Origin of the sequence: Wolbachia endosymbiont (group A) of Trypoxylon clavicerum, assembly GCF_947251665.1 — a bacterium.
Classification (GTDB): domain Bacteria; phylum Pseudomonadota; class Alphaproteobacteria; order Rickettsiales; family Anaplasmataceae; genus Wolbachia; species Wolbachia pipientis.
The window spans coordinates 749,729-1,211,101 of sequence record NZ_OX366374.1 but is presented as its reverse complement, the minus strand read 5'-3'; the positions used below and the strand labels follow the sequence as shown (position 1 = coordinate 1,211,101).

At 35.5% G+C, this 461,373-nt stretch carries 425 protein-coding genes, 10 tRNA genes, 2 rRNA genes, 1 other RNA gene, 47 pseudogenes and 1 riboswitch (2 of these 486 only partly in view); of the genes and pseudogenes, 258 read left to right on the top strand and 227 right to left on the bottom strand.

Features of this window, described 5'->3' with window-relative positions:
- Positions 1–82, top strand: partial view of an IS5 family transposase gene (locus OPR60_RS06245; RefSeq protein ID WP_265039650.1) — the 3' portion only. The gene continues 671 nt to the left of window position 1, outside the view; 82 of the gene's 753 nt are visible here — the last part of the coding sequence; the start codon falls outside the window, past its left edge; it ends in the stop codon at positions 80–82.
- 21 nt (positions 83–103) lie between these two features.
- Here the strand turns inward: OPR60_RS06245 and OPR60_RS06240 are convergent.
- The 3 genes and pseudogenes from OPR60_RS06240 to OPR60_RS06230 all read right to left on the bottom strand — a co-directional run.
- Positions 104–355: pseudogene (locus tag OPR60_RS06240) on the bottom strand (GIY-YIG nuclease family protein); the annotation flags it as partial.
- Between the two features lie 164 nt (positions 356–519).
- Positions 520–666, bottom strand: a complete 147-nt coding sequence (locus OPR60_RS06935) for a type II toxin-antitoxin system RelE family toxin (RefSeq protein ID WP_245611038.1) — start codon at positions 664–666, stop codon at positions 520–522.
- Between the two features lie 84 nt (positions 667–750).
- Positions 751–984: a DUF6290 family protein gene (locus tag OPR60_RS06230; protein ID WP_265040273.1), complete on the bottom strand. Its 234-nt coding sequence runs from the start codon at positions 982–984 to the stop codon at positions 751–753.
- A gap of 227 nt (positions 985–1,211) precedes the next feature.
- Here OPR60_RS06230 and lipB point away from each other — a divergent pair, with 227 nt between their 5' ends.
- Together lipB and OPR60_RS06220 are read left to right on the top strand one after the other, a co-directional pair.
- On the top strand, positions 1,212–1,853 hold the full coding sequence (gene lipB, locus OPR60_RS06225) for a lipoyl(octanoyl) transferase LipB (protein ID WP_265040353.1): 642 nt from the start codon (positions 1,212–1,214) through the stop codon (positions 1,851–1,853).
- Entirely contained in the window at positions 1,853–2,836 is a 984-nt protein-coding gene (locus OPR60_RS06220) for an LD-carboxypeptidase (RefSeq protein WP_265040272.1), read from the top strand. Before lipB ends, OPR60_RS06220 begins: the two co-directional genes overlap by 1 nt.
- Before the next feature lie 32 nt (positions 2,837–2,868).
- On the opposite strand, the gene OPR60_RS06215 is transcribed toward OPR60_RS06220, so the two are convergent.
- From OPR60_RS06215 to OPR60_RS06185, 7 genes are all read right to left on the bottom strand, one after another.
- Positions 2,869–3,621: an IS5 family transposase gene (locus tag OPR60_RS06215; protein ID WP_265039965.1), complete on the bottom strand. Its 753-nt coding sequence runs from the start codon at positions 3,619–3,621 to the stop codon at positions 2,869–2,871.
- A 126-nt stretch (positions 3,622–3,747) separates the two neighbouring features.
- Positions 3,748–3,909: a hypothetical protein gene (locus OPR60_RS06210; protein WP_265040271.1), complete on the bottom strand. Its 162-nt coding sequence runs from the start codon at positions 3,907–3,909 to the stop codon at positions 3,748–3,750.
- On the bottom strand, positions 3,897–4,583 hold the full coding sequence (locus OPR60_RS06205) for an IS5 family transposase (protein ID WP_406829797.1): 687 nt from the start codon (positions 4,581–4,583) through the stop codon (positions 3,897–3,899). Before OPR60_RS06205 ends, OPR60_RS06210 begins: the two co-directional genes overlap by 13 nt.
- 385 nt (positions 4,584–4,968) lie before the next feature.
- Positions 4,969–5,340, bottom strand: coding sequence for a helix-turn-helix domain-containing protein (locus tag OPR60_RS06200; protein ID WP_041582616.1), 372 nt, complete (start codon positions 5,338–5,340; stop codon positions 4,969–4,971).
- A gap of 34 nt (positions 5,341–5,374) precedes the next feature.
- Positions 5,375–5,707 carry a helix-turn-helix domain-containing protein gene (locus tag OPR60_RS06195; RefSeq protein WP_041582615.1) on the bottom strand — a complete coding sequence of 111 codons (333 nt, stop codon included), beginning with the start codon at positions 5,705–5,707 and terminating at the stop codon, positions 5,375–5,377.
- Between the two features lie 103 nt (positions 5,708–5,810).
- Positions 5,811–6,470 (bottom strand): JAB domain-containing protein, encoded by a 660-nt coding sequence (locus OPR60_RS06190; RefSeq protein WP_012673223.1) that lies wholly within the window; start codon positions 6,468–6,470, stop codon positions 5,811–5,813.
- Between the two features lie 84 nt (positions 6,471–6,554).
- Entirely contained in the window at positions 6,555–6,677 is a 123-nt protein-coding gene (locus tag OPR60_RS06185; protein WP_255317433.1) for a hypothetical protein, read from the bottom strand.
- 122 nt (positions 6,678–6,799) lie between these two features.
- On the opposite strand from OPR60_RS06185, the gene OPR60_RS06180 reads away from it, so the two are divergent.
- The 3 genes from OPR60_RS06180 (at position 6,800) to terL (ending at position 11,343) form a co-directional block, all read left to right on the top strand.
- Entirely contained in the window at positions 6,800–7,639 is an 840-nt protein-coding gene (locus OPR60_RS06180) for a polysaccharide deacetylase family protein (RefSeq protein WP_320109790.1), read from the top strand.
- A complete protein-coding gene (locus tag OPR60_RS06175) occupies positions 7,594–9,168 on the top strand; it encodes a penicillin-binding transpeptidase domain-containing protein (protein ID WP_065094700.1) in 1,575 nt (524 codons plus the stop codon). Before OPR60_RS06180 ends, OPR60_RS06175 begins: the two co-directional genes overlap by 46 nt.
- Positions 9,169–9,864: 696 nt before the next feature.
- Positions 9,865–11,343, top strand: coding sequence for a phage terminase large subunit (terL, locus tag OPR60_RS06170; protein ID WP_265040267.1), 1,479 nt, complete (start codon positions 9,865–9,867; stop codon positions 11,341–11,343).
- Positions 11,344–11,476: 133 nt separating this feature from the next.
- On the opposite strand, the gene OPR60_RS06165 is transcribed toward terL, so the two are convergent.
- From OPR60_RS06165 to OPR60_RS06155, 3 genes are all read right to left on the bottom strand, one after another.
- A complete protein-coding gene (locus OPR60_RS06165; protein ID WP_265039650.1) occupies positions 11,477–12,229 on the bottom strand; it encodes an IS5 family transposase in 753 nt (250 codons plus the stop codon).
- A gap of 100 nt (positions 12,230–12,329) precedes the next feature.
- A complete protein-coding gene (locus tag OPR60_RS06160; RefSeq protein WP_265039632.1) occupies positions 12,330–13,082 on the bottom strand; it encodes an IS5 family transposase in 753 nt (250 codons plus the stop codon).
- A gap of 26 nt (positions 13,083–13,108) precedes the next feature.
- A complete protein-coding gene (locus tag OPR60_RS06155) occupies positions 13,109–13,702 on the bottom strand; it encodes a hypothetical protein (RefSeq protein WP_265040266.1) in 594 nt (197 codons plus the stop codon).
- Between the two features lie 224 nt (positions 13,703–13,926).
- Here OPR60_RS06155 and nuoE point away from each other — a divergent pair, with 224 nt between their 5' ends.
- The 4 genes from nuoE (at position 13,927) to OPR60_RS06135 (ending at position 18,620) form a co-directional block, all read left to right on the top strand.
- Positions 13,927–14,427 (top strand): NADH-quinone oxidoreductase subunit NuoE, encoded by a 501-nt coding sequence (gene nuoE / locus OPR60_RS06150; protein WP_265040264.1) that lies wholly within the window; start codon positions 13,927–13,929, stop codon positions 14,425–14,427.
- Positions 14,428–15,645 (top strand): tRNA guanosine(34) transglycosylase Tgt, encoded by a 1,218-nt coding sequence (tgt, locus tag OPR60_RS06145; protein ID WP_065094689.1) that lies wholly within the window; start codon positions 14,428–14,430, stop codon positions 15,643–15,645. It begins immediately after the preceding gene.
- Between the two features lie 1,153 nt (positions 15,646–16,798).
- Positions 16,799–17,611: a transposase gene (locus tag OPR60_RS06140; protein WP_265040287.1), complete on the top strand. Its 813-nt coding sequence runs from the start codon at positions 16,799–16,801 to the stop codon at positions 17,609–17,611.
- Between the two features lie 256 nt (positions 17,612–17,867).
- Positions 17,868–18,620: an IS5 family transposase gene (locus tag OPR60_RS06135; RefSeq protein WP_265039632.1), complete on the top strand. Its 753-nt coding sequence runs from the start codon at positions 17,868–17,870 to the stop codon at positions 18,618–18,620.
- A gap of 106 nt (positions 18,621–18,726) precedes the next feature.
- On the opposite strand, the gene OPR60_RS06130 is transcribed toward OPR60_RS06135, so the two are convergent.
- Both OPR60_RS06130 and OPR60_RS06125 read right to left on the bottom strand, forming a co-directional pair.
- Entirely contained in the window at positions 18,727–20,898 is a 2,172-nt protein-coding gene (locus OPR60_RS06130; RefSeq protein WP_265040262.1) for a hypothetical protein, read from the bottom strand.
- Positions 20,899–20,908: 10 nt separating this feature from the next.
- Positions 20,909–22,297: a hypothetical protein gene (locus OPR60_RS06125; protein ID WP_265040261.1), complete on the bottom strand. Its 1,389-nt coding sequence runs from the start codon at positions 22,295–22,297 to the stop codon at positions 20,909–20,911.
- 275 nt (positions 22,298–22,572) lie between these two features.
- On the opposite strand from OPR60_RS06125, the gene OPR60_RS06930 reads away from it, so the two are divergent.
- On the top strand, positions 22,573–23,013 hold the full coding sequence (locus OPR60_RS06930; protein WP_406829617.1) for an IS5 family transposase: 441 nt from the start codon (positions 22,573–22,575) through the stop codon (positions 23,011–23,013).
- Between the two features lie 6 nt (positions 23,014–23,019).
- A complete protein-coding gene (locus tag OPR60_RS06925; protein WP_406829820.1) occupies positions 23,020–23,325 on the top strand; it encodes a transposase in 306 nt (101 codons plus the stop codon).
- A 13-nt stretch (positions 23,326–23,338) separates the two neighbouring features.
- Here OPR60_RS06925 and OPR60_RS06115 read toward each other — a convergent pair.
- Positions 23,339–24,019: pseudogene (locus OPR60_RS06115) on the bottom strand (transposase); the annotation flags it as partial.
- 183 nt (positions 24,020–24,202) lie between these two features.
- Here OPR60_RS06115 and OPR60_RS06110 point away from each other — a divergent pair.
- From OPR60_RS06110 to OPR60_RS06090, 5 genes are all read left to right on the top strand, one after another.
- Positions 24,203–24,955: an IS5 family transposase gene (locus OPR60_RS06110; protein ID WP_265039632.1), complete on the top strand. Its 753-nt coding sequence runs from the start codon at positions 24,203–24,205 to the stop codon at positions 24,953–24,955.
- Between the two features lie 486 nt (positions 24,956–25,441).
- A complete protein-coding gene (locus OPR60_RS06105; RefSeq protein WP_065094795.1) occupies positions 25,442–26,167 on the top strand; it encodes a F0F1 ATP synthase subunit A in 726 nt (241 codons plus the stop codon).
- Between the two features lie 60 nt (positions 26,168–26,227).
- Positions 26,228–26,455 carry a F0F1 ATP synthase subunit C gene (locus OPR60_RS06100; protein WP_006014985.1) on the top strand — a complete coding sequence of 76 codons (228 nt, stop codon included), beginning with the start codon at positions 26,228–26,230 and terminating at the stop codon, positions 26,453–26,455.
- Between the two features lie 3 nt (positions 26,456–26,458).
- Positions 26,459–26,938: a F0F1 ATP synthase subunit B family protein gene (locus OPR60_RS06095; protein ID WP_065094794.1), complete on the top strand. Its 480-nt coding sequence runs from the start codon at positions 26,459–26,461 to the stop codon at positions 26,936–26,938.
- 8 nt (positions 26,939–26,946) lie between these two features.
- Positions 26,947–27,423, top strand: coding sequence for a F0F1 ATP synthase subunit B family protein (locus tag OPR60_RS06090; RefSeq protein WP_065094793.1), 477 nt, complete (start codon positions 26,947–26,949; stop codon positions 27,421–27,423).
- Positions 27,424–27,504: 81 nt separating this feature from the next.
- Here the strand turns inward: OPR60_RS06090 and OPR60_RS06085 are convergent, their stop codons facing one another.
- Positions 27,505–28,257 carry an IS5 family transposase gene (locus tag OPR60_RS06085; RefSeq protein WP_265039632.1) on the bottom strand — a complete coding sequence of 251 codons (753 nt, stop codon included), beginning with the start codon at positions 28,255–28,257 and terminating at the stop codon, positions 27,505–27,507.
- A 149-nt stretch (positions 28,258–28,406) separates the two neighbouring features.
- On the opposite strand from OPR60_RS06085, the pseudogene OPR60_RS06080 reads away from it, so the two are divergent.
- Positions 28,407–28,727, top strand: a pseudogene (locus OPR60_RS06080) (transposase); the annotation flags it as partial.
- A gap of 394 nt (positions 28,728–29,121) precedes the next feature.
- Complete coding sequence (gene uvrB / locus OPR60_RS06075; RefSeq protein WP_265040256.1) at positions 29,122–31,035, top strand: excinuclease ABC subunit UvrB; 1,914 nt, start codon at positions 29,122–29,124, stop codon at positions 31,033–31,035.
- 197 nt (positions 31,036–31,232) lie between these two features.
- Here uvrB (OPR60_RS06075) and OPR60_RS06070 read toward each other — a convergent pair whose 3' ends face one another.
- From OPR60_RS06070 to OPR60_RS06055, 4 genes are all read right to left on the bottom strand, one after another.
- Positions 31,233–33,416: a hypothetical protein gene (locus OPR60_RS06070; RefSeq protein ID WP_265040257.1), complete on the bottom strand. Its 2,184-nt coding sequence runs from the start codon at positions 33,414–33,416 to the stop codon at positions 31,233–31,235.
- A gap of 43 nt (positions 33,417–33,459) precedes the next feature.
- Entirely contained in the window at positions 33,460–33,687 is a 228-nt protein-coding gene (locus OPR60_RS06065; RefSeq protein WP_265040258.1) for a hypothetical protein, read from the bottom strand.
- A 210-nt stretch (positions 33,688–33,897) separates the two neighbouring features.
- Positions 33,898–35,214, bottom strand: coding sequence for a gas vesicle protein GvpG (locus tag OPR60_RS06060; RefSeq protein ID WP_406829850.1), 1,317 nt, complete (start codon positions 35,212–35,214; stop codon positions 33,898–33,900).
- Positions 35,215–35,557: 343 nt separating this feature from the next.
- A complete protein-coding gene (locus tag OPR60_RS06055) occupies positions 35,558–36,310 on the bottom strand; it encodes an IS5 family transposase (protein WP_265039650.1) in 753 nt (250 codons plus the stop codon).
- 303 nt (positions 36,311–36,613) lie between these two features.
- Between OPR60_RS06055 and OPR60_RS06050 the strand changes: the two genes are divergently transcribed.
- The 3 genes from OPR60_RS06050 (at position 36,614) to OPR60_RS06040 (ending at position 40,403) form a co-directional block, all read left to right on the top strand.
- Complete coding sequence (locus tag OPR60_RS06050; protein WP_265040259.1) at positions 36,614–37,738, top strand: gas vesicle protein GvpG; 1,125 nt, start codon at positions 36,614–36,616, stop codon at positions 37,736–37,738.
- Positions 37,739–37,948: 210 nt separating this feature from the next.
- Entirely contained in the window at positions 37,949–38,176 is a 228-nt protein-coding gene (locus OPR60_RS06045; RefSeq protein ID WP_265040258.1) for a hypothetical protein, read from the top strand.
- Positions 38,177–38,219: 43 nt separating this feature from the next.
- Positions 38,220–40,403 (top strand): hypothetical protein, encoded by a 2,184-nt coding sequence (locus OPR60_RS06040; RefSeq protein ID WP_265040257.1) that lies wholly within the window; start codon positions 38,220–38,222, stop codon positions 40,401–40,403.
- Between the two features lie 197 nt (positions 40,404–40,600).
- On the opposite strand, the gene uvrB (OPR60_RS06035) is transcribed toward OPR60_RS06040, so the two are convergent.
- Together uvrB (OPR60_RS06035) and OPR60_RS06030 are read right to left on the bottom strand one after the other, a co-directional pair.
- Positions 40,601–42,514 (bottom strand): excinuclease ABC subunit UvrB, encoded by a 1,914-nt coding sequence (uvrB, locus tag OPR60_RS06035; protein ID WP_265040256.1) that lies wholly within the window; start codon positions 42,512–42,514, stop codon positions 40,601–40,603.
- 394 nt (positions 42,515–42,908) lie between these two features.
- A pseudogene (locus OPR60_RS06030) lies at positions 42,909–43,229 on the bottom strand (transposase); the annotation flags it as partial.
- Between the two features lie 149 nt (positions 43,230–43,378).
- Between OPR60_RS06030 and OPR60_RS06025 the strand changes: the two are divergent.
- On the top strand, positions 43,379–44,131 hold the full coding sequence (locus tag OPR60_RS06025) for an IS5 family transposase (protein ID WP_265039632.1): 753 nt from the start codon (positions 43,379–43,381) through the stop codon (positions 44,129–44,131).
- Positions 44,132–44,258: 127 nt separating this feature from the next.
- Here OPR60_RS06025 and OPR60_RS06020 read toward each other — a convergent pair whose 3' ends face one another.
- From OPR60_RS06020 to OPR60_RS06005, 4 genes are all read right to left on the bottom strand, one after another.
- Positions 44,259–45,071, bottom strand: coding sequence for a transposase family protein (locus OPR60_RS06020; protein WP_406829791.1), 813 nt, complete (start codon positions 45,069–45,071; stop codon positions 44,259–44,261).
- A gap of 196 nt (positions 45,072–45,267) precedes the next feature.
- Entirely contained in the window at positions 45,268–45,624 is a 357-nt protein-coding gene (locus tag OPR60_RS06015) for a TrbC/VirB2 family protein (protein ID WP_265040254.1), read from the bottom strand.
- Between the two features lie 20 nt (positions 45,625–45,644).
- Positions 45,645–45,959 carry a TrbC/VirB2 family protein gene (locus OPR60_RS06010; RefSeq protein ID WP_265040253.1) on the bottom strand — a complete coding sequence of 105 codons (315 nt, stop codon included), beginning with the start codon at positions 45,957–45,959 and terminating at the stop codon, positions 45,645–45,647.
- A 20-nt stretch (positions 45,960–45,979) separates the two neighbouring features.
- Positions 45,980–46,300: a TrbC/VirB2 family protein gene (locus tag OPR60_RS06005; protein ID WP_015589492.1), complete on the bottom strand. Its 321-nt coding sequence runs from the start codon at positions 46,298–46,300 to the stop codon at positions 45,980–45,982.
- A 134-nt stretch (positions 46,301–46,434) separates the two neighbouring features.
- On the opposite strand from OPR60_RS06005, the gene OPR60_RS06000 reads away from it, so the two are divergent.
- The 4 genes from OPR60_RS06000 (at position 46,435) to OPR60_RS05985 (ending at position 49,113) form a co-directional block, all read left to right on the top strand.
- Complete coding sequence (locus tag OPR60_RS06000) at positions 46,435–47,250, top strand: YihY/virulence factor BrkB family protein (protein WP_065094475.1); 816 nt, start codon at positions 46,435–46,437, stop codon at positions 47,248–47,250.
- Positions 47,237–47,992: an SDR family oxidoreductase gene (locus OPR60_RS05995; RefSeq protein ID WP_006279711.1), complete on the top strand. Its 756-nt coding sequence runs from the start codon at positions 47,237–47,239 to the stop codon at positions 47,990–47,992. Before OPR60_RS06000 ends, OPR60_RS05995 begins: the two co-directional genes overlap by 14 nt.
- 222 nt (positions 47,993–48,214) lie before the next feature.
- On the top strand, positions 48,215–48,967 hold the full coding sequence (locus tag OPR60_RS05990) for an IS5 family transposase (RefSeq protein ID WP_265039828.1): 753 nt from the start codon (positions 48,215–48,217) through the stop codon (positions 48,965–48,967).
- A complete protein-coding gene (locus OPR60_RS05985) occupies positions 48,955–49,113 on the top strand; it encodes a hypothetical protein (protein WP_265040252.1) in 159 nt (52 codons plus the stop codon). The genes OPR60_RS05990 and OPR60_RS05985 overlap by 13 nt, the downstream gene beginning before the upstream one ends.
- Positions 49,114–49,160: 47 nt before the next feature.
- Here OPR60_RS05985 and OPR60_RS05980 read toward each other — a convergent pair.
- Positions 49,161–52,385 (bottom strand): annotated as a pseudogene (locus tag OPR60_RS05980) (phosphoribosylformylglycinamidine synthase subunit PurL).
- Positions 52,386–52,485: 100 nt separating this feature from the next.
- On the opposite strand from OPR60_RS05980, the gene OPR60_RS05975 reads away from it, so the two are divergent.
- From OPR60_RS05975 to OPR60_RS05965, 3 genes are all read left to right on the top strand, one after another.
- Positions 52,486–55,302, top strand: a complete 2,817-nt coding sequence (locus OPR60_RS05975) for a WPE palindromic element domain-containing protein (RefSeq protein ID WP_265040250.1) — start codon at positions 52,486–52,488, stop codon at positions 55,300–55,302.
- 338 nt (positions 55,303–55,640) lie between these two features.
- Positions 55,641–56,393: an IS5 family transposase gene (locus OPR60_RS05970; protein ID WP_265039650.1), complete on the top strand. Its 753-nt coding sequence runs from the start codon at positions 55,641–55,643 to the stop codon at positions 56,391–56,393.
- 171 nt (positions 56,394–56,564) lie between these two features.
- A complete protein-coding gene (locus OPR60_RS05965; protein ID WP_265040287.1) occupies positions 56,565–57,377 on the top strand; it encodes a transposase in 813 nt (270 codons plus the stop codon).
- 36 nt (positions 57,378–57,413) lie between these two features.
- Here OPR60_RS05965 and OPR60_RS05960 read toward each other — a convergent pair whose 3' ends face one another.
- Entirely contained in the window at positions 57,414–58,121 is a 708-nt protein-coding gene (locus tag OPR60_RS05960; RefSeq protein WP_265040248.1) for an efflux RND transporter permease subunit, read from the bottom strand.
- A gap of 175 nt (positions 58,122–58,296) precedes the next feature.
- Between OPR60_RS05960 and OPR60_RS05955 the strand changes: the two genes are divergently transcribed.
- On the top strand, positions 58,297–59,019 hold the full coding sequence (locus OPR60_RS05955; protein ID WP_265040247.1) for a hypothetical protein: 723 nt from the start codon (positions 58,297–58,299) through the stop codon (positions 59,017–59,019).
- A 3-nt stretch (positions 59,020–59,022) separates the two neighbouring features.
- On the opposite strand, the gene OPR60_RS05950 is transcribed toward OPR60_RS05955, so the two are convergent.
- Positions 59,023–59,760 carry a type I glutamate--ammonia ligase gene (locus tag OPR60_RS05950; RefSeq protein ID WP_065094638.1) on the bottom strand — a complete coding sequence of 246 codons (738 nt, stop codon included), beginning with the start codon at positions 59,758–59,760 and terminating at the stop codon, positions 59,023–59,025.
- Positions 59,761–60,085: 325 nt separating this feature from the next.
- On the opposite strand from OPR60_RS05950, the gene dnaA reads away from it, so the two are divergent.
- Positions 60,086–61,468: a chromosomal replication initiator protein DnaA gene (gene dnaA / locus OPR60_RS05945; RefSeq protein ID WP_265040246.1), complete on the top strand. Its 1,383-nt coding sequence runs from the start codon at positions 60,086–60,088 to the stop codon at positions 61,466–61,468.
- A 27-nt stretch (positions 61,469–61,495) separates the two neighbouring features.
- Here the strand turns inward: dnaA and OPR60_RS05940 are convergent, their stop codons facing one another.
- Positions 61,496–62,770, bottom strand: coding sequence for a metallophosphoesterase (locus OPR60_RS05940; protein WP_065095325.1), 1,275 nt, complete (start codon positions 62,768–62,770; stop codon positions 61,496–61,498).
- Between the two features lie 190 nt (positions 62,771–62,960).
- Between OPR60_RS05940 and OPR60_RS05935 the strand changes: the two genes are divergently transcribed.
- The 7 genes from OPR60_RS05935 (at position 62,961) to OPR60_RS05905 (ending at position 70,184) form a co-directional block, all read left to right on the top strand.
- Positions 62,961–63,048 (top strand) — tRNA-Leu (locus OPR60_RS05935).
- Between the two features lie 29 nt (positions 63,049–63,077).
- Positions 63,078–64,160 (top strand): GTP cyclohydrolase II, encoded by a 1,083-nt coding sequence (locus OPR60_RS05930; protein WP_065094641.1) that lies wholly within the window; start codon positions 63,078–63,080, stop codon positions 64,158–64,160.
- A gap of 72 nt (positions 64,161–64,232) precedes the next feature.
- Complete coding sequence (locus tag OPR60_RS05925; RefSeq protein WP_065094642.1) at positions 64,233–64,913, top strand: VirB8 family type IV secretion system protein; 681 nt, start codon at positions 64,233–64,235, stop codon at positions 64,911–64,913.
- Entirely contained in the window at positions 64,900–65,700 is an 801-nt protein-coding gene (virB9, locus tag OPR60_RS05920; protein WP_265040243.1) for a P-type conjugative transfer protein VirB9, read from the top strand. Before OPR60_RS05925 ends, virB9 begins: the two co-directional genes overlap by 14 nt.
- A gap of 16 nt (positions 65,701–65,716) precedes the next feature.
- The gene (locus OPR60_RS05915) at positions 65,717–67,159 is read left to right on the top strand and encodes a TraB/TrbI/VirB10 family type IV secretion system protein (RefSeq protein ID WP_065094643.1); all 1,443 of its coding nucleotides are present in this window, start codon (positions 65,717–65,719) and stop codon (positions 67,157–67,159) included.
- A gap of 1 nt (position 67,160) precedes the next feature.
- The gene (gene virB11, locus OPR60_RS05910; protein ID WP_265040242.1) at positions 67,161–68,153 is read left to right on the top strand and encodes a P-type DNA transfer ATPase VirB11; all 993 of its coding nucleotides are present in this window, start codon (positions 67,161–67,163) and stop codon (positions 68,151–68,153) included.
- A 30-nt stretch (positions 68,154–68,183) separates the two neighbouring features.
- Positions 68,184–70,184: a type IV secretory system conjugative DNA transfer family protein gene (locus OPR60_RS05905; RefSeq protein WP_265040241.1), complete on the top strand. Its 2,001-nt coding sequence runs from the start codon at positions 68,184–68,186 to the stop codon at positions 70,182–70,184.
- A gap of 128 nt (positions 70,185–70,312) precedes the next feature.
- Here OPR60_RS05905 and OPR60_RS05900 read toward each other — a convergent pair.
- The 5 genes and pseudogenes from OPR60_RS05900 to OPR60_RS05885 form a co-directional block, all read right to left on the bottom strand.
- A pseudogene (locus OPR60_RS05900) lies at positions 70,313–70,912 on the bottom strand (IS5 family transposase); the annotation flags it as partial.
- 12 nt (positions 70,913–70,924) lie between these two features.
- Positions 70,925–71,065 carry a hypothetical protein gene (locus tag OPR60_RS06920; RefSeq protein ID WP_406829573.1) on the bottom strand — a complete coding sequence of 47 codons (141 nt, stop codon included), beginning with the start codon at positions 71,063–71,065 and terminating at the stop codon, positions 70,925–70,927.
- 186 nt (positions 71,066–71,251) lie between these two features.
- Positions 71,252–72,091: a peptide chain release factor N(5)-glutamine methyltransferase gene (gene prmC / locus OPR60_RS05895; protein ID WP_065094647.1), complete on the bottom strand. Its 840-nt coding sequence runs from the start codon at positions 72,089–72,091 to the stop codon at positions 71,252–71,254.
- 467 nt (positions 72,092–72,558) lie between these two features.
- Positions 72,559–72,681 carry a hypothetical protein gene (locus OPR60_RS05890; protein WP_265040239.1) on the bottom strand — a complete coding sequence of 41 codons (123 nt, stop codon included), beginning with the start codon at positions 72,679–72,681 and terminating at the stop codon, positions 72,559–72,561.
- The gene (locus OPR60_RS05885; RefSeq protein WP_265039650.1) at positions 72,669–73,421 is read right to left on the bottom strand and encodes an IS5 family transposase; all 753 of its coding nucleotides are present in this window, start codon (positions 73,419–73,421) and stop codon (positions 72,669–72,671) included. The genes OPR60_RS05890 and OPR60_RS05885 overlap by 13 nt, the downstream gene beginning before the upstream one ends.
- Before the next feature lie 507 nt (positions 73,422–73,928).
- Here OPR60_RS05885 and rpsL point away from each other — a divergent pair.
- From rpsL to OPR60_RS05825, 12 genes are all read left to right on the top strand, one after another.
- On the top strand, positions 73,929–74,303 hold the full coding sequence (gene rpsL / locus OPR60_RS05880) for a 30S ribosomal protein S12 (RefSeq protein ID WP_006279787.1): 375 nt from the start codon (positions 73,929–73,931) through the stop codon (positions 74,301–74,303).
- A 5-nt stretch (positions 74,304–74,308) separates the two neighbouring features.
- The gene (rpsG, locus tag OPR60_RS05875) at positions 74,309–74,788 is read left to right on the top strand and encodes a 30S ribosomal protein S7 (protein ID WP_007549313.1); all 480 of its coding nucleotides are present in this window, start codon (positions 74,309–74,311) and stop codon (positions 74,786–74,788) included.
- 21 nt (positions 74,789–74,809) lie between these two features.
- Positions 74,810–76,885, top strand: a complete 2,076-nt coding sequence (gene fusA, locus OPR60_RS05870) for an elongation factor G (protein ID WP_265040237.1) — start codon at positions 74,810–74,812, stop codon at positions 76,883–76,885.
- Between the two features lie 11 nt (positions 76,886–76,896).
- Positions 76,897–78,069: an elongation factor Tu gene (gene tuf / locus OPR60_RS05865; RefSeq protein ID WP_265040235.1), complete on the top strand. Its 1,173-nt coding sequence runs from the start codon at positions 76,897–76,899 to the stop codon at positions 78,067–78,069.
- Between the two features lie 13 nt (positions 78,070–78,082).
- Positions 78,083–78,155, top strand: a tRNA-Trp gene (locus OPR60_RS05860).
- Between the two features lie 19 nt (positions 78,156–78,174).
- On the top strand, positions 78,175–78,375 hold the full coding sequence (gene secE / locus OPR60_RS05855) for a preprotein translocase subunit SecE (RefSeq protein ID WP_022626186.1): 201 nt from the start codon (positions 78,175–78,177) through the stop codon (positions 78,373–78,375).
- Complete coding sequence (gene nusG / locus OPR60_RS05850; protein ID WP_065094731.1) at positions 78,365–79,201, top strand: transcription termination/antitermination protein NusG; 837 nt, start codon at positions 78,365–78,367, stop codon at positions 79,199–79,201. The genes secE and nusG overlap by 11 nt, the downstream gene beginning before the upstream one ends.
- A 2-nt stretch (positions 79,202–79,203) precedes the next feature.
- Complete coding sequence (locus tag OPR60_RS05845) at positions 79,204–79,644, top strand: 50S ribosomal protein L11 (RefSeq protein WP_006279541.1); 441 nt, start codon at positions 79,204–79,206, stop codon at positions 79,642–79,644.
- A gap of 4 nt (positions 79,645–79,648) precedes the next feature.
- Positions 79,649–80,302, top strand: coding sequence for a 50S ribosomal protein L1 (rplA, locus tag OPR60_RS05840; RefSeq protein WP_265040233.1), 654 nt, complete (start codon positions 79,649–79,651; stop codon positions 80,300–80,302).
- 12 nt (positions 80,303–80,314) lie between these two features.
- Entirely contained in the window at positions 80,315–80,833 is a 519-nt protein-coding gene (gene rplJ, locus OPR60_RS05835; protein WP_265040231.1) for a 50S ribosomal protein L10, read from the top strand.
- A 26-nt stretch (positions 80,834–80,859) separates the two neighbouring features.
- The gene (gene rplL / locus OPR60_RS05830) at positions 80,860–81,261 is read left to right on the top strand and encodes a 50S ribosomal protein L7/L12 (protein ID WP_065094733.1); all 402 of its coding nucleotides are present in this window, start codon (positions 80,860–80,862) and stop codon (positions 81,259–81,261) included.
- Between the two features lie 58 nt (positions 81,262–81,319).
- The gene (locus OPR60_RS05825) at positions 81,320–89,833 is read left to right on the top strand and encodes a DNA-directed RNA polymerase subunit beta/beta' (RefSeq protein ID WP_265040228.1); all 8,514 of its coding nucleotides are present in this window, start codon (positions 81,320–81,322) and stop codon (positions 89,831–89,833) included.
- Between the two features lie 6 nt (positions 89,834–89,839).
- On the opposite strand, the gene dusB is transcribed toward OPR60_RS05825, so the two are convergent.
- Positions 89,840–90,802 carry a tRNA dihydrouridine synthase DusB gene (gene dusB, locus OPR60_RS05820; protein WP_065106682.1) on the bottom strand — a complete coding sequence of 321 codons (963 nt, stop codon included), beginning with the start codon at positions 90,800–90,802 and terminating at the stop codon, positions 89,840–89,842.
- A gap of 25 nt (positions 90,803–90,827) precedes the next feature.
- Positions 90,828–91,907 (bottom strand): C48 family peptidase, encoded by a 1,080-nt coding sequence (locus OPR60_RS05815; RefSeq protein ID WP_265040225.1) that lies wholly within the window; start codon positions 91,905–91,907, stop codon positions 90,828–90,830.
- A 143-nt stretch (positions 91,908–92,050) separates the two neighbouring features.
- On the opposite strand from OPR60_RS05815, the gene serS reads away from it, so the two are divergent.
- The 5 genes from serS (at position 92,051) to gatC (ending at position 97,361) form a co-directional block, all read left to right on the top strand.
- Positions 92,051–93,328 (top strand): serine--tRNA ligase, encoded by a 1,278-nt coding sequence (serS, locus tag OPR60_RS05810; RefSeq protein WP_265040351.1) that lies wholly within the window; start codon positions 92,051–92,053, stop codon positions 93,326–93,328.
- A gap of 34 nt (positions 93,329–93,362) precedes the next feature.
- Positions 93,363–94,634 carry a phosphoribosylamine--glycine ligase gene (gene purD, locus OPR60_RS05805; protein ID WP_265040224.1) on the top strand — a complete coding sequence of 424 codons (1,272 nt, stop codon included), beginning with the start codon at positions 93,363–93,365 and terminating at the stop codon, positions 94,632–94,634.
- 616 nt (positions 94,635–95,250) lie between these two features.
- Positions 95,251–96,003 carry an IS5 family transposase gene (locus tag OPR60_RS05800; RefSeq protein ID WP_265039632.1) on the top strand — a complete coding sequence of 251 codons (753 nt, stop codon included), beginning with the start codon at positions 95,251–95,253 and terminating at the stop codon, positions 96,001–96,003.
- Between the two features lie 88 nt (positions 96,004–96,091).
- Positions 96,092–97,018: a ribose-phosphate diphosphokinase gene (locus tag OPR60_RS05795; protein WP_265040223.1), complete on the top strand. Its 927-nt coding sequence runs from the start codon at positions 96,092–96,094 to the stop codon at positions 97,016–97,018.
- Positions 97,008–97,361 carry an Asp-tRNA(Asn)/Glu-tRNA(Gln) amidotransferase subunit GatC gene (gene gatC / locus OPR60_RS05790; RefSeq protein WP_265040220.1) on the top strand — a complete coding sequence of 118 codons (354 nt, stop codon included), beginning with the start codon at positions 97,008–97,010 and terminating at the stop codon, positions 97,359–97,361. Before OPR60_RS05795 ends, gatC begins: the two co-directional genes overlap by 11 nt.
- A 312-nt stretch (positions 97,362–97,673) precedes the next feature.
- On the opposite strand, the gene OPR60_RS05785 is transcribed toward gatC, so the two are convergent.
- From OPR60_RS05785 to OPR60_RS05750, 10 genes and pseudogenes are all read right to left on the bottom strand, one after another.
- Positions 97,674–98,936 (bottom strand): Tol-Pal system protein TolB, encoded by a 1,263-nt coding sequence (locus OPR60_RS05785; protein ID WP_265040218.1) that lies wholly within the window; start codon positions 98,934–98,936, stop codon positions 97,674–97,676.
- A 5-nt stretch (positions 98,937–98,941) separates the two neighbouring features.
- On the bottom strand, positions 98,942–100,576 hold the full coding sequence (locus OPR60_RS05780) for a ribonuclease J (RefSeq protein WP_265040217.1): 1,635 nt from the start codon (positions 100,574–100,576) through the stop codon (positions 98,942–98,944).
- A gap of 192 nt (positions 100,577–100,768) precedes the next feature.
- On the bottom strand, positions 100,769–101,902 hold the full coding sequence (dnaJ, locus tag OPR60_RS05775) for a molecular chaperone DnaJ (protein ID WP_265040216.1): 1,134 nt from the start codon (positions 101,900–101,902) through the stop codon (positions 100,769–100,771).
- An 82-nt stretch (positions 101,903–101,984) separates the two neighbouring features.
- Positions 101,985–102,062: transfer RNA gene (locus OPR60_RS05770), tRNA-Arg, on the bottom strand.
- Positions 102,063–102,125: 63 nt separating this feature from the next.
- Positions 102,126–103,052 (bottom strand): hypothetical protein, encoded by a 927-nt coding sequence (locus OPR60_RS05765; protein ID WP_065094982.1) that lies wholly within the window; start codon positions 103,050–103,052, stop codon positions 102,126–102,128.
- A gap of 218 nt (positions 103,053–103,270) precedes the next feature.
- Positions 103,271–103,582, bottom strand: a pseudogene (locus OPR60_RS05760) (Rpn family recombination-promoting nuclease/putative transposase); the annotation flags it as partial.
- Positions 103,583–103,677: 95 nt separating this feature from the next.
- On the bottom strand, positions 103,678–104,133 hold the full coding sequence (locus tag OPR60_RS06915; RefSeq protein WP_406829847.1) for a group II intron maturase-specific domain-containing protein: 456 nt from the start codon (positions 104,131–104,133) through the stop codon (positions 103,678–103,680).
- A gap of 44 nt (positions 104,134–104,177) precedes the next feature.
- Positions 104,178–104,822 (bottom strand): reverse transcriptase/maturase family protein, encoded by a 645-nt coding sequence (locus OPR60_RS05755; RefSeq protein ID WP_265040214.1) that lies wholly within the window; start codon positions 104,820–104,822, stop codon positions 104,178–104,180.
- A pseudogene (locus tag OPR60_RS06910) lies at positions 104,785–104,925 on the bottom strand (reverse transcriptase domain-containing protein); the annotation flags it as partial. The gene OPR60_RS05755 and the pseudogene OPR60_RS06910, both read right to left, overlap by 38 nt.
- Positions 104,926–104,968: 43 nt before the next feature.
- Positions 104,969–105,781 carry a transposase gene (locus tag OPR60_RS05750; RefSeq protein WP_265040287.1) on the bottom strand — a complete coding sequence of 271 codons (813 nt, stop codon included), beginning with the start codon at positions 105,779–105,781 and terminating at the stop codon, positions 104,969–104,971.
- Between the two features lie 363 nt (positions 105,782–106,144).
- On the opposite strand from OPR60_RS05750, the gene OPR60_RS05745 reads away from it, so the two are divergent.
- Together OPR60_RS05745 and OPR60_RS05740 are read left to right on the top strand one after the other, a co-directional pair.
- Positions 106,145–106,696 carry a reverse transcriptase N-terminal domain-containing protein gene (locus OPR60_RS05745; RefSeq protein ID WP_265040212.1) on the top strand — a complete coding sequence of 184 codons (552 nt, stop codon included), beginning with the start codon at positions 106,145–106,147 and terminating at the stop codon, positions 106,694–106,696.
- Between the two features lie 76 nt (positions 106,697–106,772).
- Positions 106,773–107,585: a transposase gene (locus tag OPR60_RS05740; protein ID WP_265040287.1), complete on the top strand. Its 813-nt coding sequence runs from the start codon at positions 106,773–106,775 to the stop codon at positions 107,583–107,585.
- Between the two features lie 61 nt (positions 107,586–107,646).
- Here the strand turns inward: OPR60_RS05740 and OPR60_RS05735 are convergent.
- From OPR60_RS05735 to OPR60_RS05725, 3 genes and pseudogenes are all read right to left on the bottom strand, one after another.
- Positions 107,647–108,196 (bottom strand): annotated as a pseudogene (locus OPR60_RS05735) (IS3 family transposase); the annotation flags it as partial.
- Between the two features lie 19 nt (positions 108,197–108,215).
- A complete protein-coding gene (locus OPR60_RS05730; protein WP_265040046.1) occupies positions 108,216–108,968 on the bottom strand; it encodes an IS5 family transposase in 753 nt (250 codons plus the stop codon).
- A gap of 44 nt (positions 108,969–109,012) precedes the next feature.
- A pseudogene (locus OPR60_RS05725) lies at positions 109,013–109,258 on the bottom strand (IS4/Tn5 family transposase DNA-binding protein); the annotation flags it as partial.
- Between the two features lie 181 nt (positions 109,259–109,439).
- On the opposite strand from OPR60_RS05725, the pseudogene OPR60_RS05720 reads away from it, so the two are divergent.
- A pseudogene (locus OPR60_RS05720) lies at positions 109,440–109,862 on the top strand (helix-turn-helix domain-containing protein); the annotation flags it as partial.
- 101 nt (positions 109,863–109,963) lie between these two features.
- Positions 109,964–110,776, top strand: a complete 813-nt coding sequence (locus OPR60_RS05715) for a transposase (RefSeq protein ID WP_265040287.1) — start codon at positions 109,964–109,966, stop codon at positions 110,774–110,776.
- Between the two features lie 61 nt (positions 110,777–110,837).
- Here OPR60_RS05715 and OPR60_RS05710 read toward each other — a convergent pair.
- Positions 110,838–111,405, bottom strand: a pseudogene (locus OPR60_RS05710) (DUF6444 domain-containing protein); the annotation flags it as partial.
- A gap of 424 nt (positions 111,406–111,829) precedes the next feature.
- Between OPR60_RS05710 and OPR60_RS05705 the strand changes: the two are divergent.
- The 4 genes and pseudogenes from OPR60_RS05705 to OPR60_RS06900 all read left to right on the top strand — a co-directional run.
- The gene (locus OPR60_RS05705; RefSeq protein WP_264703405.1) at positions 111,830–112,471 is read left to right on the top strand and encodes a protocatechuate 3,4-dioxygenase; all 642 of its coding nucleotides are present in this window, start codon (positions 111,830–111,832) and stop codon (positions 112,469–112,471) included.
- Between the two features lie 96 nt (positions 112,472–112,567).
- Positions 112,568–114,070 carry a leucyl aminopeptidase gene (locus OPR60_RS05700; RefSeq protein ID WP_265040348.1) on the top strand — a complete coding sequence of 501 codons (1,503 nt, stop codon included), beginning with the start codon at positions 112,568–112,570 and terminating at the stop codon, positions 114,068–114,070.
- An 812-nt stretch (positions 114,071–114,882) separates the two neighbouring features.
- The gene (locus OPR60_RS05695) at positions 114,883–115,695 is read left to right on the top strand and encodes a transposase (protein WP_265040287.1); all 813 of its coding nucleotides are present in this window, start codon (positions 114,883–114,885) and stop codon (positions 115,693–115,695) included.
- 60 nt (positions 115,696–115,755) lie between these two features.
- Positions 115,756–115,884: pseudogene (locus OPR60_RS06900) on the top strand (MFS transporter); the annotation flags it as partial.
- Positions 115,885–115,953: 69 nt separating this feature from the next.
- Here the strand turns inward: OPR60_RS06900 and OPR60_RS05690 are convergent.
- Positions 115,954–116,766: a transposase gene (locus OPR60_RS05690; RefSeq protein WP_265040287.1), complete on the bottom strand. Its 813-nt coding sequence runs from the start codon at positions 116,764–116,766 to the stop codon at positions 115,954–115,956.
- A gap of 101 nt (positions 116,767–116,867) precedes the next feature.
- On the opposite strand from OPR60_RS05690, the gene OPR60_RS05685 reads away from it, so the two are divergent.
- The 5 genes from OPR60_RS05685 (at position 116,868) to leuS (ending at position 121,642) form a co-directional block, all read left to right on the top strand.
- On the top strand, positions 116,868–117,809 hold the full coding sequence (locus OPR60_RS05685) for an MFS transporter (protein WP_265040209.1): 942 nt from the start codon (positions 116,868–116,870) through the stop codon (positions 117,807–117,809).
- A 61-nt stretch (positions 117,810–117,870) separates the two neighbouring features.
- Positions 117,871–118,176 carry an integration host factor subunit alpha gene (locus tag OPR60_RS05680; RefSeq protein ID WP_065095004.1) on the top strand — a complete coding sequence of 102 codons (306 nt, stop codon included), beginning with the start codon at positions 117,871–117,873 and terminating at the stop codon, positions 118,174–118,176.
- Positions 118,176–118,502, top strand: a complete 327-nt coding sequence (locus OPR60_RS05675; RefSeq protein WP_065095003.1) for a MerR family transcriptional regulator — start codon at positions 118,176–118,178, stop codon at positions 118,500–118,502. The genes OPR60_RS05680 and OPR60_RS05675 overlap by 1 nt, the downstream gene beginning before the upstream one ends.
- Positions 118,503–118,555: 53 nt before the next feature.
- Positions 118,556–119,152 (top strand): murein hydrolase activator EnvC family protein, encoded by a 597-nt coding sequence (locus tag OPR60_RS05670; protein WP_065095002.1) that lies wholly within the window; start codon positions 118,556–118,558, stop codon positions 119,150–119,152.
- A gap of 12 nt (positions 119,153–119,164) precedes the next feature.
- Complete coding sequence (gene leuS, locus OPR60_RS05665; protein WP_265040208.1) at positions 119,165–121,642, top strand: leucine--tRNA ligase; 2,478 nt, start codon at positions 119,165–119,167, stop codon at positions 121,640–121,642.
- A gap of 210 nt (positions 121,643–121,852) precedes the next feature.
- On the opposite strand, the gene OPR60_RS05660 is transcribed toward leuS, so the two are convergent.
- Positions 121,853–122,605, bottom strand: a complete 753-nt coding sequence (locus OPR60_RS05660) for an IS5 family transposase (RefSeq protein WP_265039687.1) — start codon at positions 122,603–122,605, stop codon at positions 121,853–121,855.
- A gap of 84 nt (positions 122,606–122,689) precedes the next feature.
- Positions 122,690–123,256 (bottom strand): annotated as a pseudogene (locus tag OPR60_RS05655) (MFS transporter); the annotation flags it as partial.
- A 218-nt stretch (positions 123,257–123,474) separates the two neighbouring features.
- Between OPR60_RS05655 and rsmH the strand changes: the two are divergent.
- Both rsmH and ftsL read left to right on the top strand, forming a co-directional pair.
- On the top strand, positions 123,475–124,356 hold the full coding sequence (gene rsmH / locus OPR60_RS05650; protein ID WP_065094967.1) for a 16S rRNA (cytosine(1402)-N(4))-methyltransferase RsmH: 882 nt from the start codon (positions 123,475–123,477) through the stop codon (positions 124,354–124,356).
- Positions 124,353–124,568: pseudogene (ftsL, locus tag OPR60_RS07060) on the top strand (cell division protein FtsL); the annotation flags it as partial. The gene rsmH and the pseudogene ftsL, both read left to right, overlap by 4 nt.
- Positions 124,569–124,652: 84 nt before the next feature.
- Here ftsL and OPR60_RS05645 read toward each other — a convergent pair.
- A complete protein-coding gene (locus OPR60_RS05645; RefSeq protein ID WP_265039632.1) occupies positions 124,653–125,405 on the bottom strand; it encodes an IS5 family transposase in 753 nt (250 codons plus the stop codon).
- 26 nt (positions 125,406–125,431) lie between these two features.
- A complete protein-coding gene (locus OPR60_RS05640; protein WP_265040206.1) occupies positions 125,432–125,602 on the bottom strand; it encodes a hypothetical protein in 171 nt (56 codons plus the stop codon).
- A 121-nt stretch (positions 125,603–125,723) separates the two neighbouring features.
- Here OPR60_RS05640 and OPR60_RS05635 point away from each other — a divergent pair, with 121 nt between their 5' ends.
- The gene (locus tag OPR60_RS05635; protein ID WP_265039632.1) at positions 125,724–126,476 is read left to right on the top strand and encodes an IS5 family transposase; all 753 of its coding nucleotides are present in this window, start codon (positions 125,724–125,726) and stop codon (positions 126,474–126,476) included.
- 507 nt (positions 126,477–126,983) lie between these two features.
- Here OPR60_RS05635 and OPR60_RS05630 read toward each other — a convergent pair.
- The 6 genes and pseudogenes from OPR60_RS05630 to OPR60_RS05605 all read right to left on the bottom strand — a co-directional run.
- Positions 126,984–127,421 (bottom strand): annotated as a pseudogene (locus tag OPR60_RS05630) (ankyrin repeat domain-containing protein); the annotation flags it as partial.
- Positions 127,422–127,512: 91 nt separating this feature from the next.
- Positions 127,513–128,325, bottom strand: coding sequence for a transposase (locus OPR60_RS05625; protein WP_265040287.1), 813 nt, complete (start codon positions 128,323–128,325; stop codon positions 127,513–127,515).
- Between the two features lie 76 nt (positions 128,326–128,401).
- Positions 128,402–129,247, bottom strand: a complete 846-nt coding sequence (locus OPR60_RS05620) for an ankyrin repeat domain-containing protein (RefSeq protein WP_265040205.1) — start codon at positions 129,245–129,247, stop codon at positions 128,402–128,404.
- A gap of 1,066 nt (positions 129,248–130,313) precedes the next feature.
- Entirely contained in the window at positions 130,314–130,892 is a 579-nt protein-coding gene (locus tag OPR60_RS05615) for an RlmE family RNA methyltransferase (protein WP_265040204.1), read from the bottom strand.
- 76 nt (positions 130,893–130,968) lie between these two features.
- The gene (locus OPR60_RS05610; protein ID WP_065095125.1) at positions 130,969–131,544 is read right to left on the bottom strand and encodes a PopZ family protein; all 576 of its coding nucleotides are present in this window, start codon (positions 131,542–131,544) and stop codon (positions 130,969–130,971) included.
- Between the two features lie 19 nt (positions 131,545–131,563).
- On the bottom strand, positions 131,564–132,787 hold the full coding sequence (locus OPR60_RS05605; protein WP_065106808.1) for a TolC family protein: 1,224 nt from the start codon (positions 132,785–132,787) through the stop codon (positions 131,564–131,566).
- A 129-nt stretch (positions 132,788–132,916) separates the two neighbouring features.
- Between OPR60_RS05605 and rplM the strand changes: the two genes are divergently transcribed.
- From rplM to OPR60_RS05590, 3 genes are all read left to right on the top strand, one after another.
- Entirely contained in the window at positions 132,917–133,375 is a 459-nt protein-coding gene (gene rplM / locus OPR60_RS05600) for a 50S ribosomal protein L13 (RefSeq protein ID WP_010082596.1), read from the top strand.
- A gap of 10 nt (positions 133,376–133,385) precedes the next feature.
- On the top strand, positions 133,386–133,841 hold the full coding sequence (gene rpsI / locus OPR60_RS05595) for a 30S ribosomal protein S9 (RefSeq protein ID WP_006279875.1): 456 nt from the start codon (positions 133,386–133,388) through the stop codon (positions 133,839–133,841).
- Between the two features lie 146 nt (positions 133,842–133,987).
- The gene (locus tag OPR60_RS05590; RefSeq protein WP_006279876.1) at positions 133,988–134,299 is read left to right on the top strand and encodes an HU family DNA-binding protein; all 312 of its coding nucleotides are present in this window, start codon (positions 133,988–133,990) and stop codon (positions 134,297–134,299) included.
- Here the strand turns inward: OPR60_RS05590 and OPR60_RS05585 are convergent.
- Positions 134,292–134,999: a pyridoxine 5'-phosphate synthase gene (locus OPR60_RS05585; protein ID WP_065095127.1), complete on the bottom strand. Its 708-nt coding sequence runs from the start codon at positions 134,997–134,999 to the stop codon at positions 134,292–134,294. The two genes, OPR60_RS05590 and OPR60_RS05585, sit on opposite strands and share 8 nt — an antisense overlap.
- 136 nt (positions 135,000–135,135) lie before the next feature.
- Between OPR60_RS05585 and OPR60_RS05580 the strand changes: the two genes are divergently transcribed.
- Together OPR60_RS05580 and OPR60_RS05575 are read left to right on the top strand one after the other, a co-directional pair.
- Positions 135,136–135,312: a transposase gene (locus OPR60_RS05580; RefSeq protein WP_265040201.1), complete on the top strand. Its 177-nt coding sequence runs from the start codon at positions 135,136–135,138 to the stop codon at positions 135,310–135,312.
- A 26-nt stretch (positions 135,313–135,338) separates the two neighbouring features.
- Positions 135,339–136,091 (top strand): IS5 family transposase, encoded by a 753-nt coding sequence (locus tag OPR60_RS05575; RefSeq protein ID WP_265039672.1) that lies wholly within the window; start codon positions 135,339–135,341, stop codon positions 136,089–136,091.
- A gap of 352 nt (positions 136,092–136,443) precedes the next feature.
- Here the strand turns inward: OPR60_RS05575 and ubiH are convergent, their stop codons facing one another.
- Entirely contained in the window at positions 136,444–137,592 is a 1,149-nt protein-coding gene (gene ubiH / locus OPR60_RS05570) for a 2-octaprenyl-6-methoxyphenyl hydroxylase (protein ID WP_213863120.1), read from the bottom strand.
- A gap of 688 nt (positions 137,593–138,280) precedes the next feature.
- Between ubiH and OPR60_RS05565 the strand changes: the two genes are divergently transcribed.
- Complete coding sequence (locus OPR60_RS05565; protein WP_265039672.1) at positions 138,281–139,033, top strand: IS5 family transposase; 753 nt, start codon at positions 138,281–138,283, stop codon at positions 139,031–139,033.
- A 165-nt stretch (positions 139,034–139,198) separates the two neighbouring features.
- On the opposite strand, the gene OPR60_RS05560 is transcribed toward OPR60_RS05565, so the two are convergent.
- From OPR60_RS05560 to OPR60_RS05550, 3 genes are read right to left on the bottom strand one after another with little or no spacing between them, the layout of a single operon-like run.
- Positions 139,199–140,212 (bottom strand): Mrp/NBP35 family ATP-binding protein, encoded by a 1,014-nt coding sequence (locus OPR60_RS05560; protein WP_065094974.1) that lies wholly within the window; start codon positions 140,210–140,212, stop codon positions 139,199–139,201.
- Positions 140,213–140,219: 7 nt separating this feature from the next.
- Positions 140,220–140,936: a hypothetical protein gene (locus OPR60_RS05555; RefSeq protein WP_265040198.1), complete on the bottom strand. Its 717-nt coding sequence runs from the start codon at positions 140,934–140,936 to the stop codon at positions 140,220–140,222.
- A gap of 42 nt (positions 140,937–140,978) precedes the next feature.
- Positions 140,979–141,476: an IS5 family transposase gene (locus tag OPR60_RS05550; RefSeq protein WP_265040196.1), complete on the bottom strand. Its 498-nt coding sequence runs from the start codon at positions 141,474–141,476 to the stop codon at positions 140,979–140,981.
- 81 nt (positions 141,477–141,557) lie between these two features.
- Here OPR60_RS05550 and OPR60_RS05545 point away from each other — a divergent pair.
- Positions 141,558–142,229: pseudogene (locus tag OPR60_RS05545) on the top strand (MFS transporter); the annotation flags it as partial.
- A gap of 19 nt (positions 142,230–142,248) precedes the next feature.
- Here the strand turns inward: OPR60_RS05545 and map are convergent.
- Both map and OPR60_RS05535 read right to left on the bottom strand, forming a co-directional pair.
- Positions 142,249–143,031, bottom strand: coding sequence for a type I methionyl aminopeptidase (gene map / locus OPR60_RS05540; protein ID WP_082941408.1), 783 nt, complete (start codon positions 143,029–143,031; stop codon positions 142,249–142,251).
- A gap of 150 nt (positions 143,032–143,181) precedes the next feature.
- Complete coding sequence (locus OPR60_RS05535; RefSeq protein WP_265040193.1) at positions 143,182–143,436, bottom strand: nucleoside triphosphate pyrophosphohydrolase family protein; 255 nt, start codon at positions 143,434–143,436, stop codon at positions 143,182–143,184.
- Between the two features lie 16 nt (positions 143,437–143,452).
- Between OPR60_RS05535 and OPR60_RS05530 the strand changes: the two genes are divergently transcribed.
- The 3 genes from OPR60_RS05530 (at position 143,453) to OPR60_RS05520 (ending at position 145,276) form a co-directional block, all read left to right on the top strand.
- Positions 143,453–143,644, top strand: a complete 192-nt coding sequence (locus OPR60_RS05530; protein ID WP_265040192.1) for a hypothetical protein — start codon at positions 143,453–143,455, stop codon at positions 143,642–143,644.
- A gap of 26 nt (positions 143,645–143,670) precedes the next feature.
- Positions 143,671–144,423 carry an IS5 family transposase gene (locus OPR60_RS05525; RefSeq protein WP_265039632.1) on the top strand — a complete coding sequence of 251 codons (753 nt, stop codon included), beginning with the start codon at positions 143,671–143,673 and terminating at the stop codon, positions 144,421–144,423.
- 100 nt (positions 144,424–144,523) lie between these two features.
- Positions 144,524–145,276 (top strand): IS5 family transposase, encoded by a 753-nt coding sequence (locus OPR60_RS05520; RefSeq protein WP_265040107.1) that lies wholly within the window; start codon positions 144,524–144,526, stop codon positions 145,274–145,276.
- Here the strand turns inward: OPR60_RS05520 and OPR60_RS05515 are convergent.
- From OPR60_RS05515 to ftsA, 3 genes are all read right to left on the bottom strand, one after another.
- Positions 145,242–146,288 (bottom strand): IS110 family RNA-guided transposase, encoded by a 1,047-nt coding sequence (locus tag OPR60_RS05515; protein ID WP_265040191.1) that lies wholly within the window; start codon positions 146,286–146,288, stop codon positions 145,242–145,244. The genes OPR60_RS05520 and OPR60_RS05515 overlap by 35 nt on opposite strands.
- A gap of 144 nt (positions 146,289–146,432) precedes the next feature.
- Positions 146,433–146,678, bottom strand: coding sequence for a nucleoside triphosphate pyrophosphohydrolase family protein (locus OPR60_RS05510; protein WP_065094807.1), 246 nt, complete (start codon positions 146,676–146,678; stop codon positions 146,433–146,435).
- Between the two features lie 41 nt (positions 146,679–146,719).
- The gene (ftsA, locus tag OPR60_RS05505; RefSeq protein ID WP_265040188.1) at positions 146,720–147,958 is read right to left on the bottom strand and encodes a cell division protein FtsA; all 1,239 of its coding nucleotides are present in this window, start codon (positions 147,956–147,958) and stop codon (positions 146,720–146,722) included.
- 138 nt (positions 147,959–148,096) lie between these two features.
- Between ftsA and def the strand changes: the two genes are divergently transcribed.
- From def to OPR60_RS05465, 8 genes are all read left to right on the top strand, one after another.
- Entirely contained in the window at positions 148,097–148,636 is a 540-nt protein-coding gene (gene def / locus OPR60_RS05500; RefSeq protein WP_265040187.1) for a peptide deformylase, read from the top strand.
- Positions 148,626–149,426, top strand: a complete 801-nt coding sequence (locus tag OPR60_RS05495; RefSeq protein ID WP_065094804.1) for a uracil-DNA glycosylase — start codon at positions 148,626–148,628, stop codon at positions 149,424–149,426. Before def ends, OPR60_RS05495 begins: the two co-directional genes overlap by 11 nt.
- A gap of 746 nt (positions 149,427–150,172) precedes the next feature.
- Positions 150,173–150,925, top strand: coding sequence for an IS5 family transposase (locus OPR60_RS05490; protein WP_265039632.1), 753 nt, complete (start codon positions 150,173–150,175; stop codon positions 150,923–150,925).
- Positions 150,926–151,567: 642 nt separating this feature from the next.
- Positions 151,568–151,780 carry a hypothetical protein gene (locus OPR60_RS05485; protein WP_017532424.1) on the top strand — a complete coding sequence of 71 codons (213 nt, stop codon included), beginning with the start codon at positions 151,568–151,570 and terminating at the stop codon, positions 151,778–151,780.
- A 5-nt stretch (positions 151,781–151,785) separates the two neighbouring features.
- Positions 151,786–153,834: an NADH-quinone oxidoreductase subunit NuoG gene (gene nuoG / locus OPR60_RS05480; protein WP_265040186.1), complete on the top strand. Its 2,049-nt coding sequence runs from the start codon at positions 151,786–151,788 to the stop codon at positions 153,832–153,834.
- Positions 153,818–154,843 (top strand): NADH-quinone oxidoreductase subunit NuoH, encoded by a 1,026-nt coding sequence (nuoH, locus tag OPR60_RS05475; protein WP_065094595.1) that lies wholly within the window; start codon positions 153,818–153,820, stop codon positions 154,841–154,843. Before nuoG ends, nuoH begins: the two co-directional genes overlap by 17 nt.
- Positions 154,836–155,840 carry a porphobilinogen synthase gene (gene hemB / locus OPR60_RS05470; RefSeq protein ID WP_265040185.1) on the top strand — a complete coding sequence of 335 codons (1,005 nt, stop codon included), beginning with the start codon at positions 154,836–154,838 and terminating at the stop codon, positions 155,838–155,840. Before nuoH ends, hemB begins: the two co-directional genes overlap by 8 nt.
- Positions 155,841–156,047: 207 nt before the next feature.
- Positions 156,048–156,800 (top strand): IS5 family transposase, encoded by a 753-nt coding sequence (locus tag OPR60_RS05465; RefSeq protein WP_265039632.1) that lies wholly within the window; start codon positions 156,048–156,050, stop codon positions 156,798–156,800.
- Between the two features lie 63 nt (positions 156,801–156,863).
- Here OPR60_RS05465 and OPR60_RS05460 read toward each other — a convergent pair whose 3' ends face one another.
- On the bottom strand, positions 156,864–157,235 hold the full coding sequence (locus OPR60_RS05460) for a phage tail protein (RefSeq protein ID WP_065095214.1): 372 nt from the start codon (positions 157,233–157,235) through the stop codon (positions 156,864–156,866).
- A 123-nt stretch (positions 157,236–157,358) separates the two neighbouring features.
- Between OPR60_RS05460 and OPR60_RS05455 the strand changes: the two genes are divergently transcribed.
- The 4 genes and pseudogenes from OPR60_RS05455 to uvrC all read left to right on the top strand — a co-directional run.
- Positions 157,359–158,117 (top strand): phosphatidylglycerophosphatase, encoded by a 759-nt coding sequence (locus OPR60_RS05455; protein ID WP_265040184.1) that lies wholly within the window; start codon positions 157,359–157,361, stop codon positions 158,115–158,117.
- 44 nt (positions 158,118–158,161) lie between these two features.
- Positions 158,162–159,001 (top strand): glycine--tRNA ligase subunit alpha, encoded by an 840-nt coding sequence (locus OPR60_RS05450; RefSeq protein ID WP_265040183.1) that lies wholly within the window; start codon positions 158,162–158,164, stop codon positions 158,999–159,001.
- A 3-nt stretch (positions 159,002–159,004) separates the two neighbouring features.
- Positions 159,005–161,122 carry a glycine--tRNA ligase subunit beta gene (gene glyS / locus OPR60_RS05445; RefSeq protein WP_065094591.1) on the top strand — a complete coding sequence of 706 codons (2,118 nt, stop codon included), beginning with the start codon at positions 159,005–159,007 and terminating at the stop codon, positions 161,120–161,122.
- Positions 161,106–162,239 (top strand): annotated as a pseudogene (gene uvrC / locus OPR60_RS05440) (excinuclease ABC subunit UvrC); the annotation flags it as partial. The gene glyS and the pseudogene uvrC, both read left to right, overlap by 17 nt.
- Here the strand turns inward: uvrC and OPR60_RS05435 are convergent.
- Entirely contained in the window at positions 162,240–162,992 is a 753-nt protein-coding gene (locus OPR60_RS05435) for an IS5 family transposase (protein WP_265039632.1), read from the bottom strand.
- 76 nt (positions 162,993–163,068) lie between these two features.
- Between OPR60_RS05435 and OPR60_RS05430 the strand changes: the two are divergent.
- Positions 163,069–163,746, top strand: a pseudogene (locus tag OPR60_RS05430) (helix-hairpin-helix domain-containing protein); the annotation flags it as partial.
- Between the two features lie 131 nt (positions 163,747–163,877).
- Here the strand turns inward: OPR60_RS05430 and OPR60_RS05425 are convergent.
- Positions 163,878–163,954, bottom strand: a tRNA-Arg gene (locus tag OPR60_RS05425).
- Between the two features lie 132 nt (positions 163,955–164,086).
- Here OPR60_RS05425 and OPR60_RS05420 point away from each other — a divergent pair.
- From OPR60_RS05420 to OPR60_RS06895, 7 genes are all read left to right on the top strand, one after another.
- Entirely contained in the window at positions 164,087–164,839 is a 753-nt protein-coding gene (locus tag OPR60_RS05420) for an IS5 family transposase (protein WP_265039632.1), read from the top strand.
- A gap of 116 nt (positions 164,840–164,955) precedes the next feature.
- A complete protein-coding gene (locus OPR60_RS05415) occupies positions 164,956–165,729 on the top strand; it encodes an ABC transporter ATP-binding protein (RefSeq protein WP_265040181.1) in 774 nt (257 codons plus the stop codon).
- A gap of 128 nt (positions 165,730–165,857) precedes the next feature.
- Complete coding sequence (tatA, locus tag OPR60_RS05410) at positions 165,858–166,025, top strand: twin-arginine translocase TatA (protein WP_006013840.1); 168 nt, start codon at positions 165,858–165,860, stop codon at positions 166,023–166,025.
- 166 nt (positions 166,026–166,191) lie between these two features.
- Positions 166,192–166,848 (top strand): exopolysaccharide biosynthesis protein, encoded by a 657-nt coding sequence (locus tag OPR60_RS05405; RefSeq protein ID WP_265040179.1) that lies wholly within the window; start codon positions 166,192–166,194, stop codon positions 166,846–166,848.
- A 90-nt stretch (positions 166,849–166,938) separates the two neighbouring features.
- The gene (locus OPR60_RS05400; protein ID WP_007549323.1) at positions 166,939–167,595 is read left to right on the top strand and encodes an exopolysaccharide biosynthesis protein; all 657 of its coding nucleotides are present in this window, start codon (positions 166,939–166,941) and stop codon (positions 167,593–167,595) included.
- Positions 167,588–168,961, top strand: coding sequence for a cysteine--tRNA ligase (gene cysS / locus OPR60_RS05395; RefSeq protein ID WP_265040178.1), 1,374 nt, complete (start codon positions 167,588–167,590; stop codon positions 168,959–168,961). The genes OPR60_RS05400 and cysS overlap by 8 nt, the downstream gene beginning before the upstream one ends.
- Positions 168,962–168,967: 6 nt before the next feature.
- On the top strand, positions 168,968–169,387 hold the full coding sequence (locus OPR60_RS06895; protein WP_065094587.1) for a YqaA family protein: 420 nt from the start codon (positions 168,968–168,970) through the stop codon (positions 169,385–169,387).
- Between the two features lie 32 nt (positions 169,388–169,419).
- Here OPR60_RS06895 and OPR60_RS05390 read toward each other — a convergent pair whose 3' ends face one another.
- The 5 genes from OPR60_RS05390 to acnA all read right to left on the bottom strand — a co-directional run bounded on the left by OPR60_RS05390 (position 169,420) and on the right by acnA (position 177,443).
- Positions 169,420–169,875 carry an ankyrin repeat domain-containing protein gene (locus OPR60_RS05390; protein ID WP_265040176.1) on the bottom strand — a complete coding sequence of 152 codons (456 nt, stop codon included), beginning with the start codon at positions 169,873–169,875 and terminating at the stop codon, positions 169,420–169,422.
- Positions 169,863–170,615 (bottom strand): IS5 family transposase, encoded by a 753-nt coding sequence (locus OPR60_RS05385; protein ID WP_265040175.1) that lies wholly within the window; start codon positions 170,613–170,615, stop codon positions 169,863–169,865. The genes OPR60_RS05390 and OPR60_RS05385 overlap by 13 nt, the downstream gene beginning before the upstream one ends.
- A 100-nt stretch (positions 170,616–170,715) precedes the next feature.
- Entirely contained in the window at positions 170,716–171,468 is a 753-nt protein-coding gene (locus OPR60_RS05380; RefSeq protein ID WP_265039632.1) for an IS5 family transposase, read from the bottom strand.
- A gap of 114 nt (positions 171,469–171,582) precedes the next feature.
- On the bottom strand, positions 171,583–174,723 hold the full coding sequence (gene putA / locus OPR60_RS05375) for a bifunctional proline dehydrogenase/L-glutamate gamma-semialdehyde dehydrogenase PutA (RefSeq protein ID WP_265040174.1): 3,141 nt from the start codon (positions 174,721–174,723) through the stop codon (positions 171,583–171,585).
- Positions 174,724–174,857: 134 nt separating this feature from the next.
- Positions 174,858–177,443 (bottom strand): aconitate hydratase AcnA, encoded by a 2,586-nt coding sequence (gene acnA, locus OPR60_RS05370; protein ID WP_265040173.1) that lies wholly within the window; start codon positions 177,441–177,443, stop codon positions 174,858–174,860.
- Positions 177,444–177,723: 280 nt separating this feature from the next.
- Here acnA and OPR60_RS07055 point away from each other — a divergent pair.
- Positions 177,724–177,852: pseudogene (locus OPR60_RS07055) on the top strand (WPE palindromic element domain-containing protein); the annotation flags it as partial.
- A 198-nt stretch (positions 177,853–178,050) separates the two neighbouring features.
- Here the strand turns inward: OPR60_RS07055 and secB are convergent.
- Positions 178,051–178,554, bottom strand: coding sequence for a protein-export chaperone SecB (gene secB / locus OPR60_RS05365; protein ID WP_065094935.1), 504 nt, complete (start codon positions 178,552–178,554; stop codon positions 178,051–178,053).
- 164 nt (positions 178,555–178,718) lie between these two features.
- Between secB and OPR60_RS05360 the strand changes: the two genes are divergently transcribed.
- The 5 genes from OPR60_RS05360 to OPR60_RS05340 all read left to right on the top strand — a co-directional run bounded on the left by OPR60_RS05360 (position 178,719) and on the right by OPR60_RS05340 (position 184,677).
- On the top strand, positions 178,719–179,369 hold the full coding sequence (locus OPR60_RS05360; protein WP_065094936.1) for a Tim44/TimA family putative adaptor protein: 651 nt from the start codon (positions 178,719–178,721) through the stop codon (positions 179,367–179,369).
- A gap of 17 nt (positions 179,370–179,386) precedes the next feature.
- Complete coding sequence (gene dnaQ / locus OPR60_RS05355; protein ID WP_265040171.1) at positions 179,387–180,082, top strand: DNA polymerase III subunit epsilon; 696 nt, start codon at positions 179,387–179,389, stop codon at positions 180,080–180,082.
- Positions 180,083–180,126: 44 nt separating this feature from the next.
- Entirely contained in the window at positions 180,127–180,735 is a 609-nt protein-coding gene (locus tag OPR60_RS05350) for an SCO family protein (protein WP_065094938.1), read from the top strand.
- A gap of 472 nt (positions 180,736–181,207) precedes the next feature.
- Entirely contained in the window at positions 181,208–183,595 is a 2,388-nt protein-coding gene (gene gyrB / locus OPR60_RS05345) for a DNA topoisomerase (ATP-hydrolyzing) subunit B (RefSeq protein ID WP_065095387.1), read from the top strand.
- Positions 183,596–183,924: 329 nt separating this feature from the next.
- Positions 183,925–184,677, top strand: a complete 753-nt coding sequence (locus OPR60_RS05340) for an IS5 family transposase (RefSeq protein ID WP_265039632.1) — start codon at positions 183,925–183,927, stop codon at positions 184,675–184,677.
- Here the strand turns inward: OPR60_RS05340 and OPR60_RS05335 are convergent.
- The 5 genes and pseudogenes from OPR60_RS05335 to OPR60_RS05315 form a co-directional block, all read right to left on the bottom strand.
- A pseudogene (locus OPR60_RS05335) lies at positions 184,649–184,963 on the bottom strand (transposase); the annotation flags it as partial. The gene OPR60_RS05340 and the pseudogene OPR60_RS05335 sit on opposite strands and share 29 nt — an antisense overlap.
- A gap of 144 nt (positions 184,964–185,107) precedes the next feature.
- Positions 185,108–186,415 (bottom strand): flavodoxin-dependent (E)-4-hydroxy-3-methylbut-2-enyl-diphosphate synthase, encoded by a 1,308-nt coding sequence (gene ispG, locus OPR60_RS05330; RefSeq protein ID WP_265040170.1) that lies wholly within the window; start codon positions 186,413–186,415, stop codon positions 185,108–185,110.
- Positions 186,403–187,155, bottom strand: a complete 753-nt coding sequence (locus OPR60_RS05325; protein WP_265039632.1) for an IS5 family transposase — start codon at positions 187,153–187,155, stop codon at positions 186,403–186,405. Before OPR60_RS05325 ends, ispG begins: the two co-directional genes overlap by 13 nt.
- Positions 187,156–187,257: 102 nt before the next feature.
- Entirely contained in the window at positions 187,258–187,878 is a 621-nt protein-coding gene (locus OPR60_RS05320; protein ID WP_265040168.1) for a TRP75-related protein, read from the bottom strand.
- 188 nt (positions 187,879–188,066) lie between these two features.
- Positions 188,067–188,612, bottom strand: a complete 546-nt coding sequence (locus OPR60_RS05315; protein WP_065094680.1) for a hypothetical protein — start codon at positions 188,610–188,612, stop codon at positions 188,067–188,069.
- A 92-nt stretch (positions 188,613–188,704) separates the two neighbouring features.
- Here OPR60_RS05315 and OPR60_RS05310 point away from each other — a divergent pair, with 92 nt between their 5' ends.
- The gene (locus OPR60_RS05310) at positions 188,705–189,457 is read left to right on the top strand and encodes an IS5 family transposase (RefSeq protein ID WP_265039632.1); all 753 of its coding nucleotides are present in this window, start codon (positions 188,705–188,707) and stop codon (positions 189,455–189,457) included.
- Between the two features lie 100 nt (positions 189,458–189,557).
- Positions 189,558–190,310 (top strand): IS5 family transposase, encoded by a 753-nt coding sequence (locus OPR60_RS05305; protein WP_265039650.1) that lies wholly within the window; start codon positions 189,558–189,560, stop codon positions 190,308–190,310.
- Between the two features lie 162 nt (positions 190,311–190,472).
- On the opposite strand, the gene OPR60_RS05300 is transcribed toward OPR60_RS05305, so the two are convergent.
- From OPR60_RS05300 to OPR60_RS05240, 13 genes and pseudogenes are all read right to left on the bottom strand, one after another.
- Positions 190,473–192,596, bottom strand: a complete 2,124-nt coding sequence (locus tag OPR60_RS05300) for an FtsK/SpoIIIE family DNA translocase (protein ID WP_065094681.1) — start codon at positions 192,594–192,596, stop codon at positions 190,473–190,475.
- Positions 192,597–192,875 (bottom strand): YggT family protein, encoded by a 279-nt coding sequence (locus tag OPR60_RS05295; protein WP_006279515.1) that lies wholly within the window; start codon positions 192,873–192,875, stop codon positions 192,597–192,599.
- Between the two features lie 170 nt (positions 192,876–193,045).
- A complete protein-coding gene (locus OPR60_RS05290) occupies positions 193,046–193,123 on the bottom strand; it encodes a type II toxin-antitoxin system RelE family toxin (protein WP_245611027.1) in 78 nt (25 codons plus the stop codon).
- Between the two features lie 187 nt (positions 193,124–193,310).
- Positions 193,311–193,532 (bottom strand): hypothetical protein, encoded by a 222-nt coding sequence (locus OPR60_RS05285; RefSeq protein WP_006279415.1) that lies wholly within the window; start codon positions 193,530–193,532, stop codon positions 193,311–193,313.
- A gap of 97 nt (positions 193,533–193,629) precedes the next feature.
- Positions 193,630–193,890 carry a type II toxin-antitoxin system RelE family toxin gene (locus OPR60_RS05280; protein WP_255324035.1) on the bottom strand — a complete coding sequence of 87 codons (261 nt, stop codon included), beginning with the start codon at positions 193,888–193,890 and terminating at the stop codon, positions 193,630–193,632.
- Between the two features lie 13 nt (positions 193,891–193,903).
- Positions 193,904–194,122, bottom strand: a complete 219-nt coding sequence (locus OPR60_RS05275; protein ID WP_006279413.1) for a hypothetical protein — start codon at positions 194,120–194,122, stop codon at positions 193,904–193,906.
- 200 nt (positions 194,123–194,322) lie between these two features.
- Positions 194,323–194,760 carry a ClpXP protease specificity-enhancing factor SspB gene (locus OPR60_RS05270; protein WP_265040165.1) on the bottom strand — a complete coding sequence of 146 codons (438 nt, stop codon included), beginning with the start codon at positions 194,758–194,760 and terminating at the stop codon, positions 194,323–194,325.
- 23 nt (positions 194,761–194,783) lie between these two features.
- Positions 194,784–195,113, bottom strand: a transfer-messenger RNA (tmRNA) gene (ssrA, locus tag OPR60_RS05265).
- Between the two features lie 124 nt (positions 195,114–195,237).
- Positions 195,238–195,828 carry a CvpA family protein gene (locus tag OPR60_RS05260; protein ID WP_265040164.1) on the bottom strand — a complete coding sequence of 197 codons (591 nt, stop codon included), beginning with the start codon at positions 195,826–195,828 and terminating at the stop codon, positions 195,238–195,240.
- A 57-nt stretch (positions 195,829–195,885) separates the two neighbouring features.
- Positions 195,886–196,482, bottom strand: coding sequence for a riboflavin synthase (locus tag OPR60_RS05255; RefSeq protein WP_065094683.1), 597 nt, complete (start codon positions 196,480–196,482; stop codon positions 195,886–195,888).
- A gap of 189 nt (positions 196,483–196,671) precedes the next feature.
- Positions 196,672–197,376: pseudogene (locus OPR60_RS05250) on the bottom strand (hypothetical protein); the annotation flags it as partial.
- Positions 197,377–197,438: 62 nt separating this feature from the next.
- On the bottom strand, positions 197,439–198,251 hold the full coding sequence (locus OPR60_RS05245; RefSeq protein WP_265040287.1) for a transposase: 813 nt from the start codon (positions 198,249–198,251) through the stop codon (positions 197,439–197,441).
- Between the two features lie 63 nt (positions 198,252–198,314).
- Complete coding sequence (locus tag OPR60_RS05240; protein ID WP_265040162.1) at positions 198,315–199,259, bottom strand: hypothetical protein; 945 nt, start codon at positions 199,257–199,259, stop codon at positions 198,315–198,317.
- 66 nt (positions 199,260–199,325) lie between these two features.
- Between OPR60_RS05240 and OPR60_RS05235 the strand changes: the two genes are divergently transcribed.
- The 9 genes from OPR60_RS05235 to ruvC all read left to right on the top strand — a co-directional run bounded on the left by OPR60_RS05235 (position 199,326) and on the right by ruvC (position 205,288).
- The gene (locus tag OPR60_RS05235) at positions 199,326–200,078 is read left to right on the top strand and encodes an IS5 family transposase (protein WP_265039804.1); all 753 of its coding nucleotides are present in this window, start codon (positions 199,326–199,328) and stop codon (positions 200,076–200,078) included.
- Positions 200,079–200,511: 433 nt separating this feature from the next.
- On the top strand, positions 200,512–200,814 hold the full coding sequence (gene rplU, locus OPR60_RS05230) for a 50S ribosomal protein L21 (protein ID WP_065094687.1): 303 nt from the start codon (positions 200,512–200,514) through the stop codon (positions 200,812–200,814).
- Between the two features lie 10 nt (positions 200,815–200,824).
- Entirely contained in the window at positions 200,825–201,094 is a 270-nt protein-coding gene (gene rpmA, locus OPR60_RS05225; protein WP_265040161.1) for a 50S ribosomal protein L27, read from the top strand.
- A 9-nt stretch (positions 201,095–201,103) separates the two neighbouring features.
- Positions 201,104–201,180, top strand: a tRNA-Ile gene (locus tag OPR60_RS05220).
- 57 nt (positions 201,181–201,237) lie between these two features.
- Positions 201,238–202,410, top strand: coding sequence for a methionine adenosyltransferase (gene metK, locus OPR60_RS05215; RefSeq protein WP_065094688.1), 1,173 nt, complete (start codon positions 201,238–201,240; stop codon positions 202,408–202,410).
- Between the two features lie 126 nt (positions 202,411–202,536).
- Positions 202,537–203,220 (top strand): TenA family protein, encoded by a 684-nt coding sequence (locus tag OPR60_RS05210; RefSeq protein WP_265040158.1) that lies wholly within the window; start codon positions 202,537–202,539, stop codon positions 203,218–203,220.
- Between the two features lie 44 nt (positions 203,221–203,264).
- Complete coding sequence (locus tag OPR60_RS05205) at positions 203,265–203,924, top strand: TenA family protein (protein WP_065095152.1); 660 nt, start codon at positions 203,265–203,267, stop codon at positions 203,922–203,924.
- Between the two features lie 47 nt (positions 203,925–203,971).
- Positions 203,972–204,799 carry a cytochrome c oxidase subunit 3 gene (locus OPR60_RS05200; protein ID WP_265040157.1) on the top strand — a complete coding sequence of 276 codons (828 nt, stop codon included), beginning with the start codon at positions 203,972–203,974 and terminating at the stop codon, positions 204,797–204,799.
- Positions 204,800–205,288 (top strand): crossover junction endodeoxyribonuclease RuvC, encoded by a 489-nt coding sequence (gene ruvC / locus OPR60_RS05195; RefSeq protein ID WP_038199503.1) that lies wholly within the window; start codon positions 204,800–204,802, stop codon positions 205,286–205,288.
- A 44-nt stretch (positions 205,289–205,332) separates the two neighbouring features.
- On the opposite strand, the gene ruvX is transcribed toward ruvC, so the two are convergent.
- Positions 205,333–205,800 carry a Holliday junction resolvase RuvX gene (gene ruvX, locus OPR60_RS05190; RefSeq protein ID WP_010082183.1) on the bottom strand — a complete coding sequence of 156 codons (468 nt, stop codon included), beginning with the start codon at positions 205,798–205,800 and terminating at the stop codon, positions 205,333–205,335.
- Between the two features lie 887 nt (positions 205,801–206,687).
- On the opposite strand from ruvX, the gene OPR60_RS05185 reads away from it, so the two are divergent.
- Positions 206,688–207,440: an IS5 family transposase gene (locus OPR60_RS05185; protein ID WP_265039632.1), complete on the top strand. Its 753-nt coding sequence runs from the start codon at positions 206,688–206,690 to the stop codon at positions 207,438–207,440.
- A 134-nt stretch (positions 207,441–207,574) separates the two neighbouring features.
- Positions 207,575–207,949 carry a ferredoxin family protein gene (locus OPR60_RS05180; protein ID WP_063630600.1) on the top strand — a complete coding sequence of 125 codons (375 nt, stop codon included), beginning with the start codon at positions 207,575–207,577 and terminating at the stop codon, positions 207,947–207,949.
- Positions 207,950–208,212: 263 nt separating this feature from the next.
- On the opposite strand, the gene OPR60_RS05175 is transcribed toward OPR60_RS05180, so the two are convergent.
- The gene (locus tag OPR60_RS05175) at positions 208,213–209,025 is read right to left on the bottom strand and encodes a transposase (protein ID WP_265040287.1); all 813 of its coding nucleotides are present in this window, start codon (positions 209,023–209,025) and stop codon (positions 208,213–208,215) included.
- Positions 209,026–209,439: 414 nt separating this feature from the next.
- On the opposite strand from OPR60_RS05175, the gene OPR60_RS05170 reads away from it, so the two are divergent.
- The gene (locus tag OPR60_RS05170; protein WP_065095040.1) at positions 209,440–210,393 is read left to right on the top strand and encodes a D-alanine--D-alanine ligase; all 954 of its coding nucleotides are present in this window, start codon (positions 209,440–209,442) and stop codon (positions 210,391–210,393) included.
- Entirely contained in the window at positions 210,374–211,132 is a 759-nt protein-coding gene (locus OPR60_RS05165; protein ID WP_265040154.1) for a cell division protein FtsQ/DivIB, read from the top strand. The genes OPR60_RS05170 and OPR60_RS05165 overlap by 20 nt, the downstream gene beginning before the upstream one ends.
- A gap of 114 nt (positions 211,133–211,246) precedes the next feature.
- Here OPR60_RS05165 and OPR60_RS05160 read toward each other — a convergent pair whose 3' ends face one another.
- Positions 211,247–211,999, bottom strand: coding sequence for an IS5 family transposase (locus OPR60_RS05160; protein WP_265039632.1), 753 nt, complete (start codon positions 211,997–211,999; stop codon positions 211,247–211,249).
- Positions 212,000–212,928: 929 nt separating this feature from the next.
- On the opposite strand from OPR60_RS05160, the gene OPR60_RS05155 reads away from it, so the two are divergent.
- The 4 genes and pseudogenes from OPR60_RS05155 to OPR60_RS05140 form a co-directional block, all read left to right on the top strand.
- Positions 212,929–214,035, top strand: coding sequence for a D-alanyl-D-alanine carboxypeptidase family protein (locus OPR60_RS05155; protein ID WP_065095190.1), 1,107 nt, complete (start codon positions 212,929–212,931; stop codon positions 214,033–214,035).
- 99 nt (positions 214,036–214,134) lie between these two features.
- Positions 214,135–214,449 carry a DMT family transporter gene (locus OPR60_RS05150; RefSeq protein ID WP_007548371.1) on the top strand — a complete coding sequence of 105 codons (315 nt, stop codon included), beginning with the start codon at positions 214,135–214,137 and terminating at the stop codon, positions 214,447–214,449.
- Between the two features lie 15 nt (positions 214,450–214,464).
- Positions 214,465–214,809, top strand: a complete 345-nt coding sequence (locus OPR60_RS05145) for a DMT family transporter (protein ID WP_006279756.1) — start codon at positions 214,465–214,467, stop codon at positions 214,807–214,809.
- 266 nt (positions 214,810–215,075) lie between these two features.
- Positions 215,076–215,223 (top strand): annotated as a pseudogene (locus tag OPR60_RS05140) (IS4-like element ISWosp8 family transposase); the annotation flags it as partial.
- A gap of 39 nt (positions 215,224–215,262) precedes the next feature.
- Here OPR60_RS05140 and OPR60_RS05135 read toward each other — a convergent pair.
- The 5 genes from OPR60_RS05135 to gatB all read right to left on the bottom strand — a co-directional run bounded on the left by OPR60_RS05135 (position 215,263) and on the right by gatB (position 219,514).
- Positions 215,263–216,096: a transposase gene (locus OPR60_RS05135; RefSeq protein ID WP_265040152.1), complete on the bottom strand. Its 834-nt coding sequence runs from the start codon at positions 216,094–216,096 to the stop codon at positions 215,263–215,265.
- A 42-nt stretch (positions 216,097–216,138) separates the two neighbouring features.
- Positions 216,139–216,747, bottom strand: a complete 609-nt coding sequence (locus OPR60_RS05130; RefSeq protein ID WP_265040150.1) for a hypothetical protein — start codon at positions 216,745–216,747, stop codon at positions 216,139–216,141.
- Positions 216,735–217,487, bottom strand: coding sequence for an IS5 family transposase (locus OPR60_RS05125; protein ID WP_265039637.1), 753 nt, complete (start codon positions 217,485–217,487; stop codon positions 216,735–216,737). Before OPR60_RS05125 ends, OPR60_RS05130 begins: the two co-directional genes overlap by 13 nt.
- A gap of 26 nt (positions 217,488–217,513) precedes the next feature.
- Positions 217,514–217,957: a hypothetical protein gene (locus OPR60_RS05120; protein WP_265040149.1), complete on the bottom strand. Its 444-nt coding sequence runs from the start codon at positions 217,955–217,957 to the stop codon at positions 217,514–217,516.
- 132 nt (positions 217,958–218,089) lie between these two features.
- On the bottom strand, positions 218,090–219,514 hold the full coding sequence (gene gatB / locus OPR60_RS05115) for an Asp-tRNA(Asn)/Glu-tRNA(Gln) amidotransferase subunit GatB (protein WP_065094585.1): 1,425 nt from the start codon (positions 219,512–219,514) through the stop codon (positions 218,090–218,092).
- A 155-nt stretch (positions 219,515–219,669) separates the two neighbouring features.
- Between gatB and OPR60_RS05110 the strand changes: the two genes are divergently transcribed.
- A complete protein-coding gene (locus OPR60_RS05110; protein ID WP_265039632.1) occupies positions 219,670–220,422 on the top strand; it encodes an IS5 family transposase in 753 nt (250 codons plus the stop codon).
- On the opposite strand, the gene OPR60_RS05105 is transcribed toward OPR60_RS05110, so the two are convergent.
- On the bottom strand, positions 220,388–221,155 hold the full coding sequence (locus tag OPR60_RS05105) for a triosephosphate isomerase (protein ID WP_265040345.1): 768 nt from the start codon (positions 221,153–221,155) through the stop codon (positions 220,388–220,390). The genes OPR60_RS05110 and OPR60_RS05105 overlap by 35 nt on opposite strands.
- A gap of 24 nt (positions 221,156–221,179) precedes the next feature.
- Positions 221,180–221,252 (bottom strand) — tRNA-Thr (locus OPR60_RS05100).
- 78 nt (positions 221,253–221,330) lie between these two features.
- On the opposite strand from OPR60_RS05100, the gene rsmA reads away from it, so the two are divergent.
- The gene (gene rsmA, locus OPR60_RS05095) at positions 221,331–222,143 is read left to right on the top strand and encodes a 16S rRNA (adenine(1518)-N(6)/adenine(1519)-N(6))-dimethyltransferase RsmA (RefSeq protein ID WP_065095044.1); all 813 of its coding nucleotides are present in this window, start codon (positions 221,331–221,333) and stop codon (positions 222,141–222,143) included.
- A 371-nt stretch (positions 222,144–222,514) separates the two neighbouring features.
- On the opposite strand, the gene OPR60_RS05090 is transcribed toward rsmA, so the two are convergent.
- Entirely contained in the window at positions 222,515–223,267 is a 753-nt protein-coding gene (locus tag OPR60_RS05090) for an IS5 family transposase (protein ID WP_265039745.1), read from the bottom strand.
- A gap of 286 nt (positions 223,268–223,553) precedes the next feature.
- Between OPR60_RS05090 and guaB the strand changes: the two genes are divergently transcribed.
- Positions 223,554–225,047, top strand: coding sequence for an IMP dehydrogenase (gene guaB, locus OPR60_RS05085; protein WP_065095043.1), 1,494 nt, complete (start codon positions 223,554–223,556; stop codon positions 225,045–225,047).
- Positions 225,048–225,110: 63 nt separating this feature from the next.
- Positions 225,111–225,254, top strand: a pseudogene (locus OPR60_RS07050) (transposase); the annotation flags it as partial.
- Here the strand turns inward: OPR60_RS07050 and OPR60_RS05080 are convergent.
- Positions 225,228–225,980: an IS5 family transposase gene (locus OPR60_RS05080; RefSeq protein WP_265040148.1), complete on the bottom strand. Its 753-nt coding sequence runs from the start codon at positions 225,978–225,980 to the stop codon at positions 225,228–225,230. The pseudogene OPR60_RS07050 and the gene OPR60_RS05080 sit on opposite strands and share 27 nt — an antisense overlap.
- Before the next feature lie 103 nt (positions 225,981–226,083).
- Here OPR60_RS05080 and OPR60_RS07045 point away from each other — a divergent pair.
- Positions 226,084–226,414: pseudogene (locus tag OPR60_RS07045) on the top strand (DDE-type integrase/transposase/recombinase); the annotation flags it as partial.
- Positions 226,415–226,578: 164 nt separating this feature from the next.
- Complete coding sequence (secD, locus tag OPR60_RS05075) at positions 226,579–228,087, top strand: protein translocase subunit SecD (RefSeq protein ID WP_065095131.1); 1,509 nt, start codon at positions 226,579–226,581, stop codon at positions 228,085–228,087.
- Here the strand turns inward: secD and OPR60_RS05070 are convergent.
- The 3 genes from OPR60_RS05070 to OPR60_RS05060 all read right to left on the bottom strand — a co-directional run bounded on the left by OPR60_RS05070 (position 228,084) and on the right by OPR60_RS05060 (position 232,095).
- Positions 228,084–228,869 (bottom strand): enoyl-ACP reductase FabI, encoded by a 786-nt coding sequence (locus tag OPR60_RS05070; RefSeq protein WP_065095130.1) that lies wholly within the window; start codon positions 228,867–228,869, stop codon positions 228,084–228,086. The two genes, secD and OPR60_RS05070, sit on opposite strands and share 4 nt — an antisense overlap.
- 635 nt (positions 228,870–229,504) lie before the next feature.
- On the bottom strand, positions 229,505–230,257 hold the full coding sequence (locus OPR60_RS05065; RefSeq protein WP_265040125.1) for an IS5 family transposase: 753 nt from the start codon (positions 230,255–230,257) through the stop codon (positions 229,505–229,507).
- A 434-nt stretch (positions 230,258–230,691) separates the two neighbouring features.
- Positions 230,692–232,095, bottom strand: a complete 1,404-nt coding sequence (locus tag OPR60_RS05060) for an NAD(P)H-dependent flavin oxidoreductase (protein ID WP_265040342.1) — start codon at positions 232,093–232,095, stop codon at positions 230,692–230,694.
- Between the two features lie 166 nt (positions 232,096–232,261).
- Here OPR60_RS05060 and coaE point away from each other — a divergent pair, with 166 nt between their 5' ends.
- A complete protein-coding gene (gene coaE, locus OPR60_RS05055) occupies positions 232,262–232,849 on the top strand; it encodes a dephospho-CoA kinase (RefSeq protein ID WP_065095029.1) in 588 nt (195 codons plus the stop codon).
- Between the two features lie 477 nt (positions 232,850–233,326).
- Here the strand turns inward: coaE and OPR60_RS05050 are convergent, their stop codons facing one another.
- Positions 233,327–234,505: a ribonuclease D gene (locus OPR60_RS05050; protein WP_006279667.1), complete on the bottom strand. Its 1,179-nt coding sequence runs from the start codon at positions 234,503–234,505 to the stop codon at positions 233,327–233,329.
- A 353-nt stretch (positions 234,506–234,858) separates the two neighbouring features.
- On the opposite strand from OPR60_RS05050, the gene OPR60_RS05045 reads away from it, so the two are divergent.
- On the top strand, positions 234,859–235,611 hold the full coding sequence (locus OPR60_RS05045; protein WP_265040147.1) for an IS5 family transposase: 753 nt from the start codon (positions 234,859–234,861) through the stop codon (positions 235,609–235,611).
- A 70-nt stretch (positions 235,612–235,681) separates the two neighbouring features.
- Here the strand turns inward: OPR60_RS05045 and OPR60_RS05040 are convergent, their stop codons facing one another.
- The 5 genes from OPR60_RS05040 to OPR60_RS05025 form a co-directional block, all read right to left on the bottom strand.
- The gene (locus OPR60_RS05040; RefSeq protein WP_265040146.1) at positions 235,682–235,813 is read right to left on the bottom strand and encodes a hypothetical protein; all 132 of its coding nucleotides are present in this window, start codon (positions 235,811–235,813) and stop codon (positions 235,682–235,684) included.
- Between the two features lie 374 nt (positions 235,814–236,187).
- Positions 236,188–238,683: a DNA mismatch repair protein MutS gene (gene mutS / locus OPR60_RS05035; protein WP_065095027.1), complete on the bottom strand. Its 2,496-nt coding sequence runs from the start codon at positions 238,681–238,683 to the stop codon at positions 236,188–236,190.
- Between the two features lie 351 nt (positions 238,684–239,034).
- Positions 239,035–239,340, bottom strand: coding sequence for a transposase (locus OPR60_RS06875; protein ID WP_406829820.1), 306 nt, complete (start codon positions 239,338–239,340; stop codon positions 239,035–239,037).
- A 6-nt stretch (positions 239,341–239,346) separates the two neighbouring features.
- Positions 239,347–239,787, bottom strand: a complete 441-nt coding sequence (locus OPR60_RS06870; protein ID WP_406829751.1) for an IS5 family transposase — start codon at positions 239,785–239,787, stop codon at positions 239,347–239,349.
- 26 nt (positions 239,788–239,813) lie between these two features.
- Positions 239,814–240,005: a hypothetical protein gene (locus OPR60_RS05025; protein WP_265040145.1), complete on the bottom strand. Its 192-nt coding sequence runs from the start codon at positions 240,003–240,005 to the stop codon at positions 239,814–239,816.
- Between the two features lie 397 nt (positions 240,006–240,402).
- On the opposite strand from OPR60_RS05025, the gene OPR60_RS05020 reads away from it, so the two are divergent.
- Complete coding sequence (locus OPR60_RS05020; protein ID WP_065095136.1) at positions 240,403–241,116, top strand: TerC family protein; 714 nt, start codon at positions 240,403–240,405, stop codon at positions 241,114–241,116.
- Between the two features lie 175 nt (positions 241,117–241,291).
- Here the strand turns inward: OPR60_RS05020 and guaA are convergent, their stop codons facing one another.
- A complete protein-coding gene (guaA, locus tag OPR60_RS05015; protein WP_065095135.1) occupies positions 241,292–242,854 on the bottom strand; it encodes a glutamine-hydrolyzing GMP synthase in 1,563 nt (520 codons plus the stop codon).
- Positions 242,855–243,151: 297 nt separating this feature from the next.
- Between guaA and OPR60_RS05010 the strand changes: the two genes are divergently transcribed.
- Both OPR60_RS05010 and OPR60_RS05005 read left to right on the top strand, forming a co-directional pair.
- Positions 243,152–243,418, top strand: a complete 267-nt coding sequence (locus tag OPR60_RS05010; RefSeq protein WP_264702399.1) for a transposase — start codon at positions 243,152–243,154, stop codon at positions 243,416–243,418.
- 57 nt (positions 243,419–243,475) lie between these two features.
- Positions 243,476–244,228: an IS5 family transposase gene (locus tag OPR60_RS05005; protein WP_265039632.1), complete on the top strand. Its 753-nt coding sequence runs from the start codon at positions 243,476–243,478 to the stop codon at positions 244,226–244,228.
- Between the two features lie 365 nt (positions 244,229–244,593).
- Here the strand turns inward: OPR60_RS05005 and OPR60_RS05000 are convergent, their stop codons facing one another.
- Both OPR60_RS05000 and OPR60_RS04995 read right to left on the bottom strand, forming a co-directional pair.
- On the bottom strand, positions 244,594–246,378 hold the full coding sequence (locus tag OPR60_RS05000; protein ID WP_265040144.1) for a ribonucleoside-diphosphate reductase subunit alpha: 1,785 nt from the start codon (positions 246,376–246,378) through the stop codon (positions 244,594–244,596).
- Between the two features lie 58 nt (positions 246,379–246,436).
- Positions 246,437–247,513, bottom strand: coding sequence for a methyltransferase domain-containing protein (locus OPR60_RS04995; RefSeq protein WP_265040143.1), 1,077 nt, complete (start codon positions 247,511–247,513; stop codon positions 246,437–246,439).
- A gap of 335 nt (positions 247,514–247,848) precedes the next feature.
- Here OPR60_RS04995 and OPR60_RS04990 point away from each other — a divergent pair.
- Together OPR60_RS04990 and rrf are read left to right on the top strand one after the other, a co-directional pair.
- A 23S ribosomal RNA gene (locus tag OPR60_RS04990) occupies positions 247,849–250,614 on the top strand.
- Positions 250,615–250,680: 66 nt separating this feature from the next.
- Positions 250,681–250,787: ribosomal RNA gene (gene rrf, locus OPR60_RS04985) — 5S ribosomal RNA — on the top strand.
- Between the two features lie 85 nt (positions 250,788–250,872).
- On the opposite strand, the gene OPR60_RS04980 is transcribed toward rrf, so the two are convergent.
- From OPR60_RS04980 to rpmH, 3 genes and pseudogenes are all read right to left on the bottom strand, one after another.
- Entirely contained in the window at positions 250,873–251,136 is a 264-nt protein-coding gene (locus tag OPR60_RS04980; RefSeq protein ID WP_265040142.1) for a hypothetical protein, read from the bottom strand.
- 86 nt (positions 251,137–251,222) lie between these two features.
- Positions 251,223–251,498: pseudogene (rnpA, locus tag OPR60_RS04975) on the bottom strand (ribonuclease P protein component); the annotation flags it as partial.
- A gap of 67 nt (positions 251,499–251,565) precedes the next feature.
- Complete coding sequence (rpmH, locus tag OPR60_RS04970; protein ID WP_006279898.1) at positions 251,566–251,700, bottom strand: 50S ribosomal protein L34; 135 nt, start codon at positions 251,698–251,700, stop codon at positions 251,566–251,568.
- 107 nt (positions 251,701–251,807) lie between these two features.
- Here rpmH and pstC point away from each other — a divergent pair, with 107 nt between their 5' ends.
- The 5 genes from pstC (at position 251,808) to OPR60_RS04945 (ending at position 256,865) form a co-directional block, all read left to right on the top strand.
- A complete protein-coding gene (pstC, locus tag OPR60_RS04965; protein WP_265040341.1) occupies positions 251,808–252,896 on the top strand; it encodes a phosphate ABC transporter permease subunit PstC in 1,089 nt (362 codons plus the stop codon).
- A gap of 101 nt (positions 252,897–252,997) precedes the next feature.
- Positions 252,998–254,425, top strand: a complete 1,428-nt coding sequence (gene atpD / locus OPR60_RS04960) for a F0F1 ATP synthase subunit beta (protein WP_265040340.1) — start codon at positions 252,998–253,000, stop codon at positions 254,423–254,425.
- 12 nt (positions 254,426–254,437) lie between these two features.
- Positions 254,438–254,782 (top strand): F0F1 ATP synthase subunit epsilon, encoded by a 345-nt coding sequence (locus OPR60_RS04955; RefSeq protein ID WP_065095371.1) that lies wholly within the window; start codon positions 254,438–254,440, stop codon positions 254,780–254,782.
- Positions 254,783–255,259: 477 nt separating this feature from the next.
- Positions 255,260–256,012 (top strand): IS5 family transposase, encoded by a 753-nt coding sequence (locus OPR60_RS04950; RefSeq protein WP_265040046.1) that lies wholly within the window; start codon positions 255,260–255,262, stop codon positions 256,010–256,012.
- Between the two features lie 100 nt (positions 256,013–256,112).
- A complete protein-coding gene (locus OPR60_RS04945) occupies positions 256,113–256,865 on the top strand; it encodes an IS5 family transposase (protein ID WP_265039632.1) in 753 nt (250 codons plus the stop codon).
- A gap of 19 nt (positions 256,866–256,884) precedes the next feature.
- Here OPR60_RS04945 and OPR60_RS04940 read toward each other — a convergent pair.
- From OPR60_RS04940 to OPR60_RS04930, 3 genes and pseudogenes are all read right to left on the bottom strand, one after another.
- Positions 256,885–257,082, bottom strand: a pseudogene (locus OPR60_RS04940) (IS4-like element ISWpi18 family transposase); the annotation flags it as partial.
- An 892-nt stretch (positions 257,083–257,974) separates the two neighbouring features.
- Positions 257,975–258,127 (bottom strand): hypothetical protein, encoded by a 153-nt coding sequence (locus OPR60_RS04935; protein ID WP_265040141.1) that lies wholly within the window; start codon positions 258,125–258,127, stop codon positions 257,975–257,977.
- Positions 258,115–258,867 carry an IS5 family transposase gene (locus OPR60_RS04930; protein ID WP_265039632.1) on the bottom strand — a complete coding sequence of 251 codons (753 nt, stop codon included), beginning with the start codon at positions 258,865–258,867 and terminating at the stop codon, positions 258,115–258,117. The genes OPR60_RS04935 and OPR60_RS04930 overlap by 13 nt, the downstream gene beginning before the upstream one ends.
- Before the next feature lie 660 nt (positions 258,868–259,527).
- Between OPR60_RS04930 and recJ the strand changes: the two genes are divergently transcribed.
- Positions 259,528–261,267, top strand: coding sequence for a single-stranded-DNA-specific exonuclease RecJ (gene recJ / locus OPR60_RS04925; RefSeq protein ID WP_265040140.1), 1,740 nt, complete (start codon positions 259,528–259,530; stop codon positions 261,265–261,267).
- Between the two features lie 237 nt (positions 261,268–261,504).
- Here the strand turns inward: recJ and OPR60_RS04920 are convergent, their stop codons facing one another.
- Positions 261,505–262,257 (bottom strand): IS5 family transposase, encoded by a 753-nt coding sequence (locus OPR60_RS04920; RefSeq protein WP_265039632.1) that lies wholly within the window; start codon positions 262,255–262,257, stop codon positions 261,505–261,507.
- 75 nt (positions 262,258–262,332) lie between these two features.
- Between OPR60_RS04920 and OPR60_RS04915 the strand changes: the two are divergent.
- Positions 262,333–262,800 (top strand): annotated as a pseudogene (locus OPR60_RS04915) (ATP-binding cassette domain-containing protein); the annotation flags it as partial.
- Here the strand turns inward: OPR60_RS04915 and lon are convergent.
- From lon to OPR60_RS04890, 5 genes are all read right to left on the bottom strand, one after another.
- Positions 262,797–265,250 (bottom strand): endopeptidase La, encoded by a 2,454-nt coding sequence (gene lon / locus OPR60_RS04910; RefSeq protein ID WP_265040139.1) that lies wholly within the window; start codon positions 265,248–265,250, stop codon positions 262,797–262,799. The pseudogene OPR60_RS04915 and the gene lon overlap by 4 nt on opposite strands.
- A gap of 15 nt (positions 265,251–265,265) precedes the next feature.
- Positions 265,266–266,543, bottom strand: coding sequence for an ATP-dependent Clp protease ATP-binding subunit ClpX (gene clpX, locus OPR60_RS04905; protein WP_065094774.1), 1,278 nt, complete (start codon positions 266,541–266,543; stop codon positions 265,266–265,268).
- Entirely contained in the window at positions 266,543–267,169 is a 627-nt protein-coding gene (clpP, locus tag OPR60_RS04900; protein ID WP_006280254.1) for an ATP-dependent Clp endopeptidase proteolytic subunit ClpP, read from the bottom strand. Before clpP ends, clpX begins: the two co-directional genes overlap by 1 nt.
- An 11-nt stretch (positions 267,170–267,180) precedes the next feature.
- On the bottom strand, positions 267,181–268,515 hold the full coding sequence (gene tig, locus OPR60_RS04895) for a trigger factor (RefSeq protein ID WP_065094775.1): 1,335 nt from the start codon (positions 268,513–268,515) through the stop codon (positions 267,181–267,183).
- Positions 268,516–268,673: 158 nt separating this feature from the next.
- Positions 268,674–268,755: transfer RNA gene (locus tag OPR60_RS04890), tRNA-Leu, on the bottom strand.
- A gap of 140 nt (positions 268,756–268,895) precedes the next feature.
- Here OPR60_RS04890 and OPR60_RS04885 point away from each other — a divergent pair.
- The 4 genes and pseudogenes from OPR60_RS04885 to OPR60_RS04870 form a co-directional block, all read left to right on the top strand.
- Positions 268,896–269,492: a BON domain-containing protein gene (locus tag OPR60_RS04885; RefSeq protein ID WP_065094776.1), complete on the top strand. Its 597-nt coding sequence runs from the start codon at positions 268,896–268,898 to the stop codon at positions 269,490–269,492.
- Between the two features lie 60 nt (positions 269,493–269,552).
- Positions 269,553–269,963: pseudogene (locus OPR60_RS04880) on the top strand (glutathione synthase); the annotation flags it as partial.
- Positions 269,964–270,062: 99 nt separating this feature from the next.
- Positions 270,063–270,875: a transposase gene (locus tag OPR60_RS04875; RefSeq protein WP_265040287.1), complete on the top strand. Its 813-nt coding sequence runs from the start codon at positions 270,063–270,065 to the stop codon at positions 270,873–270,875.
- Between the two features lie 62 nt (positions 270,876–270,937).
- Positions 270,938–271,399, top strand: a pseudogene (locus tag OPR60_RS04870) (ATP-grasp domain-containing protein); the annotation flags it as partial.
- Positions 271,400–271,417: 18 nt separating this feature from the next.
- On the opposite strand, the gene OPR60_RS04865 reads toward OPR60_RS04870, so the two are convergent.
- The 3 genes from OPR60_RS04865 to OPR60_RS04855 form a co-directional block, all read right to left on the bottom strand.
- Positions 271,418–272,170, bottom strand: a complete 753-nt coding sequence (locus OPR60_RS04865) for an IS5 family transposase (RefSeq protein ID WP_265040137.1) — start codon at positions 272,168–272,170, stop codon at positions 271,418–271,420.
- 126 nt (positions 272,171–272,296) lie between these two features.
- On the bottom strand, positions 272,297–273,328 hold the full coding sequence (gene murG / locus OPR60_RS04860) for an undecaprenyldiphospho-muramoylpentapeptide beta-N-acetylglucosaminyltransferase (RefSeq protein ID WP_065094778.1): 1,032 nt from the start codon (positions 273,326–273,328) through the stop codon (positions 272,297–272,299).
- 37 nt (positions 273,329–273,365) lie between these two features.
- Positions 273,366–274,118: an IS5 family transposase gene (locus OPR60_RS04855; protein ID WP_265039632.1), complete on the bottom strand. Its 753-nt coding sequence runs from the start codon at positions 274,116–274,118 to the stop codon at positions 273,366–273,368.
- A 132-nt stretch (positions 274,119–274,250) separates the two neighbouring features.
- On the opposite strand from OPR60_RS04855, the gene OPR60_RS04850 reads away from it, so the two are divergent.
- Positions 274,251–274,643, top strand: coding sequence for a hypothetical protein (locus OPR60_RS04850; RefSeq protein ID WP_006279962.1), 393 nt, complete (start codon positions 274,251–274,253; stop codon positions 274,641–274,643).
- Between the two features lie 5 nt (positions 274,644–274,648).
- Here OPR60_RS04850 and lpdA read toward each other — a convergent pair whose 3' ends face one another.
- Complete coding sequence (gene lpdA / locus OPR60_RS04845) at positions 274,649–276,022, bottom strand: dihydrolipoyl dehydrogenase (RefSeq protein ID WP_265040136.1); 1,374 nt, start codon at positions 276,020–276,022, stop codon at positions 274,649–274,651.
- Positions 276,023–276,097: 75 nt separating this feature from the next.
- Positions 276,098–276,337: pseudogene (locus OPR60_RS04840) on the bottom strand (transposase); the annotation flags it as partial.
- 81 nt (positions 276,338–276,418) lie between these two features.
- Here OPR60_RS04840 and OPR60_RS06860 point away from each other — a divergent pair.
- Genes OPR60_RS06860 through OPR60_RS04830 form a run of 3 tightly spaced genes read left to right on the top strand, consistent with a single transcriptional unit; the run spans position 276,419 to position 277,293 of the window.
- Entirely contained in the window at positions 276,419–276,559 is a 141-nt protein-coding gene (locus tag OPR60_RS06860) for a hypothetical protein (protein ID WP_406829573.1), read from the top strand.
- Between the two features lie 39 nt (positions 276,560–276,598).
- Positions 276,599–277,171, top strand: coding sequence for an IS5 family transposase (locus tag OPR60_RS04835; protein ID WP_406829839.1), 573 nt, complete (start codon positions 276,599–276,601; stop codon positions 277,169–277,171).
- Complete coding sequence (locus tag OPR60_RS04830) at positions 277,159–277,293, top strand: hypothetical protein (RefSeq protein WP_265040134.1); 135 nt, start codon at positions 277,159–277,161, stop codon at positions 277,291–277,293. Before OPR60_RS04835 ends, OPR60_RS04830 begins: the two co-directional genes overlap by 13 nt.
- Positions 277,294–277,309: 16 nt before the next feature.
- Here the strand turns inward: OPR60_RS04830 and OPR60_RS04825 are convergent, their stop codons facing one another.
- Positions 277,310–278,122, bottom strand: a complete 813-nt coding sequence (locus tag OPR60_RS04825) for a transposase family protein (RefSeq protein WP_406829743.1) — start codon at positions 278,120–278,122, stop codon at positions 277,310–277,312.
- A 345-nt stretch (positions 278,123–278,467) separates the two neighbouring features.
- Between OPR60_RS04825 and OPR60_RS04820 the strand changes: the two genes are divergently transcribed.
- Positions 278,468–280,384 (top strand): ATP-dependent helicase, encoded by a 1,917-nt coding sequence (locus tag OPR60_RS04820; RefSeq protein WP_065094388.1) that lies wholly within the window; start codon positions 278,468–278,470, stop codon positions 280,382–280,384.
- A 180-nt stretch (positions 280,385–280,564) separates the two neighbouring features.
- On the opposite strand, the gene OPR60_RS04815 is transcribed toward OPR60_RS04820, so the two are convergent.
- From OPR60_RS04815 to OPR60_RS04805, 3 genes are all read right to left on the bottom strand, one after another.
- Positions 280,565–281,317 (bottom strand): IS5 family transposase, encoded by a 753-nt coding sequence (locus OPR60_RS04815; RefSeq protein ID WP_265039632.1) that lies wholly within the window; start codon positions 281,315–281,317, stop codon positions 280,565–280,567.
- A 100-nt stretch (positions 281,318–281,417) separates the two neighbouring features.
- Complete coding sequence (locus OPR60_RS04810; RefSeq protein ID WP_265040107.1) at positions 281,418–282,170, bottom strand: IS5 family transposase; 753 nt, start codon at positions 282,168–282,170, stop codon at positions 281,418–281,420.
- Between the two features lie 26 nt (positions 282,171–282,196).
- Positions 282,197–282,334 carry a hypothetical protein gene (locus tag OPR60_RS04805; protein ID WP_265040132.1) on the bottom strand — a complete coding sequence of 46 codons (138 nt, stop codon included), beginning with the start codon at positions 282,332–282,334 and terminating at the stop codon, positions 282,197–282,199.
- 801 nt (positions 282,335–283,135) lie between these two features.
- Here OPR60_RS04805 and OPR60_RS04800 point away from each other — a divergent pair.
- Entirely contained in the window at positions 283,136–284,158 is a 1,023-nt protein-coding gene (locus OPR60_RS04800) for a hypothetical protein (protein ID WP_265040131.1), read from the top strand.
- A 5-nt stretch (positions 284,159–284,163) separates the two neighbouring features.
- On the opposite strand, the gene dcd is transcribed toward OPR60_RS04800, so the two are convergent.
- Entirely contained in the window at positions 284,164–284,721 is a 558-nt protein-coding gene (dcd, locus tag OPR60_RS04795) for a dCTP deaminase (protein WP_265040130.1), read from the bottom strand.
- Between the two features lie 413 nt (positions 284,722–285,134).
- Here dcd and OPR60_RS04790 point away from each other — a divergent pair, with 413 nt between their 5' ends.
- From OPR60_RS04790 to OPR60_RS04770, 5 genes are all read left to right on the top strand, one after another.
- Complete coding sequence (locus OPR60_RS04790) at positions 285,135–285,821, top strand: IS5 family transposase (protein WP_406829739.1); 687 nt, start codon at positions 285,135–285,137, stop codon at positions 285,819–285,821.
- A gap of 278 nt (positions 285,822–286,099) precedes the next feature.
- Complete coding sequence (locus OPR60_RS04785) at positions 286,100–286,912, top strand: transposase (RefSeq protein WP_265040287.1); 813 nt, start codon at positions 286,100–286,102, stop codon at positions 286,910–286,912.
- A 43-nt stretch (positions 286,913–286,955) separates the two neighbouring features.
- On the top strand, positions 286,956–287,651 hold the full coding sequence (locus OPR60_RS04780; protein WP_265039936.1) for an IS5 family transposase: 696 nt from the start codon (positions 286,956–286,958) through the stop codon (positions 287,649–287,651).
- Positions 287,652–287,856: 205 nt separating this feature from the next.
- Positions 287,857–288,873 (top strand): substrate-binding domain-containing protein, encoded by a 1,017-nt coding sequence (locus OPR60_RS04775; protein WP_065095420.1) that lies wholly within the window; start codon positions 287,857–287,859, stop codon positions 288,871–288,873.
- A 598-nt stretch (positions 288,874–289,471) separates the two neighbouring features.
- Positions 289,472–290,224, top strand: coding sequence for an IS5 family transposase (locus OPR60_RS04770; RefSeq protein WP_265039632.1), 753 nt, complete (start codon positions 289,472–289,474; stop codon positions 290,222–290,224).
- Positions 290,225–290,424: 200 nt separating this feature from the next.
- On the opposite strand, the gene mgtE is transcribed toward OPR60_RS04770, so the two are convergent.
- Complete coding sequence (gene mgtE / locus OPR60_RS04765; RefSeq protein ID WP_265040129.1) at positions 290,425–291,795, bottom strand: magnesium transporter; 1,371 nt, start codon at positions 291,793–291,795, stop codon at positions 290,425–290,427.
- Between the two features lie 153 nt (positions 291,796–291,948).
- Here mgtE and prfB point away from each other — a divergent pair.
- The 3 genes and pseudogenes from prfB (at position 291,949) to OPR60_RS04750 (ending at position 294,199) form a co-directional block, all read left to right on the top strand.
- Positions 291,949–293,074 (top strand): peptide chain release factor 2 gene (gene prfB / locus OPR60_RS04760; RefSeq protein ID WP_406829737.1). Its coding sequence is split into 2 segments (ribosomal slippage): positions 291,949–292,014 and positions 292,016–293,074, totalling 1,125 coding nucleotides; the frame shifts between segments, so codons are not numbered across the junction.
- Between the two features lie 51 nt (positions 293,075–293,125).
- Positions 293,126–293,368, top strand: a pseudogene (locus OPR60_RS04755) (IS630-like element ISWpi10 family transposase); the annotation flags it as partial.
- A 78-nt stretch (positions 293,369–293,446) separates the two neighbouring features.
- Positions 293,447–294,199, top strand: a complete 753-nt coding sequence (locus tag OPR60_RS04750; RefSeq protein ID WP_265039632.1) for an IS5 family transposase — start codon at positions 293,447–293,449, stop codon at positions 294,197–294,199.
- A gap of 86 nt (positions 294,200–294,285) precedes the next feature.
- Here the strand turns inward: OPR60_RS04750 and OPR60_RS04745 are convergent, their stop codons facing one another.
- Positions 294,286–294,432, bottom strand: coding sequence for a hypothetical protein (locus tag OPR60_RS04745; protein WP_265040127.1), 147 nt, complete (start codon positions 294,430–294,432; stop codon positions 294,286–294,288).
- Positions 294,420–295,172 (bottom strand): IS5 family transposase, encoded by a 753-nt coding sequence (locus OPR60_RS04740; protein ID WP_265039632.1) that lies wholly within the window; start codon positions 295,170–295,172, stop codon positions 294,420–294,422. Before OPR60_RS04740 ends, OPR60_RS04745 begins: the two co-directional genes overlap by 13 nt.
- 61 nt (positions 295,173–295,233) lie before the next feature.
- Here OPR60_RS04740 and OPR60_RS04735 point away from each other — a divergent pair.
- Positions 295,234–296,063, top strand: a pseudogene (locus tag OPR60_RS04735) (IS630 family transposase).
- A gap of 29 nt (positions 296,064–296,092) precedes the next feature.
- Positions 296,093–296,206 (top strand): annotated as a pseudogene (locus OPR60_RS06850) (winged helix-turn-helix domain-containing protein); the annotation flags it as partial.
- A 219-nt stretch (positions 296,207–296,425) separates the two neighbouring features.
- Here OPR60_RS06850 and pstB read toward each other — a convergent pair.
- The 8 genes from pstB to OPR60_RS04695 form a co-directional block, all read right to left on the bottom strand.
- Positions 296,426–297,184, bottom strand: coding sequence for a phosphate ABC transporter ATP-binding protein PstB (gene pstB / locus OPR60_RS04730; protein WP_265040126.1), 759 nt, complete (start codon positions 297,182–297,184; stop codon positions 296,426–296,428).
- Positions 297,181–297,966: a 4-hydroxy-tetrahydrodipicolinate reductase gene (dapB, locus tag OPR60_RS04725; protein WP_265040337.1), complete on the bottom strand. Its 786-nt coding sequence runs from the start codon at positions 297,964–297,966 to the stop codon at positions 297,181–297,183. Before dapB ends, pstB begins: the two co-directional genes overlap by 4 nt.
- A 29-nt stretch (positions 297,967–297,995) precedes the next feature.
- On the bottom strand, positions 297,996–298,748 hold the full coding sequence (locus OPR60_RS04720; RefSeq protein ID WP_265040125.1) for an IS5 family transposase: 753 nt from the start codon (positions 298,746–298,748) through the stop codon (positions 297,996–297,998).
- A gap of 234 nt (positions 298,749–298,982) precedes the next feature.
- Positions 298,983–299,975: a DNA polymerase III subunit delta gene (gene holA, locus OPR60_RS04715; protein WP_265040124.1), complete on the bottom strand. Its 993-nt coding sequence runs from the start codon at positions 299,973–299,975 to the stop codon at positions 298,983–298,985.
- Positions 299,976–299,980: 5 nt separating this feature from the next.
- Positions 299,981–300,160 carry a hypothetical protein gene (locus OPR60_RS04710; RefSeq protein ID WP_010082539.1) on the bottom strand — a complete coding sequence of 60 codons (180 nt, stop codon included), beginning with the start codon at positions 300,158–300,160 and terminating at the stop codon, positions 299,981–299,983.
- Positions 300,161–300,284: 124 nt separating this feature from the next.
- Complete coding sequence (locus tag OPR60_RS04705; RefSeq protein ID WP_065094813.1) at positions 300,285–301,094, bottom strand: metal ABC transporter permease; 810 nt, start codon at positions 301,092–301,094, stop codon at positions 300,285–300,287.
- Position 301,095: 1 nt separating this feature from the next.
- Positions 301,096–301,452 (bottom strand): Mth938-like domain-containing protein, encoded by a 357-nt coding sequence (locus OPR60_RS04700; RefSeq protein ID WP_265040122.1) that lies wholly within the window; start codon positions 301,450–301,452, stop codon positions 301,096–301,098.
- Between the two features lie 4 nt (positions 301,453–301,456).
- Positions 301,457–302,323 (bottom strand): 4-(cytidine 5'-diphospho)-2-C-methyl-D-erythritol kinase, encoded by an 867-nt coding sequence (locus OPR60_RS04695; RefSeq protein WP_065094815.1) that lies wholly within the window; start codon positions 302,321–302,323, stop codon positions 301,457–301,459.
- A gap of 81 nt (positions 302,324–302,404) precedes the next feature.
- Between OPR60_RS04695 and OPR60_RS04690 the strand changes: the two genes are divergently transcribed.
- Entirely contained in the window at positions 302,405–305,791 is a 3,387-nt protein-coding gene (locus tag OPR60_RS04690; protein ID WP_265040336.1) for a UvrD-helicase domain-containing protein, read from the top strand.
- A 428-nt stretch (positions 305,792–306,219) separates the two neighbouring features.
- Here the strand turns inward: OPR60_RS04690 and OPR60_RS04685 are convergent, their stop codons facing one another.
- Complete coding sequence (locus OPR60_RS04685; RefSeq protein ID WP_265040287.1) at positions 306,220–307,032, bottom strand: transposase; 813 nt, start codon at positions 307,030–307,032, stop codon at positions 306,220–306,222.
- A gap of 278 nt (positions 307,033–307,310) precedes the next feature.
- The gene (locus OPR60_RS04680) at positions 307,311–308,063 is read right to left on the bottom strand and encodes an IS5 family transposase (protein ID WP_265039632.1); all 753 of its coding nucleotides are present in this window, start codon (positions 308,061–308,063) and stop codon (positions 307,311–307,313) included.
- 326 nt (positions 308,064–308,389) lie between these two features.
- On the opposite strand from OPR60_RS04680, the gene pheS reads away from it, so the two are divergent.
- The 3 genes from pheS to OPR60_RS04665 all read left to right on the top strand — a co-directional run bounded on the left by pheS (position 308,390) and on the right by OPR60_RS04665 (position 311,983).
- A complete protein-coding gene (pheS, locus tag OPR60_RS04675) occupies positions 308,390–309,433 on the top strand; it encodes a phenylalanine--tRNA ligase subunit alpha (protein ID WP_265040118.1) in 1,044 nt (347 codons plus the stop codon).
- Entirely contained in the window at positions 309,434–310,726 is a 1,293-nt protein-coding gene (glmU, locus tag OPR60_RS04670) for a bifunctional UDP-N-acetylglucosamine diphosphorylase/glucosamine-1-phosphate N-acetyltransferase GlmU (protein ID WP_065094686.1), read from the top strand.
- Positions 310,727–311,266: 540 nt separating this feature from the next.
- Entirely contained in the window at positions 311,267–311,983 is a 717-nt protein-coding gene (locus OPR60_RS04665) for an IS5 family transposase (protein ID WP_265040334.1), read from the top strand.
- 9 nt (positions 311,984–311,992) lie between these two features.
- Here the strand turns inward: OPR60_RS04665 and OPR60_RS04660 are convergent.
- The 3 genes and pseudogenes from OPR60_RS04660 to OPR60_RS04650 all read right to left on the bottom strand — a co-directional run.
- Positions 311,993–312,580: pseudogene (locus OPR60_RS04660) on the bottom strand (JAB domain-containing protein); the annotation flags it as partial.
- A gap of 347 nt (positions 312,581–312,927) precedes the next feature.
- A complete protein-coding gene (locus OPR60_RS04655) occupies positions 312,928–313,524 on the bottom strand; it encodes an RDD family protein (protein WP_265040116.1) in 597 nt (198 codons plus the stop codon).
- A 24-nt stretch (positions 313,525–313,548) separates the two neighbouring features.
- Positions 313,549–313,631, bottom strand: a tRNA-Leu gene (locus OPR60_RS04650).
- Between the two features lie 107 nt (positions 313,632–313,738).
- Here OPR60_RS04650 and OPR60_RS04645 point away from each other — a divergent pair.
- A complete protein-coding gene (locus tag OPR60_RS04645; protein WP_065094820.1) occupies positions 313,739–315,190 on the top strand; it encodes a replicative DNA helicase in 1,452 nt (483 codons plus the stop codon).
- Between the two features lie 117 nt (positions 315,191–315,307).
- Positions 315,308–316,462 (top strand): hypothetical protein, encoded by a 1,155-nt coding sequence (locus OPR60_RS04640; RefSeq protein ID WP_265040114.1) that lies wholly within the window; start codon positions 315,308–315,310, stop codon positions 316,460–316,462.
- A gap of 73 nt (positions 316,463–316,535) precedes the next feature.
- On the opposite strand, the gene metG is transcribed toward OPR60_RS04640, so the two are convergent.
- Entirely contained in the window at positions 316,536–318,173 is a 1,638-nt protein-coding gene (metG, locus tag OPR60_RS04635; protein WP_265040113.1) for a methionine--tRNA ligase, read from the bottom strand.
- Positions 318,174–318,330: 157 nt separating this feature from the next.
- Here metG and OPR60_RS04630 point away from each other — a divergent pair, with 157 nt between their 5' ends.
- The 3 genes from OPR60_RS04630 to OPR60_RS04620 all read left to right on the top strand — a co-directional run bounded on the left by OPR60_RS04630 (position 318,331) and on the right by OPR60_RS04620 (position 319,730).
- A complete protein-coding gene (locus OPR60_RS04630) occupies positions 318,331–318,579 on the top strand; it encodes a TrbC/VirB2 family protein (RefSeq protein ID WP_406829836.1) in 249 nt (82 codons plus the stop codon).
- A gap of 63 nt (positions 318,580–318,642) precedes the next feature.
- A complete protein-coding gene (locus OPR60_RS04625) occupies positions 318,643–319,455 on the top strand; it encodes a transposase (RefSeq protein WP_265040287.1) in 813 nt (270 codons plus the stop codon).
- Positions 319,456–319,517: 62 nt separating this feature from the next.
- Complete coding sequence (locus OPR60_RS04620; protein WP_265040112.1) at positions 319,518–319,730, top strand: hypothetical protein; 213 nt, start codon at positions 319,518–319,520, stop codon at positions 319,728–319,730.
- Between the two features lie 11 nt (positions 319,731–319,741).
- Here OPR60_RS04620 and ubiG read toward each other — a convergent pair whose 3' ends face one another.
- Positions 319,742–320,917 (bottom strand): bifunctional 2-polyprenyl-6-hydroxyphenol methylase/3-demethylubiquinol 3-O-methyltransferase UbiG, encoded by a 1,176-nt coding sequence (gene ubiG, locus OPR60_RS04615; RefSeq protein ID WP_265040111.1) that lies wholly within the window; start codon positions 320,915–320,917, stop codon positions 319,742–319,744.
- A gap of 164 nt (positions 320,918–321,081) precedes the next feature.
- Between ubiG and OPR60_RS07040 the strand changes: the two are divergent.
- A pseudogene (locus tag OPR60_RS07040) lies at positions 321,082–321,252 on the top strand (WPE palindromic element domain-containing protein); the annotation flags it as partial.
- 537 nt (positions 321,253–321,789) lie between these two features.
- Entirely contained in the window at positions 321,790–323,529 is a 1,740-nt protein-coding gene (gene dnaG / locus OPR60_RS04595; RefSeq protein WP_065095058.1) for a DNA primase, read from the top strand.
- A 287-nt stretch (positions 323,530–323,816) separates the two neighbouring features.
- Here dnaG and OPR60_RS04590 read toward each other — a convergent pair whose 3' ends face one another.
- The 5 genes from OPR60_RS04590 to OPR60_RS04570 form a co-directional block, all read right to left on the bottom strand.
- Positions 323,817–324,569: an IS5 family transposase gene (locus OPR60_RS04590; RefSeq protein ID WP_265040107.1), complete on the bottom strand. Its 753-nt coding sequence runs from the start codon at positions 324,567–324,569 to the stop codon at positions 323,817–323,819.
- 261 nt (positions 324,570–324,830) lie between these two features.
- Complete coding sequence (locus OPR60_RS04585; RefSeq protein WP_010962526.1) at positions 324,831–325,145, bottom strand: FtsB family cell division protein; 315 nt, start codon at positions 325,143–325,145, stop codon at positions 324,831–324,833.
- A gap of 49 nt (positions 325,146–325,194) precedes the next feature.
- The gene (ykgO, locus tag OPR60_RS04580; protein WP_006279631.1) at positions 325,195–325,323 is read right to left on the bottom strand and encodes a type B 50S ribosomal protein L36; all 129 of its coding nucleotides are present in this window, start codon (positions 325,321–325,323) and stop codon (positions 325,195–325,197) included.
- Between the two features lie 49 nt (positions 325,324–325,372).
- Entirely contained in the window at positions 325,373–326,203 is an 831-nt protein-coding gene (locus OPR60_RS04575; RefSeq protein ID WP_065095172.1) for a pyruvate, water dikinase regulatory protein, read from the bottom strand.
- A gap of 52 nt (positions 326,204–326,255) precedes the next feature.
- Positions 326,256–327,008 carry an IS5 family transposase gene (locus tag OPR60_RS04570; RefSeq protein ID WP_265039632.1) on the bottom strand — a complete coding sequence of 251 codons (753 nt, stop codon included), beginning with the start codon at positions 327,006–327,008 and terminating at the stop codon, positions 326,256–326,258.
- 198 nt (positions 327,009–327,206) lie between these two features.
- Here OPR60_RS04570 and ccmC point away from each other — a divergent pair, with 198 nt between their 5' ends.
- Entirely contained in the window at positions 327,207–327,917 is a 711-nt protein-coding gene (gene ccmC / locus OPR60_RS04565; protein WP_065095173.1) for a heme ABC transporter permease CcmC, read from the top strand.
- Between the two features lie 118 nt (positions 327,918–328,035).
- The gene (locus tag OPR60_RS06675; protein ID WP_245611617.1) at positions 328,036–328,326 is read left to right on the top strand and encodes a GNAT family N-acetyltransferase; all 291 of its coding nucleotides are present in this window, start codon (positions 328,036–328,038) and stop codon (positions 328,324–328,326) included.
- 1 nt (position 328,327) lies between these two features.
- On the opposite strand, the pseudogene OPR60_RS04555 reads toward OPR60_RS06675, so the two are convergent.
- A pseudogene (locus OPR60_RS04555) lies at positions 328,328–328,699 on the bottom strand (hypothetical protein); the annotation flags it as partial.
- Between the two features lie 81 nt (positions 328,700–328,780).
- Between OPR60_RS04555 and OPR60_RS04550 the strand changes: the two are divergent.
- From OPR60_RS04550 to OPR60_RS04515, 8 genes are all read left to right on the top strand, one after another.
- Positions 328,781–329,533, top strand: a complete 753-nt coding sequence (locus tag OPR60_RS04550) for an IS5 family transposase (protein WP_265039632.1) — start codon at positions 328,781–328,783, stop codon at positions 329,531–329,533.
- Positions 329,521–329,646, top strand: a complete 126-nt coding sequence (locus tag OPR60_RS04545; RefSeq protein WP_265040106.1) for a hypothetical protein — start codon at positions 329,521–329,523, stop codon at positions 329,644–329,646. Before OPR60_RS04550 ends, OPR60_RS04545 begins: the two co-directional genes overlap by 13 nt.
- A gap of 62 nt (positions 329,647–329,708) precedes the next feature.
- The gene (locus OPR60_RS04540) at positions 329,709–330,911 is read left to right on the top strand and encodes a multidrug effflux MFS transporter (RefSeq protein ID WP_458694343.1); all 1,203 of its coding nucleotides are present in this window, start codon (positions 329,709–329,711) and stop codon (positions 330,909–330,911) included.
- Positions 330,912–331,043: 132 nt separating this feature from the next.
- Positions 331,044–331,325 (top strand): ankyrin repeat domain-containing protein, encoded by a 282-nt coding sequence (locus OPR60_RS04535; RefSeq protein WP_265040105.1) that lies wholly within the window; start codon positions 331,044–331,046, stop codon positions 331,323–331,325.
- A gap of 76 nt (positions 331,326–331,401) precedes the next feature.
- The gene (locus tag OPR60_RS04530) at positions 331,402–332,214 is read left to right on the top strand and encodes a transposase (protein WP_265040287.1); all 813 of its coding nucleotides are present in this window, start codon (positions 331,402–331,404) and stop codon (positions 332,212–332,214) included.
- A gap of 272 nt (positions 332,215–332,486) precedes the next feature.
- On the top strand, positions 332,487–333,299 hold the full coding sequence (locus OPR60_RS04525; protein ID WP_265040287.1) for a transposase: 813 nt from the start codon (positions 332,487–332,489) through the stop codon (positions 333,297–333,299).
- Positions 333,300–333,375: 76 nt separating this feature from the next.
- The gene (locus OPR60_RS04520; protein WP_265040104.1) at positions 333,376–333,879 is read left to right on the top strand and encodes an ankyrin repeat domain-containing protein; all 504 of its coding nucleotides are present in this window, start codon (positions 333,376–333,378) and stop codon (positions 333,877–333,879) included.
- Positions 333,880–333,905: 26 nt separating this feature from the next.
- Entirely contained in the window at positions 333,906–334,658 is a 753-nt protein-coding gene (locus tag OPR60_RS04515; RefSeq protein ID WP_265039650.1) for an IS5 family transposase, read from the top strand.
- 86 nt (positions 334,659–334,744) lie between these two features.
- Here the strand turns inward: OPR60_RS04515 and OPR60_RS04510 are convergent, their stop codons facing one another.
- Positions 334,745–334,900 (bottom strand): hypothetical protein, encoded by a 156-nt coding sequence (locus OPR60_RS04510; protein ID WP_265039636.1) that lies wholly within the window; start codon positions 334,898–334,900, stop codon positions 334,745–334,747.
- A 241-nt stretch (positions 334,901–335,141) separates the two neighbouring features.
- On the opposite strand from OPR60_RS04510, the gene OPR60_RS04505 reads away from it, so the two are divergent.
- The 3 genes from OPR60_RS04505 (at position 335,142) to OPR60_RS04495 (ending at position 337,403) form a co-directional block, all read left to right on the top strand.
- Positions 335,142–335,540 carry a hypothetical protein gene (locus OPR60_RS04505; RefSeq protein WP_265040103.1) on the top strand — a complete coding sequence of 133 codons (399 nt, stop codon included), beginning with the start codon at positions 335,142–335,144 and terminating at the stop codon, positions 335,538–335,540.
- Between the two features lie 39 nt (positions 335,541–335,579).
- The gene (fsa, locus tag OPR60_RS04500) at positions 335,580–336,221 is read left to right on the top strand and encodes a fructose-6-phosphate aldolase (RefSeq protein WP_065095095.1); all 642 of its coding nucleotides are present in this window, start codon (positions 335,580–335,582) and stop codon (positions 336,219–336,221) included.
- Positions 336,222–336,557: 336 nt separating this feature from the next.
- On the top strand, positions 336,558–337,403 hold the full coding sequence (locus OPR60_RS04495; protein WP_265040102.1) for an ankyrin repeat domain-containing protein: 846 nt from the start codon (positions 336,558–336,560) through the stop codon (positions 337,401–337,403).
- Here OPR60_RS04495 and secA read toward each other — a convergent pair.
- The 3 genes from secA to OPR60_RS04480 form a co-directional block, all read right to left on the bottom strand.
- Entirely contained in the window at positions 337,387–340,047 is a 2,661-nt protein-coding gene (gene secA / locus OPR60_RS04490) for a preprotein translocase subunit SecA (protein ID WP_265040101.1), read from the bottom strand. The two genes, OPR60_RS04495 and secA, sit on opposite strands and share 17 nt — an antisense overlap.
- A 1,107-nt stretch (positions 340,048–341,154) precedes the next feature.
- Entirely contained in the window at positions 341,155–341,907 is a 753-nt protein-coding gene (locus OPR60_RS04485; RefSeq protein ID WP_265039632.1) for an IS5 family transposase, read from the bottom strand.
- Positions 341,908–342,015: 108 nt separating this feature from the next.
- Entirely contained in the window at positions 342,016–342,768 is a 753-nt protein-coding gene (locus OPR60_RS04480) for an IS5 family transposase (protein ID WP_265039632.1), read from the bottom strand.
- 25 nt (positions 342,769–342,793) lie between these two features.
- On the opposite strand from OPR60_RS04480, the gene OPR60_RS04475 reads away from it, so the two are divergent.
- Positions 342,794–343,213: a tetratricopeptide repeat protein gene (locus tag OPR60_RS04475; protein ID WP_320109792.1), complete on the top strand. Its 420-nt coding sequence runs from the start codon at positions 342,794–342,796 to the stop codon at positions 343,211–343,213.
- A gap of 75 nt (positions 343,214–343,288) precedes the next feature.
- Here the strand turns inward: OPR60_RS04475 and odhB are convergent, their stop codons facing one another.
- Positions 343,289–344,461 (bottom strand): 2-oxoglutarate dehydrogenase complex dihydrolipoyllysine-residue succinyltransferase, encoded by a 1,173-nt coding sequence (odhB, locus tag OPR60_RS04470; RefSeq protein WP_065094674.1) that lies wholly within the window; start codon positions 344,459–344,461, stop codon positions 343,289–343,291.
- Positions 344,462–345,031: 570 nt separating this feature from the next.
- Between odhB and OPR60_RS04465 the strand changes: the two genes are divergently transcribed.
- The 5 genes from OPR60_RS04465 to murB all read left to right on the top strand — a co-directional run bounded on the left by OPR60_RS04465 (position 345,032) and on the right by murB (position 350,043).
- A complete protein-coding gene (locus OPR60_RS04465; protein ID WP_265039632.1) occupies positions 345,032–345,784 on the top strand; it encodes an IS5 family transposase in 753 nt (250 codons plus the stop codon).
- 100 nt (positions 345,785–345,884) lie between these two features.
- On the top strand, positions 345,885–346,637 hold the full coding sequence (locus OPR60_RS04460; RefSeq protein ID WP_265039632.1) for an IS5 family transposase: 753 nt from the start codon (positions 345,885–345,887) through the stop codon (positions 346,635–346,637).
- A 314-nt stretch (positions 346,638–346,951) separates the two neighbouring features.
- On the top strand, positions 346,952–347,764 hold the full coding sequence (locus tag OPR60_RS04455) for a transposase family protein (protein WP_406829725.1): 813 nt from the start codon (positions 346,952–346,954) through the stop codon (positions 347,762–347,764).
- A 522-nt stretch (positions 347,765–348,286) separates the two neighbouring features.
- The gene (gene hemC / locus OPR60_RS04450) at positions 348,287–349,165 is read left to right on the top strand and encodes a hydroxymethylbilane synthase (RefSeq protein ID WP_065094673.1); all 879 of its coding nucleotides are present in this window, start codon (positions 348,287–348,289) and stop codon (positions 349,163–349,165) included.
- Positions 349,156–350,043, top strand: a complete 888-nt coding sequence (gene murB / locus OPR60_RS04445) for a UDP-N-acetylmuramate dehydrogenase (RefSeq protein WP_065094672.1) — start codon at positions 349,156–349,158, stop codon at positions 350,041–350,043. Before hemC ends, murB begins: the two co-directional genes overlap by 10 nt.
- A 271-nt stretch (positions 350,044–350,314) precedes the next feature.
- On the opposite strand, the gene OPR60_RS04440 is transcribed toward murB, so the two are convergent.
- The 4 genes from OPR60_RS04440 to OPR60_RS04425 all read right to left on the bottom strand — a co-directional run bounded on the left by OPR60_RS04440 (position 350,315) and on the right by OPR60_RS04425 (position 353,051).
- Positions 350,315–350,449, bottom strand: coding sequence for a GIY-YIG nuclease family protein (locus OPR60_RS04440; protein ID WP_245611025.1), 135 nt, complete (start codon positions 350,447–350,449; stop codon positions 350,315–350,317).
- Between the two features lie 124 nt (positions 350,450–350,573).
- On the bottom strand, positions 350,574–352,385 hold the full coding sequence (glmS, locus tag OPR60_RS04435) for a glutamine--fructose-6-phosphate transaminase (isomerizing) (RefSeq protein WP_265040328.1): 1,812 nt from the start codon (positions 352,383–352,385) through the stop codon (positions 350,574–350,576).
- 80 nt (positions 352,386–352,465) lie between these two features.
- Positions 352,466–352,837 carry a preprotein translocase subunit YajC gene (yajC, locus tag OPR60_RS04430; RefSeq protein ID WP_015589055.1) on the bottom strand — a complete coding sequence of 124 codons (372 nt, stop codon included), beginning with the start codon at positions 352,835–352,837 and terminating at the stop codon, positions 352,466–352,468.
- 140 nt (positions 352,838–352,977) lie between these two features.
- A tRNA-Asp gene (locus OPR60_RS04425) sits at positions 352,978–353,051 on the bottom strand.
- A 191-nt stretch (positions 353,052–353,242) separates the two neighbouring features.
- Here OPR60_RS04425 and rpsB point away from each other — a divergent pair.
- The 6 genes from rpsB (at position 353,243) to OPR60_RS04395 (ending at position 357,944) form a co-directional block, all read left to right on the top strand.
- Positions 353,243–354,091 (top strand): 30S ribosomal protein S2, encoded by an 849-nt coding sequence (gene rpsB / locus OPR60_RS04420; RefSeq protein ID WP_010962661.1) that lies wholly within the window; start codon positions 353,243–353,245, stop codon positions 354,089–354,091.
- On the top strand, positions 354,072–354,932 hold the full coding sequence (gene tsf / locus OPR60_RS04415) for a translation elongation factor Ts (protein WP_065094670.1): 861 nt from the start codon (positions 354,072–354,074) through the stop codon (positions 354,930–354,932). Before rpsB ends, tsf begins: the two co-directional genes overlap by 20 nt.
- 10 nt (positions 354,933–354,942) lie before the next feature.
- Positions 354,943–355,686, top strand: coding sequence for a UMP kinase (gene pyrH / locus OPR60_RS04410; protein WP_065094669.1), 744 nt, complete (start codon positions 354,943–354,945; stop codon positions 355,684–355,686).
- A gap of 7 nt (positions 355,687–355,693) precedes the next feature.
- On the top strand, positions 355,694–356,251 hold the full coding sequence (gene frr, locus OPR60_RS04405) for a ribosome recycling factor (protein ID WP_265040099.1): 558 nt from the start codon (positions 355,694–355,696) through the stop codon (positions 356,249–356,251).
- A 381-nt stretch (positions 356,252–356,632) separates the two neighbouring features.
- Entirely contained in the window at positions 356,633–357,328 is a 696-nt protein-coding gene (gene uppS / locus OPR60_RS04400; protein WP_065095335.1) for a polyprenyl diphosphate synthase, read from the top strand.
- On the top strand, positions 357,318–357,944 hold the full coding sequence (locus tag OPR60_RS04395) for a phosphatidate cytidylyltransferase (RefSeq protein ID WP_065094666.1): 627 nt from the start codon (positions 357,318–357,320) through the stop codon (positions 357,942–357,944). The genes uppS and OPR60_RS04395 overlap by 11 nt, the downstream gene beginning before the upstream one ends.
- 24 nt (positions 357,945–357,968) lie before the next feature.
- On the opposite strand, the gene OPR60_RS04390 is transcribed toward OPR60_RS04395, so the two are convergent.
- Both OPR60_RS04390 and coaD read right to left on the bottom strand, forming a co-directional pair.
- Positions 357,969–358,160 (bottom strand): zinc-finger domain-containing protein, encoded by a 192-nt coding sequence (locus tag OPR60_RS04390; protein WP_065094665.1) that lies wholly within the window; start codon positions 358,158–358,160, stop codon positions 357,969–357,971.
- A gap of 68 nt (positions 358,161–358,228) precedes the next feature.
- Complete coding sequence (gene coaD, locus OPR60_RS04385; protein ID WP_065094664.1) at positions 358,229–358,735, bottom strand: pantetheine-phosphate adenylyltransferase; 507 nt, start codon at positions 358,733–358,735, stop codon at positions 358,229–358,231.
- 81 nt (positions 358,736–358,816) lie between these two features.
- Here coaD and OPR60_RS04380 point away from each other — a divergent pair.
- The 3 genes and pseudogenes from OPR60_RS04380 to OPR60_RS04370 form a co-directional block, all read left to right on the top strand.
- Positions 358,817–358,889: transfer RNA gene (locus tag OPR60_RS04380), tRNA-Phe, on the top strand.
- Positions 358,890–358,978: 89 nt separating this feature from the next.
- Positions 358,979–359,992: a type 1 glutamine amidotransferase family protein gene (locus OPR60_RS04375; RefSeq protein WP_065094663.1), complete on the top strand. Its 1,014-nt coding sequence runs from the start codon at positions 358,979–358,981 to the stop codon at positions 359,990–359,992.
- A gap of 423 nt (positions 359,993–360,415) precedes the next feature.
- A pseudogene (locus OPR60_RS04370) lies at positions 360,416–360,786 on the top strand (IS4-like element ISWosp8 family transposase); the annotation flags it as partial.
- Between the two features lie 46 nt (positions 360,787–360,832).
- Here OPR60_RS04370 and OPR60_RS07035 read toward each other — a convergent pair.
- Both OPR60_RS07035 and OPR60_RS04355 read right to left on the bottom strand, forming a co-directional pair.
- Positions 360,833–361,858: pseudogene (locus tag OPR60_RS07035) on the bottom strand (IS3 family transposase); the annotation flags it as partial.
- A gap of 11 nt (positions 361,859–361,869) precedes the next feature.
- Positions 361,870–362,622, bottom strand: coding sequence for an IS5 family transposase (locus tag OPR60_RS04355; protein ID WP_265039632.1), 753 nt, complete (start codon positions 362,620–362,622; stop codon positions 361,870–361,872).
- A gap of 66 nt (positions 362,623–362,688) precedes the next feature.
- On the opposite strand from OPR60_RS04355, the gene OPR60_RS04350 reads away from it, so the two are divergent.
- Positions 362,689–362,967: a hypothetical protein gene (locus OPR60_RS04350; protein WP_265040097.1), complete on the top strand. Its 279-nt coding sequence runs from the start codon at positions 362,689–362,691 to the stop codon at positions 362,965–362,967.
- A gap of 180 nt (positions 362,968–363,147) precedes the next feature.
- Here OPR60_RS04350 and gatA read toward each other — a convergent pair whose 3' ends face one another.
- Together gatA and OPR60_RS04340 are read right to left on the bottom strand one after the other, a co-directional pair.
- Positions 363,148–364,617: an Asp-tRNA(Asn)/Glu-tRNA(Gln) amidotransferase subunit GatA gene (gene gatA, locus OPR60_RS04345; RefSeq protein WP_065095094.1), complete on the bottom strand. Its 1,470-nt coding sequence runs from the start codon at positions 364,615–364,617 to the stop codon at positions 363,148–363,150.
- 158 nt (positions 364,618–364,775) lie between these two features.
- On the bottom strand, positions 364,776–365,588 hold the full coding sequence (locus OPR60_RS04340) for a transposase (RefSeq protein WP_265040287.1): 813 nt from the start codon (positions 365,586–365,588) through the stop codon (positions 364,776–364,778).
- A 395-nt stretch (positions 365,589–365,983) separates the two neighbouring features.
- Here OPR60_RS04340 and mtaB point away from each other — a divergent pair, with 395 nt between their 5' ends.
- Both mtaB and OPR60_RS04330 read left to right on the top strand, forming a co-directional pair.
- Positions 365,984–367,210: a tRNA (N(6)-L-threonylcarbamoyladenosine(37)-C(2))-methylthiotransferase MtaB gene (mtaB, locus tag OPR60_RS04335; protein WP_065095093.1), complete on the top strand. Its 1,227-nt coding sequence runs from the start codon at positions 365,984–365,986 to the stop codon at positions 367,208–367,210.
- 45 nt (positions 367,211–367,255) lie between these two features.
- Positions 367,256–368,215, top strand: a complete 960-nt coding sequence (locus OPR60_RS04330; RefSeq protein WP_245611080.1) for an outer membrane protein — start codon at positions 367,256–367,258, stop codon at positions 368,213–368,215.
- A gap of 7 nt (positions 368,216–368,222) precedes the next feature.
- On the opposite strand, the gene OPR60_RS04325 is transcribed toward OPR60_RS04330, so the two are convergent.
- The 3 genes from OPR60_RS04325 to OPR60_RS04315 form a co-directional block, all read right to left on the bottom strand.
- Positions 368,223–369,725 (bottom strand): secretion system protein, encoded by a 1,503-nt coding sequence (locus OPR60_RS04325; protein ID WP_174525411.1) that lies wholly within the window; start codon positions 369,723–369,725, stop codon positions 368,223–368,225.
- Positions 369,726–369,844: 119 nt separating this feature from the next.
- Positions 369,845–371,209, bottom strand: a complete 1,365-nt coding sequence (locus tag OPR60_RS04320; RefSeq protein WP_065095203.1) for an ankyrin repeat domain-containing protein — start codon at positions 371,207–371,209, stop codon at positions 369,845–369,847.
- A 659-nt stretch (positions 371,210–371,868) separates the two neighbouring features.
- Positions 371,869–372,621: an IS5 family transposase gene (locus OPR60_RS04315; protein WP_265039650.1), complete on the bottom strand. Its 753-nt coding sequence runs from the start codon at positions 372,619–372,621 to the stop codon at positions 371,869–371,871.
- A gap of 66 nt (positions 372,622–372,687) precedes the next feature.
- Here OPR60_RS04315 and OPR60_RS04310 point away from each other — a divergent pair, with 66 nt between their 5' ends.
- Entirely contained in the window at positions 372,688–373,212 is a 525-nt protein-coding gene (locus OPR60_RS04310) for an IS5 family transposase (RefSeq protein ID WP_265039791.1), read from the top strand.
- Between the two features lie 435 nt (positions 373,213–373,647).
- On the opposite strand, the pseudogene OPR60_RS04305 reads toward OPR60_RS04310, so the two are convergent.
- Together OPR60_RS04305 and OPR60_RS04300 are read right to left on the bottom strand one after the other, a co-directional pair.
- Positions 373,648–374,220, bottom strand: a pseudogene (locus OPR60_RS04305) (AAA family ATPase); the annotation flags it as partial.
- A gap of 268 nt (positions 374,221–374,488) precedes the next feature.
- Positions 374,489–375,163 carry a septal ring lytic transglycosylase RlpA family protein gene (locus OPR60_RS04300; protein ID WP_320109789.1) on the bottom strand — a complete coding sequence of 225 codons (675 nt, stop codon included), beginning with the start codon at positions 375,161–375,163 and terminating at the stop codon, positions 374,489–374,491.
- Between the two features lie 26 nt (positions 375,164–375,189).
- Between OPR60_RS04300 and OPR60_RS04295 the strand changes: the two genes are divergently transcribed.
- From OPR60_RS04295 to fumC, 5 genes and pseudogenes are all read left to right on the top strand, one after another.
- Positions 375,190–376,788, top strand: a complete 1,599-nt coding sequence (locus OPR60_RS04295) for a UDP-N-acetylmuramate--L-alanine ligase (protein ID WP_265040095.1) — start codon at positions 375,190–375,192, stop codon at positions 376,786–376,788.
- A gap of 193 nt (positions 376,789–376,981) precedes the next feature.
- Positions 376,982–377,101, top strand: a pseudogene (locus OPR60_RS06825) (WPE palindromic element domain-containing protein); the annotation flags it as partial.
- A 57-nt stretch (positions 377,102–377,158) separates the two neighbouring features.
- Positions 377,159–378,433 carry a phosphopyruvate hydratase gene (gene eno, locus OPR60_RS04285; RefSeq protein ID WP_265040093.1) on the top strand — a complete coding sequence of 425 codons (1,275 nt, stop codon included), beginning with the start codon at positions 377,159–377,161 and terminating at the stop codon, positions 378,431–378,433.
- Positions 378,421–379,443, top strand: coding sequence for an Obg family GTPase CgtA (gene cgtA, locus OPR60_RS04280; protein ID WP_265040092.1), 1,023 nt, complete (start codon positions 378,421–378,423; stop codon positions 379,441–379,443). Before eno ends, cgtA begins: the two co-directional genes overlap by 13 nt.
- 392 nt (positions 379,444–379,835) lie before the next feature.
- Positions 379,836–381,230, top strand: coding sequence for a class II fumarate hydratase (gene fumC / locus OPR60_RS04275; RefSeq protein ID WP_065094368.1), 1,395 nt, complete (start codon positions 379,836–379,838; stop codon positions 381,228–381,230).
- On the opposite strand, the gene OPR60_RS04270 is transcribed toward fumC, so the two are convergent.
- The 4 genes from OPR60_RS04270 to OPR60_RS04255 form a co-directional block, all read right to left on the bottom strand.
- Positions 381,221–381,343 carry a hypothetical protein gene (locus tag OPR60_RS04270; protein ID WP_265040358.1) on the bottom strand — a complete coding sequence of 41 codons (123 nt, stop codon included), beginning with the start codon at positions 381,341–381,343 and terminating at the stop codon, positions 381,221–381,223. The genes fumC and OPR60_RS04270 overlap by 10 nt on opposite strands.
- Positions 381,331–382,083 (bottom strand): IS5 family transposase, encoded by a 753-nt coding sequence (locus tag OPR60_RS04265; protein WP_265040091.1) that lies wholly within the window; start codon positions 382,081–382,083, stop codon positions 381,331–381,333. The genes OPR60_RS04270 and OPR60_RS04265 overlap by 13 nt, the downstream gene beginning before the upstream one ends.
- A gap of 100 nt (positions 382,084–382,183) precedes the next feature.
- Complete coding sequence (locus OPR60_RS04260; RefSeq protein WP_265039632.1) at positions 382,184–382,936, bottom strand: IS5 family transposase; 753 nt, start codon at positions 382,934–382,936, stop codon at positions 382,184–382,186.
- A 232-nt stretch (positions 382,937–383,168) separates the two neighbouring features.
- Positions 383,169–383,579 (bottom strand): nucleoside deaminase, encoded by a 411-nt coding sequence (locus tag OPR60_RS04255; protein ID WP_065094863.1) that lies wholly within the window; start codon positions 383,577–383,579, stop codon positions 383,169–383,171.
- A 463-nt stretch (positions 383,580–384,042) separates the two neighbouring features.
- Here OPR60_RS04255 and OPR60_RS04250 point away from each other — a divergent pair, with 463 nt between their 5' ends.
- The gene (locus OPR60_RS04250; RefSeq protein WP_265039632.1) at positions 384,043–384,795 is read left to right on the top strand and encodes an IS5 family transposase; all 753 of its coding nucleotides are present in this window, start codon (positions 384,043–384,045) and stop codon (positions 384,793–384,795) included.
- 113 nt (positions 384,796–384,908) lie between these two features.
- Here the strand turns inward: OPR60_RS04250 and OPR60_RS04245 are convergent, their stop codons facing one another.
- Positions 384,909–386,174 carry an MFS transporter gene (locus OPR60_RS04245; protein WP_082941400.1) on the bottom strand — a complete coding sequence of 422 codons (1,266 nt, stop codon included), beginning with the start codon at positions 386,172–386,174 and terminating at the stop codon, positions 384,909–384,911.
- Between the two features lie 132 nt (positions 386,175–386,306).
- Here OPR60_RS04245 and OPR60_RS04240 point away from each other — a divergent pair, with 132 nt between their 5' ends.
- From OPR60_RS04240 to OPR60_RS04220, 5 genes and pseudogenes are all read left to right on the top strand, one after another.
- Positions 386,307–386,870 carry a hypothetical protein gene (locus tag OPR60_RS04240; protein ID WP_265040090.1) on the top strand — a complete coding sequence of 188 codons (564 nt, stop codon included), beginning with the start codon at positions 386,307–386,309 and terminating at the stop codon, positions 386,868–386,870.
- A 71-nt stretch (positions 386,871–386,941) separates the two neighbouring features.
- Complete coding sequence (locus OPR60_RS04235) at positions 386,942–387,154, top strand: hypothetical protein (protein ID WP_065094866.1); 213 nt, start codon at positions 386,942–386,944, stop codon at positions 387,152–387,154.
- 143 nt (positions 387,155–387,297) lie between these two features.
- Positions 387,298–387,902: pseudogene (locus tag OPR60_RS04230) on the top strand (transposase); the annotation flags it as partial.
- A 60-nt stretch (positions 387,903–387,962) separates the two neighbouring features.
- Complete coding sequence (locus OPR60_RS04225; RefSeq protein WP_265039687.1) at positions 387,963–388,715, top strand: IS5 family transposase; 753 nt, start codon at positions 387,963–387,965, stop codon at positions 388,713–388,715.
- Positions 388,716–388,732: 17 nt separating this feature from the next.
- A pseudogene (locus OPR60_RS04220) lies at positions 388,733–389,324 on the top strand (transposase); the annotation flags it as partial.
- A gap of 237 nt (positions 389,325–389,561) precedes the next feature.
- On the opposite strand, the gene OPR60_RS04215 reads toward OPR60_RS04220, so the two are convergent.
- Positions 389,562–390,167 (bottom strand): hypothetical protein, encoded by a 606-nt coding sequence (locus OPR60_RS04215; RefSeq protein WP_182319338.1) that lies wholly within the window; start codon positions 390,165–390,167, stop codon positions 389,562–389,564.
- Positions 390,168–390,747: 580 nt separating this feature from the next.
- On the opposite strand from OPR60_RS04215, the gene OPR60_RS04210 reads away from it, so the two are divergent.
- Entirely contained in the window at positions 390,748–391,848 is a 1,101-nt protein-coding gene (locus OPR60_RS04210) for an ATP-binding protein (RefSeq protein WP_265040089.1), read from the top strand.
- Between the two features lie 547 nt (positions 391,849–392,395).
- Positions 392,396–393,394, top strand: coding sequence for a pyruvate dehydrogenase complex E1 component subunit beta (locus tag OPR60_RS04205; protein WP_012673123.1), 999 nt, complete (start codon positions 392,396–392,398; stop codon positions 393,392–393,394).
- Here the strand turns inward: OPR60_RS04205 and OPR60_RS04200 are convergent.
- From OPR60_RS04200 to OPR60_RS04190, 3 genes are all read right to left on the bottom strand, one after another.
- Positions 393,370–393,750 carry a TrbC/VirB2 family protein gene (locus OPR60_RS04200; protein WP_264704015.1) on the bottom strand — a complete coding sequence of 127 codons (381 nt, stop codon included), beginning with the start codon at positions 393,748–393,750 and terminating at the stop codon, positions 393,370–393,372. The genes OPR60_RS04205 and OPR60_RS04200 overlap by 25 nt on opposite strands.
- A 4-nt stretch (positions 393,751–393,754) precedes the next feature.
- On the bottom strand, positions 393,755–394,507 hold the full coding sequence (locus OPR60_RS04195; protein WP_265039650.1) for an IS5 family transposase: 753 nt from the start codon (positions 394,505–394,507) through the stop codon (positions 393,755–393,757).
- Positions 394,508–394,607: 100 nt separating this feature from the next.
- Positions 394,608–395,360, bottom strand: coding sequence for an IS5 family transposase (locus OPR60_RS04190; RefSeq protein ID WP_265040088.1), 753 nt, complete (start codon positions 395,358–395,360; stop codon positions 394,608–394,610).
- Between the two features lie 315 nt (positions 395,361–395,675).
- On the opposite strand from OPR60_RS04190, the gene OPR60_RS04185 reads away from it, so the two are divergent.
- Positions 395,676–396,488 (top strand): transposase, encoded by an 813-nt coding sequence (locus tag OPR60_RS04185; RefSeq protein ID WP_265040287.1) that lies wholly within the window; start codon positions 395,676–395,678, stop codon positions 396,486–396,488.
- Between the two features lie 36 nt (positions 396,489–396,524).
- Here OPR60_RS04185 and OPR60_RS04180 read toward each other — a convergent pair whose 3' ends face one another.
- From OPR60_RS04180 to pgsA, 8 genes and pseudogenes are all read right to left on the bottom strand, one after another.
- Positions 396,525–396,698: a PQ-loop domain-containing transporter gene (locus tag OPR60_RS04180; protein WP_265040087.1), complete on the bottom strand. Its 174-nt coding sequence runs from the start codon at positions 396,696–396,698 to the stop codon at positions 396,525–396,527.
- Positions 396,687–396,789, bottom strand: a riboswitch (TPP riboswitch). (Overlaps the previous gene by 12 nt.)
- 76 nt (positions 396,790–396,865) lie before the next feature.
- Positions 396,866–397,711 (bottom strand): annotated as a pseudogene (locus OPR60_RS04175) (SPFH domain-containing protein).
- A 7-nt stretch (positions 397,712–397,718) separates the two neighbouring features.
- A complete protein-coding gene (locus tag OPR60_RS04170; RefSeq protein ID WP_245611078.1) occupies positions 397,719–398,648 on the bottom strand; it encodes a M23 family metallopeptidase in 930 nt (309 codons plus the stop codon).
- A gap of 351 nt (positions 398,649–398,999) precedes the next feature.
- Complete coding sequence (locus tag OPR60_RS04160) at positions 399,000–399,740, bottom strand: YebC/PmpR family DNA-binding transcriptional regulator (RefSeq protein WP_065095065.1); 741 nt, start codon at positions 399,738–399,740, stop codon at positions 399,000–399,002.
- Between the two features lie 60 nt (positions 399,741–399,800).
- On the bottom strand, positions 399,801–400,508 hold the full coding sequence (locus tag OPR60_RS04155) for an outer membrane protein assembly factor BamD (RefSeq protein ID WP_265040086.1): 708 nt from the start codon (positions 400,506–400,508) through the stop codon (positions 399,801–399,803).
- Between the two features lie 60 nt (positions 400,509–400,568).
- The gene (locus tag OPR60_RS04150; RefSeq protein ID WP_265040085.1) at positions 400,569–400,856 is read right to left on the bottom strand and encodes a hypothetical protein; all 288 of its coding nucleotides are present in this window, start codon (positions 400,854–400,856) and stop codon (positions 400,569–400,571) included.
- Between the two features lie 4 nt (positions 400,857–400,860).
- Positions 400,861–401,613 (bottom strand): IS5 family transposase, encoded by a 753-nt coding sequence (locus tag OPR60_RS04145; RefSeq protein WP_265039632.1) that lies wholly within the window; start codon positions 401,611–401,613, stop codon positions 400,861–400,863.
- A 204-nt stretch (positions 401,614–401,817) separates the two neighbouring features.
- Positions 401,818–402,360, bottom strand: coding sequence for a CDP-diacylglycerol--glycerol-3-phosphate 3-phosphatidyltransferase (gene pgsA / locus OPR60_RS04140; RefSeq protein WP_065095062.1), 543 nt, complete (start codon positions 402,358–402,360; stop codon positions 401,818–401,820).
- A 134-nt stretch (positions 402,361–402,494) separates the two neighbouring features.
- Here pgsA and OPR60_RS04135 point away from each other — a divergent pair, with 134 nt between their 5' ends.
- The 5 genes and pseudogenes from OPR60_RS04135 to OPR60_RS04115 all read left to right on the top strand — a co-directional run.
- Positions 402,495–403,817: a malic enzyme-like NAD(P)-binding protein gene (locus OPR60_RS04135; protein ID WP_265040324.1), complete on the top strand. Its 1,323-nt coding sequence runs from the start codon at positions 402,495–402,497 to the stop codon at positions 403,815–403,817.
- Between the two features lie 78 nt (positions 403,818–403,895).
- Positions 403,896–404,114 (top strand): BolA/IbaG family iron-sulfur metabolism protein, encoded by a 219-nt coding sequence (locus OPR60_RS04130; protein WP_065095061.1) that lies wholly within the window; start codon positions 403,896–403,898, stop codon positions 404,112–404,114.
- Between the two features lie 15 nt (positions 404,115–404,129).
- Positions 404,130–404,486 (top strand): Grx4 family monothiol glutaredoxin, encoded by a 357-nt coding sequence (gene grxD / locus OPR60_RS04125; protein WP_065095060.1) that lies wholly within the window; start codon positions 404,130–404,132, stop codon positions 404,484–404,486.
- A gap of 118 nt (positions 404,487–404,604) precedes the next feature.
- Positions 404,605–405,190: pseudogene (locus OPR60_RS04120) on the top strand (IS66 family transposase); the annotation flags it as partial.
- 81 nt (positions 405,191–405,271) lie between these two features.
- Positions 405,272–405,745, top strand: a pseudogene (locus OPR60_RS04115) (IS4/Tn5 family transposase DNA-binding protein); the annotation flags it as partial.
- Here OPR60_RS04115 and OPR60_RS04110 read toward each other — a convergent pair.
- From OPR60_RS04110 to secG, 4 genes are read right to left on the bottom strand one after another with little or no spacing between them, the layout of a single operon-like run.
- A complete protein-coding gene (locus OPR60_RS04110) occupies positions 405,692–406,444 on the bottom strand; it encodes an IS5 family transposase (protein ID WP_265040084.1) in 753 nt (250 codons plus the stop codon). The pseudogene OPR60_RS04115 and the gene OPR60_RS04110 sit on opposite strands and share 54 nt — an antisense overlap.
- 26 nt (positions 406,445–406,470) lie before the next feature.
- On the bottom strand, positions 406,471–406,611 hold the full coding sequence (locus OPR60_RS04105) for a hypothetical protein (protein WP_265040083.1): 141 nt from the start codon (positions 406,609–406,611) through the stop codon (positions 406,471–406,473).
- A 26-nt stretch (positions 406,612–406,637) separates the two neighbouring features.
- Positions 406,638–408,251, bottom strand: a complete 1,614-nt coding sequence (locus OPR60_RS04100) for a CTP synthase (RefSeq protein WP_265040082.1) — start codon at positions 408,249–408,251, stop codon at positions 406,638–406,640.
- A complete protein-coding gene (gene secG / locus OPR60_RS04095) occupies positions 408,251–408,571 on the bottom strand; it encodes a preprotein translocase subunit SecG (RefSeq protein WP_007548880.1) in 321 nt (106 codons plus the stop codon). The genes OPR60_RS04100 and secG overlap by 1 nt, the downstream gene beginning before the upstream one ends.
- A gap of 144 nt (positions 408,572–408,715) precedes the next feature.
- On the opposite strand from secG, the gene OPR60_RS04090 reads away from it, so the two are divergent.
- Positions 408,716–409,231: a gamma carbonic anhydrase family protein gene (locus tag OPR60_RS04090; RefSeq protein WP_065094860.1), complete on the top strand. Its 516-nt coding sequence runs from the start codon at positions 408,716–408,718 to the stop codon at positions 409,229–409,231.
- Positions 409,232–409,284: 53 nt separating this feature from the next.
- On the opposite strand, the gene OPR60_RS04085 is transcribed toward OPR60_RS04090, so the two are convergent.
- Positions 409,285–410,520: a hypothetical protein gene (locus OPR60_RS04085; RefSeq protein WP_265040081.1), complete on the bottom strand. Its 1,236-nt coding sequence runs from the start codon at positions 410,518–410,520 to the stop codon at positions 409,285–409,287.
- A gap of 185 nt (positions 410,521–410,705) precedes the next feature.
- Between OPR60_RS04085 and OPR60_RS04080 the strand changes: the two genes are divergently transcribed.
- The 5 genes from OPR60_RS04080 to OPR60_RS04060 all read left to right on the top strand — a co-directional run bounded on the left by OPR60_RS04080 (position 410,706) and on the right by OPR60_RS04060 (position 416,928).
- Positions 410,706–411,518: a transposase gene (locus OPR60_RS04080; RefSeq protein WP_265040287.1), complete on the top strand. Its 813-nt coding sequence runs from the start codon at positions 410,706–410,708 to the stop codon at positions 411,516–411,518.
- A gap of 149 nt (positions 411,519–411,667) precedes the next feature.
- Positions 411,668–414,328 (top strand): valine--tRNA ligase, encoded by a 2,661-nt coding sequence (locus OPR60_RS04075; protein WP_265040080.1) that lies wholly within the window; start codon positions 411,668–411,670, stop codon positions 414,326–414,328.
- Between the two features lie 66 nt (positions 414,329–414,394).
- Positions 414,395–415,849: an AAA family ATPase gene (locus OPR60_RS04070; protein WP_265040079.1), complete on the top strand. Its 1,455-nt coding sequence runs from the start codon at positions 414,395–414,397 to the stop codon at positions 415,847–415,849.
- 216 nt (positions 415,850–416,065) lie between these two features.
- Positions 416,066–416,818 (top strand): IS5 family transposase, encoded by a 753-nt coding sequence (locus OPR60_RS04065; protein ID WP_265039632.1) that lies wholly within the window; start codon positions 416,066–416,068, stop codon positions 416,816–416,818.
- Complete coding sequence (locus OPR60_RS04060) at positions 416,806–416,928, top strand: hypothetical protein (RefSeq protein WP_265040078.1); 123 nt, start codon at positions 416,806–416,808, stop codon at positions 416,926–416,928. Before OPR60_RS04065 ends, OPR60_RS04060 begins: the two co-directional genes overlap by 13 nt.
- Before the next feature lie 166 nt (positions 416,929–417,094).
- Here OPR60_RS04060 and rho read toward each other — a convergent pair whose 3' ends face one another.
- Together rho and OPR60_RS04050 are read right to left on the bottom strand one after the other, a co-directional pair.
- Positions 417,095–418,498 (bottom strand): transcription termination factor Rho, encoded by a 1,404-nt coding sequence (gene rho, locus OPR60_RS04055; RefSeq protein WP_007549497.1) that lies wholly within the window; start codon positions 418,496–418,498, stop codon positions 417,095–417,097.
- A gap of 199 nt (positions 418,499–418,697) precedes the next feature.
- The gene (locus OPR60_RS04050) at positions 418,698–419,300 is read right to left on the bottom strand and encodes a cell cycle transcriptional regulator TrcR (RefSeq protein WP_010082495.1); all 603 of its coding nucleotides are present in this window, start codon (positions 419,298–419,300) and stop codon (positions 418,698–418,700) included.
- 331 nt (positions 419,301–419,631) lie between these two features.
- Here OPR60_RS04050 and OPR60_RS04045 point away from each other — a divergent pair, with 331 nt between their 5' ends.
- From OPR60_RS04045 to trpS, 5 genes are all read left to right on the top strand, one after another.
- Positions 419,632–421,440, top strand: a complete 1,809-nt coding sequence (locus OPR60_RS04045) for a peptidylprolyl isomerase (RefSeq protein WP_265040077.1) — start codon at positions 419,632–419,634, stop codon at positions 421,438–421,440.
- A 401-nt stretch (positions 421,441–421,841) separates the two neighbouring features.
- Complete coding sequence (gene rpsP / locus OPR60_RS04040; protein WP_065094487.1) at positions 421,842–422,162, top strand: 30S ribosomal protein S16; 321 nt, start codon at positions 421,842–421,844, stop codon at positions 422,160–422,162.
- Between the two features lie 10 nt (positions 422,163–422,172).
- Complete coding sequence (locus OPR60_RS04035; protein ID WP_065094486.1) at positions 422,173–423,150, top strand: polyprenyl synthetase family protein; 978 nt, start codon at positions 422,173–422,175, stop codon at positions 423,148–423,150.
- Positions 423,151–423,211: 61 nt separating this feature from the next.
- Complete coding sequence (locus OPR60_RS04030; protein ID WP_265040076.1) at positions 423,212–423,775, top strand: nucleotide exchange factor GrpE; 564 nt, start codon at positions 423,212–423,214, stop codon at positions 423,773–423,775.
- 17 nt (positions 423,776–423,792) lie between these two features.
- Entirely contained in the window at positions 423,793–424,791 is a 999-nt protein-coding gene (trpS, locus tag OPR60_RS04025; RefSeq protein WP_265040075.1) for a tryptophan--tRNA ligase, read from the top strand.
- 175 nt (positions 424,792–424,966) lie between these two features.
- Here trpS and OPR60_RS04020 read toward each other — a convergent pair whose 3' ends face one another.
- Together OPR60_RS04020 and OPR60_RS04015 are read right to left on the bottom strand one after the other, a co-directional pair.
- Positions 424,967–425,728, bottom strand: a complete 762-nt coding sequence (locus OPR60_RS04020) for an alpha/beta hydrolase (RefSeq protein WP_012673268.1) — start codon at positions 425,726–425,728, stop codon at positions 424,967–424,969.
- Between the two features lies 1 nt (position 425,729).
- Entirely contained in the window at positions 425,730–426,257 is a 528-nt protein-coding gene (locus OPR60_RS04015; RefSeq protein WP_010082469.1) for a c-type cytochrome, read from the bottom strand.
- Between the two features lie 519 nt (positions 426,258–426,776).
- On the opposite strand from OPR60_RS04015, the gene OPR60_RS04010 reads away from it, so the two are divergent.
- The 3 genes from OPR60_RS04010 (at position 426,777) to OPR60_RS04000 (ending at position 429,235) form a co-directional block, all read left to right on the top strand.
- Entirely contained in the window at positions 426,777–427,529 is a 753-nt protein-coding gene (locus tag OPR60_RS04010) for an IS5 family transposase (RefSeq protein WP_265039632.1), read from the top strand.
- A gap of 100 nt (positions 427,530–427,629) precedes the next feature.
- The gene (locus OPR60_RS04005) at positions 427,630–428,382 is read left to right on the top strand and encodes an IS5 family transposase (protein ID WP_265039632.1); all 753 of its coding nucleotides are present in this window, start codon (positions 427,630–427,632) and stop codon (positions 428,380–428,382) included.
- Between the two features lie 100 nt (positions 428,383–428,482).
- A complete protein-coding gene (locus OPR60_RS04000; RefSeq protein ID WP_265039650.1) occupies positions 428,483–429,235 on the top strand; it encodes an IS5 family transposase in 753 nt (250 codons plus the stop codon).
- On the opposite strand, the pseudogene OPR60_RS07030 reads toward OPR60_RS04000, so the two are convergent.
- Positions 429,209–429,352 (bottom strand): annotated as a pseudogene (locus tag OPR60_RS07030) (transposase); the annotation flags it as partial. The gene OPR60_RS04000 and the pseudogene OPR60_RS07030 overlap by 27 nt on opposite strands.
- A 209-nt stretch (positions 429,353–429,561) precedes the next feature.
- Positions 429,562–430,491: an AEC family transporter gene (locus OPR60_RS03995; RefSeq protein WP_265040074.1), complete on the bottom strand. Its 930-nt coding sequence runs from the start codon at positions 430,489–430,491 to the stop codon at positions 429,562–429,564.
- Positions 430,492–430,737: 246 nt separating this feature from the next.
- Here OPR60_RS03995 and OPR60_RS03990 point away from each other — a divergent pair, with 246 nt between their 5' ends.
- Positions 430,738–431,550, top strand: coding sequence for a transposase (locus OPR60_RS03990; protein ID WP_265040287.1), 813 nt, complete (start codon positions 430,738–430,740; stop codon positions 431,548–431,550).
- Between the two features lie 186 nt (positions 431,551–431,736).
- Here OPR60_RS03990 and OPR60_RS03985 read toward each other — a convergent pair whose 3' ends face one another.
- Positions 431,737–432,294 carry a GNAT family N-acetyltransferase gene (locus tag OPR60_RS03985; protein ID WP_065094702.1) on the bottom strand — a complete coding sequence of 186 codons (558 nt, stop codon included), beginning with the start codon at positions 432,292–432,294 and terminating at the stop codon, positions 431,737–431,739.
- Between the two features lie 16 nt (positions 432,295–432,310).
- On the opposite strand from OPR60_RS03985, the gene OPR60_RS03980 reads away from it, so the two are divergent.
- Positions 432,311–433,474, top strand: a complete 1,164-nt coding sequence (locus OPR60_RS03980) for a multidrug effflux MFS transporter (RefSeq protein ID WP_265040073.1) — start codon at positions 432,311–432,313, stop codon at positions 433,472–433,474.
- Between the two features lie 27 nt (positions 433,475–433,501).
- Here the strand turns inward: OPR60_RS03980 and prfA are convergent, their stop codons facing one another.
- Positions 433,502–434,581: a peptide chain release factor 1 gene (gene prfA, locus OPR60_RS03975; RefSeq protein ID WP_065095337.1), complete on the bottom strand. Its 1,080-nt coding sequence runs from the start codon at positions 434,579–434,581 to the stop codon at positions 433,502–433,504.
- Between the two features lie 98 nt (positions 434,582–434,679).
- On the opposite strand from prfA, the gene yihA reads away from it, so the two are divergent.
- The 4 genes from yihA (at position 434,680) to OPR60_RS03950 (ending at position 438,230) form a co-directional block, all read left to right on the top strand.
- A complete protein-coding gene (yihA, locus tag OPR60_RS03970; RefSeq protein WP_010962460.1) occupies positions 434,680–435,273 on the top strand; it encodes a ribosome biogenesis GTP-binding protein YihA/YsxC in 594 nt (197 codons plus the stop codon).
- Positions 435,274–435,277: 4 nt separating this feature from the next.
- Entirely contained in the window at positions 435,278–436,189 is a 912-nt protein-coding gene (gene argB / locus OPR60_RS03965; protein WP_065094715.1) for an acetylglutamate kinase, read from the top strand.
- A 398-nt stretch (positions 436,190–436,587) separates the two neighbouring features.
- On the top strand, positions 436,588–437,049 hold the full coding sequence (dut, locus tag OPR60_RS03955) for a dUTP diphosphatase (protein ID WP_065094705.1): 462 nt from the start codon (positions 436,588–436,590) through the stop codon (positions 437,047–437,049).
- A gap of 428 nt (positions 437,050–437,477) precedes the next feature.
- The gene (locus OPR60_RS03950; RefSeq protein ID WP_265039650.1) at positions 437,478–438,230 is read left to right on the top strand and encodes an IS5 family transposase; all 753 of its coding nucleotides are present in this window, start codon (positions 437,478–437,480) and stop codon (positions 438,228–438,230) included.
- A gap of 172 nt (positions 438,231–438,402) precedes the next feature.
- Here the strand turns inward: OPR60_RS03950 and OPR60_RS03945 are convergent, their stop codons facing one another.
- The 3 genes from OPR60_RS03945 to OPR60_RS03935 all read right to left on the bottom strand — a co-directional run bounded on the left by OPR60_RS03945 (position 438,403) and on the right by OPR60_RS03935 (position 443,583).
- Positions 438,403–440,430 (bottom strand): hypothetical protein, encoded by a 2,028-nt coding sequence (locus tag OPR60_RS03945; protein WP_265040017.1) that lies wholly within the window; start codon positions 440,428–440,430, stop codon positions 438,403–438,405.
- A gap of 164 nt (positions 440,431–440,594) precedes the next feature.
- The gene (locus tag OPR60_RS03940) at positions 440,595–441,347 is read right to left on the bottom strand and encodes an IS5 family transposase (protein WP_265039632.1); all 753 of its coding nucleotides are present in this window, start codon (positions 441,345–441,347) and stop codon (positions 440,595–440,597) included.
- Between the two features lie 109 nt (positions 441,348–441,456).
- Positions 441,457–443,583, bottom strand: a complete 2,127-nt coding sequence (locus OPR60_RS03935) for a heme lyase CcmF/NrfE family subunit (protein WP_265040072.1) — start codon at positions 443,581–443,583, stop codon at positions 441,457–441,459.
- A 172-nt stretch (positions 443,584–443,755) separates the two neighbouring features.
- On the opposite strand from OPR60_RS03935, the gene OPR60_RS03930 reads away from it, so the two are divergent.
- The 3 genes from OPR60_RS03930 to OPR60_RS03920 are packed head-to-tail and all read left to right on the top strand — an operon-like array spanning position 443,756 to position 445,544.
- Complete coding sequence (locus tag OPR60_RS03930) at positions 443,756–444,373, top strand: hypothetical protein (protein ID WP_265040071.1); 618 nt, start codon at positions 443,756–443,758, stop codon at positions 444,371–444,373.
- A 57-nt stretch (positions 444,374–444,430) separates the two neighbouring features.
- Positions 444,431–445,183 (top strand): IS5 family transposase, encoded by a 753-nt coding sequence (locus OPR60_RS03925; protein WP_265039632.1) that lies wholly within the window; start codon positions 444,431–444,433, stop codon positions 445,181–445,183.
- A 4-nt stretch (positions 445,184–445,187) separates the two neighbouring features.
- Positions 445,188–445,544 carry a hypothetical protein gene (locus OPR60_RS03920; RefSeq protein ID WP_265040070.1) on the top strand — a complete coding sequence of 119 codons (357 nt, stop codon included), beginning with the start codon at positions 445,188–445,190 and terminating at the stop codon, positions 445,542–445,544.
- On the opposite strand, the gene OPR60_RS03915 is transcribed toward OPR60_RS03920, so the two are convergent.
- From OPR60_RS03915 to OPR60_RS03900, 4 genes are all read right to left on the bottom strand, one after another.
- Complete coding sequence (locus OPR60_RS03915) at positions 445,541–446,353, bottom strand: transposase (protein ID WP_265040287.1); 813 nt, start codon at positions 446,351–446,353, stop codon at positions 445,541–445,543. The genes OPR60_RS03920 and OPR60_RS03915 overlap by 4 nt on opposite strands.
- Before the next feature lie 169 nt (positions 446,354–446,522).
- Positions 446,523–446,789 (bottom strand): hypothetical protein, encoded by a 267-nt coding sequence (locus OPR60_RS03910; protein WP_265040069.1) that lies wholly within the window; start codon positions 446,787–446,789, stop codon positions 446,523–446,525.
- Positions 446,777–447,529, bottom strand: coding sequence for an IS5 family transposase (locus OPR60_RS03905; RefSeq protein WP_265039632.1), 753 nt, complete (start codon positions 447,527–447,529; stop codon positions 446,777–446,779). Before OPR60_RS03905 ends, OPR60_RS03910 begins: the two co-directional genes overlap by 13 nt.
- A gap of 170 nt (positions 447,530–447,699) precedes the next feature.
- Positions 447,700–448,452, bottom strand: a complete 753-nt coding sequence (locus OPR60_RS03900) for an IS5 family transposase (RefSeq protein ID WP_265040068.1) — start codon at positions 448,450–448,452, stop codon at positions 447,700–447,702.
- Between the two features lie 212 nt (positions 448,453–448,664).
- Here OPR60_RS03900 and OPR60_RS03895 point away from each other — a divergent pair, with 212 nt between their 5' ends.
- The 6 genes from OPR60_RS03895 to OPR60_RS03870 form a co-directional block, all read left to right on the top strand.
- Positions 448,665–449,990: a dihydroorotase gene (locus tag OPR60_RS03895; RefSeq protein WP_265040067.1), complete on the top strand. Its 1,326-nt coding sequence runs from the start codon at positions 448,665–448,667 to the stop codon at positions 449,988–449,990.
- A 198-nt stretch (positions 449,991–450,188) separates the two neighbouring features.
- Positions 450,189–451,373 (top strand): dicarboxylate/amino acid:cation symporter, encoded by a 1,185-nt coding sequence (locus OPR60_RS03890; protein WP_265040066.1) that lies wholly within the window; start codon positions 450,189–450,191, stop codon positions 451,371–451,373.
- A gap of 3 nt (positions 451,374–451,376) precedes the next feature.
- Positions 451,377–451,973 carry an orotate phosphoribosyltransferase gene (gene pyrE, locus OPR60_RS03885; RefSeq protein WP_265040065.1) on the top strand — a complete coding sequence of 199 codons (597 nt, stop codon included), beginning with the start codon at positions 451,377–451,379 and terminating at the stop codon, positions 451,971–451,973.
- A 97-nt stretch (positions 451,974–452,070) separates the two neighbouring features.
- Positions 452,071–453,900, top strand: a complete 1,830-nt coding sequence (gene typA, locus OPR60_RS03880; protein WP_065094924.1) for a translational GTPase TypA — start codon at positions 452,071–452,073, stop codon at positions 453,898–453,900.
- A gap of 149 nt (positions 453,901–454,049) precedes the next feature.
- A complete protein-coding gene (gene clpB / locus OPR60_RS03875; RefSeq protein WP_265040064.1) occupies positions 454,050–456,611 on the top strand; it encodes an ATP-dependent chaperone ClpB in 2,562 nt (853 codons plus the stop codon).
- Positions 456,612–456,638: 27 nt separating this feature from the next.
- On the top strand, positions 456,639–461,373 hold the 5' portion of the coding sequence (locus OPR60_RS03870; RefSeq protein ID WP_265040323.1) for an NAD-glutamate dehydrogenase. 17 nt of this gene lie beyond the right edge of the window; only the first 4,735 of its 4,752 coding nucleotides appear in the window; the start codon lies at positions 456,639–456,641; the stop codon falls past the right edge of the window.

The following is a 461,373-nucleotide window of genomic DNA, read 5'->3' as shown; positions in this document are numbered from 1 at the left end:
CATTTTTTCCAGATTTGATAAAACTGCTGAGGTTTTTATTGGTTTTCTCAATTTTGTTGGAGCTCTTGTATGGCTTCTCTAAAATTTTGTCCACAGAGCCTAGATTTGTTTTTTCAATTAAGTTTATTTTCCATTTTCTCTGCCAGCTTTTTAGAAGCTTTTCTTTACTAATTGCTAAATTTATGTCTTGAAACTCCTCAAAGTAGACTAATTTACTAACATTGTACTTTGACGTGAAACCGGAAATGGCTTTGCTTTTATGCTCCCAAATTCGTTTGATTAAATTTGATGTTATACCTATATACAGGGTTCCATTTCGTTCACTTGCAAGTATATAAACATAATAACTTTTCATATATAGTAACCTGGATCCCAGTGTCTGGGCACTGGGATGGCACCATTTATTGTAAGGACTTACCTCACATTTACTCTATGATTATCTTTTTAGATCACCTTGTCTACCTATTTTGCCACTCTGCTGAACGGATACAAAATATATTTAATGTTTATATGATGTACTTACTTATAAATGTCTTTTCTGTGTCCTATCTCTGTGATAACCACTTCATATTTTATAATATTTACGGAATAGATAACGCGATAATCACCTACCCTTAATCTTTTTTGTCCTTTAAATCTGTAATATAATGACTCACCAAGGTTCAACTGTAAGGCGCTTATTTATCGCATTTATGATCCTTAATCTTATTGTTTTTGGAAGAGCTGGAAGGTCTTTCTCAAGAACGCTTTCTATGAAGATAATATTGTATTCCAGTCTACATCCTCACTTCTAATTTTCTTCACACCTGAAACATTACGTCTAGCAGCACGCTCAATTAGTATTTTATCTTCCTCATTTTCAATTGCTTCTTGTATTAGCTTCTCTGCTAGTTCTTTAATGGACTTATTTCTTATTTTAGCCAGTCCAGCAAGACACTCTGAAATTTCGTTGTTGAAAGTTATGCTAGATTTTGAGTTTGCCATATATTTTACCTAAAATCTACTAATAATTATACAACATTTTTCTGAATTTTTCAATAAAAAAAGTTGCCTATACGTAAAGAGGACCTGTGTTGACAAATAATTAAACATTTGTCATGTACTATGTTTGTTAAGGAGAAATAGCATAGAAGTTAGTATTAAGTATATTAGGAATAAGGAAGGCTGCGCTCAGTGTCACACACTGGAATAACAGGAAAAAACGAACTGCTATACTAAAAAAAAAGAAATTGAACATGACAGAATGGCTAATATCTAATCAGCTTATTGATTATAATTGTGCTGTAAAATCTATGGAAGAGAAAATTCAACAAATTCACAATAATTTAGCAGACGAATTGGTATGGCTACTCCAGCACCCTCCACTTTACACTGCAGGAATCAGTGCAACAGCTGATGATATTGTTGAAAAACTATTTCCCATATATAAAACAGGAAGGGGTGGTAAACACACATATCATGGTCCAGGACAGCGCATTATATATTTAATGTTAAACCTTAAAAAAAGAAACAAATGCGATATAAAGCTATATATTAGAGATCTAAGTAAGTGGATCATAAATGTTTTAAAGCAATTTAATATACTTGGAGAGTTTAGAGAAGATAGAATAGGCATTTGGGTAAACCATAACGAAGTAGAAAAAAAAATTGCAGCTTTTGGTATCCGTTTAAGAAAATGGGTAACTTATCATGGCATAGCGCTTAACGTCTTTCCAGACCTCTCTCACTATAAGGGTATTATTCCTTGTGGGTTGCAAGGTTATGGCGTCACGTCAATGGAAGAACTAGGAGTGAAAGTTCCACTCTCTGAATTGGATGATATACTAAAAAAAGAGTTTTATAAGATATTTTAATGATTGTTTATCTTTTATATTTCATTCTCACTTTATGTGCTAACACAAGTATTCATGCAATCGACCAAGTTGATATTATTGCTCCTTCTTCGAAGGGAAAAGAATCAGATCTGACTACTATAAAAGAATATGTAGAAGCTTTGGATTTTAATCCCCATATTTCGGAGAAAATATATAGTAATGATAATCCATTTTATTCCAACTCTGATGAATTCAGAGCAAATGATTTGATTAGTGCACTAACTAATGATAGTAAAATAATCTGGTGTATCAGAGGAGGAGAAGGGGCTTCTCGGTTAATTCCCTATCTAGAAAAGTTACCCAATGATAAAAAAGAAAGGATTGCTCAAAACAAAAAAATCCTCATAGGCTATAGCGATATAACTGCCTTGCACATCCATCTACAAGCTAAATATGATTGGCAAACTCTTCACGGCACCATGTTGGAAATGATAGTAAATAACTCCATTTCTGAAAGCTCTGTTGAAAAATTGAAAGAGTTAATTCTTAACAAGCGGGATTCTATCAGATTTGATAACCTAAAGACGATAAATAATGGCATTAGACTAAAAGATGGCAGATTAGAGTCTAAAATCATCGGTGGTAATATGACTCTAGTTGAAAATAGTATAGGAACCGCTTGGCAAATAAATGCGAAAGGTAAAATTCTATTTTTAGAGGACATAAGAGTTTACCCATATGCAATAGAGCGCAGTTTAGATCACCTAAAACAAGCCCACATCTTTGATGGAGTACATGCAGTAATCTTTGGGGATTTCGTTAACTGCTATAACGATAACCTTGTTGAAGTTGTAAAAGAAAGGTTTGCAAAAAGTGTTAACTTTCCTGTATTTACAATAAAAGGGGTAGGCCATGGACATACAAATGATCCTTTACCTTTTAACACTCACGCTATTATTAGCGTTCAAGACGAAAAAGAAGGTTTGTTTTTTATGGACGTGCAAAATGTTAACTACACATAGCTGATAGCTCACTAGGCTCTGTGGACAAAATTTTAGAGAAGCCATACAAGAGCTCCAACAAAATTGAGAAAACCAATAAAAACCTCAGCAGTTTTATCAAATCTGGAAAAAATGCGCCTAAAATTTTTAATTTTACCAAAAAAACACTCAATCAAATGACGTTCTTTGTAGATATGCTCATCGTAATACCTTTGCACTTTTCGATTCCGTTTTGGCGGAATAACTACTGTACATCCCTTGTCTTCAAGACTTGTAACAAAGGCATTGCTATCGTAGCCCTTGTCAGCTACTACAGTAGAGTTATAGATACTTTCGGTCAACACTTGTGCCTGCGTAATTTCATTTCTTTGACCAGGAGTCAGAGTAAATTTAAGTGGATTTCCAAGTGCATCGACAAGCGCATGTATTTTAGTTGTAAAGCCACCTTTGCTCCTCCCTAAAGCTTCTTGATCCTTGGAGTTTTTTGTATATCCAGATGAACATGGATGGGCTCGGATGATCGTACCGTCGATTATAGCAACTTCTAAATCAGGCTCTTGTTTAGTATATTCAAGCAATTTTTTCCAGACATCTTTTTCACACCATCTTTTAAATCGCTTATGTATACTCCTGTAATTACCATAAGTTTTTGGTAAAAGTCTCCATTGGCAACCACTTCGCACTATGTACCACACTGCCTCTATGAATATTCTTAAACGTTTTTCATCTTTGCTGTGCATTCCTTTTACGCTTTTTATGAACTCTAAAATTTGTTTCCAATTTTCCTCTTTGATGTAATATTGCATATGGTAGTTTCTCCATTTTTTACCTATTAGGCTAAACTACCATCTTTTTCTCTCTTTTCATATTTTTTGTCCACAGAGCCTAGGAGAGCTAAATTTAATGGTATATCATGACACAGAAGACTATCATCAAGTACAAGTTGAGGTAGAAGATGAAGAAATGTGGAACGAGTTGCAAGAAATAGGAGAAATCGTAGGAAAGGGTTGTTTATTTGGTGGAATGTCTGTTAAAGAAGTAGTGGAAAAAGGCAGCTTTACTAGGCTCTGTGGACAAAATTTTAGAGAAGCCATACAAGAGCTCCAACAAAATTGAGAAAACCAATAAAAACCTCAGCAGTTTTATCAAATCTGGAAAAAATGCGCCTAAAATTTTTAATTTTACCAAAAAAACACTCAATCAAATGACGTTCTTTGTAGATATGCTCATCGTAATACCTTTGCACTTTTCGATTCCGTTTTGGCGGAATAACTACTGTACATCCCTTGTCTTCAAGACTTGTAACAAAGGCATTGCTATCGTAGCCCTTGTCAGCTACTACAGTAGAGTTATAGATACTTTCGGTCAACACTTGTGCCTGCGTAATTTCATTTCTTTGACCAGGAGTCAGAGTAAATTTAAGTGGATTTCCAAGTGCATCGACAAGCGCATGTATTTTAGTTGTAAAGCCACCTTTGCTCCTCCCTAAAGCTTCTTGATCCTTGGAGTTTTTTGTATATCCAGATGAACATGGATGGGCTCGGATGATCGTACCGTCGATTATAGCAACTTCTAAATCAGGCTCTTGTTTAGTATATTCAAGCAATTTTTTCCAGACATCTCTTTCACACCATCTTTTAAATCGCTTATGTATACTCCTGTAATTACCATAAGTTTTTGGTAAAAGTCTCCATTGGCAACCACTTCGCACTATGTACCACACTGCCTCTATGAATATTCTTAAACGTTTTTCATCTTTGCTGTGCATTCCTTTTACGCTTTTTATGAACTCTAAAATTTATTTCCAATTTTCCTCTTTGATGTAATATTGCATATGGTAGTTTCTCCATTTTTTACCTATTAGACTAAACTACCATCTTTTTCTCTCTTTTCATATTTTTTGTCCACAGAGCCTAGATGTGGAAGGTGGGGCGACCAAAATTCTAAAAGTAGTGAGACCTTTTCTTGGGTGAGCAAATTAAAAGATACCAAAACGACATCTGTAGGACGTTCTTGATTGGTGGCTATGTTTTTACATAGCCATAATTATTGCAAAGTAAAGTAGTTCTTGAAATTTAATCAAAATTACCATAAAAAATTTACCTTAACTAGCATTGCTTGTAGAAGTGGATTGAAGATATATTCAGGCAATATTATTTATTGGCAAGCGCTTTTATCACTGAATGCACAATATCACGCAACGTTTCATCCTTAATTTTCCTGTATTCCCTCACTAGCCTTGATATTTCTTCACTACCCACATCGCTACAAAAGGCCTTATCGTGTAAGTCTTCAGAAGCTTTGGTAAAAAAATATGACATATCAACGGACAAAGCTTCTGCCAAATTATACAATCTATCAATTACAAGCCTTACCTCTCCAGTTTCATATCCTTGTATATGCTGAAATGAAATTCCGAGCTTTTTTCCTAAGTCTCTTTGGCTAAAACCGCATATTAACCTTCTCTTCCTTATTCTTTCACCTATTTGTTTATCAATAGGATGTTGTTCATCTTGTACAATCATTTATTAATATATTAACTGAGGTATTGAAGCAATACTAACTCTCATTGTAACTTTGAGAAAAAGATTTTACCAATATATAAACTACGCTACGTAACCTTTTGCTTTTAATTTCATTATATCCTTTGACTAATTTTAGTATTTCTTCATCATAAGTTTCATGTGAGTCGACATGCACATCAGTAAAAAAATCAGCCACATTAATCGATAGTGCTTTTGCTAAGTCGTATAGCCTACTGGCCAAAATTTGGTTTGAACTATTTTCGTACCTTTGTATTTGTCTATACGAAACGCCTATTTTCTTTCCCAACTCAGTTTGTGTTAAACCACAGTATAATCTAAGTTCTTTTATTTTTTTGCCTAATTCCACCTTTCATTACTAATTTTAGCTGCTCAAGCTTATATTGAATTTTTTAATTTATGAAGTAGAAAAAAAGAAGGAAAGTTGGAGAACTTTCCTTCCGGTCTACAGATTACAATAAACCACTATCATAAAAACTAAAGTGGCTCTTCTGTGTTACGATTATGTGATCTATTAATTTCATTCCTACATTTTCGCAGGTTGCAGCTAATGTAAGTGTGTTATCCTCATCCTCCTTTGATGGTTCTGTATCTCCACTTGGATGATTATGTGAAATTGCAATAGATGATGCATCGATCAGTAATCCCTGTTTGATTATTTCTCTCACATATAGAGGTACTCTGTCTATAGTTCCACAGTCTTGAATATACTCGTATATCAAATGACCACTTCGATCTAAGTATATTACTCGCAAGCTTTCCTTTCGTGACTGCCCTATTGCTGTTTTAAAGTATTTTAGTAGCTCTTCTCTGTTATCAAGAATCGACAGCTTTTTTAACTTACCTTTCAGTATCCTATCGAAAATCTCTTTCAGACAAAAGATACTTGCTATTGCTCCATCATTCATTCCTGTAACATTTTTTAGCTCATGAAAGTCAGCGTTAATTACCCTTCCTAAACTACTAAAGAGCTCTATTAGCTTTTTGGCCACTTCTCTTCCTTCTTCACATTCAGATAGAGTACGTTCCAGTAGCTCATGGTCAAGTAAAGACCTGCCTCTACTTGATAAAATGCGAGTTTCCAATTTTTCTTTTCTCTCACTATTATTCATAAAAACCTCCAAGGTCAACATTATATACAAATTCAACGCCAGCTTTCTGACGCAGTAGTTCTCGAGGAATAACCCTTTTGAACTCTAAATTTGCAATGTTGTCCTTGTTGCTTTAAAAGCTGGAATACCATTTGCCATATGAATTTGTGCATTGACATTTACTGTGCTAATTCCCTGAAGCGCAACGGTATTTATATTTGCAATCATAATATATTATATAAAATTGTTAATACAATATATTAAAGAAGCGATGAAGTAAAGGCTACAGCAATTAAAGATGGCTTAACTTAGCAAAAAAGTGTAGTATTCTATCACTTTGCTGATTACAAATGTTTATAAGGATAATCACTTTTTTCTTACTATATTCAAGTACGGCTTTTTGTAGTGATTGTAATTTTAATTTACCATACTGTGGGCTCAGTTGTAATCTGGATCTATCATATAGAAATTTAAGTAATATAAAAAAGTTATTGAATAACGACGATAAGTTTGTTGCGCTTACGTTTGATGATGGGCCTTCCAACAATAGAATAAACGATATTATTAATGTTCTGGAAAGCTATGAAGCAAAAGCAACATTTTTTGTGCTTGGTGAACGTATAAATGAAAAAACGTCTGAAATAGTAAAGAAAATTCATGAATCAGGTCATGAGTTAGGCAATCACTCTTGGTCGCATAGGAAGTTGACATCACTTTCAAGTGAGGAACAATTGCAAGAATTGGAAAAGACAAATACAGCAATTAAAAATGCAATAAAACAAGATGTAAAATGGTTTCGTCCGCCATATGGATGTTATGACGATAATCTGATTGAAAATACTGATCAATTAAATATGTATTCAATATTATGGACAGTTGATTCGCTAGATTGGCAAGGTGATAAGCCAGAAACTTTAGTTGAAAGAGTTTTAAGTAATGTACATAATGGAGCAGTTATACTGTTTCATGATCACAATAACAGGTCAAACACAATTGAAGCTTTACCTCATATTATTAAAATACTAAAAAAATCAGGTTATAAGTTTGTGACCTTAAGTGAGTGGGAAAAAAGGGTTTGTAATACGGTAAAAGCCAGAAGTATAACAATAAAAGAGGGGAAAAAAGTGCATTTTGAAGGAATGTTATGTGGACAAAAAACAAAGTCTTTAACCGCAGAGCATTCATATTAGGTGGTATTCAGCTTACCATTTCTGCGGTTTTTAGTTGCAGGTTATATAATTTACAAATACGAAACAGACAAAAGTACGAAGCACTATCTAATAGTAATAGAATAAGAGTTGCTACTATTATGCCTAAGCGGGGCAAAATTTTAGATAGGAATAGCATTGAACTTGCGGTAAACAAAATTTCGTATGTTGTTTTGTTTGATGGTTCTGGTAAGGAAGTTGATTTGCAGACATTATCAGAAGTCGAGTCTAAAATAGCAAAATCGTCAGAAAAAATAACTGCTCTTTATAAACGTTATTACCCGTTTGGTTCAATGTGTTCTCATGTAATCGGATATACAAAAAGACAGCAAGGCATAAGCGAAGTAGGAATCAGCGGTATTGAATATACATATGATCATATATTGAAAGGCAAGTCAGGAAAATCTGAGCAGGAAATAAATTCTAAAAAACGCGTCATAAAAGAATTATCAAGCATACCACAACAAGACGGACAAGATGTACAACTGACAATTGATATTAATCTGCAAGAGAAAACCGCAGAGGTATTTAAAGATCACCAAGGCTCCGCAGTGGTAATTGATGTAAATAATGGAGAAATTTTAGCATTATATAATTCACCTTCTTACGATAATAATCTTTTTGCTAGCAGGCTATCAAATGAGACTTGGGAAAACTTGAATGCTCCTTCATTACCGCTTGTGAATCGTGCGTTATCATATCAAATTCCACCTGGTTCAATATTTAAAGTAATAGTTGCGCTTGCGGGTTTAAAAGACGGGATAATAACACCAGAAGAGAAATTCTCGTGCAAGGGCTATATGAAAATAGGTGAGCGGAAATTTCGTTGTCTGAAAAGCAAAGTCCATGGGTATATATCTTTAAATGAGGCAATGGCATTATCATGCAACACTTACTTTTATAATATAGGAAAAAAAATAAGTGTAGACTCTCTAGTAGAAATGGCCAGAAAATTTGGTATTGGAAGTGGGCCACTGATTGGAACGTTTAAAGAAGAAGCTCCAGGGTTGTTGCCAGATAGAGATTGGCGTACACGAAAGCTATATTCGCAGTGGTATTTAGGTGACACTATCAACTTAGTTATAGGACAAGGGTATATGCTTACAACACCACTACAGCTTGCAGTTCTTGCAGCGAGGATTGCAACAGGAAAAGAGGTAATTCCCCACATTAAGATGAATGAAACGATACAAGATTTTCCCGATATTGATGTGGATTGTGAGCATCTTAGCATAGTTCGAAAAGCTATGTTTGATGTGGTGAATTCTAAAACTGGAACCTATAAGAAAGGGCTAAGCGGTATACAAATTGCCGGTAAAACCGGTACACCAGAGATAAACTCTAAGGGCGAAAGTCATAAGTTATTTATCGCTTATGGCCCTTACCATAACCCGCGCTATGCAATCTCTGTGTTTATAGAACACGGCAAAGCCCCACGCCAAGATGTTGCTATAGCTAATGAAATATTTCAGTATATGCTTGAAACTATGAGTATTAAACTTCTTGCATAACCATATAACAAACTTTTATTGGGAATAGAAACGAAAAAACTTACTTGACACCCTTCGCCAGCCCCCTTATCATGGAACTGAAGCTATTGTATTTGCTTTCGCCAATCTACAGATTAAAAGGTAAGGATTACTTAATGTATCGGCGTCTTATGTTCAATTTTTTACAGTATATAGATACTGTATGTCTTTACAAAACTTCATCTACATCTAGATTTTTATCTAAATAAGCTGAACGCGCTTATAAAGCGTTACAAGACATCAAAAAATGCCAATACTCGACAGAGATAGTAAAAGACTAGCTAACTCGGGGGTTCTTTGTCTTTTTTTCTGCTTAGTAAATTTCTTAAACATTTGCAGCGTAAGTTAGTTGCAATTAAAAGCGGCTGAATCTCGCTTATCAAGCGTTTAAAACATAAAAAACGCCAATATTTTAAAGCGGATAATAACCCCAGGGCTTCTTTTGCCTTTTTTTTCATTTGGTAAATTTCTTAATATTTATAGCTAAACAACAACCGTCATCCCGCTACTTATTAGCGGCTGAGATACCGCAGCGGTATGACGGTTCGCGGCGGCATAGTAATTCGTCATCCCGCTGCTTGTTAGCGGGATCTAGAGATACCGCGACGTCTCACCTATAGCCTTCAGTGCTCCTTTTTTTGTCATCCCAGCGTCACGCGTTGGTTTCAACATTATATCATGAACTTTCTAAAATTCATTGAGTTATGCTTTCAAACGGTAGTGCCGGGGTGTGAGTATAACGATTATCAGTATATAAAAGTCATAGCAGACAGGCTGGAAGCAGCGAGCGCTGGTGAAGTGAAACGAATAATATTCAATATGCCTCCGCGTTCAATGAAATCCCTGTGCGCTAGTGTTGCGTGGCCCGCATGGATACTGGGAAACCAACCAACTGCGAGAATAATAGTTGCAAGTTATTCTCAGCGGCTCAGCGAAAAGCACTCGCTTGACACCAGGTGCGTGATGCAGTCTAGTTGGTATAGAGCGCTATTTCCAGAGATAGAACTATCCAAAGACCAGAATACCAAATATAAATTTCAAACAGTGCAGAGAGGATACAGAATCGCAACATCAGTTGGTGGAACACTAACTGGTGAAGGTGGTGATTTTATCATTGTGGACGATCCGCTCAGTTCTGCTCAAGCTTTGAGTGAAACGCTTAGAAAGCGTGCCACAAACTGGTTTGATCAGACTTTAGTAACCAGGCTGAACGATAGAAAAAAAGGAGTCATCGTTCTTGTAATGCACAGGCTACACCAGGAGGACTTAACTGGACACCTTCTCTCCAAGCCAAAAAACATATGGCATCATATTTGTTTGCCAATGATTTCTGAAAATAAGCAGGTTATTTATTCAATCAAAAAGCCAATGCCTCCCGTTCCTGTCATCCGAGTAGCTCAGCACTGTGCGACCAGGCGATTATATAATAAACCAGCGTCACCTGTAAGGATATTATATTCAAGAGAAGAAGGTCAGTTGCTATATCCCCTCGATGGAGGAAAAGAAGAAGTTGAGACGATAAAAGTTGAACTTGGGAGTTATGCTTTTGCTGCGCAATATCAACAAAACCCTCTGCCGCTTTCAAGTGGTATAGTCAAACGAGAGTGGCTAAAGCGCTATAAAAATGTTCCTGATAATCTCTCGCATGTAACACAAAGTTGGGATACTGCGGTTTCAACAAGCGACATGAGCAACTTTAGTGTCTGCACCACCTGGGCAAAAATAGATAATAAATTCTATTTACTTGATGTATATCGCGCAAAGCTTGAGTATCCAAAGCTTAAAGAACAAGTTTTATCACTAGCTGCAAGATGGTCACCACACGCGATTTTGATCGAAGCCAAAACAAGTGGTCAGCAATTAGCACAAGAGCTGAAGGCAAACAGTCATTTGCCCATTATCGAAATAGTGCTACATGATGGTAAGCTCACTCGATTCCACCGGATTGCTCCGATGATAGAGTCTGGCAAGGTTTTTCTGCCGCACCAAGCAGTATGGCTGAACGATTTTGAGTATGAAATTTTAATGTTTCCAGAAACGCGCCACGACGACCAAGTGGACAGTACCGTGCAATATTTGCAGTGGGTGAGAGATAGTAGATACCGTCTTGTAAGTCAACGAGAAAAATATAAAAATGTTATCTTTTGGTCCATATAAGTTTGTTCCAACAAGTTTAAAGTATAACAAAAAGAATCGCTGGAGCGTAATTGAATGTATTGATGTAATGCCGTCACTTCAAAACATAGGACAAGGAGTAGAAAATATAGAGCTAGGCTCTGTGGACAAAATTTTAGAGAAGCCATACAAGAGCTCCAACAAAATTGAGAAAACCAATAAAAACCTCAGCAGTTTTATCAAATCTGGAAAAAATGCGCCTAAAATTTTTAATTTTACCAAAAAAACACTCAATCAAATGACGTTCTTTGTAGATATGCTCATCGTAATACCTTTGCACTTTTCGATTCCGTTTTGGCGGAATAACTACTGTACATCCCTTGTCTTCAAGACTTGTAACAAAGGCATTGCTATCGTAGCCCTTGTCAGCTACTACAGTAGAGTTATAGATACTTTCGGTCAACACTTGTGCCTGCGTAATTTCATTTCTTTGACCAGGAGTCAGAGTAAATTTAAGTGGATTTCCAAGTGCATCGACAAGCGCATGTATTTTAGTTGTAAAGCCACCTTTGCTCCTCCCTAAAGCTTCTTGATCCTTGGAGTTTTTTGTATATCCAGATGAACATGGATGGGCTCGGATGATCGTACCGTCGATTATAGCAACTTCTAAATCAGGCTCTTGTTTAGTATATTCAAGCAATTTTTTCCAGACATCTCTTTCACACCATCTTTTAAATCGCTTATGTATACTCCTGTAATTACCATAAGTTTTTGATAAAAGTCTCCATTGGCAACCACTTCGCACTATGTACCACACTGCCTCTATGAATATTCTTAAACGTTTTTCATCTTTGCTGTGCATTCCTTTTACGCTTTTTATGAACTCTAAAATTTGTTTCCAATTTTCCTCTTTGATGTAATATTGCATATGGTAGTTTCTCCATTTTTTACCTATTAGGCTAAACTACCATCTTTTTCTCTCTTTTCATATTTTTTGTCCACAGAGCCTAGGCTCTGTGGACAAAATTTTAGAGAAGCCATACAAGAGCTCCAACAAAATTGAGAAAACCAATAAAAACCTCAGCAGTTTTATCAAATCTGGAAAAAATGCGCCTAAAATTTTTAATTTTACCAAAAAAACACTCAATCAAATGACGTTCTTTGTAGATATGCTCATCGTAATACCTTTGCACTTTTCGATTCCGTTTTGGCGGAATAACTACTGTACATCCCTTGTCTTCAAGACTTGTAACAAAGGCATTGCTATCATAGCCCTTGTCAGCTACTACAGTAGAGTTATAGATACTTTCGGTCAACACTTGTGCCTGCGTAATTTCATTTCTTTGACCAGGAGTCAGAGTAAATTTAAGTGGATTTCCAAGTGCATCGACAAGCGCATGTATTTTAGTTGTAAAGCCACCTTTGCTCCTCCCTAAAGCTTCTTGATCCTTGGAGTTTTTTGTATATCCAGATGAACATGGATGGGCTCGGATGATCGTACCGTCGATTATAGCAACTTCTAAATCAGGCTCTTGTTTAGTATATTCAAGCAATTTTTTCCAGACATCTCTTTCACACCATCTTTTAAATCGCTTATGTATACTCCTGTAATTACCATAAGTTTTTGGTAAAAGTCTCCATTGGCAACCACTTCGCACTATGTACCACACTGCCTCTATGAATATTCTTAAACGTTTTTCATCTTTGCTGTGCATTCCTTTTACGCTTTTTATGAACTCTAAAATTTGTTTCCAATTTTCCTCTTTGATGTAATATTGCATATGGTAGTTTCTCCATTTTTTACCTATTAGGCTAAACTACCATCTTTTTCTCTCTTTTCATATTTTTTGTCCACAGAGCCTAAAGTTTGATCCTTTAAGTTATGGGCGATTACAATTACGTCACCATTACCAACTTTCACTGCTCTTGGTTGAAAGTAACTATTGCCCACATTTGCAAGACTATTATTATCAATATTCTTTTGTAATTTTCTTTTATCTAAATGTTCAACTGAAGGAGTATTAACTGATTGTTTAATTCCGTAAGTGTTAAAAGATAAGCCTTTAACGCATTTTTCTCCTTCTTCGCTAATTCCTTCTTCAGGAAAGATAACTCCAACTTTATCTATTTCAGCTGAATCTTCTATTAATGTGAGAGATAATTGATCTTTGAATTCATTTGCTACGCTGATATTTGTACCACATTCGTATGTTTTTGATTGATATAATGGACTAATAAGTAATTTTACTTTACTGCTCCCATTACCATTATCTTGATAGCTGAGTCCGTAAGCAACTCCATTCCCCTCAATTAATTCTACGTTTGTTGGATTAAAACCTATCGCTTCTTTAATTTCCGGTGTATTTGAGTTGATCCCGAGCAATCTTCTTAATATAGACATAATTTTATTTAAAATATTAATAAAATGCTATTATGATTACTCCTGTGTGTTAATGTCAATGAAAATTTTAACTAAAATTAAAAAATTAATATAATATTTTATACTAAAAGGTAAATATAAGCTTGAAGAGGGCTAAGAAGCTTTATGCTATTTCTCAAAAAACCAACAATTGCAATCATTGGTTCTACAGGTATAATCTGTTAAAGTTTACACGAGTCTCATGAATGATAGAAAAAGAAGAGCAGTTTAGTTTGACATCAGAAAACCTCAAGAAAGCAGGAAAGTTTATAGAGATGTATCCCAAAGATAGAGAAGGTAGTGCTGTTATGCCTTTACTATACCTGGTTCAAGAGCAATGCGGATGGGTTTCTGAATCTGCTATGCGTTATGTTGCTGATATGCTGCATATTCCACATATTCGTGTATATGAAGTGGCAAACTTTTATACCATGTATAATTTAAAACCAGTAGGCAAATATCTAATACAAATTTGTAGAACAACTCCTTGCTGGTTATGCAATAGTGAAGAAGTTTTAAACACCTTTAAAAAGAAACTTGGAATCAATATCGGTGAGACTACTAAAGACAATTTGTTCACTTTAAAAGAAGTTGAATGCCTAGGTGCATGCGTTAATGCTCCCGTTGTGCAGATCAATAATGACTTCTATGAAAATCTTACTCCTGAGAAAGTAGAAAACATCATAGCAGAACTTTTAGGCAAATAGATGAAAGAAGAATTTGCATTTAAGATAATCAAGCAATCAGGTTCTGCAAGAGTTGGAACAATTAAAACTCCAAATGGAAGCGTAGAAACCCCCGCTTTTATATTCTGCGCAACAAAAGCTGCAATTAAAGCTGCAGATATTGAAAGAATAAGTGAAGCTGGTACCCAAATCATACTTTCCAACACCTATCACCTAATGCTTCAACCAGGAGAGAATACTGTTGCAAAACTTGGTGGTTTGCACAAAATGATGGGATGGAATGGGCCAATGCTAACTGATTCAGGTGGATATCAGATATTTAGCTTAGGCCACGGATCAGTTTCGGAAGAGATAAAAGGAATAAGAAAAAAACAAAAAACTTTGATCAAAATTAATGAGGATGGGGCAATTTTCCGTTCTTACATTAATGGTAAAACTTATTGTTTAACTCCTGAAAAATCTATACAAATTCAACAGAAATTAGGTGCAGATTTAATCCTAGTTTTAGATGAATGCACTCCATTTCACGTAAGCAAAGAGTACACAGCAAAATCAATGCTCATGAGCCACAGATGGGCTGAACGCTCTTTAAATGAATTTGAAAAAAACAATAATGGCAAGCAGGCACTGTATGGAATTAGTCAAGGCGGGGTACATCAAGATTTACGTAGAGAAAGTTGTGATTTTATCAACAATTTACCATTTTTCGGTCAAGCAATAGGTGGATCACTTGGTCAAAGTAAAGAGCAGATGTACGATGTAGTTTCTTTCACTATGGACCACCTAAAAAAAGACAGGCCTACTCATTTGCTTGGTATTGGTGGAATTGTGGACATCTTTCATGGAGTAAGTCTTGGAATTGACACGTTTGATTGTGTGCATCCAACCCGCTTAGCAAGGCATGGTGGCGCACTTGTTAAAGTAAAAAACAGAAATTCTATTTCTTCAAAGTGCAAAGAGCATATTAATTTGCGGAATCAACAATTCGAGCTAGACGATAACCCAATTGAAAGTGACTGTTTATGTTTTACCTGCAGAAAACATTCAAGAGCTTATATACACCATTTACTGAAAGCTAAAGAGCTCCTGGCTTACACGCTCGTTACCATTCATAATATTTTCTTTATGAATAAGTTAATGGCATCAATAAGGCAGGCAATATTGGATGATAGGCTAGATCAGGAAAAAAATAATTGGATTAGTGAAATACCATTGCACTTTGATTTGGCCTCTCTTTAAGTCTTTTCTTCATTAGACTTCTTGCATAACCATATAACGAACTTTTATTGGAAATAGAAACAAAAAACTTACTTGACAAACTCCGCCAGCCCCCTTATCATGATACTGAAGCTATTTATTTATCTTCGCAATCTGTGCAGGTTAATGACAAAAAACTTAGGGTATTTGGCGTCTCATGTTTAATTTTTCGCACTACGTGCATCGCATGTCTTTAAAAATTTTTAGGTTTTTACCTATATAAGCCGAAACGCGCTTACAAAGCGTTTAAGACAGCAAAAAACGTCAAATTGACAAGGGAGAATTTGAATGCTAGCTACTACGGGGTTTCTTTGCCTTTTTTCCTGCTTAGTAAATTTCTTAAACACTTGCGGTGTAGGTTAGTTGCAAGTTAAAAGCAGCTAAATCGCTCTTAATCAAGCGTTTTAGAATAAAAAAAACGCCGATATTTTAGTACATGGTAAATAGCCAACCACCACGGGGCTTCTTTTGCCTTTTTTTTCATTTGGTAAATTTCTTAATATTTATGGCTAAACGACAATCGTCATCCCGCTACGTGTTAGCGGGATCTATGTTAAGGTATGACGGTTAAGTAAGGGATCTATGTTAAGCTTACTATTACCCACAAATAAAAACATAATATTGTATCTACTCAAATAGTTTAATTTTATTAACCTGAAAGCTTATGAGATTAAAATTATTAAACTAAGAGTTATAATTTTAGCAACTAAAAGCTGTAAATTGCACCATATAAACAGTTATTTCAAGCAAAAATTATGCCATTAAGAGCTATGCAGCAAACATTTATATTTGTGGGTAATAGTAAGATGTTAAGAGGTACCGCGAATGAATCGCGGTATGACGGTTAAGTAGGGTGTCATCCCAGTGCTCCTATAATGTCATCCCAGTGTCAGCTACTTGGATGACATTATAGGAGCACTGGGATGACAGGAGAAGGAGGCTACTTAGATGACACCGTCTTGGATGGAAACCAGTGTCAGCTACTTTCATGACACCTTGACAACCGTCATCCCGCTACTTGTTAGCGGGATCTATAGACCTGCTGCAAAAGGTGATTGAAAAAATGATGTGAGAGGGGTAGAAGAAGAATAAGCAGATCAAGTAAGGAAAAAAAATGAGCTTTAGTTACTATAATATGAAAAAACACCCAAGAAACTTTCGTAATATAACAGGTTTAAGTATAGAGGAGTTCGAAAAAGTAGTAGAAAAAGTGAGGTCTGGATGGAAAAAACTTGAAAAACAGAAAAAGTGTCATGGTAGAAGATCAAAACTACCAACTCTGGAAGATAAGTTGTTTTGCGTAATTTTGTACTATCGCACTTACATAACACATAGATTTTTAGGATGCCTATTCAATGTGCACAACGCAAATGTATGTAGGTTACTTAAGAGAATAGAGCCATTACTCGCCAAAAAAGTGACTATAACAAAAGATAGAAGTATGACGCCAGAAAAAATACTGAAGATTTTGGCTGATGTTACAGAACAGCAAATACAGAGGCCAGAAGATAGTAAAAAACGGAAGAAATCATATTCAGGAAAAAAAAGAACCAACACTATGAAAACTGAGATTATTATCGAAGAAGGAGGAAGAATTTTATCAGTGTCAAAGTCATACCGTGGTAGAATTAGTGATTTTCGCATAAGGAAACAAGAAAAATATTTACCACTTGATAGCATAAAACATGCTGATTCTGGATATCAAGGTTGGCAAAAATTGCAAAGCAATGTTATAATTCCATATAAAAAGTATCGTAAAAAGCCATTAACTCCAGAGCAGAAAGAGCATAATAGAAGGTTAGCATCATTTAGAATGAGAGTAGAAAATAAGATCCGAGAGATAAAGATATTTAAGATTATGTCGAATGTTTATCGCAATTTTCAGAAAAAATATAACTTGAGGTTCAATATTATTGCTGGTATTGTAAATCTTAAGCACGCCTTTTAGTTAACCTTGATTTTATTCACCCTCCTTTCCTTTTTTTTATCGCTTGATTCGCAGCAGGTCTTATGTTAAGGTATGATGGTTAAGTAAGGGATCTATGCTAAGAGATACCGTGACGGTATGACGGTGTAGATGATGGTTAAGTAATTCGTCATCCCGCTACGCGTTAGCGGGATCTAGGCTCTGTGGACAAAAAATATGAAAAGAGAGAAAAAGATGGTAGTTTAGCCTAATAGGTAAAAAATGGAGAAACTACCATATGCAATATTACATCAAAGAGGAAAATTGGAAACAAATTTTAGAGTTCATAAAAAGCGTAAAAGGAATGCACAGCAAAGATGAAAAACGTTTAAGAATATTCATAGAGGCAGTGTGGTACATAGTGCGAAGTGGTTGCCAATGGAGACTTTTACCAAAAACTTATGGTAATTACAGGAGTATACATAAGCGATTTAAAAGATGGTGTGAAAGAGATGTCTGGAAAAAATTGCTTGAATATACTAAACAAGAGCCTGATTTAGAAGTTGCTATAATCGACGGTACGATCATCCGAGCCCATCCATGTTCATCTGGATATACAAAAAACTCCAAGGATCAAGAAGCTTTAGGGAGGAGCAAAGGTGGCTTTACAACTAAAATACATGCGCTTGTCGATGCACTTGGAAATCCACTTAAATTTACTCTGACTCCTGGTCAAAGAAATGAAATTACGCAGGCACAAGTGTTGACCGAAAGTATCTATAACTCTACTGTAGTAGCTGACAAGGGCTACGATAGCAATGCCTTTGTTACAAGTCTTGAAGACAAGGGATGTACAGTAGTTATTCCGCCAAAACGGAATCGAAAAGTGCAAAGGTATTACGATGAGCATATCTACAAAGAACGTCATTTGATTGAGTGTTTTTTTGGTAAAATTAAAAATTTTAGGCGCATTTTTTCCAGATTTGATAAAACTGCTGAGGTTTTTATTGGTTTTCTCAATTTTGTTGGAGCTCTTGTATGGCTTCTCTAAAATTTTGTCCACAGAGCCTAGTAAAAACTCAAGAAAAGAAAATTTTGCCCTGCAACTAACTCACTATCAACAAAAGACTTAACCATATCACGCACATCCTGATATATTAAGGAAATTCACGTATAGAGCTATGCTCTAGAGGATTTTTCACACGAAGAACATGTGGGTTCGATATAAGAGTGTTTGGCACTCGCGCGTAATCATTAAATATGGCATATGATAGAACTACCGTATCACCATCAGTAACACGCTTAAATCCCCTACAATGCATGTAACGATCTAACTGTTCATCTGCATTAGCAATTTTCTGCCGTAACTCATGTGCTGCTGTAGCAAATTTTAGCTCTATTCCAGTTGGGTGAGTACCTCCAACGCTTCCTGCAGATCGCAACAATACCAGATCCAGCTTTCTTCCTCCCAACTGAAACTCAATAACTACCCTAGCAGGATTATCACAAGCATAAAATAATCCGTGCAATATAGAGTGAAACCCAACTTCCTGAGCATCATTTCTATTCACTATCCACCTTAGTGGAAATAGCACACGGGAAATGGCTTGAAATAGTTCCTGATGCCTATTTATATCTTGCCAACCAGTATTCATCATTATACTTGCAATCCTTCGTACATCGCCGACACCGCTTACCTGAAAAAAATTACCTTGAAAAGATACATTATTCCTATTCTGCAAATAAACATTAGGGGATTGAAAACTTGATACAGTAACAGCAAGACCAAGATCATCTTCGTCTCTCCTAGTTGGATCCAATGTACATACTATCTCATTCACTCTAGCACTTGGCCAATTTAATAGACTGATAGCACCAGATGGAAACTGATGAGTTAACATATTGCATATATTAAACACAACAACCATATTTCTACTTGGTGCATAAAGAATCATAGTTAATATACGCTCTCCAATATTTACATTAGCAATACCTCCATGTGGACCTAGCATTCTGTTATTATCATGATTACTATACTGAAATAAGTGCTTAGTTACTCTTACGCGATTTCCTCTTATTGTCACAGTTCCTCTGGCAAATGCAGTACTTCCAAAAACAAATCCCGTTGTATAGGAAAATAACCTACTATTTCTACCTCTAACATCAGGTACAGCAGGCAAACCAAATAATGGGTATAATAGAAAGTCTCTCACACTCTCATCAACTCCAATAGGTTGAAATAACCTCTCTAGTAAAGAAGGCTCTCTCTCTAAAAAGTTTTCTACGCTAAGTTGAAAACGCATGCGGTTAAGATCAAAATTTAACCCTACGCAAACAGCATTCTCCGACGAAGTATGAATAGATACAGATGAAACAGGACATGTGTTAACGTAATTTTCTGCTTGCTCTAATGCATCTGCAGCACTTCTTCTTCCTGCCTTAAGCTCAATTATGATAGGCACAGAATCACCCAATCTTTGCACACCACGCACAAGAAAAGTAATATCTGTATATCCTCCTCCTACAAACAATTCAAGATAAATACCAACTGCATGGCGGTACCTAAAATTCATCAAAAAGCCCGACAGAAAGCCATGATAATCAGATTCTCTACCATCAAAACCTAGAACAGCACCATATCTATCATAAATACCAACAACGTACTGCAAAATTCTCCTAGTAACACCCATTACATTATCTGCATCATTACTTGCTAGCTCTGCTATAAGATCTGATAAGAAGCCCTGTTGTTCAGTTCTGGCAACTTCCATGAAACCATTACATGGAGATACTGATTCTCCGGTAAATGCTTCGATATCAACAAATTGCCCGCACCTTACTGCTTCCTCTTCTTCATCTTCCCCTAGATTTTCTGCCCATACAAATGTCTTATACTCTTCCCATTCTAATTCTAGTTTTTTTCTCTTAGAAGGACCATTTTGCAGTTCATGTCGCTCTATCCACTCTCTCTCCTCTAGACTAAATCTTGAACCAACGCTGTTTTCCCTATCAGCAATAGTATAACACCGCACTATCCGTCTGTTATTACTATCTCTAGTTAGAACAGCAATTTTTAAATTTCCTCTTCTAGGGTTATCTGGATTATTATCAAAGCGAAAGAAAATTCTTTCATTATTGTTTGTGATACCAGCATCATGCGCAGTAGCAAACATGCCAAAAAAGAACGCCGGAAAGAAGCGATCTTTGCCAACTGAATGTAAAAAAGACGGACTCTGATCTAAAAAAGATTCAAATCTATCCATAAAACCCTGACAATCTCCATTCAATAAGCTTCTAATTAATCCAATATTTTCACCATTACCATGCATATAAATACCTCTATTTTCTGTGATAAGAAAATCCACTAACTCCAGCACCACCTAATACAGACTTTGGGCTGCCAGAGCTACAAAAATCACCACCTTGAGAATAAGGAGAAACTTTTTTTTCTAACTCAGAAAAAAGTTTTTCTGCAAATTTATCATAATTCATGTCATCTTTCATGCCGTGTCTGCTAACCATATTTAGATTGTTAACTATAGATTTCTTAAAATTTCCAAAGTCTGTATCTGAACAAAACTTTTTAGCAAATTGTAGTATTTCTAATATTTCATCCTTTTTTACATCTCTAGTACTATCTGTTTCGTTATCATTTACCCAATCAATAATCAATCCTGAAAGTGCATGGTCAATTGGAACCATCCCACCGCAAAAAAAGACAGCAGCCTTTTCTTCTTTTCCTTCCTGGATACTAAAATTACCACATTTTATAAGATTCATCATAATCTTTCTAGCTTGAGAACCTAAGGTAGGGCTTTCAATAACTTTATCCGAAAGTAAGGAAAGAAGGAGAGCATAATCTTGTGGTGATAGCATTTTACCCTCTAGCATTTTATCTTTAAATATTGGAATTATATCTTGAATTGTATCAAAAAAACTCCAACGCACCAATATTCTAAAAAGAGAATATACCCCCCTATCTTTCCTTGATAGTTCATCTAATAAAGGATTTTTATTACCTATATTACGCAGACAAAAATCTAATATGGCAGCAATACTTTCCTTGGTTTGCGCACCTGATAGCTTAGTAATTGTCTTAATCAGAAGATTTGTACTATCTTTTCCTTGTTGTCTTAAGCGGTGACTGAAATAATCTAATCCCTCGCTCCATTCGAGTTCTAAAGCTCTTTGAAAACATTCCTCATTGTTCTGTGGATTTTGAAATTTCCCTGAGTCTTTATTAATCCAAAAGCTTAATACAGGATCTTGACTTCCCATGTAATCTAGAAGCTCCTTTCTTATATATTCATCTGTCACAGGCTTACTATCATCATCTAATCCAGACGAAAATCCTTGCTTGTAAGAGTCAAATTGCTCATCAAAGAATTTCTGAATTTCATCTACTATGCAGTACCTGCATGCCATATCATATCTGGAAAACGGATTCTCTATTTCACTTACTTTTTCTTCAGTGAGTTTTTGCCCTAGCATTGTATTATTTAATCTTGCACCTAACCAACAATTCTCGTCACGAAACACATTGTATAAGAATTGCAACTCACCATCCTCTAGATATTCTACATGTCTGATATAGGTTCTTACCCATCTTTCAACAGCTAAGCGCCTTCCAGCAGTAATGCTTGGATTCCTATCTTCATAGATATTACTTTGTAAATTTTTGACTATAGCAGCATGACGCTCTGCCTTTCGCGAAACTTTTTTTGGCACTTAACCCTCCATATATTACTAAACCTATTTAGCATTATGCTAAACTGGAATGGGATTGCAACACTTAATTTGTAAAAATAGGAGAATGATTTCGTTAGACTTCTTTTGAGACTTGATTTTTGATGTTAATTTTATCGTTAAAATTTGTATATGTTCCTCAAATATATTCGAATATTCTGCTGTGCACTTTTCCTAGGCTCTGTGGACAAAAAATATGAAAAGAGAGAAAAAGATGGTAGTTTAGCCTAATAGGTAAAAAATGGAGAAACTACCATATGCAATATTACATCAAAGAGGAAAATTGGAAACAAATTTTAGAGTTCATAAAAAGCGTAAAAGGAATGCACAGCAAAGATGAAAAACGTTTAAGAATATTCATAGAGGCAGTGTGGTACATAGTGCGAAGTGGTTGCCAATGGAGACTTTTACCAAAAACTTATGGTAATTACAGGAGTATACATAAGCGATTTAAAAGATGGTGTGAAAGAGATGTCTGGAAAAAATTGCTTGAATATACTAAACAAGAGCCTGATTTAGAAGTTGCTATAATCGACGGTACGATCATCCGAGCCCATCCATGTTCATCTGGATATACAAAAAACTCCAAGGATCAAGAAGCTTTAGGGAGGAGCAAAGGTGGCTTTACAACTAAAATACATGCGCTTGTCGATGCACTTGGAAATCCACTTAAATTTACTCTGACTCCTGGTCAATGAAATGAAATTACGCAGGCACAAGTGTTGACCGAAAGTATCTATAACTCTACTGTAGTAGCTGACAAGGGCTACGATAGCAATGCCTTTGTTACAAGTCTTGAAGACAAGGGATGTACAGTAGTTATTCCGCCAAAACGGAATCGAAAAGTGCAAAGGTATTACGATGAGCATATCTACAAAGAACGTCATTTGATTGAGTGTTTTTTTGGTAAAATTAAAAATTTTAGGCGCATTTTTTCCAGATTTGATAAAACTGCTGAGGTTTTTATTGGTTTTCTCAATTTTGTTGGAGCTCTTGTATGGCTTCTCTAAAATTTTGTCCACAGAGCCTAAATGATGCTAACCTTCTATTATGCTCTTTCTGCTCTGGAGTTAATGGCTTTTTACGATACTTTTTATATGGAATTATAACATTGCTTTGCAATTTTTGCCAACCTTGATATCCAGAATCAGCATGTTTTATGCTATCAAGTGGTAAATATTTTTCTTGTTTCCTTATGCGAAAATCACTAATTCTACCACGGTATGACTTTGACACTGATAAAATTCTTCCTCCTTCTTCGATAATAATCTCAGTTTTCATAGTGTTGGTTCTTTTTTTTCCTGAATATGATTTCTTCCGTTTTTTACTATCTTCTGGCCTCTGTATTTGCTGTTCTGTAACATCAGCCAAAATCTTCAGTATTTTTTCTGGCGTCATACTTCTATCTTTTGTTATAGTCACTTTTTTGGCGAGTAATGGCTCTATTCTCTTAAGTAACCTACATACATTTGCGTTGTGCACATTGAATAGGCATCCTAAAAATCTATGTGTTATGTAAGTGCGATAGTACAAAATTACGCAAAACAACTTATCTTCCAGAGTTGGTAGTTTTGATCTTCTACCATGACACTTTTTCTGTTTTTCAAGTTTTTTCCATCCAGACCTCACTTTTTCTACTACTTTTTCGAACTCCTCTATACTTAAACCTGTTATATTACGAAAGTTTCTTGGGTGTTTTTTCATATTATAGTAACTAAAGCTCATTTTTTTTCCTTACTTGATCTGCTTATTCTTCTTCTACCCCTCTCACATCATTTTTTCAATCACCTTTTGCAGCAGGTCTCTAGGCTCTGTGGACAAAAAATATGAAAAGAGAGAAAAAGATGGTAGTTTAGCCTAATAGGTAAAAAATGGAGAAACTACCATATGCAATATTACATCAAAGAGGAAAATTGGAAACAAATTTTAGAGTTCATAAAAAGCGTAAAAGGAATGCACAGCAAAGATGAAAAACGTTTAAGAATATTCATAGAGGCAGTGTGGTACATAGTGCGAAGTGGTTGCCAATGGAGACTTTTACCAAAAACTTATGGTAATTACAGGAGTATACATAAGCGATTTAAAAGATGGTGTGAAAGAGATGTCTGGAAAAAATTGCTTGAATATACTAAACAAGAGCCTGATTTAGAAGTTGCTATAATCGACGGTACGATCATCCGAGCCCATCCATGTTCATCTGGATATACAAAAAACTCCAAGGATCAAGAAGCTTTAGGGAGGAGCAAAGGTGGCTTTACAACTAAAATACATGCGCTTGTCGATGCACTTGGAAATCCACTTAAATTTACTCTGACTCCTGGTCAAAGAAATGAAATTACGCAGGCACAAGTGTTGACCGAAAGTATCTATAACTCTACTGTAGTAGCTGACAAGGGCTACGATAGCAATGCCTTTGTTACAAGTCTTGAAGACAAGGGATGTACAGTAGTTATTCCGCCAAAACGGAATCGAAAAGTGCAAAGGTATTACGATGAGCATATCTACAAAGAACGTCATTTGATTGAGTGTTTTTTTGGTAAAATTAAAAATTTTAGGCGCATTTTTTCCAGATTTGATAAAACTGCTGAGGTTTTTATTGGTTTTCTCAATTTTGTTGGAGCTCTTGTATGGCTTCTCTAAAATTTTGTCCACAGAGCCTAGGGTTATCTGCCTGGACTGATGAAAATTAAACTTATGGTCATTTTCACAGACTGTACCGATGTAATCATTAATAGTGAAGTTTCCTATCACATTGTGACTTTCATCTAGTACTTCACCTTTTTGTGAGTGGTGATCAGTATATCCATTAAAGTCACTATCCGTTAGCTTGATGTACCCATCTCCAAGCTCCTGTTCTAAATCTAAAGGTAGATTAATAAAATCCATTTCATTCATAATAAGCCTCATATTAAAAATTAAATTATAATTAAAATAAAATGTTAAGTCAAGATATTGAATAATTTAATAAGATTAGTAAATTTTAAAATACAGAGCTGACTGTAATTAACACTCTAATTACATATTTTGTTAATGTATCAATGTTATAATAATACAGAGCTCTATCTTAATTCTTGACTTTGTCCTGTAAAATTCATACTTTATTTACTGTTGATAATTCAGATTAAAATGGCATTAAATCCGCTGGAGCAGTTTAAAGTATATACAATAATAGAGTTACCTAGGTTATTTGGGTATGACGTAAGCTTTACCAATTCATCTCTTTTCACGATGATTTCGGTGATATTGGTGATACTCTTTTTGCTTTTTGGAATAAAGAAGGGGGCAGTAATACCAGGATATTTGCAAGCTGCAGTTGAGTATGTATATGATTTTGTTATTTCAATAATAGAAAATAACACTGGAAGCAAAGGCTTGCAGCACATTCCATTGATATTTACAGTGTTTATTTTCATTTTATCATGTAATTTGGTTGGTGTTCTTCCTTATAGTTTCACGGTCACAAGTCATGTGATAGTCACCTTTGCTTTATCGATGGTGGTTTTTATTTATATAACGATTGTTGGATTTAAAGAAAGGGGAGTAGAATTTTTACGCATATTGCTACCAAAAGGAACTCCTTCGTGGCTTGCACCTATAATAATTATTATTAAGTTGTTTGCTTATTTAGTAAGACCGATTAGCCTATCAATAAGGCTTGCAGCAAATATGATTGCTGGTCATACAATCATCAAAGTGATAGCAGGGTTTATTGTAAATATGAACATATTTCTCACTCCTGCGCCGTTTTTGTTCATAATTGCATTGATAGGGTTTGAAGTATTTGTTGCAATTTTACAAGCTTATATATTTACTATATTAACATGTGTATATTTGTCAGATGCAGTAAAGTAATTGACTTCCTTGTAGAATATTTTACAATTATATTATAAAGAAATAGTTAAGGGTAAATATATGGATTTAGTAGCTTTAAAATTTATAGCAATTGGTTTAGCTGTGTTTGGAATGCTCGGTGCTGGTTTAGGTATAGCTAATATCTTCTCTGCTATGTTAAATGGGATTGCGAGAAACCCTGAATCAGAAGGTAAAATGAAAAGTTATGTTTATATTGGTGCTGCCATGGTTGAAATCATGGGATTGCTTGCGTTTGTACTTGCAATGTTATTAATATTTGCTGCTTAACAGATGCCACAGCTTGATGTTTCAACCTTCTTTTCTCAAGTTTTTTGGTTTTTAATTTTTTTCTCTTCACTTTTTTTCGTAGTAAGTTGTTTATTTTTGCCAAAGTTAGATGAAATAATAAGCACTAGAAGTAAAGAAGTATTGGATTCTTTTAATAGTTCTGTTCATCTTTTAAGACTCACGGAAGATCAGGTTGCCAAGTATAATGCCGCTTTAAACCAAGCTAGAATACAGGCAAAAAAAATCATAGATGATGCACTTGCTCAGGTAGAAGAAATGAGAGCTAATGTTAAGAATATATTAGAAGAGGAAGACAAAAAAAAGAGCAAGCTTATTGAAAAAAAAGTGGCAGAATTTAAATCTGAATATACTGATCAGTTAAAACAAATGGCTACTAGTATTGCTTTAATTTATTATACTAAATTGACTAATTCTGAAATTGAAGAGGAATTTATTGCTGACTTGGTGTCCAAAGAATTTTAGGGGTTTTTATGTCTACATCACTGATTATCGGTCTTGCCTTCTTGGTAAGTTTTGTCCTTTCGTATAAATTGCTAAAGAAAGTGATAAAAAATGCGCTTAACAATAAGCGTAACAAAAGCAAATTTTCAAGTGAAGAAACTGAAAAATTCAGGAAAGATATGTTGGAGTATTACAAAAAATCTTCTAAAAAATACAAAGAATTAGATGCAGAAGTTAATAAAATGATGAATGAAGCACTTGATAAAGCTAATAGTATCATTAAGCACAATAGACAGCAGCTAGATCAGACATTAGATGACAATGCCCATTCTAACTTGAAGAAAGTCACTGACCAAGTTGAAAAAGCTCTTGGAGATTTACAGGCTAACACAGCGAATATAGCTGCTGATGCTGTAAAAAAAATAATGCATGAACGTAAAGATGATAAGCGTAGTAGCGAGGTCATATCTTCATTTTCACGTGACTTAAATAAAAAATTGCATTAGGTTCAATGCAACAATTGCCTATACTTCAAGCTGATAATGTAGAAAAAATTAAGTTTGATTCTAGGCTCTGTGGACAAAATTTTAGAGAAGCCATACAAGAGCTCCAACAAAATTGAGAAAACCAATAAAAACCTCAGCAGTTTTATCAAATCTGGAAAAAATGCGCCTAAAATTTTTAATTTTACCAAAAAAACACTCAATCAAATGACGTTCTTTGTAGATATGCTCATCGTAATACCTTTGCACTTTTCGATTCCGTTTTGGCGGAATAACTACTGTACATCCCTTGTCTTCAAGACTTGTAACAAAGGCATTGCTATCGTAGCCCTTGTCAGCTACTACAGTAGAGTTATAGATACTTTCGGTCAACACTTGTGCCTGCGTAATTTCATTTCTTTGACCAGGAGTCAGAGTAAATTTAAGTGGATTTCCAAGTGCATCGACAAGCGCATGTATTTTAGTTGTAAAGCCACCTTTGCTCCTCCCTAAAGCTTCTTGATCCTTGGAGTTTTTTGTATATCCAGATGAACATGGATGGGCTCGGATGATCGTACCGTCGATTATAGCAACTTCTAAATCAGGCTCTTGTTTAGTATATTCAAGCAATTTTTTCCAGACATCTCTTTCACACCATCTTTTAAATCGCTTATGTATACTCCTGTAATTACCATAAGTTTTTGGTAAAAGTCTCCATTGGCAACCACTTCGCACTATGTACCACACTGCCTCTATGAATATTCTTAAACGTTTTTCATCTTTGCTGTGCATTCCTTTTACGCTTTTTATGAACTCTAAAATTTGTTTCCAATTTTCCTCTTTGATGTAATATTGCATATGGTAGTTTCTCCATTTTTTACCTATTAGGCTAAACTACCATCTTTTTCTCTCTTTTCATATTTTTTGTCCACAGAGCCTAGGAATGAATATCAAATACCTCGGAGTTTACCCTATTTCCTTACCTTTTCTATTTTTTCTAATTTACAACTGGGGTTAGCAGTGCTGTGAGAATGGTTGAAAGCGCAAAAGAAAACCTCTCGGAAGTTAAAAATATACTGGTCGATGCAGGTTATACAGGAGAAAATTTTGCAACTCAAATAAAAACGATTATTGGAGCAACTGTAGAAGTAATAAAACGAAGTGAATTACATTCCTTTGCTGTATTGCCACAAAGATGGGTTGTAGAGCGATCTTTCGCTTGGTTAGAAAAATGCAGACGATTGTGGAAAAATTGCGAGCGAAAACTTAACACTAGCCTACAAATGGTCGTTCTTTCCTTCATTTCTCTTCTATTGAGAAGATTTTAAACAGGTTCTAAATCTTTATTTTAAAAATGTCATATTGACCACCGGTACCTGAAAATACTATTCCAATTGATCAGAGCTATCCATTTCCTTAATTTTTGTAACGTTGTCATAGGAGTACTATAATTTAGTATCAACTATGTTTTATTGTTTTTGCATCTAAAAAAATTTAGCTTATTCAAGCAACATTTTGCCTTTTTTTGGATGTAGGGATTTTTTAGGAATTGTCTTCTTGAATTCTATGGTATTTTGTTTAGCATTGAAACAAGATTCCAGTGTCAGCTACTTGCATGACATTATTGGTTAATGTTTTATGGCTTTACGATAGCTATACAACTTATCTTAAAAGCAATATAGTGTTTACTATACAATGAATCAAAGATAGTAAGTAAAGTCTATGGAATTTCAAATCGCTACACATTTTCAACCGGCTGGGGATCAACCACAGGCAATCGATAGCTTAATTGCAGGGCTAAATAGCAATAAAAGAGATCAGGTTTTGCTTGGAGTTACTGGTTCTGGGAAAACTTTTACTATGGCAAATGTTATTGCAAGGACAAACAGGCCTGCATTAATTATGGCACACAATAAAACTTTAGCAGCACAGCTTTATGAGGAAATGAAAGGATTGTTTCCCCATAATGCTGTTGAATACTTCATTTCTTATTATGATTATTATCAACCTGAAGCCTATTTACCACAAACTGATACTTATATCGAAAAAGATTCTGCAATTAACGAAAGAATTGAGATGCTGCGTTATTCCACCGTCTGCTCCCTTTTGGAGCGCAGGGATACGATCGTAGTTGCCAGTGTTTCCTGCATATACGGTCTTGGTTCGCCTGAGAGCTACCGCAGCATGATCATACCGCTTAGTGTTGGAAATAAAATTCATATTAATGATTTCCTGAGCAACTTAACTGATCTTCAATACAAGCGCTCTGATGCCAGGTTTGAGAGAGGATATTTCAGAGTGCGCGGCGATATTATTGATATATTTCCTTCCCATTATGAAAATAAAGCTTGGCGTTTATCGTTATTTGGCGATGAAATAGAAGAAATTTCTAAAGTTGATGCTATAACGGGCAATGTTACCAAAGGCGTAAATAAAATCACCATTTTTCCAAATAGCTATTACATAACCCCGCGTGAGGCTTTGTTGCAGGCAATTGAACTAGTCAAAAAAGAGCTGCATGAACGCTTGGATTATTACTACTCGCAAAATAAGATTGTTGAAGCAAAGCGCCTCGAGCAACGCACTAATTTTGATATCGAAATGATGAGAACAACAGGAATAAGTAAAGGTATTGAAAATTATTCGCGTTATCTCTATGGAATGGAAGCTGGGGATCCACCACCTACTTTGTTTGAATATTTACCTAAAGACGTAATTTTATTTGTTGATGAGAGTCATGTCACCGTTCCTCAGGTTGGTGCGATGTACAGTGGTAATGAGGCGCGTAAAAAGAAATTGATCGACTATGGCTTCAGGCTCCCTTCCGCTTTTGATAATCGTCCATTAAAATTTGAAGAGTGGGAGGGAGTTAGGCCGCAGACTATTTACATTTCAGCCACTCCCGGAAAGTATGAGTTGGCAAAGACCAATAATGTATTTATAGAGCAAGTTATCCGTCCAACAGGGCTTACGGACCCAATCTGCATTGTAAAACCAATAGAGAGTCAAATTGATGATGTAATTCATGAGGCACAAGTGACAATAGGGAAGGGATTTTGTGTTTTAATCACTACATTGACGAAAAAAATGGCTGAAAATTTAGCTGAATATATGAGTGAATTGAATATGAGAGTGAGTTATTTGCATTCTGATATTGCTGCGCTGGAGAGAATAGAAATTATATACAAATTGAGATCTAAAGAAATCGATGTTTTAGTAGGTGTTAACTTGCTGAGGGAAGGTCTTGATATTCCAGAGTGTGGGTTGGTTGCAATTTTGGATGCTGATAAAGAAGGATTTTTGCGATCGGAAACTTCATTAATTCAAACGATCGGTCGTACTGCGCGTAATGCTGAAGGTAGAGTAATTTTGTATGCAGATAAAATCACTGGTTCTCTGGATCGTGCGTTAAAAGAGACTGAAAGAAGAAGAAAAAAACAAGAAGAACATAATATATTGCACAATATTATCCCAAAGACTATAATAAAACCTATATCAAACACCTTACAGGAGAGGGCAATAGCAGAACCGAAAGTAAATACTAATAAGGATGATTTGAGAAAGCAAATGATAGAGCATGCTGAAAATTTAGAGTTTGAAGAAGCAGCAAGAATAAAAAAATTATTGCAAGGTTAAGTAATATATGATGCTATGGGCATAGCATGAAAGTGTAAATAATTTTATTGATATCTTTATATTAATACTTTTTAAATATTTAGTACGGTGCAATATCTGCAATGGATGAGAAAAACTAACACCAGTGCTTTCAGGGTCAGGGACTTTGGCTCCAACCCTAATAAAACACTTGGGTGGTTAAGATATATCTAAAAACCTCAATTTTTCTCCAAAGCTTCTGACATATGCTTTACCTGTTGCACACTACACTTTTTGAACTCTGAAGAGACACTTTTCTTATGTGGCACAGCAGGAGAAGCAGGTAATCCTGAAGAATAACCACTATCTGCAGAACTTGTAGAAACGTTACGACTAATTTCTTGTTCATCATCAAAGAATTTAAAAAGTAAGCCTTTTTTTGCCTTAAAAGGTAAATCTGAGTGTAGTTGCTTCCCCTTCTCAGGAGGAAGAACTGAGCACACTTGCTCTGCTCCCTCAGAAGTAGAAAGAAGTGAACGCAGTGTCTCACTATCAACATAAAGTAAGTGTAGTAACTTCTCGTACTCAGGAAGAAAAAAGCCGGAGTTTAGCTTCTCCTTCATCTCAGGAGAAAGAACTTTGCATAGTTCCTCCCTCTGATCAGGATCAAGACGTTGTTGCCACTCTGGTCCACCTTCATGCGTAGGAGAAGTCACTCCTGAGGGTGGATTATTTTTTGCTTTTATTCTAGTTGGGAATGAAAAAAATGGCTTAGACACAGGTGGTTTTTCAGTTACAGGAGTTCCAGGAGTACTTCGCGTTGTATCACGCCCTACATCATGTCGCTTAAGGTTTACGCCATATTGCTTCTTAAAAGGTGAAGAGAGCAATTTTTTTATTTTTTGAACACCACCCCCATGTTTCTTCTCCGGAGATTCACTTTCTTGTGACTTTGCTTCAAAACACTCATCACTACTTTTTCGATCACTTTTATCAGTAACTTGCTGTTTTTCAGGTTCCTCATTACAAATGTTCTTCATATCTTTTGGAGAATCTTCAGAAACCCCAGAATTTAAGGACATTGAATTATCCCATGCTATAGGAAAAGGAATCGATGATGGTCTACAGGTCATTTTCTGATCCCGAATATTAGCCTCTGTTAGCATACCTTCACCAGCACCTAAAGATAGCTGTGATTGACCACAAGTGGGTTGACTTGGATCTATTTCCCCCAGCACCCCCCGAAAAGGCTCTGTTTCTTCCTCTTTTTTTGATCTTCGCCTGGGATGCTTCTCTAACCCTTCACCACGACTCCGCTTGGGACACCCCCGTGTCGGTGATGCTTCAGCTAATAGCGTTCGAGGAAGCTCAGGGTCAATGGCCAGTTCATGGTCTTTGTTGATTACAGAGTTTTCTATGATTTTAGTTATCACACAGTGAGAAACTTGTAAATCATAAAAGTTTATACCATATATTCCACTGCTTCCATTTACTGGTAACTCTGCCTGAGTTTTACCATCAACATTAACAAACACAACACTATCAAATGTATCATTTATGCTTAAAGCCTCTTTGTTTGTCAATGCCCTAAACCCTTTACTATCTAATATAACGGGTATAAGAATTGATGCCCCTTTTCCATTCAAAGAAGGAGCACACATAAAGCCAGTAGCTATTAATCCTTCCGGCTGATTAATAAATTCCATTATCAAATCTTTAAATGCCCTTACATCACTACGACTTTTGCTATCAGCCTGAAGATCACGGCCTATACGCCATGCGGCACGCCGCGTTATACTATCAATAAAACAAGCGTTATCAAAAACATCTTTGATATATACACTATTGTCTTTAACCTTAACCTTTAAAGGCTTCTTAGGAACATTTTCATATCTTTCCCTCATCCTTAATAAAAACTCACGCTCAAATTGCTCACGTAATTCTTTATTATCAAATCCACCGTGCCATAAACAACCTTTCCTGTCAGATGCCCTAATGCTACAAGTTGGCATATCTTCTAGAACATCTTTTGCCAGTGAAGAAGCCAAATGAGACTTCAAATTAAAAATTACACCTTGATCTATAAGTGCTGCAAACTTAATCCTACCTTGCTTATCTACGAACCACTTTCCTTCATAGTTAAATGGAAAAGATTTAACATCAAAGACTAACTTAGCTGTATTGAACATTACTTCATCCGTATCTTCTTTCTTAATCTTTTGAAATTCACTTACTATCTTCCTTTTTATACCGTAAAGATATTTTTTACACTGATCATTCTCCATACCTTTATCAAATGAAACTACGATATAGTCGTTCTTACCATCGCTTTGTAGCGTAAAATTAGTTTTAACTGCATTGAAATCATAATTATTAACATTAAAAGCGCTAACCAATGCTCTTACTGTTTCTCTATTAGGCATACCAACCTCCCCATTTTTAAATTACAACAACTATTCTTTATTACTACCTTTTGTTACCGCTACCAACTCCACTAGAGCTTGACCCGCTCATAGAACTGCTAGGCTGCTCAGACTGACGCCTCCTTTCTAGTAGCTCCTTGGCTTTATCACTATGATCATCAAACCTTGCTCCTTTGACTTGCTGAAATACTCCACCACCTGGCGCTGTATTCTCACGTTTCCACTGTTCTCTTTGTTCCTTATAACTTTTTTTATCATTATTACCATGCATATTGCCCCCTAAGTAAAAATATTATGTAATTAATATACTAAAAATAAAATTAAGTGCAAGCACTTTTTTATATTTTTTTTCAAAAAATTTTATTCACTCTTTTTCATAAAACCCAACTTTCAAGATTCCAGCGTCACGCGCTACCCTTTCTTGTCATCCCAGTGCCCAGACACTGGGATCCAGTGTTCTTTATTACATAAGTAGCTAACACTAACTTCTCGATGGTACATTACCATTTCCTCTTGCTGCATGTTCATTCAATACATCAGTAATTTTTGATCTAGGATCTTTTTGAGCACCACCTACAGAACTTTGCTTAGGTTCATATTCAGCACCTTTCCAAGTACCTATGTTAGTAAAATCAAATCCACAATTATTAACAGAAACAGATTCTTTGTCAGCATCGATGTCTCTTCTTTTTTTTCGATTACTATCGCATCTTTGCACTTTTTCATCTTGTACCTGCCCCGTCCCCGTTGCAGGCTTCTCCTCCAAAACTTTCGGTGGACACACCTCTTTCTTCGGTCCCTCCTGCTTCGCTTTTTTCTCTTCTTCCACTTTTGGTTTTTGTGAATTTTCATGAGATTTTCTTTCAAGCTCAGCAAGACGCAATAGATGTTTCAAAGGATCTGACGCAATTTCAAGTTCTGGTTTGCTCAGAACAACCGGCCTTACAAATCCTGGTGAAACGTCAAAAAGGAAAACTGGCACTTTAGGTTTTTCTCTTTCATCTACCTTTATTTCTACTTCTTTGCAAACTTCTTTATTTTCTTCTTTTAATGATGTTTTTTCTGCTTTTTTATCTTCTTTTTCTGTAGATGCCTCTACCGCAGCCGCCAACTCAACTCCAAACATCTCTGCGAACATTGTAACAATCCATCCGACAACGGCCATTTGTAACCTGAGTTTCAGATCTTGCAATGCAGTTAATCTTTCTAACTCCCTTGCAAATTCTTCTTCTGATAACTCACCACTGCCTAATTTTTCCTGCAATTCTTTTATCTCTTTGTCCAACCTCTGATTGAAACTTAAATCGCGTGCAAAAATCTTCTTGATTAACTCCTTAAGCTTGTCACGCATAAATTTAATTATCGCAGCAATCAGGTTTTTTTCTTTCTTCTCCTTGAGCATTTGGTAGATTTTCGGATCATCTACATTTACTTCAAAAAGGTTAAAGAGAGATTCAAAGAAATTCCAGAAATCTCCGAGTACTCTGTCTTTTTCACCAGTGAAGTGATCCTCCTCATCACCTTCTCCGGTATGTAGCTCCGCTTGAGATGATATTTCATCGATACAACTAGAAGCCTGACGCTCACACTCGAGCCTCCTGAGCAAATCTTGTCTGGTGAGCTCCTCTATGGCTACTTTTAGTTCATTTAACTTCTGCTCCGCAGAGAAATCTTGCTCCCTGATTTTTCCTTGGAAGATCGAGCTACCGTTTCCGTTATTATCTGAAAAATTTTCCATTATTTTTGCTTCCTCAATAAAATTACTGCCTTTGTTGTTACCTGAAAAGCTTTCCACCATTTTTACTCCCTTCATAAAACTTAATAATTTAATTCTACAGTACTAAATATTTGAGAAGTATTAATGTAAAGATGTCAATAAAATTATTTATATCTTTACACTATATTATATCATACGCCATTTAACCTTTCAATAATATTTTTTATTCTTGCTGTTTTTTCAAACTCTAGCATGCGCTTTTCTTAAATTATCCTTATTAATATTTGCTTTTGCCTCTATCACCACTTTTTCTTGTAAAGTATTTGATATAGATTTTATTATACTCTTTGGTATAACATTTGCAACATACTTTATCTATAAATGGAAATTATTATACTTGCAGCTAGGCTCTGTGGACAAAATTTTAGAGAAGCCATACAAGAGCTCCAACAAAATTGAGAAAACCAATAAAAACCTCAGCAGTTTTATCAAATCTGGAAAAAATGCGCCTAAAATTTTTAATTTTACCAAAAAAACACTCAATCAAATGACGTTCTTTGTAGATATGCTCATCGTAATACCTTTGCACTTTTCGATTCCGTTTTGGCGGAATAACTACTGTACATCCCTTGTCTTCAAGACTTGTAACAAAGGCATTGCTATCGTAGCCCTTGTCAGCTACTACAGTAGAGTTATAGATACTTTCGGTCAACACTTGTGCCTGCGTAATTTCATTTCTTTGACCAGGAGTCAGAGTAAATTTAAGTGGATTTCCAAGTGCATCGACAAGCGCATGTATTTTAGTTGTAAAGCCACCTTTGCTCCTCCCTAAAGCTTCTTGATCCTTGGAGTTTTTTGTATATCCAGATGAACATGGATGGGCTCGGATGATCGTACCGTCGATTATAGCAACTTCTAAATCAGGCTCTTGTTTAGTATATTCAAGCAATTTTTTCCAGACATCTCTTTCACACCATCTTTTAAATCGCTTATGTATACTCCTGTAATTACCATAAGTTTTTGATAAAAGTCTCCATTGGCAACCACTTCGCACTATGTACCACACTGCCTCTATGAATATTCTTAAACGTTTTTCATCTTTGCTGTGCATTCCTTTTACGCTTTTTATGAACTCTAAAATTTGTTTCCAATTTTCCTCTTTGATGTAATATTGCATATGGTAGTTTCTCCATTTTTTACCTATTAGGCTAAACTACCATCTTTTTCTCTCTTTTCATATTTTTTGTCCACAGAGCCTAGACACAATTTGAAATAATTTACACTATAAAGTTAAGGAACGAGATCCCAGTGTCACGCACTGGGATGACAGCAGTCCTACGTCATACCGCGATTCATTCGCGGTATGGATTCCGCTAACAAGTAGCGGAATGACGAATTTTTGTTTTTCAAATTATCGTAAGTCACTTTAGCTATATCAGAGCAATAGAGGCAGTGCGTAGAGGAGCTCACCAGACAAGATTTGCTCAGGAGGCTCGAGTGTGAGCGTCAGGCTTCTAGTTGTATCGATGAAATATCATCTCAAGCGGAGCTACATACCGGAGAAGGTGATGAGGAGGATCACTTCACTGGTGAAAAAGACAGAGTACTCGGAGATTTCTGGAATTTCTTTGAATCTCTCTTTAACCTTTTTGAAGTAAATGTAGATGATCCGAAAATCTACCAAATGCTCAAGGAGAAGAAAGAAAAAAACCTGATTGCTGCGATAATTAAATTTATGCGTGACAAGCTTAAGGAGTTAATCAAGAAGATTTTTGCACGCGATTTAAGTTTCAATCAGAGGTTGGACAAAGAGATAAAAGAATTGCAGGAAAAATTAGGCAGTGGTGAGTTATCAGAAGAAGAATTTGCAAGGGAGTTAGAAAGATTAACTGCATTGCAAGATCTGAAACTCAGGTTACAAATGGCCGTTGTCGGATGGATTGTTACAATGTTCGCAGAGATGTTTGGAGTTGAGTTGGCGGCTGCGGTAGAGGCATCTACAGAAAAAGAAGATAAAAAAGCAGAAAAAACATCATTAAAAGAAGAAAATAAAGAAGTTTGCAAAGAAGTAGAAATAAAGGTAGATGAAAGAGAAAAACCTAAAGTGCCAGTTTTCCTTTTTGACGTTTCACCAGGATTTGTAAGGCCGGTTGTTCTGAGCAAACCAGAACTTGAAATTGCGTCAGATCCTTTGAAACATCTATTGCGTCTTGCTGAGCTTGAAAGAAAATCTCATGAAAATTCACAAAAACCAAAAGTGGAAGAAGAGAAAAAAGCGAAGCAGGAGGGACCGAAGAAAGAGGTGTGTCCACCGAAAGTTTTGGAGGAGAAGCCTGCAACGGGGACGGGGCAGGTACAAGATGAAAAAGTGCAAAGATGCGATAGTAATCGAAAAAAAAGAAGAGACATCGATGCTGACAAAGAATCTGTTTCTGTTAATAATTGTGGATTTGATTTTACTAACATAGGTACTTGGAAAGGTGCTGAATATGAACCTAAGCAAAGTTCTGTAGGTGGTGCTCAAAAAGATCCTAGATCAAAAATTACTGATGTATTGAATGAACATGCAGCAAGAGGAAATGGTAATGTACCATCGAGAAGTTAGTGTTAGCTACTTATGTAATAAAGAACACTGGATCCCAGTGTCTGGGCACTGGGATGACAAGAAAGGGTAGCGCGTGACGCTGGAATCTTGAAAGTTGGGTTTTATGAAAAAGAGTGAATAAAATTTTTTGAAAAAAAATATAAAAAAGTGCTTGCACTTAATTTTATTTTTAGTATATTAATTACATAATATTTTTACTTAGGGGGCAATATGCATGGTAATAATGATAAAAAAAGTTATAAGGAACAAAGAGAACAGTGGAAACGTGAGAATACAGCGCCAGGTGGTGGAGTATTTCAGCAAGTCAAAGGAGCAAGGTTTGATGATCATAGTGATAAAGCCAAGGAGCTACTAGAAAGGAGGCGTCAGTCTGAGCAGCCTAGCAGTTCTATGAGCGGGTCAAGCTCTAGTGGAGTTGGTAGCGGTAACAAAAGGTAGTAATAAAGAATAGTTGTTGTAATTTAAAAATGGGGAGGTTGGTATGCCTAATAGAGAAACAGTAAGAGCATTGGTTAGCGCTTTTAATGTTAATAATTATGATTTCAATGCAGTTAAAACTAATTTTACGCTACAAAGCGATGGTAAGAACGACTATATCGTAGTTTCATTTGATAAAGGTATGGAGAATGATCAGTGTAAAAAATATCTTTACGGTATAAAAAGGAAGATAGTAAGTGAATTTCAAAAGATTAAGAAAGAAGATACGGATGAAGTAATGTTCAATACAGCTAAGTTAGTCTTTGATGTTAAATCTTTTCCATTTAACTATGAAGGAAAGTGGTTCGTAGATAAGCAAGGTAGGATTAAGTTTGCAGCACTTATAGATCAAGGTGTAATTTTTAATTTGAAGTCTCATTTGGCTTCTTCACTGGCAAAAGATGTTCTAGAAGATATGCCAACTTGTAGCATTAGGGCATCTGACAGGAAAGGTTGTTTATGGCACGGTGGATTTGATAATAAAGAATTACGTGAGCAATTTGAGCGTGAGTTTTTATTAAGGATGAGGGAAAGATATGAAAATGTTCCTAAGAAGCCTTTAAAGGTTAAGGTTAAAGACAATAGTGTATATATCAAAGATGTTTTTGATAACGCTTGTTTTATTGATAGTATAACGCGGCGTGCCGCATGGCGTATAGGCCGTGATCTTCAGGCTGATAGCAAAAGTCGTAGTGATGTAAGGGCATTTAAAGATTTGATAATGGAATTTATTAATCAGCCGGAAGGATTAATAGCTACTGGCTTTATGTGTGCTCCTTCTTTGAATGGAAAAGGGGCATCAATTCTTATACCCGTTATATTAGATAGTAAAGGGTTTAGGGCATTGACAAACAAAGAGGCTTTAAGCATAAATGATACATTTGATAGTGTTGTGTTTGTTAATGTTGATGGTAAAACTCAGGCAGAGTTACCAGTAAATGGAAGCAGTGGAATATATGGTATAAACTTTTATGATTTACAAGTTTCTCACTGTGTGATAACTAAAATCATAGAAAACTCTGTAATCAACAAAGACCATGAACTGGCCATTGACCCTGAGCTTCCTCGAACGCTATTAGCTGAAGCATCACCGACACGGGGGTGTCCCAAGCGGAGTCGTGGTGAAGGGTTAGAGAAGCATCCCAGGCGAAGATCAAAAAAAGAGGAAGAAACAGAGCCTTTTCGGGGGGTGCTGGGGGAAATAGATCCAAGTCAACCCACTTGTGGTCAATCACAGCTATCTTTAGGTGCTGGTGAAGGTATGCTAACAGAGGCTAATATTCGGGATCAGAAAATGACCTGTAGACCATCATCGATTCCTTTTCCTATAGCATGGGATAATTCAATGTCCTTAAATTCTGGGGTTTCTGAAGATTCTCCAAAAGATATGAAGAACATTTGTAATGAGGAACCTGAAAAACAGCAAGTTACTGATAAAAGTGATCGAAAAAGTAGTGATGAGTGTTTTGAAGCAAAGTCACAAGAAAGTGAATCTCCGGAGAAGAAACATGGGGGTGGTGTTCAAAAAATAAAAAAATTGCTCTCTTCACCTTTTAAGAAGCAATATGGCGTAAACCTTAAGCGACATGATGTAGGGCGTGATACAACGCGAAGTACTCCTGGAACTCCTGTAACTGAAAAACCACCTGTGTCTAAGCCATTTTTTTCATTCCCAACTAGAATAAAAGCAAAAAATAATCCACCCTCAGGAGTGACTTCTCCTACGCATGAAGGTGGACCAGAGTGGCAACAACGTCTTGATCCTGATCAGAGGGAGGAACTATGCAAAGTTCTTTCTCCTGAGATGAAGGAGAAGCTAAACTCCGGCTTTTTTCTTCCTGAGTACGAGAAGTTACTACACTTACTTTATGTTGATAGTGAGACACTGCGTTCACTTCTTTCTACTTCTGAGGGAGCAGAGCAAGTGTGCTCAGTTCTTCCTCCTGAGAAGGGGAAGCAACTACACTCAGATTTACCTTTTAAGGCAAAAAAAGGCTTACTTTTTAAATTCTTTGATGATGAACAAGAAATTAGTCGTAACGTTTCTACAAGTTCTGCAGATAGTGGTTATTCTTCAGGATTACCTGCTTCTCCTGCTGTGCCACATAAGAAAAGTGTCTCTTCAGAGTTCAAAAAGTGTAGTGTGCAACAGGTAAAGCATATGTCAGAAGCTTTGGAGAAAAATTGAGGTTTTTAGATATATCTTAACCACCCAAGTGTTTTATTAGGGTTGGAGCCAAAGTCCCTGACCCTGAAAGCACTGGTGTTAGTTTTTCTCATCCATTGCAGATATTGCACCGTACTAAATATTTAAAAAGTATTAATATAAAGATATCAATAAAATTATTTACACTTTCATGCTATGCCCATAGCATCATATATTACTTAACCTTGCAATAATTTTTTTATTCTTGCTGCTTCTTCAAACTCTAAATTTTCAGCATGCTCTATCATTTGCTTTCTCAAATCATCCTTATTAGTATTTACTTTCGGTTCTGCTATTGCCCTCTCCTGTAAGGTGTTTGATATAGGTTTTATTATAGTCTTTGGGATAATATTGTGCAATATATTATGTTCTTCTTGTTTTTTTCTTCTTCTTTCAGTCTCTTTTAACGCACGATCCAGAGAACCAGTGATTTTATCTGCATACAAAATTACTCTACCTTCAGCATTACGCGCAGTACGACCGATCGTTTGAATTAATGAAGTTTCCGATCGCAAAAATCCTTCTTTATCAGCATCCAAAATTGCAACCAACCCACACTCTGGAATATCAAGACCTTCCCTCAGCAAGTTAACACCTACTAAAACATCGATTTCTTTAGATCTCAATTTGTATATAATTTCTATTCTCTCCAGCGCAGCAATATCAGAATGCAAATAACTCACTCTCATATTCAATTCACTCATATATTCAGCTAAATTTTCAGCCATTTTTTTCGTCAATGTAGTGATTAAAACACAAAATCCCTTCCCTATTGTCACTTGTGCCTCATGAATTACATCATCAATTTGACTCTCTATTGGTTTTACAATGCAGATTGGGTCCGTAAGCCCTGTTGGACGGATAACTTGCTCTATAAATACATTATTGGTCTTTGCCAACTCATACTTTCCGGGAGTGGCTGAAATGTAAATAGTCTGCGGCCTAACTCCCTCCCACTCTTCAAATTTTAATGGACGATTATCAAAAGCGGAAGGGAGCCTGAAGCCATAGTCGATCAATTTCTTTTTACGCGCCTCATTACCACTGTACATCGCACCAACCTGAGGAACGGTGACATGACTCTCATCAACAAATAAAATTACGTCTTTAGGTAAATATTCAAACAAAGTAGGTGGTGGATCCCCAGCTTCCATTCCATAGAGATAACGCGAATAATTTTCAATACCTTTACTTATTCCTGTTGTTCTCATCATTTCGATATCAAAATTAGTGCGTTGCTCGAGGCGCTTTGCTTCAACAATCTTATTTTGCGAGTAGTAATAATCCAAGCGTTCATGCAGCTCTTTTTTGACTAGTTCAATTGCCTGCAACAAAGCCTCACGCGGGGTTATGTAATAGCTATTTGGAAAAATGGTGATTTTATTTACGCCTTTGGTAACATTGCCCGTTATAGCATCAACTTTAGAAATTTCTTCTATTTCATCGCCAAATAACGATAAACGCCAAGCTTTATTTTCATAATGGGAAGGAAATATATCAATAATATCGCCGCGCACTCTGAAATATCCTCTCTCAAACCTGGCATCAGAGCGCTTGTATTGAAGATCAGTTAAGTTGCTCAGGAAATCATTAATATGAATTTTATTTCCAACACTAAGCGGTATGATCATGCTGCGGTAGCTCTCAGGCGAACCAAGACCGTATATGCAGGAAACACTGGCAACTACGATCGTATCCCTGCGCTCCAAAAGGGAGCAGACGGTGGAATAACGCAGCATCTCAATTCTTTCGTTAATTGCAGAATCTTTTTCGATATAAGTATCAGTTTGTGGTAAATAGGCTTCAGGTTGATAATAATCATAATAAGAAATGAAGTATTCAACAGCATTATGGGGAAACAATCCTTTCATTTCCTCATAAAGCTGTGCTGCTAAAGTTTTATTGTGTGCCATAATTAATGCAGGCCTGTTTGTCCTTGCAATAACATTTGCCATAGTAAAAGTTTTCCCAGAACCAGTAACTCCAAGCAAAACCTGATCTCTTTTATTGCTATTTAGCCCTGCAATTAAGCTATCGATTGCCTGTGGTTGATCCCCAGCCGGTTGAAAATGTGTAGCGATTTGAAATTCCATAGACTTTACTTACTATCTTTGATTCATTGTATAGTAAACACTATATTGCTTTTAAGATAAGTTGTATAGCTATCGTAAAGCCATAAAACATTAACCAATAATGTCATGCAAGTAGCTGACACTGGAATCTTGTTTCAATGCTAAACAAAATACCATAGAATTCAAGAAGACAATTCCTAAAAAATCCCTACATCCAAAAAAAGGCAAAATGTTGCTTGAATAAGCTAAATTTTTTTAGATGCAAAAACAATAAAACATAGTTGATACTAAATTATAGTACTCCTATGACAACGTTACAAAAATTAAGGAAATGGATAGCTCTGATCAATTGGAATAGTATTTTCAGGTACCGGTGGTCAATATGACATTTTTAAAATAAAGATTTAGAACCTGTTTAAAATCTTCTCAATAGAAGAGAAATGAAGGAAAGAACGACCATTTGTAGGCTAGTGTTAAGTTTTCGCTCGCAATTTTTCCACAATCGTCTGCATTTTTCTAACCAAGCGAAAGATCGCTCTACAACCCATCTTTGTGGCAATACAGCAAAGGAATGTAATTCACTTCGTTTTATTACTTCTACAGTTGCTCCAATAATCGTTTTTATTTGAGTTGCAAAATTTTCTCCTGTATAACCTGCATCGACCAGTATATTTTTAACTTCCGAGAGGTTTTCTTTTGCGCTTTCAACCATTCTCACAGCACTGCTAACCCCAGTTGTAAATTAGAAAAAATAGAAAAGGTAAGGAAATAGGGTAAACTCCGAGGTATTTGATATTCATTCCTAGGCTCTGTGGACAAAAAATATGAAAAGAGAGAAAAAGATGGTAGTTTAGCCTAATAGGTAAAAAATGGAGAAACTACCATATGCAATATTACATCAAAGAGGAAAATTGGAAACAAATTTTAGAGTTCATAAAAAGCGTAAAAGGAATGCACAGCAAAGATGAAAAACGTTTAAGAATATTCATAGAGGCAGTGTGGTACATAGTGCGAAGTGGTTGCCAATGGAGACTTTTACCAAAAACTTATGGTAATTACAGGAGTATACATAAGCGATTTAAAAGATGGTGTGAAAGAGATGTCTGGAAAAAATTGCTTGAATATACTAAACAAGAGCCTGATTTAGAAGTTGCTATAATCGACGGTACGATCATCCGAGCCCATCCATGTTCATCTGGATATACAAAAAACTCCAAGGATCAAGAAGCTTTAGGGAGGAGCAAAGGTGGCTTTACAACTAAAATACATGCGCTTGTCGATGCACTTGGAAATCCACTTAAATTTACTCTGACTCCTGGTCAAAGAAATGAAATTACGCAGGCACAAGTGTTGACCGAAAGTATCTATAACTCTACTGTAGTAGCTGACAAGGGCTACGATAGCAATGCCTTTGTTACAAGTCTTGAAGACAAGGGATGTACAGTAGTTATTCCGCCAAAACGGAATCGAAAAGTGCAAAGGTATTACGATGAGCATATCTACAAAGAACGTCATTTGATTGAGTGTTTTTTTGGTAAAATTAAAAATTTTAGGCGCATTTTTTCCAGATTTGATAAAACTGCTGAGGTTTTTATTGGTTTTCTCAATTTTGTTGGAGCTCTTGTATGGCTTCTCTAAAATTTTGTCCACAGAGCCTAGTAAATTTGTCATCCTATCAGTTTATAAAAATTCCCGGATCTCAGTAGACCTGCTGCGAATCAAGCGATAAAAAAAAGGAAAGGAGGGTGAATAAAATCAAGGTTAACTAAAAGGCGTGCTTAAGATTTACAATACCAGCAATAATATTGAACCTCAAGTTATATTTTTTCTGAAAATTGCGATAAACATTCGACATAATCTTAAATATCTTTATCTCTCGGATCTTATTTTCTACTCTCATTCTAAATGATGCTAACCTTCTATTATGCTCTTTCTGCTCTGGAGTTAATGGCTTTTTACGATACTTTTTATATGGAATTATAACATTGCTTTGCAATTTTTGCCAACCTTGATATCCAGAATCAGCATGTTTTATGCTATCAAGTGGTAAATATTTTTCTTGTTTCCTTATGCGAAAATCACTAATTCTACCACGGTATGACTTTGACACTGATAAAATTCTTCCTCCTTCTTCGATAATAATCTCAGTTTTCATAGTGTTGGTTCTTTTTTTTCCTGAATATGATTTCTTCCGTTTTTTACTATCTTCTGGCCTCTGTATTTGCTGTTCTGTAACATCAGCCAAAATCTTCAGTATTTTTTCTGGCATCATACTTCTATCTTTTGTTATAGTCACTTTTTTGGCGAGTAATGGCTCTATTCTCTTAAGTAACCTACATACATTTGCGTTGTGCACATTGAATAGGCATCCTAAAAATCTATGTGTTATGTAAGTGCGATAGTACAAAATTACGCAAAACAACTTATCTTCCAGAGTTGGTAGTTTTGATCTTCTACCATGACACTTTTTCTGTTTTTCAAGTTTTTTCCATCCAGACCTCACTTTTTCTACTACTTTTTCGAACTCCTCTATACTTAAACCTGTTATATTACGAAAGTTTCTTGGGTGTTTTTTCATATTATAGTAACTAAAGCTCATTTTTTTTCCTTACTTGATCTGCTTATTCTTCTTCTACCCCTCTCACATCATTTTTTCAATCACCTTTTGCAGCAGGTCTAGTGTTATTCACTTGGACAACATTTATACAATTGTGGAATAATGGTGCTCCTTTAAGAAGCACCGTTTAGCTAATGCTTTTCTAAATCTGCAGCGCCTATTTTTTACACGCTCCTGTACTTATATCCCAGTTGGTACCATCAGGGCAAGCAGTTGCACCATTTTTACAAATCACACCGCCTGGTACTATTTTTGAAACAACTACAGGTGCACCAAAAAACACAGCAGTAAATGCACCGAGTGCAAAAAGCGCTGGCCACGGCATTCTGCCAAATATTGCAAGCAATGCTGCACCAATTATTACTATTGTGATCATCGGTCCACCTATGCCGTGAGTATAGCCTACTATTTTGCATATTGTGTTTGACGTTGCGTCATCAGTAACACTGCTAGCAAAAACATTATCAAATGCAAAGGAGATAACTAAAGCCACAAGTAAAAGAAAATTTTTCATTATGCCTCCAATAATTTCTATTACTTATCCGCTACTGCACCGTCTTTACAAATCACACCTCCTGGTGTTATTTTTGAAACGACTACAGGAGCGCCAAAAAACACAGCAGTGAATGCACCGAGTGCAAAAAGCGCTGGCCACGGCATTCTACCGAATATTGCAAGCAACGCTGCACCAATTATCACTATTGTGATCATTGGTCCACCTATGCCGTGAGTATAGCCTACTATTTTGCATATTGTGTTTGACGTTGCGTCATCAGTAACACTGCTAGCAAAAACATTATCAAATGCAAAGGAGATAACTAAAGCCACAAGTAAAAGAAAATTTTTCATTATGCCTCCAATAATTTCTATTACTTATCCGCTACTGCACCGTCTTTACAAATCACACCTCCTGGTGTTATTTTTGAAACGACTACAGGAGCGCCAAAAAACACAGCAGTGAATGCACCGAGTGCAAAAAGCGCTGGCCACGGCATTCTACCGAATATTGCAAGCAACGCTGCACCAATTATCACTATTGTGATCATTGGTCCACCTATGCCATGAGTATAGCCTATTATCTTGCATATCACTGATGATGTTGTATCATTTTTATCAACAAAAGTATTTGCAGCATTTGCATCAAATGCAAAGGAGAGAATTAAAGCCACAAGTAGAAGAAAATTTTTCATTACGCCTCCGATAATTTCTATTTAATGCTGGATTATCCTTCACTTTGGTTAAATTTAAGTAAATGGTGAGGATTTTTTGCTTAAAAGTATCCTTTATTTCATTTAGAATACTTTTCTTGGTTCGTTTATATTACATGCTGCAGAAATTTTACGGTATTGTTTATTGCCTTTACCGCGCTTTGATTGACACAATTCATAACGATGGGGTGGAGCACGCAGGGTATTTATCATTTTTAATTCTGTTATCAATATTTCCTTTTCTCATCGTTTTAATGGCTGTGGCGTCAACATTCGCAAGTTTCTTAGACCAGTATAACATTGGCTGGGTATTTATCATTGATAACATGCCACAGGATATTTTATCATCTTTGATGCCACGCATTAGGGAGATAATATCAGGCCCGCCGCAAAGCTTACTAACTTTAGCAATTGTAGGTGCTGTTTGGACCGCCTCGTCAACAATTGAAGGGCTAAGAACAGTATTGAACAAAGCTTATAAAATTCCGGTTTCGCCGCCTTATATATGGAGAAGGGTACTCAGTATATTACAATTTTTAGTGATCACGCTTATTATAACTCTAACTATAGTGTTCTCTACATTAGTGCCAATGCTAATTGATTTTTCCTATCAGGGACTAAGTTATACTAGGTATTTACTTATTGAATTTGTACTTTTTATGATAGTCTCTTGGCTATATTTTATGTTGCCAAACATAAAACAAAACTTATCAGACGTATTTCCCGGATCTTGTGTAGCTGTTATTCTTTGGACGATTTCTGCTTCAGCTTTTAAGCAATACTTAAAAGCTTCCTTTGACCAACTGGATTTGATATATGGAAGTTTAGGTGGTGTGGTAGTGTCATTACTATTTTTTTATATGCTAAGTTTGATTTTTATATATGGAGCAAAATTCAATTTTCAGCTAAAATATTTCAATGGATCTCGCTAAGGAGAAAGAAATGGGTAAGTTAGAAGGTAAAGTAGCTTTAATCACCGGAGCTTCAGGTGGAATAGGCTCTGCTGTTGCAAAAAGGTTTATAAGAGAAGGTGCATGTGTGATTCTGATTTCAAGATCTCTTGATAATCTCAAGCCACTATATAATGAAATTGAAGAGCTTGAAGAATTTAAAGAAGGCTCTGTGAAACTAATTCAGCTTGATCTTTTAGACTTTGAGAATGTAAAGATACTGACAAACATGATAGAAAGCCTGAAATTATCAGAATCTGGAGCACTTGATATATTAGTTGCGTGTGCTGGAATTTTAGGCAAACTGAACCCCATTCATGACTGTGAGATTGAAGAGCTACAGAACGTAATGAATACAAATTTTACTGCCAATTGGTACTTACTAAAAAACTTAGATCCAATGCTAAAAAAGTCTAATGCTGGAAGAGCGATATTCATGACCTCAGAAGTGACACTTTCTCCTTCCTCTTATCCATATTGGATGCCGTATGCTGCAAGTAAAGTTGCACTAGAAATAATGGTGCAGATATATGCATCTGAGACAAAACATACAAAATTATGTGTAAATGCTGTATACACGGAAGGACCTGTGGGTAGTGAGCAGGCATTTCCTGGATCTGAATTGGTGTCACCTGATAAACTAACAGATAAATTTGTGGAATTAGCTTCTGAAGACTGCAGCATATCAGGAAAAATCTTACCGCTTAGCAAATCTCCCGAATAAATTACACTAGGAAGGGTGTCATGCAAGTAGCTGACACTGGTTTCCATCCAAAAGGGTGTCATCCAAGTAGCCCCTTCGGTGTCATTCCAGTCTGGAATCTAGTCTTTATTATGCAGCCACTTATTTAAAGTTAAGTTTTCTAGGCTCTGTGGACAAAAAATATGAAAAGAGAGAAAAAGATGGTAGTTTAGCCTAATAGGTAAAAAATGGAGAAACTACCATATGCAATATTACATCAAAGAGGAAAATTGGAAACAAATTTTAGAGTTCATAAAAAGCGTAAAAGGAATGCACAGCAAAGATGAAAAACGTTTAAGAATATTCATAGAGGCAGTGTGGTACATAGTGCGAAGTGGTTGCCAATGGAGACTTTTACCAAAAACTTATGGTAATTACAGGAGTATACATAAGCGATTTAAAAGATGGTGTGAAAGAGATGTCTGGAAAAAATTGCTTGAATATACTAAACAAGAGCCTGATTTAGAAGTTGCTATAATCGACGGTACGATCATCCGAGCCTATCCATGTTCATCTGGATATACAAAAAACTCCAAGGATCAAGAAGCTTTAGGGAGGAGCAAAGGTGGCTTTACAACTAAAATACATGCGCTTGTCGATGCACTTGGAAATCCACTTAAATTTACTCTGACTCCTGGTCAAAGAAATGAAATTACGCAGGCACAAGTGTTGACCGAAAGTATCTATAACTCTACTGTAGTAGCTGACAAGGGCTACGATAGCAATGCCTTTGTTACAAGTCTTGAAGACAAGGGATGTACAGTAGTTATTCCGCCAAAACGGAATCGAAAAGTGCAAAGGTATTACGATGAGCATATCTACAAAGAACGTCATTTGATTGAGTGTTTTTTTGGTAAAATTAAAAATTTTAGGCGCATTTTTTCCAGATTTGATAAAACTGCTGAGGTTTTTATTGGTTTTCTCAATTTTGTTGGAGCTCTTGTATGGCTTCTCTAAAATTTTGTCCACAGAGCCTAAAACAAACGTTTTTAATTAAGTTGCATAGAACCAGTGTCTGGGCACTGGCCCACTGGTGGGAATTGCTCCCAAACTACAACGTTCGTACAGTTGTGGATTCATTCGCGGTATCTCTTAGCCGCTAACAAGCAGCGGGATGACGAGTTTGTCGTTTATCAAATCGTCTGTAAACCTAAGTCACTTTAGCTATATAATAACTATTTCCCAAATCTTTTAGATTTACTTTTAAAACATCCTTTATGTTTAGCACCTTTTTCTCTGTTACTTTGCCAATACATGAATAAACTGCACCTTCAAACAATTCTTCAAACCTCTTCTGATTTTGTGGTGCAATAGTAACCAAAATTCTACTTTGCGATTCAGAAAACATTATTATCTTGTTTATTATGTCTGTATTTTGTATTTTTCCTATTGGCACTAGTGAAAGATCGATTTCAGCACCAAGGTCTCCTGCAATTAGCGATTTTGCCAGAGCAACAACTAATCCGCCTAAGTTTGGTGCAATTGCAGAGGCAATTATGCCATCTTTTATTGCCTGGTTGTAACGCTCATACAACTTCCTAGCGCTCTTTGCATCAACTTTTGGTACATTGTTATTATCTATTCCACTGTATAATTGATATTCAGATCTACCAAGTTCATCAAGTGTTTCTCCAAGCACATATATTAAGTCCCCCGGCATTTTCACATCAAGCGATACTGCATTTTCAATATTCTCTATAACTCCAATTGCTGAAATGAGTAGTGAAGGTGGTGCAGATATCATCACTTTCTCGCCATTTTCGTCATATCCCTTAAAGTCGTTAAACATACTATCTTTTCCGGATATGAATGGTGTTTTAAATGCAGTTGCAAAGTCGTAACAAGCCTCTGCGGCTCTCTTTAGTTGCCACAACCTTTCTGGATTATAAGCATCACACCAACAAAAATTGTCGAGCAACGCTAGATGATTTATATTTCCTCCTGCAGCTACGTAATTGCGTATGGCAGTGTCAATCGCACATGCTGCCATATGGTAAGTGTCAATTTCCCCATAACTCGAGCCAAACCCTTGCGATTTTACAACACCTTTATTTGAAGAAAGGATTGGCCTTGAAACAATAGCTTCACTGCACACTCTTCCCTTGCCCTGCAATGGTTTCAGCACTGACGACCCTTGAACCTCATGGTCATATTGCACCACTATGAACTCTTTGCTGCGTATGTTTGGTCTGCTTAGCATTTCTTTTAGTTCAAAGGTGTCATGCAAGTAGCTGACACTGGAATCCATTTCACGCTCAGCTCCACCATCGTATGGGTTTTGGCATAAGACGTTTGCAGGCAAAGCCTGCTGGATCCCAGTGTCAAGCACTGGGATGACAGGGAAGAGTGTTGGGATGACAGGAGAGGGTTCCGGAATGACAGCAGATCGATTAGATTCTCCAGTCCACGGCTTTGTCTGTAAATGCACTTTGGGATTACCATCATGCAGAAATTCAGTTTCGATGTCCATTATTACTTTCCCTTCAGGACATTTAACAACAGCTTTACCACTTTCGTTAAACTCTCCAATTACACAAACCTCCACATCATGTTTTTTCATGATTTGTTTAAACATAGGGAGATTTTCTTCTGGCACTGCTAAGGTCATTCTCTCTTGTGATTCTGATATCCATATTTCCCATGGAGCCATACCATCGTTTTTAAGGAGAACTTTGCTCAAATCAACTTCAAATCCATCTTTTCCCATTTCACCGATGGACGATGATAGACCGCCTGCTCCATTATCTGTTATTGCATTATAAAGATCGAGGTCTCTTGCTTCCAAGGCGGCATTGGATAATTTTTTTTGTGTTATAGGGTCACCAATTTGCACAATCGTTGAAGGGCTGTTTCCCGACAAAGCCTCTGAAGAAAACGTTGCACCGTGAATTCCATCTCTTCCAACTCTTCCGCCAATAATTACGATTTTATCGCCGTTTTTAGGCCCTTTGATGTGTGAAGGTACATTATTTATACTGCGCGGAATAATTCCGACACTGCCAACAAAGACTAACGGCTTTCCACAAAATCTATCGTCAAAATATACCGATCCAAGTTGTGTTGGAATACCAGAGCAATTACCAGCAACATTAACGCCATGAATCACTTCTTTCATTATATATTTTGGCGGTAAAATCTCATCGGTACGCTCCTTGTCCCTATAAAATTTGCCTTTTGCTTCTTTGGCAAAGCAGAAATAATAGGTATTCATTATAGGCTCCGCGCCTTTCCCGAAACCCACTATATCACGATTAACTCCAAGCACTCCGGTCATTGCTCCACCAAACGGATCAAGTGCCGAAGGGCTATTGTGGGTTTCAACTTTATCTACAATCAAGTAATCATCATCAAAAATTATTCCTCCGGCATTGTCGGAGAAAACTGACACACATATGTCAGAATTTATCTCACGCGTTGCACGCTTTATATAATGTGCGTATAGGCCATCTTTTATTTCATCAATAGGGGAGCAAAAAATATTGTGTTTACAATGTTCAGACCAAGTCTGTGCCAGAGACTCAAGTTCAATATCATATGGATTTCTACTGAGTTTTTTAAAGTAATCCTTTATAGCTTTCATTGCTGCCAGCGAGAGCCCTAAAGTGCCATTACCATCGATTCCATCTCTGCTGATTTTCTCAAGTTCTTGGTCACTCACATTTAAGTTAACAGATTTGGCTTTGCCATTAATGGTGTCATTTGAGTAGCTGATACTGGAATCTACATCTTTTTTCTGGATCCCAGTGTCTGGGCACTGGGATGACAAGTAAGAGAGCGCTGAAGAGTTTGCTTTGTATTTACCATAATATTTCCAGCTATAGTTCTTACAGATAAGTGTGCAATACTGAGTGATAGGATTAAATTCTTGTTTTATGTCATCTTCAGTTGGCATGCTTCCTTTACCCAAAATCAATTTTGAACTTCTTGCCTTAATCTCAATTGGTGTCATTCCAGCCCTTTCGTCCGTCATCCCAGTGCCCAGACACTGGGATCTATAGATTCCAGCGTCGCGCGCTGGAATGACAGAGGGGGAAATTTGCATGACAGATGGATCGATATAGCCTTTGCTTATTAAATATTCTGTAATAATTTGTTTTGCTGTGTTGCCCACATTGTCAGTCATGCCAGGTAAAAAGCTTATCTCCAAGCCCCACTTTGCTTGTGGTTCTATGAAATCATACTGAACTTCTTCAAGGTTTTCATTGTAGGAATAATAACGGCAGTCTTGTATGACTTTATTATAAAATAGCCCACAAATTTCTTCATATAATTTTGGTGGTAATTCTTTGTGTATATAAATCGAGTAAACGTTGACTAACCATCTGCAGCCAACTTGCTCACATTTATTTAAAACTTCTATTCTGATGTTTGTCATGTAATGTTATAAAAGATTTTAATATATAATAGCATACAAGCACGTTTATATTTTGAATAATTTCTATACAATAAAAGTATTGTATTAATTGTTACTGTTAGTGGGAAGAGTTTTTACCGTTAATGTGGATGAATCCCTTTTCGATGTGCTGGTTCAGCACATATTTTCTGAATATGAAAGAGAAAAAATTCCTGAAGTAAAGATCATACTTCCTTGCAAGAGGGATGTGATAGCGCTGCTGAGTGCATTCAAGAATTATAACGCTAAAAAATGCATAATTTTGCCAGAGATAGTTTCGCTAGAGAACATCGATGAGGAGGATTTAATATTAAATCTTGATAGAGTTAAAGTTATCAATCCAACAAAGAGGACGCTGCTACTCATTCAATTCATATTGGAGTGGAATAGAAAAAATAATGATAATTTTCCAATTGATTTAGCTTATAGTCTGCCATCACTGCTTGATAAAATTCAATCTACCCAAACAACGGATTGTTATCAATTTGATGAACATTCAAAAAAAATAGAGAATTTCATAAGCTTACTCACTGAGACTTGGAGTAAAACTTTAAAAGATTTAGAAGTAGTAGATATATTAAAACATAAGAGTGATTACATAAACAATATGATAACCTCTTTACAAAAAGACCAACATATAATCTTTGTTGGAATTGGAAAGGATAAGTCGTTGATCAAGGTTATATATGATCTGCCATTTGGAAAAATAATTTTGCCTAACCTGAATTTGAAAATTAAAGAGAAAGACTGGAAATCGCTTGATAAAAAACACTATCAATATTGCCTGAGAGATCTGCTCGATTATTTAAAAGTGGATAGAAGGGATGTTAGTTTTCTGCCAGAAGCGTGTTCTGGTGTCATCCCAGTGCCCCGACACTGGGATCCAGAAAACTTAACTTTAAATGAGCGCACCAGGTGGCTGTATAATGAAAACTGGATCCCAGTGTCAGCTACTTGGATGACAGAAGAAAGGGCTGGGATGACAGGAGGTTCTGCGGAATATCTTGATTGCATCTTTGATACAACTGCCGATCTAAGCAAAGTTAGTAGTGGACATGTTGGCAATATTGAAGTCATCACTTGTGATTCCAGAGAGGAAGAAGCACAAGTGACATCATTAATTATAGAAAATGAAGGTTATGAAAACATTTCTTTGGTCGTCTTTGATAAATTACTTGCAGCTCGTATAGCATGTTTATCAAGGCAACACAGTGCCATACCGGAAAATTACCCTTATATAACGCTTCTGCTTTATAGTATCGAAGTTTTGACCTCAAATTGGAGCAGTGTGTCATTACTTTCGCTCCTTAAACATAGGCTAGTGACTTTTGGTTACACTCAAGAAGAGTACACTCGGATTTTATCTGAATTTGAAATAGAGATATTACGCAACTTTAGTACAAATGGCCTGAGCGATATTATAAATGCTATCAATGCCCATAAAAAGCTAAAATACAAAGAAGATATATTACTTATTATCAGTAAGTTAGAGGTTATATTTAATCCTTTACTTCGTTCTATAAATTGCTCTATTTTCGATGTGGTAGCAACTCATTTGCAGTGTATTAATATATTATCTGGTATAAATTTTTCAGAGCTAAATAGTGAAATAGGTAATTTTACCTGTAATTTCTCAAATGCATGTGAGGGTGTAGGAATTAAATGCTCCTTAGAGTTATATAGCCAAATTCTGACCTTATTTTTAGAGAAAGAGTTTTTCTTTGTAGCAAGTGACTTGAATAAATTCAGCTTATATCACAACAAAGTTGTAATACTTGCTGGATTTAATGAAGCGCCAAGCTTTCAAAGTCCGCTTTTGAATGCACTTACGAGAGAAAAATTTAATCTTCCTTCTGCGCAAGAAGAGCAGGGGTATTTTTTTTATACTTTACACAATTTGTTTTGTGCAAGTAAGGTTTATATTACAAGATCGCTAAGCCATAGAAAGCCAATTCTATTGCAGCGTTTGGAAATTCTGCTCAAGGAGGGGAAGCAGCCGTATCGTGATTGGCTAAGGATATTAAATACGCCTGAATGTATTGTTCTATGTACTCAGCCTATGCCAAAACCTCAAACCGAAGTTAGAAAAGAAAAAATGCAGGTGATGTCTTGCAGTGCAATAGAAAAGCTAATTCGTAATCCTTATTCATTTTACGTTGAATATATACTGGGTCTTAAACAATTAAGAGACTTGAATTTTAAGCCATCGATATTGGAATTTGGCACTATGGTACACAACATTCTTGCAAGATATTTACGCAACAAAAAATCGCCAATGAGCATTGCACGAGAAGCATTCTCGACTAGTCAGTTTAATTTTTCAAATATGTGGTGGGTAAGACTACAGAGGGTAATTCAATCTTTTGTCGAACTTGATGAAACTCGAAGCAACTATGTTGAGTTGGAAAAGAGCTTTTCCTGTCCGATATTTCATATTCCAGCGCGTGACGCTGGTTCTTGTGATCAGTATGAAACTGCTTGGATGACAAATAGAGATCTTATCCCTCAAGAAATCTTACTGACAGCAAGATGTGATAGAGTTGAGTATCTACCAAGTGGGCAAGTAGCAATTATAGACTATAAGCTTGGTTCACCACCTTCCAATGAAGAAGTGATGTCGGGGTTTTTTCCGCAATTAATTTTGCAAGCTTTAGCGGTAGAGTATGTGACCGGAAGGGAAGTCTCAGAACTTGCTTATTGGAAACTTGATTATGATAAAATAAAAGTTATTTCTATACAAAATTATAGACAAAAAATGCAAGAATTTCAGAATGATCTGCCAGATTTTTTATCTAATTATTTAAGAGATGCTATTCCCTTTATTGCCTCTCCATATTTCGATAAATTCCTGAGATTTAACAGCTATAAACAGCTAGAAAGGGTAGGAGAGTGGTTGTAAATGGTGTCATCCGAGTACCTGACACTGGTTTCTATCCAAAAGGGTGTCATCCCAGTGCTTGGCACTGGGATGACATCATCCTTTTTTGGATTCCAGACTGGAATGACAGCAGTCCTACGTCATACCGCCGCGGTATTTCCAGATCCCGCTAACACGTAGCGGGATGATGGTTGTCAGGGTGTTGTCCAAGTAGCCTCCTTCTTCTGTTATCCAAGTAGCCTCTTTCTTGTCATCCCAGTGCCCAGACACTGGGATCTAGGCTCTGTGGACAAAAAATATGAAAAGAGAGAAAAAGATGGTAGTTTAGCCTAATAGGTAAAAAATGGAGAAACTACCATATGCAATATTACATCAAAGAGGAAAATTGGAAACAAATTTTAGAGTTCATAAAAAGCGTAAAAGGAATGCACAGCAAAGATGAAAAACGTTTAAGAATATTCATAGAGGCAGTGTGGTACATAGTGCGAAGTGGTTGCCAATGGAGACTTTTATCAAAAACTTATGGTAATTACAGGAGTATACATAAGCGATTTAAAAGATGGTGTGAAAGAGATGTCTGGAAAAAATTGCTTGAATATACTAAACAAGAGCCTGATTTAGAAGTTGCTATAATCGACGGTACGATCATCCGAGCCCATCCATGTTCATCTGGATATACAAAAAACTCCAAGGATCAAGAAGCTTTAGGGAGGAGCAAAGGTGGCTTTACAACTAAAATACATGCGCTTGTCGATGCACTTGGAAATCCACTTAAATTTACTCTGACTCCTGGTCAAAGAAATGAAATTACGCAGGCACAAGTGTTGACCGAAAGTATCTATAACTCTACTGTAGTAGCTGACAAGGGCTACGATAGCAATGCCTTTGTTACAAGTCTTGAAGACAAGGGATGTACAGTAGTTATTCCGCCAAAACGGAATCGAAAAGTGCAAAGGTATTACGATGAGCATATCTACAAAGAACGTCATTTGATTGAGTGTTTTTTTGGTAAAATTAAAAATTTTAGGCGCATTTTTTCCAGATTTGATAAAACTGCTGAGGTTTTTATTGGTTTTCTCAATTTTGTTGGAGCTCTTGTATGGCTTCTCTAAAATTTTGTCCACAGAGCCTAGATATTGAAGGTACTTTTTCTAGGTTTGAGAATGCTATTAAAATTGCTAAAAGACCTGCTGCAAAAGGTGATTGAAAAAATGATGTGAGAGGGGTAGAAGAAGAATAAGCAGATCAAGTAAGGAAAAAAAATGAGCTTTAGTTACTATAATATGAAAAAACACCCAAGAAACTTTCGTAATATAACAGGTTTAAGTATAGAGGAGTTCGAAAAAGTAGTAGAAAAAGTGAGGTCTGGATGGAAAAAACTTGAAAAACAGAAAAAGTGTCATGGTAGAAGATCAAAACTACCAACTCTGGAAGATAAGTTGTTTTGCGTAATTTTGTACTATCGCACTTACATAACACATAGATTTTTAGGATGCCTATTCAATGTGCACAACGCAAATGTATGTAGGTTACTTAAGAGAATAGAGCCATTACTCGCCAAAAAAGTGACTATAACAAAAGATAGAAGTATGACGCCAGAAAAAATACTGAAGATTTTGGCTGATGTTACAGAACAGCAAATACAGAGGCCAGAAGATAGTAAAAAACGGAAGAAATCATATTCAGGAAAAAAAAGAACCAACACTATGAAAACTGAGATTATTATCGAAGAAGGAGGAAGAATTTTATCAGTGTCAAAGTCATACCGTGGTAGAATTAGTGATTTTCGCATAAGGAAACAAGAAAAATATTTACCACTTGATAGCATAAAACATGCTGATTCTGGATATCAAGGTTGGCAAAAATTGCAAAGCAATGTTATAATTCCATATAAAAAGTATCGTAAAAAGCCATTAACTCCAGAGCAGAAAGAGCATAATAGAAGGTTAGCATCATTTAGAATGAGAGTAGAAAATAAGATCCGAGAGATAAAGATATTTAAGATTATGTCGAATGTTTATCGCAATTTTCAGAAAAAATATAACTTGAGGTTCAATATTATTGCTGGTATTGTAAATCTTAAGCACGCCTTTTAGTTAACCTTGATTTTATTCACCCTCCTTTCCTTTTTTTTATCGCTTGATTCGCAGCAGGTCTCCTGATATTTTAATCGAATATTTACCGGTATCATTTTCCAGTGACCCAGCTCCCACTAGTCTGTTATTGCTTGATATAGCTTGGAATATTTCGTTTGATTGAATGTTATATTTTGTTAGAACTGTGGGCTCAATTATAACTTCCACTGTTTCTTTACGCATACCTGCCACTTCAACTTTGAGAACATTTGGCAGAGATTCTATTTCTTTCTTTAACTTGCGTGCTATTTCAGTTAAGGCTCTTTCTGGCAAATTACCAATTAAGCCGACATTGAGTATCGGAAATAAGCTCAAGTTTATTTCATTGATTATCGGAGATTCCGCTTCAACAGGTAACTTCGATTTTATGTTTGAAAGCTTTGAACGGACATTATCAAGCACTTCTTTATTATCATACTCTGTTCCAAATTCGAGTACCATGTGAGCACCATCATTAGTTGCAAAAGCTCTCAATTCTCTTACATCTTCGATGGATCTTAGTTCATTTTCTATAGGAAGCACTAATAGCTTTTCACTATCTTGAGCAGAAATCCCAGGAAGTCCAACAAACACGCTGATTATAGGAATCTGTATATCAGGATTGCTTTCCCTTGGCATTTTTACATAAACGTATGAACCGAAGATAAAAATTACTATAAGTAATAATACCACCGCCCTGTTTCGCTCTATGAGTAAGCTCTGCATGTTGAATGTTAGCTGAATATGTGCGTTTGTGCAATATTATAGTCGAGATACATTGCATATTAATTAATCCTTGTGTAGCTTTAAAACTTTACGCAAATAATTAAAATTTTTACAAAATTGCAAGTATAAGAAAATTTCTGTATAATAATTCTAGAACAGTATTTGAGAGGTTATTATGGTGGCAATTCTAAATATAACAAAAGGCAAAAATAAAGTTATTGTGTCTGGATTAGCTGGAGCTTTATCAGCTTTAATATTTTTAACAGCAATCCACATTTCCGCAAAGATAGCCATTATCGTTTCTGCTGCTGCAGTTACTTACTTATTACTTTCGCTGATTCATAAAATAAGAACTAAAAAAGAACAGCCTGCTGAAATTACTGGTGTTTCAGGAGATGAAGGTGAAGAAAAAGGTACCGTAAAAGAACCAAAAAGAACTGAAACTGAGCTAGCAGAAGAAATAATAAGGAAAAGAGCAGAAGAGCGCATGGAGAAAGGATCACTTGGTGGCCCTATAAATGCGTTTGGCGAACCAATTCTTGATGAATTTAAGAACACTGGAGGCAGTCATTCTGCTGATTATACAAAAACTATGGTAGTACCTGAGAAAATTATTCTTGACATGTCAGATGATAGAAATCCTGCACAAAATAACTCTAGCTCTATAAAGAATCAGATGAAATCTCTCCCTGAACACATGGATGTATCTGGTAATCCACTTCCTGAGCAGCCACCGAGCAACCTTACCAATATAGGGCTTGGATCATCTAAAAGTACGCAGAAACTATCTGCTGCAGACTTGCTATTACAGTATGGGAATGTAAATAATGATGTGAGGAAAGTGCTAGAATGGCCAATTATCTCAAAGGAGTTTAATGGGTTAGGGTTTAACAGGTAGTTGCTATATCAAACTCTCCATCTTATATTGAGGATCAGATGCAATGCCATACACTCTATTTGGCGGAGCAATTTTGTTCTCTATACCAAAAACTATGCCTTCAATTATTGCTGTGAGTACTTTTTCAAGGTTACAATCTGCTCCAGGAACACGGTGCTCTAGGCGGCATCTTTTGGAATCGTTGCCAAAATAGGGAATTCTTATCGCAGCAGTTCTGTTATTTACCCCCCAACTAATCGTAGTTGGAGTATAAATATCCGGGTACTGAAATCTTAAATATGAATCATCATTTGGAGCGAAAAACAACATATGTTTTTTCATCATTGCACATAATCCACCAATACTGTGAATCAGATAGTCACTGTACTTTTGCTCATTGATATAAAATAAGTTATCGTTATTTGAATTCACGAGATTAACATGCACATTTAATGCACTGCCTGCTCTATCCAAATAGGGCTTTGCTTTAAAAGAAATATTCCCACCTAGTTTTTGTGCTGTTTCAGTAAGTGATTGTTTTGCTAACTCAAAATGCTTAATTAAATTGTCGGAGTTCGTATAACAACCACTTTTTATCTCATACTGATGTGTAGAATTCTCCTTCTCGCAAGAAAATTCAAGAGATGCTATTTTATTTTTGATGCTATTCAGAAATAAGTATTCTTTTTCTATTCCTTCAATGTAAAACTCTAGTTCAATACCGAATACAGCATAACAACTCAAATTACTTAATATAATCATAAATTTGCTTCAGTAAATCTATATTAGGTTAGCTATATTTATATGAATACTTTACTTATTTGCCAGTAAATTTAACATCTTATTTATACATAATGTATTACTGTTTTTAATAGCATGCTTCTAATCCTCGATACAAGCGACATTTACAAATTTTTCATTTTTTTGAAATAAAAATGATCAATTTTAGTGTTTTTATACCCTTTACAACTCATCAAAAAATCACCATAATTTTTAGTATGTATTAAGTAATATTAGCTTTTCATTTTGCAGTAAGCTGTTGATTATCTTGCATCTTTCTGATTATTGTTTTTTCTTGGTGTGGTATATGAACTTAACTAGCCCTAAGGTTTCTACTATGTTTTTTGATCAGATTATTACAGTAACGGATCACAATGTTACTTGGGAAAAAATTCAAAATTGTCTTTATAATCTCTATGGAGAAGCAACATATAACAGCTGGCTGAGTTCACTAAAATTTGTCAGTAGCAGAAATGGGGAAGTTCTTTTATCCGTGTCAACAAGGTTTATAAAAGAGTGGATTACAGTTCATTACATGAAAAAAATATTATCATTATGGCAAAGCGAGGATCAAAGTATATGTTCTATTGATATTCAAGTAATTGAAGAAAGGAATTCAAATTCTAATGTTATACTAAAAAACAGAGAGGAAAGTAATCATAATCTTGGTTCACCACTGGATCCCAGATTCACTTTTGATAATTTTGTGGTAGGAAAGTCAAATGAATTAGCATTTACAGCGGCAAAGCGTGTAGCGGAATCTATAGATCCAATATCAGGCAGCAATCCTTTGTTTCTATATGGTGGAGTGGGACTTGGTAAAACACATTTAATGCATGCTATAGCTTGGCACATAGTCAATTCCCCATCAGCAAAAAGAAAAGTGGTATATCTATCAGCAGAGAAATTCATGTACCAATATATTACAGCGCTGCGAAGCAAAGATATTATGTTATTTAAAGAGCAATTTAGATCAGTAGATGTATTGATGGTAGATGATGTGCAATTTATCAGTGGTAAAGATAGTACACAAGAAGAATTTTTTCACACTTTCAATGCATTGATAGACCAAAATAAACAATTGGTTATATCAGCTGATAGGTCTCCTAGTGATCTTGATGGAGTGGAAGAAAGAATAAAATCACGACTCGGTTGGGGGTTGGTGGCAGATATTAATGAAACAACTTTTGAATTAAGACTTGGTATATTGCAGGCAAAAGTGGAGCAGATGAATATGTATGTTCCGAAAGATGTCCTAGAGTTTTTAGCAAGGAACATAAAATCTAATATAAGAGAATTAGAAGGAGCATTAAATAAGGTTACCCATACCTCATTAATTGGAAGAAGTATGACGGTGGAGTCAGCTAGTGAAACCCTAATCGATCTTCTTAGGTCAAATCATAGGTCAATTACAATAGAAGAAATACAAAAGAAAGTAGCTGAATTTTTCAATATAAAGGTTGCAGATATGCAATCTAATAGAAGGCTTCGCAGTCTTGCAAGGCCAAGACAAATAGCTATGTATCTTGCCAAAAAATTTACGCAAAAAAGCCTACCAGATATTGGGAGAAACTTTGGTGGCAGAGACCATGCTACTGTTATACATGCAGTAAAACAAGTAGAAAATTTTATAAAGACCGACTCAAAATTTGCTGATGAAATCAATCGATTAAAAAAAATGTTTAAGTAGCGTTTTTAAAATAGCTAATAACAAATCCTAAAATGAATCGACTATAGTTTTAATCCGTTTAAGTTTAAAATCTTCTGTTAGCTTTGCAGAATACATTTCCTTATTATCTTGGTTATAGAAGGTAAATTTGTGATCATCTAAGTTTAGTATTGCAAAGCCAAAGCCGAAAAAGTTTCTAACTTCGTGTGCTAAGTAGTTTCTACCATTTGAATAGTCAAATTCTACATTTTGGTAGACGGGTTCTTGATCTTGAGCATGTAATAATGCACCACCGTTCCCAACTATAATCTGGTCTGGAACATTATCCATTAATAAAATCTGGGCTATATGAATGTGGCCAGAAACTATGGTAGTAACATTGCTTGGAAATCTATCCCCAAAAGCTTCAATTTGTGTAAGATTGCCATGGCTTTTTAATGTCAAAAATTCTTTTTTTGGAGATCTCCAAAGCGGTTTATGAGTTAAAAACCACATGGGCTTGTCAGAACTATTTTGTATCAATTTATCAAATTGCCTCTCAAAAGCATCAATTGTGCTTTGGGTTGTAAAAATATCCTCACCGGATGAAGAGTCGAAGATAAAAAATTTCATTGGTCCAGCATCTAAGGACCAACTAGAAACGAAGTTTCCACATTTTTCAGACGAAAAGGGGTATGAATCTAGATACCTGAACCATCCTTCATAAGCTCTATCACAACTCTCATGGTTTCCACGAACAAAAAGGAAAGGGGATTGTGATAAAATATCCTTTGCAGGCTCAAACCAATCAGCGTACCAAACTTCTTTATTATATCCATAAATATCGCCACACTTTTTTGTATTTCTACATTTTGTTTGTCTATAATGATAATCACCAACATGGATAATTAAATCTGGTTTATGAAGGGCGATTGAATCTAAATTTTTTTTTAAAGGCCAGCTATCTACCGAATTACATTCCTGCTGAAATAACATATTTATTCTACAGCCCGTGTCACCAATGAAAGCAATTTTATTAACCTTTTTTGGTAATATAGGAACCCGTAGATCCTCAATACTAATGTTTTTGGCACTTGTTTGTACTGTCAGTTCACAAACTGTTTCGTTATGATCACCATTGTTAATTGAGCTGCGATTCAGCATTTCTATTTCTTCGCCATCGACATAAACAATGGGACACATGTCATTGTCTGTAATTGCACGTATGCTTAGTTTATTTTCTGGGATAACTTGAGACCATGTGTATAATATTTGTGCATGGACGAAATGAAAGCTAGTTATAAGAGAGAGAGTTAAAAAAATAAAGATATTAGCTATATTCATTTGTATAAGAACCTTAGTTAAAAATTAGTAGTAAGGTTATCTTAAATGATTAAAATTTGTAATCACAAAATTCATAATCAAATTATACAAACAATTTCTAAATTATTCTAGTATCAGATTGACACTCTAGATGAAAAATTCTAAAATGATTAAGTAATTTAAAATAATTATATAAAAACTAGAATATAGTGCGGCCGTGGTGGAATTGGTAGACACGCAGCGTTGAGGTCGCTGTGGCTCATAAGGCCTTGGAAGTTCAAGTCTTCTCGGCCGCACCAGTTTTTATCGCTGTTTAATATGGGTAAAAATGTTTATAGGAAATCAGAGTAGCAATAAGGTAGAAAGAGCTATCAGCGAAATCAGGCGCGGTCGGCCAATTGTAATATATGATGAAAGTAATTACCTATTGTTCGCTGCTGCTGAGGCTTTAGAAAGAGATTTATTTAATCAATATAAGCTTATATCAAGTAATGTATATGTTACTTTAACTTCAAGTAAGGTAAAATACATATCTCAGAATAAAGAACATAACAGCAAACGTCTGTTGGTGAATAATTTTGATGAACTGCTCCATTTAATAAACTGTTCAAAGGAAGATTGCATAAAAGAGTTGCAATGCTCAAAGACAATAGATGAATGTGCTATTGCCTTGCTTAAGTTCTCAGAATTATTGCCATACGCGTTAGTGGCTGATATGACTTTTGAGAATAATCATGAAATGCGAAATTGGTGCGAGAAAAATGACGTTATTGCACTGGACACGTCATTCATAAATAATTTTCAAGAAAATCAGGATGTATATGAAGTGTGCAAAACATCATTATTTTTAAAACAGACTCAAGAAGTAAATATCATATCTTATAGAACCGAAAGTGGTGGAAGAGAACATCATGCAATTATCATTGGCAATCCAGATAAAGATGGCGAACCATTAGTAAGAATTCATTCTTCGTGTTATACGGGTGACTTGTTAGATAGCTTGTCATGCGATTGCAGAAGTCAGTTACATCAAGCAATTCAAATGATAGCTGACTCTGGAAGTGGTATTATATTGTATTTGATGCAAGATGGAAGGGGCATTGGTTTAACTAATAAGTTAAGAGCGTACAGTATGCAAAGAGGACATAATCTTGATACTGTTGATGCAAATAGAACATTGGGTTTTGAAGATGATGAAAGGAGTTTTGCTGTTGCAGCTAAAATGCTTAAGAAATTGAACATTAACAAAATCCAATTACTTACAAACAATGATAGAAAATTGTCAGAATTGGAAAGTAGTGGTATAGGAGTTACAAAGTGTCTACCACTTATTGTGGAACGTAATAAATATAACGATTCATATATGGAGACAAAATTTGGTAAATTAGGCCATAGATTAAGAGTTTTTTAGCTTTTTTGCTGTAACTACTTTGTTAATTTGCTATGTTTATTAACATAAGTTAAGATTTTTAGGAATACTAAAATGCTAAGATTTTTTAAACGAGAAAAAAATACTGAATCCTTAGATAAGGATATAAATTGGAATTCAAACCGCTACAGCACAGTTATTGCTCAAAGAAATATTCTACTTTTATTTGCATTAATATTATTAGCAACGATCTCTATCAGCATATTAGTCATATTTAAAATTAGCACAAGTAGCACTATTGAGCCATTTGTTATAGAAATTGACAAGAAATCAGGAATAGTGCAATTGGTTGATCCTGTCACAGTAAAAGAGTATTCTGCAGATGAAGCGCTAAACGATTATTTTATTTCAGAGTATATAAAAGCAAGGGAGGTTTTTGATCCATATCATTATAATTATAACTATTATACAAAGGTGAGGTTGTTTTCCTCACCTAATGTGTATAATGAATTTAGAAATTATATAGGATCGCAGAATATGGATGATCTTTTTAATTTATATTCAGATACCAAAAGTGAATTTAAAATTCGCTCAATTCAAAAATTGGGTAACGATGCTCTTCAGGTGAGATTTTTTGTGGAATTTACACGGAAAGATGGAAGTTCCACAAGAAAAAACAAGATAGTTATTATGTCATATAGGTATGCATCGCTTGAAATGGATGATCAGCAAAGATATATTAACCCATTAGGATTTCAAGTTATTTCATATAGAGTGGATGATGAATATGTATAGGATATTATTAGTTTTAGCTTTACTTGTCAGTGGCAATTTAAACGCATCCATTAATTATAATGAGCCTATTTCTGTAGATAGTAGAATAAAGACTTTTGTGTATAGCCCTAATGAAGTATTTACGGTGGTTTTTAGTCAGGGTTACTATTCTTATATTGAATTTGCGGAAGGAGAAAAAGTTAAAAATATCGCTGTTGGTGATGCATCAAGTTGGAAAATTAATCCTTATGACAATAAATTGCTTATTATGCCATTTGAAGTTAGTAGTCGCACTAACATGATTATTACGACAACTAAAAAAAGAAATTACATTTTTGATTTAATCTCAAGGCCAAACTACGATAAATACCCGGATACTGATGCTAAGAAAGTGGATCACGATTATTCTGCTGAAAAGGATATATCTTACGTAGTACGTTTTTATTATTCTCAAGAAGAAGGTGAATTTGATGTTGATTTAGATGAGGTTTCTTTACCTACTCAAATGCAATATACTACAGACAAGCTAGAAAAAATAATACAAGAAAATGATACGAAGTACAATTATACATATATTGATGAAGGTGGTAATGCGGATATAGTTCCGATCAAGTTATTTGATGATGGTTATTTAACCTATTTAAAATTTAGAAATAATAATAAAATACCTCAGGTTTTTGTAGAAGGGGAGGATAAACCTTGTAAAAGGCTGTTATTTGATGATTATGTTATAATAAAAGGAGTACATAAAAAGCTATTTATGCGTTATGAAGATGGTGAAGTTGAAATTATAAATAGGTCACTTTAGCTGTGGTACATGCAATATGAATAAAGAAAGGCGTAACAATTTAGAAGATGAATCAGAAATAGAGAATAAGGTAGTAACAGTTGGCTCTAATCAAGGTCATAGGGCATTGATGGTCATTATTTTAGTGCTTCTGGTTGGTGGAGTGTATTATCTCTATTTTAGTCCTTCTCATAAAGAGGGTTCAGAAGTTATTAAAAAAGAGGAAACAAAGCAAAACGTTCAAGAATTGAAAGGAAAGTTGGAACAAGTTCCAGATAATGTAATGGTTCCTGAAAGAATAATAACTGATCCCTTACCACCCTTACCTCCTCTTCCTACACCACCAATCATACCAGAAATAAAACAAATTAGAAAAGAAGAAGAGAAACCAAAAGAAACTCCTGTGTCAAATATACCTATTTTGCCAAAGCAAAATTTTCCTTCTAGTAATGTTATGGGCAATTTACCTACCTCGTTTCCTACAATAGGGGGTGGCGGTTATCCTAGAGACAGACGTAGTGCACAAATGTTAACAATTTCAGGTGGTAGTGGAGAGAACAAGGCTGCTGATGCTATTTTATCCGACACTTCAGCACAATCGAGCAAAGCTACCAGAGTAGGAAAGCTTAGTTTAATGGTTACTCAAGGTAAAATTATTGATGCTGTGCTTGAAACTGCAATAAACTCTGATCTGCAAGGAATGCTGCGTGCTATGGTGAGTAGAGATGTTTATGCAGAAACTGGTGATACAGTTTTAATACCTAAAGGCTCAAGATTGATAGGCAGTTATTCATTTGACTCGAATGTTGCTAAATCTCGTGTAAATATAAACTGGAATAGAGTGATTCTGCCACATGGAATAGATATTGCAATCTCATCACTTGGTACTGACGAGCTTGGTAGAGCAGGGATAGCAGGAATAGTTGATAACAAAATAGTAAGTGCGTTATTCTCTTCAGTGACACTTGCTGGTGTTTCGATTGGTTCGGCTGTTATAGGGCAAAAGGCTTCTAATCTTATTGATGCGCTAACTGCCATGGATGCAGTAAAGTCTATCACTGCAACCGAAATAGATTTTTCTTCTCTCCAACTCATTATTGACCCAGAAAAGAAGATATCTAGTGACAAATGGAAATTAGGCCTTGGGGCTATCGGAAGAATTCGGAGTGCCAAAAGCAGACAAGATTTACTAAAAATAATGAAAGAGGAAATAGCAAAAGCACTAGGAATTGGAGAAGACAAGGTAAATATAAGCCTGGAAATTGTAAATCAACTGTTAGAACAAATTCAAAGAAAAAGCAAGTCTGTTTATGATGAAGCAATCGGGAAGTCAATCGAGGATTTTTCTAAAGATATGCGGGATATAGTAGGCAGATACACAGATAAAAAACCAACTATTTATGTTGATCAAGGCACTGCATTGAAAGTATTTATTAACCAAGATATAGTATTTCCTCCACAGGCAATATTAAATCAATGAAATGAACTATGCTGCACTTGATACATATTTGGAGCCATTACAAGGCATATTTCAAGAAGAAGGCGTAAATGAAATATCAATAAATAAGCCAAAGGAAGTATGGATTGAAAATCGCGGTGAAATAAGGTGTGAAAAATTAGAAGTATTCGATCTTAACCATTTGAAATCTCTTGGCAGACTGATTGCTCAAGCTACAGAACAAAAACTTAGCGAAGAAGCGCCGTTACTTTCGGCAACATTACCAAATGGTTATCGTATACAGATAGTATTTCCGCCAGCATGTGAACCTGATAAAGTAGTCATGTCGATTCGTAAGCCTTCTAGCATGCAGTTAGCACTCGATGATTACGAAAAAATGGGGGCTTTTTCTGAAACTGTTACAGAAGCAACTGATAATCCAGTTGACCGTCATTTGGATTTATTGTTAAGGCAAAAAAAAATAAAAGAGTTTTTAGAATACGCTGTAATAAGTAAGAAAAATATTATAATTAGTGGTGGAACTTCCACTGGTAAGACTACTTTTACTAATGCTACTTTGCGTGCTATTCCAGCTGAGGAAAGAATTATTACTGTTGAGGATGCAAGGGAAATCGTTTTGAACGATCATCCCAATAAAGTCCATCTAATTGCCTCTAAAGGAGGGCAGGGCAGAGCAAAAGTAACCACTCAAGATTTGATAGAAGCGTGCTTACGTTTAAGGCCAGACAGAATAATAGTTGGTGAGCTCCGTGGAGCGGAAGCTTTTAGTTTTCTTAGGGCGATAAATACTGGTCACCCTGGATCAATATCAACCCTTCATGCAGATAGTCCAACAATGGCCCTTGAGCAAATAAAATTGATGGTTATGCAGGCAAATCTTGGCATTCCTCCAGACCAAATTATACCATACATTAGAAATGTGATTGATATTGTTATTCAGCTAAAAAGAACCGATGGGGGCAAAAGAAGCATTTCTGAGATATTATTTACTAGATCTGCGAGCGAAAATGCTTAAATTTATACATAAGTTAAGGAAGAGTAGTTTATGAGTAATGGAAATCACCTACGTAATATTCTCATAGGAGGTGTAGTAGCTTTTAGCGTACTTGATTTTTGCTTCTATCTATCTGGTATATTGTTTGTTCTGTTTGCTGATGGTCCGGATGCTGTGGATTTTAAGGCAATTAATCCTAGTTTGACGCCTTTCCCTCAAGCTCTTTGGCCAACGATTTTTGATCATATACAATATTGTTGGCATCATCCAGAGTTATATAGCCTTGAGCTCAAAATCACATTAATTATATCTTCTGCACTGCCTATCATTGTTTTAATGATTATTTTATGGAATTTAAGAGAAAGGATAATTGAGTGGCGACCATTTAAAAAGAAAGAATCACTTCATGGAGATTCGCAGTGGGCATCAGAGAAAGACATACGAAAAGCAGGATTAAGAAGCAAAAAGGGATTATTGCTTGGTAAAGATAAAAGAGGATACTTCATTTCTGATGGGTTTCAGCATGCATTGTTATTTGCACCTACAGGTTCTGGTAAGGGTGTTGGCTTTGTAATTCCTAATTTATTATTTTGGACTGACTCGGTAATTGTACACGACATAAAATTAGAAAACTATGAAATAACAAGTGGTTGGCGAGAACGACAAGGACAAAAAGTATACGTATGGAATCCAGCGCAGCCAGATGGAATAAGTCACTGTTACAATCCATTACAATGGATTAGTGAAAAACCTGGGCAGATGGTTGACGATGTGCAGAAAATAGCTAACCTAATCATGCCTGAACAAGACTTTTGGCAGAATGAAGCAAGAAGCTTATTTGTTGGAGTGGTATTATACTTACTTGCTGCACCAGAGAAAGTTAAATCTTTTGGTGAAGTTGTGCGTACGATGCGTAGTGATGATGTAGTTTATAATCTTGCTGTTGCTCTTGATACAATGGGTAAAATACTACACCCTGTAGCATATATGAATATTGCAGCTTTTTTACAAAAAGCTGATAAAGAAAGGTCAGGTGTTGTATCAACCATGAACTCATCACTTGAATTGTGGGCAAACCCATTGATTGATACTGCAACTGCGTCAAGTGATTTTAATATTCTAGATTTTAAAAAGAAGAAAATTACAGTTTATGTTGGCTTAACTCCTGACAACTTGACTAGGCTCAGGCCTTTAATGCAGGTTTTTTACCAACAGGCAACTGAGTTTTTATGTAGAAAATTGCCATCGGATGATGAGCCTTATGGTGTATTGTTTTTAATGGATGAGTTTCCTACACTTGGAAAAATGGAGCAATTTCAAACAGGTATTGCATATTTTCGTGGTTATCGAGTTAGGTTATTCTTAATTGTTCAAGATACTGAGCAGCTCAAAGGAATATACGAAGAAGCAGGGATGAACTCCTTTTTGTCAAACTCGACTTACAGAATAACTTTTGCAGCCAATAATATTGAAACAGCTAATTTAATATCGCAACTTATAGGAAACAAAACTGTACAACAAGAATCGTTGAATAAGCCTAAATTTTTAGATTTAAATCCTGCTTCAAGGTCATTACATATCTCTGAAATACAAAGAGCATTGCTATTGCCTCAAGAAGTTATTATGTTGCCACGTGACGATCAGATAATTTTAATAGAGTCGACTTACCCAATTAAATCAAAGAAAATTTTGTACTACAGTGATACCACCTTCACAAGAAGGCTGCTCAAACAAACTCGTGTGCCTACACAAGAACCATATGACCCAAACAAAGTTCTTTCTGCCGCTGTGAGCAAAGATAAGGTTAATAACGAGGGGAATAATGTTCTTGAGGGACCTAATTCAGTTGATTATCCTGTTGAAACTAAAACCGAAGATGCAGTATATGATGAATCAGATGAATTTGCAGACGAAGATATCGACGATAAGTTTGAAGATGATGATGACGAGGAAGATGAGGATAGGAGCGATGATGGGTTTGATGACGAAGAAGAGGAGGATGAATTTGAAGATGAGGATATTGACGATAAATTAAAAAATGACGAGAAGTAAGGTTAACTTTGCCTATTTTTAGCTCAGAAAAGTGCAAGTTATGCAAATAATTAGGTTTTTCATATTAAGCCATTTTTAATTAATTAGTATTAGATTAGCTATTTTAACTAGGCTCTGTGGACAAAATTTTAGAGAAGCCATACAAGAGCTCCAACAAAATTGAGAAAACCAATAAAAACCTCAGCAGTTTTATCAAATCTGGAAAAAATGCGCCTAAAATTTTTAATTTTACCAAAAAAACACTCAATCAAATGACGTTCTTTGTAGATATGCTCATCGTAATACCTTTGCACTTTTCGATTCCGTTTTGGCGGAATAACTACTGTACATCCCTTGTCTTCAAGACTTGTAACAAAGGCATTGCTATCGTAGCCCTTGTCAGCTACTACAGTAGAGTTATAGATACTTTCGGTCAACACTTGAGCCTGCGTAATTTCATTTCTTTGACCAGGAGTCAGAGTAAATTTAAGTGGATTTCCAAGTGCATCGACAAGCGCATGTATTTTAGTTGTAAAGCCACCTTTGCTCCTCCCTAAAGCTTCTTGATCCTTGGAGTTTTTTGTATATCCAGATGAACATGGATGGGCTCGGATGATCGTACCGTCGATTATAGCAACTTCTAAATCAGGCTCTTGTTTAGTATATTCAAGCAATTTTTTCCAGACATCTCTTTCACACCATCTTTTAAATCGCTTATGTATACTCCTGTAATTACCATAAGTTTTTGGTAAAAGTCTCCATTAGCAACCACTTCGCACTATGTACCACACTGCCTCTATGAATATTCTTAAACGTTTTTCATCTTTGCTGTGCATTCCTTTTACGCTTTTTATGAACTCTAAAATTTGTTTCCAATTTTCCTCTTTGATGTAATATTGCATATGGTAGTTTCTCCATTTTTTACCTATTAGGCTAAACTACCATCTTTTTCTCTCTTTTCATATTTTTTGTCCACAGAGCCTAGTTAAATATAGATCCCAGTGTCACGCACTGGGATGACGAGGTAGAGGGTACTGGGATGACATAGGATAATATGGGATGAAGGAGATAATACAAGAAAACATTAGCTATGTTTTTTGCATAACTATGCATCTCTTCATTCCTGCCAAATCATATACATATTCCTGAAAAGCTAATTCGTATGAGGGGATTATTTTGTCAATATTGCTTTGATCTTCACCTATCTCCAATATCGCAAACCCATTTTTTTTAAGGCACCTCCTTAATATTGGAAAAATGCTCAAGTAACAGTTCAAACCATCAATTCCACCATCAAGAGCAATTCTTGGCTCTTTTTGCACTTCAGCTTGCAAGTCTTTCAATTTGCTTCTTTTAATATATGGAGGATTGCTAATTATCAGATCAAATGAGCCTCTGCACTCTGTCCATGAATTTGGAAATATTTTGGCTCTGCTGAGAAGATCATGTTTTTTTGTGTTCTGATAGGCAATTTTGTATGCTTCCAAGCTTTTTTCAAAACCGACGCCAACAGCATATTCATACTCACTAAGTACGGATATCAATAAACAGCCTGTACCTGTACCAAAATCCGCGATTTTTAGTTTCTGCTTTTTATTTGGGTAATATTTTAACACTGCTAGGATTATTGTTTCACTATCTGGTCTTGGATCCAAAACATGCTGGTTAACTATAAAATTTTTACCCCAGAATTCACGATTACCTATTATTTGCGATATTGGATATCTTTCCGCTCTTTTTTTTGTTAATTTCCAAAATAAAAGTTCTTTTTCCATCGGCACTTGATCAGCATGGTTCACAATTATAAATGATCTTTCCACTCCAAGTACGTGCTGCATGATGATTTCACAATCTAAATGTGGTGATTCAACTTTATGTGACGATAATAACTCCGATCCTTCTTGAATTAAAGTGCTGATTGTTTTCATTATTCTAAAAATGTGTTCCTTTCAGCCAAAAATAGCAAGATGAGCTTCCATTTTAGGGTAGCTGCACTAAATCCCAGTGTCAAGCACGCAACTGTACGAACATTGCAATTTGCAGATCCAAGTAGCTTGACTACTTGGATCCAGCTAAGTTGGTGAGCATAAAAGTATAGCTTCTACGTCATGCCGCCGCGAACCGTCATACTGCCGCGGCGCTAACAAGAGATCCCGCTAACAAGCAGCGGGACGACGAGGTCAGGGTGTTATCCTAGTACCTTCTCCTGTCATCCCAGTGCCCTGACTACTTGGATCCAGGAAAAAGAATGGTGTCATCCAAGTAGCCTCCCTCCCCTGTCATCCCAGTGCTCAGACACTGGGATCCAGAAAAGTTTGCTTGCTTACAAGCAAACTAGTACAGAAAGTGGTTACAACATTTTCGATGAGATTATATGGAAAACTGGATTCCAGTGTCAAGCACTGGAATGACACCTTCCTGCCCAGTTCATGTTGCCATAAATATTAAGAAATTTACCAAGCAGAAAAAAAGGCAAAAGAAGCCCTAGGCTCTGTGGACAAAATTTTAGAGAAGCCATACAAGAGCTCCAACAAAATTGAGAAAACCAATAAAAACCTCAGCAGTTTTATCAAATCTGGAAAAAATGCGCCTAAAATTTTTAATTTTACCAAAAAAACACTCAATCAAATGACGTTCTTTGTAGATATGCTCATCGTAATACCTTTGCACTTTTCGATTCCGTTTTGGCGGAATAACTACTGTACATCCCTTGTCTTCAAGACTTGTAACAAAGGCATTGCTATCGTAGCCCTTGTCAGCTACTACAGTAGAGTTATAGATACTTTCGGTCAACACTTGTGCCTGCGTAATTTCATTTCTTTGACCAGGAGTCAGAGTAAATTTAAGTGGATTTCCAAGTGCATCGACAAGCGCATGTATTTTAGTTGTAAAGCCACCTTTGCTCCTCCCTAAAGCTTCTTGATCCTTGGAGTTTTTTGTATATCCAGATGAACATGGATGGGCTCGGATGATCGTACCGTCGATTATAGCAACTTCTAAATCAGGCTCTTGTTTAGTATATTCAAGCAATTTTTTCCAGACATCTCTTTCACACCATCTTTTAAATCGCTTATGTATACTCCTGTAATTACCATAAGTTTTTGATAAAAGTCTCCATTGGCAACCACTTCGCACTATGTACCACACTGCCTCTATGAATATTCTTAAACGTTTTTCATCTTTGCTGTGCATTCCTTTTACGCTTTTTATGAACTCTAAAATTTGTTTCCAATTTTCCTCTTTGATGTAATATTGCATATGGTAGTTTCTCCATTTTTTACCTATTAGGCTAAACTACCATCTTTTTCTCTCTTTTCATATTTTTTGTCCACAGAGCCTAGTTGTCACTCTCTAATCCTGCAAATTGGCGTACTATACTGTCTTAAACGCTTTATAAGCGCGTTTCAGCTTATATAGGTAAAAACCCAGAAATGTTGTGAAGACGTAAAGTGTGCATAGTGCAAAAAATTAAAAATAAGACGCCAATTACGTAATACTGTTGTCATTTAATCTGCACAGATTGAAGATAAATGAATACCTTCAGTACCATGATAATGGGGCTGGCGAAGGGTGTCAAGTAAGTTTTTTCGTTTCTACTGAATGACAGTTGTGGCTTGGGAGGTAGTGCAAGAAGTCTACTGATGGCTTTCAAGGCAGTTGAGCTTAATTATTAGAGTAGTAATGTTTATTTTTATATTGACTATTGAGGTTTATTATTTTATAACTAAAAACTTAGTTATTTTAATGAGCTTGAGTTTATAACATATGCCTACGATAAATCAATTAATACGTAAGGGTAGATTAGGATTGACCCATAAGAAAAAGGTACCAGCTTTGGGAGAAAGCAACCCTCAAAGGAGAGGTGTTTGCACTAAGGTGTATACTACAACTCCTAGAAAGCCTAACTCAGCACTCCGTAAAGTAGCCAGAGTAAAAATTAGTGGGTATGGTGAAGTGACGGCTTATATACCTGGTGAAGGTCATAATTTACAAGAACACTCTGTTGTTTTGATACGTGGTGGGCGGGTTAAAGATTTGCCAGGTGTGCGTTATCACATAATAAGAGGTGCCCTTGATCTGCGTGGTGTGCAAAATCGAAAGAAAGCTCGTTCAAAATATGGTGTAAAGAAATCTGGTTAAAGTTTATGGCTCGTCGGAATAAAGCAAAAAAAAGAGAAATAAGTCCTGATTCGCGTTACGGCAGTGTTTTGCTGATGCGTTTCATTAATACAATCATGAAATGTGGTAAAAAATCTACTGCAGAAAAGATTATCTATGACGCTTTGTCTTTAGCTGAAAAGAAAATAGGCGAAGGTGGGTTATCAATTTTTGAGACAGCAGTAGGAAATGTTACTCCTTCTATAGAAGTGCGTTCTCGACGCATTGGTGGTGCAACTTATCAAGTACCTGTTGAAGTTCGACAAGATAGAGCGGTTTCTTTAGCGTTAAGGTGGATTGCTAAAGCAACTTCTGCTGCTCGAAAAAAGAGTGGAAAAACCACTGTTGATTGTTTGCAATCTGAAATATTGGATGCTTATAATAAACGCGGTGGTGCGTTTAAGATGTGCGAAGAAAAATATAAAATGGCTGAAGCTAATAAGGCATTTTCTCATCTTCGTTTTTAATGTTAGCTAATTAATTGTGATATGGAAATTGGAATATCTAAATACAGAAATATAGGGATAATGGCTCACATAGATGCTGGTAAGACTACCACAACAGAGCGTATTTTATTTTATACTGGTAAGCAAAATAGAATTGGTGAAGTGCACGATGGTGCAGCTTCTATGGATTGGATGGAGCAGGAAAAAGAGCGTGGTATTACAATCACATCTGCTGCAACAACATGTTTTTGGAATGATCATAGGGTCAATATAATAGACACTCCTGGTCACGTTGATTTCACTATTGAAGTTGAGAGATCTTTAAGGGTTTTGGATGGTGCAGTTGCTGTATTTGATGGAGTTGCTGGAGTTGAACCTCAATCTGAGACAGTGTGGCGTCAAGCTGATAAATATAGCGTTCCTCGTATCTGCTTTGTTAATAAGATGGATAGAATAGGGGCAAATTTTTATCGATGTGTTGATATGATAAAGACGAAGCTTGGTGCAGCACCTTTAGTTATTCATTTACCAATAGGGAGTGAGAAAGATTTCAAAGGTATAATTGACCTTATTTCTATGAAAGCCATTATATGGCAAGAAGAAACGTTGGGCGCTAAATTTTCTTATGAAGATATTCCTTCTGATTTGCTTGATAAGGCTCAAGAATATCGAAATCTTTTATTAGATGCTGCAGCTGAGATGGATGATGAAGCGATGAATACTTACTTTGAGTCTAATGATCTGCCAGTGGATTTACTGAAAAAATGCGTGAGAAATGGGACCATTAAAGGAAAATTTGTTCCTGTGTTATGTGGATCAGCTTTTAAAAATAAAGGCGTACAACCACTTTTAGATGGTGTGGTTGACTTTTTACCTTCTCCTATTGATGTTGATGTAATTGTTGGAATTGATCCTAAAGATTCAGAAAAGAAAATTGAGGTCAAACCTTCAGAAAAAGAGAAATTTGTTGCTCTTGCATTTAAAATGATGACGGATAAATTTGTAGGCAGCTTGACGTTTATCCGTATTTATTCTGGTAAATTAAAGTCTAAATCTACCGTTTCAAATGCGTTAAAAAACGAAACTGAAGGGATTGGCAGAATGTTACTTATGCATGCAAATAACCGAGAAGATATAACTGAGGCTAGGGCTGGAGATATAGTTGCTTTAGTTGGGCTAAAGAAAACAACCACCGGAGATACTTTATGTTCTGTTGATTTTCCTATATTATTGGAGCGTATGGAATTTCCTGAGCCTGTTATTGAAATTGCTGTGGAACCTAAAACCACTTCAGATCAGGAAAAATTAGGTATTGCTCTAAATAGGTTGGTTGCAGAAGATCCTTCTTTGAGAATGTCAGTAAATGCGGAAAGTAGCCAGACTATATTGAAAGGCATGGGTGAGCTCCATCTTGAGATTATTGTTGATAGAATGAAGCGCGAATTTAACGTTGAGGCTAACGTCGGTGCTCCTCAGGTTGCATATCGTGAAACTATCACTAAATCTGTTGAAATTGATTACACTCATAAAAAACAATCTGGTGGAGCTGGTCAGTTTGCTAAGGTTAAAATAAAATTTGAACCTCTTGAGCCTGGTTCTGGGTTTCAATTTGAAAGTAAAATTGTAGGTGGTGCTATTCCAAAAGAGTATATTCCTGGGGTAGAAAATGGCTTGGAGTTGATAAAAGAAGGTGGTATAATTTCGGGATTTCCGTTGATTGATTTTAAGGCTACCCTTCTTGATGGTGCTTTTCATGAGGTTGATTCTAGTCCTTTAGCTTTTGAACTTGCTGCTAAAGGTGCTTTTAAAGAGATGGCAAATAAAGCTGGTCCAAAAATGCTGGAGCCTATAATGAAAGTTGAAATCATTACTCCTGAAGAATATATGGGTGATGTTATGGGTGATATAAATAGTAGAAGAGGAAATGTTGCTGATATGCTCGATTTAGGTAATAATAGTAAAATAATTACTGCTTCGGTACCTCTTGCAAATATGTTTGGTTATATCAACGTTTTGCGTTCTATGTCTCAGGGAAGGGCGCAGTATAGTATGCATTTTTCTTGTTATGAGCAAGTGCCACAATATGTGGTTGATGAGTTAAAGTTAGAGTATAATTAAGGGTAATAATTATGACAGCAGTAGTGGAAGCATTTGGAAAGCCGCATGTAAATGTGGGAACAATAGGACATGTGGATCATGGGAAGACAACGTTGACAGCGGCGATAACGAAGCATTATGGAAATTTTGTAGCGTACGATCAGATAGATAAAGCGCCAGAAGAAAGGAAGAGGGGGATAACGATAGCAACAGCGCATGTTGAGTATCAGACGGAAAAAAGGCATTATGCACACGTTGATTGTCCTGGACATGCTGACTATGTAAAGAACATGATAGTAGGTGCAGCACAGATGGATGCGGCGATATTGGTAGTGTCAGGGGTTGATGGGCCAATGCCACAAACGAGAGAGCATATATTGCTGGCGAAGCAGGTGGGTGTTGGATATATCGTGGTGTATATAAATAAAGCTGATGTTGCTGATGCTGATATGATAGATTTAGTGGAAATGGAAGTGAGGGAATTGCTGAATAAATACGGATTTCCAGGGGATGAAGTGCCTGTTGTGGTTGGTTCAGCACTCAAGGCGCTGGAGGATGACAGCAGCGAATATGGAAAAAAATCAATAGACAAATTGATGGAAAAGTTAGATGAATATGTGGCGGTTCCACCAAGGCCTGTGGATTTACCATTTTTATTGCCAATCGAAGATGTATTTTCGATATCGGGGCGAGGAACAGTGGTAACAGGAAGAATAGAGAAGGGAGAGATAAAGACGGGAGAAGAGATAGAGATAATAGGTCTGCAAGCGACGCAAAAGGCGATATGCACAGGGGTTGAGATGTTTAAGAAGTTGCTGGATAAGGGAAGTGCAGGACTCAATGTAGGAATATTGTTAAGAGGAACAAAAAGAGAAGAAGTGGAGAGAGGGCAAGTATTAGCAAAACCGGGGACGATAACGCCGCATAGAAAGTTTAAGGCGGAGGTTTATATATTAAAGAAAGAGGAAGGAGGAAGGCATACACCATTTTTTGCGAATTACCAGCCACAGTTTTATTTAAGGACAACGGATGTAACTGGGAGCATAAAATTACTAGATGGGAAGGAGATGGTAATGCCAGGAGATAATGTGAGTGTAGAAGTAGAATTGCAAGTACCGATAGCAATGGATAAGGGATTGCGTTTTGCGATAAGAGAAGGCGGTAGAACTGTTGGTTCTGGTGTTGTTTCTGAAATTTTGGAGTGAGAGTTTGAGTTATAGGAGTGTAGCTCAATTGGTAGAGCGCTGGTCTCCAAAACCAGAGGTTGTAGGTTCAATTCCTATCGCTCCTGCATTAATGTTGTGGTGGAAATGTTAAAAAGTTTGTGTGGTTTTTTCTGTGATATAAAGCAAGAAATACGAAGAATTGCTTGGGTAAAGAAACAGGAGGTGTTGTCATCTCTATTTGTTGTAATGATTGTTATATTATGCTTTTCGATTTTCTTCTGTTTTGTGGATTTTATGTCTCTTTACGTAATTAAGGCTTTATTTGGAATTATTTATGGAATGTGAATATAAATGGTATATCATTAAAGTTGATTATGGATATGAGCAAGGTATACGCGAATTGGTAAGTAATGCTGTTTATTTTAAGGAAGTGTTTATTCCTTATCAAACGGTATGTAATTCAAAGTCTGATATAAAAGAATTATGTGAAGTGTATGTATATATGCATCTGTGTGATGAAAGCAAAAATATTTTGAATCAAACGCCTGGATTCTGCAGTGGCGAATCTGGTAATTTTGAGATGATTTTAGATGATGAGATAAGTTTAAAGTGTAAGGAATTTAATAGGTATAAATGGTATATCTTGAGAGTTGCTTCTAATTGTGAAGAGAAAGTGCGCCAACATATATTGGAAAATTCTATGAGATTGGGTGTTAATGATTACTTTAAGGAAGTTTTTATTCCATATGAAGAGCTAAGTGAAGTAGAGTTGAAATCTAAGAAAATTGCTACACGAAGGAAATGCTTTCCTGGTTATGTCTTTTTATACGTGAATTTATGCGATGAAGTATTGAATTTTATCAATAATATACCAAAATCTCTTAAGGTTTATGGATTTTTGAAAAACGGTAATATTCCAAAGGTGATTTTGGATGATGAGATTCACTCAATGTGTAATGCACTTTATAATGCTCAAGAGACAAAGAAGTTAGGTTATGGTTATGAAAAAGGTGAAAAAGTGAAAATTAATGATGGTCTTTTTCAAAATTTTACTGGTAAGGTAAATATGGTAAACGATGAGAAAAAAATTATTAATGTGGAAGTATCGATTTTAGGTAAGCCGACAATAATAGAGCTTGATCTGGCTCAAGTAGAGAAAATAGAGGATTAATTATGAGTGTTATAGTTGCTAAGATTAACTTACTTATGGAAGCTGGGAAAGCAGTTCCAGGACCGAAAATTGCTTCAGTACTTGGTCCACGTGGTATACCTGTTCCTAAGTTTTGTGAAGCTTTTAATAAAGTTACTAGTGCTGCTAACGCTAATTATAAAGTAGGCGATTTAGTAACAGTGCGAATTTCCATAAAGGATGATCGCTCTCATGATTTTACTGTCAGCGGTCCGCCTGTGGCTTATTTACTTAAGCAGGAGGCTAAATTAAGTAAAAGTTCTGGTAATCCTGGTAAAGAATTAGTGGCTAAATTACCTATGTCTGCTATAATTAAAGTAGCAAAGTGCAAGATGGTTGATATGAAAGTGGATAATGAAGATTCAGCAGTGAAAATGGTTGTAGGCACTGCAAAATCTATGGGTATAGAAGTTGTGGAAGGTTAGGTAAATGAATACATATAATGATAATCCTAAGCAGTGTTTGAAGAAGATTGTTGAGTTTGCTTCAGCAAAATTTAATGAATCAGTTGATATTGCGGTCAATTTAGGCGTAGATTCACGTAAATCTGAAGAGCAGGTGCGTGGTGCAGTAGTTTTGCCTAAAGGTATCGGGAAGAATATTAAAGTAGCTGTTTTTGCTCAAGATAAACATTTATTAGAAGCTGAAAAAGCTGGTGCTGATATTGCAGGAGGAGAGGATTTAGTTGAAGAAATAAAAAAAGGTAGAAAGTTAGATGTTGATTGGTGCATTACTACTCCTGATTTTATGGCAAAAATCACTCCTATTGCAAAAGTATTGGGTGCTAAAGGGCTGATGCCTAACCCTAAATTTGGTACTGTGACTTCTAACATTGCAGAAGCTATTAAAACCATTAAGTCTGGTCAGGTAAAATTTAGAACAGATAAAAATGGTGTTATTCATGGTAAATTAGGAAATATTAAATTTGATATTGATGACTTGCTAGAAAATTTAAAAGCCTTTCTTAAAGTAATTAAAGATAATAAACCTATTTCTGCGAAAGGAATTTACTTTAAGGGTGTTTTTTTAAATTCAACTATGGGTAAAGCTTATAAGATAGGCAAAGTGGAAGATATAATTTAAGGGAGTGATACCGTGAAGCGTAAAGATAAGGATGAATTTATACAGAGCACAATAAACGTATTTGTAAATAATGATTTCTTGATATTAGTAAATTTTAAATCTATAAATGCTAATGATTCATTAACTCTGAGGAATAGTCTGAAGTCTATAGCAGGTGGGGTATTAGTAGTTAAAAACACTCTAGCGCGTTTGGCTTTGGAAAGGACTGGTAAATTCTCTTATTTATCAGGCAAATTTTCCGGTCCTGTTGCTATTATATACTCTAGTGGCATAGTAGAAGCTGCAAAATTAATAGTTGATTTTACTAATGCTAACAAAGAAAAAATGTCTGTGATTTGCGCAGCTCATTTAAATGAATTGTTAACAGTGGAAGATGTTAATAAACTGGCTAAGTTGCCTTCTCTGGATGAATTGCGTGTTAAAATTATGCGTTTAATATCTTATGATATTCCTGCTCGGTTAGCGTTGTCTATTGATTCATCTTCTATGAGGCTTATGAGAGTTTTGGATTATTATAGTTCTAAAAAATAAATTTGTTGTTAAGTAAGGTGGTAATTATGAGTAATGTAACAAGTGATTTGGTTGATAAAATATTATCTTTAAACCTATTAGAGGCTTCTGAACTTGTAAAAGTTTTAGAAGAGAAAATAGGGTTGCCTGCTGGTTCTTTTCTTGGTGGAGCTGTTGGTGCTGGGGCGCCTATTGGTGATAATGCTGCTGCTCCTGCTGCTCAAGAAAAAGCTGAGTATAAAGTTGTGATTAAAGAAATTGATGCGAGTAAAAAAATAGGAGTTATTAAAGCTGTGAGAGAGGTTAATTCTATATTGGGTTTAAAAGAAGCAAAAGAGTTGGTTGAATCTTTACCTAAAGATTTGACTGCTAATGTTCCTAAAGACGAAGCAGAAAAAATCAAGCAAAAACTTATTGAAGCAGGAGCAACTAAAGTGGAGCTTGAATAATATTTAATGTATTAATTTTATATTGATATAGCTCTTTTAATTAGTTTGGGGTATTTTAATGGTTGATTCTTCTTATATGTACGCTTCTGGTGCTTTTGTTCCTAGAGTTTCTTATTCTAGGTCGATTGATTTAAAAGATTCTTTATTGGATTTGGTTAAGGTTCAAAAAGAATCATATGATTCTTTTACTCCTAAGAATAAGGGTAATGAAAGACTTGAAGTTATCTTTCATACAATCTTTCCAATAAATGATCCTTTGCGTAGGGCTACTATTGAGTTTATAAGTTGTAGGGTAGATGATCCTAAGTATGATGAATCTGAGTGTATAAAGCGTGGTGTAACTTTTTCTGCTCAGGTTATTGCTTCTATACGTCTTGTTGTTATGCAGGATGGTATTTCTCTTGATGAATATAAATCGATTAAAGAGAGTGGAGATCATTCTAAACTTGCAACCGTTGTAAAATCTATAGAAGAGCAGAAAGTCCACTTTTGTGGGTTGCCTATGATGACTGATAAGGGCACTTTCATCATTAATGGTGTGGAAAAAGTTATCGTCTCACAAATGCATAGGTCTCCTGGTGTATTTTTTGATAGCGATAAGGGAAAAACTTACAATTCTGGTAAATTGATCTATTCTGCTAGAATTATTCCTTATAGGGGTTCTTGGCTTGATATTGAATTTGATGTTAAAGACCATTTGTATTTTCGTGTTGATAGAAAAAGAAAATTGCCAATTTCAGTTTTATTAAAGGCGTTGGGTCTATCAAATAATGATATACTCGATAGATTTTATGAGAAAATAAAGTATGTAAAACATAAAGATGGTTGGAAAGTGCCTTTTGTTCCTGATAAATTTAAAGGAGTGAGGCTACCTTTCGACTTAATGGATATTGAAGGTAATGTGCTGCTTAAAGCTAACGTTCGTATTACCTCAAGACTAGCTAAAAAGCTATATGATAATGAATTGAAAGAGTATCTGGTTCCTTTTAATTCTATATGTGGTTTATTCCTCGCAGAAGATTTAATGGATAGTGCTAGCTCTACGAAAATTTTATCTGCTGGTGAATCTATAAAGCTGGAAGACATAAAGAAGCTTGAGTTATTATCTGTAGATGAAATATCAGTGTTGAACATAGATAATTTGTTTGTTGGACCTTATATATTAAATACGCTTTTCTTAGATGAAAACATGTCTTATCAGGATGCACTATATGAAATATATAGAGTTTTGCGTCCTGGTGAAGTTCCTGTTTTAGAGATAGTAGAAGAGTTTTTCCGTAATCTTTTCTTCAGTCCGGAATATTATGATTTGTCTAACATTGGTAGGTTGAAGCTTAACTCTTACCTTGGATTAAATTATGATGAGGATTTAACTGTTTTAACGCATGAAGATATTATTGAAATTGTGAAAAAAATAGTATTGTTACGTGACGGTCAAGGCTCTGTAGATGATATTGATCATTTAGGAAACAGAAGAGTAAGATCAGTTGGAGAGTTTATAGAAAATCAATTTAGAACTGGGTTGTTGAAATTGGAACGCGCAATAGTTGATTCTATGTCCACTTCTAGTTTAGATAAAGTTTCTCCATCTGATTTTATTAATCCAAAAGTGTTAACTAATGTCTTAAGAGATTTCTTCAATTCTTCTCAATTATCGCAATTTATGGATCAGACTAATCCGTTATCTGAAATAACACATAAAAGAAGGTTATCCGCGTTAGGTCCTGGCGGTTTAACAAGAGAACGGGCAGGATTTGAGGTGCGTGATGTTCATCCAACTCATTATGGAAGAATTTGCCCTATTGAGACTCCTGAAGGGCAAAATATAGGGTTAATCAACAGCTTAGCTATATACGCGCGTATTAATAAATATGGTTTCATTGAAAGCCCTTATAGAAAAGTAGTCAATAGGGTTGTTACTGATCAAATTGAGTATCTTTCTGCTATAGACGAAGGCTCACATCATATAGCTGACACTAGCGTAAAGCTTGATGAAAATAATTGCTTTGTTGATGACATGCTATACTGTAGATATGCTGGTAGCTTCGTCATGGTAAGTAGCGACCAAGTTAGTTACATTGACGTATCTCCTAAGCAGGTAATATCAGTTGCAGCTTCCTTGATTCCATTTTTAGAAAATGATGATGCTAATAGAGCATTAATGGGTTCAAATATGCAACGTCAGGCCGTACCTTTATTGAAGCCTACCGCTCCTCTGGTTGCTACTGGTATGGAGTCTTTTGTAGCTTCTGGCTCTGGTGCTGTAGTTTTAGCAAAACGCGATGGCATAGTTGATAGTTCTGATAGTAACTCTATAGTTATACGTGCTTTTGATAAAGAAAGGGTTAACTACTTGGACGTAGATATTTATCATCTAAGGAAATTTCAGCGTTCTAACCATAATACTTGTATTAATCAAAGACCGCTAGTGTGCGTAGGTGATTGTGTTAAAAAGGGTGATATAATAGCTGATGGTCCTGCAATTAACAGTGGTGAGTTGGCGCTTGGTAAAAATTTGCTAGTCGCTTTTATGTCTTGGCAAGGTTATAATTTTGAAGACTCTATTATTATTTCTAGTGAAGTTGTTAAAAAAGATCTCTTTACTTCTATTCATATAGAAGAATTTGACTGTGTTGTACATGATACCCCTTTAGGATCAGAAAAAATAACTCGTGCTATACCTGGTGTTAATGAAGAAAATCTATATCACTTGGATGATAGTGGTATAGTGAAAATTGGTACAAGAGTTGGTCCAGGCTATATTCTGGTAGGTAAAGTTACACCTAAACCTTCTCTTTCATTGCCTCCTGAAACGAAGTTATTAATGACAATTTTTGGTGAAAAGTCATTCGATTGTGCGGATTCCTCTTTATATACATCTCCAGATGTTGAAGGGACAGTAATTGATGTACAAGTCTTTACACGCAGGGGGGTTGAAGAAAATGAAAGGGCATTACTCATCAAACAAAAAGAGATAAATGACTTTGAGGAAGAGCGAGATTATATAATCAATGTTACTAGTGAATATTTCTATGATGAACTGAAGAAACTTCTTATTAATTCTGGTTCTCAAGATCGAGAAAAATTTGACTCTATTGAACGTGAGCAATGGTGGGGTATAGGATTAAAAAACCAATCCATTTCTGAGCAAGTTAAGAGCTTAAAAAAAGATTTTGATGAAAAAGTATCACATGCAATAGCACAGTTTAAGCGAAAAGTAGAAAAATTACATGAAGGTTATGACCTGCCTCAAGGTGTGTCGATGTCAGTAAAAGTTTTCATTGCTGTGAAACATAGTCTGCAGCCAGGGGATAAAATGGCTGGTAGACATGGGAATAAAGGTGTGATTTCTCGAGTTGTGCCAGTGGAAGATATGCCTTATTTGGAAGATGGTACTCCTGTTGATATTATTCTTAACCCTCTTGGTGTTCCTTCACGAATGAATGTAGGGCAAATACTGGAAACGCATGTAGGTTGGGCTTGTAGAAAATTAGGGGAAAAGGTAAGTAATATTCTCGATGGGATCAATAAGATCAAAAGTGCTTTTTGCAAGGGAATTAGGTCCCTTAACGATGATAATTTTACACAATTTGCAGTAGCATACCTTGATAATAAAAAAATTGAAAATATTGATGATGATGAAATAACGGCTTCTGTTTTAAATACACCTAATAAGAATGCACTAAATGACGAGTTGAATGAGTTAGTAGAGAACTATTTGAACTCTTGTAAAAGTTCATACAGCAATTTACGTAACTTCCTGATTGAGGTTTATAGCTATGGCAGTAACGTATCTATCTGTAATGATATTCGTAATATTAGTGATAATAATCTCATTGAATTTGCACGCAAATTACGTGATGGCGTTCCTGTTGCTGCACCTGTATTTGAGGGTCCAAAAGATGAACAAATAGCAAAATTATTTGAACTTGCTGGTTTAGATAACTCTGGACAAGCTGTATTATATGACGGTTGCAGTGGTGAAAAATTCGACCGCAAGGTTACAGTTGGTTATATGTACATGCTTAAGTTGCACCACTTGGTTGATGGTAAAATTCATGCGCGTTCAGTAGGGCCTTATAGTTTGGTTACTCAACAACCTCTTGGAGGAAAATCTCATTTTGGTGGTCAGCGTTTTGGTGAAATGGAATGTTGGGCATTACAAGCCTATGGTGCTGCTTATACTTTGCAGGAAATGTTAACTGTGAAGTCTGATGATATTAATGGTAGAGTTAAGATTTATGAATCGATAATAAAAGGTGACAGTAATTTTGAATGTGGAATTCCTGAATCCTTTAATGTGATGATAAAAGAACTACGTTCTTTATGTTTAAATGTAGATTTAAAGCAAAATGATGTAGTGATTGAAGATATATCTCACACTAACATTGCACAACCTTTTAATGAGGTTAGCATATCGATTGCTAGCCCTGAAAGTATTAAGCGTATATCTTGTGGTGAGATAGAAGATGTTTCAACTGCAAATTATCGTACGTTCAAAGTTGAGAAAGGTGGATTATTTTGCCCTAAGGTTTTTGGCCCTGTCAATGATGATGAATGTTTATGTGGAAAATACAAAAAAAGAAGACACAGAGGTCGTATATGCGAAAAATGCGGAGTAGAAGTTACATCTTCTAAAGTAAGAAGAGAAAGGATGGGTCATATAGAGCTTGCATCTCCTGTTGCTCATATATGGTTTTTGAAATCGCTTCCTTCAAGAATTGGAGCATTATTGGATATGTCTCTCAGAGATATTGAGAATATTTTATATAGCGATAATTATATCGTAATAGATCCTCTTGTTTCGCCTTTTGAAAAAGGTGAGATTATTAGTGAAAAAGCTTATAATGAAGCTAAAGATAGCTATGGGATCGATAGTTTTGTAGCTATGCAAGGTGTTGAAGCTATAAGAGAGTTGCTAACGCGCCTTGATTTACATGAAATTAGGAAGGATTTAAGACTAGAATTAGAATCTGTTGCTTCTGAGATAAGAAGAAAGAAAATTATAAAGAGATTGCGTATTGTTGAAAACTTCATTAAATCTGGAAATAGGCCTGAGTGGATGATACTTACAACTATACCTATTTTACCACCTGATTTGCGTCCTTTGGTATCGCTTGAGAGTGGTCGTCCTGCAGTTTCTGATCTGAATCATCATTATAGGACTATTATTAATAGAAATAACAGGTTGAGGAAATTGTTGAGCTTAAATCCTCCTGAGATTATGATTCGTAATGAAAAAAGGATGTTACAAGAAGCAGTTGATTCTCTTTTTGATAATGGTCGTCGTAATACTTTGGTAAATAAAGCTGGTGCTGTTGGATATAAAAAGTCCATTAGTGATATGTTAAAAGGAAAACAGGGTCGTTTTCGCCAGAACCTCTTAGGAAAAAGGGTAGACTACTCTGGACGTTCTGTAATAGTTGTTGGTCCAACTTTGAAACTAAATCAGTGTGGATTACCAAAAAGAATGGCTCTTGAACTATTCAAACCTTTTGTTTACTCAAAGCTTAAGATGTATGGTATGGCTCCAACTATTAAGTTTGCTAGTAAGTTGATAAGAGCAGAAAAACCAGAAGTTTGGGATATGCTTGAAGAGGTAATAAAAGAGCATCCTGTTTTGTTGAATAGAGCGCCTACGCTACATAGACTTGGTATTCAGGCTTTTGAGCCAATCCTTATTGAAGGCAAAGCAATACAGCTTCATCCGCTTGTCTGTACGGCGTTTAATGCTGATTTTGATGGTGATCAAATGGCAGTGCATGTGCCAATTTCATTGGAAGCTCAGCTTGAAGCTAGGGTGTTGATGATGTCCACTAATAACGTTTTAAGTCCTTCTAATGGCAGACCGATTATAGTTCCTAGTAAAGATATAGTACTTGGTATATATTATCTGACTTTACAAGAACCTAAGGAAGATAATTTACCATCTTTTGGTGCTTTTTGTGAAGTTGAGCATTCCTTGAGTGATGGTACTTTACATATTCATTCTAGTATAAAGTATAGGATGGAGTATATTAATAGCAGCGGTGAAACTCACTATAAAACTGTTTGTACAACTCCTGGCCGTTTAATATTATGGCAAATTTTTCCTAAGCATGAGAATCTAGGCTTCAATCTAATAAATCAGATATTAACAGTCAAGGAAATAACTGGTATAGTTGATTTGGTATATCGTAACTGTGGTCAAAGTGCTACAGTGGCATTTTCTGATAAATTAATGGTACTTGGCTTTGAGTATGCCACATTTTCTGGTGTCTCTTTTGGTCGTTGTGATATGGTTATACCTGAAACTAAAGCTACACATGTTGATCACGCGAGGGGTGAAATTAAGAAATTCTCTATGCAATATCAAGATGGGCTAATAACTAGAAGTGAGAGGTATAACAAGGTTATAGATGAATGGTCTAAGTGTACGGATATGATAGCTAATGATATGTTAAAAGCAATATCTATATATGATGGAAATAGTAAGTACAACTCAGTGTATATGATGGTTAACTCTGGTGCAAGGGGTTCTACTTCACAGATGAAACAGCTAGCAGGAATGCGAGGGCTCATGACCAAACCTTCTGGTGAGATTATAGAAACACCTATAATTTCTAATTTCCGTGAAGGATTGAACGTATTTGAATACTTTAATTCTACTCACGGTGCGCGTAAAGGTTTAGCTGACACTGCACTTAAAACTGCAAACTCTGGATACTTAACTCGTCGTTTAGTTGATGTATCTCAAAATTGCATAGTTACAAAGCATGACTGTAAAACAAAAAATGGTCTTGTTGTGAGAGCTACAGTTGAAGGAAGTACTATAGTTGCATCTCTAGAGAGTGTTGTGCTGGGTAGAACAGCTGCAAATGATATATATAACCCAGTGACAAAAGAATTATTAGTAAAAGCAGGGGAATTAATTGATGAGGATAAAGTAAAGCAAATCAGCATTGCAGGTCTTGATGTTGTAAAAATTAGATCGCCTTTAACTTGTGAAATAAGTCCTGGTGTATGTTCTTTATGTTATGGAAGAGACCTTGCAACTGGTAAAATTGTTTCAATAGGTGAAGCAGTTGGTGTTATAGCTGCTCAATCTGTTGGAGAGCCAGGTACTCAGTTAACGATGCGTACTTTTCATATAGGTGGAGTAATGACTAGAGGCGTTGAATCCTCGAATATTATAGCTTCTATTAATGCTAAAATAAAGTTAAACAATAGTAATATAATTATAGATAGAAACGGAAATAAAATTGTGATAAGCCGTTCCTGTGAAGTCGTGTTGATTGATAGCCTTGGTAGTGAGAAGTTGAAGCACAGTGTACCTTACGGCGCTAAGTTTTATGTAGATGAGAGTGGGTCAGTAAAAATTGGCGATAAAGTTGCGGAATGGGATCCTTATACATTGCCTATTATCACGGAGAAGACTGGTACAGTGTCTTATCAGGACTTAAAAGATGGAATTTCGATTACTGAAGTGATGGATGAATCTACAGGAATATCAAGCAAAGTAGTAAAAGACTGGAAATTGCATTCTGGTGGAGCTAGTTTACGTCCTCGTATTGTGCTGCTTGACGATAATGGTGAAGTAATGACACTCGCAAGTGGCGTTGAAGCATGTTATTTTATACCAATTGGTGCAGTGCTCAATGTACAAAATGGCCAGAAGGTTCATGCAGGTGATGTTATTACAAGAACACCAAGAGAGTCAGTTAAAACTCGTGATATTACTGGTGGTTTACCGAGGGTTATAGAGTTATTTGAAGCACGTCGTCCTAAAGAGCATGCTATTGTTAGTGAGATAGATGGCTATGTAGCGTTTTCTGAAAAAGACCGTAGAGGAAAACGCAGTATATTAATTAAACCTGTAGATGAACAAATTTCTCCAGTTGAATATTTGGTATCAAGAAGTAAGCATGTAATAGTCAATGAAGGTGATTTTGTACGTAAAGGTGATCTATTGATGGATGGTGACCCTGATCTCCATGATATTTTACGTGTGCTTGGGTTAGAAGCTTTAGCGCACTATATGATTTCTGAAATACAGCAAGTTTATAGATTGCAGGGTGTTCGTATAGACAATAAGCATTTAGAGGTGATCTTAAAACAAATGCTACAAAAAGTGGAAATTACTGATCCTGGTGATACTATGTACTTGGTTGGCGAAAGCATTGACAAGCTGGAAGTTGATAGGGAAAATGATGCTATGAGTAACTCTGGCAAACGGCCTACTCATTATCTTCCTATTCTGCAGGGGATTACTAGGGCAAGTCTTGAAACTAGCTCCTTTATTTCTGCTGCCTCTTTCCAAGAGACAACAAAAGTACTTACAGAAGCAGCATTCTGCGGGAAGAGTGATCCTTTAAGTGGATTAAAAGAAAATGTTATAGTAGGAAGATTAATTCCTGCTGGTACAGGTTTGATTATGAATAAGATCAGAGCACTTTCACTTTGTGATAATGTGGATAAATATGAAAAATATTTTGATATTGAAACTTATGACGAGGAATGGTTGATGGATAATGGTTGTCATTTACACTCTGGTGAGGAAGAGAGCGTAGTGGCATACGATCAGTCGAATTGAGTACAGCTAGTGTGTCTCTTGACCAAAAAAGCCAATAATATTTTCTTTCACTTCTGTGCTATCTGTCATGTTATTTACTCTCACACGAAATTCAGATGAGCCTTGAAGCCCGCTACTGTACCAACCTATGTGTTTGCGGGCCATCTTTATTCCTGTGTCATTTCCATAGTACTCAAGAATATTGTCGTAATGCTCGAGTATGATGCTTAATCTCTCTGAAGCTGTTGGCTCAGAAGTTTCACTTCCACTGAGAAAGTTCATTGCTTGATTAATCAGCCAAGGTTTACCGTAGGCACCACGACCTATCATCACTCCGTCTGCTCCGGATTCTTTAAGAGCACTTTGAATATCACTCAAGTTTTTAATATCGCCATTTACTATAACTGGAATTTTCACTTGTTCTTTAACATTTCTAACGAATTTCCAATCTGCTTGACCGTTATAGAGCTGTGCTCTTGTCCTTCCATGCACAGTAATCATTTTTGCTCCTAAGTCTTCGGCAATTTTCGCAAGTCTCGGGGCATTGCGATTTTCATCGTTCCATCCAGTGCGCATTTTCACCGTAACTGGCATATTCACTGCTTTGACCACAGCTTCAATTATCTCAGCGGCTTTTTTCTCATCACGCATTAGCGCTGATCCTGCATAACCGTTTACAACTTTTTTAACAGGGCAACCAAAGTTTATGTCTATAATTTTTGCTCCCATGTCCTCGTTTAATTTTGCAGCCTCCGCCATAACATCTGGCTCACACCCAGCAAGCTGCACAGCAGTTAATGCATCGACTTTTGCTTTTTGCAAACTCTGGCGAGTTTGCATAATCATAGCTCTGCTTGCAATCATCTCTGAAACTAACAAACTTGCACCAAGTTTCTTCACAATACTTCTAAACGGATAATCAGTCACCCCAGACATTGGCGCTAAAATTACCGGAGAATCAATCGTCAAATTTCCTATTTGAAGGGGCATAAGGTCAATGGTAATTTTTCATTAATTACATAATGTAACACAAACTTGCATTCTCCCTTGAAATAGAAGACTGAGATGTTTTCGTCCTTGGCGGACGCTTACGATTTCTTAGATCTTCCTTACATTTCTCATCTTCCATAAGCGCTCTTGTAAATTCTTCTCTTTTCTCATTCAAATCAAATTTATATTCTGATAACTTTTTGTCAATTTCGTCAAATGATTTGTCTTCGTTAAGCATTTGTGTAATTTTATGAGCATTTTCTAACGCAAATATTCCACAGTTATACCCGTCACTTTGCTGCTTAGTTGGGGAAATTCTTATGTCTAATACCCATTCCTCTTTTTGCAGTTCTCTTTTAACAATATTTAGCACATTATCTGGCAATTGATTACCAAATGAGTCACAGTAATAAGCTCTAAATTTTTTATCACCTGCATCAGGTTTAATAACCAAAGTTACCCAATGATTATTGTTAATATGAAGAACCGAAGTAAATATCAATTTAGAATTTTGTTTGAATTCACCTCTATAATTCTGAAGAAATTCTTTTGTGAGTTCGTCCCAACCATTAGAATAGCTAGGGGCAAGAAAATAGACATTATTATTACTATATTCACTTTGTGAGTACCCATATACAACTCTTGCAATATGTGTAATGTCATTATCATCTAACCAGTAACTATAGTTTTTTCTGTTTGTCTGATGCACAAGAGTGTCCAAATCTTCATGAAACTCTTTACCACCCAAACCACTATCCAAAGAGCTTCTACGACTACTGTTCCTTGAATTGGGTTCACTTCCTGGTACAATACCACTATCTCCATCTTGAGTTTTTTGCTCACCTTGACTTGCTCTTTTTCCATTAATATAGTTCTTTGCTAATTTGTATGCTACTGTAAGAATTATTCCCATTAAAACCCAAACTACAGGGTTAGAGATGAGTATAGCAAGTGGAAAGGTCAATAGAGGAGATCCTATTACCGCCCCTAAACAGCCAACAGCAAATGTGGCTGCTAGGCATACACAAGTAGCGTAGATAACGAATTTCCCACCAGTAAAGTAAGTGCTCTCTTTAAGTTGATTATATTTTTCTGTGACGCCCATACTACATCCTATAAACGCTAAGTTAATTAAATTTTAACAAATTCTAACAAAAAAATCAACCATAATAATTTTAGTAGTATGAGAAAATATTGAATATTAAGAGCTTTTAAAGTACAGTAACAATGTTAGTAATAGCACAATATATGCACGATATAGAATATATACGTAAGAACTTTGAAGAATTTGAGAAGGCAATGAAAAGCAGGGGAATTAGAGAATCTACTGCGGAAGAGATATTAGAAATTGATCACGAGAAAAGGTCATTAACCACTAAACTGCAAGATTTAAATAGGCAGCGCAATGAAATCACAGAGGAAATAAAGAAGCTGAAAATGAGCAAGAGCCCCTGTGAAGAGCAAATAAAATCATCAAAAAACATTACGAATGAAATAGAGGCAATTAGCTTAAAAGAACAAGCAGAAAAGGATAAGTTGGTGAATGTTTTATCTAACTTGCCGAATATTTCTGCGCAAGATGTGCCAATAGGCGCAAATGAGAGCTCCAACATAGAAATTAGAAAATACGGAGAAAAAAGGCAATTTGATTTTACGCCAAAGTCTCATTATGAATTGGGAGAAAAATTAAATTTGATGGACTTTGAACAAGCAGCAAGAATTTCCGGATCAAGATTTGCGATATTAAAAGGACAGTTAGCTAAGCTTGGACGAGCGCTGATAAATTTTATGCTTGAAATGCATGTTAATGAATTTGGCTATACTGAGGTATATCACCCAGCTTTAGTAAAAAACGAAGCTATGTATAACGTTGGTCAGCTACCGAAATTTTCAGATGATTCGTATTTAACTACCGACGAATTGAGGTTGATTCCCACAAGTGAAGTGTTTTTAACAAATTTGGTTGCTGATAAAATAGTAGAGGAAAAAGAACTGCCTATTCGTTTTACTGCGTATTCAGAGTGTTTTCGTAAAGAAGCAGGCAGCGCAGGGCGAGACACGAGAGGCATGATAAGGCAACACCAATTTGGTAAAGTGGAATTGGTGAGTATCACAACTGAAGACCAATCAAATGATGAACTTGAGCGCACGACGAGTATTGTTGAAGAGATATTAAAAAAACTAGAATTACCGTATAGAGTAATGCTACTCTGTAGTGGTGATATGGGTTTTGCTGCACAAAGGACTTATGACATAGAGGTATGGTTACCTGAGCAAGATAAATATAGAGAAATATCAAGCTGCTCAAATTGTGGTGCATTTCAAGCAAGAAGGATGAACGCTAAATACTCTTCAGAAACTGATAAAAAGATGAAAAAATATATTCACACTTTAAACGGCTCAGCTTTAGCTATAGGAAGAACGATTATTGCCATAATGGAGAATTATCAAAATTCTGACGGGTCGATTGCAATACCAAACGTGTTGCAAAAATACATGAGTAATGATACTGTTATAAGCAAATAATAATTTTGACATATAGAAAAGCGAGGAAATAAAGATGAAGGTTCTGGTTATAGGTTCTGGTGGGCGTGAGCACGCTCTACTTTGGGCTCTAAAAAAATCTCCTATCTTGACTGAGTTATATGTAACTCCTGGTCGCTCGGCCATGGAAAATTTGGGAGTTCTTGTGGATGTAAATATTCAAAATTCAGTGGATGTTACACAATTTTGCAAGAGAGAAAATATAGAGTTGGTTGTTATTGGTCCAGAACAACCAATAATTGATGGGCTTGCTGATGATTTAGTTGCAGAGGGAATAAATGTTTTTGCTCCAAGTCAAGCAACTGCAAAACTTGAGGGATCGAAGTCTTTCACCAAGGGACTATGTAAACGATATGGTATACCAACTGCCAAGTACGAGTGTTTTGTTGATGAAGGGTTAGCTAAAGATTTTGTACGTAGCAATAAAATAAAGTTTCCACTTGTAGTGAAAGCAAATGGAATTGCAGCAGGAAGAGGGGTGGTTATATGTAATACAGAAAGCGAAGCTTTTGCAGCAATAAATTTAATGCTAGTGGAGAAAAAATTTGGTGAATCAGGTGAAGAAATAATCATAGAAGAGTTTTTAATTGGAGAAGAAGTAAGTTTTTTTGCTCTTATTGATGGGTTGAAAGTAGTAACTCTTGGGTGTGCAAAAGATTATAAGAGAGTTGATGAAAGTAATGAAAGCCAAAATACTGGAGGTATGGGGTCGTACTCATCACCTTCAATTATAAGTAAGGACATGGAGCAAAAAATTATCCAAAAAATAATATACCCTACAGCTCAAGCATTGGTTAACATGGGTACGCCTTATAAAGGAGTACTCTTTGCTGGTTTAATGATTTGCAAAGATAGCCCAAAACTTCTCGAGTATAACGTTAGATTCGGTGATCCAGAAACGCAATCTATATTACCTAGATTTGATTCAAATTGCGATTTGTTAAAATTGATGTTGTTAGTTGCAGAAGGAAAGTTAAATGTCAAAATGGTGGAACTTAACAACAAATCTACAGTTTGTGTAGTTGTTGCAAGTAAAGGCTATCCGGGTGATTATCAAAAGGGAGAAGTAATTAAAGGATTAGATAAGATTGAAAGCATTCCTGGTGTGTTGGTGTTTCATGCTGGTACTAAATTGGATGAAAGTGGTAACTTAGTTTCCGATGGCGGAAGAGTGCTAAATATAGTAGCAGAAGGGAGCACTATAGAGGAAGCCAAAAGTAAGGTGTACTCAGCATTAAATTTTTTAGAATGGCCAGGGGGCTTCTTCAGATACGATATCGGTAGTTAATGTTAAGCAGGTAGCCCACAGAAACGAAAAACTTCCTTGACAAACTCCGCCAGCCCCCTTATCATGAAACTGAAGCTATTGTATTTGCTTTCGCCAATCTGCAGATTAAAAGGTAAGGATTACTTAATGTATCGGCGTCTTATGTTCAATTTTTTGCAGTATATAGATACTGTATGTCTTTACAAAACTTCATCTACATCTAGATTTTTATCTAAATAAGCTGAACGCGCTTATAAAGCGTTACAAGACATCAAAAGATGCCAATACTCGACAGAGATAGTAAAAGACTAGCTAACTCGGGGATTCTTTGTCTTTTTTTCTGCTTAGTAAACTTCTTAAACATTTGCAGCGTAAGTTAGTTGCAATTAAAAGCAGCTAAATCTTGCTTGTCAAGCGTTTAAAACATAAAAAACGCCAATATTTTAAAGCAGATAATAACCCCAGGGCTTCTTTTGCCTTTTTTTTTATTTGGTAAATTTCTTAAATATTTATGGCTAAACGACAATCGTCATCCCGCTACTTGTTAGCGGGATCTAGGCTCTGTGGACAAAAAATATGAAAAGAGAGAAAAAGATGGTAGTTTAGCCTAATAGGTAAAAAATGGAGAAACTACCATATGCAATATTACATCAAAGAGGAAAATTGGAAACAAATTTTAGAGTTCATAAAAAGCGTAAAAGGAATGCACAGCAAAGATGAAAAACGTTTAAGAATATTCATAGAGGCAGTGTGGTACATAGTGCGAAGTGGTTGCCAATGGAGACTTTTACCAAAAACTTATGGTAATTACAGGAGTATACATAAGCGATTTAAAAGATGGTGTGAAAGAGATGTCTGGAAAAAATTGCTTGAATATACTAAACAAGAGCCTGATTTAGAAGTTGCTATAATCGACGGTACGATCATCCGAGCCCATCCATGTTCATCTGGATATACAAAAAACTCCAAGGATCAAGAAGCTTTAGGGAGGAGCAAAGGTGGCTTTACAACTAAAATACATGCGCTTGTCGATGCACTTGGAAATCCACTTAAATTTACTCTGACTCCTGGTCAAAGAAATGAAATTACGCAGGCACAAGTGTTGACCGAAAGTATCTATAACTCTACTGTAGTAGCTGACAAGGGCTATGATAGCAATGCCTTTGTTACAAGTCTTGAAGACAAGGGATGTACAGTAGTTATTCCGCCAAAACGGAATCGAAAAGTGCAAAGGTATTACGATGAGCATATCTACAAAGAACGTCATTTGATTGAGTGTTTTTTTGGTAAAATTAAAAATTTTAGGCGCATTTTTTCCAGATTTGATAAAACTGCTGAGGTTTTTATTGGTTTTCTCAATTTTGTTGGAGCTCTTGTATGGCTTCTCTAAAATTTTGTCCACAGAGCCTAGATAAAGACACTTACATTTCAATTATTTCACAATTTCTGTATAATCTTAAAAACTCAATTAGTACGTTATGAAAATAATAATAGGTAATGCTAGTAAGGAATTAGGGGAATCAGTAGTTAACCGGCTAGATGTTCAACCATCCTCTGCTTGGATATCAAAGTTTACCGATGGTGAGGTAAATGTAGAAGTAGCAAATGATCTGTATAATCAAGAAGTATATATAATACAATCTCTTTCTCCCCCTGTGAATGATAATCTTATGGAGCTTCTGCTTATAATTGATGCAGTAAATAGATTAGGAGCCAAAAGGATAGTAGTAATTATCCCTTATTATGGATATAGCAGGCAAGATAGAATTATCAAGAACAATAATGTGCAGTCTGCTTTAAGTGCCAAATTAGTTGCAAATCTTATTCAAACTGCAGGTGCAAGTAGTGTTGCAGTTATTGATTTGCACTCAAGTCAAATTGAAGGATTCTTTGATGTACCGATAACTAATTTGAACTGCTTTGAAGCATTTGTTGACTCTATACACACAGAAAATTTGGCAATTGTTGCACCTGATGTTGGAGCAATTGGCAGAGCACGTGCTTTTGCAAAGACTTTAGAGGAAAAGTACAAGATAGGGTTAAGTGATAAGATTATTGTAGTAGATAAATATAGGGAGAGAGCAGGCACATCTCAAGTAATGAACATAATAGGAGAAGTTGCGAATAAAAATTGTGTCATTGTTGATGATATAGTTGACTCTGGTGGAACATTGTGTAATGCAGCTCTTGCTTTAAAAGGCCACGGAGCAAAGTCCGTAATTTCATGCATCACACATGGCGTGCTTTCAGGAAGTGCAGTTGAGAAAATCTCTTCCTCTTCTTTAGATAAATTAGTGATTACGGATACCATACTTCACAAACTTGAAAAAACTGGTAAAATAGAAGTTGTTTCGGTCGTAGATATTTTAACTCACTTTATCCAAGGAGGTAAAGATGCCAGCTAAGTCAACAGAAGACGTTATTACTTCACTAATAGAATTTGCAAATAAGAGAAAAATAATAATTACCAAAGAAGAAATGCTTAAAATTGCACAGCTTGTAAGGATTAAGTTATCAAATGACGAGATTGATCACTACTCCAAAGAACTGACAATGCTGGATTGGATACATGATACTTTATTGCAAGTTAATACTGAAGGTGTTTCTCCTATGCGTTATGGCAGCATAGACAAGGACATTCATGTACGCGATGATGTTATAAATTCTCAAAACATTAAAGAAGAGATATTGTCCAATACAAAACCTGAGCATGGGTATTTCGTAGTGCCAAAGGTTATAAATGATTAAGGTAAAATAAGGCTCATATCAAACCTATAATAGATCGTATCTGTTCAGCAGAGTGGCAAAATAAGGTAGACGAGAAAAGACAACTATAGGAACAAATGGGTGTCATTCCAGTGCTTGACACTGGAATCCAGTCCTTTTGCACAGTTCCATCAAAAACGTTGTAGAGGATTAACCGCTTTCGTGTTTACCAACTTAGTGCCCAATCTGGATCCCAGTGTCAAGCACTGGGATGACAAGAAAGGGAGCACTGGAATTTTTGTTTCAGTATTTGTACATTAGCCATGCATCTGAACAGATACAATAAATCTACTTTCAAAAATAAGACCAATCCGGTAAAGAAGCATTTGTGGGAGTGGAAACCATTTTTTGATTTTTCTTTACTAAGTCTACTAAATATAGTTTAGAGTTGCTTGGTGATTCTGTTCTTGTAAAAATGATTTCTCTACCATTTGGTAACCATGCCGGGGATTCAATTTTATGCCCCTCTGAAAGCAGACGTTCTTCTTTGCCATCTGGCTTCATAACTCCTATGTAAAATTTTCCTGACTGAATCTTTGTAAAAGCTATTAGATCTCCTTTTGGCGACCAAACAGGCGTAGCATATCTTCCACTTCCAAAACTAATTCTTTTAGGTTTTTTACTTTTGTTAGTAAAATCGATAACGTACAGTTGCTGACTCCCACTTATATCAGAACTAAAAGCCATATACTTTTGATCTGGAGAAAAAGAGGGAGAAGTGCTTATAGCTGAACCTTTAGTAATTTTTTTTGTTCGTTTACTACTTAAATCCAAAGATAATATATTCGTTTCACCACCCAATGAGTGGGAAATTAAAAGAGATTTACCATCGGGAGAAAATCTTGGTGCAGAAACAACTCCTTCAAATGCGCTGATTATTGATTCAGTGTTATCTTTTAAATTTTTTAATATTATATAACTTTTACCATTTGCGTACGAGATATAAACAATACCCTTTCCATTTGGTGAGAATCTCGGTGTTGACACAAATCTATCGCCATTTGTTAAGTATTTTATATTACTTCCATCTTGATTCATCACAACAATTTTACGCACAGATTTGTAGTTGCTATCTTTTTCTTCAGCGATATACGTGATTTTTGTGTTGAAGTGCCCTTTCTCACCAATTAATCTATCATGTATCACATCCGAAACGAGGTGACCAATTTTTCTCCAGTCTTTTGCTGGAAAAACAACTGACTGAGTAAGTAATTCTCTTTTTGTAAAAGTGTCAAATAAACGAAATGATAGCTCTAATGCACTACCAGATATTTCGCTTAAACTTACTGTGACTACAGTATCGCTTTTCCAAGATTTAGATTCAGCTTCCGCGCCACGTTTTACATTAAATAAGCCACAATTAGATAAATTTGTTCTTATTACCTTTGCAATATTTTCGCTTAATTCGCTTTCCAACGCTGTTTTACATGTACATTTAGATACAACAAGACCAATGTTACCAACACTGCTTTTTTTTATATCAACATATAAAGCAGCTTTTGTAAAATAAGGAATAAATAACGAAATAAATAACACCAGATGAACGAATAGCTTCATTCATTTCATACCTGTTCTATCTGAACCTCAATTATAGGTCTTTTTAGTAAATATTCCTTTAAGATACTCAATATTGAACTTTCAATCTTATTTTTAATTTTTTTTGTTGGCTGCAAACTAAACAACGACTCAACTTTCTTGACAATTTTCTGTATGGTAGCTGCATCTTCTAGCACTTCAAAAACACCAGGTACAAATACTTTTGGTTTAGCAAGCAATTTATTTTTCTTGTTTACAACTGCTGTTACCACAATAACTCCGGCATCTCTCATTCTTTTACGCATTTTTATAACACTGCTCTCCGGATGACGTAGCAACATACCATCAATACCAAAGTAGTCAACATCAATTGAATCAACCTTTTCTCCGTTCTCCAAATTAACAATATCACCTGGTGCAATCATTATTGCTTTTGCCACACCGCACTCTTTAGCAAATTTTACATGTGCATGCGTGTGAATATATTCGCCGTGAACTGGAATAGACATCTTCGGTTTTATTAAAGAATACATTTCCTTTAGCTCTTCTCTTGTTGGATGCCCAGAAGCATGAACATGCTCTGTTTTTTCAGTAATAACTTCTACCCCCATCTCAATAAAGGCATTGAGCATATTGTGCGCACGAGTTTCATTTCCAGGAATGATTTTTGACGAAAGGATCATGGTATCACCTTGCTGCATTTTAAATGCTTGATGACTCTTAGCAGCAAGTCTTGCGGTAGCTGCCAGTGGCTCACCTTGACAACCTGTGCAAAGTAGCACCAGTTCTTCCCTTGGAAAATTTACTGCTTCCTTTGCTTCAAGAAACTGAGGAGAATCAGTTAAATAACCACTATCTTGCGCAACTTTCACTATTCTCCATAAAGATCTACCAAGTAAAACTACTTTTCTATTTAGTGCTTTTGCAGCTTGGCTTATCGTTTCAATTCGTGCCACATTTGAAGCAAATAGCGAAACAGCAACTAATTTTTTAGACCGCTTTATTATGTTATAAATATTATTATAAATTTCACCTTCTGACTCAGGGTGATGCTTGCTTAATATATTGGTTGAATCGCAAATTGCTGCAAGCAGGTCACCTTTATCGCCAATTTCTTTTAGACACTCCATATTAGAAGTTAATCCAACAACAGGTTTTGGATCAAATTTCCAGTCTCCGGTATGGAGTGCACTACCCATTTCAGTGCTAATTAATATTGAATTTGCCTCAGGAATTGAATGAGTTACATTTATAAACTCGACGGTAAAAGGACCCAAATTTATGCTGCCATTTATGTCTACCTCTTTCACAGGCACTATACCTTCCAATCGAAATTCTTTTAGTTTCTCTTTAAGAAAATTAACCGTAAACTTTGTTGTATATATGGAGCACTGCAACTCTTCCCACAAGTGGGGCACTGCACCGCAGTGGTCCTCATGTGCATGTGTAATTATTATTCCAAGTAAATCTTTTTTTCTTTGAGCAATAAAATCTATATCAGCAATGAGCAGCTCAACACCTGGCATAGTTTCATCTGCAAAACCAACACCAAGGTCGATCATAATCCACTTACCTTGGTAATGATATAGGCTAACATTCATCCCGATTCTTCCTACTCCCCCAAGCGGAAGAAATAAAAACTCATTTTTGTTTATATTCATTAAATTTAAATTATTAAAACCTGAGAATAGCAAAACTTCGACCTTAAATAAAGAAATTTATTGCTTTTACATAGTTTTAAGGAACTAAGAAGTTTCTGTTGGCTAATAATAACACTATTGTTAAGTTTTCCATTAATAAGGTCAAAGAATTGCAGGATTAAATGAAAACCCGTAAACAGTTACCCCTTTATGTCATTTAGCAGATTTCTTATTTTTTTTTACTTTACTAAAAAACCCTTCAGGTTGCTGTTGTACACTTGCATTTTCCTCTTCTTCAAGCGCTTTTAATAGTTCAATTTGCTTTTTAGTTAAATTTTTTGGATTTAAAGTCTCAACTATTACCTGTACGTATAAATCACCACGAGCATGTGAGTTCATATATGGCATACCCTTTTCCCTACAACGTAGTTTGGTACCAGTTTGAGTGCCTTCAGGGACCTTTACTTTTATTTTAGCTCCATCAATTGATTGAATATCGATTTCACCACCAAGCACTGCTAGTGTCATTCTTATAGGCACTTTACAGTGTAAATCTGCTTTATTTCTAGCAAAGATTTTATGAAAAATTATTTTCACGTATACGTATAAATCTCCACTTTTTCCACCTTTTGTTCCAGCTTCTCCTTTACCACTTATCCTTACCTTAGCTCCTTCTTCTATGCCTTTTGGAATTGAAACGGATATATTTACTTCATCTCTTCTACGTCCACTTCCACCACATTTCTTACATTTGTTTTGTATTATTTCTCCTTCCCCATAGCATGTAGTACATGTTCTTTCGATGGTAAAAAAGCCTTGTTGAGTTCTAATCCTACCGCTTCCCTGGCATGTGTGGCACTGAACTGGTTTAATTGCTCCTTCGCCACCTGTGCCTTGGCATGTATCACATTTTACATTTGTTACATAATGTATAGGCGCTTGTATTCCTTTAAATGCATCTTCTAAGGTAATTTCAAGATCATAACGTAGGTCTGCTCCAGATACTCCTGTTGTACTTCTTTTTGCTCTCGATCTACTTGCACCACCACCGAATCCTCCACCAAAGAAGTCATTGAATATGTTGCTAAAATTTCCTGCAGAGCTAAAGCCTTGAAATCCACCAGAAGCACCTTCGTGGCCATAACGGTCATAGCCTGCCCTTTTCTCAGAGTCAGATAGAACTTCATATGCAGCTGTTACTTCTTTAAATTTTTCCTCTGCTTCTTGATTGCCAGGATTTCTATCAGGATGATATTTTAACGCTAATTTTTTATACGCTTTTTTTATCTCATCAATACTGGCATTTCTGCCTACTTCCAGTAGCTCATAGTAGTCTTTTTTGCTCATATATAATAGTTTAGTGCTTAACCTTTAAAGATAGGTATTGCATATATTAATTTCAAGTGTGACTTCTGCTTCCTATAAAATGTGGTGCACCCTGAGCGACTTGAACGCCCGACCTTTTGATCCGTAGTCAAATGCTCTAATCCAACTGAGCTAAGGGTGCTTTCATAAAGTTAACTTTAGCAGATTTTGTGGCTTGATTCAATTAATTTGGCTAAAAATAAAACTATTTATTTCTATCATACGTGAACCCCTCACAATTCTCAAACTGCCGTTTCGCATTAGAATTATCAAATTCACTACAAGGAGGAGCAGTTGGAGTAGTATTAGGATCTTGAGAAAAGTAAGGAGGTGGTGCATCATAACGAGAAGAATCTCCATAACCATGCCCTTGTCTAAGACAGCTATCTACCGCTCCTTTAGCTTTCTCGATATTTTCTGATTCTTCCTCATGCTTCATATGAAAAGCTAAACCACCAGCAAAACACACAAGAGAATTAATACCAAGAATGACTAAACCCCACACTGGTAAGACTGGGTAAACAGCACAAGCTACCAAAGCTGCCAAAGAAACAGCGCCAACCGCAAATTCTATATTTCTGAACGTTTTAAGTTTATTATCAAGATAATCTATTTTTTCTTCTTTTCTAGCCGCTTTTTTGCTGCTGTTGTACCAAAAGCACATACCAGCATGGAAAGCAACACACACAACTGCAGCTACCATACCTAAAGCTAATAACTTTCTATTGTCTTCTGAGTCTTTTTTCTTATCTTCTCTGCTTTGATGGCTACCACTACTGAAACCAGGGTTATTTATAACTGTAGTATGACCACCAAACAGGCTGCGAAGTAGTAAATAATCCCAAAAATCTAAACCTCTATCATTGTATACATGTATATGTGTAGTCTGAGGGCCTGTAGGTTGTGCGTTATTCCCTGCGTTATATTGATCATTTCTGCTTCCTGTATCGTGCCTATTGCTTGAATTTGGATGTGTAAATTTTTCATACGCATTTTTAAAATTCTCCTCACTCCAATTTGTGGTATTTTGCGTATTACAAAATTGTAAAAACTCTTTAACATCACTGTTACTACCAGATTTCTTTATATAGGCTAACGCATACCTTTTTAAAACACTATCACTTGCTACCATAAATACCCTCTTAAGTTAAGATTAAATTAATAAATACTTACTTATTATAACAAGATAACATCTACTTGTCAACTTGAGCCTGATTCAAGTATCCGTTCAGAGTGTGGCAGAAGAACTTATTCAAATGAAGTAGGTGGTAAAATATAAACATTTTATAAAGTGAAAAATGGACTTTTCAGACCACTGCCGAGCTAAAAAAGCCCTGAAAACCGTGATACTTAGGCCACTTCTTGCTTAAGCTGTACAATTTCAGCTTGAGAAAGGCCAGTGGATTCAGCTATTAAATTAACAGATACACCAGCTTTAAGTAAATTTTTTGCAACTTCGATTTTTCCTTTCTCTATACCTTCCTCAAGTCTGTATTCAAGAATGGCTTCTTCCTTACGTAGATCCATTATTCTTTCTTCATATGCTACTAAATCTTTTTCATTCCAGCTAAACCTGTCTAATTCATCGTAGGCTAACTTTATTATTGGTGCTTTTTCTGCTATTTTCCTTAAGTCTTCTTCCGTAGTTTCATCTGCATATTGTTGTCTAAGTGAAGAAGGTCGCCCCTCCTCACTCGACTTCAAAACCGTACGTGAGACTTTGCGCCTCATACGGCTTCTCTCCAATTTGGTGCTTTTCATGCACACCTCCTGTGTAATTCATCGTGACAATGTCCATGTAACAAAGATAAGTTTTTGATCATATTGTTTCGTCTATTCCGGTCTTTGTGATGTATTTCTATTGTATCATCACTTTTAAACCATAGTCTACAATTATCACATTTACTTTGTTGTAACTTCAATAGTTTTATTACTCTTAATGGCTTATCTGGTATTTTTCTCAGACGTTTACCCCAATATACCCAATCACCATCATATGGAGATCTGGTTTTTTGCACTTTGATATGTCGTTTAATAACATGATCGCTGTGTATAATAAGATGTATCTTGTTACTTGTCATAAAACGCCAGTTATCGTTATTATACTTTTTAAAGTATTTTCTTTTTATCCAGCATTTCCCTTTGTTTGGGTGCCTAAAGACTGCCCACTTCCAGAGCTTTCTATGTATAGTATTATCCAATGAGCTAAAGATTTTACATGAAACTACCGAAGAGTAATATTGACTCCATCCTCTGTTTATTGGATTGGATTCCTTATTATTACTTCCTGTGGCGCCCCACGCATTTCTCTAAGTTTATGTTTAATAGCAAATGTATGCTGCTTTATAGAATTACGACTTGGTTTTATTAATAATGTGTAACCTTTTTTACTTTCTTTTATTGAATATTGTCTTATTGAAAATCCAAGAAAATCAAATCCTGGTTTTGTTTCGTCAATGGTTCTTAATGTATGAGAAACTCTTGTTTTAGAGGGCTTTAATTTTAGTCCAATGGTTTCTAACCATTCTTCAACTAAAATTTTTGCTTTAAGAATAATCTCTTCATTTTCATGTATGATGACAAAATCATCACAGTAGAAAATTACACTAATAGACTTTTGCGCGTTTTTATGCGATATCCTACCATATTTTCTTTTCATGCATTGAAAGAGTTCGTTTGTTAATGCTTTTTTGATATGTTGCTCTAATCCGTGTAATGCAACACAAGCTAGCAACGGTGAGATCGTCCCTCCTTGAATTGTACCACGTTTTGTGGATTGAAACTTTCCATCTTCCATAACGCCTGCCCTTAACCATCTTCTTATGATTTTCTTTAACGTTGGTGTGGTTTTCAAGCAGTTTATTATGGTTAATATTGTCAAAACATCCAGAAATATCAGCATCTAATACATATGCTGTTTTCTGTTTTAGCACATCAAATCTGGCTTCAATTGCATCATGACATGATCTACCAGGTCTAAAACCATAAGACCTGCTGCGAATCAAGCGATAAAAAAAAGGAAAGGAGGGTGAATAAAATCAAGGTTAACTAAAAGGCGTGCTTAAGATTTACAATACCAGCAATAATATTGAACCTCAAGTTATATTTTTTCTGAAAATTGCGATAAACATTCGACATAATCTTAAATATCTTTATCTCTCGGATCTTATTTTCTACTCTCATTCTAAATGATGCTAACCTTCTATTATGCTCTTTCTGCTCTGGAGTTAATGGCTTTTTACGATACTTTTTATATGGAATTATAACATTGCTTTGCAATTTTTGCCAACCTTGATATCCAGAATCAGCATGTTTTATGCTATCAAGTGGTAAATATTTTTCTTGTTTCCTTATGCGAAAATCACTAATTCTACCACGGTATGACTTTGACACTGATAAAATTCTTCCTCCTTCTTCGATAATAATCTCAGTTTTCATAGTGTTGGTTCTTTTTTTTCCTGAATATGATTTCTTCCGTTTTTTACTATCTTCTGGCCTCTGTATTTGCTGTTCTGTAACATCAGCCAAAATCTTCAGTATTTTTTCTGGCGTCATACTTCTATCTTTTGTTATAGTCACTTTTTTGGCGAGTAATGGCTCTATTCTCTTAAGTAACCTACATACATTTGCGTTGTGCACATTGAATAGGCATCCTAAAAATCTATGTGTTATGTAAGTGCGATAGTACAAAATTACGCAAAACAACTTATCTTCCAGAGTTGGTAGTTTTGATCTTCTACCATGACACTTTTTCTGTTTTTCAAGTTTTTTCCATCCAGACCTCACTTTTTCTACTACTTTTTCGAACTCCTCTATACTTAAACCTGTTATATTACGAAAGTTTCTTGGGTGTTTTTTCATATTATAGTAACTAAAGCTCATTTTTTTTCCTTACTTGATCTGCTTATTCTTCTTCTACCCCTCTCACATCATTTTTTCAATCACCTTTTGCAGCAGGTCTTATGTTTGAATTGTCGTCAAAGCATAGTATGCGAAAGGAGGTTGAATTACGCATAGACCAAAACGGTATGAAGCAAAAGTGGAACTAAAGATTGAAGACTTTAGTTATTGATGTTCCCAGCTTCCGGCAAATAGTAGGAATCTAAGTTTAACGTGAAACGAAGCCATGGAACGGAGTAACCACATAAAAGCTCTTATATTCATTAAAATATAAGTAGGTAGCCAACCACAAGCTGCTATGTGGAAGGATTGTTTAAGAAGCTAATGCCCAAAGTAATATCTGGGATATGCAAACGTAAACACTTTAATTTGGAAGGTAAAGTGGTGAATAGTAGTGAATATGTTATGGACCAGCAAAAAGCTAGGTATGAATGGAATGGAATTCCTTGGCGAAAGCTGAAGAAATCTTCATTTAAGCTACAAAAACGAATTTACCAAGCTTCTAAATGTAATGATATCAAAAAGATGCATAATCTTCAAAAATTATTGCTTAAATCAACAAGTGCAAAAACACTCGCTGTTAGGAAAGTAACACAGGACAATAGGGGGAAGAAGACTGCAGGTATTGATGGAAAGGCTAATCTTAATCAAAAAGAAAGATTACAACTATCATATTCTTTAGATATAAAAGAAAAAGCAAAGCCATCAAGACGCGTTTGGATCCCAAAACCTGGTAAGCCATCGGAGCATCGCCCGCTTGGTATACCTACTATATCGTGTCGAGCAAAACAAACACTTGTAAAAATGGCTTTAGAACCAGAATGGGAGGCAAAACTTGAGCCAAACACTTATAGACCTGCTGCAAAAGGTGATTGAAAAAATGATGTGAGAGGGGTAGAAGAAGAATAAGCAGATCAAGTAAGGAAAAAAAATGAGCTTTAGTTACTATAATATGAAAAAACACCCAAGAAACTTTCGTAATATAACAGGTTTAAGTATAGAGGAGTTCGAAAAAGTAGTAGAAAAAGTGAGGTCTGGATGGAAAAAACTTGAAAAACAGAAAAAGTGTCATGGTAGAAGATCAAAACTACCAACTCTGGAAGATAAGTTGTTTTGCGTAATTTTGTACTATCGCACTTACATAACACATAGATTTTTAGGATGCCTATTCAATGTGCACAACGCAAATGTATGTAGGTTACTTAAGAGAATAGAGCCATTACTCGCCAAAAAAGTGACTATAACAAAAGATAGAAGTATGACGCCAGAAAAAATACTGAAGATTTTGGCTGATGTTACAGAACAGCAAATACAGAGGCCAGAAGATAGTAAAAAACGGAAGAAATCATATTCAGGAAAAAAAAGAACCAACACTATGAAAACTGAGATTATTATCGAAGAAGGAGGAAGAATTTTATCAGTGTCAAAGTCATACCGTGGTAGAATTAGTGATTTTCGCATAAGGAAACAAGAAAAATATTTACCACTTGATAGCATAAAACATGCTGATTCTGGATATCAAGGTTGGCAAAAATTGCAAAGCAATGTTATAATTCCATATAAAAAGTATCGTAAAAAGCCATTAACTCCAGAGCAGAAAGAGCATAATAGAAGGTTAGCATCATTTAGAATGAGAGTAGAAAATAAGATCCGAGAGATAAAGATATTTAAGATTATGTCGAATGTTTATCGCAATTTTCAGAAAAAATATAACTTGAGGTTCAATATTATTGCTGGTATTGTAAATCTTAAGCACGCCTTTTAGTTAACCTTGATTTTATTCACCCTCCTTTCCTTTTTTTTATCGCTTGATTCGCAGCAGGTCTTATGTTTTTTATGGATAAGAGATATTGATAACCTTGCGAAGTATATTGTGAACCTTGATCACTATGTAATAGTAGATTTTTGGCAGGTTTACGCTTGTTAACGGCCATTAATAAAGAGTCCATAACCAATTGTTTATTTATTGAACTGCTCATTGACCAGCCAACTACCATGCGTGAATATAGATCGATTATTGTTGCCAAATATAGCCATCCTTCTTTGGTTTTTATATAAGTAATCCCATACTTTATTTGGTTGATCGACAATAAAGTTTTGGTCTAATATATTGGGAGCTACGACTCTACTGTCCGTTTGTTGTTTCTTAATTTTAAATTTTCTTCTCAATATAGCCTGAATACCATTTTTCTGCATAATACTTTGCACTGTTTTTAAGTTGCAACTTTTACCCAAAGCCTTTAATTCAGCATGAATTTTAGGAGCTCCATATCTACATTTAGAAGCTTGATATATTTTTTGAATATCTGCTAATAACTCTTTATTTGCTGATTCTCTACTGCTTATTTTCCTTGTAGTCCACTTATAGTAGCCACTAGGCTCTGTGGACAAAATTTTAGAGAAGCCATACAAGAGCTCCAACAAAATTGAGAAAACCAATAAAAACCTCAGCAGTTTTATCAAATCTGGAAAAAATGCGCCTAAAATTTTTAATTTTACCAAAAAAACACTCAATCAAATGACGTTCTTTGTAGATATGCTCATCGTAATACCTTTGCACTTTTCGATTCCGTTTTGGCGGAATAACTACTGTACATCCCTTGTCTTCAAGACTTGTAACAAAGGCATTGCTATCGTAGCCCTTGTCAGCTACTACAGTAGAGTTATAGATACTTTCGGTCAACACTTGTGCCTGCGTAATTTCATTTCTTTGACCAGGAGTCAGAGTAAATTTAAGTGGATTTCCAAGTGCATCGACAAGCGCATGTATTTTAGTTGTAAAGCCACCTTTGCTCCTCCCTAAAGCTTCTTGATCCTTGGAGTTTTTTGTATATCCAGATGAACGTGGATGGGCTCGGATGATCGTACCGTCGATTATAGCAACTTCTAAATCAGGCTCTTGTTTAGTATATTCAAGCAATTTTTTCCAGACATCTCTTTCACACCATCTTTTAAATCGCTTATGTATACTCCTGTAATTACCATAAGTTTTTGGTAAAAGTCTCCATTGGCAACCACTTCGCACTATGTACCACACTGCCTCTATGAATATTCTTAAACGTTTTTCATCTTTGCTGTGCATTCCTTTTACGCTTTTTATGAACTCTAAAATTTGTTTCCAATTTTCCTCTTTGATGTAATATTGCATATGGTAGTTTCTCCATTTTTTACCTATTAGGCTAAACTACCATCTTTTTCTCTCTTTTCATATTTTTTGTCCACAGAGCCTAGAATATCGACTTCTTTTACGTTCTCATTTTGAAAAAAACGATATGCTGCTTTTGCTTCTGACCAACTTCCGCATGCCTCATTAATTGAGCTTTCAGGTAAACTTATCAAACTATCAGCAATATTTACTAATCGGTCAGTTAATCTTTTATCTCCAAGTACAGCATCTCCAAATTCATTTTTAGCCCATTCATTACTCTCGTTTGCCATTTTTATACCCTCAATATTTGCAAACTCTAATATTGTAATACTTTATTTATAAGTACATTTATATTTGTGGGTAATAGTAAGATTTGATATGCTGCCAACACTAGACCTGCTGCAAAAGGTGATTGAAAAAATGATGTGAGAGGGGTAGAAGAAGAATAAGCAGATCAAGTAAGGAAAAAAAATGAGCTTTAGTTACTATAATATGAAAAAACACCCAAGAAACTTTCGTAATATAACAGGTTTAAGTATAGAGGAGTTCGAAAAAGTAGTAGAAAAAGTGAGGTCTGGATGGAAAAAACTTGAAAAACAGAAAAAGTGTCATGGTAGAAGATCAAAACTACCAACTCTGGAAGATAAGTTGTTTTGCGTAATTTTGTACTATCGCACTTACATAACACATAGATTTTTAGGATGCCTATTCAATGTGCACAACGCAAATGTATGTAGGTTACTTAAGAGAATAGAGCCATTACTCGCCAAAAAAGTGACTATAACAAAAGATAGAAGTATGACGCCAGAAAAAATACTGAAGATTTTGGCTGATGTTACAGAACAGCAAATACAGAGGCCAGAAGATAGTAAAAAACGGAAGAAATCATATTCAGAGACCTGCTGCAAAAGGTGATTGAAAAAATGATGTGAGAGGGGTAGAAGAAGAATAAGCAGATCAAGTAAGGAAAAAAAATGAGCTTTAGTTACTATAATATGAAAAAACACCCAAGAAACTTTCGTAATATAACAGGTTTAAGTATAGAGGAGTTCGAAAAAGTAGTAGAAAAAGTGAGGTCTGGATGGAAAAAACTTGAAAAACAGAAAAAGTGTCATGGTAGAAGATCAAAACTACCAACTCTGGAAGATAAGTTGTTTTGCGTAATTTTGTACTATCGCACTTACATAACACATAGATTTTTAGGATGCCTATTCAATGTGCACAACGCAAATGTATGTAGGTTACTTAAGAGAATAGAGCCATTACTCGCCAAAAAAGTGACTATAACAAAAGATAGAAGTATGACGCCAGAAAAAATACTGAAGATTTTGGCTGATGTTACAGAACAGCAAATACAGAGGCCAGAAGATAGTAAAAAACGGAAGAAATCATATTCAGGAAAAAAAAGAACCAACACTATGAAAACTGAGATTATTATCGAAGAAGGAGGAAGAATTTTATCAGTGTCAAAGTCATACCGTGGTAGAATTAGTGATTTTCGCATAAGGAAACAAGAAAAATATTTACCACTTGATAGCATAAAACATGCTGATTCTGGATATCAAGGTTGGCAAAAATTGCAAAGCAATGTTATAATTCCATATAAAAAGTATCGTAAAAAGCCATTAACTCCAGAGCAGAAAGAGCATAATAGAAGGTTAGCATCATTTAGAATGAGAGTAGAAAATAAGATCCGAGAGATAAAGATATTTAAGATTATGTCGAATGTTTATCGCAATTTTCAGAAAAAATATAACTTGAGGTTCAATATTATTGCTGGTATTGTAAATCTTAAGCACGCCTTTTAGTTAACCTTGATTTTATTCACCCTCCTTTCCTTTTTTTTATCGCTTGATTCGCAGCAGGTCTACTTATGTTCAAATTAAAAATGTCATTTATGATACTAGCCACTTCACGCTTTGAGTTTTTGTAAAATCCGCTGAGTGCTGCAATTATAGACTTAACCCTTGGACCAAATGTATCTGGCGTAACACCTTCTGGTAACTTGCTACTTTTTCTTTTTCTGCATCTCCGACAACGACCATGTTCCAATTACTACATAAGGCCTAATTTCCGGAAGATCAACTTTTTGGTGCACATAAGGTTTTTCGCATATTACAAGCTCTCCTCCGCATTCGCAAATATTAGGCAACTCTATTTTTACTACTTTATCCGCTTCCATTGTGGCATGAAAATTTCCTTTATGCCCAACCTGATCGCCAACATTCCTTTCGCTTTTTGGCTTGTCCTTTTTTGTTTTGTACAATTCTTTAGAGCTCGGTAGAGATGAATTTTTCGAGTTTAAACCAAGCCTCTCTTTCAACTCAGCGTTCTCAATCCTCAAGGCCTTATTTTCTGCCTCTAACTCTTCTATCCTCCCTTCCAACTTTTCTATTTTTTGCTGTAAATTTTTGCAGAGTTCTAAAAGGTTTACCACATTACCTCACTTTTGCTCTATGATTATCTTTATTATCTTGCTTTGTCTACCTTATTCTACCACTCCGCTGAACGGATACAATTTACTAAACAGAAAAAAAGGCAAAAGAAACCCTAGGGTAGCTAGTTATTCACTATCCATTTTTTAAGTTGGCGTTTTTTAATGTTTTAAATAGCGCGTTTCAGCTTATATTAGGTAAAAACCTAGAAATTTTATAAAGACATAAGGTGCACATAGTGCAAAAAATTAAAAATAAGACGCCAACTACGTTGTTTTCTTGCTGTTTAATCTGCACAGATGAAGATAACTGAATACCTTCAGTTTCATGATAAGGGGCTGGCGAAGGGTGTCAAGCAAGTTTTTTCGTTTCTATTTCCAATAAAAGTTTGTTATATGGTTATGCAAGAAGTCTATTATAAATAAAATGAATGTGAAAAATATCTTATTAGCGTTTTTAGTACAAATGGTATTCAGTTTGCCGCTATTTGCAGCTGATCCTGTTTTGCTCAACTGCATTGAAACTCCGGAAATATATGACCTTGATGCAAGGCCAAAAAATTTTAGCTCTTCAAACAATTTAAGAAGGAAACCTGGTTCTCCAAATAGTGCAACAGGAGAATTAATACACATAGTGGGTAGAATTACTGATATAAACTGTTTACCAATACAAAATGCTGTAGTTTCTATATGGCACGCGAATTCACGCGGCGTGAACCATTACGATAAGAATATAGAGGATGATCCGAATTTTGCTGGATCAGGAAGGTTTGTAGTGAATAATCTTGGCTATTATAATTTTATTACGATAGCACCTGGTAAAATTGGTGATAGAGCTCCACATATCAACTTTCTAGTTCAACATCCAGATTTTCCAGAATTCACAACGCAAATGTTTTTTGCTGACCATAATTGCGATAATTGTGCTGATCCTGTTCTTGGAGATTTTGTTAGTAATGGGCTTGCAAGCCTTCTCATAACACCATTTACTTACAGTGATCAGGTCATAAAAACCTATACGTTTAACATTACCTTGGGCGGATATAATAAGTTCTCTAATAAAAGATAAAAAACCTTGCATGTAAGGGAGTCCATAGTAAACTTAAGTGTTATTGTACTTAGGATGTATATGAAAAATATCTTACTGATGTTTTTGCTGTGTTTTATGTACAGTTTACAATTATTTGCAATGGAGATGCCAGCAATGAAAATAACAATTTCTAAAATTTCGCCCGATTTTAAAACAATAGTAATGGGTTTATTTGAAGACAACGAAACCGTAAATGATGGCGGAGTTTTGCAAGGAAAACAGGTCATAGATAATATAAAGCAATTTAGCGATTTCAATGGAAGTTTTGGTGAATTTTTCTCTACTGCTTTGCCAGAAGAAAAAAATGTTATAGTTGTTGGACTGGGTAAGAAGGATGAATGGAATGAAAATAAAGAATTAAATATTGGTGGTAAAATATATTGTGAGCTAAGCAGATTAAAAATTAAAAAAGCAGCGGTTTTAATCGAAGGTAGTGCAGCAAATGTTGCATATGGTGCGTTTCTGCGTAGTTTTAAGTTTGATAAGTATAAAACTAAAAAGGATGAGAAAATTACAGAGGTAGAGGAGATTACCGTATTAGTAAAAGATGAGCAATTAAGTAATGCTGAAAGATCATTTGAGCACTTAAGGCAAGAAGGTGAGAGTATATTCCTTGCGCGCTCTTTTATAACAGAGCCTCCTAACATTCTATATCCAGAATCCTATGCTGATCATATAAAAAAAGAACTTACTAAGCTTGGCCTTGAAATCGAGGTGCTTGATAAAAAGCAGATGGAAGAGAAAAAAATGGGAGCCTTGCTTGGAGTTGCACAAGGAAGTAGTAAAGAACCAAAATTAGTAGTGATAAAATGGAATGGAGTTGCTAAAGAACAAAAGCCAATAGCTTTTGTTGGTAAAGGCATAACGTTTGACACTGGTGGAGTATCGCTCAAACCTTCACGTGGTATGGAGTCGATGAAATATGACATGGCAGGCTCTGCTGCTGTGGTTGGGGTGATACATGCTTTAGCAGGACGAAAAGCAAAAGTAAATGCGATCGGTGTGGTCGCACTTGCAGAAAATGCAGTGGATGGTAATGCTCAAAGACCGAGTGATATAGTAACTTCAATGTCTGGACAGACGATAGAAGTGTTGAATACCGATGCAGAGGGAAGGCTCATACTTGCAGATGCTTTATGGTATACGCAAGACAGATTCTCACCAAAATTTATGATTGATCTTGCAACTTTAACTGGTGCTATAGTGGTTGCACTTGGAAATAACGAATATGCTGGTCTTTTTTCAAATCATGATGAATTAGCAAACCGTCTGATTGATGCAGGAAATGAAGTAAGTGAGAAGTTATGGCGTTTTCCTATGAATGAAACTTATGACAAAATTATTGATTCACCGATTGCTGATGTTCAAAACATTGCTCCTGTAGGCTCTGGTGGAGATAGCATAATGGCTGCACAGTTTTTACAGCGTTTTGTGAATGAAACTTGCTGGGCACATTTAGATATCGCAGGCACTGCTTGGCACGAAAAAGGTACTGACATTTGCCCAAGAGGAGCAGTAGGTTTTGGTGTAAGGTTACTTAATAAGTTGGTTGAAAAGTACTACGAAGCCAATGATTAAAGGTCTTTATACTGGATTTATGGCTTGACTTACAGCTACATGAACGTTTATTTTTGAGGCGCAGCAAATGAAAGTAGCTGATACATATTTCTTTTTTTCTGGATTCCAGTGTCAGCTACTTTCATGATACCCTGACAACCGTCATCCCGCTGCTTGTTAGCGGGATCTAGAGATACTGCGGCGGTATGACGTAGGACTGCTGTCATCCAAGTAGCCTCCTATGGTGTCATCCCAGTGCCCAGACACTGGGATCCAGTTGAGCTATTTCAACAAAAATACTGCATTTTGAGATGAACGTTTATTTTCACCAGATTATTTACAAGTATAACAATTAAAGTCTGGATTCCAGTGTCAAGCACTGGAATGACACCGTCTTGGATGGAAACCAGTGTTGGCTACTCGGATGACATCATAGGGGCGCTGGGATGACACCCTGACAATCGTCATCCCGCTGCTTGTTAGCGGCTAAGAGATACCGCGGCGGCATGACGTAGGGAAAACGTTTTTTGGGTTAGCTATAACAGTAGTCAGGAAACAATAGCTTAAAAAGAGACTTAGTGTTAAATTTCTAATAGATTACTTATAAAAATAAATCTTATGGAAAGCAGAGCTAAGGCTTGGTTCATTTGGCTGATTAGTAACTTGGTTGTTATATTCAGCAACATGCAGATAATTTATACCTTTATAAGTGTAAATCTTGAAAAGGAACTTGAGACCTGCTGCAAAAGGTGATTGAAAAAATGATGTGAGAGGGGTAGAAGAAGAATAAGCAGATCAAGTAAGGAAAAAAAATGAGCTTTAGTTACTATAATATGAAAAAACACCCAAGAAACTTTCGTAATATAACAGGTTTAAGTATAGAGGAGTTCGAAAAAGTAGTAGAAAAAGTGAGGTCTGGATGGAAAAAACTTGAAAAACAGAAAAAGTGTCATGGTAGAAGATCAAAACTACCAACTCTGGAAGATAAGTTGTTTTGCGTAATTTTGTACTATCGCACTTACATAACACATAGATTTTTAGGATGCCTATTCAATGTGCACAACGCAAATGTATGTAGGTTACTTAAGAGAATAGAGCCATTACTCGCCAAAAAAGTGACTATAACAAAAGATAGAAGTATGACGCCAGAAAAAATACTGAAGATTTTGGCTGATGTTACAGAACAGCAAATACAGAGGCCAGAAGATAGTAAAAAACGGAAGAAATCATATTCAGGAAAAAAAAGAACCAACACTATGAAAACTGAGATTATTATCGAAGAAGGAGGAAGAATTTTATCAGTGTCAAAGTCATACCGTGGTAGAATTAGTGATTTTCGCATAAGGAAACAAGAAAAATATTTACCACTTGATAGCATAAAACATGCTGATTCTGGATATCAAGGTTGGCAAAAATTGCAAAGCAATGTTATAATTCCATATAAAAAGTATCGTAAAAAGCCATTAACTCCAGAGCAGAAAGAGCATAATAGAAGGTTAGCATCATTTAGAATGAGAGTAGAAAATAAGATCCGAGAGATAAAGATATTTAAGATTATGTCGAATGTTTATCGCAATTTTCAGAAAAAATATAACTTGAGGTTCAATATTATTGCTGGTATTGTAAATCTTAAGCACGCCTTTTAGTTAACCTTGATTTTATTCACCCTCCTTTCCTTTTTTTTATCGCTTGATTCGCAGCAGGTCTTTGGACTTACAATCGCGCAAGTTGCACTGGCTAATTCATCATATACTTGGACTTTCGCCATCTTACAATTTTTTAGTGGAGCAACGTTTAATGTTTTTTCCAGTAAAAAAATTTATTTTTTCTCATTATTAACTATAGACCTGCTGCGAATCAAGCGATAAAAAAAAGGAAAGGAGGGTGAATAAAATCAAGGTTAACTAAAAGGCGTGCTTAAGATTTACAATACCAGCAATAATATTGAACCTCAAGTTATATTTTTTCTGAAAATTGCGATAAACATTCGACATAATCTTAAATATCTTTATCTCTCGGATCTTATTTTCTACTCTCATTCTAAATGATGCTAACCTTCTATTATGCTCTTTCTGCTCTGGAGTTAATGGCTTTTTACGATACTTTTTATATGGAATTATAACATTGCTTTGCAATTTTTGCCAACCTTGATATCCAGAATCAGCATGTTTTATGCTATCAAGTGGTAAATATTTTTCTTGTTTCCTTATGCGAAAATCACTAATTCTACCACGGTATGACTTTGACACTGATAAAATTCTTCCTCCTTCTTCGATAATAATCTCAGTTTTCATAGTGTTGGTTCTTTTTTTTCCTGAATATGATTTCTTCCGTTTTTTACTATCTTCTGGCCTCTGTATTTGCTGTTCTGTAACATCAGCCAAAATCTTCAGTATTTTTTCTGGCGTCATACTTCTATCTTTTGTTATAGTCACTTTTTTGGCGAGTAATGGCTCTATTCTCTTAAGTAACCTACATACATTTGCGTTGTGCACATTGAATAGGCATCCTAAAAATCTATGTGTTATGTAAGTGCGATAGTACAAAATTACGCAAAACAACTTATCTTCCAGAGTTGGTAGTTTTGATCTTCTACCATGACACTTTTTCTGTTTTTCAAGTTTTTTCCATCCAGACCTCACTTTTTCTACTACTTTTTCGAACTCCTCTATACTTAAACCTGTTATATTACGAAAGTTTCTTGGGTGTTTTTTCATATTATAGTAACTAAAGCTCATTTTTTTTCCTTACTTGATCTGCTTATTCTTCTTCTACCCCTCTCACATCATTTTTTCAATCACCTTTTGCAGCAGGTCTTATGATCTTTGGGTTCTTTGTCCTTATTAATAGTGACAATTTTGCTCATTTGATTTTATCTCAAGTGTTGATTGCAACTGGAGCATCATTTGGTTTTATTGGTGCTGCTCACACAAGTAGCATATGTTTTTTCGCTGCCCAATTTGGACTAATGTTTTCACTAGTGCAGACAATTTCAAGCCTTTCTGCTTTGGTGATTCAAATACTGTTCTCTAGCTTGCTTGCCGAAGATGCATATTGGAAAAATCTGATTGTATGCATAATACTATTTGGTGTGTTGATATTTGTACTTACGCTTTTTTGTCCAAACACACTTCCAGAAAGCAGCTCAGAAAAGCGCACAATAAAAAGCTCTATAAGAACAGTAATGTGCTTTGTACTCACAGTGCTAAAATTAAGAGATATCTGGATAACTTCAGTGGTGGGTGCTATTACTTTTGGAACATTTTTAGCACTTAACACCCTGTGGGCTCCAAGGTTACTAAGCAATTCAGAACTCGATGCAATGGAGTCAGGTGTAGCAACTGCAATACTATGGCTTGGTCTTGCAGTTGGTGCTCCAATTGCAGATCGAATCTCAAACTTATTTAAAAATAGGAAACATGTAATCTCTGCTTTTGCTTTATTGCAAGGCGTCTCAATTATTATTTTACTATACAGCCATTTAACAGCTCACATTGTGTACTTTTGTATGTTAATGTTCGGGTTTTTTGCGGGAGGACATATGCTTAATTTTACTGTCGGCAGCGAGATTGTGAAACGAAAATACATTAGCACATCATCATCCATTATCAATGGGTTTATGTTCATCATGAGCGGAATTATAGTGTCAATGTTAGCACTTTTTACAGATCATAAAATGGCGCTTTTTGCGATATTTGCAATATTGGCAGTTGCTAGTATTTTAAATTATGCTACAAAAGAGACATACCCTAAAAAATAAAGTAGCTGAACCTTAAGTCAGTTGCTATATTGTGTTTACATATTGCGATACTTACTCAATTATGGATCATGTTATAACAAAAGACACAGCAGTAACTAAGGCAACAATAGCTGAAAATATAAACCAAGAAATAGGATTATCAAAGGAAGACTCTGCTTCGATAATAGATGATATATTGGACGAAATAAAGACGAGCTTGGCAAAGGATGGAATAGTAAAAATATCATCATTTGGAACATTCTTGGTCAAAAAAAAGAAGGAAAGGCCAGGAAATATACCAAATACATCGGAGAAAGTGATGATTCAGGCAAGAAATTCAATTTCTTTTAGGCCTTCAAAAATTATAAAAAAATCAATCAATAATTAATGAACAAGGAAAAATTATTTTATACGATTGGGGAAGTAGCTGAAGAGCTACATTTGGAACAGCATGTTTTGAGATTCTGGGAAGGTCAATTTCATCAAATTAAGCCTACAAAGCGTAAAGGAAGAAGGCTATACGATCGTAAGTGTATAGAGGCCATAAAGCAAGTAAAGTACATGCTATATGATAAAGGATATACAATAAAAGGAGTGCAAAAGGAATTTGGTAATGTGAATCGTGATCCAAAGAATTTGTTGCAAGAACTTACCGATTTAAGAGACTATTTAACTAGTAGAATAAATAACGAGGAAAGTAACAAGCAGACGTGAAACACTACGTCTCGCTAAAGTTTTGGAGTTTTGTGAAAATCGATATATCTAAAATGTGGCGTATAGCCTCATTTCTTATGTTATTAGCAATATTAATAGGCTGTGGCCTGCAAAAACCTGCACCTGTGCTGCTTAAAGGCGAAGAATTTTACGGAAAAAGAGATCTGGAATATACAAGAGAGTACCATTTAATTAGGGAGCCTTCAGTGCAAAAAGAAAGTAGAAAAGCCATCATAAATAGGATATACAGAGATAACAATGATGCACAAAATGTGGGGGTAAATTGCAAATTTGTAATGCCAGTTAAAGGTTCAGCTACCTCTTCTGATGAAACGTGTAAGGATGGCATAAAAATTGCTGCTCAAAATGGAACGAACGTAATTGCCTCTGCACCCGGCAAAGTGATATATGTAGGCAAAGGGCTGAGATGGTATGGAAATTTAATTATAGTAGAACACAAAGATAATTACATGACTGTGTACTCCTATTTAAAAAACATACATGTTGAAATTGGTGATAAAGTAAAGCAAGGTCAAGTGATTGGATCTGCAGGTAAATCAAGCACACAAGATAAAGATCCGCAGATGTGTTTCACAATACGACATAACGGCCAAGCGGTTGATCCTTTGGCGCACACAAACTGTGATTAAATTTGGATTTATATGAAATATGATTTTAAAAATGTTGAAAAATTTTATCAAGATAAATGGGATTTTTCTGTAAGCAAGAGTGGTAAACAAGAAAAGTGTTACGTGTTGGAAATGTTTCCATATCCATCTGGTAAAATTCATATGGGACACTTACGTAACTATGCAATAGGGGATGTGATAGCGCGTTACAAGAGAGCTAATGGATTTGAGGTTTTGCATCCAATTGGCTGGGATGCGTTTGGATTACCAGCTGAGAATGCAGCAAGGGACAACAATATTAGCCCCGAAACATGGACAAAAGAGAATATAGATAATATGCGTACACAGTTGAAATCTATAGGTCTTTCTTATAATTGGGAGCGTGAACTCTCCACATGTGAGCCTGATTATTACAAACACGAACAAAAATTTTTCCTGGATTTTTTAAAGCATGGGCTTGCCTATCGAAAAGAGTCATGGGTTAACTGGGATCCAGTGGACCAAACAGTGCTTGCAAATGAACAGGTGGTTGATGGAAAAGGATGGCGATCAGGTGCAGTTGTTGAAAAACGTAAGTTGTCCCAATGGTTTTTAAAGATTACTGATTTCGCTGAAGATTTACTCAAGTGCTTGCAAAGTTTAAAAAATTGGCCAGAAAAAGTCAAAACAATGCAGGAGCGTTGGATAGGAAAATCTGAAGGAGCAACTATAGAGTTTGAAGTAGTTGGCCTGAATAAGAAATTAAAAGTTTTTACAACTTATCCTCATACTTTGTTTGGGGCTTCTTTTTGTGCAGTGGCAGCAGAGCATCCTATTGTGCAGGATTTAAAGAATGGTTCTTCTGTTGTCATCCCAGTGCTTGACACTGGGATCCAAGAAATAAAATCGAAAAGAGAGAACGATGAAAAAATAGGAGTTTACACCGGATTAAACGTCAAACATCCATTTCTTGATAAGGAATTGCCGCTTTACATAGCGAATTTTGTGTTGATGGAATATGGGGAAGGCGCGATTTTTGGTTGCCCTGCACATGATCAGCGTGATTTTGAATTTGCACAGAAATACGATTTGCCGGTTATTCCTGTTATTTATGAAAAGGGTGCACAAGCCATAGTGACTCTAGAAGAAGCCTACACTGGCGGCGAAATAATGTGCAACTCTGAATTCTTAAATGGATTGACGGTTAGTGAAGCAAAAAAAGTAATCACTAAAAAACTTGAAGAAAAAGGGATAGGTAAGAAAACAACAAACTATCGTCTACACGATTGGGGAGTTTCAAGACAGCGTTATTGGGGATGTCCTATACCTATTATATATTGTAAGGATTGTGGAACTGTGCCAGTTCCAGAAAAAGATCTTCCAGTAGTTCTGCCAATAGATGTAGAATTTACAAGTGGTGGCAATCCGCTGGATAAGCACCCAACTTGGAAATTTGTTGATTGTCCAAAGTGTGGAAAGCAAGCAGAGCGTGAAACTGATACGTTTGACACCTTTTTTGAATCTTCCTGGTATTTTGCTGCATTCTGTAGTGAAGATAAATCAATAGACGAAGATGCATGTAATCGTTTTATGCCTGTTGATTATTATATAGGTGGAATAGAACATGCAATTCTGCATTTACTCTATTCACGCTTTTTCTGCAGAGCTTTAACCAAATGTGGCTATTTTGATATTAAAGAGCCTTTCTCTACTTTAATCACTCAAGGAATGGTCTGCCATGCAACTTATAAAGACGAAAATGGTAAGTGGCTATTTCCCGCAGAAGCAAAAGAGTTGATTGCACAAGGAGCTAAGGTTCAAATTGGAAAAGTCGAGAAAATGAGCAAGTCGAAAAAGAACACAGTTGACCCAAACTTTATCATAGAAAAGTATGGTGCTGATACTGCTCGCTTGTTTGTGTTGTCCGACACTCCTCCAGAGAAAGATATGGAATGGTCCGATGATGGCGTGGAAGGTTGTTCTCGTTATGTAAATAAATTGTGGCGTATGGTAATGCAGCTTAAGCCTGTGAATATACACTATGATAATGAAAGTGTTACGGGTGAACTTCTAGAGTACAGAAAAAAAATTCATAAACTCTTACACGGACTTACAGATGACTTGGAAAACTGCAGATTAAACTGCGTAGTGGCAAAATTTCGTGAGATGACGAATTTAATAGCTGAAATAGACGTAAAAACTGGAAAATCTCTTATTGATGAAGGTATATGTATATTAATCAGAGTAATCGAACCGTTCATACCACACCTAGCTGAAAGCTTATGGCAAGAAATAGGAGGCGAAGGTATACAACCTTGGCCAAAAGCTGATGAATCATTATTAGTTGACGATACAGTCACTATAGCCGTGCAAATCAATGGAAAATTACGTACAACAATCAAGGTGGCAATTAACTTACCTCAAGAAAAATTGAAGAAAATAGCGATAGATTCTATGTCCAGTAAGATCGATCAAAGCAAAGTTCGCACTGTATATGCTGTACCAAATAAGATAGTAAATATAGTTATATAAAAGACCTGAGTAGTACGTTTTATATAATCTGATTTTATGGCTATACTTTTTTTGACATGTAATTATATCTTTTTTAATATAAAGGATATATACTTATGCATTATATATTTTTTTGTATGAGGAGTTATATGAAAATAAAGAGATTGTGCGTTTTGGCTGTGTTGCTTACTTCATCTCTAGCAGGTGCAGCTAGGCTCTGTGGACAAAATTTTAGAGAAGCCATACAAGAGCTCCAACAAAATTGAGAAAACCAATAAAAACCTCAGCAATTTTATCAAATCTGGAAAAAATGCGCCTAAAATTTTTAATTTTACCAAAAAAACACTCAATCAAATGACGTTCTTTGTAGATATGCTCATCGTAATACCTTTGCACTTTTCGATTCCGTTTTGGCGGAATAACTACTGTACATCCCTTGTCTTCAAGACTTGTAACAAAGGCATTGCTATCATAGCCCTTGTCAGCTACTACAGTAGAGTTATAGATACTTTCGGTCAACACTTGTGCCTGCGTAATTTCATTTCTTTGACCAGGAGTCAGAGTAAATTTAAGTGGATTTCCAAGTGCATCGACAAGCGCATGTATTTTAGTTGTAAAGCCACCTTTGCTCCTCCCTAAAGCTTCTTGATCCTTGGAGTTTTTTGTATATCCAGATGAACATGGATGGGCTCGGATGATCGTACCGTCGATTATAGCAACTTCTAAATCAGGCTCTTGTTTAGTATATTCAAGCAATTTTTTCCAGACATCTCTTTCACACCATCTTTTAAATCGCTTATGTATACTCCTGTAATTACCATAAGTTTTTGGTAAAAGTCTCCATTGGCAACCACTTCGCACTATGTACCACACTGCCTCTATGAATATTCTTAAACGTTTTTCATCTTTGCTGTGCATTCCTTTTACGCTTTTTATGAACTCTAAAATTTGTTTCCAATTTTCCTCTTTGATGTAATATTGCATATGGTAGTTTCTCCATTTTTTACCTATTAGGCTAAACTACCATCTTTTTCTCTCTTTTCATATTTTTTGTCCACAGAGCCTAGTTAATCCCATTGCTAAACTGAAAATGAAAGGTAATCTCCACCCCCAAGATTCAAAATCAGATACTTTTTTGCATATGAGTACCGCTATCAGGCTTAATACTGAACCAAAAATTGCGCTTAATACTTCAATGCTGCCAAAAAATCCTTTTTTGTTTTTAGGAGCATGTTCTATTAAAAATGGTGCATTTCCTGCTTCTCCTCCAAGAGATATACCCTGCAATAATCTTAAACACACTACCAGCATTGACGCTAGTATTCCAATGCTTTGATAACCTGGAACAAAAGCAATTAATACGGTTGATAAAGTCATTAATATAATCGAGAGCAATAAGGCAACTCTTCTGCCATGTTTATCACCAATGTGACCAAATATAGCAGCACCGACTGGTCTCATTAAGAAACCCACTGCAAACACTCCAAAAGCCTTCAATACGCTGGTTAGTTGATCATCCGATGGAAAAAACACACCACCTATTATGTTTATTAAGTGGCCAAAAAGCATGTGGTCATACCACAATAAAGTGTTACAAATCAAACTTGAAAATATTACTTTTGTTATTTGCTGCATAATTTCCCTATAGCCTGTTTGATCTTATATATGAAAAAAAATGTGAACGTTATGTGAATATTATATTAACAATATTAAACCTTAATTTTAATATTATTGCTCATATATTCCGATAAGATACCATATTTTGGCAAGAAAATCTATGTACATAAATAAAATTGATGTGAAGAGTAGAGTAGAGTAGGATATCTACGCCAACTGTACTTAAATTTTTTGATATGACACACACTCCAGTTTTGTTAAAAGAGATGCTATCACTACTATCACCGCAGGATGGTGGCATATACGTGGACGCCACATTTGGAGCTGGAGGGTATAGCAAAGCAATATTGGAGTCAGCTGATTGCAAAGTATATGCAATTGATAGAGATGAAACGGTAACTAAGTTTTATGATGATTTAAGCGTTAAATATCCCGATAGAATAAAACTATTTATTGAGAAGTTTAGTAATATTAAAAATTTATTAGATAGCAACAATATTGAAGGTATCGATGGAATAGTTTTTGACATCGGAGTTTCATCTATGCAGCTTGATAACGGAGATAGAGGGTTCTCATTTTTACATGATGGTCCACTCGATATGAGTATGGATAACTCTTCTTATATAAACGCTTCAACGTTTGTTAACGCTTTACGCGAAGAAGAAATTGCAAATACTATATATAACTATGGAGGAGAGCATCATTCTCGCAAAATTGCAAGAGCAATAGTAAATGCACGGAAGAAGAAAAATATCAAAACTACATTTGAGCTTGCGAATATTGTACGTTCCGTGGTATTTCGTGGAAAAAGCAAAATTGATCCTGCAACCAGAACATTTCAGGCAATCAGAATATGGGTAAACGATGAGCTGGGAGAACTTGAAAAGGGCATTAAAGCTGCATCTGAGATTTTAAGTGAGAATGGCAAATTAATTGTCGTCACCTTTCATTCCTTAGAAGATCGTATAGTCAAAACTTTTTTTAAAGATTTATGTGCTACTGATTGCAAGACATTCTCTCTTCTAAATAAAAAAGTGATCGAAGCAAGTATAGAAGAAGTAAGTGCAAATCCGCGTTCACGCTCAGCAAAACTAAGAGCTATACAGAGGTTGTCGTGAGAACTTTCTGCATCATCTCAATAGTTGTGTTTTTTCTTAGCATTGTAGGACTATTTAAGGTAAAATTACATGTTCAGTCGTTAAATAGAGAGCTAATAAAAATAAAAAGTGAAATTAGTTTAGTACAAAGTGATATAAAAGTTTTACAAGCAGAATGGAGCTATTTGAATAATCCAAAAAGACTTGCAAGTCTTGTAAAGAAATACCTGAAAAATAACTCTTTAATACTGGCTAGCCAGGTTAAAAATCTTGACTCTTTAAATGGCCGCAGTGTGCTAGGCTCTGTGGACAAAATTTTAGAGAAGCCATACAAGAGCTCCAACAAAATTGAGAAAACCAATAAAAACCTCAGCAGTTTTATCAAATCTGGAAAAAATGCGCCTAAAATTTTTAATTTTACCAAAAAAACACTCAATCAAATGACGTTCTTTGTAGATATGCTCATCGTAATACCTTTGCACTTTTCGATTCCGTTTTGGCGGAATAACTACTGTACATCCCTTGTCTTCAAGACTTGTAACAAAGGCATTGCTATCGTAGCCCTTGTCAGCTACTACAGTAGAGTTATAGATACTTTCGGTCAACACTTGTGCCTGCGTAATTTCATTTCTTTGACCAGGAGTCAGAGTAAATTTAAGTGGATTTCCAAGTGCATCGACAAGCGCATGTATTTTAGTTGTAAAGCCACCTTTGCTCCTCCCTAAAGCTTCTTGATCCTTGGAGTTTTTTGTATATCCAGATGAACATGGATGGGCTCGGATGATCGTACCGTCGATTATAGCAACTTCTAAATCAGGCTCTTGTTTAGTATATTCAAGCAATTTTTTCCAGACATCTCTTTCACACCATCTTTTAAATCGCTTATGTATACTCCTGTAATTACCATAAGTTTTTGGTAAAAGTCTCCATTGGCAACCACTTCGCACTATGTACCACACTGCCTCTATGAATATTCTTAAACGTTTTTCATCTTTGCTGTGCATTCCTTTTACGCTTTTTATGAACTCTAAAATTTGTTTCCAATTTTCCTCTTTGATGTAATATTGCATATGGTAGTTTCTCCATTTTTTACCTATTAGGCTAAACTACCATCTTTTTCTCTCTTTTCATATTTTTTGTCCACAGAGCCTAGTGACACTTCATTTGTTTTAGTTTTGCCCAGTTCACCCTCAAGTGGTGTGTTTTCATTCTCCAGACTTCTTATTTTTTGTGTTAGTGATTCATTCTCTTTATTGAATTGTTTCAACTTAGTCTCATGTCTAGCTATACAACTTTTTGATTCTGCTAGGCTCTGTGGACAAAAAATATGAAAAGAGAGAAAAAGATGGTAGTTTAGCCTAATAGGTAAAAAATGGAGAAACTACCATATGCAATATTACATCAAAGAGGAAAATTGGAAACAAATTTTAGAGTTCATAAAAAGCGTAAAAGGAATGCACAGCAAAGATGAAAAACGTTTAAGAATATTCATAGAGGCAGTGTGGTACATAGTGCGAAGTGGTTGCCAATGGAGACTTTTACCAAAAACTTATGGTAATTACAGGAGTATACATAAGCGATTTAAAAGATGGTGTGAAAGAGATGTCTGGAAAAAATTGCTTGAATATACTAAACAAGAGCCTGATTTAGAAGTTGCTATAATCGACGGTACGATCATCCGAGCCCATCCATGTTCATCTGGATATACAAAAAACTCCAAGGATCAAGAAGCTTTAGGGAGGAGCAAAGGTGGCTTTACAACTAAAATACATGCGCTTGTCGATGCACTTGGAAATCCACTTAAATTTACTCTGACTCCTGGTCAAAGAAATGAAATTACGCAGGCACAAGTGTTGACCGAAAGTATCTATAACTCTACTGTAGTAGCTGACAAGGGCTACGATAGCAATGCCTTTGTTACAAGTCTTGAAGACAAGGGATGTACAGTAGTTATTCCGCCAAAACGGAATCGAAAAGTGCAAAGGTATTACGATGAGCATATCTACAAAGAACGTCATTTGATTGAGTGTTTTTTTGGTAAAATTAAAAATTTTAGGCGCATTTTTTCCAGATTTGATAAAACTGCTGAGGTTTTTATTGGTTTTCTCAATTTTGTTGGAGCTCTTGTATGGCTTCTCTAAAATTTTGTCCACAGAGCCTAGTTCCTTTTGCGCTTTTTCTAACAACACTTTTGTTTTAGAATGCTTATTTTCGTTTTCTTCTAATTCGCTATTAAGCGTTGTATTTTTACTTTCTAGATCTTGTATTTTTTGTTCTAGTGATTCATTCTCTTCATTGAGTTTCTCCAGTACTTCCAATTTAGTCTCATGTTCAGTGACACAATTTCTCAATTCTGTTAGTTCCTTTTGCGCTTTTCCTAGTCCACCCTCAAGTGTTGTGTTTTTACTTTCTAGATCTTGTATTTTTTGTTTTAGCAATTCATTCTTTTTCTGCTCATCCTTTAGCTGAGCACGTAATTCTTTTAACTTAGCTTTACGTTTTTCAACCTTTTCTGCTTTTTCTGGAGTTTCCGTTGCGTTGTGTGTTTTGGAATGAGAAAAGGTACTAGGTACAACCTCAGATGGCTGATCACACATACTGTTTAGTCTATCTATTAGGTCTTCATCCTTTATCAATGAGCGATCTGCTCCATGTTTTATCAAAAGGTTGGCTAATTCTTTATTGTCATATTTAACAGCAAAGTGTAAAGGGATATGTCCATCTTCATCTTGTGCATTAACATTTGCTCCATTATCTATTAGATACTTTACAATCTCTACATAACCATGCACAGCAGCATAATGTAAAGGGGTATGTTTATCTCTATTTCGTACATCAACATCTGCTCCATGTTTTATCAAAAGTTTTGCTAATTCTTTATTGTTATCTGCAACAGCCCAATGTAAAGGGGTCACGCCATCTTTATCTTGTGCATTAATGTCTTCTCCATTTTCTAATATAGATTGGCCTAAAGTTTCAGATCCATCTCCATCAAAACATATTCCACTGTCGTCACTACTACTTTTATTTAAAAAGGTCTGTTCCCCATTATGTATAGTATACTGCTCTGGATGTTGATTGTGCAAGTAATCTTGTTCTACGCGCTTTTTATTATTAGACCTGCTGCGAATCAAGCGATAAAAAAAAGGAAAGGAGGGTGAATAAAATCAAGGTTAACTAAAAGGCGTGCTTAAGATTTACAATACCAGCAATAATATTGAACCTCAAGTTATATTTTTTCTGAAAATTGCGATAAACATTCGACATAATCTTAAATATCTTTATCTCTCGGATCTTATTTTCTACTCTCATTCTAAATGATGCTAACCTTCTATTATGCTCTTTCTGCTCTGGAGTTAATGGCTTTTTACGATACTTTTTATATGGAATTATAACATTGCTTTGCAATTTTTGCCAACCTTGATATCCAGAATCAGCATGTTTTATGCTATCAAGTGGTAAATATTTTTCTTGTTTCCTTATGCGAAAATCACTAATTCTACCACGGTATGACTTTGACACTGATAAAATTCTTCCTCCTTCTTCGATAATAATCTCAGTTTTCATAGTGTTGGTTCTTTTTTTTCCTGAATATGATTTCTTCCGTTTTTTACTATCTTCTGGCCTCTGTATTTGCTGTTCTGTAACATCAGCCAAAATCTTCAGTATTTTTTCTGGCGTCATACTTCTATCTTTTGTTATAGTCACTTTTTTGGCGAGTAATGGCTCTATTCTCTTAAGTAACCTACATACATTTGCGTTGTGCACATTGAATAGGCATCCTAAAAATCTATGTGTTATGTAAGTGCGATAGTACAAAATTACGCAAAACAACTTATCTTCCAGAGTTGGTAGTTTTGATCTTCTACCATGACACTTTTTCTGTTTTTCAAGTTTTTTCCATCCAGACCTCACTTTTTCTACTACTTTTTCGAACTCCTCTATACTTAAACCTGTTATATTACGAAAGTTTCTTGGGTGTTTTTTCATATTATAGTAACTAAAGCTCATTTTTTTTCCTTACTTGATCTGCTTATTCTTCTTCTACCCCTCTCACATCATTTTTTCAATCACCTTTTGCAGCAGGTCTATTGGCAAATCTTTGTTCTGTCTCTTGCAATTTTTGCAACATAGCATCTCTTTCTCTTATAGCTTGTTTTCTTTCTAATGTATCATCTACTTTGTTTATATTGTTTTCATTAGTGATTGAGTTTGAAGAAGTCTGTTCATCCTCATCTTGTACATAGATTTCTCTGCTGTTTGGTGTAGTTCCGTTGTTCTCTTTCTGATCTCTTGCATTCCATGCTTGCACTGCAGCAGTTATTCTATTTCCGCCCACAGCTGAATTTCCTGGAGTTTTATTATTAGACTGCAGTAAAGTGTCTTGTCTATAAGGTTGTCTTCTCGTAGCTCTTGCCTCAGCATAGCGTTGTTCTCCTTCCTCTAACGTTTTTATTATAGCCTTTTTACCTTCTACATTGCCAACAACATCCCTTGGAGTTTGGCCTTGACTATCTTTTAGTGAAGGATTTGCGTTATTGTTCAATAAAAGCTGAGCTATCTCTTGATGACCATGCAAAGCAGCAATGTGCAAAGCAGTTAATTGAGACTTAGCTCCATCAAGTTCATATATTGGTTCATTAACTTTTGCTTCCTTTGCTAGTAGGAGTTTTACTATTGGTACACTGTTACATTCCACAGCAAGATGTACCAACATATAACTTACAATTTTGTCTGAATCTAATATACTGAACATCTTATCTATCTTCAAATTGTTACAAGTGCTATATACTTTTGAGTCTGCATCTTTTAGCTTACTCCCTATTCTTTCAAGTAAATTATTCTCATTTAAACCTTCACTCTTGCTTACCTCATTTATTATTTCAAAAAACTTTTCCTTTTTTATTGCCATAACCTTCCCTCTCAATTTATTTATTATTGCTGAACAGTCTCACAAAAAAGTTAAGTTTGTCGAAATTCCATGTTTGATCTAAAAATTAGTCATAAACATTTTCTATCCAAGTAGCTGACACTGGTTCACTCTATAATGGTGTCACAGCAGTCCTACATCATGCCACCGCGAACCGTCATACCGCGATTCATTCGCGGTATCTCGGCCGCTAACACGTAGCGGGATGACAATTGTCAGGGTGTCATTCCAGTGCTCCTTTCTCGTCATCCGAGTAGCTGACACTGGGATCCAGAAAAAAGAATGGTGTCATCCCAGTACTCCTTTCTCGTCATCCCAGTGCCTATTTCTTTGTCATCCCAGTGCCCAGACACTGGTTCCCTTTATGACGGTGTCATTCCAGTGCTTGACACTGGAATCTAGTCTTTATTATGCAGCTACTTATTTAAAGTTAAGTTCTCTGGATCCCAGTGTCAAGCACTGGGATGACATCATCCTTTTTTGGGATTCCAGCGTCACGCACTGGAATGACATCACAGGGGCACTAGAATGACACCTCTCTTGGGCTTTTTTAGCTATAAACATTAAGAAATTTACCAAATAAAAAAAAGGCAAAAGAAGCCCTGGGGTTATTATCTGCTTTAAAATATTGGCGTTTTTTATGTTTTAAACGCTTGACAAGCAAGATTTAGCTGCTTTTAATTGCAACTAACCTACGCTGCAAATGTTTAAGAAATTTACTAAGCAGAAAAAAAGACAAAGAACCCCCGAGTTAGCTAGTCTTTTACTATCTCTGTCGAGTATTGGCATTTTTTGATGTCTTGTAACGCTTTATAAGCGCGTTCAGCTTATTTAGATAAAAATCTAGATGTAGATGAAGTTTTGTAAAGACATACAGTATCTATATACTGCAAAAAATTGAACATAAGACGCCGATACATTAAGTAATCCTTACCTTTTAATCTGCAGATTGGCGAAAGCAAATACAATAGCTTCAGTTTCATGATAAGGGGGCTGGCGGAGTTTGTCAAGGAAGTTTTTTCGTTTCTGTGGGCTACCTGGATTAATATTATATAGAAAGTCTGCTGCCAATAAAGCCTAAACTTACCAAATACATTTCTGTAGATTCAGATCTACTTGACTTTGGTTTAAAGTATTTTACTGTTTTAAACATTTTTTTTAGCTCGTTACAAAAATCTTTATCAGATTCTCCTTGGAAAATTTTTACTACAAACGTGCCACCATGACTCAAGAAATGCTTTGCAAAATTGAGCGCTGCCTCACATAAAAGCATAATTCTGATATGATCCAACGATTTTAAACCACAAGATTCGGGCGCCATGTCAGATAAAATTACATCAAATTTTTGATCCTTGAATTTTTCTCTTAAAATTTCAAACTCATTGATAATATCACATTGTATAAACTCTACTCCATTAATTGCGTTCATTGGTTTTATGTCAAGAGCAATCACATTTGCACCTTTCTGAGATGCAACTTGTGACCATCCACCAGGAGAAGCACCAAGATCAATAATTTTTTGCCCTTCTTGGAATAATTTAAATTTGTTATCCATTTCTACCAGCTTATATGCTGAGCGTGACCTATAACCATCCTTGCTAGTTTTTTGCACATACTGATCATTCAAATGACGATGTAGCCACCTTGTTGAAGATAGTTTTCTGCCTCTAGCCGTCTTTACTCTAGTTTTTATTGCTAATACCCTACTTATTATTGATTATATCTTTAAGCTCTTTTTCAACTACTTCTTTTACCAGTGCATGTAGATATTTATTCAGCCATTCTGAGAGCTGAGGTTTTAAAAGAGATGTAACTAATTCTTCAACAGTAAGGTTCGCTTTTTTTTGTTGTTTATGCTGTAATTCGTTTTGCATTTTTCCAAGCAACGCTTTGATCTCTTCCATATTCTCTTTTAAAATTAGATGATCGTTATTTTGTGCTTGTAAGCCGCTATTACTCGCTTTGTTATTACTCATTTGGATATTATCGTACAAATAAATATCTTTTTTTTCTTCTGAATTGTAGCTATGGCCATTAAATTGGTTACTGTTGCAAGCCATTTCTTCACTTTGGTCATCATTATCAATGTCCTCTTCTTTACCATTTTCTTTTTTGCCATCTTCTTCCATGTCTTCTGGATACTCTTCCTCAAGGTATAGTACATCATCATTTTCATCCTTTATTTCTGCTTTATCGTTACTCGTGTTTTTACCCGATATAGCTTTTTTTATATCTTCTAGGATATCTTTTACAGATTGATTGCCTTGTTCATCATGCATAGTGCTAATACCATTAAATTTAGAGGTTTATACTATTTATCATAAAAAGCAAGTTGTAAACACTAATCACATAATTGCTTTTTGCTTCAACTAAGTCTGAACGTGCTTTAAATAATGCATCTTCAGTGTCCAAAAGGTCAGATGTACTCTTTAAATTTAAGTTTACTTCTTGCTCAACTCCTTCCAATGCTAGAGCTGCTGCTTTTTCCGCTTCTTGACTTGCTTTGATAATGGCCTTTGCTGTCAACACATTATTCCAAGCATTTACAACTGCTTGTTCTATATTTTTTACCGTTTCATAATAATCGTAGGTAGATTTTTTTGCATCCATTTTAGCTTTACTGACACCAAAAGCATTAACTCCTCTCTTAAAGATTGGAACATCAAGAATAAAAACTACATGAACATTTTCTAATAGTTTGTCTACCTTCATACCATCCCCCCCAAAATTTTTGCTTGCGCTTAGATTTAAAGAAGGAAGCCACTTGGAGCTTTCAGCGATCACTTCCATTCCGGCTGCTCTTTTTTGATAAACTGCTGCTTTTAGAGATAAATTATTGGTTTTTGCTAACTGTAAACATTCATTTAGTTCTGGAACAGAAGGTAGTTTATCATTAGCTTCAGAAAGGTCATCAGCATCTTCGCCAATTAAATGATAATAAGCAATATTTGCCAACTTTAATTTACCTTCAGCATCAACTCTTTCGGATATAGAAGATGAAAATTTTGCTTTTGCTAACAAAACTTCAGCATTGGTTACCTCTCCAAGGGAAAAGCGTTTTTTCATAGCTGACAAATGTTCCAAAGAAACGCGTTCTTTATGTTCTCTGAGCTTTAATATTTCTGTCTTTTGTAAAACATTAACATATGCTTTCACAGCATTAAGTGCAAGCTCTTGTTTTAATTGCTGAAATCGCATCTTTTCTGCTTTGAGAAGATGGCTTGATCGACTGAATGTGGCAAAGGTACCACCTCCATCGATTAATTTCTGGCGCAATGTAAGTTTTTTTTCAGATGTATCAAGATTAAAGTTACTATCGAAATTGTATTGCAAATTAATGTCAGGTAAAAATCCAGCTAACCCAGAAGATTTATAGTGTTTTTCTGCGCTTTTATATTGGTAAAATTGAGACTTTATTTTTGAGCTATTTTTGATGGCTTTGCTTATCACTTCTCCCACATCGGTTGCATAGCAACTTATAGTACTAAAAATGATCGCAAGTGTGATAATCAATCGAAACATTCTAATTCCTATGCATATTGGTTGCGCAGCTCAATTACTAACATAAATTACTTTAATAATCAATAACTAATATTGTTGACACTATTGAGAAATTAAGTATATCATAGCTTACTATTGTTAGATCAAATAATGAAGACTTTTTTCTTAAAGGAGAAACAAATCAATAAAAAGTGGTTTGTCATAGATGCAGAAGGATTAGTGGTAGGGAGGCTTGCAGCATTTGTAGCGACACTATTACGTGGAAAGCATAAACCTGAGTATACACCTCATATGGATTGTGGCGATAATGTAATTATTATCAACGCAGAAAAGGTGCATTTCACCGGAAAGAAGCTTAAAGATAAAATTTACTATAAGCATACAGGTTATTCTGGTGGTTTGAAGAAAACTACTCCAGATAATATTTTAAATGGCAAATTTCCTGAGCGTGTAATAGAAATGGCAGTGAAAAGGATGCTTGATGATGGGCCTATGGCACGTAGACGCTTTGAAAATTTGTATGTTTATTCTGGTTCAGAGCATAAGCATCAAGGACAGCAACCTGAAAAGATAGATTTTGCCTCTTTGAATCGTAAAAATAAAAAGTAATGGAGTAAAAATGAAGAGTTCTACAATAAATAACAATGATTGGTCAGAAAAGACAATTAAATCAGCAGTTGATTCGCTTGGTCGTTTATATGCTACAGGCCGAAGAAAAGAATCTGTAGCAAGAGTATGGATAAAGCCGGGGAGTGGAAAATTTAGTGTTAACAAAAAAGGCGATCTAATTTCTTATTTTAAAAGAGAGTCAGTGTGCCAAATAGTAAAAATGCCATTTGTTGCAACTTCCACATTGGATAAATACGATGTATTTGCAACTGTAAAAGGTGGAGGGCTATCTGGTCAAGCAGGTGCTCTAGCTCATGGAATAAGCAGAGCTTTAAGTAGTGTAAGCCAAGATTTGCATTCTATACTACGTAATGGTGAGTTCTTAACTAGAGATTCACGTGTTGTTGAACGTAAGAAATATGGTCAACATAAAGCTCGGAAAAAGTGTCAATTTTCTAAGAGATAGTTATTTTATAGGGGTGTTTTTTTGTAAGTATTATACAAATATTTGCAAAAGTGTATGATATCCTCTATTTTTGTGATGAATTTAGTTGACTATCGGTGTCAACATAATATGCTATTTATGTGATTTTTTCAATATTAAGGTAATTTATGAGTAAAGAAGATATAATAAAACAATTAAAGGAAGATTGTTCTAGTCAGAATATAGATATAACAAAATCTGATTTGAGCAAGATTCATGATGCGTTTATTAAAATAATAAAGAATGAGCTGCATGGGAAAGGTGAAATACGTTTGCATGGAATAGGAACATTTTCTACTGCTATCAGTCAGGAAAAACAATGTCGTAACCCCCAAAGTGGTGAGATCATGACTGTTCCTAAAAAGACAAGGGTAAAATTTAAAGCAAGCCAAACTCTTTTAAGTATTTTAAATGAGAAGGAAAAAGCAGCAGTTAGTTAGACATTGTCATTTTCATTGTTTTTACTACGCTGTGTAAGCCGTAAAATACAGCTTCGCTAATTAAATAGTGGCCTATGTTAAGAGCTGAGATGTGAGGTATTCTTGTCATCTTCTTAGCGTGTTTATAAGTTATGCCATGTCCTGCGTGGCATTCTATTCCTAATTTATTGACGTACTCTGCAGCATTAGTAATTAACTGTAACTTTTTTTCTGATGGATTATCACAGTAACCCCCTGTGTGAATTTCTATTATGTCAGGTTTTGTCCCTAGCTTTTCAAGATATTTTAGTTGATCAATATTTGGATCGATAAACAGTGAGACTTTTATGCTAGAGCTATGCATTTCCTCTATTATACTAGAAAGTTTACTGTGCATATTCACGATATCCAGGCCACCTTCGGTTGTTAATTCTTCTCTTTTTTCTGGTACTATACTAATCGAATAGGGTTTTACCTTTTTTGCTATTTCAAGCATTTCTTCCGTGGCTGCAATTTCAAGATTTAGCTCAGTGCTAATGCTTTTTTTTAGGTTAAATACGTCTTCATCTCTAATATGCCTTCTATCTTCTCGTAAGTGTACAGTAATAAAGTCTGCTCCAGCGTCAATGGCTATTTCTGCTGCTTTCAATGGATCTGGATAAGAAGTTCCGCGTGCGTTGCGGAGGGTTGCAACGTGATCGATATTAACACCTAGTTTCACAATCTACCTCAGAAATTATTTATAGATTATACATGTTATTAGGTTTTTTGCATAGTCATTGTTTGACCTTACCCAGAAAAAGTGGAGAGAAAGAAAAGAGTTTTTTTGGGTAAAATAAAATTTTGGAGGATTAGAAATGGTAAGAGAATATACAGCAGAATTCAAATTGGAAGCTGTTAAACTGGCAAATGAACAAAGAAAGGCAGGTCAAACAATTACAAAAATAGCAAAGGATTTAGGAATAAAGGGTGGTTTATTAGGCTCTGTGGACAAAAAATATGAAAAGAGAGAAAAAGATGGTAGTTTAGCCTAATAGGTAAAAAATGGAGAAACTACCATATGCAATATTACATCAAAGAGGAAAATTGGAAACAAATTTTAGAGTTCATAAAAAGCGTAAAAGGAATGCACAGCAAAGATGAAAAACGTTTAAGAATATTCATAGAGGCAGTGTGGTACATAGTGCGAAGTGGTTACCAATGGAGACTTTTACCAAAAACTTATGGTAATTACAGGAGTATACATAAGCGATTTAAAAGATGGTGTGAAAGAGATGTCTGGAAAAAATTGCTTGAATATACTAAACAAGAGCCTGATTTAGAAGTTGCTATAATCGACGGTACGATCATCCGAGCCCATCCATGTTCATCTGGATATACAAAAAACTCCAAGGATCAAGAAGCTTTAGGGAGGAGCAAAGGTGGCTTTACAACTAAAATACATGCGCTTGTCGATGCACTTGGAAATCCACTTAAATTTACTCTGACTCCTGGTCAAAGAAATGAAATTACGCAGGCACAAGTGTTGACCGAAAGTATCTATAACTCTACTGTAGTAGCTGACAAGGGCTACGATAGCAATGCCTTTGTTACAAGTCTTGAAGACAAGGGATGTACAGTAGTTATTCCGCCAAAACGGAATCGAAAAGTGCAAAGGTATTACGATGAGCATATCTACAAAGAACGTCATTTGATTGAGTGTTTTTTTGGTAAAATTAAAAATTTTAGGCGCATTTTTTCCAGATTTGATAAAACTGCTGAGGTTTTTATTGGTTTTCTCAATTTTGTTGGAGCTCTTGTATGGCTTCTCTAAAATTTTGTCCACAGAGCCTAGATTATATAGTCAATATAAAAAGCCATATAAAATTGCTTCCACTGCTGCCATGAGGAAATTGCTTATTCTTGCTAACTCTTTAGTCAGAGATGACAGGGTTTTTACTGAGGAATATAACTCTCTGTCTGTTTCTATCTAAGAGCCAGCATAGCTGTGGATAAGCACGTTTATACAGATAAAAGTACTTATCCACAGCTACATCAATTTTTCTATTGACTTTTAACACAACTGCTGAACAGATACATTCGTCATCCCGCTACGTGTTAGCGGCCAAGATACCGCGGCGGTATGACGTGGGAAACCTGACTTGCATTAGCTATAAAATAGTGATTTATATAAATCCCATAGCATGCCGAATGAAGCGTTTTTTGAGGAAATTTGAATTTTCAACTGCAATCAAGCCAAGATTTCTTAGTGCTTTAGCGCAGAATATTCTGTTGGAAAACATCCTATTTAATCCATCAGTTGCAAGCGCCATTGTAAAATTATCAAAGTATCTGTTACGTGAAATTTTCTTTAATAAATAACTACTGCCAACATCAGTACCAGCCGCTTTTGCAGCAACTACGTGCTTTATAACACTTTCTACATCTCTAATTCCAAGATTAAGCCCTTGACCTGCAACTGGATGAATTGAATGTGCTGCATCGCCGATAAGCAAAACTCTACCCTTATATAACTTTTTTGCGAAAGCAAAACTTAAAGGATAAAGTTTTCTTTCACCCTCTAATTTTATCTCTCCTAAATAAGAACCAAATCTTTTTTTAAGCTCTATAATAAATTCTTCTTCAGACAGATCCATTAGCATTTTTGAAATTTCAGATTTTTCTGTCCAAACTATCGAAGAAGTATAGCCACCCTTCATCGGTAGAATTGCAAATGGACCGCCAGGGAAAAAACGCTCCACAGCTAAGTTTTGGTGATGCAGTTCATGTTTTACATTAAATACTATGCTACTTTGTTTATAGTCAAATTTCACTGTCGGTATAGAAAATAACTCTGGTAATTTAGAGTTTTTGCCTTCAGCACAGATAAGTAGCGATGATATTAATTCCTGGTTATTATCAAGAATCACTTCCACATATCCTGAATCACAAGCAATTGTTTTATAGGAATGTGGAGAGTATATATTCAGTTTATTTAGAAAATTATTGTTGATTGCATTCCATATAGTAGCATTGTTGATAACATAACCCATTGGCTCTTCGCTAACCATTTTATGATTGTAATGCACAGTAACCGCATCTAATATGCATATATCAAGTATTGGCTCAGCTTCACTTTCCACAAACTGCCAAATCCCTAACTTTTCCAATATTTTTTTCGAGCCTTGAGAAATAGCAAATGCTCGATTATCATCTACTACACGTGGTAGACTATTTTTTTCAATCACAGCTACAGACACAGAGTCACAACTGAGGCCAATGGCAGTAATAAGACCAAGTAACCCACCACCTGAAATGATTACATCATAATTCATTTTATTTACGCTAATTGTAAAATTATATTTTATCTGTTTTGAAAATAGTTTAAACAAACTTTATAGACAAAGACCTATAGCTAACCCAAGAAAGGTTTCCCTACGTCATACCGCGATTCATTCCATAGCTGTACGAACATTGCAATGTGGCACATAGTAAACGATGTCATGAAAGTAGCTGACACTGGAATTCAGAAAAAAGGATGATGTTATTCCAGTGCCTCTATGATGTCATCCCAGTGCTTGACACTGGGATCCAGCTTTTTCATAATCATCAAAATGTTGTATTTTAACATAAAACAGCTACTTTTATGCTTACCAACTTAATAAAATTCCTGGATCCCAGTGTCTGGGTACTGCCCACTGGTGGCCCAAACTACAACGTTCGTACAGTTGTGCGCGGTATAGATTCCGCTAACTAGTAGCGGAATGACGGTTTTTCAAATTGTCGGTAAACCTAAGCCACTTTAGCTATATCATCTTGAGAACACCTAAAAGTAAACTTCTGTAATAAAATGTTAATTACTTCATGCTAAGATAGATCTTATTTTATTAAAGGTATTAGTTTATGACTACAGATTGCAAAGCAAAAATGTTAAATTGCATTAGGCTCTGTGGACAAAAAATATGAAAAGAGAGAAAAAGATGGTAGTTTAGCCTAATAGGTAAAAAATGGAGAAACTACCATATGCAATATTACATCAAAGAGGAAAATTGGAAACAAATTTTAGAGTTCATAAAAAGCGTAAAAGGAATGCACAGCAAAGATGAAAAACGTTTAAGAATATTCATAGAGGCAGTGTGGTACATAGTGCGAAGTGGTTACCAATGGAGACTTTTACCAAAAACTTATGGTAATTACAGGAGTATACATAAGCGATTTAAAAGATGGTGTGAAAGAGATGTCTGGAAAAAATTGCTTGAATATACTAAACAAGAGCCTGATTTAGAAGTTGCTATAATCGACGGTACGATCATCCGAGCCCATCCATGTTCATCTGGATATACAAAAAACTCCAAGGATCAAGAAGCTTTAGGGAGGAGCAAAGGTGGCTTTACAACTAAAATACATGCGCTTGTCGATGCACTTGGAAATCCACTTAAATTTACTCTGACTCCTGGTCAAAGAAATGAAATTACGCAGGCACAAGTGTTGACCGAAAGTATCTATAACTCTACTGTAGTAGCTGACAAGGGCTACGATAGCAATGCCTTTGTTACAAGTCTTGAAGACAAGGGATGTACAGTAGTTATTCCGCCAAAACGGAATCGAAAAGTGCAAAGGTATTACGATGAGCATATCTACAAAGAACGTCATTTGATTGAGTGTTTTTTTGGTAAAATTAAAAATTTTAGGCGCATTTTTTCCAGATTTGATAAAACTGCTGAGGTTTTTATTGGTTTTCTCAATTTTGTTGGAGCTCTTGTATGGCTTCTCTAAAATTTTGTCCACAGAGCCTAATATAAAGAATAACTTTTTAGATGATACACAAAACATCTTTAAATATATTCAAGTTGAAGATAATATTTGATAGACGAATATCTATTTTATAGTAAAGAGGACAGACGAATTCTTAAAGTCTCTTTGCGTAAAGCTGTGTTTTTTTTAGAATTTTACAGCTATACAATGTTTTACTGTTTCCAAAGCAATATCTTTATAAATTTTTGCCAAATCCTCACTTAACATTAAAGGATTTCCGCAATCAGAAGCATGGCATATTTGTGGATCTAGAGGAACTCTGCCTAGAAGTTTGATGCCCAGCTCCTCAGACATTTTTTTTGCACCGTCTTTTCCAAATATGTATATTTTTGAGCCGCTTTGAATGAAATAACTCATATTTTCTACAATGCCAATAACCGGTACGCTGAGCTTTGTAAACATATCATAAATTTTGCGAGCATCGATTAAAGAGAGCTCCTGTGGAGTTGAAACTATTATCGCCCCAGTTAAGTTAAAATTTTCCATAAGACTTAAATGCACATCGCCAGTTCCAGGTGGTGTATCAACTATCAAATACTCTATATCGGACCATTTTGTTCCCATTAGCAGATTATAAAGTGCTTTTGTAATCATAGGTCCGCGCCATATTGCTGCACGATCTTTATCGATAAAATAGCCAATTGAAATAGTATGCAGTCCATACTTTTCTATAGGCATTGCTTTACTATCCTGTATTTTTGGCTTTAATTTTTCAGCGCCAAGCATTTTAGGAATTGAAGGACCATATATATCTGCATCAACCAGCGCAACTTTGTGTTTTAACTTTGCTAATGAGAGAGCAAGATTTAGCGCAACTGTGGACTTGCCCACACCGCCTTTACCAGAGGCCACAACGATTATATTTTTCACTCCTTCGATATGTAATTTAGCTTTTTGTTGCCCAGTTTGTTTTTGACAAGTAGCAACCACGGTCACTTTTGTCACCCCCGGTATAGCTTTAACAGCTTGCTCACAATTTCTTCTTAATTCTTCATTTGCTTGCGTGTTACCGGCAACTTCAAGCGCAAAACCAACGTCCCCACCTTTAATAATGATTGAGGATATTATACCAAGAGTTTTACCACTTTCTTGTTCTACGACTTTTTTTAAGCTCTCTCTTACAATTTCTTCGTTGATCATTAGCCTTTTAAGTGATTTCTTCCTGAAGTCGTTTAATCTCAGCTTGAGGAAGGCCGGTTGTCTGAGAGATAATATCAATAGAGATGTCAGCCTTAAGTAGGTTTTTTGCTACTTCAATCTTTCCTTCAATCTTTCCCTCATCAAGTTTTTGAGCGAGGATGCCTTCTTCTTTCCGCAGATCCATTATTCTTTCTTCGTAAGCTACTAAATCTTTTTCATTCCAGCTAAACCTGTCTAATTCATCGTGACAATGTCCATGTAACAAAGATAAGTTTTTGATCATATTGTTTCGTCTATTCCGGTCTTTGTGATGTATTTCTATTGTATCATCACTTTTAAACCATAGTCTACAATTATCACATTTACTTTGTTGTAACTTCAATAGTTTTATTACTCTTAATGGCTTATCTGGTATTTTTCTCAGACGTTTACCCCAATATACCCAATCACCATCATATGGAGATCTGGTTTTTTGCACTTTGATATGTCGTTTAATATCATGATCACTGTGTATAATAAGATGTATCTTGTTACTTGTCATAAAACGCCAGTTATCGTTATTATACTTTTTAAAGTATTTTCTTTTTATCCAGCATTTCCCTTTGTTTGGGTGCCTAAAGACTGACCTTACCCAGAAAAAGTGGAGAGAAAGAAAAGAGTTTTTTTGGGTAAAATAAAATTTTGGAGGATTAGAAATGGTAAGAGAATATACAGCAGAATTCAAATTGGAAGCTGTTAAGCTGGCAAATGAACAAAGAAAGGTAGGTCAACCAGTAGAGTTATAGATACTTTCGGTCAACACTTGTGCCTGCGTAATTTCATTTCTTTGACCAGGAGTCAGAGTAAATTTAAGTGGATTTCCAAGTGCATCGACAAGCGCATGTATTTTAGTTGTAAAGCCACCTTTGCTCCTCCCTAAAGCTTCTTGATCCTTGGAGTTTTTTGTATATCCAGATGAACATGGATGGGCTCGGATGATCGTACCGTCGATTATAGCAACTTCTAAATCAGGCTCTTGTTTAGTATATTCAAGCAATTTTTTCCAGACATCTCTTTCACACCATCTTTTAAATCGCTTATGTATACTCCTGTAATTACCATAAGTTTTTGGTAAAAGTCTCCATTGGCAACCACTTCGCACTATGTACCACACTGCCTCTATGAATATTCTTAAACGTTTTTCATCTTTGCTGTGCATTCCTTTTACGCTTTTTATGAACTCTAAAATTTGTTTCCAATTTTCCTCTTTGATGTAATATTGCATATGGTAGTTTCTCCATTTTTTACCTATTAGGCTAAACTACCATCTTTTTCTCTCTTTTCATATTTTTTGTCCACAGAGCCTAGCATATATATGAGATATATACTTGATGAAAGCCCAGAGTATAAAAGACAGAAAAATCCGTCTAAATTGCCACTAAAAGAGTTATTAAACAATTACAAAAAGCCTGTTCTAATATCAATAGGTATTGACTTGGTTGAAAATGCGTCTCTCTATATATATTTGGTATTTTTCAATGTGCTTACGAATAAAATATTAACAGTAAATACTCATTTTAATCATATAGTGGAAATACTGAGTCAAATTGCGCTCGGAGGATTGACAATATTATTTGCTATACTTTCTGATAAGATAGGAAGAGAAAAAGTTATGAAGTTTGCATTTATAACTTTTGTAATAGTAAGTTATCCAGTTTTTTCAATGTTATGTACTGGCGATTACTTGCTCACTTTTATGGCACACATTCTTTTTATAATTCCAATAGCTGCATCGCTTGGTTCTGTCAGTGCACTTATGTGCGAATTATTTCCAACAAAGGTTCGATACAGCGGATTTGGTTTATCAAGAAATATAACTGCTGGATTTTTTGGTGGCCTTGCACCATTTATATGCACAACAATTATCAAGGTTACAGGACAAGAGACTTCAGCTAGTTTTTACATGATTTTCTGTGCATTAATTGGGCTAGTTGCTATATCGCAAACTAAGGGTGAGCTTTCTTCAAGATCCAAATAGTTGCAGAGTTCAAAAAAATCTAATTATATGGCGGGAAGTGCCAATTTTTAGGTGATAATGTGAATATTTCAGCACCATCTTTAGTTACTCCGAGCGTATGTTCAAATTGAGCAGAAAGTGAAAGATCGCGTGTTGTCACTGTCCAGTCATCAAGTTTACTGAGCAGAGTCTCATGTTTTCCAGCATTAATCATTGGCTCTATTGTAAAAAACATACCTTCCTTCAAGACAAGATTTTCATCTTGATCATAGAAATGCACTACATTTGGTGGAGCATGAAAGACTTTTCCTATACCATGTCCGCAGTAGCTGCGTACGATAGAATATCCAAAATCTCTAATATATTTCTCTATAGCGAGCCCTATTTCATTTAACTTATTGCCGGGTTTAACTTGTTTAATTGCTTCCATCAATGCATGATAAGTAGCGTCACACAAACGTTTTGCTTTTATTGATGGCTTGCCAACCCAAAACATGCGACTTGTATCACCATGCCAGCTATTTAAAATCACCGTAACGTCAATATTCAAAATATCTCCATCTTTAAGCGGTTTATCATCAGGAACGCCATGGCACACAACTGCATTTTTTGAAGTGCAAATTGATTTTGGATACCCCCTATAGTTTAGTGGTGCTGGAATTGCACCTGCATTAATTATAAAGTCATGGCATAGATCATTTAACTCATTGGTTGTCACCCCTACCTTTACGCATGGTGCAATGAAATCAAGAGTTTCAGCAGCAAGCCTGCCAGCCTTGCGCATAAATTCAAAATCTTCTTGTGAGTGTATAGTTATGTTCATATTTTCCATGTCTTATTGTAATTGGTACGCTTACTCGCAAGTACATAAACATAATAATTTTACATATTATAAAAATAAGCCCTATGGATCCTAGTGTCAAGTCATTTATATGACAAGTGGTCAAGCAAGAAGTCTATTTAATAATCTGAACTATACAACTACTATCTCAGGATAATCTGAAGATTTTTTGTGATAGTAATCGATGCTCTTAGGATTCACCTCAATATAAGTATTGTAGATACGATTCTCAAAACCACCTCTCTCTTGTTTTTTAGAGATACGCTTTTCTTCAATTTGTTCTATTGATAGTCCACTTTCTTTGCCTAATGCATGTATGACCTCAAGTAAATCGGCTAACTCTTCAAGGTTTTCATCTGAGGTTTTAGATACCGTCTTGTAAGTCAACGAGAAAAATATAAAAATGTTATCTTTTGGTCCATATAAGTTTGTTCCAACAAGTTTAAAGTATAACAAAAAGAATCGCTGGAGCGTAATTGAATGTATTGATGTAATGCCGTCACTTCAAAACATAGGACAAGGAGTAGAAAATATAGAGCTAGGCTCTGTGGACAAAAAATATGAAAAGAGAGAAAAAGATGGTAGTTTAGCCTAATAGGTAAAAAATGGAGAAACTACCATATGCAATATTACATCAAAGAGGAAAATTGGAAACAAATTTTAGAGTTCATAAAAAGCGTAAAAGGAATGCACAGCAAAGATGAAAAACGTTTAAGAATATTCATAGAGGCAGTGTGGTACATAGTGCGAAGTGGTTGCCAATGGAGACTTTTACCAAAAACTTATGGTAATTACAGGAGTATACATAAGCGATTTAAAAGATGGTGTGAAAGAGATGTCTGGAAAAAATTGCTTGAATATACTAAACAAGAGCCTGATTTAGAAGTTGCTATAATCGACGGTACGATCATCCGAGCCCATCCATGTTCATCTGGATATACAAAAAACTCCAAGGATCAAGAAGCTTTAGGGAGGAGCAAAGGTGGCTTTACAACTAAAATACATGCGCTTGTCGATGCACTTGGAAATCCACTTAAATTTACTCTGACTCCTGGTCAAAGAAATGAAATTACGCAGGCACAAGTGTTGACCGAAAGTATCTATAACTCTACTGTAGTAGCTGACAAGGGCTACGATAGCAATGCCTTTGTTACAAGTCTTGAAGACAAGGGATGTACAGTAGTTATTCCGCCAAAACGGAATCGAAAAGTGCAAAGGTATTACGATGAGCATATCTACAAAGAACGTCATTTGATTGAGTGTTTTTTTGGTAAAATTAAAAATTTTAGGCGCATTTTTTCCAGATTTGATAAAACTGCTGAGGTTTTTATTGGTTTTCTCAATTTTGTTGGAGCTCTTGTATGGCTTCTCTAAAATTTTGTCCACAGAGCCTAGGCTCTGTGGACAAAAAATATGAAAAGAGAGAAAAAGATGGTAGTTTAGTCTAATAGGTAAAAAATGGAGAAACTACCATATGCAATATTACATCAAAGAGGAAAATTGGAAACAAATTTTAGAGTTCATAAAAAGCGTAAAAGGAATGCACAGCAAAGATGAAAAACGTTTAAGAATATTCATAGAGGCAGTGTGGTACATAGTGCGAAGTGGTTGCCAATGGAGACTTTTACCAAAAACTTATGGTAATTACAGGAGTATACATAAGCGATTTAAAAGATGGTGTGAAAGAGATGTCTGGAAAAAATTGCTTGAATATACTAAACAAGAGCCTGATTTAGAAGTTGCTATAATCGACGGTACGATCATCCGAGCCCATCCATGTTCATCTGGATATACAAAAAACTCCAAGGATCAAGAAGCTTTAGGGAGGAGCAAAGGTGGCTTTACAACTAAAATACATGCGCTTGTCGATGCACTTGAAAATCCACTTAAATTTACTCTGACTCCTGGTCAAAGAAATGAAATTACGCAGGCACAAGTGTTGACCGAAAGTATCTATAACTCTACTGTAGTAGCTGACAAGGGCTACGATAGCAATGCCTTTGTTACAAGTCTTGAAGACAAGGGATGTACAGTAGTTATTCCGCCAAAACGGAATCGAAAAGTGCAAAGGTATTACGATGAGCATATCTACAAAGAACGTCATTTGATTGAGTGTTTTTTTGGTAAAATTAAAAATTTTAGGCGCATTTTTTCCAGATTTGATAAAACTGCTGAGGTTTTTATTGGTTTTCTCAATTTTGTTGGAGCTCTTGTATGGCTTCTCTAAAATTTTGTCCACAGAGCCTAGTTCTATAGTTCTTGATATGATCTGGATCAAAGGCCTTTTTTGAACTTAAAACACCAAAAACTACATGAAGTAACTTACGCATTGCAGCTCCCACAATTGCCATATTATGCTTGCCTTTCTCTTTTAACCTCTTGCAATAAATCACAATAATAGGGTTGTGATTTTTAGCTACTATAGCGGGAAAATATATTGCCTTACGCAATGTTCGTGAACCTGATTTACTTAATCTGGGCTTGGCATATACAGATGATCCTGATGTTATATTTCGTGGTATAGTTCCAGCATATGCTGCCAATTGTCTGGCATTTATAAAAGCTTTTATGTCAGGAATTTCAGCTAAAATAGCTATTGCTGATTCCTCTCCTATTCCTGGAATAGTCAATAAGAGTTGAAAGTTTTCCAACAACTCTTTGTGCTGTTTTAATAGTTCACGTATGGAGTTTTTTATTGTTTCTATTGATTGTTCTATGTTCACTGCAAGGTTTTCCCAAGCATTTGCAACTTCTTCAGGCAGTCTCTCCTTCTTTTCTAAATGATTATTTACGAATGTTAATCCATCTTTTAATGCAGCTGAGCAACGATAAAGATGCTTTAATTTTTTCTTTTCAGAAGAAGGTGGTGTCCAGCGAGTTGGTTCCTGTCTTTGGCAATAACCTGCAATAATCTCTGCATCAATCTGGTCATTCTTTTGTCGTACAAGCTTACTCCTTGCATAAGACTTAATACAATAAGGATTTACAACACTAACAAAATGTCCAGCATTGTGTAGAAATTCAGCCAGAGCTTCACTATAACAACCAGTAGCTTCCATGCAGGCTTTTACTTGTTCTATATTATGTTTTTGTAGAAAGCTCAGCAGACCTTGAAACCCATGATCATCGTTCTTAAAGCTCCTTTTCCTAGTTTCACGTTTTCCTTTTTTACTTATAAATGAGAGAAAAATATCAAAGCGATCTTTTGATATGTCTATACCTAAAAAGTTGTTGATCATATATAACCTCATACGTTACCATTTAAAATGAAAAGTAAGGCTAACCTTGTGAATACAGAATTAGAACCATTTAGGTCTTTCTACGATACCGTCCAGCCTCTACTTTTGAGAAGGGAGCTCTTTTCTAAAACACAGATTTTGTATCTAGGGCAATTTACAAAGTTCTTCCCTTCTCCATCTAATGCATAAGCTTAAAACATTAGATGCTTTTGACAAGATACAAGAGGCAATAACCTCCTTTGCTTCTTCTAAAAGTTTATCTTTGAGACATTCAATGTATTCATCTTTTTCCATCACCCTCTCATAAACAATAATTCCGTGGGAACGTGTAATTTCAGTTGTATGATCACGAACAAGTTTATTAATTTTGAAACAATGTTTTTTATTCATAATGTTTCCTTTGATAGATATAAGAATTTCATTCAGTAAAATTAAACTGTAACTTTTGACTTAACCCAATGGTACAACTTACTCATTTTACCATCTTGTCCTAACATACCAGAGTTATTTTTATAAAAAGTGTCAACTATTAGCTTTATAGAACCTATAGCAGCAGAAAATACAGGATTTTTATCATATTCGCCATCAAGGCCACTGAGAGACTCAGGGGACCCAATTCGAACTTGTTTATTGAATATATAGCCTGCAATTTCCTTCATGCTTGTGAGTTGACTAGTTCCACCTGTGATCACTACTTTATTAATTGGATCTTTCTGCTCTTGAAATTGCTCTCTTACCATTTCAAGTATTTCTTCAACTCTTGGTCTTATGATGTTAATAAGCTCAGATTTGAATACTTGAGTAGGTTCATCACTTTCATTGTTTTGCATTGTAATGTACTCATTCTCATCTATTGAAGTTACGATAGTGCTACCATACAGTATTTTTATATACTCTGCACGTTCTATGCTTGTGCATAGCCCGTAAGCAATATCTCGAGTGATATGAACACCACCAATTGGAACGCTGCTTGCATACACAAGTTTCCCTCTTTTGAAAATTCCAATTGCAGTGCATCCACCGCCTATATCAACAATAGCAGTCCCGAGCTCTTTTTCATCTCCACTGAGACACGCAAGACCTGCAGAATATGCAGAAGCAATACAACCCGCCATATTTAATCCACCATTATTGGTAATACAGTTTTCAATATTGGTAAGCGCTGGACGCGAAGCAGTGACAACATTAACATCAGCAGATAGTCTTTTTCCGTACAATCCACCAACTTCTTTTATGTCAGTCATGTCATCCAAGTGATATTTTAGTGGTATATTGTGAATGATAACATTGTCTTCAATATATTTCTCAAATGTTTGAAAAACTACACGTCTTATATCACGCTCAGAAATCTCATGGTTAGCTGCAATAATTTCATTATGTACATTGAAAGATGAGATGCCACATCCAGCAATGTTTACATATATCTGATCTATGGTTTCTTCTGATACTTGCTCAGCTAAACCTATAGTTGATGAGATGGAGTAATTTGCGTGTTTTACATTAGTTATCGACCCACCGTTTACACCTTCTGCAATCTTATAACCCGTTCCTGTTACTTTATAGCTGAAGTTGCCATTTATCTTAACAATTAGACAAATAATCTTTGTTGTACCTATGTCTAAAACAGCAAAAACATTTCTCTTTGGTTTTGCTATTACTGCAGAGTACATTAGTTAACCTTATTACGCAATTTCATTTAAATTGTAGCTTTCTTTAATAATTTATATTTCTATTATAGATATAGCAACATTTTAATATACACTAAATTCTGGACAAAAGGAAAAGCAAAACATAAAATTATAATTTTTATGTCCATATTACCAATTGTAATTGCCCCTGATGAAAGACTAATCACACGTGCCAGTGAAGTAACAGATATAAACGATAAAATTAAAGAATTAGTAAACGACATGTTCGAAACTATGTATGATGCAGAAGGTCTTGGCCTTGCTGCAGTGCAAGTTGGGGTGCTGAAGAGAGTTTTTGTTATGGACATTCAGCTAGAAATAATTGAAAATGAGCCAGTAGGGTATGAATCGACTGGCAAATTTTACATGATTAATCCTGAGATTACAGAATTATCTGATGAACAAGTAATTCTCAAGGAAGGATGCCTTTCAATTCCAGAGCAAAGCTATGAAATTAAGCGTCCAAAGTATTTAACTGTGAAATATAAAGACTTAGATAATGAAGAACAAACACTAAAAGCTAGTGGTTGGCTTGCAAGGTGTATTCAGCATGAATTAGATCACTTAAACGGCATATTATATATTAGACATTTATCTAAATTAAAGTATGATATGGTCATGAAAAAAGCACAAAAGGTTAAAAAGTATCATGAGCAATGAAGACCTAGAATTATTAAAGTTTTACCATGAAGTGGGCGTTGATTGCACACTAACAGAAGGTGAAGAGGAAAAGAAAGTAGAAGAGGAGACAGATAGCAAGCTTGTGCAGCCTCCTGCCGTCCAAATCGAAGTCGAGAAAAAAGAGCAGCAATCCATGTTTCCAAGTGACTGGATAATTGAAGCAAGGAAACTTGCAAGTAAATGTAGTAGTGTGGATGAATTAAGAAGTGCAGTTGAATTATTTGAAGGTTGTGAAATAAAAAAAACTGCAACTAATACTGTCTTTTCCGATGGTAATCCAAATGCAAAAATTATGCTCGTTGGTGAAGCTCCAGGGGCAAATGAAGACCTTCAAGGCATACCATTTTGTGGTGCAAGTGGAATGTTGCTCGATAAAATGTTAAATGCAATCAATCTTGATCGCACTAAGGTATACATAAGCAATACTGTATTTTGGCGTCCACCTGGCAATAGAAAGCCAACCGACCTAGAGCTTGATATGTGCAGACCATTTGTTGAGAAGCATATTGCACTAGTTTCACCACAGATTTTGGTTTTAGTTGGTGGAATTGCGTGTTATAGCCTTCTTGACAGCACAAAAACTATATCGAATTTGCGTGGTAGATTTCATACGTACACTAACCAATATTTGTCCAATTCAATCACCACAGCCGCTATATTTCACCCAGCTTACCTACTGCGTCAGCCAATGCAAAAACGTTTAGCCTGGGAGGATTTGAAGAAGATTAGGGAGTATCTTGATAACACCAATAACTGCACAAATACCTAATAAAGTGGTAGACCTCTTGCATAGTTTTTTGCAGCATGTTAACAATCGTTAGAAACGAAAAAACTTCCTTGACAAACTCCGCCAGCCCCCTTATCATAAAATTGAAGCTATTGTATTTGCTTTCGCCAATCTGCAGATTAAAAGGTAAGGATTACTTAATGTATCGGCGTCTTATGTTTAATTTTTTGCAGTATATAGATACTGTATGTCTTTACAAAACTTCATCTACATCTAGATTTTTATCTAAATAAGCTGAACGCGCTTATAAAGCGTTACAAGACATCAAAAAATGCCAATACTCGACAGAGATAGTAAAAGACTAGCTAACTCGGGGATTCTTTGTCTTTTTTTCTGCTTAGTAAATTTCTTAAACATTTGCAGCGTAAGTTAGTTGCAATTAAAAGCGGCTGAATCTCGCTTGTCAAGCGTTTAAAACATAAAAAACGCCAATATTTTAAAGCGGATAATAACCCCAGGGCTTCTTTTGCCTTTTTTTTTATTTAGTAAATTTCTTAATATTTATAGCTAAACAACAACCGTCATCCCGCTACGTGTTAGCGCTTACTATTACCCACAAATATAAATGTTTGTTGCATAGCTCTTAATGGCATAACTTTTGCTTGAAATAACTGTTTATATGGTGCAATTTACAGCTTTTAGTTGCTAGGCTCTGTGGACAAAAAATATGAAAAGAGAGAAAAAGATGGTAGTTTAGCCTAATAGGTAAAAAATGGAGAAACTACCATATGCAATATTACATCAAAGAGGAAAATTGGAAACAAATTTTAGAGTTCATAAAAAGCGTAAAAGGAATGCACAGCAAAGATGAAAAACGTTTAAGAATATTCATAGAGGCAGTGTGGTACATAGTGCGAAGTGGTTGCCAATGGAGACTTTTACCAAAAACTTATGGTAATTACAGGAGTATACATAAGCGATTTAAAAGATGGTGTGAAAGAGATGTCTGGAAAAAATTGCTTGAATATACTAAACAAGAGCCTGATTTAGAAGTTGCTATAATCGACGGTACGATCATCCGAGCCCATCCATGTTCATCTGGATATACAAAAAACTCCAAGGATCAAGAAGCTTTAGGGAGGAGCAAAGGTGGCTTTACAACTAAAATACATGCGCTTGTCGATGCACTTGGAAATCCACTTAAATTTACTCTGACTCCTGGTCAAAGAAATGAAATTACGCAGGCACAAGTGTTGACCGAAAGTATCTATAACTCTACTGTAGTAGCTGACAAGGGCTACGATAGCAATGCCTTTGTTACAAGTCTTGAAGACAAGGGATGTACAGTAGTTATTCCGCCAAAACGGAATCGAAAAGTGCAAAGGTATTACGATGAGCATATCTACAAAGAACGTCATTTGATTGAGTGTTTTTTTGGTAAAATTAAAAATTTTAGGCGCATTTTTTCCAGATTTGATAAAACTGCTGAGGTTTTTATTGGTTTTCTCAATTTTGTTGGAGCTCTTGTATGGCTTCTCTAAAATTTTGTCCACAGAGCCTAAAATTTGTTTCCAATTTTCCTCTTTGATGTAATATTGCATATGGTAGTTTCTCCATTTTTTACCTATTAGACTAAACTACCATCTTTTTCTCTCTTTTCATATTTTTTGTCCACAGAGCCTAAAATTATAACTCTTAGTTTAATAATTTTAATCTAATAAGCTTTCAGGTTAATAAAATTAAATTATTTGAGTAAATACAATACTATGTTTTTATTTGTGGGTAATAGTAAGGTGTTAGCGGGATCTATGCTTTGAGATACCGCGAATAAATCGCGGTATGACGTAGAGCTCGCGTTAGCTATACTTTTATGCTTACCAACTCAGTATCCAATCAAAACCTGGATTTCAGTGTCAAGCACTGAAATGACACCAAAAGGGCTACTGCTGTCTTGGATGGAAACCAGTGTCAGCTACTTGAATCTGCCACGCAAATTGCCTGCAAATTGCAATGTTCGTACAGCTGTGCGTCATGCGCTGGAATGGCATCAAGGGGTAACTTTTTATTTAAACAATGATTGTAAAATGATTATAATAAGAGATCTATTGAAATTTTAAAGTTATTAAATATTGACGCTGTATACTTAAGTGTTAAAATAGAATGAAAAGTTTTTAGGAGTTTATATGGCAGCAGGTGGGAAAGCAAAGACAGCTAGTAAAAATAACCCTACTCAGCGTAAGAAAGCTGAGCAAAAAATGTATAAAGACAAACCGGTAAAACCTGTTAGATATATAGATCGTGACTCGCGCATGAATTATATGTCTGCTCAATATGACAACGGCAATCTGGTTGAAGATGAGATAAGCGGCAATCCTATAAAGTGGGAAGCTGTATAATAGTTGTGGTTAAAGTTACTATTAATTCTAAGGAATGTGAAGTAGAGCATGGGCTCACTATAATTCAAGCTTGTGAAGTCGTGGGCGTTGAAATTCCACGTTTTTGTTATCATGAGCGTTTAGCAATTGCTGGTAACTGCAGAATGTGTTTGGTTGAAGTGGAGGGTGGACCTCCAAAACCAGTAGCCTCTTGTGTAATGCCAGTTGCAGAAGGGATGATTATTCACACTGATACCCCTAAGGTTAAAAAAGCACGTGAAGGTGTGCTTGAGTTTTTGCTAATTAACCACCCGCTTGATTGCCCAATTTGCGATCAAGGTGGTGAATGCGATTTGCAAGATATCACGATGGCTTATGGGAAAGGAACCAGCAGACTTGATGAGCATAAGAGGGCTGTGCCAAAAAAACACTTCGGACCACTGATTGAGACTGCGATGAATCGATGCATTCATTGCACTCGGTGTGTTAGATTTTTGTCTGATGTTGCAGGTACAAATGAACTTGGAGGAATCGGAAGGGGAGAAAATGTAGAGATTAGCACTTACATAAAAAGGCATATTAGTTCTGAATTATCTGGAAATATTATAGATCTCTGCCCGGTAGGGGCTTTAACTTCAAAGCCTTACTCCTTTACAGCGCGTCCATGGGAGCTATCACATTGTGAGACTGTAGATGTGCTAGATGCTGTGGGTAGCGCAATTAGAGTTGATTATCGTGGCCTGGAAGTTATGCGAATATTACCAAGGCTGAGCGAAGAGGTAAATGAAGAATGGATATCAGATAAAACCCGCTTTGCCTATGATGGACTAAAAGTTCAGCGTCTTGATCGACCTTATGTAAAAAAAGATGGTAAATTAGCCCCAGTTGATTGGAATGAAGCATTAACTGTTGCTGCAAAGAAATTAAAGAATACAAAATCAAATAAAATAGCTGCAATTGCAGGTGATTTAGCAGATTGTGAGTCTATGCTTCTACTCAAAGAAGTGATGCAGAAGCTCGGCTCGGGGAATATAGACTGTAGGCAAGATGGTGCAAAGCTTATACCAAGTAATCGTGGATCGTATGTGTTCAATACCACTATTGAAGGTATAGAAAATGCAGATTTATGTCTGCTTATAAATACAAATCCAAGGATAGAAGCACCGATCATTAACGTAAGATTGAGAAAGAGATATTTACAGGGCAACTTTCCTGTTGCAAGTGTTGGTCCTAACATTGAATATTTGTATCATGTTGAGAAATTGGGCGATAATCCTGGTATTTTGAGTGAAATAGCAAATGGAAATCATAAGTTCTGTGAGCTGCTGGTAGCTGCTCAAAACCCTATGCTGATTATCGGTCAAGATGCGTTGATAAGAGATGATTCTGAATCAGTTCTAATTCTAGCTGGCAAAATTGCAGAAAAATTTAACATGGTCAGAGATGACTGGAATGGCTTTAATGTGCTGCATAAAGCTGCAGCAAGAGTTGGTGGGCTAGATATTGGGTTTGTTCCTAAAAAAGGCGAAAGGGATATTAATCAAATATTGGAACATGCAGAAAGTGGTGAAACAGAAGTGGTTTATCTTCTTGGTGCAGATGAAATTGATACATCAAAATTAGAAAATACATTTGTAATTTATCAAGGTCATCACGGTGATAAGGGTGCACATGTGGCAGATGTTATCTTGTCTGGTGCTGCATATACAGAAAAATATGCAACTTATGTAAACACTGAAGGTCGAGTGCAAAGAACAAATTTAGCTGTATTTCCTCCAGGTGAAGCAAAGGAGGATTGGTTAATTATTAAAAATCTCTCGCAATATTTGGATCTTTCCTTACCATATGATAGTTTATTTGACGTAAGAAAAAAATTAGATACTATCGGTCCACAGTTTAGAAATGCTGATCAAGTGGTAAAAAACACATGGGTACCAATCAGCAATGGTAAAATAAATTTAAGTAATACACCTTTTACTTTAAAGGAGTGTAATTTTTATATGACGGATTCAATAAGTCGCGCTTCAAAAATAATGGCAGATTGTACTAAAGCTTTTTATGAACACGCTAGTTAATATTTTATTTATTTTAGTACCGCTACTACTTTCAGTTGCATATTTGACATACTTTGAGCGTAAGGTCCTTGCTGCAATTCAACTGAGGCACGGCCCAAGTGTAGTTGGACCTTTTGGGCTATTGCAGCCATTTGCAGATGCTATTAAGCTCCTGATTAAGGAGCCGATAATACCATTTAGAGCGAGCACCATACTGTTCATTATGGCTCCAATGCTTACCTTTATCTTGGCATTAATTGCCTGGGCAGTTATACCGTTTGGTGCTGAAGTAATTGTAGAAAATGGCCAGCAAGTAGTTATTCCTAAGGTTATAGCAAATATTAATGTTGGAGTGCTTTATGTGCTAGCTATATCGTCGCTGGGAGTATACGGCGTGATTATTGCAGGCTGGTCAAGCAATTCTAATTATGCATTTCTTGGCGCTATACGGTCGGCTGCTCAGATGATTTCGTATGAAGTTTCAATAGGCTTAATAGTTGCTACAGTCGTTATTACCACTGGAACATTAAATCTTGGAGAGATGGTGGTAGCGAAACACAATATGCCATTTTGGGTTGATTTACTACTAATGCCTATAGGAATAATATTTTTTATTTCTTTGCTTGCAGAAACTAATCGTCACCCATTTGATTTACCAGAAGCTGAAGCAGAGCTTGTCTCTGGATATAACGTTGAATATTCATCCATGCCTTTTGCCCTCTTTTTTCTTGGAGAATATGCAAATATGATTTTAGCAAGTGCTATGATGACAATATTCTTTCTGGGGGGATGGTATCCTCCGTTAGAACTTGGTTTGCTTTATAAAATTCCAGGTTTAATTTGGTTCGTTTTGAAGATAGTTCTACTATTGCTCATATTTATTTGGATTAGAGCAACAATACCTCGTTATCGATATGATCAACTAATGCGCCTTGGTTGGAAAGTATTTCTACCAATATCGGTGCTTTGGGTGATACTCATTTCAGGGGTGTTGCTCTTTACTGGGAACTTGCCTGGATCCAATGTTTAATTTTCCAAATACAAGATTAAGACGCAGGCGCTCGAGCAAATGGGTTCGCAATTTAACAAGTGAAAATAGTTTATCAGTAAATGATTTAGTTTTTCCTCTGTTTGTTCATGACAGAGAAAGAACAACTGAACCAATTTCTGGCTTACCAGGCGTAAAGTGTTATTCAATAGATGGGCTGGTTTCCATAATTAAGGAAGCTAAGGGTTTAGGAATTAATGCTGTTGCAATTTTTCCTGTAGTTGATAACAAATTAAAATCTAAAAATGCTGAGGAGTCATATAACCCTAACAATTTAATCTGCAGAGCAATTTGTGCTGTAAAATCGAAGGTACCTGAAATTGGTATTATTGCAGACGTTGCACTGGATCCATACACTATTCACGGCCATGACGGCATTTTAAAAGATAATCAGATGGATGTAGAAAACGATGAAACTATATCAGTGCTGTGTAAGCAAGCACTTGCTTTAGCGAAGGCAGGATGTGATATAGTTGCTCCTTCTGATATGATGGATGGTAGAATAGGAAGAATCAGAAAATCATTAGATGATAACAACTTTCAAGACGTATTAATATTATCTTATGCAGTGAAATACTGCTCTAGCTTCTATGCTCCATTTAGGCAAGTCGTTGGTTCATGTGGGCTATCACATTCTATAGACAAAAGTGGTTACCAAATGGATTATAAAAATGCGCGCGAAGCAATGTGCGAAATTGAAATAGATATAAATGAAGGTGCAGATTTTATTATGATTAAACCTGGTATGCCATATTTGGATATTATCAAAACAGCAAGTGATAAGTTTAATTTTCCGATTTTTGCTTACCAAGTAAGCGGTGAGTACGCAATGATAAAAGCTGCTGCAAATAATGGCTGGCTAGATTATGACAAGGTAATTTATGAATCTTTGATTGGTTTCAAACGTGCGGGTGCAAGTGCAATATTCACTTACGCTGCACTTGATATTGCAAAAAATTTAAGTGCACAAGCCCTATAAAATTACTAAATTTTTGGCGCATGTTCTTCTACTGTTGCTGCATATTGCCTTGTATCTTGTCAAAAGCATCTAATGTTTTAAGCTTATGCATTAGATGGAGAAGGGAAGAACTTTGTAAATTGCCCTAGGCTCTGTGGACAAAAAATATGAAAAGAGAGAAAAAGATGGTAGTTTAGCCTAATAGGTAAAAAATGGAGAAACTACCATATGCAATATTACATCAAAGAGGAAAATTGGAAACAAATTTTAGAGTTCATAAAAAGCGTAAAAGGAATGCACAGCAAAGATGAAAAACGTTTAAGAATATTCATAGAGGCAGTGTGGTACATAGTGCGAAGTGGTTGCCAATGGAGACTTTTACCAAAAACTTATGGTAATTACAGGAGTATACATAAGCGATTTAAAAGATGGTGTGAAAGAGATGTCTGGAAAAAATTGCTTGAATATACTAAACAAGAGCCTGATTTAGAAGTTGCTATAATCGACGGTACGATCATCCGAGCCCATCCATGTTCATCTGGATATACAAAAAACTCCAAGGATCAAGAAGCTTTAGGGAGGAGCAAAGGTGGCTTTACAACTAAAATACATGCGCTTGTCGATGCACTTGGAAATCCACTTAAATTTACTCTGACTCCTGGTCAAAGAAATGAAATTACGCAGGCACAAGTGTTGACCGAAAGTATCTATAACTCTACTGTAGTAGCTGACAAGGGCTACGATAGCAATGCCTTTGTTACAAGTCTTGAAGACAAGGGATGTACAGTAGTTATTCCGCCAAAACGGAATCGAAAAGTGCAAAGGTATTACGATGAGCATATCTACAAAGAACGTCATTTGATTGAGTGTTTTTTTGGTAAAATTAAAAATTTTAGGCGCATTTTTTCCAGATTTGATAAAACTGCTGAGGTTTTTATTGGTTTTCTCAATTTTGTTGGAGCTCTTGTATGGCTTCTCTAAAATTTTGTCCACAGAGCCTAGGAGGTTGACTGAAGTTTAAAATCAAAAATTGAATGTAGTTGGTTAGTGAATATGTGTACCACTATAACTCTTTAAACTTAAACTAAATTCAACTTTTTTCGGCAGCCCACCAGGAAAAAAAGATATCTGTCTTTCCTCTAATTGTGTAATCACAAACTGTCCTAAAAAATTACCTAAACTATCTACTAAAGTGTGTGGGATCTGATCTTTTTCAGCTTCTTTCATATTCTTTAGTTGATTTAGCCCCTTAAGACTATTAAGGTAAATGGTTATTTCTAGCTCTATATTTTCTACTCCTTGTCCTATGTTTTGAAGTGACGGCATTACATCAATACATTCAATTACGCTCCAGCGATTCTTTTTGTTATACTTTAAACTTGTTGGAACAAACTTATATGGACCAAAAGATAACATTTTTATATTTTTCTCGTTGACTTACAAGACGGTATCTAAAATTTTCCAATATATGTTTAAAGTTATTGATAAGTCCGTTACAATACAGTATTATAAATAATATAACTAAGTGTTACTTAGGGCATGGGGATTTTTTTTAAATTTTTGGGAAAGATGCTAGGCAAGGTTTTTCCTGCCAAAACAGTAAGCTCTTTTTTGGGAATAGGATATTTACCAGGTTGGCAGAACTATTGGTCTTCTTTTTTAATATTATTTATTGTCGATGCTATATTAATTCTTACATATGGAGGCGAATATTTACTATATAAAATGCCAAATTCAGGAATAGTTGTAGCTGCTATTTTTACAAAATTGGCAATAGTTATGTTAGTAATGCAATTAATTGGAATATTTATTTTTCATGCTCAGGACCCTTCAGCAAACAGTGGTGAAGAAATAGTAATACAAATAGCGTCAGGGCAAGTACTGACTGTAGCACTTTCAATGCCAGCAATAATGTCAATTTATTATGCTGTAAGTAAACTCTATGGGAATATATGTAAGCAGATGTTTCAATGCCCATTTTGGTTTAATGATTTTATGCACTTTTTCTTTTTTCTTATGATACCTTACGTATTTTTTAATGTCGTAGAAGTGATAAAACCATGGCCAATAAGTTCAATACAGCTCAGCTATAATAATGCAATGTCAATTACATTTGAGGGGATTTTTCACACATTTTATGCGGTGATTTTACTGTATTTAATAGCATTTATATTCTGCGATTTAACTATGCATGATGCAATTGTCCTAAATAAGAGCATAATTCAGTATGTGAGGGAAAGTTCAGCAGTTTTAGGTGGTTATTTACATAGTGCTGCAAAAAAAATAAATATTGAATAGTACTTATTTATTTATATATTTAGTATAAAAAGTGTGCAATTTGTGTGAACTTACAAAGTATAATAAAAGAGTTACAAGATTTTTGGGCTAGTGAAGGATGTGTTATACTTCACTCATACACATCTGAAGTTGGTGCTAGCACATTACATCCCGCAACAATTATGTCTGCAATTGATACAAAACCGGCAAAAATTGCATATCTACAACCAGTAATTAGGCCAGCAGATGGTCGCTATGGCGATAACCCTAATCGTTTGTATCAACATCACCAATATCAAGTTATAATAAAGCCATCTGGTAATAATTTACAAGACGTCTATTTAGATAGCTTAAAAGTTCTTGGCATATCTACAGAAAAATATGATATTAAGTTTGTTGAAGATGATTGGGAAAATCCGAGCGTTGGAGCATCAGGACTTGGATGGGAAGTTACATGCAATGGAATGGAAGTAACACAGCTTACTTATATACAGCAAGTTGGAGGGATTGATTGCAAGATGATTCCTGGTGAGGTGGCATATGGGTTGGAACGTTTAGCAATGTGCATACAAGGTGTAGATAATGTTTACGATATAATTTGGAACGATAACGGTGTAACTTACGGAAATATTTTTAAACAAAGAGAATATGAATTTTCTTATCTAGCATTAGATTATTATGATACTAAAGTGGTACAGCAGCAATTCGAAGATACGGAAAAATTGTGCAAGTTCCTTATTGAAAAGGAGCTACCAATGGCAGCTTATGACCAATGTATTAAAACTAGTCACCTACTTAATCTGCTTGATGCAAGAGGTGTGCTTGGTGTGAATGAACGTACAGCTTATATTGGTAGAGTTAGAGAGCTGACAAAAAAATGTTGTGAATTGTACATGAGTAAATAGCGTATGTCGTTGCAGTTGTTATTTGAGTGCCTTTCAGAAGAAATACCACCGAGAATGCAGAATTCAGCTACAGTTCAAGTTAAGAGCTGTATTGCCAATGTTTTTAACAAAAATAATGTAAAATTTACGTCAATGGAGGTTTTTATAACGGCACGTCGCATTACCCTATTTGTCGACAACATAAATGCTTTGGAGCTAAAGGATTCCAATAACGAAGTTAAGGGACCAAACATTAACGCACCAAAAAGTGCTATCGAAGGTTTTTTAAGAAAATATCAGAAAAATGAAGAAGATTTGCTCGTTCGAAAAGTAAATAATGAGGATTTTTACTTCATTAAAAGAGAAAGCTGCTCATTTAACATCAGAGAATTCCTCAAAAATCAACTGGAGGAAATGCTCAAAAACTTTTCTTGGTTGAAGAGCATGAGATGGGGTGAAGGAAAAGAAAGATGGGTTAGGCCAATTAAAAACATTTTATGCATTTTAAATGATGAAATAATACCTGTATCTTTTGCAGGGATTACAGCATCTAACACAACATATGGCCATCGATTTCTCTCAAGTGGTACGGCGCTTACTGTTAAAACACCTAAAGACTATTTTGAATTGCTAGAAAAAAACAGTGTAATTCTCCAAATGGACAAAAGAAAGCAATTTATACTAGATCAGATTAATAAATTCACAAAAGAGCAGAATTTACAACTTGAGAAAAATGATTATTTACTAAATGAATTGACAGGGCTTATAGAGTGGCCAATCGTACTGTTTGGTGAAGTGAATCAAGAAAAGTCATTTGGATTACCGAAGGAAGTAATACTTAGTATAGTTAATACACAACAAAAATACCTTGCTTTAAGTAATGGAAAGAGAATTTCACACTTTGTCACTGTTGTCAACGTCAACAATGGTGAAGTTGTTAAAGGACACGAAAGAATATTAGAAGCACGTCTTGCTGATGCCCAATTTTTAATATCTCAAGATAAAAAGGAAAATCTAGATTATTATGTCAAAAAATTAGGTTCGATATTATTTCATGCTTCACTTGGCAGTGTGGGGGAAAAGGTAAAGCGTATTACGGCTCTGTCAAAGTATATAGCTATATTTATTCCACATGCTTCGCTGATAAAAGTTGAACGTGCTGCATATTTGGCAAAAGCTGATTTGGCAACATCGATAGTAAGAGAGTTTCCAGAATTGCAAGGAATAATGGATGGATATTATGCTTCTTATTTTCAAGAAGATAAAGAAATAGTGGAAGCTATAACTGAGCATTATAAGCCAATCGGGCCAGAGCAGGAGTGTCCTAAATCTCCTTCTGCAATTGCTGTGTCAATTGCAGACAAAGTGGATAGCTTAGTTGGTTTAATTGCAGCAGGTGAAAAAATCTCTGGTTCGTATGATCAATTTGGTTTGCGGAGAATGACAATTGGTATAATTAGGACAATACTTGAAAACAATTTGCATATTCCAATTGGGCTAATGATAGACAAGTCAGTATCTTTATATTCAAGGCTTCTATTTAATAAAAATACAACGTCAGTTGATAAGCCAAATAGAAAACAAATTTCAGAACTAGTATTTAGATTCTGCTTAGAAAGATTCAAGGTTATTTTAAAAAATAGAGATATAAGGCAAGATGTCGTAGATTCAATACTATATAAAATCGATATTAATGATCTGCTGACAGCAGAAAAGCAAACTGTTATATTGGATCGTTATCTTAGCACGCCAGAAGGTGAACAGATTCTAAGCACTTACAAAAGAGTCAGTAACATGATGAGCAAAGTAAGGAAAAGTGATGGCACTACTTATAGTGCATCTTACGGTAAGAGGCTTTTGATTGAAAATGAAGAAATTGCACTATCAAATTGTGCTATAACTGCTTGTAAAAACATAAAACAAGCAATAAAAAATAACCACTTTAATGCAGCGCTTGATGAACTTGCTGGTTTTGCTCCGTTTATCAATCAGTTTATGGACAGTGTAAAGATTAACTGTGATTCTGATAAGCTGAGAAGAAACAGATTATCTTTGCTTAAAAATGTAGTTTCCATCTTTCATTTAGTAGCAGATTTTAACCTCATACAGGTTAAGCAATGGATAAATGCTCAGGCAATATAAAGAACAAATCAAATCATCTCCACAGTCCTGTGGCGTGTATAAGATGGTTGGAGATAAGAATAAAGTTTTATATGTTGGAAAAGCAAAAAACTTGAAGTCGAGGTTATCCGACTACCTTCAATTCGAAAACCTTTCTGAACGAATTAGAGTTATGCTCTCACAGGTTATTAAGGTTGAAATATTCATCACTGAGAATGAAATCGAAGCACTGCTTCTTGAAGCACAGTTAATAAAATCATTGAAACCACTTTATAATATTGTGCTTAAGGATGGAAAATTTTATCCTTATATAACAATTTCCAAGCACGATTATCCAAGAATAGCAAAATATAGAGGCAAATTTAAGAAGAATGAGTTTCATTATTATGGTCCCTTTACATCTGCCGCTGCTGTTAAGCAAACTATATTGTCATTGCAAAAAGCTTTTCTCCTAAGAGTATGTTCAGATCAATACTTTTCCTCAACAAAAAGACCATGTATTGAGTATCAAATTAAGCGCTGCTCAGCACCATGCATAAACAAAATCACAAAAGACGACTATTGCCAATCAGTAAAACAGGCACGAAATACATTGCTTGGAAGAAATAAGGAAGTGAAAGAACAGTTACTTTTCACAATGAGAAAGTGCAGTAGTGAAGAAAACTATGAGCTTGCTGCTATATATAGAGATCGGGTAAAGTTTCTTGAGCAAATTCAAATACAGCACACGGATTTTTCTTTTGAAAAAGATGCAGATTTCTTCAGTATTGTACGTGAAGAGGATCTAGCATGTATTAGTGTGTTATCGTTCAGAAATAAAGACAACTACGGCAGCACTCCTTACTTTGCCGAGAACTGTGGTGATCACTCAAATGATGAAATTTTATCCACCTTTTTGGTCAATTTTTATAATTCAGCTAACATACCTCCAATACAAATTTACGTTCCAGATTCTATTGTGGATAAGGAAATTATAGAACAAGCACTATATAAGGTTGCTCAAAAGCCAGTAAAAGTTCTGCATGCAAAGAATAAAAAAGAGCGTGATTTATTAAAATTTGTTTACAATAGCTCTCAGCGTAGCTTAGAGCAGAAGCTTATCGATTATAGAAATAACCTAGGCTCTGTGGACAAAATTTTAGAGAAGCCATACAAGAGCTCCAACAAAATTGAGAAAACCAATAAAAACCTCAGCAGTTTTATCAAATCTGGAAAAAATGCGCCTAAAATTTTTAATTTTACCAAAAAAACACTCAATCAAATGACGTTCTTTGTAGATATGCTCATCGTAATACCTTTGCACTTTTCGATTCCGTTTTGGCGGAATAACTACTGTACATCCCTTGTCTTCAAGACTTGTAACAAAGGCATTGCTATCATAGCCCTTGTCAGCTACTACAGTAGAGTTATAGATACTTTCGGTCAACACTTGTGCCTGCGTAATTTCATTTCTTTGACCAGGAGTCAGAGTAAATTTAAGTGGATTTCCAAGTGCATCGACAAGCGCATGTATTTTAGTTGTAAAGCCACCTTTGCTCCTCCCTAAAGCTTCTTGATCCTTGGAGTTTTTTGTATATCCAGATGAACATGGATGGGCTCGGATGATCGTACCGTCGATTATAGCAACTTCTAAATCAGGCTCTTGTTTAGTATATTCAAGCAATTTTTTCCAGACATCTCTTTCACACCATCTTTTAAATCGCTTATGTATACTCCTGTAATTACCATAAGTTTTTGGTAAAAGTCTCCATTGGCAACCACTTCGCACTATGTACCACACTGCCTCTATGAATATTCTTAAACGTTTTTCATCTTTGCTGTGCATTCCTTTTACGCTTTTTATGAACTCTAAAATTTGTTTCCAATTTTCCTCTTTGATGTAATATTGCATATGGTAGTTTCTCCATTTTTTACCTATTAGGCTAAACTACCATCTTTTTCTCTCTTTTCATATTTTTTGTCCACAGAGCCTAGAAAAGCTTGAGGAGCTTAGCAAAGTTTTCTTGTTACCAAGCATTCCAAAGCGTATCGAGGTTTATGATAATAGCCATATTTCTGGAAGCCAGCAAATTGGTGTAATGGTTGTTGCAGGGCAGGAGGATTTTTTAAAAAGTGAGTACAGAAAATTTACTATAAAAGAAGAAATTTCAGGCGATGACTATAAAATGATGAAAGAAGTGCTGACCAGACGTTTCTCCGGCAAGATAAAGGACATAATTCCTGATTTTCTATTGATTGATGGTGGACTTGGGCATGTTTCCATAGTACAGAATGTACTGGAAGTATTGAATATAAACGTTCCTTTTGCTTGTATGGCAAAAGGTCCTGATCGTAACGCAGGAAATGAAAGATTTTATATGCTGGGCAGGGAAGAATTCAGTCTGGCAAATGACAGCAAAGTCATGCTTTGCTTACAATCGCTGCGTAATGAAGCCCACCGTTTTGCGATAACTTCACATAGAAAAAAACGCGATAAACAGTTTATAGTTTCACAATTAAGCAAAATACCCGGCATTGGCAACAAAAGAAAAAAAGCGTTGATGTCTTATTTTGGTTCAGTAAAAAATATAAGCAAAGCTTCTCTGGCTGAAATTCAAAACGTACATGGAATTAGTAAAGGTTTAGCAGAAGTCATTCTTAAATAAGTGAATTATAAGAGAGGAGTACTGGAATGACACAAAACCCGTTTTATTATTAGGGAATTTATATCTTAAAACCGCAAAAAAAGGTGTGCGTATTTGTGAAAAAAAATCTCCATAAAATTTGTGAAGCAATGTGGTGGGACTAGTGCGATTCGAACGCACGACCTTCGGATTAGGAGTCCAACGCTCTATCCTGCTGAGCTATAGTCCCGTGTTTCCTACCATCTATGTAAAGTTATAGCAAAAAATCCTTCTCTTTTCTAGGCTCTGTGGACAAAAAATATGAAAAGAGAGAAAAAGATGGTAGTTTAGCCTAATAGGTAAAAAATGGAGAAACTACCATATGCAATATTACATCAAAGAGGAAAATTGGAAACAAATTTTAGAGTTCATAAAAAGCGTAAAAGGAATGCACAGCAAAGATGAAAAACGTTTAAGAATATTCATAGAGGCAGTGTGGTACATAGTGCGAAGTGGTTGCCAATGGAGACTTTTACCAAAAACTTATGGTAATTACAGGAGTATACATAAGCGATTTAAAAGATGGTGTGAAAGAGATGTCTGGAAAAAATTGCTTGAATATACTAAACAAGAGCCTGATTTAGAAGTTGCTATAATCGACGGTACGATCATCCGAGCCCATCCATGTTCATCTGGATATACAAAAAACTCCAAGGATCAAGAAGCTTTAGGGAGGAGCAAAGGTGGCTTTACAACTAAAATACATGCGCTTGTCGATGCACTTGGAAATCCACTTAAATTTACTCTGACTCCTGGTCAAAGAAATGAAATTACGCAGGCACAAGTGTTGACCGAAAGTATCTATAACTCTACTGTAGTAGCTGACAAGGGCTACGATAGCAATGCCTTTGTTACAAGTCTTGAAGACAAGGGATGTACAGTAGTTATTCCGCCAAAACGGAATCGAAAAGTGCAAAGGTATTACGATGAGCATATCTACAAAGAACGTCATTTGATTGAGTGTTTTTTTGGTAAAATTAAAAATTTTAGGCGCATTTTTTCCAGATTTGATAAAACTGCTGAGGTTTTTATTGGTTTTCTCAATTTTGTTGGAGCTCTTGTATGGCTTCTCTAAAATTTTGTCCACAGAGCCTAGATTTCTTGCATAACCAATTTATGAAGACAAAAAACATTTCTGTACTTCTTGAGTATAATGCTATTATATTTAATAACATGGTTTAAGTAAGATTAATGCTAGTTAACAACATTGGTTATTTCTATAACAATCAAAACGACTTTGCTTTAAGCAATATAAACATTAAAGTAAAGAAAGGAAATGTTGCATGTTTATTGGGGCATTCTGGCTGTGGCAAGTCAACAATTTTGAAATTAATTGCGGGGATAGAAAATCCAAAATCTGGAACTATTTTTATGAATGATAGGTTAGTTGCAAGCAATAAGGCATCAGTCGCTATAGAGCATAGAAATATCGGATTGATTTTTCAGCATTCTGCATTATTTCCTCATAAAACAGTAGTAGAAAATATAACCTTTGCTATCCGCAGCTCTTCCAAGAGAGAAAAGCACCTAATTGCATTGGAAATCTTGAAGTTACTCAATATAGAAAAATATGAAAATATGTACCCTAACGCCTTATCTGGAGGACAGCAACAATTAGTTGCAATAGCAAGAGTGATGGCACAAAACCCTGATGTTGTGTTGTTAGATGAACCATTTTCTAATTTAGATATACTGCTCAAGTGCAGAATAAGACAACATATATTGTCCCTTTTCAGAAGTAAAAATATCCCTGTGCTAATGGTAACTCATGACCCGCAAGAAGCATTGAAAGTTGCAGATTTTATCTACGTAATGAAAAATGGTAAAATTATTCAATCAGGAGTTTCTAGCGATATATACCATAAGCCTAAAGACGATACGCTAGCAAAGTTTTTTAGTGAGCTCTCTTCTACTCTACAGTTAAGCGAAAAGTTTCCACTTATTCGCTGCAAGAAAATAATCTAGTTTGGGATTGTTATAAAATAATTAAAAAACCTTGATTTATAATTAAATAAAGGTGATATAATCTATGTGTTACTTGACTTCAGTCAAGTTTTAATATTTAAAGGTCAATATTTTAAATGGAGGTGAAAATGAGTTTAGGACCATGGCAATTGTTTCTAGTCTTAATAATAATTTTAGTTCTGTTTGGTGCAGGCAGATTACCGCAAGTTATGGGTGATTTAGGAAAAGGCATCAAAAACCTTAAACAGGAGCTTAAGGACTCAGAAAAATTATCGTCTAATGAACCGGATCGTTAGCGTCCTCATACTTCGTGACATGCACCTTAGTGCATGTCATCTGTTTAAAAACTTAGTAAGGTTAAAAAATGAAAGAGATGAAGTGTTGGTGTGAAATAAATAACAAATATTGAAATACAGCAACAACTATGTTAGCTTAGGAGGAATATTTTATTAAAGGATAATTGTGCAAAAAAGTGAGAAACTAACTAAAGATAAAAAACTAGCTTCTGATATTCTAAAAGAGGTTGCAGATACCAATAACAATGATAGCGATAAAGTAACTTTGTTTGACATTAAAACAGCTTTGCATGAGCGAGGTTTTGGTATTTTGATAATCATCTTCTCCTTGTCGCTATCGGTGCCTATACCGGTTCCACCTGGTTATACAACTATTCTTTCTATACCTTTAATCTTATTCTCACTGCAGCTTCTATTTGGATTTGATTCTCCTTGGATGCCCAGTTGGCTAGAAAGAAAATCTTTTCAGCGTTCAACACTAGCTCTTGTGGTAGAGAAAACTTCCTCTGTATTAGAAAAAATAGAAAAATTCATGAAGCCAAGACTGTCTTTCATTTTCTATGGGCCTGGTGAGAAGATTCTGGCTTTTATGATGTTGCTTTGTGCAATAATAATAGCTCTTCCATTACCTTTTACTCACTTCCTTCCTGCAATTGGCACAACTCTTATTTCACTTGGTATTATGAGTAAAGACGGGTTTCTATCCATATTGGGAGTTTTAGTGTCATTGTGTGCGTTGTTGCTTACCCTTGTTGTAATAGTCAAAGGACCACAACTTATAACCGGAGCACTTTCTCTTCTTAAAAGCTTTACAACACTTTAACAAAAGAACGAATTACTAGCGCAAAATGAATAATGCATATTGAAATAAAACAATAATTGTGTTAAGAATTATTTTTATCAAAGGTTTTTCGTGTCAAAAAATGATAAGTTGACTAAAAGTGATAAATTAGCTTCTGATATTCTAAAAGAAGTTGCAGATACCAATAACAATGATAGCGATAAAGTAACTTTGTTTGACATTAAAACAGCTTTGCATGAGCGTGGTTTTGGTATTTTAATAATCATCTTCTCCTTGCCGCTATCGGTGCCTATACCGGTTCCACCTGGTTATACAACTATTCTTTCTATACCTTTAATCTTATTCTCATTGCAGCTTTTATTTGGATTTGATTCTCCTTGGATGCCTAGTTGGCTAGAAAGAAAATCTTTTCAGCGTTCAACACTAGCTCTTGTGGTGGAAAAAACTTCTCCAGCATTAAAAAAAATAGAAAAGTTCATGAGACCAAGAATGTCTTTTATTTTCTATGGGCCCGGTGAAAAAATTTTAGCTTTTATAATGCTGCTTTGTGCGTTATCAATAGCTCTTCCACTACCTCTTACTAACTTCATTCCTGCAATTGGTACGACTCTTATTTCGCTTGGTATTATGAGTAAAGATGGGTTTCTGTCCATATTGGGAGTTTTAATATCATTGTGTGGGCTATTGCTTACTCTTGTTGTAGTAGTCAAAGGGCCACAACTTATCATTGGGGCATTTTCTTTTCTCAAAAGCTTCGTATATGGTTAGGCTTTACAATACCTTAACAAAAAAAAAGGAACTTTTTACACCAATCGATAAAGATCATGTGAAAATGTATGTTTGCGGACCAACAGTATATGACACAGCACATATAGGCAATGCACGGTCTGTTGTTGTGTATGATGTGTTATTTCAGCTACTTAAGTTTTGTTATGGCAAAGTTACCTATGTGCGTAACATAACCGACATTGATGATAAGATAATTAATGCAGCAAGTGAAAAAAATAGCAACATAGAAAGTATCAGCACATATTACACCAAGGCTTTTCATGAAGATATGAGAAGCATAAATTGTGCAGAGCCAACACACGAGCCAAAAGCAACGGAAAACGTAGATTATATTATAGAATTAATTGAACATTTACTGCAATCAGGCCACGCTTACGAATCTGACAAACACGTGTATTTTAATATAGAATCTTACTATGAGTATGGTGCTTTATCAGGAAAAAAAACTGATGAATTGGTTCCAGGTAGCAGAGTTGAAGTTAATGAAAATAAAAAGCACCCGGGAGATTTTGTGCTGTGGAAGCCTGCAAGTGATATTGACTACAAACTTTCAAGTTATTGGGATAGCCCATGGGGAGAAGGAAGACCAGGATGGCATATAGAGTGTTCAGCGATGTCATATGCTTATCTTGGCAAAGATTTTGATATTCATGGTGGCGGTATAGATTTACAATTTCCTCACCATGAAAATGAAATTGCACAGAGTAAGTCTGCATTTGCTGGATCAATGTTTGCAAAATACTGGATACATAACGGTTTTCTTACAGTAAATGAAGAGAAAATGAGCAAGTCCTTATTTAATATAGTCAAAGTAAGGGATTTGCTAGATAGTGGAATAAAGGGTGAAGTAATACGCTATGCACTGCTCAAAACTCACTACAGAAAACCACTTGATTGGACAGAAAACGTTATTTCTGACGCACAGGAAACCTTAAATAAATTTTATCGGTTATTACGTGGTTTAGATACAACAAATATTGATGAAAGTAACGCAGAGATTTCTAAAGATTTTATAGACGCTTTAAAAAACGACTTAAACATTCCTGAAGCTCTAGCTATATTACATGAAATGGCTGCAAAAATTAACAAGATGAGTAATGAAAGTGAAAAGCTTAAATTAACTGAGAGTTTTATTAAGAGCGCCAGATTTATTGGTCTTCTTGAGTCAAGTTATCAAGAGTGGTTTACTGCTGGTGTGAGTCATCAAGAAATAGAAAGATTGATAGATTTAAGAAGAGCAGCAAAACAAAATAAAGATTATAATACTGCAGACAAAATAAGGGATCAGTTGAAACAAATGGGGATTACAATTTCTGACAATGAAGATGGTACAACAACTTGGTAAACTCATATGGAAAATTACTTTCTGTTATTCACAGATAGTCTAGTATCATCATTAGTCTTACCCATACATCAAGGTTTTGTGTTCAATACTATGCTTTATTTCAGGTCGTATTACACTCCACTACTTATGTTATTTTTTGGAGTACTAGGATCAAGCCTTGGTGGAATAGTTAATTGGTACTTAGGTAGAATAACAATCTCTATACGAAAATCATACCACAAATTAGAAAACGAATATACAACGCCAAAAGTTACAAAAAATTTGCTAATTTTTGCAACTTTATTACTTTCATGGGTGCCAGCACTTGGAAGTGTGATTCAAATTTTATCAGGTTATTTTAAGTTAAACCTTTATATCCTTGTCCCTTTAATCATTCTATCTAATTTCTTCTATTTGTTATATCTAATACTTACTTTTGGCGTATAACAGCTATAGTACTGCAGCTATTAAAGCCCAAGTCATAGGATGGATGCACCATGAGCTAAAAGCAATTCCACAAGCTCTTGGTGATTATATTTAGCAGCATAATGTAATGCTGTCTTTTCTTCATTATTTTTGGTGTTAACGTCTGCGTTGTGTTTTAGTAATATTTTTGCTATATCAACTCTTCCCACAATAGCAGCAAGGTGTAGTGAAGTATTACCATTTTTACTCTTGGTATTAATATTACTACCTTTTTGAATAAAAAATATTGCCCTACCTAGCCCACGTGAAGCAGCTAGATGTAATGGCATTTTATGGTATTTAGCATTAACATCAACTCCTTTGCTTATAAGATATTCTACTATATCCGGTTTTTCATTACAAACAGCTAAATGTAATATAGTACCGTCGTATTTATCGATGTCGGCACCTTTATTAAAGAAATATTTCACTATTTCTAGGCTCTGTGGACAAAATTTTAGAGAAGCCATACAAGAGCTCCAACAAAATTGAGAAAACCAATAAAAACCTCAGCAGTTTTATCAAATCTGGAAAAAATGCGCCTAAAATTTTTAATTTTACCAAAAAAACACTCAATCAAATGACGTTCTTTGTAGATATGCTCATCGTAATACCTTTGCACTTTTCGATTCCGTTTTGGCGGAATAACTACTGTACATCCCTTGTCTTCAAGACTTGTAACAAAGGCATTGCTATAGTAGCCCTTGTCAGCTACTACAGTAGAGTTATAGATACTTTCGGTCAACACTTGTGCCTGCGTAATTTCATTTCTTTGACCAGGAGTCAGAGTAAATTTAAGTGGATTTCCAAGTGCATCGACAAGCGCATGTATTTTAGTTGTAAAGCCACCTTTGCTCCTCCCTAAAGCTTCTTGATCCTTGGAGTTTTTTGTATATCCAGATGAACATGGATGGGCTCGGATGATCGTACCGTCGATTATAGCAACTTCTAAATCAGGCTCTTGTTTAGTATATTCAAGCAATTTTTTCCAGACATCTCTTTCACACCATCTTTTAAATCGCTTATGTATACTCCTGTAATTACCATAAGTTTTTGGTAAAAGTCTCCATTGGCAACCACTTCGCACTATGTACCACACTGCCTCTATGAATATTCTTAAACGTTTTTCATCTTTGCTGTGCATTCCTTTTACGCTTTTTATGAACTCTAAAATTTGTTTCCAATTTTCCTCTTTGATGTAATATTGCATATGGTAGTTTCTCCATTTTTTACCTATTAGGCTAAACTACCATCTTTTTCTCTCTTTTCATATTTTTTGTCCACAGAGCCTAGGCTCTGTGGACAAAATTTTAGAGAAGCCATACAAGAGCTCCAACAAAATTGAGAAAACCAATAAAAACCTCAGCAGTTTTATCAAATCTGGAAAAAATGCGCCTAAAATTTTTAATTTTACCAAAAAAACACTCAATCAAATGACGTTCTTTGTAGATATGCTCATCGTAATACCTTTGCACTTTTCGATTCCGTTTTGGCGGAATAACTACTGTACATCCCTTGTCTTCAAGACTTGTAACAAAGGCATTGCTATCGTAGCCCTTGTCAGCTACTACAGTAGAGTTATAGATACTTTCGGTCAACACTTGTGCCTGCGTAATTTCATTTCTTTGACCAGGAGTCAGAGTAAATTTAAGTGGATTTCCAAGTGCATCGACAAGCGCATGTATTTTAGTTGTAAAGCCACCTTTGCTCCTCCCTAAAGCTTCTTGATCCTTGGAGTTTTTTGTATATCCAGATGAACATGGATGGGCTCGGATGATCGTACCGTCGATTATAGCAACTTCTAAATCAGGCTCTTGTTTAGTATATTCAAGCAATTTTTTCCAGACATCTCTTTCACACCATCTTTTAAATCGCTTATGTATACTCCTGTAATTACCATAAGTTTTTGGTAAAAGTCTCCATTGGCAACCACTTCGCACTATGTACCACACTGCCTCTATGAATATTCTTAAACGTTTTTCATCTTTGCTGTGCATTCCTTTTACGCTTTTTATGAACTCTAAAATTTGTTTCCAATTTTCCTCTTTGATGTAATATTGCATATGGTAGTTTCTCCATTTTTTACCTATTAGGCTAAACTACCATCTTTTTCTCTCTTTTCATATTTTTTGTCCACAGAGCCTAGTTTAGGGGTAAGAAAAATTATGGCCCGCAAATTAATCCAAACACATAAGTGTAGTGTTACCACCAAATGCTGTAGTGTTAACACTTACAACTTTTTCTGTAGAAAAACGCTGTAAATAATGAGGACCACCAGCTTTTGGCCCAGTGCCAGATAGTCCTCTACCACCAAATGGTTGTATCCCAACTGCTGCACCTATCTGGTTACGGTTGATGTAGACATTTCCAACTGATATTTTTTTACTTATAGTGTCAATTTGACTTTGTATACGACTCTGCAAAGAAAACGTGAGTCCATATCCAGTACTATTTATATCACTTATAACTTCATTTAATTGTGACTTGTTAAAACGTATGATATGTAAAATAGGACCAAATACTTCTTGCTTTAATTGCGAAATTTTTTGTATCTCATAAATATATGTAGGAAAGAAATAACCATTATGAGAATTTGTATCCATGGGTACTTTAAATAACAGATTTGAATCTCCGTCCTCTGACATTTTTTGCGTATGTTGAGTTAGCATATCGATAGATGCTTTGTCAATTATTGGACCAATATCAGTACTAAGTTGTATTGGGTCACCAATCTTGAGTTCTTGCGCTGCACCGCATATCATTTTTATCTGCTTCTCTGCTATGTCCTCTTGAATAAACAGCACTCTAAGTGCAGAACAGCGTTGGCCGGCGCTGCGAAACGCAGAAAGTACAACATCCATAGCCACTTGCTCTAAAAGAGCAGAGCTATCAACTATCATAGCATTGAGCCCTCCTGTTTCAGCAATAAGTGGTACGATAGGACCATCCCTATTTGCAAGCATTTTATTGATTATTTGAGCAGTTTGTGTTGAGCCAGTAAAAGCTACTCCGGCAATTCTATTGTCTGGAACTAATATTTTGCCTAAATATCCACCATCCCCAGGAATGAGGTGTAACACATTTTTTGGTATCCCAGCTTCGTGTAGTATCTTAACAGCTTCATAGGCAATAATCGGCGTTTGCTCTGCCGGTTTTGCAAGCACCGTGTTACCTGCTGCAAGTGCAGCTGAAACCTGCCCAAGAAAAATAGCAAGTGGAAAATTCCATGGTGATATGCATAAGAAAACTCCCCTGCCTTCAAAAAAGATGAAGTTATCTTCACCTGTTGGACCTGGCAATTTTTTCCAGTCGCTCAGTTCATTCTTTGCTATCATTGCATAATAACGCAGAAAGTCAATTGCTTCCCTTACTTCTGCTATTGCATCGGATAAAATTTTTCCTGCTTCCACAATCAGAATGTAAATTAACTCTTTCATCCTTTCCTCAAGCAAATCTGCAGCTTTTTCGAGGTATTTAGCGCGCTCTACTGCTGAAACATTCTGCCACTTAGTAAAAGCACTATGTGCTATTTCAAGAGCGTTTAAAGCTTGATCGCTTGTTGCACTTGACACTTCTCCAATTACATTTTCCAAATGTGCAGGATTCACTACTTCGATAAATTCAGCACTGTCAAATAGTGCTTTTCCATCAATTATTGGTCCAACTTGCCACTTTTTTTCACTAAAACCCTTTATATCATCTGCAAATTGTGAGACTATCACAGAATCACTAATATCCATCCCCAAGGAATTTTTTCTTTCTAGTCCCAAAATATCTTGTGGTAATGGAATGCCTGGATGAGGTTCATAATTAAAATTTATAGCTTTTTCCAGTGGATCTGAAATTAACTCATCGATTTTAACGTTAGGATCACTTATTTGATTAACAAACGAACTATTAGCTCCATTTTCAAGAAGGCGTCTTATAAGATAAGGCAACAAGTCACTATGTTCCCCAACGGGTGCGTAGACACGACAGCTAACATTTGTTGCAAGCTCTGACATTGCATAATCATATAAGTCTTTTGCCATTCCATGTAAGCGTTGAAATTCAAATCCAGGGTGGTTTTTATCAGCAAGTTCCATAATAGAAGCAAAAGTATAGACGTTATGAGTTCCAAAGCATGGGTAAAAGCTGTTTGGTTTACTCAAAAGTTTCTGTGCGCACACGAGGTAAGATACGTCAGTATAGCTTTTTCTTGTAAATACTGAGTAATCATTTAATCCCAATTCTTGCGTACGCTTGATTTCTGAATCCCAATATGCACCTTTTACAAGCCTCACCATAATTTTATGATTTGATCGAATAGCAACATCCTCTACAAAGTCAAGAGCAGACAAAGCACGTTTTTGATATGCTTGTACAGCCAAGCCGAGCCCTTCCCACTCAGAAAGTGATTCATCAAGCCGTAATTGTTCAAACAAGATTAAGGAAATTTCAAGCCTTTCTGTTTCTTCTGCGTCTATGCATAGTGAAATGTTGTATTTTTTTGCCTCGCGGCAGAGCTCTAAAACCTTAGTGAATATCTCACCAGCAATTCGGCCAAATTGACTAAATTCATAACGTGGGTGTAAAGCAGAAAGTTTGATTGAAATTCCATGGGATTTAAAACAATCATTTATTTCAGTGGATTCACCTATAGCTTTTATTGAATGCATATATGAATTAAAATACTCTTCTGCATCCTCAGCTGTGTGAGCAGCTTCACCGAGCATATCAAAAGAGTATAAAAACTTACTATTGTCATCTAGTTTTGCGTACCTTAAAGCTTCTTCTATGGTTTCTCCAACAACAAAATGATTACCAAGCATAGACATTGCTTGTTTTACTGCTTTGCGAATGATCGGTTCTCCTAAATTCTTAAGTAACTTAGAAATTGCGTAATAGAACTTCGAATCGCCTTCATTATCTCTCAATATACTGCTACCTATCATCAAGCTCCATGTGGAAGCATTAACAAACAACAAAGAAGAGTGCCCTAAATATTTATTCCATTCCTGATTGGCAATTTTATCTTTGATTATTTCGTCTATTGTATAATCATCTGGTATTCTAAGTAGCGATTCAGCAAGGCACATCAATGCTATTCCTTCATCATTGGAAAGCGAGTATTGCTGCATAAAGGAATCTACAATACTTAATTTATTGTGTTTGATTTTTTCAATAACTTGTTTTGCAATATTATAAATTCTACTTTTTGAATCAGCTGAAAGCTCTGCTTTTTCTACAAGATAACGTATATAACTCTTTTCATCAGTACGATAAAACCCTTGTAAACGTTTTCTGAGTTCATTAGGTTCTTGTATAGAGCTTATCATATATAATTATCTCCAAAAAATACTCTGACACCATATGTATGGTGAAATTATATCATAACTTTGCGCAGAGCAAATTGTTATTTATGAAGGGACCAGGGCTGGCTAAAAGAAGTCCATGTAATAACTTCACTAAATCAAAAGGATTGTGCAAGTATGTAGCTCAACACTCCACCACACATCAAGTATTTAGTCTCAGTTGCGGTTTGTACACAGCATTTGAGTTGAATTGATTGCTTTGAATTATCCTTTCTTTTGATGATGCATTCTAGATTTCCACCTGGCACTATTTCACCTTTTATGCTTATTACCTCGCTACCATCAAATATCTTTCTGGTTATTCCATTTTGGAATATAAGTGGAAGAACACCCATGCCGACCAAGTTGGACCTATGTATACGCTCAAAGCTTTCTGCAATTACAACTTTAATCCCCAACAATAAAGTACCCTTTGCTGCCCAATCCCTACTTGAACCTGTGCCATACTCCTTTCCTGCCACAATGATGAGAGCTTCCTTGTAGCGCATTGCTGCATCGAAAATTGACATAATTTCCTGAGAAGGAATATATTTTGTATATCCACCTTCGGTGCTAACCATTTCATTTTTTATTCTAATGTTAGCAAAAGTCCCACGCATCATTACATTGTGGTTACCACGACGAGATCCATACGAATTAAAGTCCTGTGGCTCAATCCCAAGATTTTTTAAATATATATCTGCAGGACTACTTGAGGCAATATTTCCAGCAGGGGAAATGTGATCAGTGGTTACGCTATCGCCAAACATTGCCAATATTTGTGCACCTTTTATATCGATTTTATTATTTTTAGGTGATAAATTATCAAAATAGGGCGGATCTTGTATGTAAGTGCTGTTTGCATCCCAATTATAGATTTCACTTTTTTCACACTTTATCTTTCGCCAATGTTCATCACCAGAAAAAACATCCTTATACTTTTGTATGAACATCTCACGTGTTACCACACTTTTAACGCAATCTTCGATTTCATTGTTTGTTGGCCATATATCTTTGAGATAGACATCATTTCCATTCTTATCTTTGCATATTGAATCTTTTGTCAAATCAGTTTGCACAGTACCAGCAAGTGCATATGCAACAACAAGTGGCGGAGATGCCAAGTAATTAGCTTTGACTAACGGATGAATTCTTCCTTCAAAGTTACGATTGCCAGATAAAACTGCAGCAACGGTTAAGTTTTTGTTTTTAATGCCATCTTCTATATCTTTATTAAGTGGACCAGAATTCCCAATGCAAGTTGTGCAACCATATCCAACTAAATTAAAGCCCAGAGCATTTAGATCTACCTGCAATCCAGACTTTTCTAAATATTCTGTTACAACTTGTGAGCCTGGAGCAAGAGAAGTTTTAACCCAAGGCTTTGATTTTAATCCAAGTTTAATTGCATTACGAGCTACAAGACCTGCAGCAATCATTACACTTGGATTTGAGGTGTTAGTGCAGCTTGTTATTGCTGCAATAACTACACTTCCATCTTGGAGTTTATCGTTTTCCTTTGACTCATTAACTGAAAATGATTTAGAAAAAGACTCTGCCACTTGTGAAAGAAAAACTTTATCTTGTGGTCTTTTGGGACCAGCCATTACTGTCTTCACGCTTGATAAATCAAGTTCTAGTGCGTCAAAAAATGCTAACTCATTATTGCCACGCCACAATCCTTGCTCTTTCGCATAAGCCTCAACTAACTTAATCAGCTTTTCTGGTCGCCCTGTTAAATGTAAATAATCGAGTGTTTTCTGATCAATTGGAAAAAACCCACAAGTTGCACCATACTCTGGGGCCATGTTTGCTATAGTGGCTCTATCTGCCAAAGATAAATAATCTAAACCATCACCATAAAATTCTACAAACTTACCAACAACGCCTTTTGTTCTTAGGATATTGGTAACCGTCAGCACTAAATCAGTCGCAGTTACTCCTTCCGACAATCTGCCAATTAATTTAAATCCAACTACTTCTGGAATCACCATACTAATTGGTTGACCAAGCATCACAGATTCAGCTTCTATGCCTCCAACACCCCAACCAAGGACTGATAATCCGTTAACCATTGTAGTATGGCTGTCAGTACCAACTAAAGTGTCAGGATATATGACTCCATCCTTATTACATACAACTTGCGCTAAATACTCAAGATTCACTTGGTGGCAAATCCCTGTGCCAGGCGGCACTACTCTAAAATTTGTGAAGGACGATTCCCCCCACTTTAAAAATTGATATCTCTCCAAATTTCTTTTTACTTCTAGCTCAACATTCTTACTGAATGCGGAAACACTTCCATAACTATCTACTTGAACAGAATGGTCAATCACAAGGTCAACCGGTACAGACGGATTTATATTGCTCGGGTTTCCTCCATTTTTCTTAACATAACTCCGCATTGAAGCTAAATCAACAACAGCAGGAACCCCTGTAAAATCTTGCATCAACACCCTTGCTGGTTTATAGCTAATTTCGTGATTAGTGTGTTTATTAACGCAGTCTGCTAGTACTCTTATGTCATCCAGCTTTACGTTTACTCCATCTTCATTGCGCAATAAATTTTCAAGCAGAACCTTAAGTGAGCAGGGCAATTTAGTCACATCTATTCCTAAAAATTCACTAGCACTACTTAGGCTAAAATAGTTGTATGACTTCCTGTCAATGTTTAAAGTCGTTTTTGCGTTTAAAGAATTATTCATCCTGCATAACCATTTTTAAGTGAAAAATCAACTAATGATGTCATTCCAGTGCATGACACACAACTGTACGAACGTCCCGTGTTGCAGTAGAGTAAGCATAACTACCAATGTCATCCCAGTGCCCAGACACTGGGATCCAGAAAATTTGATTGCAAATAAGCACGCTATACAACACTTTTGATGAAATTGAACAACGAAACTGGATCCACAACTGTACGAACATTGTGATTTGAGAATAATCTCCGCCAGGAAGGGTGTCATCCCAGTGCTTTGGCACTGAGATCCAGAAAACTTAATTTTAAATAAGTACACCAGATAGCTGTATAATAAGAACTGGATTCCAGTGTCACGCACTGGAATGACATCATTTATTATGCAACATCGTGTCACATTGCAACGTTCGTACAGTTGTGAACTAGATCCCAGTGTCACGCACTGGGATGACAAGAATAATTTGCACCTGGATGACAAGGATGAAGTACATTTGGATGACAACTGGATATATAGATCACATTCAAAATTATTATGCATATTCTGCTTCATTTCAGATATTTCCTCCTTTGGTACCTCAGTAGCACAGCTATTTTCAGCTATATATTACACTGTATTAGTTAAAATTGGAATTACTACCGTTACTTTTTTGTTGTTGACCTTGCTGCTCATACATAGTTTCAAAATCCATAGGATCTAGCATCAGTGGGGGAAATCCACCACTACTTGTAACTCTTGCAATTATTTCTCTTGCAAAAGGGAAAAGAAAAGTAGGTCCGCCAATAAACAAAGCTCGTCTTACCTCTTCTTCACTCAACTCTTTTAAATTTTCTATTGAAAAAATACCACAATATTTCGTCTCACAAATGAAAGCTACACCATCTTTTATACCTTCATCTTTTACTGTTGCTCTGACTTCTATATGTAAAGTAATTTCATGGAAAGATTTTTCTTCATTCATTTCTTCTTTGTTTTTCGTCCCTTCTAATTTTGCTGAATTGATATTAACCATTACATTAATATCTGGAGCTTTACTAGAAGAAAGGAATGGCGAATTCGGATTCTCAAATGACAGATCTTTAACATATTGACCGTGAATTCTCATTTTTTGTTGTGGCATTTCTTACGTCTCCTTTAATTAAGTTGAGATATTTAATACTTTCTTATATAATATATTCATTTACAAACGAATAGCAAACCTGATTATAAGTTGATATGAAAAACATATTTTCATTAATAATTAATAATGTTCGGATACTTTATATGCCAAGGAGTTGAGTTACTATGATAGAGCTTGTAATATATGCTTTATTAGCGGCGTTCATTTTTTCACGTTTGTATAATTCTTTAGGAAGATCAGCCAACCTCAACCTAAAAAAGCTAACTAGTGTATTGGATGTAAGCCGAAGTAGAGAAGACGTAGTAGAAAACATTGAGGGTTACATTGATAGCAATGATGAAAATTCAATAAAAGTTACTTATGAACAAATATTAAAAAAAAATAAAGATTTTTCTATTTCCCACTTTATAGAAGGTTCAAGCATAGCTTTTGAATTAATAATAAAGTATTTCAATCAAGGAAATTTGTCTCAGTTAAAACCACTTCTCGATAAAGACTTATATGATAATTTTGCAGAGAAGATTAAACATCGTAAAGAGGTGCACGAGTCTATCATTGTTTCTATCGTTTCACAAAAGATTTTAGAAATAAAGCTAGTAAAAAATGTAGTGTTTATTGCAGCATATTTCCTTTCAGAGCAAATTAACTTCGTTAAGAATAATAAAGGGGATATCATATCAGGTAGTACATCCACTATTAATAAAGTTGAGGATGTATGGCAATTCAAAAAAAATGTTAATTCATCAGACCCAAGCTGGTTGCTTGTTTCTATTCACTATAAAAAGACAAGTAACGATAAGACAAATGACAAGTAAGATGAGTTTTATTTGAAATGGAAAGCAAGCTACGCGAAATAGTACTTGACACTGAAACGACAGGTCTTGACACTGAATCTGGTCATCGAATTATTGAAATAGGGTGTGTGGAATTAATTAATCGTATTCCAACAGGTAAAGTATTCCATCGGTACCTTAACCCAGAAAGAGATATACCTTATCACTCGTTTAAGATTCACGGTATTAGTGAAGAATTTTTAGAAGATAAACCATTATTTTCAGATGTTGCACTTGAATTTCTTGACTTTATATCTAATGATATTTTGGTAATTCACAACGCTGAATTCGATGTTAAGTTCCTTAACATGGAGTTAAGCAAGCTGAATGCTGGGTTAATTTCCTCAGACAGAGTGCTAGATACATTACCTCTTGCGAGGAAAAAATTCGCAGGATCACCTGCTTCTTTGAATGCATTATGTAAGCGTTTTGATATATCGCTAGAGAATAGAGAATTGCACGGAGCACTAGTTGATGCTCAATTGCTTGCAAAGGTATATGTTGAACTTACAGGAGGGTTACAAATCTTTCTGTTTGATAATGAATGCAATCAGGACAGTAACTCCACATTCGTTCAGCATAAAGTACGTAATCTAACTCCCAGAGAACATTTACCAAATAGTGAAGAAATTGATGAACATAAGAAACTGTTAGACAAAATTAACAATACACTTTGGAATAAATATATTGAATAGGTCAACTAATAAAGATACAATTTAATTTTACTGAGAGCATTCTAATGGTAAGGTTTATAAGATTGTTATCTAATGTGCTAGCAGCATTAATAGTTGTTTTTTTAGGTTATTGTTATTTCACTAAAAAAGGCATATTTGCCCCAGCAGCGATTCACAACGCAGAAGTTAAGATAGGCGGAGATTTTTCTTTAATTAATCAGGACGGACAGATCTTGCGCAGTAGTGATTTTAAAGATAAATACATGATGATTTTCTTTGGGTTTTCCTCATGCAAAAGAATTTGCCCTATGAACCTTGGAATAATTTCAGAAACACTTGCAAAGTTAGATGAGAAAACTAACAACAAGCTACAAACATTCTTCATCACAGTTGATCCTGAGCGCGATAGCACGGAAAGACTTAAAGAATTTCAGCAGCAATTTGACCATAGAATACAAATGTTAACTGGTGAAAGAGAAAAAATAAACGAAGTAGTTGCAAAATATAAAGTATATGCAAGCAAAGTAGACGGAGAAGAAGAAATCAACCATTCTTCAATAATATATCTTATTGGCCCTGGAGGAAAATATGTTACACACTTTGCAGCTGATTTAAATTCAGACGAAAGTCAATCTGATAAGATTTTGGCTGAGATAAGAAAATACGTAAACTGAATTATAGGTTTTTCTGTTAATTAGTCGAGCACGCAACTGCATGAGCATTATAATTCAATCTCCACCGGGAAGGTACATTGGAATGACACTATTTGCTGTCTTCAAAAATAAACGTTCGTAAAGGTATCTGTTGAGCAGAGTGGCAAAATAAGGTAGACGAGAAAAGACAACTATAGGAACAAATGGGTGTCATGCCAGTGCGTGACACTGGCATCCAGTCCTTTTGCACAGTTTCATCAAAAACGTTGTAAAGCGCTTTCGTGTTTACCAACTTAGTGCCCAATCTGGATCCCAGTGTCAAGCACTGGGATGACAAGAAAGGGAGCACTGGAATTTTTGTTTCAGCATTAGCCATGCATCTGAACAGATACTCGTAAAATTGTGCTTTTAATATGGGTTATCAGTTTAAAAATGTTGCTAACTAGTATATCTGAATGTAACATCAATTAACGTGTATAAATGAAGCAATCTAATGGAAAATAGTTATAATGCCGATGCAATAAAAATCTTAAGGGGTCTTGATGCTGTAAGAAAACGTCCAGGTATGTACATTGGTGACACTGACGATGGATCTGGCTTGCACCACATGGTATATGAGGTTGTTGATAACGCAATAGATGAATCTTTAGCTGGATATTGTGATAAAATTGAAGTTAGCATAAATAAAGATGGTTCAGTATCAGTAACCGACAATGGTCGTGGCATTCCAACTGACATTCATGAAGAAGAAGGAATATCAGCAGCAGAGGTAATAATGACTCAACTCCATGCTGGTGGTAAATTTGACAGTAATACCTATAAAGTTTCTGGGGGATTACATGGTGTTGGAATCTCAGTTGTGAATGCATTATCAAGCTGGTTGGAATTAACTATTTGGCGCAATAAGAAAGAACATTTTATACGTTTTGAAGATGGTGAGTCTATTGAACCTTTAAAGGTAGTCAACGAAAATACAAATAAAAGAGGAACTAAAGTCACGTTCATGCCATCAACAGAGACTTTTAATGGCATTAATTTCAGTTACTCAACGCTTGAAAGTCGTATAAGAGAATTAGCATTTTTAAATTCAAATATCGACATTACTTTACGTGATCTGCGCAATGAACCATATATAGAATCTCATTTCAATCAGAGCAATCAATCTAAAGACAATTTTGGTACAGCGAATTTTGTGCGGTACTTAGATAAGAATAAGACACATGTAACTAAAATTGCCAGTATGAAAGGAGATGCAGAAGATCTCGGCATCAGCTTGGAAATATCGATGGAATGGAATGATTCCTACTATGAACATATGTTATGCTTCACAAATAATATAAGACAACGAGATGGTGGTACGCATTTGGCAGGATTTAGATCTGCACTAACTAGATGTATCAATAACTATGCAACTAATGAAGGGTTTTTAAAGAAAGCAAAAGTAAATTTAACTGGAGAGGACGTTAGAGAAGGTTTAACTTGTGTTTTATCTCTCAAGATGCCTGACCCTAAGTTTTCTTCACAAACAAAAGATAAACTAGTTAGTTCTGAAGCACGTGCAGTTGTAGAAAGTATAGTTTCTGATAAATTGAGCACAATCCTTGAAACTGATCCCAAATTGGCGGCAAGCATAGTAGAAAGAGCAATTAGGTCAGCAAAAGGAAGAGAAGCCGCAAGAAAAGCACGAGAGCTAGTTAAAAGCAAAAACAATATTGATATTGCAACTCTGCCAGGAAAGCTTGCTGATTGTCAGGAAAAAGCTCCTGAGTTATCGGAATTATTTATAGTAGAGGGTAATTCAGCAGGTGGTACTGCAAAGCAGGGGCGTAATCGTAAAACACAAGCAGTGCTTGCCTTAAGAGGAAAAATTCTAAACGTAGAACGTGTAAGTTTAGATCGTATTTTTTCATCTGCAGAAATAGGCTCTTTAATTACTGCAATTGGTGCTGGAATAGGGAGTGAACACTTCGATATTGAAAAAGCTAGATATCATAAAATTATCATCATGACAGATGCAGATGTTGATGGTTCACATATAAGAACTTTGATTCTGACTTTCTTTTTTAGACACATGCGTGAAGTTATTGAAAAAGGCTACTTATACATAGCACAGCCACCCCTCTATAAAGTTACAAAGAATGCTAAAGACACTTATATTAAAGATGACGAAACTTTTGAAGAGTATATAATAAACTCAGCAGTTAAAAGATTAACACTAAGTAGTACAGCTACAGAATTTAACGATTTGCGCCTTATTTTGAATAAATGCGTTAGCATTTCTAATATTAGCAAAAATTATGATAGAGAGATACCACAAAATCTCTTAGAGTCATTGCTAATTTTAAGCAAAAAGAATGCTCTATCATCGGCTGATGATATATTAAAGTATTTGAAGTTAATGTACAGCGAATATACTTGGGAAGTGGAAATAAAAGATGAAGAAAAAGAAATTCACATCTCTAAATTGTTTCAAGGATTGGCAGACAAATATATATTTGCACTTAGTATGCTTGAAGGCAAAGATATGCAAAACATATTAAGTTTGCTTGATGGTATAAGTAATTTATTTAATGGTGATTCATTTTTAAAATCACAAGAAACTGAAATAAGAATCACTTCTCCAAGTACGCTTGCAAAAATAATAATAGACTATGGTAAAAAGGGTTTAACTCTGCAGAGATTTAAAGGTCTTGGTGAAATGAATGCTGATCAGCTATGGGATACTACGTTAAATCCTGAGGCTAGAACTTTACTAAAGGTTGAAATAAAAGATTGTGAAGAAGCTGATTCCATATTTTCAATACTAATGGGTGATATAGTTGAACCACGCCGTGATTTTATTAATAGCAATGCACTCAACGTGCATGATGTTGATATTTGAACTTTTAGCAAAATGTACGAACGTTACGGGTTTAAGCAAAGACTGTGTCATTCAAGTAGCTGACACTGGTTCCTTTATAACGGTGTCATTCCAGTGCTTGACACTGGAATCCAGGTTGCTCACAAGCAAACTAGCATAGAAAGTGGTTACAACGTTTTCGATGAGATTGCAGAAAGGCTGGATTCCAGTGTCAAGCACTGGAATGAAAGCAGTCCTACGTCATGCCGCGATTCATTCGCGGTATCTCTAGGCTCTGTGGACAAAAAATATGAAAAGAGAGAAAAAGATGGTAGTTTAGCCTAATAGGTAAAAAATGGAGAAACTACCATATGCAATATTACATCAAAGAGGAAAATTGGAAACAAATTTTAGAGTTCATAAAAAGCGTAAAAGGAATGCACAGCAAAGATGAAAAACGTTTAAGAATATTCATAGAGGCAGTGTGGTACATAGTGCGAAGTGGTTGCCAATGGAGACTTTTACCAAAAACTTATGGTAATTACAGGAGTATACATAAGCGATTTAAAAGATGGTGTGAAAGAGATGTCTGGAAAAAATTGCTTGAATATACTAAACAAGAGCCTGATTTAGAAGTTGCTATAATCGACGGTACGATTATCCGAGCCCATCCATGTTCATCTGGATATACAAAAAACTCCAAGGATCAAGAAGCTTTAGGGAGGAGCAAAGGTGGCTTTACAACTAAAATACATGCGCTTGTCGATGCACTTGGAAATCCACTTAAATTTACTCTGACTCCTGGTCAAAGAAATGAAATTACGCAGGCACAAGTGTTGACCGAAAGTATCTATAACTCTACTGTAGTAGCTGACAAGGGCTACGATAGCAATGCCTTTGTTACAAGTCTTGAAGACAAGGGATGTACAGTAGTTATTCCGCCAAAACGGAATCGAAAAGTGCAAAGGTATTACGATGAGCATATCTACAAAGAACGTCATTTGATTGAGTGTTTTTTTGGTAAAATTAAAAATTTTAGGCGCATTTTTTCCAGATTTGATAAAACTGCTGAGGTTTTTATTGGTTTTCTCAATTTTGTTGGAGCTCTTGTATGGCTTCTCTAAAATTTTGTCCACAGAGCCTAGGCGTCAAAAGCTCAAATGAACCTGCACTTGTCCGTAAAGTCTTTCCATTTCTCCCATTTCTTCGATTATTCTCTTCACTTTCAGCTAATAAGTGATTTTCTATTTCACCTTCCAAACTTGCCTCCAGCAGCTTTTTTATAAGTGGTGTAAATGCTCCATCTCTTCCTGTTAATGGTCTGCCTTCCCTTATTGATGACAGTATATTTGCTTCCAGTTCTTTGTAATCTACCAAACCGGTAGTTCTGTTTACTACTTTCTGACTCATTGTCAAACCTCCATTTTTTTTATATCAATTTATTACTTTTTTTTTGGTTTAACACACTTTTTTGAACATTCCCAACGAAAAAAGAAAAACAAGGTTTAATTTTCTTTTTTATTTGCGATTTATCTATTAATTAACCGTGAAAGGTTACGTGTAATGCTCCTTCACATAATTATCAATAATTGCCTTAAATTCTTCAGAGACATTATTACCTTGTAAAGTTTTGAAATATTTGCCGTCTTTGTAGACTGCTGAAACAGGTTTTTCTCCATATCCAGGCAAGCTGATTCCCAAATTTGCGTGTTTGCTTTCTCCAGGGCCGTTTACTATGCATCCCATAACAGCAATGCTCATATGCTCTACACCTGGATTTTTTTTCTTCCACATCGGCATATGAGTTTTTATATAGCCATTCACCTCTTCAGTTAATATACGAAAACGATCACTACTCGTGCGCCCACAACCAGGGCATGAATTAACCTGAGGGTTAAAGTATCGCAAGCCTATAGACTGCAATATTTCCTGACACACCACCACTTCATTAGTACGCGATTCACCAGGACGTTGAGTCAAAGAAGCCCGTATTGTATCTCCAATGCCATTTTGCAATAAATAAGTAAGCCCTGCTGCGGTATTTACCACACCTTTATTGCCCATACCAGCCTCAGTTAAACCCAAATGCAGCGCATAATTGGAAGATTTTGCAAGTGCCGTATAAACTAAAATTAAATCTTGCACTTTGCTAACTTTACATGAAATGATTATTTTGTTTGAACTTAGACCAATTTCTTCAGCTTTTTTTGCACTATCAAGAGCAGACATTACAAGTGCTTTGCGCAGTATAACGTCAGAAGGCCTTGAATTACTAAGCGAAGAGTTTTCATCCATCAATTTTTGCAAAAGGTATTTATCAAGACTACCCCAATTTACCCCAATTCTAACCGGAAGATCGTGCATTATTGCATACTCTATCACCCTTTCAAACTTCTCATCACGTTTGTCGCCAAAGCCTACATTGCCTGGGTTTATCCTAATTTTACCCAGCATTTTGATGTTGTCTGGATAATCTTGAACTAATTTATCTAGCTCATACTGACCACAGCCTACCAATATTTTACCGTCAAAGCCTTCTTTATTTATCTCTTCTACTATATAAGGTATTGCCCTTGCTACTTCCTCTGAATTCAAAGCAATCCGTACTAACTCTGAACCTGCACGCGCTAATTCCGTTGTTTCTTTTGCATAATGTTTTGCGCTACTTTTTATATTATCAGAATCTATATGCACACCAAGCGCCATAGATTGTACAACTACAGGATTATTTCCGCCTATCTTTACTTTTCCAACTTCTACAACATGAGTTTTGTGCCTGGAAATTGGCGATAATTCACATGCATCGTCATTCAATATCAGGTCTGTATCTAGGCTCTGTGGACAAAATTTTAGAGAAGCCATACAAGAGCTCCAACAAAATTGAGAAAACCAATAAAAACCTCAGCAGTTTTATCAAATCTGGAAAAAATGCGCCTAAAATTTTTAATTTTACCAAAAAAACACTCAATCAAATGACGTTCTTTGTAGATATGCTCATCGTAATACCTTTGCACTTTTCGATTCCGTTTTGGCGGAATAACTACTGTACATCCCTTGTCTTCAAGACTTGTAACAAAGGCATTGCTATCGTAGCCCTTGTCAGCTACTACAGTAGAGTTATAGATACTTTCGGTCAACACTTGTGCCTGCGTAATTTCATTTCTTTGACCAGGAGTCAGAGTAAATTTAAGTGGATTTCCAAGTGCATCGACAAGCGCATGTATTTTAGTTGTAAAGCCACCTTTGCTCCTCCCTAAAGCTTCTTGATCCTTGGAGTTTTTTGTATATCCAGATGAACATGGATGGGCTCGGATGATCGTACCGTCGATTATAGCAACTTCTAAATCAGGCTCTTGTTTAGTATATTCAAGCAATTTTTTCCAGACATCTCTTTCACACCATCTTTTAAATCGCTTATGTATACTCCTGTAATTACCATAAGTTTTTGGTAAAAGTCTCCATTGGCAACCACTTCGCACTATGTACCACACTGCCTCTATGAATATTCTTAAACGTTTTTCATCTTTGCTGTGCATTCCTTTTACGCTTTTTATGAACTCTAAAATTTGTTTCCAATTTTCCTCTTTGATGTAATATTGCATATGGTAGTTTCTCCATTTTTTACCTATTAGGCTAAACTACCATCTTTTTCTCTCTTTTCATATTTTTTGTCCACAGAGCCTAGCATATTATTAATTGTGATACTATTTTACTGTGTCAGCTACGCTGCCAAATGAACTTGAACCATTCAAACTATAAGCATCTACGTTATCCAAATTAGCAATAGAATCATGTGAGCACGTTCTTCTTGAAGGAGTTTCTTTTATAGTGATATTTATAGGAGAAACTTTCTTTTCTCGTGTTGAAGTAACTTTCTTCCCTTCTTGTTGTTCACTTTCATGCTGCTTACTTTCATACTGAGAAACTGGCTCTTGATCTATAAATACAGCACCCTTTAAACGTGCGATATTAATACCATGCTGATTTATCATAGCGCTCTCTTCATCGTCGACTATGCACGCTTCCATGTCATTTGGCTCATTATCAAGACTAGCAATTTTTTTCTCTTTTAATTTTTTGATTAGATCTTCTTTATTTATAGCCCGATCTTGTGACTTTTTTTTCTTGAGCAATTCCCTACGCTTCTCATACAGTTTATATGACTCAGCAAAATCCTCATCTGTATGAAAGTTTGCACCACCAGGGTTACCAGGAGGTATGTATCTCTTACTGAGCTTAGATTTAGCTCCAGCACTATGCACAGTAAAAAAGCTAGAAACCAAAAACATTAATATAAACAAAGCTTTAGAAAAAATCCTAAGCATATGGTGCTATAGTAAATATCGTGTTTTAAAAGATAGCAATTAACAAACTTTAAGTAAACCAGAATCTTTACTAACTTTACAATACAAATATTTTTCTAAAAAGTGATATGTTTACTATCAAAAAATCTACATAGGCTAAGAGAAGAGGAAGGTGTTACAAGTTGCGTAACACCTTTTCAAGAAAAGTGTTATGCAGCTATATGTTTGTCAACTTTTAAGTCATTCCGTAGTTTTTTAGTACCATCGGTAGCATCTACATTATTAAGTTTTGCGTCTGGTGTATCTTTAGACAAGTTCTTTTCTTTCTCCCTTTCACACTTAACTCCCTGATAGATACAGAATGCAACAAAACTAGTTATCGCTATTACGGCAACAGCAGTGGCTATGGTACAAATTAGTAGTGTTTTTTCTTGATCTGCTACTGCCTCTGCAAGTGTTTCCACTTTTTCTTGCAGGCCGTTTAAGTGCTCTTGCATAGCTTGAAACTGCTCAGTACCAATCTTGTCTTCTAATGCACTAAAAACTTTTTCAAACTGCTCAGCATCTATCTTTTGAGCTTCTTGCCATTCTTTTAATGCACTAAATACCTCTTCAAACTGTTTAGCATCTATCTTTTGAGCTTCTTGCCATTCTTTTAATGCACCAAAAACTTTTTCAAACTGCTCAGCATCGATTTTTTGACTTTCTTGCAATTCTGTTACACCTAACCAATTGCACAAAATTCCTTTTACCATTTTAACCCCCTAGGCTCTGTGGACAAAAAATATGAAAAGAGAGAAAAAGATGGTAGTTTAGCCTAATAGGTAAAAAATGGAGAAACTACCATATGCAATATTACATCAAAGAGGAAAATTGGAAACAAATTTTAGAGTTCATAAAAAGCGTAAAAGGAATGCACAGCAAAGATGAAAAACGTTTAAGAATATTCATAGAGGCAGTGTGGTACATAGTGCGAAGTGGTTGCCAATGGAGACTTTTACCAAAAACTTATGGTAATTACAGGAGTATACATAAGCGATTTAAAAGATGGTGTGAAAGAGATGTCTGGAAAAAATTGCTTGAATATACTAAACAAGAGCCTGATTTAGAAGTTGCTATAATCGACGGTACGATCATCCGAGCCCATCCATGTTCATCTGGATATACAAAAAACTCCAAGGATCAAGAAGCTTTAGGGAGGAGCAAAGGTGGCTTTACAACTAAAATACATGCGCTTGTCGATGCACTTGGAAATCCACTTAAATTTACTCTGACTCCTGGTCAAAGAAATGAAATTACGCAGGCACAAGTGTTGACCGAAAGTATCTATAACTCTACTGTAGTAGCTGACAAGGGCTACGATAGCAATGCCTTTGTTACAAGTCTTGAAGACAAGGGATGTACAGTAGTTATTCCGCCAAAACGGAATCGAAAAGTGCAAAGGTATTACGATGAGCATATCTACAAAGAACGTCATTTGATTGAGTGTTTTTTTGGTAAAATTAAAAATTTTAGGCGCATTTTTTCCAGATTTGATAAAACTGCTGAGGTTTTTATTGGTTTTCTCAATTTTGTTGGAGCTCTTGTATGGCTTCTCTAAAATTTTGTCCACAGAGCCTAGGCTCTGTGGACAAAAAATATGAAAAGAGAGAAAAAGATGGTAGTTTAGCCTAATAGGTAAAAAATGGAGAAACTACCATATGCAATATTACATCAAAGAGGAAAATTGGAAACAAATTTTAGAGTTCATAAAAAGCGTAAAAGGAATGCACAGCAAAGATGAAAAACGTTTAAGAATATTCATAGAGGCAGTGTGGTACATAGTGCGAAGTGGTTGCCAATGGAGACTTTTATCAAAAACTTATGGTAATTACAGGAGTATACATAAGCGATTTAAAAGATGGTGTGAAAGAGATGTCTGGAAAAAATTGCTTGAATATACTAAACAAGAGCCTGATTTAGAAGTTGCTATAATCGACGGTACGATCATCCGAGCCCATCCATGTTCATCTGGATATACAAAAAACTCCAAGGATCAAGAAGCTTTAGGGAGGAGCAAAGGTGGCTTTACAACTAAAATACATGCGCTTGTCGATGCACTTGGAAATCCACTTAAATTTACTCTGACTCCTGGTCAAAGAAATGAAATTACGCAGGCACAAGTGTTGACCGAAAGTATCTATAACTCTACTGTAGTAGCTGACAAGGGCTACGATAGCAATGCCTTTGTTACAAGTCTTGAAGACAAGGGATGTACAGTAGTTATTCCGCCAAAACGGAATCGAAAAGTGCAAAGGTATTACGATGAGCATATCTACAAAGAACGTCATTTGATTGAGTGTTTTTTTGGTAAAATTAAAAATTTTAGGCGCATTTTTTCCAGATTTGATAAAACTGCTGAGGTTTTTATTGGTTTTCTCAATTTTGTTGGAGCTCTTGTATGGCTTCTCTAAAATTTTGTCCACAGAGCCTAGTTAATTAATATATTATAATTTTACATTCCCAATGTTTAAATTATTATTAAATTAACTGTCATTATGTATTGACCTTTTAATAATTTTGTTTGACTTGCTTTTTGAAAGTGCGAAAACTTAAATTAAGGTATTACAAGATTGTTATTCAACCAATATCTCTCTTTTCCCTGAGTAATTTGGAGCGCTGACAATACCTTCCTTTTCCATTCTTTCAACGATGTTTGCTGCTCTGTTATAGCCTATTCTAAGCTGCCTTTGAATGTAACTGGTTGAAACTTTTTGATCTCTTTGAATGATGGCCACTGCTTGGTTATAGAGGTCATTTTCTTCATCCTCTGTTTCATCACCCAATTCCGTAGAAGAATTTTCATCTTCTTTGGTGATTTCCTCCATGTAGTTTGGCTCACCTTGCATTTTCAGATGATCAACTATATCTTGTACCTCATCATCGCTCACAAATGGGCCGTGAATTCGAATAATCTTACCACCAGAAGCCATATAGAGCATATCACCCATACCAAGCAATTGTTCAGCCCCTTGTTCGCCAAGTATTGTGCGGCTATCTATCTTAGAAGTAACAGCAAAACTGATTCTTGTTGGAAAGTTTGCTTTTATCACACCTGTTATCACATCCACAGATGGGCGTTGTGTTGCCATTATGATGTGTATTCCTGCAGCACGAGCCATCTGAGCTAAGCGTTGAATAGAGCACTCTATTTCTTTGCCGGCAACAAGCATCAAATCTGCCATTTCATCCACGATCACTACAATATACGGAAATGTTTCCATCTTGATTGGTATTTTTTCAAACAGAGGTTTGCCTGTTGTTGAGTTAAAGCCAATCTGCACAACGCGCTCCAATTCTATTCCACTATTCATCGCTTCTGTGATTTTTTGATTATAGTTTATAACATTGCGTACATTCAAATACGACATCATGCGATAGCGGTTTTCCATTTCTTTCACTATCCACTTAAGAGCAATTACAGCCTTTTTTGGCTCTGTTACCACTGGCGTTATTAGATGTGGTATTGCATCATATATTGAAAGCTCAAGCATTTTTGGGTCGATCATTATCATCTTGCATTCATCAGGACTTAATCGATAAACGAGCGACAGAATCATAGTGTTAATCGCAACTGATTTACCAGACCCTGTGGTTCCAGCAACGAGCAAGTGAGGCATTTTAGTTAGATCTGCAATAACTGGTTTTCCACTTATTTCTTTGCCAAGCGCAATTGGAAGATTTAAGTTTGCATTTTGGTATTCTGGTGATTCAAGCAAATCACGCAGCATTACAATTTCCCGTTCCTTGTTCGGCAACTCTATTCCCATAGCATTTTGCCCACGAATTATTGAAATACGTGCAGAGAGTGCACTCATCGAACGTGCAATGTCATCTGCAAGGCCAATTACTCTTGCAGATTTCGTACCAGCTTGTGGTTCAAGTTTGTATAAAGTCACAACCGGCCCATAGCATACACTGATAATTTTTCCTTGCACGCCAAAATCACTCAGGACTTGTTCCAGCAGAGATAAATTTTTATTGCTCTCCATTTCATTCAGCTGTTTTCTCTGCAAAGACTCCTCTGCTTTGGAAAGTAAATGAATGCTTGGAAATTCGAACTCACTGGAAGGTTTAAAAATCTCCTCAGTGGCTTTTTCCTGTCTTTTTCTTGGTTGCTGTTTAGTGGTGATTTGAGTTCTATGTTTTTCTTCTACTACTAATGGTGCAACTGAATATTCAGCAGTTTTACGCGATCTGAAGAATAGAACATTTACAAATAAGCAAGCTATTTTTTTGAATAGGAAAAATATAGAGTAAGTTGTTCTCTTCCAACCAACCAATCCTACAAGACCTATTGATGTTACTATCACAAATACATAAAACGGACAGTGATTAACGAGTACATTCCCTATTATTCCACTGTGTCTGTACCTTGCAGTGACGCCTAGCGAAAGTTGTGGTAATATAGCACATACCCCTAAATTGATTAATATTAAATAGAGAATTTTCAGCAGCCTTTTTAATGGCCTGAAGATCAACAAGTAAACTATGGTTGTAGCTATTGTAACACTAGTTAATCCGAGAAATTGAACCAATATATCAGCTAAATATGAACCTACTATTCCACCTAAATTTGTCACTTCCTCATTTGTAGCCGTGTTTAAGGAAGGATCTTTATAGTTATAGCTAAAAACTGATATATATATATATATTAAAAGGGATAGATATATTGCTGATTTTAGATATTTTTTTAACATCTACCTAAAGTAGTAAGCTACTGTATATTTTACAAAGTGAATTGTTATTAGCAATATCATTATAGATAAATCTAATCCGTTGAACGGTGGTATATATCTTCTAATAATCTTTAGTGGTGGATATGTCAATTGGTTCAAGATGTGCATTATGCTACTGACAGTTTCATTATATATGTTCACCATATTAAGTTTAACCAGCCAGTTTAGGACAACCCAACATATTAGAATGAAGCTATAAAGATCAAGTAACGTATTGAGTAGATATATGATTGGATGCATACATATCTATTACACGAAAGTTATATAAAAGACAAGTATTTAGCCTTTTCAAACTCAAAATGTTGTTTTTGCTGAACCAAAAAAACTTCATTTTTTGAGCTGCGCAAAGCCACCTAAAGTAGAGAATGGACAAGGAAGGAGGGGTGTATAATATATATTAATGTTGATATTTATTTCTTATAAATATCATCTCTATGTCCTATCTCTGTGATAGTTACTATATGATCTAATTGATTTACTCTGTAAATTACACAATAGTCACCAACTCTTAGCCTTCTACGTCCTTTTAAGTTATGATGTAGTGGTTCACCAAAATTTATTGGGTAACTGTAAGACGTTCTTTTATAGCCTTTTGAACTCTTAGCCTTATTGTCTTTGGAAGGTTTGGTAAATCTTTTTCAACAACACTCTTTAGAGACTTAACCTTGTAACGCTCTAATCCCACTTAATATCTTCAAAATCAACTGTTTCTGCACCTTCAACATCACGCTCATCAGAAATTTTAGATACTAAAAAATCCTCCATTTCAAGCTCAACTGCTTCTCTAAATAGTTTTCCTGCTAATTCTTGAACGGGCTGTTTAGTAAATTCAGATAATTCAGCAAGATGCTTTAAAGTTTCTTCGCTAAGAGCTATGTTAATGCCTGAATTTGCCATATGTTTTACCAAAATCCACTAATAATTATACAACATTTTTTTTAATTTTTCAATAAAGAAAGGAAGGAGGGCTGTATAAAAATATATTTAATGTTTATCAAGTAGCCTTCTCATAAATGGTGTCTCTATGTCCTGCTGTAGCAACAAACACCTTATGTTTTGCAATATTTACAGTATAAATAATTCGATAATCACTAACCCTTATTCTTCTATACCCTTTTAGCCTGCCACGTAATGGTTTACCAAATTTAATTGGATCAGTTGTAAGCCGCTCGTTTATCGCTTTTGTAATCCTTGATCTTATTGTTTTTGGAAGATTTAGAAAATCTCTTTCAGTAAAGTTTTTTGAGTAGACAATATCGTATTTCAGTTTATGTCCTCTCCCTTTCAGATAGTACTGTGTTCCAGTCTACATCCTCACATTCCTTAATAGTTTTATATAACGCAATATCTTCTACTTCGCACTCGATTCCTTCGATGACTAACCTTTTTGCTAGTTCTTGAACGGATTCCTTGGTGATTTCAGCTAACTTAGTAAGGTTATGTGAAGTTTTTGGGTCAAAAGTTATACTAATTCCTGAATCTGTCATATGTTTTACCAAAGTCTACTAATAATTATACAACATTTTTCTGAATTTTTCAATAAAGGAAGTTGATGATATGTAAGAAAAATTTTGCCACCTGCGTTAATAAATAATTAAAGATTTAGCATATTTATCTACCCTCTATCCTATTACTTAAGTTAGACCACTTTTTTCTATTAATATTTTTTGTTTATAAAGATGAGCAGTTACTCATCACGCAGTTGATCTATGGATATAATACTACCGTTTGATATTTTTTCAGTACATTTTTCACTTTTGTATTCTTTATCAGAGTCGATACTGATTTTGTCAAATATTAAAACATCTCCTGAAATTTTATCACGAAACTCACTAATAGCAAAAAACGGTATAGTAATTCGCTCTTGTTTTCCTTGAAAACTCAAACTGACGCTAAATTTATCCTCAGAAACTTTTAAATCATAGAATTGATGCTGTAATATAATAAGCATTTGAGTAGGGTATGACTTTTTCAAACGATCTGGCATGGTCACACCATTAAAATATGTGAAAAATAATATTTCTAAGTGAGGGATAAAACCATTACCTGATATAACATCTAAAGTCTTTTTGATAACTTGAAACTTAGCAGAATTAAGCAGTTTTTTGTAATCTGTTTGCTCCATATAACTTTCACATACGTAAATTTTGGGGGAACTTCTGTTACCCGGCGTTCCCTAAACCGTGCTTTAGTAATAAACCGGTTGTGCTAAATTAAGCAGCAACACGATATTCTTCAGCAGCAAAATTATCGTTTGCATTTAAATTATGAACTCTTAGCGGTGGTGTCTAACCGAGCAAAGCTACCATCTTTACTATGCATGTCGATCCTTAATCGCCCCCGTATAATTAAAAAACATGGTGGAGGCGCCGAGTACTGCCCTCGGGTCCAATACACCTATTACAAGGTAATTTTATTGCTATAGTACACAAAATGTACATAGCTATTATATAGCAACATTAAATAAATGTCAAGATATTATGACCTTAAGTTGATTTATTGCTAAAACAAAATTAAGATTTCCAGTAAAAAATTCTGTGCTCTTAACCTGACACATATGGATTTTTGAATACTTCCAATGAACATATTTATAAATAAATATTTACTCTTCTTTTTTATTGTTTTTAGGTTTTTCTTGATCAACTATTTCTCCACCGATCTCTTTTATTTTTAGTATCAACGACTCTGGTACATACATGTCAATTACTTCTTCTGCTGTCACAAATAAAGCCTGATAAGAGTGTGAATTTATTATCCAATTAGGCAATATGTCTTCTGCTTCTATTTTATACTCTCCCTCTTTTTTGTCATATACTGTGTAGCAATATAAGTGCACAGCAAAAAATAATACATAAGAGAGCAATATTCCTTTAAGCACTCCGAGAAAGATTCCAGTAACTCTATCAATAAACCCCAATCTTATGGGCGATAATATGTACATTAGCCAGTTATTTATTATCATCAATATAAGATTAAGTATAATAAATACAGAAATTGTAGAGAGTATGTTTAACGTAACTTTAGAATCAAAATATTTACTATAATTTAGAGTGAAAAAATCATAGTGATTAGCTGTCAGAAAAACTGATAAAAATAGAAACATTAGTGCGCATAGCTCTTTTATGAAGCCTCTAGTTACCGAGATTATTACACATAGAACAACAATGAAGATAATTAGACTATCGAAAAGCATATTTTATATCTGTATGGTTTTCAAGATATAATAGTTATAAATAACGAGGTTGTAAAATTAATTGTATTTATGCTGCATCAGTTGATCTAAATACCTAGCGATCATGTCAATTTCTAAATTCAGATAATCATCTACTTTGTTGTACTGAAAAGTTGTATTTTCCCATGTATAGGGAGTGATATTTACTGTAAATTCCTGATTAATAACTGAATTCACTGTGAGGGAAACCCCATCTAGTGTAACGGAGCTTTTTTTTGCAACAAATTTAATTAATTCTTGTGGGCACGATAGTTTGATTTCATGAGAATCTAAACTTTGATTAATTGTTAAAATTTTTACTATCCCATCAACATGACCCTGAACCAGGTGGCCATCGATCTTATCGCTTAATCTCATTGCTTGTTCGAGATTTATTTTTTTTCCTATTCTCCACGTATTTAAGTTAGCAACCTTCATAGTTTCTTGAGATGCTTGGACTGTAAATGTATCGCTCATTATATCAACAACAGTTAAACACACACCAGAGCAAGCTATTGAATCTCCTTTATTTATAGAGGATAAATTTTGTGTCTTGATATGGAAAATTTGATCAGAGTTGGAGTGAGTGGTAGTATCAGTTATAGTCCCGATATCCGTGATAATTCCTTTAAACATATGGTGAAAATAAATAATTTTACCATGAAAAATTTTTTACAACAACTTATTTCTATTTTGTTATAGTTAAAGTAATTCTGGTTTACCGACAATTTAAAAAACGACAAATTCGTCATCCCGCTACGTGTTAGCGGGATCTAGAGATACCGCGAATGAATCGCGGTATGACGCAGGAAAACTGAGTCTGCACTAGCTATAGGTGCGAGAAAGGGGATCGTTTTCACTTACTTGCTTAATAGATTCTATAGAATATTCAGAATATATAAAGCGAGCTAAATTCAAAATACACAGCGCGATTAATATTGGCAACCCTATGTTCAATGCTAACCCAATACTTTCCCTTTTTTCTGGTGGCACTAATCCTTTTAACATTGACACTTTTCCTAATGGAAAATGCCATAAGCAAAGTGTTGATGCAGATGCTACTATTATAAATAGACAAAAATAAGCCTTTTTTGAGGAAAATACAGTTTTTAACGGTGATTTGAGTGTAATGTTAGTAGGTGTGGCTTCATTTGTTGCTGGTGAAGGATCTTTAATTGGTAAAGGGTTTGTAGATTTATGAGGAGTATTTTTATGTTGCGTAGGAGGTTGTTGTATGTAAACACCTGAAACTAATTTGAGCAATTGCTCTTTTTTTTTATATACTTGCTTTTGTAGATACTCTTTTGGAAAAGAAGACTTGCCAGCTAGTTGTGGTATTTCTAATACTTCTAATATCTCACCTGACTCTAATATTTCATGTAATTGTTTATCTTGAAAATAAATAATATTGAATATTGAGTTAAAAACATTGCGAAATGTTTCTGGATCTTGATCTTTGTATCCATTTATCACTTCAATAAATATTTCATCGAGTTTTTTTCCCCTGCGCTCAATCTGGTTATCTATCATAAGACCTGCTGCGAATCAAGCGATAAAAAAAAGGAAAGGAGGGTGAATAAAATCAAGGTTAACTAAAAGGCGTGCTTAAGATTTACAATACCAGCAATAATATTGAACCTCAAGTTATATTTTTTCTGAAAATTGCGATAAACATTCGACATAATCTTAAATATCTTTATCTCTCGGATCTTATTTTCTACTCTCATTCTAAATGATGCTAACCTTCTATTATGCTCTTTCTGCTCTGGAGTTAATGGCTTTTTACGATACTTTTTATATGGAATTATAACATTGCTTTGCAATTTTTGCCAACCTTGATATCCAGAATCAGCATGTTTTATGCTATCAAGTGGTAAATATTTTTCTTGTTTCCTTATGCGAAAATCACTAATTCTACCACGGTATGACTTTGACACTGATAAAATTCTTCCTCCTTCTTCGATAATAATCTCAGTTTTCATAGTGTTGGTTCTTTTTTTTCCTGAATATGATTTCTTCCGTTTTTTACTATCTTCTGGCCTCTGTATTTGCTGTTCTGTAACATCAGCCAAAATCTTCAGTATTTTTTCTGGCGTCATACTTCTATCTTTTGTTATAGTCACTTTTTTGGCGAGTAATGGCTCTATTCTCTTAAGTAACCTACATACATTTGCGTTGTGCACATTGAATAGGCATCCTAAAAATCTATGTGTTATGTAAGTGCGATAGTACAAAATTACGCAAAACAACTTATCTTCCAGAGTTGGTAGTTTTGATCTTCTACCATGACACTTTTTCTGTTTTTCAAGTTTTTTCCATCCAGACCTCACTTTTTCTACTACTTTTTCGAACTCCTCTATACTTAAACCTGTTATATTACGAAAGTTTCTTGGGTGTTTTTTCATATTATAGTAACTAAAGCTCATTTTTTTTCCTTACTTGATCTGCTTATTCTTCTTCTACCCCTCTCACATCATTTTTTCAATCACCTTTTGCAGCAGGTCTATAGCTACTCTAGCATCATTTCGTGCTTGTTTTATGGTAGGTTGTTTTTCTTCTTCTGGTAGTTCTTGAGCTTGCTTTTTCGATTTTTTTCTATTAGCTTTAAAATACTCTGTGTGCGAAGTAGTTTGACCGAAATCAGAAATAAGCGTTGTGACGTCTTCTATTCTTCTTTCATCGATTCCATCTTTTTGTGTTACCTTGTCCTGTTTTGCCTCTTGAAGTGTTGGGTGGTAAGTCAAAGCCCTCTGGTTTCGTATGGACAGTTTTGGTGGCTGTTGCAAGAAGAATTGTATTGTATTAAAAAAATTGGGTAGCCGAAAAAAAGATCCAAACCAAAAAAAATTGTCACGCATTGCAGCAACAACTATTGGAACCCGCATCACTTGCTTTTTACTACTTGTTAAATTATAGCCAAACAGGCCTGTAACTGGTACGATTTGTCTATTTTGTGCGTTTTTTTGGTTAGTCTCACTCTGTTCTTTTTTGTCTTGATTTTCAGTTTTTTCTGCATGTTGTAGCTTTTCATTTAGAAATAACTCGATTTGGTGCAAATTATCCAGGTTAATGTCTTTAGCATCTGTTTGTAGTGTTATTGTTACTCCTTGTAAGAGAATTTGAGATGGAGCATTATTTATGAATTCTTCTACAGTTTTATAACTGTTAGTTTTACAGTGGTTATTATATAATTCACTGCTTTCTTTCGGCACTTTCATGTTGACTGTAAAATTTTTTTCCTGAGGAAGGCAGATTTTGAAAAAATCAATTAAAGGGTTTATTCTAAATAATCTTATATTAAAGGTGTCTTTATCTGTTGCTGTTAGCTCAAATGAAAATTTTTGTATATTGCTTTCAATACTTCTCGAGCGAATAGTACTGATCTTAATTGTTTCGCTAGGCTCTGTGGACAAAAAATATGAAAAGAGAGAAAAAGATGGTAGTTTAGCCTAATAGGTAAAAAATGGAGAAACTACCATATGCAATATTACATCAAAGAGGAAAATTGGAAACAAATTTTAGAGTTCATAAAAAGCGTAAAAGGAATGCACAGCAAAGATGAAAAACGTTTAAGAATATTCATAGAGGCAGTGTGGTACATAGTGCGAAGTGGTTGCCAATGGAGACTTTTACCAAAAACTTATGGTAATTACAGGAGTATACATAAGCGATTTAAAAGATGGTGTGAAAGAGATGTCTGGAAAAAATTGCTTGAATATACTAAACAAGAGCCTGATTTAGAAGTTGCTATAATCGACGGTACGATCATCCGAGCCCATCCATGTTCATCTGGATATACAAAAAACTCCAAGGATCAAGAAGCTTTAGGGAGGAGCAAAGGTGGCTTTACAACTAAAATACATGCGCTTGTCGATGCACTTGGAAATCCACTTAAATTTACTCTGACTCCTGGTCAAAGAAATGAAATTACGCAGGCACAAGTGTTGACCGAAAGTATCTATAACTCTACTGTAGTAGCTGACAAGGGCTACGATAGCAATGCCTTTGTTACAAGTCTTGAAGACAAGGGATGTACAGTAGTTATTCCGCCAAAACGGAATCGAAAAGTGCAAAGGTATTACGATGAGCATATCTACAAAGAACGTCATTTGATTGAGTGTTTTTTTGGTAAAATTAGAAATTTTAGGCGCATTTTTTCCAGATTTGATAAAACTGCTGAGGTTTTTATTGGTTTTCTCAATTTTGTTGGAGCTCTTGTATGGCTTCTCTAAAATTTTGTCCACAGAGCCTAGAGATACCGCGAATGAATCGCAGTATGACGTAGAGTTAGCGTTAGCCATAACACAACACTTTTATACTTACCAACTCAGTATCCAACCTGGATCCCAGTGTCTGGGCACTGGGATGACAGGAGAAGGAGGCTACTTAGATGACAGGAAGAGAAGGCTACTTGGATGGCAGGGAGGGGCTACTTGAATGACGGTTCTTATCGTCGGTAAACTTAGAGCTATAATAACTATTTGCCTTTTTTCTGCTTAGGTTATGCAAGAAGTCTACTGTCTGAGAAAAAGTAGATAAAGGGTGAAGAAAGATAGAAGTGTTTAGATAGCTCAAAAAGAACGTTAAGTCATGCTTTTTATTTATATTGACAGCGTATATGACATCGTTTACGATTAAAGTTAATAACAATAATTTATATTTATCATGTTTGCAGTAATTGAGACTGGTGGAAAGCAATATTTAGTAAAAGAAGGTAGTATAATAAAGGTAGAGAAGTTAGAAGCTGAAGAAAAAAAAGAGGTGGAAATCAATCAGGTGATTTGTATTTCAAATAATGGCTTATCTTATTCATCTAATGCTACTGTTAAAGCTGAAGTGTTGGAGCAGTGCAGGGGGGAAAAAATTATAATCTTTAAGAAGAAAAGAAGAAAAAATTACCGTAGGAAAACTGGTCATAGGCAGTATATAACTGTTCTTCGTATAAATGAAATTAGTCTTCAAAAGTAAGAGGTAAGATATGGCAACTAAAAAATCAGGTGGTAGTTCCTGTAATGGTAGAGATTCAGCGGGTCGTAGGTTAGAAATAAAGAAGAATGGGAAGGTTATTCCTGGTAACATAATTGTGCGCCAAAGAGGCACAAAATTCCATCCTGGGAAGAATGTTGGTATAGGTAAAGATCATACGATTTTTGCTAAAGTAGAAGGCTGGGTCAGTTTTAGAAGGTCAGCAAATAAAAAGACTTTTATTGATATCGTGCCTACAGATAATATGAAAGCTTCAGCTTGAATAAATCATGGGTCTGTAGCTCAGGTGGTTAGAGCGCACGCCTGATAAGCGTGAGGTCGGAGGTTCAACTCTTCCCAGACCCACCATTTAGTAGTTACTAACTGTGTTTTCTATAGCGGTTTTGATATTGTATAAGCAAAAACATGAGTTTGTATAAAAATTTAGTAACCAGTGAATCAGTTGCGGCTGGTCATCCAGATAAAGTAGCAGATCAAATTTCAGATGCAATACTTGATAAATACCTTTTTACTGATCCTTTTGCGCGAGCTGCAATAGAGACTTTAGTCACCAAAGATAACGTTATTATAGCTGGGGAAGTGTTTGGGCCTAACATTAAGAATAGCAAGATTAAAAGTATTGTACGGAATACAATAAAAGATATTGGTTATGAGCATGATGGTTTCCACTGGAAAAAAGTGAAGGTAAATATATTGCTGCATGAGCAATCAAATGACATTGCAATAGGGTTGGATCAAGGTGCTGGGGATCAGGGCATAATGTATGGCTATGCAACAATAGAGACAGAAAACCTTATGCCGGCACCCATTTTTTATGCACACTCGATTCTGAAAAATATCATGAGTGCAGTTAAAGAAGCAAAACTTGGTCCAGATGCAAAGTCACAAATCACTTTGGCATATGAGAATAACCTTCCAGTACGTGCTGAAAGTATTATTGTCTCAATACAGCACCCTGAGGATTTGGATCAATCAAAAGTAAAAGAAATAATTTACCCTTACATAGTTTCATCTTTACCTGAAGGATGGATGTGTTCTGAGGAAAATCTCTTAGTCAATCCAACTGGTAGATTTGTTATTGGTGGACCAGTTGGTGACTGTGGATTAACCGGACGAAAAATTATGGTTGATACTTATGGAGGTTATATTCCACACGGTGGAGGGGCATTTTCCGGAAAAGATGCAACTAAAGTTGATAGATCTGCGGCTTATATGGCAAGATACCTTGCTAAAAATATTGTCTTTGCAGGTTTGGCTGAACGTTGTCTTGTGCAGCTTTCTTATGCAATTGGTGTATCAAAACCTACTTCATTCTATATTGATACATTTGGTGCGAATAAGGTAGAGGAAAGAGTAATTAAAAAGTTTATCGAGAATAATATAGATTTATCAACAAAAGGCATAATCAAGCATTTATCGCTTAATTGCCCTATATATAAACGTACAGCCTGTTATGGACATTTTGGTAAAGAGTCAAAAAGTGACGGTGGATTTTCTTGGGAAAGCATAAACTTGTCTGCTGATCTTCGTAGAGAATTCAATATAGAAGGTAATAGTAAAATTTCTTTAGATTGCTAAAATTTTTGATTTACAGCCCCATATTTATATACTAGCTTATTGTTAAAGCATAGCACGCTTTTTCATAATAATTATACCATATTAGTAATAATTTTTATATTCAATTTTTATTGTGAGGCTTATAAAGTGTATAACGAAATAGAAGGAGAACTGTACAACGTAATTGTAAAAGAGTTTTCTGATCTTATTGATAAAATAAAAGAACACCCTTTTAATGTTGAATTGATAAATAATACATTAGATTATGAAAAATTCAAATTCTACCTTCAGCAGTATTTTCTGTATTGTATAGATTGCGCTCGTGCTTTTTTAATTGTTGCAGCTAGAGTTGATGATATTGAAATGATGAGTAGTTTAATCAATTTGGCACAAGGAGCATTTTATGTTCGAGAACAGTATAAAAAATATTTTGAAGATTGTGATCTATCTGATGATCACAAAAAGTCAAGAGCTTGTTCTGCCTTTACTGACTTTTTCATGAGTGCCGCATATCACAATTCTGTTAATGAAGCTTTAGTAGCATCTTATTCTTGCTTTAACATATACCAAATCGTTGTACGCTATATGGTAAATGAGATAACAACTAAAGGGGTTAAAAATAACAAATACAAAGAGTGGATCAACATTTATAGTAGCGAAACAGTAAATGCTGTAATTGATGAGGTTACTGATATTACAAATAAGCTATATAAAAAAGCTAGTGACTGTGAAAAAAAGAGGATGTATGAGTTTTTTAAGAAAGGGCTGGAATTAGAAATAATGTTTTGGGATGAGGCATATTACTCTAATATATCTAGCAAAGAATATTAGCAGCGGATTATTTACGTTAACTTGATCTTTTATCGGTAACTACAATGTTCAGTGGCATAATTAGGAGCTGTTACGGGTCAAATCTTTTAAAGGATATAATTGAGCATCCTTTTAATGTTGAGTTAGCGAATAATACCCTAAATATAGAGAACTTCAAGTTCTATGCTCAACAAAAGACGTTGTTCTTAGATGATTATATTCGTACCACCTTAATTACTGCATCCAGAATGGAAGATTATAGTAGTATTATCTCGCTTGCTGAAGTAGCCCAAAGAGTAGTGACTGTTAATAGAATGCTATATGACTACTACTTTACTATGTACGGTATAAGTCGTGGAAAGAAATCTCTTGAGTGTTTTAATTTCACTAATTTCCTTTTATCCATCTCGTATAGTAATACCTATGAGGCTATGACGGTTTTGTATTCTTGCATGTTTATATACGAGACTGTCGTTGATAACATGAAAAATAGATTCAAGAAAAATAATAGATATAGGGATTGGTTTGATTTTTGTTACAGTGATTCAGTAAAGTCTGGATGCATTATTTTAGAAAATATTGTTGATGGATATTGCAGCAAAGCAAGAGAAAATGAAAAGAGCAGAATGCTTGAGTTGTTTAGAATAACTGCACAATTTGTGTTAGATTTTTTGAACGGTGCACATAATTTTTCAAGATTCAATCAATTTCCTAAGGAACATTGACAATTTTAAGCTAATTTGTATCCTTAATAAGTATTTTTTAAAATGCTATGAAAAGTAAAGAACATGATTTTCATTTAGTGGATCCAAGCCCTTGGCCAATTGCTGTATCAGCAGCAATTCTTATTCTTGCACTTGGATTAGTTGGCGCGCTTCATAAACAAATTGTCGGAATGTTTTGTTTAGTTTTGGGAATCTCCGCAGTATCAGGGGTGCTGTTTTATTGGTGGAGAGATGTAATAAGGGAGGCCATTTATGACAAATGTCACACTGCCATTGTAAAACATGGACTCAAATTTGCAATGTACTTATTTATTCTCTCGGAGGTCGTATTTTTTATAGTGTTCTTTTGTTCATTCTTTAAAGCATGGCTTGATCCAGTTTTTTTATTTGAGGCGTTTTCTCCTGCAAAAAAAGTTGCATGGCCCCCTGAGGGAATTTTGCCACCTGATCCGTGGTCACTACCGTTCATGAATACGTTAATATTATTGCTTTCTGGTACAACAATTACTTGGGCAAATCACTCTTTACTTAAAAATGATAAAAAGAGCATGATTAAAATGCTGTCCATAACTATATTGCTTGGAGTTTTTTTTATAATAGTGCAAGCAATAGAGTATCATGAAGCGAGTTTTTCTCTACAAGAAACAGGAGAAAAGCTTATTTATACATCCAATTTTTATATGATTACCGGTTTTCACTGCGCACACGTTATAATAGGAATAATATTTTTATCAGTGTGTTTATTTAGAGCACGGAAAGGCCAATTTACACTTCAGGACCATTTGTGCTTTGAGTTTGCCTCCTGGTATTGGCACTTTGTAGATGTAGTCTGGATATTTTTATTTTTGTTTGTCTATTGGTTAAGCGTTTATTAAGTGGTTAAAATAATAGGTCTAGATCCAGGAATAAGCAAGACTGGGTGGGCCATTATCAGCCTGAACGAAAAAAATAATATTGAATTTTTGGGCGGCGGTACCATATCAACTGATGGTAAATTGGGTACAGGTGAACGCCTACATATAATTTTTGAACAATTAAAGAAAGTAATTTCCCTATACTCTCCTAATGAAGCTGCAGTGGAGAAAATTTTTGTTAATAAAAATCCTAAATCTTCACTAACTTTAGGATATGCAAGAGGGGTTGTAATTTTAGCGTTAAAAATAACAAAGCTAACTATGAATGAATATGATGCAAACTATGTAAAAAAAAGCATTACCGGAAATGGCCATGCTGATAAGGATCAGATTATATTTATGGTGAAGCAAATAGTTAAAAATTTGAGTATAAAATGCCACCATGCTGCTGACGCTCTTGCTGTAGCAATTTGTCATGCTTATACGAAAGGTTCTTGTTTTGTTGAGTAACTTTTATATGGGATTCAGTTTGAAGATTTCCAGATCTGGAAAAACTATTTGATTGTATTTATCTTGTCTAACGTTCGTTGCAAAATAATACATGCGGAGATTTTATCATCTATTTTTTTCGATTTTGTGATTGATATTCCAGTAATTTTTAGTGTATGAGTTGCGATAGATGTTGAGAAGCTTTCGTCTTGTAAGTATATATTTACTTTATATTTTTTTATTATTTTATTTGCAAATTGGATTATAGTTTTACACCATTTAGTTTCTTGCTCGTCCATTTTTAATGGTAGTCCTATTACCATTGATCCAGATTCATTTTCTTTGAATATTCTATGCAGATAACCTAAATCTTTGCTCATATTTTTTCTGTGATATATGCTATGAGCTGTGGCTATGAGCTGTGTTTTATCGCTAAATGCTATGCCTATTTGCTTTTCTCCCATGTCAAGGCACATTATGCGCTTATCTTTTGGAATAGACTTTAGAAACTCATCTGGATTTCTATGTAGCATCTATTAGACTTCCTTTAAAGTGACCTTACCAAAAAAGTGGAGAGAAAGTTAAGAAAATTTTTTACAAAAAGAATAATGAATCAAATTGCTCAGGAATGCAATAGACTTCTTGCATAACCCAAACTAAGTAGAAAAAGGTATCATCTAAGTAGCTGACACTGGTTTCCATCCAAAAGGGCAGTGCCCCTATGATGTCATTCCAGTGCTTGACACTGGAATCCAGACTTTAATTGTTATACTTGTAAATAAGTCTGGAACGTTCATCTCAAAATGCAGTATTTTTGTTGAAATAGCTCAACTGGATTCCAGCGTCACGCGCTGGAATGACACCTTTGTGTTTGCATAGCTGTACGAACATTGTGATTTGAGAGCAATCTCCACAAGGGAGGATGTCATTCCAGTGCCCAGACACTGGAATCCAGGAAAAAGAATGGTGTCATCCAAGTAGCTGACACTGGGATCCAGAAGACTTAATTTCAACCAAGTGACTGCATAATAAAGGCTGGATCCCAGTGCTTGGCACTGGAATGACAGCAATCCTACGTCATACCGCGATTCATTCGCGGTATCTCGGCCGCTAACAAGTAGCGGGATGACGGTTATCGTTTAGCTATAAATATTTAAGAAATTTACCAAATGAAAAAAAAGGCAAAAGAAGCCCTGGTCATTGTCTATTTTCTGTATTGGCGTTTTTTTAAGTCTTAAACGCTGCAATTTAGCTGCTTTTAAATGCAACTAATCTTAGCTATAAATGTTTAAGAAATTTACTAAGCAGAAAAAAAGGCAAAAGAAATCCCGTGTTAGCTAGGCTCTGTGGACAAAAAATATGAAAAGAGAGAAAAAGATGGTAGTTTAGCCTAATAGGTAAAAAATGGAGAAACTACCATATGCAATATTACATCAAAGAGGAAAATTGGAAACAAATTTTAGAGTTCATAAAAAGCGTAAAAGGAATGCACAGCAAAGATGAAAAACGTTTAAGAATATTCATAGAGGCAGTGTGGTACATAGTGCGAAGTGGTTGCCAATGGAGACTTTTACCAAAAACTTATGGTAATTACAGGAGTATACATAAGCGATTTAAAAGATGGTGTGAAAGAGATGTCTGGAAAAAATTGCTTGAATATACTAAACAAGAGCCTGATTTAGAAGTTGCTATAATCGACGGTACGATCATCCGAGCCCATCCATGTTCATCTGGATATACAAAAAACTCCAAGGATCAAGAAGCTTTAGGGAGGAGCAAAGGTGGCTTTACAACTAAAATACATGCGCTTGTCGATGCACTTGGAAATCCACTTAAATTTACTCTGACTCCTGGTCAAAGAAATGAAATTACGCAGGCACAAGTGTTGACCGAAAGTATCTATAACTCTACTGTAGTAGCTGACAAGGGCTACGATAGCAATGCCTTTGTTACAAGTCTTGAAGACAAGGGATGTACAGTAGTTATTCCGCCAAAACGGAATCGAAAAGTGCAAAGGTATTACGATGAGCATATCTACAAAGAACGTCATTTGATTGAGTGTTTTTTTGGTAAAATTAAAAATTTTAGGCGCATTTTTTCCAGATTTGATAAAACTGCTGAGGTTTTTATTGGTTTTCTCAATTTTGTTGGAGCTCTTGTATGGCTTCTCTAAAATTTTGTCCACAGAGCCTAGCCAAGCTTAACCATACTTCTAATTCTTTGTTGTTCAATTTATTTATCTTCATAAAAGGCTTGAATTTCTTATCAATTTAGTGTACCCAAGATAATGCAAATATACAGTGTTTTATGACGCATTTTGTTACAGATAAATGCATAAAATGTAAATATACGGACTGTGTGGAAGTATGTCCCGTTGACTGCTTCTATGAAGGTAAAAACATGCTCGTGATTAATCCAGATGAATGTATTGATTGCGGAGTGTGCATACCTGAGTGTCCGGTGGATGCAATTGTAACTGATGATTCCATAAAAGATATTTTAGAACTAGATGAAGAGTTGCTGAGCAGCGAACAAAAAACTTTCAAGTCATTTTACAACATAAACGTAGAATACTCACAAAAATGGCCAAATATCACAGCTAAAAAACAACCTCTCTATACTGCAGAAGAGTATAAGGAAAAAAAGGATAAAACAACTTATTTTGATGAAAATTTAGAATAATATTAACAAAGAAAAAGATCAGACTCCTTGCATAACCATATGAAAAACTAGCAACTCACTCTTCTTTGTCATTCCAGCGCGTGACGCACAATCGTACGAACATTGCAATTTGCAGGTGGCAGATGGTGTCATGCAAGTAGTTGACACTGGTTTCCATCCAAAAGGGCAGTGCCTCTATGATGTCATCCGAGTAGCCTTCTATAGACCTGCTGCGAATCAAGCGATAAAAAAAAGGAAAGGAGGGTGAATAAAATCAAGGTTAACTAAAAGGCGTGCTTAAGATTTACAATACCAGCAATAATATTGAACCTCAAGTTATATTTTTTCTGAAAATTGCGATAAACATTCGACATAATCTTAAATATCTTTATCTCTCGGATCTTATTTTCTACTCTCATTCTAAATGATGCTAACCTTCTATTATGCTCTTTCTGCTCTGGAGTTAATGGCTTTTTACGATACTTTTTATATGGAATTATAACATTGCTTTGCAATTTTTGCCAACCTTGATATCCAGAATCAGCATGTTTTATGCTATCAAGTGGTAAATATTTTTCTTGTTTCCTTATGCGAAAATCACTAATTCTACCACGGTATGACTTTGACACTGATAAAATTCTTCCTCCTTCTTCGATAATAATCTCAGTTTTCATAGTGTTGGTTCTTTTTTTTCCTGAATATGATTTCTTCCGTTTTTTACTATCTTCTGGCCTCTGTATTTGCTGTTCTGTAACATCAGCCAAAATCTTCAGTATTTTTTCTGGCGTCATACTTCTATCTTTTGTTATAGTCACTTTTTTGGCGAGTAATGGCTCTATTCTCTTAAGTAACCTACATACATTTGCGTTGTGCACATTGAATAGGCATCCTAAAAATCTATGTGTTATGTAAGTGCGATAGTACAAAATTACGCAAAACAACTTATCTTCCAGAGTTGGTAGTTTTGATCTTCTACCATGACACTTTTTCTGTTTTTCAAGTTTTTTCCATCCAGACCTCACTTTTTCTACTACTTTTTCGAACTCCTCTATACTTAAACCTGTTATATTACGAAAGTTTCTTGGGTGTTTTTTCATATTATAGTAACTAAAGCTCATTTTTTTTCCTTACTTGATCTGCTTATTCTTCTTCTACCCCTCTCACATCATTTTTTCAATCACCTTTTGCAGCAGGTCTTATGATGTCATCCCAGTCCCTGACACTGGGATCCAGAAAAAAGAATGGTGTCATTCCAGTGCCCAGACACTGGAATCCAGACTTTCCGTAAAAACGTTATATTTTAACATAACACTTTATATGCTCACCAACTTAGTGCTAATCAAAATCCTGGATCCAAGTAGTCAGGGCACTGGGATGACACCATTTGTTGTATCTTAACAAAACAAACGTTCGTACAGTTGTGCATAGGATAGAGCTATAGAATTTTTCAAAGCGTTTTTTCTATTGAAGATAAGAGCATCTTTTATATATGCTATGTAGTAAAACATAGAATGCCCATGATTCCAACTATAGCAATTTTAAGTGGTGGATTTTCTTGTGAGAGAGAAGTGTCGCTTATGAGCGGAAAAGCAGTAAAGAAAGCGCTCGATAGCCTTTCATATAATGCAATAGAAATAGATGTTGACAGCAACGTTGCTGAAAAGCTTAGAAAAATTAATCCTGAGCTTGCTTTTATTGCTCTGCATGGACCTTATGGTGAAGATGGCTGCATTCAAGGTTTATTGGAGATTTTAGGTATAAAATATACACACTCAGGAGTTATGGCTTCTGCTGTTGCTATGAATAAAGTGATGTCAAAGCATATATTTCGGTCCCTTAGTATTGATACTCCAAAAGGTTATGTAATTAGCCGAGAAGATGTACTAAAAAATAATATTAAAATCGATTATCCGTACGTCTTAAAACCAATTAATGAAGGTTCAAGTATTGGAGTGTACATAATTTTCTCGCACGAGGATTACTTAGAACTGAAAGATAATAGTTCTACTATAATGGAAAAGATGATCGTAGAAGAATACATACCGGGCATAGAGTTACATACTGCTGTATTGCTGGATGAAGCAATTGGTACTATAGAAGTACGACCAAAAAATAAATTCTATGATTATGAAGCAAAGTATACAGATGGATTTGCAGAACATATATTTCCTGCTGAAATTCCTAACAATATATATAAAATGACCTTGGAACACGCACTGAAAGTTCATCAATTTTTAGGATGCAAAACTATTTCCCGCTCAGATTTCCGTTATAATCCCAAAAATAACACTTTAAAAATGCTTGAGATTAATACACATCCTGGCTTTACTGAGTTATCGTTAGTGCCAGAAATTGCAAAATTGGCAAAAGGAATCAATTTTAATGAATTAGTTAAAATTATTATTGAAGATAGTTTGCAGCACAAAAATATTAGGGATTTAAGTCATGTTGAGCAGTATTACTAGAAGCCAAAGGAGTTTTTTGCGTAAGTGTGCCTTGGTTATTATCACAGCACTTTTTCTTACGCTAATACTTTACAGCTCACTTGATAAAATAATAAATCGATTTAATTACTACTTTACTTGGTGTAATGACTGCCTATCTAGTTTATTACTCAGTAGTGGATTTTCAATCGACGAAGTAGTCGTGAGCGGCAATAAATTTACAAACAAAAAGGATATTCTAAGTTTGACAGATAGAACGCAACCTATCCTGTATATATCACTTTCAAAACTTGCCGGTAACATACAATCCGTAAGCAGGTGGATAAAACACGTAAGAGTTCACAGAATTTTGCCCAATACTCTACACATTAATATAGATGAGCATAAACCGTTTGCTCTCTGGAAAGATAATAACAAAACCTCGGTAATTGATTTTGAAGGTAAAGTGATCGTAGATGACTATCTAGTAGATGATCTTGTTGTAATTACAGGACAAAACTCGTTATCAAACCTAGAATTTGTTAGAGATGTGTTGGAGAGTAAAACTCAATTAAGAGACCACATTTCTTCTTTTGCTTATATAGGGAATAGAAGATGGAATATCATACTTGATAACGATTCCACAGTAAAACTGCCTGAAGATAACCCTTATAGTGCATGGGACTATTTAAACCACTTACACAATACAACTGATTTTACTTTCAGCGATTGGAGTATTATTGATATGCGTATTACTGATAAAATCTTTGTGAAGAGGTGATCTGCTGTCATCCAAGCAGCGGGATACTTAACCGTCATACCGCGATTCATTCGCGGTATTCAGCCGTTAACAAGCAGCGGAATGACAGCAATCCTAGGCTCTGTGGACAAAATTTTAGAGAAGCCATACAAGAGCTCCAACAAAATTGAGAAAACCAATAAAAACCTCAGCAGTTTTATCAAATCTGGAAAAAATGCGCCTAAAATTTTTAATTTTACCAAAAAAACACTCAATCAAATGACGTTCTTTGTAGATATGCTCATCGTAATACCTTTGCACTTTTCGATTCCGTTTTGGCGGAATAACTACTGTACATCCCTTGTCTTCAAGACTTGTAACAAAGGCATTGCTATCATAGCCCTTGTCAGCTACTACAGTAGAGTTATAGATACTTTCGGTCAACACTTGTGCCTGCGTAATTTCATTTCTTTGACCAGGAGTCAGAGTAAATTTAAGTGGATTTCCAAGTGCATCGACAAGCGCATGTATTTTAGTTGTAAAGCCACCTTTGCTCCTCCCTAAAGCTTCTTGATCCTTGGAGTTTTTTGTATATCCAGATGAACATGGATGGGCTCGGATGATCGTACCGTCGATTATAGCAACTTCTAAATCAGGCTCTTGTTTAGTATATTCAAGCAATTTTTTCCAGACATCTCTTTCACACCATCTTTTAAATCGCTTATGTATACTCCTGTAATTACCATAAGTTTTTGGTAAAAGTCTCCATTGGCAACCACTTCGCACTATGTACCACACTGCCTCTATGAATATTCTTAAACGTTTTTCATCTTTGCTGTGCATTCCTTTTACGCTTTTTATGAACTCTAAAATTTGTTTCCAATTTTCCTCTTTGATGTAATATTGCATATGGTAGTTTCTCCATTTTTTACCTATTAGGCTAAACTACCATCTTTTTCTCTCTTTTCATATTTTTTGTCCACAGAGCCTACGTCATACCGCGATTCATTCACGGTATCTCTTGGCATAGATCCCGCTAACACGTAGCGGGATGACGGTTGTCAGGCTAGCTGTCATCCCAGTAGCCTCCTTTCTCCTATCATCCCAGTAGCCTCCTTCTCCTGTCATCCCAGTGCCCTCTACCTTGTCATCCCAGTGCCCAGACACTGGGATCCAGGAAAAAGAATGGTGTCATGAAAGTAGCTGACACTGATTCCTTTATGATGGTGTCATCCCAGTGTCAAGCACTGGGATGACACCCTACTAGCGGAAGTTACTCTCAAATGTTTGTTCATGTTAGCTATAAATATTAAGAAATTTACCAAATGAAAAAAAAGGCAAAAGAAGCCCCGTGGTTGGCTAATTACTTACATTATACTTTCAAGTATGGCGTTTTTTTATTCTAAACGCTTAATAACCGCGATTTAGCTGCTTTTTAATACAACTAACCTTTAGTCATAAATGTTTAAGAAATTTACTAAACAGAAAAAAAGGCAAAAGAAACCCTAGGGTAGCTAGTTATTCACTATCCATTTTTTAAGTTGGCGTTTTTTTATGTTTTAAATGCTTTATAAGCGCATTTTAGCTTATATTAGGTAAAAACCTAGAAATTTTATAAAGACATAAGGTGCACATAGTGCAAAAAATTAAACATGAGACGCCAGATACGTGAGTTTTTTTGTCATTTAATCTGTACAGAGAAGATAAATAAATAGCTTCAGTTTCATGATAAGGGGGCTGGCGGAGTTTGTCAAGGAATTTTTATGCAAGAGATCTATTGAAATGCCCCTGTAAAATCATACTATTAATTAGTGCACTGTAAATTTAAAATTATAAATATGTTAAGCAGATTGGTAATTTTGCTATTAGTTTTTATACTTCCTTTTTCTTCATACTCATACCAGTTTAGAACCAAAGCAAAGCAAGCAGTAGTCTTAGATTTAGCTTCAGACTCGTTCATTTTTGACCATAATTCCGATGAAAAAATGGCCCCATCTTCAATGAGCAAGTTAATGACTTTATATATAGCCTTCGATTATCTAAAAGCTGGAATAATACACATGGAGGATAAATTTCGAGTAAGTAGAAAAGCGTGGGAAAGGAGAGGCTCTTCTATGTTTTTGAAAGAAGGTCAATCCGTTACGGTGAGGGAATTACTTGAAGGAATTACAATAGTCTCAGGCAATGATGCCTGCATAACACTAGCCGAGGGCATTGCAGGATCAGAAGAGAATTTTGTGGCTGAAATGAATGAAGTTGCACAAAATTTGAATCTGAATGACAGTCATTTTGTCAACTCAAGCGGGTGGCCAGATGAAGATCATTTTATGAACGCAAAAGACTTGGTAATGCTGGCAAAAAGGATTTTCACCGATTTTCCTGAATATTATGATTTATTTTCCGAACAATATTTGACATATAATGAAATTGTACAAAAGAATAAAAATCTTCTACTTTTTCACGATATTGGGGTTGATGGCTTAAAAACCGGTTATACAAATGCTGGTGGTTACGGCATTGTAGCATCTGCAAAACGAAATGATAGGAGAATTTTTGCTGTCGTAAATGGTTTAAACACTGAGAAAGAGCGAATAGAAGAAGCAAAAAGATTGATACAATACTCCTTAAATCATTTTAACACTAAGAAAATATTCGTTAAAGACAGCGTAGTTGAGGAAGTAAATGTTCTCTATGGAAAAGATAGAAAAGTGCCTATTACAGTTACAAACGATGTTACCATAACTTACAACCGCAAATTGCATGACCAAATTAAGGTGCGTATTGAATATAAAGATATGATACCTGCACCCATTAAAAAAGGTCAAGAAGTGGGCAAAGTTTTTGTAGAAATACCAGGTATTGAGCAACAAACTACACCACTTTATGCAGCAAATGACGTGCAGGAATTGAATTTCGTAGAAAAGTTTTTTAGGATGTTATTTTAAGTTTGATATTAAAGCAATTTCGAAAGAGAGATTTATTGCACTTTAGTGTAGTTTTAACTAACAATTTCTGTTACAATACAAGATTGAAATGTTACGAAAATGTGCTGGTTATATTTGTTGCTGTCTAGTATCCTAGAGATACTGTGGGCTGTAACGCTAAAGTTTAGTAACAGTTTTACTAAGGTTGTGCCTTCGATTGCAACATTGGTAATTATGATCATTAGCATTTATTTTTTATCTCTTGCAGCATGCTTTCTACCTATTAGAGTATGCTATGCAGTTTCCTCTGGAATATGCACAATTGGAATAACTATAATTGGTGCAACCACTTTCACAGAGAATATTAATTTATCTCAAGTTTTATGTATCGTTTTAATTGTAATAGGAACCATAGGGCTAAAGCTCTCTATTTAAACCTAAAGTTTATGCATGAATTGGATATATTTACTCTTATCGTCACTAATTGAAGTGTTCTGGGTCATAACACTTAAGCATAGTTATGGATTTACTCATCTCGTACCATCAATAATTAGCATACTCTCCATGGCTCTTAGTACATATTTACTTTCGCTCGCTACACGTTCTATACCTATCGGAGTATGCTATGCAATTTGGACTGGAGTGGGCGCTATAGGAGCTTCGATACTTGGAGTTTACCTATTTGATGAACCAGTTAATTTATTCGAAGTAATATGCTTTATTTTAGTTACATTCGGGATTATAGGATTAAAATTGTTTGATACTGCAAAACAAACTGTTGATAAAATGGAATAAAAGATCCCACTGGGATGAAAGAAGCAGATACTCCATATTGTCATGCAAATTGGAATCCAGACTTTTTTCTATACAGCATGGTGAAGACGGGAAACCGTAACCGTTCAGACAATGGCGTCAACTTAAGGAAAAATATCAGCGATAGTGTATAAAATTTCTCTCTAAATTTTTTATCATTAAATTATCCAAAGAGTGCAAGGGACAGCACTTTTGTTTCTATTTTATTGCAACAAAAAAGTTTAAAATGTGTCTTTTTTAGGTGAGGCATGCAAAAAGGAAAAGATCTTATCTTACAAATTAAAAATGCAATATACTCGAAAACTTTTCAGAAAATCTATTGTGTTGAGTTTTACACGAACAAGAAAACTTCCTTTTTCGACAGTATTTTCTATAGACCTGCTGCGAATCAAGCGATAAAAAAAAGGAAAGGAGGGTGAATAAAATCAAGGTTAACTAAAAGGTGTGCTTAAGATTTACAATACCAGCAATAATATTGAACCTCAAGTTATATTTTTTCTGAAAATTGCGATAAACATTCGACATAATCTTAAATATCTTTATCTCTCGGATCTTATTTTTTACTCTCATTCTAAATGATGCTAACCTTCTATTATGCTCTTTCTGCTCTGGAGTTAATGGCTTTTTACGATACTTTTTATATGGAATTATAACATTGCTTTGCAATTTTTGCCAACCTTGATATCCAGAATCAGCATGTTTTATGCTATCAAGTGGTAAATATTTTTCTTGTTTCCTTATGCGAAAATCACTAATTCTACCACGGTATGACTTTGACACTGATAAAATTCTTCCTCCTTCTTCGATAATAATCTCAGTTTTCATAGTGTTGGTTCTTTTTTTTCCTGAATATGATTTCTTCCGTTTTTTACTATCTTCTGGCCTCTGTATTTGCTGTTCTGTAACATCAGCCAAAATCTTCAGTATTTTTTCTGGCGTCATACTTCTATCTTTTGTTATAGTCACTTTTTTGGCGAGTAATGGCTCTATTCTCTTAAGTAACCTACATACATTTGCGTTGTGCACATTGAATAGGCATCCTAAAAATCTATGTGTTATGTAAGTGCGATAGTACAAAATTACGCAAAACAACTTATCTTCCAGAGTTGGTAGTTTTGATCTTCTACCATGACACTTTTTCTGTTTTTCAAGTTTTTTCCATCCAGACCTCACTTTTTCTACTACTTTTTCGAACTCCTCTATACTTAAACCTGTTATATTACGAAAGTTTCTTGGGTGTTTTTTCATATTATAGTAACTAAAGCTCATTTTTTTTCCTTACTTGATCTGCTTATTCTTCTTCTACCCCTCTCACATCATTTTTTCAATCACCTTTTGCAGCAGGTCTTCATTTATTTCTTCATGTGATAGAAACTTTCCCTCTCTTGCTTTCATCCAATCCAGAACTTCTACCAGAAAGCGACCATAAACGTTCTTTTTATCGATATTATTAAATTCTTTGCCTAACTCATTCTCAATGATTTCCGCTAGTTTTATCTCGTTAGGTTGATTTACTGCAAATACTAATTTATCAAAAAATTCCCTTATATTCTCTTCTAACTTGCCTTCATTTGTCATTCGCTCAAACTCACGTTGCCATACCTGATTTCTTTCCAATTTTCTTTTTGAGTTTTGATCTGATTTACCTTGAAGTTCTTTTATCTCCTTTTCCAATTCTTCTATTGCTTCTTTTACAGCACTCTTAAATGCCGGTTGCACTATTGAAATCATGTTATCGTGAGTACAAGAGAACTTGTATCTCGTACCGCCGTATTTAAAAAAAATATCACTAGTGCTTATTACTTCAACTGCAATTTCTATTCCCTTGTTTGGTCCCGAAGTTTTTGCTTTCAACTTTTTTATTGTATTTTGTGTTGTACTTTGAGCTAGGCTCTGTGGACAAAATTTTAGAGAAGCCATACAAGAGCTCCAACAAAATTGAGAAAACCAATAAAAACCTCAGCAGTTTTATCAAATCTGGAAAAAATGCGCCTAAAATTTTTAATTTTACCAAAAAAACACTCAATCAAATGACGTTCTTTGTAGATATGCTCATCGTAATACCTTTGCACTTTTCGATTCCGTTTTGGCGGAATAACTACTTTACATCCCTTGTCTTCAAGACTTGTAACAAAGGCATTGCTATCGTAGCCCTTGTCAGCTACTACAGTAGAGTTATAGATACTTTCGGTCAACACTTGTGCCTGCGTAATTTCATTTCTTTGACCAGGAGTCAGAGTAAATTTAAGTGGATTTCCAAGTGCATCGACAAGCGCATGTATTTTAGTTGTAAAGCCACCTTTGCTCCTCCCTAAAGCTTCTTGATCCTTGGAGTTTTTTGTATATCCAGATGAACATGGATGGGCTCGGATGATCGTACCGTCGATTATAGCAACTTCTAAATCAGGCTCTTGTTTAGTATATTCAAGCAATTTTTTCCAGACATCTCTTTCACACCATCTTTTAAATCGCTTATGTATACTCCTGTAATTACCATAAGTTTTTGGTAAAAGTCTCCATTGGCAACCACTTCGCACTATGTACCACACTGCCTCTATGAATATTCTTAAACGTTTTTCATCTTTGCTGTGCATTCCTTTTACGCTTTTTATGAACTCTAAAATTTGTTTCCAATTTTCCTCTTTGATGTAATATTGCATATGGTAGTTTCTCCATTTTTTACCTATTAGGCTAAACTACCATCTTTTTCTCTCTTTTCATATTTTTTGTCCACAGAGCCTAGATCGAAACCGATATTAGTACAGATAGTAAAGTCCTTTAGGTCACCATCTGCAAAATCTGGATTAATTTTAATCTTTAGATAGGAAACAAAATATTTTGGAACACTAAATTCACCACTTTTATTTTTTGAAAGCAATTTACCTACACCGATTTTTTCGCATTCATTTTGCTTGTGTTTGTTTTGTATAAACCTATGTACTATTTTTTCATTTTTCCTATCCTGAAAAACAATATCATCAAAACCCGTAGCTGATTCCATTTCTGTAGCTAAACGGAAAGAATATCCAACATCTACTGCACGTTTGAGAAGCAGCATTACCCACTTTAGTTGGTAGATATCACCATGAAGAGACCGCTTTCTTCCCCAAGCAGGATAAGTTTCAGGCATCCTCAACCTCACATAATTTTAAAAATAGTACCAACAAATGGTAAAAAAGTTATATGTCATGATATACAGATATCGTAACAAAGACCTTGGAATATCTACGAGATGTGCTGTTATGTAAATAAAAAAATGTGACTAATTACTTAATCTCTCACTCAAAATTGAATTCACAACATCAGGGCTGGCTTTTCCCTTGGTGAATTTCATGACTTCACCAACAAAGAAACCATATAATTTTGTTTTACCGCTTTTGTATTCTTGAACTTTATCTTGGTTGCTATTGATGATTGTGTCGATAACTTCTGATATTTGACCTTTATCTGTGATCTGTTTTAGGTCCTGCTCTTCTATAATTAAAGATGCAGGTTTGCCAGTTTCAAACATACTATCGAATACTTGTTTGCCAAGTTTAGCAGAGATTGTTCCATCAACGATAAAATCTAAGAGTTCTGACAAAGCATTTGCTTTGATTGGGGAGCTCACAATATCAATATTTGCTTTATTTAAACGACCGAAAAGCTCTACAGTTAACCAGGTAACGGCGAGTTTTGAATCATGTTTTTTTATCAATTCCTCAAAATAATCAGCAATTGCTTTATCGGAGGTAATGACGTTTGCATCGTATTCGTTGATACCCAATTCCTCAATGTATCGCAGCTTTTTTTGATCCGGTAACTCAGGCAAAGATGATTGAATTAAATCAATCTTCTCCTGGCTTACCTCAACTGGTAACAAGTCAGGCTCAGGGAAATACCTGTAGTCGCTTGCATCCTCTTTGTTTCGCATCACTTTTGTTTTTCCCGAAGCAACGTCAAACAATAAGGTATCTTGACTTATTTCTTCTCCACTTTCTAAAATTTCAATTTGTCTTTGTATTTCATAGTCTATAGCTTGCACAATATGACGTATCGAGTTCAGATTTTTTATCTCACAACGAGTGCCAAATGTATTACTGCCTTTTAGGCGGACAGAAACATTTGCATCACAACGAAGTGATCCCTTTTCCATATCACCATCACATGAACCAATGTAACGCAAAATCTGCCTCAATTTTTTCATGCATTCTGCAGCTTCCGCAGATGAACGGAGATCTGGTTCTGAAACAATTTCCATTAAAGCAACCCCTGCACGATTTAAATCTACATAAGTTTTGCTTTCCTCATGAACGCTCTTTCCTGCATCTTGCTCTAAATGAATTCTCGCAATTCTTATTTCTTTTTCATTATCGTTGATAAATACTCTACCGTTTTTAACTATTGGCTCAAAAAACTGGGTTATCTGGTAACCTTGCGGTAAATCAGGATAAAAATAATTTTTCCGATCAAAGTAAGAACACTTATTAATTTCTGCAGAAAGTGCAAGACCGGTGCGTATTGCTTGCTCTATGCAGTAATAATTTAGTATCGGCAGCGTACCTGGCATTGCTGCATCAACTAGAGAAACTTGAGTGTTATGCTCAGCACCAAACTCCGTTGATGAGCTAGAAAATAGCTTCGTATTAGAAGAAATTTGAGCGTGCACCTCAAGCCCAATTACCGCTTCCCAATCCTCTTTCGTCATGTATTTTATTTAAATGATAATCTTAATATTCTGCAAAATTAACACAAAAAGTCAAAACAAAACTCATGTTAGCTAGGCTCTGTGGACAAAAAATATGAAAAGAGAGAAAAAGATGGTAGTTTAGCCTAATAGGTAAAAAATGGAGAAACTACCATATGCAATATTACATCAAAGAGGAAAATTGGAAACAAATTTTAGAGTTCATAAAAAGCGTAAAAGGAATGCACAGCAAAGATGAAAAACGTTTAAGAATATTCATAGAGGCAGTGTGGTACATAGTGCGAAGTGGTTGCCAATGGAGACTTTTACCAAAAACTTATGGTAATTACAGGAGTATACATAAGCGATTTAAAAGATGGTGTGAAAGAGATGTCTGGAAAAAATTGCTTGAATATACTAAACAAGAGCCTGATTTAGAAGTTGCTATAATCGACGGTACGATCATCCGAGCCCATCCATGTTCATCTGGATATACAAAAAACTCCAAGGATCAAGAAGCTTTAGGGAGGAGCAAAGGTGGCTTTACAACTAAAATACATGCGCTTGTCGATGCACTTGGAAATCCACTTAAATTTACTCTGACTCCTGGTCAAAGAAATGAAATTACGCAGGCTCAAGTGTTGACCGAAAGTATCTATAACTCTACTGTAGTAGCTGACAAGGGCTACGATAGCAATGCCTTTGTTACAAGTCTTGAAGACAAGGGATGTACAGTAGTTATTCCGCCAAAACGGAATCGAAAAGTGCAAAGGTATTACGATGAGCATATCTACAAAGAACGTCATTTGATTGAGTGTTTTTTTGGTAAAATTAAAAATTTTAGGCGCATTTTTTCCAGATTTGATAAAACTGCTGAGGTTTTTATTGGTTTTCTCAATTTTGTTGGAGCTCTTGTATGGCTTCTCTAAAATTTTGTCCACAGAGCCTAGAATTGATAAGAGAAAACTTTTTTTCAACCTGTTGTATGATTTTATAAAAGTGATCGAAATCTAAGCTTGCACTGCCAATTAAAACTCCTGATAAATTTGAAATATTTAACAAATTTTCTATATTTTCTGAACTGACTGAACCACCATATATAATGTGTTTTTTACTAGTACACAATTTTATTACCTCTATCACCTCAGCAATTGCATCATTATTTGGCACATGACCTGTGCCTATTGCCCATATTGGCTCATATGCTACGGTATATTCACCGTGTGTTGGCAAGCGGTTTTTGCATTGATATTCTATTACTTCTTTTGTTTTTTCATTCTTATAATCTTCTGAATTTTCACCTACACAGATAATTGGGTGTAAGCCTGATTCTATTGCTATTTCTGACTTAAGTTTTATTTCACTATCTTTTTCATTGGCCCTTTCAGAATGCCCAAGTATTACGTAAGTACACCCTAGTTCTTTTAACATTTCTGCGCTAATTTCACCTGTGTAAGAACCGAACTTTTTATGATGGCAATTCTGTGCTCCTATATTAATATTATTGTTCAACTCTATACTGCTTGGAAATGACGTAAAAGGAGGGCAAATTACTAATTTAGAGGTAATTTCGTTGCTCTTGTCGTTAAGTTTGCCTATAAAGTCAACAAATGAAGAACGCATTCCATTCATTTTCCAATTTGCTACTATTAAAAAGGACATCAACTTTACTTATATGAGTGAGAGTGCCGGCTGTCGGACTTGAACTGACAACCTACTGATTACAAGTCAGTTGCTCTACCAATTGAGCTAAGCCGGCGTTAAACACATTAATAATATACAATTATCAATGAATTTTAGTCAACTAATTTTTAAAATACTGTATAATGAAAATAATATGAAAAAATTTTTACTGAAGCCAAAAAAGAGTCTAGGGCAAAATTTTATTTTATCGAGTGAGATAACAAAAAAAATCGTCGCTTTAGCTGGTAGTCTGGAAAATTTTAATGTCATTGAAATTGGTCCTGGATATGGTGCATTAACAAGAGAAATATTGGTGCATAATCCAAAGTCTCTACTTTCTATAGAAAAAGATAGAGATTTAGTAAAACACCATGACCAACTGCTAAATGAGCATCAAGGAAAGTATAGAATTATAGAAGCAGATGCACTGCATGTTACAGAAGAAGAGCTGATAGAGCGCCCAGTTAAAGTTATTGCTAACTTGCCTTACAATATCTCGGTAGTGTTATTTTTAAAGTGGTTAAATAATATAAAATTTTTTACGAACTTGACATTAATGTTTCAAAAAGAGGTAGCAGATCGCATTACGGCAAGACCCAATTCTAAAGATTATGGTTCCTTATCAGTGCTAAGCCAGTTACTATGTGATATAAAAAAGGAATTTGATATTGAACCTAAAGAGTTTTTTCCAAGACCAAAAATACATTCTTCAGTAATTACAGTAAATCCTTTGCCTATCCCAAAATTTGCAGTAAATTTGGAAACCTTAACAAGATTAACACGTGCTGTTTTTTCTCAAAGAAGAAAGATGCTGAGAAATAGCTTGCAAAATATAACGAACCGCCCTGAAATCATCTTTGAAAACGCTAAATTGAGTGGAAACGAACGCCCAGAAAACTTAACTATTGAGCAGTTTTGTTTGCTGGCAAATAATGTAGAATGCTTATTTTGCAATAAAATGTATTAGCAGCTATATATTCTGGTATCTCTTCTATCCCCTAAAAACAGTGAGAGCTATACGACAGAGCTACACCAGCTTCTATAGCTCCGCTTCTGTCATCCTATGACTTACTGTACGAACATTGCAATATGGCACATAGTAAACGATGTCATTCCAGTCTGGAATCCAGCTTTTTCATAATCATTAAAACGTTGTATTTTAACATAAAACGGCTACTTTTATACTTAATAAAATTCCTGGATCCCAGTGTCTGGGCACTGGGATGACATCATAGGGACACTGGAATGACATCATAGGAGGCTTGGATGACACTTAACGATTTGAAGAACCGTCATCCCGCTGCTTGTTAGCGGGATCTAGGCTCTGTGGACAAAATTTTAGAGAAGCCATACAAGAGCTCCAACAAAATTGAGAAAACCAATAAAAACCTCAGCAGTTTTATCAAATCTGGAAAAAATGCGCCTAAAATTTTTAATTTTACCAAAAAAACACTCAATCAAATGACGTTCTTTGTAGATATGCTCATCGTAATACCTTTGCACTTTTCGATTCCGTTTTGGCGGAATAACTACTGTACATCCCTTGTCTTCAAGACTTGTAACAAAGGCATTGCTATCGTAGCCCTTGTCAGCTACTACAGTAGAGTTGTAGATACTTTCGGTCAACACTTGTGCCTGCGTAATTTCATTTCTTTGACCAGGAGTCAGAGTAAATTTAAGTGGATTTCCAAGTGCATCGACAAGCGCATGTATTTTAGTTGTAAAGCCACCTTTGCTCCTCCCTAAAGCTTCTTGATCCTTGGAGTTTTTTGTATATCCAGATGAACATGGATGGGCTCGGATGATCGTACCGTCGATTATAGCAACTTCTAAATCAGGCTCTTGTTTAGTATATTCAAGCAATTTTTTCCAGACATCTCTTTCACACCATCTTTTAAATCGCTTATGTATACTCCTGTAATTACCACAAGTTTTTGGTAAAAGTCTCCATTGGCAACCACTTCGCACTATGTACCACACTGCCTCTATGAATATTCTTAAACGTTTTTCATCTTTGCTGTGCATTCCTTTTACGCTTTTTATGAACTCTAAAATTTGTTTCCAATTTTCCTCTTTGATGTAATATTGCATATGGTAGTTTCTCCATTTTTTACCTATTAGGCTAAACTACCATCTTTTTCTCTCTTTTCATATTTTTTGTCCACAGAGCCTAGAGATACCGCGAATGAATCGTGGTATGATGTAGGGAAACCTTTCTTGGGTTAGCTATAGAATGCTTATTCTGCAATAAAATGTATTAGCAACCATATAGCTTTTCTATCTCCTAAAAACAGTTAGAGCTATACAATTAAAGGCTCCTAGCTAATTTTGCCTATTGCAATTTAATTAATTGGCGTATAAGCTTTAAATAAAGCCTATGAAAAAAATGGAAGCTTGTTATTCGTTTGACGATATACTTCTTTTGCCAGCCTATTCTAATATATTGCCTTGCGATGCAGATACAAAAACTTATTTAACAAATAGTATAGAACTAAATATCCCTCTCATATCCTCTGCAATGGATACTGTTACTGAATCGGGCTTTGCAATAGCTATTGCCCAACATGGAGGGATAGGTTGCATACATAAGAATTTATCAATAGATGAACAAGTTTTAGAAGTAAGAAGGGTGAAAAAATATGAAAGTTGGATCGTGTATAACCCAATTACGATTTCACCGGATAAAACAGTTGCGGAAGCAATTTCATTAATGAGAGAGCACAATTATTCTGGCATTCCTGTAGTCGATCAACGCAAGTTAGTTGGAATTTTAACTAACCGAGATGTGAGATTTATTGAAGACCAGAACATGAATGTAAAAGTTTCCGAAGTGATGACAAAAGATAAGTTAGTGACAGTGCGGGAGCAGGGAGTGAATAGTGCCTCAGCAATGAAATTGTTGCATGAAAATAGAATAGAAAAGCTTTTGGTCGTAGATGAAAATTCTTGTTGTATAGGTTTAATTACGGTTAAAGACATTGAAAAATACAATAGATACCCAAATTCATGTAAAGACAGTAAAGGGCGTCTCAGAGTTGCCGCTGCAATTGGCACTGGTAAAAAAGATGGTATAGACAGATGTGAAGCTTTGATCGGAGAAGAAGTTGATGTAGTTGTTGTGGATACTGCTCACGGTCATTCCGAAAACGTTATCAATACCATTAGGGAAATAAAAAAGATGTATCCTAATACGCAATTAATTGGCGGAAACATTGCAACAAAGGAGGCTGCTGAAGCGTTGATTGATGCGGGTGTTGATGCAGTGAAGGTTGGAATAGGACCAGGATCAATCTGTACAACCAGAATAGTTACAGGTGTTGGTGTGCCACAATTCTCTGCAATCAAGAATGTTGCAGAGGCGTGTAGAGCAAGAAACGTCAGACTAATTGCTGATGGTGGGGTAAAATACTCAGGAGATGTTGCAAAAGCTATTGCAGCTGGTGCTGACTCTGTGATGATTGGTTCGATTTTTGCTGGCACTGACGAAAGCCCAGGTGAGATTATTATGTATAAGGGCAGAGCATATAAAGGCTATCGAGGAATGGGATCTATTAGTGCAATGAAACGAGGTTCAGCTAGCCGTTATTTTCAAGATAAAGATTCAAAACTCAAATTAGTTCCACAAGGAGTGGAAGGAAGAGTTCCATTCAAAGGTCCAGCTTCAGGAGTAATCCATCAATTGATTGGCGGATTGCAAGCTGCAATGGGGTATACTGGTAATAGGAATATAGAAGAGATGAAAAAAAATTGTAAATTTGTTACTATTACTGCATCAGGATTAAGAGAGAGTCACGCTCATGATATAGTCATTACACAAGAAGCTCCAAATTATGCTTATCAAACGTCCAATTTGTCAACCGATTCGGAGTAGTCCAGAAAAAGTAGAGAGAAAGTTAAGACGTTTTTGGAGTAAAATAAAACGTTTTTTCAAAATATGACAAATAGAAGAGAATATACAGCAGAATTCAAATTAGAAGCTGTTAAGCTGGTTAAAGAAACAGGTCAAGCAAGTACAAAAATAGCAAAAGATCTAGGCTCTGTGGACAAAATTTTAGAGAAGCCATACAAGAGCTCCAACAAAATTGAGAAAACCAATAAAAACCTCAGCAGTTTTATCAAATCTGGAAAAAATGCGCCTAAAATTTTTAATTTTACCAAAAAAACACTCAATCAAATGACGTTCTTTGTAGATATGCTCATCGTAATACCTTTGCACTTTTCGATTCCGTTTTGGCGGAATAACTACTGTACATCCCTTGTCTTCAAGACTTGTAACAAAGGCATTGCTATCGTAGCCCTTGTCAGCTACTACAGTAGAGTTATAGATACTTTCGGTCAACACTTGTGCCTGCGTAATTTCATTTCTTTGACCAGGAGTCAGAGTAAATTTAAGTGGATTTCCAAGTGCATCGACAAGCGCATGTATTTTAGTTGTAAAGCCACCTTTGCTCCTCCCTAAAGCTTCTTGATCCTTGGAGTTTTTTGTATATCCAGATGAACATGGATGGGCTCGGATGATCGTACCGTCGATTATAGCAACTTCTAAATCAGGCTCTTGTTTAGTATATTCAAGCAATTTTTTCCAGACATCTCTTTCACACCATCTTTTAAATCGCTTATGTATACTCCTGTAATTATCATAAGTTTTTGGTAAAAGTCTCCATTGGCAACCACTTCGCACTATGTACCACACTGCCTCTATGAATATTCTTAAACGTTTTTCATCTTTGCTGTGCATTCCTTTTACGCTTTTTATGAACTCTAAAATTTGTTTCCAATTTTCCTCTTTGATGTAATATTGCATATGGTAGTTTCTCCATTTTTTACCTATTAGGCTAAACTACCATCTTTTTCTCTCTTTTCATATTTTTTGTCCACAGAGCCTACATAAAAACTAAAGAAGGTTGTTGGCGGCAATAATTGACCTATATTCACGCATGGTGGTTAATGAGTAACATGATAATTAGTTATAGATTCTTTATTGATGGCCGTTGATAAACGCAAACCCGATAAAAATCTGCTGTTACATAGCGATCAAGGGTCAGAGTATACCTCTCAAAATTACCAATTTCTATTGAATACAAAAAACATCATTTCCAGCATAAGCCATAAGGGCTGTTGTTACGATAACTCTGTTGCAGAAAAGTTCACTTAAAAGGGAGCTGCTTATTGATACTTCTCGCTCAACAAACCAGAACTGCCATATTTGAATACATAGAAATCTTTTATAACAAATAACGTAGACATTCTACTATTAACTATTGCATTCCTGCACAATTTATTCTCATGATAAAAACGTCTTAACTTTCTCTCTACTTTTTCTGGGTAAGGTCAAATAGAGAATTTTACAAAAATCTATTTTTAACTTACAATCAATTATTACAATTTTAAACCTACAACTTATGTATAACAGACTTATAGTCAAATCTTTTTCAGTATTATGCATCTGTTTATTTGCTTTATACATAACACTGCCAAATTTCTTTGATAATAAGCTTTTTATTTCGAAAAAAAGAATAAACTTAGGCCTTGACCTGAAAGGAGGGGCATCTTTGCTTTTAAACATAGACTTAGACTTCTATTTTAAGGAAAAGCTAAGCATGCTAGCTAACGAAATAAAAGAGACATTGCTAACAAAAAATATTGAATCTAACGTACAAAATAGCGTTATAACTTTAAATAATATTGATGATTATAAAAAAGCATCTGTGTTGATTAATGCGATAAATCCAAATTTAGAGCTAAATAGAAAAGATTCTTCGATTCTCATTTCGTATAAACCCCATTATAAAAATTCTTTGATCAGTGAAGTAGCTGCAGAATCAATAAACAATGTCCAGCGCCGTTTGGACAAACTTGGCACAAAGGAAGTCAGCGTTCAAAAACAAGGGCAGAATAAAATATTAGTGCAGGTGCCTGGAGTAGAAGATACCAAGCAGATAAAATCTCTGCTTGGCAAAACTGCTAAGCTAGCTTTTCATTTGGCAAACACTAACATAGCCAAGGTGCAGGATATAGACCATGAAACCACTGTCATGCTCAAGGATTCTTTAGGTAATTCTTATCCAATATTCCGCAAAACTGAAATAGGTGGTGATTCGCTGGTTAACGCATCAGTTAGATTTGGTCACTTAGGTAAACCAACAGTGCATTTTAAATTTGACAGCATAGCGAGTAAAAGATTCGCAAAAATCACTAAAGAAAATGTGGGAAAACCTTTTGCAATTGTTCTGGATAACACAGTCTTAACAGTACCTACAATACGTGAGCCAATTTTAAATGGAGAGGGAGAAATTAGCGGTAATTTCACTGAAAAACAAGCAAGCGAACTTGCAATACTTTTAAAATCTGGAGCACTGCCAGCACCACTTAAAATAATTGAAGAAAAAAACATTGGCCCAAGTCTTGGAGAAGAATCAATAAAGGCAGGGGAAATGGCAGCAACAATCTCTATTATAGCCGTGGCTTTATTTATAATCATCACTTACGGCAAATTAGGTGTATTGGCCTCTGTTGCACTTTTTTCTAATGTAGTTCTTATATTATCAATTCTCACTCTGCTTGAAGCAACTCTAACTTTACCTGGAATTGCCGGTATTGCACTTACTGTTGGTATGGCGGTGGATGCAAATGTTTTAATATTTGAGCGAATTCGTGAGGAAATCAAATCTGGCAAGAGAGTGGAACGTGCTATTGAAGAAGGGTTTAAAAACGCTATAAAGACAATACTGGATTCAAATATCACTACATTAATTGCTGCAGGAATAATGTTCATTATTGGCAGTGGAGCAATAAGAGGCTTTTCTGTCACTCTATCAATAGGAATTTTATGTTCGATGTTTTCTGCAATCACAGTCACAAAACTCCTGATAGAGTTGTGTATGAACCCGAAGGAACTAGTGCTTTGTTAGTCAACTACCTTCATTCCCACAACGTTATATCCTGAATCAACGTGCAAAATTTCTCCAGTAGTGCCACTACTTAAGTCGCTTAATAAGTATAACGCTGCCTTGCCAACATCCTCTATTGTAACATTGCGTCTGAGCGGAGAATTATTTCTATTCCATTCTGATATGGAGTGAAAATCGCTTATTCCAGAAGATGCTAAAGTTCTGATTGGACCAGCGGAAATTGCATTTACTCTGATATTTTGTGGCCCGAGATCACATGCTATATATTTTACACTTGCTTCAAGTGCTGCTTTACATAAACCCATAACGTTATAATTTGGCATAACTTTTTCAGCGCCATAATAAGATAAAGTAAGTAAACTACCACCATTTGACATCATTTTTTCAGCCCTTTGCGCTAAAGCAGTAAAAGAATAACACGATATATGCATTGCATTGAGGAAGTTATCCAGTGAAGTATTGACATATTTACCATCTAACTCATTTTTATCGGAGAATGCTATTGCATGCACCAAAAAGTCAAGAGTACCACATTTTTTCTCTATTATTTCGAAAGCGTTATCTATGATTTTTTCATTTGAAACGTCGCAGTGTAATATTAGCTCCACATTTAGTTCATCTGCTATTGGTGATAGTTTTTCTTTTATTATTTCATTCTGGTAGGTGATTGCAAGTTCTGCTCCGTGCTCTGAGAGAGTTTTTGCTATACCGTATGCTATTGATCTCTTATTTATTATTCCGGTTATTAATCCCTTTTTGCCTTGTAATAGACTTGTCGTCATAGAACTATCTGTTTTTTTATAATTTGGAATATTAACTAGGCAAAGTCAAGATATCACTATGTTTTAAAACATTTTTTGCAGTAACTTGAAGTCTATAAACAGTAATCTTGATTCTTCTACAACAAAGCCATCCCATATGACATTTTACCTATACCTAATTAAGCATATTAATAAGTAAGTAAATCTTAATATAATCTTATTATACTTATAAATACGCTGTATAGAATGAAAGTATGGATGATTTCATAACTGCAAGAAGAAAAGATGATGCTGTGGTATCTGTTTGTCAGGATAATAAGAAAAAAAACGTGTTAATTTTAGGGCTCAATCAAGCTGCAAGGAATTTGTTAAAATACGAGGAAGGGAATTTACTTAATAAGCCGTTAATCAATATTTTAAGTGCAAGAGCAGCTGACGACATGAAGAATTATTTAGAGTATACCGAAAATGGGCACGATTTACTTGATATATTACCTAAAGTGATAGATTTTTCCTTAACTGATGCTAAAGGAGAAGATATCAGGACAAAAGTAAAAGTTTTCCGCACTGCACAATTTGCCAGTAATAAAATAAATTATGAGCTATTAATACGTGATATCAGTTTGTCCCATAAACTAGGCTCTGTGGACAAAATTTTAGAGAAGCCATACAAGAGCTCCAACAAAATTGAGAAAACCAATAAAAACCTCAGCAGTTTTATCAAATCTGGAAAAAATGCGCCTAAAATTTTTAATTTTACCAAAAAAACACTCAATCAAATGACGTTCTTTGTAGATATGCTCATCGTAATACCTTTGCACTTTTCGATTCCGTTTTGGCGGAATAACTACTGTACATCCCTTGTCTTCAAGACTTGTAACAAAGGCATTGCTATCGTAGCCCTTGTCAGCTACTACAGTAGAGTTATAGATACTTTCGGTCAACACTTGTGCCTGCGTAATTTCATTTCTTTGACCAGGAGTCAGAGTAAATTTAAGTGGATTTCCAAGTGCATCGACAAGCGCATGTATTTTAGTTGTAAAGCAACCTTTGCTCCTCCCTAAAGCTTCTTGATCCTTGGAGTTTTTTGTATATCCAGATGAACATGGATGGGCTCGAATGATCGTACCGTCGATTATAGCAACTTCTAAATCAGGCTCTTGTTTAGTATATTCAAGCAATTTTTTCCAGACATCTCTTTCACACCATCTTTTAAATCGCTTATGTATACTCCTGTAATTACCATAAGTTTTTGGTAAAAGTCTCCATTGGCAACCACTTCGCACTATGTACCACACTGCCTCTATGAATATTCTTAAACGTTTTTCATCTTTGCTGTGCATTCCTTTTACGCTTTTTATGAACTCTAAAATTTGTTTCCAATTTTCCTCTTTGATGTAATATTGCATATGGTAGTTTCTCCATTTTTTACCTATTAGGCTAAACTACCATCTTTTTCTCTCTTTTCATATTTTTTGTCCACAGAGCCTAGGAAAGCGTAGTGCGGATGCTGCGTTTGACGAGGCGGGAGCTGGAAACGTTAACATGGGAATTTGGATTGAGGCCTATTGTGAAAACAATGGATCAGCCACCAAACCCTAAAGTAGGCGCGCCAGTTCTCGACCCTACATATTTTTTTGAAGGTTAAATCCAGCTTAGGGTCGAGAAACTTAGATAAAGCCATAGTAAAAATACTGAGAAAAGATTAATAATTATACACACAAATATTCAATCTTTTTTGATATTCGTTCAAGTGTGGCAGAAGAACTTATTCAAATAAAGTAGGTAGTAAAATATAAACATTTTATAAAGTGAAAAATGGACTTTTCAGGCCACTGCTGACTCAATACCCAGTCAATATCCTTTCCACCAGTTCTTTTACTGCCGGTACGTAGCCATTCTCATAAAATGGATCTTGCTTAAATTTGTACACATTGTGCCCGGAAAACATGAGTTCGTTCTCAATATCACCATCGTGTATAACGTTTTGCAGTGTTTTTTGTATGCAAAAACTACGCGGATCTGGCTTTCGTCCTGTTGAATGGTCACCATGATCTTTCCAATTGCTAAATAAACAATGGCTCAAACATCCCATACAATTGATTTGATCTTCTCTTATTTGTTTAAATTTATCTGGCGTCACAAAAATAACAGTTGAATCTGGGGTTTTCATTGCTTCTGTGTACCCTGCTTTAGTCCATGTATTTGCCAGTTCTTTGTCTTTTGCAGTAAGGTAGATCTTTCTACCTCTGCTACCCATTGCAAATTCATTATTAAATTCTTCGCTAGCATTTTCTGAAAACTTTATTTGACGTGAATTCCGTTCCTGCAACTCACGTATGAAGTTATTTTTTACTGCAGATGAGTAAAACCCTGTTGGACTGAATTTATTTAAAAATACATCACCTTCTTCTAAAGTGAGTAGCTTCTTTTTCCACTCTGCAGAAATTGGGCTTTCTTTCGTCAAAAGTGGACGAGTGCCAAACTGAAAAGCTATTGGTCCAATTTGCAGATTGTCAAACCAATGTTCCCAATCTTTCAAATGCCACACTCCTCCTGCCATAACAATTGGTGTTTCTGAAAGACCGATCTCGTTCATGAAAGATCTAAGCTCTGCAACTCTTTCAAATGGAGCCTGTGGTAGCTCTGGGTCTTCACTGTTACTGAGTCCATTGTGCCCTCCAGCAAGCCATGGATCTTCATACACTACTCCACCAAGCAAATAGGAAGATATTTTTTGGTAAGTACGTTTCCATAATGCTTTAAAAGCACGCACCGATGAGATAATAGGGTAATAATAAACCTGATATTTAGCTGCAATTTCTCCAAGCCTATAAGGCATACCAGCACCGCAGGTAATACCATGAACTAAGCCTTTTGCTTTTTCTAATATGCCATGAAGCACGCGTTCTGCTGCCCCCATTTCCCAAAGCACATTCATATGTACTCTTCCACGGCCTTTTGATATTTCATTTGCTATTCTTGCCTGACTAATTCCAGCTTTAATACTATACTCAATCAATTCACTGTGTTTTTCATTTCTTGTTTTGCCTTTGTAAATCAGCGGCACTAACTCACCATTATCATTAATAAGCTTAGCATTTGCACCAGAGAACGTACCCACAGCATCTGCTGCAGCAAATGCTCCGCTTGACCTTCCATCACTAATTGCAATGCCTTTACCACCTTCGATGATTGGCCACACTTCCTTTCCTGAAATTACTATCTTTTTTATCTTATTTTTCAAAACTTCCTCGCAATCTTTCACTCTATTTTACTTAATTACTAAAAAAATGATAGCTGTTTATTTTTTCTTGTATCATCAGAGCCTCTGCATAGCCAAATTTGGGTTTTTAGTAGACACAGCAGCTACTGTAAATATAGTTTCAAAAGAAGTTAATGCATTTTGCTATATGATTATAGGTCTAACAGGCGGAATTGGGGTAGGAAAGAGCTTTGTAACTAATTGCTTTCAAGAGTTTGGTGCTGCTGTATTTGATGCTGATTCTGTTGTACACCAACTTTATAGAGTGGATAAAAGCATAATAAGTTATGCAGAGAAAAATTTTCCTGGAGTGGTGGCAAATGGTGAAATAGATAGAACAGTACTGTCTAAATATTTCTTAGCCTACGATGAAAACTGGAAACAATTTCAATCTTTGGTTCACTCTGCTGTGCTGCGTGAATTAGAATTTTTTATTGCTAAGGAAAAAAAGATCGATAGAAAGCTTTTAGTTTTAGATGTGCCGCTTCTATTAGAAACAAAATTTTATTTATATTGCAACCTTATTGTTTTCGTCCATGCAGATAGCGTTGTGCAAGCTCAAAGACTTAACGAACGCAACATAGATAAAGAAAAGCTAAATTTAATCTTCAATGTTCAGTTATCTATTGAGGAGAAAAGGAAGATGAGTGACTTTATTATCGATACCAGTGTAAGCAAAGAGTATGTTTTTTCTCAAGTAAAAAAAATAGTGGATTCATTAAACCTAAACACGTAGCTTTACGTCATACCGTCACTTGGCCGTTAACAAGCAGCGGGATGACGGTTGTCAGGGTGTCATCCTAAGTTGACACTGGTTCACTCTATAATGGTGTCATCCCAGTGCTTGACACTGGGATCCAGGAAAGTTTGCTTGTAAACTAGCACGGAAAGTGGTTACAATGCTTTCGATGAGATTATATGGAAAACTGGATTCCAGTGTCAAGCACTGGAATGACATCCTTTTTTGGTCCTCTAAGTAGCCTCCTTCTCCTGTCATCCAAGTAGCCCCCTATGGTGTCATCCCAGTGCCCAGACACTGGGATCTAGCTTTTTGGTAATTTTATCGAAAATGTTTGCTCGTTTACAATCAATTTTCCTGGATCGAAGTAGTCAAGGCACTGGGATGACACTCTACTTAACCGTCATACCGCTGCGGTATCTCTTAGCCACTAACACGTAGCGGGATGACGATTGTCGATAAATCTAAGTTACTTTAGCAACAGTTATTCTCCACTAAATTACTCTGAATTTTGGTTATATTATTTGCGGATTTCACTGCTGAAATCTCAAATTTTGAGCTTGTGTTCAAAAATGATTCAACTGACCTGCCAAAAAAATCATATCTCCATCCCTTGAATAATTTATCTGTCTGTCCAGATATTGACCCGGTTAACTCATCTTTTGAAGAAACTAATTTCCTTGATATGTTACTTTCTTTACATTTACTATCTAAAATAATTGAGAGTATATCAAGTACAGATTTGTCATAATTACTCGATAAGGTGTTGTTTTGCTGCATCCAATTTCTCTCATTTTCATTAAAAATATTCACAAACTCTAGTAAATCCGCATCTTTTATATTTTTTGTATTCCTCTTGAGATCATCTAAAATCTCATCAACATGCTCTACATTTTTTTCAATAAAATCAGCTATTACAGCATTATTGATTATTTTATTACGGTTCATATTATAGCGCTGTGCTAAGGTTTCTTGCCACTCACTAACTGCTTTAACAGTTAGTATCAATCTTGGATTTACTTCATAATTAAATTTAATCCTCTTCCATGCATCTTTTGGGCTATGTAAATACTTATTTATATCAACTATTGATTCCATCTCTTCTTGAAACCAACCCATCCTATTATTTTCTTCAAGTTTATTGCACAATATTTGGTATAGGTCATATAGGTGTACCACGTCGTTTACTGCATAATCTAACTGATCTTCGGACAACGGACGCCTTAACCAATCTGAATTTTTAGCTTTAATTTTATCCAGTGCTATTCCTTGATATTGCTCCACTACTTTTGAGTAACCAATAAAGTCATGATAATAATGACAAAACATAGCAGCAACTTGGGTATCAAAAATGGGAGTGGGAATACATTTAAACACAGTGAGTAAGGATTCTATATCCTGCCGGCAGCTATGAAACACTTTGGTTATCCCCTGATTTAGCATTATTTTCTTAATGAATGATAAATCAATTTCTGGCACTAATGCGTCTACAATAAAACTCTTCTCTCCGTAAGAAATTTGAATTAACGATAATTTTGGGTAGTAGATTAAATTATTTCTAATGAACTCCGTGTCAACTGCTATAAATTTTGGCTTTTTTGCTATCAACCCCTCACATATGTCCTCCAGCTCCGACGTTGTATTAATTAACATATGTTTTTTATTCAGTGGTTCTACTTTACCACTTATATTAAATTTTTGCAATTAATGACTTCTTGCAGAACTTTCTATCACTCATTGGCATCACACAAATAGCCTTTTCCATCCCAATCCCAGTGCTTCCTTCTCCTGTCATCCCAGTGCCCTGACTACTTGGATCTAGCAAGCTTTGCTTGCAAATAAGTCTAATACGCGTCGCGTTTTATGCCAAAACACAATTGGAGTTACATGCAAAATAGATCCCAGACTGGGATGACAGCAGTCCTAGGCTCTGTGGACAAAAAATATGAAAAGAGAGAAAAAGATGGTAGTTTAGCCTAATAGGTAAAAAATGGAGAAACTACCATATGCAATATTACATCAAAGAGGAAAATTGGAAACAAATTTTAGAGTTCATAAAAAGCGTAAAAGGAATGCACAGCAAAGATGAAAAACGTTTAAGAATATTCATAGAGGCAGTGTGGTACATAGTGCGAAGTGGTTGCCAATGGAGACTTTTACCAAAAACTTATGGTAATTACAGGAGTATACATAAGCGATTTAAAAGATGGTGTGAAAGAGATGTCTGGAAAAAATTGCTTGAATATACTAAACAAGAGCCTGATTTAGAAGTTGCTATAATCGACGGTACGATCATCCGAGCCCATCCATGTTCATCTGGATATACAAAAAACTCCAAGGATCAAGAAGCTTTAGGGAGGAGCAAAGGTGGCTTTACAACTAAAATACATGCGCTTGTCGATGCACTTGGAAATCCACTTAAATTTACTCTGACTCCTGGTCAAAGAAATGAAATTACGCAGGCACAAGTGTTGACCGAAAGTATCTATAACTCTACTGTAGTAGCTGACAAGGGCTACGATAGCAATGCCTTTGTTACAAGTCTTGAAGACAAGGAATGTACAGTAGTTATTCCGCCAAAACGGAATCGAAAAGTGCAAAGGTATTACGATGAGCATATCTACAAAGAACGTCATTTGATTGAGTGTTTTTTTGGTAAAATTAAAAATTTTAGGCGCATTTTTTCCAGATTTGATAAAACTGCTGAGGTTTTTATTGGTTTTCTCAATTTTGTTGGAGCTCTTGTATGGCTTCTCTAAAATTTTGTCCACAGAGCCTAGATCCCGCTGCGGGATGACGATTGTCGTTTAGCTATAAATATTAAGAAATTTACCAAATAAAAAAAAAGGCAAAAGAAGCCCTGGGGTTATTATCCGCTTTAAAATATTGGCGTTTTTTATGTTTTAAACGCTTGACAAGCAAGATTAAGCTGCTTTTAATTGCAACTAACTTACGCTGCAAATGTTTAAGAAATTTACTAAGCAGAAAAAAAGACAAAGAATCCCCGAGTTAGCTAGTCTTTTACTATCTCTGTCGAGTATTGGCATTTTTTGATGTCTTGTAACGCTTTATAAGCGCGTTCAGCTTATTTAGATAAAAATCTAGATGTAGATGAAGTTTTGTAAAGACATACAGTATCTATGTACTGCAAAAAATTGAACATAAGACGCCGATACATTAAGTAATCCTTACCTTTTAATCTGCAGATTGGCGAAAGCAAATACAATAGCTTCACTATCATGATAAGGGCGCTGGCGAAGGGTGTCAAGTAAGTTTTTTCGTTTCTATAGCTACTACCACGATTGTATAGGTAATTCTTCACTTATAATAATGATTCAAGCCTTCAGCTCCTCAAACACTTCACTTGCTCTATTTAAAACAGAATCAGGAAAACCAGCAAGTTTTGCTACATGTATTCCATATGACTCATCTGCAATGCCTTCAATTACTTCATGTAGAAAAATAACCTCTCCGTTCCACTCTCTTATTTTTACACAAAAACATTTCGCGTTCTTCAAGTATTTGCTTACTTTAGTTAATTCATGATAATGAGTTGCAAAAATGGCGCGGCACTTATTTACATTGTGAATATGTTCAATCACCGCCTGTGCAATAGATAATCCATCATACACCCCTGTGCCCCTACCAATTTCATCAAGTATCACCAAGGAACGGTCCGTTGCCTGATTTACTATCGTTGCTGTTTCGATCATCTCTACCATGAAGGTAGAATAACCAGCTGTTATATTATCCGTTGCGCCAACCCTGCTGAATATCTTGTCAATCACTCCAATATGTGCACTCTCTGCTGGCACAAATGACCCCATGTGAGCTAAAATTGCAATGAGAGCGTTTTGCCTCAAGAAAGTGCTTTTTCCAGCCATATTAGGACCAGTAATTAGATGTATACCAGCTAAATTGATGCTATTTGCAATGAATTTATCGTTAACTTCAACCACTGGATGTCTTCCGCTACAGATATTGAACTCTTTGCTGTCATCAATAATGGGTTTTACGTAATTATTTTGCACTGCAAGCTCTGCAAATGCGGTTCTAATATCAAGTTTTGCCAAAGCATTTGCAGCAAGAGCAATTTTTTCAGATTCTTTAGCGACTTCACTACACAGTTCACTAAAAATTTTCATTTCTAAGCCGATTGCAGCATCACGTGCCGTAAGAATTTTATTTTCTAGTTCTTTCAATTCATTAGTAGTGTAGCGCATGCTATTTGCTAAGCTTTGCCTATGAATAAATATATCCGAAGTTATTTTGTGATTTGCCGACACTTCAACGTAATAACCAAGTATGTTGTTGTGTAATATTTTGAGTGCGGCAATGCCAGTTAGGTCGCGATAAGATTCACGGAGCTTAGTTACCAACTTGTTACTGTTGTTCAATATATAAGATAACTCAGATAATTCTGAGTTGTATTTTGAGTGAATAAATCCTCCTTCTTTCACGGAACTGAGGTTATTATCAAGTATAGCACTATTTAGCAGTTCAAATAGGTCTTTATGATTGCCAAGGCTTTTATGTATTGTGCTTAGCTCACTCTCGTCTGATTTTACTGTCATTCCAGCGCGTGACGCTGGCTGGATCCCAGTTTGGATGACATATTGTTGTGGGAGAGATCCATTTTCACCTGATTCAATTTTACATAAGAACTCAGACAACTCTAAAGTTTTTCCTAGGCCTATTTTTAATAGGTTCATATCCTTTGGTGAACCACGCCCTAGTATTAAGCGCGATAAAGACCTCTCAATATCTGGAATGTTAGATAATATCTCTCGTATTTTTTTGCGTGAATCATGATTATTTACAAAAAATTGAGCGGTGCTGAGCCTTAGGTTAATTGCCTTAGAACAAGCAAGTGGTGAAGCAAGCATTTGTTTTAACAGGCGTCCACCAGAGGCTGTAACTGTGTGATCAATAACTGAAATTAGTGAACCTTTCTTTTCACCAAATTGAGTTGAAAATAACTCAAGATTTCTCCTTGCTGAAGCATCAATAAGCATGAAATTTTGTTGCTTATAGGTTTTTGGGAATTCAAGCCTTGGAATAGAGCCCCTTTGTGTTACTCTGACATATTCAAGCAGTGCACCGCACGCCATGATTTCTACTTTGCTGAAATTTCCTATACTCCCAAGTTCCCTGATTTTATAAAACTCGCATAACGTTCTGTGAGATTTACTATACTCAAAAAAGCTCTGTGCGTGTTGCGTAATTGATATTTTATAGTTTTTTAAAATCGATCTAATTTTTTCGTCCTCAGTGAATTTTTCAGAAATTAATAATTCTCTTGGTGATATACGCAATAAATCACTATCTAGAGCTTTCAAACTCGTTAAAGTGTGAAAAAATTTTCCCGTTGATAATTCAAGCCAACTAATAGCATATTCGTCATTTTGTTCAACTATGGATGCAAGATAATTATTGCTTTTATCCTCCAGTAGTGAATCTTCTATAATTGTACCTGGAGTTACAACTCGCACTACATCACGTTTTACTATGGATTTATAGCCCCTCTTTTTTGCTTCATCAGCAGTTTCTAATTGGTCACAGATTGCTACTTTGAATCCTAAATCTACTAGCTTGTGTAGGTAAGATTCACTACTGTGTGCTGGCACTCCACACATTGGTATTTCTTGCCCATTGGAATTGCCTCTCTTGGTTAGCACTATATTCAGCAATTTCGCAGCTTTAATAGCATCATCGAAAAACAACTCATAAAAATCTCCTAGCCTATAAAATAGCAGATGATCCTTGTATTGAGCTTTCAGGTTCAAATACTGCTCCATCACAGGGGTGTTTTTTTCTTTTACGAAGCTCATAATGTTTTTTAATATATTGTATTGATAAACGTTATTATAGATTATATTGCACATGTGAATAACATAAATTTTAAATAGGTGTATAGAGGGGAAAATTTAAAACAATTAAATTTCTTGGATCCAAGTAGTCAGGACACTTGGATGATATAAAGAGTAGGAGTATTCGATGACAAAAAAGCAAAAAATGCAATTGTCATTCCAGCGCGTGACGCTGGAATCCAGAATGTCCTAATTACAAAGTTTATTATTTAGTTTGAAAAATACTATAGCTTTTTCTGTAGCTAAGCTGACCTAGATTTACCAACAATTTGAAAAACCGTCATTCCGCTACTAGGCTCTGTGGACAAAATTTTAGAGAAGCCATACAAGAGCTCCAACAAAATTGAGAAAACCAATAAAAACCTCAGCAGTTTTATCAAATCTGGAAAAAATGCGCCTAAAATTTTTAATTTTACCAAAAAAACACTCAATCAAATGACGTTCTTTGTAGATATGCTCATCGTAATACCTTTGCACTTTTCGATTCCGTTTTGGCGGAATAACTACTGTACATCCCTTGTCTTCAAGACTTGTAACAAAGGCATTGCTATCGTAGCCCTTGTCAGCTACTACAGTAGAGTTATAGATACTTTCGGTCAACACTTGTGCCTGCGTAATTTCATTTCATTGACCAGGAGTCAGAGTAAATTTAAGTGGATTTCCAAGTGCATCGACAAGCGCATGTATTTTAGTTGTAAAGCCACCTTTGCTCCTCCCTAAAGCTTCTTGATCCTTGGAGTTTTTTGTATATCCAGATGAACATGGATGGGCTCGGATGATCGTACCGTCGATTATAGCAACTTCTAAATCAGGCTCTTGTTTAGTATATTCAAGCAATTTTTTCCAGACATCTCTTTCACACCATCTTTTAAATCGCTTATGTATACTCCTGTAATTACCATAAGTTTTTGATAAAAGTCTCCATTGGCAACCACTTCGCACTATGTACCACACTGCCTCTATGAATATTCTTAAACGTTTTTCATCTTTGCTGTGCATTCCTTTTACGCTTTTTATGAACTCTAAAATTTGTTTCCAATTTTCCTCTTTGATGTAATATTGCATATGGTAGTTTCTCCATTTTTTACCTATTAGGCTAAACTACCATCTTTTTCTCTCTTTTCATATTTTTTGTCCACAGAGCCTAGAATATTCAAAATATCAGTTGCACAATAAACCCGATCTCTCTTTCCTTGAGAAGTTTGTGAAACGATGCCTAAATCTTCAAGCTTTACGATTGCTCTTTGGGCTGTTGTAAATACGATACCTAAGTTTTCAACCACTTTCCTTATAGTAAAGTAAGGGTTTAAAGACTATTAACTAAATCATTGTCCCATTCAAATTTTGGTGGCAAGGGGCTTGGTATAAATGCCTGATAACCAGCGAATACTTTGCCTGATGGTGATCCTTTAATATACATTCATTCAACCTAGCACACTATTTTTATAGTATATATTATTTTCAAATAAAGTCAAAAATGAAAATAAGGCTTTATCTTATTTGCGTGCATGAAAATAAGAAGCTCTCTTATTATTGATTTTGCTCAAAAACGAAAATAGAAGAAGCTGCTGAACTTTATATATCCTGTTTTTCTGGAGAACTGCTATAAAACTTCTGAGTGAAGTCACTTAATTTTTACACATCTATTGTAGAGTAAGAAGAACCGAATTTGAAACAAAAATGCTAACTGATGCTTGGACTTTACTGACACTTACACTACTTGAAACTATACTTAGTGTAGACAATTTAATCTTTATTTCTCTAGCAATAGATAAGGTACCAAATGTGCTGAGAGAAAGAGTGCGCCTTATGGGCCTTGGATTAGCGCTATTAATGCGTTTTGTAATACTATTTTTTACATCATCTATATTGTCAATGCAAAAACCTATATTTCACACTGCATCAGCAAGGGATTTACTTATGATCGCAGGGGGATTATTCCTTATTGTTAAAAGCTCTATGGAGTTACGGGATGACATCTTTGTATGTAAGAAAAATAAAAAGAAAGCAAACGTTAAATCAAAATTTTTTTTAGTTGTGCTACAAATTATATTAATAGATTTAGTTTTTTCGGTTGATTCGATATTAACTGCTATAGCACTAACTTATAACATGGTAATAATTGCTACAGCATTTACATTTTCCATGCTAGCAATGCTGTTTTTATCAAGTTATACCGCCCAGTTAATCAAATCTAACCCAGGGTTAAAAATAATCGCCATTTTATTTATTTTACTTGTCGGTGTGTACCTCATACTTCATGGATTTCATATAGAATTACCAAAAGGATATTTGTATTCTTCATTTATGTTTGCACTGCTTGTGGAAGTTATGAGCAAAATAAAGAAAATTAACCGTCATACCGTGATTCATTCGCGGTATCTCAGCCGCTAACAAGCAGCGGGATGACAGCAGTCCTACGTCATACTGCTGCGGATAGATCCCGCTAACACGTAGCGGGATGACGAGGTTATCGTCATGTTGCCGCGAACCGTCATACCGCGATTCATTCGCGGTATCTCGGCAATAAATCCCGCTAACAAGTAGCAGGATGACTAGACTTTTTAATTTACTCCCACTCAATAGTTGCAGGTGGTTTAGAAGTGATATCATAAACAACTCTATTTACTCCGGGAACATTATTAACAATTATACTGCCAACATTCTGTAAAAAGTCCCAAAACACTAGCGAATGCTGATCCTTATCCTCAAATGGAAATGCATCAGCCGTCATACCATCGGACGATGTTACAGCCCTTAAAGCACAAACATATCCATACGTACGACCATCTCCCATAACGCCTACAGTTTTTATTGGTAATAATACAGCAAAAGCTTGCCATATCTTATCGTATAGATCGTAATTTTTCATCGTATTAATATATATTTCATCTACTTCTTGCAATATTTGCACCTTTTCTTCATCGACTTCACTTATAATCCTCACTGCAAGTCCGGGTCCTGGAAATGGATGTTGAAATATTATCTCATCTGAAAGCCCAATTTCCTTTCCAAGTAGCCTTACCTCATCTTTAAAGAGGTAACGTAAAGGCTCCACTAGCTTCAGGTTCATCTTTTCTGGTAACCCACCAACATTATGGTGAGACTTAATTGTACTAGTGTTGTCTGAGGCATGCCCTGACTCAACTACATCAGAGTAAATGGTACCTTGCATCAAAAAATCTACATCACCTATTTTTTTTGCTTCTTCTTCAAACACTTCAATGAAAGCGTTACCGATGATTTTTCGCTTTTCTTCTGGATCAGTTATTCCCTTCAACCTACTCAAAAATAAATTTGATTTATCAACGTAGTTTATCGGAATCTCTTTCAACATAGCAATGGTCTGGTTCTTGCGTAACAACCCAGTATCGATAAAAATACAGTTCAATTGTTTTCCTATAGCTTTATGTGTGAGAGCCGCTGCAACACTTGAATCAACTCCACCACTTACTGCAGCGATTACTTTTTTCTCTCCTACTACATTTCTGATTTTTTCCTTCTGCTTTTCAATAAACGACTTCATTGTCCAGTCTCTTTCGCAATTTGCAATATCCAAGAAGTTAGAGAGCAATTTACTGCCATTTGTTGTAGGCTTAACTTCAGGATGGAACTGAGTACAGTAAATCTTCCGCTGTTCGTTGACAATCATTGCAATTGTTTGATTTATCACACCTGATGCGATAACAGTAAATCCCTGTGGTATAGTATCAACACTGTCCGCATGGTTCATTAATACATCCACTTCAGAATTAACATCCCAGGTATCTTTTATAATGGGGGATTCTTTTAGTATCTTGATTTTAGTTCTGCCAAACTCCTGTTTAAAACTCTCTTTTACTTTTGCTCCAAAATAATGACAAATGAGTTGCTGTCCATAGCATATTCCAAGTATAGGAACGTTTGTTGCCTCATTAAGTTTTATAATTTCATGTACTACTCTACTTGTTTCAGAACAATCATCATTTACAGATTGTGGTCCTCCAGAGAGAATAAACCCATTGAATTTTGATATTGTTTCAAAACTGATGTTGCTTGGAAATATCTCACAATAAACGCCCATTTCTCTGACTTGTCTTGCGATAAGCTGTGTAAACTGTGAACCAAAATCAATAATGGCAATTGCTGACAATTTGCTCCTCCATATTATTTTAAGCAATATCTGATAATAAAGAAAATAATGGAGCAAGTAAATCAAGACCTGTTTAAAAGCTTTAACGCGTGGTACAAGTTAGCTATATAGCTAATTTTCCTACACCATACCGCTGCGGCGCTAACACGTAGCGGGATGACGGTTGTCAGGCTAGTGCCTTCTCCTGTCATCCCAGTGCCCTGACTACTTGGATCTAGGCTCTGTGGACAAAAAATATGAAAAGAGAGAAAAAGATGGTAGTTTAGCCTAATAGGTAAAAAATGGAGAAACTACCATATGCAATATTACATCAAAGAGGAAAATTGGAAACAAATTTTAGAGTTCATAAAAAGCGTAAAAGGAATGCACAGCAAAGATGAAAAACGTTTAAGAATATTCATAGAGGCAGTGTGGTACATAGTGCGAAGTGGTTGCCAATGGAGACTTTTACCAAAAACTTATGGTAATTACAGGAGTATACATAAGCGATTTAAAAGATGGTGTGAAAGAGATGTCTGGAAAAAATTGCTTGAATATACTAGGCTCTGTGGACAAAAAATATGAAAAGAGAGAAAAAGATGGTAGTTTAGCCTAATAGGTAAAAAATGGAGAAACTACCATATGCAATATTACATCAAAGAGGAAAATTGGAAACAAATTTTAGAGTTCATAAAAAGCGTAAAAGGAATGCACAGCAAAGATGAAAAACGTTTAAGAATATTCATAGAGGCAGTGTGGTACATAGTGCGAAGTGGTTGCCAATGGAGACTTTTACCAAAAACTTATGGTAATTACAGGAGTATACATAAGCGATTTAAAAGATGGTGTGAAAGAGATGTCTGGAAAAAATTGCTTGAATATACTAAACAAGAGCCTGATTTAGAAGTTGCTATAATCGACGGTACGATCATCCGAGCCCATCCATGTTCATCTGGATATACAAAAAACTCCAAGGATCAAGAAGCTTTAGGGAGGAGCAAAGGTGGCTTTACAACTAAAATACATGCGCTTGTCGATGCACTTGGAAATCCACTTAAATTTACTCTGACTCCTGGTCAAAGAAATGAAATTACGCAGGCACAAGTGTTGACCGAAAGTATCTATAACTCTACTGTAGTAGCTGACAAGGGCTACGATAGCAATGCCTTTGTTACAAGTCTTGAAGACAAGGGATGTACAGTAGTTATTCCGCCAAAACGGAATCGAAAAGTGCAAAGGTATTACGATGAGCATATCTACAAAGAACGTCATTTGATTGAGTGTTTTTTTGGTAAAATTAAAAATTTTAGGCGCATTTTTTCCAGATTTGATAAAACTGCTGAGGTTTTTATTGGTTTTCTCAATTTTGTTGGAGCTCTTGTATGGCTTCTCTAAAATTTTGTCCACAGAGCCTAGGGTAGCTAGTTATTCACTATCCATTTTTTAAGTTGGCGTTTTTTTATGTTTTAAACGCTTTATAAGCGCGTTTCAGCTTATGTAGGTAGAAGTTTTATAAAGACATAAGGTGCACATAGTGCAAAAAATTAAACATGAGACGCCAGATACGTGAGTTTTTTTGTCATTTAATCTGTACAGAGAAGATAAATAAATAGCTTCAATGTTTATGATAAGGGGGCTGGCGGAGTTTGTCAAGCAAGTTTTTTCGTTTCTATTTCCAAGAAAAGTTCGTTATATGGTTATGCAAGAAGTCTATTTACCCATTTGCTTAACTTTCTCTCTACTTTTTCTGAGTAAGGTCACTATTGGCATGACAAACATTCATCGTAGTCAATATCTGTTTTTTGCTGCAATATTTCACTTTTTTTGAGTATGTCATGCGAGACCTTATCGGCTCTCTGCATTGATTGTGATCTGCAGTAATATAAGCTCTTCAATCCTTTTTTCCAGGCAAGCATGTGTATTTTATGCAAGTAACGTTTATGTACGTTAGCAGGTAAGAACAGATTTACTGATTGAGACTGGCAAATACACGAAGTTCTATCACTTGCATGTTCTATAATCCATCTTTGGTCAAGCTCGTACGCTGTTTTAAATGTCAATTTTTCATGCTCACTGAGAAAATCTAAATGCTGAACGGAACCCTCGTTTGTTGAAATTGAAGACCATATTTTATCATTGTCTTGATTTTTTTCTGCTAATAGTTTTTGCAAGAATTTATTTCGCACTACAAATGAACCTGTAAGTGTCTTTTGTATGAATACGTTTGCTGCATATGGTTCTATTCCAGGAGAGGTATTACCTGCAATAATGGAGATCGAAGCAGTAGGAGCAATAGCGAGCTTGTGTGTAAACCTTTCCATTAGATCAACTTCTTTGGCATCAGGACATGCTCCCTTTTCTTCTGCTAATTTTTTAGAAACTATATCTGCTTGCTCGCGTAAATACTTAAATATTTTTTTATTCCATTGTTGTGCTGTTACTGATTCAAAAGGAACCATTTTGCTTTGTAAAAATGAATGAAAGCCCATCACACCAAGACCAATACTGCGTTCTCTTATTGCAGAATATTTTGCTCGCTGCATTTCATTCGGTGCTTTATTTATGAAATCTTCCAATACATTATCAAGAAAGCGCATTATATCTTCTATGAAGAGTTTATTGTCTTTCCATTCTTCGTAGTACTCAAGGTTTACGGATGATAGACAACACACAGCAGTGCGTGATTTATTCAGGTGATCATAACCTGTGGTTAAAGTTATTTCACTGCATAGATTTGACATCTTGATGTCTAAGTTGAGCTTTTTGTAAGATTCTGGCTTATTGTTATTTGTTGCATTAAGGAAAATAATGTAAGGTTCTCCAGTTTCAACTCTTGCTGTTAATATTTTGATCCATATATCCCGCGCTTTTACAGTTGAAATAACCTTATTGTTGTGAGGGCTTATTAAATTCCATTCTTGATCATTCTCAACAGCCTGCATAAATTTATCTGTTACTATTACAGCATGATGTATATTTAACGCTTTGCGATTTGGGTCACCGCCTGTTGGCTTACGTAAATCCAGAAACTCTTCTATCTCCGGATGAGATACAGGAAGATAGACTGCTGAACTTCCTCGCCTTAAGGATCCCTGACTAATTGCAAGCGTTAGAGCATTTTGCACTACAATAAATGGAACAATTCCTGATGTTTTGCCGCTACCCTTTACGCTTTCGCCTATTGAGCGTAAATTTCCCCAATAACTACCTATTCCACCACCACGTGCAGCAAGCCAAACATTTTCATTCCATAGATCAACTATTCCCTGCAAGCTGTCTTCGGTTTCATTAAGAAAGCAAGAGATAGGTAACCCTCTCTTAGTGCCACCATTGCTGAGTATTGGTGTTGAAGGCATGAACCACAAGTTGCTCATGTAGTCATAAAGACGCTGCGCATGTTCTTTATTATCAGAATAGTAATTAGCAATACGTGCAAAGAGGTCTTGATAACTTTCATTTTCTATTAAATACCTGTCTGATAGAACTGCTTTTCCAAAGTCGGTTAATTTGCTGTCCTTTGCGTAATCAATAGTAATGTTATTCATAAAATTCCTTTTATCCTTTTATTATATATAGATACTTAAAAGCCACTTTGAGTAATTTTTAAGTTAGGTTTTTCGGACTTTCTTGTTGATGCTGTAATGCAAACAAGATACCGTCAACCTGACTGCCATATATTTTACAGTAACTCATATAACTTATTTGCATATTTATTTCTTTTGCAACATGTTGAACATAACTTTCTGAGTGACGAAAATAGTCTCCTTTGTTTACAAAGTCAATACCTTCACCTTCCTTTCTTCTTATTAAACATACAATAACTCCTTTTTTGCTCGTAGATCTTTTTGCTAATTCCAATTCTTCTTGAAAGTCATGTAGATAATGTAGCATTTCAGCAAAGATAATTACATCATACTGCTGGTTTTTCTCTTGTTTAAGAAACTCTTTCATTTCCATATGTATTAATTCATTGTAAACAGGCTTACCTTTTATAAAGCATCCTCTTGCGATATTTAGCATTCTACTTGAAATGTCAATTCCTGTTATATGGTTTCCAATACTATTTATTTTCAAGAAATGACCACATATTCCAGTTCCACAACCAAGGTCAAGTATATTGAGCTCAGAAGTGGAGTTGTTGAAGATTTTTGTAATTATCATGTGTACAAGTTCATGCCCTCTATATTGTTTGGCAATCAACCAATGCTCAACAAAATATTCACCTGTGTAATCAAAATATTGTCTTATGAGGTTTTTTGGCAATTCTGTAATAGGCGCTGAGTTTGTCATTTTTTTTATATAGTAAGACGCCTCCTCGTGGTCATTATCTAATTTTAGTGTCCTTGTTAAATAATTATAAGCTTTGTTAGTATTCCCTACCGCAAAATGACACCTTCCGATGTTATACCAGACTATAGGTAAATGGGGGTAAAATATGCTAATTAACCAAAATCGTAACTTTGCATCTGATATGCTACCTTTATAAAAGTGATATAAACCGATTTCAATGTTGGTGTTTAACAGGTTCTTAGATTTTTTAAGAAGCACTGTCATTTCTTTATGAAGAGTATTATATTTATTCACAATGAAGTGTTTTACTTTCTTAATATTTAATACGCCAATGAGCTTAGACATACAATTTAAAGCAACGTTTTTTATAAAAGAGAGATTACTTTTCATACGTTAGAAATACTCCGAATGTTTATTATCATTTTTAGGCAATTGATTTTAACACATTTTATCTTACAAAATATCTTTTTTATTAATTTTTACTGTATATATAAGTTTACCACATATTTCTCAGATTATACTGTTTAGGATTGCTAGTATATTGTTGTTGATAATATAAGTAAATGTTTTGTGCAAAAAGGCGTTGACATATTATTTATTAGGTTATAATATATAAAAGATTAATTTAGTTTTTAGATGTTTGACAAGTTTTATGGTAGAGATTAATTTAATCTCAATTCAATTTTAATAATATTTAACTCTGCATATTCTGCATATAGTCGGATAAATAAATTATTAAGAGCACTTGATGGATGCCTTGGCGTTAAGAGGCGATGAAGGACGTGGCAGGCTGCGATAAGCTGTGGGGAATTGTCAACAAATTTTGATCCGCAGATTTCCGAATGGGGAAACCCAACTAATTTAGCTAGTTATTACGTACTAAGTATGTAAAGCAAACTTGGTGAACTGAAATATCTAAGTAGCCAAAGGAAAAGAAATCAACCGAGATTCTGTTAGTAGTGACGAGCGAAAGCGGAAAAGGCTAGTGATTTAAGAATAAGAATTAGAATACTCTGGAAATAGTAACCATAGAAGGTGATAGTCCTGTATAAGTAGAAAGTTTTTAAATCCTTGAGTAGAGCGGGGCACGTGAAATCCTGTTTGAATATGGGGGGACCATCCTCCAAGCCTAAATACTCCTTAACGACCGATAGTGAACAAGTACCGTGAGGGAAAGGTGAAAAGAACCCCGGGAGGGGAGTGAAATAGAATCTGAAATCAAGTGCTTACAAACAGTTGGAGCTCTATATCAATTTATTGATATTTAGAGTGACAGCGTACCTTTTGCATAATGGGTCAGCGAGTTAATCTATGAAGCAAGCTTAAGCCGTTAGGTGTAGGCGTAGCGAAAGCAAGTCTGAATAGGGCGTTTTAGTTTTATGGATTAGACCCGAAACCAAGTGATCTAGTCATGACCAGATTGAAGGTGTGGTAAAACACACTGGAGGATCGAACCAGTTAATGTTGCAACATTATTGGATGAGTTGTGATTAGGGGTGAAAGGCCAATCAAACTTGGAAATAGCTGGTTCTCCGCGAAATCTATTTAGGTAGAGCGTTGTATGTATGTTGTTGGGGGTAGAGCACTGGATAGACTAGGGGGATTCACCGTCTTACCAAATCTAACTAAACTCCGAATACCAACAATTAATTATACAGCAGGCACACTACGGGTGCTAAGTCCGTGGTGAAGAGGGAAACAACCCAGATCACTATCTAAGGTCCCAAAATTACAGCTAAGTGGGGAAGGAAGTAGAAAAACCATTACAGCTAGGAGGTTGGCTTGGAAGCAGCCATCCTTTAAAGAAAGCGTAACAGCTCACTTGTCTAAATAAGTTTTTCTGCGCCGAAAATGTACCGGGGCTAAAGCTGTATACCGAAGATGTGAGTGCTTATTGATTTCGATCAATAGGCGCGGTAGCGGAGCGTTCCGTAAGTCTGTGAAGGTAGTTTGTGAAAACTGCTGGAGATATCGGAAGTGAGAATGCTGACATAAGTAGCGTAAAAGAGTGTGAAAAACACTCTCACCGAAAATCTAAGGGTTCCTACGTTAAGTTAATCTGCGTAGGGTTAGTCGGTTCCTAAGGCGAGTCTGTAAAGGAGTAGTCGATGGCAATTAGGTTAATATTCCTAAACCTCTTAAGTGTGACGGGTTTCGTATTTGTATAGATCTTATTGGATTGATCTATGCTTAAAAGAAGCTCCAGGAAATAGCACTTATATTTATGAGGCCGTACCGCAAACCGACACTGGTGGATGAGTAGAGTATACTAAGGTGTTGAAAGAATGATGTTGAAGGAACTCGGCAAATTATACCTGTAACTTCGGAAGAAGGGTAACCTGCTTTTAGGCAACTATGAGTAGGTGGCACAAAATAGGGAGTAGCGACTGTTTACTAAAAACACAGGACTCTGCAAACACGTAAGTGGAAGTATAGGGTCTGACGCCTGCCCGGTGCTGGAAGGTTAATAGGAAGGGTGCAAGCTCCGAATTGAAGCCCCAGTAAACGGCGGCCGTAACACTGACGGTCCTAAGGTAGCGAAATTCCTTGTCGGGTAAGTTCCGACCCGCACGAATGGCGTAACGATTTCTCCACTGTCTCCAACATCACTTCAGCGAAATTGAATTCCCCGTGCAGATGCGGGGTACCCGCGGTTAGACGAAGAGACCCCGTGCACCTTTACTATAGCTTTACATTGCTATTAAAAGTGTGATGTGCAGGATAGGTGGGAGACTTTGAAGTTATGGCGCTAGCTATAATGGAGTCAACCTTGAGATACCACCCTTTACACTTTTGATATCTAACTATGTTTTATTATCTGGAACTAGGACATTGTATGGTGGGTAGTTTGACTGGGGCGGTCGCCTCCTAAAAAGTAACGGAGGCGTGCGAAGGTAAGCTAGAGCTGGTCGGAAATCAGCTTGATAGTATAATGGCATAAGCTTGCCTGACTGCGAGGCTGACAAGCCAAGCAGAGACGAAAGTCGGTCATAGTGATCCGGTGATTCTGTATGGAAGGGTCATCGCTCAACGGATAAAAGGTACGCCGGGGATAACAGGCTGATGGTGTTCGAGCGTTCATAGCGACGACACCGTTTGGCACCTCGATGTCGACTCATCACATCCTGGGGCTGAAGAAGGTCCCAAGGGTTCGGCTGTTCGCCGATTAAAGTGATACGTGAGTTGGGTTTAGAACGTCGTGAGACAGTTCGGTTTCTATCTGCCGTGGGTGAAGGAAATTTGAGAAGGTCTGACTCTAGTACGAGAGGACCGAGATGGATATACCTCTGGTGTACCAGCTGTTATGCCAATAGCATCGCTGGGTGGCTATGTATAGATGGGATAATTGCTGAAAGCATATAAGCAAGAAACCCTCTTCAAAAAGATTTCCCAATTAAGGCCGTGGAAGACTACCACGTTGATAGGCTAGGTGTGGAAGCATGGTAACATGTGAAGCTAACTAGTACTAATAGCCTGATTGATTTATTTGCTTTCTATATGTGTGTATGCAGTGTTAAATATTAAGTTAAAATTGTTAAGTTAGAAATTTTTATTGACTTGGTGGCTATAGCAAAAATGAACCACCCGATCTCATCTCGAACTCGGAAGTGAAACTTTTTAGCGCTGATGGTACTTGAAAAGGGAGAGTAGGTCGCCGCCAAGTTTATAAAAATTTCTTTGTTAATTAGACAGTAGGTATACTTATATTTTAACTTTCTTGTTTTGTTACTATTCTTTAAGTTTTTACTTTAACCACGATATCTTTTTTTTCTTATATGTTCTTGGTCATTTTCTACATTATTTAGCATTGTTCCTACTTCCCCTAATTGATTCCCTTTTGAAGGAGAATTACTGATTTCTGGTAATATTACATTACCTTCCACTTTTTTAAATAATTCTTCTTGTTGGCGAAATGCTGACCTCCAATCTGTTCCTGTTCCTTTAGGAAGAAATAAGAATTGATACATCTGACCAAAGCCTGTGTTATTTACCTCTTTTATATGCTCTACCATTCACCACACCCATTAACTATTTTTAAAAATTTTACCTATATTATCATAAAAAATATAGTTGTAAATACCTTAATTGAGATTTTTTTTTATTTTATCTTTTTTAAGCAAATAGTTAGATCTTTTTGTAAGTTTTTATAACTTGCTTGCATAATGTTTCTATGAGTTAGTATTATGTAGTAGTGCCCTATATTACTTATATTTAAAATGCTAATTTTAGCAAGCATTCGTAGTTGCCTTTTTATTTTATTTCTTTTTGCTGCTTTTCCGGTTTTTTTACTGATAGCCAGACCTACTCTAATAGTATGAATGTACTTTTCAGGTTCTCTTTCTTTTATAGCGTACAGTGATATATAAAGCCCACGATAAAAAAGACTGTTGAGTGCTAACTTATTTTTGAAAGCAGAAGAAAAATCTTTTTTTTTATACTTACTATGCGCATAATTTGTTACACCCTAATGAACGGCGCCTATTAAGGATTTTTCTTCCAGCTCTTGTTGCCATACGTGAACGAAATCCGTGTCTGCGCTTTCTTATCAAATTTTTTGGTTGAAATGTTCTCTTCATTGTTTTTATATTAATATAATTATTTATTTTAAATTGTTTTACTTTATTGTCAAATAATGGTGAACTTGTATGACATTTTCGTAGAATAAAATTTGATGCATGGAAGAATGAATTCGGTGATAGTCATACCTGTCTTACTAATCCTTTTATTTTGTTTTAGTAGGTTTCAAGAAGTAAATAAGGTTAAATCTTATCTATATCTTAGTTGTGTATGGATGCTAACTTGGTTGTTAGTATTCTATAATAATTGTTTTGTAACTTTTATTTCTATAGCGTTACTTTTTTTCATGCTTGCTTTTATCTTTAAAAATAAAAGAAATAAAATAATAAAACTTTCGTTATTTGTGGCTTTGGCCATATCATTTTTTATCACTTTATTTATAATGCTGTCTATTTTTATTCAATCCATTAGTTTTTTTAATAAAGTAGCTATTTCAGAATTCTTGTTTTGCTTGAAATGGTGCCACAATGTAGTCACTATCAATGAAGAGAAGATAGGATGTTTTGGTATAGCGCCGCTTTTGGTGGGTACATTACTTATAACTATTATAGCAATGTTAGTTGTCGTTCCGCTTGGTTTATTTTCTGCAATATATATTAGTGAATATGCGAGTGAGAAAGTGCATTATATTGTTAATACAACTTTGCAAATTTTGTCTGCTATTCCTACGGTTGTATATGGATATTTCGCGGTTGTGTTTTTGTCTTTCTTTATAAAGCAGGTAGCAAATTTTTTTGGTTTAAGTATACACTCAGAAAGTGCCTTAGTTGCCGGTTTATCGATTGGGATAATGATTCTTCCTTTTATTATTTCTTTACTCGAAGATGCCATAAGATCTGTTCCAAAAAGCTTGCGTTATGGCTTCATGGCACTTGGTGCAACTCCAGCGGAAACTATATGGCATATAACAATACCTTATGCAATGCCTACAATTTTAAGTGCAATTTTATTGTCAATTTCAAGAGTGATAGGTGAAACAATGATTGTGCTAATGGCTGTGGGAATCAACGCAAATTTGACTTTTAACCCTCTTAATTCAGTTACTACCATTACCGTGCAGATCGCTACATTACTTACCGGAGATCAGGATTTCAATAGTGTACAAACTCTTGCTGCTTATGCGCTTAGTTTAGTATTGTTTATTATTACTTGGCTATTAAATGCATTTGCATTGTTTGTAATGAAGCGTAACTAGTAAGCGTTTTAATGTTGCAAAATTTCTATTAATAATATAAAATTTATTTTCTTTAGAAGTTCTTTTATGGAATTATAGTGTTAGGTGATAAAAATAAAGAGATGAATATAGGTAGAGCGATTAAGGTAACTCAAGCAGTTGTTGATATAAAATTTGAAGGTGAATTGCCTAAAATATTTAATGCTTTAAAAAGCAAACTAAAATATAAGGATAAGGAGCTGGTTTTAGAAGTTTCGCAGCATATAGGTGACAATATAGTTCGTTGTATTGCTATGGATAGCACAGATGGTATGTCAAGGGGGGATGAATTTGTTGATACAGGTGCACCAATATCGGTGCCAATTGGGCGTTCAACTTTAGGAAGGATTTTTAATGTTGTTGGAGAGCTTATAGATGAGTGTGGTCCACTGAAGGGAAAATATAACTTAGAGCCTATACACAGAGCACCTCCAAGTTTTACTGAACAGAGAATACAGGAAGAAGTTTTAGTTACGGGAATAAAAGTTATAGATCTTCTTGCACCTTATCTTAAAGGAGGAAAAATTGGCTTATTTGGTGGAGCCGGTGTTGGTAAAACAGTCCTAATAATGGAATTAATTAATAATATAGCAAAAGCTCATAAAGGATTTTCTGTGTTTGCCGGGGTAGGGGAGAGAACGCGTGAAGGTAACGATCTTTATCACGAGATGATCACTTCAAATGTAATAAATATAAATGAGCATGAAAAATCTCAAGCTGTTTTGGTTTATGGTCAGATGAATGAGCCTCCTGGAGCAAGGGCTAGAGTTGCTTTAACAGCACTTACTATGGCAGAGTATTTTCGTGACCGTGAAAACCAAGATGTTCTATTTTTTGTGGATAATATCTTTAGATTTACACAAGCTGGTTCTGAAATTTCTGCTTTACTTGGAAGAATACCGTCAGCTGTTGGTTATCAGCCAACCCTTGCAACTGATATGGGTGCAATGCAAGAAAGAATAGCTTCAACAACTTCTGGCTCTATTACTTCTGTGCAAGCTATATATGTTCCTGCGGACGATTTAACTGATCCAGCCTCAGCAACTACGTTCTCTCACCTTGATGCCACCACAGTGTTGTCAAGGCAAATAGCTGAAATGGGAATATACCCTGCTGTTGATCCACTTGATTCAACTTCTCAGTCTTTATCTGCTGAAATCATTGGTGAAGAACATTATAAGGTAGCTTCTGAGGTGAAACGTATATTGCAAACTTATAAATCACTGCAAGATATTATTGCAATACTTGGTATGGATGAGCTATCTGATGAAGATAAAATTATTGTTGATAGGGCTCGTAAGATTCAGAAATTTCTTTCTCAACCTTTTCACGTTGCAGAAATATTTACTGGCATGCCTGGTAAATTTGTTTCACTTTCTGATACTGTTTCCAGTTTTAAAGGGATTGTTGAAGGCAAATATGATCACTTACCAGAGGCCGCTTTTTATATGGTGGGGAATATAGATGAAGCAATAAAAAAGGCTGAATTAATACAAGCTGAAGCTAAGTAAAAGTTAAAGATTATGAATACTTTTAAAGTGCAATTTTTCTCTCCTGATGATCAAATTTCATTCAGTGGAGTGGTTTCTCTTTCAGTAACTGGGCTCGAAGGGGAGCTTATGATTTTAGCTCACCATGCTCCTTACTTAATTTATTTATTGCCTGGTATGATTACTGTTAAAATGAGTAATCAAACAGAAAAGAAGGTTGTAATTGATAGTGGCGTATTAGAAGTTGCAAGTAATAATTGTAGCATTATAACAAGTCAAATTCAGGTTTTTGATCGTGCAATTCATGATGAGAAATCGTTTAAAAATAAGAGAATTAGTATATATTTAAGTTATCTTGATGAGAAGTTTCTTTCTTAGTTATTTTAGGCAAAAAGTCAATTATCATTCAAGTGGCTATAAGATTTTTGCTCAGGGGGCCCTTTTTTGTCATCCCAGAAACCCCGGGGTGTCATCCCAGTGTCGGAGTACTTTAGGTGTATGATCCCAGAGTGTGATGGTATGGGACCATACACCTAATCAAATAAAAATTAAAGAAGGAGAGTTGGTTGTAACAGTTGGAGATAACGACTTTGTTTTACCTGGAATTTACGTTGGATAAACTACAAAAAATAACAGGTAAAAATCAACGTAAATTTAAGATAAATCGATTTTATTAGTATTATCAAATCAAAATCTGTTTTTAATTAATCAATAATACTTTTTTACATATTTTCATCCCCTTTCATGGATTTTTTAATTTTATAGATGATATCTAGGCTCTGTGGACAAAAAATATGAAAAGAGAGAAAAAGATGGTAGTTTAGCCTAATAGGTAAAAAATGGAGAAACTACCATATGCAATATTACATCAAAGAGGAAAATTGGAAACAAATTTTAGAGTTCATAAAAAGCGTAAAAGGAATGCACAGCAAAGATGAAAAACGTTTAAGAATATTCATAGAGGCAGTGTGGTACATAGTGCGAAGTGGTTGCCAATGGAGACTTTTACCAAAAACTTATGGTAATTACAGGAGTATACATAAGCGATTTAAAAGATGGTGTGAAAGAGATGTCTGGAAAAAATTGCTTGAATATACTAAACAAGAGCCTGATTTAGAAGTTGCTATAATCGACGGTACGATCATCCGAGCCCATCCACGTTCATCTGGATATACAAAAAACTCCAAGGATCAAGAAGCTTTAGGGAGGAGCAAAGGTGGCTTTACAACTAAAATACATGCGCTTGTCGATGCACTTGGAAATCCACTTAAATTTACTCTGACTCCTGGTCAAAGAAATGAAATTACGCAGGCACAAGTGTTGACCGAAAGTATCTATAACTCTACTGTAGTAGCTGACAAGGGCTACGATAGCAATGCCTTTGTTACAAGTCTTGAAGACAAGGGATGTACAGTAGTTATTCCGCCAAAACGGAATCGAAAAGTGCAAAGGTATTACGATGAGCATATCTACAAAGAACGTCATTTGATTGAGTGTTTTTTTGGTAAAATTAAAAATTTTAGGCGCATTTTTTCCAGATTTGATAAAACTGCTGAGGTTTTTATTGGTTTTCTCAATTTTGTTGGAGCTCTTGTATGGCTTCTCTAAAATTTTGTCCACAGAGCCTAGGCTCTGTGGACAAAAAATATGAAAAGAGAGAAAAAGATGGTAGTTTAGCCTAATAGGTAAAAAATGGAGAAACTACCATATGCAATATTACATCAAAGAGGAAAATTGGAAACAAATTTTAGAGTTCATAAAAAGCGTAAAAGGAATGCACAGCAAAGATGAAAAACGTTTAAGAATATTCATAGAGGCAGTGTGGTACATAGTGCGAAGTGGTTGCCAATGGAGACTTTTACCAAAAACTTATGGTAATTACAGGAGTATACATAAGCGATTTAAAAGATGGTGTGAAAGAGATGTCTGGAAAAAATTGCTTGAATATACTAAACAAGAGCCTGATTTAGAAGTTGCTATAATCGACGGTACGATCATCCGAGCCCATCCATGTTCATCTGGATATACAAAAAACTCCAAGGATCAAGAAGCTTTAGGGAGGAGCAAAGGTGGCTTTACAACTAAAATACATGCGCTTGTCGATGCACTTGGAAATCCACTTAAATTTACTCTGACTCCTGGTCAAAGAAATGAAATTACGCAGGCACAAGTGTTGACCGAAAGTATCTATAACTCTACTGTAGTAGCTGACAAGGGCTACGATAGCAATGCCTTTGTTACAAGTCTTGAAGACAAGGGATGTACAGTAGTTATTCCGCCAAAACGGAATCGAAAAGTGCAAAGGTATTACGATGAGCATATCTACAAAGAACGTCATTTGATTGAGTGTTTTTTTGGTAAAATTAAAAATTTTAGGCGCATTTTTTCCAGATTTGATAAAACTGCTGAGGTTTTTATTGGTTTTCTCAATTTTGTTGGAGCTCTTGTATGGCTTCTCTAAAATTTTGTCCACAGAGCCTAGCAGTAACGGTATAGTCTTTTTTCCTATATAAAATAAATTCGTTTAGTATTACTTGCAGCGACTTTACACTTTTTCTTAAAATTAAGATAAATATGTCAATAAAAGATAACTTCCTCTTTCTCATAAAATCTTTTGAAGATGATTTATGGGATTCTATAAATTCTAGACTTGCCAATTCATTTTGAATAAATTTTATTACTGCCTTTTTTACTCATACTACCTTTAAACTTATTGGTATACATCATTATCCCATAAAATCTATCTTTTTTCCTTAACTTAATGGCAGTGAGACGAGGTTATCGTCATGCCGCCACGAACCGTCATACCGCGATTCATTCGCGGTATCTCTTAGCCGCTAACAAGTAGCTGAATGACGATTGTCAGGGTGTAATCCCAGTGTCCCTATGATGTCATCCCAGTGCCCAGACACTGGGATCCAGGAAAGTTTGCTTGTAAGCAAGCAAACTAGCACAGAAAGTGGTTACAACATTTTCGATGAGATTATATGGAAAACTGGATCCCAGTGTCAAGCACTGGGATGACAAAAAAAGGAGCACTGGAATGGCACCATTTGTTATGTTTAACAAAGTTCGTACTTAGCTTCATGTTAGCCATAAATATTTAAGAAATTTACCAAATGAAAAAAAAGGCAAAAGAAGCCCCATGGTTAACTAGTTCTGACACTGGTTTCCATCCAAGACGGCAGTAGCCCCTTCGGTGTCATTCCAGTGTCAAACACTGGAATGACAAAGGAGAGCAGTGTCAGCTACTTGGATGACACCTTTTTTCTACTTAGTGTGGGTTATACAAGAAGTCTATTGTATGGCTATTGCTGGTCGTATATTACTTATAGCTTATCTATTCAAATTTTGACTTTATTTTTCATAATTCATTATTGACAGAAATTATTAATTGGGTTATTATTAAATTATCGTTAACAAATGAGGCAAAGAAATGACGACATCCAATAATTCTTCATTGCTAAAAGATAGTCAGGAGCTTACTAAAACTAAGGGGACTATATGGAAACCTTTAATTACTGTCTCATTATTGTCTGTATTTAGTTTCACATCTGGTCAATATCTTCCTTATGTTATTGCAGCAGTTTCTGGTTCTGGTGCCATTGCAGCAGTTCCTTTAGCAATCTTTGCTGTTTCTGCGGTTGTTGCACTTATTTCAGTGACATATCTTGTTAAACTGGCTATTTCTAGGCTCTGTGGACAAAATTTTAGAGAAGCCATACAAGAGCTCCAACAAAATTGAGAAAACCAATAAAAACCTCAGCAGTTTTATCAAATCTGGAAAAAATGCGCCTAAAATTTTTAATTTTACCAAAAAAACACTCAATCAAATGACGTTCTTTGTAGATATGCTCATCGTAATACCTTTGCACTTTTCGATTCCGTTTTGGCGGAATAACTACTGTACATCCCTTGTCTTCAAGACTTGTAACAAAGGCATTGCTATCGTAGCCCTTGTCAGCTACTACAGTAGAGTTATAGATACTTTCGGTCAACACTTGAGCCTGCGTAATTTCATTTCTTTGACCAGGAGTCAGAGTAAATTTAAGTGGATTTCCAAGTGCATCGACAAGCGCATGTATTTTAGTTGTAAAGCCACCTTTGCTCCTCCCTAAAGCTTCTTGATCCTTGGAGTTTTTTGTATATCCAGATGAACATGGATGGGCTCGGATGATCGTACCGTCGATTATAGCAACTTCTAAATCAGGCTCTTGTTTAGTATATTCAAGCAATTTTTTCCAGACATCTCTTTCACACCATCTTTTAAATCGCTTATGTATACTCCTGTAATTACCATAAGTTTTTGGTAAAAGTCTCCATTGGCAACCACTTCGCACTATGTACCACACTGCCTCTATGAATATTCTTAAACGTTTTTCATCTTTGCTGTGCATTCCTTTTACGCTTTTTATGAACTCTAAAATTTGTTTCCAATTTTCCTCTTTGATGTAATATTGCATATGGTAGTTTCTCCATTTTTTACCTATTAGGCTAAACTACCATCTTTTTCTCTCTTTTCATATTTTTTGTCCACAGAGCCTAGAGATACCGCGGCGGTATGACGTAGGACTGCTGTCATTCCAGTGCTCCTTTTTTTGTCATCCGAGTAGCTGACACTGTCCTCCTTTGTCATCCCAGTGCCCAGACACTGGGATCCAGCATTTCACGCAATCCCATCAAGAACGTTGTATTTTACATAATACTTTTATGCTTACCAACTTAATAAAATTCCTGGATCCCAGTGTCAAGCACTGGGATGACAAAAAAAGGAGCACTGGGATGACAGGAGAGGGAGGCTACTTGGATGACATCATAGGGGCACTGGGATGACACCATTCTTTTTCCTGGATCCAAATAGTCAAGGCACTGGAATGACAAAAAAAGGAGGCACTGGAACGACAAAGTGGAGTGTCTGCTTCTGTCATCCTATGATAGCTAAAAAGACCTGGTCACGCGCTGGAATGACACCGAAGGGGCTACTGCCCTCTTGGATGGAGACCAGTGTCAGCTACTTAGATGATACCTTTTTTCTACTTAGTTTAGGTTATGCAGAAGTCTAATACAATTATAGAACAAGCTTAAAAATTCTGGTAAAGTAGTTTTATTTACAAAGAAAGAATATGCTACTTGAAATTGAAAAGCGCAGCATAACAAATGCATTGTGGAAGTTGCAAGAAGCAGATCAAAGGCAAATCTTAACTCTTACACAGAGATTTGAGTTACCAGAAATATTAGCAAGAATATTGGTTACTCGTGGTGTTAACATAGAAAATGCAAGCGACTTCTTATATCCACTAATCAGATCGCTATTACCAGATCCCTTTCACCTTCTTGATATGGATAAAGCTGTTTCTCGTATAATACGGGCAATAAAAAATGATGAAAACCTTGCAATATTTGGTGACTATGATGTTGATGGTGCAACGTCGTCAGCATTGATTAACAGGTACCTGAGAGCAATCGATATACACTCTATAATCTACATTCCAGATCGTGTTGATGAGGGCTATGGATTAAACACAGATGCTTTATTACAACTTAAAAAGAATGGAATTGATTTATGTATTTCCGTTGATTGCGGTACGCTTGCATATCAACCGATAGAAGATGCAAAGGCTTTTGGTCTTGATATTATAGTTGTCGATCATCATCTTGGTACGGAAAAATTACCAAGCGCCGTAGCAGTTGTGAATCCAAACCGCCTTGATGAGAGCTCTCCTTATAATAACCTAGCAGCAGTTGGAGTTTCATTTCTGCTAATTGTTGCTCTTAATAAAAGCCTACGTGAGCAAGGATTTTTTACCAACAAAAAAGAACCAGATTTATTTGATCTGCTGGATTTGGTTGCCCTGGGAACTGTCTGTGATGTTATGCAGATCACAGGCCTCAATAGAGCACTTGTCTCACAAGGATTAAAAGTTATGTCAACAAGAAAAAACGTTGGCTTGCGTGTTTTATTTGATGTTTTGGGAATCCTTGAAAAACCAAGTGTTTCTCGATTAGGGTTTAGTATTGGGCCATGCATAAATGCTGGAGGAAGAATTGGAGAAGCATCGCTTGGTGCAAGGTTGCTTTCCACCGATGATGATGAAGAGGCACATTCAATCGCGCTAAAATTAATAGATTTGAATAATGCAAGAAAAGTGTTAGAAAATGAGGCTCTCTTGGAAGCTACAGCACAAGCGGAAAAGTCTGCCCAATCAGGTGCGAATTTTATAATGATAAGTGGCAATTGGCACCAGGGAATAATTGGTATAATTGCATCAAGGCTAAAGGAGCAGTTTCACTTGCCAACAGTAGTGATATCTTTAAATAATGGAATAGGAAAAGCAAGCTGTAGATCAATTTTTGGAGTTGATATCGGTGCTGCAGTCCTTTCCGCAAAGTTTATAAATTTGATTATTGAAGGTGGTGGCCATAGTATGGCGGCAGGATTTTCAATTAAAGAAGACAAAATAAATGATTTGCATGATTTTTTTACTGAAAGATTTTCAAACTCTATAAATGAGAAAACTTTAAAAGCTGATAGTATAGTAACTGCTAAAGCAATAAATTTGTCTTTATGGAATCAATTGCAACGCTTGGGACCATTTGGAGTTGGAAATCCTGAACCAAGGTTTATTATCCAAGGAGCAAAGATAAGAAAGCCTGAAGTTATAGGAGTTGACCATATAAAATGTTTTATTGTTGATGATAATGTTATGGTAAGAGCTATTGCATTTCGTTCTGCAAATACTCATCTTGGCTCTGCTATCATGCAGGGTAATGTTAAAGCTATTTTGGGTAAGATCTCTATGAATTACTGGAATGGCAATGAATTTGTACAATTTTTAATAGAAGATGTATTGACCATTAGTTGAGTATATCTGTTCAGCAGAGTGGCAAAATAGGTAGACAAGATAAACTGACCTTACCCAGAAAAAGTGGAGAGAAAGAAAGGAGTTTTTTCGGGTAAAATAAAATTTTGGAGGATTAGAAATGGCAAGAGAATAACGGCAGAATTCAAATTGGAAGCTGTTAAGCTGGCAAATGAACAAAGAAAAGTAGGTCAACCAGTTGCAAAAGTAGCAAGAGATCTAGGCTCTGTGGACAAAATTTTAGAGAAGCCATACAAGAGCTCCAACAAAATTGAGAAAACCAATAAAAACCTCAGCAGTTTTATCAAATCTGGAAAAAATGCGCCTAAAATTTTTAATTTTACCAAAAAAACACTCAATCAAATGACGTTCTTTGTAGATATGCTCATCGTAATACCTTTGCACTTTTCGATTCCGTTTTGGCGGAATAACTACTGTACATCCCTTGTCTTCAAGACTTGTAACAAAGGCATTGCTATCGTAGCCCTTGTCAGCTACTACAGTAGAGTTATAGATACTTTCGGTCAACACTTGTGCCTGCGTAATTTCATTTCTTTGACCAGGAGTCAGAGTAAATTTAAGTGGATTTCCAAGTGCATCGACAAGCGCATGTATTTTAGTTGTAAAGCCACCTTTGCTCCTCCCTAAAGCTTCTTGATCCTTGGAGTTTTTTGTATATCCAGATGAACATGGATGGGCTCGGATGATCGTACCGTCGATTATAGCAACTTCTAAATCAGGCTCTTGTTTAGTATATTCAAGCAATTTTTTCCAGACATCTCTTTCACACCATCTTTTAAATCGCTTATGTATACTCCTGTAATTACCATAAGTTTTTGGTAAAAGTCTCCATTGGCAACCACTTCGCACTATGTACCACACTGCCTCTATGAATATTCTTAAACGTTTTTCATCTTTGCTGTGCATTCCTTTTACGCTTTTTATGAACTCTAAAATTTGTTTCCAATTTTCCTCTTTGATGTAATATTGCATATGGTAGTTTCTCCATTTTTTACCTATTAGGCTAAACTACCATCTTTTTCTCTCTTTTCATATTTTTTGTCCACAGAGCCTAGCGATGATGAAGTAATTGAAGCGGCAAAAAAAGCACATGCTCATGAGTTTATTTCAAAATTACCCCAAGGTTATGAGTCTCTCGTTGGAGAAAGAGGTGTAAAACTTTCAGGAGGACAGAGGCAGCGTATTGCAATTGCAAGAGCTATTTTAAAAGATGCTCCTATATTAATTCTGGATGAAGCAACATCACAACTTGATTCTGTGACTGAAAGTAATATTCAAGAATCTCTATGGGAGTTGATGCAAGATAAAACTACAATAGTAATAGCCCACCGCCTATCTACGCTTTTGCATATGGATCGCATTTTAGTGTTTGATCAAGGTAAGATTTTAGAAGATGGCACGCATCAGGAACTTCTCGATAAAAACGGAATGTATAAGGCCCTATGGAATGCGCAAGTTGGTGGATTTTTGCCGGATAAAAGAGAAATGGAGATTGATAATATTTTTTTAATCTAATGCTTCAATGTTTCCGACATAGGAAAAGTATCATCTTTACTTTCTATAGAGGAAGGCACACTATTTTGATTATCATCACCATCAATTGGAGTAGTAGGGTGCATTAAAGCAACTTTCATAACTTCATCAATATTCTTAGCAAAAACTACGTTGATCCCCTCTTTGATGCTTGCCGGAATCTCTTGCATATCTTTCTCATTTTCACTTGGTATAATCACAGTTTTGATTGATCCTCTGAGCGCTGCAAGCAATTTTTCTCTTAAGCCCCCAATAGCTAAAACTCTACCACGCAATGTCACTTCGCCTGTCATAGCAACATTTTTGTTAACTGGTATATTCGTCATAAGAGAAACAATAGACGTACATACCGCGCCGCCAGCAGAAGGGCCATCTTTTGGTACCGCACCCTCAGGTACATGTAAATGTATATCATTATTTTGGAATTTTTCGGGCTTTATACCAAAAAACAAACAATTTGATCGAATATAACTATACGCAGCTTTTATAGATTCTTGCATAACCTCTCCAAGCTTTCCTGTGTATTTTATTTCTCCCTTGCCCGGAATTAGGACTGATTCTATCATCAAAATATCACCACCTGTTTCAGTATAGGCGAGCCCAGTTATTATTCCTACTAAACTCTCATTTTCCGCAATGCCAAAGGTATATTTACGTACCCCTAAATAATCTTGTAAATTGTCAACCCCTACGGATATTTTCTTATTTTTATCAGTCAATATTTCTTTAACTGCCTTTCTCATGAGCTTTGCAAGCTCCCTTTCCATACTCCGCACACCACTTTCACGTGTATATAAACGTATCAACTCGTATAACGCCTCATTAGTTATGTCCCATTCCTTCTGATACAAACCATGCTCCTTCTTTAACTTCGGAATAAGGTGATGTGTAGCAATACTGATTTTTTCATCTTCAGTATACCCGGACAATTGTATAATTTCCATCCTATCACGCAAAGGATGTGGTAAATTTAAGCTGTTTGCCGTAGCTACAAACATTACACTTGAAAGATCAAACTCAACTTCCAAGTAATGATCCGTAAAGTGTTTATTGTGCTCAGTATCTAAAACCTCAAGTAATGCAGATGCAGGATCGCCACGCGAATCAGAACCCATCTTATCTATTTCATCAAGCAGAAAAAGCGGGTTGCATGAATTAGCTTTTTTCATGTGTTGAATGATTTTACCAGGCATTGAGCCAATATAAGTTTTCCTATGCCCTCGTATCTCAGACTCATCACGCACACCACCAAGAGCTATGCGAACAAAATCTCTTCCTACTGCTCTTGCCATAGACTTAGCTAAAGAAGTTTTACCAACACCTGGCGGTCCAACTAAGCAAAGTATAGGACCTTTTATCTCTTTTACTCTTTTTAATACCGCTAAAAATTCTATTATTCTATCTTTTACTTTCTCTATGCCATAATGATTTTCATCTAAGATTTTCTTAGCTGCATTTAAGTTAATTTTTGCATCTTTGTACTTTCCCCATGGCAACTCAAGCAACCAATGCAAGTAACTAGATATAACTGTAGCTTCAGGAGAAATGGGATTCATTTTCTTGTATCTCTTCAAATCAGTTATAGCTTTCTCTCTTGCTTCCTGAGAAAGCTTTGTTTCATTTATCTTTTTTTCAAATTCATTGAGCATATTCCCTTCATCACCATTCTCAAATTCGCCTAATTCTTTCTGTATAGCTTTCAATTGCTCGTTAAGGTAGTAAACTTTCTGAGTGCTTTCAACTTGCGATTTAATTGTCTTATATAAACGGTTTTGTGCGTTCAAAATACTCATTTCTCTCTCAATAAAAGCAAAAGCTTTTTTTAAACGCTCTTCTGGGTCATAAGCCTCAAGTATACTTTGTTTATCTGATACTTTTATATTTAAATGTGAAGCTACCGTGTCTACAAGTTGATCAACTTCTTTGATTTGATCAATGGAGTTAATGGCAACCTCGGGTTGATTTTTCTTGTTTAGCTTACACCAGCTATCGAACGCGTCTACAACAGACCGCCTTAAAGCTTCTAAATCAATATTGTCTTCATCTTCTTTATAATGATTGTCTAACTCTACCCTGGCTTGTAATAAAGTATGAGAGCTAATATATTCTACAACTCTTCCCCTTCTTATCCCCCGGATTATAACTTTTACTGCATTGTCAGGTAATTTTATTAACGGTTGTACAATGCTTGCTAACACACCTACTTCATAAAGATCTTCAGGCTCTGGATTATCAACAGAGCCATCTTTCTGTGCTACAAGAAAAATCTCATTTTGGTGATTACTACTACTTATTGCATACTCTAGTGCATTAACAGATTTTTCTCTGCCTATGAATAAAGGCACCATTATATTTGGAAAAATTACTACATCTCTTAAAGGTAATACTGGCAATGCAGTAAAACTAGAGCTTACAGCACGTTCAATGTTCATAATATATGCCTCAAATTAATCATTAACCGTTATAACATTGCCATTGTTATTATGATTAACCGTTGCTTTTCCTAATTCTACCATTTTCTTAGTGATTACTATAGTGCTACCTTCAAAGCCTCCGTTTCCAGATGTATACATAATGTCAAGCAAAAGTGACTCCAAGATAGCACGTAACATTCTTGCACCTGTTTTGTAGCTTATAGCCTTTTTAGCAATAGCTGATATTGCTTCATCTGAAAACTCAAGGTTTACTTTGCTAAACGCAAGCAATGCTTTGTACTGTTTTATTAGTGCATTCCTTGGCTCTGTCAACACATGTATTAAATCTTCATGATCCAGCTCATCTAAAACAGCAGTTATTGGAACCCGCCCTACAAATTCGGGTATTAAACCGAATTTGATTAAATCTTCAGGTTGAACATCATGTAAAGCATTCTTTTTCTTTTGCTCTTTAGACTGACTTATATCTGCTCCAAAGCCAACTGACGTTCCCTTTTTTCTCGCTTCAATAATTTTATCGAGGCCTTCAAAAGCTCCTCCACAAATAAACAGTATGTTACTAGTATCCACTTGTATAAACTCTCGTTGTGGGTGTTTTCGCCCTCCTTGTGGCGGAACATAAGCAACTGTACCCTCCATAATCTTAAGCAGAGCTTGCTGGACCCCTTCACCTGAAACGTCACGGGTTATTGAAGTGCTTTCAGATTTTCTTGTAATCTTGTCTATTTCATCTATAAACACTATACCACGCTGTGCTTTTACAACGTCATAATTTGCAGCTTGTAATAAACGCGACAACACGCTTTCTACATCATCACCCACATAACCTGCCTCAGTTAAAGTTGTCGCATCAGCCATAGCAAATGGCACATCTGAAACTTTAGCAAGTGTTTTGGCTAGCAAAGTCTTACCAGAACCAGTGGGACCAATAAGCATTATATTTGACTTCTCGATTTCAATATCACTTATAGCATGAAATTGTACCATGGATTGACAATGGTTATACATAGCTACAGATAAAACGTGTTGCGCGTGTTCTTGACCTACAACATGCTTGCTGAGAAAGTTTTTTATATCCTCAGGTTTCTTTAGTAATAGCTTCATATCAGATATACGATCTGAATTAAAAGATCTATCTTTCTTTTGACTTATTGCTTTATGGGATAATTCTATGCACTCATTACAAATAAACACCTTTAAACCATCCGAAGAGTTAGTAATCAATTTATCTACTTCATCTTGCGCCTTGTTGCAAAAAGAACAGTAGTGTAAATCATTATTGTTATCCATTAACCCACCTTTTGTTTAACTTTAATATTTTCAATTTCAATATCTGTACGCTCAGCTATCACCCTGTCAATTAAGCCAATTTTCCTTGCTTCTTCAGGATCCATGAATTTATCTCTTTCCATCATTCCTTCAATTTTCTTCAGTGAATTTCCAGTATGTTTTTCATAAATTTGATTTAGTTTTTTCTTAACCCGCAAAATTTCATTAGCATGTATTTCTATATCAGTTGCTTGACCATGATAACCACCAGATGGCTGATGTATCATAATTCTTGAATGAGGTAGAGAGTAGCGCTTACCTTTCGTACCAGCTGCAAGCAATAAAGAACCCATAGATGCAGCTTGACCTATACATAAAGTTGAAACGTCTGGGTTTATATACTGCATTGTATCGTAGATCGACAAACCAGCAGTTACAACACCACCTGGTGAGTTGATGTACATACAAATGTCTTTATCGGGATTTTCCGATTCTAAAAATAAAAGCTGTGCTACTATTACACTGGCCATATTGTCTTCAATAGGACCTGTTACAAAAATTATTCTTTCTTTCACTAGTCTTGAATATATGTCATAAGCGCGCTCACCGCGACTAGTTTGTTCAACTACAATTGGTATAAGAGTCATACCTTTTCCTATTAAATATTATCAAATAATTCCTTTAATTCTTTCACAGAAACAATCTGCTCTTCTTTACTAACTTTTTCTATTATATAATCTGTCACTTTATACTCAAGCGCTTGCCCTCTAACTAATTCTTGAAATTGTTTATTTGATTCAAAATGCTTAAGTACTCTGTCAAATTGCACATCTTTACTGACATATTGATTTACAATAACACTCAAAACATCATTTTGAGTTAATGATATTTTATGTTCTGCACTAAATTTCATAAATAACATAGCAAGCTTTACACGTTTTTCAGCTTCTTTACGAGAATCATTTTGAGCACCCAATTCTCCTTCCATTCTTTGTTGCTCCTGTTTTACTATGTCTGTGGGTAAATCAAAACTATAATTAGCATCCAAATAATCAAACAGCTCCTTTTTAATTAAGAGATTTCTCATTTCGGTGCACTGATCACCAATCATTTTTTTTGCATGATTTATTAGCAAAGAATAATCTTTAAACCCAATACTCTTAGCTATTTCATCATCATTTTCAAAATCTTTGGCAATTTGAATCTCATTAACTCGCACAGAAAAATCAGCTTCCTGTCCTGCAAGGGAAATGGCTTGGTAATTTTCAGGAAATTTCAACTTAAAGTTCTTTGTTTCTCCCTTTTTCATACCAGTTAATTGATCTTCAAAACCATTAATAAATGTGCCAGACCCTAAATTAACGGCAAAATCTTTGCTACTTCCACCTTGAAAGAGCTTATTCCTAATCCGCCCTTCAAAATCAATTATCAATTTATCCCCATCTTTCGCTTGATAAGAAGCATCATCAACAGAGGCAAAATTGGGGAACTTTGTTTTGATAGAATCAATAAATTCTTTTATATCTTCCTCTTCAATCTTTGCTTCAATTTTCTTTAAGTTTATTTTGTCAAGATCTATCATCGGTACTTCAGGCATCGACTCAAAAGACAGCTTGTATACAAAATTGCCCTCCTCATTTTCTTTGCCCAGATCTGGTAATGATATAACATCAACCTTAGAATAAATGTGAGACTTGACTTCAATTTTTTTCATCAAATCACTTGAGCAATAATCAATTGTATTATTTATCACATATTCCAAAGCCTCGTTTTTATAATTTGCAACAACAAGGTCATAGGGCATCTTTCCAGCCCTAAATCCAGGTGATTTTGCATTTTCTGCTATCTCTTGCAACCTGGAATTTACCTTTTGTTTTATATAATCACTACCAACTGTGATTTCATACTCATACTTTAGTTTATCTATACTAAGCTCTTTGTAGGTATATACGCTACTTACTTCGACTGTATTTTGAGGTATATTATTAGACATCATAATTCATTTATTAACATTTTAATTCATATCTTAATAGAGTCATTTTACCAGAATTTAAGTTAAACACAATCCTTAAGAACAGGTTTTTACACAAACAAAAGTGTATTTAGTGATTATAAATTTTCCCTTAAAACCTAAGTTACATGACTTTAAAGTGCGGATAGAGGGACTTGAACCCCCACGAGCAAGCTCACCAGGACCTAAACCTGGCACGTCTACCAATTCCGCCATATCCGCAAGAAATTTTCAGTACCCTATTATAGGTATTCCATTAAAAATATTCAAGGTTTAAAGTCTTACTTAATTTATAGTATTTACACAATCAAAAAAGCTTATTAACATTTCTTAATGAAAGCTCTAAACCCTGAAAATCAATAATGAGATTAATAACAAGCTTCTTACTCGCAATTTTTTTGATTACACAAAGTGGTTGCACAACCCTTATAATAGGTGGTGTGGTGGCTACAGCGACAGCAACAGCAATAACAATGCAGGACAAATCCTTGGGAAATATCATTGATGATACGACTATGGTCATCAGAATTAATAAGGGGCTCTTAAAACATGGGCTATTTTCATCCATAAAGGTTAAAGTAAGTGAAGGAAGAGTATTGCTCATTGGAAGTGTTGACACTCCTGAAAAACAACTTACAGCAGAAAAAATAGCTTGGCAGCAAAAAGAAATTAAAGAAGTGATAAATGAAATAAGAGTAATACCAATACAAATGGCTTCCATGCTAGACACTACTGTAGATGGCATGATAACAGCGGAAATAAGAACAAGACTTCTGGGGAAAAGAAATATTAAATCAATTAATTATAGCGTTAATACGGTTGATAGAGTTGTTTATTTGATGGGTATAGCCCAAAATAAAGCGGAATTAAAAGCTGTAATATCAATTGCAAGAAAAGTAAAGGGAGTAAAACAAGTTGTGAGTTATGTACGATATAGGTACAGTAAGTTACGCCATTAGGCAAAAATCGCTTTCAAATTATAACATTTGTACAATTGTGACAATAGGTAGAGAACATAAATGAAAGTTGCCTTTCAGATGGATGAAAATATAAATTTTGAAACTGACACTACATTCGTGCTAATAAAGGAAGCACAAAGGAGGAAGCACGAAGTTTTTGTCTATGCTTCTAACAATTTAGCACTAAAGCTAAACCATCCAATTGCTCTGGCTCAGAAAGTCAGCGTTGATGATTTTAGTTTTATCTCTCAAGAGGATGTAGCAATCAACCTGAATGAAATGGACATCATATTTATCAGACAGGATCCACCCTTTGATATGCGTTATATTACAACAACATATATCTTAGAAAAAACCAGCGCATTGGTAATTAACAATCCAACAGAAATAAGAAATTGTCCTGAAAAATTGATAACTTCATTATTTCCAGAGCTAATTCCGCCAACTTTGATTACTGAAAATATATCAATAGACCTGCTGCAAAAGGTGATTGAAAAAATGATGTGAGAGGGGTAGAAGAAGAATAAGCAGATCAAGTAAGGAAAAAAAATGAGCTTTAGTTACTATAATATGAAAAAACACCCAAGAAACTTTCGTAATATAACAGGTTTAAGTATAGAGGAGTTCGAAAAAGTAGTAGAAAAAGTGAGGTCTGGATGGAAAAAACTTGAAAAACAGAAAAAGTGTCATGGTAGAAGATCAAAACTACCAACTCTGGAAGATAAGTTGTTTTGCGTAATTTTGTACTATCGCACTTACATAACACATAGATTTTTAGGATGCCTATTCAATGTGCACAACGCAAATGTATGTAGGTTACTTAAGAGAATAGAGCCATTACTCGCCAAAAAAGTGACTATAACAAAAGATAGAAGTATGACGCCAGAAAAAATACTGAAGATTTTGGCTGATGTTACAGAACAGCAAATACAGAGGCCAGAAGATAGTAAAAAACGGAAGAAATCATATTCAGGAAAAAAAAGAACCAACACTATGAAAACTGAGATTATTATCGAAGAAGGAGGAAGAATTTTATCAGTGTCAAAGTCATACCGTGGTAGAATTAGTGATTTTCGCATAAGGAAACAAGAAAAATATTTACCACTTGATAGCATAAAACATGCTGATTCTGGATATCAAGGTTGGCAAAAATTGCAAAGCAATGTTATAATTCCATATAAAAAGTATCGTAAAAAGCCATTAACTCCAGAGCAGAAAGAGCATAATAGAAGGTTAGCATCATTTAGAATGAGAGTAGAAAATAAGATCCGAGAGATAAAGATATTTAAGATTATGTCGAATGTTTATCGCAATTTTCAGAAAAAATATAACTTGAGGTTCAATATTATTGCTGGTATTGTAAATCTTAAGCACGCCTTTTAGTTAACCTTGATTTTATTCACCCTCCTTTCCTTTTTTTTATCGCTTGATTCGCAGCAGGTCTAATGATTAGAGATTTCTACTACAACTATCAAGATATTATTCTGAAGCCATTGTATAGTTATGGAGGAAACGATGTGATAAGAATACAAGATGAGAATAGTATTCAAGTAGTAGTGGATCTCATGATAGCAAAATACGAATGCCCTGTGATTGCACAATCATTTTGTAAAAACATAGATAAAGATAAAAGAATATTGCTACTTTATGGCCAACCAATTGGTGTAATGAAACGAATTCCAAAAATCAGTGGAGAGATCAGGACAAATGTGCGGCTTGGAGCAAGTTTTGAACCCGCTCAAATGAACGATAGGGACAATGAAATATGTAACAAAATTGGTCCTGAATTAAAGAAAAGGGGGCTAATATTTGTTGGTATTGATATTATAGATGACTTCCTGCTCGAAATTAACACAACTTCACCCACGGGAGTAGTTTATATCAATAAATTGTATAATATATCGCTAGGCTCTGTGGACAAAATTTTAGAGAAGCCATACAAGAGCTCCAACAAAATTGAGAAAACCAATAAAAACCTCAGCAGTTTTATCAAATCTGGAAAAAATGCGCCTAAAATTTTTAATTTTACCAAAAAAACACTCAATCAAATGACGTTCTTTGTAGATATGCTCATCGTAATACCTTTGCACTTTTCGATTCCGTTTTGGCGGAATAACTACTGTACATCCCTTGTCTTCAAGACTTGTAACAAAGGCATTGCTATCGTAGCCCTTGTCAGCTACTACAGTAGAGTTATAGATACTTTCGGTCAACACTTGTGCCTGCGTAATTTCATTTCTTTGACCAGGAGTCAGAGTAAATTTAAGTGGATTTCCAAGTGCATCGACAAGTGCATGTATTTTAGTTGTAAAGCCACCTTTGCTCCTCCCTAAAGCTTCTTGATCCTTGGAGTTTTTTGTATATCCAGATGAACATGGATGGGCTCGGATGATCGTACCGTCGATTATAACAACTTCTAAATCAGGCTCTTGTTTAGTATATTCAAGCAATTTTTTCCAGACATCTCTTTCACACCATCTTTTAAATCGCTTATGTATACTCCTGTAATTACCACAAGTTTTTGGTAAAAGTCTCCATTGGCAACCACTTCGCACTATGTACCACACTGCCTCTATGAATATTCTTAAACGTTTTTCATCTTTGCTGTGCATTCCTTTTACGCTTTTTATGAACTCTAAAATTTGTTTCCAATTTTCCTCTTTGATGTAATATTGCATATGGTAGTTTCTCCATTTTTTACCTATTAGGCTAAACTACCATCTTTTTCTCTCTTTTCATATTTTTTGTCCACAGAGCCTAGAAAAGGATCTTTGGGACGTGTTTGAAGAAAAAGCAAGCAGCCATCAACTAAACCTGTGAACAATCACCTTAACAAACTCAGTAGTCCCATTCTTTATCCCTGTTTTTTCTGTACTATTGGTCATATCACGCAATTTTTGAGAATTATTTAATAGATCAAATAGTACCTCTGTTAGATTTTTTTTTGCTTCACTATTCTGCTCAACTATTATAGCTGCTCTCGAGTCTTCAATATATTTTGCGTTATAAAATTGGTGATTATCTTTTGAGTAAGGGTAAGGAATATATATAGCAGAACGCCTAGCAAGAGTGATCTCTGCTATTGAAGTTGCTCCTGCTCTGCTAATTACCAAGTGAGCATTGGCCAGTCTATTCTCCATATCATCAAAAAATTCACTCAATTCACAATCGATCTTTTCACTTTTGTATAGACTCTTGACCTTGTTTATATTTTTCTTCGTACATTGCTGCGTCACTCTAATTTTCTTTTTCATTTTAATAGGTAAATCACAAATCACGCTGCTTACTACATCATCAAAAAAATTTGCACCTTGGCTGCCTGCTATGACCAATATATTTAGGATTTTCTCAGTGCTAGAATGGCTCTGTGCTTTTATATCAACAAAATTTCCTGTAAAAATACATTTATTGCCCTCTGCATATTTAGTCTCCGGAAAGCTGGTTGCAATTAATTTTGCACTCTTGAAAAAGAATCTATTTACTCTCCCTAAAACTGTGTTTTGTTCATGTAAAATTATAGGTATAGAAAGAACTCTTGCTGCAAGAAGAGTTGGAAAAGAAGCATAGCTACCAAAACCAATGACCGATTTTGGTTTTAATTTTCTTACTTGATACAGTGCTAACATAGAGCTGTATATCAAGAAAAGGAAAAACTTAAATTTGTTGCTGCTTGGTCTACGTAATGGTAAGGTGTAGCTTTCTATGTCGGTATTTTTATTTGTTTTTTTATCAGTGAATAATATGCAATTGTATCCTTGTGTCTTTAGTGCTTTTGCTAAAGCTATGGCCGGAAAGATATGCCCACCTGTGCCACCTGTTGCTAAAATAATATCCATCTGTAAATAATAAATCCTAGGCTCTGTGGACAAAATTTTAGAGAAGCCATACAAGAGCTCCAACAAAATTGAGAAAACCAATAAAAACCTCAGCAGTTTTATCAAATCTGGAAAAAATGCGCCTAAAATTTTTAATTTTACCAAAAAAACACTCAATCAAATGACGTTCTTTGTAGATATGCTCATCGTAATACCTTTGCACTTTTCGATTCCGTTTTGGCGGAATAACTACTGTACATCCCTTGTCTTCAAGACTTGTAACAAAGGCATTGCTATCGTAGCCCTTGTCAGCTACTACAGTAGAGTTATAGATACTTTCGGTCAACACTTGTGCCTGCGTAATTTCATTTCTTTGACCAGGAGTCAGAGTAAATTTAAGTGGATTTCCAAGTGCATCGACAAGCGCATGTATTTTAGTTGTAAAGCCACCTTTGCTCCTCCCTAAAGCTTCTTGATCCTTGGAGTTTTTTGTATATCCAGATGAACATGGATGGGCTCGGATAATCGTACCGTCGATTATAGCAACTTCTAAATCAGGCTCTTGTTTAGTATATTCAAGCAATTTTTTCCAGACATCTCTTTCACACCATCTTTTAAATCGCTTATGTATACTCCTGTAATTACCGTAAGTTTTTGGTAAAAGTCTCCATTGGCAACCACTTCGCACTATGTACCACACTGCCTCTATGAATATTCTTAAACGTTTTTCATCTTTGCTGTGCATTCCTTTTACGCTTTTTATGAACTCTAAAATTTGTTTCCAATTTTCCTCTTTGATGTAATATTGCATATGGTAGTTTCTCCATTTTTTACCTATTAGGCTAAACTACCATCTTTTTCTCTCTTTTCATATTTTTTGTCCACAGAGCTTAGATTGTTAACTGTTATTTAACAATTTGCACGTAGAATTTTATTAAGCGTTATGATAGTTGAGTTAAAAATGCCTAAAAGTAATAGTAAAAAAGAACCTAATGAGAAAAATAAACCTCAAGAACAAAGAGAAGGCAGAAGCGGAGGTTTTTTAGAACTGCTAAAAAATATAATAAAAATTCTTTTCAATTCGGTCGTTGACCTACCTGAGCACGAGCAGCATAATAAAATGAAAAGCACTAATCTACAACAAGGTTTGGATACTAAAGGAAAAGGCCCAGAAGATCTTCATCCAAAGGCAAAGCTTGAAGTTAAAGAAGCAGCTAAGGGATTGAAAGAAGAGTTACAGAATTCTGATGCTGGTGGTAATCAATCTATTGAAACTAAAGTGCCTAATCAAACTACTACTCAAGACATTGACAACTCTAAAACGATGGAACGTTAGTTCAACTATTTAACATCTGCAGCAAGCACTGATTCATGTATCATCTCTGAAATGGTTGGATGAGGAAAAATCGTAGATTTTATGTCGAAGTCTGTTCCTTCTAGTTGCTTTGCAAGAGCAAAATTGCTAATTAACTCCGTTACTTCTGCACCTATCATGTGGCTACCCAGAATTTCTCCGGTTTTTTTATCTATAATCGTTTTCACTAACCCTTCAGTTTCACTGAGTGCAACAAACTTACCATTAAAGTTAGAGTGAAATTTTCCTATTTTTATATCATACCCACCTTTTATTGCCTGTTCCTCAGTAAGGCCGATGCTCGCTATTTGTGGATGAGAATAAGTGCAATTTGGTATGCATTCTTTTTTTAACGCATGAGCATTTTTACCAGCAATCTTTTCAATGCAGATCACGGCTTCATGGCTCGCTTTATGTGCTAAACATGGTGGGCCAGCTACATCACCTATTGCATACACATTTGATTCACTAGTTTCATACCATTCATTCGTTTCAATAAAGCCAGAAGGGCTTAATTTAATTTTTGTATTTTCTAAACCTATATTTTCAATATTTGCTTGAATTCCAACCGCAACAATCACCCTCTCAAATTCTTTGCTCTCACCACTACTTAGTAGCACTTGAGCAGAGTCTTTACTTTTAGTAAGAGCTTTTACGCTACTGCTTGTATATATTTCTATCCCCTGTTTTGTGAATATTTCTTGTGCTAAATCTGAAATGTCCTTATCCTCCAGCGGCAAAATAGTGCTCTTTATCTCTATGATTGTTACATCAACCCCCAAAGTACTATAAAAACTTGCAAATTCTATTCCAATTGCACCAGACCCTACAATTAGTAGCGATTTTGGTAATCTCTCTGGAGTCATAGCGTGCTGCGCATTCCATATTAAATCTCCATCTGCCTCTATTCCAGGCAGATTCCGTGCCCTCACGCCTGTTGCTAAAATGATATGCTTGGAAACAATTTCTTGTTCTTCCTTATCGCTAACGACTTTTATAGTACTATTGCCTGCAAGTTTACCAAAACCTTGATGAACTTTGATATTATTTTTTTTCATCAAATATGCAACACCGCTTGACAATTTATCAACAACGTTTCTTGAGTATTTCACTATTGATTGTATATCAAAATTCGCTCCCTTTACTTCTATACCAAACTCTTTTGATCTTTTTATTAGCCTATAAACCTCAGATGCTCTAAGCAGTGATTTTGTTGGTATACATCCCCAATTTAAGCATATACCGCCTAAATTTTTTTCTTTTTCCACAATTGCAGTTTTAAACCCAAGCTGTGCCGCCCTAATTGCCGCTATATAACCACCAGGACCGCTACCTATAACCGTAATATCATACTCATTCATCAGTTTTCTTCGTATTCAAAAAGATTATATATAACAGATGGAACCCATACAATCAATGGTCTGTCATCTACCGTCTTAAGAGTCAAGATAAAAGTTGTTATTTTTTATCATGGCATTTAAACAAACGATAATTTTTCTCATGACAGCAACTAATGCAACCTTAGCAGCTTTGCCAGAATCAACCAAACGCTGATAAAACGCTTTCATTTTTCTGTTGTGGCGCATAGCAACAAGAGCTGACATGTATAGTGCTTTCCTTGCATAAAACCTGCCTCCTTTGATTTGAGCTTTGCCAACTTTTCTTCCACTTTCACTAGGCTCTGTGGACAAAAAATATGAAAAGAGAGAAAAAGATGGTAGTTTAGCCTAATAGGTAAAAAATGGAGAAACTACCATATGCAATATTACATCAAAGAGGAAAATTGGAAACAAATTTTAGAGTTCATAAAAAGCGTAAAAGGAATGCACAGCAAAGATGAAAAACGTTTAAGAATATTCATAGAGGCAGTGTGGTACATAGTGCGAAGTGGTTGCTAATGGAGACTTTTACCAAAAACTTATGGTAATTACAGGAGTATACATAAGCGATTTAAAAGATGGTGTGAAAGAGATGTCTGGAAAAAATTGCTTGAATATACTAAACAAGAGCCTGATTTAGAAGTTGCTATAATCGACGGTACGATCATCCGAGCCCATCCATGTTCATCTGGATATACAAAAAACTCCAAGGATCAAGAAGCTTTAGGGAGGAGCAAAGGTGGCTTTACAACTAAAATACATGCGCTTGTCGATGCACTTGGAAATCCACTTAAATTTACTCTGACTCCTGGTCAAAGAAATGAAATTACGCAGGCACAAGTGTTGACCGAAAGTATCTATAACTCTACTGTAGTAGCTGACAAGGGCTACGATAGCAATGCCTTTGTTACAAGTCTTGAAGACAAGGGATGTACAGTAGTTATTCCGCCAAAACGGAATCGAAAAGTGCAAAGGTATTACGATGAGCATATCTACAAAGAACGTCATTTGATTGAGTGTTTTTTTGGTAAAATTAAAAATTTTAGTCGCATTTTTTCCAGATTTGATAAAACTGCTGAGGTTTTTATTGGTTTTCTCAATTTTGTTGGAGCTCTTGTATGGCTTCTCTAAAATTTTGTCCACAGAGCCTAGCAAGTTTCAGTAGATCATTGAGAGAATTTAAAGAAAAAGCGTATGGATTTATGTATAGACCTGCTGCGAATCAAGCGATAAAAAAAAGGAAAGGAGGGTGAATAAAATCAAGGTTAACTAAAAGGCGTGCTTAAGATTTACAATACCAGCAATAATATTGAACCTCAAGTTATATTTTTTCTGAAAATTGCGATAAACATTCGACATAATCTTAAATATCTTTATCTCTCGGATCTTATTTTCTACTCTCATTCTAAATGATGCTAACCTTCTATTATGCTCTTTCTGCTCTGGAGTTAATGGCTTTTTACGATACTTTTTATATGGAATTATAACATTGCTTTGCAATTTTTGCCAACCTTGATATCCAGAATCAGCATGTTTTATGCTATCAAGTGGTAAATATTTTTCTTGTTTCCTTATGCGAAAATCACTAATTCTACCACGGTATGACTTTGACACTGATAAAATTCTTCCTCCTTCTTCGATAATAATCTCAGTTTTCATAGTGTTGGTTCTTTTTTTTCCTGAATATGATTTCTTCTGTTTTTTACTATCTTCTGGCCTCTGTATTTGCTGTTCTGTAACATCAGCCAAAATCTTCAGTATTTTTTCTGGCGTCATACTTCTATCTTTTGTTATAGTCACTTTTTTGGCGAGTAATGGCTCTATTCTCTTAAGTAACCTACATACATTTGCGTTGTGCACATTGAATAGGCATCCTAAAAATCTATGTGTTATGTAAGTGCGATAGTACAAAATTACGCAAAACAACTTATCTTCCAGAGTTGGTAGTTTTGATCTTCTACCATGACACTTTTTCTGTTTTTCAAGTTTTTTCCATCCAGACCTCACTTTTTCTACTACTTTTTCGAACTCCTCTATACTTAAACCTGTTATATTACGAAAGTTTCTTGGGTGTTTTTTCATATTATAGTAACTAAAGCTCATTTTTTTCCTTACTTGATCTGCTTATTCTTCTTCTACCCCTCTCACATCATTTTTTCAATCACCTTTTGCAGCAGGTCTATACATATAAGTCATTCCAAACTCCACTTATCCACCCAACAAGCAGAAGTTCTGGTGCCAATACCTCAAATCAAGTTGTTGTTACTCGACATACACCTGAAACTACTAAAACAAAATAGATGTAAAACCTACGTTTAAATATGTAGTACTTGAGTGAAGCATTCTTTAACTGTTCTATTCAATAAAACCTTTACAATATTTCGATCATAGGTTTAACTTTACGAAGTTATAATCTATAGGGCTAAGATGAACGATTATCTCTCACTGCTAAATCCAGAACAACAATCAGCTGTAACTAACATAGATGGACCAGTTTTGATACTGGCAGGAGCAGGAACGGGAAAAACAAGAACGATTACTTCAAGAATAGCGCACATAATTAGAAACGGTCACGCTTATTCTGATGAAATATTAGCAGTTACATTCACAAATAAAGCAGCAAATGAGATGGTATCAAGGGTACTTGAGCTAACAGGCACAAACATACCATGGCTTGGCACTTTCCATGCAATTGCAGCAAAAATTCTACGTCATCATGCTGAAGTCGTGGGACTAAATTCCAATTTTACAATCATTGGTGTGGATGACCAATTACAGGTAATAAAAAATATTATTAATGAAATAAGCCCTGATTACCTATCAGAAAAATGTAAGACCATTATGAATATTATTCAGCAATGGAAAGAGAAGTGCTTATTGCCACCTGAAGTGGAAGATATTCAATCATTTAGGCCAGTGTACGTAACTGCACTCAAAGTCTATCACCAGTATCAGGAAAGGTTAAAATTCCTTAACTCTGTCGATTTTGGTGACTTATTGCTATATAACATACAACTCTTTAATCAAAAGACTGAAGTTCTGTCCTACTACCAAAATAAGTTTAAATATGTCATGGTAGATGAGTATCAAGATACAAATGCGATACAATATCTTTGGCTAAAATACCTTGCAAAAGAGCACTCAAATATTTGCTGTGTAGGAGATGACGATCAATCAATATACAGTTGGCGTGGTGCAGAAGTTGAAAATATTTTGAAGTTTTCTGATGATTTTAAAAATGCAAAAACCGTTAAACTAGAGTGTAACTACAGGTCAACATCCCACATACTTGCAACTGCGTCATATGTTATCAATCACAATAAGACTCGCTTAGAAAAAAAATTGTGGACAACAAACATTGAAGGGGAAAAGGTAAACGTAATAAAGTTATGGGATGGAAAAGCTGAAGCAAGGTTCATAAGCGAACAGATATTAAAGCTCAATAAATACAGATTTAGTGACATTGCAGTGCTGGTAAGGGCCACTTTTCAAACTAGAGTTCTCGAAGAGTATTTTATAAAATATTCAATTCCCTACAAGATTATAAGTGGTGTAAAATTCTACGAACGTCAGGAAGTCAGGGATATAATTGCATATTTAAGACTCGTTACAAACAATAACGATGACTTAGCTTTCGAAAGGATAGTAAATCGGCCAAAAAGAAGCATAGGAGCTACAACTCTAAAGAAAATATACACGACTGCTCAGGATAATAAAATTTCTTTTTTTGAGGCAGCAAAAATATTAGTTAATAGTAATCAGGTAACCGAAAGAATTAAACTCTCACTCAACGATTTTTTAAATAAAATTAAAGCTTGGGAAGAGATGGTAAGTGTAAAACCACTGCATGAATTCGTTAAAATCGTAGCAAACCAATCAGGATATATTGAAATGCTTGAAAATGAGGAGGTAACAGGCTTAGCACGAATAGAAAATGTCAAGGAGCTCATCTCATCTTTAAAAAATTTCGATAATGCCACAACTTTCTTGGAGCATATAAGTCTAGTGATGGAAGTGGATAATATGAATAACGATGACACTGTATATGTTATGACTCTTCATGCAGCCAAAGGACTTGAATTCCCGTGCGTGTTTCTACCTGGTTGGGAAGAGGGATTATTTCCTCATCAAAGATCTTTTGATGACAAAAGTGGTAAAGCTTTAGAAGAAGAAAGGAGACTCGCATATGTTGGCATAACCAGAGCCAAAGAAAGGTTAATCATTTTATGTGCAGATAGGAGGGAAATTAACAACCAGTGGCAACCGATGCGCACTTCTCGGTTCATTAAAGAATTGCCAAGAGAAAATGTTGAGGTAATTAAAAGCAACATTGCCTACTGTTGAAGCTATAATTACAGATAAACATATCTTACAAATCTGAATTACTTCAACTATATGTTTCTCCTGGCAAAAATTCTGTAACCGTTCACACTTAATTCTTCAATCTCATACCAATTTCTATTACATAACAAACAAATAGACAATAGAAGTGAGAAGGTTATACTAGGCTCTGTGGACAAAATTTTAGAGAAGCCATACAAGAGCTCCAACAAAATTGAGAAAACCAATAAAAACCTCAGCAGTTTTATCAAATCTGGAAAAAATGCGCCTAAAATTTTTAATTTTACCAAAAAAACACTCAATCAAATGACGTTCTTTGTAGATATGCTCATCGTAATACCTTTGCACTTTTCGATTCCGTTTTGGCGGAATAACTACTGTACATCCCTTGTCTTCAAGACTTGTAACAAAGGCATTGCTATCGTAGCCCTTGTCAGCTACTACAGTAGAGTTATAGATACTTTCGGTCAACACTTGTGCCTGCGTAATTTCATTTCTTTGACCAGGAGTCAGAGTAAATTTAAGTGGATTTCCAAGTGCATCGACAAGCGCATGTATTTTAGTTGTAAAGCCACCTTTGCTCCTCCCTAAAGCTTCTTGATCCTTGGAGTTTTTTGTATATCCAGATGAACATGGATGGGCTCGGATGATCGTACCGTCGATTATAGCAACTTCTAAATCAGGCTCTTGTTTAGTATATTCAAGCAATTTTTTCCAGACATCTCTTTCACACCATCTTTTAAATCGCTTATGTATACTCCTGTAATTACCATAAGTTTTTGGTAAAAGTCTCCATTGGCAACCACTTCGCACTATGTACCACACTGCCTCTATGAATATTCTTAAACGTTTTTCATCTTTGCTGTGCATTCCTTTTACGCTTTTTATGAACTCTAAAATTTGTTTCCAATTTTCCTCTTTGATGTAATATTGCATATGGTAGTTTCTCCATCTTTTACCTATTAGGCTAAACTACCATCTTTTTCTCTCTTTTCATATTTTTTGTCCACAGAGCCTAGGCTCTGTGGACAAAATTTTAGAGAAGCCATACAAGAGCTCCAACAAAATTGAGAAAACCAATAAAAACCTCAGCAGTTTTATCAAATCTGGAAAAAATGCGCCTAAAATTTTTAATTTTACCAAAAAAACACTCAATCAAATGACGTTCTTTGTAGATATGCTCATCGTAATACCTTTGCACTTTTCGATTCCGTTTTGGCGGAATAACTACTGTACATCCCTTGTCTTCAAGACTTGTAACAAAGGCATTGCTATCGTAGCCCTTGTCAGCTACTACAGTAGAGTTATAGATACTTTCGGTCAACACTTGTGCCTGCGTAATTTCATTTCTTTGACCAGGAGTCAGAGTAAATTTAAGTGGATTTTCAAGTGCATCGACAAGCGCATGTATTTTAGTTGTAAAGCCACCTTTGCTCCTCCCTAAAGCTTCTTGATCCTTGGAGTTTTTTGTATATCCAGATGAACATGGATGGGCTCGGATGATCGTACCGTCGATTATAGCAACTTCTAAATCAGGCTCTTGTTTAGTATATTCAAGCAATTTTTTCCAGACATCTCTTTCACACCATCTTTTAAATCGCTTATGTATACTCCTGTAATTACCATAAGTTTTTGGTAAAAGTCTCCATTGGCAACCACTTCGCACTATGTACCACACTGCCTCTATGAATATTCTTAAACGTTTTTCATCTTTGCTGTGCATTCCTTTTACGCTTTTTATGAACTCTAAAATTTGTTTCCAATTTTCCTCTTTGATGTAATATTGCATATGGTAGTTTCTCCATTTTTTACCTATTAGGCTAAACTACCATCTTTTTCTCTCTTTTCATATTTTTTGTCCACAGAGCCTAGTTCTGAGCCGATAATCTGGCCAATTGGCCCAAAAATGCTGCCTGCTTGACCAAAAATTGATGATAAAACTATTGTGGACATAATGATCCTCCTTTTGATAGATTTTTTTGAAATTGTTGAGAAAGATCCAAGTGTCACGCTACTTGGATGACACCTATAACCTTGTCATCCCAGTGCTTCCTCCTTTGTCATCCCAGTGCCAATTTTTGTCATCCCAGTGCGTGACACTGGGATCAAGGAATTTTGATTGGACAACGAGTTGGTAAGTGTAAAGGTAGCTAATCTTATGTTAAAACACAACGTTTTTAATGGGATTGCGTGAAGACTGGATTCCAGTATCAGCTACTTGCATGACACCATCCTTTTTTCTGGATCCAAGTAGTCAAGGCACTGGGATGACAAAAACGGTACAGTCCGCGGTAGCGCGTAACGCTGGAATCTAGTACCTCATTCTCTTGTCATCCCAGTGCTTCCTCCTTTGTCATCCCAGTGCTTGACACTGGGATCCAGGAATTTTAATTGTAAGCAAGCACACTGAGTTGATAAGTATAAAAATGGCTGAAAAATAAACATTTTTGATGAGGTCACATAGAAAGCTGGATCCCAGTGTCAAGCACTGGGATGACACCCTTCCCTGGTGGACTCAAATCACAATGTTTGTACAGTTGTGCATAGGATGACGCAGATTAAGAATAAAAATCAAGGAAATTCAATAACTTACAATAAATAGTTGAAGTTTTTAATTAAGAAAAGCACATGAGTAAATCGTGTAGCTATAATCATTGTAAGCAACAATGAAAAAGTGCGGAAGTAGAAATTTGGGTTGACAAAATAAGAAAAAATATAGTATATTAATAATATTGATATTAACTTGAACTAATTATGCCAGCAGTAGTAAATACACCAGACAACATACAAAGACCGTCAAAATTAAAAAAAGCAAAAGAAATTCTGCTAGCTCCTGTAAGGTGGCTAATCACAGGTTTATTTATAGTATTACTTATAATGCTCATTATCTCGGCCCTAGTCTTTATTCTAGCCTTCATGGCATTGGATAAACTGTATCATCTTGCAGGAGGCAAAGCACCAGAATGGTTAGAGCAAAGAGCTGAAGCATTTATGGAGGCAGCACGTATTCCACAAACAACGCATGATACTGATGTAAATGATGCAATTAATATTAACGTTCAAAAGCTAAAAGAAAACTACGGTGAGCCTGATATTGATGATAAGTTTATAGAGGAAATAGAAGGATTTATTGATCAGTTAGAGTGCATAGCAAATGGCACACAAAAAGCTGCAGATAAAGATCAACTTACAGAAGATGAGAAAAAACATGCACTTGAGTGCTTGAAGCGTATAAAAAATAACCCTGGTACACATAGTGGAAGCGGGTTAACATTGAGGCAAGTTTTAAATTTAGTTTGGAAGGCTTGCAACGATCAAACTAGAGCAAATAATATAGCTATTAATACCCGCATATCACAGAGAAAATATCAACTGGTTAAACATTTAGTAGAATCGCAAACAGAATACGGAGTGCATGGTGGTCGTGGTTCAAGTGCATGTTTTACTGGTACCTTCAACAGTATTGTCTCTTCCTTGTACACTTTTGAAGAGTTTTCCTTCTTGCAAAAAGCAGATAAGAATACTATAAAGCAGGAATTTGAAAATGAGCTGCAAAAAAAGGTAGAAGAACTATTTAATCAGCTTTCCAATGATAAAGAAAAAAAAGAAGTTGCAGAAGCCTTAAGTAATCCTTCTACAAATTTCTTTTCAAGCTATGTAGAGTCATTTAAAAACCACTCTGCACGTGCAGTTTTAGGTGATAAAGAATGCGACAAATTAGTTAAAACTCATCTTAGTAATCTTCAGTACAATAGCACAATATCTTGCTTTACCTAAAGTAATCACTTAACTAACGGCAAAGTGATACCATGCTGATTCATATATTTTCCTTTCATATCATCATATGATTTCTCGCATTCACTTTCGCCTCTTAAAAATACGAATTGGCATGCGCCTTCATTAGCGTAAATTTTCGCAGGAAGTGGAGTGGTGTTTGAGAATTCGAGTGTAACATGACCTTCCCATCCAGGTTCTAAGGGAGTAACGTTTACTATAATTCCACATCTTGCGTAAGTTGATTTACCAACACAAATGACCAGTACATTCCTTGGTATACGAAAATATTCCACTGTACTTGCAAGCACAAAGCTATTTGGTGGAATTATGCATACGTCTGTTTCTTTATCTATAAAACTATTCTCAGAAAAATTTTTAGGGTCCACGATAGCTGAATTAACGTTAGTAAAAATTTTAAATTTATTATCCACTCTTGCATCGTAACCATAAGATGATAGTCCGAAAGATATAACACCTTTGCTGCTTTTGTGATTCACAAAAGGTTCTATCATTCCAAAATTTTCAGCTTTTTCTCTTATCCATTTATCTGGCATAACTGCCATAACTGTTCCTTAAAGTTGTGTAATACTTACAATAATATAAAATAAAATTTAAATGTAAACTGTAGCTTTTGTCATGCAAGTAGCTTGTATCAAATCACAATGTTCGTACAGTTATGCGCATGGCGCTGGGATGACAATGGATTATTAACTAACAAATTGTACTTCGTCACATGGTAAACGATGTCATTCCAGTCTGGAATCCAGAAAACTTACCAGGTAATAAGAACTGGATCCCAGTGTCTGGGCACTGGGATGACATCCTCCTAGGCTCTGTGGACAAAAAATATGAAAAGAGAGAAAAAGATGGTAGTTTAGTCTAATAGGTAAAAAATGGAGAAACTACCATATGCAATATTACATCAAAGAGGAAAATTGGAAACAAATTTTAGAGTTCATAAAAAGCGTAAAAGGAATTGCACAGCAAAGATGAAAAACGTTTAAGAATATTCATAGAGGCAGTGTGGTACATAGTGCGAAGTGGTTGCCAATGGAGACTTTTACCAAAAACTTATGGTAATTACAGGAGTATACATAAGCGATTTAAAAGATGGTGTGAAAGAGATGTCTGGAAAAAATTGCTTGAATATACTAAACAAGAGCCTGATTTAGAAGTTGCTATAATCGACGGTACGATCATCCGAGCCTATCCATGTTCATCTGGATATACAAAAAACTCCAAGGATCAAGAAGCTTTAGGGAGGAGCAAAGGTGGCTTTACAACTAAAATACATGCGCTTGTCGATGCACTTGGAAATCCACTTAAATTTACTCTGACTCCTGGTCAAAGAAATGAAATTACGCAGGCACAAGTGTTGACCGAAAGTATCTATAACTCTACTGTAGTAGCTGACAAGGGCTACGATAGCAATGCCTTTGTTACAAGTCTTGAAGACAAGGGATGTACAGTAGTTATTCCGCCAAAACGGAATCGAAAAGTGCAAAGGTATTACGATGAGCATATCTACAAAGAACGTCATTTGATTGAGTGTTTTTTTGGTAAAATTAAAAATTTTAGGCGCATTTTTTCCAGATTTGATAAAACTGCTGAGGTTTTTATTGGTTTTCTCAATTTTGTTGGAGCTCTTGTATGGCTTCTCTAAAATTTTGTCCACAGAGCCTAGGCTCTGTGGACAAAAAATATGAAAAGAGAGAAAAAGATGGTAGTTTAGCCTAATAGGTAAAAAATGGAGAAACTACCATATGCAATATTACATCAAAGAGGAAAATTGGAAACAAATTTTAGAGTTCATAAAAAGCGTAAAAGGAATGCACAGCAAAAGACCTGCTGCAAAAGGTGATTGAAAAAATGATGTGAGAGGGGTAGAAGAAGAATAAGCAGATCAAGTAAGGAAAAAAAATGAGCTTTAGTTACTATAATATGAAAAAACACCCAAGAAACTTTCGTAATATAACAGGTTTAAGTATAGAGGAGTTCGAAAAAGTAGTAGAAAAAGTGAGGTCTGGATGGAAAAAACTTGAAAAACAGAAAAAGTGTCATGGTAGAAGATCAAAACTACCAACTCTGGAAGATAAGTTGTTTTGCGTAATTTTGTACTATCGCACTTACATAACACATAGATTTTTAGGATGCCTATTCAATGTGCACAACGCAAATGTATGTAGGTTACTTAAGAGAATAGAGCCATTACTCGCCAAAAAAGTGACTATAACAAAAGATAGAAGTATGACGCCAGAAAAAATACTGAAGATTTTGGCTGATGTTACAGAACAGCAAATACAGAGGCCAGAAGATAGTAAAAAACGGAAGAAATCATATTCAGGAAAAAAAAGAACCAACACTATGAAAACTGAGATTATTATCGAAGAAGGAGGAAGAATTTTATCAGTGTCAAAGTCATACCGTGGTAGAATTAGTGATTTTCGCATAAGGAAACAAGAAAAATATTTACCACTTGATAGCATAAAACATGCTGATTCTGGATATCAAGGTTGGCAAAAATTGCAAAGCAATGTTATAATTCCATATAAAAAGTATCGTAAAAAGCCATTAACTCCAGAGCAGAAAGAGCATAATAGAAGGTTAGCATCATTTAGAATGAGAGTAGAAAATAAGATCCGAGAGATAAAGATATTTAAGATTATGTCGAATGTTTATCGCAATTTTCAGAAAAAATATAACTTGAGGTTCAATATTATTGCTGGTATTGTAAATCTTAAGCACGCCTTTTAGTTAACCTTGATTTTATTCACCCTCCTTTCCTTTTTTTTATCGCTTGATTCGCAGCAGGTCTAAAGATGAAAAACGTTTAAGAATATTCATAGAGGCAGTGTGGTACATAGTGCGAAGTGGTTGCCAATGGAGACTTTTACCAAAAACTTATGGTAATTACAGGAGTATACATAAGCGATTTAAAAGATGGTGTGAAAGAGATGTCTGGAAAAAATTGCTTGAATATACTAAACAAGAGCCTGATTTAGAAGTTGCTATAATCGACGGTACGATCATCCGAGCCCATCCATGTTCATCTGGATATACAAAAAACTCCAAGGATCAAGAAGCTTTAGGGAGGAGCAAAGGTGGCTTTACAACTAAAATACATGCGCTTGTCGATGCACTTGGAAATCCACTTAAATTTACTCTGACTCCTGGTCAAAGAAATGAAATTACGCAGGCACAAGTGTTGACCGAAAGTATCTATAACTCTACTGTAGTAGCTGACAAGGGCTACGATAGCAATGCCTTTGTTACAAGTCTTGAAGACAAGGGATGTACAGTAGTTATTCCGCCAAAACGGAATCGAAAAGTGCAAAGGTATTACGATGAGCATATCTACAAAGAACGTCATTTGATTGAGTGTTTTTTTGGTAAAATTAAAAATTTTAGGCGCATTTTTTCCAGATTTGATAAAACTGCTGAGGTTTTTATTGGTTTTCTCAATTTTGTTGGAGCTCTTGTATGGCTTCTCTAAAATTTTGTCCACAGAGCCTAGCGGAAATTGCTCTCAAATCACAATGTTCGTACAGTAAGCTGCTTGCAGACACCATTGTTACAATGTTCATGCAATTAAAATAGCGGTAATTGGATTAGCTATAGGTCAATCACAAGAGAAAATTAAAGCTTTTCAGTTTGATTTTTTGTTACAATAATTAGATTTATGGTCTTAACTAAAAATAATGCTTAGAAACTTTCTCCTGATTTTTGTATTCGTATTATTCACGCCGCTGTCAAATGCTGATGCCAGGAAATACATCAGAATTGTTGGATCTTCAACCGTTTTTCCTTTTATCTCGTTTATAGCCGAGGAGTTCAATCGTGTATTCCCTTTTAAGACTCCAGTTGTGGAATCAATAGGAAGTGGATCAGGGTTCAAAATGTTTTGCTCAGGAATAGGGGAAGACACGCCAGACATCACCACTTCATCTCGCCCTATGAAGGAAGTAGAAAGAGAACTATGTAAAAGGAATAAAATTAATGAAGTAATAGAGATCATCATTGGCTATGATGGAGTTGTCATTGCAAATTCAAATCAAAGCCATAGATTTGATTTCACAAAAAAGGACTTATTTGAAACTTTATCTGCATATTCTCAAGAAAATGATAAATTAGTAAAAAATAATAAGAAGTTTTGGTCTAATGTAAATCAAGCCTTACCAAAAACAGAAATTGAAATTTATGGTCCACATCAAAATACAGGCACATACGAAACTTTGGTTAATTCTATTATGCTTGATCAATATTCATGCATGAACTCAAGAATTTTCAAAGAGAATTACAAAGATCAGGAAGAAAGAAAGAAAGCATGTGGTAATATAAGGGATGACGGAAGGTATATAGAAGTTGGAATTAATGAAAACATAATAATACAAAAATTGAAAAGTAACAAGAATGCCTTAGGGATATTTAGTTTTAGCTTTTTAATGAGGAATCAAGATAAAATACAAGGGAGCACAATTGCAGGAATTGAGCCAACTTACGAAAATATATCATCGGGAAAATATATATTAGCAAGACCTCTATACCTTTACATAAAGAAAGAACACCTGGATACTGTTGATGGATTAAGAGAATTCATTAAAGAAATTATAGATTCGATCGGCATTGAAGATGGGTACCTATCTAGGCTTGGTCTGATCCCACTTTCAAGTGAAGATATAAAGAAAGCTTCAGCAAAGGTTTATGATATAACGTGACGGCAACACTTTTTTTATATTCTTTGTTCTAGCGGTGCGCACAACTGTACGAACGTTATGATATAAAAGTAATTTTTACTAAGAGAGGTGTCATTCCAGTCTGGAATCCAGCTTTCCATCCAAGAGCCAGTGCCTCTTTCTTGTCATCCAAGTACCCTCTTCTTGTCATTCCAGTGCTTGACACTGGAATCCAGCCTTTTCATAATCATCAAAACGTTGTATTTTAACATAAAACGGCTACTTTTATGCTTACCAACTTAATAAAATTCCTGGATCCCAGCGCGCCGCGCTGGGATAACAATGGATTACTGATTAACAGCTTTTTGCATTATTGCAATACTCAGAAACAACTGGGTCCGAGCTTTTCGTATTTGGGCTTTCTGATTTCTCACAAACCTTAGCAATACCAGCACCTATTAATATAACTGCTGCTAAAACTGTTAAAGCCAGTGCAACTGCAGGATACGCTAGCACATAGGCTGCAACAGCACCAACTGCGCATAGTCCACCAACACCTAGGCTCTGTGGACAAAAAATATGAAAAGAGAGAAAAAGATGGTAGTTTAGCCTAATAGGTAAAAAATGGAGAAACTACCATATGCAATATTACATCAAAGAGGAAAATTGGAAACAAATTTTAGAGTTCATAAAAAGCGTAAAAGGAATGCACAGCAAAGATGAAAAACGTTTAAGAATATTCATAGAGGCAGTGTGGTACATAGTGCGAAGTGGTTGCCAATGGAGACTTTTACCAAAAACTTATGGTAATTACAGGAGTATACATAAGCGATTTAAAAGATGGTGTGAAAGAGATGTCTGGAAAAAATTGCTTGAATATACTAAACAAGAGCCTGATTTAGAAGTTGCTATAATCGACGGTACGATCATCCGAGCCCATCCATGTTCATCTGGATATACAAAAAACTCCAAGGATCAAGAAGCTTTAGGGAGGAGCAAAGGTGGCTTTACAACTAAAATACATGCACTTGTCGATGCACTTGGAAATCCACTTAAATTTACTCTGACTCCTGGTCAAAGAAATGAAATTACGCAGGCACAAGTGTTGACCGAAAGTATCTATAACTCTACTGTAGTAGCTGACAAGGGCTACGATAGCAATGCCTTTGTTACAAGTCTTGAAGACAAGGGATGTACAGTAGTTATTCCGCCAAAACGGAATCGAAAAGTGCAAAGGTATTACGATGAGCATATCTACAAAGAACGTCATTTGATTGAGTGTTTTTTTGGTAAAATTAAAAATTTTAGGCGCATTTTTTCCAGATTTGATAAAACTGCTGAGGTTTTTATTGGTTTTCTCAATTTTGTTGGAGCTCTTGTATGGCTTCTCTAAAATTTTGTCCACAGAGCCTAGTTTACAAGCAAACTTTTCTGGATCCCAGTGTCAAGCACTGGGATGACATCATAGGGGCTACTCGGATGACATCATAGGGGCTACTCGGATGACATCATAGGGGCTACTTGGATGACACCATCTGCCACCTGCAAATTGCAATGTTTGTACAGTTGTGGGCGGTATAGCTATAGATAGTATTAGCTATTTAATAAAAAGATCGTAGCTAAACCAAGAAATATAAAAGCTGAGAGAATATCAGTTGTTGCCGATGTTAGGATTGAAGAAGAAACGGCAGGGTCAGACTTTAAACGGTGAAGCATTATAGGAATGAAAGTTCCGATGAACGTTGCAATAATTGACATCATAATCATGGAGACCACAAAAATCATCTCCACTTTGAAGCTGTGAAACCTTATTGCTAACACTACTAATGAAATAGTAGATAAGATCACCCCGTTTATAAGACCTATTAAAAATTCTTTCATCAGTATTCTTTTTGTATTTTGCTCAGTTAGATATTTTGTTGCGATTGCCCGGATGGTTAGCGTTACTGTTTGGGATCCTGCATTTCCGCTCATTGATGCAATTATCGGCATGATTATTGGCAGTACTATAAAACTTTTTATTACATCATCGAAAAAGCCAACTACTATGGAACACATTGTTGCAGCTAAGAGGTTAAACAGTAACCAAGGTAGCCTTTTAATTATAGTTTTATGTATAGGGGCATTTATATCGGCTTTAGAAGATACACCGCTTATTTTGAGTACATCCTCTTCTGTTTCTTGTTGAACAACTTTTATCACATCTTCAATTAAGATCACACCAATAATTTTACCATTCTTATTTACTACCGGAGCCGATAATAGAGAGTAATCTTTAAATATTCTTGCTACTTCCTCTTGGTCTATTCCAGTTTTAATGATTTTTATGTCATGATCCATTATCTCTTTTATTATTGTGTCTCCTGAGTGAGATATTACCTTATTTAAATTAACACTGCCTATAGGCTCTAATTTTGAGTTGATAATGAATATCTGGTGAAATTTTTCTGGTATTTTTTTATAGTTGCACACAAATTCTGTCAGTTGATTTATTGTCCAATAATATGGAGCTATAACCATATCTTTATGTATTAACCTTCCTGCACTTTCTTCTGGATATGATAGCAACTCCTCTACCGATTTCTGAGTTTTGCTGGGCAAATAGTAAAGTATATTTTCTACAGACTTTCTATCTAAATCTTTCACTATGGTTACTATATCTTCTACATCAAGGAGCATTAGTAACTTTGCTGTATTTTCTATTCCCAATGTTTCTATGATCTCTATTTGTAAATCTGGCACTACATGCACTAGGGCATCACTTAACAAATGTTGATCGAGGATATTAACTAATTTCTCCCTGTGATCACTGATTGAAGTAGATAAAAAATAAGCTAACTGAACGCTATCTATCGTTTTTACAATACTACGAACATTCTCTAGCTCCTCGTTATCAAGTGACTCTATTAAGTCATCAATAGCCTTTTTGTCTAAACCATAATGGGAACTTATTTCAATATTCATTACTTTACCTTGTTTTTTAATAAATATACGCGCTTGATTTCTTTAAACATTAAAGTATAATGAAATTATTTAAATTAACTATCATATGGTTAAATTTCTATTTTGTTTACTGTTATTGTTATTGATAGTAAATATATTAAAATCTAAAGTATAATGAAAACTTATCCAGAAATTCTTGAACACTTTCAAAGCTTAAATAAAAGTATTTCTCTTATCAGGAGGTGTCTTTGACATAGAAAAATTAAAGTTGCGTCTTGAAGAGCTTGACTCCCAAGCGTCGAATGATGACCTATGGCAAGATAACCAAAAAGCACAAGAAGTTTTAAAAGAACGTTCTAAAATTAAGAATGACGTAGAGTCGTTTTTAAAACTGAAAAGCGATTACAACGATGCCATCAGCTTAATGAAGTCTGCTATTGATGAAAATGATGAAGAATTTTTCTCTGAAGTTGAAAATGAATTAGCTAAGCTAGAGAAATTAATCAAGTGTAAAGAAACAGAGTCCTTATTTACTGGTGAAGCAGATAATAATAACTGCTTTTTAGAAATCCACTCAGGAGCTGGCGGAACCGAGAGCAATGATTGGGCTGAAATGCTGATGCGCATGTATATAAGGTGGGCAGAAATTTATCACAACTTTAAAGTTGAAGTTGTAGAAAAATTAGAAGGAGAGTCAGTTGGTATAAAGTCTGCAATGATAAAAATCGTTGGAGAAAAAGCTTATGGGTGGGCAAAAAGTGAAAGTGGAATTCACAGGCTGGTTAGAATATCGCCATTTGATGCAAATGGTAAACGTCATACCAGTTTTGCAAGTGTAGGAGTAACTCCAGTGATCGAAGATTCAATTGATATTGCTGTGGATGAAAAGGATCTAAAGATCGACACCTACCGTGCTTCCGGAGCAGGCGGTCAGCATGTGAACAAGACTGAAAGTGCGGTACGCATTACGCATATTCCAACTGGTGTTGTAGTTCAATGCCAAAATGGTCGTTCTCAACACAGAAATAAAGATGAGGCGTTAAAATTACTTAAAGGACGTTTATACCAAATTGAACTGGAAAAAAAAGAACAGAAAATGGCTGAAGAATATGGTAAAAAATGCGATATAGGCTGGGGCAATCAGATCAGATCGTACGTTATGCATCCATATCAAATGGTGAAGGATTTAAGAACCGGACATGAAGTGGGCAATATAAATTCTGTTTTTGATGGTAATATAGATTGTTTCATAGTTAGTGTGCTTACTAATACCAATTCCCGCTACACAAGTAACGGATAGACAATAATAGAAAAAAAGCCATACTGAAGTAAGTAAAGTAGCGAGGTTTAAATGGCATTAAGATCAAAATTATTGGATGAAAAAGTGGTGGAATCAGCAAAAGAAATGCTGAAGAAAGTAAGAAATAACGCATATGTTGCAAAAAAACTAAATGCTGTAATTGCAGCAAAAAAGCACAGTATAACAGCCGTAGCAAAGATATGCTGCATTTCAAGAAAGGCACTTACTGCATGGATAAAGCACCTAAAATTTGGCAGAGAAGAAAAATTATTTGCTCCGCCTCAACGCCGTAGGCTCTGTGGACAAAAAATATGAAAAGAGAGAAAAAGATGGTAGTTTAGCCTAATAGGTAAAAAATGGAGAAACTACCATATGCAATATTACATCAAAGAGGAAAATTGGAAACAAATTTTAGAGTTCATAAAAAGCGTAAAAGGAATGCACAGCAAAGATGAAAAACGTTTAAGAATATTCATAGAGGCAGTGTGGTACATAGTGCGAAGTGGTTGCCAATGGAGACTTTTACCAAAAACTTATGGTAATTACAGGAGTATACATAAGCGATTTAAAAGATGGTGTGAAAGAGATGTCTGGAAAAAATTGCTTGAATATACTAAACAAGAGCCTGATTTAGAAGTTGCTATAATCGACGGTACGATCATCCGAGCCCATCCATGTTCATCTGGATATACAAAAAACTCCAAGGATCAAGAAGCTTTAGGGAGGAGCAAAGGTGGCTTTACAACTAAAATACATGCGCTTGTCGATGCACTTGGAAATCCACTTAAATTTACTCTGACTCCTGGTCAAAGAAATGAAATTACGCAGGCACAAGTGTTGACCGAAAGTATCTATAACTCTACTGTAGTAGCTGACAAGGGCTACGATAGCAATGCCTTTGTTACAAGTCTTGAAGACAAGGGATGTACAGTAGTTATTCCGCCAAAACGGAATCGAAAAGTGCAAAGGTATTACGATGAGCATATCTACAAAGAACGTCATTTGATTGAGTGTTTTTTTGGTAAAATTAAAAATTTTAGGCGCATTTTTTCCAGATTTGATAAAACTGCTGAGGTTTTTATTGGTTTTCTCAATTTTGTTGGAGCTCTTGTATGGCTTCTCTAAAATTTTGTCCACAGAGCCTAGAAAAACTATATTGAATCAAAGTCAACGTGAACAAGTTGAGGTGTGGATAGAGGAAAACCCCAATATTATAGCTCTTTCCATAAAAGTCCGGATGTGATAGGATAAGGATAGATGATGATAAGGAGGTTGAATGCCAGCAGCATATAGTTATGATTTAAGAAAAAAAGCAATGGAAGCGCTAGGCTCTGTGGACAAAATTTTAGAGAAGCCATACAAGAGCTCCAACAAAATTGAGAAAACCAATAAAAACCTCAGCAGTTTTATCAAATCTGGAAAAAATGCGCCTAAAATTTTTAATTTTACCAAAAAAACACTCAATCAAATGACGTTCTTTGTAGATATGCTCATCGTAATACCTTTGCACTTTTCGATTCCGTTTTGGCGGAATAACTACTGTACATCCCTTGTCTTCAAGACTTGTAACAAAGGCATTGCTATCGTAGCCCTTGTCAGCTACTACAGTAGAGTTATAGATACTTTCGGTCAACACTTGTGCCTGCGTAATTTCATTTCTTTGACCAGGAGTCAGAGTAAATTTAAGTGGATTTCCAAGTGCATCGACAAGTGCATGTATTTTAGTTGTAAAGCCACCTTTGCTCCTCCCTAAAGCTTCTTGATCCTTGGAGTTTTTTGTATATCCAGATGAACATGGATGGGCTCGGATGATCGTACCGTCGATTATAGCAACTTCTAAATCAGGCTCTTGTTTAGTATATTCAAGCAATTTTTTCCAGACATCTCTTTCACACCATCTTTTAAATCGCTTATGTATACTCCTGTAATTACCATAAGTTTTTGGTAAAAGTCTCCATTGGCAACCACTTCGCACTATGTACCACACTGCCTCTATGAATATTCTTAAACGTTTTTCATCTTTGCTGTGCATTCCTTTTACGCTTTTTATGAACTCTAAAATTTGTTTCCAATTTTCCTCTTTGATGTAATATTGCATATGGTAGTTTCTCCATTTTTTACCTATTAGGCTAAACTACCATCTTTTTCTCTCTTTTCATATTTTTTGTCCACAGAGCCTAGACGAAGGAGAAAGCAGAGAAACAGTGGCAGCAAGATTTAAGATTGGATGAACTACTTTATGGGAGTGGCAGCAAAGAAGAAAAGAAACAGGAGACTTTCAATCAAAAAAACTTGGAAATGGGGGTTACAATCACAAAATTACCGACTGGGATACCTTTGCCAAATTTGCCAGAGAACACGGAGGAAAGACTCTATCGGAAATGGCTAAACTTTGGAACAACGTTAGTATCCAAACGATCTATCGAGCCCTTAAAAAAATTGGATTTACGCGCAAAAAAAGACATATGGATACAAGGAAAGAAACGAAGAAAAACGTGCTGAATTTTTGAAAATTATAGCGACAAAAGAACCTAAAAACTTAGTGTATATAGATGAGTATGGCATTGATAACACCGAAGACTACCCCTACGGATATTGCCAGAAAGGACAGCGGTTTTATGCCTTAAAATCTGGAAAGAAAACTCAACGAATCAGTATGGTTGCAGCCTTAAGTGGAAGAAAGATAGTTGTTCCGTTAACCTTTGAAGGCCACTGTAATATGGATGTTTTTAATGGATGGTTTGAGCAATTTTTGACACCGATCTTGGAACCTGGACAGACTGTCATTCTTGACAATGCTACTTTTCATAAGTCTGATAAGATTATCGAGCTTGCTAAAGGGGTTGGTGCAGAAATTTTGTATCTGCCGCCTTATTCTCCAGATTTCAACAAAATTGAGCATCATTGGTTTGCTATAAAAAACAGAGCCAGGAAAAACATTCCTCTATTCGAATCCTTTCGTCGTGCTGTTGATTCTGCCTTCCTATGACCTGTTTGGACTATTATGAGAAATGCTATACTATAAAAGAAATGAAAATAAGAATTCAAGAAAAGTTTGGTTTGAATATCAGCAAATCTACAGTACACCGTAATATGCAAAGAATGAAATTCTCATATATCACATCAAGACCACGCAGCATAATGGTCTGTTCTAGGCTGTTGGCTAGACTTTGCCTAAGTTGGATTTTCACCAACTGTATTCTAAACGCTTACTTGGCGCACCCATAACAAAAATGCCTGAAAAACGTTAATAATTATACACTATTATTAATAATTATTCAATTATATTTTTAAGTATTACAATTTTTGAAGCTAATGGATTTAATCGCAAAGCCATAGGATGACAGAAATTTAATGATCCAGGATATACTCCTTTGTTAAGGGAGATTGAGCATTTTCGAATATTTTTTGAGTGCTTCCAGACTCAACAATTCTGCCATTATGAAAGAAAATTACACTATCAGATAACTTTTTAGCTTGCTTCATTGAATGAGTCACCATAATTATAGTAAATCTTAATTTCAGCTCTTGTATAAGATTTTCGATTGCATTGGTTGCCATTGGATCAAGAGCAGAGCACGGTTCATCCATTAATAAAATAGTTGGCTTCACTGCAATTGCGCGAGCGATGCATAGCCTCTGTTGTTGGCCACCGGATAAATTGAGTGCGCTATCTTGCAATCTGTCCTTCAATTCTTCCCATAAACCAACCTTGGTTAAACTATTTTCCACCATCTCATTCAATTTTTGCTTATCCTTCGCCATACCATGCAATTTTGGCCCATAAGCAACATTATCATATATTGATTTTGGAAAAGGATTTGGCTTTTGAAATACCATACCAACTTTTGCTCTAAGTAGTACAACATCCATATCGCGTGAATATATATCACCCAGCCCATCGATATCTAATTCACCAACAGTTTTGCAACCTGGTACATAGTCATTCATACGATTAAAACAACGCAAAAATGTTGATTTACCGCACCCGGATGGTCCGATAAAAGTAGTAACTTTTCTTTTATAAATATTCAAATTTATATCGAATAAAACTTGCTTAGAGCCGTACCAGAGATTTAAATCTTTAACAGAGGCACGTGTATTGCTCATATCACATCCTGCATTGAATAGAGCCCCGGAATTTCTCTTTTATTTTCGTATAGCCATACTGCTGCTTGAACAGCTCCTCTAGCAAATGTTGTGCGATCAATTGCTTTGTGGTTTAGTTCTATCCGTTCATCAGAATTAACAAACATCACGCTGTGATCTCCTATTACTCCACCTCCACGAGATACTGCAAAACCTATTCCCCCCTTTTTCCTTATGTTTGAACCACTATGTAAATATTGATTGGACTGAAAATCCACTTTTGAAGCGTTAGCAATTGTTTTGCCAAGTTCTATAGCTGTTCCAGATGGTGAATCCTTTTTTAAGTTATGATGCATTTCCCAAATCTCAACGTCATATTCATTACCTAAAAGCTCAGCAGCTTTTTTTACCAATTTCAGCAACACATTAACCCCAACACTCATATTTGCTGACCACAATATTGGAACTTCAGCAGCATACTCTTTTAAATCGACACCTTCTATTCCAGTTGTGCCACTAACCAGCGGTGTTTTAAATTTTACAGCTGCTTTAAGGCAGTCTAACATACATTCTTTAGTTGTAAAATCTATTACAACGTCGGATAACTCAAATACGTCACTGATAGAACTTGTAACCTTGATTCCTAGATTGGCCATAATTGGTCCAATATCTGAATCTATGTACTTACTGCCTGAACGGGCAACAGCACCTGCTATTTCCACTTTGGTATTTGTAATTAATTCATTGAGTATTTTCTTGCCCATTTTGCCTAAGCAGCCTATTACTCCAACTCTGATTTTCATAAAGCTTTCTAGGCTCTGTGGACAAAATTTTAGAGAAGCCATACAAGAGCTCCAACAAAATTGAGAAAACCAATAAAAACCTCAGCAGTTTTATCAAATCTGGAAAAAATGCGCCTAAAATTTTTAATTTTACCAAAAAAACACTCAATCAAATGACGTTCTTTGTAGATATGCTCATCGTAATACCTTTGCACTTTTCGATTCCGTTTTGGCGGAATAACTACTGTACATCCCTTGTCTTCAAGACTTGTAACAAAGGCATTGCTATCGTAGCCCTTGTCAGCTACTACAGTAGAGTTATAGATACTTTCGGTCAACACTTGTGCCTGCGTAATTTCATTTCTTTGACCAGGAGTCAGAGTAAATTTAAGTGGATTTCCAAGTGCATCGACAAGCGCATGTATTTTAGTTGTAAAGCAACCTTTGCTCCTCCCTAAAGCTTCTTGATCCTTGGAGTTTTTTGTATATCCAGATGAACATGGATGGGCTCGAATGATCGTACCGTCGATTATAGCAACTTCTAAATCAGGCTCTTGTTTAGTATATTCAAGCAATTTTTTCCAGACATCTCTTTCACACCATCTTTTAAATCGCTTATGTATACTCCTGTAATTACCATAAGTTTTTGGTAAAAGTCTCCATTGGCAACCACTTCGCACTATGTACCACACTGCCTCTATGAATATTCTTAAACGTTTTTCATCTTTGCTGTGCATTCCTTTTACGCTTTTTATGAACTCTAAAATTTGTTTCCAATTTTCCTCTTTGATGTAATATTGCATATGGTAGTTTCTCCATTTTTTACCTATTAGGCTAAACTACCATCTTTTTCTCTCTTTTCATATTTTTTGTCCACAGAGCCTAGTTATATTCAATTATATTCGAAAATATCCTATTAGCAAAGAATACTTGTGAGACACACACTAAAGAATGAATTTTGGTAGGCATAAAAGCAGCTATTTTATGTTAAAATACAACATTTTGATGAAATTATAAGAAAGGCTGGATCCGAGTAGTCAGCTACCCGTCAGTGCATGTTGAAAAATCATTTTATGATCTAAATCAGTTTTTTTACAGGTAACTTCTAAGCTTATCAATTTTTCCAAGATCTTCTTAAGTTCTGAAAGTTGCAAACTTTTCAAATGAGATTTAAAACTCTGCAATTGTTTAAAAAACAATGGAGGGCATAGCTGATCAATCGCAGCCTGCTCACTCATTCCACCTTGCACTGACAGCAAAACGGTTTCAAGGCGTAGGAAATAATTTGATATAATGCGAATTAGTGCTATCGGTGAAAAATTTTCTTGCGATATCAATGCATCAGAAATTCTAATGAAGCGCGACATATCTTTACTTGCTATGGCAGAGCATAAATCATCAAGTGTAGCATAGTCATTGCCGGAAGTTGAAAAGCATAATTCTATATCAGTAAGTTTTAGGTCTTTTCTCTCCCCTAAGTACAAAACTAACTTCTCAAGTTCTGAACATATAGGCAGCTTTCTATGGTTAAAATAAGACTGCAAATGATGAATTATCTCATTTGTGCATTTTATATCATTTTGTTTTAAGTAACTTGATATAATATCATAAAGATTGCTGTTGCTGTCTTTATAGCAAGCAATTACACCAAAAATTTTTGAACTCTCCATATAACTTTTGGTTGCAGAATTGTGTGGAAGATCAGTTGCTGTCATCATTACATAATGACCACTTGCGTTATAATCCAACACGTTTTTTAACTCTTTGGATATACCTCCACTCACATTTATCAGCTTAATTAATTTTTTGCTGGTAAACATCGAAATGTTTGCCAATTCAGAAAACAGTAAACCGGGTGACTTATTCACTATTGCAAAATCCATCACCTGAACTGAATACTCATCCAAACTGGCAATTATTTCTTGTACATAAAAATCAACCCTACTGTTATCATTTCCATGAATTAACACACCACTTAAAGCATCAGGTTTCTCTAGGAATCTTTTAACTTTGGATGGTGTAACCCTCATGCCACCTATATGATATCATTCTCATTTGACTGTACATGAGTATCCAAAGACTCTGAGTCTCCTTGTGCAATATTATGCACATCACCTGCTACATCATCTGACTCTTCTGTTTTTCCTGTAATATAATTATAAAATTTTTTCACAGGTTGAGATATATATTTGGAAAAAAATCCTTCTTCGCTCATATTGCTTACTCCATAAAACTAACAACTTATCATTAGCACATAAACAATAATATAGCAAATTGTGCTAAGATAGTGATGTTTTATAATGAGTATATTACAAAATTATTAACATTCGAGATTAAAATTAAGCCAACCTGCTTAATACTAGCCTTATAAAATAAGCGATAATTAAATATACGGCTGCAACAAGTATAATTGCAGGTCCAGTTAACAAATCAAAACTTGCAGATAACATGAGACCTGATATCCCAGAGATTACAGAAAAAACTGTTGCAACAATAATCATCTCCATTGGAGTTTTCGAAATGAGCCTTGCAGATGCTGCTGGTATTAGCAAAAATGCAGCAATGAGTAATATTCCTATTAATTGGGCAGCAATTGCTATAAATATAGCAAGAGTGATTAAAAATTCTAGTCTAACAAAGGTAACATTAATTTTTTCAACTACTGCTAAATCTTGATTAATTGAAATCATTAACCAATAACGCCATCTAAATATTAATATCAAAGTAACTACTGCAGAGGTTAAAAAAATCAATACTATATCACTTTGATCGAGCGTTAATATATCACCAAACAGTGAGCTAATAATACTATTATTGCCAGATGGAAGAAAAGACATAAGTATTAAACTCGATGATAAAACTACATTGGTAACAATGTTCAATATCGTATCAGCAGAATATAATCTGTTAAAATTAAGAGAAAGTAGTATAGCAAATGTAATTGCAATGAGCATTATGCTAAGCGATGGGCTAATCTTAAAGATCAAAGCAAGTGCAATACCAAGCAATGAAGAATGGGACAAACTATCACCAAGATAAGATAACCTTTGCCATATCATAAACGATCCTAAAGCGCCTGTTACTAGGCTAATTACGACTACTGCAACTAGACTGTTGATGAAAAAATCCTGGGTAAACATTTCAAACATGCTATATGGCTATTAGATAACTGACAACAAATCTATCTTCGGATATCAGAATATTATGGGTTCTGCATGCAGAACCTGTTGTCATAAATTCAAAATTTAAACTTTTTTGTTCCATAAGATAGGACTTCACTGAAGAACTTAGTATATTGCGTGTTTTATCAGTACCTATTATCAAAATTTCTATTTCCTCTGTTAAAAAAGATTTAAAATGTTCCTTACTATTTATATCACTTTCTTTCAATTTAATCACCTTTTCAGGAAAAATTATAATTGAGCCATAATATTCTTGATTGTTTACCAAAAATTTTCCTTCCCTGTAACCATTTATAAGATTTTTATTCTCGGAAATTAAGGGCATAAAGTCAAACTATTAATTGAGTGTCACATACCCACCATTCTGGTTGCTTTTTTCCGATATTAACTGCAGCAGCTTTTGCATTTTCCTCACTATCGAATATTCCAAAACATGCTACACCACTGCCTGACATGCGAGAAAGTATAGAGCCTTCTTGTGACTCAAGTGTTGATATCACATCCTTAATTTCAGGTACAAGGCTTATTGCTATTTCTTGAAGATCGTTTCTCGTCTCTTTAAGAAACTTCAACAAATCCTTTTCAGCGTCATCGCTCCATTTAATTGGCTCAGAAAATTTTCCTTCATGTTTGGAAAATACCTCTGGTGTACTCAAAAACTTTTTTTTCGGTTTCACAAGCACCACATTCGTGGGTAAAGAGAACTTTTTTATGTGGCACAATTCTTCACCAATACCTCTAACAAAAACAGGCTTGCTATCTACACTTGCGGGAACATCAGCGCCAACGTTTAAGGCTATTTCATTTAAAATCGTCCTATCAATCTTCCACAGCTTCCCTAGCGTACGTACCACAGCTCCAGCATCTGAGGATCCGCTACCAAGTCCTGCAGCAATTGGTATGTTTTTTACAACCTTTACAGTGACTTTAGTGCGTACAGGAGCATGCCTAAGCAGCAGATTAACCGCTTTCATTACAGTGTTATATTGGTTATTTATTTTAGACTCGGAGTTTATAAATTCAACTGTAGAGTTATCGTATCTAGAATCCTTCTCACCTACTTTTATTTCCAAAAAATTAGAGAGATTAGCAAAGACAAATAAACCTTCAATCAAGTGATACCCTGTTTCTTTTTTGTCTACAACATGCAAAAAAAGATTGATTTTTGCAGGCGCCTTTACACAAAAACTTTTCATTATATATCTTCACTAAGATTATTTTTACATTATATGTATAATGCTATTCTAGTCAACTTTTATAAGGTTTTCGCACTTCTGATGAGATCAAATGCCATAAATCCTAATTTCTCTGTGTGGGTAAATGCATCTGCTGGTACAGGCAAAACAAAAATCTTAATAGACAGGGTATTGAGACTTTTATTAGAAAACAAAAGAAATATTCTCTGCTTAACGTTCACCAATGCTGCAGCAAACGAGATGGAGAATCGCATTCACAGCATACTCAGTAAGTGGGCAATATGTTCAGATAGTGTGTTGGCAGCAGATCTAGAACAACTAGATTTCTTTCCGATGTCATTCCAGTGCGTGACGCTGGAATCCAGTAAAAAAAAAGAATGGATCCCAGTGTCAAGCACTGGGATGACAAAGGAGAGTGCTGGGATAACGGAGGGATCCAGAAAAAATGAAGCACTTGATCGTCACTTAACAAGAGCAAGAAGGCTTTTCTCTGAACTGGAAAATCTTGGTCTAACTATACAAACCATACACGCTTTCTGTTACAAATTAATCTCCAGCTTTCCTATAGAAGCTGGCATTGCTCCAAATTGCACGCTGAGTGAATGTAAAGAATTACATTCCATCATATTCAATAAAGTGCTTCATAACGAAACTGTGCAGGATGATATCAACCTTATTGCAACTGAAATTGATGAAAATAAACTACGCGATTTGCTTTATACTTTATGTATAAAAAGATCGATATCAGCAAATGATTCGAAATATATCAAAGATAAATTGAGCGCCCCAGATGAAATTCATGACTTACAGAGTGAAACAATTGAGCACGTGGAAAGACTAGCCGAGATATTAAGTGAAGGCAGTAAAAGAGATCAGAGTTATAGTGCAATACTTTATTCTACTGTCATTCCAGTGCTTGACACTGGAATCCAGAAAAAAAGAACCAGTGTCAGCTACTCGGATGACACCGGAATAAAGTGGAATGACACCAAAATAGAAAACCTAGCCAAGGTATTTCTAAAATCAGAATCGCACGAAAAAAAGAGCATATCATCCATTGCAACAAAAAGTATTTTGGAGAAATTTAGAGATGCAGAGCAAATAATAGAGAGCGTTCAGAATGTAGTATTTACCCATATAAGAGACATGAACTCTTATCAAATATTCAAGAGAACCAGTAGCTTACTTGGTATATTTAAAGTATATGTTGATTTATATAATAGTGAAAAATCAAAAAATGCACTGCTTGACTACAATGATATAATCAACTTAGCAACAAATCTTCTCAGCAATCCAAACTATAAAGATTGGATATTGTTTAACTTGGATCAAAAAATAGATCACATCCTTGTTGACGAGGCACAAGACAATAGCATCAGCCAGTGGAAAATTATAACAAATCTCTGCGATGAATTTTTTGCCGGTGATGATGAAAAGCGAACCTTATTTGTAGTTGGTGACGTAAAACAATCCATATACAGATTTCAAGGAGCAAATCCCCATCTATTCAACTATATGCAACAATACTTTCATACGAAAACTGGTGGTAGAGATTGGATATCATGCCAACTTGAAAAGTCATTTCGTTCAACTCCAGAAGTTTTGATGCTTGTAGATAGAATATTTAATAACTTCCGCGCAGAAATATCTTTTAATGATAATGAAATAAAACATGTTCCACATAGAGAAAATGACCAAGGATATATTGAAATTTGGCCAGCGTTACCAAGGCGCAAAGAGAAAGAACAGCAAGCTTTACAAATTCCTCTGACATGCAAGGAAGGTTATACAATAGCAGATCGATTACTTGCTCAAACAATAGCTAACAGAATTCACAATTGGTTAAACGAAGGGCGGATTTTAGTCGCTAAAGATCGCCATATAGAACCAAGAGACATTATGGTTCTGGTACGACAACGAAACGTATTAGTTGATTACATAATAAGCGAACTTAAAAAAGCAAACGTGCCAGTTGTAGGCCGGGATTATTTTAGAATTATGGACTATATAGCCGTGCAGGACTTAATAGCTTTGGCCGAATTTTTACTCCTCCAGGCAAATGATTTAGCTCTTGCAAATGCTTTAAGATCACCGCTATTTAATTTCACCGAGGATGATTTATTTAACATTGCATACGACCATAAAGAGCATTCACTATGGGAAAGAATTCAGGATTATTCTGTGGTTATCTATAGTGAATTAAACTATCTCATTAACTTATCTCGCACAGAATCCCCTCTCGCATTATTCACGCATATACTGCGCACAGGTAAGAAGAAATTTGCTGCAAGGCTAGGTCTTGAGTGCTTCGAGGTTCTAGACGAATTTATGAACCTTGTGTTGCAATTTGAAAATCCATCTCTTCAAGCATTTGTTCAATGGATCAAGGAGAATAATCCGGAGATTAAGAATGATATGCAATCAGAACGCAATGCTGTGCGAATAATGACAATTCATAAATCAAAAGGTCTGCAAGCTCCCATAGTATTTTTGGTTGATACAAACACAGTGCCAAGAAACAGTGAAAGCATTATCTTTGATGGAACAGAAGTGCCATTTTGGTGTGGAAAAAACAACAACGCTTATTGTGATCAAGTAAAAAGAGAGAAAAAACTAGAGGATTATAATGAATATTTGCGTTTATTATACGTAGCACTCACACGTGCTGAAGATGAGTTATACATCTTAAGTAAAGAGCCAGTGCAAAAGGGCTCTTGGTATGATCTAATCACTCAGTATGGAGAACCATATGAAAAGAAACAAAGGGGTTTACAGCCAATATTTAAAGAAAAAGTTGAAGTGCTATGTGTGAATGCAAACTACCCTTATATTTATAAAAAACGTGATTATTTTGATATTCCGGTCATTTCGCTTCCGCCAAACCTATCAATGTCATTCCAGCGCCCTCTTTCGTCATTCCAACATCCTTCCTTGTCATCCCAGCGTCCTCTCCTGTCATCCCAGTGCTTGACACTTGGATCCAGTAAAAAAGAAGGAAAATCAGCATCAGCTACTTGGATGACAGATGGTTATACAAGAGGCCTGATCATTCACAGCATATTACAATATATGCCCAAGATAGAAAAAGAAAGGAGAAAAAATTGGGTCAGAAAATATCTTGACAATATAAACACCAGTGAAGATAAGGATGAAATTTACAGTAAAATATTGGCCTTTAATGAAAAATATGGCTATTTGTTTGACTTGGAAGGCAAATCAGAGATTACACTGAGTGGAACAATTGATGGCAAGTCAGTATTAGTACGACTAGATAGGCTATGCATAACGCAAGATAAAGCAATCATAATTGACTACAAATCACACCGTAACGTTTCTGTTTCCTTATTAAATGAAATAAAAAAACAGATGTTAATCTATAAAACCTTAGTACAAGAAATATATCCAAACAAGCAAGTAGAGTGTGTGGTTATTTGGGTGGAAGATTTAACTCTGCAATCTGACTTTTGATGAAACTTGATTGCAAGAGTGCGGTAAAAGAATCTATAGCTAAAGTCATTCTGGTTTAGCAACCAATTTAAAAAACGACAAATTCGTCATTCCAGTGCCTTCTTCTCCTGTTATTCCAGTGCCCTCTTTCTTGTCATCCCAGTGCGTGACACTGGGATCCAGAAAACTTAATTGCAAGTAATACATTGAGTTTGGTGAGTATGGGTTTTGCGTTATAGAATGAAGCACTTTTGGTGAATTTGTAAAGAAAACTGGATTCCAGTGTCAAGTACTGGAATGACAAGTTCTCGGCAACCCCTACGTCATCCCGTCACGGTATCTCTTAGCCGCTAACACGTAGCGGAATGACGATTGTCGGTAAATCTAAAGACCTGCTGCGAATCAAGCGATAAAAAAAAGGAAAGGAGGGTGAATAAAATCAAGGTTAACTAAAAGGCGTGCTTAAGATTTACAATACCAGCAATAATATTGAACCTCAAGTTATATTTTTTCTGAAAATTGCGATAAACATTCGACATAATCTTAAATATCTTTATCTCTCGGATCTTATTTTCTACTCTCATTCTAAATGATGCTAACCTTCTATTATGCTCTTTCTGCTCTGGAGTTAATGGCTTTTTACGATACTTTTTATATGGAATTATAACATTGCTTTGCAATTTTTGCCAACCTTGATATCCAGAATCAGCATGTTTTATGCTATCAAGTGGTAAATATTTTTCTTGTTTCCTTATGCGAAAATCACTAATTCTACCACGGTATGACTTTGACACTGATAAAATTCTTCCTCCTTCTTCGATAATAATCTCAGTTTTCATAGTGTTGGTTCTTTTTTTTCCTGAATATGATTTCTTCCGTTTTTTACTATCTTCTGGCCTCTGTATTTGCTGTTCTGTAACATCAGCCAAAATCTTCAGTATTTTTTCTGGCGTCATACTTCTATCTTTTGTTATAGTCACTTTTTTGGCGAGTAATGGCTCTATTCTCTTAAGTAACCTACATACATTTGCGTTGTGCACATTGAATAGGCATCCTAAAAATCTATGTGTTATGTAAGTGCGATAGTACAAAATTACGCAAAACAACTTATCTTCCAGAGTTGGTAGTTTTGATCTTCTACCATGACACTTTTTCTGTTTTTCAAGTTTTTTCCATCCAGACCTCACTTTTTCTACTACTTTTTCGAACTCCTCTATACTTAAACCTGTTATATTACGAAAGTTTCTTGGGTGTTTTTTCATATTATAGTAACTAAAGCTCATTTTTTTTCCTTACTTGATCTGCTTATTCTTCTTCTACCCCTCTCACATCATTTTTTCAATCACCTTTTGCAGCAGGTCTTTTGCTGTGCATTCCTTTTACGCTTTTTATGAACTCTAAAATTTGTTTCCAATTTTCCTCTTTGATGTAATATTGCATATGGTAGTTTCTCCATTTTTTACCTATTAGGCTAAACTACCATCTTTTTCTCTCTTTTCATATTTTTTGTCCACAGAGCCTAGGCTCTGTGGACAAAATTTTAGAGAAGCCATACAAGAGCTCCAACAAAATTGAGAAAACCAATAAAAACCTCAGCAGTTTTATCAAATCTGGAAAAAATGCGCCTAAAATTTTTAATTTTACCAAAAAAACACTCAATCAAATGACGTTCTTTGTAGATATGCTCATCGTAATACCTTTGCACTTTTCGATTCCGTTTTGGCGGAATAACTACTGTACATCCCTTGTCTTCAAGACTTGTAACAAAGGCATTGCTATCGTAGCCCTTGTCAGCTACTACAGTAGAGTTATAGATACTTTCGGTCAACACTTGTGCCTGCGTAATTTCATTTCTTTGACCAGGAGTCAGAGTAAATTTAAGTGGATTTCCAAGTGCATCGACAAGCGCATGTATTTTAGTTGTAAAGCCACCTTTGCTCCTCCCTAAAGCTTCTTGATCCTTGGAGTTTTTTGTATATCCAGATGAACATGGATGGGCTCGGATGATCGTACCGTCGATTATAGCAACTTCTAAATCAGGCTCTTGTTTAGTATATTCAAGCAATTTTTTCCAGACATCTCTTTCACACCATCTTTTAAATCGCTTATGTATACTCCTGTAATTACCATAAGTTTTTGGTAAAAGTCTCCATTGGCAACCACTTCGCACTATGTACCACACTGCCTCTATGAATATTCTTAAACGTTTTTCATCTTTGCTGTGCATTCCTTTTACGCTTTTTATGAACTCTAAAATTTGTTTCCAATTTTCCTCTTTGATGTAATATTGCATATGGTAGTTTCTCCATTTTTTACCTATTAGGCTAAACTACCATCTTTTTCTCTCTTTTCATATTTTTTGTCCACAGAGCCTAGAAAATGCTTTACTTATGTTTTTTGATTTTTCCTTAAAGAGCTTAGATAAATCCTCTATTTTATACTTATTCTTAGTTTCAGTGTTACTGTTGTGCATAGTTGATACAGCAAATTCATCAACGCAAAGGTAAATAAAAAAGATTAATCAGTCAATAAATTAATAATCAGAATAGGGCAATTTTTCGGATTGTTGATGATATTTAAAATTTCACTATAATGAAAGTTTAAGCCAGCGTTTTTAAGATGAATAAAGAGTTATTAGATGACATACTTTCACTTGAAGATAAAGCAGTTTCCGAAATTGAGAATGCTTCTTCTTTGCAAGATTTAGAAAAAGTTAGGCTATTATATTTGGGAAAAAAGGGTGTAGTTAGAGCGTATTTTGATAACTTAAAAAAGATAGAAAATGCAGAAAAAAAGCGTGATTTAGGCGCAGTTATTAACGCTTTACGTGATAAGATAGATCATCTTATCATGAATAGGGAAAATGTGCTAAAAACAGAAGAAGTTAACTTTAAATTGCAGAACGAGGCAGTTGATATTACGTTGCCTATTAGACCAGAAAAAATCGGCAAGATCCATCCACTCAGTAAAGTTATAAATGAAGTAAAGCTTATTTTTGCACATATGGGTTTTAAAGCAGTTGATGGCCCTGACATTGAAGATGAATTTCATGTATTTGATGCACTGAATACTCCAAGTCACCATCCTGCGCGAGAGGAGCAAGATACCTTCTACTTAAAGAATAAAATAGATGATAAAAGAATGGTGCTGCGCACTCATACCTCATCTGTACAGATTAGAACCATGGAAAAAACAAAAAAATTCCCAATTAAAATAGTAGCCGCAGGTAGAGTATACAGAAACGACTTTGATGCAACTCATACTCCTATGTTTCACCAGATAGAAGGGTTATATGTCGATGAAAACGTCAATATGGGCCAGTTAAAATTTACTATTCATCACTTCCTTAATAAGTTTTTTGGAGATAAAGGGCTGAAGATACGTTTTCGTAATAGTTTTTTTCCTTTTACTGAACCCTCTGCGGAAGTGGACATAAGTTATAAAGATAGTAAATGGATAGAAGTGCTTGGATGTGGTATGGTGCATCCAAATGTCTTTCAAAATGTTGGAATAGACCATACTAAATACAACAGTTTTGCGTTTGGCATTGGTATAGAAAGGCTTGCGATGCTAAAATATCAAATCAGTGACCTAAGAAGCTTTTACGATAACAAAATCAGTTGGCTTGATCATTATGGTTTTCATTTTTCATCTTTAAGATAAGTGATAAATAAAGCTCATACTTTTATCATACTTGCTGCCGGGCATGGCAGGCGGATGAATTCAGATTTGCCTAAGGTTCTGCACAAAATAGGCAATTTTTCCATGCTCCAGCATGTTATTTACAATGCAAAACAGTTAAATCCTGAAAATATTGCTGTTGTAGTTGATCTGCCTTTAATTGAAAGACTAAAGTGCTTTGAGGATATACAGTTAATTACACAAGAATCAACACTCGGTACGGGAGATGCAGTCAAAACTGCGATGAGAAACCTGAAAGAATTGCCAGATTTAAGCATAGTTGTTGTGCAGTATGGAGATACTCCGCTCATAAAAAGCAGCACAATAACTAAAATGGTTGGTTGCTTAGAAGGCAAGGCTCTAGTTTGTCTTGGTTTCAAAACAAGCAATAAAGAATACGGTAGGTTAATCATCAAGGATGGTTCTTTAGTAGAAATCTTAGAGGCACAAAATGACAAAAATGTTGATGAAGAGTTCCTTGCCAATGCTGGAATAATGGTTGCATATGCAAAGAATTTACGTGAATTGGTGGAGAAAATAGAGTGCAATAGCTCAACTCATGAGTATTACTTAACCGATATAGTCTCCATTGCGGTGGAACATGGTTTGAACGTCGGTTACGTTATTACCGGTGGAGAAGAAGCAACTGGAATAAATAACAGAAATGACCTTATAAAAGCTGAATTTTACTTTCAAGAAAATAAAAGAAAAGTTTTTACCGACTCCGGAGTAACGCTTGTTGCGCCAGAAACTGTTTTCTTTTCTCTTGATACGCAAATTACCAGAGATTCAGTGATTTACCCATACGTTTTTTTTGGTCCTGGAGTGAAAATAGAGTCTGGTGCGAAAATACTGCCATTTTCGCATTTAAAAGACTGCTTAATTAAAAGTAATGCTGAGGTCGGTCCATTTACCAGAATACGCGGAAACACAACAATTGGTAATAAGGCAAAAATAGGAAATTTTGTGGAAGTGAAAACAAGTGAAGTTGGTCAAAACACTAGAATAAAACACTTAAGTTATATAGGAAATGCTAAAGTAGGGCAGGAGAGTAATATAGGAGCAGGCACTATTGTTTGTAATTATGATGGGAAAAATAAACATGAAACGAATATAGGGAGCAATTGCTTTGTTGGCGCCAATAGCTCACTAATTGCGCCGCTTAATATTCATGATGAATCTGTAATTGCAGCAGGTAGTGTTATAGTTGAGGATGTACCAGAAAAAAGCCTTGCAATAGCAAGGGAAAAGCAGGTGATTAAGAGAATAAAGTAATTCGCTGTAATTATATTAGACTTCTTGCATTACCTCCCAGGCCACAACTGTCATTCAATAGAAACAAAAAAAATTGCTTTACAAACTTCGCCAGCCCCCTTATTATAGTATTAAGGGTCTTTTTGACTCAAAACTTGTTTTTGATCTGCGCAGGTTCAATGACAAAATTCAGTAAAAAACTCAGGGTATCTTTTGGCGGATTACATAAAATTATAGCTGCTGTATGTCTTTTAAATTTTTTCTACATTCAGCCAAACCGCGCTTAAACTAAGCGTCAGCACATTATTATAGCGCCAATTTAAAGTATTAGAGGGTCAAAACCAGCACCACGGGGTTTCTTTTGCCTTTTTTTTCATTTGGTAAATTTCTTAAATATTTATGGCTAAACGACAACCGTCATCCCGCTGCTTGTGAGCGGGATCTAGGCTCTGTGGACAAAAAATATGAAAAGAGAGAAAAAGATGGTAGTTTAGTCTAATAGGTAAAAAATGGAGAAACTACCATATGCAATATTACATCAAAGAGGAAAATTGGAAATAAATTTTAGAGTTCATAAAAAGCGTAAAAGGAATGCACAGCAAAGATGAAAAACGTTTAAGAATATTCATAGAGGCAGTGTGGTACATAGTGCGAAGTGGTTGCCAATGGAGACTTTTACCAAAAACTTATGGTAATTACAGGAGTATACATAAGCGATTTAAAAGATGGTGTGAAAGAGATGTCTGGAAAAAATTGCTTGAATATACTAAACAAGAGCCTGATTTAGAAGTTGCTATAATCGACGGTACGATCATCCGAGCCCATCCATGTTCATCTGGATATACAAAAAACTCCAAGGATCAAGAAGCTTTAGGGAGGAGCAAAGGTGGCTTTACAACTAAAATACATGCGCTTGTCGATGCACTTGGAAATCCACTTAAATTTACTCTGACTCCTGGTCAAAGAAATGAAATTACGCAGGCACAAGTGTTGACCGAAAGTATCTATAACTCTACTGTAGTAGCTGACAAGGGCTACGATAGCAATGCCTTTGTTACAAGTCTTGAAGACAAGGGATGTACAGTAGTTATTCCGCCAAAACGGAATCGAAAAGTGCAAAGGTATTACGATGAGCATATCTACAAAGAACGTCATTTGATTGAGTGTTTTTTTGGTAAAATTAAAAATTTTAGGCGCATTTTTTCCAGATTTGATAAAACTGCTGAGGTTTTTATTGGTTTTCTCAATTTTGTTGGAGCTCTTGTATGGCTTCTCTAAAATTTTGTCCACAGAGCCTAGTTGTCTAGTGAGAGATATATCGCTATTTGAAGGTTGTGTATCTCCGCTTGGATGATTGTGAGATATTACAATGGATGTTGAACCAATCAAAAGTGCGCGCTTGATGATCTCTCTGACATAAAGAGGAGTTTGATCTACTGTACCAATATTTTGCAGGTCTTCCGCTATTAGACGATACTTCTTATTCATGTAGATGACGCGAAAATTTTCCTTATTGAGGCTTCCTATACTTATTCTTAAATAATCAAGCAATTTTTCCCAGTTATCGATTACAGGCAGGTTTTTTATTTCTTCTCTTGCAGAACGAACAAAGGCTTGTTTTACATAAAAGATGGCAGATATCGCTGCATTGCTGACACCATCAACGTTTTGCAGCGCTTCCAGGTCAGCATTAAAAACTTTATTTAAGCTGCCAAAACTTTCTATCAAACTCTTTGCCACCGGTTTTACATCAATTCTACTATATGCTGAATATAAAATGTGCTCTAAAACTTCATAATCAAGTAATGATTGTCCATTATCTAAAATAATTTTCTCTCTTAGGCGCTTTCTATGCCCCTTTTTGTAATTTTTCATCATCAATGAATTGCTTATCTCTTGTATAATAAGAAATTAGATTTTTAAGTAAAATATTTAATAAAGCGCATGACGCACAATTGTAAGAACATTCATTTTTAAAGACAGCAAATGGTGTCATGAAAGTAGCTGAGACACTGTCCTCCTTTGTCATCAGAGTAGCTGACACTGGTTCCTTTACGACGGCAGTGCCCAGAGGTGTCATCCCAGTGCGTGCACATAGTGCAAAAAATTAAAAATAAGACGCCAATACGTAATACTGTTGTCGTTTAATCTGCACAGATTGAAGATAAATGAATACCTTCAGTATCATGATAAAGGGGCTGGCGAAGGGTGTCAAGTAGTTTTTAGCTCTGCTTTCCAAGGCTTTTACTCGTGACAACCACTGTGCCTGCGATCTTATCATGCCAAGTTTGACAGCGTTTGTTGAAATTTGACCATAAAAAGCCCAAGAATAATGGTGCAACTGATAGTATGAGGGAAAAAAATCTCTTGGTTGCTTGCCTTAAAGTCATTTTTCCGAAGGTTTGTGCATCCACAACTCTGAGCCCAAATAATAGTTTTCCAGGTGTAGTAGCAAACTTTACCCACATATATATTACATAGCAAAAGAGCATAATAAACTGGACTATTTGATTTAGGATCAGTAACTTAATGAGTCTACTCTGCGTTACTGTTTCCTCTGTAGATAATGGCACTTGCATTTCATATTTCGCGGCAATTTGGCTTAATATTTTGCTATCCTCTGAGTTCATAAAGAGCTGATTTAAGGCTTGGCCGCAAAACTGCAAGAACAAAACGATAATAATCAAATCAAGCAATACTGATATATAGCGCCTGAGGCCCGTTACATAACATATTCCATTTTCGTCTTTCTTTACCTTTTGAATAACATTTATAGAAGAAAAAATAGAGAATAAACGATCAAAAAATTTATGTAACATATATATGCTTTCCAATATTTAACGTGCCCCTGGCCGGACTTGAACCAGCATGCTTTTGCAAGCAACAGATTTTGAGTCTGCCGTGTCTACCATTCCACCACAGGGGCCTTAAGGTTTAATGCTATAGGTAGCACAAAATTAGTCAAATTTTATATGTCTTTCAAATCAAAACTAAATATTCTACAATAATCAACAGTTACTCTCAAAACTTAAAATGAATGAATTAGCTAGTCTCCTCAGTTCAAGAAGTGTAGACAAGGAAATATGTAAATTACCGCATAATCTAGAAGCTGAACAGATGCTTATTGGTGCAATGATTCGTGATAATAGAATCTGTGATGCAGTTGAAGATACAATTACGGCAGAGAATTTCTATGATCCATTACATCAGAGTATCTTTACGCAAATATCCAAAACCAGGAAACACGGTATAGTTGCCAATGAACTAAGCCTCAAAATGTTTTTTGAGAACGACCAAGCGTTTACCGAATGTGGTGGGGTAGAGTACTTAGCAAAGCTTGCAGCGAAGGCAAGTATTGCGCTTGATATCTATAGTTTGACTAAAATAATCCGTGATACTTACTTAAGGAGATGTTTAATTAAGCTCGGGCAAGAAATAGTTGGTGATAGCTACAACTACGATATTGAAAATCCTGCACAGGCGCAAATTGAACAAGCAATGACAAAATTGTTCAATTTGGCAGTAAAAAAACAAGGTGAGAAAACATATATAAAACTTGCAAGTTCAATTAAAGATGTAGTTGAGAAGATCAGCACACTGAAAAATAATCCAGAAGCGCTAGGCGTTACAACCGGACTTCAAGATCTAAATCAGCTTCTTGGTGGTCTACAAAAATCTGATTTATTAATTTTAGCTGCAAGGCCTTCTATGGGTAAAACAGCATTGGCGCTAAACATCGCACTTAATGCTTGTAAGATGTTGCAAAAAAGAGCAGATAAGCAACACTATGTAGCGTTTTTCTCGCTCGAAATGTCAGCAGAGCAATTAACTGCAAGGCTGATCACTATAGATTCAGGGATTAGTTATTATAAGGCATTAACCGGGAGAATTAGTGATTTTGAATTGCATGAATTTATCAATACTAGTACAGAATTATCTGAACTGCCTTTCATCATAGATGACACCCCTGCGCTATCAATTAGTGCCCTTCGCACCAGAATACGCTTGCTGTATCAATTATATAATGTAGAAGTGGTATTCATTGATTATTTGCAGCTAATCAGAGGAACAACAAAAAGGAGTAATGAAAATAGAGTGCAAGAAATCTCGGAAGTGACGCAGGGTTTGAAAGCAATTGCAAAGGAGCTAAATATTCCCATTGTTGCACTATCTCAGCTCTCTCGTTCTGTTGAGCAGAGGGATGATAAAAAACCACAACTTTCTGATTTACGTGATTCAGGGAGCATAGAGCAAGACGCAGATATAGTAATGTTTCTCTATAGAGAAGAGTATTATGAACTAAGAAAACAGCCAAATGAAGGAAACAATAAACATCGGGAATGGCAAGAGAAAATGGAAAAAATTAGAAACATTGCAGAGCTCATTATTGCAAAGCAGAGAAATGGACCAATTGGCAGTGTGAAGCTATATTTTGACTCTAACAGAGGTGCATTTAAAGATTACACGGAAAGGCATAGTTCATAGCTTGGCAGCAATCTTCTTGTTCCCAAGTTTATCAATTATTTTTTTTATGTAAAGATAGCTTGACAACTTCTTAAAAATCCTTTTATAATGGTATTATATTTTATAATACGTGAGATGATGAATAAAAACAATGTACCCTATTATATAGCTGGAACTCTGGCTACTTTCACTTTATTAGCATCTGGAGTGTTTGCTGCAGCTCCTTATATTGGTTTCTTAGCTCCAGTTGCAGCATTAAGTGTTGGCTTGCCATTTATTATTGGTTATGCTGTGTTTTCTGTTGTAACTATTGCACTTTCGTATAAAGCAATTAGTGAGAACAAAACAAATTCTGAGTTAAAAAATAAAATGAAAGCTCAAGAGCAAACAATTTCTGGGCAAAAAACTCAACTAGCTAAAAAAGAAGCGGAAGTAAAAGCTAAAGAGGAAGAAAATTCTAAGTTAAAAAATAAAGTAGAAGCTAAAGAGGAAGAAAATTCTAAGTTAAAAGATCAAGTACGCACTCAAAAGCAGAAAAGTTCTGAGCAAAAAACTCAACTAGCTGAAAAAAATAAAAAGATAGAAGAAGACAAATTAAAAGTGGCAATTGCTGATGGCACTGTTCAGCTTGCAAAAGGAACAGTTAATAGCGCTGTTTGGTTTGCAAAAGAAGCAGTTAATGGTGTCTTGTATTCTGGCAAATATGCTTACGATAATTATGTGCCATCAACTGAGTCTACAAAAGGAACACTTAGTGGTATTGGAGGTGGCTTGAAAAATACTTATGATGCGTCAATTGCATCTGTAAGAGGAGCACTTAACAGCGTTGGAAGCAGCTTGTACAGTAGGATTTATGGTACTAAGGTTTCTAGTCCGGAAGAGCAGTTTAAGCGTGAAGATGGATCTAAACCTAGCATGCAAGAACTAACTCGTTTGGATTATTTAAATCTTGAGGTTCTTTCCAGTGAGCAAAAGCAACGAGCTAATAGTTTGGATTATTTAAATATTGATAACGTTCCTAAGCAACCTGATCATTTAAATGTTGATGCTGCTAAAAGTTATTTAATGAGTCTTTCTGAGGATCAGGATGTATTTTATGATGCAGAATCTGGTGATGAAAAAGGTACTGAGATTTCTAGCCCAGAAAGTCAGCCAACTAAAGAAGAAAATGGTCAAGGCTGGTTTGCATGGAGCCTAGGAAAGGTTAAGTCGGCAATGACTGAAGTAGTAGTGATAGATGCTGATGTTACTAAACCATATTTTGCTAAAGTAACTAAGGCACTTGCCACCTAACTTGAATATGTAGACAGCGGTGTGCACCGTTGTTAACTAAAGATAATCCCATCCAGGAGAAATAGTTTTTACACTATTTCTCCTCTTTAGCATCAACCCTCAAAAAAACCGGCGTAGGTTTAGGCAATGTTATGCCTGAACTTACGCACGCGTCGCACAAAGATTTTAAATCTCGTTGTTCTTTCGGAATTTGCAGTTGATTTAGTATCATCTCTGCTGACTTGGGAATGATTGGCTGCAATAAAATGCCTATTATCCTGATATATTCCAGTAACTTGTAAATTACTAAATTCATGCGCTCTCTGTCAGTTTTGCTTAGTGTCCAGGGTGCACTTTTGTCTATATAGGCATTTGCTTCAGAAGAGATGTTGATGATTAGAAGTATGATATGGTTAAATTCATACTTTGATAGGTGATTCATCACTTGATCGAGTATAGCTTTGCAACCTGGAAGACTTTCTTCACCTTTAAGTAGGCTTTGATCGATTGTTGGTACAATTCCAGAACATTGCTTGTGTAAAAATGAAATTGTTCTTTGTACTAAATTGCCTATGTTGTTTGCCAGTTCTGAATTTATCCGGCTGATCATATTTTTCTTACTAAAGTTGCCATCCTGACCGAAGCTTGCTTCCCGAAGGAGAAAATAGCGTAGCTGATCAACACCAAACTCTTGAGCGAGGCCAATTGGATCTATGACATTACCAAGGGACTTGGATATTTTCTCTCCCTCGTTCAACCACCAACCATGAACTGCAATTTGTTTTGGCAGTGGCAGGTCTGCTGCAAGGAGAATCGCTGGCCAATATACAGCATGAAAGCGCAATATGTCTTTACCGATTACATGAACGTTGAAAGAGTTGTCAGCTAGGTTTGCAGCGCTTGACACTGGAATCTGCGTTTTCCCTTGGTTTGGTGTCATTCCAGTGCTTGACACTGGAATCTGTGTTTCTGGTTCTGCCCAAAACCTCTTATATTCCTCACCTTCAGTACTAGGGAAACCTATTGATGTAAGATAATTGGTTAATGCATCTATCCAGACATAGATTACGTGTTTGTCATTACCTGGTACTTTTATTCCCCAGTTAAAACTAGTGCGAGAGATTGAGAGGTCAATGAGCCCTGATCTTACAAACGATATCACTTCATTTCTTCTGCTCTCAGGAAAGATAAAACTTGGCTGATTTTTATAGAGTTCCAGTAATTTGTCTTGCCAGTTTGACAAGCGAAAAAAGTAGCTCTCTTCTTTTATCCACTGAACTTCTGCGCCTGTTGGTGCTTTGCCATCTATCAGCTCTGATTCCTGATAAAATGCTTCATCACGAACTGAATACCAACCCGAATAGGAATCCAAATATATTTGCCCTCTCTCTTCAAGTCTATTCCATAAAGCTATAACTGCTTTTTTGTGACGTTCCTCCGTAGTGCGAATAAAATCGTCATACTCAAAATTCATGAACTTAGCCAATTCTTTAAATGAAACGCTCACTTCATCTGTAAATTCTTTTGGCTGCATTTCCTTTGCTTTAGCTGCTTTTTCTATTTTTTGTCCATGTTCATCTGTACCGGTGGTAAATTTGACATTTTTCCCAGCTAGTTTCATGAACCTTGCCACCACGTCACACAAGAGAGAAGTGTATGCATGACCAATATGCGGCTTATCGTTTACGTAATATACTGGCGTGGTGATGTAAAAGTTCTCGAATTGTTCCATGGTTTAGCATTTTGATAAAAATCAACTGAGTTAATTATAGTATTAAAAAGGCAGTAATAAATAAATATTAATTGGGTTAAGCATAATTTTTGAAAAAAGCTATTTACTGAAATTTTATTAAAATAAGAAACAATCAGGCATGATTATTGAAAGAACAATGAGAAATTTTCTTGTAATTCTATTTATAGTTTTCTATGCATTTGATACACACGCTGATGGAGCAACAGATGTAATGTGTAATGTAATAGGTTACGTTCATAGAATAGGTGGACCAATGATTACAGTGGTAATAATTGGTTCAAGCTTACTTGCAATATTTGGCAGAATGCCTTGGCCTGCACTTTTCGCACTGGGTATGTTTGTTGCTATAGACCTGCTGCAAAAGGTGATTGAAAAAATGATGTGAGAGGGGTAGAAGAAGAATAAGCAGATCAAGTAAGGAAAAAAAATGAGCTTTAGTTACTATAATATGAAAAAACACCCAAGAAACTTTCGTAATATAACAGGTTTAAGTATAGAGGAGTTCGAAAAAGTAGTAGAAAAAGTGAGGTCTGGATGGAAAAAACTTGAAAAACAGAAAAAGTGTCATGGTAGAAGATCAAAACTACCAACTCTGGAAGATAAGTTGTTTTGCGTAATTTTGTACTATCGCACTTACATAACACATAGATTTTTAGGATGCCTATTCAATGTGCACAACGCAAATGTATGTAGGTTACTTAAGAGAATAGAGCCATTACTCGCCAAAAAAGTGACTATAACAAAAGATAGAAGTATGACGCCAGAAAAAATACTGAAGATTTTGGCTGATGTTACAGAACAGCAAATACAGAGGCCAGAAGATAGTAAAAAACGGAAGAAATCATATTCAGGAAAAAAAAGAACCAACACTATGAAAACTGAGATTATTATCGAAGAAGGAGGAAGAATTTTATCAGTGTCAAAGTCTTACCGTGGTAGAATTAGTGATTTTCGCATAAGGAAACAAGAAAAATATTTACCACTTGATAGCATAAAACATGCTGATTCTGGATATCAAGGTTGGCAAAAATTGCAAAGCAATGTTATAATTCCATATAAAAAGTATCGTAAAAAGCCATTAACTCCAGAGCAGAAAGAGCATAATAGAAGGTTAGCATCATTTAGAATGAGAGTAGAAAATAAGATCCGAGAGATAAAGATATTTAAGATTATGTCGAATGTTTATCGCAATTTTCAGAAAAAATATAACTTGAGGTTCAATATTATTGCTGGTATTGTAAATCTTAAGCACGCCTTTTAGTTAACCTTGATTTTATTCACCCTCCTTTCCTTTTTTTTATCGCTTGATTCGCAGCAGGTCTTATGTTTTTTGGTGCTCCTCAAATTGTAACAAAGGTAACAGAAAAAGAAGTTTGTTGTCTTTTTAAAGGTCAAACCTTGGAGAATGGAAAGTGTGTTGCTGCTCCTGGATATGAACGTGTAGGTACAGGTTATGCTTGTCGTTCCGGTTGGGCGCTAACTAATAAAGGCTACTGTATAAAAGCTGGCCAAGATCCTTCAAAGTATTGGAAGTGAAAATGGTGCTTTTATAGAGTTAAATCTAACAAACCGCAGAGTATATAATTAACATCCACGCCTTTAGTTAGATTCCACTCACGCTTTATTACGTTGTACTCCATGCCAGCCATGTTTTGCAGCGTTACATTATTTTCTCTTAAGTGATTTGCAATTTCTGACGGCTTGAGAAATTTATTCCAGTTATGTGTACCTTTTGGCAGCCAATTTAATATGTACTCTGCACCAATTATTGCAAGACAAAAGGATTTAATAGTTCTATTTATTGTGGATATAAAGATTAACCCCTCCGGTTTTAGCAGTTCTATCGCTTTTTTCATGAAAAGCTCTAAATTATCCACATGTTCAACTACTTCCATCAGCAGAACCACGTCGTACTTCTTGTCATTGCTTAGCTCTTCAATGCTGGTGTGTATATATTCTATATTTAACCCTACTTTTTTCGCATGTGAATGCGCTACTTTTATGTTTTCTTCACATACATCTATTCCCACAACGTTAATGCCAACGCGTGCCATTGACTCTGACAAAATGCCACCACCACACCCGACATCAAGCAATGATAATTCTTTTAAATTGCATTTTTTTAACTCTTTTATTTTCTCAATAATGTAAGATACTCTAACAGGATTCATCATGTGCAATGGTTTGAATTTGCCGTTCTCATCACACCACTGGCCTGCCATTTTAGCGAATTTTGATATTTCATCTTCGTTATAAGTTTTTGTTTTTTTTTTCTTAGAGGTTATATTGCTGAGTTTATCAAGGCGTTTTTTATGTCTGCTTTCTTTTGAAAATTCTGTTTCGAGGAATTGTTTGACTATGTCTTTTGCTAATCCACTCGCAGTAAATCCTGCACCAAGACACAGTACATTTGCGTTGCCATGCTCGCGAGCTAATTTTGCGATTTCAACACTATTACACAAAGCAGCGTAGATTCCTTCAAAACGATTTGCCACAGTACTCATGCCCAAACCTGTACCACAAATTAATATCCCATAATTTGCTTTTTTGCTTGTTATATCTTCTACAACTTTAACAGCATAGTCTGGATAATCCACGCACTTTTGCTGAGCAGTGCAGCCTTGATCTACCACTCTATAACCTAGGGTTTCCAGGTAAGATTTTATTTCTGATTTTAATTCATAACCAGCATGATCTGAAGCAATTGATATTACATCTAACATATAAGAAATAAGGACATTTTATATGGGTTTGAACTTTCTGTCAAGTCATTCAATGCTTCTGATCTTTTGGGAGTTCTAAAGCTATAGCTAAGGTTTTCCTACGTCATACCGCAATTCATTCCACAACTGTACGAACGTTGCGATTTGAGTCCACCAAGGAAGGGCCAGTGCCCAGACACTGGGATCCAGAAAACTTAATTTTAAATAAGTACACCAGATAGCTGTATAATAAGAACTGGATTCCAGTGTCACGCACTGGAATGACATCATTTATTATGCAACATCGTGTCACATTGCAACGTTCGTACAGTTGTGGAATGAATCGCGGTATGACGGTTAAGTAGGGTGTCATCCCAGTGCCCAGACACTGGGATCCAGGAAAATTGATTGTAAACGAGCAAACATTTTCGATAAAATTACCGAAAAGCTGGATTCCAGTGTCACGCACTGGAATGACATCATTTATTATGCAACATCGTGTCACATTGCAATGTTCGTACAGTTGTGGAATGAATTGCGGTATGACGGTTAAGTAGGGTGTCATCCCAGTGCCCAGACACTGGGATCCAGGAAAATTGATTGTAAACGAGCAAACATTTTCGATAAAATTACCGAAAAGCTGGATTCCAGTGAGTGTCAAGCACTGGAATGACACCATTCGCTGTACAGTTTACCTTTAAAAATGAATGTTCGTACAGTTATGAATTCATTCGCGGTATCTCAGCATAGATTCCGCTAACATGCAGCGGAATGACGAGTTCATAGCTTACCAAATTATCGGTAAATCTGAATTGCTTTAGTTATAGAAATAAATTTCGAGTCAGATGTGTATAAATTCTATATAATTTTTATCCTACTACTAATTTAACAAGATGGATCACATAGATATTATAAAATCAAAATTATTATTATCCGACATAGTAGGTAAAAAAGTCAGATTAATAAAAAGAGGAGATAGTTTTGTTGGGCTCTGTCCATTCCATAACGAAAAAACCCCATCTTTTTCGGTGAGCAATACTAAGGGGTTATATTACTGTTTTGGTTGTTCAGCCAGTGGTGATGCATTTGAATTTATTTCACAAACTGAAGGATTAAGCTTTAAAGAAGCATTGGAAAAATTAGCATCGGTTACAGGTGTTGAACTGCCCAAAAGTCTTAGTATTACAAAAGAGGACAATAAACTATTTTTAGCGCTTGATTTAGCTGCAAATTGGTTTGCACAAAAAAATCAAGGTGTTGTAGATTATTTAAAGCAGCGTAAGATTTCACCTAAAATCATAGATAAATTTAAGATAGGTTATGCACCAAGCTCTGGTTTGAAAGAGTATTTAAACTCTTCAGGTATTGAAGACAAAATTTTAATTGATATTGGATTAGTAAACAAAAATTTTCGTGATTATTTTTATGACCGGCTGATATTTCCTATACAGAGCATTGCAGGAAGAGTTATTGGTTTTGGCGGACGTGCGCTGAGCTTTGAGCAACAGCCAAAATATTTAAACAGCCCAGAGAGTCAGCTCTTCAAGAAGAGGGAGAATTTATACGGGTTAAACTTTGCTTTAAGCGAAATACGTAAAAAACAGCACATATTTGTTGTTGAAGGATATATGGACACTATAGCGCTACATCAAGCGGGAATTAGTAATGCAGTTGCTCCGCTTGGTACCGCAATTTCTGCAGAACAGATAAAAAATCTATGGAGATTTGCTAAAGAAATCTCCATCTGTATGGATGGCGATAGTGCTGGACGTCATGCTGCTACCCGAGTTGCAGAACTTGCTCTGCCAATATTAGAGCCTGGATACACGTTAAAGTTTGTGACTTTGCCGAGTAATAAAGATCCATACGATATATGTAACGAACTGGAATACAAGAAAGAAGACGTGTTGACTGCTCTTGACCATTCAACAAAACTGCATTCTGAATATTTATGGCATCACATAATCGATAGCAATTTGCAAAATTATGAAAAACTGGCTCCGGAAAAATATTCAATTCTTGAGCACAAGTTCATGGAATATGTAAATACTATTAGCAACAGCAGTATTAGAAGGTATTACAGAGATTATTTTTACAATAAGGCTAGTGAACTAAGAAGTAGCTTCAAAAAACAGATTTTTAATAGTAAAACTAGAGCAACAAAAGGTGAGTATCTTCATAATAAATCTCCAGAGCTAATTGAAGCAGAGCAAAATCAGGCCGTAATTTTGCGTATAGCCGTAGAATTTCCTGAAATCTTGAACCGTCCTATATTTTTTGAGCAATTTTCTCATTTTGAATTTACTAATGAGATGAAAAAATTACAACAGCGTGTAATTGATGTAATAAGTAACAAAAGCAAACTCGATAAAGAGCAAGAATTGAAGCAGTCTAACGTTATAAAGTATGTATTTGAAAAAACTAGTGTACTAAATAGCCAACTGAACAAGAGAAAATCTGCAGAAATTGTGTGGAATAATATAGTGTTACTAAAAGAGTTAAATGCATTACGAAAAGAAAGAACCGAAGCGAGGCTGAGCGGTAATCTTGACTTAGAGGAAAGGTTGATAGAACAAATAAAGCAAATAGAAAGCAGTATACAAGAAATGCAAATGGAGTTTATTGAAAAGTAGATATCATCTCGTTAGTCAACAAGAAAATTACAAAATAAGACAATATTTTACATAAGATTGAAATTTTTAACTAATTAAGCCTTCCTCTAACAGCTTTGCCCTGTAGTTTTTGATATGGTTAGGATCACTTGAAAATGTATAATTTTTGTAGTTAGCTCTGCTGTGCATATAAAGCTTACTATTGACTTTTATCACATTATCTCACATAATATGCATGTGAGAAGAATATGAACTGGAAGAATTTTCGTCTTAGTACACGTCTCAACCTAGGCTCTGTGGACAAAATTTTAGAGAAGCCATACAAGAGCTCCAACAAAATTGAGAAAACCAATAAAAACCTCAGCAGTTTTATCAAATCTGGAAAAAATGCGCCTAAAATTTTTAATTTTACCAAAAAAACACTCAATCAAATGACGTTCTTTGTAGATATGCTCATCGTAATACCTTTGCACTTTTCGATTCCGTTTTGGCGGAATAACTACTGTACATCCCTTGTCTTCAAGACTTGTAACAAAGGCATTGCTATCGTAGCCCTTGTCAGCTACTACAGTAGAGTTATAGATACTTTCGGTCAACACTTGTGCCTGCGTAATTTCATTTCTTTGACCAGGAGTCAGAGTAAATTTAAGTGGATTTTCAAGTGCATCGACAAGCGCATGTATTTTAGTTGTAAAGCCACCTTTGCTCCTCCCTAAAGCTTCTTGATCCTTGGAGTTTTTTGTATATCCAGATGAACATGGATGGGCTCGGATGATCGTACCGTCGATTATAGCAACTTCTAAATCAGGCTCTTGTTTAGTATATTCAAGCAATTTTTTCCAGACATCTCTTTCACACCATCTTTTAAATCGCTTATGTATACTCCTGTAATTACCATAAGTTTTTGGTAAAAGTCTCCATTGGCAACCACTTCGCACTATGTACCACACTGCCTCTATGAATATTCTTAAACGTTTTTCATCTTTGCTGTGCATTCCTTTTACGCTTTTTATGAACTCTAAAATTTGTTTCCAATTTTCCTCTTTGATGTAATATTGCATATGGTAGTTTCTCCATTTTTTACCTATTAGGCTAAACTACCATCTTTTTCTCTCTTTTCATATTTTTTGTCCACAGAGCCTAGAGAGAAATTTTATACACAATCTCTGACATTTTTCCTTAAGTTGACGCCATTGTCTGTTCAGCTAAGCGGTGTGAGAGACAATATAGCTAAACTGACTTAGATTTACCGACAATTTGAAAAACCGTCATCCCGCTACGTGTTAGCGCCGCGGCGGTATGACGTAGGGAGATCTCTACTGCTATTCCACGTCAAGAACAACCATAAGTTCATTAGGGTTCACATAACCTAAAGCATTTTTTGCTTGCTCATCAAGCAGATCTAAATCTAAGCTTTTTTCATATAAGCCAAATACTTTGTTGTCCAACTTTTCCTTTTCAGAAGAGACATCCTTTAGCAAAAGTTTATTGTACTCAATTTCTTTTTTTAAATCGATTAACGTCAATAAGCCACGTTTACCTGTAATTGTGCTAATGCTGAAATATAATGTAAGGGAAGAAATGAGTAAGGCTGCGCTTAAACACAGTAACTTTTGCTTCTTTTTAGATATAAGCACCGTACTTTCACATATAAAAAATATATAACATGAAAAGGTGAACAAAAAGCTAAGAACCTTGACGCGCTTTACACCTTGGCTTTACCTTATTTATAATGTAAATCTTACCACCCCTTTTCACAACTTTACAATTTTTATCTCTGTTACGATGAGATTTTAGCGACCCTTTGACTTTCATATCTATAGTAAGAATTAAATTACTTTACATTATAATCACTTATCAAGAGTTAGTCAATTGATAACATTTTATTAAAATACTGTATAATTGTTGCTGATACTTCTTCGATTGACTTTTGCGTGACATCAATAATTGGCCAGTTATTCTGCTTAAATAGTTCCTCTGCTTCTTTAATTTCCTTTTCTACTTTCTCAGGGTTAGCATATATATTGTTATCTTCGTTGTTAATTGAAGTAAGTCTATTTTTGCGTATTTCTATTAGCCTACTTACGTCTATTGTTACCCCTATCGTTAGTTTATTTTTTAATTTTGCCAAGTCAACATAAAAGGGTACTCCACTAACAAAAGGAATATTTGCAACTTTATAGCCTCGGTAAGCTAAATACGTACTGGTGGGAGATTTTGATGTACGTGAAACTCCAACCAAAATTATATCTGCTTTATCAATATCTTGAATATTTTGTCCATCATCATGATTAATAGTGTAGTTTATTGCCTCAATGCGCTGAAAATATTCGTTATTTATCTCAGTATGCAAGTCAAGCTTTTCGTCTTTTTCAATTTCAAGATAGGACGAAATTTCTCTAATAATATGTGATAATATTGCTCTATAGGGAATTTTCAACTTTATACAGTTATCTTTTAAATATTTTCTTAGCTCATCATCAGTAATAGTGCATATAACAAAATTATGCTCATCACTTTTCCTATTAATTTCCTCCAGAATTTTGTCAATCTGCTCCTCTTTTTTCACAAAAGACCAAACATATTCGATCGTTTCTATAGAACGAAAGTGTTTCAGAGCTGATTTTGCAACTGATATAACAGTTTCACCACTTGAATCTGATACTAAGTGTAGATTAAGCTTTTTAATGGTCATGTTTTATATAGTGTTATACTAAAAATAATGGCTAGGCTCTGTGGACAAAATTTTAGAGAAGCCATACAAGAGCTCCAACAAAATTGAGAAAACCAATAAAAACCTCAGCAGTTTTATCAAATCTGGAAAAAATGCGCCTAAAATTTTTAATTTTACCAAAAAAACACTCAATCAAATGACGTTCTTTGTAGATATGCTCATCGTAATACCTTTGCACTTTTCGATTCCGTTTTGGCGGAATAACTACTGTACATCCCTTGTCTTCAAGACTTGTAACAAAGGCATTGCTATCGTAGCCCTTGTCAGCTACTACAGTAGAGTTATAGATACTTTCGGTCAACACTTGTGCCTGCGTAATTTCATTTCTTTGACCAGGAGTCAGAGTAAATTTAAGTGGATTTCCAAGTGCATCGACAAGCGCATGTATTTTAGTTGTAAAGCCACCTTTGCTCCTCCCTAAAGCTTCTTGATCCTTGGAGTTTTTTGTATATCCAGATGAACATGGATGGGCTCGGATGATCGTACCGTCGATTATAGCAACTTCTAAATCAGGCTCTTGTTTAGTATATTCAAGCAATTTTTTCCAGACATCTCTTTCACACCATCTTTTAAATCGCTTATGTATACTCCTGTAATTACCATAAGTTTTTGGTAAAAGTCTCCATTGGCAACCACTTCGCACTATGTACCACACTGCCTCTATGAATATTCTTAAACGTTTTTCATCTTTGCTGTGCATTCCTTTTACGCTTTTTATGAACTCTAAAATTTGTTTCCAATTTTCCTCTTTGATGTAATATTGCATATGGTAGTTTCTCCATTTTTTACCTATTAGGCTAAACTACCATCTTTTTCTCTCTTTTCATATTTTTTGTCCACAGAGCCTAGCAATCTGCTACTGAAATTATGCTAATTTGTTGACCTACGTAAATATAGAAAAACTATCCTGTTGATAAAACTCAAACTAATTGGTAAATTCTTAACACAATTATTCTCAAAACGAATGTTTTTATTAAAGCCTACAAATTTCTCTTATTTTTCTAAGAAAGCTCTACCTTGGCTTGGGGTTATTTGTTTCGCATGTTTTTTAATTGGAATGTCTTTGGCGTTATTCTTCTCTCCAGAAGATTATAAACAAGGAGAAATTGTACGAATCATGTACATTCATGTGCCTTCTGCATGGCTTGCTCTTGGAATATATGGATTAATTGCATCACTCAGTTTCATTTCATTGGTATGGAACAATAGCATTGCTAGTGTCTTGGCACATGCTGCTGCTCCTGCAGGGACAGTCTTTTCGGCAATATGTTTAATCACAGGCAGCATCTGGGGAAAAGGAACCTGGGGCACTTGGTGGGTATGGGATGCAAGACTTACTTCAATGCTGATTTTACTTTTCCTATATGTTGGCTACCTTTCATTGTGGAGCGCTTTTGATAATGAAGCGAGGGCAGAAAAATCAGCAGCAGTATTTGCCATCTTTAGTGCTATAAATATTCCTATAGTAAAATTTTCCGTGAATTTATGGTCCACTCTCCATCAGCCAGCAAGCATTTTGAGAAAAGGTGGAATAGCAATAGAAAGTTCCCTGCTGTTGCCACTGGTTGCAATGTTTATGTTTTGTGCCACATTTTTTTTAGTAGTGTGGATACTGTATTCACTTTACTTAATTAATTTATATAAGATAAAGAGAGAAATCAGTATGCGGTATTAGGCCGAGAGATGAAAATAGAACACACCACATCACCAAGTAGTAAAGACATTGAATTCCTACTCAAAAAGATTAATGAAGAAACCGTTGATAAAGGACCCATTTGCTTTTTTTATTCGCGATGATACTGAACAAATTATTGCAGGTTGTAGCGGTTTTGTTATCTATGGTTCAATTTACACTGACTTGCTTTGCTGATTATAGAAGAAAAGGTATGGGAAAGCAGCTAATGGAAGAAGTTCATGATTATGGTCGTGAGATGCACTGTAAAATAGCAACCGTTGCAACCATGAATTTTCAAAAAGCGAAAGTATTTTATGAAAAGCTTGGGTATAAGTGTGATCTTGTACGTCCAGGGTATGTTAACATGTATATTTTTGAAGAAAGTGTTGTGAGATGCACTGTAAAATAGCAACCGTTGTAACCATGAACTCTAAAATATTTAAAGAGCCTAGAGCAACTCCTGACCCCAATAACCTCTCTCTGAGATTTTCGCTTAAAAGATTGATAAATTCTTCATTTGCATCTGATCCTGTGGTTGATATTGTACCATCTAAATAGTTACTTTGAGCACCGAAGCCATGCTCTATTTGTATTTTTGTCTCAGGTTTAAATCCTAATTTTGCACAGAATTTCTGAAAATATTCTTTAACAATGTCAAACAAGCTCTTGCCATTATCTTTATAATTTTTTAACTCTTTAGGAATAGTAAGTGACAATTTACCATCTCTGTATGTTACAAAGTCTTCACCATTGTGAGATTCAATTGTAAATTCCAATGAACTAGGCTCTGTGGACAAAAAATATGAAAAGAGAGAAAAAGATGGTAGTTTAGCCTAATAGGTAAAAAATGGAGAAACTACCATATGCAATATTACATCAAAGAGGAAAATTGGAAACAAATTTTAGAGTTCATAAAAAGCGTAAAAGGAATGCACAGCAAAGATGAAAAACGTTTAAGAATATTCATAGAGGCAGTGTGGTACATAGTGCGAAGTGGTTGCCAATGGAGACTTTTACCAAAAACTTATGGTAATTACAGGAGTATACATAAGCGATTTAAAAGATGGTGTGAAAGAGATGTCTGGAAAAAATTGCTTGAATATACTAAACAAGAGCCTGATTTAGAAGTTGCTATAATCGACGGTACGATCATCCGAGCCCATCCATGTTCATCTGGATATACAAAAAACTCCAAGGATCAAGAAGCTTTAGGGAGGAGCAAAGGTGGCTTTACAACTAAAATACATGCGCTTGTCGATGCACTTGGAAATCCACTTAAATTTACTCTGACTCCTGGTCAAAGAAATGAAATTACGCAGGCACAAGTGTTGACCGAAAGTATCTATAACTCTACTGTAGTAGCTGACAAGGGCTACGATAGCAATGCCTTTGTTACAAGTCTTGAAGACAAGGGATGTACAGTAGTTATTCCGCCAAAACGGAATCGAAAAGTGCAAAGGTATTACGATGAGCATATCTACAAAGAACGTCATTTGATTGAGTGTTTTTTTGGTAAAATTAAAAATTTTAGGCGCATTTTTTCCAGATTTGATAAAACTGCTGAGGTTTTTATTGGTTTTCTCAATTTTGTTGGAGCTCTTGTATGGCTTCTCTAAAATTTTGTCCACAGAGCCTAGATCCAAGTAGTCATGGCACTGGGATGACACCCTACTGGATAGAGCCTTCACAGGCTTTTTCTCGAATAGCTACTCTTAATTTCAGTAGTTAAATTAATATACTAATGAAAAAAATACATTATAATTAAGTATATTTAATCCAGTAAATCATTAAGTGAAAACAGCTCTTTCGCAAAATATCATCTCTCTTATTATGATATTGTCTGTAGCAATTGTCGATATGGCAACTGACCTATACTCAGTTGCACTACCAAGCATTGCCAATTATTTTAAAGTAGAAGGCAGTGTAGTGCAGCTTACAATTAGCTTAAATCTAGTTGGATTTGCGGTATCTGGCTTAATTTATGGTCCATTATCGGACCATTATGGTAGGCGTCCAATGATGCTGATTGGTATGACAATTTTTACTTTGGCAAGTGTCATGTGTTATATAGCCGACAGCATTGCGCTCTTGATACTAATTCGCTTCATACAAGGAACAGGGGCTGGTGTTGCAGGTGTTGTTGGGTATGCAGCAATAAGGGATATATACTCGGGTAGTGAATACTCGAGAGTAATTTCAAAATTAAATATGGTTGTGGCACTCTCACCTGGAATAGCTCCAGTGGTGGGCAGTTATATAATTTCACATGGTTATCATTGGAAATTTTTGTTTTTTATTATGTCACTCGCAGCAATTGCTATACTTATTTTTATCTACTTTAAGTTACAAGAAACACTCACTGTAAATAAAAATGAAACCAGTATAACTAACATAACTACTAATATCTTCAAGCAATATATATCAATATTTAGAAATTATCGTTTCCTTGGGTTTTCAGCCATTCATGGATTAACTTTCATGTGGCTTTGGGCATACATTGCTAATTACCCGTTCATATTTGAATCGATGGGCATTGAAGTACAGTATTTTGGCTACCTCATATCGATCATAGTCATATTTTACATAATTGGAACTTTAATTAATAGAAGGTATGTACCAAAAGTAGGGGTTAGCAAAATGCTAATAATAGGTTTGGTGTTACCGATAATATCCGATAGTTTATTGGTATATTTTTATTTCGCGGACAAGTTGAATATATTCATTCTTCAAGTCGCCTGGATTCCAGCCAATATCGGACTTGCATTAATAATAAGCAATAACGTAACCTCTGCTTTAGAAACGATCAAAGGTATAGGGCTTGGTAGTGCAGTCCTCTCATTCTGCAATATGATGTTTGGGGCTATTGGAATATATATAGTAGGAAAATTTTTTCGCTATGGTATTTTACCAAATTTACTATTAACAATAGCATGCTCTACAATTGCAATTCTTATGTACAGCCAGCTCAAATGTACTGAAAAACACAGGGAATAACCATTATTTGCGTGATCCAGAGCTCATGGGTTATTAATGACTTTATCATGATAATATAATTTTACAGGGGGTGAGAGCTCATAGATTATTAATGGCTTTATCATAACAATATAGTTTTACAGGAGGTGTGGGATGAGTAATTTACAAAGTATAAATAATGATTGGTTTTCTGCTGTTATAAAAGGTAATACTAATAAAGTAAAGCGTCTAATAAGTGAAGGAGCTGAGGTTAATGCAGTAGATGAATATAACAACACTCCTTTACATTATGTTGCTACGAATGGCCATGCAGAGATAGTAAAAGATCTATTGGATAATGGGGCAGATGTTAATTTAGCAGATAAGAATAAAGATACTCCTTTACATTCTGTTCTTCAAAAGGGCAACATAAGATCTGCTGCAAAAGGTGATTGAAAAAATGATGTGAGAGGGGTAGAAGAAGAATAAGCAGATCAAGTAAGGAAAAAAAATGAGCTTTAGTTACTATAATATGAAAAAACACCCAAGAAACTTTCGTAATATAACAGGTTTAAGTATAGAGGAGTTCGAAAAAGTAGTAGAAAAAGTGAGGTCTGGATGGAAAAAACTTGAAAAACAGAAAAAGTGTCATGGTAGAAGATCAAAACTACCAACTCTGGAAGATAAGTTGTTTTGCGTAATTTTGTACTATCGCACTTACATAACACATAGATTTTTAGGATGCCTATTCAATGTGCACAACGCAAATGTATGTAGGTTACTTAAGAGAATAGAGCCATTACTCGCCAAAAAAGTGACTATAACAAAAGATAGAAGTATGACGCCAGAAAAAATACTGAAGATTTTGGCTGATGTTACAGAACAGCAAATACAGAGGCCAGAAGATAGTAAAAAACGGAAGAAATCATATTCAGGAAAAAAAAGAACCAACACTATGAAAACTGAGATTATTATCGAAGAAGGAGGAAGAATTTTATCAGTGTCAAAGTCATACCGTGGTAGAATTAGTGATTTTCGCATAAGGAAACAAGAAAAATATTTACCACTTGATAGCATAAAACATGCTGATTCTGGATATCAAGGTTGGCAAAAATTGCAAAGCAATGTTATAATTCCATATAAAAAGTATCGTAAAAAGCCATTAACTCCAGAGCAGAAAGAGCATAATAGAAGGTTAGCATCATTTAGAATGAGAGTAGAAAATAAGATCCGAGAGATAAAGATATTTAAGATTATGTCGAATGTTTATCGCAATTTTCAGAAAAAATATAACTTGAGGTTCAATATTATTGCTGGTATTGTAAATCTTAAGCACGCCTTTTAGTTAACCTTGATTTTATTCACCCTCCTTTCCTTTTTTTTATCGCTTGATTCGCAGCAGGTCTATAGATATAAATGTATTGAACGCTCTACTTAGAAAAGAGGGAATTGATGTTAATTTAGCAGATAAGAATAAAGATACTCCTTTACATTCTGTTCTTCAAAAGAACAACATAAGACCTGCTGCAAAAGGTGATTGAAAAAATGATGTGAGAGGGGTAGAAGAAGAATAAGCAGATCAAGTAAGGAAAAAAAATGAGCTTTAGTTACTATAATATGAAAAAACACCCAAGAAACTTTCGTAATATAACAGGTTTAAGTATAGAGGAGTTCGAAAAAGTAGTAGAAAAAGTGAGGTCTGGATGGAAAAAACTTGAAAAACAGAAAAAGTGTCATGGTAGAAGATCAAAACTACCAACTCTGGAAGATAAGTTGTTTTGCGTAATTTTGTACTATCGCACTTACATAACACATAGATTTTTAGGATGCCTATTCAATGTGCACAACGCAAATGTATGTAGGTTACTTAAGAGAATAGAGCCATTACTCGCCAAAAAAGTGACTATAACAAAAGATAGAAGTATGACGCCAGAAAAAATACTGAAGATTTTGGCTGATGTTACAGAACAGCAAATACAGAGGCCAGAAGATAGTAAAAAACGGAAGAAATCATATTCAGGAAAAAAAAGAACCAACACTATGAAAACTGAGATTATTATCGAAGAAGGAGGAAGAATTTTATCAGTGTCAAAGTCATACCGTGGTAGAATTAGTGATTTTCGCATAAGGAAACAAGAAAAATATTTACCACTTGATAGCATAAAACATGCTGATTCTGGATATCAAGGTTGGCAAAAATTGCAAAGCAATGTTATAATTCCATATAAAAAGTATCGTAAAAAGCCATTAACTCCAGAGCAGAAAGAGCATAATAGAAGGTTAGCATCATTTAGAATGAGAGTAGAAAATAAGATCCGAGAGATAAAGATATTTAAGATTATGTCGAATGTTTATCGCAATTTTCAGAAAAAATATAACTTGAGGTTCAATATTATTGCTGGTATTGTAAATCTTAAGCACGCCTTTTAGTTAACCTTGATTTTATTCACCCTCCTTTCCTTTTTTTTATCGCTTGATTCGCAGCAGGTCTATAGATATAAATGTATTGAACGCTCTACTTAGAAAAGAGGGAATTGATGTTAATGCAGTAGATGTACATAACAACACTCCTTTGCATTTAGCTGTTAAAAAGGACAACATAGATATAAATGTATTGAACGCTCTACTGGGAGCAGAAGGAATCAATGTTAATGTAAAAGATGAATTTGGAGAATGGACTCCTTTACATTGGGCTGTTTCAAAGAACAGGATAGACAAAGTGAAAGCGCTACTGGGAGCAGAAGGAATCGATGTTAATATAGAAGGTAAACATGGAAAAAAGACTCCTCTACATTTGGCTGCTCAAGATAACAACCAAGAAATAGTAGAGGATCTAATAAGAGCAGGAGCAGATGTTAATAAAAAAGATAAAAATGGAGACACTCCTTTTGATTTAGCCACTGATGACAAAATAAAAACTCTATTGCAACCTGCAGAAAAATCTGATGATGGTCTAGGCTCTGTGGACAAAAAATATGAAAAGAGAGAAAAAGATGGTAGTTTAGCCTAATAGGTAAAAAATGGAGAAACTACCATATGCAATATTACATCAAAGAGGAAAATTGGAAACAAATTTTAGAGTTCATAAAAAGCGTAAAAGGAATGCACAGCAAAGATGAAAAACGTTTAAGAATATTCATAGAGGCAGTGTGGTACATAGTGCGAAGTGGTTGCCAATGGAGACTTTTATCAAAAACTTATGGTAATTACAGGAGTATACATAAGCGATTTAAAAGATGGTGTGAAAGAGATGTCTGGAAAAAATTGCTTGAATATACTAAACAAGAGCCTGATTTAGAAGTTGCTATAATCGACGGTACGATCATCCGAGCCCATCCATGTTCATCTGGATATACAAAAAACTCCAAGGATCAAGAAGCTTTAGGGAGGAGCAAAGGTGGCTTTACAACTAAAATACATGCGCTTGTCGATGCACTTGGAAATCCACTTAAATTTACTCTGACTCCTGGTCAAAGAAATGAAATTACGCAGGCACAAGTGTTGACCGAAAGTATCTATAACTCTACTGTAGTAGCTGACAAGGGCTATGATAGCAATGCCTTTGTTACAAGTCTTGAAGACAAGGGATGTACAGTAGTTATTCCGCCAAAACGGAATCGAAAAGTGCAAAGGTATTACGATGAGCATATCTACAAAGAACGTCATTTGATTGAGTGTTTTTTTGGTAAAATTAAAAATTTTAGGCGCATTTTTTCCAGATTTGATAAAACTGCTGAGGTTTTTATTGGTTTTCTCAATTTTGTTGGAGCTCTTGTATGGCTTCTCTAAAATTTTGTCCACAGAGCCTAAAATTTGTTTCCAATTTTCCTCTTTGATGTAATATTGCATATGGTAGTTTCTCCATTTTTTACCTATTAGGCTAAACTACCATCTTTTTCTCTCTTTTCATATTTTTTGTCCACAGAGCCTAGATCTCTTGCTACTTTTGCAACTGGTTGACCTACCTTTCTTTGTTCATTTGCCAGCTTAACAGCTTCCAATTTGAATTCTGCCGTATATTCTCTTGCCATTTCTAATCCTCCAAAATTTTATTTTACCCGAAAAAACTCCTTTCTTTCTCTCCACTTTTTCTGGGTAAGGTCACTCTATTTATAGTACAGATGAAGAGAATTGGATTTATATACCAGTGCCGAAAATAGTTGACAAAGATTGTGTATACTTATTACAATTGTTTGGGTACCAGAAGTTTTTACGGCAACAAAGTATGCACTAACTATAAGTAAGGAAGACTTTAAGCAGGCAATAAAAAAAGTGAAGGAACGTTTAAAAGAGATTAAAGGAGAGAAGAAAAAGGGAATACGGCAGAAAATGAATCTTATTACAAATAGCATAAAGGGCTTTTATTCTAGTGTTAAATCGGACCTAGATTGGCAAGCCAAACGTAGTCTTATTAGGACATTAGTAAAAGAAGTCAACATTGATCTTGATAAAGTAGATGTAGTATTTAAGATCAAAGAACTTGAAAACCCCGCCCAGAATGGACAAAATCAAAAGATGGTACATTGTCTAAGGGGTCTGGGCACTGGGATGACATCTTTTTTCTTGGTACAAATTACTCTTATGTCTCAATATTTGTACAGTTGTGTTATCGGCCGTTTGATGTTTACAACGCAGGAAGTTCATACGGTTGTAAGTCAAGCGGTAGGATGACAAGATTTTGCAAGGGTATTTTTTTTATGGGAGATTAATATGGAAATTTTTCTTGATAGCGTTGATTTAAATGAAATTAAAGAACTAAAGGAGTTCATTGACGGCATAACAACTAATCCTTCTTTAATAGCAAAGTCCGGGCGTAAAGATAAATACGAGGATTTAGTGCGTGAAATATGCTCTATTATAAAAGGGCCTGTTAGTGTTGAAGTTGTTGCAGATAGCCATGAAGAGATGATCACAGAAGGTCTGAATTTAGCAAAAATTGCTGATAATGTTGTGATCAAATTACCTCTTACACATGAAGGATTAATTTCTTGTAAAAAGTTGTGGACAGAGCATAAAATACCTGTTAACATCACATTATGTTTTTCTCCTGGACAAGCACTGCTTGCCGCTAAGGTCGGTGCTTGTTTTATTTCCCCCTTTGTTGGTCGCCTTGATGATATAAGCTATGATGGCTTATCGCTAATAGAAGATATATGTACTATATATTCTAATTACGGTTTTGATACTAAAGTTCTTGTTGCATCAGTGAGAAGCCCAGCGCATGTAATAGAAGCTGCAAGGCTTGGTGCTGATTCAATTACTGTGTCAGCAAAAGTACTTAGACAATTAATTAATCACCCACTTACTGACCAAGGACTAGCAATATTTGAAAAAGACTGGGGTGTAAAATAATAAACGGTTACAAATGAACATAAAAATTGGCGTATCCGTTCAGGCAATGGCGTCAACTTAAGAGCCTTCATTAGCAAACTCTCCTAAAGACATGATGGCGTTTGCTACCTTATTGCGGCTGCCCTGGTCGAATTTTAACTTTATAGCTAACCCAAGAAAGGTTTCCCTACATCATACCGCCGAGGCGCTAACGAGTAGCGGAATGACGAATTTGTTGTTTTTCAAATTGTAGGTAAACCTAAAGCTATAGAAAAAAAGAAGAACCAGTTTCTTAGTTTTTCATTGACATAATCCACTCCATATGCCATAATAAAATTTTATATCTTGGAGAAGGAAATGACATTAAGGTTAATACTACAAGAAGTCAACAGTAGTCCAGATCTGAGTAAGGAAAATTTAATTGATAGAATTAAAGATAAGCTGCAGCAGGAAAATCAACTTATATATGATGAGTGGAAAAAAAGCGAATTTGATATAAATTACACGTTTATAGTGCTCAAGTGCAATTTATTACTTATAGCAGCTGAAAATGGCTATGAAAAAGTAGTAAGATACTTAACAAAAAACGGAGCTAATGTTAATGTACAAGATGAATGGGAAAAAACCTCCTTACATTATTCTGCTCAGCATGGGCATGCACAAGTAGTAGAAGTTTTGCTAGAAGAAGGAGCAGACGTTAATGCACAAAATGAAGATAAAGGGACTCCTTTGCATTATGCAGCTTATAGTGGTCATATAGAAGTAGTAAAACATCTTATAAAAAAAGAGGCAGATGTTAATGTAGTGGACAGATATGGAAGAAGTCCTTTACATTATGCTGCTGAGAATGGATACACACAAGTAGTAGAAGTTTTGCTAGAAGAGGGAGCAGACGTTAATGCACAAGATAAAGACGGAAGAACTCCTTTATATTATGCTGTTTATTACACTCATGGTGAACATCCAAGACTAAATTATCAACATCCAAAAGTAGCCATTGTTGCTCCATTAGCACTCATTTATGCTACTGCATTACCTGCACTAGCAATAGTTGGAATTACTGTGGCATCTGCACTGATCGTTGGTGGAATTTCCTATGGGGTTGCATATAAGTCATCAGAGCATTCATTAAACAGTAAGCTAAGTGAGGTTAGATGCAGTAACATAGGTGGACAGACTACAGCTCCTAATTCACCACAGTAACCGCGCCGTGGCAGTGTTTGTACTTCTTTCCAGAATTACAAGGGCACTTGTCGTTTCTTGAGACTTTGGGAAGTCTGCTATTTCTAGCAGAATGTAATCTATTGCCTATCTCTTGGTTGTCTGCCAACTTAAAGTGCGCTAGGCGATGAATGGTGAGTTCCTTCCATTTTTCAAGCATCGACTCAAACATCAAGAAAGCTTCGCGTTTAAATTCATTCAGTGGATCTTTCTGCCCCATAGCACGTAAGCTTATACTTTGTCTTAGGCTCTCTAGAACTGAAAGGTGTTCCCTCCATAAATGATCAAGTGTCATTATCATCATTTGCTTCACGATCGTATTCCACAAATCTGTAGTGTGCTGACTGTTGAAATATTTTTCTTTCTCAGTAAAAAATTCTTGTATCTTATCATTTACATAATTCAAAGCTTCTTGTTTATTCAAAAACTTTGCCAAGTCTTCTTTATCAAGCGTTGTTCCATACCTTGTATGAAATTCTTTGACTATATCTTCAATATAATCCTCATAATAGCCACTTTGGATTATACCTTCTACTACGCTCTCATTTACTTCGCTATACACTTCAAACAAATCATTAATTTCGTTGCCTAAGATATTGTTTCTCTGTTTAAAAATAACTTTACGTTGGTTATTGATTACGTCATCAAACTTAAGTAGAGATTTCCGCACGTCATAGTTTCTAGCTTCAACTTTCTTTTGCGCTTTCTCGAGTGCCTTATTGATCCATGGATGATGAATAGCTTCGTTATTCTTTAACCCTACTTTTTGTAAAAAGCTTCTCATTCTATCAGAACCAAATATTCTCATTAGGTCATCTTCGAGCGATAAAAAGAACTTAGAAAGTCCAGGATCCCCCTGACGACCAGAACGGCCGCGTAATTGATCATCTATTCTCCTGCTTTCATGTCTTTCGGTTCCAACCACACATAAACCACCAGCTTTTATAGCAATTTCCTTATCTTTTTTTACTCTTTCAACTATTTCTTGGTATTTTTTTTCTCTTTCATCAGCATTTTTTATCTTCTTTAGCTCCACCTTTGCAATCATTTCAGCATTTCCACCAAGCTGAATATCAGTTCCACGTCCTGCCATGTTAGTTGCTATAGTGATACTACCTGGCACTCCAGCTTGCGCTATTATGTACGCCTCTTGTTCATGATAACGAGCATTCAATACTGAATGCTTAAGAGAATGGCTTTGCAAAAGCGCAGAAAGCTTCTCAGAGTTTTCGATGCTCACCGTGCCAACAAGGACCGGTTGAAGGCGTTTGTAGCATTCTTCTATAAACTTCAACACAGCATTAAATTTTTCCTTTTCTGTACCGTAAATTTCATCATCAATATCAACTCTTTTTACAGGTACATTGGTTGGAATTTTTACTACATTTAATCTGTATATATCACGAAACTCTTCTGCCTCTGTTGCTGCTGTTCCCGTCATTCCGGAAAGTTTATTGTACATACGAAAGTAATTCTGAAATGTGACCGATGCTAAAGTTTGGTTTTCATGCTGAATTTCAAGATTCTCCTTCGCTTCAAGTGCCTGATGAAGACCATCGGAATATCTCCTGCCCTCCATCATACGCCCAGTAAATTCATCAATAATCACTACCTTGCCATCCTTTACTATATAATCTTTATCAGCAGTAAACAGCTTATATGCACGTAATGCTTGGTCTATATAATGAGTCATTATCATGCTGTCAGTATCATAGAGCGAGGAATTTTCAGGAATGAGATTGTATGACCTTAGTAGTTCCTCCACTCGTGAAATACCATCTTCAGTCAAGAATACCGTTCTACCTTTTTCATCTACTTCATAATCGGAGTCAACTAATTTAGTTACTATTTTATTGATATGCTTATATATCTGATTGTTTTCCTCAACCGGGCCAGAAATAATAAGCGGAGTGCGAGCTTCATCAATGAGTATTGAGTCCACTTCATCAACTATTCCGTAGTGAAAGCCTCTCTGAACCATGTCTTCTTGAGAAAATTTCATATTGTCTCGCAGGTAATCAAAGGCAAGCTCGTTATTTGTGGAATACACGATATCTGCACTGTAAGCCTCTTTCCTCTCTTCGTCTGTCAAGTTATTCGTAATAAACGCAACAGAAACCCCAAGAGAATTATATAATTTGCTCATCCACTCTGTGTCTCGTTTTGCAAGGTAGTCGTTAACAGTTACGACATGTACGCCTTTCCCTTCTAAGGAATTTAGATATGCTGCTAAAGTTGCAACGAGTGTCTTTCCCTCTCCTGTTTTCATTTCTGATATCATGCCATTGTGGAGCACCATTCCACCAATCAGTTGAACATCAAAGTGCCTCATGTTAAGAAACCTTCGAGAGGCTTCACGCACAACTGTAAATGCAGGTACGAGAAGATCATTTAACGTTTTCCCATTTTTCAATTCTCGTTTGAATTCTTCAGTTTTACCAGCAAGCTCCTCATCAGATAAGCTCTGCATTTCTGTTTCTAATGCATTTATTTGCTGAACAATTTTCCTAAAGGATTTTATTATCTTCTTGTTTGTGGAACCAAATATCTTTCTTATAAAAAAGAATGACAACGTAAAAATGAAAAATATAAGAATGGCTGTCAAAATTAGCGGAGAATCTAGCATAAACTTAAGTAACGTCTTATTTAATATGAGATTATATTACTAAATGCAGCCTACAGCAATTACATATTAGATTTGGGGAGTCTTTGGAAAGTCTTTTTTAAATCAAGAATTAAGAGTTTGCCAGGCAATTCCTACCCTCGAAGGCCTTTCTATCAACACATAAAGACTCTATTGCATTATTTTAGGTGTTTGGTAATCTTTAATTCTAGATCAAACAAATTTATAGCAGCCTGTATGAGGTAACTAGTTATGCACGGTAATATCTACCAGCTAAAGGTATTGATGCTATTTTTGCATCGAGGAGTGCTCTATCAGCACTCTTTTCGCTTAGGTACAGAAATAGAAGAGGCCAGAAAGTTCGATGATTTAGTATTTGAATGTACCCAAGGTAGTAAGAAAGTATACCGTTTTTTGCAGGCTAAACACACACAAGATGAAGATAACAAGAAAATTGGAGTAGGGAACTTACTTACAAAAGATAAAAGTGGTGAGTTTGGATTAGCAAAGTATTTTGTTTCTTACCTAAAGATCAAAAATAATCAAGATTTTGCAGATGGTAACCTGAAAGATTTTATTATCTGTACTAATATCGATTTTGATCTGGATCAAAGCACAGCACGAAACACAGTGAAGAAGTTGAAGGTAAAAACTTTAGGACCAAACGAGGAAATAGAAATTTTAGTTGAAGTAATCGACACTAGTGATGTCTTTTTTAAAGATGGTGGCACTAGATATAAGTTCTCTTATATTCACAATAACATGATTTCAGTAGTGCAACCAGCATTTGAAAGTGCTGTAGAAGAAGCGATGGAAGAATTAGAAGAGGAGATAAAAAAACTCCAAAACAAGCCAGATCAGAACTCAAAAAGGAAATTGGAAAGAAATCAGACGTGGCAACGTGAATTTGGACGAATGATGAATGAAGGTAGGTTGGAAGACAATATAAAAGAATTTTTTGATAAGTTAGTATTTGCAGTAAATCAGCCTAACGAGATAAAACTAGCAGAGATCATTAAGAATGAGCTGGGCGAGCAATTTAATGATATTGACAGAAAAAATGTTTATGCTCGCTTCCAAGAAAAAATGCTAGGCTCTGTGGACAAAATTTTAGAGAAGCCATACAAGAGCTCCAACAAAATTGAGAAAACCAATAAAAACCTCAGCAGTTTTATCAAATCTGGAAAAAATGCGCCTAAAATTTTTAATTTTACCAAAAAAACACTCAATCAAATGACGTTCTTTGTAGATATGCTCATCGTAATACCTTTGCACTTTTCGATTCCGTTTTGGCGGAATAACTACTGTACATCCCTTGTCTTCAAGACTTGTAACAAAGGCATTGCTATCGTAGCCCTTGTCAGCTACTACAGTAGAGTTATAGATACTTTCGGTCAACACTTGTGCCTGCGTAATTTCATTTCTTTGACCAGGAGTCAGAGTAAATTTAAGTGGATTTCCAAGTGCATCGACAAGCGCATGTATTTTAGTTGTAAAGCCACCTTTGCTCCTCCCTAAAGCTTCTTGATCCTTGGAGTTTTTTGTATATCCAGATGAACATGGATGGGCTCGGATGATCGTACCGTCGATTATAGCAACTTCTAAATCAGGCTCTTGTTTAGTATATTCAAGCAATTTTTTCCAGACATCTCTTTCACACCATCTTTTAAATCGCTTATGTATACTCCTGTAATTACCATAAGTTTTTGGTAAAAGTCTCCATTGGCAACCACTTCGCACTATGTACCACACTGCCTCTATGAATATTCTTAAACGTTTTTCATCTTTGCTGTGCATTCCTTTTACGCTTTTTATGAACTCTAAAATTTGTTTCCAATTTTCCTCTTTGATGTAATATTGCATATGGTAGTTTCTCCATCTTTTACCTATTAGGCTAAACTACCATCTTTTTCTCTCTTTTCATATTTTTTGTCCACAGAGCCTAGAACACTAGGCTCTGTGGACAAAATTTTAGAGAAGCCATACAAGAGCTCCAACAAAATTGAGAAAACCAATAAAAACCTCAGCAGTTTTATCAAATCTGGAAAAAATGCGCCTAAAATTTTTAATTTTACCAAAAAAACACTCAATCAAATGACGTTCTTTGTAGATATGCTCATCGTAATACCTTTGCACTTTTCGATTCCGTTTTGGCGGAATAACTACTGTACATCCCTTGTCTTCAAGACTTGTAACAAAGGCATTGCTATCGTAGCCCTTGTCAGCTACTACAGTAGAGTTATAGATACTTTCGGTCAACACTTGTGCCTGCGTAATTTCATTTCTTTGACCAGGAGTCAGAGTAAATTTAAGTGGATTTCCAAGTGCATCGACAAGCGCATGTATTTTAGTTGTAAAGCCACCTTTGCTCCTCCCTAAAGCTTCTTGATCCTTGGAGTTTTTTGTATATCCAGATGAACATGGATGGGCTCGGATGATCGTACCGTCGATTATAGCAACTTCTAAATCAGGCTCTTGTTTAGTATATTCAAGCAATTTTTTCCAGACATCTCTTTCACACCATCTTTTAAATCGCTTATGTATACTCCTGTAATTACCATAAGTTTTTGGTAAAAGTCTCCATTGGCAACCACTTCGCACTATGTACCACACTGCCTCTATGAATATTCTTAAACGTTTTTCATCTTTGCTGTGCATTCCTTTTACGCTTTTTATGAACTCTAAAATTTGTTTCCAATTTTCCTCTTTGATGTAATATTGCATATGGTAGTTTCTCCATTTTTTACCTATTAGGCTAAACTACCATCTTTTTCTCTCTTTTCATATTTTTTGTCCACAGAGCCTAGCAAATCTAGGTAATGTTTACAGGGATTTAGGTAATCCTCAGAAAGCTAAAGAGTTGTTTGAGCGGGTTTCACCTGTTTTTGAGAAACACTATGGTTCTGGTCATATTCAAGTTGCTAAGCTACTGGTAAGCCACGGTGGCACTCATGGGGATTTAGGTGACCATAAGGAAAAAAAGGAGCTACTTGAACAGGCCTTTCCTATTTTTGAAGAACATTACGGCCCTGATCATCCGGAAGTTGCCAAACTACTGGCAGACTTATGTGAAGTTTATGGTACCTTAGGTGACCACAAGAAACAACAGGAGTCATTTGCACGGGCTGTATCTATCTTTAAGGAACATCAGAGTCCTAATCATTTCTGAAGTTGCTAAACTGCTGGCAGAATTAGACAAAGTTTAGGTTTTGAGCAATACTAAACTAACAACAACTCATTTGAGCTACACTTCCAAAACTAATCTGTTTGGATCTTCTATGTAATTTTTTACCTTAACAAGGAAAGTTACTGCTCCTTTGCCGTCAACTATTCTGTGATCGTAAGAGAGAGCAATGTACATCATAGGTCTGATTTCTACTGCATTACCAACAGCAACTGGCCTGTTTTGTATTGAATGCATTCCAAGTATTCCAGATTGCGGAGGGTTTATTATCGGAGTGGAAAGAAGTGAACCGTATACTCCACCGTTTGAGATGGTAAATGTTGCACCTTCCATTTCTGATACTTGTAATTTACCCTCACGAGCTTTTTTGCCAAGAGCAACTAAAGTCAACTCAATTTCTGCAAATGACATCTGATCGGCACCCCGAATAACTGGTACAACAAGACCTTTATCGGTGCCAACAGCAACACCTACGTCATAGTAATGTTTATATATGATTTCATCGCCTGAGATTTCAGCGTTAATTTCAGCAATTTCTTTCAATGCTTGCACCGCTGCCTTTATAAAAAACGACATAAAACCAAGTTTTATTCCATATTTTTTTTCAAAGGCGTCCTTATATTTTGCTCTTAGATCCATGACATTCTTCATGTCAATTTCATTGAACGTGGTCAGTATTGCAGCAGTATTTTGCGATGCTTTCAAACGAGCGGCAATTACTTGCCTTATTTTGCTCATTTTTACTCGTTCCTCTCTTTGCTCTCCATTTACTACACTTTTTGGCAATTCATATTGTTTTATTGCAGGTTGTTCAGCTTTGTTCATATGGCCTATCACATCTGCTTTTGTTATTCTGCCTCCCATGCCAGTTCCTTTGACGCTTTCTGCACTGATTGCATTTTCTTCCATAATTTTACGAGCTGATGGAGCATCTTTTTTAGCAGCACTTTCGCTTTTATCTTCTTTTCTCGCTTCCTTTTTTACTTCTCCCATGGAAAGCTTCGCTAACAATTGATCAGGACTTATTACATCATCTTCTTTTATAAGAAATTCAGTTATTTGCCCTGAAGCTTCTGCAGTTAATTCGAGTGCTGTTTTGTCAGTTTCAATTTCAAAGATCAAGTCATCTACTTTTACTGCTTCTCCAATACCCTTCTTTATTTTTACTATACCTTCTGTAACTGATTCACCACCAAGAGTTTTTGGTGCTCTGATTTCTATAATTTTGCTCATAAAACAACTTCCGTATAAAACTTTCTATAGATTTATACATGAAAAGAGACATGTAATAAACTAATAAATTCATTGAGGCTCTTATCATTTAGAAGTGACAAACGGATAACATATTCCCAAATGTCATTCCAGCACGTGACGCTAGGCCATAAAAATTCCTTGACAAGCTTTGCTAGCCCCCCTATCATGGTACTGAATATTCAGTTATCTTCATCTGTGCAGATTAAACAGCAAAAAAAACAACGTAGTTGGCGTCTTATTTTTAATTTTTTGCACTATGTGCACCGTATGTCTTCACAACATTTCTGGGTTTTTACCTATATAAGCTGAAACGCGCTTACAAAGCGTTTAAGACAGCAAAAAACGTCAAATTGACAAGGGAGAATTTGAATGCTAGCTACCCTGGGTTTTCTTTGCCTTTTTTTTCACTCAGTAAATTTCTTAACGTTTATAATTTAGGTTAGTCGCATTTAAAAGCGGCTGAATCGTAGGCTCTGTGGACAAAAAATATGAAAAGAGAGAAAAAGATGGTAGTTTAGCCTAATAGGTAAAAAATGGAGAAACTACCATATGCAATATTACATCAAAGAGGAAAATTGGAAACAAATTTTAGAGTTCATAAAAAGCGTAAAAGGAATGCACAGCAAAGATGAAAAACGTTTAAGAATATTCATAGAGGCAGTGTGGTACATAGTGCGAAGTGGTTGCCAATGGAGACTTTTACCAAAAACTTATGGTAATTACAGGAGTATACATAAGCGATTTAAAAGATGGTGTGAAAGAGATGTCTGGAAAAAATTGCTTGAATATACTAAACAAGAGCCTGATTTAGAAGTTGCTATAATCGACGGTACGATCATCCGAGCCCATCCATGTTCATCTGGATATACAAAAAACTCCAAGGATCAAGAAGCTTTAGGGAGGAGCAAAGGTGGCTTTACAACTAAAATACATGCGCTTGTCGATGCACTTGGAAATCCACTTAAATTTACTCTGACTCCTGGTCAAAGAAATGAAATTACGCAGGCACAAGTGTTGACCGAAAGTATCTATAACTCTACTGTAGTAGCTGACAAGGGCTACGATAGCAATGCCTTTGTTACAAGTCTTGAAGACAAGGGATGTACAGTAGTTATTCCGCCAAAACGGAATCGAAAAGTGCAAAGGTATTACGATGAGCATATCTACAAAGAACGTCATTTGATTGAGTGTTTTTTTGGTAAAATTAAAAATTTTAGGCGCATTTTTTCCAGATTTGATAAAACTGCTGAGGTTTTTATTGGTTTTCTCAATTTTGTTGGAGCTCTTGTATGGCTTCTCTAAAATTTTGTCCACAGAGCCTAGGCTCTGTGGACAAAAAATATGAAAAGAGAGAAAAAGATGGTAGTTTAGCCTAATAGGTAAAAAATGGAGAAACTACCATATGCAATATTACATCAAAGAGGAAAATTGGAAACAAATTTTAGAGTTCATAAAAAGCGTAAAAGGAATGCACAGCAAAGATGAAAAACGTTTAAGAATATTCATAGAGGCAGTGTGGTACATAGTGCGAAGTGGTTGCCAATGGAGACTTTTACCAAAAACTTATGGTAATTACAGGAGTATACATAAGCGATTTAAAAGATGGTGTGAAAGAGATGTCTGGAAAAAATTGCTTGAATATACTAAACAAGAGCCTGATTTAGAAGTTGCTATAATCGACGGTACGATCATCCGAGCCCATCCATGTTCATCTGGATATACAAAAAACTCCAAGGATCAAGAAGCTTTAGGGAGGAGCAAAGGTGGCTTTACAACTAAAATACATGCACTTGTCGATGCACTTGGAAATCCACTTAAATTTACTCTGACTCCTGGTCAAAGAAATGAAATTACGCAGGCACAAGTGTTGACCGAAAGTATCTATAACTCTACTGTAGTAGCTGACAAGGGCTACGATAGCAATGCCTTTGTTACAAGTCTTGAAGACAAGGGATGTACAGTAGTTATTCCGCCAAAACGGAATCGAAAAGTGCAAAGGTATTACGATGAGCATATCTACAAAGAACGTCATTTGATTGAGTGTTTTTTTGGTAAAATTAAAAATTTTAGGCGCATTTTTTCCAGATTTGATAAAACTGCTGAGGTTTTTATTGGTTTTCTCAATTTTGTTGGAGCTCTTGTATGGCTTCTCTAAAATTTTGTCCACAGAGCCTAGCGTTTAGAATAAAAAACGCCAATATTTTGAAGTACATATAAATAACTAGTTAACCATGGGGCTTCTTTTGCCTTTTTTTTTATTTGGTAAATTTCTTAAATATTTATAGTTGCAATTTAAGAGCCCGTAAAGGGTGTCATCCCAGTGCTTGACACTGGGATCCAGTTTTCCATATAATCTCATCGAAAACATAAGACCTGCTGCAAAAGGTGATTGAAAAAATGATGTGAGAGGGGTAGAAGAAGAATAAGCAGATCAAGTAAGGAAAAAAAATGAGCTTTAGTTACTATAATATGAAAAAACACCCAAGAAACTTTCGTAATATAACAGGTTTAAGTATAGAGGAGTTCGAAAAAGTAGTAGAAAAAGTGAGGTCTGGATGGAAAAAACTTGAAAAACAGAAAAAGTGTCATGGTAGAAGATCAAAACTACCAACTCTGGAAGATAAGTTGTTTTGCGTAATTTTGTACTATCGCACTTACATAACACATAGATTTTTAGGATGCCTATTCAATGTGTACAACGCAAATGTATGTAGGTTACTTAAGAGAATAGAGCCATTACTCGCCAAAAAAGTGACTATAACAAAAGATAGAAGTATGACGCCAGAAAAAATACTGAAGATTTTGGCTGATGTTACAGAACAGCAAATACAGAGGCCAGAAGATAGTAAAAAACGGAAGAAATCATATTCAGGAAAAAAAAGAACCAACACTATGAAAACTGAGATTATTATCGAAGAAGGAGGAAGAATTTTATCAGTGTCAAAGTCATACCGTGGTAGAATTAGTGATTTTCGCATAAGGAAACAAGAAAAATATTTACCACTTGATAGCATAAAACATGCTGATTCTGGATATCAAGGTTGGCAAAAATTGCAAAGCAATGTTATAATTCCATATAAAAAGTATCGTAAAAAGCCATTAACTCCAGAGCAGAAAGAGCATAATAGAAGGTTAGCATCATTTAGAATGAGAGTAGAAAATAAGATCCGAGAGATAAAGATATTTAAGATTATGTCGAATGTTTATCGCAATTTTCAGAAAAAATATAACTTGAGGTTCAATATTATTGCTGGTATTGTAAATCTTAAGCACGCCTTTTAGTTAACCTTGATTTTATTCACCCTCCTTTCCTTTTTTTTATCGCTTGATTCGCAGCAGGTCTATTGTATTTTAACGTAAAACATCTATTTTTATGCTTACCAACTTAATAAAATTCCTGGATCCCAGTGTCTGGGCACTTGGATGACACCATTCTTTTTTCTGGATTCCAGACTGGAATGACACCGTCTTGGATGGAAACCAGTGTCAGCTACTTGAATGACGAGAAAGGAGCTACTCGGATGACACCGTCATAAAGGAACCAGTGTCAGCTACTTGGATAGGGGGCACTAGAATCCAGTAAGCTTATTTATGCATGTAAAAGGTTATTATTTTGTAAAGTCAAAGTTGCTTTTGGTTTTAAGTTAAAGTACAATAAATGCAAAGGCTCATATGATGAATTAAACTGGATCCAAGTACTTGAATGACATCAGAGAGAGGGTAACCGAGGTTCATGCGATACACGCTACCAAAGTGTTTAAGTAATTAATTAGGTTAAAGTTTGGTATTCAAACAGTCGTACATATGCTAGTCAAAATAGGTACCAGAGGAAGCAAGCTTGCAGTTGCCCAGGCTTTGGAAGCAAAACAAAAGTTGCTGGACTCTTTTCCTAACTTATCTATTGAAATTGTTAAGATAAAAACTTCTGGAGATAAGTATGCAAACGCAAATCTTGCTGAAATAGGAGGTAAAGGATTATTCATTAAAGAAATTGAGGCTGAATTGCTCGAAAATAATATAGACATGGCAGTTCATTCGCTAAAGGATATGCCTGCGTTTTTCTCAGGGAGTTTAACAATTCCTTGTGTTTTAGAAAGGCTAAGTCCATGCGATGCGTTTATTTCTCATAAACACAATAGCCTTGAATCTTTGCCACAGCAGGCTACTATTGCCACTTCTTCAATAAGAAGAAAAGTTCAGTTGTTAAATGTTAGACCAGATTTAAATATAGTACCGCTACGTGGAAATGTAACAACTAGATTGCAAAATCAAAGTTTTGATGGAATAATTCTAGCTGAAGCAGGACTCATAAGATTAGAAAAACATCACTTAATTACAGAGGTATTGCCACCAAAAGTTATGTTAAGTGCAGTGGGACAGGGAGCGATTTGTATTCAATGTAGAAGGAATGATGTAAAAATTATCGATCTTTTAGAGAAAATTAATAATAATATGTCTTTTATAGGAGTGAAATCAGAGCGCAGTTTTATGAAGACAGTGAATGGTTCATGTTTTACACCACTTGCAGCTTTGGCTGAATATGTGAGCGAAAATATGCTACACCTTCGTTGTATGTTGGCAGATGGAAAAAATATATACTTCACTGAGCGCACTTCATTTATAGAAGATGCGGAGAAAATGGGTATGGATGCAGGATTAGAGTTGAAATCAAAATGCTTATAAGCTTACCTAAAGTACGTGGAATCTATCGTTATGACATCTTAATGTCTAAAGCGACGTGGTTAAATGTCGGTGGACGAGCTGATATATTATTTAAACCACGTGATATTGAAGATTTAACATGCTTGATTAAAAACACTGAGTTGCCAATTAACGTTATCGGTGCAACATCCAACATAATAGTGCGAGATAGTGGCATTCGAGGAATAACAGTAAAATTGGGTAAGGAATTTTCATATATAAAAAGTAAAGGTAACAACTCTATTGTTGCAGGTGGTGCTGCGTTACTTAGTAACTTTGCTTACTTTGCAGGAGAGCAACAAATTAGTGGACTTGAGTTTCTAGTTGGAATTCCAGGAACAGTTGGTGGCGGAATAGAAATGAATGCAGGTGCATATGGTAGTGATATCGCAAGTGTTGTACAATCCATAAAAGCAGTGAATCTAGAGGATGGAAACCTATATGAGTTCTCCAGCGAAGAAATGGGGTATTTTTACCGTGGACATAGCCTAAAAGGAAATTGGATTTTTGTTGAAGCTGAGTTTAAAGGAGTAAACTCAGAGTATGAGCTTATACTGCAAAGGTTAAAGGAAGTTATTGAGAGAAAAAATAAAAGCCAGCCAACAAGAGGAAAAACTGCTGGGTGCATATTCAAAAATCCAAAAAACTACCGAGCATGGGAGTTAATTGATAAATCTGGCTGCCTAGGGTTAAATATTGGTGGAGCTAGAATCTCTAAGAAACATTGTAACTTCTTGCTCAATTACGATAATGCAACTGCATCTGACTTGGAAAACCTTGGCAACAGAGTAAAAGATGCAGTAAAGGATAAATTTAATGTTGAACTTGAGTGGGAAATAAGGGTTTTGGGTAGCTATTAGATAGTTTTTATAGCTTCTGTATATTCGTTCAGGAGAACGGCAAATAAGGTAGACAAGTAATCTAAAAAAATAATCATAGAGAAAACGTGAGGTAATGTGGTTAATCTGTATCCGTTCAGGGTAGCGGCAAGACCATAGAGTAAAAGTGAGTTTACAACAAATGGTGTCATCCCAGTGCGTGACACTGGGATGACACCTTTGTGTTTGAGGCAAAATTGGCTATAACACTTAACATACTGCCTTTGCAAATAAATGTTCGTACAGCTGTGTATCACGCACTTTGCTTCAATATTTGTGATGCCCCTGAACAGATACCCCAAATTCGTTTAATTAAATTTGACGTTATACCTATATACAGGGTCCCATTTCGTTCACTTGCAAGTATATAAACATAATAACTTTTCATATATAGTAACCTGGATCCCAGTGTCAGCTACTTGCATGACACCATTTGTTGTAAACTCACTTTTACTCTATGGTCTTGCCACTACCCTGAACAGATACAGAAGTTTAGCTTTCACTTAAATGGACTACTCAACCGTGACAGACTTAGCTAAATTTCTTGGACAATCTGCATCTAACCCTTTTTTTGCTGCAGTAAAGTAAGCAAGGAATTGCATAGCAACACTGTAGATGATTGGAGAGATAAAATTATCAGTGTCTGGAAGTTGCACCACATCTGCGCAAACTCCCCTTAGGAATGGCGCTCCTTGTTTATCACTGAAGGCAATTACTTTGCCTTTTCTTGCAATAATCTCTTGTATATTAGATAGCGTTTTAAAGAATAAATCATCATAAGGGATAATTGCTATAACAAGCACAGTAGAGTCTATTAAAGCAATAGAACCGTGCTTCATTTCTCCCGCTGCAATACCAATTGTATTGATGTATGAAAGCTCTTTTATCTTCAATGCACCTTCCATTGCAACTCCGTATGAACTTCCTCTGCCAATTAAAATAACGTTATTGTGTTCTAATATGCTGCCTGATATATGTTGTATTTTCATCACATTTAAAACATGCTCAACATACTTGGGAATAGAGTTAATAGCGTTGCTTAACTGTTTTATTCTCTCTCCACCCAGTATACCTTTTATTTTTCCAAGCTCCACGGCAAAGCATGCTAAAGTTGCAAGTTGCGCAGAAAAGGTTTTTGTTGAAGCAACACCAATTTCTTGCCCAGCAAGAGTATGTAACACAATATCTGAGATCTTTTCAATGCTGCTGCTAAATGTATTAGTTATACTTATGATTGTTTGCTTCTGTGATTTCGCATAACGCAGCGCTTCTATGGTATCTGCAGTTTCGCCAGATTGAGAGATAAATAACCCAATGCTGCCTTCTTCTAGCTTGACGTTGCTATACCTAAATTCTGATGAGATTTCTAGATATACTCGAACTTGAGCAATACTTTCCAGCCAATACTTCGCTATTAGCCCAGCAAAATAAGATGATCCACATCCAACTATAGTAATGTAACTCAGCTCAGAAAACAATTTTTTGTTGACCTCTTTATATTGCTTGTAAAATTGATTTATTGTTTTGTTTAATGCACGCGGTTGCTCAAAAATCTCTTTTAACATGAAGCTAGGGTAGCCATTTTTGCTAATTAGAAAATCACTTGGACTACTATTTTCTATACTGCGTTTAACTTGTGTACCATTGTTGTATATACTAACTCCACTAGATTTTATCACTGCAATATCATCATCTTCCAAATGCGATATTTTTTCCACAAATGCACTTAAAGCATTAGAGTCAGATGCAGCAAACACTGTGTTACAGTTATAGCCTATTGCTAAAGGCAAATTTCTCTTCGCAACAAATAAGGCGTCTGGATATTCTGCAAATAATAAGACCAAGGCAAATGAGCCGTGTAGGTTGCTTAAACACTTAAATAGAGAATCAACTGGCGACAATCCTTCATCGAGATATAAGGTTAGCATGTTTGGTATGATCTCTGTGTCAGTGTCAGTATGGAATGACATGCCCCTTTCTTCTAGGCCCTTTTTTAGCAGATTGTAATTCTCAATTATGCCGTTATGAGCAACAACAACATTATTTGTACGAATGGGATGAGCATTTTTAAGGCCTGGAACTCCATGTGTAGCCCAGCGAGTATGTGCTATACCAACTGTACTGTGAGACATCTTGCTGTCATCAACAACTTCACATAACCTTTCGACTTTACCTTCTGATTTTTTGACTTCTATCTTACCTTCGTTATTTATGATTGCTATACCTGAGGAATCATATCCCCTATATTCCAATTTTTGTAACCCAGTTAGTAAGGTTGGTATTACTGAATCACCACTACTTACTACACCAAATATTCCGCACACAAATGGATCACCAAACAAACTTTTTTCTAAACATGTTAAGCATTTTTGCCTTTATTACTGGTTGATTTATATTCTTTTTATCATTCTTTCGATTTTACCTTTTTAATTGGTTTAGCTGCTACTTTTTGAGTTTCTTTGCTTAAAACCTCAGATATAGCGGACTTTAGAACTTTTATCTCAACTTTTGGTGCTATTTCTATTATAAATTGTGCATTTGCCTCATCAACTTTATTAACTTCACCTATTATTCCACCAGAAGTAATGACTGTATCACCACGTTTTATTTGATCTATCATCTTTCTATGTTCTTTTAGTTTTTTTTGTTGCGGGCGAATAATGAGAAAATAAAATACCACAAATATTAAAATCAATGGAGTAAAACTAGCAAAAGATGCGCCGATACTTGATGTATTGCTAGTTGCATCTGCTGCAAAAACTTCAGAAATGAGCATATTTAATCCTAATTGTTAATGATAAAAACAAACCTATTTAAGTATTAATTACAATACCATGCCATGTCAAGTTTGGTGAAGGCGTTTCTCAATACCGGCAATAATACTGCGAATTCTAAGTTATGCTAAAACTAATATGACGGGAGTGATGAGACTTGAACTCACGACCTCATGCGTGACAGGCATGCGCTCTAACCAACTGAGCTACACCCCCCTAATTTCTTTTTAGCGTTTTCGGGCTTCAACTTTAAAGCTAATAAACATGTTGCCCTTTGTCAATATTTTTTGTTTGCGCTTTGCTGTCTTTTCTATTACTATGTAAATAATTTAATTTCACACATGGCTTGTACAAGTAGTCCCATTAGGGTTATGCCATGGAAGATAAACTATTTGGAGGAATGATATATGACAAATTTGCCTAAAGTCACTGTGCGTGATTTAGCTGAATCTGGTGTACATTTTGGTCACAAAATTAGTCGCTGGAACGCAAAAATGGCTCCATACATATATGGAGTGCATCAAGAAAATCGTATACATATAATTGATTTGCGAAAAACACTACCATTGCTACAGGTGGCCATGAAGGCTTTATATGACGTTGCATTTCAAGGTGGTCGCATTCTATTTGTTGGTACAAAGTTTCAAGCTTTTGATATTATTGCAAGTGAAGCGATTCGTTGTGGTCAATATTATGTGAATCATCGTTGGCTTGGTGGTATGCTTACTAATTGGGGCACTGTTTCTTCTTCGATAAAAACCTTGATGCAATATGAGAAAATATTAAATGACGAGGATAGCATTTTAACAAAGAAAGAATTGGGAAACATTGAAAAGAAAAAGCAAAAGCTTGATAAGGCGCTTGGCGGTATTAGAGAAATGGGAGCAATTCCTGATATCTTATTCATCATTGATACTAATAAAGAGCATATAGCGGTTAAGGAGGCTAAGAAGTTAGGAATTCCAATAGTTGCAATACTTGATACTAATTCTGATCCAGATGGTATTACATATCTAATACCTGGAAATGATGACTCAAGAAAATCAATAGAGCTCTATTGTAAATTAGCTACCGACTCTATATTAGCTGGAATAGAGTCTAGTCTAGCAAAATCTGGAGTTAAGATTGATGATATAAGGGGTGATGAGTTTATTCAAGAAAAAGAAGATGGTATTGTGCAAACTAAAAGGAGACGTAGTAAAGTTTACAAAGAAGAAGAAAGGGAGGTAGTAACAAATGAAGATGAATCCAGATGATATAAGAGAATTACGTGATAGAACAGGGCTTGGCTTAAGTGACTGTAAAAAAGCATTAGAAGAATGTGATGGTGACATTAAGAAAGCCGTTGATAAGTTACGTACAATAGGTCTTGCTAAAGCTGACAAAAAATCTGATAGAATAGCTTCAGATGGACTCGTTGCTATGTGTTTGACTGAAAATTATGGTGCATTGGTTGAACTCAATTGCGAAACAGATTTTGTTGCAAGGAATGAGAAATTTATAGAGTTAGTTTCAAATTTAGCATCAATTGCTCATCAAGAACGCTGTACTAGCGTTGATGAGTTAAAAAATGCCAAGTATGAAGGCATTGGCACAGTGCAGGAAGCTATTATGAATGGTACATCAGTTCTTGGTGAGAAGCTAGAGTTAAGCAAGCTTTGTTACTTAGAAGCTAAGGATGGAGTTGTTGCTGGCTACGTACATGGTGATGTGTGTGGCTTAGGTAAGATTGGTGCTTTAATTGCATTGCAATCATCTGGTGATAAGGCGAAGCTACAAGAGATTGGGAAACAAATAGCTATGCATGTAGTTGCTATGAAGCCTGAAGCTTTGTCTATAGATGATTTAGATCAAATGAAGTTGAAAAATGAACGTTCTATAATTGAAGAGCAAGTGAGGGGCTTAAATAAACCTGAAGAAGTAGCAAAAAAAATAGTAGATGGACGAATGGCTAAGTACTATGAAGAAGTTGTTTTACTAGAACAAAAGTTCATAAAGGATGATAAAATGAAGGTTTCTGATTTTATAAAATCAAGCGAGGTGAGTGCTATTAAATTATCTAATTACAAGTTACTTGTTTTGGGTGGTGCAAACTAAATGGTAAAAAATGTTTCCCTCAACAAATGAAAAAAGCGAAATAAAATATTCCAGAGTGTTATTTAAAATCTCTGGTGAAGCTTTAATGGGGTCACAGTCTTTTGGCTATGATATGGGAATAATAAGCCAATTATGCAAAGATATAGCTGATATTAACAGGCTTGGAGTTCAGGTATGTATTGTTGTTGGTGGTGGTAATATCTTTCGTGGCACATCTGCGTCTTTAAGTGGCTGCGAAAGAGCAAGCAGTGATTATATTGGAATGCTTGCAACTATAATCAATGCTTTAATTTTACAAAACTTTTTAGAGAAAAATTTAGTAGCTTCGAGGGTATTATCTGCAATACCCATGGCCACTGTATGTGAACCTTACATAAGAAGGAAAGCTATTCGTCATTTAGAAAAAGGTAGAGTGGTAATTTTTGCAGCAGGCACAGGCAACCCATTTTTTACTACAGATACAGCTGCAGCTTTACGTGCTGTTGAAATGAATTGTGATATTATTCTAAAGGGTACGCAAGTAAGTGGTGTATACTCCGCTGATCCGAAAAAAAATGAGGATGCTGTAATGTATGATAGGCTTTCTTATACGGATTTATTGACTCGTGATTTAAAAGTTATGGATGCATCAGCAATTTCACTTGCTCGTGAGAATTCTATTCCCATTATAGTTTTTTCTTTGAAGGGAGAAAAAATAGTCAATATTATTAAGGGTCAAGGTACTTATACTATAGTTTCAGATTGTAAACATTAGGTAATTTATGTTAAATGAAATAAAAGCTAAAACAAAAGAAAGAATGCTAAAAACTATTCAGTCCTTTCATGATGATATTAAAGGCGTACGCACTGGTAGAGCTAGCGCATCGTTGCTTGATGGTATAGTTGTAAATATCTATGGTGGACATCAAAAGTTAAATCAGGTTGCAGGTGTTTCGGGTATAGATAACAAAACTCTATTAATTAAAATTTGGGATATTAATGTTGTCGGTGAAGTGAAAAATGCTATATTAAATGCCAACTTGAATTTAAATCCTGTTGTTGAGGGTAATACCATACGTATAGCTCTTCCGGACTTAACACAAGAAACCCGTGAAAAATTAGTGAAATTATTGCATCAGTTTGCTGAAAATGCACGGATTGCCATTAGAAATATACGTAGAGATATTATGGAAGAAACAGAAAAAATGAAGGAAAATAAAGAAATCTCAGAAGATGATTTTCATGGTGCTAAGAAGGAAATACAAAATATTACTGATAATAATATAAAAAAAATTGATGGTGAATTGTCCATCAAAGAAAAGGATATACTGAATCACTAAGGTAATATGAAAGAAGCCTTCAGTAGTGAATATGAACGTTGTGATTTGAGAGCAAATTCCACCAAGAAGGGTGTCATGCAAGTAGCTAACATGCAACTGTTACGAACATTTGTCCGCGGAGGCAGTGTGTTAGCCGTTTTTGCCTCAAACACAAAGGTGTCATCCCAGTGCTTGACACTGGGATCCAGCTTTTCATACAATCTCGTCAAAAACGTTTGTTTTAGCATAAGACAGCTATTTTTATGCTTATCAGCTCAGTGTGCTCACTTGCAATCAAATTTCTGGATTCCAGTGTCGGGGCACTGGAATGACACCCTCCTGGTAGCACAATGTTCGTATAGCTGTGTGTCAGTTACTTTTATGACATCGGGTGAACTTTAAATGTTGAATCAAGAATCTTTACCGAAACATTTAGCAATTATTATGGATGGTAATGGTAGATGGGCGAGCAATCAAGGAAGGGTAAAAATTGATGGTTATAAAAAGGGCAGTGAAGTTGCATACGATATTGCCAAGTATTGTACGGACTTAACCATACCCTACTTAACTTTGTATGCATTCTCTATGGAGAATTGGCTTAGACCCAAAAACGAAACTGACTGTCTATTTGATTTATTTTACTCCGTTTTAACTAATGAAGATAAAGTCAATTTCATTTGCAACTGTAACATTAAGTTGAATTTTATTGGCAATTTAAGTCTGTTATCCAGTAAAATATTGGATCAAATTAAAAAAGCAGAAGAAATGACACATAAGAACGATGGTTTATTACTCACTGTGGCAGTCAGTTACGGAGCAAAGCAAGAAATTACACAAGCTATAAGCAATATTATAAAAGAAAATATTGCTTATGTATCAGAAGAGGAATTTGAAAAATTTCTGTATACTAAAGATTTGCCAAAATTGGATTTATTAATTCGCACTGGCGGCGAAAAAAGGTTAAGCAACTTTTTATTATGGCAAGCAGCTTATGCTGAATTGTATTTTTGTGATACTTTATGGCCTGATTTTTCTTGTCAAGATTTGAGTAAAGCATTAGAAGATTATACAAAAAGAGAGAAAAAATATGGTAGATAATAATTTTATAATTAGAATGTTGTCCTCAATAGTAATATTATTCATATTTTCCTTTGCTACATATTTTAGTGATTTATCGTTTTACCTATTGATTTTTTCAATAGCAGTTTTATCTTCTTTTGAATGGTATAATCTAACCCAAGGAAACAAAATTTTATACGTTTTTGCATTATTATTGATTGCACTACCAAGCGCCTCATTAATATATTTATATAATCTACCACAGGGAAAATACGCATTAGTATGGTTCGTCTTAACCATTTGGGGAATTGACATTACTGCCTACCTATTTGGCAAGAATTTTGGTGGAGCTAAAATTTGCCCAATTCTTAGCCCTGGAAAAACTTGGACAGGACTTCTTGGTGCGATTTTAGCTGGAGTAGTGTGCACAATTTTTGGATCAATATTTTTTGGTCTATTTTCAATTTTTTATTCTCCAATCATTGGCCTTGCAATTGCTATTCTAGCGCAACTTGGCGATTTCACTGAGTCACTTGTTAAAAGAGCTTACGGTGTTAAAGATAGTGGAAGTATGATACCTGGCCATGGAGGAGTGCTCGACCGTATGGACAGCTTCATTTTTACTGCCCCTCTTATTGCTATTTACATAAGCTAAGTCTGCAGAAGAAATAAAGTGCCATTAGAGGTCATCCCTAGTCAGCTCCCCAACCGCTTCTACAGTGCAGTCATGGACAAACGTCTTTTCACAATAAGGGCAGGCTATTTCCTCTTCTTCTCCCATATCTAAATATATTAATGGATGGCCAGAACCCTCATCATTCTCATCACCATGACAACAAACTTTTCTTTTATTAACCCTCACTTTTGACATGCTACTCCTTTAGCTTATAACATTTTATATATTAAATATACCTATCCAGAAATAAAAAACAACAAACACTATTCTCCATTTTTTATCCTATTCAGGTTAATCAATTCGTTTTGAACGCCTTTTGATACAAATTTGCTAACATCTTCTCCTAATCTTGCTATTTCCTTTACAAAACTTGATGAAATAAATTGAGTATCTTCAGAAGCGGGAAGAAATATAGTTTCGATTTCAGGAAGAAGTTTATAATTTACCCAACTCATTTGAAACTCGTAATCAAAATCCGATACTGCTCTTAATCCTCTAATAATAACAGAAGCATTCTGCTCTTTGGCAAACTTCACTAGCAACCCATTAAAGGATATAACATCTGCATCAATTCCTAGTCCTTTAATTTCATTTTCAGCCATGCTTGTGCGTAGCTTTGTGTCAAAGGCAGTATGCTTATTAACGTTTTCTGCAACTCCTATTATTAATTTATCGACTAGTTTACACGCTCTTTTGATTATGTCAAGATGCCCAAAAGTTATAGGGTCAAATGTGCCAGGGTAGATTCCTGTTCTGTTATTAATGTTCATCCTTTATTTTTATATAAACTACTTTAAAAACTTTTGATAGACATAATAACATTTTTTATCTAAAAATAAAAGTATACAGTTGGCCTGATAGCTCAGTTGGTAGAGCAAAGGACTGAAAATCCTTGTGTCGCTGGTTCGATTCCTGCTCAGGCCACTTTCCTTTCTTATTAAATTTACCTTTTTATTGTAAAACGTTCTATAATATGTTATGATATTGATATAAGTGTTGAGAGGGTAAACTATATGTATAAATATTATAGCAGAATATTTAATATCCTATTAAATATAGTTCTATTATTAAGCAATATTACTTATGCTGGCGTTAGTGAAAAACCGGCATCTCAACATGTAATCAGAAAAGAAGAACCAGCGTCAACTGTCTTGACGGCAGAAAATACAGTAAATAATGACATAGTTGTTGGTTTATTGAAAAAGGAAGGAGCATTTGGGCGTGAGGTATCTCAAATTTATGAGATATTCAATAATTTTGGAGTTAAAACCGTACTCATTGATTACAATAAAATAATTAACCTAACAGGAATCCAAGAAAAGTCGCTTATCTTTGCAAAACAAGATGAAGTGTTGGCGCTAGCACTAGACCGAATAAAAATTGAAGTTGCACGATTCATTAAAGAGCAAAAGATAAATAGAATATTTATTCTAAATGATCTTCATCAGCCAAAAACTCGCATTGCTGATTTTTACAACGATCTTGCTACTAAAGCAATTGTAAAAATAGTAGATGACAATCCTGCAATTCATTTACTTGGCATATGTGGTGGGTTACAAGACATTATGCGTGCAAAAGGAATTGAAGTAGCGGGTTATGAAAGACAGCAAAAGACCCATTTAATGTCAGCGCTTAATCCAAAGCAGGAAGATGTGCCTTTACAACAGATAAAGATTGTTCCAAATAGTCGTTTAGCAGAAGTGATAGCCAAATTCCTAATACCTGATGAAAATGGTTGGTTTTCAACATATTTTCCAGATGCTAACTATGCTCTCTCAAAAGTAGTAAGTAATACGCCAGAAAATAGAAGAAAATTGGAGTCACTTGGATATAAAGTTGCAGCATTTTCCAGTGAGGGGGTAATAGAGGCTATTGAAGATAAGCATGGTAATGTTCACTTTCAAAGTCATCCAGAAGCCCTTGTTGTGAAGTCAGATAAAAACCTCTATTTATCAAATCACAAGGAACGTCAAGTGTCTACACTAGTTGCTATAGCGATTATGAATGATTTTCTTTATCGTGCTTAATGCTAAAATAGTGGTTTATATGTATCCGTTCAGTAGAGTGGCAAAATAAGGTAGACGAGAAAAGACAACTATAGGAACAAATGGGTGTCATGCCAGTGCGTGACACTGGCATCCAGTCCTTTTGCACAGTTCCATCAAAAACGTTGTAAAGCGCTTTCGTGTTTACCAACTTAGTGCCCAATCTGGATCCCAGTGTCAAGCACTGGGATGACAAGAAAGGGAGCACTGGAATTTTTGTTTCAGCATTAGCCATGCATCTGAACGGACAATGGCGTCAACTTAAGGAAAAATATCAGTGATAGTGTATAAAATTTCTCTCTAAATTTTTTATCATTAAATTATCCAAAGAGTGCAAGAAACAGCACTTTTGTTTCTATTTTATTTCAACAAAAAAGTTTAAAATGTGTCTTTTTTAGGTGAGGCATGCAAAAAGGAAAAGATCTTATCTTACAAATTAAAAATGCAATATACTCGAAAACTTTTCAGAAAATCCATTGTGTTGAGTTTTACACGAACAAGAAAACTTCCTTTTTCGACAGTATTTTCTATGATTTTAAAGTTAGTTAAAAAAAGTTTGGGAATAGAATGTGAACTTATGGAGCCATTGACATGTACCCTCAAAGCAAGCTTTTTCTAAAGCAAGGTACAAGATTTGCCATACAGGCTTTCAAGAATTTAAGCATCCAAACAGCCTATCAGGATGAACCTGAGTTGGAGAGGCTATAGACTTATTGCAGCAGATGGTTCTGGTACCCAGCTCTGGGGAAATTGTATCCGAGTTTGAACCAAATGGAAACTGACCTTACCCAGAAAAAGTGGAGAGAAAGTTTGGAATGTTTTTCACAAAGAGAATGATGAATCAAAATGCTCAAGAATGCAATAGTTAATAGTGGAATGTCTACGTTGTTTGTTATAAAAAATTTCTATATATTCAAATATAGCAGTTTTGATATGCTGTTTAGAGTGCCGAGAGGTGTCTATTGGTAACTCCCTTTTTAGAGAACTGAAGAAGCTTTCCACAACAGAATTGTCGTAACAACAACCTTTATGACTCATCTATGTTTTTTATGGATAAGAGATATTGATAACCTTGCGAAGTATATTGTGAACCTTGATCACTATGTAATAGTAGATTTTTGGCAGTTTTACGCTTGTTAACGGCCATTAATAAAGAGTCCATAACCAATTGTTTATTTATTGAACTGCTCGTTGACCAGCCAACTACCATGCGTGAATATAGATCGATTATTGTTGCCAAATATAGCCATCCTTCTTTGGTTTTTATATAAGTAATCCCATACTTTATTTGGTTGATCGACAATAAAGTTTTGGTCTAATATATTGGGAGCTACGACTCTACTGTCCGTTTGTTGTTTCTTAATTTTAAATTTTCTTCTCAATATAGCCTGAATACCATTTTTCTGCATAATACTTTGCACTGTTTTTAAGTTGCAACTTTTACCCAAAGCCTTTAATTCAGCATGAATTTTAGGAGCTCCATATCTACATTTAGAAGCTTGATATATTTTTTGAATATCTGCTAATAACTCTTTATTTTGCTGATTCTCTACTGCTTATTTTCCTTGTAGTCCACTTATAGTAGCCACTAGCAGAAAACCCTACATAATTCCTGCACTTTATAGTGTTTACTATGCTCTTTTATGAAAAAATATTTTACTCTTTTTGACTGGCCAGGGCTTTTTTTAAAATGTCTCTTTCTCTTGTTACTTTTGCTAACTCTTTCTGTAAATCAAATCTCTCTTTGTCATAAGGTGCTACATCTGGAAATGCATTTGCTGCTGACTTTTTTTCGTTATATTTCTTCATCCATTTTCCTAATACACTATCCCTTATTCCTAGGCTCTGTGGACAAAATTTTAGAGAAGCCATACAAGAGCTCCAACAAAATTGAGAAAACCAATAAAAACCTCAGCAGTTTTATCAAATCTGGAAAAAATGCGCCTAAAATTTTTAATTTTACCAAAAAAACACTCAATCAAATGACGTTCTTTGTAGATATGCTCATCGTAATATCTTTGCACTTTTCGATTCCGTTTTGGCGGAATAACTACTGTACATCCCTTGTCTTCAAGACTTGTAACAAAGGCATTGCTATCGTAGCCCTTGTCAGCTACTACAGTAGAGTTATAGATACTTTCGGTCAACACTTGTGCCTGCGTAATTTCATTTCTTTGACCAGGAGTCAGAGTAAATTTAAGTGGATTTCCAAGTGCATCGACAAGCGCATGTATTTTAGTTGTAAAGCCACCTTTGCTCCTCCCTAAAGCTTCTTGATCCTTGGAGTTTTTTGTATATCCAGATGAACATGGATGGGCTCGGATGATCGTACCGTCGATTATAGCAACTTCTAAATCAGGCTCTTGTTTAGTATATTCAAGCAATTTTTTCCAGACATCTCTTTCACACCATCTTTTAAATCGCTTATGTATACTCCTGTAATTACCATAAGTTTTTGGTAAAAGTCTCCATTGGCAACCACTTCGCACTATGTACCACACTGCCTCTATGAATATTCTTAAACGTTTTTCATCTTTGCTGTGCATTCCTTTTACGCTTTTTATGAACTCTAAAATTTGTTTCCAATTTTCCTCTTTGATGTAATATTGCATATGGTAGTTTCTCCATTTTTTACCTATTAGGCTAAACTACCATCTTTTTCTCTCTTTTCATATTTTTTGTCCACAGAGCCTAGTGTAAAATCGAACCTGGAACAGCTAGATTGGCAAACTAAGCGCGGCATTATTAAAGCATTAATAGGACAAATTAACATTGGTTGTGATCAGGTAGAAGTAGGATTTCAGATCGAAGAACCAGCACAGGATGGGGGAATTCTTAATTTGTATCATTGTAGTACACATCATAATAAGGGGGTTGGCAAAATGTGTCAAGCAAGTTTTTTCGTTTCTATAAATCTGGATTTCAGCGTTATGCGCTGGAATGACAACGTGAGGTAAATTTTTCAACATCCCAAAATTACAGAATTCAGTCTGTTTAATTAAGTGTGAACTGTTACACGAAAATTTTGTAAACAGATTAATATACCCTGTTTTTGCTATTCATCTAAAAATGGAACCATAGAGTACGTTGAGGAGCGTAAGCAAATTTTAATGCAAAAATTACTATCAAAAAATAGATTATGCAAGAGGTCTAATTATTCTGCCGCAATTTTGCTCTATCACACTTGCCACATTTAATATTCCAGCTTCATCATAATAATTTCCAATCACTTGCAAGGCAAGTGGTAAACCCTCATTGGAGAGCCCAACAGGAACAGAAATAGCAGGCAATCCTGCCAGACTTGCCGGCACAGTAAACACATCATTGATGCACATAATTAGCGGATCTGGCTTTTCATTTAAGCCAAAAGCTTCTGTTGGAGCAGATGGCACAAGTATGTAATCTATTTTTTCAAACGCTTTTATAAAATCATTTCTGATTAATGCCCTGATACACTGTGCTTTTTCGTAATATTCATTGTAATGACCTGAGGAAAGCGCATAAGCGCCAATTAAAATTCTTCTTTTCACCTCTTTACCGAAACCTTCTGCTCTTGTTAGTGAATACATTTCTTCAAGGGTATCAACATCAACCCTTAATCCATAACGCACACCATCGTAACGAGCAAGATTGGATGAAGTTTCAGCAGAACAGATTAAATAATAGACTGGTATTGCATATTTAGTATGTGGCAGAGTAATGTCAACAACTTCAGCGCCATTTTCTTTTAAATAGGAAGCAACTCTTTCCCAATTATGAACTATTTCCTCTGAAATTCCATCCATCCTATATTCTTTTGGTATACCAATACACTTACCCTTGACATCACCATTTATAAAGCTAGAAAATTTAGGCACTGGCTTTTCGCTCGATATTGAATCTTTTGTATCATAGCCACAAATTGCTTCCAGCATTAATGCTGAATCAGAGACAGAACGAGTAATGACTCCTGCTTGATCCAGAGAACTCGCAAATGCAATCATACCAAAACGCGAGCATCTTCCATAAGTTGGCTTTATTCCAACCACTCCACAATAAGCTGCTGGTTGGCGTACAGATCCACCGGTGTCGCTTCCTAACGCTCCAGCGCATAAAAATCCAGCAACCGATGCTGCAGATCCACCAGATGATCCACCAGGAACAACTTTTTCCCCATCACTTTTTCTAATCCACACATTTTCAACAGGGCCAAAATAGCTATTTGTGTTCGCAGAACCCATAGCAAATTCATCCATATTAAGCTTACCGAGCATGGCTGCTCCACTTTTTAAAAGCAAGTCAGACACCGTAGATTCGTAAGTCGGAACGAAATTTTCCAGCATTTTTGAGCATGCTGTTGTTTTTATTCCTTTTGTACAGAATAGATCTTTGATGCCAACTGGTACACCCATGAGCGGCGAGATTAAATCATCCTTTTGCCTAGAGAAATGTTCATCTGCAGCTTTAGCAGCTTTCATTGCTATCTCTGGGGTTTTTGTTATAAATGCATTTAATTTCTCATTTTCAACCGCACTGATGTGCGCCTCTACGAGTTCAACGGCAGAAAAACTCTTTTTTTTGAGCCCGTCATGCATTTGTGTAATACTTAACTTTCTTAGTTCATTCATCAATATTTAATTTTTAGCAAGACGTTAATTATAACATGGCACGATAAAAAATCCATACATTTATAGTTACAGCTAGAAATGTAGCTAAGGTAACTTAAGACCTGCTGCGAATCAAGCGATAAAAAAAAGGAAAGGAGGGTGAATAAAATCAAGGTTAACTAAAAGGCGTGCTTAAGATTTACAATACCAGCAATAATATTGAACCTCAAGTTATATTTTTTCTGAAAATTGCGATAAACATTCGACATAATCTTAAATATCTTTATCTCTCGGATCTTATTTTCTACTCTCATTCTAAATGATGCTAACCTTCTATTATGCTCTTTCTGCTCTGGAGTTAATGGCTTTTTACGATACTTTTTATATGGAATTATAACATTGCTTTGCAATTTTTGCCAACCTTGATATCCAGAATCAGCATGTTTTATGCTATCAAGTGGTAAATATTTTTCTTGTTTCCTTATGCGAAAATCACTAATTCTACCACGGTATGACTTTGACACTGATAAAATTCTTCCTCCTTCTTCGATAATAATCTCAGTTTTCATAGTGTTGGTTCTTTTTTTTCCTGAATATGATTTCTTCCGTTTTTTACTATCTTCTGGCCTCTGTATTTGCTGTTCTGTAACATCAGCCAAAATCTTCAGTATTTTTTCTGGCGTCATACTTCTATCTTTTGTTATAGTCACTTTTTTGGCGAGTAATGGCTCTATTCTCTTAAGTAACCTACATACATTTGCGTTGTGCACATTGAATAGGCATCCTAAAAATCTATGTGTTATGTAAGTGCGATAGTACAAAATTACGCAAAACAACTTATCTTCCAGAGTTGGTAGTTTTGATCTTCTACCATGACACTTTTTCTGTTTTTCAAGTTTTTTCCATCCAGACCTCACTTTTTCTACTACTTTTTCGAACTCCTCTATACTTAAACCTGTTATATTACGAAAGTTTCTTGGGTGTTTTTTCATATTATAGTAACTAAAGCTCATTTTTTTTCCTTACTTGATCTGCTTATTCTTCTTCTACCCCTCTCACATCATTTTTTCAATCACCTTTTGCAGCAGGTCTTTAGATTCACCGACAATCGTCATCCCGCTACTTGTTAGCGGCTAAGAGATACCGCAGCGGTATGACGTAGAAGCTATACTTTTATACTCACCAACTCAGTATCCAATCCGGATTGTATCTTAAAAAGGTCAAAAGACTATAATAAGCAAAGGAGTGATACTGTGTCTGAGTGAAAATCGTTGAGATCCCAGTGTCTGCTGCTTGCATAGCATTTATTTACAAAAAAATAGTCATGCAAGAGACTTTGCTTGGATATTTGATATAATTTAGGTCTATTAAAGCAAAAAATACTAACATGAATGAAGTGATAACATTTGGTTGTCGTCTAAATTTTTACGAGAGCGAGTTAATCAAAGAAGCATTAAAAAAAGCAAAGAGAGAAAATGTTGTTGTGGTGCATAGCTGTGCAGTGACAAACGAAGCAGAACGTCAGGTAAAGCAAAAGATACGTAAGATTTACAAAAATGATCCAAATAAAGAAATTATCGTAGTTGGTTGTGCTGTTCAGTTGGATCCAGAAGTTTACAGTAGCATTCCTGGTGTAAGTAAAGTGCTTGGTAATCAAGATAAGCTAAAAGCTGAAAATTACTTACTAAATGACGATAAAATCTTGGTCAGTGATAACCAAGTAGAACCTGTTCTAATTAATGGATTTGAAGATAAGTCAAGGGCATTTATTGAAATTCAAAATGGTTGTAATCATAGCTGCACATTTTGTTCAATTACTGAGGCAAGAGGGAATAATCGATCTGTGCCAATAAACAGTATTATAGAGCAAATCAGGATCTTTGTAGAAAATGGATATCAAGAAGTAGTGTTTACAGGGGTTGATATTACTGACTTTGGTACAGATTTGTTGGGTAAGCCATCACTTGGTTCAATGATTAGGAGAGTTTTAAAGGATATACCAGAGTTGAAGAGGCTAAGACTTTCCTCTATCGATGTTGCTGAAGTTGACGACGAATTAATGGATTTAATAGCTAATGAGTCAAGACTTATGCCTCATTTACATTTGAGTCTACAATCTGGTAATAATTTAATACTAAAGAGAATGAAGCGTCGTCACAACAGAGAACAAGTGATAGAATTTTGTCATAAAATGAAGAGCTTGAGGCCTAATATAGCATTTGGCGCTGATATTATTGCTGGATTTCCAACAGAAACTGATGAAATGTTTCAGGATACAGTTGATTTACTGAAAAAAACAAATATAGTTTACCTACATGCTTTTCCATATTCAGAGCGGAAAAATACACCTGCTGCACGAATGCCACAAGTACCAGAGAATGTGCGTAAAGAACGAGTAAAAAATTTAAGAGAAGTAAATAAAGAAATTGTGAGCAGTTTTTGTCAATCCTTGATCAACACTAAGCAAAGTGTTCTGGTTGAGCAAAATAATGTCGGTAGAGCAGAAAATTTTGCATTAATAAAGCTTGAATCAAGAGCGCAAGCTAAAAGTATTGTGAAAGTTAATGTTACAGGCGTAGAGAATAATTATTTAATTGGAAATACTCTTTCTTAATTTTTGTACATTAAAGAAATATATGATATGATGGTTATACTATAAATGATAATTATGGGTTCATTTGTGATAACTAAAAGATCTATTACTTTATTTTTGATTTTAATTTCATGTGTCTATTTTTTTATTACTTATATCGGTAATTATGTACACGTTGAACAAGTTATTGGAACACAACTCTTAAAACTAGAAACGGACAATAATGAAGATGTAATGCATTCTAAAGAGGTTACTGAAAAAGAAGTACTAACAGAGGATTTAAAATATCAAGAACCTGAAAATAGTCCTATTGAACAACCTTCTATTCTCCAAGTAGCTGATCAGAAAAATATGTGGTCACGTATCGCAGATCAAGCTGAGCCTACAAAAGAAAAATCAAAAAAACTTGATTTTTATGTTAGCGCTAACGGTGGTAAGGTATACCATGATAATTCAGAAACATTTGTAAAGGGTATAAAGGCAATAGGGGAGAGAGTCCTAACTTTAGTTGAAAGTCATTATGGTTTTATAATAAAAAATATAGTGGCAGATGAAATTAAAAGTATACAGCAATTTGATGGTAAAATTGATTTCCAGTGGTTTAGCAGCGTGTCTTTAGGTTACTATGCTGGAGAAAATGGTAAAATTGATTTTGAAGCCGCGTATTCTATAGCCAATATTGAAGATAGTAATTCTCCTCCGGTATTTGATAAATCAGCAAGTATATTTGCGTTTTTGTTAAACTTCTATTATAATCCCAGCGTTCAGGATACACAATTTGCTCCGTACATCGGTCTTGGTATAGGGCCAACAGTTTTTAGATTAAAAAGGATTAATGGGTCACCCCAAAATTCAATGCCACTGAATGTTCCTTGGTTTGCTTATCAAATAAAACTTGGTGTTGATTATTCAATAATCCCAGAAATCAAAACCTTTCTCGGCTATCGTTACTTTAGCGTTCCGATACCTGTTGCAGATGACATATCTACTCACAATATTGAAGTTGGTTTGATATTTAATTTTTAGTGATAATTTAATATATATATAAATTCTTATCTTTTCTATCTAACAAACCAAATGTTGGTACGATTGTTGCTTTTAAAAAAATGACAGTTTCTACTGTTCTAATATTATTCGCTAGCCTTTTTGATTTCTGATGCAATAAGCTTTGCTTATCTTCTCTATGTTCTATAAGCCCGCCGATTACCATAATTTCACCGCTCTTAATTTTTAACATAGAGTTCATTTCTCTGATTTCAACAATTGGAATGTCGCTATTTAATTTCATTTTACTCTGCTGTGCGACGTACTCTATATCTGGATCTTTAGTGTAGCCGTTAATTCTTGATAAAGTTGGATGTATATCCATGAATATTTCACTAGTATCAATGTTAATGCTTGGGTGGATTATTAGCACAACACCTATTGGGACGCTATTCATCTTGGTAATTAAGGTCTGATTAGAGTTTCTAGTATCTTTTTGTATATCGGAGGTAAAATAAATATGGTTTTTAGTAAATGAAATCATCGCTTGCTGATTATTTATAGCATGTACTCTGGGGCTTGAAATTACAGTTGAAGTGCCAAATTTGTCTAAATTTTTTACTAAATCTCCTAGATCATTCGCACCAAAGTTCATTGCTAGGTTAATAATGGAGTTATCTTGATTTATTATAGACTTAGTTCCATCTTGTAAGTCATTTAAGTTCATACCAGAAAGGTATTTGTCATCTAGCACAACTTCAACTATTTTTGCCTCTATCATTACTTGAGAAGACGCTAACTTCTTAACCTTATTAATATATTCTTCAACAGCTTTGTGAACATCTTTTCTAGCATTCAAAATAATAACACCAGCTTCTCTGTTGGATGAAAGGAATTCGCCATCATCCACCCCGTTAACATCCATTATTGCATTCAAGCCTTTTTCTAATGAGTTCCATAAGTCACTACTGTATTGAGACTTCATAACATTGTTATAGTCCCTATCAACGTTACTTCCATCACTGTTAGTAATATTGTTACTAATGACGAAACTGCTTTGAGCAGAATGTTGAATATTGATGAAGTCTACGTAATAATTTTGCGCGTATGGCAAGTCCTGCTCAATTCTAATTACACCATTACTTATTGAGTAACGCAGTTTGGCGCTATTTGCTATACTCTGAATTACTTCGTTTATATCCTTATCTTTTAGCTTTAAAATAATATTACCTGATATTTTTGGGTCCATATCCAAGTTAACGTCAGAAAGTTTTCCTATCTCAATCAGCAAATCTTTTACTGATACTTCTTCACTAACATTAATAGAAATAAGCTGATTACTGATTGTGAGATCGGGAAACTCTATTGGTAAAGGCATAATTTCTGGTATTGCCGGTTCATTAATCTCCAAAGAGGTGTTATATTGTTGCAACGGATAATCGTGCTTATAATTGTCTATGTTAATAGGATATTGCTTGGTAGGTAGATGTGTGCAAGAAATAATGAAGAGGAGTATTAAGCATTTAAAAATAGCCATTAGAACAGCATACAAAATCTATACTAATAGATTTCTATAAAAATATTAAAAATGTATTTAATCTCATTTTCATCGAGCAGATAATTGTCGTGTATTAGCTTTGGCTATGTATTTTTTGTATACTCTTCTTGTACTTAAATGTAGACCAGCATAGCCCTAATTTTTTTATATATTTTACTTCTTTCTCTGTATTTAATAATAGGCTTGAAAATAAATGGTAAGCCTATAATTGTTAAGCTTAGAGCTAGGGTTGAAAGTATACAACAGGCTTTGTGTTTACTATGTAGCTCTTTCAGGTAAAGCATCAAAAATCTACAAAATTTTTTGTAATTTTCTTCGATGTTTTTTTTGCTATGAGCCTTGCTAATGAACATATCTATTGCGGTATGACCGTTATTGCACTTAATGTTAAGGTCTGCACCTTTTTCTGTTAACAACTGAGCTATATCAAAATAATCCTTTTGAACAGCAAGATGTAGAGGTGCAAAACCTTGTTGCTCACAAATGTTCATATTGGCTCTAACTTCCAATAACATTTTCACAATTTGTGTATGGCCTTTTTTAACTGCGAGTAGCAAGGGAGTTCTGTTACATTTAGTAACAGCATTAACGTTTACCTTAAGCTTCAATAAGAGCTTAACTGTTTTAGTGTTACCATTATGGCTAGCTTTATGCAGCCTAGCGTTACCATTAAAATCTTGATCGTTTGCTTCTATTCCCTTTGAAACAAGAAATGTTACCATTTTTCTATTATTATGCTCAATAGCGCAATCTAACGCATCAAAACCATGGTTGTTTTTTGTGCAAAAAAACTCTTTAAGTTTAATTTTATCGTTACTTGCTTGCTGTTTTTTTGCAATAAGTTTTACTATTTGCATTTTGTTGTTATACGCTGCTAGGAAAAGCGTAGTGTTATTTTCTGCATCTTTGGCTTCTATATTTGCACCTTTCTTTATCAGATATTCTATAATTTCTGCTCTGCTGTCATAATGTGCGGTGCATTGATAAATGGTTAAAAACAAAGGAGTACGAAAATTGTTATCTTCACATTCGAGATTTGCTCCGCTATCAATTAAAATTTGGACGCTTTTTTTAGAACCGTATAGTGAAGCTATATGAAGAGGAGTATAGCCCTCTTTGGCATCTTTTTCATTAATTTTTGCGCCTTTTGTTATCAAAAAATCTATTAATTCCGTGTCATCTTGTAGTGCAGCAAGGTGCAGTGGAGTGAATCCATTTTTATCCTTGGAATTAATTGTCAGTTGGTTAACAAAAAGTTTAGCAACTTTCTTGTGTCCATGCATAATGGCGTAATGCAGAGGGTTTCTATTTTCGTTGTCTACGACATTGAAATCAGCTTCGTGCTCTAGTAATGACTTTACTCCAACTAAATCGCCTTCTTTTGTGAACTTATGCAAGAGAGTGATTCCACTTGCATCTTTTGAATTAATATCAAATCCATTTTCTACTAATTGGTTTATATCTTCCTCACGCGCCATATCACTTCAATCTCTAATTAAACCCTTTTCGCGTTAATAATACTCCTACTTGATTAAGTTTAAATGAATCTGTGAGAAATGGCTAGTGCATTCTTGCATAACAAACTTTTGGCAGCGCATCGGATGAAACGAAAAAACTTACTTGACACCCTTCGCCAGCCCACTTATCATGATAGTGAAGCTATTGTATTTGCTTTCGCCAATCTGCAGATTAAAAGGTAAGGATTACTTAATGTATCGGCGTCTTATGTTCAATTTTTTGCAGTATATAGATACTGTATGTCTTTACAAAACTTCATCTACATCTAGATTTTTATCTAAATAAGCTGAACGCGCTTATAAAGCGTTACAAGACATCAAAAAATGCCAATACTCGACAGAGATAGTAAAAGACTAGCTAACTCGGGAATTCTTTGTCTTTTTTTCTGCTTAGTAAATTTCTTAAACATTTGCAGCGTAAGTTAGTTGCAATTAAAAGCAGCTGAATTTCGTTTGTCAAGCGTTTAAAACATAAAAAACGCCAATATTTTAAAGCGGATAATAACCCCAGGGCTTCTTTTGCCTTTTTTTTCATTTGGTAAATTTCTTAATGTTTGTGGCTAAACGACAACCGTCATCCCGCTACTTGTTAGCGGGATCTAGGCTCTGTGGACAAAATTTTAGAGAAGCCATACAAGAGCTCCAACAAAATTGAGAAAACCAATAAAAACCTCAGCAGTTTTATCAAATCTGGAAAAAATGCGCCTAAAATTTTTAATTTTACCAAAAAAACACTCAATCAAATGACGTTCTTTGTAGATATGCTCATCGTAATACCTTTGCACTTTTCGATTCCGTTTTGGCGGAATAACTACTGTACATCCCTTGTCTTCAAGACTTGTAACAAAGGCATTGCTATCGTAGCCCTTGTCAGCTACTACAGTAGAGTTATAGATACTTTCGGTCAACACTTGTGCCTGCGTAATTTCATTTCTTTGACCAGGAGTCAGAGTAAATTTAAGTGGATTTCCAAGTGCATCGACAAGCGCATGTATTTTAGTTGTAAAGCCACCTTTGCTCCTCCCTAAAGCTTCTTGATCCTTGGAGTTTTTTGTATATCCAGATGAACATGGATGGGCTCGGATGATCGTACCGTCGATTATAGCAACTTCTAAATCAGGCTCTTGTTTAGTATATTCAAGCAATTTTTTCCAGACATCTCTTTCACACCATCTTTTAAATCGCTTATGTATACTCCTGTAATTACCATAAGTTTTTGATAAAAGTCTCCATTGGCAACCACTTCGCACTATGTACCACACTGCCTCTATGAATATTCTTAAACGTTTTTCATCTTTGCTGTGCATTCCTTTTACGCTTTTTATGAACTCTAAAATTTGTTTCCAATTTTCCTCTTTGATGTAATATTGCATATGGTAGTTTCTCCATTTTTTACCTATTAGGCTAAACTACCATCTTTTTCTCTCTTTTCATATTTTTTGTCCACAGAGCCTAAACAAGAGCCTGATTTAGAAGTTGCTATAATCGACGGTACGATCATCCGAGCCCATCCATGTTCATCTGGATATACAAAAAACTCCAAGGATCAAGAAGCTTTAGGGAGGAGCAAAGGTGGCTTTACAACTAAAATACATGCACTTGTCGATGCACTTGGAAATCCACTTAAATTTACTCTGACTCCTGGTCAAAGAAATGAAATTACGCAGGCACAAGTGTTGACCGAAAGTATCTATAACTCTACTGTAGTAGCTGACAAGGGCTACGATAGCAATGCCTTTGTTACAAGTCTTGAAGACAAGGGATGTACAGTAGTTATTCCGCCAAAACGGAATCGAAAAGTGCAAAGGTATTACGATGAGCATATCTACAAAGAACGTCATTTGATTGAGTGTTTTTTTGGTAAAATTAAAAATTTTAGGCGCATTTTTTCCAGATTTGATAAAACTGCTGAGGTTTTTATTGGTTTTCTCAATTTTGTTGGAGCTCTTGTATGGCTTCTCTAAAATTTTGTCCACAGAGCCTAGATTTTTTTCAATATATTTTAGATAAAACCTTAAATAATTATCTTGAAGTCTGTACTTCCTGAGTCGTGAATCAGTACTCGTTTTTATATTCCAAGTGTGATCCCTTGCAATAAAACCAGCAAGCTCCAGCTCATGTAGATACTCAGAAATGCGTCCATGTCTTGCAATGTTTAAAGCAGTACAAATTTCTTCCTGTTCTTTAGCTCCAGTAGAAAGAGCTCTCACTATTTGCTTGTAAAAAGCTGTTTTTCGCATGAATAGATCTGAAAATATTTGGTCAAATTCCTCAACTAAAAATCCACCTCTTGTAAAACAAAGCTTTTTAATATTTTCTTCAGCACTGTGTTTAAAATTTACCTCTTCTAAATACTTTGGGATTCCACCGGTTACTGCAAGCACCTTAAACTTTTCGTATGCTGAAATATTTTTTGGCCAAAATTCATTGCAATCAGAAAGTGATAATTCTCCGAGTGTTAAAGTCAACGATATTCTTCCCACAAAACCAGTACTACTAAGTATATTTTTTTCAATCCAGGATGAAGCTGATCCACAAACAACAAAAATTAGCTTGTTATTATTTTTTAGCTGTGTATCCCAAAAATTCTTTATTTTGCCTAAAAAAGTTGGATCTTTTGAGCCCATCCAAGAAATTTCATCAAAGAGCAACAATATTTTGCCAGATAGTAAACGTTCACCAACTGCCCATAGTAAGTCACTCCAATCGTCATATCTAGCAAAAGATGTATTAAATTGTCTAGCAACTTGTCTAGAAAATTCATTAAGTTGGTGGGATGTTGTAGTATGCTTTTCTGGTGGCAAACCTATAAATGAGTAATACTGCTCGAAATGCTTACCAAATTCTTGAATTAAGCGACTTTTTCCTATACGACGCCTTCCTTTGACTACTACAAAAGATGCAGTATTTTTTTCTGTAAGCTCCAGCAGTTGTTTTAATTCAGCTTGCCTACCAATAAACGATAGAGACATAAAATACAAAATATAAATCTTTGTCTCCATTATACATGATGAAATTGGAGACGTAAATAAGTAAATTTTGATCTTTGTCTCTATAATGCTATAGCTAAACTGACTTACGACAATTTGAAAAACGACAAACTCGTCATCCCGCTACGTGTTAGCGCCGCGGCGGTATAGCTATAAATTGTTGATATCTTTTTTATATCACATTTTTAACTTACAATAGTTAGCCAGCGTTCCTTACATTAACCAAATCTTTCAAATTCTGCACTCACCACTACCTATAACTCACTTTCACGCAATATTGATCGTTCTTAAAAAGCAATCCAACATTTTTTATTCCTTGATTGCGAAGCTTTGATGCAGCTGATTTAGCAGCCTGAGCACTTTTAAAAAATGCAACATATCCCTTACTTTCTGCACTGTCTTGTTTCGGGTGACGTTTCTGCATTTCTTTTTCATATCGCTTTCTGTAATGAGGAGTATTTTGTATCAATTGTTCTGACATCTTTCTTAGGTATTGAACTTTTACTTTTGCAAGCCCAGATTTATGAAATCCTAAGACTTGAGCTGCTTTTTCTGATAAGTCTATTATTCTGCCTTCAATAAAAGGCCCTCTATCGTTAACCCTTGTAACAAGCTTTCTTCCATTTTCTAAATTAGTGACAAGAACAAAGCAGGGTAGGGGCAAAGTCTTATGCGCTGCAGAGATCAAGTGACGGTTAAACACTTCACCATTTGCTGTAAGCGTGCCATGATCTTCTATTCCATACCACGACGCTGTCCCTATCTCTTCATAGTGTTTACAGTTTTTTGGATAATAAGTTATACCATTTATTGTGTAGCTGCTGCCAATTTTATAATGACCTGCAGTGCAGTTAAACCTGTTGCTAAAACTGCAACTGCTTATCAAAACAAATGTTAGACATAGAAAGGTTAGGTTTTTTATCATTGTATTCGGTAAGAGGGTTCGATACTATGAGGATTTTAAATTATACTATAATAAATTTAGTAATGAGTAAACATCTACTGCTAAATATTAACAAAACTCAAAAAGGAATAATACATATTATTGGTATAGGTGGAATCGGAATGAGCGCTATTGCTGAAATTCTTCACAATTCCAATTACAAAGTTCAAGGCAGTGATGCACAATCAAACAATAATGTGGATAGATTACGAGAGCTGGGTATAGAAGTTTACATTGGTCACAATGCTGATAATATAAGCCAAGCTCAAATAGTCGTACATTCTTCTGCAATAAAATCTGATAATGTGGAGTTAATTGCGGCAAAAAATAACAATAAAACCGTTTTGCATAGATCAGACATGCTTACTGAACTTTTAAGAGATAAATATGTGATAGCGGTTTCAGGTTCGAGCGGTAAGACAACGACAACAGCAATGATTGCCTCCATTTTTGATCATTCTAATATTGATGCAACTGTAATTGTAGGAGGAATACTAAATTCGTATCAGAGTAATTCAAGACTTGGAAGGAGTAACATTTTTTTAATCGAAGCTGATGAGTCTGATGAAACCATGCTAAAAATTCCTGCAAATATTGCTGTCATAACGAGTATTAACGACGATCATATGGATCATTATGGTACATTTGACGATGTTAAGCATGCATTCTCTCAATTTATAAATAAAGCAGATTTTGCAGTTTTGCCTGATTCTGTAGACATTAGTTATGATGCAAATAACTCTATGATGTTTGGATTTGAGGATGCCAATATTAAAGCTGTTAATATTAAACAGCATGCTAACAGCATAGAATTTGATGTGTTTATTGATGATAGTTGTATGGTTCAAAATAACTGGATCCCAGTGTCAAGCACTGGGATGACACCTTTATGTTTTGGAACGATACCGATGCCTTTCCCTATTTCCCCTACTCCTTTGTCATCCCATCACCCTCTGTTATCCCATCACCTTCTGTCATCCCAGTGCGTGACACTGGGATCCAGCCCTTTAAAAAACATAGTACTATCAAACGCAATAGGTATTCACAAAGTAAGCAACGCCTTAGCTGCAATATCAGTTGCGATAAAACTCGGGATTAGCGATGCAGAGATTAAAAAAGGCCTTTTGGAATTCAAAGGAGTAGCAAGAAGATTCTCTTTGATTGCCAATATTAAAGGTGTTAAGTTAATTGAGGATTATGCCCATCATCCAAATGAAATATATGCAACTTTAACGGCTGCACGTTCGATTACTAAAGGAAAAGTAATAGGAATTATCGAACCACTTCGTTTTGCTCGCATTCGTAATTTTTTTGATGAATTCATACGAATTTTCATGATGTTTGATTATGTCATCCTCACTCCTGTTCATCCCCCAGAAGACAAGCCTATTCCTGGTTGTGGGATTGATGATATACAAAAAGCTTTAATCAGTAATGGATTTAATAACACAAAAATTATGAATGATGTTTTGCTCATTTCACATTTTATTAGTGATTCGACAAGTCCAGGTGATATAGTATTATTTATTGGTGCTGGTAGTAATATAGCTAAATTGGCAAAGGAAGCTGCAAAGCTCATAGCAGAAACTATACAAACATCTAGTTAAACGATAGAATAAATGCAAGTACTGGTGTCATGCAAACTGGAATCTAGTCAATTATATATATGGAAAATGAATTTAATTGAGAAAAAGAATCCGGACTGGGAGGATTTATATGATAAAATTGTGTAATAAGGCTGGATCCCAGTGTCGAAGCACACAACTGTACGAACGTTGTGATATGGGGGTAACTTCCACTAAGAATGATGTCATCCCAGTGCCCAGACACTGGGATCCAGAAAACTTAATCGTAAATGAGCACACCAGGTGGCTGTATAGTAAAAGCTGGATTCCAGTGTCAAGCACTGGAATGACAACTAGAATTATCTTCAGATCACACGTTTGTACAGAAAGTTTACAGTAGGGATTTAATGCAATGAATAAGATAATCAATAACGTATTTGCAAGAGAAATTTTAGATAGCAGGGGTTACCCCACTGTTGAGGTAGAGATTGAGCTCTGTGATGGAGCAATAGGTAGGGCATCTGTACCTTCTGGAGCTTCAACCGGTAAATTAGAAGCCTTGGAACTCAGGGATCAAGATGAGAAAAGGTATTGTGGTAAGGGAGTGCTGAAAGCTGTTCAAGCTGTAAATGGGATAATAGCAGATGAAATCATCGGCATGGATGCAACAGATCAAAATGCGATTGATAAAGCATTAATTGAACTAGATGGAACAAAAAACAAATCAAAACTTGGAGCAAATGCAACTTTGGGTGTGTCTCTTGCAGTTGCAAAAGCAGCAGCAAACAGCTTCAATATGCCGCTATATAGATATTTGGGAGGAAAGCAGACGAGTGTTATGCCGGTTCCACTCATTAACATAATTAATGGTGGAGTACATGCAGACAATAAGCTCGATTTCCAAGAATTCATGATTCTTCCGGTCGGTGCTGAGACTTTCAGTGAAGCGATTAGAATATCTGCGGAGGTATTCCACAACTTACGTAGCATTCTTAAGAAAAAAGGTTATAGCACAAATGTAGGGGATGAAGGTGGTTTTGCACCAAATATTGAAAGTACTGAAGAAGCACTTGATTTGATCATATACGCTATAGAATCAGCAGGTTATTCAGCGCAAAGTGATTTTGCACTAGGCCTTGATGTTGCTTCATCTACTTTTTATGAAGATGGAATTTACAAATTTGAACACAGAGATCTTACTTCAGAAGAGTTGACTGAATATTATTGTAATCTTGTGGAAGGATATCCAATAATTTCTATAGAAGATGCAATGAGTGAAGACGATTACGAAGGTTGGAAATTACTTACTGCAAAATTGGGGAGTAAAATTCAATTGGTTGGGGATGATTTATTTGTTACAAATTGTGAACTAATAGGCAAAGGAATAGAAGAAAAAATGGCAAATGCTGTGCTGATCAAGCCAAATCAAATAGGAACGTTAACAGAAACTTTTGCTGCTATTGAAATGGCAAAATCAAACAACTACAAAGCTGTTATTTCTCACCGCTCAGGTGAAACAGAAGACACAACAATATCTCATATAGCAGTTGCATCAAATTGCGGGCAAATAAAAACCGGGTCGCTATCGCGTTCTGATAGACTCGCGAAGTATAACGAGCTAATCAGAATAGAAAGCGCATTAGGAAAGGATGCTAAATATTATCGTGGGTTAGCATGGGTTTTATAGACGAAGTAAAATTGTGTTTAAAAGCTGGTGACGGTGGTGATGGCTGTGCAAGTTTTCGTCGAGAAAAGTTCGTTGAATTTGGTGGTCCAAATGGTGGTAATGGAGGAAAGGGTGGAAACATAGTTTTCATCAGCGACGCTAATCTCAACACTTTGCTTCATTTTCGTTATAGAAGACACATTAAAGCAGATAGTGGAAAAAATGGTGCAGGCAGGGATAGATCTGGCACAGCAGGGAAAGACGTTATACTTAAAGTTCCAGTTGGTGCACAAATAATTGATGAAGAAAGTGAAGAGATAATAGTCGATCTTGACAAGCCTGATATGGAATTTTTAATAGCACAGGGTGGAAAAGGTGGACTTGGAAATACTAATTTTAAATCTTCTACTAATAAGGCACCAAGACATTTTACTTACGGTCAGCCTGGCGAAGAAAAACATGTATTATTAAAACTAAAAGTTTTATCAGATATTGGAATTATTGGCATGCCAAACGCAGGTAAATCAAAATTTTTGACTCGCTGCTCAAATTCCGATACAAAAGTAGGCGATTATCCATTTACCACCGTAAGACCTCATTTAGGCATGGTAAAAGTGGATGATAGCGAAGTTGTAATAGCAGATATTCCTGGAATAATTACTGATGCTCACCTTGGAGTTGGGCTCGGGCATAAATTTTTAAAGCACATAGAAAGGTGTCAAATTTTACTTCATTTAATCGATGTAACTCACGATGACGTTGTTTCGGCTTATAGTTGTATCCATAATGAATTGGAACTTTACAATAGTGATCTTGTTGAAAGAGAAGAGATTGTAGTATTAAACAAATGCGACTTATTGAGGGAAGCAGAAATTCTGGAAAAGAAGAATCACCTAGCTAATTATCTCAATAAAGAAGTGCTGTGCTTATCAATTAATGGTGATTTACAGCCTATTTTAAGATTATTAAGTGAAAAATTGAAAAAGAGTAATTCTAAGGAAATCGATGTATATGATCCTTTTAAAGCGTAAATTTTCTATTTATGGATGTACAAGAATGGTAGCGTGCAACCAGAACTAAGCGTACAGCTGTGCAAACATCGTGATTTGAGTCCACCAGAAGGGTGTCATCCCAGTGCCCAGACACTGGGATCCAGGAATTTTATTAAGTTGGTAAGCATAAAAGTAGCCGTTTTATGTTAAAATACAACGTTTTGATGATTATGAAAAGGCTGGATTCCAGACTGGAATGACACCATCATAAAGTGAATCAGTGTCAGCTACTTGCATCTACCATGCAAGTTACCTGAAAATTGCAATGTTCGTACACTTGACTACTTGGATCTAGTATGATTTAATTAACCAAGAAGTAGGCATGAAAAAATTATGTAGTGAACCAGTTTGCATAACACCAGGAGGAAAATATGGATAGAAAGACGAGAATAGAATCAGACAGCTTAGGGGAAGTAAAAGTACCAAGTGAACATTACTGGGGAGCGCAGACTCAGCGTTCTTTAGAAAATTTTAAGATTGGCACAGAAAAAATGCCAGAGCCTCTGATTAAAGCATTAGCAATAGTAAAACTTGCAGCAGCGCGTGTTAATATGAAACATGGTGTTATAGATGATAGGGTAGGGGACGCAATTTGCACAGCCGCGAGGGAAGTAATAGATGGCAAATTTAATAATGAATTTCCGCTTGTTGTTTGGCAAACCGGATCCGGAACGCAGACTAATATGAATATGAATGAAGTGATCAGCAATCGTGCAATAGAGATTTTAGGTGGCAATTTGGGTAGTAAATCTCCGATACATCCAAATGATCATGTGAATTATGGTCAGTCGTCAAATGACACCTTTCCAACAGCAATGCATATAGCAGCAGCAGAGCAAATAAACTGCTTGCTTATTCCAAATCTTGAAAAATTGCATAAGGTGCTGGATAATAAGGTTCAGGAATTTAAAGATATAATAAAAGTAGGACGTACTCACTTACAAGATGCAACGCCCCTAACACTAGGACAGGAGTTCTCTGGCTATGCAGTCCAGATTAAAAAGGGGATAGAGAGAGTAAAATCAACTTTAAGTGATATATATGAGCTTGCACAAGGTGGCACTGCAGTTGGCACGGGACTCAATACTAAAAAGGGTTTTGCTGAAGATTTTGCTAGAGAAGTTGCAAAAATCACTAATCTTCCATTTACTTCAGCAGGCAATAAATTTGAAGCGCTAGCAGCAAATGATGCTTTAGTTGAGCTCAGTGGAACACTCAATACAGCAGCAGTCAGTTTAATGAAAATTGCAAATGATATAAGGCTACTTGGTTCTGGTCCAAGATGCGGAATTGGGGAAATAATGTTACCGGAAAATGAGCCTGGTTCTTCAATTATGCCAGGTAAAGTGAATCCAACTCAGTGTGAAGCGGTGACTATGGTATGCACTCAAGTTATGGGAAATCATGTTGCTGTGACCATTAGTGGTTCAAACGGTCATTTTGAATTGAATGTGTTTAAGCCAGTGATAATTTACAATGTTTTGCAGTCTATAAGACTTTTAGCTGATGCAAGTTTAAATTTTACAGAAAAATGTGTAATTGGTATTAAAGCAAATGAAGAGAGGATAAAAGATTTACTGAATCAGTCGTTGATGTTGGTCACTATATTAAATACGCATATAGGGTACGACAATGCAGCAAAAATAGCGAAGCTTGCTTATAAAGAAAATATCACTCTAAAAGAAGCAGCAGCAAAACTTCAACTGCTCACTGAGGAAGAGTTTGAAAGGATAGTGAAACCAGAAGAAATGGTAAATTATTTGTAACCGCTCACACTTAATTCTTCAATCTCACTAATAGAAAGGCCAGTAAACTTGACAATAGTGTTAACATCAACATTATTAGCTAGGCTCTGTGGACAAAATTTTAGAGAAGCCATACAAGAGCTCCAACAAAATTGAGAAAACCAATAAAAACCTCAGCAGTTTTATCAAATCTGGAAAAAATGCGCCTAAAATTTTTAATTTTACCAAAAAAACACTCAATCAAATGACGTTCTTTGTAGATATACTCATCGTAATACCTTTGCACTTTTCGATTCCGTTTTGGCGGAATAACTACTGTACATCCCTTGTCTTCAAGACTTGTAACAAAGGCATTGCTATCGTAGCCCTTGTCAGCTACTACAGTAGAGTTATAGATACTTTCGGTCAACACTTGTGCCTGCGTAATTTCATTTCTTTGACCAGGAGTCAGAGTAAATTTAAGTGGATTTCCAAGTGCATCGACAAGCGCATGTATTTTAGTTGTAAAGCCACCTTTGCTCCTCCCTAAAGCTTCTTGATCCTTGGAGTTTTTTGTATATCCAGATGAACATGGATGGGCTCGGATGATCGTACCGTCGATTATAGCAACTTCTAAATCAGGCTCTTGTTTAGTATATTCAAGCAATTTTTTCCAGACATCTCTTTCACACCATCTTTTAAATCGCTTATGTATACTCCTGTAATTACCATAAGTTTTTGGTAAAAGTCTCCATTGGCAACCACTTCGCACTATGTACCACACTACCTCTATGAATATTCTTAAACGTTTTTCATCTTTGCTGTGCATTCCTTTTACGCTTTTTATGAACTCTAAAATTTGTTTCCAATTTTCCTCTTTGATGTAATATTGCATATGGTAGTTTCTCCATTTTTTACCTATTAGGCTAAACTACCATCTTTTTCTCTCTTTTCATATTTTTTGTCCACAGAGCCTAGGCTCTGTGGACAAAATTTTAGAGAAGCCATACAAGAGCTCCAACAAAATTGAGAAAACCAATAAAAACCTCAGCAGTTTTATCAAATCTGGAAAAAATGCGCCTAAAATTTTTAATTTTACCAAAAAAACACTCAATCAAATGACGTTCTTTGTAGATATGCTCATCGTAATACCTTTGCACTTTTCGATTCCGTTTTGGCGGAATAACTACTGTACATCCCTTGTCTTCAAGACTTGTAACAAAGGCATTGCTATCGTAGCCCTTGTCAGCTACTACAGTAGAGTTATAGATACTTTCGGTCAACACTTGTGCCTGCGTAATTTCATTTCTTTGACCAGGAGTCAGAGTAAATTTAAGTGGATTTCCAAGTGCATCGACAAGCGCATGTATTTTAGTTGTAAAGCCACCTTTGCTCCTCCCTAAAGCTTCTTGATCCTTGGAGTTTTTTGTATATCCAGATGAACATGGATGGGCTCGGATGATCGTACCGTCGATTATAGCAACTTCTAAATCAGGCTCTTGTTTAGTATATTCAAGCAATTTTTTCCAGACATCTCTTTCACACCATCTTTTAAATCGCTTATGTATACTCCTGTAATTACCATAAGTTTTTGGTAAAAGTCTCCATTGGCAACCACTTCGCACTATGTACCACACTGCCTCTATGAATATTCTTAAACGTTTTTCATCTTTGCTGTGCATTCCTTTTACGCTTTTTATGAACTCTAAAATTTGTTTCCAATTTTCCTCTTTGATGTAATATTGCATATGGTAGTTTCTCCATTTTTTACCTATTAGGCTAAACTACCATCTTTTTCTCTCTTTTCATATTTTTTGTCCACAGAGCCTAGATCCCGCTAACACGTAGCGGGATGACGATTTTGTATCGGAAAACAAGTAGCGGAATAATGACAACCACGTCATACCGCCGCAGTATCTAGCCGCTAACACGTAGCGGGATGACGATTTTGTATCGGAAAACAAGTAGCATGACGATTTATCAAATGTTCCTTAGTTTCTCAAAAAAATCCTTTAACAAAAAAGAGCATTCTGTTTCTAATATTCCACCATAAACTTCAGGTATATGGCTGCAAAATTGAAATATCTTAGCACCATTTTCAATTCCTCCACCTTTTGGATTATAAGCTCCAAAGTACAATCGTTTAATTCTGGCAAAGGAAATAGCTTGAGCACACATCGGACATGGTTCTAATGTTACGTACATATCAGTATCACAAAGCGTGGAAGTTGAAAATGCTTGTCTGATCGCTAACATCTCTGCATGTGCAGTTGGATCGTTAGATATATTGTGTGCAGAGGAGATGATATTGTCTCCACTAACCATTACAGCACCTATTGGCACCTCACCATTTTTCTGAGCAAGTTTGGCTTGCTCTATGGCAAGCTCCATATATTGATACTTGAACACTTGTTATTTTCAACAGATACAATTTTCTTTTTTTAATTTTTCTATCCTCCGTAAGTCGTAAATTTTACTACTTGGGTTTGACTCAACAACTACAACATTTTCTTCACAAGGCTATATATAGCCTTCATCACTTAGCTAATTGTATTCATAAGGAGTAACGTTAGTCAAGGATATATTATGTGAGCCTGTATAATCATGCTCACTTTGAATTCTAGTTAATTGCTTTGAATGATAATTATCTGTTTCCCGTTTTAAATATTCTTTTATTTCTTCTATCGATTTGAATTGATTTGCTTCTCTTACACCATATTTTTCTTCTATATCCAGTATTACAGCTACTATTGCTTTATCCTCCAGTTTATCTAGGCTCTGTGGACAAAAAATATGAAAAGAGAGAAAAAGATGGTAGTTTAGCCTAATAGGTAAAAAATGGAGAAACTACCATATGCAATATTACATCAAAGAGGAAAATTGGAAACAAATTTTAGAGTTCATAAAAAGCGTAAAAGGAATGCACAGCAAAGATGAAAAACGTTTAAGAATATTCATAGAGGCAGTGTGGTACATAGTGCGAAGTGGTTGCCAATGGAGACTTTTACCAAAAACTTATGGTAATTACAGGAGTATACATAAGCGATTTAAAAGATGGTGTGAAAGAGATGTCTGGAAAAAATTGCTTGAATATACTAAACAAGAGCCTGATTTAGAAGTTGCTATAATCGACGGTACGATCATCCGAGCCCATCCATGTTCATCTGGATATACAAAAAACTCCAAGGATCAAGAAGCTTTAGGGAGGAGCAAAGGTGGCTTTACAACTAAAATACATGCGCTTGTCGATGCACTTGGAAATCCACTTAAATTTACTCTGACTCCTGGTCAAAGAAATGAAATTACGCAGGCTCAAGTGTTGACCGAAAGTATCTATAACTCTACTGTAGTAGCTGACAAGGGCTACGATAGCAATGCCTTTGTTACAAGTCTTGAAGACAAGGGATGTACAGTAGTTATTCCGCCAAAACGGAATCGAAAAGTGCAAAGGTATTACGATGAGCATATCTACAAAGAACGTCATTTGATTGAGTGTTTTTTTGGTAAAATTAAAAATTTTAGGCGCATTTTTTCCAGATTTGATAAAACTGCTGAGGTTTTTATTGGTTTTCTCAATTTTGTTGGAGCTCTTGTATGGCTTCTCTAAAATTTTGTCCACAGAGCCTAGATCCCGCTAACAAGCAGCGGGATGACGGTTGTCAGGGTGTCAGCTACTTAGATGAAACCCTTTCCCGGTCTATCAAATCACATAGGAGAAAACTAAGACCAATCAAATTTCTTATCTTGCGGTTTTATTTGCAATATTGCTACCACACTGACCAACAAGCAGAAGACTATATAAAGCCCAGCAGCAAGGTTTGTTTGAGGAAATGTTACAGTCAACCAAATACAAACCATAGGAGTAAATCCTCCATGTAACGCATAAGAGATATTGCGTGATAAGCTCACACCACTAAATCTAACATTGGTAGGAAAGAGTTCAGATGCAACTATTCCTATAGGATTTATACCCCTTTCTATTATAGAAAGAGCCATTACACTAAGCATAATTATAAGATAACTTTTATAGTAGTATGCAGTAGATAACACAGGACAACACAGTACCATTGTGATCACTGTAAATAAGATTGCAGTGCGCTCTTTTCCTACTTTATCAGCTAACATTCCGAGCGCTATTGAAGATACCGGCATTAATATACTGGTTATAATGAGCACAATTTCATTGACATATGTTGTTACATACGTTTCAACCGACACTATTTCTTTTGCAATTGTTCGAAGAAATATGGTAAATCCAACAGCAACATTAACAGGTACAGATATTAAAACGGCAAGTAACAGAGCTCTCTTGTAGCGTTTTATAAGCTCTATTATTGGCAAATCAGATAAATTCCTTTGTTTTCGACTTTCTTCATATGCTGGAGTTTCTCCTAATGTGTATACACTATATGCGCTGATTAACCCCAAAACAAATGAAAAAGTAAACGGCAACCTCCAACCCCAAGCGTTAAAATCAGTGTTTTTTTTGCAGATGATCACTACAATCACAGAGAGCAAGATGCCAATGGAGCGACCAAAACTTATTATTCCAAAAAACATTCCTAGTTTTTTCTTATTAGGTAAATGCTCTATGAGATAAACAGAACTGCCTCCTTGTTCAGCGCCAAGCGCAATCCCTTGTGTCACATGGATTGCAAGAAGCAATATAGTGGAGGTTATACCTATTTCACTATAACCTGGAATAAACGCAACGAGACTAGACGGAATCGATATTAGCAAGATAGCGATTGTTAATGCCATTCTCCTTCCATACCTGTCACCAATGTGACCAAATATGAATGCGCCAAGTGGCCTTACCATAGCACCCAGTCCTGCAATTCCAAACAATTGCAGTATGCTGTAGTAAACATCTTTTGCACAACAAAACTCTCTACTAATTATGTTAACCAGATCGATAAAGAGCATATGGTCATACCATATTGCGATTCTGCAGAGAATAGCTGATATCAACACCCTTGTTTGCACTAAATTCAATTCGTAAATGTTTGCTTATTCTATTCTGGCTGCTTTTTGGGATTTTGCAACCTAAGGTGTGGGTTGACTTTTTTATTATGGTGTGTGAAACTAAAATGTTATTAACATAGGGACAAAGTTAAGGTGGGTGTAATTTATTTAGCGATGCTAGGCGTGGCAGCAATAATAGGAGCTATAATAGGCACTTTAATAGGTCTCTTACTAAGTTTCACTAGTCTTTCACCTCTGATAATAGGCGGAACTGTTGGAGCCATCTATGTAGTGCCATTAATTGCAGCTTTCATAACAATTCTTTTGTATCCAATTCCATATGAGCGTCATAGCGGGTTAACATTAAAAGAAACTGCGTGTCTAGCTGGCTTGTTTATTGGAAGTGTTGCAGCCGGAGTTGGCCTTGTTGCATGTGGCTTGACTCCAATAATTAAAGTAGATTCTTTATCGTCTTTATCAACTACAGTTAGTTCTTTGTTAGCTATGGGAGCTACAATACCAGTACTTCTGATTGCAACTGCAATTGGAGTAGCTATTGTAATCGAGCTTGCTGAGCAAACTAAGGAGTACATATCAGGTAAAATAATGCAAGCAGAAAAAGAACCTGTGACTGATACACATGAAGAACCAGGCTCTAAAATGGAAGAAACAGAAGAAGAAAAAACTGCTGGAAATGGGTGGAAAGTACCTACGTAAACTGCTTTTTTTATTGAAAAATTTAGAAAGATGTTGTAAAATTGTTATAGTAGTAGATTTTGGTAAAACATATGGCAGATTCAGGTATTAACATTAGCGAAAAAGTTTTAAAGAATCTTACTCGCTTGGCTAAAGTGAAAAACCAATCAGTTCAAGAGCTAGCAGAGGGGTTTATACAAGAAGCGATTGAACATGAGGAAGATATAGCGATAGTCAAACTCGCTATCCAACGTGACACCCGAAATGCAAAATTCATCAGGCATGAAGACATCAACTGGGGATAAGTACCTAATCTGTTATGAGGAAAATGTAGTTCACGAAGATATTCCAAGTCACACTGCCATTAAGTTAAGGAAAAAAGATAGATTTTATGGGATAATGATGTATACCAATAAGTTTAAAGGTAGTATGAGTAAAAAAGGCAGTAATAAAATTTATTCAAAATGAATTGGCAAGTCTAGAATTTATAGAATCCCATAAATCATCTTCAAAAGATTTTATGAGAAAGAGGAAGTTATCTTTTATTGACATATTTATCTTAATTTTAAGAAAAAGTGTAAAGTCGCTGCAAGTAATACTAAACGAATTTATTTTATATAGGAAAAAAGACTATACCGTTACTGCTAGTGCTTTTAGTCAAGCAAGAAAAAAAATGAAACACAGTGCATTTTCAGAAATTAACGAAGGTGTGGTTTCCTTGTACTACCAAGACCAAAAATTTAAAACTTGTTTTGGCTTTAGAGTGTTAGCTCTTGATGCCTCCAAAATCATTTTACCAACAAGCGTTGAAATAAAAAATGAATTTGGCTCAAGAAAAATACGTAACCAAAAACCAAAAGATTTAGGTGATTATGCAAGTGCAACCTTTGCGGTTTGTTATAAATAATGTTGCCATAAGGTCAGTGTTAGATAGAGGTAACACTCATGAAATTAACTTAGCAGATGAAATGCTTAAAGTTGTAAATACTAATGACTTACTGATTTGTATATTTATCTTATAAATTTCTTTCTAGGCTCTGTGGACAAAAAATATGAAAAGAGAGAAAAAGATGGTAGTTTAGCCTAATAGGTAAAAAATGGAGAAACTACCATATGCAATATTACATCAAAGAGGAAAATTGGAAACAAATTTTAGAGTTCATAAAAAGCGTAAAAGGAATGCACAGCAAAGATGAAAAACGTTTAAGAATATTCATAGAGGCAGTGTGGTACATAGTGCGAAGTGGTTGCCAATGGAGACTTTTACCAAAAACTTATGGTAATTACAGGAGTATACATAAGCGATTTAAAAGATGGTGTGAAAGAGATGTCTGGAAAAAATTGCTTGAATATACTAAACAAGAGCCTGATTTAGAAGTTGCTATAATCGACGGTACGATCATCCGAGCCCATCCATGTTCATCTGGATATACAAAAAACTCCAAGGATCAAGAAGCTTTAGGGAGGAGCAAAGGTGGCTTTACAACTAAAATACATGCGCTTGTCGATGCACTTGGAAATCCACTTAAATTTACTCTGACTCCTGGTCAAAGAAATGAAATTACGCAGGCACAAGTGTTGACCGAAAGTATCTATAACTCTACTGTAGTAGCTGACAAGGGCTATGATAGCAATGCCTTTGTTACAAGTCTTGAAGACAAGGGATGTACAGTAGTTATTCCGCCAAAACGGAATCGAAAAGTGCAAAGGTATTACGATGAGCATATCTACAAAGAACGTCATTTGATTGAGTGTTTTTTTGGTAAAATTAAAAATTTTAGGCGCATTTTTTCCAGATTTGATAAAATTGCTGAGGTTTTTATTGGTTTTCTCAATTTTGTTGGAGCTCTTGTATGGCTTCTCTAAAATTTTGTCCACAGAGCCTAGAGATGGAGGTGCTATTAGGAAAAGAAGTAAAAATTAAAGTGAGAATTATATGTCAGAAGTTAACTGAAGAACAGTCTATAATTAGAAGAAGAAGGGCCAATAAGTTAGCAAAATCACATATTTTCTCAAAAGAATCAAAAATTGCTGGATTGGTCGATATTCATAACTAACGTTCCAGAGAGTAAAATCAGCGCTGAACAAGTATTAACAATTTACAGGGTAAGATGGCAGATTGAATTATTATTTAAATTGTATAAGAGTCACATCAGGCTTGACGAACTTAAAGGCAAACCATACAGAGTATTATGTGAACTATACGCTAAATTGTGCGCAATTCTTATATTTCATGGAATAGTTGGTTGTATAAAACTGAAAGAGAATACAGAGCTGAGTTTAACAAAGGCATTCATTGAATTAAAAAGAAGGATTAGGGAGTTGTTTTTAGCGTTAAGCAGCAAAATTAATAATTTGAGAATTTTCCTGAAAAAACTTACCACAGACTGGTCACAATTTTCTGTGAAAGACAGACATAGAAAAACTAGAGTATCCACCTTAAGTTCATTGAATTTTCTTACCCTTGCTTCTTAACTTGACGCGTATGGTCTGGATAACAAGGTCTTCTTTTTTCTATACTCCATATAGGAGCAGAAAGTGCCCCAGAAAAAGTACCAACCTGCCCCTACCCACTCTGAGAAGTTATTATCTTCTCTTGCTTTCAACCAAGCAATACTTATTCATACCATCTGGGTAAGGTCATTTAGCTTTCCTTAATATTAGCTATAATTCTGATCATATCTTTTAAGTGTGTAAGATAGTACTGAACGCTCAATCTAACTTATCATTGCACTCTTTATCAAAGCAAGTGCAAGCGTACAAACTGAATTTAGATTTTTCATCTACTAGATATGAACCATCTTGATTTTGAAATCTTATTTTAGTCTCCACGTTAATATGATTTACTCTGTTATTCCTCTCATCAAGTAAATATCTTTTTTTTTTATCAAATTTTAATTTATAGCAGTCAATTAACTGATCATATTTTACTGAAGCTTGTATCATTAAAAAGTCATAATACAATTGTTGAGCATAATGGTATTTTTCACATCTATTACCATAGCAACTAGAATAAGTATATTCTGGATCAATTGTATAATTAAACTGAATTGTTGCTATATTTTTATCATTCTGCACGGATACTGCTTGATTTTCTTGGGTTAATTTTGAAAATTGAATTTTACCTTGCCCTAAAGTGTCAATTTTTATTTCTATGAAAATATTTTTAGTATCTGGAACTTTTGCCCATGTCATAGCTCCACCATTTTGTTCGACTATATCGGATATCTTTATTACCAAGTCTTTATAAATTTGAGCTAATGTTACTGTCTTCATTTCTTCTTGGTTGTAATATTGCTGAAAGTTATCTATTTCCATAGGTATAACATATAATCTGATTTTATAAGATATTCTACCGGGATTAAAATATCGTAAATCTTAGGCGTTATAAACAAAATTTACAGGAAAAATAAGATGATACTACTCAAAAAGGCAAACAAGACGGTATCTTTCTGGCATAAGTTAGCATTCAGCTTTACCTTTCCTTGCAAGACATTTTAGAGCTATTATGTCTTACTTCTTGAAGATACAAGTTAGCGTTTTTAACCCGAATTCTGGATTGGAGATTAAAAAAACAAGAATATCAATAGCTTATTGTTTTAGCATTTACGATAAAGCAGTAAGCATTTTAAGATTAGTTACTAATTTAGTAAAATTCAAGACTTTCAATAATTTACCTAAAATCTAATCCAGAATTTGGGTTAATAATAAAATCTTGTTTTTTGAAAATGAATTTGGTAAACTTTAAAGATGTATGTGACAATATGGGGATATATTGTTTTTAGTATTTAATAAGTTAAAGTACGTACTTGATAATTTTTCTGAACGCTCTAATCAAGCTAAAATAGGTAAGCTAGATAAAATTATTCTTAGTTTGAAGTTGGTATAGGGTATTAAGATGAAAAAAATTGAAATTTCAGAATTACTAAAAAGAATTGCAATCTGTTTACTATGCGTGGCAACTATTGTCTCTATCGCTTTTTTGTTTGCCTATATGCATACAATGTTGCTCAGTAAAGGGTATGAGTTAGCTGCACATTATGTTAGTGAAGCTATGCCTTGTGTGTTACTTGTCGTTTTCTTTTTTATTGCTTGGTTTATATATGATCAAATATTCAGCAAACTAAAGGAAGTAGAGCTGCCTATATCAATAGAATTAGCTAATTCAGATGATAAAAGAACAACATTTGCTGATGCTATAATTGATGACCCCTTAAAACAAAGGTTGCAGATGATTTGCCGTGACCAAATGACAGAAGAAATGCACAAGCTGTTTGGAAATAAAAGTATTAATTCACTAAGAGGTTACATATTACATGGCCTTCCTGGAAATGGTAAAACACTTATCGCTCGTGCAATTGCAGGTGAATCAAATATGAATTTCATAAGCATCTCAGGCCCTGATCTTATTGGAGTATATGTTGGTCATGGTGCACATGCTGTACGCGAGCTTTTTAAAGTAGCAAAAAAACATGCTCCTTGTATAGTCTTTATAGATGAAATAGATGTAGTTGCTCAAAAAAGAAGTACCGCTAATACCTCAGCTGACCATTGTCGAGAGAGTTTAACACAGTTATTAACTGAAATAGATGGATTTAAGAGCAGAAAAGATATAATAGTAATTGGTGCAACTAACCGTATCGATGATATAGATCCAGCACTTATTAGACCTGGACGTTTAGGTCAGAAGGTTCTTATCCCTAATCCAAGCATGAAAGCGAGACAAAAGATATTGGAACTTTATATGCGAGGTACAAAAGCCGATAAAGAGTTAAACCTTAGAAACATTGCAGAAAAGACTGAAGACTATTCTGGGGCTAAGTTAGAGCAATTAGTAAATGAGGCAAAAATGTGTGCTGTTGAGGAAAGACGGTCTAAGATTAGTGAGAAAGATTTCGATCACGCGCTTCGCGGGTTAAGTTCAGAACAAGAAAGAGAGAGAATAAGGTTGGTTTCAAACAGGGAGACACAGACAGAAGAAACTTCTTTTATACGGTAAACATAAAAATTGAAATTATAGAAGTGTAGCTGAGCCAACCTTCGTTATTCTTATTATTACCCACAAATAAAGACATGGTATTGCATTTACTCAAATAATTTAATTTTATTAACCTGAAAGCTTATTGGATTAAAATTATTAAATTAAGAGTTATAATTTTAGCAACTAAAAGCTGTAAATTGCACCATATAAACAGTTATTTCAAGCAAAAGTTATACTGACCTTAGCCAGAAAAAGTGGTGGAAAAGTTAGGAATGTTTTTTACAAAAAAAGACAGTATCAATAAAAAGGATTTTATTCTATTTGAAATATAAAATTATCATGTATTTTTCTGTTATTCCCAAGTGAATTATTATTAACTTAGCAGTATATATTATTAAAAACACAAGCAATACAATCATTTTTAGCAACCAAAACCAGCAAGCGTGAGAAGATTTTTTTTTGGAATGAGTTGGTCATGATGTTTGTAAAACTTAATTTGTACACTTTACTTATCCCCAGTAATTCTGATATAGTTACTTTAGTTAAAGTCTATAAAAGTTTATAAATGGCAACCTTAAGTGTAAGAGAAGCTTTATGCACAGCAATTAGAGAAGAAATGCAAAACGACTCTGATGTGCTTATCATGGGTGAAGAAGTTGCAGAGTATGATGGTGCTTATAAAGTAACGAAAGGATTACTGAAAGAGTTTGGAGAAAACAGAGTAGTTGATACGCCTATTACCGAACATGGATTTGCTGGCCTTGCTGTTGGAGCGGCATTTGCTGGATTAAAGCCAATAGTCGAGTTTATGACTTTTAATTTTTCTATGCAAGCTATTGACCAAATTGTGAATTCCGCAGCAAAAACAAATTATATGTCAGGCGGACAACTTGGATGCCCTATAGTATTTCGTGGACCAAATGGCGCTGCAGCAAGAGTTGCTGCACAACATTCTCAATGCTTTGCAGCTTGGTATTCGCATATACCGGGGTTAAAAGTAATAGCACCCTATTTTGCCTCCGATTGCAGAGGTCTGCTTAAAGCTGCAATTCGTGACCCTAATCCGGTAATATTTCTAGAAAACGAAATAGCTTATGGACATGAGCATGAAGTTTCTGACTCTGAGCTATCAAACAAAGATTATCTACTTGAGATAGGCAAAGCTGCTGTTATACGGGAAGGAAAGGATGTAACTATCACTGCTTTTTCATTAAAATTAATGGATGCCTTAAATGCAGCAGATTTACTTTCGAGTGAAGGTATAGAAGCTGAAGTTATTGACCTCAGAACCTTAAGACCACTTGACACTCAAACTGTTATTAACTCTATTCAGAAGACTAATAGGTTAGTTAGTGTAGAAGAAGGATGGCCATTTGCAGGAATAGGAGCAGAGCTGTCAGCCGTTGTTATGGAACAAGGATTTGACTACCTTGATGCTCCAGTTGTACGTGTAACTGGCAAGGACATCCCCTTACCTTACGCTGCAAATCTAGAAAAAAAAGCATTACCGCAAGTGGAAGATATAGTTGAAGCCGTGCATCAGGTCTGTTTTAGAAAAAAATAGTTCTTTTTTGTGTCTCCTGTTCCGCATTGGTCCATCAAAGAAGTATTTCCAGTGCCGCCTATACCACCCATTACTTTTATGACGATAGTTTTAGCACCGAAAAATACAGCACAAAATATACCGAGTGCAAAAAGAGCTGGCCATGGCATTCTACCAAATATCGCAAGCAAAGCTGCACCTATTATCACTACGGTCATAAGCGGTCCGCCTATTCCCCAAACGTAGCCAATAATGTTACATATTACTTGAGCAGTTGTATCAGTATTAGTGTCAGCGGCAGCACTCCCAACATGAGAAAAAGAAATAAATAATACTATAAAAAGAATATTAAAAACTTTCCTAGGCTCTGTGGACAAAATTTTAGAGAAGCCATACAAGAGCTCCAACAAAATTGAGAAAACCAATAAAAACCTCAGCAGTTTTATCAAATCTGGAAAAAATGCGCCTAAAATTTTTAATTTTACCAAAAAAACACTCAATCAAATGACGTTCTTTGTAGATATGCTCATCGTAATACCTTTGCACTTTTCGATTCCGTTTTGGCGGAATAACTACTGTACATCCCTTGTCTTCAAGACTTGTAACAAAGGCATTGCTATCGTAGCCCTTGTCAGCTACTACAGTAGAGTTATAGATACTTTCGGTCAACACTTGTGCCTGCGTAATTTCATTTCTTTGACCAGGAGTCAGAGTAAATTTAAGTGGATTTCCAAGTGCATCGACAAGTGCATGTATTTTAGTTGTAAAGCCACCTTTGCTCCTCCCTAAAGCTTCTTGATCCTTGGAGTTTTTTGTATATCCAGATGAACATGGATGGGCTCGGATGATCGTACCGTCGATTATAGCAACTTCTAAATCAGGCTCTTGTTTAGTATATTCAAGCAATTTTTTCCAGACATCTCTTTCACACCATCTTTTAAATCGCTTATGTATACTCCTGTAATTACCATAAGTTTTTGATAAAAGTCTCCATTGGCAACCACTTCGCACTATGTACCACACTGCCTCTATGAATATTCTTAAACGTTTTTCATCTTTGCTGTGCATTCCTTTTACGCTTTTTATGAACTCTAAAATTTGTTTCCAATTTTCCTCTTTGATGTAATATTGCATATGGTAGTTTCTCCATTTTTTACCTATTAGACTAAACTACCATCTTTTTCTCTCTTTTCATATTTTTTGTCCACAGAGCCTAGGCTCTGTGGACAAAATTTTAGAGAAGCCATACAAGAGCTCCAACAAAATTGAGAAAACCAATAAAAACCTCAGCAGTTTTATCAAATCTGGAAAAAATGCGCCTAAAATTTTTAATTTTACCAAAAAAACACTCAATCAAATGACGTTCTTTGTAGATATACTCATCGTAATACCTTTGCACTTTTCGATTCCGTTTTGGCGGAATAACTACTGTACATCCCTTGTCTTCAAGACTTGTAACAAAGGCATTGCTATCGTAGCCCTTGTCAGCTACTACAGTAGAGTTATAGATACTTTCGGTCAACACTTGTGCCTGCGTAATTTCATTTCTTTGACCAGGAGTCAGAGTAAATTTAAGTGGATTTCCAAGTGCATCGACAAGCGCATGTATTTTAGTTGTAAAGCCACCTTTGCTCCTCCCTAAAGCTTCTTGATCCTTGGAGTTTTTTGTATATCCAGATGAACATGGATGGGCTCGGATGATCGTACCGTCGATTATAGCAACTTCTAAATCAGGCTCTTGTTTAGTATATTCAAGCAATTTTTTCCAGACATCTCTTTCACACCATCTTTTAAATCGCTTATGTATACTCCTGTAATTACCATAAGTTTTTGGTAAAAGTCTCCATTGGCAACCACTTCGCACTATGTACCACACTGCCTCTATGAATATTCTTAAACGTTTTTCATCTTTGCTGTGCATTCCTTTTACGCTTTTTATGAACTCTAAAATTTGTTTCCAATTTTCCTCTTTGATGTAATATTGCATATGGTAGTTTCTCCATTTTTTACCTATTAGGCTAAACTACCATCTTTTTCTCTCTTTTCATATTTTTTGTCCACAGAGCCTAGGGTTCATCTCTATACCTTAAATTTAGATATTGCAATTATACCTAAAATACTATAATTTTTAGTAAAACTAGCATAAAGATTGAATAACAAACAGTGCCACAAAAGTAGTTGACACACAACTGCACGAACATTAGACCTGCTGCAAAAGGTGATTGAAAAAATGATGTGAGAGGGGTAGAAGAAGAATAAGCAGATCAAGTAAGGAAAAAAAATGAGCTTTAGTTACTATAATATGAAAAAACACCCAAGAAACTTTCGTAATATAACAGGTTTAAGTATAGAGGAGTTCGAAAAAGTAGTAGAAAAAGTGAGGTCTGGATGGAAAAAACTTGAAAAACAGAAAAAGTGTCATGGTAGAAGATCAAAACTACCAACTCTGGAAGATAAGTTGTTTTGCGTAATTTTGTACTATCGCACTTACATAACACATAGATTTTTAGGATGCCTATTCAATGTGCACAACGCAAATGTATGTAGGTTACTTAAGAGAATAGAGCCATTACTCGCCAAAAAAGTGACTATAACAAAAGATAGAAGTATGACGCCAGAAAAAATACTGAAGATTTTGGCTGATGTTACAGAACAGCAAATACAGAGGCCAGAAGATAGTAAAAAACGGAAGAAATCATATTCAGGAAAAAAAAGAACCAACACTATGAAAACTGAGATTATTATCGAAGAAGGAGGAAGAATTTTATCAGTGTCAAAGTCATACCGTGGTAGAATTAGTGATTTTCGCATAAGGAAACAAGAAAAATATTTACCACTTGATAGCATAAAACATGCTGATTCTGGATATCAAGGTTGGCAAAAATTGCAAAGCAATGTTATAATTCCATATAAAAAGTATCGTAAAAAGCCATTAACTCCAGAGCAGAAAGAGCATAATAGAAGGTTAGCATCATTTAGAATGAGAGTAGAAAATAAGATCCGAGAGATAAAGATATTTAAGATTATGTCGAATGTTTATCGCAATTTTCAGAAAAAATATAACTTGAGGTTCAATATTATTGCTGGTATTGTAAATCTTAAGCACGCCTTTTAGTTAACCTTGATTTTATTCACCCTCCTTTCCTTTTTTTTATCGCTTGATTCGCAGCAGGTCTAATGAACAAATAAGATAGTTTACTAACATTAACATCGATACATCACGAGTAACTTTAGTGATATATGCTTTATATACTTGAGGTGATAATCCAATTAGAGATGCAATTAACGCAATGAAGCCGAAGCATTCTTCAATATTTATATACATACATTTTCCTACGCTTGCTTTAACAATATCAGGTTCAAAGGGTTGTACTTTATGTACTCTCAGCTTTTCTAGAGCACCCCTAATGCGTGTAATTTATAACATCATTTAGTCTATTAATCAAGAAATTAATAGTGACTTGCATTTATGAAACCCAATCGGCTTCTATGCTAATTATTATCCAAACTAATCGTCGGTTGTGCATCTTGCTCAGAGATTAGGGCAACCAGCAAATTATTTATCAATTGAACCTTTTGCTTGCCATCTAATTGTAAGCTTTTGTTTTTTTCAAAATGAGCTATTACTTCCTCGATAATTCCTATTGCGTTTTGCACTATAAGCCTTCTTGCCGAAGTGATAGCATGTGCTTGTTGGCGTCTTAGCATTACCTGTGCAATTTCAGATGAATATGCCAGATGCGATATTCTCGCTTCTGTAATCTCAATTCCTGCAATATCTAATCTTTGTTGTAACATTGACCGCAATTCATCTGAAATTTTATCAGAATTTTTACGTAAAGATTCCTCATCGCTTTCGCTATCATACGGATAATTGCTTGCTAATTCTCTTATTACTGAGTCACTTTGTACAAAAACAAATTCGTGATAGTTGTTAACATTATAATACGCCTTTGCAGGACTGCTCACTCTCCAAACAATCACTGCTGAAATCTCTATTGGACTTCCATTGGCATCATTCACTTTTATTTTTTCTGTGTTGATATTCTGAAATTTTAGGGAAACTATATATTTGCTTGAAAAGGGAAGCGTTACACATATTCCAGACTTAAAATAAGTTCCAATATAATGACCAAAAAAACTCTATCACTCTTGCTTCATTAGGGTCATTAATAAAAAATCCTTGAAGAAAAGTCAAAATTGAAACAGCAGCAACTCCAAGTGCAATTGTGCTGTCATATGCCCAAAAAAGCAGCGATAAAATTAATCCTAGCGCTATTATTACAGGAAAAGCCCGAATTTGACTCAAATTCTATCGTTTATCGTATTCTTATCCATATTGTCTTTAAACTTCTTTTTCACTTGAACCCTCTCTGTTGATCGTTTTATTTATCTTATTTACAAATAGTTTAAACTCTCTTAATTCATGATCAGGCAATTTTACTTCAGTTTTATGCGCTATCGTAAGCGGATCGATGTGTTTGCTGTTATATATAACTTCGTAATGTAAATGGGGTCCTGTTGCAACACCAGTGCTACCAACATAAGCGATGACCTGCCCCTGCTTTACTTTAGAGCCTAACTTTATATCGCCACTAAATCTACTTATATGCGCATAACAGGTTGAATATTCATTTTTGTGTTTTATTTTGATGTAATTTCCATAGCCACCATTCTTTCCTATATATTCTACCACACCCTCTGCAGCAGCGTATATGGGAGTGCCAAGTTTAGCTGCATAATCCACTCCTTTGTGAAAAGCAATTTTACCGCGAACAGGATGCTTTCTATTGCCAAATTTTGAGGATATGCGATAATCTCCATTTAAAGGATTTGCAAAAATTTCGCCATTTTTTAAGCTTATTCCTTCTTTATTAAAATACCTTTCTTTGCCGTCTTGCGATTTATAATGATATAAACTAATAGCTTTCTTGTTTATTGTCAGTGAAGCATATAAAATTTTTTCTTCAGTCTTCCGATTACTGAGCGATCTCTCAAAAAGAACCTCCAATTTACTCTTCGGCACAATGTCTTTTTTAAAATCAACACCGAAATCTTTATATATGTTGATCAATTTCACCACTGTATTTGGCGCCAACCCTTGCTCAATTCCCGTGGCAAAGAAAGAGGATTTTATGGTGCTGGATATGAATAACAACTTTCCATCATGTACTAAGTTTCCTACGTTGCTTCCCTCCACCAAAGTAATATCTTTTTTTTTCCTGATTCCTTGCTGAAGTGACACTGGAGAGTGGGTTAGGTTGCTTTCTGTCATGCAAGTAGCTGACACTGGAATCCAGCTTTCTGGTAATTTCACCGAAAATGTTGCATAATGTGCTTGAATTTTGCTGGATCCCAGTGTCTGGGCACTGGGATGACACCCTATGGGCGCAGCCTTTGTACGTTCCTTTTCTGTCATGCAAGTAGCTGACACTGGAATCCAGTTTTTTAATCGAAAATGTTGTATAGTGTGCTGTTTACAATCAATTTTGCTGGATCCCAGTGTCTGGGTACTGGGATGACAAGAAAGAGAGGCACTGGCTGCATACTGCGCAAGATCTGCTGATGTTTCAGCGGTATATAACGGTAAGATAAAGAGCAGCACAAATATAATCAGCTTCATCATTTAAACAGCATCAACAAAAGTAAAATTACCTTCCACGTACTGTACATCGTCATTATCTTCTAGTTCTTCAACCAATGTAGATAATTTATCAATCAACTCTTTATCGCTAATTTCAATCAGATCTTTTGGCTGCCATGAAAGACGAGCAAGTTCTGGTTCTCCGAATTTTGCATAAAAGGCATCGCGTACTTTACCAAAATCTTTTATTTCACAAGTTATAACGTGTAATCCTTCTTTGTCATTTTCCTCAACGTTCAATACTTCTAACTCGATCCCATAATTAAATAAATCATCAAAATTCACATCCTCTGCTTTATAGACGATTAAGCCTACATGATCGAAGAGGTAACTAACACTTCCTGTTTCTCCCAAGTTTCCACCCTTGCGAGAAAATATATAACGTACCTCAGAAGCAGTACGGTTGCGGTTATTAGTCAAGGCATGGACAATGAGTGCAGTGCCAGAAGGGCCATGACCTTCATATTGGATTTCCTCATAATTTTCTCCAGCAACGTTACCGGTTGCATTTTTTATTGCTGTTTCTATTTTATCTTTTGGTAGATTTTCCTTGCGTGCAGCAAATATAGCAGAGCGAAGGCGCGGGTTGAGTTCGGGATCGGGCAGCCCTTGCTTTGCAGCAACTGTTATTTCTCTAATCAGCTTCGTAAATTTTTGAGAGCGCTTTGCATCCTGAGCGCCTTTCCGATGTTTTATATTTGAAAATTGTGAATGACCAGCCATATTCAAATAGTTAAAAATCTAAATTATATATCAAAGCATAGAAAAAACTAAAGCAAATTTTCAAGCCTCCGGCTTGGCATCTTGCAGGTTTTCTGCTAATAACATACTTTCATACTGCTCAGCTTCTAAGTCAAGGCCAAGAGCTGAATGGGCTGCTATTAAATAGTTAATAGACTTAGAAAAATATTTAGAATCCTTATAGCTTGCCATATTCTGGAAACGCTTAATTGCTGCTAAATATTCACCACGCCTCAGGTAAAATTTACCGATAGAATACTCTTTTGTTGATATATGTTCTGTGATTAATTTTGCTCTTTCCTTTATCTCGTCTACATATTCGCTGCCTGGAAAGAGATTAATGTACTCAGTGGCTAGCTCTAAAGTTTTATATGCAGTTTGCTGTCCAAGTTGCACTTTATTAATTTGCATGTAATAAGATAATACCCTTAAGTAGTATACATATGGTAAATCTTCACCATTTGAATAAACATATATATAATCATCCATATCACTTGCAGCACTGCTATAGTTACCCATATTATAGTGAGAGACCCCAGATAATAATTTTGCTTTCATTGCCCAATAAGAAAAAGGATACAAATCCTCTATCTTATGAAATGCCCTAATAGCTTGTTTATATTTTTTCTGGTCAAAAAGTTCAACTGCTTCTTCATATAGTTCAGTTTCAGTTTTTTCAAGATCATCCGCATGTGACTGCGTAAAGGAGCAAACCAGAAAAATAAAGCACGTGATTAAAGTCTTATACATAAGATTTTTTTCGATCAAAATAAAGTATAGACCTAAATATTACTTAAATAAATAAATTTCTTAGGCAATAGCCTGCCCTTCTTCTTTATAACTACGGTCAGAACTACCTGCATTTCTTGATTCACCTCGTCCTTCCACTTTTGGATCTTTCAGCGTCTTGCTATAGGAATGTATAGTTAATACCTGTACAACCATAAAAAGTGCAATACCTATCAAGCCTAAAGTAGGTCCAACAGCAGGATTTAAGGACGATGCTAATGCCATTAACATTATCCTTCTTATTAAAAATATAGAAGAACCAGCAAGAGCCAATCCGGCTACAGACATATTGCTAGGCTCTGTGGACAAAATTTTAGAGAAGCCATACAAGAGCTCCAACAAAATTGAGAAAACCAATAAAAACCTCAGCAGTTTTATCAAATCTGGAAAAAATGCGCCTAAAATTTTTAATTTTACCAAAAAAACACTCAATCAAATGACGTTCTTTGTAGATATGCTCATCGTAATACCTTTGCACTTTTCGATTCCGTTTTGGCGGAATAACTACTGTACATCCCTTGTCTTCAAGACTTGTAACAAAGGCATTGCTATCGTAGCCCTTGTCAGCTACTACAGTAGAGTTATAGATACTTTCGGTCAACACTTGTGCCTGCGTAATTTCATTTCTTTGACCAGGAGTCAGAGTAAATTTAAGTGGATTTCCAAGTGCATCGACAAGCGCATGTATTTTAGTTGTAAAGCCACCTTTGCTCCTCCCTAAAGCTTCTTGATCCTTGGAGTTTTTTGTATATCCAGATGAACATGGATGGGCTCGGATGATCGTACCGTCGATTATAGCAACTTCTAAATCAGGCTCTTGTTTAGTATATTCAAGCAATTTTTTCCAGACATCTCTTTCACACCATCTTTTAAATCGCTTATGTATACTCCTGTAATTACCATAAGTTTTTGGTAAAAGTCTCCATTGGCAACCACTTCGCACTATGTACCACACTGCCTCTATGAATATTCTTAAACGTTTTTCATCTTTGCTGTGCATTCCTTTTACGCTTTTTATGAACTCTAAAATTTGTTTCCAATTTTCCTCTTTGATGTAATATTGCATATGGTAGTTTCTCCATTTTTTACCTATTAGGCTAAACTACCATCTTTTTCTCTCTTTTCATATTTTTTGTCCACAGAGCCTAGGTATTTTCATAATATTAACCTAATTAGTTGTAAGTTAATACAATTATACACCTTTTTGCTTTCTGAGTCAATATCACTAAGATATTAACTACTCTTGTCTATTAACTATTTCCTAGGAGATTTAATCAATCTGTTTGATGCCGGCTAGGATATAATTATAGCCTGACCACACAGTTATAATAGCTGCAACCCATAAACAAATCGCACCTGTATATTGAACTGTTTCATAATTGCTCACTATTAGTGCTACTACAGCAACCATCTGCAGAAATGTCTTAATTTTTCCAGCTTTGCTTACAGGTAGGCTAACGTTTGTAGCTATAAGAAATTCCCGCAAACCCGAAACCAATATCTCCCTACAAACGATGATAACTGATGGTACTATCGTATAATCATTTATCTTATGCTTATAAACTAGCATAATTATCGTTGAAACTACTATTAACTTATCAGCAATTGGATCAAATAACTTGCCAAATTTCGATTGGACTTTCCACGCACGCGCTAAGTAACCATCAAAAAAATCTGTAATGCATGCAAATATAAAGATTGATATTGTTATCAGGTCTGCATACTTATTTTCTATATAAAAACTTAATATTATTGCTGGTATCGCAAGCACACGAGAAATCGTAAGCAAATTAGGCAAGTTCTTCTTAAGCATGTAATATCATCTTACGTAATAGGTAAACTTATACAGAAGTACAACAGAGTTCACAAGTTAATAGTTTACAATTGAACATTTATAAAAACTCCATATACTTAAAAAATACAAGCTTAAAATATAAGGATGTAATGATGAACGATGATTTAGATAGTACCACAAAACAAGAAGCGCTTAAGTATCACAGCAGAGGTGGTAACCCTGGTAAAATTTCAATCATGCCAACAAAACCTTTATCTACCCAGTATGATTTGTCACTTGCTTATTCCCCTGGTGTTGCAGCTCCGTGCCTTGCAATAGCTAAAAATCCTGAGGTTGTTTATGATTATACAGCAAAAAGCAACTGTGTTGCTGTCATTTCAAATGGCACTGCAGTGCTTGGACTTGGTAATATCGGTCCTCTTGCTGCAAAACCTGTCATGGAAGGCAAAGCTGTTTTATTTAAGCGTTTTGCTGATATTGATGCAGTTGATATAGAAGTTGGTACAGAAAATATAGAAGATTTCATCAATGCAGTAAGGTATCTTGGACCAAGTTGGGGGGGGATAAATTTAGAAGATATAAGATCTCCCGATTGTTTTATAATAGAGAAACGCCTGAATGAACTGATGGATATTCCAGTGTTCCATGATGACCAGCATGGAACTGCGGTGGTTGTTGCAGCTGGCATAGAAAATGCTCTTGATATTGTCGGAAAGAAATTAGAGGACGTTAAGATCATTATGAATGGTGCTGGAGCAGCCGGTATTGCATGTTTAGAAATACTAAAGTCCATGGGCGCTAAAAATATAGTGCTGTGTGATAAGCAAGGAGTAATATACAAAGGTAGAAACGAGGACATGAATGAGTGGAAGGAAAAATATGCAATTGATACTTCCGAACGTTCTCTACTTGATACAATAAAAGGCGCTGATGTATTCATCGGATTATCTGCAAAAGATGTGTTAAATGAAGAGATGTTAAAGAGTATGGGCAAAGACCCGATTATTTTCGCTCTCGCCAACCCCGATCCAGAAGTAAGGCCTGAGTTTGCAAAATCTGTGAGGCCAGATGCAATAATCGCAACTGGCAGGTCAGATTACAACAATCAAGTCAACAACGTAATGGGATTTCCTTATATATTCAGAGGAGCGCTTGATGTACATGCAACAACAATAAATGATGAAATGAAAATTGCAGCTGCAGATGCAATAGCAAAGCTTGCCCGTGAGCCAGTACCAGGTGAGATATCTGCAGTCTATGGCGGTCGTAAAATGAGCTACGGACGTGAATATATAATACCTACTCCATTTGACCCAAGATTAATTTCTATAGTATCTCCTGCTGTTGCAAAAGCCGCAGTTGATTCAGGTGTTGCAAGAAAGGCAATACAAGATTGGAGTAAATATGAAAATCAATTAAAATCTCGCCTTGCTAGTGCACTTAACACACTGAATCTACTATCTTCACAATATTAGTAACTATATAATCAATAATTCAATTGCACCCAGTCGTTTTAGATTTATAATGAAAGTATTGTAATTTAAAGTAAATCAATGACTATTGCAATTCACGAATTAGAGAGGATCATCAAACAATCGTTCCCCGACGCTGATATAAAGGTTCATGACCTTGCTGGAGATGATGATCATTATCATTTAAAAATAACCTCCAAGCGCTTTCTTGGAAAGACAAGAATAGAACAGCATAAAATGGTATATAAAGCTCTGGAAGGTCAGTCTATACACGCCTTGCAACTGGAAACTAATACTTAAAAATAAGGTGAATTTATGAGCAATTTTGAACAAATAAAAAAAGATATCGCAGAAAATGATGTGGTATTATATATGAAAGGCACTTCTGATTTTCCTCAATGCGGATTCTCTGGACTCGTCGTGTCAATCCTAAAAAAATTGAACGTGAAGTTTAAGTATATTAACGTGTTGGAGAATGATGAAATACGTGAATCTATAAAAAAGTTTTCTGATTGGCCAACAATTCCACAATTATATATAAAGGAAGAGTTTATTGGTGGTTGCGACATCACTCGCGAGATGTACGAAAAAGGCGAACTGCAAAGTTTATTGAAGGAAAAAAAAATTATTGCGGAATCAGTACCAAGAAACCAGTGCCCAGACGCTGGATAACGTAGTATAGCTATGAAAAAAGATCTTATGTCTTAAACCGTATCCGTTCAGGGGAGCGGCAAAATAAGGTAGACAAAGCAAGATAATAAAGATAATCATAGAGCAAAAGTGAGGTAATGTGGTAAACCTTTTAGAACTTTGCAAAAATTTACAGCAAAAAATAGAAAAGTTGGAAGGGAGGATAGAAGAGTTAGAGGCAGAAAATAAGGCCTTGAGGATTGAGAACGCTAAGTTGAAAGAGAGGCTTGGTTTAAACTCGAAAAATTCATCTCTACCGAGCTCTAAAGAATTGTACAAAACAAAAAAGGACAAGCCAAAAAGCGAAAGGAATGTTGGCGATCAGGTTGGGCATAAAGGAAATTTTCATGCCACAATGGAAGCGGATAAAGTAGTAAAAATAGAGTTGCCTAATATTTGCGAATGCGGAGGAGAGCTTGTAATATGCGAAAAACCTTATGTGCACCAAAAAGTTGATCTTCCGGAAATTAGGCCTTATGTAGTAATTGGAACATGGTCGTTGTCGGAGATGCAGAAAAAGAAAAAGTAGCAAGTTACCAGAAGGTGTTACGCCAGATACATTTGGTCCAAGGGTTAAGTCTATAATTGCAGCACTCAGCGGATTTTACAAAAACTCAAAGCGTGAAGTGGCTAGTATCATAAATGACATTTTTAATTTGAACATAAGTGTTGGCAGCATATCAAATCTTACTATTACCCACAAATATAAATGGACTAAAAAGTAAAATATTACAATATTAAAGTTTGCAAATATTGAGGGTATAAAAATGGCAAACGAGAGTAATGAATGGGCTAAAAATGAATTTGGAGATGCTGTACTTGGAGATAAAAGATTAACTGACCGATTAGTAAAGATTGCTGATAGTTTGATAAGTTTACCTGAAAGCTCAATTAATGAGGCATGCGGAAGTTGGTCAGAAGCAAAAGCAGCATACCGTTTTTTTCAAAATGAGAATGTAAAAGAAAGTGATATTTTAGCTACACATATTAATAAGACGGTTGAGAGAACAAAAGCTCACAAGAGGGTTCTTGTCATTCAAGATACCAGTTACATTATATATAATAACCATAAAAAAACAAGCGGATTAGCAAATTTGTCCAGTTATGATACTGCAAAAGGTATTATAATGCATACAGCTCTTGCCGTTAGTATAGAAGGTTTGGTACTAGGCTCTGTGGACAAAATTTTAGAGAAGCCATACAAGAGCTCCAACAAAATTGAGAAAACCAATAAAAACCTCAGCAGTTTTATCAAATCTGGAAAAAATGCGCCTAAAATTTTTAATTTTACCAAAAAAACACTCAATCAAATGACGTTCTTTGTAGATATGCTCATCGTAATACCTTTGCACTTTTCGATTCCGTTTTGGCGGAATAACTACTGTACATCCCTTGTCTTCAAGACTTGTAACAAAGGCATTGCTATCGTAGCCCTTGTCAGCTACTACAGTAGAGTTATAGATACTTTCGGTCAACACTTGTGCCTGCGTAATTTCATTTCTTTGACCAGGAGTCAGAGTAAATTTAAGTGGATTTCCAAGTGCATCAACAAGCGCATGTATTTTAGTTGTAAAGCCACCTTTGCTCCTCCCTAAAGCTTCTTGATCCTTGGAGTTTTTTGTATATCCAGATGAACATGGATGGGCTCGAATGATCGTACCGTCGATTATAGCAACTTCTAAATCAGGCTCTTGTTTAGTATATTCAAGCAATTTTTTCCAGACATCTCTTTCACACCATCTTTTAAATCGCTTACGTATACTCCTGTAATTACCATAAGTTTTTGGTAAAAGTCTCCATTGGCAACCACTTCGCACTATGTACCACACTGCCTCTATGAATATTCTTAAACGTTTTTCATCTTTGCTGTGCATTCCTTTTACGCTTTTTATGAACTCTAAAATTTGTTTCCAATTTTCCTCTTTGATGTAATATTGCATATGGTAGTTTCTCCATTTTTTACCTATTAGGCTAAACTACCATCTTTTTCTCTCTTTTCATATTTTTTGTCCACAGAGCCTAGTTCTTCTTCGCTGACATTGTCAGCACCTGTGTATTCTAATAATTCTTTTACATACTCATATAAAGATACAAAATCCTTTAACACCTAACCTTCTCTATTAGTTTTATTTATCAAATTTTTATGTTTTTACCAACCGCTGCTTCAATAAATGATACAAAAAGAGGATGAGGAGAAAACGGCTTTGATTGAAACTCTGGATGAAACTGCACACCAATAAACCACGGATGACTCTCTAACTCCACTGCCTCTATGTACGTTCCATCTTCTGATATGCCACTGCATAGCAGTCCATTTTTTTCCAAATCATCTTTATAATCTGAATTGATTACATATCTATGTCTGTGCCTTTCTGAAATAGTAGTGTTACTGTATGCATCCATCATTTTAGAGTTTGCATTTATATTACATTTGTATGCCCCAAGTCTCATGGTTCCACCAAGATCGTCATCTTGATCGCCAGCTAACTTAACGATTGGATGTTTACAGTTATGAAATTCTTCAGAGTGTGCATCTTCAAGCTTAATAACGTTACGAGCAAACTCAATAATTGCAAGCTGCATACCAAGGCAAATTCCGAAAAATGGGATATTATTTGTACGGGCATAATTTATTGCTAATATTTTACCCTCTACTCCGTCATCACCAAACCCCCCTGGGACAAGGATTGCATGAGAATTCTGTAATTTCTCTCCTATAAGTTTTTCATTTATAGGTTTTTCTTCCTTCTCTCTTGAGTTAACCCAATTTATCCTTACTTTGACTTTATTACCAATCGAACCATGATTTAATGCTTCAACTAGTGATTTATACGCATCAGGGAATTCGGTGTATTTTCCCACTATAGATACAGTAACTTCCTGTGTTGGGTGCCTTATAGAGTGCACTATTTGATCCCATTCAGTCAAGCTTGGTTTTGGCTTACTTAAATGAAAGTGCTCCAAAATTTGCGTATCGAGCCCACATTTGCTATACAACACCGGTAACTCATATATATGACTCACATCAGGGGCAGGTATCACATTAGATAAAGAAACATTGCAAAGCTTAGCTATTTTCTCTCTTTGATTATCGAAAATTTCTTTCTCACTGCGGCATAATATAATATCTGGTTGTAACCCCGCGGAATTTAACTCTCGAACTGAATGCTGCGTTGGTTTTGTCTTTAATTCTTGCGCTGCGGTAAGATATGGTATTAAAGTTAAGTGAATCAGGATAACTCTTTGTTTTCCTAATGTGTAGTTAACTTGGCGTATAGCCTCCAAAAATGGTTGGCTTTCAATGTCACCTACAGTTCCGCCTATTTCACATATTACAAAATCTAAACCTTCCGTACCATTAAAAATGAACGATTTGATCAAATCTGTCACATGAGGAATGACTTGCACAGTTTTGCCCAGATAATCACCACGCCTCTCTTTCTTCAATAACTCATGATATATCTTACCAGTTGTTATATTGTCATCTTTTGTTGCTTTAATTCCAGTAAAACGCTCATAATGCCCAAGATCCAAATCAGTTTCAGCACCATCTTCAGTAACAAACACCTCTCCGTGCTGAGTTGGGTTCATTGTCCCAGGATCAATGTTGAGGTACGGGTCAAGTTTTCTGATACGGATCTTAAAACCGTGAGCTTGAAGAAGCGCACCAACACTCGAAGCAACTAAGCCTTTACCAAGCGATGACACAACTCCACCTGTGACAAAGATAAATTTAGCTTCCTTCATTAATTTTCAAATGGAACAGAAGTAGATTCACTTTCTTGCTTTTTTTCTAATATAATTTTTTCTGCGATCGATTTTTTATGTACGTCTTTTGAACATAATCCTGACAATAGCAATGTGTTTATAATAAACAATCCAGCAACAATAGCCGTTATTCTGCTGAGCGGGTTTTCAGAAGATTTCACCGGAATCATCGAATTGACCCCCTGTTGTGTATTACTAAAACCACTTAACGAACTACTTCCAGGCGGCTGCAAGAGCACTAAAATTACTAACACAACAACCAATATTATTTGAAATATACTTAATACCGCTACTGACATTATAGATAGGGCTGAAAATAAAAATTTTAGCAGTACAAAGCACGTAAGTCAAGAACATCTGTCACCCAAATAGCTTGAGACCTAAGTATATATTTACTGCCTACCTTATTTTGATTAACATATGCATAAGACTTTGGGCTTAATATGTATCACATTTTAAAATACAAAGATTATGAACCAAAAATAGACGAAAGTGCTTTCATCGCAGGTGGTTCGCATATCATAGGCAAGGTTGAAATAGGAAGAGATGCAAGCATCTGGTTTAATTGTGTGGTCAGAGGGGACGTTGGATCAATAAAAATAGGTAATGGAACAAATATTCAAGATGGAACGGTAATTCATGTGGATAGAAACCCAGGTGGTGACACAATTATTGGCAGTATGGTCACAGTGGGACATTTTTGTATGTTGCACGCATGCACGGTGCATGATAAAGCGTTTATTGGTATGGGCTCTACCGTGATGGACCATGCAGTTGTGGAGTCTGAAGCTATGGTAGCTGCTGGCTCGCTAGTGACACATGGAAAAGTAATAAAAAGTGGGGAAATATGGGCTGGCAGGCCAGCAAAGTTCTTCAAAAAGATGTCGAATGAAGAAATTAAACATATCGCGCAGTCGGCACAAAATTATATTATGTTAATGAAGGAATACAAAAACTGAAGTTCGCGTCAAGTGTTTTACTTGACACGTACGTCTCAGCTCAACAAACTGTGTTAAGCTACCTTGTTTTTTCCCCCACTTACTCCTTGCACTTCCGCTCCATTCACTTGAGTACTAGGTAATGCTGCATATGTAATACCACCGGCTACGAGTGCAGATGCTACTGCTATACCAATCATTACTAACATCTCTAACTTAACTGTACGTTCAAGTGCAGTAAATGCTATCAGTCCAGCAGCAAGACCCATACCAACAGTAGCGGTATACTTCGCTCCATTGCTTTGTTTTGGTTGCTGAATTGCTTTGATTTTATCTTCTAATTCTTTATTTTTCTTCTTAGCTTCAGTCAATTTAGTTTGTAAGTCTGTTTTTTTCTGCTCAACTGCACCCTTTTGAGCTTTTAATTGTGTTATTTCATCATCTTTCTCTTCTAACTGTTGCTGTAACGCCGTAGCATCTAATGCTTCCAATTCTGTTATTTTAGTATTTAATTCTTCTACTTTAGCTTTCTCTTCAGCTAATGTATCAACTTGCTGTTCATGTTCTTGAATTTTAGCATTTAGTGTAGTTATTTCATCATCTTTAGCTTTTAACTGAGCAGCAGTATCATTTGGTGCTGCTTGCAACTGCTGAACTTGATCATTTAGCTTATTTATTTCATCATCTTTAGCTTGTAACTGTTGCTGTAAGTCCGCAACTTCTTGTGTATTTTGTTGAGCTTTTAATGCTGTTATTTCATTCTCTTTCTCTGTTAACTTTTGCTGTAACGCCACAGCATCTAATGCTTCCAATTCTGTTATTTTAGCATTTTTCTCTTCTAACTGCTGCTGTAACGCTGTAGAATCTATTGCCTTTAGTTTTTCCACTTCAGCTTCTAAGTCTTGTTTTTCCTGCTGAGCTGTGTCCAATTGATCTTGTAATTCTTGTGTTTTAGTTTTCAATTCTTCTACTTGTTTTCTGGGATGTTTAAGCATCTGCACCTTAACTTCTTTTTTTTGATCATCAAGGCCTAACAGGGCTTTTATGGCTGCTACGGTAGCAGAAGTTTTTCCGCTACCTTGTTCGTTAGCTGAAGATATAGGCATGATTACAATATTATCTTCTTGATTTTTTTTTTCTTTTTCAAACAAACCGGTAATATATAATTGCTTATTACCTAGTGAAAAACCCGCATAAAACTTTTTAGAACTTGAAATGTTTTCATACTCTTGAAATTTTTTAAAATCATCTTGCGCTATAATAAGCATTATTTCATTATTGATAACCTTTATTGTACCATTAATCTCCATAAACATATTAAACCTCAATATATATAATTAACATCACATAATACCTTTAGAACCTAAGGTCAAGTAATATTTTTATCATAGCCTAAGACCTGCTGCAAAAGGTGATTGAAAAAATGATGTGAGAGGGGTAGAAGAAGAATAAGCAGATCAAGTAAGGAAAAAAAATGAGCTTTAGTTACTATAATATGAAAAAACACCCAAGAAACTTTCGTAATATAACAGGTTTAAGTATAGAGGAGTTCGAAAAAGTAGTAGAAAAAGTGAGGTCTGGATGGAAAAAACTTGAAAAACAGAAAAAGTGTCATGGTAGAAGATCAAAACTACCAACTCTGGAAGATAAGTTGTTTTGCGTAATTTTGTACTATCGCACTTACATAACACATAGATTTTTAGGATGCCTATTCAATGTGCACAACGCAAATGTATGTAGGTTACTTAAGAGAATAGAGCCATTACTCGCCAAAAAAGTGACTATAACAAAAGATAGAAGTATGACGCCAGAAAAAATACTGAAGATTTTGGCTGATGTTACAGAACAGCAAATACAGAGGCCAGAAGATAGTAAAAAACGGAAGAAATCATATTCAGGAAAAAAAAGAACCAACACTATGAAAACTGAGATTATTATCGAAGAAGGAGGAAGAATTTTATCAGTGTCAAAGTCATACCGTGGTAGAATTAGTGATTTTCGCATAAGGAAACAAGAAAAATATTTACCACTTGATAGCATAAAACATGCTGATTCTGGATATCAAGGTTGGCAAAAATTGCAAAGCAATGTTATAATTCCATATAAAAAGTATCGTAAAAAGCCATTAACTCCAGAGCAGAAAGAGCATAATAGAAGGTTAGCATCATTTAGAATGAGAGTAGAAAATAAGATCCGAGAGATAAAGATATTTAAGATTATGTCGAATGTTTATCGCAATTTTCAGAAAAAATATAACTTGAGGTTCAATATTATTGCTGGTATTGTAAATCTTAAGCACGCCTTTTAGTTAACCTTGATTTTATTCACCCTCCTTTCCTTTTTTTTATCGCTTGATTCGCAGCAGGTCTATAGAAAATTTATGTTCGTAAACAAAAAATTTTGGCGTAAAATTGCCGTAATTGTGCTAACTTAGAGCTTAAAACTTAAGAAATATTTATGTTAAAAGAAAAATACGGCTTTAAAGAAATTGAAGACAAATGCAACATATTATGGGAAGGCAGTAAAGTTTACAGGTGGAATGGTGAAAAGGATAACACTTTTACTATAGACACACCTCCACCGACAATATCGGGAAAACTCCATATTGGCCATATATTTAGCTATTGCCACACGGACTTTATTGCAAGGTTTCAGCGCATGCTGGGGAAAGATGTGTTTTACCCAATTGGGTTTGATGATAACGGGCTTCCCACTGAAAGATTGGTTGAACAAACCTATAAAACCCGTGCAAAAGAAGTTGGCAGAGAAAAATTTATAGAAATGTGCCATGAGGTTATTGAGAAATCAAAGCAGGAATTTAAGGAATTATTTAAATCGGTTGGCATTAGTTATGACTGGGATTTGGAATACCACACGATCAGCAAGGAAACTGTGACGCTTTCTCAAATGTCATTCATTGATCTATATAATAAGGGATATGCGTATAGAAAAATGCAGCCCATCCTTTGGGACCCGGTTGATAAAACCGCGATTGCGCAAGCAGAAATAGAAGATAAAGTTTTTGAGTCATCCTTAAATACGATAGTTTTCTCTACTCAAGAAAATGAGCAGATCAATATTGCAACTACGCGACCTGAACTACTTCCAGCATGCGTTGCAGTTTTTTGTCATCCAGAGGATACGCGCTACACTCATCTGATCGGAAAAACAGCGGTAGTGCCAATAACAGAGGAGAAAGTTCCAATAATAGCAGATGATAAGGTTAAAATAGATAAAGGCACCGGGCTTGTTATGTGTTGTACATTCGGTGATGAACTCGACATATATTGGCAGCAAAAGCATAATCTACCGATGAAAATTATCATCGATCAGGATGGGAGAATAAGCCTTTATGATGTCATTCCAGTGCTTGACACTGGAATCCAGGAAAAAGAGCCAATGCCAGCGATGACAGAGGAAGATATCATGTCAGCGTATGGTCAGAAAGAAGAAGAATGGATCCCAGTGTCTGGGCACTGGGATGACACCATAGGGGCTACTGGGATGACAGGAGAAAGGGCTACTCAGATGACAAAAGAGGGTGGGTGTGATCAGAAAGAAGAATGGATCCCAGTGTCAGCTACTCAGATGACAGACGATATACTAAATGAAATAAATGGACTAAAAATTGTAGCAGCAAGAAAGAGGATGATCGAAATCCTAACTAAAAAAGGACTTTTGATAGAAAGCACTAACATTTCTCATTCTGTTAAGTGTGCAGAAAGATCTGGTGCACCACTTGAGATATTGCCTACTTATCAATGGTTTATCAAGATCTTAGAGCAAAAAGCTCAAGTGTTAGATAAAGTAAAAGAATGCAATTGGCATCCAGCTACTATGCGTAAACGCATAGAAGTGTGGATAGAAGGACTAAATTGGGACTGGTGCATCTCAAGGCAGCGCTATTTTGGTGTGCCATTTCCAGCGTGGTATTCCAAACGTAAGGGTGAAGAAGGCAAAATTATTCTAGCTGAAGTAAAGAACCTGCCTATAGATCCACTCAAAGACTTGCCAAAAGGGTATAGCAAAGAAGAGATTATCCCAGATCAAGATGTAATGGATACTTGGGCCACAAGTTCAATTACTCCTCAACTGAGTGCACTGGCAGTAAACAGTGAGTTTAGCTTACCAAATCATCGCTATGATACGATATTTCCTGCAGATCTGCGCAGCCAGAGCCATGAGATAATAAGAACTTGGGCTTTTTATACTATTTTAAAGGCACATTATCATGCAAATTCTTTACCTTGGAAAAACATTATGATCAGCGGTTGGTGTTTAGCAGATGATAAGAAAAAGATGAGTAAATCAAAGGGTAACATCATCACTCCTCATGTAATACTTGAAACTTATGGAGCTGATGTAGTGCGCTATTGGGCAGCGAACTCAAGGCTTGGAGTTGATACAGTCTACTCTGAAAATATATTCAAAATTGGCAAGCGCCTAGTTACAAAACTTTGGAACGCTAGCAAGTTTGTTTCCATGTTCATGGAAAAGCATCAAGTGATGAGCATAAATTCTGCTCACGAGACAATGGATAAGTGGATATTGTCTAAGTTATACAAAGTTATAGAAAGAGCAATGAATAACCTATTACAGTTTGAATACTGCGAAGCTTTGAGTGCAGTAGAAGAATTTTTTTGGAAGGATTTTTGTGATAACTACTTGGAATTAGTAAAAAAACGTGCGTACGGAAGCAGTTTAAGTGCAAAACAAAGCTTGGCGTATGTACTGAATATTATTTTGCGGTTATTTGCACCTTTCTTGCCTTACATTACAGAAGAGATATACCACCAGTTGTATAGTTATAATTCTCTACACAATCAAAGTAATTGGCCGAGCAAAGAAGAACTTATCTACGATAAATATTCAGAGGAAATGGGAGATAATGTTATTCAGATATTAAACATTATCAGAAAGATAAAGGCAGATAATAATGTATCAGTTAAGCATCTGATAAAAAAGTTGATGATAAAAGCAGATCTACGAGAGGACAAATTGAATCAATCCGCACAGAATGATTTGCAGGCAGTTTGCAATGCGGAAACGATAGAGTGGATGCAGTCTGAGCTTGAAACTGAAGACGGAAAATACATAGTGAATATAGACTTATACTGATTTTTATAGCTTTACTTCCTTTAATATCCATGCTATTGTAATCATTATTAGTATGAGGGAATAATAATGGGGGATTTATATAATAAAGCCAATGCACCGTATCTTATAGCTGGTGCTCTTGCTACTTTAGTATTGCTTGCATCTGGGACACTTGCTGTTGCTCCTTATGTTGCATTCTTATCTCCAATTGCAGCCTTTAATGTAGCTCTTCCTGTTGCTTTGAGTTTATCTATACTTTCTATTTTGGTGCTTGCACTTTCATGTAAAATGATCAGCCAGAATAAAAAGCTTGATGCACAAAAAGCAGAACCTAATGAAAAAAATGGATTAGCTAAAGAGCAAGAAAATATAATACAAAGCTTAGAGCCTCAAATCAAAAAGCTAAAAGAGCTAAATAAGAGGCTTAGTAGTCAATACAATGAAATTGTAAAGCTAATTGGTAGTGCTGCAAAAAAAGATGAAGTGGAAGAGCTAATTAGTAGTTTCACGGCAAAATTAGATGAAATTTCAAAGCAAGCTAATAATGCTACAACAAAAGGTGAAATGGAAGAGCTAATTAGTAGTTTCACGGCAAGATTAGATGAAATTTCAAAGCAAGCTAATAATGCTACAACAAAAGGTGAAATGAAAGAGCTAAGTAAGAAGCTTAGCGATGAAATGGAAAAGCTAATTGGTAGTCTCATAACAAAAGAGGAATTAGAAGAAAGGCTTGGTAGTCTCATAAAGAAAGTTGAAGTAAAAGAAGAGCTGCGGATGAAGTTTTATGAAAAAGATGAAGAAAGAGGAAAGATAACATTTGATGATGTTATACTTCCAAACAATATAAAACAAAAGTTGATGATGATTTATGAACCAGATGCTCTAGAAAATGGAGAAGGATACATTTTGTATGGTCCACCAGGAACTGGTAAGACTATGACTGCTAAGGCGATTGCAAGTGAAACTAGATTCAAATCTGCATTTATAAGTGTTTCTGGATCTGATTTGCTTAATGTGTCAAATATAAATAAGGTTTTTGAGAAAGCAAAAAAAAACACTCCTTGTATAGTTTTTATAGATGAAATTGATAGCATTGGCAAAATACGCAGTGATAATAATGTAGAATCTTTAAATAATTTATTAGCTGAATTGGATGGATTTGAATCTAGAAAAGGTGTGACGGTGATTGCTGCAACTAATCACTTAGGTGTTTTAGATAGGGCACTTATTAGGGGAGGTCGTTTGTCCATACACATTAAGATTCCTACATTAGACACAGACACACGTAAAAAAATAATAAATGAGTATTTTCAGAAGAAAGAATTGCAAAATATATTTATTGACACAATTTTACGCAATACTAATGAGAATTTTTCACCAGCAAATCTGATTAGTTTATTAAAGGAAATAGAAGATTGTGGAAGTAAAGTACTTAACAATACTAAGATTGCGGTTATTTGTCGAAGTTTTAAGAAGACTCATAATATTAATGAGAATTTTTCACCAGCAAATCTGATTAGTTTATTAAAAGGTGTCGAATAAGCAGACTAACGGGAAAATTGAAAATTCTATAGGAGAATCACAGCAATACACATCCAGACCATCATATAACCTGAATGACGCTTTATGTGATTCTGGATATACCAGTATATGTTCTACCCCGATCAATAGCTAACTAGGCTCTGTGGACAAAAAATATGAAAAGAGAGAAAAAGATGGTAGTTTAGCCTAATAGGTAAAAAATGGAGAAACTACCATATGCAATATTACATCAAAGAGGAAAATTGGAAACAAATTTTAGAGTTCATAAAAAGCGTAAAAGGAATGCACAGCAAAGATGAAAAACGTTTAAGAATATTCATAGAGGCAGTGTGGTACATAGTGCGAAGTGGTTGCCAATGGAGACTTTTACCAAAAACTTATGGTAATTACAGGAGTATACATAAGCGATTTAAAAGATGGTGTGAAAGAGATGTCTGGAAAAAATTGCTTGAATATACTAAACAAGAGCCTGATTTAGAAGTTGCTATAATCGACGGTACGATCATCCGAGCCCATCCATGTTCATCTGGATATACAAAAAACTCCAAGGATCAAGAAGCTTTAGGGAGGAGCAAAGGTGGCTTTACAACTAAAATACATGCGCTTGTCGATGCACTTGGAAATCCACTTAAATTTACTCTGACTCCTGGTCAAAGAAATGAAATTACGCAGGCTCAAGTGTTGACCGAAAGTATCTATAACTCTACTGTAGTAGCTGACAAGGGCTACGATAGCAATGCCTTTGTTACAAGTCTTGAAGACAAGGGATGTACAGTAGTTATTCCGCCAAAACGGAATCGAAAAGTGCAAAGGTATTACGATGAGCATATCTACAAAGAACGTCATTTGATTGAGTGTTTTTTTGGTAAAATTAAAAATTTTAGGCGCATTTTTTCCAGATTTGATAAAACTGCTGAGGTTTTTATTGGTTTTCTCAATTTTGTTGGAGCTCTTGTATGGCTTCTCTAAAATTTTGTCCACAGAGCCTAGTTTTAGTATGTGCAGTAGATGATGAACATAAACAAGCTTTTCATGACAAAATTGCAAACACGGTAGTGATAGATTATAAACCTAGTTGATATTTTCCTTTAGCTGTCTGCCACCAAGGGTGTCATTCCAGTGTCACGAGCTAACTTAAGGTAAATTGCCAACTTAACTATAAATATATTTTGGTAAATCCAAATTATTTTAGCTATAAGAGCGTTTTACTTTTTGCTCAGCATATCCATCATAACTGGCTTACTTTTAGTGATTCATGGAGTTAAAAAAGTCAGCATTGCTCTTTGTTAAAAGTAGTTTGTCACGTAAAAATTCCATTGCTTCAACGGGTCCCATAGGATTGAGTATCCTACGCACCACCCATATTTTATTTAGTATAGCCTTATCAACTAATAGCTCTTCCTTCCTTGTTCCGGATTTTGTAATATCAATAGCTGGAAATATACGTTTATCAGAAAGTTTTCTATCAAGTATGATCTCAGCATTTCCTGTACCTTTAAACTCTTCAAAAATAACTTCATCCATTTTTGAACCAGTCTCTATAAGAGCTGTGGCGATTATAGTTAAAGAACCCCCATTCTCAATATTACGAGCTGCTCCAAAAAAGCGTTTTGGTCTCTGCAGTGCGTTTGAATCTACACCACCAGTTAGAACTTTCCCAGACGAAGGAATAACTGCATTATAAGCACGTGCAAGTCTAGTAATATTGTCAAGTAGAATTACCACATCTTTTTTATGCTCAACCATTCTTTTAGCTTTTTCTATTACTATTTCAGCAAGCTGTACGTGACGGTAAGCAGGCTCATCGAACGTAGAACTTACTACCTCACCTTTTACAGAACGTATCATATCTGTTACTTCTTCAGGTCTTTCATCTATAAGTAACACTATTAATTCTACTTCAGGGTGATTTATAGCTATAGAGTTAGCCATTTGCTGAAGCAATACAGTTTTTCCTGTGCGAGGTGGAGCAACTACTAACGCTCTTTGCCCTTTTCCAAGAGGAGCTACTATATCTATAGCACGCATGCTTAAGCCTTTTTTATCATCACCATTATTACACTCAAGTACTATGCTTTCCTCAGGATAAAGAGGAAGCAAATTATCAAAATGGACGTACTTTCTTAATTCACTTACTTCAGTAGAGTTTATACTTTGAACCTTAGTTAAAGTAAAATATCTCTCTTTATCACCAGGTGGCCTTATTTCTCCATATGCCATATCTCCTGTACGTAAATTAAACTTCTTTATTTGCCCGTTAGAAATATAAACATCATCGGTACTTGGGGCATAATTTGCACTTGCTGAACGTAAGAAACCAAAACCATCAGGCAATATTTCCACTATTCCACTCCCTGTGGTTATGCCTCCTTCTTCACTCATTTTTTTCATTAAGCTGAATATTATTTCCTGCTTTAGCATTCTACCATTGCTTTTACCGTTAGTTGAAATTTTTCTTTCTTCAGCTAACTCTAACAATTCTTCTGCTGTTTTCTCTTTTAATTCGCTCAGATCTAATGTTTTTCTGTTTTTCTCAGTACCTTCATTGACCATCTGTTTTACTGTATCGTTATTGTAAATTTGCTCACTTTTTTCAGGTTGAGCTGTAACCTTTCCTTTTGCCAAAACATCTTCATTGATTGTTGTCATAATCCTCCAAAAATTTTAATTGATGCTTACTAACCTAAAATGTGACTATAAGATAATAAATTAGGCTGAGTTAGTTTCAGTGCGTATTAAGCTTAATTATCATTAAACCCCGTACTTTACTTACATTATACTAATAAACACTAGCAAGTCAAGTTAATTTAATGTTAACAAAGCACAAAAATTTGAGGATTTTCAATAGCTATTCTTTATATTTTTTTAACCTTTCTTGCTTCTCCTCTTCTACTTTTGCTTTTTCCACTTCTGCTTCTAAATTTTCTTGACTACATAAGCCGAGTAGTACAGGATCTTGGGGTTTTATATTTTGCATGTTATGATGAGATCCATCTCTTACCTGCTCAACTGTGTAATTTGTTGTACTAATTAATTTAGCTATAACGTTATTGTCCAAGATAGGAAATTTTTTTACTAAATAATAAATCGCATCAGGTTTATCTCTACGTCTTGCCGTAGAGGCAAAGCCAAGAATGCTACCAATCGCTTTACTCCTTTTTTTTATATTTTTTATAATCAAATTTGGTACACGATTTGGATTTTTTTTGCAATCATCGATTTCTTTTTCAGTAATTATTCCAGAAATAATAGGGTTATATTTTTCTACTTCTATTTCCTCATCAGCTATGTCTTGTACTTCTTCAAGGGCCAATCTGCAACATTGTGCTATTTGATTAAAAGTTAAACCAGTGTTGTCTACTAACCAAGCAGCTATTTGCACTAGAAACTGTTTATTTCTATCGTTATTGCCCTTAGAAGATTCCATTGACATCAAAAAAGCATCTCCCATTTAAAGTATCCCTTACTGTTATACAGAGCTAAAATATAAACTATTAAAACTAAAAAAGCATTAATTTTGTCATTCAATAACTTTTTGTTTGTCACTTCCCACCTCTTAAGTTAATTAAATGCGCTTACCTTTAAGTATATTTCAAACAAAATATTTCCCCTTCCTAAGGTATAGTATAACTCAGTTAAACATATGTTCCTATTTAAGATTAGAGAGTTAAATTTTAAGTTAATATATTGTAATATTATATATATTAGCTAATAAAGCAACAGGTTTACAAGCATTAAATTATCACTATTCTATAATTAATCATTAATTAACTGGGTTTAAAATGAATGTTAAAAATTTTTTCACTAAAGTAACCGTTGTCCTTTTAGCTTGCTTGTTAATCTTCATGGGAATTGGCAACCTTTTATCAGGTGATGATGAAAAAGAAGAGGTAGCTAGGGTTGGAAAAGAAGTTATAACGTCAGATGAGTATAAATCACTATATCAAAATTATGAAAAGCAAATTTCTGGATCTGATGCGAGTAGAGAACAAGTAAAAAAGCTGAAATATGATTTGCTTAACGCACTTATAGAGCAAAAACTATTGTTTAACCTAACTAGTGAGCTGGGGTTGACAGTTGGAGAAGAATCTATAAAAAACCATATTAAAAACACCAAATACTTTCAAAATGATAAAGGTGAATTTGACAAAAATAAATTCTATGAAACGCTAAATGACCTGCATATGACAGAGAAAGAGTATATAGCAAAGCTAGAGAAAGTCCTGCCTGCAATGATGTTCATGACTTCATTATTTAAAGATAATTATCCAGTAACTTTTGGCGAGAAAATTGATGAGCAGATATACAAAAGTCGCTACCAAACTAGAGTAGTTGATATTGTTAAAATAACTGAAGATGCAGTTACAAACATTCCTGAACCAGATGATCAAGCCTTACTTGATTTGTACGAAAGAAATAAATTCCATTTTTATTATCCTGAGTATCGAACTGCGCAATATATTTCCCTAGGCCAAAAGTATTTTGAAGATCAAATCAAGATCTCAGATGAAGAAGTTGATGGTATAATAGAACAACAAGAACTTAAAGATCAAAGAGATATATTCAATGCAATATTTTCTACCAAAGAAGAAGCTGAGACAGCAAGAAGAGCATTTGAGGAGGGTAAAACAAGCTTTGAACAGATAGTAGAAGAGTTTGGCAAAGCAAAACTTGAGGAAACTAGAGTAAATAATATAACTAAGGATTTTTTACCAGAAGACGTGAGAGAGAAGGTATTTGCTCTCAAAGTAGGTGAAGTAAGTGAAGTTTTAGCAAGCAGTTTTGGTTGGCACATAGTAAAAGTGGAAAGTGCGCATCAAATCTCTGATGAAGACTTAGTTGATTTAAAAAAAGACATAAAGTCAGTTCTAACTAACCAAAAGTCTTTTGAAAGAGTCAATGATTTCATAAACCAAGTGAACTATAAGATATACAATGGTTCAGAAATTGAAGAAATATTGAGTGAATATAATTTACCTATACAAACTATTGGTCCAGTAGATGCGAGTGGAAAAGATCAAAGCGGTAATAACGTAGGAGATTCTGGTGATTTGATTTCTTTCATTTTTTCGCGAGAAAAGGATCAGAAAGGTTATTTTAAGGGCGTTGGGGACGCTGTTGTTAGTGTAAAAATCGTCGATATCGTTCCACCCAAATTGCAAAGTTTTGAAGAAGGCAAGGCATTAGCGGTAGAGCTTTGGCGTAGTGAGTTTATAAAAGAAAGAATGTTTAAATTCGGGCAAGAGGTTGCAGTTCAACTAAGAGAAAAAACAGATTTGGAAGAAATTCAAGGTGTGGAATTAGTTAAAGGTCAGCAGATGCACCGCAATAAAGTGGATCAACAAAACTACCCCTTTTCTTTTGTAGAAGAGATTTTCAATATGAAAACAACTGGTTCAGTGACAGATCCTATTCAATACAATAATGAAATTATAATAGGTGTTCTAAAAGAAATGCATTCATCAAATGGCAAATTAAACACGCTTGACACCGGAAAACGTGTGATGATATCGCTAAAAGAGCAATTAATTAGCTATCTGGAATCAAAGTATAAAGTCGAGGTTAATCACGCTATACTTGATGATATATAATCAAAAATCTTATAAGTTGCTTCAAACGCATCCAGTGCCCAGACACACAACTGTACGAACATTGCGATTTGAGAGCAATCTTCACTAGAAAGGATGTCATCCCAGTGCCCAGACACTGGGATCCAGGAATTTTATTAAGTTGGTAAGCATAAAAGTAGTCGTTTTATGTTAAAATACAACGTTTTAATGATTAAAAAAAGGCTGGATTCCAGTGTCAAGCACTGGAATGACACCATTTGCTGTGCAATTTACCTTCAAAAATGAATGTTCGTATAGCTGTGCGCCCAGCGCTGCCCTACATTGTTGGTAATTATATTATAAAGTGCAAAGGTTGTATAATTCATTTGACTTAAAACGGCTCATTGTATAAAATTGTAACTAACATATGAATAAAGGTTAACATGGCAGTTAAAATAAGGTTGGCAAGGTTTGGCGCAAAGAAACGCCCTTTTTATAGAATAGTTGTAGCTGATTCACGAGCACCAAGAGATGGGCGTTTTATTGAGAAAATAGGACAATATGATCCAATGTTACCAAAAGACAATAAAAATCGTGTTGTGGTGAAGGTTGATAGATTAAAACATTGGCTAAGCGTAGGCGCGCAAGCAACTGAAAGAGTACTGTGGTTCATCAAAAAAGGCATAGTAACTTTAGAAACAGAACCAAAAAAAACAGAAAAGAAGAAAGTAGAGAACAAGAAAGCACAAGGGCAAGAAGCATAAGTCTCTTTAAATGCTAATAACAAACAGCGATAGATTAGACGATGTTGTATCTTCTGATTTATCAGATATGAAGGACTTTATCTTCAAAAATGTCAATGATGAAGATGCTAAGCTTGCTACTGATATTATATCTCATCTTGTTAGTTCAGGTGGAAAAAAAATAAGGCCTAAACTAGTTTTTATTATATGTAAAATGCTAAACTATTCTGGGGAGAATAGGATCAATGTTGCTGCATCGGTAGAGTTTATACACAATGCTACTTTACTTCATGATGATGTGCTCGATGAAAGTGAGGCACGTCATGGAGTTAAAACAGCGAATAAGATTTGGGGAAATAAATCAAGCATTTTAGTTGGTGATCTATTGTTGACTCTAGCATTTAGATGGCTTATAGAGTGTGGAAATTTAAATATTCTCCCTATTTTATCTAAAGCATCGCATTTACTTGTGAAGGGTGAAATAAAGCAGATGACAACACGTTTTGACCCCCACACAATCAGGGAAAATTATTTTGATATCATTGGAGAAAAGACAGCGTCTTTATTTTCTGCATGCTGTGAAGCTGCATCTACAGTATCTGGTGCAACAGATGACGAAACAGAGAGGCTAAAGAATTTTGGTTTTAATTTTGGTATGGCATTTCAAATAGTTGATGATATGCTCGATTATACTGCTAGTCAAGGCACTTCTGGAAAGCAAGTCGGAAAAGACTTTTTCGAAGGTAAAGTCACCTTACCTGCTATTATAGCATACGAAAAGGGCAGTCCAGTAGAGCAAAAATTCTGGGAAAAATGCTTTTCTTCAGCTAGACACAATTTTGACCAAGCATTACACTATATTAATCACCATAATGCCATTCAGCTTTCTATGGAAAAAGCTAGACACTACATTAATATGGCGCAAAATGATATTAGTACTTTTTCTGATTCTTTTTATAAAACTACTTTAATTGACTTTTTAAATGCGAGCATAGAAAGACAAATGTAGCTGGCGCTTGATATTTTCAGATTAATTGTTATATATTTATTAGATTCTTAAGGGTAATGATATGTCAGATAGCAGTAAGGAGAAAAAGTTTGCTGATATGGTAAATAGGCAGAAAGGTGACGACCAACAAAGTGATAACCATAAGCAAACAGATGATTTAAATGAAGATCTCAATACATTAAAAGAACGTGCAGCCCAGCTTGGAGATCATTTACGCCGCGCTGTTGCAGATAATGAAAACGTCAAACGTATAATGCAAAAGCAAATTAGCGATGCAAGTGACTACGCAGTCACAAAATTTGCACGTGATATGATTGACTCGTGTGACAATTTAAAAAAAGTAATGGAAAATTTGAAAGACGGTGATCCTGTTCATGAAGGAATCAAAGTAGCTTATCAAAAAATTATAAATGATCTAAAAAAACATGAAATAGAGGAAGTAGACCCACTTGGTAAGCTTTTTGATAGTAATTTACACCAAGCTGTTGTGGAAAGAGAAGACAATGAAAAAGAGCCTGGCATCATTGTAGAGGTACTACAAACTGGTTATACTATCAAAAATAGGTTGCTCCGTCCTGCAATGGTTATTATTTCTAAGAAATCTGCTGATTGTGGAAACGATTAGCATGAGGTAAATGTATAATGACAAGTATTGTCTTTTCAGGTATCCAGCCAAGTGGCGTACTACATTTAGGTAATTATCTTGGTGCAATCAAACAGTGGATAGACTTACAGGATAAATACAAATCTCTTTTTTGTATTGTCGACCTACACGCAATCACAGCAAATAAGCTTTCCGCAAGTGAATTAAAAAGTAATATTTTCAAAACAGCAGCAGCTTATATTGCATGCGGAATAGATCCAGAAAAGTCCATTATTTTTAGTCAGTCCACAGTTAGTGGTCATGCAGAACTGGGCTGGCTGCTTGGATGCTATACACCAATTGGTTGGCTTAATCGCATGACTCAATTTAAAGATAAAGCTGGCAGCGATAAACAAAAAGCCTCTCTTGGATTATATAGTTATCCAGTACTTATGGCTGCAGATATATTGTTGTATCAAACTAAATACGTTCCTGTTGGTGATGATCAAAAACAGCATTTGGAGCTTGCACGTGATATTGCATCAGCTTTTAACAATCATTATAAGCTGGATCATTTTATCGTACCTGAAATCTTAACTTTGGATTGCACATCAAGGATAATGAGCTTAAGAGATGGTACAAGCAAGATGAGTAAATCTGATCCTTCAGAACATTCGTGCATTAACCTTGATGATACGGATGACTTAATTGTCAAAAAAATAGAAAAAGCAAAAACAGATTCAATTCTAGGCTTTGCTACTTTAGAGTGCCGACCAGAAATAAGCAATTTGATAAACATTTATTCAGTGCTTAGTAATGTAAATGCGGAAAAAGTATGTGAAGAAGTGAACAAACATGACATGAAGCACTTCAAAAAAGAGTTAGCTGATTTAATTATCAGTGTTATATCACCCATACGTGAGAAAATGAATGATCTTTTAAAAGACCAATTCCATTTACATGAAATATTAAAAAAAGGCACAAAGAAAGCAGCAGAAATTGCAACCCATAATATAAAAGAAATCAAGGATATTATTGGATTTGCTCAATATCTGTAAGGTTCCAAAGTGTGATGGTGCGAACCGTCATACCGCCGCGGTATCTCAGCCGCTAACACGTAGCGGGATGACGGTTTTTCAAATTGTCGGTAAATCTAAGTCAGTTTAGCTATAGGCAGCAATTTTCTGTATTTATTTTAAGTTGAAGAAAGCTCAAATGAAAAATCGTGTTTTGCTAAAAATCACAGAATGCAGTCTGGTTACAAAATTCTCTAATGGTCTTAAATAAAACTTCCAGTGAATGATTGTCAGACATATTGTGCTCTGCTGATTTTATTAAGTGTACTTCAACATCGGTTGACTTAATTTTTTCAGCTAAATTCAATGAAGTTTGATAAGGAACATCTTTATCATTAATGCTATGCAGCAAGCGCACAGGACAGTTTATATCTATTGTCTTTTTGTTTAAAAGAAGGTTCTTTCTGCCATCTTCGATCAAATTTTTAGTTATTTTGTATGTACAATGCTCTGAAGTAAAATCTATTACACCTTTAGAATCTAGTTCTTCTTTTTGCTTGCCTGACAATTGCTTGAATATCAAATCTTCAGTAAAATCGGGAGCAGACGATATACCAATTAGTGCTGCAATTTTTTCTGGAAATTGAAGGGCAGTGAGCAACATCAGCCATCCTCCCATACTTGAACCTATAATTATTTGTTTATCGCTAGTTAATTCACTCATTACTTTAGCACAATTTTTTTGCCAATCACTTATCGTGTAATCAATAAAATTACCACTTGAATGACCGTGACCAAAATAATCAAATAGCACAAGTGCTACGTCATTTTCTTGGCAAAATTTGTAAATAGCAGTTGCTTTAGTTCCATCCATATTGGATGCAAATCCACCGAAAAAAACTACAGAAGCTTTCTTTCCTTGTAGCTTTCGATATGCTATGTGACCATTATTTCCATCAAACAATTTACAATAATCCATACTACTTTGGCAAAGCAACCGGGCTATCACTCAATTGATGCAAATAACTAACTAGATCTGCAATTTCTTGTGGATTGGAAATACCTGCAAATGCCATACGTGTACCTTTTATATAGGCTTTTGGGTTCTTTAAAAAGGCAAAGAGCTCCTCATACCCCCATTTTCCACCTCTTTCAAGCACTGCTTTTGAGTAATTGAATGAGTTACCAAGATGGGCCTTTTTATTTCCAACTATGTTCCATAAGTTTGGTCCTACTTTATTCATTCCACCTTTCTCAAAACTATGGCAGGCTATACATTTTTTTGCTGCTGATTTACCTTTCTCAAAGCTAGCATTCTGCATGAGCGCTCCAATATCAAGCGCCACTTGCTCGATTTTTTGCTGGAACTCATTGCTGCCAGCAGCTACTATCGTTTGGTGTTCAATCTTATATTCTTCTGGACTGTAAAGCATATCAACTACATTACTAACTATCATAATGATTAGCCCAGAAAGTAAAATCGATGCTGCAATCTTATTAAGCTCCATAGTTAATTTTTATTAAGTAATGTTACTTAAATTATGCGAATATTTTCGCAAATAGCAACCAATTACCTTGAAGCTCGCTAAAGATGAGAGTCTCTATAGCTGACCCAAGAAAGGTTTTCCTACGTCCATACCGCCGCGAACCGTCATACCGCGATTCATTCGCGGTATCTCAGCCGCTAACAAGAGATCCCGCTAACAAGTAGCGGGATGACGAGGTCCACTGCCATTAAGTTAAGGAAAGAATGGTTAAAAACTGAACTAAAAAGTCAGAAATAATTAAGGATTTATGACAAATGCTGAAACAGAATAGAGTAAACTTTAAAGCAGATAAACTCTGAAGTGTAAATTACTTAAGAAATAGTTTGTTTAGAAGTCATTTTACAGGAGCTATGGCAATAAGCTACCCAGTTATTATCAGAAGATATGAATACTACCTCTAGGCTCTGTGGACAAAAAATATGAAAAGAGAGAAAAAGATGGTAGTTTAGCCTAATAGGTAAAAAATGGAGAAACTACCATATGCAATATTACATCAAAGAGGAAAATTGGAAACAAATTTTAGAGTTCATAAAAAGCGTAAAAGGAATGCACAGCAAAGATGAAAAACGTTTAAGAATATTCATAGAGGCAGTGTGGTACATAGTGCGAAGTGGTTGCCAATGGAGACTTTTACCAAAAACTTATGGTAATTACAGGAGTATACATAAGCGATTTAAAAGATGGTGTGAAAGAGATGTCTGGAAAAAATTGCTTGAATATACTAAACAAGAGCCTGATTTAGAAGTTGCTATAATCGACGGTACGATCATCCGAGCCCATCCATGTTCATCTGGATATACAAAAAACTCCAAGGATCAAGAAGCTTTAGGGAGGAGCAAAGGTGGCTTTACAACTAAAATACATGCGCTTGTCGATGCACTTGGAAATCCACTTAAATTTACTCTGACTCCTGGTCAAAGAAATGAAATTACGCAGGCACAAGTGTTGACCGAAAGTATCTATAACTCTACTGTAGTAGCTGACAAGGGCTACGATAGCAATGCCTTTGTTACAAGTCTTGAAGACAAGGGATGTACAGTAGTTATTCCGCCAAAACGGAATCGAAAAGTGCAAAGGTATTACGATGAGCATATCTACAAAGAACGTCATTTGATTGAGTGTTTTTTTGGTAAAATTAAAAATTTTAGGCGCATTTTTTCCAGATTTGATAAAACTGCTGAGGTTTTTATTGGTTTTCTCAATTTTGTTGGAGCTCTTGTATGGCTTCTCTAAAATTTTGTCCACAGAGCCTAGGCTCTGTGGACAAAAAATATGAAAAGAGAGAAAAAGATGGTAGTTTAGCCTAATAGGTAAAAAATGGAGAAACTACCATATGCAATATTACATCAAAGAGGAAAATTGGAAACAAATTTTAGAGTTCATAAAAAGCGTAAAAGGAATGCACAGCAAAGATGAAAAACGTTTAAGAATATTCATAGAGGCAGTGTGGTACATAGTGCGAAGTGGTTGCCAATGGAGACTTTTACCAAAAACTTATGGTAATTACAGGAGTATACATAAGCGATTTAAAAGATGGTGTGAAAGAGATGTCTGGAAAAAATTGCTTGAATATACTAAACAAGAGCCTGATTTAGAAGTTGCTATAATCGACGGTACGATCATCCGAGCCCATCCATGTTCATCTGGATATACAAAAAACTCCAAGGATCAAGAAGCTTTAGGGAGGAGCAAAGGTGGCTTTACAACTAAAATACATGCGCTTGTCGATGCACTTGGAAATCCACTTAAATTTACTCTGACTCCTGGTCAAAGAAATGAAATTACGCAGGCACAAGTGTTGACCGAAAGTATCTATAACTCTACTGTAGTAGCTGACAAGGGCTACGATAGCAATGCCTTTGTTACAAGTCTTGAAGACAAGGGATGTACAGTAGTTATTCCGCCAAAACGGAATCGAAAAGTGCAAAGGTATTACGATGAGCATATCTACAAAGAACGTCATTTGATTGAGTGTTTTTTTGGTAAAATTAAAAATTTTAGGCGCATTTTTTCCAGATTTGATAAAACTGCTGAGGTTTTTATTGGTTTTCTCAATTTTGTTGGAGCTCTTGTATGGCTTCTCTAAAATTTTGTCCACAGAGCCTAGGCTCTGTGGACAAAAAATATGAAAAGAGAGAAAAAGATGGTAGTTTAGCCTAATAGGTAAAAAATGGAGAAACTACCATATGCAATATTACATCAAAGAGGAAAATTGGAAACAAATTTTAGAGTTCATAAAAAGCGTAAAAGGAATGCACAGCAAAGATGAAAAACGTTTAAGAATATTCATAGAGGCAGTGTGGTACATAGTGCGAAGTGGTTGCCAATGGAGACTTTTATCAAAAACTTATGGTAATTACAGGAGTATACATAAGCGATTTAAAAGATGGTGTGAAAGAGATGTCTGGAAAAAATTGCTTGAATATACTAAACAAGAGCCTGATTTAGAAGTTGCTATAATCGACGGTACGATCATCCGAGCCCATCCATGTTCATCTGGATATACAAAAAACTCCAAGGATCAAGAAGCTTTAGGGAGGAGCAAAGGTGGCTTTACAACTAAAATACATGCGCTTGTCGATGCACTTGGAAATCCACTTAAATTTACTCTGACTCCTGGTCAAAGAAATGAAATTACGCAGGCACAAGTGTTGACCGAAAGTATCTATAACTCTACTGTAGTAGCTGACAAGGGCTACGATAGCAATGCCTTTGTTACAAGTCTTGAAGACAAGGGATGTACAGTAGTTATTCCGCCAAAACGGAATCGAAAAGTGCAAAGGTATTACGATGAGCATATCTACAAAGAACGTCATTTGATTGAGTGTTTTTTTGGTAAAATTAAAAATTTTAGGCGCATTTTTTCCAGATTTGATAAAACTGCTGAGGTTTTTATTGGTTTTCTCAATTTTGTTGGAGCTCTTGTATGGCTTCTCTAAAATTTTGTCCACAGAGCCTAGATCTTTTGCTATTTTTGTACTTGCTTGACCTGTTTCTTTAACCAGCTTAACAGCTTCTAATTTGAATTCTGCTGTATATTCTCTTCTATTTGTCATATTTTGAAAAAACGTTTTATTTTACTCCAAAAACGTCTTAACTTTCTCTCTACTTTTTCTGGGTAAGGTCAATTTACCGCCGCGGCGCTAACTAGTAGTGGGATGACGGGTTACCAAATTGTAGAAGTTGCTTTAGCCATAAATTCAAGTTTTATCAATGTCTTGTGTTGTTACCCAAATAATGGTTATGCAAGCGCTTGAATTTTTGATCAAAAAGGAACAAGTTTAGTAAAAAATAATGATATTATTAGTGGAACATAAAACAGTCCCACTGCAGTACTGATTAAAAGCAACAGAGTAGCTTTATCTGGTTGATAATTCAAAATATTAGTAAGTATTATACTGGACCCAGAAACTGGAATAATAGCTAGCAACATCAGTGCTTTATATATGCTCTCGTCGTATACACCTATAACATGTTTGTCTATAAGAACGATTCCTAAAACAAATAATGGCCAGAATACGTACTTTGCTGTAATAGTGATCAAAGCAAGCTTCCAATCTACTTTAAAGCTTGTAATATTTGCAATGCTCACTCCAAGTAGCATCATCCCTAATGTGACAAATGTACTTCTAATATTCATCATAACATCTGTTAAAAAAGTAGGTATTTGTATATCGTATATACTTAAAAAGAAGCCCAGAACCATCGCATAAAGCGAAGGAAGTTTGAACAACTTTAATATGCATTCTTTTGCGGTATAAATACCATTTGCAGCTATGTAAAATCCTAAGCTGTTTTCAAATAGCACCATTCCTATATAACAAACAACATATACAGATACTGAATCTTCATCAAATAAAGCCATGGCAATCGGCAGGCCAAAATAACCCATACTTGTGCTGCCCGAGCTAAACGCTAATATGTTTCTCGTGTTATCCTTAAATAAAAAAGAAGAAAGATAATACACTGATAAAGACATAGTGCTACCTATAAACCATATCAAAATCGGCAGAGAAATTACTTTTAAATTAACTTCTGTATGAGAGACTCCATATAAAATCACTATTGGATTAGCTATATAAAAGAGTATTTGAGATATAGTGTTTCTATCAATTTTAAGACATTTTCCTGCTAAATAACCAATAAATATCGTAATATAAATAGGTAATATTTTTAGGAAAAGAGTAAAGAACATACTAGCCTATTGTGATACTTTTGACTGATAAAGTAACATTAGATCTTAAGGTATTGTAAAAGTAAACAAAATTTATTTCCCAATTTATCCAGCTCATAGTTAATTAAATTAGTGCCAAAATTTGTTTTTACACAGGACTTAAGAATAGACCTGCTGCAAAAGGTGATTGAAAAAATGATGTGAGAGGGGTAGAAGAAGAATAAGCAGATCAAGTAAGGAAAAAAAATGAGCTTTAGTTACTATAATATGAAAAAACACCCAAGAAACTTTCGTAATATAACAGGTTTAAGTATAGAGGAGTTCGAAAAAGTAGTAGAAAAAGTGAGGTCTGGATGGAAAAAACTTGAAAAACAGAAAAAGTGTCATGGTAGAAGATCAAAACTACCAACTCTGGAAGATAAGTTGTTTTGCGTAATTTTGTACTATCGCACTTACATAACACATAGATTTTTAGGATGCCTATTCAATGTGCACAACGCAAATGTATGTAGGTTACTTAAGAGAATAGAGCCATTACTCGCCAAAAAAGTGACTATAACAAAAGATAGAAGTATGACGCCAGAAAAAATACTGAAGATTTTGGCTGATGTTACAGAACAGCAAATACAGAGGCCAGAAGATAGTAAAAAACGGAAGAAATCATATTCAGGAAAAAAAAGAACCAACACTATGAAAACTGAGATTATTATCGAAGAAGGAGGAAGAATTTTATCAGTGTCAAAGTCATACCGTGGTAGAATTAGTGATTTTCGCATAAGGAAACAAGAAAAATATTTACCACTTGATAGCATAAAACATGCTGATTCTGGATATCAAGGTTGGCAAAAATTGCAAAGCAATGTTATAATTCCATATAAAAAGTATCGTAAAAAGCCATTAACTCCAGAGCAGAAAGAGCATAATAGAAGGTTAGCATCATTTAGAATGAGAGTAGAAAATAAGATCCGAGAGATAAAGATATTTAAGATTATGTCGAATGTTTATCGCAATTTTCAGAAAAAATATAACTTGAGGTTCAATATTATTGCTGGTATTGTAAATCTTAAGCACGCCTTTTAGTTAACCTTGATTTTATTCACCCTCCTTTCCTTTTTTTTATCGCTTGATTCGCAGCAGGTCTAATGACATTTTTATGATAAAATTATGTTAAGTTTCTATAAAGCTTCTTGCATATTTTTGAATAATGACATATTTACTAAAAATTAAACTGCTTGTAGTAATTTAGAAGGACTGTTGAAAAAACACTCATCTTGCATGGTTCTCAGGAATTCTTGCCTTGATCATTAAGATTGTACCATTACTTTCCCTAATTTTTTTAAATCCAACTTTTTCGTAAACACGGGTTGCACGAACATTTGCTGTATCTGGGTCAACAAAAGCATTTTCAGAAACTTTAAAGACAAATTCGTTTAAAAATATATTCAAAGCTTGTGGACCAATGCCTTTGCCCACATAACCCAGCTCTCCGATATACCAGTCTATAGCAGCACAGCTTTCTGGAAGCTCAGAAGTATCGTAGCCCTGCTCAGGTGGAAAATCATGTTTGTTATAGTATTGAATATAACCAATATCAACTCCATCACAATTAATAATGAATGCATGCATTGGTTTTTCAATAATTTGTGTCTTAAGTTTCAAACGTTTGAATCCTTTGATATAATTGCTATATTTTTTCCCAATTAACTCTGGTGTCCAATTTATATCCGCATCCCACCATAGCTTTACGTGAGGTGTTTCTAACCATTTTAATAACAGTAAAAAATGTTCTTCTTTCAACGCTTCAAATGTGATATTTTTATTCATTAATTGAAAATCTCAAATGTTACTACCATTTCTGTTAATCCTGTCTCTAATTGCCAAGTTCATTGAAATTGACATTTCCGTACCTAGTTTTCCTGATATGGTGCGCTATTTTAACGTATCAGAAGGAACAATTCAATTAACTATTGCTTATAATTTCCTAGGCTTTTGCATAGGAGGGTTGTTTTTCGGTCCATTGTCTGAATGCTATGGCAGAAGAAGGATTATGATCATAGGCAACACTTTGCTACTCGTCGGCGCTGTTGGTTGTGTTTTTGCACCGTCGATTTTTTGGCTTTTAATCTCTCGCTTTGTTCAGGGCATTGGTGCCAGCACATCTGTAGTTGTGTTTGCAATCGTTGCAGACAGCTATAAAGGTGACGAAGCGGTGAAATTTATTGGAATCATGAATTCTGTTCTTACAGTTGTCATGGCAATTGCGCCAGTGTTAGGCAGTTTCATCAATGAAATTGTAGGATGGCGTGGTAATTATGCAACTGTTGCAATACTTTGTTTAATCTCTTGGGTTTTGCTGCTTTTAGCGTTACCAGAAACAAAAAAGGACTGCGATATTTTCAGCTTAAAAAAAACGATGAAAGATTACAGAAAACTACTATCTAATCCGAGGTTTGTTACGTTGTCTTTGATGTCAAGCCTCTTTTCTGCCGCTTATATGTCATTCATCACTTGTGGACCTTTTCTGTATATGAAGACTTTTGGTTTATCTAGCACTATTTATGCACTACATCAAGGTGCAATAGTTGGGTGCTTCTCATTCATCAGTCTATTTGCTGGCAAAATCTTGCAGAAACTTGGAGCAATAAAGTGTGTAATTTTTGGTACGAGCGTGGGTGCTATTGGGTCTCTATTGCTTGTAATATTCAGTATAATTGTACCCCACTCTTTCTACTTAGTAACACTGTCTATGATTATTTTTTCTATCGGTTGTGCAATTTGCCAGGCAGTAGTTTTTAATGCATCATTAAATGTTTTCCCTAAAATTAAAGGTACGGCTTCTTCTGCACTTTCGTTCATTAGAGCTTTTATCATGGCTATTTTTATCGGCTTAACAAGCTACATTTACAATGGTCAAACAATTAGTGTAGCTGTTCTTGTTCTATCCGCGATAGTACTAGAACTTGTTTTTACTGTCTATCTATTGCGTTTAAAAGATCCTATGTAATTAATAAAGATATTCCATTGTAGGCTGCTAACTTTCCCCGGCCAATCTTTCTGCTTCATTACGTGAAATTAATGCCTCAATAAACTCATCTAGTTCACCTTCTTTTATAATCTGCTCTAATCGATGTGAAGTTAGATTAATTCTGTGGTCTGTTATTCTTGATTGTGGAAAATTATATGTTCTTATGCGCTCGGAGCGATCCCCAGAGCCAATCTGACTTTTCCTCATTGTTGACCTTTCCATTTCTTTTTTTTGTCTTTCAATTTCGTATAGCCTTGCCCTCAATACTTTGAGCGCTTTAGCTTTATTTTTGTGCTGCGATTTTTCATCTTGCTGTATCACAACTATCCCTGTTGGCAAGTGGGTGACCCTTACTGCGCTGTCAGTTGTATTCACTGATTGCCCTCCAGGACCACTGGATCTATAAACATCTATGCGTAAGTCTTTTTCTTCTATTTTAAAGTCAACTTCTTCTACTTCAGGTAATATCGCAACAGTAGCGGCAGAGGTATGCAACCTTCCTGAGGATTCAGTTTCTGGCACTCTCTGTACTCTGTGCACCCCTGATTCAAATTTTAACCTTGCAAAAACTTCTGTTCCATTAATGAGTGCAGAAGCTTCCTTATAGCCACCTATACCTGTATTAGAAATGCTTATTGGCTCGAACTTCCAATTTCTTCTTTCTGCATATTTTTGGTACATACGAAATAACATTGTTGCAAATAATGCTGCTTCTTCTCCGCCTGTGCCTGCTCTAATTTCTAATATTGCATTTCTTGAGTCATCTTCATCTTTGGGCAATAATGCTAACTTTAATTTTGCTTTTATTTTTGGTAATAATACCTTGTGCTTTTCGAAGAATTCTTCTTTTGCTAACTCTTTTATATCACCTTCGCTGTTTTCATCTTTCATTATTTCTTCTAAGTCTGAAATTTCCTCTTTCAGCGTGTTATATTCATCAATTATCTTGATTATTGGCCTGAGCTCAGAGTATTCCTTTGAAAGGGTAATGAATTCTTTTTGACTTAAATTGGTAGGATTTTCCAAATTTCTCTCTATATCATTAAATTTTTTCTTTAAGTCTTGTAAATTATTTTCCATATCCATATAGCACAGATCTAGCTAAGTAATATATACTGAAATAAAAAATTTCTTATATCAAGCAATAACACTATAATATACCTACTACCTTCTAGTTGAATATAATGGCAAAACAGATAACATCAAACTGCAATTTCATATTTGGAGCTTCGGACATAAAATCATTACCAAATGAGTCGGCTCCAGAGATTGCGTTTGCTGGTAGATCAAATGTAGGAAAATCCAGTCTGATCAACTTACTGATAAACAGCAAAAAAGCTGCCAGAGTTTCCTCTAAACCTGGATGCACTAGACAAATAAATTTTTACTCTATGTACGATGATAAGTTCAGGCTTGTTGACCTGCCAGGGTATGGCTACTCTCATGCAGGCAAGGAGGAAATTATACAATATTTAAACTTAATTGAGTATTATCTAATTCAAAGAGAAAATCTAAGAAGAGTGTTTGTGTTGATAGATAGCAAGGTAGGATTAAAAGAAATAGACAAAGACTTCATTTATTGGTTAATATATAATAACATTAACTTTAACATTGTGCTAACAAAAATAGATAAAGTAAGTCAAAAAAGCTTAGGTGCTGTTATAGAAGATATTCAAAAATGGATTAATAATGAGAATGTGTCAATTCATCAAATGAGCATCCGTGTTAAGCATAAAATAACCAAGGTAAGAGATGAGTTTTTCAAGTTTACAAGATAAAAAAATGAAGAGTAGTGAATTTTTAAAGGGTGAGGTATCATTTGAACAAAAAGCAGAAATATTACTTGAAGTGCTATCTAACATACCTAGCTTTGTAGGCGAGACTTTTGTCATTAAATGCGGTGGTACAATAATCTTAAATGAAACACTATTTAATACTTTTGTGCATAATGTTGTCTTGTTGAAGCAGCTTGGTATAAATCCGGTAATAATTCATGACGGAGAATATGAAATTAACTCGGTGTTAAAAATGCTGGATATGAACAGTAAGTTTGTGAATGGTATCAGACTTACAGACAAAGACACTATGAAAATCATTGAAATGGCACTGTGTGGTTCAGTTAATAAAAAAATTGTTCAGCATATAAATTCTGCTGGTGGTTCAGCTATTGGATTATGTGGAAAAGATGGTAACTTAATTAAAGCCGAAAAAATAACCGCTACGCTTAGAGAAGATAGATCAAATAATATCGAAAAGATATTAGACATGGGGTTCATCGGTAGACCCACTGAAATTAATCCTGATATATTATTTTTTATTGAAGAATCAGATTTTATACCAGTTATTGCACCAATTGGTCATGGAAAAGATGGGGAAACATATCATATTGATGCCGATAGCACTGCAAGCGCAATTGCAATTGCAGTTTCTGCATCTAAAATGATAATCTTGAGTGACACAGATGAAGAAATAGATAAAATTGGTGGCAGGAAGATATCTGTTAAAAATTTAAATGCATCGATTGATTGTGGGAAAATTAAAGGGGAAAAATTTATTGAAAGGCTTATGGCATACGTTAAAATGACGGAGGAATGTGCTGGAGTTGTTCACATAGTTGATGGTAGAATACCTAACATTATGCTTGATTTATTTACTGAGAATAATTCAAGTATATCGATTGTGAGTGATTTATAGCTATACTGCTTACAACTATACGAATACCAAGGGTGTCATTCAAGTAGCTGACACTGGAATGACAGCAATCTACGTCATACCGCAAATGAATCGCGGTATCTCTAGATCCCGCTAACAAGTAGCGGGATGACGGTTGTCAGGGTGTCATCCCAGTGCCCAGACACTGGGATCCAGAAGACTTAATTTCAACCAAGTGGCTGCATAATAAGGACTAGATTCCAGGCTGGAATGACATCATAGGGGCACTGGGATGACAAAAAAAGGAGCACTGAACTTGTCAAGGAATTTTATGGCCTAGCGTCAAGCGCTGGAATGACATCATTTACGATGTAACATTTATCACTTTTGCAGATACAATTTACATGCTATAATTGAGTCTTCATAGATGGTAAATTGGAGTGCAAAGAAGTAAAATTAAAGTAGAAATAAAAAGATTATCACACGGAGAAGACTTGTCTCTTCCATGTTATGCAACTACGCAGAGTGCTGGCATGGATCTTTATGCTGCATTGAATGATTCTGCTGTTTTAAATCCACTTGAAAGATTACTTGTTCCAACTGGAATTGTGATTGCAATACCAAACGGTTTTGAGGGGCAAATCCGCCCACGTTCTGGTCTTGCTGCAAAACATGGAATCACTGTCTTAAATTCTCCGGGCACTATAGACTCTGATTATCGAGGTGAAGTTAAAATTTGTCTAATTAATCTAAGTAATCAGCCATACGAAATAAAAAGAGGAGATAGAATCGCACAAATCCTTATTTCTCCTGTATCTCAGGTAATTTGGGATGACAGAGAAGAGTTCTGCACAGAAGAAACCGGTCGCAATGCAGGGGGCTTTGGCTCAAGCGGCAGGTAGCTTACGAAAAAGCTTGACTATGACAGTTTTTTTATTTAAGCATATTAATATTTGAGGTCGTTTATGCTAACTTCCAAATATTTCAAGAATCATCGTGGTTAGTCCCACAAAACAAACATTGCATTTGTAGCACTTGCTGCTCTGTGTGCCATAGGTGCAATAGTAGCACTTTCAGCACCGCTTTGGAGGTCTTCAACTGCAGCTTTTGCAACTACACCTGAAGCATTTATATTAGCAGGTATTAATATTATGCTGGCTTATTTAGCAATATATACTATTAGCAGAAACAACAAAATATCTGAGTTGAAAGCTCCGAAGATTGTTGTTAATGGTGAAGCAAAATTGCTAGGCTCTGTGGACAAAAAATATGAAAAGAGAGAAAAAGATGGTAGTTTAGCCTAATAGGTAAAAAATGGAGAAACTACCATATGCAATATTACATCAAAGAGGAAAATTGGAAACAAATTTTAGAGTTCATAAAAAGCGTAAAAGGAATGCACAGCAAAGATGAAAAACGTTTAAGAATATTCATAGAGGCAGTGTGGTACATAGTGCGAAGTGGTTGCCAATGGAGACTTTTATCAAAAACTTATGGTAATTACAGGAGTATACATAAGCGATTTAAAAGATGGTGTGAAAGAGATGTCTGGAAAAAATTGCTTGAATATACTAAACAAGAGCCTGATTTAGAAGTTGCTATAATCGACGGTACGATCATCCGAGCCCATCCATGTTCATCTGGATATACAAAAAACTCCAAGGATCAAGAAGCTTTAGGGAGGAGCAAAGGTGGCTTTACAACTAAAATACATGCGCTTGTCGATGCACTTGGAAATCCACTTAAATTTACTCTGACTCCTGGTCAAAGAAATGAAATTACGCAGGCACAAGTGTTGACCGAAAGTATCTATAACTCTACTGTAGTAGCTGACAAGGGCTATGATAGCAATGCCTTTGTTACAAGTCTTGAAGACAAGGGATGTACAGTAGTTATTCCGCCAAAACGGAATCGAAAAGTGCAAAGGTATTACGATGAGCATATCTACAAAGAACGTCATTTGATTGAGTGTTTTTTTGGTAAAATTAAAAATTTTAGGCGCATTTTTTCCAGATTTGATAAAACTGCTGAGGTTTTTATTGGTTTTCTCAATTTTGTTGGAGCTCTTGTATGGCTTCTCTAAAATTTTGTCCACAGAGCCTAGTTTATTTTGTGGTTGTTTGACTATGTAAATTTTTCTGTCAGTTGATTCTTGTCTGTCAATTAAGTTCTATCTAGTGCAAACTTTGCAATTTTGAAGTACATGACAAGAGCAAAATACCGCCAATTTGGCCCATCATTTTATCTCTGCAAGTTCATCCCGCCTTTGCTATGTTAGCAACGCAACCTAAGCTAGGTTCCTTCATAGCAGTGTTAGGTACACTGCCATATCTTTCAAAACTTTTATGCTCTACAGCTTCCTCAACACTTTTTCCTCCTAAAAGACAGTTTTCCCCTAAACTTTTTCCCTTATCTTTTAACTCATTAAGCCTTGCTCTGTTTTCCCCATCAATCTCCACTTTTATTTTATTGCTGTCTTTCTCACTAGGACTTAGATAAATACTTATCTCTCCTACCTCAGTGGTAAAAGACATTTCAATACCACCTTTTGAGACATCCATGTAATTTCTTTTTCCCCCTATTTCTTCTACATTTTCAACTCTTACTATACTTTCTCCAATTTTGAGAATGCCAACTCTTAAATTTAAGTCTTTGGCTTTTTCATTGTTTAGGATTTCTGCAACTTCAACAATACTATCTTGCGAGTATTCTACACAAAAATATCCATTATCCTTGTCTACTCCTAATACATTTTGAGTCTGCTTGCTTTTGTTTACAATACTTTCATATGCTAAATTATTAAGTCCTAAAATATTTTTATTCCTTTGACTTAAAATCTCTTTTTCTCTGTAAATACAATTTACATAATTATCGTGATTCTCTTTAGTAAATTTATTTAAAGTTGCACCCTCCGATATTACTTGTAATATCTTTTTCTCCTCTAGAAGTCTAAAATTCTCAGTAGAATCGACCCAATATAGTGCTTGTATTGTATTAATTATATGGTCTACAAAGGACTCGCCGTCTTTATATGGAAAAGTGAACATAATTCCTTGTTCCAGTGCTTGGCTTATAACTTCATCAAGTCTCCCTTTCAACTCCCCAATATCATCTTCTTCACATTCACCAGCTTCATCTGAATCACTAAGGATTTTATCCATTTCTTGCCAAATACTTTCATACTTTTCCTCTTCTGCTTTATTCAGTTCTATTTGGGCTAAAGAAAAAGAATCTTCTTTTATTATGTTTGTGTTTTCATCATGAAAACTCAGATGACTGTAGCGTTTACCACAATCTGTATCATAATGACCAACATCATCATCACCACAGTCCGAACTATCTTCTGAGTTCCCATCACTATCTGACCAATTGTCAACTTTCGAAAATTCTGAGCTTTTCTGTTCACCTTCAAAAGTCTGATTACTACCGTCAGCGCCCTTTGTCAAATTTTCTTTACTTTCACAAGAACCATCTGAACCATAGCCCTCGTTCCCTTTTGGATCTGAATCATCTGGATTACAATCAGAAGTTATTTCTGTATCTTCAGAAATCTGTTGATTATCACTTTCACCTAACAAACCACCATTTGTTGGATTACATACATTTTCTGTATATTTTTGATTATTTTGTGCTTCTATTTTCTCCTTTTCGTACAACAGTTCAAACTGATCAATTTCAATCGATCGTACTTGTGTCCTTGAAAGAAAGTCCTCTGGAATCTGATCCTCATCGTCAGAATTGTGACCTGAATCACAAATTACATGATCATTGCAGGTAGAATTGTGCTCTACTGAATCAGTACTTTCAAAAATTTGTGGATTATTACTTCCGTCTGGCAAATTACCTGATAAACCAGTCTGATGATTATTTTCACCTACCCAACCATCAGTTGTTGTTGGAATATATATTCCTGTATATCTTTGGCTATCAAGAGAATCATTAGTTAATTGTACTGCTGTATAAGTTGTCCGGTCATCCTCATCATCGGAACTAATACCTGAATTATGGCCATCACCTTCTTCAATCTTTTGAGTTTCTATATCGTGTTCATCTATTTCGCTCGACGAATCATAGTTGGAAGGGTTATACTGTTGATTAGAACGGTACGTAGTGAAAAGCACTTGACTATGATTATTACTGTTATCACTTGTACAAGAATCATCGGAGTGCTGTAGAGGAGTTTGTGCATTACTTTCAAGAGTTTGACGCCACTCGCTGCAAAGGTCCTTAAAATTGAAAGCAGTGCGTATAACTTTTTCCTTGCCTGATACCCCACCATTCATATTGTATAACCATTACTCACTAATCCCTTAGTGAATATCGTAATATATAGGTCTGTCAATAAAAAAATATAACTTTCTTTGGTTCTAACCTTTGCAAATCAGTATCTATAGCTCGGTAATTTCTCATACGTTGCACTCTGGACCTAGGCTCTGTGGACAAAATTTTAGAGAAGCCATACAAGAGCTCCAACAAAATTGAGAAAACCAATAAAAACCTCAGCAGTTTTATCAAATCTGGAAAAAATGCGCCTAAAATTTTTAATTTTACCAAAAAAACACTCAATCAAATGACGTTCTTTGTAGATATGCTCATCGTAATACCTTTGCACTTTTCGATTCCGTTTTGGCGGAATAACTACTGTACATCCCTTGTCTTCAAGACTTGTAACAAAGGCATTGCTATCGTAGCCCTTGTCAGCTACTACAGTAGAGTTATAGATACTTTCGGTCAACACTTGTGCCTGCGTAATTTCATTTCTTTGACCAGGAGTCAGAGTAAATTTAAGTGGATTTCCAAGTGCATCGACAAGCGCATGTATTTTAGTTGTAAAGCCACCTTTGCTCCTCCCTAAAGCTTCTTGATCCTTGGAGTTTTTTGTATATCCAGATGAACATGGATGGGCTCGGATGATCGTACCGTCGATTATAGCAACTTCTAAATCAGGCTCTTGTTTAGTATATTCAAGCAATTTTTTCCAGACATCTCTTTCACACCATCTTTTAAATCGCTTATGTATACTCCTGTAATTACCATAAGTTTTTGGTAAAAGTCTCCATTGGCAACCACTTCGCACTATGTACCACACTGCCTCTATGAATATTCTTAAACGTTTTTCATCTTTGCTGTGCATTCCTTTTACGCTTTTTATGAACTCTAAAATTTGTTTCCAATTTTCCTCTTTGATGTAATATTGCATATGGTAGTTTCTCCATTTTTTACCTATTAGGCTAAACTACCATCTTTTTCTCTCTTTTCATATTTTTTGTCCACAGAGCCTAGGAGCGTTGTTAATAAATCCACGACAGCTAGACAACCCTTGCTCGTCCACTAGAAGGAAAAGCGGCAAGGAGCGAGCCAAAAGCGATGAGGAAGGATCCAAGCCAGATTATAGACATTCCAGGTTTATAGTGCACTTTGGCTGCGATTTTGCTCTTACTCTTATCAATCTCACCGATTACAACATAAATATCAGAAAATAAATTGTGGTAGATACTGCTTTCAACATTTTTCTGACCTTCCACAAGGTAAAATCTATATTCAGGAGTTATCTCACCCAATATCTTGTTATTCAACAAATTCCTGATATCCATTGTTCCTCTTACTGCATGGAAATTTTTTTCTTTTATTAGCTCAATATTTCGTAAAGTAACTTTAAATTTATTGACTGTTATGCTATCCCCTATTTTTAAGTAATTTTCTTTTTTCTCCTGCCAACCAACTGAATAAGTTATACCAAACACTAGAATTGCCACTCCAGCATGAGCTGCCATCATTGCATAGTAGGATTTAGAAACTCTTCTTGCTAATAAAATTGATTCACCAAATGCTACCTTAAATAAACAAATTCTTTTACTATATGCTTCTAAAACAAAGATTAATAATGCTATGGAGATGGTAATTGATAGCACAATCATTAGCTCCATGTGAAAGATAAACGGCAAAATAGCTGCAGCACTACAGAATGAGAATCTGTATTCACGGAATATTGGCAATAGACTATTTCCCCGCCAACTACAGTATTGCCCGATCATGGTGAGCACTGGAATAGTGAGTGCAATAGGATTAAATAAAGAATTGTAATATGGTGCTCCAACTGAAATTAATTCACCGGTTAAATACTCAAGCACTGTAGGGTATAAAGTGCCAACGAACACAATGAAAAAGGCAGTGATAAATAATAAATTGTTCATCAGCATCATCGTAAGGCGTGAAAAGAATCTTCTACCCTCTGTCACTTGAGTAGCAAGTTTCTTTTCAGATTCCAGTGTCACGCACTGGAATGACATTGCAGATGTGTGATTTTTTCTCGTAAACACTACAAATATTACTAAGCTACTGACTGTAATTACACCAAGTAGAGCTAATATATATAGTCCATATCTTGGGTCATCTGCAAACGTGTGCACTGAAGTGAGTATTCCTGAGCGGACTAGAAATGTTCCAGTTACACTCAAGACAAAAGTTGTAAGCGTAAGTAAAATAGCGAAATTCCTTAAAGTATTGAAATTTCGTACAACGAGCAACAAATGTGTCAGCGCTACTGCAATTAGCCACGGCATCAGAGAAACATTTTCCACTGGATCCCAAAACCAAAATCCACCCCACCCAAGTTCGCGATATGCCCACCAGCTACCTAAGCTGATGCCCAAAGTGAGCAGCGACCAAGAAATAAGTACCCAAGGCCTGACAATTTTAGCCCAAACATTTCCTTCAGTATTTAAAATTAATCCAGCTATAGAGAGCGAAAAAGGAACGCTAAATCCAAGGTACCCCAAATATAATATCGGTGGATGAATAGCAAGGCCTATATCCTGCAATATCGGATTAAAACCCAATCCATCTGTTTCAATGCCTGGCATTTTAGTGAAGGGGCTGGATTCAATTAAAGTGAACAGTAAAAAACAAAAGCAAATCAGCCCATGAGTGATAAGAGATATTTTTTTTAATTTACTACCATTAGTTCGTTCTGGTGTCATTCCAGTGCTTGACACTGGAATCCAGTTTTTATTACACTGCCATTTGATGTACTCATTTGCAATTAAATTGTCTGGATCCCAGTGTCTAGGCACTGGGATGACAGAAGAAGAGGCTGGGATGACAGAGGGGGAAACTGGGATGACAGAAGGTATATAAATATCCATTAGTAATAAATACATGACAAGCACTAATGCCCAAAGCAACATGGACCCTTCTTTATTTCCCCAAACACCACAAATCTTATAGATCAAAGGTTTTGTTGTGTGTGAGTGGTAATATACGTTTTCGAGTGAGAAATCATTTGTAATGTGGCAGTAGATCAAAATAGCCATTGACGCTGATACACAAAAAAATATGGCAGTGGTAATAAACCGACAAGAACTAAGCGGTAAAAACAAATATGTCAAAGACAATAAGCAGGCTAGCAATAGCAATATGTTCCCAAGTTCAGGCATAAAAAATTATAGTTTTTATATAAACAATATTACTGATGACAAGTAAGAAGTTAAAGTGTTAATTGACGCTTGCTATTGATGCTAGCCCGTAGTTAGCTGTGCTACTATTAATTAAAAATTAAATATTAAGTCTTTATACTTTTATAGATAGCGTTAATATTGAGGTAACATTGTGGGTACAACTAAGATTAGTAAATTTCCATTTAATATAAAAGGTAAAGTGGCAAAACAACATGCCGAACCAATAATCGAAAAAAATCTCTATACTATTTTGGGATTCAAAGATATAAAAGATATAGAAGATTTTGAAAATAAGACAAGTAAGCTTGTTAATAAAAAAGTTTGGCAATCATTTGTTGACTGCTTTGCAAAAGAAATAGATTATGCAGCAACCGAAAAAGTTGTAAAAAACATCGTTTGTAACATTGCAAAGAGTGATCAAGGTAATGCTTTTACCAAAACTGAACATCTGATATTAAATGAAAAGCAAGATAATAAAAAGAGAGAAAAAGCGATTAGAAAAGCTATTAGTATTTTGAGGAAAATCAATCCAGAAAAAGCCTTTAATGAACTTTCAGTAATAAAAAAACAAGCTGAAAATTTTTTACAAACCGATTTTTATAAAGCACAGAGTAAACCACTTCAAGGATTTGCTCCTTCTGGTGGACAGCTCTTTGCGGAAGTTCTGAAATATATAGAAACACTAGAAAAATTATCCGAAGTAAAAAAAGAAGGGCTAGTTAAAGATTTTTTGTTAAATCATGTTAGGCTCTGTGGACAAAAAATATGAAAAGAGAGAAAAAGATGGTAGTTTAGCCTAATAGGTAAAAAATGGAGAAACTACCATATGCAATATTACATCAAAGAGGAAAATTGGAAACAAATTTTAGAGTTCATAAAAAGCGTAAAAGGAATGCACAGCAAAGATGAAAAACGTTTAAGAATATTCATAGAGGCAGTGTGGTACATAGTGCGAAGTGGTTGCCAATGGAGACTTTTACCAAAAACTTATGGTAATTACAGGAGTATACATAAGCGATTTAAAAGATGGTGTGAAAGAGATGTCTGGAAAAAATTGCTTGAATATACTAAACAAGAGCCTGATTTAGAAGTTGCTATAATCGACGGTACGATCATTCGAGCCCATCCATGTTCATCTGGATATACAAAAAACTCCAAGGATCAAGAAGCTTTAGGGAGGAGCAAAGGTGGCTTTACAACTAAAATACATGCGCTTGTCGATGCACTTGGAAATCCACTTAAATTTACTCTGACTCCTGGTCAAAGAAATGAAATTACGCAGGCACAAGTGTTGACCGAAAGTATCTATAACTCTACTGTAGTAGCTGACAAGGGCTACGATAGCAATGCCTTTGTTACAAGTCTTGAAGACAAGGGATGTACAGTAGTTATTCCGCCAAAACGGAATCGAAAAGTGCAAAGGTATTACGATGAGCATATCTACAAAGAACGTCATTTGATTGAGTGTTTTTTTGGTAAAATTAAAAATTTTAGGCGCATTTTTTCCAGATTTGATAAAACTGCTGAGGTTTTTATTGGTTTTCTCAATTTTGTTGGAGCTCTTGTATGGCTTCTCTAAAATTTTGTCCACAGAGCCTAGTTTATTGAATAAAAAGTATCCTAAATCACAGAGTAAAAGGGAAGATGCTATAACAATACTATCAAATGATGAGTTGAAGAATTTTTACAATAAAGGTGTAGAAGAAGGAATATTACAACCAATGGCATCTTACAAAGGATGCAGAAACCTGTATGACAAAATGAACCAGATAAAAAATGAATCCAAAAGTATAATTAAAAGAGAAGAACGGGAAGAAAATTTAAAGAAAATAGATAAGTCGATAATCAGCGCAATTAATGACATAAAAAAACATAAGACCTGCTGCGAATCAAGCGATAAAAAAAAGGAAAGGAGGGTGAATAAAATCAAGGTTAACTAAAAGGCGTGCTTAAGATTTACAATACCAGCAATAATATTGAACCTCAAGTTATATTTTTTCTGAAAATTGCGATAAACATTCGACATAATCTTAAATATCTTTATCTCTCGGATCTTATTTTCTACTCTCATTCTAAATGATGCTAACCTTCTATTATGCTCTTTCTGCTCTGGAGTTAATGGCTTTTTACGATACTTTTTATATGGAATTATAACATTGCTTTGCAATTTTTGCCAACCTTGATATCCAGAATCAGCATGTTTTATGCTATCAAGTGGTAAATATTTTTCTTGTTTCCTTATGCGAAAATCACTAATTCTACCACGGTATGACTTTGACACTGATAAAATTCTTCCTCCTTCTTCGATAATAATCTCAGTTTTCATAGTGTTGGTTCTTTTTTTTCCTGAATATGATTTCTTCCGTTTTTTACTATCTTCTGGCCTCTGTATTTGCTGTTCTGTAACATCAGCCAAAATCTTCAGTATTTTTTCTGGCGTCATACTTCTATCTTTTGTTATAGTCACTTTTTTGGCGAGTAATGGCTCTATTCTCTTAAGTAACCTACATACATTTGCGTTGTGCACATTGAATAGGCATCCTAAAAATCTATGTGTTATGTAAGTGCGATAGTACAAAATTACGCAAAACAACTTATCTTCCAGAGTTGGTAGTTTTGATCTTCTACCATGACACTTTTTCTGTTTTTCAAGTTTTTTCCATCCAGACCTCACTTTTTCTACTACTTTTTCGAACTCCTCTATACTTAAACCTGTTATATTACGAAAGTTTCTTGGGTGTTTTTTCATATTATAGTAACTAAAGCTCATTTTTTTTCCTTACTTGATCTGCTTATTCTTCTTCTACCCCTCTCACATCATTTTTTCAATCACCTTTTGCAGCAGGTCTATAGAGAAGCAATCCTTAACTGTAAAGACTTTCAAAGTTCTTACATAAAAGAGAAAAAAGAACATCCATTTAGAGGCAACGCATGTCAAAAAATGATTGATATATATCAAGAGAGAATTGTTGGATATCAGGAGAAAATTCGTCAAAACTTAAACCAAATAAAAGCGATATTAAAAAGTGCGCCGCAAGAAATGGATGATGTGGAAGAATTCGAGGAAATAATTGATGATATACATGAAGCAAAGCAGTGTGATGAAATTTTTGATTCAGCTTTAATTTGTTTATCGAACATACAGAATGAGCTAGGCTCTGTGGACAAAATTTTAGAGAAGCCATACAAGAGCTCCAACAAAATTGAGAAAACCAATAAAAACCTCAGCAGTTTTATCAAATCTGGAAAAAATGCGCCTAAAATTTTTAATTTTACCAAAAAAACACTCAATCAAATGACGTTCTTTGTAGATATGCTCATCGTAATACCTTTGCACTTTTCGATTCCGTTTTGGCGGAATAACTACTGTACATCCCTTGTCTTCAAGACTTGTAACAAAGGCATTGCTATCGTAGCCCTTGTCAGCTACTACAGTAGAGTTATAGATACTTTCGGTCAACACTTGTGCCTGCGTAATTTCATTTCTTTGACCAGGAGTCAGAGTAAATTTAAGTGGATTTCCAAGTGCATCGACAAGCGCATGTATTTTAGTTGTAAAGCCACCTTTGCTCCTCCCTAAAGCTTCTTGATCCTTGGAGTTTTTTGTATATCCAGATGAACATGGATGGGCTCGGATGATCGTACCGTCGATTATAGCAACTTCTAAATCAGGCTCTTGTTTAGTATATTCAAGCAATTTTTTCCAGACATCTCTTTCACACCATCTTTTAAATCGCTTATGTATACTCCTGTAATTACCATAAGTTTTTGGTAAAAGTCTCCATTGGCAACCACTTCGCACTATGTACCACACTGCCTCTATGAATATTCTTAAACGTTTTTCATCTTTGCTGTGCATTCCTTTTACGCTTTTTATGAACTCTAAAATTTGTTTCCAATTTTCCTCTTTGATGTAATATTGCATATGGTAGTTTCTCCATTTTTTACCTATTAGGCTAAACTACCATCTTTTTCTCTCTTTTCATATTTTTTGTCCACAGAGCCTAGATATTCAGCTGGAAAATCCTTCAACAGAACTCAGAGTTTCACACATTAACGTTAAAACTGAGCTAACTAGGCTCTGTGGACAAAATTTTAGAGAAGCCATACAAGAGCTCCAACAAAATTGAGAAAACCAATAAAAACCTCAGCAGTTTTATCAAATCTGGAAAAAATGCGACTAAAATTTTTAATTTTACCAAAAAAACACTCAATCAAATGACGTTCTTTGTAGATATGCTCATCGTAATACCTTTGCACTTTTCGTTTCCGTTTTGGCGGAATAACTACTGTACATCCCTTGTCTTCAAGACTTGTAACAAAGGCATTGCTATCGTAGCCCTTGTCAGCTACTACAGTAGAGTTATAGATACTTTCGGTCAACACTTGTGCCTGCGTAATTTCATTTCTTTGACCAGGAGTCAGAGTAAATTTAAGTGGATTTCCAAGTGCATCGACAAGCGCATGTATTTTAGTTGTAAAGCCACCTTTGCTCCTCCCTAAAGCTTCTTGATCCTTGGAGTTTTTTGTATATCCAGATGAACATGGATGGGCTCGGATGATCGTACCGTCGATTATAGCAACTTCTAAATCAGGCTCTTGTTTAGTATATTCAAGCAATTTTTTCCAGACATCTCTTTCACACCATCTTTTAAATCGCTTATGTATACTCCTGTAATTACCATAAGTTTTTGATAAAAGTCTCCATTGGCAACCACTTCGCACTATGTACCACACTGCCTCTATGAATATTCTTAAACGTTTTTCATCTTTGCTGTGCATTCCTTTTACGCTTTTTATGAACTCTAAAATTTGTTTCCAATTTTCCTCTTTGATGTAATATTGCATATGGTAGTTTCTCCATTTTTTACCTATTAGGCTAAACTACCATCTTTTTCTCTCTTTTCATATTTTTTGTCCACAGAGCCTAGGTTATAAGAACCAAATCTTTAGGGTAATGAAAGCACTTTAATTCAAGACAGCTCTTAGTCTGTGTTTTAATTTGGTTGTGTTTTATTAAAAAAACTTTAAATTTATTTTATAATCGATACTCAAATATAATGACTCAAACTTGGGATTTGTTGCAAACAGGGCAAAAGGAAGGCTATAAAATTGCGTATACTAATGCTCGTATTATCGACCCGGAAACTAAACTTGATATAAAAGGTTCATTATTGACTGAAGGGGATAAAATTGTTGACTTTGGTGAATCATTATTTTCAACAAGTGGAGTTGATGAAACAATAGACTGTAAAGGGCTTGTTCTAATGCCAGGCCTTATTGACATTCACGTACATTTTCGTGAACCAGGCCAGGAACATAAAGAAACTATATATACAGGCAGCAAATCTGCAGCTGCGGGGGGAGTTACAACTGTAGTTTGTCAGCCAAACACTGTTCCAGCAATTGATAGCGTTATTTTGGCTAAATATTTGAAATATAGAGCACTTGAAACTTCACATGTAAACGTTGAATTTTACGCTAAAATCACCACTTCGGAAGAACACCTGACTGAAATGGCACTTTTAAAGGAAGCAGGTACGGTTGGGTTCACCGATGATGGCATGCCAGTTATGAACCCAATGATTATGAGACAGGCGCTGCTTTATTCAAGTATGCTGAATGTTCCTATTGCTCAACATGCAGAAGATTTAAATTTATCTGCTGGTGGCGCAATCAACGAAGGTAAAATTTCTGAAGAATTGGGAGTAAAGGGGATCTTGAGTGCGTCAGAATCGGTTATGGTAAATCGTGATATACTGCTAATGAAGGATATGGAAAATGTGCACTACCATATTCTACATGTCTCTTCAAAAGATTCACTTGATGCTATTAAACGTGCAAAAGATTTGGGATTAAATGTTACGTGCGAAGTAACCCCTCATCACTTCACTTTGACTGAAGATATAGTAAAACAACATGGAGCAATTGCAAAAATGAATCCGCCGCTTCGCACTGAAGAAGATCGTTTAGCTATGGTTGAAGGTTTAAAGACAGGTGTGATTGATTGCATTGCAACTGATCACGCTCCGCATGATCGTAGTTCTAAAGATCTACCACTTGAAAATGCTGCATTTGGTATTGTTGGTCTTGAAACAATGCTGCCCCTTTCACTTGAACTCTATCACAGTGGGCAAATGGGTCTACTTGATGTGCTTGCAAAATTGACATATAAGCCTGCAGATATAATACACATACCACGTGGTCGTATACAAAAAAACCTTGCTGCAGACTTAATTTTAGTTGACCTCAATCATGAATGGGAAATTAAAACTGACAACTTTGCTAGTAAATCAAAGAATTCTCCTTTCGATGGTCGCAAAGTAAAAGGACACGTAGTACGTACTGTTGTGTCCGGCAAAACTATATACTCGCAGAAGAGTTAGTTATCATATCTTATCTATTCCAATTTGTTATCACCAGAATGGGCTAAGTGCACCTAAATTTAAATTAAGAAATCTTACACTGTCTCCGAATAAACACATCCTCTTATCTTTCCCTAATCTGTAAAGTTATTTTGTCTATCAATCTGATTCCAAAACAGCAAAATTATTGTATAATGTTACTTTGAAGTTTTATTTTCAATGCACAAGTTTGCAATACTCTTTTCTATACTGCTTGCAATAGTTGCTTACTACCTAAACAATGAAATCATATTTGAAATAGCAAAGCTATTTAGTGATATCTTTATCAGCTTGCTCAAATTAATAAGCTTACCTCTGGTTTTTTTATCCATAGTTTCCACAATTTCCGGGCTCAAAGACTCAATTGAAATCAAAGTCTTAGTTAAGAAAACACTATTTTATACTCTGCTTACAACTATTATAGCTGCGTTTGTTGCATTATCGTTTTATTTGTTAATAGATCCAGCAAGAAAAAATTTCATAAGTAATACAATAGGGAGTATTAACAGCAATAACCACAGTTATTTTTCATATTTAAAATCACTCATTCCTTCTAATTTTGTGCAAGTTTTTCTTGAAAATAATATGATTGGTAGCATATTAATCGCTTTTTTGATGGGTGGAGCTATTGTTTCACTTTCAAAAGAAAAGCAGGATATATTATATCAAGTATTCTCTGCACTTTTTGATACGCTACTTAAAATTGCTCAAGGGTTATTAAAATTTATTCCGCTTGCTGTTTGGTCTTTTATTACATGTTTTTTGCATGAATTAAAAGGCGGTAGTGAGTTCTACAACCTTTTATGGTATTTTGTTTGCATAATGTCTGCAAATTTTGTGCAGGCATTTCTGATTTTACCGCTATTTATGTGGTATAAAGGCATATCACCAATTCAAACGCTGAAAGGGGTTATGCCGGCACTCATACTTGCGTTTTTTTCTAAATCATCCAGTGCAACATTGCCAACAACTATAGAATGTGTGCAGAACAAGCTAAAGGTGCCAAAGAAATTATCGTCTTTTATTTTACCAATATGCACAACAATTAATATGAATGCATGTGCTGCATTTATACTAATCACTGTAATGTTTGTTGCAGAAATGAACGGATACGTATTTTCCTTAAGCGAAATGTTGATATGGATTTTTTTAGCTACAGGAGCTGCAATTGGTAACGCTGGAGTGCCGATGGGATGCTATTTTATGGCAACCAGTTATCTCATGTCGATGAATGTTCCTTTGCACATCATGGGACTTATTTTACCTATTTACACGATCATCGATATGTTTGAAACTGCAATAAATGTGTGGTCTGATATTTGCATAACTCAGATAATTAATAAAGAATGTAATAGTGAAACTTGAAAAATGATATTAGACGAAAATAACCTAATAATAAAAGAATTTAAAGAAGCAGAAGCAATTTTGCATGGGCATTTTGTTTTATCATCCGGACTGCATAGTGGCACATACATACAGTGTGCGAAGATTTTTGAAAATCCAAGCAGAGCCATGAAAGTTTGCGCATTATTAGCAGATAAAATAAAAAAAGAATTAAATAGCTCCATAGATTTAATATTATCTCCTGCAATTGGTGGAATAATTGTGGGTTATGAGATTGGCAGGCAGCTTGGAATAAAGACAATGTTTTGCGAGCGCGTTAATGGTAAGTTTGAATTACGCCGTGGATTTAAGATCAAAAAGGGTGAGAAAATATTACTTATCGAGGATGTGATAACCACAGGCAAATCTTCACTTGAAGCAGTGGAATGTGCAGAAGGGAAAGGAGGTAAAGTTGTTGCTGAAGCTTCTTTGATAAAGAGAAATAGTGAAACGAAACTGCCTTTTCCTGTCATATCTTTGATTGAACTGAACATCAAAAATTACAGCGAGGAAAAACTTCCAAGTGAATTAAAACAACTACCCATAATAAAACCTGGGAGTAGAGAATATTTAACAAAGTAATCCTATAATATCTTGGAAGCACAGCACAGCTTTAATTATTTACTCTAAGTGTATTTTATGTATACTTATTACTAAATTAATTTTGAAATGATAGAAAATGAACGAATTTAAATCGATCCGAAATATAGCAATAATCGCACACGTTGACCATGGTAAAACTACTTTGCTTGATAACATGTTAAAACAAAGTGGTACGTTCCGCGAGAATCAAGAAGTTCAAGAGCGAGTTATGGATAGTGGCGACCAAGAACGTGAGCGCGGAATTACAATACTTGCAAAGTGCACATCAATAATGTGGGGCGATGAAAAGATCAATATTATTGATACGCCAGGGCACGCGGACTTTGGTGGAGAAGTAGAAAGGGTATTGTGCATGGCAGATGGTGTATTGCTGCTGGTTGACGCTGCAGAAGGTCCCATGCCACAAACAAAATTTGTGCTCTCAAAAGCACTAAAAGCAAATTTGAAGCCAATTGTGATAATCAATAAGGTCGACCGACCAGACAGCAGAATTGATGAAGTATTAAATGAAATATATGAGTTATTTTTTAACCTTGATGCAACCAACGAGCAGCTAGATTTTCCAGTGTTGTATGCTTCAGGTAGAAATGGCTGGTGTGCTAAGGAGCTTTCTGATGAAAGAAAAGATTTAAGCCCATTATTTTCAACGGTTATAGATTATATAAAACCTTCTGTTTATAATCAAAATGCACCTTTTGCTATGTTGGTCACTCTACTTGAGTCTGATAAGTTTCTTGGCAGAATATTGACAGGAAAGGTTTATCAGGGCATTGCAAAAGTCAATTCAGATCTTAAGGTGCTTGACCTCGATGGCAAAGTAATTGAACGAGGAAGATTAACTAAGTTGCTCTCATTTTCTGGCTTGAAACGCATTCCAGTAGAACAAGCTGTGGCGGGAGACATAATTGCAATTGCAGGACTTGAGGAAGCTTCAGTTTCAGACACTATAGCGGCGCCAGAAGTTACAACTGCAGTAAGCTCAACTCCAGTTGATCCGCCGACAATGGCGATTACTCTGAGCGTTAATGATTCGCCTTTTGCTGGGCAAGAAGGTACAAAGCTTACCTCAACTGCTATAAAGGATCGCTTATACGCGGAGGCAGAAACAAATGTTGCAATTACTGTGACTTTGGCACCAAGCGGTGAAGCGTTTGAAGTAGGTGGACGTGGTGAGCTACAGCTTGGGGTGTTAATTGAAAATATGAGGAGAGAAGGTTTTGAGCTTTCGGTATCACGCCCTCGAGTGCTATTTAAGGAAGAAGATGGCAAAAAACTTGAACCTATAGAGGAAGTAGTAATTGATGTAGATGATGAATATAGTGGAATCATCATGGAAAAACTCAGCTTCCGAAAAGGTGAAGTGACTGACATGAGACCTTCTGGTAATGGCAGGACAAGATTAACGTTTTTAGTGCCATCAAGAGGATTAATTGGTTATCAAGGAGAGTTTTTAACTGATTCTCGGGGTACGGGCATAATTAACCGTTTATTTCACAGTTATGCTCCACATAGAGGTCCAATTTCTGGAAGGCGCAATGGAGTTTTAATTTCTACAGATAAGGGTGAGGCTGTGGCATATGCAATTTTCAATTTGCAAGACAGGGGAATTATGTTTATTAAGCCACAGGACAAGGTATATTGTGGCATGGTTGTCGGCCAGCACAGCCGTGACAATGATTTGGAGATAAACGTGCTAAAAGGTAAACAATTAACCAATGTAAGAGCTTCAGGTAGTGATGAAGCCATAAAACTTACCCCTCCAAAGATAATGACACTGGAGGATATGATAGCGTATATAGATGATGATGAATTGGTGGAAGTAACTCCAAAATCTATACGTTTACGCAAGAAATTCCTTGATCCAAATGAACGTAAGCGTGCAGGAAGGGCAAAGAATAAGGAGTAATCAGAGGTTGAACATTTGCGAAAAATAGTGTATAATTATTCGTCTTTTAAGAAAGTTTTAAATTTCATACCTAACAATAAACAACTTTAGGTTTAAATTTATGAAATCAGTTGTTATATACATCAGCAAATACGAATTTAACTGGTGTTATGGACTTAAATAAATTTACCGAAAAAGCAAAAAGTCTAATTCAAAGTGCTCAAATGAAAGCGTTGGGGGCTGGGCATCAGATTTTTATGCCTGAGCATTTACTCAAAGTGATGCTTGAGGATGAATTAGGTTTAGTTCAGGATTTGATAAACGCTTGTGGTGGAAATGTGCAAAGTATTTCTGATGCTGTGGATAGCGCAATAAAAAAGTTGCTAGTAATTGAAGGTCCAGGAAGTGGTGGCCTTCAGCTTTCAAGAGAAATAGCAAAAGTTTTTGAAGATTCAATTGGTATTGCTCGGAAGAATAAAGATTCATTTGTTGCTGTCGAGCGTTTACTGCAAGGCCTCACTGCACAAAAAGATGATACTGTAGGCAAAATTCTGGCAGAGAATGATGTGACTCCACAAAAACTGAACTCAGTTATTGTAGAAATGAGAAAAGGCAGCAGTGCAGACTCGCCAAACAGTGAGGAAAAATTAAACGCAGCAAAGAAATATACAAAAGATGTTACAGAGCTTGCTATGCAAGGAAAGCTTGATCCTGTAATTGGTCGTGATGAAGAGATCAGAAGAACTATGCAGGTATCACTAAGGCGGACAAAAAATAATCCAGTGCTGATCGGTGAACCTGGTGTTGGAAAAACTGCAATAGTCGAGGGGCTTGCAAACAGAATTGTTGCAAACGATGTGCCACTTAGTTTGCGTGATGCAAAGGTTTTAGCTTTGGATCTGGGTAGCTTAATCGCTGGAACGAAGTTTAGAGGAGAATTTGAAGAAAGGTTAAAAGCAGTTATTAATGAGCTTTCGAAAGCGGAGGGAAAAGTTATCTTGTTTATAGATGAGCTTCATACTTTAGTTGGAGCAGGAGCAACAAGTGGTGCAATGGATGCTTCAAATTTGCTAAAGCCTGCTCTTGCGCGTGGAGAAATTCGCTGTATAGGAGCCACAACTTTAGATGAATATCGTGAACATATAGAAAAAGATCCTGCACTTGCAAGGCGTTTCCAGCCTGTGTTTATCTCTCAACCAACTGAAACTGATACCATTTCAATACTCAGGGGTTTGAAGGAAAGATATGAGGTGCATCATGGTATAAGAATTACAGACGGTGCAATAATTGCTGCTGCAACGTTGTCCAATAGATATATAACAGATAGGTTTTTACCTGATAAAGCAATTGATTTGATTGATGAAGCAGCAAGCAGGGTGAGAATTGAGATGGATAGCAAGCCTGAAGTTATTGATGAACTTGAGAGAAAGGTTATACAGCTAAAGATTGAAGCAGAGGCTCTAAAAAAAGAAAGTGATGAAAATTCTAAACAGCGTTTAAAAAAGATAAATGAGGAGATTGAAAACCTAAACAGTAAATTTGCTGACTTAAACAGCAAATGGCAGATGGAAAAGAATAAAATAGCTAGAATACAAGAAACAGCCGAAAAATTAGATAACGCTAGAAAAGAGTTGGAATTAACTCAGCGGAGTGGAAATTTAGGAAGGGCAGGGGAATTGATGTATGGTGTGATTCCTCAGCTTGAGAATGAATTAAAAAATCAGGAAAAGGTTACTGATAGCTTCTTAAAGAAAGAAGTGACTGGAGATGACATTGCAAACATTGTTTCAAAGTGGACGGGAATTCCAGTTGATAACATGATGCACAGTGAAAAGGAAAAACTCCTTAACATGGAGAATGAAATAGGAAGAAAAGTAATAGGGCAGAAAAATGCAATAGAAGCAATAAGTAATGCAGTTAGGCGCTCTCGCTCTGGTGTGCAAGATACTAATCGACCTTTCGGTTCATTTTTATTCTTAGGCCCAACCGGGGTTGGAAAAACGGAACTGGCAAAAGCCCTTGCTGAATTTCTGTTTGACGATCAATCAGCGCTTCTGCGTTTTGATATGTCAGAATATATGGAAAAACACTCTGTTTCAAAGCTAATTGGCGCACCTCCGGGGTATGTTGGCTATGAGCAAGGTGGCAGATTAACCGAAGCAGTAAGAAGAAGGCCATATCAGGCTATTCTGTTTGATGAAATAGAGAAGGCAAATCCAGATATATTTAATCTATTGCTGCAAATCTTGGATGAGGGTAGACTCACTGATAGTCATGGTAAATTAATTGATTTTCGCAACACCATACTGATTTTAACTTCTAACCTTGGCGCTGAGATAATGCTTAAAGGGAATGTTGATTCTATAAGAAATGAAGTGATGCAAATAGTTAAGTCGGCATTTCGTCCAGAATTTTTAAACAGACTGGATGAAATTATTATATTCCACAGTTTAACCAGAGATGACATCTATAAAATTATAAATGTTCAATTTTCTTATTTACAAAAAACACTTGCTAAGCGTAAACTGAGTATAAGTTTGTCACAGGAAGCTAAAGAACTAATAGCACAAACTGGCTATGACCCTGAATATGGAGCAAGGCCCTTAAAAAGGGTTATACAAGAGTGTATTCAAAATAATTTAGCTAAATTAGTTTTATCAGGGGAAGTAGTAGAAAATGATGAGCTAATAGTGTACGCTCTTGATAATGAAATCTTAGTTAAAAAGGTTTAAGTTCACTGTGTATTTTTGTTAAAAAAAATGTGTATAGATCATAATGTTGACACTGAGTCTTTATTTAAGTTAGCTGATCAAGAAAATCAGCAAGATAAAGAAAAAATTAAAAAATTTATTAAGTATTTTTATAGTTTTGTTTATAAAAGCGACCTAAAAGCCAATGATAAGTTTTTGCTATATATTGTAAACGATGCTTACAATTTTGTTTCTCAAAAAGAAAAAGATGAAAGTAAGTTAGTAGTAAGTAATATAGATGATATACCAGGAATAGAAGGAGATTTTACCACGATTAAAATAACAAACGATGATATGCCATTTTTGGTTGACTCTGTTATTGCAACTATTAAATCGCACAATTTAACCATATGCTATTACAGCAACAGCATAATTAACATTAAAAGAAAAGATGGCCTAATAGACGAGATTTACCCTTTGGAAGAAAGCAATGGAGTCAAAGAGTCAGTTATATATGTAATTATCAAAGGTATAAGTGACAGTTTTGTTGATACATTAAAAGAATCTCTACAAAAAACGCTGAAAGCAGTTAATTGTGTTGTGAAAGATTGGTACTTAATGCTCAAGAAACTTGATGAGGCAAGTCTTTCTGTCATCCCAGTACTTGATACTGGGATCCAGGAAAAGGACACGTGGATTCCAGTGTCACGCACTGGAATGACACCAGACCGAAATCAAGAGCAAAAAGATTTTCTAGTTTGGCTAAAGAACAATAATTTTGTATTTCTAGGTTATCAAGAATATATTGCTGGTAAAGATGAAAAACTCGTCTGTGATAGCAAAAAGGACCTTGGCCTGATGAGAGTAGGTCAAAGTACGTTGATTCCTTCTGCAAACCTTGATTCCCTATACATATTGAGATCAGATCTAATCTCAATAGTCCATCGGCGTACATACATGAATTGTATAGGAGTAAAAGAATTTGATGACCAGGGTAATGTAGTAAAGGAACGGCGTTTTTTCGGGCTATTTACTTCTGTAGCGGAGGTCCAAGATATTCGAACTATTCCAATAATAAAAGATAAAGTTAAAGTTATAGAAAAAAATGCAGGATTTGTAACCGGGGGCCACAACAATAAAGCTTTGATTTCTATTTTGCAAGTGTTCTCTTGTGATGAATTATTCCAATCAAATGAAGACGAATTATTTAAAATTTGCATTTCGATCATATCTCTTGCGATTAGGCCAAGGGTCAGATTATTTTTAAGAAGAGTCGGGGATTTTATTAGTTGCATAGTGCTGATACCGATGCGTTATGCTAGCGCTAGGCTAATGTTCAAGATACGTGACATATTGAAGGATGAGACAAGTGCAGGAAGTTCAGATATTTATAACAATCACATTATCAATGAATATGATTTGATGAAATTGCATGTAGTGCTAAAGACCAAAAATGCTAGCGTTCTTGATGATGAAGTTTTGCGTATCGAAAACAAATTAAGAAACATTACAGAAAAGTGGGAAGATCGTTTTATAGACAATTTATACAATACTTTTAGCACTGTTGAGGATATATTCATCCGTTATTGCAAGGCATTTCCAATAAGCTATCAAGAGAGTTTCGAACCTCATGACGCATATTACGATATGAAAAAATTGGAGATAGTGAGGAAGAAAGGAGTTAGCGAGGTCGATTTAAGACTTACTCGTGATAATCTTAATTATCAATTAAAGGTTTATACTCCAAACAATGGAGGCCTTGAATTATCGAAGATATTAAGGATCACTAAGAATTTGGGAGCTAAAATTCTATCTCATAATGGCTATTACATAGAAATTAACGGCGGAATATGGATACACCATTTTGTGTTGTCAAGAGTCGATGAATTAATAGACAACATTACTCTAAAAGAGCAATTTGAAATAACACTTGCGAAAGTGTTTAGCAAGGAAATTAAAAATGACTATTTCAATAGTTTGATCATTATTGCTGGGCTCAAGTGGAAGGAAGTGCTTCTGGTTAGAGCGTTAAGTGCTTACCTAAAGCAGGCGTCATTTAACTATAACCCAGAATATATGCAAAAAGTGGTCTCAGAGTATCCAAAAGTAGTAAAGTATTTGATAGAATTATTTCACTCAAGGTTTGATACTAAAATAGATATCGATAGGGCAGAAACTACTAACATTTTGACAGAAAAAATCGAGGAACTTCTAAAGGAAATCAGCAATGCTTCACATGATTACGTTTTGCGCTCGATATTTAACTTGATAATGGCTATTTTAAGGACCAGTTATTATCAAGATAATAAACCCTACTTATCTATAAAATTTGACTCAAGTAAAGTGAATGGTTTGCCTGATCCTCGCCCATATCGTGAATTGTATGTTTATTCAAACCTTTTTGAGGGAATACATCTAAGAGGAGGAAAATTAGCCCGTGGTGGCTTGAGGTGGTCGGATAGGACGGAAGATTTTCGCACTGAAGTTTTGGGGCTCATGAAAGCTCAGATGACAAAAAATGCGGTTATTGTACCTGTTGGCGCAAAGGGTGGGTTTGTAATAAAGCAAGCTTATAAAGATAAGAATATTTTAAGAGAGAAAGGTGTTGAGTGCTATAAGGATTTTATCAGAGGAATGCTTGATATTACTGATAATGTAGTTGATGGTAAAATAATTCCACCAAAGGATGTGATTAGGTATGATGAGGATGATCCATACTTGGTAGTTGCAGCAGATAAAGGCACTGCTTCTTTTTCTGATTATGCCAACCAAATAGCCTCTGAATACAATTTTTGGCTTGGTGATGCATTTGCATCTGGTGGATCAGCAGGTTATGATCACAAAAAAATGGGTATTACAGCCAGAGGTGCATGGATTGCAGCACAGAGGCATTTTTGGAAAATGAATAAGGATATTTACCAGGATGCAACTGTTATTGGAATTGGGGATATGGCTGGCGACTTATTTGGAAATGGTATGCTGCTTTCAAAAAATATACATTTAATCGGCGCATTTAACCATATGCATATTTTTGTTGACCCAAACCCTGATGCAGAAAAGAGTTTCACAGAGCGTAAACGTCTCTTTGAGTTACCATTTTCAACTTGGATGGATTATAACAAAGATTTGATTTCTAAGGGTGGAGGAGTATTTGAGCGTAGCAGTAAGCAAGTAAACATTTCTCAAGAAATAAAAAAGTGCTTTGATATAACAGAAGATATGCTACCTCCAAGTGATTTGATTAAATATCTGTTGAAAGCAAAAGTGGACTTCATATGGAATGGAGGAATCGGCACGTTTGTTAAGGCAAAGAGTGAAAATCATAGCATGGTCGGTGACAAAGCAAACGATGAGTTAAGAGTGAATGGTAAAGATATTAGAGCTTCTATGTTTATAGAGGGTGGAAATCTTGGTTGTACACAGTTTGGAAGAATAGAATATGCTGAAAAAGGTGGATATATCAATGCAGACTTTGTTGATAATTCAGCCGGAGTGATATGTTCGGACCTTGAAGTTAACATTAAGATTGCATTTGTTTCAGCTATGAAAGCAGGGGGTATTTCTTTAGAAAAAAGGAATGAAATACTGGCAAGTATGGTGGATGAAGTTGTATCCAAAGTGCTTGAGAACCACAACAAAATTGAAACAAAAGCATTACTTCTTGAGTGTTTGCAAGCTAAAGAGAGATTGGAGCAGCACCACAGGTTACTGCTCAGTTTAGAAAAATCTGGGCTGTTAAACCGAAGCGTAGAATTTCTTCCAACTGAAGAAGAGATAGCAAGGATGTTAACTGGTGCAGAAGGTTTCAGTTCTCCTCAGCTCTCTGTTCTAATGTCTTATGCTAGAACAGCAATAAAAAATGAAATTATACATTCCGATCTGTCTGAAAAAGATCTTATATCTCATGACTACTTGCTAGGTTATTTTCCTAAAAAGATGGTAACAAAGTTTAAGGATTTCATATTAAAACACCAACTTCGTAGAGAAATTATCTCTACTTGCATTGCAAATGATGTGGTGAATAGAATGGGCTGTATATTCATCAATAATTTGGCTGAGAACACTGGAATTAAGATACAAGAAGCGGTTAACATATATATTGTTGTTAACCACCTGTATGATTTAAACAGCCTGTGGCAGAAAATTGATGAATTGGATGGAAAAATTGATGTTAACTCATACTTACAAATAGTGAGGAACGTGCAGAAATTTATTGGCAGAGTATCATTTTGGCTAGTGAAAAATCTTGGCAAGCTTAGCTTTGTAGAATTGGATGATGTTACAAAATTTAAAGATGCAATTGAAACTTTAGGCCAGAACTTAACTGATGTTTTAGATGAACACCTATTAAAGATCTATAGCCATGGATCAACTTCTTTAGTAGAACTTAATATAAATAAAGATCTAGCAAAAAAAGTTGCTGATCTATGCATTCTTGCTTATGCACTGGACATTATATCTGTTGCTGAACAGACATCTTTGTCCATTCTTGATGCTGGTAAAATATACTTTGAGTTAAAGTCGCTGTTAAGATTTGATCTGATTAGAACAATTGCCATCAAGATGAAAAGCCGCTCTTCTTATTGGGATCGCAGCTTAGTTAATGATTTATTGGACGATTTAAGCAATTACCATCACAAGCTAGCTGTTAAAGTCATAAAAGCTACTGATAACCCCGAAGATAAGGTTCAAACCTGGGCTTGTGATGATAAGGACTACATAGAACGTTATAATAGTTTTTTAGATGAGATGGTTGCTTCTAAACTTGATTTAAGCAAATTAATATTTATAATCAGAAGGATTA

Coding starts and splice junctions, on each gene's coding strand:
- OPR60_RS06230 (WP_265040273.1), bottom strand. CDS start 984: ATGGCAAACTCAAAATCTAGCATAACTTTCAACAACGAAATTTCAGAG.
- OPR60_RS06220 (WP_265040272.1), top strand. CDS start 1,853: ATGATTGTTTATCTTTTATATTTCATTCTCACTTTATGTGCTAACACA.
- OPR60_RS06215 (WP_265039965.1), bottom strand. CDS start 3,621: ATGCAATATTACATCAAAGAGGAAAATTGGAAACAAATTTTAGAGTTC.
- OPR60_RS06210 (WP_265040271.1), bottom strand. CDS start 3,909: ATGGCTTCTCTAAAATTTTGTCCACAGAGCCTAGTAAAGCTGCCTTTT.
- OPR60_RS06205 (WP_406829797.1), bottom strand. CDS start 4,583: ATGCACAGCAAAGATGAAAAACGTTTAAGAATATTCATAGAGGCAGTG.
- OPR60_RS06200 (WP_041582616.1), bottom strand. CDS start 5,340: ATGATTGTACAAGATGAACAACATCCTATTGATAAACAAATAGGTGAA.
- OPR60_RS06190 (WP_012673223.1), bottom strand. CDS start 6,470: ATGAATAATAGTGAGAGAAAAGAAAAATTGGAAACTCGCATTTTATCA.
- OPR60_RS06185 (WP_255317433.1), bottom strand. CDS start 6,677: ATGATTGCAAATATAAATACCGTTGCGCTTCAGGGAATTAGCACAGTA.
- OPR60_RS06180 (WP_320109790.1), top strand. CDS start 6,800: ATGTTTATAAGGATAATCACTTTTTTCTTACTATATTCAAGTACGGCT.
- OPR60_RS06175 (WP_065094700.1), top strand. CDS start 7,594: ATGTGGACAAAAAACAAAGTCTTTAACCGCAGAGCATTCATATTAGGT.
- terL (WP_265040267.1), top strand. CDS start 9,865: ATGAACTTTCTAAAATTCATTGAGTTATGCTTTCAAACGGTAGTGCCG.
- OPR60_RS06165 (WP_265039650.1), bottom strand. CDS start 12,229: ATGCAATATTACATCAAAGAGGAAAATTGGAAACAAATTTTAGAGTTC.
- OPR60_RS06160 (WP_265039632.1), bottom strand. CDS start 13,082: ATGCAATATTACATCAAAGAGGAAAATTGGAAACAAATTTTAGAGTTC.
- OPR60_RS06155 (WP_265040266.1), bottom strand. CDS start 13,702: ATGTCTATATTAAGAAGATTGCTCGGGATCAACTCAAATACACCGGAA.
- nuoE (WP_265040264.1), top strand. CDS start 13,927: ATGATAGAAAAAGAAGAGCAGTTTAGTTTGACATCAGAAAACCTCAAG.
- tgt (WP_065094689.1), top strand. CDS start 14,428: ATGAAAGAAGAATTTGCATTTAAGATAATCAAGCAATCAGGTTCTGCA.
- OPR60_RS06140 (WP_265040287.1), top strand. CDS start 16,799: ATGAAAAAACACCCAAGAAACTTTCGTAATATAACAGGTTTAAGTATA.
- OPR60_RS06135 (WP_265039632.1), top strand. CDS start 17,868: ATGCAATATTACATCAAAGAGGAAAATTGGAAACAAATTTTAGAGTTC.
- OPR60_RS06130 (WP_265040262.1), bottom strand. CDS start 20,898: ATGCATGGTAATGGTGAAAATATTGGATTAATTAGAAGCTTATTGAAT.
- OPR60_RS06930 (WP_406829617.1), top strand. CDS start 22,573: ATGCAATATTACATCAAAGAGGAAAATTGGAAACAAATTTTAGAGTTC.
- OPR60_RS06110 (WP_265039632.1), top strand. CDS start 24,203: ATGCAATATTACATCAAAGAGGAAAATTGGAAACAAATTTTAGAGTTC.
- OPR60_RS06105 (WP_065094795.1), top strand. CDS start 25,442: ATGGCATTAAATCCGCTGGAGCAGTTTAAAGTATATACAATAATAGAG.
- OPR60_RS06100 (WP_006014985.1), top strand. CDS start 26,228: ATGGATTTAGTAGCTTTAAAATTTATAGCAATTGGTTTAGCTGTGTTT.
- OPR60_RS06095 (WP_065094794.1), top strand. CDS start 26,459: ATGCCACAGCTTGATGTTTCAACCTTCTTTTCTCAAGTTTTTTGGTTT.
- OPR60_RS06090 (WP_065094793.1), top strand. CDS start 26,947: ATGTCTACATCACTGATTATCGGTCTTGCCTTCTTGGTAAGTTTTGTC.
- OPR60_RS06085 (WP_265039632.1), bottom strand. CDS start 28,257: ATGCAATATTACATCAAAGAGGAAAATTGGAAACAAATTTTAGAGTTC.
- uvrB (WP_265040256.1), top strand. CDS start 29,122: ATGGAATTTCAAATCGCTACACATTTTCAACCGGCTGGGGATCAACCA.
- OPR60_RS06070 (WP_265040257.1), bottom strand. CDS start 33,416: ATGCCTAATAGAGAAACAGTAAGAGCATTGGTTAGCGCTTTTAATGTT.
- OPR60_RS06065 (WP_265040258.1), bottom strand. CDS start 33,687: ATGCATGGTAATAATGATAAAAAAAGTTATAAGGAACAAAGAGAACAG.
- OPR60_RS06060 (WP_406829850.1), bottom strand. CDS start 35,214: ATGGTGGAAAGCTTTTCAGGTAACAACAAAGGCAGTAATTTTATTGAG.
- OPR60_RS06055 (WP_265039650.1), bottom strand. CDS start 36,310: ATGCAATATTACATCAAAGAGGAAAATTGGAAACAAATTTTAGAGTTC.
- OPR60_RS06045 (WP_265040258.1), top strand. CDS start 37,949: ATGCATGGTAATAATGATAAAAAAAGTTATAAGGAACAAAGAGAACAG.
- OPR60_RS06040 (WP_265040257.1), top strand. CDS start 38,220: ATGCCTAATAGAGAAACAGTAAGAGCATTGGTTAGCGCTTTTAATGTT.
- uvrB (WP_265040256.1), bottom strand. CDS start 42,514: ATGGAATTTCAAATCGCTACACATTTTCAACCGGCTGGGGATCAACCA.
- OPR60_RS06025 (WP_265039632.1), top strand. CDS start 43,379: ATGCAATATTACATCAAAGAGGAAAATTGGAAACAAATTTTAGAGTTC.
- OPR60_RS06020 (WP_406829791.1), bottom strand. CDS start 45,071: ATGAAAAAACACCCAAGAAACTTTCGTAATATAACAGGTTTAAGTATA.
- OPR60_RS06015 (WP_265040254.1), bottom strand. CDS start 45,624: ATGAAAAATTTTCTTTTACTTGTGGCTTTAGTTATCTCCTTTGCATTT.
- OPR60_RS06010 (WP_265040253.1), bottom strand. CDS start 45,959: ATGAAAAATTTTCTTTTACTTGTGGCTTTAGTTATCTCCTTTGCATTT.
- OPR60_RS06005 (WP_015589492.1), bottom strand. CDS start 46,300: ATGAAAAATTTTCTTCTACTTGTGGCTTTAATTCTCTCCTTTGCATTT.
- OPR60_RS06000 (WP_065094475.1), top strand. CDS start 46,435: ATGCTGCAGAAATTTTACGGTATTGTTTATTGCCTTTACCGCGCTTTG.
- OPR60_RS05995 (WP_006279711.1), top strand. CDS start 47,237: ATGGATCTCGCTAAGGAGAAAGAAATGGGTAAGTTAGAAGGTAAAGTA.
- OPR60_RS05990 (WP_265039828.1), top strand. CDS start 48,215: ATGCAATATTACATCAAAGAGGAAAATTGGAAACAAATTTTAGAGTTC.
- OPR60_RS05985 (WP_265040252.1), top strand. CDS start 48,955: ATGGCTTCTCTAAAATTTTGTCCACAGAGCCTAAAACAAACGTTTTTA.
- OPR60_RS05970 (WP_265039650.1), top strand. CDS start 55,641: ATGCAATATTACATCAAAGAGGAAAATTGGAAACAAATTTTAGAGTTC.
- OPR60_RS05965 (WP_265040287.1), top strand. CDS start 56,565: ATGAAAAAACACCCAAGAAACTTTCGTAATATAACAGGTTTAAGTATA.
- OPR60_RS05960 (WP_265040248.1), bottom strand. CDS start 58,121: ATGCAGAGCTTACTCATAGAGCGAAACAGGGCGGTGGTATTATTACTT.
- OPR60_RS05955 (WP_265040247.1), top strand. CDS start 58,297: ATGGTGGCAATTCTAAATATAACAAAAGGCAAAAATAAAGTTATTGTG.
- OPR60_RS05950 (WP_065094638.1), bottom strand. CDS start 59,760: ATGATTATATTAAGTAATTTGAGTTGTTATGCTGTATTCGGTATTGAA.
- dnaA (WP_265040246.1), top strand. CDS start 60,086: ATGAACTTAACTAGCCCTAAGGTTTCTACTATGTTTTTTGATCAGATT.
- OPR60_RS05940 (WP_065095325.1), bottom strand. CDS start 62,770: ATGAATATAGCTAATATCTTTATTTTTTTAACTCTCTCTCTTATAACT.
- OPR60_RS05930 (WP_065094641.1), top strand. CDS start 63,078: ATGTTTATAGGAAATCAGAGTAGCAATAAGGTAGAAAGAGCTATCAGC.
- OPR60_RS05925 (WP_065094642.1), top strand. CDS start 64,233: ATGCTAAGATTTTTTAAACGAGAAAAAAATACTGAATCCTTAGATAAG.
- virB9 (WP_265040243.1), top strand. CDS start 64,900: ATGAATATGTATAGGATATTATTAGTTTTAGCTTTACTTGTCAGTGGC.
- OPR60_RS05915 (WP_065094643.1), top strand. CDS start 65,717: ATGAATAAAGAAAGGCGTAACAATTTAGAAGATGAATCAGAAATAGAG.
- virB11 (WP_265040242.1), top strand. CDS start 67,161: ATGAACTATGCTGCACTTGATACATATTTGGAGCCATTACAAGGCATA.
- OPR60_RS05905 (WP_265040241.1), top strand. CDS start 68,184: ATGAGTAATGGAAATCACCTACGTAATATTCTCATAGGAGGTGTAGTA.
- OPR60_RS06920 (WP_406829573.1), bottom strand. CDS start 71,065: ATGCAATATTACATCAAAGAGGAAAATTGGAAACAAATTTTAGAGTTC.
- prmC (WP_065094647.1), bottom strand. CDS start 72,091: ATGAAAACAATCAGCACTTTAATTCAAGAAGGATCGGAGTTATTATCG.
- OPR60_RS05890 (WP_265040239.1), bottom strand. CDS start 72,681: ATGGCTTCTCTAAAATTTTGTCCACAGAGCCTAGGGCTTCTTTTGCCT.
- OPR60_RS05885 (WP_265039650.1), bottom strand. CDS start 73,421: ATGCAATATTACATCAAAGAGGAAAATTGGAAACAAATTTTAGAGTTC.
- rpsL (WP_006279787.1), top strand. CDS start 73,929: ATGCCTACGATAAATCAATTAATACGTAAGGGTAGATTAGGATTGACC.
- rpsG (WP_007549313.1), top strand. CDS start 74,309: ATGGCTCGTCGGAATAAAGCAAAAAAAAGAGAAATAAGTCCTGATTCG.
- fusA (WP_265040237.1), top strand. CDS start 74,810: ATGGAAATTGGAATATCTAAATACAGAAATATAGGGATAATGGCTCAC.
- tuf (WP_265040235.1), top strand. CDS start 76,897: ATGACAGCAGTAGTGGAAGCATTTGGAAAGCCGCATGTAAATGTGGGA.
- secE (WP_022626186.1), top strand. CDS start 78,175: ATGTTAAAAAGTTTGTGTGGTTTTTTCTGTGATATAAAGCAAGAAATA.
- nusG (WP_065094731.1), top strand. CDS start 78,365: ATGGAATGTGAATATAAATGGTATATCATTAAAGTTGATTATGGATAT.
- OPR60_RS05845 (WP_006279541.1), top strand. CDS start 79,204: ATGAGTGTTATAGTTGCTAAGATTAACTTACTTATGGAAGCTGGGAAA.
- rplA (WP_265040233.1), top strand. CDS start 79,649: ATGAATACATATAATGATAATCCTAAGCAGTGTTTGAAGAAGATTGTT.
- rplL (WP_065094733.1), top strand. CDS start 80,860: ATGAGTAATGTAACAAGTGATTTGGTTGATAAAATATTATCTTTAAAC.
- OPR60_RS05825 (WP_265040228.1), top strand. CDS start 81,320: ATGGTTGATTCTTCTTATATGTACGCTTCTGGTGCTTTTGTTCCTAGA.
- dusB (WP_065106682.1), bottom strand. CDS start 90,802: ATGCCCCTTCAAATAGGAAATTTGACGATTGATTCTCCGGTAATTTTA.
- OPR60_RS05815 (WP_265040225.1), bottom strand. CDS start 91,907: ATGGGCGTCACAGAAAAATATAATCAACTTAAAGAGAGCACTTACTTT.
- serS (WP_265040351.1), top strand. CDS start 92,051: ATGCACGATATAGAATATATACGTAAGAACTTTGAAGAATTTGAGAAG.
- purD (WP_265040224.1), top strand. CDS start 93,363: ATGAAGGTTCTGGTTATAGGTTCTGGTGGGCGTGAGCACGCTCTACTT.
- OPR60_RS05800 (WP_265039632.1), top strand. CDS start 95,251: ATGCAATATTACATCAAAGAGGAAAATTGGAAACAAATTTTAGAGTTC.
- OPR60_RS05795 (WP_265040223.1), top strand. CDS start 96,092: ATGAAAATAATAATAGGTAATGCTAGTAAGGAATTAGGGGAATCAGTA.
- gatC (WP_265040220.1), top strand. CDS start 97,008: ATGCCAGCTAAGTCAACAGAAGACGTTATTACTTCACTAATAGAATTT.
- OPR60_RS05785 (WP_265040218.1), bottom strand. CDS start 98,936: ATGAAGCTATTCGTTCATCTGGTGTTATTTATTTCGTTATTTATTCCT.
- OPR60_RS05780 (WP_265040217.1), bottom strand. CDS start 100,576: ATGAATATAAACAAAAATGAGTTTTTATTTCTTCCGCTTGGGGGAGTA.
- dnaJ (WP_265040216.1), bottom strand. CDS start 101,902: ATGAGCAAAAAAGACTACTATGAGCTACTGGAAGTAGGCAGAAATGCC.
- OPR60_RS05765 (WP_065094982.1), bottom strand. CDS start 103,052: ATGGTAGCAAGTGATAGTGTTTTAAAAAGGTATGCGTTAGCCTATATA.
- OPR60_RS05755 (WP_265040214.1), bottom strand. CDS start 104,822: ATGCTGATATTTCTGGATGTTTTGACAATATTAACCATAATAAACTGC.
- OPR60_RS05750 (WP_265040287.1), bottom strand. CDS start 105,781: ATGAAAAAACACCCAAGAAACTTTCGTAATATAACAGGTTTAAGTATA.
- OPR60_RS05745 (WP_265040212.1), top strand. CDS start 106,145: ATGCCCAAAGTAATATCTGGGATATGCAAACGTAAACACTTTAATTTG.
- OPR60_RS05740 (WP_265040287.1), top strand. CDS start 106,773: ATGAAAAAACACCCAAGAAACTTTCGTAATATAACAGGTTTAAGTATA.
- OPR60_RS05730 (WP_265040046.1), bottom strand. CDS start 108,968: ATGCAATATTACATCAAAGAGGAAAATTGGAAACAAATTTTAGAGTTC.
- OPR60_RS05715 (WP_265040287.1), top strand. CDS start 109,964: ATGAAAAAACACCCAAGAAACTTTCGTAATATAACAGGTTTAAGTATA.
- OPR60_RS05705 (WP_264703405.1), top strand. CDS start 111,830: ATGAATGTGAAAAATATCTTATTAGCGTTTTTAGTACAAATGGTATTC.
- OPR60_RS05700 (WP_265040348.1), top strand. CDS start 112,568: ATGTACAGTTTACAATTATTTGCAATGGAGATGCCAGCAATGAAAATA.
- OPR60_RS05695 (WP_265040287.1), top strand. CDS start 114,883: ATGAAAAAACACCCAAGAAACTTTCGTAATATAACAGGTTTAAGTATA.
- OPR60_RS05690 (WP_265040287.1), bottom strand. CDS start 116,766: ATGAAAAAACACCCAAGAAACTTTCGTAATATAACAGGTTTAAGTATA.
- OPR60_RS05685 (WP_265040209.1), top strand. CDS start 116,868: ATGATCTTTGGGTTCTTTGTCCTTATTAATAGTGACAATTTTGCTCAT.
- OPR60_RS05680 (WP_065095004.1), top strand. CDS start 117,871: ATGGATCATGTTATAACAAAAGACACAGCAGTAACTAAGGCAACAATA.
- OPR60_RS05675 (WP_065095003.1), top strand. CDS start 118,176: ATGAACAAGGAAAAATTATTTTATACGATTGGGGAAGTAGCTGAAGAG.
- OPR60_RS05670 (WP_065095002.1), top strand. CDS start 118,556: ATGTGGCGTATAGCCTCATTTCTTATGTTATTAGCAATATTAATAGGC.
- leuS (WP_265040208.1), top strand. CDS start 119,165: ATGAAATATGATTTTAAAAATGTTGAAAAATTTTATCAAGATAAATGG.
- OPR60_RS05660 (WP_265039687.1), bottom strand. CDS start 122,605: ATGCAATATTACATCAAAGAGGAAAATTGGAAACAAATTTTAGAGTTC.
- rsmH (WP_065094967.1), top strand. CDS start 123,475: ATGACACACACTCCAGTTTTGTTAAAAGAGATGCTATCACTACTATCA.
- OPR60_RS05645 (WP_265039632.1), bottom strand. CDS start 125,405: ATGCAATATTACATCAAAGAGGAAAATTGGAAACAAATTTTAGAGTTC.
- OPR60_RS05635 (WP_265039632.1), top strand. CDS start 125,724: ATGCAATATTACATCAAAGAGGAAAATTGGAAACAAATTTTAGAGTTC.
- OPR60_RS05625 (WP_265040287.1), bottom strand. CDS start 128,325: ATGAAAAAACACCCAAGAAACTTTCGTAATATAACAGGTTTAAGTATA.
- OPR60_RS05620 (WP_265040205.1), bottom strand. CDS start 129,247: ATGGCAATAAAAAAGGAAAAGTTTTTTGAAATAATAAATGAGGTAAGC.
- OPR60_RS05610 (WP_065095125.1), bottom strand. CDS start 131,544: ATGCATGATGAACAAGGCAATCAATCTGTAAAAGATATCCTAGAAGAT.
- OPR60_RS05605 (WP_065106808.1), bottom strand. CDS start 132,787: ATGTTTCGATTGATTATCACACTTGCGATCATTTTTAGTACTATAAGT.
- rplM (WP_010082596.1), top strand. CDS start 132,917: ATGAAGACTTTTTTCTTAAAGGAGAAACAAATCAATAAAAAGTGGTTT.
- rpsI (WP_006279875.1), top strand. CDS start 133,386: ATGAAGAGTTCTACAATAAATAACAATGATTGGTCAGAAAAGACAATT.
- OPR60_RS05590 (WP_006279876.1), top strand. CDS start 133,988: ATGAGTAAAGAAGATATAATAAAACAATTAAAGGAAGATTGTTCTAGT.
- OPR60_RS05580 (WP_265040201.1), top strand. CDS start 135,136: ATGGTAAGAGAATATACAGCAGAATTCAAATTGGAAGCTGTTAAACTG.
- OPR60_RS05575 (WP_265039672.1), top strand. CDS start 135,339: ATGCAATATTACATCAAAGAGGAAAATTGGAAACAAATTTTAGAGTTC.
- ubiH (WP_213863120.1), bottom strand. CDS start 137,592: ATGAATTATGATGTAATCATTTCAGGTGGTGGGTTACTTGGTCTTATT.
- OPR60_RS05565 (WP_265039672.1), top strand. CDS start 138,281: ATGCAATATTACATCAAAGAGGAAAATTGGAAACAAATTTTAGAGTTC.
- OPR60_RS05560 (WP_065094974.1), bottom strand. CDS start 140,212: ATGATCAACGAAGAAATTGTAAGAGAGAGCTTAAAAAAAGTCGTAGAA.
- OPR60_RS05550 (WP_265040196.1), bottom strand. CDS start 141,476: ATGCAATATTACATCAAAGAGGAAAATTGGAAACAAATTTTAGAGTTC.
- map (WP_082941408.1), bottom strand. CDS start 143,031: ATGAACATAACTATACACTCACAAGAAGATTTTGAATTTATGCGCAAG.
- OPR60_RS05530 (WP_265040192.1), top strand. CDS start 143,453: ATGTTATCTTTTGGTCCATATAAGTTTGTTCCAACAAGTTTAAAGTAT.
- OPR60_RS05525 (WP_265039632.1), top strand. CDS start 143,671: ATGCAATATTACATCAAAGAGGAAAATTGGAAACAAATTTTAGAGTTC.
- OPR60_RS05520 (WP_265040107.1), top strand. CDS start 144,524: ATGCAATATTACATCAAAGAGGAAAATTGGAAACAAATTTTAGAGTTC.
- OPR60_RS05515 (WP_265040191.1), bottom strand. CDS start 146,288: ATGATCAACAACTTTTTAGGTATAGACATATCAAAAGATCGCTTTGAT.
- OPR60_RS05510 (WP_065094807.1), bottom strand. CDS start 146,678: ATGAATAAAAAACATTGTTTCAAAATTAATAAACTTGTTCGTGATCAT.
- ftsA (WP_265040188.1), bottom strand. CDS start 147,958: ATGTACTCTGCAGTAATAGCAAAACCAAAGAGAAATGTTTTTGCTGTT.
- def (WP_265040187.1), top strand. CDS start 148,097: ATGTCCATATTACCAATTGTAATTGCCCCTGATGAAAGACTAATCACA.
- OPR60_RS05495 (WP_065094804.1), top strand. CDS start 148,626: ATGAGCAATGAAGACCTAGAATTATTAAAGTTTTACCATGAAGTGGGC.
- OPR60_RS05490 (WP_265039632.1), top strand. CDS start 150,173: ATGCAATATTACATCAAAGAGGAAAATTGGAAACAAATTTTAGAGTTC.
- OPR60_RS05485 (WP_017532424.1), top strand. CDS start 151,568: ATGGCAGCAGGTGGGAAAGCAAAGACAGCTAGTAAAAATAACCCTACT.
- nuoH (WP_065094595.1), top strand. CDS start 153,818: ATGAACACGCTAGTTAATATTTTATTTATTTTAGTACCGCTACTACTT.
- hemB (WP_265040185.1), top strand. CDS start 154,836: ATGTTTAATTTTCCAAATACAAGATTAAGACGCAGGCGCTCGAGCAAA.
- OPR60_RS05465 (WP_265039632.1), top strand. CDS start 156,048: ATGCAATATTACATCAAAGAGGAAAATTGGAAACAAATTTTAGAGTTC.
- OPR60_RS05460 (WP_065095214.1), bottom strand. CDS start 157,235: ATGTTATCTTTTGGTCCATATAAGTTTGTTCCAACAAGTTTAAAGTAT.
- OPR60_RS05455 (WP_265040184.1), top strand. CDS start 157,359: ATGGGGATTTTTTTTAAATTTTTGGGAAAGATGCTAGGCAAGGTTTTT.
- glyS (WP_065094591.1), top strand. CDS start 159,005: ATGTCGTTGCAGTTGTTATTTGAGTGCCTTTCAGAAGAAATACCACCG.
- OPR60_RS05435 (WP_265039632.1), bottom strand. CDS start 162,992: ATGCAATATTACATCAAAGAGGAAAATTGGAAACAAATTTTAGAGTTC.
- OPR60_RS05420 (WP_265039632.1), top strand. CDS start 164,087: ATGCAATATTACATCAAAGAGGAAAATTGGAAACAAATTTTAGAGTTC.
- OPR60_RS05415 (WP_265040181.1), top strand. CDS start 164,956: ATGCTAGTTAACAACATTGGTTATTTCTATAACAATCAAAACGACTTT.
- tatA (WP_006013840.1), top strand. CDS start 165,858: ATGAGTTTAGGACCATGGCAATTGTTTCTAGTCTTAATAATAATTTTA.
- cysS (WP_265040178.1), top strand. CDS start 167,588: ATGGTTAGGCTTTACAATACCTTAACAAAAAAAAAGGAACTTTTTACA.
- OPR60_RS06895 (WP_065094587.1), top strand. CDS start 168,968: ATGGAAAATTACTTTCTGTTATTCACAGATAGTCTAGTATCATCATTA.
- OPR60_RS05390 (WP_265040176.1), bottom strand. CDS start 169,875: ATGGCTTCTCTAAAATTTTGTCCACAGAGCCTAGAAATAGTGAAATAT.
- OPR60_RS05385 (WP_265040175.1), bottom strand. CDS start 170,615: ATGCAATATTACATCAAAGAGGAAAATTGGAAACAAATTTTAGAGTTC.
- OPR60_RS05380 (WP_265039632.1), bottom strand. CDS start 171,468: ATGCAATATTACATCAAAGAGGAAAATTGGAAACAAATTTTAGAGTTC.
- putA (WP_265040174.1), bottom strand. CDS start 174,723: ATGATAAGCTCTATACAAGAACCTAATGAACTCAGAAAACGTTTACAA.
- acnA (WP_265040173.1), bottom strand. CDS start 177,443: ATGAATAATTCTTTAAACGCAAAAACGACTTTAAACATTGACAGGAAG.
- secB (WP_065094935.1), bottom strand. CDS start 178,554: ATGCCACAACAAAAAATGAGAATTCACGGTCAATATGTTAAAGATCTG.
- OPR60_RS05360 (WP_065094936.1), top strand. CDS start 178,719: ATGATAGAGCTTGTAATATATGCTTTATTAGCGGCGTTCATTTTTTCA.
- dnaQ (WP_265040171.1), top strand. CDS start 179,387: ATGGAAAGCAAGCTACGCGAAATAGTACTTGACACTGAAACGACAGGT.
- OPR60_RS05350 (WP_065094938.1), top strand. CDS start 180,127: ATGGTAAGGTTTATAAGATTGTTATCTAATGTGCTAGCAGCATTAATA.
- gyrB (WP_065095387.1), top strand. CDS start 181,208: ATGGAAAATAGTTATAATGCCGATGCAATAAAAATCTTAAGGGGTCTT.
- OPR60_RS05340 (WP_265039632.1), top strand. CDS start 183,925: ATGCAATATTACATCAAAGAGGAAAATTGGAAACAAATTTTAGAGTTC.
- ispG (WP_265040170.1), bottom strand. CDS start 186,415: ATGGCTTCTCTAAAATTTTGTCCACAGAGCCTAGATACAGACCTGATA.
- OPR60_RS05325 (WP_265039632.1), bottom strand. CDS start 187,155: ATGCAATATTACATCAAAGAGGAAAATTGGAAACAAATTTTAGAGTTC.
- OPR60_RS05320 (WP_265040168.1), bottom strand. CDS start 187,878: ATGCTTAGGATTTTTTCTAAAGCTTTGTTTATATTAATGTTTTTGGTT.
- OPR60_RS05315 (WP_065094680.1), bottom strand. CDS start 188,612: ATGGTAAAAGGAATTTTGTGCAATTGGTTAGGTGTAACAGAATTGCAA.
- OPR60_RS05310 (WP_265039632.1), top strand. CDS start 188,705: ATGCAATATTACATCAAAGAGGAAAATTGGAAACAAATTTTAGAGTTC.
- OPR60_RS05305 (WP_265039650.1), top strand. CDS start 189,558: ATGCAATATTACATCAAAGAGGAAAATTGGAAACAAATTTTAGAGTTC.
- OPR60_RS05300 (WP_065094681.1), bottom strand. CDS start 192,596: ATGTTAAAAAAATATCTAAAATCAGCAATATATCTATCCCTTTTAATA.
- OPR60_RS05295 (WP_006279515.1), bottom strand. CDS start 192,875: ATGCATCCAATCATATATCTACTCAATACGTTACTTGATCTTTATAGC.
- OPR60_RS05285 (WP_006279415.1), bottom strand. CDS start 193,532: ATGGCAAATTCAGGCATTAACATAGCTCTTAGCGAAGAAACTTTAAAG.
- OPR60_RS05275 (WP_006279413.1), bottom strand. CDS start 194,122: ATGACAGATTCAGGAATTAGTATAACTTTTGACCCAAAAACTTCACAT.
- OPR60_RS05270 (WP_265040165.1), bottom strand. CDS start 194,760: ATGGAGCAAACAGATTACAAAAAACTGCTTAATTCTGCTAAGTTTCAA.
- OPR60_RS05260 (WP_265040164.1), bottom strand. CDS start 195,828: ATGCTTTTCGATAGTCTAATTATCTTCATTGTTGTTCTATGTGTAATA.
- OPR60_RS05255 (WP_065094683.1), bottom strand. CDS start 196,482: ATGTTTAAAGGAATTATCACGGATATCGGGACTATAACTGATACTACC.
- OPR60_RS05245 (WP_265040287.1), bottom strand. CDS start 198,251: ATGAAAAAACACCCAAGAAACTTTCGTAATATAACAGGTTTAAGTATA.
- OPR60_RS05235 (WP_265039804.1), top strand. CDS start 199,326: ATGCAATATTACATCAAAGAGGAAAATTGGAAACAAATTTTAGAGTTC.
- rplU (WP_065094687.1), top strand. CDS start 200,512: ATGTTTGCAGTAATTGAGACTGGTGGAAAGCAATATTTAGTAAAAGAA.
- rpmA (WP_265040161.1), top strand. CDS start 200,825: ATGGCAACTAAAAAATCAGGTGGTAGTTCCTGTAATGGTAGAGATTCA.
- metK (WP_065094688.1), top strand. CDS start 201,238: ATGAGTTTGTATAAAAATTTAGTAACCAGTGAATCAGTTGCGGCTGGT.
- OPR60_RS05205 (WP_065095152.1), top strand. CDS start 203,265: ATGTTCAGTGGCATAATTAGGAGCTGTTACGGGTCAAATCTTTTAAAG.
- OPR60_RS05200 (WP_265040157.1), top strand. CDS start 203,972: ATGAAAAGTAAAGAACATGATTTTCATTTAGTGGATCCAAGCCCTTGG.
- ruvX (WP_010082183.1), bottom strand. CDS start 205,800: ATGCTACATAGAAATCCAGATGAGTTTCTAAAGTCTATTCCAAAAGAT.
- OPR60_RS05185 (WP_265039632.1), top strand. CDS start 206,688: ATGCAATATTACATCAAAGAGGAAAATTGGAAACAAATTTTAGAGTTC.
- OPR60_RS05180 (WP_063630600.1), top strand. CDS start 207,575: ATGACGCATTTTGTTACAGATAAATGCATAAAATGTAAATATACGGAC.
- OPR60_RS05175 (WP_265040287.1), bottom strand. CDS start 209,025: ATGAAAAAACACCCAAGAAACTTTCGTAATATAACAGGTTTAAGTATA.
- OPR60_RS05170 (WP_065095040.1), top strand. CDS start 209,440: ATGCCCATGATTCCAACTATAGCAATTTTAAGTGGTGGATTTTCTTGT.
- OPR60_RS05165 (WP_265040154.1), top strand. CDS start 210,374: ATGTTGAGCAGTATTACTAGAAGCCAAAGGAGTTTTTTGCGTAAGTGT.
- OPR60_RS05160 (WP_265039632.1), bottom strand. CDS start 211,999: ATGCAATATTACATCAAAGAGGAAAATTGGAAACAAATTTTAGAGTTC.
- OPR60_RS05155 (WP_065095190.1), top strand. CDS start 212,929: ATGTTAAGCAGATTGGTAATTTTGCTATTAGTTTTTATACTTCCTTTT.
- OPR60_RS05150 (WP_007548371.1), top strand. CDS start 214,135: ATGTGCTGGTTATATTTGTTGCTGTCTAGTATCCTAGAGATACTGTGG.
- OPR60_RS05145 (WP_006279756.1), top strand. CDS start 214,465: ATGAATTGGATATATTTACTCTTATCGTCACTAATTGAAGTGTTCTGG.
- OPR60_RS05135 (WP_265040152.1), bottom strand. CDS start 216,096: ATGAGCTTTAGTTACTATAATATGAAAAAACACCCAAGAAACTTTCGT.
- OPR60_RS05130 (WP_265040150.1), bottom strand. CDS start 216,747: ATGGCTTCTCTAAAATTTTGTCCACAGAGCCTAGCTCAAAGTACAACA.
- OPR60_RS05125 (WP_265039637.1), bottom strand. CDS start 217,487: ATGCAATATTACATCAAAGAGGAAAATTGGAAACAAATTTTAGAGTTC.
- OPR60_RS05120 (WP_265040149.1), bottom strand. CDS start 217,957: ATGCCTGAAACTTATCCTGCTTGGGGAAGAAAGCGGTCTCTTCATGGT.
- gatB (WP_065094585.1), bottom strand. CDS start 219,514: ATGACGAAAGAGGATTGGGAAGCGGTAATTGGGCTTGAGGTGCACGCT.
- OPR60_RS05110 (WP_265039632.1), top strand. CDS start 219,670: ATGCAATATTACATCAAAGAGGAAAATTGGAAACAAATTTTAGAGTTC.
- OPR60_RS05105 (WP_265040345.1), bottom strand. CDS start 221,155: ATGTCCTTTTTAATAGTAGCAAATTGGAAAATGAATGGAATGCGTTCT.
- rsmA (WP_065095044.1), top strand. CDS start 221,331: ATGAAAAAATTTTTACTGAAGCCAAAAAAGAGTCTAGGGCAAAATTTT.
- OPR60_RS05090 (WP_265039745.1), bottom strand. CDS start 223,267: ATGCAATATTACATCAAAGAGGAAAATTGGAAACAAATTTTAGAGTTC.
- guaB (WP_065095043.1), top strand. CDS start 223,554: ATGAAAAAAATGGAAGCTTGTTATTCGTTTGACGATATACTTCTTTTG.
- OPR60_RS05080 (WP_265040148.1), bottom strand. CDS start 225,980: ATGCAATATTACATCAAAGAGGAAAATTGGAAACAAATTTTAGAGTTC.
- secD (WP_065095131.1), top strand. CDS start 226,579: ATGTATAACAGACTTATAGTCAAATCTTTTTCAGTATTATGCATCTGT.
- OPR60_RS05070 (WP_065095130.1), bottom strand. CDS start 228,869: ATGACGACAAGTCTATTACAAGGCAAAAAGGGATTAATAACCGGAATA.
- OPR60_RS05065 (WP_265040125.1), bottom strand. CDS start 230,257: ATGCAATATTACATCAAAGAGGAAAATTGGAAACAAATTTTAGAGTTC.
- coaE (WP_065095029.1), top strand. CDS start 232,262: ATGATTATAGGTCTAACAGGCGGAATTGGGGTAGGAAAGAGCTTTGTA.
- OPR60_RS05050 (WP_006279667.1), bottom strand. CDS start 234,505: ATGTTAATTAATACAACGTCGGAGCTGGAGGACATATGTGAGGGGTTG.
- OPR60_RS05045 (WP_265040147.1), top strand. CDS start 234,859: ATGCAATATTACATCAAAGAGGAAAATTGGAAACAAATTTTAGAGTTC.
- mutS (WP_065095027.1), bottom strand. CDS start 238,683: ATGAGCTTCGTAAAAGAAAAAAACACCCCTGTGATGGAGCAGTATTTG.
- OPR60_RS06870 (WP_406829751.1), bottom strand. CDS start 239,787: ATGCAATATTACATCAAAGAGGAAAATTGGAAACAAATTTTAGAGTTC.
- OPR60_RS05020 (WP_065095136.1), top strand. CDS start 240,403: ATGCTAACTGATGCTTGGACTTTACTGACACTTACACTACTTGAAACT.
- OPR60_RS05010 (WP_264702399.1), top strand. CDS start 243,152: ATGCAATATTACATCAAAGAGGAAAATTGGAAACAAATTTTAGAGTTC.
- OPR60_RS05005 (WP_265039632.1), top strand. CDS start 243,476: ATGCAATATTACATCAAAGAGGAAAATTGGAAACAAATTTTAGAGTTC.
- OPR60_RS05000 (WP_265040144.1), bottom strand. CDS start 246,378: ATGAATAACATTACTATTGATTACGCAAAGGACAGCAAATTAACCGAC.
- OPR60_RS04995 (WP_265040143.1), bottom strand. CDS start 247,513: ATGAAAAGTAATCTCTCTTTTATAAAAAACGTTGCTTTAAATTGTATG.
- OPR60_RS04980 (WP_265040142.1), bottom strand. CDS start 251,136: ATGGTAGAGCATATAAAAGAGGTAAATAACACAGGCTTTGGTCAGATG.
- rpmH (WP_006279898.1), bottom strand. CDS start 251,700: ATGAAGAGAACATTTCAACCAAAAAATTTGATAAGAAAGCGCAGACAC.
- pstC (WP_265040341.1), top strand. CDS start 251,808: ATGAATTCGGTGATAGTCATACCTGTCTTACTAATCCTTTTATTTTGT.
- atpD (WP_265040340.1), top strand. CDS start 252,998: ATGAATATAGGTAGAGCGATTAAGGTAACTCAAGCAGTTGTTGATATA.
- OPR60_RS04955 (WP_065095371.1), top strand. CDS start 254,438: ATGAATACTTTTAAAGTGCAATTTTTCTCTCCTGATGATCAAATTTCA.
- OPR60_RS04950 (WP_265040046.1), top strand. CDS start 255,260: ATGCAATATTACATCAAAGAGGAAAATTGGAAACAAATTTTAGAGTTC.
- OPR60_RS04945 (WP_265039632.1), top strand. CDS start 256,113: ATGCAATATTACATCAAAGAGGAAAATTGGAAACAAATTTTAGAGTTC.
- OPR60_RS04935 (WP_265040141.1), bottom strand. CDS start 258,127: ATGGCTTCTCTAAAATTTTGTCCACAGAGCCTAGAAATAGCCAGTTTA.
- OPR60_RS04930 (WP_265039632.1), bottom strand. CDS start 258,867: ATGCAATATTACATCAAAGAGGAAAATTGGAAACAAATTTTAGAGTTC.
- recJ (WP_265040140.1), top strand. CDS start 259,528: ATGCTACTTGAAATTGAAAAGCGCAGCATAACAAATGCATTGTGGAAG.
- OPR60_RS04920 (WP_265039632.1), bottom strand. CDS start 262,257: ATGCAATATTACATCAAAGAGGAAAATTGGAAACAAATTTTAGAGTTC.
- lon (WP_265040139.1), bottom strand. CDS start 265,250: ATGAACATTGAACGTGCTGTAAGCTCTAGTTTTACTGCATTGCCAGTA.
- clpX (WP_065094774.1), bottom strand. CDS start 266,543: ATGGATAACAATAATGATTTACACTACTGTTCTTTTTGCAACAAGGCG.
- clpP (WP_006280254.1), bottom strand. CDS start 267,169: ATGACTCTTATACCAATTGTAGTTGAACAAACTAGTCGCGGTGAGCGC.
- tig (WP_065094775.1), bottom strand. CDS start 268,515: ATGTCTAATAATATACCTCAAAATACAGTCGAAGTAAGTAGCGTATAT.
- OPR60_RS04885 (WP_065094776.1), top strand. CDS start 268,896: ATGAGATTAATAACAAGCTTCTTACTCGCAATTTTTTTGATTACACAA.
- OPR60_RS04875 (WP_265040287.1), top strand. CDS start 270,063: ATGAAAAAACACCCAAGAAACTTTCGTAATATAACAGGTTTAAGTATA.
- OPR60_RS04865 (WP_265040137.1), bottom strand. CDS start 272,170: ATGCAATATTACATCAAAGAGGAAAATTGGAAACAAATTTTAGAGTTC.
- murG (WP_065094778.1), bottom strand. CDS start 273,328: ATGGATATTATTTTAGCAACAGGTGGCACAGGTGGGCATATCTTTCCG.
- OPR60_RS04855 (WP_265039632.1), bottom strand. CDS start 274,118: ATGCAATATTACATCAAAGAGGAAAATTGGAAACAAATTTTAGAGTTC.
- OPR60_RS04850 (WP_006279962.1), top strand. CDS start 274,251: ATGATAGTTGAGTTAAAAATGCCTAAAAGTAATAGTAAAAAAGAACCT.
- lpdA (WP_265040136.1), bottom strand. CDS start 276,022: ATGAATGAGTATGATATTACGGTTATAGGTAGCGGTCCTGGTGGTTAT.
- OPR60_RS06860 (WP_406829573.1), top strand. CDS start 276,419: ATGCAATATTACATCAAAGAGGAAAATTGGAAACAAATTTTAGAGTTC.
- OPR60_RS04830 (WP_265040134.1), top strand. CDS start 277,159: ATGGCTTCTCTAAAATTTTGTCCACAGAGCCTAGCAAGTTTCAGTAGA.
- OPR60_RS04825 (WP_406829743.1), bottom strand. CDS start 278,122: ATGAAAAAACACCCAAGAAACTTTCGTAATATAACAGGTTTAAGTATA.
- OPR60_RS04820 (WP_065094388.1), top strand. CDS start 278,468: ATGAACGATTATCTCTCACTGCTAAATCCAGAACAACAATCAGCTGTA.
- OPR60_RS04815 (WP_265039632.1), bottom strand. CDS start 281,317: ATGCAATATTACATCAAAGAGGAAAATTGGAAACAAATTTTAGAGTTC.
- OPR60_RS04810 (WP_265040107.1), bottom strand. CDS start 282,170: ATGCAATATTACATCAAAGAGGAAAATTGGAAACAAATTTTAGAGTTC.
- OPR60_RS04805 (WP_265040132.1), bottom strand. CDS start 282,334: ATGTCCACAATAGTTTTATCATCAATTTTTGGTCAAGCAGGCAGCATT.
- OPR60_RS04800 (WP_265040131.1), top strand. CDS start 283,136: ATGCCAGCAGTAGTAAATACACCAGACAACATACAAAGACCGTCAAAA.
- dcd (WP_265040130.1), bottom strand. CDS start 284,721: ATGGCAGTTATGCCAGATAAATGGATAAGAGAAAAAGCTGAAAATTTT.
- OPR60_RS04785 (WP_265040287.1), top strand. CDS start 286,100: ATGAAAAAACACCCAAGAAACTTTCGTAATATAACAGGTTTAAGTATA.
- OPR60_RS04775 (WP_065095420.1), top strand. CDS start 287,857: ATGCTTAGAAACTTTCTCCTGATTTTTGTATTCGTATTATTCACGCCG.
- OPR60_RS04770 (WP_265039632.1), top strand. CDS start 289,472: ATGCAATATTACATCAAAGAGGAAAATTGGAAACAAATTTTAGAGTTC.
- mgtE (WP_265040129.1), bottom strand. CDS start 291,795: ATGAATATTGAAATAAGTTCCCATTATGGTTTAGACAAAAAGGCTATT.
- OPR60_RS04750 (WP_265039632.1), top strand. CDS start 293,447: ATGCAATATTACATCAAAGAGGAAAATTGGAAACAAATTTTAGAGTTC.
- OPR60_RS04745 (WP_265040127.1), bottom strand. CDS start 294,432: ATGGCTTCTCTAAAATTTTGTCCACAGAGCCTAGCGCTTCCATTGCTT.
- OPR60_RS04740 (WP_265039632.1), bottom strand. CDS start 295,172: ATGCAATATTACATCAAAGAGGAAAATTGGAAACAAATTTTAGAGTTC.
- pstB (WP_265040126.1), bottom strand. CDS start 297,184: ATGAGCAATACACGTGCCTCTGTTAAAGATTTAAATCTCTGGTACGGC.
- dapB (WP_265040337.1), bottom strand. CDS start 297,966: ATGAAAATCAGAGTTGGAGTAATAGGCTGCTTAGGCAAAATGGGCAAG.
- OPR60_RS04720 (WP_265040125.1), bottom strand. CDS start 298,748: ATGCAATATTACATCAAAGAGGAAAATTGGAAACAAATTTTAGAGTTC.
- holA (WP_265040124.1), bottom strand. CDS start 299,975: ATGAGGGTTACACCATCCAAAGTTAAAAGATTCCTAGAGAAACCTGAT.
- OPR60_RS04710 (WP_010082539.1), bottom strand. CDS start 300,160: ATGAGCGAAGAAGGATTTTTTTCCAAATATATATCTCAACCTGTGAAA.
- OPR60_RS04705 (WP_065094813.1), bottom strand. CDS start 301,094: ATGTTTGAAATGTTTACCCAGGATTTTTTCATCAACAGTCTAGTTGCA.
- OPR60_RS04700 (WP_265040122.1), bottom strand. CDS start 301,452: ATGCCCTTAATTTCCGAGAATAAAAATCTTATAAATGGTTACAGGGAA.
- OPR60_RS04695 (WP_065094815.1), bottom strand. CDS start 302,323: ATGAAAAGTTTTTGTGTAAAGGCGCCTGCAAAAATCAATCTTTTTTTG.
- OPR60_RS04690 (WP_265040336.1), top strand. CDS start 302,405: ATGAGATCAAATGCCATAAATCCTAATTTCTCTGTGTGGGTAAATGCA.
- OPR60_RS04685 (WP_265040287.1), bottom strand. CDS start 307,032: ATGAAAAAACACCCAAGAAACTTTCGTAATATAACAGGTTTAAGTATA.
- OPR60_RS04680 (WP_265039632.1), bottom strand. CDS start 308,063: ATGCAATATTACATCAAAGAGGAAAATTGGAAACAAATTTTAGAGTTC.
- pheS (WP_265040118.1), top strand. CDS start 308,390: ATGAATAAAGAGTTATTAGATGACATACTTTCACTTGAAGATAAAGCA.
- OPR60_RS04655 (WP_265040116.1), bottom strand. CDS start 313,524: ATGTTACATAAATTTTTTGATCGTTTATTCTCTATTTTTTCTTCTATA.
- OPR60_RS04645 (WP_065094820.1), top strand. CDS start 313,739: ATGAATGAATTAGCTAGTCTCCTCAGTTCAAGAAGTGTAGACAAGGAA.
- OPR60_RS04640 (WP_265040114.1), top strand. CDS start 315,308: ATGAATAAAAACAATGTACCCTATTATATAGCTGGAACTCTGGCTACT.
- metG (WP_265040113.1), bottom strand. CDS start 318,173: ATGGAACAATTCGAGAACTTTTACATCACCACGCCAGTATATTACGTA.
- OPR60_RS04630 (WP_406829836.1), top strand. CDS start 318,331: ATGAGAAATTTTCTTGTAATTCTATTTATAGTTTTCTATGCATTTGAT.
- OPR60_RS04625 (WP_265040287.1), top strand. CDS start 318,643: ATGAAAAAACACCCAAGAAACTTTCGTAATATAACAGGTTTAAGTATA.
- OPR60_RS04620 (WP_265040112.1), top strand. CDS start 319,518: ATGTTTTTTGGTGCTCCTCAAATTGTAACAAAGGTAACAGAAAAAGAA.
- ubiG (WP_265040111.1), bottom strand. CDS start 320,917: ATGTTAGATGTAATATCAATTGCTTCAGATCATGCTGGTTATGAATTA.
- dnaG (WP_065095058.1), top strand. CDS start 321,790: ATGGATCACATAGATATTATAAAATCAAAATTATTATTATCCGACATA.
- OPR60_RS04590 (WP_265040107.1), bottom strand. CDS start 324,569: ATGCAATATTACATCAAAGAGGAAAATTGGAAACAAATTTTAGAGTTC.
- ykgO (WP_006279631.1), bottom strand. CDS start 325,323: ATGAAAGTCAAAGGGTCGCTAAAATCTCATCGTAACAGAGATAAAAAT.
- OPR60_RS04575 (WP_065095172.1), bottom strand. CDS start 326,203: ATGACCATTAAAAAGCTTAATCTACACTTAGTATCAGATTCAAGTGGT.
- OPR60_RS04570 (WP_265039632.1), bottom strand. CDS start 327,008: ATGCAATATTACATCAAAGAGGAAAATTGGAAACAAATTTTAGAGTTC.
- ccmC (WP_065095173.1), top strand. CDS start 327,207: ATGTTTTTATTAAAGCCTACAAATTTCTCTTATTTTTCTAAGAAAGCT.
- OPR60_RS06675 (WP_245611617.1), top strand. CDS start 328,036: ATGATACTGAACAAATTATTGCAGGTTGTAGCGGTTTTGTTATCTATG.
- OPR60_RS04550 (WP_265039632.1), top strand. CDS start 328,781: ATGCAATATTACATCAAAGAGGAAAATTGGAAACAAATTTTAGAGTTC.
- OPR60_RS04545 (WP_265040106.1), top strand. CDS start 329,521: ATGGCTTCTCTAAAATTTTGTCCACAGAGCCTAGATCCAAGTAGTCAT.
- OPR60_RS04535 (WP_265040105.1), top strand. CDS start 331,044: ATGAGTAATTTACAAAGTATAAATAATGATTGGTTTTCTGCTGTTATA.
- OPR60_RS04530 (WP_265040287.1), top strand. CDS start 331,402: ATGAAAAAACACCCAAGAAACTTTCGTAATATAACAGGTTTAAGTATA.
- OPR60_RS04525 (WP_265040287.1), top strand. CDS start 332,487: ATGAAAAAACACCCAAGAAACTTTCGTAATATAACAGGTTTAAGTATA.
- OPR60_RS04515 (WP_265039650.1), top strand. CDS start 333,906: ATGCAATATTACATCAAAGAGGAAAATTGGAAACAAATTTTAGAGTTC.
- OPR60_RS04510 (WP_265039636.1), bottom strand. CDS start 334,900: ATGGCAAGAGAATATACGGCAGAATTCAAATTGGAAGCTGTTAAGCTG.
- fsa (WP_065095095.1), top strand. CDS start 335,580: ATGGAAATTTTTCTTGATAGCGTTGATTTAAATGAAATTAAAGAACTA.
- OPR60_RS04495 (WP_265040102.1), top strand. CDS start 336,558: ATGACATTAAGGTTAATACTACAAGAAGTCAACAGTAGTCCAGATCTG.
- secA (WP_265040101.1), bottom strand. CDS start 340,047: ATGCTAGATTCTCCGCTAATTTTGACAGCCATTCTTATATTTTTCATT.
- OPR60_RS04485 (WP_265039632.1), bottom strand. CDS start 341,907: ATGCAATATTACATCAAAGAGGAAAATTGGAAACAAATTTTAGAGTTC.
- OPR60_RS04480 (WP_265039632.1), bottom strand. CDS start 342,768: ATGCAATATTACATCAAAGAGGAAAATTGGAAACAAATTTTAGAGTTC.
- odhB (WP_065094674.1), bottom strand. CDS start 344,461: ATGAGCAAAATTATAGAAATCAGAGCACCAAAAACTCTTGGTGGTGAA.
- OPR60_RS04465 (WP_265039632.1), top strand. CDS start 345,032: ATGCAATATTACATCAAAGAGGAAAATTGGAAACAAATTTTAGAGTTC.
- OPR60_RS04460 (WP_265039632.1), top strand. CDS start 345,885: ATGCAATATTACATCAAAGAGGAAAATTGGAAACAAATTTTAGAGTTC.
- OPR60_RS04455 (WP_406829725.1), top strand. CDS start 346,952: ATGAAAAAACACCCAAGAAACTTTCGTAATATAACAGGTTTAAGTATA.
- hemC (WP_065094673.1), top strand. CDS start 348,287: ATGCTAGTCAAAATAGGTACCAGAGGAAGCAAGCTTGCAGTTGCCCAG.
- murB (WP_065094672.1), top strand. CDS start 349,156: ATGCTTATAAGCTTACCTAAAGTACGTGGAATCTATCGTTATGACATC.
- OPR60_RS04440 (WP_245611025.1), bottom strand. CDS start 350,449: ATGAAAAGTTATTATGTTTATATACTTGCAAGTGAACGAAATGGGACC.
- yajC (WP_015589055.1), bottom strand. CDS start 352,837: ATGCTCATTTCTGAAGTTTTTGCAGCAGATGCAACTAGCAATACATCA.
- rpsB (WP_010962661.1), top strand. CDS start 353,243: ATGACAAATTTGCCTAAAGTCACTGTGCGTGATTTAGCTGAATCTGGT.
- tsf (WP_065094670.1), top strand. CDS start 354,072: ATGAAGATGAATCCAGATGATATAAGAGAATTACGTGATAGAACAGGG.
- pyrH (WP_065094669.1), top strand. CDS start 354,943: ATGTTTCCCTCAACAAATGAAAAAAGCGAAATAAAATATTCCAGAGTG.
- frr (WP_265040099.1), top strand. CDS start 355,694: ATGTTAAATGAAATAAAAGCTAAAACAAAAGAAAGAATGCTAAAAACT.
- uppS (WP_065095335.1), top strand. CDS start 356,633: ATGTTGAATCAAGAATCTTTACCGAAACATTTAGCAATTATTATGGAT.
- OPR60_RS04395 (WP_065094666.1), top strand. CDS start 357,318: ATGGTAGATAATAATTTTATAATTAGAATGTTGTCCTCAATAGTAATA.
- OPR60_RS04390 (WP_065094665.1), bottom strand. CDS start 358,160: ATGTCAAAAGTGAGGGTTAATAAAAGAAAAGTTTGTTGTCATGGTGAT.
- coaD (WP_065094664.1), bottom strand. CDS start 358,735: ATGAACATTAATAACAGAACAGGAATCTACCCTGGCACATTTGACCCT.
- OPR60_RS04375 (WP_065094663.1), top strand. CDS start 358,979: ATGTATAAATATTATAGCAGAATATTTAATATCCTATTAAATATAGTT.
- OPR60_RS04355 (WP_265039632.1), bottom strand. CDS start 362,622: ATGCAATATTACATCAAAGAGGAAAATTGGAAACAAATTTTAGAGTTC.
- gatA (WP_065095094.1), bottom strand. CDS start 364,617: ATGAATGAACTAAGAAAGTTAAGTATTACACAAATGCATGACGGGCTC.
- OPR60_RS04340 (WP_265040287.1), bottom strand. CDS start 365,588: ATGAAAAAACACCCAAGAAACTTTCGTAATATAACAGGTTTAAGTATA.
- mtaB (WP_065095093.1), top strand. CDS start 365,984: ATGAATGAAGTGATAACATTTGGTTGTCGTCTAAATTTTTACGAGAGC.
- OPR60_RS04330 (WP_245611080.1), top strand. CDS start 367,256: ATGATAATTATGGGTTCATTTGTGATAACTAAAAGATCTATTACTTTA.
- OPR60_RS04320 (WP_065095203.1), bottom strand. CDS start 371,209: ATGGCGCGTGAGGAAGATATAAACCAATTAGTAGAAAATGGATTTGAT.
- OPR60_RS04315 (WP_265039650.1), bottom strand. CDS start 372,621: ATGCAATATTACATCAAAGAGGAAAATTGGAAACAAATTTTAGAGTTC.
- OPR60_RS04300 (WP_320109789.1), bottom strand. CDS start 375,163: ATGATAAAAAACCTAACCTTTCTATGTCTAACATTTGTTTTGATAAGC.
- OPR60_RS04295 (WP_265040095.1), top strand. CDS start 375,190: ATGAGGATTTTAAATTATACTATAATAAATTTAGTAATGAGTAAACAT.
- eno (WP_265040093.1), top strand. CDS start 377,159: ATGAATAAGATAATCAATAACGTATTTGCAAGAGAAATTTTAGATAGC.
- cgtA (WP_265040092.1), top strand. CDS start 378,421: ATGGGTTTTATAGACGAAGTAAAATTGTGTTTAAAAGCTGGTGACGGT.
- fumC (WP_065094368.1), top strand. CDS start 379,836: ATGGATAGAAAGACGAGAATAGAATCAGACAGCTTAGGGGAAGTAAAA.
- OPR60_RS04270 (WP_265040358.1), bottom strand. CDS start 381,343: ATGGCTTCTCTAAAATTTTGTCCACAGAGCCTAGCTAATAATGTTGAT.
- OPR60_RS04265 (WP_265040091.1), bottom strand. CDS start 382,083: ATGCAATATTACATCAAAGAGGAAAATTGGAAACAAATTTTAGAGTTC.
- OPR60_RS04260 (WP_265039632.1), bottom strand. CDS start 382,936: ATGCAATATTACATCAAAGAGGAAAATTGGAAACAAATTTTAGAGTTC.
- OPR60_RS04255 (WP_065094863.1), bottom strand. CDS start 383,579: ATGGAGCTTGCCATAGAGCAAGCCAAACTTGCTCAGAAAAATGGTGAG.
- OPR60_RS04250 (WP_265039632.1), top strand. CDS start 384,043: ATGCAATATTACATCAAAGAGGAAAATTGGAAACAAATTTTAGAGTTC.
- OPR60_RS04235 (WP_065094866.1), top strand. CDS start 386,942: ATGGCAGATTCAGGTATTAACATTAGCGAAAAAGTTTTAAAGAATCTT.
- OPR60_RS04225 (WP_265039687.1), top strand. CDS start 387,963: ATGCAATATTACATCAAAGAGGAAAATTGGAAACAAATTTTAGAGTTC.
- OPR60_RS04215 (WP_182319338.1), bottom strand. CDS start 390,167: ATGGAAATAGATAACTTTCAGCAATATTACAACCAAGAAGAAATGAAG.
- OPR60_RS04210 (WP_265040089.1), top strand. CDS start 390,748: ATGAAAAAAATTGAAATTTCAGAATTACTAAAAAGAATTGCAATCTGT.
- OPR60_RS04205 (WP_012673123.1), top strand. CDS start 392,396: ATGGCAACCTTAAGTGTAAGAGAAGCTTTATGCACAGCAATTAGAGAA.
- OPR60_RS04195 (WP_265039650.1), bottom strand. CDS start 394,507: ATGCAATATTACATCAAAGAGGAAAATTGGAAACAAATTTTAGAGTTC.
- OPR60_RS04190 (WP_265040088.1), bottom strand. CDS start 395,360: ATGCAATATTACATCAAAGAGGAAAATTGGAAACAAATTTTAGAGTTC.
- OPR60_RS04185 (WP_265040287.1), top strand. CDS start 395,676: ATGAAAAAACACCCAAGAAACTTTCGTAATATAACAGGTTTAAGTATA.
- OPR60_RS04180 (WP_265040087.1), bottom strand. CDS start 396,698: ATGTATATAAATATTGAAGAATGCTTCGGCTTCATTGCGTTAATTGCA.
- OPR60_RS04170 (WP_245611078.1), bottom strand. CDS start 398,648: ATGACAGAAAGCAACCTAACCCACTCTCCAGTGTCACTTCAGCAAGGA.
- OPR60_RS04160 (WP_065095065.1), bottom strand. CDS start 399,740: ATGGCTGGTCATTCACAATTTTCAAATATAAAACATCGGAAAGGCGCT.
- OPR60_RS04155 (WP_265040086.1), bottom strand. CDS start 400,508: ATGTATAAGACTTTAATCACGTGCTTTATTTTTCTGGTTTGCTCCTTT.
- OPR60_RS04145 (WP_265039632.1), bottom strand. CDS start 401,613: ATGCAATATTACATCAAAGAGGAAAATTGGAAACAAATTTTAGAGTTC.
- pgsA (WP_065095062.1), bottom strand. CDS start 402,360: ATGCTTAAGAAGAACTTGCCTAATTTGCTTACGATTTCTCGTGTGCTT.
- OPR60_RS04135 (WP_265040324.1), top strand. CDS start 402,495: ATGAACGATGATTTAGATAGTACCACAAAACAAGAAGCGCTTAAGTAT.
- OPR60_RS04130 (WP_065095061.1), top strand. CDS start 403,896: ATGACTATTGCAATTCACGAATTAGAGAGGATCATCAAACAATCGTTC.
- grxD (WP_065095060.1), top strand. CDS start 404,130: ATGAGCAATTTTGAACAAATAAAAAAAGATATCGCAGAAAATGATGTG.
- OPR60_RS04110 (WP_265040084.1), bottom strand. CDS start 406,444: ATGCAATATTACATCAAAGAGGAAAATTGGAAACAAATTTTAGAGTTC.
- OPR60_RS04100 (WP_265040082.1), bottom strand. CDS start 408,251: ATGAAGGAAGCTAAATTTATCTTTGTCACAGGTGGAGTTGTGTCATCG.
- secG (WP_007548880.1), bottom strand. CDS start 408,571: ATGTCAGTAGCGGTATTAAGTATATTTCAAATAATATTGGTTGTTGTG.
- OPR60_RS04090 (WP_065094860.1), top strand. CDS start 408,716: ATGTATCACATTTTAAAATACAAAGATTATGAACCAAAAATAGACGAA.
- OPR60_RS04085 (WP_265040081.1), bottom strand. CDS start 410,520: ATGGAGATTAATGGTACAATAAAGGTTATCAATAATGAAATAATGCTT.
- OPR60_RS04080 (WP_265040287.1), top strand. CDS start 410,706: ATGAAAAAACACCCAAGAAACTTTCGTAATATAACAGGTTTAAGTATA.
- OPR60_RS04075 (WP_265040080.1), top strand. CDS start 411,668: ATGTTAAAAGAAAAATACGGCTTTAAAGAAATTGAAGACAAATGCAAC.
- OPR60_RS04070 (WP_265040079.1), top strand. CDS start 414,395: ATGGGGGATTTATATAATAAAGCCAATGCACCGTATCTTATAGCTGGT.
- OPR60_RS04065 (WP_265039632.1), top strand. CDS start 416,066: ATGCAATATTACATCAAAGAGGAAAATTGGAAACAAATTTTAGAGTTC.
- OPR60_RS04060 (WP_265040078.1), top strand. CDS start 416,806: ATGGCTTCTCTAAAATTTTGTCCACAGAGCCTAGTTTTAGTATGTGCA.
- rho (WP_007549497.1), bottom strand. CDS start 418,498: ATGACAACAATCAATGAAGATGTTTTGGCAAAAGGAAAGGTTACAGCT.
- OPR60_RS04050 (WP_010082495.1), bottom strand. CDS start 419,300: ATGGGAGATGCTTTTTTGATGTCAATGGAATCTTCTAAGGGCAATAAC.
- OPR60_RS04045 (WP_265040077.1), top strand. CDS start 419,632: ATGAATGTTAAAAATTTTTTCACTAAAGTAACCGTTGTCCTTTTAGCT.
- rpsP (WP_065094487.1), top strand. CDS start 421,842: ATGGCAGTTAAAATAAGGTTGGCAAGGTTTGGCGCAAAGAAACGCCCT.
- OPR60_RS04035 (WP_065094486.1), top strand. CDS start 422,173: ATGCTAATAACAAACAGCGATAGATTAGACGATGTTGTATCTTCTGAT.
- OPR60_RS04030 (WP_265040076.1), top strand. CDS start 423,212: ATGTCAGATAGCAGTAAGGAGAAAAAGTTTGCTGATATGGTAAATAGG.
- trpS (WP_265040075.1), top strand. CDS start 423,793: ATGACAAGTATTGTCTTTTCAGGTATCCAGCCAAGTGGCGTACTACAT.
- OPR60_RS04020 (WP_012673268.1), bottom strand. CDS start 425,728: ATGGATTATTGTAAATTGTTTGATGGAAATAATGGTCACATAGCATAT.
- OPR60_RS04015 (WP_010082469.1), bottom strand. CDS start 426,257: ATGGAGCTTAATAAGATTGCAGCATCGATTTTACTTTCTGGGCTAATC.
- OPR60_RS04010 (WP_265039632.1), top strand. CDS start 426,777: ATGCAATATTACATCAAAGAGGAAAATTGGAAACAAATTTTAGAGTTC.
- OPR60_RS04005 (WP_265039632.1), top strand. CDS start 427,630: ATGCAATATTACATCAAAGAGGAAAATTGGAAACAAATTTTAGAGTTC.
- OPR60_RS04000 (WP_265039650.1), top strand. CDS start 428,483: ATGCAATATTACATCAAAGAGGAAAATTGGAAACAAATTTTAGAGTTC.
- OPR60_RS03995 (WP_265040074.1), bottom strand. CDS start 430,491: ATGTTCTTTACTCTTTTCCTAAAAATATTACCTATTTATATTACGATA.
- OPR60_RS03990 (WP_265040287.1), top strand. CDS start 430,738: ATGAAAAAACACCCAAGAAACTTTCGTAATATAACAGGTTTAAGTATA.
- OPR60_RS03985 (WP_065094702.1), bottom strand. CDS start 432,294: ATGAATAAAAATATCACATTTGAAGCGTTGAAAGAAGAACATTTTTTA.
- OPR60_RS03980 (WP_265040073.1), top strand. CDS start 432,311: ATGTTACTACCATTTCTGTTAATCCTGTCTCTAATTGCCAAGTTCATT.
- prfA (WP_065095337.1), bottom strand. CDS start 434,581: ATGGATATGGAAAATAATTTACAAGACTTAAAGAAAAAATTTAATGAT.
- yihA (WP_010962460.1), top strand. CDS start 434,680: ATGGCAAAACAGATAACATCAAACTGCAATTTCATATTTGGAGCTTCG.
- argB (WP_065094715.1), top strand. CDS start 435,278: ATGAAGAGTAGTGAATTTTTAAAGGGTGAGGTATCATTTGAACAAAAA.
- OPR60_RS03950 (WP_265039650.1), top strand. CDS start 437,478: ATGCAATATTACATCAAAGAGGAAAATTGGAAACAAATTTTAGAGTTC.
- OPR60_RS03945 (WP_265040017.1), bottom strand. CDS start 440,430: ATGAATGGTGGGGTATCAGGCAAGGAAAAAGTTATACGCACTGCTTTC.
- OPR60_RS03940 (WP_265039632.1), bottom strand. CDS start 441,347: ATGCAATATTACATCAAAGAGGAAAATTGGAAACAAATTTTAGAGTTC.
- OPR60_RS03935 (WP_265040072.1), bottom strand. CDS start 443,583: ATGCCTGAACTTGGGAACATATTGCTATTGCTAGCCTGCTTATTGTCT.
- OPR60_RS03925 (WP_265039632.1), top strand. CDS start 444,431: ATGCAATATTACATCAAAGAGGAAAATTGGAAACAAATTTTAGAGTTC.
- OPR60_RS03915 (WP_265040287.1), bottom strand. CDS start 446,353: ATGAAAAAACACCCAAGAAACTTTCGTAATATAACAGGTTTAAGTATA.
- OPR60_RS03910 (WP_265040069.1), bottom strand. CDS start 446,789: ATGGCTTCTCTAAAATTTTGTCCACAGAGCCTAGCTCATTCTGTATGT.
- OPR60_RS03905 (WP_265039632.1), bottom strand. CDS start 447,529: ATGCAATATTACATCAAAGAGGAAAATTGGAAACAAATTTTAGAGTTC.
- OPR60_RS03900 (WP_265040068.1), bottom strand. CDS start 448,452: ATGCAATATTACATCAAAGAGGAAAATTGGAAACAAATTTTAGAGTTC.
- OPR60_RS03895 (WP_265040067.1), top strand. CDS start 448,665: ATGACTCAAACTTGGGATTTGTTGCAAACAGGGCAAAAGGAAGGCTAT.
- OPR60_RS03890 (WP_265040066.1), top strand. CDS start 450,189: ATGCACAAGTTTGCAATACTCTTTTCTATACTGCTTGCAATAGTTGCT.
- pyrE (WP_265040065.1), top strand. CDS start 451,377: ATGATATTAGACGAAAATAACCTAATAATAAAAGAATTTAAAGAAGCA.
- typA (WP_065094924.1), top strand. CDS start 452,071: ATGAACGAATTTAAATCGATCCGAAATATAGCAATAATCGCACACGTT.
- clpB (WP_265040064.1), top strand. CDS start 454,050: ATGGACTTAAATAAATTTACCGAAAAAGCAAAAAGTCTAATTCAAAGT.